At 54.1% G+C, this 409,033-nt stretch carries 362 protein-coding genes, 5 tRNA genes, 1 rRNA gene and 3 riboswitches; of the genes, 164 read left to right on the plus strand and 204 right to left on the minus strand.

Translation table 11 applies throughout. The annotated features are described in order from the left end of the window. Positions 1-616: 616 nt before the first annotated feature. Positions 617-1,375, minus strand: coding sequence for a glycosyltransferase family 25 protein (locus AYK82_RS15215; RefSeq protein ID WP_068317915.1), 759 nt, complete (start codon positions 1,373-1,375; stop codon positions 617-619). 88 nt (positions 1,376-1,463) lie between these two features. Then, positions 1,464-3,935, minus strand: coding sequence for a S8 family serine peptidase (locus AYK82_RS15220; RefSeq protein WP_068317921.1), 2,472 nt, complete (start codon positions 3,933-3,935; stop codon positions 1,464-1,466). A gap of 188 nt (positions 3,936-4,123) precedes the next feature. On the opposite strand from AYK82_RS15220, the gene AYK82_RS15225 reads away from it, so the two are divergent. Both AYK82_RS15225 and meaB read left to right on the plus strand, forming a co-directional pair. After that, positions 4,124-4,444, plus strand: a complete 321-nt coding sequence (locus AYK82_RS15225; RefSeq protein WP_068317924.1) for a heavy metal-binding domain-containing protein — start codon at positions 4,124-4,126, stop codon at positions 4,442-4,444. A 136-nt stretch (positions 4,445-4,580) separates the two neighbouring features. Then, the gene (gene meaB, locus AYK82_RS15230; protein WP_068317930.1) at positions 4,581-5,582 is read left to right on the plus strand and encodes a methylmalonyl Co-A mutase-associated GTPase MeaB; all 1,002 of its coding nucleotides are present in this window, start codon (positions 4,581-4,583) and stop codon (positions 5,580-5,582) included. Between the two features lie 59 nt (positions 5,583-5,641). Here the strand turns inward: meaB and AYK82_RS15235 are convergent, their stop codons facing one another. Together AYK82_RS15235 and AYK82_RS15240 are read right to left on the minus strand one after the other, a co-directional pair. Then, complete coding sequence (locus tag AYK82_RS15235) at positions 5,642-6,673, minus strand: asparaginase (protein WP_068317935.1); 1,032 nt, start codon at positions 6,671-6,673, stop codon at positions 5,642-5,644. Positions 6,674-6,736: 63 nt separating this feature from the next. Then, the gene (locus AYK82_RS15240) at positions 6,737-7,954 is read right to left on the minus strand and encodes an aminotransferase (RefSeq protein ID WP_068317936.1); all 1,218 of its coding nucleotides are present in this window, start codon (positions 7,952-7,954) and stop codon (positions 6,737-6,739) included. 401 nt (positions 7,955-8,355) lie between these two features. Here AYK82_RS15240 and AYK82_RS15245 point away from each other — a divergent pair, with 401 nt between their 5' ends. After that, positions 8,356-9,951, plus strand: coding sequence for a SulP family inorganic anion transporter (locus tag AYK82_RS15245; RefSeq protein ID WP_068317941.1), 1,596 nt, complete (start codon positions 8,356-8,358; stop codon positions 9,949-9,951). Positions 9,952-10,044: 93 nt separating this feature from the next. Beyond that, positions 10,045-11,973 carry an adenylate/guanylate cyclase domain-containing protein gene (locus AYK82_RS15250; protein ID WP_068317944.1) on the plus strand — a complete coding sequence of 643 codons (1,929 nt, stop codon included), beginning with the start codon at positions 10,045-10,047 and terminating at the stop codon, positions 11,971-11,973. Between the two features lie 317 nt (positions 11,974-12,290). Here the strand turns inward: AYK82_RS15250 and AYK82_RS15255 are convergent, their stop codons facing one another. Continuing rightward, complete coding sequence (locus tag AYK82_RS15255) at positions 12,291-13,142, minus strand: EF-hand domain-containing protein (RefSeq protein ID WP_068317949.1); 852 nt, start codon at positions 13,140-13,142, stop codon at positions 12,291-12,293. Positions 13,143-13,416: 274 nt separating this feature from the next. On the opposite strand from AYK82_RS15255, the gene AYK82_RS15260 reads away from it, so the two are divergent. The 3 genes from AYK82_RS15260 to AYK82_RS15270 all read left to right on the plus strand — a co-directional run bounded on the left by AYK82_RS15260 (position 13,417) and on the right by AYK82_RS15270 (position 16,747). Continuing rightward, on the plus strand, positions 13,417-14,151 hold the full coding sequence (locus tag AYK82_RS15260) for a response regulator (RefSeq protein ID WP_068317952.1): 735 nt from the start codon (positions 13,417-13,419) through the stop codon (positions 14,149-14,151). Further along, positions 14,148-15,827, plus strand: a complete 1,680-nt coding sequence (locus tag AYK82_RS15265; protein WP_068317954.1) for an ATP-binding protein — start codon at positions 14,148-14,150, stop codon at positions 15,825-15,827. The genes AYK82_RS15260 and AYK82_RS15265 overlap by 4 nt, the downstream gene beginning before the upstream one ends. A gap of 152 nt (positions 15,828-15,979) precedes the next feature. After that, positions 15,980-16,747, plus strand: a complete 768-nt coding sequence (locus AYK82_RS15270; protein WP_068317958.1) for a DUF1906 domain-containing protein — start codon at positions 15,980-15,982, stop codon at positions 16,745-16,747. 18 nt (positions 16,748-16,765) lie between these two features. Here the strand turns inward: AYK82_RS15270 and AYK82_RS15275 are convergent, their stop codons facing one another. Continuing rightward, on the minus strand, positions 16,766-18,943 hold the full coding sequence (locus AYK82_RS15275) for a malate synthase G (RefSeq protein WP_068317963.1): 2,178 nt from the start codon (positions 18,941-18,943) through the stop codon (positions 16,766-16,768). 209 nt (positions 18,944-19,152) lie between these two features. Here AYK82_RS15275 and AYK82_RS15280 point away from each other — a divergent pair, with 209 nt between their 5' ends. The 3 genes from AYK82_RS15280 (at position 19,153) to AYK82_RS15290 (ending at position 22,018) form a co-directional block, all read left to right on the plus strand. After that, positions 19,153-20,157 (plus strand): DMT family transporter, encoded by a 1,005-nt coding sequence (locus tag AYK82_RS15280; RefSeq protein WP_244265780.1) that lies wholly within the window; start codon positions 19,153-19,155, stop codon positions 20,155-20,157. 167 nt (positions 20,158-20,324) lie between these two features. After that, a complete protein-coding gene (locus AYK82_RS15285; RefSeq protein ID WP_068317969.1) occupies positions 20,325-21,215 on the plus strand; it encodes a hypothetical protein in 891 nt (296 codons plus the stop codon). Positions 21,216-21,424: 209 nt separating this feature from the next. Beyond that, positions 21,425-22,018: a TetR/AcrR family transcriptional regulator gene (locus AYK82_RS15290; protein ID WP_068317973.1), complete on the plus strand. Its 594-nt coding sequence runs from the start codon at positions 21,425-21,427 to the stop codon at positions 22,016-22,018. A gap of 21 nt (positions 22,019-22,039) precedes the next feature. Here the strand turns inward: AYK82_RS15290 and AYK82_RS15295 are convergent, their stop codons facing one another. Further along, complete coding sequence (locus tag AYK82_RS15295; RefSeq protein WP_068317975.1) at positions 22,040-23,503, minus strand: helicase HerA domain-containing protein; 1,464 nt, start codon at positions 23,501-23,503, stop codon at positions 22,040-22,042. Between the two features lie 343 nt (positions 23,504-23,846). Here AYK82_RS15295 and AYK82_RS15300 point away from each other — a divergent pair, with 343 nt between their 5' ends. The 3 genes from AYK82_RS15300 to AYK82_RS15310 all read left to right on the plus strand — a co-directional run bounded on the left by AYK82_RS15300 (position 23,847) and on the right by AYK82_RS15310 (position 26,267). Continuing rightward, entirely contained in the window at positions 23,847-24,278 is a 432-nt protein-coding gene (locus tag AYK82_RS15300) for a DUF805 domain-containing protein (RefSeq protein ID WP_068317978.1), read from the plus strand. 130 nt (positions 24,279-24,408) lie between these two features. Beyond that, positions 24,409-25,053 (plus strand): PAQR family membrane homeostasis protein TrhA, encoded by a 645-nt coding sequence (gene trhA, locus AYK82_RS15305; RefSeq protein ID WP_068317981.1) that lies wholly within the window; start codon positions 24,409-24,411, stop codon positions 25,051-25,053. Between the two features lie 125 nt (positions 25,054-25,178). Next, positions 25,179-26,267 carry a dipeptidase gene (locus AYK82_RS15310; RefSeq protein WP_068317986.1) on the plus strand — a complete coding sequence of 363 codons (1,089 nt, stop codon included), beginning with the start codon at positions 25,179-25,181 and terminating at the stop codon, positions 26,265-26,267. Between the two features lie 240 nt (positions 26,268-26,507). Here AYK82_RS15310 and AYK82_RS15315 read toward each other — a convergent pair whose 3' ends face one another. From AYK82_RS15315 to AYK82_RS15335, 5 genes are all read right to left on the minus strand, one after another. Continuing rightward, entirely contained in the window at positions 26,508-28,160 is a 1,653-nt protein-coding gene (locus AYK82_RS15315; RefSeq protein WP_068317989.1) for an ABC transporter ATP-binding protein, read from the minus strand. Next, positions 28,135-29,265, minus strand: coding sequence for an ABC transporter permease subunit (locus tag AYK82_RS15320; protein WP_068317992.1), 1,131 nt, complete (start codon positions 29,263-29,265; stop codon positions 28,135-28,137). Before AYK82_RS15320 ends, AYK82_RS15315 begins: the two co-directional genes overlap by 26 nt. Before the next feature lie 8 nt (positions 29,266-29,273). Next, positions 29,274-30,197 (minus strand): oligopeptide ABC transporter permease OppB, encoded by a 924-nt coding sequence (gene oppB / locus AYK82_RS15325; RefSeq protein ID WP_068317994.1) that lies wholly within the window; start codon positions 30,195-30,197, stop codon positions 29,274-29,276. Positions 30,198-30,302: 105 nt separating this feature from the next. Then, complete coding sequence (locus AYK82_RS15330) at positions 30,303-31,889, minus strand: peptide ABC transporter substrate-binding protein (RefSeq protein ID WP_068318783.1); 1,587 nt, start codon at positions 31,887-31,889, stop codon at positions 30,303-30,305. Positions 31,890-32,245: 356 nt separating this feature from the next. After that, positions 32,246-33,832 carry a peptide ABC transporter substrate-binding protein gene (locus tag AYK82_RS15335; protein WP_068317997.1) on the minus strand — a complete coding sequence of 529 codons (1,587 nt, stop codon included), beginning with the start codon at positions 33,830-33,832 and terminating at the stop codon, positions 32,246-32,248. A gap of 568 nt (positions 33,833-34,400) precedes the next feature. On the opposite strand from AYK82_RS15335, the gene AYK82_RS15340 reads away from it, so the two are divergent. Together AYK82_RS15340 and AYK82_RS15345 are read left to right on the plus strand one after the other, a co-directional pair. Then, entirely contained in the window at positions 34,401-36,212 is a 1,812-nt protein-coding gene (locus AYK82_RS15340) for an ABC-F family ATP-binding cassette domain-containing protein (RefSeq protein WP_068318000.1), read from the plus strand. Between the two features lie 196 nt (positions 36,213-36,408). After that, positions 36,409-36,972 carry a hypothetical protein gene (locus AYK82_RS15345; protein WP_068318002.1) on the plus strand — a complete coding sequence of 188 codons (564 nt, stop codon included), beginning with the start codon at positions 36,409-36,411 and terminating at the stop codon, positions 36,970-36,972. A gap of 46 nt (positions 36,973-37,018) precedes the next feature. Here AYK82_RS15345 and AYK82_RS15350 read toward each other — a convergent pair whose 3' ends face one another. Continuing rightward, entirely contained in the window at positions 37,019-38,116 is a 1,098-nt protein-coding gene (locus tag AYK82_RS15350) for a helix-turn-helix transcriptional regulator (protein WP_172795258.1), read from the minus strand. 230 nt (positions 38,117-38,346) lie between these two features. Between AYK82_RS15350 and yacG the strand changes: the two genes are divergently transcribed. The 3 genes from yacG (at position 38,347) to AYK82_RS15365 (ending at position 40,624) form a co-directional block, all read left to right on the plus strand. Continuing rightward, complete coding sequence (gene yacG, locus AYK82_RS15355) at positions 38,347-38,529, plus strand: DNA gyrase inhibitor YacG (protein ID WP_068318008.1); 183 nt, start codon at positions 38,347-38,349, stop codon at positions 38,527-38,529. 172 nt (positions 38,530-38,701) lie between these two features. After that, a complete protein-coding gene (locus tag AYK82_RS15360; RefSeq protein WP_068318009.1) occupies positions 38,702-40,303 on the plus strand; it encodes a bifunctional metallophosphatase/5'-nucleotidase in 1,602 nt (533 codons plus the stop codon). A 245-nt stretch (positions 40,304-40,548) separates the two neighbouring features. After that, positions 40,549-40,624: transfer RNA gene (locus tag AYK82_RS15365), tRNA-Phe, on the plus strand. 30 nt (positions 40,625-40,654) lie between these two features. Here AYK82_RS15365 and AYK82_RS17845 read toward each other — a convergent pair. Continuing rightward, positions 40,655-41,188 (minus strand): thermonuclease family protein, encoded by a 534-nt coding sequence (locus AYK82_RS17845; protein ID WP_156453397.1) that lies wholly within the window; start codon positions 41,186-41,188, stop codon positions 40,655-40,657. Between the two features lie 397 nt (positions 41,189-41,585). Here AYK82_RS17845 and AYK82_RS15375 point away from each other — a divergent pair. Together AYK82_RS15375 and AYK82_RS15380 are read left to right on the plus strand one after the other, a co-directional pair. Beyond that, positions 41,586-41,661: transfer RNA gene (locus tag AYK82_RS15375), tRNA-Phe, on the plus strand. Between the two features lie 225 nt (positions 41,662-41,886). Beyond that, complete coding sequence (locus tag AYK82_RS15380; protein WP_068318011.1) at positions 41,887-42,075, plus strand: eL24 family ribosomal protein; 189 nt, start codon at positions 41,887-41,889, stop codon at positions 42,073-42,075. Between the two features lie 18 nt (positions 42,076-42,093). On the opposite strand, the gene AYK82_RS15385 is transcribed toward AYK82_RS15380, so the two are convergent. From AYK82_RS15385 to AYK82_RS18520, 8 genes are all read right to left on the minus strand, one after another. Continuing rightward, positions 42,094-42,729, minus strand: coding sequence for a Maf family nucleotide pyrophosphatase (locus AYK82_RS15385; protein WP_068318013.1), 636 nt, complete (start codon positions 42,727-42,729; stop codon positions 42,094-42,096). Between the two features lie 94 nt (positions 42,730-42,823). Beyond that, complete coding sequence (gene infA, locus AYK82_RS15390) at positions 42,824-43,042, minus strand: translation initiation factor IF-1 (RefSeq protein ID WP_068318014.1); 219 nt, start codon at positions 43,040-43,042, stop codon at positions 42,824-42,826. 243 nt (positions 43,043-43,285) lie between these two features. Next, positions 43,286-43,741 carry an arsenate-mycothiol transferase ArsC gene (locus AYK82_RS15395; RefSeq protein WP_068318786.1) on the minus strand — a complete coding sequence of 152 codons (456 nt, stop codon included), beginning with the start codon at positions 43,739-43,741 and terminating at the stop codon, positions 43,286-43,288. 5 nt (positions 43,742-43,746) lie between these two features. Further along, positions 43,747-44,253 (minus strand): UPF0262 family protein, encoded by a 507-nt coding sequence (locus AYK82_RS15400; protein WP_068318019.1) that lies wholly within the window; start codon positions 44,251-44,253, stop codon positions 43,747-43,749. A 57-nt stretch (positions 44,254-44,310) separates the two neighbouring features. Continuing rightward, positions 44,311-45,609: a histidinol dehydrogenase gene (gene hisD, locus AYK82_RS15405; RefSeq protein WP_068318788.1), complete on the minus strand. Its 1,299-nt coding sequence runs from the start codon at positions 45,607-45,609 to the stop codon at positions 44,311-44,313. Positions 45,610-45,859: 250 nt separating this feature from the next. Beyond that, positions 45,860-46,282 (minus strand): DUF2948 family protein, encoded by a 423-nt coding sequence (locus AYK82_RS15410; protein ID WP_068318024.1) that lies wholly within the window; start codon positions 46,280-46,282, stop codon positions 45,860-45,862. A 219-nt stretch (positions 46,283-46,501) separates the two neighbouring features. After that, positions 46,502-47,791 (minus strand): UDP-N-acetylglucosamine 1-carboxyvinyltransferase, encoded by a 1,290-nt coding sequence (murA, locus tag AYK82_RS15415; protein WP_068318026.1) that lies wholly within the window; start codon positions 47,789-47,791, stop codon positions 46,502-46,504. Positions 47,792-48,033: 242 nt separating this feature from the next. Further along, positions 48,034-48,168: a hypothetical protein gene (locus tag AYK82_RS18520; protein ID WP_279626441.1), complete on the minus strand. Its 135-nt coding sequence runs from the start codon at positions 48,166-48,168 to the stop codon at positions 48,034-48,036. A gap of 285 nt (positions 48,169-48,453) precedes the next feature. Here AYK82_RS18520 and AYK82_RS15425 point away from each other — a divergent pair. The 3 genes from AYK82_RS15425 (at position 48,454) to AYK82_RS15435 (ending at position 49,544) form a co-directional block, all read left to right on the plus strand. Next, a tRNA-Thr gene (locus AYK82_RS15425) sits at positions 48,454-48,528 on the plus strand. Between the two features lie 26 nt (positions 48,529-48,554). Continuing rightward, positions 48,555-48,629, plus strand: a tRNA-Thr gene (locus AYK82_RS15430). Positions 48,630-49,349: 720 nt separating this feature from the next. Beyond that, complete coding sequence (locus AYK82_RS15435; protein ID WP_068318790.1) at positions 49,350-49,544, plus strand: hypothetical protein; 195 nt, start codon at positions 49,350-49,352, stop codon at positions 49,542-49,544. A 102-nt stretch (positions 49,545-49,646) separates the two neighbouring features. Here the strand turns inward: AYK82_RS15435 and AYK82_RS15440 are convergent, their stop codons facing one another. Beyond that, positions 49,647-50,138, minus strand: coding sequence for a response regulator (locus tag AYK82_RS15440; protein WP_082733984.1), 492 nt, complete (start codon positions 50,136-50,138; stop codon positions 49,647-49,649). 276 nt (positions 50,139-50,414) lie between these two features. On the opposite strand from AYK82_RS15440, the gene hemA reads away from it, so the two are divergent. Next, complete coding sequence (gene hemA, locus AYK82_RS15445; protein ID WP_068318035.1) at positions 50,415-51,692, plus strand: 5-aminolevulinate synthase; 1,278 nt, start codon at positions 50,415-50,417, stop codon at positions 51,690-51,692. Positions 51,693-51,867: 175 nt separating this feature from the next. Here hemA and AYK82_RS15450 read toward each other — a convergent pair whose 3' ends face one another. The 10 genes from AYK82_RS15450 to AYK82_RS15495 all read right to left on the minus strand — a co-directional run bounded on the left by AYK82_RS15450 (position 51,868) and on the right by AYK82_RS15495 (position 62,686). Beyond that, positions 51,868-52,983 carry an EAL domain-containing protein gene (locus AYK82_RS15450; protein ID WP_068318041.1) on the minus strand — a complete coding sequence of 372 codons (1,116 nt, stop codon included), beginning with the start codon at positions 52,981-52,983 and terminating at the stop codon, positions 51,868-51,870. 107 nt (positions 52,984-53,090) lie between these two features. Then, a complete protein-coding gene (ccoS, locus tag AYK82_RS15455; protein WP_068318048.1) occupies positions 53,091-53,285 on the minus strand; it encodes a cbb3-type cytochrome oxidase assembly protein CcoS in 195 nt (64 codons plus the stop codon). Between the two features lie 3 nt (positions 53,286-53,288). Continuing rightward, positions 53,289-55,571, minus strand: a complete 2,283-nt coding sequence (locus AYK82_RS15460; protein WP_068318793.1) for a heavy metal translocating P-type ATPase — start codon at positions 55,569-55,571, stop codon at positions 53,289-53,291. A 5-nt stretch (positions 55,572-55,576) separates the two neighbouring features. Further along, positions 55,577-56,092, minus strand: a complete 516-nt coding sequence (locus tag AYK82_RS15465; RefSeq protein WP_068318051.1) for a FixH family protein — start codon at positions 56,090-56,092, stop codon at positions 55,577-55,579. 132 nt (positions 56,093-56,224) lie between these two features. Beyond that, positions 56,225-57,682 carry a cytochrome c oxidase accessory protein CcoG gene (ccoG, locus tag AYK82_RS15470; protein WP_208976519.1) on the minus strand — a complete coding sequence of 486 codons (1,458 nt, stop codon included), beginning with the start codon at positions 57,680-57,682 and terminating at the stop codon, positions 56,225-56,227. A gap of 86 nt (positions 57,683-57,768) precedes the next feature. Continuing rightward, complete coding sequence (gene ccoP, locus AYK82_RS15475; RefSeq protein WP_068318055.1) at positions 57,769-58,644, minus strand: cytochrome-c oxidase, cbb3-type subunit III; 876 nt, start codon at positions 58,642-58,644, stop codon at positions 57,769-57,771. Beyond that, positions 58,644-58,802, minus strand: a complete 159-nt coding sequence (locus tag AYK82_RS15480) for a cbb3-type cytochrome c oxidase subunit 3 (RefSeq protein WP_068318058.1) — start codon at positions 58,800-58,802, stop codon at positions 58,644-58,646. Before AYK82_RS15480 ends, ccoP begins: the two co-directional genes overlap by 1 nt. 13 nt (positions 58,803-58,815) lie before the next feature. Beyond that, positions 58,816-59,550, minus strand: a complete 735-nt coding sequence (ccoO, locus tag AYK82_RS15485; RefSeq protein WP_068318060.1) for a cytochrome-c oxidase, cbb3-type subunit II — start codon at positions 59,548-59,550, stop codon at positions 58,816-58,818. 14 nt (positions 59,551-59,564) lie between these two features. Then, entirely contained in the window at positions 59,565-61,214 is a 1,650-nt protein-coding gene (gene ccoN / locus AYK82_RS15490; RefSeq protein ID WP_068318063.1) for a cytochrome-c oxidase, cbb3-type subunit I, read from the minus strand. A gap of 392 nt (positions 61,215-61,606) precedes the next feature. Next, positions 61,607-62,686, minus strand: coding sequence for an AbrB family transcriptional regulator (locus tag AYK82_RS15495; RefSeq protein ID WP_068318066.1), 1,080 nt, complete (start codon positions 62,684-62,686; stop codon positions 61,607-61,609). Positions 62,687-62,901: 215 nt separating this feature from the next. Between AYK82_RS15495 and hemN the strand changes: the two genes are divergently transcribed. Further along, positions 62,902-64,254, plus strand: a complete 1,353-nt coding sequence (hemN, locus tag AYK82_RS15500) for an oxygen-independent coproporphyrinogen III oxidase (RefSeq protein WP_068318069.1) — start codon at positions 62,902-62,904, stop codon at positions 64,252-64,254. Between the two features lie 95 nt (positions 64,255-64,349). On the opposite strand, the gene AYK82_RS15505 is transcribed toward hemN, so the two are convergent. The 5 genes from AYK82_RS15505 to AYK82_RS15525 form a co-directional block, all read right to left on the minus strand. After that, on the minus strand, positions 64,350-65,072 hold the full coding sequence (locus tag AYK82_RS15505) for a Crp/Fnr family transcriptional regulator (protein WP_082733985.1): 723 nt from the start codon (positions 65,070-65,072) through the stop codon (positions 64,350-64,352). 245 nt (positions 65,073-65,317) lie between these two features. Then, positions 65,318-65,659: a response regulator gene (locus AYK82_RS15510; protein ID WP_068318072.1), complete on the minus strand. Its 342-nt coding sequence runs from the start codon at positions 65,657-65,659 to the stop codon at positions 65,318-65,320. A gap of 164 nt (positions 65,660-65,823) precedes the next feature. Then, positions 65,824-66,432 carry a response regulator transcription factor gene (locus tag AYK82_RS15515; protein ID WP_068318078.1) on the minus strand — a complete coding sequence of 203 codons (609 nt, stop codon included), beginning with the start codon at positions 66,430-66,432 and terminating at the stop codon, positions 65,824-65,826. A gap of 40 nt (positions 66,433-66,472) precedes the next feature. Next, entirely contained in the window at positions 66,473-67,603 is a 1,131-nt protein-coding gene (locus tag AYK82_RS15520; protein WP_172795259.1) for a two-component system sensor histidine kinase NtrB, read from the minus strand. A gap of 605 nt (positions 67,604-68,208) precedes the next feature. Then, positions 68,209-68,946 carry a hypothetical protein gene (locus AYK82_RS15525; RefSeq protein WP_156453398.1) on the minus strand — a complete coding sequence of 246 codons (738 nt, stop codon included), beginning with the start codon at positions 68,944-68,946 and terminating at the stop codon, positions 68,209-68,211. Positions 68,947-69,146: 200 nt separating this feature from the next. On the opposite strand from AYK82_RS15525, the gene AYK82_RS15530 reads away from it, so the two are divergent. After that, entirely contained in the window at positions 69,147-72,695 is a 3,549-nt protein-coding gene (locus tag AYK82_RS15530; protein WP_068318086.1) for a PAS domain-containing hybrid sensor histidine kinase/response regulator, read from the plus strand. A gap of 117 nt (positions 72,696-72,812) precedes the next feature. Here AYK82_RS15530 and AYK82_RS15535 read toward each other — a convergent pair whose 3' ends face one another. Next, positions 72,813-73,475 (minus strand): response regulator, encoded by a 663-nt coding sequence (locus AYK82_RS15535; protein ID WP_068318800.1) that lies wholly within the window; start codon positions 73,473-73,475, stop codon positions 72,813-72,815. A 502-nt stretch (positions 73,476-73,977) separates the two neighbouring features. Here AYK82_RS15535 and AYK82_RS15540 point away from each other — a divergent pair. From AYK82_RS15540 to AYK82_RS15550, 3 genes are all read left to right on the plus strand, one after another. Then, positions 73,978-74,349, plus strand: a complete 372-nt coding sequence (locus AYK82_RS15540; RefSeq protein ID WP_068318091.1) for a hypothetical protein — start codon at positions 73,978-73,980, stop codon at positions 74,347-74,349. A gap of 104 nt (positions 74,350-74,453) precedes the next feature. Then, on the plus strand, positions 74,454-75,344 hold the full coding sequence (locus AYK82_RS15545; protein ID WP_208976520.1) for an alpha/beta hydrolase: 891 nt from the start codon (positions 74,454-74,456) through the stop codon (positions 75,342-75,344). A gap of 60 nt (positions 75,345-75,404) precedes the next feature. Next, a complete protein-coding gene (locus AYK82_RS15550) occupies positions 75,405-76,271 on the plus strand; it encodes an acyl-CoA thioesterase (RefSeq protein ID WP_068318096.1) in 867 nt (288 codons plus the stop codon). Positions 76,272-76,356: 85 nt separating this feature from the next. On the opposite strand, the gene AYK82_RS15555 is transcribed toward AYK82_RS15550, so the two are convergent. From AYK82_RS15555 to AYK82_RS15575, 5 genes are all read right to left on the minus strand, one after another. Further along, the gene (locus AYK82_RS15555; protein ID WP_068318101.1) at positions 76,357-76,926 is read right to left on the minus strand and encodes a hypothetical protein; all 570 of its coding nucleotides are present in this window, start codon (positions 76,924-76,926) and stop codon (positions 76,357-76,359) included. A 32-nt stretch (positions 76,927-76,958) separates the two neighbouring features. Continuing rightward, complete coding sequence (locus tag AYK82_RS15560) at positions 76,959-77,600, minus strand: 2-hydroxychromene-2-carboxylate isomerase (protein ID WP_068318104.1); 642 nt, start codon at positions 77,598-77,600, stop codon at positions 76,959-76,961. A gap of 41 nt (positions 77,601-77,641) precedes the next feature. Next, positions 77,642-79,264: a hypothetical protein gene (locus tag AYK82_RS15565; RefSeq protein ID WP_068318107.1), complete on the minus strand. Its 1,623-nt coding sequence runs from the start codon at positions 79,262-79,264 to the stop codon at positions 77,642-77,644. 69 nt (positions 79,265-79,333) lie between these two features. Next, complete coding sequence (locus AYK82_RS15570; RefSeq protein WP_068318110.1) at positions 79,334-79,726, minus strand: nuclear transport factor 2 family protein; 393 nt, start codon at positions 79,724-79,726, stop codon at positions 79,334-79,336. Between the two features lie 177 nt (positions 79,727-79,903). Then, a complete protein-coding gene (locus AYK82_RS15575) occupies positions 79,904-80,920 on the minus strand; it encodes a ligase-associated DNA damage response exonuclease (RefSeq protein ID WP_068318113.1) in 1,017 nt (338 codons plus the stop codon). A 147-nt stretch (positions 80,921-81,067) separates the two neighbouring features. Between AYK82_RS15575 and AYK82_RS15580 the strand changes: the two genes are divergently transcribed. Both AYK82_RS15580 and pdeM read left to right on the plus strand, forming a co-directional pair. Beyond that, entirely contained in the window at positions 81,068-83,608 is a 2,541-nt protein-coding gene (locus AYK82_RS15580; RefSeq protein ID WP_244265781.1) for a ligase-associated DNA damage response DEXH box helicase, read from the plus strand. Positions 83,609-83,658: 50 nt separating this feature from the next. Beyond that, entirely contained in the window at positions 83,659-84,381 is a 723-nt protein-coding gene (pdeM, locus tag AYK82_RS15585) for a ligase-associated DNA damage response endonuclease PdeM (protein WP_082733986.1), read from the plus strand. A gap of 12 nt (positions 84,382-84,393) precedes the next feature. On the opposite strand, the gene AYK82_RS15590 is transcribed toward pdeM, so the two are convergent. The 3 genes from AYK82_RS15590 to AYK82_RS15600 form a co-directional block, all read right to left on the minus strand. Continuing rightward, positions 84,394-85,170, minus strand: coding sequence for a TIGR02186 family protein (locus tag AYK82_RS15590; RefSeq protein WP_208976521.1), 777 nt, complete (start codon positions 85,168-85,170; stop codon positions 84,394-84,396). Next, entirely contained in the window at positions 85,170-86,099 is a 930-nt protein-coding gene (locus tag AYK82_RS15595) for a sulfite exporter TauE/SafE family protein (RefSeq protein WP_068318115.1), read from the minus strand. The genes AYK82_RS15590 and AYK82_RS15595 overlap by 1 nt, the downstream gene beginning before the upstream one ends. A 308-nt stretch (positions 86,100-86,407) precedes the next feature. Next, complete coding sequence (locus AYK82_RS15600; RefSeq protein WP_068318118.1) at positions 86,408-90,199, minus strand: SEL1-like repeat protein; 3,792 nt, start codon at positions 90,197-90,199, stop codon at positions 86,408-86,410. Between the two features lie 376 nt (positions 90,200-90,575). Between AYK82_RS15600 and AYK82_RS15605 the strand changes: the two genes are divergently transcribed. The 7 genes from AYK82_RS15605 to AYK82_RS15635 all read left to right on the plus strand — a co-directional run bounded on the left by AYK82_RS15605 (position 90,576) and on the right by AYK82_RS15635 (position 99,614). Then, positions 90,576-91,034: a MerR family transcriptional regulator gene (locus AYK82_RS15605; RefSeq protein WP_068318805.1), complete on the plus strand. Its 459-nt coding sequence runs from the start codon at positions 90,576-90,578 to the stop codon at positions 91,032-91,034. A 189-nt stretch (positions 91,035-91,223) separates the two neighbouring features. Further along, on the plus strand, positions 91,224-91,910 hold the full coding sequence (locus tag AYK82_RS15610; protein WP_068318121.1) for a VOC family protein: 687 nt from the start codon (positions 91,224-91,226) through the stop codon (positions 91,908-91,910). A 385-nt stretch (positions 91,911-92,295) separates the two neighbouring features. Then, complete coding sequence (locus tag AYK82_RS15615) at positions 92,296-94,092, plus strand: acyl-CoA dehydrogenase C-terminal domain-containing protein (protein WP_068318125.1); 1,797 nt, start codon at positions 92,296-92,298, stop codon at positions 94,090-94,092. Between the two features lie 180 nt (positions 94,093-94,272). Beyond that, a complete protein-coding gene (locus tag AYK82_RS15620; RefSeq protein WP_068318128.1) occupies positions 94,273-95,481 on the plus strand; it encodes an acetyl-CoA C-acetyltransferase in 1,209 nt (402 codons plus the stop codon). A gap of 16 nt (positions 95,482-95,497) precedes the next feature. Further along, entirely contained in the window at positions 95,498-97,708 is a 2,211-nt protein-coding gene (locus tag AYK82_RS15625; RefSeq protein ID WP_068318131.1) for a 3-hydroxyacyl-CoA dehydrogenase NAD-binding domain-containing protein, read from the plus strand. Positions 97,709-97,889: 181 nt separating this feature from the next. Beyond that, on the plus strand, positions 97,890-99,263 hold the full coding sequence (locus AYK82_RS15630) for an MATE family efflux transporter (protein WP_068318134.1): 1,374 nt from the start codon (positions 97,890-97,892) through the stop codon (positions 99,261-99,263). 75 nt (positions 99,264-99,338) lie between these two features. Beyond that, positions 99,339-99,614, plus strand: a complete 276-nt coding sequence (locus AYK82_RS15635) for a DUF6460 domain-containing protein (RefSeq protein WP_068318136.1) — start codon at positions 99,339-99,341, stop codon at positions 99,612-99,614. An 18-nt stretch (positions 99,615-99,632) separates the two neighbouring features. Here AYK82_RS15635 and AYK82_RS15640 read toward each other — a convergent pair whose 3' ends face one another. After that, complete coding sequence (locus tag AYK82_RS15640) at positions 99,633-100,535, minus strand: histone deacetylase family protein (RefSeq protein WP_068318139.1); 903 nt, start codon at positions 100,533-100,535, stop codon at positions 99,633-99,635. Between the two features lie 132 nt (positions 100,536-100,667). Here AYK82_RS15640 and AYK82_RS15645 point away from each other — a divergent pair, with 132 nt between their 5' ends. Next, on the plus strand, positions 100,668-101,987 hold the full coding sequence (locus AYK82_RS15645) for an MATE family efflux transporter (protein ID WP_068318142.1): 1,320 nt from the start codon (positions 100,668-100,670) through the stop codon (positions 101,985-101,987). Between the two features lie 14 nt (positions 101,988-102,001). Here the strand turns inward: AYK82_RS15645 and AYK82_RS15650 are convergent, their stop codons facing one another. Together AYK82_RS15650 and AYK82_RS15655 are read right to left on the minus strand one after the other, a co-directional pair. After that, the gene (locus AYK82_RS15650) at positions 102,002-103,105 is read right to left on the minus strand and encodes a quinone-dependent dihydroorotate dehydrogenase (RefSeq protein WP_068318145.1); all 1,104 of its coding nucleotides are present in this window, start codon (positions 103,103-103,105) and stop codon (positions 102,002-102,004) included. Further along, positions 103,102-103,572: a DUF952 domain-containing protein gene (locus AYK82_RS15655; RefSeq protein WP_341860424.1), complete on the minus strand. Its 471-nt coding sequence runs from the start codon at positions 103,570-103,572 to the stop codon at positions 103,102-103,104. Before AYK82_RS15655 ends, AYK82_RS15650 begins: the two co-directional genes overlap by 4 nt. 169 nt (positions 103,573-103,741) lie before the next feature. On the opposite strand from AYK82_RS15655, the gene AYK82_RS15660 reads away from it, so the two are divergent. Continuing rightward, the gene (locus AYK82_RS15660) at positions 103,742-104,713 is read left to right on the plus strand and encodes a thermonuclease family protein (protein WP_068318152.1); all 972 of its coding nucleotides are present in this window, start codon (positions 103,742-103,744) and stop codon (positions 104,711-104,713) included. Next, positions 104,707-105,846 carry a calcium:cation antiporter gene (locus AYK82_RS15665; RefSeq protein ID WP_156453399.1) on the plus strand — a complete coding sequence of 380 codons (1,140 nt, stop codon included), beginning with the start codon at positions 104,707-104,709 and terminating at the stop codon, positions 105,844-105,846. Before AYK82_RS15660 ends, AYK82_RS15665 begins: the two co-directional genes overlap by 7 nt. Here AYK82_RS15665 and AYK82_RS15670 read toward each other — a convergent pair. Together AYK82_RS15670 and AYK82_RS15675 are read right to left on the minus strand one after the other, a co-directional pair. Continuing rightward, a complete protein-coding gene (locus tag AYK82_RS15670; RefSeq protein WP_068318154.1) occupies positions 105,843-106,607 on the minus strand; it encodes an SGNH/GDSL hydrolase family protein in 765 nt (254 codons plus the stop codon). The two genes, AYK82_RS15665 and AYK82_RS15670, sit on opposite strands and share 4 nt — an antisense overlap. 33 nt (positions 106,608-106,640) lie before the next feature. Continuing rightward, positions 106,641-108,299 carry a lysine--tRNA ligase gene (locus AYK82_RS15675; RefSeq protein WP_068318159.1) on the minus strand — a complete coding sequence of 553 codons (1,659 nt, stop codon included), beginning with the start codon at positions 108,297-108,299 and terminating at the stop codon, positions 106,641-106,643. Between the two features lie 305 nt (positions 108,300-108,604). On the opposite strand from AYK82_RS15675, the gene AYK82_RS15680 reads away from it, so the two are divergent. Next, positions 108,605-109,018, plus strand: a complete 414-nt coding sequence (locus AYK82_RS15680) for a tellurite resistance TerB family protein (RefSeq protein ID WP_068318162.1) — start codon at positions 108,605-108,607, stop codon at positions 109,016-109,018. A gap of 108 nt (positions 109,019-109,126) precedes the next feature. Here the strand turns inward: AYK82_RS15680 and AYK82_RS15685 are convergent, their stop codons facing one another. Genes AYK82_RS15685 through AYK82_RS15695 form a run of 3 tightly spaced genes read right to left on the minus strand, consistent with a single transcriptional unit; the run spans position 109,127 to position 110,589 of the window. Further along, on the minus strand, positions 109,127-109,495 hold the full coding sequence (locus tag AYK82_RS15685) for a VOC family protein (protein WP_068318165.1): 369 nt from the start codon (positions 109,493-109,495) through the stop codon (positions 109,127-109,129). Between the two features lie 26 nt (positions 109,496-109,521). Continuing rightward, the gene (gene apaG / locus AYK82_RS15690; RefSeq protein ID WP_068318168.1) at positions 109,522-109,914 is read right to left on the minus strand and encodes a Co2+/Mg2+ efflux protein ApaG; all 393 of its coding nucleotides are present in this window, start codon (positions 109,912-109,914) and stop codon (positions 109,522-109,524) included. Between the two features lie 57 nt (positions 109,915-109,971). Continuing rightward, the gene (locus AYK82_RS15695; protein ID WP_068318809.1) at positions 109,972-110,589 is read right to left on the minus strand and encodes a CDP-alcohol phosphatidyltransferase family protein; all 618 of its coding nucleotides are present in this window, start codon (positions 110,587-110,589) and stop codon (positions 109,972-109,974) included. Between the two features lie 212 nt (positions 110,590-110,801). Between AYK82_RS15695 and AYK82_RS15700 the strand changes: the two genes are divergently transcribed. Further along, positions 110,802-110,875 (plus strand) — tRNA-Gly (locus AYK82_RS15700). A gap of 120 nt (positions 110,876-110,995) precedes the next feature. On the opposite strand, the gene AYK82_RS15705 is transcribed toward AYK82_RS15700, so the two are convergent. From AYK82_RS15705 to AYK82_RS15720, 4 genes are all read right to left on the minus strand, one after another. Further along, positions 110,996-111,565: a hypothetical protein gene (locus tag AYK82_RS15705; protein WP_068318171.1), complete on the minus strand. Its 570-nt coding sequence runs from the start codon at positions 111,563-111,565 to the stop codon at positions 110,996-110,998. A gap of 75 nt (positions 111,566-111,640) precedes the next feature. Then, positions 111,641-112,327: a pseudouridine synthase gene (locus AYK82_RS15710; protein ID WP_068318175.1), complete on the minus strand. Its 687-nt coding sequence runs from the start codon at positions 112,325-112,327 to the stop codon at positions 111,641-111,643. Positions 112,328-112,335: 8 nt separating this feature from the next. Continuing rightward, positions 112,336-113,361: a class I SAM-dependent methyltransferase gene (locus AYK82_RS15715; protein WP_068318178.1), complete on the minus strand. Its 1,026-nt coding sequence runs from the start codon at positions 113,359-113,361 to the stop codon at positions 112,336-112,338. Between the two features lie 30 nt (positions 113,362-113,391). Then, positions 113,392-114,996, minus strand: a complete 1,605-nt coding sequence (locus tag AYK82_RS15720) for a peptide chain release factor 3 (protein ID WP_068318181.1) — start codon at positions 114,994-114,996, stop codon at positions 113,392-113,394. Between the two features lie 389 nt (positions 114,997-115,385). Here AYK82_RS15720 and AYK82_RS15725 point away from each other — a divergent pair, with 389 nt between their 5' ends. Next, complete coding sequence (locus tag AYK82_RS15725) at positions 115,386-115,562, plus strand: hypothetical protein (protein ID WP_156453400.1); 177 nt, start codon at positions 115,386-115,388, stop codon at positions 115,560-115,562. A gap of 230 nt (positions 115,563-115,792) precedes the next feature. Continuing rightward, entirely contained in the window at positions 115,793-117,856 is a 2,064-nt protein-coding gene (locus tag AYK82_RS15730; RefSeq protein WP_172795262.1) for a methyl-accepting chemotaxis protein, read from the plus strand. A 72-nt stretch (positions 117,857-117,928) separates the two neighbouring features. Here AYK82_RS15730 and choV read toward each other — a convergent pair whose 3' ends face one another. From choV to choX, 3 genes are all read right to left on the minus strand, one after another. Continuing rightward, positions 117,929-118,987 (minus strand): choline ABC transporter ATP-binding protein, encoded by a 1,059-nt coding sequence (choV, locus tag AYK82_RS15735; protein WP_068318191.1) that lies wholly within the window; start codon positions 118,985-118,987, stop codon positions 117,929-117,931. Position 118,988: 1 nt separating this feature from the next. Further along, positions 118,989-119,831 carry a choline ABC transporter permease subunit gene (choW, locus tag AYK82_RS15740; protein ID WP_068318194.1) on the minus strand — a complete coding sequence of 281 codons (843 nt, stop codon included), beginning with the start codon at positions 119,829-119,831 and terminating at the stop codon, positions 118,989-118,991. Positions 119,832-119,995: 164 nt separating this feature from the next. Further along, positions 119,996-120,937, minus strand: coding sequence for a choline ABC transporter substrate-binding protein (gene choX / locus AYK82_RS15745; protein WP_156453410.1), 942 nt, complete (start codon positions 120,935-120,937; stop codon positions 119,996-119,998). Between the two features lie 277 nt (positions 120,938-121,214). Between choX and betI the strand changes: the two genes are divergently transcribed. The 6 genes from betI (at position 121,215) to AYK82_RS15775 (ending at position 127,279) form a co-directional block, all read left to right on the plus strand. Next, positions 121,215-121,808, plus strand: coding sequence for a transcriptional regulator BetI (gene betI / locus AYK82_RS15750; RefSeq protein ID WP_068318197.1), 594 nt, complete (start codon positions 121,215-121,217; stop codon positions 121,806-121,808). Between the two features lie 46 nt (positions 121,809-121,854). Next, positions 121,855-123,507 carry a choline dehydrogenase gene (betA, locus tag AYK82_RS15755; protein WP_068318200.1) on the plus strand — a complete coding sequence of 551 codons (1,653 nt, stop codon included), beginning with the start codon at positions 121,855-121,857 and terminating at the stop codon, positions 123,505-123,507. A 101-nt stretch (positions 123,508-123,608) separates the two neighbouring features. Further along, positions 123,609-125,072, plus strand: coding sequence for a betaine-aldehyde dehydrogenase (gene betB / locus AYK82_RS15760; protein ID WP_068318813.1), 1,464 nt, complete (start codon positions 123,609-123,611; stop codon positions 125,070-125,072). A gap of 165 nt (positions 125,073-125,237) precedes the next feature. Next, positions 125,238-125,969 carry a ceramidase domain-containing protein gene (locus AYK82_RS15765; protein ID WP_068318204.1) on the plus strand — a complete coding sequence of 244 codons (732 nt, stop codon included), beginning with the start codon at positions 125,238-125,240 and terminating at the stop codon, positions 125,967-125,969. Beyond that, positions 125,966-126,442 carry a DUF1810 domain-containing protein gene (locus AYK82_RS15770; protein ID WP_068318206.1) on the plus strand — a complete coding sequence of 159 codons (477 nt, stop codon included), beginning with the start codon at positions 125,966-125,968 and terminating at the stop codon, positions 126,440-126,442. Before AYK82_RS15765 ends, AYK82_RS15770 begins: the two co-directional genes overlap by 4 nt. A gap of 102 nt (positions 126,443-126,544) precedes the next feature. Next, positions 126,545-127,279: a hypothetical protein gene (locus AYK82_RS15775; RefSeq protein WP_068318209.1), complete on the plus strand. Its 735-nt coding sequence runs from the start codon at positions 126,545-126,547 to the stop codon at positions 127,277-127,279. A gap of 59 nt (positions 127,280-127,338) precedes the next feature. On the opposite strand, the gene AYK82_RS15780 is transcribed toward AYK82_RS15775, so the two are convergent. Beyond that, positions 127,339-129,393: a glycosyltransferase gene (locus AYK82_RS15780; protein ID WP_082733989.1), complete on the minus strand. Its 2,055-nt coding sequence runs from the start codon at positions 129,391-129,393 to the stop codon at positions 127,339-127,341. Positions 129,394-129,604: 211 nt separating this feature from the next. Here AYK82_RS15780 and AYK82_RS15785 point away from each other — a divergent pair, with 211 nt between their 5' ends. Further along, on the plus strand, positions 129,605-130,537 hold the full coding sequence (locus AYK82_RS15785) for a transporter substrate-binding domain-containing protein (protein ID WP_208976523.1): 933 nt from the start codon (positions 129,605-129,607) through the stop codon (positions 130,535-130,537). Between the two features lie 3 nt (positions 130,538-130,540). On the opposite strand, the gene AYK82_RS15790 is transcribed toward AYK82_RS15785, so the two are convergent. Next, complete coding sequence (locus tag AYK82_RS15790; protein ID WP_068318216.1) at positions 130,541-131,371, minus strand: sterol desaturase family protein; 831 nt, start codon at positions 131,369-131,371, stop codon at positions 130,541-130,543. Between the two features lie 125 nt (positions 131,372-131,496). Here AYK82_RS15790 and AYK82_RS15795 point away from each other — a divergent pair, with 125 nt between their 5' ends. Further along, complete coding sequence (locus tag AYK82_RS15795) at positions 131,497-132,141, plus strand: alpha/beta family hydrolase (RefSeq protein WP_068318219.1); 645 nt, start codon at positions 131,497-131,499, stop codon at positions 132,139-132,141. A gap of 113 nt (positions 132,142-132,254) precedes the next feature. On the opposite strand, the gene AYK82_RS15800 is transcribed toward AYK82_RS15795, so the two are convergent. The 3 genes from AYK82_RS15800 to AYK82_RS15810 all read right to left on the minus strand — a co-directional run bounded on the left by AYK82_RS15800 (position 132,255) and on the right by AYK82_RS15810 (position 135,436). Continuing rightward, positions 132,255-133,238 carry an Hsp33 family molecular chaperone gene (locus AYK82_RS15800; protein ID WP_068318222.1) on the minus strand — a complete coding sequence of 328 codons (984 nt, stop codon included), beginning with the start codon at positions 133,236-133,238 and terminating at the stop codon, positions 132,255-132,257. Beyond that, the gene (gene argF / locus AYK82_RS15805) at positions 133,238-134,161 is read right to left on the minus strand and encodes an ornithine carbamoyltransferase (RefSeq protein ID WP_068318816.1); all 924 of its coding nucleotides are present in this window, start codon (positions 134,159-134,161) and stop codon (positions 133,238-133,240) included. The genes AYK82_RS15800 and argF overlap by 1 nt, the downstream gene beginning before the upstream one ends. Before the next feature lie 93 nt (positions 134,162-134,254). Then, positions 134,255-135,436, minus strand: coding sequence for an aspartate aminotransferase family protein (locus AYK82_RS15810; protein WP_068318818.1), 1,182 nt, complete (start codon positions 135,434-135,436; stop codon positions 134,255-134,257). Positions 135,437-136,011: 575 nt separating this feature from the next. Between AYK82_RS15810 and AYK82_RS15815 the strand changes: the two genes are divergently transcribed. Beyond that, positions 136,012-136,611, plus strand: a complete 600-nt coding sequence (locus AYK82_RS15815; protein ID WP_068318224.1) for a GcrA family cell cycle regulator — start codon at positions 136,012-136,014, stop codon at positions 136,609-136,611. Between the two features lie 99 nt (positions 136,612-136,710). On the opposite strand, the gene phoB is transcribed toward AYK82_RS15815, so the two are convergent. The 12 genes from phoB to AYK82_RS15875 form a co-directional block, all read right to left on the minus strand. Then, positions 136,711-137,397 carry a phosphate regulon transcriptional regulator PhoB gene (gene phoB, locus AYK82_RS15820; RefSeq protein WP_068318227.1) on the minus strand — a complete coding sequence of 229 codons (687 nt, stop codon included), beginning with the start codon at positions 137,395-137,397 and terminating at the stop codon, positions 136,711-136,713. Between the two features lie 23 nt (positions 137,398-137,420). After that, positions 137,421-138,125, minus strand: coding sequence for a phosphate signaling complex protein PhoU (gene phoU, locus AYK82_RS15825; RefSeq protein WP_068318230.1), 705 nt, complete (start codon positions 138,123-138,125; stop codon positions 137,421-137,423). Between the two features lie 23 nt (positions 138,126-138,148). Continuing rightward, positions 138,149-138,949, minus strand: coding sequence for a phosphate ABC transporter ATP-binding protein PstB (pstB, locus tag AYK82_RS15830; protein ID WP_068318820.1), 801 nt, complete (start codon positions 138,947-138,949; stop codon positions 138,149-138,151). A gap of 69 nt (positions 138,950-139,018) precedes the next feature. Then, positions 139,019-140,839: a phosphate ABC transporter permease PstA gene (gene pstA, locus AYK82_RS18550; RefSeq protein WP_068318233.1), complete on the minus strand. Its 1,821-nt coding sequence runs from the start codon at positions 140,837-140,839 to the stop codon at positions 139,019-139,021. Beyond that, positions 140,832-142,217 carry a phosphate ABC transporter permease subunit PstC gene (gene pstC / locus AYK82_RS15840; RefSeq protein ID WP_068318236.1) on the minus strand — a complete coding sequence of 462 codons (1,386 nt, stop codon included), beginning with the start codon at positions 142,215-142,217 and terminating at the stop codon, positions 140,832-140,834. Before pstC ends, pstA begins: the two co-directional genes overlap by 8 nt. A gap of 123 nt (positions 142,218-142,340) precedes the next feature. Continuing rightward, on the minus strand, positions 142,341-143,360 hold the full coding sequence (locus AYK82_RS15845) for a PstS family phosphate ABC transporter substrate-binding protein (RefSeq protein ID WP_068318238.1): 1,020 nt from the start codon (positions 143,358-143,360) through the stop codon (positions 142,341-142,343). A 167-nt stretch (positions 143,361-143,527) separates the two neighbouring features. Further along, complete coding sequence (locus AYK82_RS15850; protein ID WP_068318241.1) at positions 143,528-144,820, minus strand: ATP-binding protein; 1,293 nt, start codon at positions 144,818-144,820, stop codon at positions 143,528-143,530. A gap of 175 nt (positions 144,821-144,995) precedes the next feature. Then, positions 144,996-145,520, minus strand: coding sequence for an SRPBCC domain-containing protein (locus AYK82_RS15855; protein WP_068318244.1), 525 nt, complete (start codon positions 145,518-145,520; stop codon positions 144,996-144,998). Between the two features lie 120 nt (positions 145,521-145,640). After that, complete coding sequence (locus AYK82_RS15860) at positions 145,641-146,576, minus strand: metal ABC transporter permease (protein WP_068318246.1); 936 nt, start codon at positions 146,574-146,576, stop codon at positions 145,641-145,643. Continuing rightward, positions 146,576-147,808 carry a metal ABC transporter permease gene (locus AYK82_RS15865; protein WP_068318249.1) on the minus strand — a complete coding sequence of 411 codons (1,233 nt, stop codon included), beginning with the start codon at positions 147,806-147,808 and terminating at the stop codon, positions 146,576-146,578. Before AYK82_RS15865 ends, AYK82_RS15860 begins: the two co-directional genes overlap by 1 nt. A gap of 10 nt (positions 147,809-147,818) precedes the next feature. Then, a complete protein-coding gene (locus AYK82_RS15870) occupies positions 147,819-148,646 on the minus strand; it encodes a metal ABC transporter ATP-binding protein (protein WP_082733990.1) in 828 nt (275 codons plus the stop codon). Between the two features lie 51 nt (positions 148,647-148,697). Next, positions 148,698-149,687 carry a metal ABC transporter solute-binding protein, Zn/Mn family gene (locus AYK82_RS15875; RefSeq protein ID WP_068318251.1) on the minus strand — a complete coding sequence of 330 codons (990 nt, stop codon included), beginning with the start codon at positions 149,685-149,687 and terminating at the stop codon, positions 148,698-148,700. Positions 149,688-149,915: 228 nt separating this feature from the next. Here AYK82_RS15875 and AYK82_RS15880 point away from each other — a divergent pair, with 228 nt between their 5' ends. Then, a complete protein-coding gene (locus AYK82_RS15880) occupies positions 149,916-150,833 on the plus strand; it encodes an MBL fold metallo-hydrolase (RefSeq protein ID WP_068318253.1) in 918 nt (305 codons plus the stop codon). Positions 150,834-150,892: 59 nt separating this feature from the next. Next, positions 150,893-152,083, plus strand: coding sequence for a MalY/PatB family protein (locus AYK82_RS15885; RefSeq protein WP_068318256.1), 1,191 nt, complete (start codon positions 150,893-150,895; stop codon positions 152,081-152,083). A gap of 266 nt (positions 152,084-152,349) precedes the next feature. On the opposite strand, the gene AYK82_RS15890 is transcribed toward AYK82_RS15885, so the two are convergent. Beyond that, positions 152,350-153,225, minus strand: a complete 876-nt coding sequence (locus AYK82_RS15890) for a DUF1499 domain-containing protein (RefSeq protein ID WP_068318258.1) — start codon at positions 153,223-153,225, stop codon at positions 152,350-152,352. Between the two features lie 218 nt (positions 153,226-153,443). Further along, positions 153,444-154,169, minus strand: coding sequence for an HAD family hydrolase (locus tag AYK82_RS15895; RefSeq protein WP_068318260.1), 726 nt, complete (start codon positions 154,167-154,169; stop codon positions 153,444-153,446). A gap of 371 nt (positions 154,170-154,540) precedes the next feature. Between AYK82_RS15895 and AYK82_RS18060 the strand changes: the two genes are divergently transcribed. Continuing rightward, positions 154,541-154,708 carry a hypothetical protein gene (locus AYK82_RS18060; protein ID WP_156453401.1) on the plus strand — a complete coding sequence of 56 codons (168 nt, stop codon included), beginning with the start codon at positions 154,541-154,543 and terminating at the stop codon, positions 154,706-154,708. Between the two features lie 163 nt (positions 154,709-154,871). Here the strand turns inward: AYK82_RS18060 and pdxH are convergent, their stop codons facing one another. Further along, positions 154,872-155,600 carry a pyridoxamine 5'-phosphate oxidase gene (pdxH, locus tag AYK82_RS15900; RefSeq protein ID WP_425272589.1) on the minus strand — a complete coding sequence of 243 codons (729 nt, stop codon included), beginning with the start codon at positions 155,598-155,600 and terminating at the stop codon, positions 154,872-154,874. Between pdxH and AYK82_RS15905 the strand changes: the two genes are divergently transcribed. Continuing rightward, positions 155,539-156,096, plus strand: a complete 558-nt coding sequence (locus AYK82_RS15905; RefSeq protein ID WP_208976524.1) for an RT0821/Lpp0805 family surface protein — start codon at positions 155,539-155,541, stop codon at positions 156,094-156,096. The two genes, pdxH and AYK82_RS15905, sit on opposite strands and share 62 nt — an antisense overlap. Before the next feature lie 169 nt (positions 156,097-156,265). After that, entirely contained in the window at positions 156,266-157,264 is a 999-nt protein-coding gene (locus AYK82_RS15910) for a DnaJ C-terminal domain-containing protein (RefSeq protein WP_068318265.1), read from the plus strand. 131 nt (positions 157,265-157,395) lie between these two features. Here AYK82_RS15910 and AYK82_RS15915 read toward each other — a convergent pair whose 3' ends face one another. Genes AYK82_RS15915 through AYK82_RS15925 form a run of 3 tightly spaced genes read right to left on the minus strand, consistent with a single transcriptional unit; the run spans position 157,396 to position 160,844 of the window. Further along, positions 157,396-158,271, minus strand: coding sequence for an SDR family oxidoreductase (locus AYK82_RS15915; RefSeq protein ID WP_068318268.1), 876 nt, complete (start codon positions 158,269-158,271; stop codon positions 157,396-157,398). A 23-nt stretch (positions 158,272-158,294) separates the two neighbouring features. Then, positions 158,295-159,029: an enoyl-CoA hydratase-related protein gene (locus AYK82_RS15920; protein ID WP_068318270.1), complete on the minus strand. Its 735-nt coding sequence runs from the start codon at positions 159,027-159,029 to the stop codon at positions 158,295-158,297. A gap of 33 nt (positions 159,030-159,062) precedes the next feature. Further along, entirely contained in the window at positions 159,063-160,844 is a 1,782-nt protein-coding gene (locus AYK82_RS15925; RefSeq protein WP_068318273.1) for an acyl-CoA dehydrogenase family protein, read from the minus strand. Between the two features lie 150 nt (positions 160,845-160,994). Here AYK82_RS15925 and AYK82_RS15930 point away from each other — a divergent pair, with 150 nt between their 5' ends. From AYK82_RS15930 to AYK82_RS15985, 12 genes are all read left to right on the plus strand, one after another. Then, entirely contained in the window at positions 160,995-161,987 is a 993-nt protein-coding gene (locus AYK82_RS15930; protein ID WP_068318276.1) for an L-threonylcarbamoyladenylate synthase, read from the plus strand. A 696-nt stretch (positions 161,988-162,683) separates the two neighbouring features. After that, positions 162,684-163,613: a histone deacetylase family protein gene (locus tag AYK82_RS15940; protein WP_068318282.1), complete on the plus strand. Its 930-nt coding sequence runs from the start codon at positions 162,684-162,686 to the stop codon at positions 163,611-163,613. 22 nt (positions 163,614-163,635) lie between these two features. Beyond that, on the plus strand, positions 163,636-163,890 hold the full coding sequence (locus AYK82_RS15945) for an exodeoxyribonuclease VII small subunit (RefSeq protein WP_279626443.1): 255 nt from the start codon (positions 163,636-163,638) through the stop codon (positions 163,888-163,890). Between the two features lie 691 nt (positions 163,891-164,581). After that, positions 164,582-166,498, plus strand: coding sequence for a 1-deoxy-D-xylulose-5-phosphate synthase (gene dxs / locus AYK82_RS15950; protein WP_068318286.1), 1,917 nt, complete (start codon positions 164,582-164,584; stop codon positions 166,496-166,498). Between the two features lie 299 nt (positions 166,499-166,797). After that, a complete protein-coding gene (locus AYK82_RS15955; protein ID WP_068318831.1) occupies positions 166,798-168,174 on the plus strand; it encodes an MFS transporter in 1,377 nt (458 codons plus the stop codon). A gap of 111 nt (positions 168,175-168,285) precedes the next feature. Next, positions 168,286-168,678, plus strand: coding sequence for a hypothetical protein (locus tag AYK82_RS15960; protein ID WP_068318295.1), 393 nt, complete (start codon positions 168,286-168,288; stop codon positions 168,676-168,678). Positions 168,679-168,755: 77 nt separating this feature from the next. Continuing rightward, entirely contained in the window at positions 168,756-169,262 is a 507-nt protein-coding gene (locus AYK82_RS15965; protein WP_068318302.1) for a copper chaperone PCu(A)C, read from the plus strand. A 23-nt stretch (positions 169,263-169,285) separates the two neighbouring features. Continuing rightward, positions 169,286-169,900 (plus strand): SCO family protein, encoded by a 615-nt coding sequence (locus AYK82_RS15970; protein WP_068318307.1) that lies wholly within the window; start codon positions 169,286-169,288, stop codon positions 169,898-169,900. A gap of 105 nt (positions 169,901-170,005) precedes the next feature. Further along, positions 170,006-170,176, plus strand: coding sequence for a hypothetical protein (locus AYK82_RS18065; protein ID WP_156453402.1), 171 nt, complete (start codon positions 170,006-170,008; stop codon positions 170,174-170,176). Positions 170,177-170,198: 22 nt separating this feature from the next. After that, positions 170,199-170,930: a TlyA family RNA methyltransferase gene (locus tag AYK82_RS15975; protein WP_068318311.1), complete on the plus strand. Its 732-nt coding sequence runs from the start codon at positions 170,199-170,201 to the stop codon at positions 170,928-170,930. Between the two features lie 29 nt (positions 170,931-170,959). Further along, positions 170,960-172,210 (plus strand): class I SAM-dependent RNA methyltransferase, encoded by a 1,251-nt coding sequence (locus AYK82_RS15980; protein WP_068318314.1) that lies wholly within the window; start codon positions 170,960-170,962, stop codon positions 172,208-172,210. Between the two features lie 206 nt (positions 172,211-172,416). Continuing rightward, positions 172,417-172,740 carry a hypothetical protein gene (locus AYK82_RS15985; RefSeq protein ID WP_068318316.1) on the plus strand — a complete coding sequence of 108 codons (324 nt, stop codon included), beginning with the start codon at positions 172,417-172,419 and terminating at the stop codon, positions 172,738-172,740. 26 nt (positions 172,741-172,766) lie between these two features. On the opposite strand, the gene AYK82_RS15990 is transcribed toward AYK82_RS15985, so the two are convergent. The 5 genes from AYK82_RS15990 to fabI all read right to left on the minus strand — a co-directional run bounded on the left by AYK82_RS15990 (position 172,767) and on the right by fabI (position 178,267). Further along, on the minus strand, positions 172,767-173,516 hold the full coding sequence (locus AYK82_RS15990) for a class I SAM-dependent methyltransferase (RefSeq protein WP_172795264.1): 750 nt from the start codon (positions 173,514-173,516) through the stop codon (positions 172,767-172,769). 312 nt (positions 173,517-173,828) lie between these two features. Beyond that, entirely contained in the window at positions 173,829-175,151 is a 1,323-nt protein-coding gene (gene ribB / locus AYK82_RS15995) for a 3,4-dihydroxy-2-butanone-4-phosphate synthase (RefSeq protein WP_068318322.1), read from the minus strand. A 187-nt stretch (positions 175,152-175,338) separates the two neighbouring features. After that, entirely contained in the window at positions 175,339-176,424 is a 1,086-nt protein-coding gene (gene aroC / locus AYK82_RS16000; RefSeq protein WP_068318325.1) for a chorismate synthase, read from the minus strand. Positions 176,425-176,541: 117 nt separating this feature from the next. Then, positions 176,542-177,168 carry a histidine phosphatase family protein gene (locus AYK82_RS16005; protein WP_068318327.1) on the minus strand — a complete coding sequence of 209 codons (627 nt, stop codon included), beginning with the start codon at positions 177,166-177,168 and terminating at the stop codon, positions 176,542-176,544. 283 nt (positions 177,169-177,451) lie between these two features. Next, positions 177,452-178,267 carry an enoyl-ACP reductase FabI gene (gene fabI / locus AYK82_RS16015; RefSeq protein ID WP_068318333.1) on the minus strand — a complete coding sequence of 272 codons (816 nt, stop codon included), beginning with the start codon at positions 178,265-178,267 and terminating at the stop codon, positions 177,452-177,454. A 177-nt stretch (positions 178,268-178,444) separates the two neighbouring features. Here fabI and AYK82_RS16020 point away from each other — a divergent pair, with 177 nt between their 5' ends. Further along, entirely contained in the window at positions 178,445-179,872 is a 1,428-nt protein-coding gene (locus tag AYK82_RS16020; protein WP_068318338.1) for an FAD-binding oxidoreductase, read from the plus strand. On the opposite strand, the gene AYK82_RS16025 is transcribed toward AYK82_RS16020, so the two are convergent. Beyond that, entirely contained in the window at positions 179,835-181,445 is a 1,611-nt protein-coding gene (locus tag AYK82_RS16025; RefSeq protein ID WP_068318341.1) for an ABC-F family ATP-binding cassette domain-containing protein, read from the minus strand. The two genes, AYK82_RS16020 and AYK82_RS16025, sit on opposite strands and share 38 nt — an antisense overlap. 141 nt (positions 181,446-181,586) lie before the next feature. Continuing rightward, on the minus strand, positions 181,587-182,396 hold the full coding sequence (locus tag AYK82_RS16030) for an SOS response-associated peptidase (protein WP_068318344.1): 810 nt from the start codon (positions 182,394-182,396) through the stop codon (positions 181,587-181,589). Positions 182,397-182,477: 81 nt separating this feature from the next. On the opposite strand from AYK82_RS16030, the gene AYK82_RS16035 reads away from it, so the two are divergent. From AYK82_RS16035 to AYK82_RS16050, 4 genes are all read left to right on the plus strand, one after another. Further along, on the plus strand, positions 182,478-182,984 hold the full coding sequence (locus AYK82_RS16035; RefSeq protein WP_068318346.1) for a hypothetical protein: 507 nt from the start codon (positions 182,478-182,480) through the stop codon (positions 182,982-182,984). A 3-nt stretch (positions 182,985-182,987) separates the two neighbouring features. Beyond that, positions 182,988-183,410, plus strand: a complete 423-nt coding sequence (locus tag AYK82_RS16040) for an NUDIX hydrolase (protein ID WP_068318349.1) — start codon at positions 182,988-182,990, stop codon at positions 183,408-183,410. A 100-nt stretch (positions 183,411-183,510) separates the two neighbouring features. Then, positions 183,511-184,014, plus strand: coding sequence for a TIGR02301 family protein (locus tag AYK82_RS16045; RefSeq protein ID WP_068318351.1), 504 nt, complete (start codon positions 183,511-183,513; stop codon positions 184,012-184,014). A 235-nt stretch (positions 184,015-184,249) separates the two neighbouring features. After that, positions 184,250-184,567 carry a hypothetical protein gene (locus AYK82_RS16050; RefSeq protein ID WP_244265788.1) on the plus strand — a complete coding sequence of 106 codons (318 nt, stop codon included), beginning with the start codon at positions 184,250-184,252 and terminating at the stop codon, positions 184,565-184,567. Positions 184,568-184,718: 151 nt separating this feature from the next. Here the strand turns inward: AYK82_RS16050 and AYK82_RS16055 are convergent, their stop codons facing one another. Next, on the minus strand, positions 184,719-185,360 hold the full coding sequence (locus AYK82_RS16055; protein ID WP_068318353.1) for a LysE family translocator: 642 nt from the start codon (positions 185,358-185,360) through the stop codon (positions 184,719-184,721). 154 nt (positions 185,361-185,514) lie between these two features. Here AYK82_RS16055 and AYK82_RS16060 point away from each other — a divergent pair, with 154 nt between their 5' ends. Further along, the gene (locus AYK82_RS16060; RefSeq protein ID WP_156453403.1) at positions 185,515-186,222 is read left to right on the plus strand and encodes a hypothetical protein; all 708 of its coding nucleotides are present in this window, start codon (positions 185,515-185,517) and stop codon (positions 186,220-186,222) included. A 41-nt stretch (positions 186,223-186,263) separates the two neighbouring features. On the opposite strand, the gene AYK82_RS16065 is transcribed toward AYK82_RS16060, so the two are convergent. Both AYK82_RS16065 and AYK82_RS16070 read right to left on the minus strand, forming a co-directional pair. Continuing rightward, positions 186,264-186,968, minus strand: a complete 705-nt coding sequence (locus tag AYK82_RS16065) for a class I SAM-dependent methyltransferase (protein WP_341860425.1) — start codon at positions 186,966-186,968, stop codon at positions 186,264-186,266. Positions 186,969-187,012: 44 nt separating this feature from the next. Further along, positions 187,013-188,263, minus strand: a complete 1,251-nt coding sequence (locus AYK82_RS16070) for a BtaA family protein (protein ID WP_068318359.1) — start codon at positions 188,261-188,263, stop codon at positions 187,013-187,015. 214 nt (positions 188,264-188,477) lie between these two features. Between AYK82_RS16070 and ygfZ the strand changes: the two genes are divergently transcribed. From ygfZ to AYK82_RS18555, 5 genes are all read left to right on the plus strand, one after another. Next, the gene (gene ygfZ, locus AYK82_RS16075; RefSeq protein WP_068318362.1) at positions 188,478-189,359 is read left to right on the plus strand and encodes a CAF17-like 4Fe-4S cluster assembly/insertion protein YgfZ; all 882 of its coding nucleotides are present in this window, start codon (positions 188,478-188,480) and stop codon (positions 189,357-189,359) included. 64 nt (positions 189,360-189,423) lie between these two features. Next, the gene (locus AYK82_RS16080; RefSeq protein ID WP_068318365.1) at positions 189,424-190,044 is read left to right on the plus strand and encodes a YfbR-like 5'-deoxynucleotidase; all 621 of its coding nucleotides are present in this window, start codon (positions 189,424-189,426) and stop codon (positions 190,042-190,044) included. A 32-nt stretch (positions 190,045-190,076) separates the two neighbouring features. After that, positions 190,077-190,640, plus strand: a complete 564-nt coding sequence (locus AYK82_RS16085; RefSeq protein WP_068318368.1) for a tyrosine phosphatase family protein — start codon at positions 190,077-190,079, stop codon at positions 190,638-190,640. Between the two features lie 52 nt (positions 190,641-190,692). After that, the gene (locus AYK82_RS16090) at positions 190,693-191,742 is read left to right on the plus strand and encodes an NUDIX hydrolase (RefSeq protein WP_244265782.1); all 1,050 of its coding nucleotides are present in this window, start codon (positions 190,693-190,695) and stop codon (positions 191,740-191,742) included. A gap of 304 nt (positions 191,743-192,046) precedes the next feature. Next, positions 192,047-193,336, plus strand: coding sequence for a cell wall hydrolase (locus AYK82_RS18555; RefSeq protein WP_068318372.1), 1,290 nt, complete (start codon positions 192,047-192,049; stop codon positions 193,334-193,336). Between the two features lie 394 nt (positions 193,337-193,730). Here the strand turns inward: AYK82_RS18555 and acuI are convergent, their stop codons facing one another. Together acuI and AYK82_RS16105 are read right to left on the minus strand one after the other, a co-directional pair. Further along, the gene (gene acuI / locus AYK82_RS16100; protein ID WP_068318374.1) at positions 193,731-194,735 is read right to left on the minus strand and encodes an acrylyl-CoA reductase (NADPH); all 1,005 of its coding nucleotides are present in this window, start codon (positions 194,733-194,735) and stop codon (positions 193,731-193,733) included. Between the two features lie 223 nt (positions 194,736-194,958). Next, positions 194,959-196,248 carry an MFS transporter gene (locus AYK82_RS16105; protein WP_068318377.1) on the minus strand — a complete coding sequence of 430 codons (1,290 nt, stop codon included), beginning with the start codon at positions 196,246-196,248 and terminating at the stop codon, positions 194,959-194,961. A gap of 476 nt (positions 196,249-196,724) precedes the next feature. On the opposite strand from AYK82_RS16105, the gene nadA reads away from it, so the two are divergent. The 3 genes from nadA to nadC all read left to right on the plus strand — a co-directional run bounded on the left by nadA (position 196,725) and on the right by nadC (position 200,522). Further along, the gene (nadA, locus tag AYK82_RS16110; RefSeq protein WP_068318840.1) at positions 196,725-197,816 is read left to right on the plus strand and encodes a quinolinate synthase NadA; all 1,092 of its coding nucleotides are present in this window, start codon (positions 196,725-196,727) and stop codon (positions 197,814-197,816) included. A 187-nt stretch (positions 197,817-198,003) separates the two neighbouring features. Beyond that, a complete protein-coding gene (locus tag AYK82_RS16115) occupies positions 198,004-199,641 on the plus strand; it encodes an L-aspartate oxidase (RefSeq protein WP_068318384.1) in 1,638 nt (545 codons plus the stop codon). Continuing rightward, complete coding sequence (gene nadC / locus AYK82_RS16120) at positions 199,638-200,522, plus strand: carboxylating nicotinate-nucleotide diphosphorylase (RefSeq protein WP_068318389.1); 885 nt, start codon at positions 199,638-199,640, stop codon at positions 200,520-200,522. The genes AYK82_RS16115 and nadC overlap by 4 nt, the downstream gene beginning before the upstream one ends. Positions 200,523-200,694: 172 nt before the next feature. Here the strand turns inward: nadC and AYK82_RS16125 are convergent, their stop codons facing one another. Further along, on the minus strand, positions 200,695-202,374 hold the full coding sequence (locus tag AYK82_RS16125) for an electron transfer flavoprotein-ubiquinone oxidoreductase (protein WP_068318391.1): 1,680 nt from the start codon (positions 202,372-202,374) through the stop codon (positions 200,695-200,697). Between the two features lie 413 nt (positions 202,375-202,787). On the opposite strand from AYK82_RS16125, the gene AYK82_RS16130 reads away from it, so the two are divergent. From AYK82_RS16130 to glyS, 6 genes are all read left to right on the plus strand, one after another. After that, positions 202,788-203,771, plus strand: coding sequence for a uracil-DNA glycosylase (locus AYK82_RS16130; RefSeq protein WP_068318394.1), 984 nt, complete (start codon positions 202,788-202,790; stop codon positions 203,769-203,771). 194 nt (positions 203,772-203,965) lie between these two features. Beyond that, entirely contained in the window at positions 203,966-204,829 is an 864-nt protein-coding gene (locus AYK82_RS16135; RefSeq protein ID WP_068318843.1) for a S49 family peptidase, read from the plus strand. Positions 204,830-204,885: 56 nt separating this feature from the next. Further along, complete coding sequence (locus tag AYK82_RS18525) at positions 204,886-205,017, plus strand: hypothetical protein (protein WP_279626445.1); 132 nt, start codon at positions 204,886-204,888, stop codon at positions 205,015-205,017. A gap of 223 nt (positions 205,018-205,240) precedes the next feature. Next, positions 205,241-206,161: a glycine--tRNA ligase subunit alpha gene (locus tag AYK82_RS16140; protein WP_068318846.1), complete on the plus strand. Its 921-nt coding sequence runs from the start codon at positions 205,241-205,243 to the stop codon at positions 206,159-206,161. A gap of 182 nt (positions 206,162-206,343) precedes the next feature. Then, positions 206,344-208,650 (plus strand): glycoside hydrolase family 3 C-terminal domain-containing protein, encoded by a 2,307-nt coding sequence (locus tag AYK82_RS16145; protein ID WP_068318397.1) that lies wholly within the window; start codon positions 206,344-206,346, stop codon positions 208,648-208,650. 182 nt (positions 208,651-208,832) lie between these two features. Beyond that, positions 208,833-211,070 carry a glycine--tRNA ligase subunit beta gene (gene glyS, locus AYK82_RS16150; protein WP_068318400.1) on the plus strand — a complete coding sequence of 746 codons (2,238 nt, stop codon included), beginning with the start codon at positions 208,833-208,835 and terminating at the stop codon, positions 211,068-211,070. Positions 211,071-211,137: 67 nt separating this feature from the next. Here the strand turns inward: glyS and AYK82_RS16155 are convergent, their stop codons facing one another. Then, a complete protein-coding gene (locus AYK82_RS16155; RefSeq protein ID WP_068318403.1) occupies positions 211,138-211,620 on the minus strand; it encodes an Mpo1 family 2-hydroxy fatty acid dioxygenase in 483 nt (160 codons plus the stop codon). A 221-nt stretch (positions 211,621-211,841) separates the two neighbouring features. On the opposite strand from AYK82_RS16155, the gene AYK82_RS16160 reads away from it, so the two are divergent. Beyond that, the gene (locus AYK82_RS16160) at positions 211,842-212,696 is read left to right on the plus strand and encodes a hypothetical protein (protein WP_068318406.1); all 855 of its coding nucleotides are present in this window, start codon (positions 211,842-211,844) and stop codon (positions 212,694-212,696) included. Between the two features lie 93 nt (positions 212,697-212,789). Here AYK82_RS16160 and AYK82_RS16165 read toward each other — a convergent pair whose 3' ends face one another. The 3 genes from AYK82_RS16165 to AYK82_RS16175 form a co-directional block, all read right to left on the minus strand. Beyond that, positions 212,790-215,084 (minus strand): NADP-dependent malic enzyme, encoded by a 2,295-nt coding sequence (locus tag AYK82_RS16165; RefSeq protein WP_068318410.1) that lies wholly within the window; start codon positions 215,082-215,084, stop codon positions 212,790-212,792. A 115-nt stretch (positions 215,085-215,199) separates the two neighbouring features. Then, positions 215,200-215,844, minus strand: a complete 645-nt coding sequence (locus tag AYK82_RS16170; protein WP_068318417.1) for a ceramidase domain-containing protein — start codon at positions 215,842-215,844, stop codon at positions 215,200-215,202. Positions 215,845-216,004: 160 nt separating this feature from the next. Continuing rightward, positions 216,005-216,586: a hypothetical protein gene (locus AYK82_RS16175; RefSeq protein ID WP_068318424.1), complete on the minus strand. Its 582-nt coding sequence runs from the start codon at positions 216,584-216,586 to the stop codon at positions 216,005-216,007. Positions 216,587-216,694: 108 nt separating this feature from the next. Here AYK82_RS16175 and AYK82_RS16180 point away from each other — a divergent pair, with 108 nt between their 5' ends. Further along, complete coding sequence (locus AYK82_RS16180) at positions 216,695-217,843, plus strand: PA0069 family radical SAM protein (RefSeq protein ID WP_082733993.1); 1,149 nt, start codon at positions 216,695-216,697, stop codon at positions 217,841-217,843. Between the two features lie 77 nt (positions 217,844-217,920). Further along, entirely contained in the window at positions 217,921-218,574 is a 654-nt protein-coding gene (locus AYK82_RS16185) for a ribonuclease HII (protein WP_068318430.1), read from the plus strand. Positions 218,575-218,638: 64 nt separating this feature from the next. Here the strand turns inward: AYK82_RS16185 and AYK82_RS16190 are convergent, their stop codons facing one another. The 8 genes from AYK82_RS16190 to AYK82_RS16225 all read right to left on the minus strand — a co-directional run bounded on the left by AYK82_RS16190 (position 218,639) and on the right by AYK82_RS16225 (position 226,460). Next, positions 218,639-219,124 carry a F0F1 ATP synthase subunit B family protein gene (locus tag AYK82_RS16190; protein WP_068318434.1) on the minus strand — a complete coding sequence of 162 codons (486 nt, stop codon included), beginning with the start codon at positions 219,122-219,124 and terminating at the stop codon, positions 218,639-218,641. A gap of 12 nt (positions 219,125-219,136) precedes the next feature. Further along, the gene (locus AYK82_RS16195; protein ID WP_068318440.1) at positions 219,137-219,691 is read right to left on the minus strand and encodes a F0F1 ATP synthase subunit B; all 555 of its coding nucleotides are present in this window, start codon (positions 219,689-219,691) and stop codon (positions 219,137-219,139) included. A gap of 106 nt (positions 219,692-219,797) precedes the next feature. Then, positions 219,798-220,025, minus strand: coding sequence for a F0F1 ATP synthase subunit C (locus AYK82_RS16200; protein ID WP_068318445.1), 228 nt, complete (start codon positions 220,023-220,025; stop codon positions 219,798-219,800). 75 nt (positions 220,026-220,100) lie between these two features. Further along, positions 220,101-220,868 (minus strand): F0F1 ATP synthase subunit A, encoded by a 768-nt coding sequence (locus tag AYK82_RS16205; RefSeq protein ID WP_068318451.1) that lies wholly within the window; start codon positions 220,866-220,868, stop codon positions 220,101-220,103. Between the two features lie 50 nt (positions 220,869-220,918). Continuing rightward, the gene (locus AYK82_RS16210) at positions 220,919-221,290 is read right to left on the minus strand and encodes an AtpZ/AtpI family protein (protein WP_068318457.1); all 372 of its coding nucleotides are present in this window, start codon (positions 221,288-221,290) and stop codon (positions 220,919-220,921) included. A 193-nt stretch (positions 221,291-221,483) separates the two neighbouring features. After that, positions 221,484-224,942: a chromosome segregation SMC family protein gene (locus AYK82_RS16215; protein WP_068318849.1), complete on the minus strand. Its 3,459-nt coding sequence runs from the start codon at positions 224,940-224,942 to the stop codon at positions 221,484-221,486. Between the two features lie 102 nt (positions 224,943-225,044). After that, entirely contained in the window at positions 225,045-225,686 is a 642-nt protein-coding gene (locus tag AYK82_RS16220; protein WP_068318460.1) for a DsbA family protein, read from the minus strand. A gap of 177 nt (positions 225,687-225,863) precedes the next feature. Beyond that, positions 225,864-226,460, minus strand: coding sequence for a thioredoxin domain-containing protein (locus AYK82_RS16225; RefSeq protein ID WP_156453404.1), 597 nt, complete (start codon positions 226,458-226,460; stop codon positions 225,864-225,866). A gap of 360 nt (positions 226,461-226,820) precedes the next feature. On the opposite strand from AYK82_RS16225, the gene AYK82_RS16230 reads away from it, so the two are divergent. Further along, positions 226,821-227,417, plus strand: a complete 597-nt coding sequence (locus AYK82_RS16230) for a hypothetical protein (RefSeq protein WP_068318469.1) — start codon at positions 226,821-226,823, stop codon at positions 227,415-227,417. Positions 227,418-227,438: 21 nt separating this feature from the next. Here AYK82_RS16230 and AYK82_RS16235 read toward each other — a convergent pair whose 3' ends face one another. Beyond that, entirely contained in the window at positions 227,439-227,957 is a 519-nt protein-coding gene (locus AYK82_RS16235; protein WP_082733994.1) for a DUF721 domain-containing protein, read from the minus strand. Between the two features lie 144 nt (positions 227,958-228,101). Between AYK82_RS16235 and mutY the strand changes: the two genes are divergently transcribed. Beyond that, positions 228,102-229,238, plus strand: a complete 1,137-nt coding sequence (gene mutY, locus AYK82_RS16240; protein WP_068318475.1) for an A/G-specific adenine glycosylase — start codon at positions 228,102-228,104, stop codon at positions 229,236-229,238. Between the two features lie 80 nt (positions 229,239-229,318). Here mutY and AYK82_RS16245 read toward each other — a convergent pair whose 3' ends face one another. The 7 genes from AYK82_RS16245 to AYK82_RS16275 all read right to left on the minus strand — a co-directional run bounded on the left by AYK82_RS16245 (position 229,319) and on the right by AYK82_RS16275 (position 236,948). After that, entirely contained in the window at positions 229,319-231,496 is a 2,178-nt protein-coding gene (locus AYK82_RS16245) for a TonB-dependent receptor domain-containing protein (protein ID WP_068318481.1), read from the minus strand. 119 nt (positions 231,497-231,615) lie between these two features. Next, positions 231,616-233,124: an AMP nucleosidase gene (locus AYK82_RS16250; RefSeq protein WP_068318487.1), complete on the minus strand. Its 1,509-nt coding sequence runs from the start codon at positions 233,122-233,124 to the stop codon at positions 231,616-231,618. 113 nt (positions 233,125-233,237) lie between these two features. Further along, a complete protein-coding gene (panD, locus tag AYK82_RS16255; RefSeq protein WP_068318490.1) occupies positions 233,238-233,645 on the minus strand; it encodes an aspartate 1-decarboxylase in 408 nt (135 codons plus the stop codon). A 144-nt stretch (positions 233,646-233,789) separates the two neighbouring features. Continuing rightward, positions 233,790-234,473: a DJ-1/PfpI family protein gene (locus tag AYK82_RS16260; RefSeq protein ID WP_068318493.1), complete on the minus strand. Its 684-nt coding sequence runs from the start codon at positions 234,471-234,473 to the stop codon at positions 233,790-233,792. A 161-nt stretch (positions 234,474-234,634) separates the two neighbouring features. After that, a complete protein-coding gene (gene bioB, locus AYK82_RS16265; protein WP_082733995.1) occupies positions 234,635-235,615 on the minus strand; it encodes a biotin synthase BioB in 981 nt (326 codons plus the stop codon). After that, complete coding sequence (locus AYK82_RS16270; protein WP_068318496.1) at positions 235,615-236,187, minus strand: biotin transporter BioY; 573 nt, start codon at positions 236,185-236,187, stop codon at positions 235,615-235,617. The genes bioB and AYK82_RS16270 overlap by 1 nt, the downstream gene beginning before the upstream one ends. A 149-nt stretch (positions 236,188-236,336) precedes the next feature. Beyond that, positions 236,337-236,948 (minus strand): GntR family transcriptional regulator, encoded by a 612-nt coding sequence (locus AYK82_RS16275; protein ID WP_068318500.1) that lies wholly within the window; start codon positions 236,946-236,948, stop codon positions 236,337-236,339. Between the two features lie 417 nt (positions 236,949-237,365). Here AYK82_RS16275 and AYK82_RS16280 point away from each other — a divergent pair, with 417 nt between their 5' ends. Next, positions 237,366-238,499 carry a site-specific DNA-methyltransferase gene (locus tag AYK82_RS16280; protein WP_068318501.1) on the plus strand — a complete coding sequence of 378 codons (1,134 nt, stop codon included), beginning with the start codon at positions 237,366-237,368 and terminating at the stop codon, positions 238,497-238,499. A 324-nt stretch (positions 238,500-238,823) separates the two neighbouring features. Further along, positions 238,824-240,707: a PhoX family protein gene (locus tag AYK82_RS16285; protein ID WP_068318504.1), complete on the plus strand. Its 1,884-nt coding sequence runs from the start codon at positions 238,824-238,826 to the stop codon at positions 240,705-240,707. Between the two features lie 91 nt (positions 240,708-240,798). Here AYK82_RS16285 and tyrS read toward each other — a convergent pair whose 3' ends face one another. Then, positions 240,799-242,073 (minus strand): tyrosine--tRNA ligase, encoded by a 1,275-nt coding sequence (gene tyrS, locus AYK82_RS16290; RefSeq protein ID WP_068318510.1) that lies wholly within the window; start codon positions 242,071-242,073, stop codon positions 240,799-240,801. Between the two features lie 434 nt (positions 242,074-242,507). On the opposite strand from tyrS, the gene AYK82_RS16295 reads away from it, so the two are divergent. Beyond that, positions 242,508-243,386 (plus strand): alpha-1,2-fucosyltransferase, encoded by an 879-nt coding sequence (locus AYK82_RS16295; protein WP_068318515.1) that lies wholly within the window; start codon positions 242,508-242,510, stop codon positions 243,384-243,386. 48 nt (positions 243,387-243,434) lie between these two features. Here AYK82_RS16295 and AYK82_RS16300 read toward each other — a convergent pair whose 3' ends face one another. The 6 genes from AYK82_RS16300 to AYK82_RS16325 form a co-directional block, all read right to left on the minus strand. Next, entirely contained in the window at positions 243,435-244,616 is a 1,182-nt protein-coding gene (locus tag AYK82_RS16300) for a glycosyltransferase family 61 protein (RefSeq protein ID WP_068318519.1), read from the minus strand. A 140-nt stretch (positions 244,617-244,756) separates the two neighbouring features. After that, positions 244,757-246,325: an aminomethyl-transferring glycine dehydrogenase subunit GcvPB gene (gene gcvPB / locus AYK82_RS16305; protein WP_068318522.1), complete on the minus strand. Its 1,569-nt coding sequence runs from the start codon at positions 246,323-246,325 to the stop codon at positions 244,757-244,759. Beyond that, a complete protein-coding gene (gcvPA, locus tag AYK82_RS16310; RefSeq protein ID WP_068318525.1) occupies positions 246,322-247,671 on the minus strand; it encodes an aminomethyl-transferring glycine dehydrogenase subunit GcvPA in 1,350 nt (449 codons plus the stop codon). The genes gcvPB and gcvPA overlap by 4 nt, the downstream gene beginning before the upstream one ends. A gap of 135 nt (positions 247,672-247,806) precedes the next feature. Continuing rightward, the gene (gene gcvH, locus AYK82_RS16315; protein ID WP_068318535.1) at positions 247,807-248,178 is read right to left on the minus strand and encodes a glycine cleavage system protein GcvH; all 372 of its coding nucleotides are present in this window, start codon (positions 248,176-248,178) and stop codon (positions 247,807-247,809) included. A gap of 84 nt (positions 248,179-248,262) precedes the next feature. Beyond that, complete coding sequence (gcvT, locus tag AYK82_RS16320) at positions 248,263-249,408, minus strand: glycine cleavage system aminomethyltransferase GcvT (RefSeq protein ID WP_068318537.1); 1,146 nt, start codon at positions 249,406-249,408, stop codon at positions 248,263-248,265. Between the two features lie 74 nt (positions 249,409-249,482). Continuing rightward, positions 249,483-249,592, minus strand: a riboswitch (glycine riboswitch). Continuing rightward, positions 249,593-249,701, minus strand: a riboswitch (glycine riboswitch). Between the two features lie 97 nt (positions 249,702-249,798). Beyond that, positions 249,799-250,395, minus strand: a complete 597-nt coding sequence (locus AYK82_RS16325; RefSeq protein ID WP_068318538.1) for a hypothetical protein — start codon at positions 250,393-250,395, stop codon at positions 249,799-249,801. A gap of 243 nt (positions 250,396-250,638) precedes the next feature. On the opposite strand from AYK82_RS16325, the gene ispH reads away from it, so the two are divergent. The 4 genes from ispH to AYK82_RS16345 are packed head-to-tail and all read left to right on the plus strand — an operon-like array spanning position 250,639 to position 253,949. After that, complete coding sequence (ispH, locus tag AYK82_RS16330) at positions 250,639-251,619, plus strand: 4-hydroxy-3-methylbut-2-enyl diphosphate reductase (protein ID WP_068318541.1); 981 nt, start codon at positions 250,639-250,641, stop codon at positions 251,617-251,619. Between the two features lie 2 nt (positions 251,620-251,621). After that, positions 251,622-252,587: a homoserine kinase gene (locus tag AYK82_RS16335; protein WP_068318544.1), complete on the plus strand. Its 966-nt coding sequence runs from the start codon at positions 251,622-251,624 to the stop codon at positions 252,585-252,587. Beyond that, complete coding sequence (rnhA, locus tag AYK82_RS16340; protein ID WP_068318550.1) at positions 252,584-253,030, plus strand: ribonuclease HI; 447 nt, start codon at positions 252,584-252,586, stop codon at positions 253,028-253,030. The genes AYK82_RS16335 and rnhA overlap by 4 nt, the downstream gene beginning before the upstream one ends. A gap of 10 nt (positions 253,031-253,040) precedes the next feature. Then, positions 253,041-253,949, plus strand: coding sequence for a diacylglycerol/lipid kinase family protein (locus AYK82_RS16345; protein ID WP_068318551.1), 909 nt, complete (start codon positions 253,041-253,043; stop codon positions 253,947-253,949). A gap of 116 nt (positions 253,950-254,065) precedes the next feature. Here AYK82_RS16345 and AYK82_RS16350 read toward each other — a convergent pair whose 3' ends face one another. The 5 genes from AYK82_RS16350 to AYK82_RS16370 form a co-directional block, all read right to left on the minus strand. Beyond that, on the minus strand, positions 254,066-256,948 hold the full coding sequence (locus tag AYK82_RS16350) for an EAL domain-containing protein (RefSeq protein WP_068318558.1): 2,883 nt from the start codon (positions 256,946-256,948) through the stop codon (positions 254,066-254,068). Positions 256,949-257,023: 75 nt separating this feature from the next. Next, positions 257,024-257,677 (minus strand): GNAT family N-acetyltransferase, encoded by a 654-nt coding sequence (locus AYK82_RS16355; RefSeq protein ID WP_068318562.1) that lies wholly within the window; start codon positions 257,675-257,677, stop codon positions 257,024-257,026. An 84-nt stretch (positions 257,678-257,761) separates the two neighbouring features. Further along, complete coding sequence (locus AYK82_RS16360) at positions 257,762-259,063, minus strand: M16 family metallopeptidase (RefSeq protein ID WP_068318565.1); 1,302 nt, start codon at positions 259,061-259,063, stop codon at positions 257,762-257,764. A gap of 1 nt (position 259,064) precedes the next feature. Then, positions 259,065-260,468, minus strand: a complete 1,404-nt coding sequence (gene thrC, locus AYK82_RS16365) for a threonine synthase (RefSeq protein WP_068318568.1) — start codon at positions 260,466-260,468, stop codon at positions 259,065-259,067. A 166-nt stretch (positions 260,469-260,634) separates the two neighbouring features. Beyond that, the gene (locus tag AYK82_RS16370; RefSeq protein WP_068318569.1) at positions 260,635-261,231 is read right to left on the minus strand and encodes a YqgE/AlgH family protein; all 597 of its coding nucleotides are present in this window, start codon (positions 261,229-261,231) and stop codon (positions 260,635-260,637) included. 403 nt (positions 261,232-261,634) lie between these two features. Between AYK82_RS16370 and AYK82_RS16380 the strand changes: the two genes are divergently transcribed. Next, positions 261,635-262,507 carry a protein-disulfide reductase DsbD domain-containing protein gene (locus AYK82_RS16380; RefSeq protein ID WP_172795265.1) on the plus strand — a complete coding sequence of 291 codons (873 nt, stop codon included), beginning with the start codon at positions 261,635-261,637 and terminating at the stop codon, positions 262,505-262,507. Between the two features lie 107 nt (positions 262,508-262,614). Continuing rightward, entirely contained in the window at positions 262,615-263,100 is a 486-nt protein-coding gene (locus tag AYK82_RS16385) for a peroxiredoxin (RefSeq protein ID WP_068318576.1), read from the plus strand. Positions 263,101-263,148: 48 nt separating this feature from the next. Here AYK82_RS16385 and AYK82_RS16390 read toward each other — a convergent pair whose 3' ends face one another. The 7 genes from AYK82_RS16390 to coxB form a co-directional block, all read right to left on the minus strand. Then, positions 263,149-264,162: an SURF1 family protein gene (locus tag AYK82_RS16390; RefSeq protein ID WP_156453405.1), complete on the minus strand. Its 1,014-nt coding sequence runs from the start codon at positions 264,160-264,162 to the stop codon at positions 263,149-263,151. 404 nt (positions 264,163-264,566) lie between these two features. Then, a complete protein-coding gene (locus tag AYK82_RS16395) occupies positions 264,567-265,454 on the minus strand; it encodes a cytochrome c oxidase subunit 3 (protein ID WP_068318583.1) in 888 nt (295 codons plus the stop codon). Between the two features lie 46 nt (positions 265,455-265,500). After that, positions 265,501-266,136 (minus strand): cytochrome c oxidase assembly protein, encoded by a 636-nt coding sequence (locus AYK82_RS16400; RefSeq protein ID WP_068318584.1) that lies wholly within the window; start codon positions 266,134-266,136, stop codon positions 265,501-265,503. 31 nt (positions 266,137-266,167) lie between these two features. After that, on the minus strand, positions 266,168-266,338 hold the full coding sequence (locus tag AYK82_RS18150) for a hypothetical protein (protein ID WP_172795266.1): 171 nt from the start codon (positions 266,336-266,338) through the stop codon (positions 266,168-266,170). Beyond that, the gene (locus tag AYK82_RS16405; protein ID WP_068318586.1) at positions 266,335-267,279 is read right to left on the minus strand and encodes a heme o synthase; all 945 of its coding nucleotides are present in this window, start codon (positions 267,277-267,279) and stop codon (positions 266,335-266,337) included. Before AYK82_RS16405 ends, AYK82_RS18150 begins: the two co-directional genes overlap by 4 nt. 148 nt (positions 267,280-267,427) lie before the next feature. Continuing rightward, a complete protein-coding gene (ctaD, locus tag AYK82_RS16410; protein WP_068318587.1) occupies positions 267,428-269,020 on the minus strand; it encodes a cytochrome c oxidase subunit I in 1,593 nt (530 codons plus the stop codon). A gap of 107 nt (positions 269,021-269,127) precedes the next feature. After that, positions 269,128-270,057 (minus strand): cytochrome c oxidase subunit II, encoded by a 930-nt coding sequence (gene coxB, locus AYK82_RS16415; protein ID WP_068318588.1) that lies wholly within the window; start codon positions 270,055-270,057, stop codon positions 269,128-269,130. 478 nt (positions 270,058-270,535) lie between these two features. On the opposite strand from coxB, the gene AYK82_RS16420 reads away from it, so the two are divergent. From AYK82_RS16420 to AYK82_RS16445, 5 genes are all read left to right on the plus strand, one after another. Next, on the plus strand, positions 270,536-271,054 hold the full coding sequence (locus AYK82_RS16420; protein WP_425272592.1) for an invasion associated locus B family protein: 519 nt from the start codon (positions 270,536-270,538) through the stop codon (positions 271,052-271,054). A 170-nt stretch (positions 271,055-271,224) separates the two neighbouring features. Continuing rightward, positions 271,225-272,649, plus strand: coding sequence for a metalloprotease TldD (gene tldD, locus AYK82_RS16430; RefSeq protein WP_068318591.1), 1,425 nt, complete (start codon positions 271,225-271,227; stop codon positions 272,647-272,649). Between the two features lie 162 nt (positions 272,650-272,811). Beyond that, positions 272,812-274,596: a monovalent cation:proton antiporter-2 (CPA2) family protein gene (locus AYK82_RS16435; protein WP_068318594.1), complete on the plus strand. Its 1,785-nt coding sequence runs from the start codon at positions 272,812-272,814 to the stop codon at positions 274,594-274,596. 119 nt (positions 274,597-274,715) lie between these two features. Next, positions 274,716-276,164 carry an MATE family efflux transporter gene (locus AYK82_RS16440; protein ID WP_244265783.1) on the plus strand — a complete coding sequence of 483 codons (1,449 nt, stop codon included), beginning with the start codon at positions 274,716-274,718 and terminating at the stop codon, positions 276,162-276,164. Between the two features lie 98 nt (positions 276,165-276,262). After that, positions 276,263-276,484, plus strand: coding sequence for a DUF2093 domain-containing protein (locus AYK82_RS16445; protein WP_068318596.1), 222 nt, complete (start codon positions 276,263-276,265; stop codon positions 276,482-276,484). 72 nt (positions 276,485-276,556) lie between these two features. Here the strand turns inward: AYK82_RS16445 and lpxK are convergent, their stop codons facing one another. The 8 genes from lpxK to AYK82_RS16485 all read right to left on the minus strand — a co-directional run bounded on the left by lpxK (position 276,557) and on the right by AYK82_RS16485 (position 283,790). Beyond that, positions 276,557-277,573: a tetraacyldisaccharide 4'-kinase gene (gene lpxK / locus AYK82_RS16450; protein WP_244265784.1), complete on the minus strand. Its 1,017-nt coding sequence runs from the start codon at positions 277,571-277,573 to the stop codon at positions 276,557-276,559. Next, positions 277,554-278,876 (minus strand): 3-deoxy-D-manno-octulosonic acid transferase, encoded by a 1,323-nt coding sequence (locus AYK82_RS16455; protein WP_082733998.1) that lies wholly within the window; start codon positions 278,874-278,876, stop codon positions 277,554-277,556. The genes lpxK and AYK82_RS16455 overlap by 20 nt, the downstream gene beginning before the upstream one ends. After that, positions 278,876-279,592: a lysophospholipid acyltransferase family protein gene (locus AYK82_RS16460; protein WP_068318599.1), complete on the minus strand. Its 717-nt coding sequence runs from the start codon at positions 279,590-279,592 to the stop codon at positions 278,876-278,878. Before AYK82_RS16460 ends, AYK82_RS16455 begins: the two co-directional genes overlap by 1 nt. A 47-nt stretch (positions 279,593-279,639) precedes the next feature. Further along, on the minus strand, positions 279,640-279,876 hold the full coding sequence (locus AYK82_RS16465; protein WP_068318600.1) for a DUF4170 domain-containing protein: 237 nt from the start codon (positions 279,874-279,876) through the stop codon (positions 279,640-279,642). 59 nt (positions 279,877-279,935) lie between these two features. After that, entirely contained in the window at positions 279,936-280,724 is a 789-nt protein-coding gene (locus AYK82_RS16470; RefSeq protein WP_172795267.1) for a 3'(2'),5'-bisphosphate nucleotidase CysQ, read from the minus strand. After that, positions 280,717-282,060 carry a TldD/PmbA family protein gene (locus AYK82_RS16475; RefSeq protein WP_068318602.1) on the minus strand — a complete coding sequence of 448 codons (1,344 nt, stop codon included), beginning with the start codon at positions 282,058-282,060 and terminating at the stop codon, positions 280,717-280,719. The genes AYK82_RS16470 and AYK82_RS16475 overlap by 8 nt, the downstream gene beginning before the upstream one ends. 103 nt (positions 282,061-282,163) lie before the next feature. Beyond that, positions 282,164-283,114, minus strand: a complete 951-nt coding sequence (ubiA, locus tag AYK82_RS16480) for a 4-hydroxybenzoate octaprenyltransferase (protein WP_068318603.1) — start codon at positions 283,112-283,114, stop codon at positions 282,164-282,166. An 88-nt stretch (positions 283,115-283,202) separates the two neighbouring features. Then, on the minus strand, positions 283,203-283,790 hold the full coding sequence (locus AYK82_RS16485) for a hypothetical protein (protein ID WP_068318605.1): 588 nt from the start codon (positions 283,788-283,790) through the stop codon (positions 283,203-283,205). 133 nt (positions 283,791-283,923) lie between these two features. On the opposite strand from AYK82_RS16485, the gene purD reads away from it, so the two are divergent. From purD to AYK82_RS16510, 5 genes are all read left to right on the plus strand, one after another. Next, positions 283,924-285,201, plus strand: coding sequence for a phosphoribosylamine--glycine ligase (purD, locus tag AYK82_RS16490; protein ID WP_068318606.1), 1,278 nt, complete (start codon positions 283,924-283,926; stop codon positions 285,199-285,201). 239 nt (positions 285,202-285,440) lie between these two features. Beyond that, a complete protein-coding gene (locus AYK82_RS16495; RefSeq protein WP_208976526.1) occupies positions 285,441-286,310 on the plus strand; it encodes a patatin-like phospholipase family protein in 870 nt (289 codons plus the stop codon). A 61-nt stretch (positions 286,311-286,371) separates the two neighbouring features. Continuing rightward, the gene (gene fdhD, locus AYK82_RS16500) at positions 286,372-287,145 is read left to right on the plus strand and encodes a formate dehydrogenase accessory sulfurtransferase FdhD (protein ID WP_172795268.1); all 774 of its coding nucleotides are present in this window, start codon (positions 286,372-286,374) and stop codon (positions 287,143-287,145) included. A gap of 51 nt (positions 287,146-287,196) precedes the next feature. Further along, complete coding sequence (locus AYK82_RS16505; protein WP_068318608.1) at positions 287,197-289,482, plus strand: FdhF/YdeP family oxidoreductase; 2,286 nt, start codon at positions 287,197-287,199, stop codon at positions 289,480-289,482. A 5-nt stretch (positions 289,483-289,487) separates the two neighbouring features. Beyond that, positions 289,488-289,781, plus strand: coding sequence for a hypothetical protein (locus AYK82_RS16510; protein WP_068318610.1), 294 nt, complete (start codon positions 289,488-289,490; stop codon positions 289,779-289,781). Here the strand turns inward: AYK82_RS16510 and AYK82_RS16515 are convergent. Continuing rightward, positions 289,778-290,887, minus strand: a complete 1,110-nt coding sequence (locus AYK82_RS16515) for a PLP-dependent cysteine synthase family protein (protein ID WP_082734000.1) — start codon at positions 290,885-290,887, stop codon at positions 289,778-289,780. The genes AYK82_RS16510 and AYK82_RS16515 overlap by 4 nt on opposite strands. A gap of 71 nt (positions 290,888-290,958) precedes the next feature. Then, positions 290,959-291,429, minus strand: coding sequence for a nucleoside deaminase (locus AYK82_RS16520; protein ID WP_068318613.1), 471 nt, complete (start codon positions 291,427-291,429; stop codon positions 290,959-290,961). 268 nt (positions 291,430-291,697) lie between these two features. Between AYK82_RS16520 and AYK82_RS17850 the strand changes: the two genes are divergently transcribed. Further along, entirely contained in the window at positions 291,698-293,371 is a 1,674-nt protein-coding gene (locus AYK82_RS17850; protein WP_082734001.1) for a pseudouridine synthase, read from the plus strand. 3 nt (positions 293,372-293,374) lie between these two features. Continuing rightward, entirely contained in the window at positions 293,375-293,932 is a 558-nt protein-coding gene (rsmD, locus tag AYK82_RS16535) for a 16S rRNA (guanine(966)-N(2))-methyltransferase RsmD (RefSeq protein ID WP_068318618.1), read from the plus strand. Between the two features lie 55 nt (positions 293,933-293,987). Here the strand turns inward: rsmD and AYK82_RS16540 are convergent, their stop codons facing one another. After that, complete coding sequence (locus AYK82_RS16540; RefSeq protein WP_068318621.1) at positions 293,988-294,422, minus strand: MerR family transcriptional regulator; 435 nt, start codon at positions 294,420-294,422, stop codon at positions 293,988-293,990. 536 nt (positions 294,423-294,958) lie between these two features. Here AYK82_RS16540 and AYK82_RS16545 point away from each other — a divergent pair. Then, the gene (locus tag AYK82_RS16545) at positions 294,959-296,209 is read left to right on the plus strand and encodes a porin (protein ID WP_068318866.1); all 1,251 of its coding nucleotides are present in this window, start codon (positions 294,959-294,961) and stop codon (positions 296,207-296,209) included. Between the two features lie 88 nt (positions 296,210-296,297). On the opposite strand, the gene mutL is transcribed toward AYK82_RS16545, so the two are convergent. Beyond that, the gene (gene mutL / locus AYK82_RS16550) at positions 296,298-298,220 is read right to left on the minus strand and encodes a DNA mismatch repair endonuclease MutL (protein ID WP_068318623.1); all 1,923 of its coding nucleotides are present in this window, start codon (positions 298,218-298,220) and stop codon (positions 296,298-296,300) included. Between the two features lie 210 nt (positions 298,221-298,430). Between mutL and AYK82_RS16555 the strand changes: the two genes are divergently transcribed. Then, positions 298,431-299,300 carry a TIGR01459 family HAD-type hydrolase gene (locus tag AYK82_RS16555; RefSeq protein WP_068318868.1) on the plus strand — a complete coding sequence of 290 codons (870 nt, stop codon included), beginning with the start codon at positions 298,431-298,433 and terminating at the stop codon, positions 299,298-299,300. A gap of 70 nt (positions 299,301-299,370) precedes the next feature. Here AYK82_RS16555 and AYK82_RS16560 read toward each other — a convergent pair whose 3' ends face one another. Both AYK82_RS16560 and AYK82_RS16565 read right to left on the minus strand, forming a co-directional pair. Next, positions 299,371-300,078 (minus strand): protein phosphatase CheZ, encoded by a 708-nt coding sequence (locus AYK82_RS16560; RefSeq protein WP_068318624.1) that lies wholly within the window; start codon positions 300,076-300,078, stop codon positions 299,371-299,373. A gap of 153 nt (positions 300,079-300,231) precedes the next feature. Next, the gene (locus tag AYK82_RS16565; RefSeq protein WP_068318870.1) at positions 300,232-300,615 is read right to left on the minus strand and encodes a response regulator; all 384 of its coding nucleotides are present in this window, start codon (positions 300,613-300,615) and stop codon (positions 300,232-300,234) included. 739 nt (positions 300,616-301,354) lie between these two features. Between AYK82_RS16565 and AYK82_RS16570 the strand changes: the two genes are divergently transcribed. The 7 genes from AYK82_RS16570 (at position 301,355) to AYK82_RS16600 (ending at position 311,343) form a co-directional block, all read left to right on the plus strand. Continuing rightward, positions 301,355-302,362, plus strand: a complete 1,008-nt coding sequence (locus AYK82_RS16570; protein ID WP_068318626.1) for a bifunctional riboflavin kinase/FAD synthetase — start codon at positions 301,355-301,357, stop codon at positions 302,360-302,362. A gap of 146 nt (positions 302,363-302,508) precedes the next feature. Next, positions 302,509-303,483, plus strand: a complete 975-nt coding sequence (locus tag AYK82_RS16575) for a DMT family transporter (protein ID WP_068318872.1) — start codon at positions 302,509-302,511, stop codon at positions 303,481-303,483. Between the two features lie 323 nt (positions 303,484-303,806). After that, positions 303,807-306,731 (plus strand): isoleucine--tRNA ligase, encoded by a 2,925-nt coding sequence (ileS, locus tag AYK82_RS16580; RefSeq protein WP_068318628.1) that lies wholly within the window; start codon positions 303,807-303,809, stop codon positions 306,729-306,731. A 61-nt stretch (positions 306,732-306,792) separates the two neighbouring features. After that, a complete protein-coding gene (lspA, locus tag AYK82_RS16585; protein ID WP_341860426.1) occupies positions 306,793-307,296 on the plus strand; it encodes a signal peptidase II in 504 nt (167 codons plus the stop codon). A 174-nt stretch (positions 307,297-307,470) separates the two neighbouring features. Continuing rightward, positions 307,471-308,208 carry a hypothetical protein gene (locus tag AYK82_RS16590; protein ID WP_068318633.1) on the plus strand — a complete coding sequence of 246 codons (738 nt, stop codon included), beginning with the start codon at positions 307,471-307,473 and terminating at the stop codon, positions 308,206-308,208. A gap of 275 nt (positions 308,209-308,483) precedes the next feature. Then, entirely contained in the window at positions 308,484-309,971 is a 1,488-nt protein-coding gene (locus AYK82_RS16595; RefSeq protein WP_208976527.1) for a M16 family metallopeptidase, read from the plus strand. Next, positions 309,958-311,343, plus strand: a complete 1,386-nt coding sequence (locus AYK82_RS16600; protein ID WP_208976528.1) for a M16 family metallopeptidase — start codon at positions 309,958-309,960, stop codon at positions 311,341-311,343. Before AYK82_RS16595 ends, AYK82_RS16600 begins: the two co-directional genes overlap by 14 nt. 85 nt (positions 311,344-311,428) lie before the next feature. Here the strand turns inward: AYK82_RS16600 and AYK82_RS16605 are convergent, their stop codons facing one another. Next, positions 311,429-312,805, minus strand: a complete 1,377-nt coding sequence (locus tag AYK82_RS16605) for an EAL domain-containing protein (protein ID WP_208976529.1) — start codon at positions 312,803-312,805, stop codon at positions 311,429-311,431. A 390-nt stretch (positions 312,806-313,195) separates the two neighbouring features. On the opposite strand from AYK82_RS16605, the gene AYK82_RS16610 reads away from it, so the two are divergent. Then, on the plus strand, positions 313,196-314,686 hold the full coding sequence (locus tag AYK82_RS16610) for a sigma-54-dependent transcriptional regulator (protein ID WP_068318636.1): 1,491 nt from the start codon (positions 313,196-313,198) through the stop codon (positions 314,684-314,686). A 274-nt stretch (positions 314,687-314,960) separates the two neighbouring features. Then, positions 314,961-315,455 carry a hypothetical protein gene (locus AYK82_RS16615; RefSeq protein WP_208976530.1) on the plus strand — a complete coding sequence of 165 codons (495 nt, stop codon included), beginning with the start codon at positions 314,961-314,963 and terminating at the stop codon, positions 315,453-315,455. 74 nt (positions 315,456-315,529) lie between these two features. Here the strand turns inward: AYK82_RS16615 and AYK82_RS16620 are convergent, their stop codons facing one another. After that, complete coding sequence (locus AYK82_RS16620; protein WP_068318639.1) at positions 315,530-316,072, minus strand: DUF924 family protein; 543 nt, start codon at positions 316,070-316,072, stop codon at positions 315,530-315,532. A 507-nt stretch (positions 316,073-316,579) separates the two neighbouring features. Here AYK82_RS16620 and groES point away from each other — a divergent pair. After that, positions 316,580-316,867 (plus strand): co-chaperone GroES, encoded by a 288-nt coding sequence (gene groES / locus AYK82_RS16625; protein ID WP_068318641.1) that lies wholly within the window; start codon positions 316,580-316,582, stop codon positions 316,865-316,867. 61 nt (positions 316,868-316,928) lie between these two features. After that, complete coding sequence (gene groL, locus AYK82_RS16630) at positions 316,929-318,578, plus strand: chaperonin GroEL (RefSeq protein WP_068318643.1); 1,650 nt, start codon at positions 316,929-316,931, stop codon at positions 318,576-318,578. Between the two features lie 84 nt (positions 318,579-318,662). On the opposite strand, the gene AYK82_RS16635 is transcribed toward groL, so the two are convergent. Then, the gene (locus tag AYK82_RS16635; RefSeq protein WP_068318644.1) at positions 318,663-319,721 is read right to left on the minus strand and encodes a hypothetical protein; all 1,059 of its coding nucleotides are present in this window, start codon (positions 319,719-319,721) and stop codon (positions 318,663-318,665) included. 224 nt (positions 319,722-319,945) lie between these two features. Continuing rightward, a riboswitch (SAM-I-IV-variant riboswitch) is annotated at positions 319,946-320,067 on the plus strand. Between the two features lie 42 nt (positions 320,068-320,109). Between AYK82_RS16635 and AYK82_RS16640 the strand changes: the two genes are divergently transcribed. Continuing rightward, positions 320,110-320,460 (plus strand): hypothetical protein, encoded by a 351-nt coding sequence (locus AYK82_RS16640; RefSeq protein WP_068318645.1) that lies wholly within the window; start codon positions 320,110-320,112, stop codon positions 320,458-320,460. A gap of 24 nt (positions 320,461-320,484) precedes the next feature. Here AYK82_RS16640 and AYK82_RS16645 read toward each other — a convergent pair whose 3' ends face one another. From AYK82_RS16645 to AYK82_RS16675, 7 genes are all read right to left on the minus strand, one after another. Further along, entirely contained in the window at positions 320,485-320,943 is a 459-nt protein-coding gene (locus AYK82_RS16645; protein WP_208976531.1) for a group III truncated hemoglobin, read from the minus strand. A 33-nt stretch (positions 320,944-320,976) separates the two neighbouring features. After that, positions 320,977-321,405 (minus strand): acyl-CoA thioesterase, encoded by a 429-nt coding sequence (locus AYK82_RS16650; protein WP_068318646.1) that lies wholly within the window; start codon positions 321,403-321,405, stop codon positions 320,977-320,979. A 42-nt stretch (positions 321,406-321,447) separates the two neighbouring features. Further along, positions 321,448-321,873 (minus strand): globin family protein, encoded by a 426-nt coding sequence (locus AYK82_RS16655; protein WP_068318649.1) that lies wholly within the window; start codon positions 321,871-321,873, stop codon positions 321,448-321,450. 73 nt (positions 321,874-321,946) lie between these two features. Continuing rightward, the gene (locus tag AYK82_RS16660) at positions 321,947-322,636 is read right to left on the minus strand and encodes a Crp/Fnr family transcriptional regulator (RefSeq protein ID WP_068318651.1); all 690 of its coding nucleotides are present in this window, start codon (positions 322,634-322,636) and stop codon (positions 321,947-321,949) included. Positions 322,637-322,811: 175 nt separating this feature from the next. Next, on the minus strand, positions 322,812-323,642 hold the full coding sequence (locus AYK82_RS16665; RefSeq protein ID WP_068318653.1) for a ChbG/HpnK family deacetylase: 831 nt from the start codon (positions 323,640-323,642) through the stop codon (positions 322,812-322,814). Between the two features lie 161 nt (positions 323,643-323,803). Then, the gene (locus tag AYK82_RS16670) at positions 323,804-325,270 is read right to left on the minus strand and encodes a glycosyltransferase family 39 protein (RefSeq protein ID WP_068318656.1); all 1,467 of its coding nucleotides are present in this window, start codon (positions 325,268-325,270) and stop codon (positions 323,804-323,806) included. 39 nt (positions 325,271-325,309) lie between these two features. After that, positions 325,310-326,440 carry a glycosyltransferase gene (locus tag AYK82_RS16675; RefSeq protein WP_068318658.1) on the minus strand — a complete coding sequence of 377 codons (1,131 nt, stop codon included), beginning with the start codon at positions 326,438-326,440 and terminating at the stop codon, positions 325,310-325,312. 270 nt (positions 326,441-326,710) lie between these two features. On the opposite strand from AYK82_RS16675, the gene hisS reads away from it, so the two are divergent. The 3 genes from hisS to hisG are packed head-to-tail and all read left to right on the plus strand — an operon-like array spanning position 326,711 to position 330,322. Continuing rightward, the gene (gene hisS / locus AYK82_RS16680; protein WP_068318884.1) at positions 326,711-328,225 is read left to right on the plus strand and encodes a histidine--tRNA ligase; all 1,515 of its coding nucleotides are present in this window, start codon (positions 326,711-326,713) and stop codon (positions 328,223-328,225) included. 1 nt (position 328,226) lies between these two features. Next, positions 328,227-329,348, plus strand: coding sequence for an ATP phosphoribosyltransferase regulatory subunit (locus AYK82_RS16685; RefSeq protein ID WP_068318660.1), 1,122 nt, complete (start codon positions 328,227-328,229; stop codon positions 329,346-329,348). Further along, the gene (hisG, locus tag AYK82_RS16690; RefSeq protein ID WP_068318661.1) at positions 329,348-330,322 is read left to right on the plus strand and encodes an ATP phosphoribosyltransferase; all 975 of its coding nucleotides are present in this window, start codon (positions 329,348-329,350) and stop codon (positions 330,320-330,322) included. The genes AYK82_RS16685 and hisG overlap by 1 nt, the downstream gene beginning before the upstream one ends. 39 nt (positions 330,323-330,361) lie before the next feature. On the opposite strand, the gene AYK82_RS16695 is transcribed toward hisG, so the two are convergent. From AYK82_RS16695 to AYK82_RS16710, 4 genes are all read right to left on the minus strand, one after another. Then, positions 330,362-331,018, minus strand: a complete 657-nt coding sequence (locus AYK82_RS16695) for a DNA-3-methyladenine glycosylase I (protein WP_068318662.1) — start codon at positions 331,016-331,018, stop codon at positions 330,362-330,364. Between the two features lie 75 nt (positions 331,019-331,093). Further along, a complete protein-coding gene (locus AYK82_RS16700) occupies positions 331,094-331,915 on the minus strand; it encodes a copper homeostasis protein CutC (protein WP_068318663.1) in 822 nt (273 codons plus the stop codon). Then, the gene (locus AYK82_RS16705) at positions 331,905-332,867 is read right to left on the minus strand and encodes an ROK family protein (protein ID WP_068318666.1); all 963 of its coding nucleotides are present in this window, start codon (positions 332,865-332,867) and stop codon (positions 331,905-331,907) included. The genes AYK82_RS16700 and AYK82_RS16705 overlap by 11 nt, the downstream gene beginning before the upstream one ends. A gap of 21 nt (positions 332,868-332,888) precedes the next feature. Beyond that, positions 332,889-333,626: a protein phosphatase CheZ gene (locus tag AYK82_RS16710; RefSeq protein ID WP_068318668.1), complete on the minus strand. Its 738-nt coding sequence runs from the start codon at positions 333,624-333,626 to the stop codon at positions 332,889-332,891. 447 nt (positions 333,627-334,073) lie between these two features. Here AYK82_RS16710 and AYK82_RS16715 point away from each other — a divergent pair, with 447 nt between their 5' ends. Continuing rightward, positions 334,074-334,673 carry a L,D-transpeptidase gene (locus AYK82_RS16715; RefSeq protein ID WP_208976532.1) on the plus strand — a complete coding sequence of 200 codons (600 nt, stop codon included), beginning with the start codon at positions 334,074-334,076 and terminating at the stop codon, positions 334,671-334,673. Here AYK82_RS16715 and AYK82_RS16720 read toward each other — a convergent pair. From AYK82_RS16720 to AYK82_RS16730, 3 genes are read right to left on the minus strand one after another with little or no spacing between them, the layout of a single operon-like run. After that, complete coding sequence (locus tag AYK82_RS16720) at positions 334,660-336,003, minus strand: heterodisulfide reductase-related iron-sulfur binding cluster (protein ID WP_068318671.1); 1,344 nt, start codon at positions 336,001-336,003, stop codon at positions 334,660-334,662. The two genes, AYK82_RS16715 and AYK82_RS16720, sit on opposite strands and share 14 nt — an antisense overlap. A 2-nt stretch (positions 336,004-336,005) precedes the next feature. After that, entirely contained in the window at positions 336,006-337,295 is a 1,290-nt protein-coding gene (gene glcE, locus AYK82_RS16725) for a glycolate oxidase subunit GlcE (RefSeq protein WP_082734002.1), read from the minus strand. A gap of 17 nt (positions 337,296-337,312) precedes the next feature. Beyond that, the gene (locus AYK82_RS16730) at positions 337,313-338,809 is read right to left on the minus strand and encodes an FAD-linked oxidase C-terminal domain-containing protein (protein WP_068318673.1); all 1,497 of its coding nucleotides are present in this window, start codon (positions 338,807-338,809) and stop codon (positions 337,313-337,315) included. Between the two features lie 181 nt (positions 338,810-338,990). Between AYK82_RS16730 and AYK82_RS16735 the strand changes: the two genes are divergently transcribed. The 5 genes from AYK82_RS16735 to AYK82_RS16755 all read left to right on the plus strand — a co-directional run bounded on the left by AYK82_RS16735 (position 338,991) and on the right by AYK82_RS16755 (position 343,656). Further along, positions 338,991-339,917 (plus strand): LysR family transcriptional regulator, encoded by a 927-nt coding sequence (locus AYK82_RS16735; RefSeq protein WP_068318678.1) that lies wholly within the window; start codon positions 338,991-338,993, stop codon positions 339,915-339,917. Between the two features lie 154 nt (positions 339,918-340,071). Then, positions 340,072-340,470 (plus strand): c-type cytochrome, encoded by a 399-nt coding sequence (locus AYK82_RS16740; protein ID WP_068318679.1) that lies wholly within the window; start codon positions 340,072-340,074, stop codon positions 340,468-340,470. A gap of 146 nt (positions 340,471-340,616) precedes the next feature. Continuing rightward, positions 340,617-341,408, plus strand: a complete 792-nt coding sequence (locus AYK82_RS16745) for a heterodisulfide reductase-related iron-sulfur binding cluster (protein WP_068318680.1) — start codon at positions 340,617-340,619, stop codon at positions 341,406-341,408. A 289-nt stretch (positions 341,409-341,697) separates the two neighbouring features. Next, positions 341,698-342,768 carry a class II fructose-bisphosphate aldolase gene (fbaA, locus tag AYK82_RS16750; RefSeq protein ID WP_068318681.1) on the plus strand — a complete coding sequence of 357 codons (1,071 nt, stop codon included), beginning with the start codon at positions 341,698-341,700 and terminating at the stop codon, positions 342,766-342,768. A gap of 180 nt (positions 342,769-342,948) precedes the next feature. Continuing rightward, complete coding sequence (locus tag AYK82_RS16755) at positions 342,949-343,656, plus strand: hypothetical protein (protein WP_068318686.1); 708 nt, start codon at positions 342,949-342,951, stop codon at positions 343,654-343,656. Here the strand turns inward: AYK82_RS16755 and AYK82_RS16760 are convergent. The 3 genes from AYK82_RS16760 to AYK82_RS16770 all read right to left on the minus strand — a co-directional run bounded on the left by AYK82_RS16760 (position 343,616) and on the right by AYK82_RS16770 (position 346,202). Then, the gene (locus AYK82_RS16760) at positions 343,616-344,362 is read right to left on the minus strand and encodes a type 1 glutamine amidotransferase (protein WP_068318688.1); all 747 of its coding nucleotides are present in this window, start codon (positions 344,360-344,362) and stop codon (positions 343,616-343,618) included. The two genes, AYK82_RS16755 and AYK82_RS16760, sit on opposite strands and share 41 nt — an antisense overlap. 36 nt (positions 344,363-344,398) lie before the next feature. Then, positions 344,399-345,304: an amino acid ABC transporter permease gene (locus tag AYK82_RS16765; protein WP_244265785.1), complete on the minus strand. Its 906-nt coding sequence runs from the start codon at positions 345,302-345,304 to the stop codon at positions 344,399-344,401. A 103-nt stretch (positions 345,305-345,407) separates the two neighbouring features. Continuing rightward, on the minus strand, positions 345,408-346,202 hold the full coding sequence (locus AYK82_RS16770; RefSeq protein WP_068318689.1) for a transporter substrate-binding domain-containing protein: 795 nt from the start codon (positions 346,200-346,202) through the stop codon (positions 345,408-345,410). Between the two features lie 471 nt (positions 346,203-346,673). Between AYK82_RS16770 and AYK82_RS16775 the strand changes: the two genes are divergently transcribed. Continuing rightward, positions 346,674-347,756 (plus strand): Na/Pi symporter, encoded by a 1,083-nt coding sequence (locus AYK82_RS16775; RefSeq protein WP_082734005.1) that lies wholly within the window; start codon positions 346,674-346,676, stop codon positions 347,754-347,756. 115 nt (positions 347,757-347,871) lie between these two features. Continuing rightward, entirely contained in the window at positions 347,872-348,792 is a 921-nt protein-coding gene (locus tag AYK82_RS16780) for a DMT family transporter (RefSeq protein ID WP_068318692.1), read from the plus strand. 12 nt (positions 348,793-348,804) lie between these two features. On the opposite strand, the gene AYK82_RS16785 is transcribed toward AYK82_RS16780, so the two are convergent. Further along, complete coding sequence (locus AYK82_RS16785; protein WP_068318889.1) at positions 348,805-349,689, minus strand: LysR substrate-binding domain-containing protein; 885 nt, start codon at positions 349,687-349,689, stop codon at positions 348,805-348,807. A 218-nt stretch (positions 349,690-349,907) separates the two neighbouring features. Between AYK82_RS16785 and AYK82_RS16790 the strand changes: the two genes are divergently transcribed. Beyond that, the gene (locus AYK82_RS16790) at positions 349,908-350,252 is read left to right on the plus strand and encodes a DUF1127 domain-containing protein (RefSeq protein ID WP_068318693.1); all 345 of its coding nucleotides are present in this window, start codon (positions 349,908-349,910) and stop codon (positions 350,250-350,252) included. A 74-nt stretch (positions 350,253-350,326) separates the two neighbouring features. Here AYK82_RS16790 and AYK82_RS16795 read toward each other — a convergent pair whose 3' ends face one another. From AYK82_RS16795 to AYK82_RS16805, 3 genes are all read right to left on the minus strand, one after another. After that, positions 350,327-351,196, minus strand: a complete 870-nt coding sequence (locus AYK82_RS16795) for a LysR family transcriptional regulator (RefSeq protein WP_068318694.1) — start codon at positions 351,194-351,196, stop codon at positions 350,327-350,329. Between the two features lie 263 nt (positions 351,197-351,459). Then, positions 351,460-353,178, minus strand: a complete 1,719-nt coding sequence (locus AYK82_RS16800; RefSeq protein ID WP_156453408.1) for an adenylate/guanylate cyclase domain-containing protein — start codon at positions 353,176-353,178, stop codon at positions 351,460-351,462. A gap of 177 nt (positions 353,179-353,355) precedes the next feature. Beyond that, on the minus strand, positions 353,356-354,111 hold the full coding sequence (locus AYK82_RS16805; RefSeq protein WP_068318699.1) for a 16S rRNA (uracil(1498)-N(3))-methyltransferase: 756 nt from the start codon (positions 354,109-354,111) through the stop codon (positions 353,356-353,358). Positions 354,112-354,267: 156 nt separating this feature from the next. Here AYK82_RS16805 and xseA point away from each other — a divergent pair, with 156 nt between their 5' ends. Continuing rightward, positions 354,268-355,788, plus strand: coding sequence for an exodeoxyribonuclease VII large subunit (gene xseA, locus AYK82_RS16810; protein ID WP_068318890.1), 1,521 nt, complete (start codon positions 354,268-354,270; stop codon positions 355,786-355,788). Positions 355,789-355,821: 33 nt separating this feature from the next. Beyond that, on the plus strand, positions 355,822-356,739 hold the full coding sequence (locus AYK82_RS16815; protein WP_068318700.1) for an NAD-dependent epimerase/dehydratase family protein: 918 nt from the start codon (positions 355,822-355,824) through the stop codon (positions 356,737-356,739). Between the two features lie 69 nt (positions 356,740-356,808). Here AYK82_RS16815 and AYK82_RS16820 read toward each other — a convergent pair whose 3' ends face one another. From AYK82_RS16820 to AYK82_RS16835, 4 genes are all read right to left on the minus strand, one after another. Continuing rightward, positions 356,809-358,176, minus strand: coding sequence for a TRAP transporter large permease (locus tag AYK82_RS16820; protein WP_068318701.1), 1,368 nt, complete (start codon positions 358,174-358,176; stop codon positions 356,809-356,811). Positions 358,177-358,179: 3 nt separating this feature from the next. Beyond that, a complete protein-coding gene (locus tag AYK82_RS16825) occupies positions 358,180-358,866 on the minus strand; it encodes a TRAP transporter small permease (protein ID WP_068318702.1) in 687 nt (228 codons plus the stop codon). 158 nt (positions 358,867-359,024) lie between these two features. Continuing rightward, on the minus strand, positions 359,025-360,038 hold the full coding sequence (locus AYK82_RS16830; protein ID WP_068318704.1) for a C4-dicarboxylate TRAP transporter substrate-binding protein: 1,014 nt from the start codon (positions 360,036-360,038) through the stop codon (positions 359,025-359,027). 188 nt (positions 360,039-360,226) lie between these two features. Beyond that, complete coding sequence (locus AYK82_RS16835; protein WP_068318706.1) at positions 360,227-360,826, minus strand: TetR/AcrR family transcriptional regulator; 600 nt, start codon at positions 360,824-360,826, stop codon at positions 360,227-360,229. Between the two features lie 200 nt (positions 360,827-361,026). Here AYK82_RS16835 and AYK82_RS16840 point away from each other — a divergent pair, with 200 nt between their 5' ends. The 3 genes from AYK82_RS16840 to AYK82_RS16850 all read left to right on the plus strand — a co-directional run bounded on the left by AYK82_RS16840 (position 361,027) and on the right by AYK82_RS16850 (position 365,434). After that, complete coding sequence (locus AYK82_RS16840; protein WP_068318707.1) at positions 361,027-361,467, plus strand: hypothetical protein; 441 nt, start codon at positions 361,027-361,029, stop codon at positions 361,465-361,467. Between the two features lie 246 nt (positions 361,468-361,713). After that, complete coding sequence (locus AYK82_RS16845; RefSeq protein WP_068318708.1) at positions 361,714-362,544, plus strand: universal stress protein; 831 nt, start codon at positions 361,714-361,716, stop codon at positions 362,542-362,544. Positions 362,545-362,689: 145 nt separating this feature from the next. Next, on the plus strand, positions 362,690-365,434 hold the full coding sequence (locus AYK82_RS16850) for a bifunctional acetate--CoA ligase family protein/GNAT family N-acetyltransferase (RefSeq protein WP_068318709.1): 2,745 nt from the start codon (positions 362,690-362,692) through the stop codon (positions 365,432-365,434). A 19-nt stretch (positions 365,435-365,453) separates the two neighbouring features. On the opposite strand, the gene AYK82_RS16855 is transcribed toward AYK82_RS16850, so the two are convergent. Next, the gene (locus tag AYK82_RS16855) at positions 365,454-367,130 is read right to left on the minus strand and encodes a thiamine pyrophosphate-binding protein (RefSeq protein ID WP_068318711.1); all 1,677 of its coding nucleotides are present in this window, start codon (positions 367,128-367,130) and stop codon (positions 365,454-365,456) included. 436 nt (positions 367,131-367,566) lie between these two features. Between AYK82_RS16855 and AYK82_RS16865 the strand changes: the two genes are divergently transcribed. From AYK82_RS16865 to AYK82_RS17860, 6 genes are all read left to right on the plus strand, one after another. Beyond that, positions 367,567-367,887 carry a FeoA family protein gene (locus AYK82_RS16865; RefSeq protein ID WP_068318717.1) on the plus strand — a complete coding sequence of 107 codons (321 nt, stop codon included), beginning with the start codon at positions 367,567-367,569 and terminating at the stop codon, positions 367,885-367,887. Then, positions 367,884-370,229: a ferrous iron transport protein B gene (gene feoB, locus AYK82_RS16870; RefSeq protein WP_068318719.1), complete on the plus strand. Its 2,346-nt coding sequence runs from the start codon at positions 367,884-367,886 to the stop codon at positions 370,227-370,229. The genes AYK82_RS16865 and feoB overlap by 4 nt, the downstream gene beginning before the upstream one ends. A gap of 11 nt (positions 370,230-370,240) precedes the next feature. Further along, complete coding sequence (locus AYK82_RS17855) at positions 370,241-370,504, plus strand: FeoC-like transcriptional regulator (protein ID WP_068318721.1); 264 nt, start codon at positions 370,241-370,243, stop codon at positions 370,502-370,504. A 250-nt stretch (positions 370,505-370,754) separates the two neighbouring features. Continuing rightward, positions 370,755-372,149, plus strand: coding sequence for a cytochrome ubiquinol oxidase subunit I (locus tag AYK82_RS16880; RefSeq protein ID WP_068318722.1), 1,395 nt, complete (start codon positions 370,755-370,757; stop codon positions 372,147-372,149). A 1-nt stretch (position 372,150) separates the two neighbouring features. Then, positions 372,151-373,155: a cytochrome d ubiquinol oxidase subunit II gene (gene cydB, locus AYK82_RS16885; RefSeq protein WP_068318723.1), complete on the plus strand. Its 1,005-nt coding sequence runs from the start codon at positions 372,151-372,153 to the stop codon at positions 373,153-373,155. Continuing rightward, positions 373,148-373,312: a DUF2474 family protein gene (locus AYK82_RS17860; RefSeq protein WP_082734008.1), complete on the plus strand. Its 165-nt coding sequence runs from the start codon at positions 373,148-373,150 to the stop codon at positions 373,310-373,312. The genes cydB and AYK82_RS17860 overlap by 8 nt, the downstream gene beginning before the upstream one ends. Before the next feature lie 19 nt (positions 373,313-373,331). Here AYK82_RS17860 and AYK82_RS16890 read toward each other — a convergent pair whose 3' ends face one another. After that, positions 373,332-374,237, minus strand: a complete 906-nt coding sequence (locus tag AYK82_RS16890; protein ID WP_068318725.1) for a GntR family transcriptional regulator — start codon at positions 374,235-374,237, stop codon at positions 373,332-373,334. Positions 374,238-374,383: 146 nt separating this feature from the next. Between AYK82_RS16890 and AYK82_RS16895 the strand changes: the two genes are divergently transcribed. From AYK82_RS16895 to AYK82_RS16905, 3 genes are all read left to right on the plus strand, one after another. Continuing rightward, the gene (locus AYK82_RS16895) at positions 374,384-375,862 is read left to right on the plus strand and encodes a UxaA family hydrolase (RefSeq protein ID WP_068318727.1); all 1,479 of its coding nucleotides are present in this window, start codon (positions 374,384-374,386) and stop codon (positions 375,860-375,862) included. A 55-nt stretch (positions 375,863-375,917) separates the two neighbouring features. Then, positions 375,918-377,375, plus strand: a complete 1,458-nt coding sequence (locus AYK82_RS16900) for a tagaturonate reductase (protein WP_068318728.1) — start codon at positions 375,918-375,920, stop codon at positions 377,373-377,375. Positions 377,376-377,596: 221 nt separating this feature from the next. Then, positions 377,597-378,373 (plus strand): phosphodiesterase, encoded by a 777-nt coding sequence (locus tag AYK82_RS16905; protein ID WP_068318729.1) that lies wholly within the window; start codon positions 377,597-377,599, stop codon positions 378,371-378,373. A gap of 10 nt (positions 378,374-378,383) precedes the next feature. On the opposite strand, the gene AYK82_RS16910 is transcribed toward AYK82_RS16905, so the two are convergent. Then, entirely contained in the window at positions 378,384-380,057 is a 1,674-nt protein-coding gene (locus AYK82_RS16910) for an alkaline phosphatase family protein (protein WP_068318730.1), read from the minus strand. 213 nt (positions 380,058-380,270) lie between these two features. Here AYK82_RS16910 and AYK82_RS16915 point away from each other — a divergent pair, with 213 nt between their 5' ends. Continuing rightward, positions 380,271-380,771, plus strand: coding sequence for a GNAT family N-acetyltransferase (locus tag AYK82_RS16915; RefSeq protein ID WP_068318732.1), 501 nt, complete (start codon positions 380,271-380,273; stop codon positions 380,769-380,771). On the opposite strand, the gene AYK82_RS16920 is transcribed toward AYK82_RS16915, so the two are convergent. The 8 genes from AYK82_RS16920 to AYK82_RS16955 all read right to left on the minus strand — a co-directional run bounded on the left by AYK82_RS16920 (position 380,768) and on the right by AYK82_RS16955 (position 389,398). Next, positions 380,768-381,979 (minus strand): Gfo/Idh/MocA family protein, encoded by a 1,212-nt coding sequence (locus tag AYK82_RS16920; RefSeq protein WP_068318734.1) that lies wholly within the window; start codon positions 381,977-381,979, stop codon positions 380,768-380,770. The two genes, AYK82_RS16915 and AYK82_RS16920, sit on opposite strands and share 4 nt — an antisense overlap. A 31-nt stretch (positions 381,980-382,010) precedes the next feature. Continuing rightward, positions 382,011-383,093 carry a sugar phosphate isomerase/epimerase family protein gene (locus tag AYK82_RS16925; protein WP_068318736.1) on the minus strand — a complete coding sequence of 361 codons (1,083 nt, stop codon included), beginning with the start codon at positions 383,091-383,093 and terminating at the stop codon, positions 382,011-382,013. Between the two features lie 99 nt (positions 383,094-383,192). After that, positions 383,193-384,344: a Gfo/Idh/MocA family protein gene (locus AYK82_RS16930; protein ID WP_068318737.1), complete on the minus strand. Its 1,152-nt coding sequence runs from the start codon at positions 384,342-384,344 to the stop codon at positions 383,193-383,195. A 75-nt stretch (positions 384,345-384,419) separates the two neighbouring features. Next, the gene (locus AYK82_RS16935; protein WP_068318738.1) at positions 384,420-385,166 is read right to left on the minus strand and encodes a sugar phosphate isomerase/epimerase family protein; all 747 of its coding nucleotides are present in this window, start codon (positions 385,164-385,166) and stop codon (positions 384,420-384,422) included. Between the two features lie 50 nt (positions 385,167-385,216). Continuing rightward, entirely contained in the window at positions 385,217-386,302 is a 1,086-nt protein-coding gene (locus AYK82_RS16940) for an ABC transporter ATP-binding protein (protein WP_068318739.1), read from the minus strand. 5 nt (positions 386,303-386,307) lie between these two features. Then, the gene (locus AYK82_RS16945) at positions 386,308-387,192 is read right to left on the minus strand and encodes a carbohydrate ABC transporter permease (protein WP_068318741.1); all 885 of its coding nucleotides are present in this window, start codon (positions 387,190-387,192) and stop codon (positions 386,308-386,310) included. Positions 387,193-387,200: 8 nt separating this feature from the next. Then, positions 387,201-388,094 (minus strand): carbohydrate ABC transporter permease, encoded by an 894-nt coding sequence (locus tag AYK82_RS16950; protein ID WP_068318743.1) that lies wholly within the window; start codon positions 388,092-388,094, stop codon positions 387,201-387,203. 62 nt (positions 388,095-388,156) lie between these two features. Beyond that, positions 388,157-389,398, minus strand: a complete 1,242-nt coding sequence (locus tag AYK82_RS16955; protein WP_068318744.1) for an ABC transporter substrate-binding protein — start codon at positions 389,396-389,398, stop codon at positions 388,157-388,159. Between the two features lie 1,028 nt (positions 389,399-390,426). On the opposite strand from AYK82_RS16955, the gene AYK82_RS16960 reads away from it, so the two are divergent. The 4 genes from AYK82_RS16960 to AYK82_RS16975 are packed head-to-tail and all read left to right on the plus strand — an operon-like array spanning position 390,427 to position 394,206. Then, positions 390,427-391,377: an ABC transporter substrate-binding protein gene (locus tag AYK82_RS16960; RefSeq protein ID WP_068318745.1), complete on the plus strand. Its 951-nt coding sequence runs from the start codon at positions 390,427-390,429 to the stop codon at positions 391,375-391,377. Between the two features lie 2 nt (positions 391,378-391,379). Further along, positions 391,380-392,375: a FecCD family ABC transporter permease gene (locus AYK82_RS16965; RefSeq protein ID WP_068318746.1), complete on the plus strand. Its 996-nt coding sequence runs from the start codon at positions 391,380-391,382 to the stop codon at positions 392,373-392,375. Beyond that, entirely contained in the window at positions 392,372-393,400 is a 1,029-nt protein-coding gene (locus AYK82_RS16970; protein WP_068318748.1) for a FecCD family ABC transporter permease, read from the plus strand. The genes AYK82_RS16965 and AYK82_RS16970 overlap by 4 nt, the downstream gene beginning before the upstream one ends. Then, on the plus strand, positions 393,397-394,206 hold the full coding sequence (locus AYK82_RS16975) for an ABC transporter ATP-binding protein (protein ID WP_068318750.1): 810 nt from the start codon (positions 393,397-393,399) through the stop codon (positions 394,204-394,206). The genes AYK82_RS16970 and AYK82_RS16975 overlap by 4 nt, the downstream gene beginning before the upstream one ends. A gap of 119 nt (positions 394,207-394,325) precedes the next feature. Here the strand turns inward: AYK82_RS16975 and ureG are convergent, their stop codons facing one another. From ureG to urtA, 13 genes are all read right to left on the minus strand, one after another. Beyond that, positions 394,326-394,970, minus strand: a complete 645-nt coding sequence (gene ureG, locus AYK82_RS16980) for an urease accessory protein UreG (protein WP_068318751.1) — start codon at positions 394,968-394,970, stop codon at positions 394,326-394,328. Next, positions 394,967-395,683: an urease accessory protein UreF gene (locus AYK82_RS16985; protein WP_068318752.1), complete on the minus strand. Its 717-nt coding sequence runs from the start codon at positions 395,681-395,683 to the stop codon at positions 394,967-394,969. The genes ureG and AYK82_RS16985 overlap by 4 nt, the downstream gene beginning before the upstream one ends. Further along, positions 395,673-396,212: an urease accessory protein UreE gene (locus AYK82_RS16990; RefSeq protein ID WP_082734011.1), complete on the minus strand. Its 540-nt coding sequence runs from the start codon at positions 396,210-396,212 to the stop codon at positions 395,673-395,675. Before AYK82_RS16990 ends, AYK82_RS16985 begins: the two co-directional genes overlap by 11 nt. After that, a complete protein-coding gene (ureC, locus tag AYK82_RS16995; protein ID WP_068318753.1) occupies positions 396,212-397,924 on the minus strand; it encodes an urease subunit alpha in 1,713 nt (570 codons plus the stop codon). Before ureC ends, AYK82_RS16990 begins: the two co-directional genes overlap by 1 nt. A gap of 9 nt (positions 397,925-397,933) precedes the next feature. Beyond that, the gene (locus AYK82_RS17000; RefSeq protein ID WP_068318755.1) at positions 397,934-398,590 is read right to left on the minus strand and encodes a LysE family translocator; all 657 of its coding nucleotides are present in this window, start codon (positions 398,588-398,590) and stop codon (positions 397,934-397,936) included. Positions 398,591-398,598: 8 nt separating this feature from the next. Further along, positions 398,599-398,907 carry an urease subunit beta gene (locus AYK82_RS17005; protein WP_068318756.1) on the minus strand — a complete coding sequence of 103 codons (309 nt, stop codon included), beginning with the start codon at positions 398,905-398,907 and terminating at the stop codon, positions 398,599-398,601. Between the two features lie 14 nt (positions 398,908-398,921). Beyond that, positions 398,922-399,224 (minus strand): urease subunit gamma, encoded by a 303-nt coding sequence (locus AYK82_RS17010; protein ID WP_068318759.1) that lies wholly within the window; start codon positions 399,222-399,224, stop codon positions 398,922-398,924. Next, a complete protein-coding gene (locus AYK82_RS17015) occupies positions 399,225-400,067 on the minus strand; it encodes an urease accessory protein UreD (protein WP_068318761.1) in 843 nt (280 codons plus the stop codon). It abuts the gene before it with no gap. A gap of 58 nt (positions 400,068-400,125) precedes the next feature. After that, positions 400,126-400,827, minus strand: a complete 702-nt coding sequence (gene urtE / locus AYK82_RS17020) for an urea ABC transporter ATP-binding subunit UrtE (protein ID WP_068318763.1) — start codon at positions 400,825-400,827, stop codon at positions 400,126-400,128. A gap of 3 nt (positions 400,828-400,830) precedes the next feature. After that, positions 400,831-401,586: an urea ABC transporter ATP-binding protein UrtD gene (gene urtD / locus AYK82_RS17025; RefSeq protein ID WP_068318766.1), complete on the minus strand. Its 756-nt coding sequence runs from the start codon at positions 401,584-401,586 to the stop codon at positions 400,831-400,833. Further along, positions 401,583-402,755, minus strand: a complete 1,173-nt coding sequence (urtC, locus tag AYK82_RS17030; RefSeq protein WP_068318768.1) for an urea ABC transporter permease subunit UrtC — start codon at positions 402,753-402,755, stop codon at positions 401,583-401,585. The genes urtD and urtC overlap by 4 nt, the downstream gene beginning before the upstream one ends. Beyond that, complete coding sequence (gene urtB, locus AYK82_RS17035) at positions 402,752-404,371, minus strand: urea ABC transporter permease subunit UrtB (RefSeq protein WP_068318770.1); 1,620 nt, start codon at positions 404,369-404,371, stop codon at positions 402,752-402,754. Before urtB ends, urtC begins: the two co-directional genes overlap by 4 nt. Before the next feature lie 91 nt (positions 404,372-404,462). Next, complete coding sequence (urtA, locus tag AYK82_RS17040; RefSeq protein WP_068318772.1) at positions 404,463-405,755, minus strand: urea ABC transporter substrate-binding protein; 1,293 nt, start codon at positions 405,753-405,755, stop codon at positions 404,463-404,465. A 424-nt stretch (positions 405,756-406,179) separates the two neighbouring features. Here urtA and AYK82_RS17045 point away from each other — a divergent pair, with 424 nt between their 5' ends. Both AYK82_RS17045 and AYK82_RS17050 read left to right on the plus strand, forming a co-directional pair. Then, positions 406,180-407,127, plus strand: coding sequence for an AAA family ATPase (locus AYK82_RS17045; protein WP_068318777.1), 948 nt, complete (start codon positions 406,180-406,182; stop codon positions 407,125-407,127). Positions 407,128-407,130: 3 nt separating this feature from the next. After that, the gene (locus tag AYK82_RS17050; RefSeq protein ID WP_068318779.1) at positions 407,131-408,282 is read left to right on the plus strand and encodes a vWA domain-containing protein; all 1,152 of its coding nucleotides are present in this window, start codon (positions 407,131-407,133) and stop codon (positions 408,280-408,282) included. A 346-nt stretch (positions 408,283-408,628) separates the two neighbouring features. On the opposite strand, the gene rrf is transcribed toward AYK82_RS17050, so the two are convergent. Continuing rightward, positions 408,629-408,743, minus strand: a 5S ribosomal RNA gene (gene rrf / locus AYK82_RS17055). Between the last annotated feature and the right edge of the window lie 290 nt (positions 408,744-409,033).

Here is a 409,033-nt window from a genome sequence, read left to right on the forward strand (position 1 = left end):
GGGACAGGTCGTAAGAACGGCTAGCCTCGGCCACCGTCGTCTTGCCCTGCAGGATCTCAATAACAAGCGCCGATTTGCGCTTCGCTGTCCAGCGCTTGAAACCGTCTTCCAATGTCTCACTCATCGCTACCATTTTCCTCACTGTAGCATGAGCAGGAATGCACTGGGTCAATACAAAAGCAGCGCGTGGTGCGTTGAGGGTCATAGTCGTGTTTCACCTGCCCGCTAGTTTCTGGCGTTATGGCATTGAATAGATTCAGATCGATCCCAACACGGTTTGCCTCTGCAAGGATATGGTCACGTCGTGGTTTGTTGCTTTCCACATTAATCGCAAGGTACTTGATCACATTTAAAACCCTGAAATAAAAAACATCACAATAAAATACAACTAAAACTGTATTACACAATAATATTATAGAAAATACAATACATAAGAATTATATCAGCAATGCCTGAGTGAAACTAATTTGTCATTTGTATGCGCATTAGAATTTATACTTCGCACTGCAGTAGGTAAGGCCTTAATATCCAATCGTTTAGAACGAACAAATTTCTGACACTTTCCCCCAAGACTACGCAACTAACTCCAACACTAGTGTTTAAGTTAGACTGAATACTAGTATCCAATTTTAAGCTTCAATTCTGCATAGCGTTTTAAAACACTTGACACCAATCGAAGTAGCCTTGTTCGATACTTATCAAAAGTACTTTTCCCTGGTTCATGCTTGTAATTTCGCAAGCCAATATCCGTGTATAAAGGATTAGAAGGATCGTGACATTGTCTTGTTCTTGTTGGATAAGGGATTACTGCAAAAACATCCGCGCCGTGTATGTAAGATCTATCCATTAGCACGTCGACCGCCATATGCATTGATGCACAATAACACACAAGCTTTTCCGCCGCTGCTTTTGTCACTAGGTAGCACCCAGCATCCAATGGGCCATAAGCTAACTTGTAGAGATCATAGTCGCCAGATAGTTCTTGCTGCTTGCGCATGGGGCGTTGGTGCTGACCGCTTAATTTAATGAAACCCGTCTTTTCAAGAGGGCATTGCGCTATAATGGCTTTAATATCTGTTTTAATTTCCAGATCATCTTCTAGAATAACGTAGGCATCTGCTTCTTGATCTTCCAACAGATTGCGCCACAACTGTAGGTGCGAAAGCCCACATGCTAATTCTGTCGGCATTAAGCGCCGCCCCCAATGGCGAATTGCTTTTTTATGTTGATAGGTATTTGGAACTTTATCCAGCGTTGCTGGCGTAATAGCCCTATGAATCTGTAGGGGAATATCAAACTGCGCAGCTTGCTCTAATATTCTTTCCCGGCGATGAGTGTTTGCCTCAACATTAATAGCAAAGTACCTGATCTTCATAATCGTGCCCCCAATTTATACCGGTGTTGTAACCTTATAGAATTGGGAGCACAATGGTTGGCTCAGGTCTAATCTTCGCGCGTAAACATCAAAAACGATGCACAAACGCGGCCATGGCGGTCGCGCCGGTTTTGCCGCTTTGGTAGCCTTCGTTAAAGCTCACATGGCCGCCAAGGCGCATGTTGGTGTTTTCTGACAGTTGTGTTGCATAGTCGAAACCAACATCGAATTGCCGCGCCTCTGGCTTCAAAGACAGATCAATCTCTTTGAAGAGCACTTCACCGTCTATGGTCCTGCCGCTTGCAAGCTTCAATTTCGCTTGACCACTTTCGATATACAAAGGTTGCATTAGCGAGAAGGTTAGCTTGTCGCCTTTTGCAAAAACCTCACTTTTTGCAAGGGCAATCTGGTAGGATGACGAAACCGTCGTGCCTTGCGGCGTAAGGAAAAAATTGCCTTGACCTGTCGTCATACCAATCTGAACACCTGCGGAGAACTCCAAACCACCGACTGGCAATGAGTATCCGGCCGCTAAAACACCCGATGTACCAGAAAAATCTTCACCGTTTTCCTGCGATAATCCAAAGTATGAGCCTTGCTCTCGCAATGCCGCAGCGGAAAAACTCATGCGCCCGGCCTCAGGAAAATCAAAGGACCGACTGAAGCCTAATGCAAAACGCTCTTGATTTTGTTCTGTGGTGTCGATGAGGGAAAACGCCGCAAAAGAACCATTTTCCATCTTGTAGTTTAGGCCTGCGCCAAGGCCATTGCTGGCAAAGCTAAGCAAACTGTCAGGTGCGTTAGAGATTGGGCTTTGATTGGCTGTAAAGCCCATAGATGCGGAAATCTCCGCAGCACTGCCTGCACCAAGGCTCATTCCCGGAACAGAGGGGGCAGCTATTTGACTGGAAAAAGACAGCGATTGGAAACCGAGACTCTCCGATTGCGGTCTGGCTGTTGCCTTTAGAAGATTAGTTAACCCGTCCGCAGTTGATTGCTTTACTTCTTCTTGAATTAGGGTGTCGGCGCCCACATAAAAGTCAGTGCCCAAAGCGTCAAACAACGCCACGTTGGTAGATTTTAGCTGTGTTTTTATAGTTCCTGACAACGCCGCGGGTGCGGATAATGTTGCTTCTGCAACGGGCACTCTGCCATGAACCGCGCTTTCTGATTTAACCAAAGCTAGCTTACCGATGGGCAACAGTGCTGCTTTTAGGTCCATAAAGCCGTGACCAAATTCTTCACTGTAAGCATGCGTGATACCATCGCCAAAGTTCACCGAGCCTTGTTTGACAAAGTTCTTAAAGTTATTGTTTGCAGATGCTAAAATGCGGTCTATCCACTCAGAAGGCTGTAGGCGGGGGAAAGCCTGCGCTAGGATTGCGATTGCGCCAGCAACTTGCGGCGTGGCATGTGATGTTCCGCCCGTACCGGCATAATCATTATCTGCGGTTCCAGTCAGCCTATCGATTTTTGCTGTGGTGATATTGCCATTGGCGGTGATACAGTATCTGGCAGTTTCCCAACATTTGCTCGAATGGCGTCGTAGTGTGGTACCTGCATCTACTACCGATCTCTGATAGTAGATGCCACTTGCTGGCACATAAAGTGTTGGAGAGGCATTTGCAACCGTTATCCAGTTGTCTTCCAGTAGTGGGAAAAACAGAGGCAGACTGGTGTTGATGTCCGCGCTTGGTAGCGCTTCATTGTTACTATGAGCAAACAGGGTAACGCCCTGCAGGCCAAATCGAATTTGTTCAAATACATAATCCCTGACTGTCGCACCTCTACTTCCCCAACCAAGCACATTTTCAATTGCCACTTCAGCAGAGTTTCCCAGCAATCGGTTCGCAACAACATCATCGTGGGTTTTTTCATCTCCCGTCACGTTTTGTACCCAACCCCAAGAGTTGGTTTGTACCGTTGCACCTGAGTCGATCGCTCGTTCAACAGCTTTTGTGTATCCTTCCACATTGGTTATCAACGTCAGGCTCGCCTCAGGCGCGACCCCCATCATGCCCTTGCCGTCTTTTTTTCCAGCTGCAGCTGCTGCGACACCAGTACCGTGTTGTAACTTATCCATTCGATTAGGATCAGCGACATTCGTGTTACCGCCTGCTAGTACACTCTTTCCCTGAATTTCCTGATGTGATTGCACAAAACCACTGTCAATTACAGCAATTCTAACGCCTCGCCCATAGAGCCCTAGTGCATGTGCGTAATGTATATTTGCATGATAATATGGGTTGGTTGCATTGTTACTACGACCAACTTTCTGATACTCAGCAAGGTTTCTGGCATTAATCAGCTTAACTGCGTCAACCGCCGCCGTTGTCGCAATATAATGGTCATTTGCGAGGTCACCAACACCGGCCGGAGCTGGGGCAGGAGCTGGGGCCGGAGCCGGAGCCGGAGCGCCGCCACCACCACCACCGCCAGCGGGTGGCGGGCTATAACCACCGCCACCGCCACCGCCACCGCCTCCTCCGCCACACGCGGTGAGGGCTGTGCAAACGAGAAGAATGGCGGATAGCCGATGGAGTGAAAGTGAGCGCGACATAACAATAGCCCCTGAATTCTAACTAAGTATATTAGGCAATACAATTTAAGATTGTGGTTAAAGAAACAATAAGACTTTCAACTTTAGGTTGTGTAAAGCTGAATATCCACATCTATTTCGAGATACTCTTGAAAAACACGAGCGTAATCTCGACATTGCAACAGCACAGAAAAATGGAGAAACGTTAGATGCTTGTTACGACCACGGATAATTTAGAGGGAAAGCAAATTACTGAATACAAGGGCCTTGTTGTCGGCGAGGCGATTCTTGGGGCCAATGTTTTCAAAGATTTATTTGCCAGTATTCGTGATATTGTCGGCGGGCGCTCTGGAGCCTATGAGCAGGAGCTGGAAAAAGCCCGCGGGATTGCTTTGTCAGAGATGCAAGCTAAAGCGCAGTATTTGGGCGCTAATGCGGTGGTTGGTGTTGACCTTGACTATGAGACGGTGGGCCAAGGTGGTTCCATGCTGATGGTGACGGCTGCTGGAACAGCGGTTGTTTATCGCTAAGCCCCGCAGCGCGGTTATAGGTTGCGGTGAGGCGATGTCGCTGCGCTTCGGCGGCCTCTAGTCTGTTTCGGTAAATAGGCAAGTTGCAGGTTTTGCTTTAAAGTCGCCCCCTGCAACTTATTGGAAATAGGCGAAGATGGCGATAACACCAACGCAACTTGATCGCGTAAGCGCGCAGCTTACCGACGACCTGCTAACGGGGAAACGCGCGGCATTGGCCCGTGCAATCACCCTTGTTGAATCAAAGCGCGCCGACCATCGCCGCCAAGCCGAAGCGCTGCTTTCACAGCTTATGCCGCACACAGGCAAGGCGTTTCGCGTGGGCATTACCGGAGTTCCCGGAGTTGGCAAATCAACCACAATTGACAATCTAGGCTCCATGCTCACCAAAGCAGGGCACAAGGTGGCGGTGCTTGCCGTGGACCCCTCCTCCACCCGCTCTGGCGGCGCTATATTGGGCGATAAAACGCGCATGGCCAAGCTGGCCTATGACGACAATGCCTATATTCGCCCCTCTCCTTCAGCGGGCACGCTTGGAGGCGTTGCGAGCAAAACACGCGAAACGATGCTGCTATGCGAAGCGGTGGGCTTTGATGTCATTCTGGTAGAAACCGTTGGCATTGGACAATCTGAAACCACCGTGGCGCAAATGGTCGATTGCTTCTTGGTGATGATGTTGCCGGGAGCGGGGGATGAGTTGCAAGGTATCAAAAAAGGCGTACTTGAAGTTGCCGATCTTATCGCTGTCAACAAAGCCGATGGCGAGGGAGCTGCTCGGGCGCGATCGGCGGCAAGCGCCTACAAGGCAGCACTGAGCATGATGGCACCCCGTTCGCAGCGTTGGCGGGTGCCGGTCACCACGATGTCAGGGCTGACGGGCGAGGACCTGGACAGGCTGTGGCGGCTTGCGCTGGATTATAAAGCTGCAATGCAGGAAAGCGGTGCCTTTGCAAGGCGACGCCAAAACCAGCAAGTGGACTGGATGTGGGAGATGATCGAGGCGCATCTGCGCAACAGTTTCCAAGAGGCGGAGGCGGTTTCGCAAGAACTGCCGCAGATCATGCAAGCAGTGCGCAGCGGCACCTTGCCAGCCACGGCGGCAGTTTCAAAGCTGCTCGCCGCGTTTCATGGCAACTGAGGGCCAGCATTCGTGCCGCGCCACTCAGCTGTTGCACTTCGCAAGCCAGACGGTGCGGATTACAAATCTTTCGGCGCTTGGAGCTGACGCATAACATCATCCACCACGCGCACATCCCCCACATGGCGTTTGCTGAAATTATGCAGTGGCTGGCTGAGCCACGGCTTCAGGCCGTTGTGCTCTTTGTTGTCCAGCTTCAGCAGGCCAGCGAGCACCCCGGCCATCATGGCCTCGGCCCCACGGGTGCCGCCATCATCGCACTTTAGCGCCACGCCAAAGCCCAGCTCCGGCAAAGAAGCGCAGAACACGCCTTCAGCACCGGTTTTCAGGAAAGCACGACCTTTGAATAGATCCATAACACTGGTGCAGAAACGGTCTCGCCCTGCAACCATGTAAGGCTCGTTAACGCAGGCCTCGTAGAGTTGTTCACACGCCTCGGCCCGCAGCGGCGCCAGCCCCGCACCAGTGCCGAACTTGGCAAAGGCATGCGCTGTTTTTTGCAGCTCAATCGCGTAGGTGGGGATAGAGCATCCGTCCAAGCCGCAATTGTCGTGGCCTAGAATACCGCCGGTCATCTCCTCAACCACCTGGCGCAGCTCTCGCTGAACGGGGTGGTCATAGTCAACGTAGTTTTCCGTTGGGATGCCGAGCGTTTTTGCCATGGCCAAAAAACCCGCATGCTTGCCTGAGCAGTTGTTGTGCAGCGGGCATGGGCTTTGGTCGGTTTTAACGAGTTCGAACTGATCCTGCATATGCTTGGGCCATTGCACACCACAAAGGAGCGCACTTTCGTCTAGCCCGGCTTTGCGCAACATCCCACGGGCGGTATTGGCGTGAATTTGTTCGCCATTGTGGGAGGAACAAGCCAGTGCCAGCTCAGCTTCGTCAAAATCTAGCGCCTCGGCTGCACCGCTCTCGATTAGGGGGATTGCCTGCAGTGCTTTTACGGCAGAGCGGGGAAACACAGATGCGCTGACATCGCCGATAGCGTGCACGGTAGCACCGGTTTCATCGACAATAGCAATTGCTCCGCGGTGCCGGCTTTCAACAGAGTTGCCGCGGATGACTTCAACTAGGACAGGGTTAGACATGCTGGTATTCCAAAGTATTAGCGGGAGCAAGGTTTCCCTGCACCCCTCAGGTAAAGGTGTTTTTTATGTTTCGTTTTCTTGTAGCGTTTTAAGCGATCGCAGGGCTGGCCATGCCGACAAACGCTCCAACGCTTCTTCTAATAGTGGTTTTGACTTACAAATACAAAAGCGAATGTGGCTGGAGGGCGCATCAGACACATAAAAAGCAGAGAGCGGCACAGCGGCAACGCCTGCTTCTTTCACCATTTTTTCGCATAGGGCCACATCTGATGCTTCGTTAGCTTCCGCTTGTTCTGCCACCAGCCCAAGCGGGCGCACATCACAGGTGAGGAAATATGTGCCATCACACGGGGAGAGGGAAAAGCCAAGCTTTGTAAGCCCTGCGGCGAGCAGGTCACGCTTTTCGCTCAGGTCCTGTGCCAGTTTAGTAAAGTACTCCGAGGGCATTTGCAGGCCGTGTGCAACGGCGGCTTGTAAATGCGGCGGGGTGGTGAAAGTAACAAACTGGTGCGCTTTGGCGATAGGGTCCAGCAAGTGCGGAGCGGCCGTGATGTAACCCACCTTCCAGCCGGTCATTGAAAAGGTTTTCCCAGCGGAGCCAATACGCACGGTGCGATCTCGCATGCCCGGTAGGCTCATCAGTGGTATATGGCGGTGCCCGTCAAAGGTAATATGTTCGTAAACCTCATCACAGATCGCGTAGCAATCATTCTCAACAATCAGCTGTGAAAGAACGTTAAGTTCTGTTTGGCTGAAGACTTTGCCAACGGGATTCATTGGGTTGTTGATGAGGATAGCCTTGGTGTTTTCGTTAAACGCCTCGGCCAGCGCCTGCAAATCCAACTGCCAATCAGGCGCAGAAAGGCGCACACGGCGCGGAATGCCACCGGCGCGCTGCACCAGCGGCAGGTAGCAATCATATAGCGGTTCGATAAGGATCACCTCATCGCCCGGCTCCACCAGCGCCATCAAGCTATCGGCCAAGGCTTCGGTTGCCCCAGAGGTAACAAGCACTTCGCTTGCCGGATCAACATCTAGATCATAAAAGCGCTTGTTGTGTGCAGCCACCGCTGCGCGCAGCTCTGGCACGCCGAGCATTGGGGGATACTGGTTCGGACCACTTGCCAGCTTTTTTCCCGCCGCCTCAAGCATTTCAGTCGGCCCGTCGGCATCTGGAAACCCCTGCCCTAGATTGATAGCAGAGTGCTCACGCGCCAGCACAGACATATGCTCAAAAATAGTCGTCTTAATGCCGGTGAACAGAGGATTGGTCGGCTTCATAAAGGCACTCCGCGAATTAATTTTGGTGCTGCAGCTAACGCTAGCTATTTTGGCAGCATGATGATGAGCGACGACGCGTCTACGTATATTCCTCGATTTTCCACTGTATATATGGGAAAAGATCGTTAGGTCCTGTACCAAGTAGCTGCCGCTTTGTTCGAAAATACGCTCTGCACGGCAACCGGTTAGCTGCATCTTCACGCTAGCCGCCCCGCTCCATGACACAGCAGCACTAGAAAATTCAGTTTAAAACGTTTCCATCGCATCCGGTTTTGCCTATAAGGGCGAGAATGCTTTCGTGGGATGGCCTTGTTCTTTGCAAAACCTTTGCTTGGGTTTCATAGAGCCTTTAAGAAACTGCGATAGCCCTGCAAACAACGAAATTTGAAAAACAAAAGGAGATGCCGTTGCATTCTTCCGGCGAGGCGCCTGCGCCATCCTCATCCTCCCCCTATTCACTCAGCTCGCTTAAAACGGAAATTTTGTCAGGGCTGACCGTGGCACTGGCCTTGGTTCCGGAAGCTGTGGCTTTTGCCTTTGTGGCTCATGTACATCCACTTGTTGGCCTCTACGCAGCCTTTATTGTTGGCTTGATCACCGCATTGTTTGGCGGCCGGCCGGGGATGATCTCCGGGGCAACCGGCGCACTGGCAGTGGTCATGGTGTCGCTCGTGGTCACCCATGGGGTGGAGTATCTGTTCGCCACGGTCGTGCTTATGGGCATTTTGCAGGTCGCCTTTGGCGTGCTGCGCTGGGGCAAATTTATCCGCATGGTGCCGCACCCGGTGATGCTGGGCTTTGTAAACGGGCTGGCGATCGTGATTTTCCTTGCCCAGTTGACCCAGTTTAAAACACCAGATCCGGTTTCGGGCGACATGATGTGGCTACAAGGCTACGACATGGCGCTGATGCTTGGCCTTGTGGGGTTGACCATGCTGGTGGTGTGGGGCCTGCCGAAGATCACTAATATCGTACCGGCGCCGCTGGCTGGCATTCTGGTGGTGTCCGGTGTGGTGATTGGCCTTGGTCTGGAAGTGAACACTGTTGGTGATATGGCATCCATTGCCGGTGGCTTGCCTCAATTTCACATACCAATGGTGCCGCTGAGCCTTGAAACCTTGCAGATCATTTTCCCGTACGCCTTGATCTTAGCGGCAATTGGCCTGATCGAAAGCCTGTTGACGCTCAACCTTGTGAGCGAAATGACTGGCAAACGGGGCGGTGCTTCTAAAGAGTGCTTGGCACAAGGCGCGGCAAACATCGTCACCGGCTTCTTTGGTGGCATGGGCGGTTGTGCGATGATTGGCCAGTCGATGATCAACGTGAAGTCCGGTGGTCGCACCCGTATCGCCGGGACCTGTGCGGCGCTGTTCCTGCTGATCTTCATTCTGTTTGCATCGCCCTTGATTGAGCAAATCCCGCTGGCGGCGCTGGTTGGGGTGATGTTTATGGTGGTTGTAGGCACGTTTGCTTGGAACACCTTCAAGATCCTGCACAAAATTCCGAAAACCGATGCCATCGTGATTGCCTTGGTCACCGGCGTGACTGTGTATTCGGATTTGGCCGTTGCTGTGGTGGTCGGTGTGATTGTTTCTGCGCTGGCCTATGCATGGAACGCTTCCAAACGCATCGCGGCACAAACAACAGTGAACTCCGAGGGGCAGAAAATCTACAAGCTGGAAGGGCCGCTGTTCTTCGGTTCGGCCTCTGGCTTCCAAGAGATTTTCGATCCGCTTGGGGATCCAAATGACGTGATCGTCGACTTTATCAATTCACGGGTGGTGGATCATTCTGCGCTTGAGGCCATCGACGCATTGGCGACCCGCTATGAAGCACAAGGGAAAACCTTGCACTTGCGGCACCTGACGCCGGATTGTAAGCGCCTGCTCAAGCGCGCCGGACGTATGGTCGAGGTTTCTGTACTGGAAGACCCAAGCTATGGTGTCGCGGTGGATTACCACGGTGAGATCGATGTACCACAACCGCAAAAAGCCTAGGGCTTTTTAGCGGGGGACACTGTAAAAGGAGGCGCAGCGCGCCTCCTTTTTCCGTTTGCAGCCCAGCCCTTTTGTTACTCGTAGAATTGTCCAGTGGACATCAAAGGGCTTATAGATCCTGTGGTACCAAAGCCTATTAACCGCCTGCGTGTATGCTGGTGCCTTGTTGAGCAACTGGCAGGAACACTTGCAGGGATCATGGGAGCACGCGCGTATAGTCTGACCATTTTGCTATCTCTAAGCAGTTGCGCCTTGGTGCTGTTGGTGGGGGCGGCGTTTTTCGCGCTGAACTGGTACAGCGCCCGTGTCAACTTGGAGAAGAGCCTCGGCCTGCTGGCCACAACGCGCATGGCGCAGATGGAGCGGGACATCCGCTATGCAGTGACCGGCATAGAGCATCAAGCCGCCTACGCAGCACGAGGCTATCTTGATGGATCGCTTGTCATTGATACGCAGGAAGAGCTGGATGCCTACGGGTTCGGCATGACTTCTGCCACCAGTTACTTACAGCGGCTGTCGATCGTTGCGTTTGGTGGGCGTGTCTTTGAAATTTCGCAGGACGAAGACGCGACGGCCCACAAGACTGAGGCGGCAGCCGTACGCACGCGAAGCTTTTATACTTGGGAATCCCGCGAATATTCGCAGGCGCTCAAGATTTTGCAGCAAGGAGAAACCCCGTTCTGGCAGGGGCCGGACCTGTCTTTGCCGCCTGAGCGCCGGTTCATTCGCTATTATTATCCGATCAACAGCGGCGCCAAACCCGGACACCTGTTGATTTTCTGGTTGTCCATTGGCCGCATGTCCGCGTTGATGCAGGATCTCTCCACCCCCGATATGCTCGTTTTTTTGCTGGATAAGAACAACCAGCTGATGGCGGCGGGCTTGCCTGAGCATAGTAAAGCCAGCGGAGGGGAAGACCCTTTGCTGCTGCATTTGCATGAGGTGTTGCAGAAGGGGGAGCGCGACGCGCATTATTCCCAGATGCTGGATGCGCCCTACTCCGCGGATGTTGTGAACTACAATGACCGCGATTTTATCTTGATCCTTGGCGGAGTGCAGAGCTACGTCAAAGATCTGCATGTGAAAGTGGCGTGGACGGTGCCCCTTGACCAGCTGAGTGAGGGGCGCGAGTCTCTCATCCGGACGGGGCTTACGGCGCTTGCACTGCTTTTGTTGGCGCTGGTCGCGGCGGCGGTGGTAGCCATTCGTCTGTCGGCCCCTGTGCGACGGGCAGCCTTGGCGGTAACGCGGGTTGGCGAGCTTGATATTCGCGAAGTACGACCACTTGATCGCTCCAGCATTCAAGAGATGAACCAGTTGACCCATGCATTTAATCGCATGCTTGGCGGTTTGAAGGCCTTCAGCCGCTACGTTCCGGTGGCCTTGGTTACGCGACTGCTACGCGAAAACCGGGTGGCCGCAGCCTCTGAGGAGCGGGTCTTGGCGGTGATGTTTACCGATATTGTCGGCTTTACCAGCCTCAGCGAACAGATGAATGCACAAGAGACCGCCTTGTTTATCAACGAGCATCTGGAGCTCATCGGCGCCGAGGTTAGCAAACGTAACGGCACCATCGACAAGTTCATAGGCGATGCCTTGATGGCGTTTTGGGGGGCGCCGGAAGCGATGCAACGTCCGGCTGTGCCTGCGGCGGATGCGGCCCTTGCCATTCGTGCCAAGATCAAGGCGGATAACACGGCGCGGCTCACACAAGGCCTGAAGCCTGTACGGGTGCGTATTGGCCTGCATGTGGGGCCACTGGTGGTGGGCGATATCGGCACCTCAGAGCGGATTAATTACACCGTGATTGGTGATACAGTAAACACCGCGGCCCGGCTTGAGAGCATGGGCAAAGAGCTCCTAGGGGATGCCGAGGTTTGCATTCTTATTTCTGGCGAGCTACGCGATATGATAGGGGCGCGCTACCAATGCACCCGGCTTGGGCATTTTCCGCTTAAAGGGAAAAGCGGTGAAACCCTGATCTATTCCCTTGATAGCAAAAGATCGAAATCTAAAAGCTAAGCGCTTGTTTTGCTTCCAAGTATGTTAAGTGCCGCCCGCTTGGTTGGTTTGCGTTGTTGCAAGGGGCGGCACCTGTACCCGGCTGCATGACGCCTTAAGCGTCAGTTCTGGAGAGGGGCAGCTTGGCAGTGGGTTACTTGTTGATACTGCGCGTTGTGCTTGGGCGCGGCACTCTGCCAACCCTGTATGATTGGGCAATCTGCGCCGCGCCAGTGTTGTTTGGAGCCAGTGTCAGGGGCCTGTGCTTGAAGGTCCGTGGTTGCGATCCTTTGGGCAGCAGAGCGATGGCATTGGCGTAAACTTTAAAGCAGCGCCAATTAGTTGTCGTCGCGCCAACCGCGTTTAGGGCCGCAATCATCATTATCACCATGTCTGCCGAAGAAGCCGCCGCGCTCTGCGCGCCCGTCGTGCCGGTCCATATAGCGTTTGCCGCGGCGCATATCGCGGCGTGATAGCTCGCGATCATCATCCCGGTCCAGTTTCTTTGCAATAGCGATGTGTTGCGTTTCAAACTCCTCGAATGTCACCTTTAGATCGCCATTGGCATCAAGGTGCTGGAAGCTACGTACTACCATAGGGGCCGAGAACCGCGCGGAAAGCTTGGAGAAACTATCCAGTGTAAGCGGACCATCCTTTAAAACATCATCAAGAAATGTTTTGCTTTCCTGCGGCGAGATCTTGCCATCAGCATTGGCATCGACCACATGAACGAAGCCGCTCTTTTCCCCACGCGGCCCATGAGACTTGCGGCCCCAGCCACGTTTTTTATCTCCGCTTTCAAAGCGCTGCAGAACTGCACTGAGCTCGGTGCGATCAACTTGGCCATTGCCGTCCAGATCAAGGCGTTGGAATGGGCGCACGGCTTGTTTTTTTCGTGGCATTGCAGCGGCATGCCCCTTCATCTCTTCCAGTGAGAGGGTTTTGTCGTTATTGCTATCGATTTCCTGAAAGCGTGTGGCCAAACCCTTGGCAAATTCCTTTTCGGAGATAATGTCATCCTTGTTCAGGTCGAAGCCTTGCAACATGGCAAACGACCCGCCATCGCGGCCATCGGGTCCACCGCGGCCATCACGGTCTCCAAAACCGGGAAATGCCGCGGCAGGAGCAAGGGACAGAGCGAGCAAGGAAGCGCTTATAGTCAAGATTGTGGTCGTGCGGCACGTGTTCATTGTGTTCTCCTTAGATCAGGCGATGCAGGCCCTAGAAAGCAGTGGGCGGCTTGTCGCGATGACCCAAGTAGTAGGCGGGACTTGTCGCAGAGAAATCCCGGAATTAGCGCGTTTGTGTTGCAAGGTGTCCCGAAAAAGACCGTGGTTACATCTTGTTACAGAAAAGTCTCGCAAGGGGGTGTTTTTCTAAGTCCTGCCTCTTGCGCTTGTCTGCATACTCAGAACAATAAGTGATGAAAACCCCATGCCAGTGCGGCTGAAATAAGAGGATCACATGTCAAATACCGCTGCTCACATTCTTGTTGTTGATGACAATCGGGACATACGCGAGCAGTTGGGGCGCTACTTGCAGAAGAACGGTTTGCGGGTGTCGCTGGCAGAAAGCGCCGCTGAGGCACGCAAAGTTCTGGCCGCTGCTGCCATTGATCTGGTGGTGCTTGATGTGATGATGCCCGGAGAAGACGGGCTCTCGTTGTGTCGCCATTTGGTTGAAGCGGGTTCGGCACCGGTTATTCTGCTAACTGCAATGGCGGAGGAAACCGACCGGATTGTAGGACTTGAGATTGGTGCGGATGATTATGTAACCAAACCGTTTAATCCACGCGAGCTGCTGGCGCGAATAAAGGCAGTGCTGCGCCGCACCACCAGCCTGCCTCCCAAGCAAGCCAAGGTCCAAGAAGGCGAAATGTTGCATTTTGATGGCTGGGCGCTGAATGTGGCGCGACGTGAGCTGCGAGATGCGAACGGGGTGAGCGTGGCGTTGTCCTCTGGCGAGTATCAGCTGCTGCTGACGTTCCTACGCCGCCCGGGGATGGTTTTGTCCCGCGATCAATTGCTGGATCTGACAAGCGGACGAGCGCCGGCGGTGTTTGACCGCTCGATTGACAATCAGGTGTCGCGCTTGCGCCGAAAAATCGAGGAAGATCCCAAGACACCTAAACTCATCATCACCGTTTGGGGGGGAGGCTACACGTTTGCCGGTAAAGTAAGCGGGGCGGCCACACAATGATGTTTGCGCTAAAAAGCTGGTGGCGGCGGCCGGCGGGCATGGCGAGCCAGCTGATCGCCTTGTTGTTGGTGGCGATGATCGGCGCACAGGCTCTTTCGCTTATTCTGCTCAATGACGAGCGGCGCGAAGCGCTGTTTTTGCTGGCGCGAGACAATGCCTTTCGCCGCTCCGCGGTGATTGTGCGCTTGCTGGAGACTACACCTCCCTCACAGCACGAACAGATGCTGAAGGCGGTTTCCAGCAATGTGACCAAATACAGCTTGAGCCGTCGTCCTCAAGCCTTCCGAGCGCATGATGATGAATTAAGCGCCTCTCTGTCCGGGTTACTATCGCAACTGCTCGAGCGCCCGGCCGCGGTGGTGGCTAGTGTGCGCATTGACGAGCGTGGATATGGCGCCCGAAGGGAGCGGCGTGAACACTGGAGGGATGAGAAATCCAGTTTTTTTAAGGGCAAGGACCGGGAACATCGCAGCAAAGGGCACAGAAGCGCGCTTGAAGCGCCGGAACATGATCCTGACGAGTACTGCGGCGCGGATGGTTATGGCGATTTCGATTGCGAGACGCCGCTTTGGCGGAGACTTAAGCCGGATGAACCGGGTTTAGATAACAAAGAGGTACAGAGCGGCGATACGACACGGCCACTGCGCAATAAGCAGGGGTTGGAGCGGCCATTTCCAGAGCGGTTTTATAAAAGATTGCCGCTGGCGCGGGAAAGCCTTGATTTGCTGCGGGATCTTGAGCGCTCTGGCGGTGAATTGGCGCTCTCAGTGCAACTGCAAGAGGGCCAATGGCTGAATATCCGCAGTCGCTTCTTGCCGCCAACGCCGCCGCTGCGCACAGTGTTTTTACCTGTTATCGTCATGGCTCTACTGGTCAGCGCGGTTGTTATCCTGTTTGTCATGCGCATTACCCGCCCGCTAAAAACACTGGCACAAGCGGCGGAGAAAATGGGCCGCGGCGAAGCCGTGGCGCCGCTTAAAACCAGCGGACCGCGCGAATTGCAGGCAACCACATTCGCCTTTAATCAGATGCAAGAACGGTTACAGCGGTTTATTCAGGATCAAACACGGATGCTTGCGGCGGTGAGCCATGACTTGCGCACGCCGATTACATCACTGCGAATCCGCGCCGAATTTATCGAGGATGACGAGGACCGCGAGAAAACCATAGCTATTTTGGAGGAAATGCAGGCAATGGTCGAGGCGACCCTGCGCTTTGCCCGAGACGAGGCTGCTCAGGAGACACCAACACAGGTCGATCTGGGCACCCTTTGCGAAGCGCTGGCTGCGGATTATCAGGATATGGGCGCTGCGGTTACCGCTGAAAGCGGCGACGGGCTGGTGTGCCGCTGCCGTCCTGTTGCCCTTAAACGGGCGCTGCGGAACCTTATTGACAACGCACTGCGGTATGGCGGAACGGCCAAAATAAGCGTGTCGGGCAACGAGGACGTGCTCCGGGTTGTAGTGCGCGATGAAGGGCCCGGGATCCCCGAGGACAAGCTCAAAGTTGTGTTTGAGCCTTTTGTTCGCCTTGAGGCCTCACGCAATGTTGAAACCGGCGGGATCGGGCTTGGCCTTTCCATTTGCCGCAATATCGTGCAGGCACACGGGGGAACCATCCAGCTGCGCAACAGCGAGGGGGGCGGACTGGAGGTCATTATCGAATTGCCGATCTAGCGCAAGATTTGCCGGTGTTTTTTCATCTCGCTGCATTTTCCGTAGGCGATTAATGGGATAGAAAGCACATTGTTGGCCCACAGTTCACGCATGGTAGCTGCGGGCCGTCTTCCGTTTTGCGAGGTTTTCTTGCACCAAAAACGGAGAAAAACATGAGTGCCACCCCCTCCCCGCTGCCCGCTGTGCAGCCTGAGCGTGATACAGAGCCGCACCCGACCCCGATCCTGACCAATGAACAACGCTATGGGCTTGATTGCGCCACTAGCACCGAGGGCAAAGCAACCTCAATCGCATTGGCAGGCTTTGTGGCTGTGGGACGCTACTATTCCATGCATACCAACATGCCACAAAAAAACCTGACACGCGAAGAGGCTATTCACCTCACGCAAGCTGGGCTGTCTGTATTTGTGGTCTATCAGGATGCCCACAACAAGGCGCAGGATTTTGACTATGGTCGCGGACAGGAAGCGGCGACGAATGCGCTGGATATTGCGCATAATCGCATTCAGCAGCCGCAGGGCTCTGCCATTTACTTTGCCGTGGATTATGACGCCTCGCAGAGTGACTATGACACGCATATCAAGCCGTTCTTTGAAGGGGTCAACCAAACATTTACGCAAGGCGGCTCGCCTTATCGTGTCGGTGTTTATGGCAGTGGTCTCATATGCGAAAATACGAAACGCGACGGCTTGGCGCAGCTGTTCTGGCTTAGCCAGTCGTTAGGGTTTCGCGATTCACGCAGTTTTCTAGACAGCAACCAATGGACGCTGTCGCAGCATCTGCCGCAAAATCTTGATGGGTTGGACTATGACCCTGATCTCATCAATCCCGATCTGCGGGACTTTGGCCAGTTCCGCATCTATCAAAAATCGGGGGACCGGCTCAGCAGTTATCTGAACCGGCTGATCGAGTGGGTGTGATATCGCGACAGCTCCGTTTTACGCAGGCAAGGTCTGCTCCGCCTTTTTGGCGGCGCGGGCTGCGTGCAACAGCGGCTCTGTGTAGCCATTTGGCTGGGAGGTACCAAGGAACACCAGATCACACGCGGCCTTGAAGGCAATGGATCTTTCAAAATCCGTGGCCATTGGCGTGTACTGTGCATCACCGGCGTTTTGCCCATCCACCACCTTGGCCATGCGCTGCATGGTTTCCAAAACCTGCGCCTTGGTGCAGATGCCATGCAGCAGCCAATTGGCAATGGCTTGCGAGGAAATACGCAGTGTGGCGCGGTCTTCCATTAAGCCCACATTATTGATATCCGGCACTTTGGAGCAGCCGATGCCCTGATCCACCCAGCGCACCACATAGCCAAGTATGCCTTGGGCGTTGTTATCCAGTTCACGCTGGATTTGTTCGGCGCTCCATGCGGGGCTTTGGGCCACTGGCGGGGTGAGCAAATCTGCCCGGCTTGCCGGTGTGCGGGTCGCCAGCTCTGCTTGAATGGCACCAACATTTTCACGCATGTAGTGCATGGCATGCAAGGTGGCCGCCGTTGGCGATGGCACCCACGCGGTGCTGGCGCCTGCGTGCAAATGGGCGATTTTTTCACGCATCATTGCAGCCATCAGATCAGGCATAGCCCACATGCCCTTGCCTATTTGTGCCTGCCCGTTCATAGCGCATGCAAGACCAACATCCACATTGTTGTTTTCATAGGCAGAAATCCATGTGGTGGTTTTCATCTCTCCTTTTGGCAACATGGCCCCGGCTTGCATGGAGGTGTGGATTTCATCCCCCGTGCGATCAAGAAAGCCGGTGTTGATGAAACAAAGGCGGTCTTTGGCGGCCGCAATACAGGCCTTTAAATTGAGCGAGGTGCGGCGCTCTTCGTCCATGACGCCAATTTTTACGGTACCAGCGGCAAGACCTAGCGCTTTTTCAACGCGGTCAAACAGATTGTTGGCAAATGCAACCTCTTCCGGCCCGTGCATTTTTGGCTTTACGATGTAGACAGAGCCAGCGCGGGCATTGGACATGGGGCGCTTGCTGCCATCGGAGGGCTTGTCGTGCATGGCGATCATGCTGGTGACAAAAGCATCCAGAATGCCTTCGAAAAACTCATTGCCCTCACTATCCAGAACTGCGGGCGTTGTCATCAGATGGCCCACGTTGCGTACCAACATCAGCGAACGGCCAGACAAGGTGAGCTTATCGCCCTGCGCATCTTGGTAGTGGCGATCCGGCGCGAGAGAGCGCTCCACCACCGCACCATATTTGGTAAAGCTGTGTTTGAGCGTGCCCTTCATCAGCCCCAGCCAATTGCGATAAGCAAGCGTTTTGTCCGCACCATCGACAGTGGCAACGGAATCCTCGCAGTCCATGATGGTGGTCAGGGCGGATTCCAGCTGGATATCGGCGATATGGGCGGCATCACCTGCGCCAATGGGGTGAGATTTGTCGATCACGATCTCAATATGAAGACCATTTTTGGCAAGCAACACAGCGCTAGGGGCATCGCCATTGCCTTGGTGGCCAACAAATTGTAGCGGTGTGCGCAAGCCCGCCATGCTGTCATCCTGCATGACCAGCGCCAATGAAGCGCCAAACACGCAAATCTCGGCAACATTGGCCCAAGAGCCTTCATCAAGCGGCACCACTTCATCCAGCAGCTGGCGACCATAGGCAATAACTTGCGCGCCGCGCTGCGCATCATAGCCCCCCCCTTGTGGCGGGGCACCGAGCACATCTGTCCCATACAGCGCATCATAAAGCGAGCCCCAGCGGGCATTGGCGGCGTTTAGCGCATAGCGCGCATTGGTGACAGGCACCACGAGCTGCGGGCCAGCAAGGCTGGCGATTTCTGGATCAACATTAGCTGGCGAGATGGTTACCTCGCCGGGCTCGGGCAGCAAATAACCAATTTCTTCCAGAAAAGAACGATAGGCTTCAGCCTCGCCAAGGCCGTTGCTTTGGTGCCAAGCGTCAATTTTTGCTTGCAACTCGTCGCGCTGCGCCAACAAGCGGCGGTTTTCCGGCGCAAGGTCCGCATGGGTTTGGGCCAGCGCCTGCCAAAAGTCGGCTGCGGCAATGCCGGTTCCCGGCAGGGCTTCGTTCTCGATAAAGGCATGCAACTGCGGATCGACTTGCAAATTAGCAACAGAAACGGGTGAAACCATTGGTGTCCTCAAGGTTTTAGCGGCGCTCTAAGCCGCGCTCGCGCTCATGGCGGGCGTTACTTCGTTTTTCAACCCTTCGCAAGGAATGGAGCGCTGGTCAATCTCCGGTGAAGCATTTTAGTTTTTCCACTCATGCAAAGATCAGTGGTGAGTGATGATGGGGGCAATGTCGACCTTGTGCTTATCACTATGTTGAATTGCTAGAATAAATGGCGATGGCTGGTTGCCTTGGCGCGCTGGGTGTCGCTATGGTGCGTCACCATTCCTGTCCTGTTGTTGAAAGCCTACCCATGACATTGCGCCAGAAGCTCTATGCCCGTCCAACTCTATTGTTGGTGTTGACCACGCTGTTTTGGGCGGGGAATGCAGTGGCGAGCAAATTTGCGGTGGGCAATGTCTCGCCAATGATGATTGTTTTTATCCGCTGGAGTTTGGTTGCAGCGCTAATGCTCTTTCTTAACTTCAATCAGGTTCGGCAGCACTGGGGCAGCATTCGCCCACAGCTAAAGGTCATCGCCTTAATGGCGGCGCTTGGGTTTACTTTGTTTAATGCCCTGCTCTACGAGGCTGCGCATATGACCAGCGTGGTGAATATCGGCATTTTGCAGGGGTCCATTCCTATGATGGTGATGATCGGGGCGCTTATCCTGTTTGGCACCCCGGTTACCCTGCTGCAATTTGGCGGAATATTGCTCACCATGACCGGTGTTCTGGCGGTAGCCAGCAACGGCGAACTTGCCAATATCGCCAATCTGCAGATTAATGGCGGCGATGGGCTGATGCTGTTGGCCTGTCTCTTCTACACGTTCTACACTCTGGCGCTGCGCAATCGCCCCAAGGTACCCGGCCTTGTATTTTTCACTGTGACCTCTACCGTTGCGGCGCTGGTGTCCTTGCCGCTGGTGTTTGTCGAATATGCGGCTGGTGAACTTGTCATGCCCAACGCGACCGGGCTGATTACCTGCCTTTACATCGCGCTGTTCCCCTCTTTCCTGAGCCAAGTGTTCTTTATGCGCGGGGTGGAGCTTATCGGGCCTGCGCGGGCTGGGGTGTTTGTTAATCTGATCCCGGTTTTCTCTTCTATTTTGGCGGTACTGCTGCTGTCAGAGAGCTTCGAGCTCTTTCACGGGCTTGCCTTGGCCTTGGTGCTGGGCGGGATCTGGATCAGCGAACGGGCGGCACGGCGCACTGCGGCAACTGGCAAGGCAACCTAACTGCAAGCGGTTTGGCAGAGGTAGTTATTTACATGGAAGCTGCTGTTTGTTAGGAAGGTGAGCTTCATGCTCAGCTTTTGCGAGCAAGTTCCTACTGTTTTTAGCCAGCCTTGCAGCCAGAAAGGTCAGCCGAAAAACCTTCGTGATTTGAGAATACTACGGCTGAGATGACCGCATCTACCCTTCTTGACCCCCATGAACGCCAGGACGAGGCGCAAGATGACATCGGTTTGATGCCGCAGGCACCTGCGCGCCAACTGCTTGTGGTTTTTGACGATCTGCGGGCAGAGGCGGCGCCGGAGTATCACACCTATCTGGAGGGAAAGCGGCTTAGCTTTGGGGCACCACAGGCTATTTCGGCAGAGCTGTTTTCTTTTGCGGCGTTTGAGGAACGCTTTGTGGAGTGGTCCGATCCTCTTATCACCTATTTCAAGGAGGAACGCGGTGCGCCTAGCGTAAAAGTGGCCGCATCGCTTGCTTTAAAGATGATCGGGCAGGAAATAATCGCGCGCCCTGTGGCCAGCTACTTGGCCAGTGGACGGGCTCCGCGGGTTGAGGAGCTGCGCTTCTACCCAAAGACCGAGTTGCCCTACATTGGCATGTGTTATGCACCAACGCTGCTGGAGGAGGAGCTTTATGTTGAAGTTGCGCCCGGGCCATCAGAGCAGATGCAGCTTAGCCTAACAATTGATCGCTTGCTAAGCGTTTTACATATTGTCCTTGGGCGACGCAAAGTGCCCCCTTCTGTATTTTATTCCAATACGGCGATGGCCTATCTCTCACCTTTGTTCAGCCTGCGACAGCATGGCGTGCATCCGCAAAAAGTCGCACAGGCAATGACCCTGCTGCTGGCAACAGCAGGGAAACGGCTGAGCGGCGGCATTGTCTGGCGCGGGCGCGAGCTTGAGGGGCAGGAAGAAATCGCCCCTAGACGGAAAGCCTGCTGCTTGAAATATGTGCTACCAACCAAGCCGCACCTTTGCACTACATGCTCACGCCGAGATGACACGCCGTTTTTTGATCCTGTCCTTCTCGAGAACGTGCACGGCCATAAATAGGCCGATGGTTTCTTCAAGATCTATTTAAGTGCAACCACATCACATGATGGCAGAATAATATTCTAAATATCTTTTTTTAGGCAAGAATATTAGATCTTCAATGACTATCTAGTCAAAATTAAATTGTTTTACAGTTTTTCTACTAGAATTGTTCGTTGAGTTTGCCTAGAATTCGCCACAATTCGCTATGCCGAACGATGGAACACAACATGCCTAAGATTGTTGACCGCAAAGCAATGCGGCAAAAGCTATTGCACGCGGCGACTGCAACATTTCAGCGCAATGGCTACAATTCTTCGACAATGAATGACATTGCCGAAACAGCTGGTGTCGCCAAAGGCACGCTCTATCTCTATTTTAAGAACAAGCAAGCGATTGTTGATGCCGTGTTTGACATGTTCTTTTTGGGCTGGGTGTTTCGCGTAGATCGTCCCGAGACGGCGCAAAGCCTCGAGGCCTTTAGCAAGCAGCTATATGAGGCCATGGTGCTGAGTGATGATGAGGCAACGTTTGTGCCAATCTTCTACGAGGTTTTTGGCCCCAAATTGCGCGAAGCAGAGTTTCGCCAGCGCTTACTAGGATACTTTACCCAACTGGAAGATCATTACTTTCGGACAATTATCCATTTGCAAGGTTTGGGGGAGGTAAAAAAAGATCTTAACCCGCGCGATAGCGCCCGCGCCCTTGTGGGGTTTGTTGACGGCGTCGTCACCCATAGAGGGATGTTCATGTTTTCCAATGCAAGGCACCGCAAAACCGTCGCCAGCGGCTTGGCCTTGCTGCTAAATGGACTGCGCGCTTGAGAAATTGCGCCTGTTCGAACGTTAGCTGTTGGCAGTCTGCTTGCTCAGATCTGGCAGGGTGACAATGCGGTTGCCGCGCAGGTCTGATGCGCAAACGATAAAGCCACGCTCTTCCATATGGGTGAGCAACCAGCGGGCGCGGCCGGGGGAGCGGGTGCCATAAGCTTTGGCGATTTCCATATCATCGGGACAAACTTCGCCCGCATAAGCCGCTTTAGCCAACAACAAGTACACGCCGCGCATCTCTTCTGGCAGGTGACTTGCAACAACTTTCGCCTGCTCCCATTCATCGCCGCCCACCTCCTGTTTGGCAACACCGGCACGGGCCACTGAGAGTTTGCGGCGAAACTCGGTAAGATCAGGCGAGGCGACACGGGCAATACGGCAACGCACCTGAAAATCCTGATAAAGCTGCGAAACCGGCTGGAACGCGGCCTCGGGATCCTCCAGAATCTCGGCGATGATATGATCCAGTTGCTGGTTTTTCTCTTCCAGATTGAAAAGGTCTTCCGGCTCGGCCTGAATTTCCTCTGCCTGCTTCTCGATACGTGAGGCGGCTGTGCGCGTAAGTTGCTCCATCACCTCTTTGGCGCTCGGGGCAGCAACACGATTGTTGGTCAGAACCGGATCATTTTCTGAAGGGGTGAAAATGAGTTCGGCGGCGGCCTCTGTTGGTTGCTCTGGCAGCGGCATCAGCTTTGGTGAACCGCCGCGACCTGCTGTCACCACTTCGCCGATTTTTACCCGCTCAGGGCGGCGGCTCATGGCCGGACCAAGGGCGATAAACTGGCCACGCTGCAGATTGCGAAACTGCTCTGCCTGCCGCCGCTCCATGCCCAAAAGATCAGAGGCGCGCTGCATGTCGATATCAAGGAAGGTGCGGCCCATGAGAAAGTTGGTGGCCTCCGCAGCCACGTTTTTAGCAAGCTTGGCAAGGCGCTGGGTAGCGATAATGCCGGCAAGGCCGCGCTTACGGCCACGGCACATGAGGTTGGTCATTGCCATAAGCGAAAGGCGGCGGGCCTCTTCGCCATAATCGCCAGAGGCGGCGGGGGCAAACATTTGCGCTTCATCCACCACCACGATCATCGGGTACCAGTAGTCGCGCTCACAATCGAACATACCGTTTAAAAAGGCGGCAGCGGCTTTTAGCTGCCGGTCCGGCTCCAGATGCTCCAGATTAAGAATGACAGAGATACGGTGTTGACGGACACGCGCTGCGATCATAGTCAATTCGCGCTCGTTCATGGTGGCATCAATGACCACATGGCCATAGTGATCGGCAAGGGTGACAAAGTCCCCCTCCGGATCAACCACAACCTGCTGCACCCATGGCGCGCTCTGCTCCAGCAAGCGGCGCAGCAAATGCGATTTGCCCGAGCCGGAGTTGCCTTGCACCAACAGGCGGGTTGCCAACAATTCTTCCAGATCAATGGTTGCCTGTGTCCCGTTGACTTTGGTTCCCATCTCAATGTTGACTGTCATGCAGGGCCCCACCTTGAGCGACTGTTTTGAAACTGGATCGGGTACAAGATGCTGCCCGCTGTGCCTCTTCCCAGCGGGACGAGGCCTGACAAATTGCTATAGGTCAGCGGCGGTGCTGCCGCAAGGCCTCTCCTGTTTTCACACAGCCAAAAGCAGGGGACCTGTGTTTACCCTGCCCCGCTAATAGGAGAAGGCCGCGCACAGGGTTGTATTTTTAAGTGCAAACACAACATAAAGTACATGGCCCTGTTTCTTGGGTCTTTTTCTTGGGCTTGTTTCTTGAATTTGTTGCCGAGGCGTTTTGCCTTATCGGCCTTTCGCCTGAAATCTGGGGGAATTTCACATGAGTGATCTTGATCGGATTGCACTGTACTTTTTAGAGCCATATCGGCGCTGCTTTGATTTTTCCGGGCGTTCGAACCGGCTTGAGTACTTTATCTATATGTTTGTCTTGGCGCTTGTGTCCTTTTTTACCGACATTTCAATTGACATCAATTTGCCGCTTAGCCCGCAGGACAGCGTGGTCTCGTCTACGTTCTGGATTGTCCTCGCCCTTTCTTCAGCATTTGGTATCTGGCTGCTAATCGTCGGGGCAGCGCTCAGCGTGCGTCGCCTGCACGATACGGGGAACACGGGTTGGTGGGTTTTGCTCTCGGTCGTTCCTTTGGCAAATATCGGCCTAATCCTGTTTTTACTGTTTAAAGCTGGGGATACCCAGCAAAACACCTACGGCGCTGCCGTCGCCGATTTTTCAAGGGCGGCAAAGGCGAATTGATGCCCCAGCCATTGGCAATGGTCATTCTTTCTTCATGAAGTCCCCGCAAAGTCGCAGTTGCACATCGGGACTGGGTCTTGCACACTCTGGCAAGACGGATTGCAAGCAAAAGTGACTACAGGATAAAGAAATGCGCCAACAAACCCGCCCGGAGATTATCGCAGATGGCATTGTCCATGTGATGGGCATTGCCTTTGGCGCCGCTGCGACCACGGCGCTGATGATCCTGTTGTGGGCACAACAGGACGCAGCGCGGCTGACCAGCGTTGTGGTCTACGCCGCTTGCCTCAACACCATGTTGATTTGCTCTGCCCTTTACAATTTACTGGCCAAGGAAAACAAGGTCGGGATACTGCGTCGCCTCGATCATTCTGCGATTTTCCTCATGATCGCAGGCACTTACACTCCACTGTGCCTGATGGTGCTAAAGGGGTGGATTGGCATCACTTTGCTGGGTGTGGTTTGGACAACTGCGATCGCGGGCGCGGCGATTAAAATGTTGCATCTCTCCAAGCTGGAGCGCTTTACGGTGCCGATCTATTTGGCGCTGGGGTGGTCAGGTTTTCTGGCAATTGTCCCTCTCTATTCGCAGAGCTCCGCGTTGGGCTTTGGCTTCTTGGTGGCAGGCGGACTGCTTTATTCGGTAGGAACGCTGTTTTACATCGCCAAGACATTACCCTATCAGAACGCGATTTGGCACGGCTTTGTGCTGGGGGCAGCGGCCTGTCATTTCACGACCATTGTTGTGGATGTGGCCATTCCCGGAATGAGTTAGGACAGCTAAGCATTCTATTAAAGCTTAGTGCGCGCATCTTCGGTGCATTGTCGCGGCGCGCCCTTGTCACCTTACCTAGAAATAGCCTAGCCTGATCTGTCCCTGCTGTTTTTTGGAGAGAACTCATGCCAGCTGATCTAGGCGCCGCGCGCTCACCCTATCAGAAACCACTTGTTTTTGATGGGCATAATGATGTGTTATTGCGGCTCCTACTAGATCGCGCAGCAGGAAAGCCCGCCGATTTTTTTGATAACGGAGGCAGCGGTCATATCGACCTTAAGCGCGCCCGCGCTGGCGGCCTTATTGGCGGGTTGTTTGCCTGTTTTGCGCCGCCGCGCCATACCATGGCTTCTTTTACCGGCGCAGATTTAACGGAGGTGGCACGGGATGATTTCGCCCCCTTGCCGCAGCCCGAGGCTCTCAGCTTCACAATGCAAATGATAGCAGAAGCGCTGCATATCGAAGCGCGCAGCGAAGGGGCCTTGCGCATTTGCCGAAACAGCGCGGAGCTCGAGGACGCGATCACGCAGGAACAGTTTGCCATAGTGCTGCATATGGAAGGCGCAGAGGCGATAGATGCCGATCTTGCTGCGCTAGAGGTGCTTTATGCTGCGGGCCTGCGCTCTTTGGGGCCGGTGTGGAGCCGGGCGACGATTTTTGGCCACGGGGTGCCGATGCGCTTTGGCGTGTCACCTGACATAGGCGCAGGGCTAAGCGATGCCGGGCGACGTTTGGTGCAGCGCTGCGATCAGCTTGGGGTGTTACTGGACGTCTCGCACCTTAACGAAAAAGGTTTTTGGGATCTGGCAAGTATCAGCGAGCGGCCGTTTGTCGCCAGTCACTCCAATGTGCACGCTCTGACGCCGCATGCACGCAACCTGACTGATAAGCAGCTGCATGCCATGGCAGAACGTGGCTGCCTTGTGGGGCTCAACTACTCTACACGTTTTTTAAGCAAGGACGGAGAGCCTGAGCCGGGCCTGAGCCTAGAGCGGATGATCCAGCACATTGACTATCTCTTGGAGATCCTGGGCGAGGACGGCGTTGCGCTAGGTTCTGATTTTGACGGCTGCCAAGTTCCCGATGCAATTGGCGATGCTGCGGGCCTGCCACATCTGATAGCTGCCATGCATCGCGCCGGTTATGGCGAGGCATTAATCGAAAAAATCGCTCATAAGAACTGGCTTGGCTTGTTCAAGCGAAGTGGGTTTTAACGCGGCAAAAGCGCCACTCTTCGCTGAAATGCGAACGACGCTCGCGCCCCCGCGCACTTACAAGGTTCACGCGCCCACCATTACAGCGATGCTTGTGTCGTCGGCACGATTTCCTTCATAGAAGGAAATCTCGTCGACAGGACAAAGAAAAACCCGCTTTGTAAAAGCGGGTTTTGCCGTTTAAAGGCCGTGGGCGGCGGGGTTTGTCGCCGCCCACGGCCTTAAAGCTTAAGACTAGTATTAAGCAAATTCTTCCAGTTTCAATGCCGCAGCTGCCACCAATGTTTTGGTATAATCTTGCTGCGGATTATCAAAGATTTCACTGGCGCTGCCTTGCTCGACCACCTGCCCTTTTTGCATCACCATCACCGTGTCAGACATGGCCCGAACAACGGCCAAATCATGCGAGATGAACAAATAGGTAAGGCCGTGCTCTTTTTGCAAGTTACGCAAGAGCTCGACCACCTGTTTTTGCACCGTGCGGTCCAATGCCGAGGTTGGTTCGTCAAGCACAACCAGCTTCGGCTTTAGCACCATAGTGCGCGCAATGGCGATACGTTGGCGCTGCCCCCCTGAAAATTCGTGGGGGTAGCGGTTACGCATAGCCGCATCCATAGACACTTCTTCCAAGGCCTCACAGGCGCGCTTGTCGCGTTCTGCCGCGCTCAAGTGCGGCTCATGCACCAACAACCCCTCGGTGATGATCTGCCCCACTGTCATGCGCGGGCTGAGTGAGCCGAACGGATCTTGGAAGATCAGCTGCATTTCCTTGCGCAAAGGGCGCATGGCTTTGCGGCTGGCGCCGGTTATGTCCTTACCGCAGTAAACAACGCGGCCGGAGCTTGGCAACAATTGCAAGAGCGCGCGCCCGAGTGTTGATTTCCCCGAACCGGATTCACCAACAATACCAAGGGTCTGCCCTTCGCGTACTGTGAGCGAAATGTCATCGACAGCCCGCAGCACATGATTGGGCTTCAAGAAACCGGCTTCGGTTTCAAATTCAACGCGCACATCATCGGCTTCCACCACCAGCGGGGCGCTGTCTTCCACCTGATCCTTACGGCCGGTTGGTTCTGCATCCAGCAGCATTTTGGTGTAGGCATGTTTAGGTGCACCAAAGATCTCTTTGGTTGCCCCCTCTTCCACCACTTCGCCCTGTTTCATCACATAAACGCGATCAGATATGCGCTCCACAATCGTCAGATCATGGGTGATGAAAACAACCGCCATGCCAAGGCGCTCTTGCAGCTCGGCCATCAGCTCCAGAATCTGTGCCTGTGTGGTCACATCCAAAGCGGTGGTTGGCTCATCGGCAATAAGAATGTCAGGATCGTTGGCCAGCGCCATGGCGATCATAACACGCTGGCGCTGTCCGCCGGACATCTCGTAGGGATAGGCTTTTACCTTGCGAGCAGGCTCGGGAATCCCGACAAGCTCCAGCAGTTCCACCGCCCGCTTTTTGGCAGTGGCCCATGTGTAGTTGCCGTGCTGAACCATCGGTTCACACAATTGACGCTCAATGGTGTAGAGCGGATCCAGCGAGGTCATCGGCTCTTGGAAGATCATGGTGATTTTTGCACCACGGATCTTGTTTAGTCTGCCCGATGGCAGGCCGAGGATTTCCTCGCCCTTGTAGGTTACAGAGCCTTGTGTACGCCCATTGGACGCCAGCAGCCCCATGGCCGCCATCATGCTCTGGCTTTTACCGGAGCCGGATTCACCAACGATGGCCACCGTTTCCCCGGCATCCACGTGGATGTTCACGCCTTTGACCGCGTTCACTTCGCCTGTGTTGGTTTCAAAATCCACCTTGAGGTTGGAAATTTGCAGAACCGTGTTGTCATTTGGTTTTGTCACATCGGCCCCCTTAGCGATCTTTTGGATCCAGCGCATCGCGCAGACCATCCCCGATAAAGTTCAGGGCAAACAAGGTGGAGGTCAGAAAAATACTCGGGAAGATCAGCAGCCAAGAGGCGCCTTCCAGATTGCGCGCCCCTTCAGAGATCAGCACACCCCAACTTGTCATAGGCTCTTGCACACCAAGGCCCAAGAAAGACAGGAAGCTTTCCAGCAGGATGACCTTGGGAACCAGCAGGGTCATATAGACCACAACCGGGCCAAGCGTATTTGGAATGATATGACGCTTGATAATACCGGCATTCTTGATGCCCATAGCCTCAGCCGCTTGCACATACTCCTGACGCTTGATGGACAAGGTTTGACCGCGCACAATACGGGCCATATCCAGCCATTCTACCGCGCCCACCGCAATGAACATCAGCACGAAGTTGCGGCCAAAGAACACCACGAGCATGATCACGAAGAAAATGAACGGCAAGGAATAGAGGATATCAACCGCGCGCATCATGATAAGATCAACACGCCCACCCACATAACCTGAAGTTGCGCCATACATAACACCAATGGAAATCGCAACAATGGTGGCCAGCAGGCCAATGGTAAGCGATACTCGCCCGGCGATGAGCGTACGGGTCAACATATCCCGGCCATTGGCATCTGTGCCGAAGAAGAAATGCATATACTGCACGTCCATCTTCAAAGTGGCGGATTTGCCATCAGCGCTGACGTTTTCCAGTGCCGCTTGCTCAAACAAGTCAGAACGGTCAAACCGACGCATGTTGCGCGGGTCCAGTTTACGCTTGGAGGAAACCTGCGCCGTAACAACACCATCCTCGCTAAGGCTATAGCTGTCGATAGACATGCGTGCCCGCTTGGCGATTTTGTTCAGAGCCGGCTCGATCTGATCCGCTTTGGGATAGGCACTCAGGCTGGCAGGCACCTTGGTGTAGTCACGATAGACAGTGTCGTACTCATGCGGTGAAAGCATCGGCCCAAAGACCGATAGCAGCGCAATCAACGTTAGCACGATAATGGAGGCGACCGCGGCGCGGTTGGCCTTCAGGCGATCTTTGGCATCGTCCCACAGGGAACGGCCTTTTACCGCCTCTTGAGCGGTGTTTATTGTGGTGTCACTCATTTGGCACCTCAATCAAAGCGCACACGTGGATCAAGCAGGGCATAGAGCAGATCCACAATGATATTGAAAATAATAACGAAGCAGGCGACGACGACCACAGTCCCCATAACCAAGGTATAGTCGCGGTTAAGAGCGCCTTGTACGAAATAGCGGCCAATGCCGGGAATACCGAAAATGGTTTCGATAACCACAGAACCGGTCAGCAGAGCCGCAGCAGCCGGGCCCAGATAGGAGACCACAGGCAGGATCGCGCCGCGCAATGCGTGTACCACCACAATGGTATAGGCAGAGAGCCCATAGGCTCTGGCCGTGCGCACATGGTTGGAGCGCAAGGCCTCAATCATGGAACCACGGGTTAGACGGGCCACAACAGCAACCTGCGGCAGGGCAAGTGTGATCACGGGCAGGATCATGTTTTGCAACTTGCCGCCTTCCCAACCGCCGACAGGTAACCAGCCAAGCGAGACACCGAACAGCAAGGTCAAACACGGCGCGACCACAAAATTTGGAATGGTGACACCAAAAGTGGCAGCGGCCATGATGGAGTAATCCAGACCATGGTTCTGACGCAGAGCTGCGGAAACACCCAAAATACCGCCAACGATCAGTGCCAGTGTAAGCGCCGACAGGCCAAGCTGGATGGAAATTGGCAAAGACTGGGCAAACAATTCGTTAATGGAGAAATCCCGGAAGAAGAAGCTGGGCCCGAACTCCCCTTGCACCAAGTTTTGCAGGTAGAGCAGGTATTGCTCGGGAATTGATTTATCAAGGTTATAGATCTTGTTCAGATTCTCCATGACCTTTGCTTCCAATGGGCGTTCAAGATCGAACGGGCCACCCGGGGCAACCCGGATGAGGAAGAAAGAAATGGTCACAATCAAGAACAAGGTCGGGATCGCGCTGAGCAGTCTGCCCAAAACATAACGCATCATGGCCCTGTTTCTCCAGTCTTTGTTGTCGTTGTGGGAGCAACAGGTAACGGACATGTCAGCTCTACCCCTATCGAACCGACATGCCCCTGATCCCCCCGGGTTTTGTTAGTTGCCTACCGAGATAAAGCGGCTTGGATGAACGTCCAAGACGTTGTCTTCAAAGCCGGAAACCCGATCTGCAACGAGGTTTTTTGAGCTGTAGTACAGCAAAGAAATATTCGGAACTTCAGTGAGGAAGATTTCTTCGGCCTGCTCCAGCAGCTTGGAGCGCTCTTTCAAATCAACCGTGACAGCTGCTTTTTTCATCAGCTCATCATAGGTTTTGTTGTTAAAGCGCGCATAGTTAAAGCCCAAATTGTCACTCTCGTTCAGAAACAAGAAGTTTTGCGGGTCGGAGTAGTCGCCTACCCAGCCTGCGCGGGCTACATCAAAATTGCCACCATCACGCAGATGCGCGTAGTGGGTCTTGGCATCGGTGTTTAGCAGCGTTGCGTTGACGCCGATGGAACGCCACATATCTGCAATTGCGACAGCGGTGTTTTTGTGGTTCTCGGAGGTGTTGTAGCGAATTTCAACGTCTAGCGGATTGTCTTCGCTATAGCCTTTAGCCGCCAAAATTTCACGGGCCTCATCCTCGCGATCAAGGATATCCATATCTGCCCAGCTGGTTTTTGGCGGGTTGTAATAGTTGTTAATACCCGGCGGAACGTAAGAGACTGCCGGTAGCATAGTCCCACCCCAGATCTCTTCCGAGAGGTAGTCGCGATCAATCACCATGGACAGGGCGCGGCGGACATCGCGATCGGCCAGCTTCTCGTTCTTGGTGTTGATGGCGTAGTAGTAAGTACCAAGGTAAGGCGCGACGTGGAACTGATCCTTGAACGTTTCACGCAAGTAATCCACCTGTTCCAGCGGCACATCGTTGTTTGTGTCCAGCTCACCGGCTTCAAAGCGGCGCATGGCGGCGCCACGGTCTTCTGTGGGGTAGTACTTAACCTTGTCGATCTTCACGTTCTGCGCATCGTGGAAGAACGGGTTCTTCACAGCGGTGATCGCATCGTTAGGCACGAAGCTTTGCAACGTGAATGCGCCATTGGTGACGATGTTTTCGGGGCGGACGAACTCGGAGCCGAATTGCTTGACAGTTTTTGGGCTTACCGGCAGCGCGCTCTGGTGCGCCAGCAGCTCGATAAAGTAGGGTGTTGGCGCATGCAGGGTGATCTGCAAGTTTTTGTCGTCTAGCGCTTTGACGCCCAACTCTTCCACGGCAAGTTTACCGCCATTGACGGCTTCTGCATTGTTGATTGGATAGAGAACATTGGCGTATTTTGCACCGGTGGCGGGGTCCATGATGCGGCGCAAGGAAAAGACAAAATCACCTGCCACAACCGGATCGCCATTTGACCACTTGGCATCTTCGCGCATTTTGAAGGTGTAGACCAAGCCGTCTGCCGAGACATCCCAAGAAATCGCGGCGCCGGGAATGATTTTACCTGCAGCGGAATAAGCCACCAAGCCTTCGTAGAGGTCGCGCAGGATGTGCGCTTCGTAGGTGGTTGAGGTTTTGTGCTGATCCAAAGTTTCCGGGTCAGCGGAGTTGCCGCGATTATACACAGTTTCGCCCGCGGCACTGAGAGAAGATGCGGCGAGCAACAGCGCTGCGATCGTCGTGGTGCCAAATTTGATTGCCATTTTTGACATAGCCTTTTTTAGTGTGCCCCCCGACCAATCGAGAAGCTGCGGACGAAAGATTTCATTTACCTATGGTGAACGCAAGCAAAGACTGCCACTTTTCGTTAGGTGCGAATACCTAATCAAATCTACGTTTCTACCAACCTGATTGTTGAGCGATTTTTTCCTTATTATCAAGGAAAACGCAATAACATTCTTTAGTATAGGGGACAAACTGCGCAGATATAGCGCATTTTGCACACGAAAGACCGCGCGGTTGCAATGCGTGAAGCACCCTGATGCACAAGGTTTCGCAGGATAAATAAAACCGGCCGTACAATCCGTACGGCCGGCTGGTGCTCAAACCCTGTCAGCAATTACTCGCTGATGGTGATAAAGCGGCTTGGGTGTACATTGAGGAGGTTGTCCTCAAAACCACCGACCTTGTCGGAAACAAGGTTCATGGAGCCGTAGTACATGAGCGGCAGGAATGGCAGATCACGCATGAAGAGCTCTTCGGCTTTCTTCAAGATGCCAGCACGCTTTTCCAGATCAACAGTTGCAGCTGCTTCGTCCATGAGTGCATCGTACTCAGGGTTTTCGTAGCGTGCGTAGTTGAAGCCAGTGTTGTCGCTTTCAACCATGAACAAGAAGTTCTGAGGGTCGGAGTAATCGCCGATCCAGCCTGCGCGGGCCACATCAAAATCACCACGGTCACGTAGGTGCGCGTAGTGGGTTTTGGTGTCTGTGTTAAGCAGGGAAACTTCAACGCCCAGAGGCTTCCACATATCAGCGATTGCAACCGCTGTGTTCTTGTGGTTCTCGGAGGTGTTGTAGCGCAGCTCAACTTTCAGCGGGTTGGACTCGGAGTAGCCCTTGGCAGCGAGGATTTCACGGGCTTTGTCTTCGCGCGCCAGAACGTCTTCATCTTTCCAGTCCGCATAGGCTGGTTCGCCGTAGTTGCCGATACCTGGTGGAATGAAGGAGTATGCTGCCACCATGGTGGAGCCCCAGATTTCATCGGCAAGGAACTCACGGTCGATCGCCATGGACAGGGCCTGACGTACTTCAGGGTCCTTCATTGCTTCGGACTCATGGTTGAGTGCGTAGTAATAGGTACCGAGGTAAGGAGCGACGTGGAACTGGGTGCCCAGAGTTTCGCGGATGTATTCGATCTGCTCAACTGGTGCATCGTTGTTGGTGTGCAGTTCGCCCGCCTGGAAACGACGCAGTGCAGCACCGCGATCTTCGGTTGGGTAGAACTTTACTTTGTCGATTTTCACGTTCGCTGCATCATGGAAATGCGGGTTTTTCGAAGCCGTGATGGAATCGTTTGGCACAAATTCGCTCAGCACGAACGCACCGTTTGTTACGATGTTTTCTGGCTTTACAAAGTCTGTACCAAATTTTTCAACGGTTGCAGGGTGAACTGGCAGACCTGTTTGGTGCGTCAGCTGCTCGATGAAGTATGGAGTTGGCGACCCAAGTGTGATTTCCAGAGTGTGGTCATCGACAGCTTTTACGCCCAGCTCTTCGCCTTCCGCTTTGCCGGTGTTAACTGCTTCAGCGTTTTTGATCGGATACAGGATGTTTGCGTACTTCGCGCCTGTTTCCGGCTTCATGATGCGGCGCAGCGAATAAACGAAGTCGCTAGCAACAACAGGATCACCATTGGACCACTTGGCGTTGTCACGCAGTTTGAAGGTGTAAACAAGACCGTCGGCGGAGGTTGTCCAGCTTTCGGCTACGCCCGGGATCACCTTACCATTTGCACCATATGCGACAAGACCTTCGTAGAGGTCGCGTAGAATGTGAGCTTCATAGGTGGTGGAAGTTTTGTGCTGGTCCAGAGTTTCTGGATCTGCGGAGTTACCTCGGTGGTAAACTACTTCAGCCGCTGCGGTCAAAGACGTTGCAGCAACAAGCGCAGCAGCAAGCGCGGTCATGCGAATGGATTTAATCATAAATCCCCCTCTCCTCAATAAGGTTAGCCTGCCTCTTCTACAATGGCGGCAGTGGTAGAAAAGATTCCATTGTTAATTGAAAAATGCAAGGTATCCGATCATTTTTTTCGCTCGTATTTCTACGCAGGCACGAACTAATTAACATTTTTGACCATTACAACGCACATTTCTTTCCTTCCTCAAGAATATACAGGCATAAAATTCCGAAATTTCGACTGGATAATTCAACCCTAGGTAAGTTTTCGAAGCCCTACCCTTTTGATATTTCACATACAATAGAATTGGTTTGACAAGGGATATACATGGTTTTTTTGCCAATAATATTTGTGAGAGGTCACAAATTTTCTGCTAGTTACGTTTTCTTCTTCCAAGACTGCTTAGGGTACTAAATAGACGAAATCCTGCAAAACAAATTAGTCACATAGCAATTGCACATTTGTTCAAATCAACGTTGTTAACAGCTCACGCTGATTGGCAATTAGGATTCGCAGAGCGAGTTTGTTTCTTTTTGCCGGTATGATAGGGAGTTGGCGGAAATCTCGCCCGCATTGCAAGGAAACTGACGCCCATGGCCCCGCCCCTATTGCATCTGAAAGAAATTGGAATTCGCTTTGGCTCCGAGCCGCTGCTTAAGGGGGCGGAATTGCAAGTTGGCGAGGGCGAGCGCATCTGCCTTGTTGGGCGCAACGGCTCTGGCAAGTCTACGCTTTTAAAAATCGCAGCGGGGATGATCGAGCCGGATAGCGGCGAGCACTTTTTGCAGCCGGGGCGCACCTTACGTTACTTGCCGCAGGAGCCTGACCTTTCGGGCTACAAAACCGTTTTGGAATATGCCGAAGCCGGACTGGCGCCCGGAGATGACCATTACCGCGCCCAGTACCTGCTGAATGTGCTGGGCCTAGAAGGCAATGAAGACCCTGCCAAGCTTTCGGGCGGAGAAGCCAAGCGGGCGGCGATTGCCCGCGCCCTTGCGCCTGAGCCGGATATCTTGCTGCTGGACGAGCCAACCAACCATCTTGACTTACCGGTTATTGAATGGCTGGAAGCGGAATTGAAACAAATGAAATCGGCGATCGTGTTGATTTCGCACGACAGACGCTTTTTGGAGAATCTTTCGCGGGTCACGGTTTGGATTGATCGCGGTGTTTCACGGCGTAACGAGCAGGGTTTTGCCGAGTTCGAGGCATGGCGCGACAAAGTGTTTGAGGAAGAAGAGAAAGAACAGGCGCGGCTTTCGGAAAAGATCCGGCAAGAAGAACACTGGATGATTTACGGGGTTACCGCGCGGCGCAAGCGCAATATGCGCCGCGTTCGGGAACTGGCTGATCTTCGCCAGCAGAAAAAGGAGCATCGCGGGCCGCAAGGCACTGTCAAAATGACGGTGAGCGAGGCGGAAACATCAGGCAAGCTGGTGAGCGAGGCCAAGGGCATCGGCAAGAGCTACGGCGGACGCCCTATCGTGAAGGGCTTTTCAACGCGTATCGCCCGGGGTGATCGGGTTGGTTTTGTTGGTCCAAATGGCGCAGGGAAAACAACACTTCTTAAAATGCTCACAGGCGAACTGACGCCGGATGATGGCACCATGCGCCTTGGTGCCAGCCTTGAAATGGTTACACTGGATCAGAAACGAGAAAAACTAGACCCTAACGACACGCTGGCCTCGGTTTTAACCGGCGGACGGGGGGACATGGTGATCCTTGGAGATCAGTCCAAGCATGTAATGAGTTACATGAAGGACTTTTTGTTTACGCCCGAACAGGGCCGTACGCCGGTGAAGGTGCTCTCTGGCGGGGAACGTGGCCGTTTGCTACTGGCCCGTGCGTTGGCAACCCCCTCCAACCTACTGGTGCTTGACGAACCGACCAATGATCTGGATCTGGAAACGCTCGATTTATTGCAGGAGCTCATCGCCGATTACAGCGGCACAGTGCTGCTGGTAAGCCACGATCGTGATTTTCTTGACCGGATTTGTACCTCGGTGATTACCATGGAGGGAGATGGCCTGTGGCGCGAATATGCCGGAGGTTACTCTGATATGGTGGCGCAGCGCGGCGCCGGTGTGGATGCCAAGCGCGAGGCAAAGGCCCTCAAGGCTAAGGCACGACAAGAAAACGCAGAGGCAGCAGAACCAGCAAAGCCAGCGAAGAAAAGTGGCCTCAGCTTTACTCAGCAGCACCGGCTCAAAGCATTGCCAGATGAAATTGCGGCGCTGGAACAAAAGATCGCCAAGGCGCAAAAGCTATTGGAAGACCCGAGCTTATTCAGCGCAAACCCCGACAGGTTTCACAAGACCACCCAGCAGGTAGGCAAGCTGCATGAGCTACTTGACGCACTAGAAGAAGAATGGCTGGAGCTGGAGGGGCTGGCCGAAGGGGCGTAGACTATGCGTTCGCCCATTTTGCAGGATTATCCCTCCTATATTGCGTAGTCGCACTGGAACCACGAAACTGGACCTCCTGTTTTGTGGTTCCTGCGGCAAACAGGTCGCCGAATTTTGGCTCGTTCCTCATTGTTTGTTGTAGCTGCAAAGGTCAAACATGTCGTTTGCACCGGTGGCTCTACAGCGAGGAAGTCTTATGCGCTTATCAGCAAAAATTGTCTTAGGTTCCGGCGCAATTCTCATTGCCGGTATTATCGCCCTTAGTTTGACAGAGGCCAGCATTGCCGAACAACTGGTGGACACCAGCGGCATCGACACAATTAAAGTTAGTGGCGACAGCACTGCGCTTAGCATTCGCAGCAGCCAAGGCAGCCACACCCTGAAAGTTGAAAAGCAAGACAAGCGCTGGTGCAATCTTGACGTGATTGTTCGCCGCGAGGGGCAACAACTCAACCTTGATGTACAGCGCCGTGGTTTTGCGAGCTCTTTGTTCTGTGATCCAACGGTTTGGCTGGATATGCCGGAAGAACATAACCTAACTGTTCAGCTGGATGCGCTTGCCGCCGATATCGCAGGGTCCTTCAACAAGGTGGAATTTTCTGGAAACAAAACAGTGCTGAACTTTAACGGCGCAGCCAAGGCCTTTCGCCTCGCAGGGGACGCAGGTGTGTTCAATGTGCGCTTTAGCGAACCGATCGCGCGGGATGCGGTGCGCATAGATGTCCCTCTGTCGGTCGCGCGGGTTGTCTACGCTGACTAGGGGGCTCAAAGGTGCTCGCCACATCCAAACTTGTGTGGCGGGCGGCCTAAAGGTCAATTTCATCACGATAGGCGCTGGGACTAACACCATAAAGCTTGACGAATTCACGGTTGAAATTTGATTTGGTGGCAAATCCGGTGGCGTACATGATTTGTGTAATTGTAGTTTGCTCTTGACGCAATTGCCTCGCGGCTTCTGCGAGGCGATAGGAATTGACAAGTTGCGGCAGGCTCATGCCGCTGAGTTGGTTGACAGCCTTGGATATTGTTCTGGCAGGAATACCCAAATGGGCGGCGAGTTTTTCCAACGACAGTGTTTCATCACAATAAAGCCTTTCCTGCTCTAGCGCGTTGCGGAGCTTTTGTAAAACAGCTTGCAATTGCTCTGCCGATTGCACAGGAGCGTTTGTGCGCTGCCGCACAGGCCGCTGCTTGATGGTTTTGTCTTGGTTTGCGTGATGCACCTCCCCTGCTCCTGCCACCTCCTCCGCCCTCTTGCCCTCAGGTGCGCGGCGCTTTGCTGCTTGTCGCAAATAGGCGAAAGCCAGCAGGGCAAGCAAAATGACATTGCCAGAGAACACTATCTGCGCGGCCAGCTGAGGGCGAGCAATTTCATAGGCGATAGAGATCAGAAAGTCTGTCAGAGCGGAGAACAGCAACAGGGCACCGGCAAGACGATAAAGGCTTTTTAGGTCTAGCAAAGTGCCAAGAGGGCTGCGGTCAAACCAAGCGTGGCCTTGTTTATGCGCCTGCACCAGCAGCAGCAGGGCAGCTCCAGCGTAAAACAGCAAGGACAACGCATCAACCAAATAGGAGCGACTGGCTAAGATCGCGAGGTAAGTCAAAAGTGAGGCGATAAACGCCAGCAGAAGCGTGAAACTTAGGTGACGGGTACTCTTGTGGCCTGCCAGTTCGCCCAGTGCACCCCAAGTGAGTGCAGGAAGCGCAGCGGCGGTGACTGCAAGCGTGGCTTGAGGGATGTGCTCTCCTCCCCAGCGCAGGCCCACCAACAAAGACTGTAATGCGTAGAAACCCAACACCAACAAGCTCAGCGGTTTTCTTCGGGCGCCAAACTCTACCAAAAAGCGCAGCAGAAGAAAAACCAGCAGGAGTGACGTCACTATGGGAAGCGGCAGCTGTAACAAGGCGGCTCCAATAAAAGGCTCTAATAAAAAGAATGGGGTGTTTGTTGTTGGTTCCGCCCAACCATATAATTAGGCTATGGCAAACACCAGCACCATTTGACGGGCCGCCTGTCTTGGTAAGCACTTAAAGGATGTTTCTTATAGGCGGGCAGCCCAACCTTGAGAGGCGCGCCAGAATATGCCATGAGGCGGCATTGCCGTTGACCTGAGATGAGTAAAGCGAGGACCCCATGGCCAAATGCCCGATTTGTGAAAAGGATGCACACGCGAAGCATCGCCCTTTCTGTTCTGACAGATGCCGCGATATTGACCTAAACCGTTGGTTGTCTAATCGCTACTCCGTGGCTGCAAGCGAAGAAGAACAGGACCCAGAAGCGATTCTAGAGGGGCTGCGCAAAGCGGAAATGCACTAGGTTTCAATATTTCCCGTGTGTTAGTGTTGGTAGTTATCAATTTAGCCGGTTAAACGTCTTGTCAGCGTCATATATTTGTTTTCATATCATGAAGGTTTTTGCAAACCGCTAAAAAGCGACTCGCTGCACATGTGCCATGTGCGGCGTTGATAGATATTTGGGGATCTGACAGATGAAACAATTGATGATGGGCGCCAGTGCGCTGGTGCTTGCCGCTGGTTTTTCCGCTCCGGCATTGGCAGATTACGATCTGACAATTTTGCATATCAACGACTTGCACTCTCGCATCGAGCCAATCAACAAGTACGATTCTGGCTGCTCAGAGAAAAGTGCTGCTGAAGGCAAGTGTTTTGGCGGTATTGCCCGTATCAAGACTGCTCTGGACGAGCGCCGCGCTGCACTTTCTGGCGAAGGTAAGAACTTTGTAACTCTTGATGCTGGTGACCAGTTCCAAGGATCGTTGTTCTACACCACATACAAAGGCAAGGCCGCTGTTGAATTTATGAACATGCTGGACTTTGATGCCATGGCCGTGGGTAACCACGAGTTTGATGACGGCCCGGCAGCGCTGGAAAAGTTCATCGATGCTGCAGACTTCCCAGTTATTTCCGGCAATATCGAGGTTAACAATGAACCTCTTTTGAAAGGCAAAGTGCCCGGCACTTTGATCCTTGAAAAAGGCGGCGAGAAAGTCGGTATTGTTTCTGCGCTGGCTGAAGACACTGATGTGACCTCCTCCCCGGGTGCCGGTGTCCGTTTCATTATGGCCGAGGACTACCTGAAAGGTGCTGTTGAGGCACTTGAAGCGGCTGGCGTGAACAAAATCATCGCGCTGACCCACGCAGGCCTGACCCGCGACAAGCAAATTGCAGCGGCAGTACCGGGCATTGATGTGATTGTTGGCGGTCACTCCCACACCCTGCTGTCTAACACCCAAAAGCGCGCCAAAGGCCCTTACCCAGTACTGGTGAAAAACCCAGAGGGTAAAGACGTGCCGATCGTTCAAGCCTATGCCTACGGCAAATTCCTTGGCGAAATTGCTGTAACATGGGACGACAATGGCGACGTGATCAAGGCTGTTGGCGAGCCGATCCTGCTTGATTCATCGGTTGCAGAAGACGAAACTATGAAAGCGCGTGTGGCAGAACTGGCCGCGCCGATTCAAGAATTGAAAGCACAAGTCATTGGCTCTGCTGCTGAGATGATTGATGGCAGCCGCAACACCTGCCGCGCTGGTGAGTGCGCCATGGGCAACCTTGTTGCCGACGCAATCCTTGATGCGACCAAAGATCAAGGCATCGAGATTGTGATCCAGAACGGTGGCGGCTTGCGGGCATCCATCGATGCTGGCGAAGTAACAATGGGCGAAGTTCTGACTGTCCTGCCATTCCAGAACACTCTGGCTACCTTCGAGATGAAGGGCTCTCACATCAAAGAAGCTCTTGAGAACGGCGCTTCCAAACTGGAAGAAGGCGCTGGCCGCTTCGCGCAGGTTGCCGGTATCAAGTATTCCTTCGATGCCTCCAAGCCAGCTGGTGAGCGTATTGTCGCACTGACCATGACTGATGGTTCGCCAATCGATCCTGACAAAGTCTACAAGGTTGCAACCAACAACTACATGCGTGGTGGTGGTGATGGTTACAAGGTGTTCGCTGAGCACGGTATGAATGCCTACGATTATGGCCCAGGCCTTGAGATCGTTCTGGCGGACTATTTGAAGGCACATAAGGACTACCAGCCAAAGCTGGACGGCCGTGTCACCGCAGTAAAATAAGCCTTTCAGGCGCATACATTAAGATTTAAAGGGGGCATTTTGCCCCCTTTTGTTTTTCCGTAGATACGGGATCATCGTGGTAACACACTAAAATCTCTAGATTTTCGTAGTTAGCCCTGCAAATGTAAGTGGATTGTTGAAAAGTGTGCCGGGCGCTTAAAAGAGCTCTAGACAAGTGCCAAGTCCTTTTTTATAAGACGCACACCTTCGCAGCGCGGACCACTTGAGAGCCGCAAAACTGCTTGGCCCGGATAGCTCAGTTGGTAGAGCAGCGGATTGAAAATCCGCGTGTCGGTGGTTCGAATCCGCCTCCGGGCACCACTTCCCTAAATTGTTGACGATATGGGACTGCTAGCCATTGGCAGTCGTGTTGTTATTCAGCCTGTTGCTCCTCAAAGTGCCCCCATTTATGCATGTGCCCTTTTGACGTACATCGGCAAGGAAGAGTTTTCGGCGGGCATCTGGCGTTTCAAAGCGACGATAATAGCCTTTTGAGAACTCTTGCCAGTCCGGTGCCAAACCTTGCTGCACTAGCGCTTGGGAGAGATCTGTCCCATCTGGGAGGAAGCAGTAGGCCACGGCACGCCCATAGTTATCTTCATGGCAAATAACTGCGCTTACTACCTGATCTTTACATAGGGAATGGAGTACCCATTTTGCTTTGATCCCATAGGAATGATTGCGTTTTAGCGCATCAATACCAAAAAGGCGAATTTTCTCGCGGCTGATCCATAGAGTGTCCTCATCAACAATGAATGCCCGGCCTGTGACCAGTCGATACGACCCCAGAACTGACGCGGCATCAAAGTCGACATCTTGCTCCAATGGCGCATTCACCTGCCCCTTCGCGTCGTTCCGTAGCAAATGGCGCCATGGTGCGCGCATTCGCCTCCAGCGCCGAAACAGACGCCAGAGAAGAAAAAGCACAACAAGCAAGCAAGCCCCAATGAACCCCACTCAGCACCTCAGATTGTTGCATGCCCAACAAGTTTGCGGCGGTTTGTGCAAGAGATAAACCTAGTGGTTTCCTTGAGTGAAAAAGGAGTCTCGTTTTTGCTTAGATGACCAATGAGTGAGTGCGCTCCGCCTGCACATAAAGCTTGTTAGCGGCGCGGGGGCACCGACGCCCCCTTGAAAGGCCATCGCGCGCCAGAGCAAAATATACACAGGGTTGCATATTCCCCAATTTCTTTAGGAATTTAGCTAGACAAGTGCCAAGTCCTTTTTTATAAGACGCACACCTTCGCAGCGCGGACCACTTGAGAGCCGCAAAGACTGCTTGGCCCGGATAGCTCAGTTGGTAGAGCAGCGGATTGAAAATCCGCGTGTCGGTGGTTCGAATCCGCCTCCGGGCACCACTTCTCTAGATACACCGTCGCATAATTTCCCGTGGTTTGTTTACACCAACCCACCAGAGGTGCGCTAGCTGCCGCCCGCTTGTAGCGCGGCGCTTGTGACAACGCGTGTACAGATGGTTTACTGGCAAATTTCGCGAGGTAATCCATGCAGCCCAACAAAGGTAGCCTTACTCTCTAGAACGCGCTGCGCTATTCTCCTAGAAAACAAATGATAGGGACAAGACGATGACCGAGCTTAAACTAGAGGATTGCATTAACGAGACCTGCCCTTGGTCGGGCGAGAAGGTTCGCTCAGATTCACTTACTCTTTATCGCGGCAAAACTGTTGGTTTTTGCAATCCGGGTTGCCGGGACAAGTTTGAAAAGGCGTCCAAGCACTTTGAGTTTGCAATTAATGCAGCTGAGAACCCCTAGAGGACGCTGGCCCAAGCTCTAAGCTGTTGCAGGGGCTTGCTGGTGCCAAGCGGCTTTTGTGTCGTAACCGAGGCCAGAGAGCAGCGCTGCGGTTTCAGCCAGAGGTAGGCCAACCACCGAGGGGTAAGAGCCAATAAGGCGCTGAACAAACGAGCCAGCAAAACCCTGAATGGCGTAGCCCCCTGCCTTGCCGCGCCATTCGCCGCTTTCCAGATAGGCTTCCATATCGGCACGTGACAGCCGCGCAAAGCGAACGCGGGTTTCTACCAGCTTAGCGCGTTGCACGCCGCCAGAGGTGTTTACACTAATGCCGGTGAAGACCTTATGCGTGCGACCTGAGAGCAGTTGAAGGCAGGCGCGGGCTTCGGCCTCGGTTTCTGCTTTTGGCAGAATACGGCGCCCCACAGCGACAACAGTGTCTGCCCCCAAGACAAGCGCGTTTTCCAGCTCTGGCTGACTGGCGAGCAAGTGGCGGGCAGTGCTGGCCTTGCCATTGGCAAGGCGCATAGCCAGAGCCCGCGGGCTCTCGCCGCGCTTGACAGTCTCATCAATATCCGCAGGTAGCAGGAAATCCGGCTCTATGCCGATCTGCTGCAGCAAAGCCAAGCGACGGGGAGAGGCGGACGCCAAAACAAGAGGGACTTGCTTTTTCATCTTGCTGCTCTCCTTCATACTGGCTGCACTTTCAGGGCAACATTGCTAGCAAAAATGTAAGGTGTGGTCTGCAAGCTGTGCAGACACCCCAGCCTTATTTGTATCGGTAGGTGATGCGCCCCTTGGTCAGGTCGTATGGTGTCATTTCCACCAGGACTTTGTCACCTGCCAAAACGCGAATGCGGTTTTTGCGCATGCGACCTGCGGTGTGAGCAATAATTTCGTGGTCATTTTCCAAGGTTACGCGAAAAGTCGCGTTTGGCAGCAGTTCCGTGACGACGCCCGGAAACTCCAGCATTTCTTCTTTAGCCATATAGATTCTCGACTGGTTGCACTTAATCGTGGCGGAACCTAGCGGATTACCAGAAAAAAGTGAACAGGTTACTCGTAGTTCTTGAGGGGCGTATACGCCAGTTTGCGGCACTTTTAAAGGTTTTGCGGCGTTTTTGCTGGTTTCGCCCCCTGATAATGCCAGTTTTCGCCGCTATTCAAGTGCAAGCTCCTCGTTTTTTAGGGAGCCGGAAGCGTTCTTACTGCCCTTTTCCTGCGCGAAAGCTCAAGACACAGAGGCAGGTTGCCAATCAAGGCGTTTCATCAAGCGCTGACGTAGAGTGTCGCGCACCTGACGATAGGCATCCATAATCTGGGCGCGAGAGCCGGTGGCCAGTGTCGGGTCAATAGTTGGCCAGTATTCCACATCGACTGCTTGGGTGCGGGTCATCTCCAGTGCCATGTGGTGCGCCTCCGGGGCGAGCGTGATGACCAGATCAAACCCGTCCTCCTGCAAATCCTCGAGGGTTTTGGGGCGGTGCTTGCTCATATCAACGCCAAGTTCCTCCATTACCGCATCCACAAAGGGGTCGCGCTCTCCGGCGAACACACCACATGAGCGGGTATAAATCTTGCCGGGAAAGAGGAAGGAGGTCATTGCTTCGGCCATGGGCGAGCGCACAGCATTCATCCGGCACGCAAACAGGACGGCGCTTGGCTGGGCATGGAGGGGCGCGGTCATATCCATCACCGCCGCTGCTGTAGTGAGCAGATCAGAGTAAACAGGCGGCGGGACGTTTGGTGATCAACCTCGATCTTGCCCTGCAAGCGCTCCCCAAGCACCGCAGCGCCATCATCATGCAAGCCACGGCGGCCCATATCGATGGCCTCGATCTGGCTGGGAGACGCGGAGCGAATGGCCTCATAGTAGGTATCGCAAACCAGAAAGTACTCTTTGATGATCCGCCGCAGCGGCGTGAGCGAGAGAATATGCGAACAGACATCCTGCCCCATCTCATCGCGGATCATCATCACCAGCTTGCGCTGCACCAGCGAAAGGTCAAGCCGGTATGGGCCCTCGCAGGCGCCGACAGGAGAGAAATAGTTTTCCTCAACCAGATCAAAGATGGCGACCTTGCGCTCGCGCTCCACGTCCTTATTGGCACGGGCAATGGAATCAGGGTCGAGCACGACCTCAAAGAGGTATTCGCGCTCGCTCTTCTTTATTAGTGAGGAAGATGTCCCTTGATCCATGGGCGTGCCGGTGATGCTTGCTCTTGATTGCTGGTCGATTAATCCTGAAAAGCTAGCCTAAAGCGAGTTAAGACGAATTGAAACCGACCGTCCGTGCGCTTGCAAGCCCTCGCATTCGGCAAGGGCGACCGCGGCCGGGCCGATCTTCGCCAAGCTTTCCGGATTACAGCGCAACAGCGAGGTGCGTTTCAAAAAGTCCAACGTGGACAGACCGGAAGAAAAACGTGCAGAGCGCGCTGTTGGCAAGACATGGTTGGAACCGCCAACATAATCGCCAACAGCTTCAGGGGTGTAACGGCCCATAAAGATCGCGCCAGCATTGCGAATATGCGGCAAGAGCGCATCTGGATCTTCTACGCAAAGCTCCAAGTGTTCTGGCGCAAAGCGATTGGAGATACTTGCAGCTTCGATCAAATCCTTGGCGATGATGGCCGCGCCGTAGTCCTGCCAGCTGGCGCGGGCAACGTCGGCACGCGGCAAGGTTTGCAAGTGGCGTTCAACTGCCTCCATCACGGCAGACGCCATTCCCTCGCTTTCTGTCACCAGAACCGATTGGGCGACCGGGTCATGCTCAGCCTGAGATAACAAATCGATGGCGACCCAATCAGGGTTGCTGTCCTTATCCGCGATCACGAGAATTTCGGAGGGGCCTGCGATCATATCAATGCCAACGCGGCCAAAAACACGACGCTTGGCGGCAGAAACATAGGCATTGCCCGGGCCAACAATCTTGGTTACCGGCGCAATGGTCTTGGTGCCATAGGCCAGCGCACCTATCGCCTGCGCCCCACCAATGCGATAGATCTCGCTCACGCCCGCCATTTTTGCAGCAGCAAGCACCAGTGGATTAAGCTTGCCATCGGGGCTTGGCACCACCATGACAATGCGCTGGACACCGGCAACGGTTGCAGGCACCACGTTCATAAGCACGGATGATGGATAACTTGCCAAACCGCCGGGGACATAGACCCCGACCGATTCCACGGGCGACCACATGCTGCCAAGCTCGACACCGATGGCGTCTTCATAGCGCAAGTCTTGCGGCATAAGGCGCTTGTGGTGGGCGCGGATACGATCACACGCCAACTGGAGGGCATCATGTAGATCTGCCGGAATGCTGGCGACGGCCTCTTCTATCTCTTGCGGGCTGACTTTCAACTCGTTCATAGAGTTTGCACAGAGGCGATCAAATTTGGCGGTGTATTCCAGTACAGCAGCATCGCCGCGGCGCTCCACATCCTCCAGAATCTTGCGGGTCACCTCATCGACATCGACGGAGACCTCACGCTTGGAGGACAACAAGGCGGAGAGGCTTTGCTCAAAATCCGGCGCGGTGGAGTTCAGTAATTGTGCCACTTCAATAGCATCCTGATTAGCTGGTGCCGCTTGGGTGCGATTGGCGCACAGCACAGGGCCAGCTAAGGGCGGTGGCACCCCTTGAAGAACGGGCGCGAAAACCACTGTTGACGCTGGCTTGCCTTTGCCACACGCGTTACCGCGGCACGTGGATTATGCAGTTGTTCTTCTTTTAGGAAGATACGGGGGCTTTAGGCAAGCCCCATGTTGTGGGCAAGTGCTTTGTGCCGCGCCTTTTTCTCAACAGTTACTAGAGAAAGTGGTTCGGCTTGTGGGCTGTTTGCCAGGCGGCGCCAAGATCTGCCACCTGCGCTTCGATGCAACTCACACTGGCGCTTAGGCTTGCACCTGCGGCAAAGGTAAAGACCACCTCCCCTGCCGGGGCTTCACCCGCAACAAAATCGATACTGAGCAAGGACAGGATGTTTTCCTTGTCACCTTGGTCTATACCCTTGGACCGTAGGCTGGTGACTTCCGACAGGATCAGGGCGGAGCGATGGCGTTCGTGTTGGCTTTGCCGCTTGTTTTCTTCTTCCCACGCGAACCTGTTGACTGAGAGAAGAAGGCGCTTTTCCTCGGGCAAATAGCGAATATCGGCGGTTTTCAAGAGAGCGTCCTGCATCAGTGCCGAGACCACCTCCAGATCCTCTAGATCAAGGGCCATGAGTTTCATTTTGACTTCCTCGTTCTTCTTTCGGCCAAGTTTACAAGAGCGCAACAGCGTTGATCCTGCCTCTTAAAAGGTGGTTGGTTCACCGCCAACTTTCAATAGGACTTCGGCGGATGATCACATGTTTCTGCGGCACAACGGTTTGCGCCGACAGTAAAAAGCCGCGGGCAGAAGACTGCGCGCGGCCAAGGTTCTTGCTTTTTCGTGCCCAGAAGAAGGCGGCTAGGCGGAGATGCGCTCGATCTGCGCGCCGCAGCGAGACAGCTTGTCTTCCAGACGCTCGAAACCGCGATCAAGGTGGTAGACACGCGAAACGGTGGTTTCTCCTTGCGCGACGAGGCCCGCGATCACCAGCGACACAGAGGCACGCAAATCCGTTGCCATCACTTGAGCGCCGTGAAGTTCAGAAACCCCTTCGATGGTAGCCACTTGCCCGTCCAGCTGGATCTTGGCCCCAAGTCGCGCCAGTTCCTGCACATGCATGAAGCGGTTTTCGAAAATGTTTTCGGTGATCCGGCTGGTGCCTTGAGCTTTGGTCATTAGCGCCATGAACTGCGCCTGCAGATCTGTCGGGAAGCCGGGGAAAGGCTCGGTCGAGATGTCCACCGGCTTGATACCGTTGCCATTGCGCGCCACAAGCAGGCCTTCTGGCGTTTGGGTGATTTCCGCACCAGCGCCGCGCAGGGTTTCAATGGCGCTGTCAAGCAGATCAGCGCGGGCACCTTCCAGCAGCACCTTACCGCCGGTCATGGCGACGGCCATGGCGTAGGTGCCGGTTTCAATGCGATCCGGGATGACGGCGTGACGATAAGCGTGCAAGCGATCTACACCCTGAACATGGATTGTATCCGTGCCTGCGCCCTCGATAATTGCGCCCATGCCTTTCAAGCAATTGGCAAGATCAACTACCTCCGGTTCGCGGGCGGCGTTCTCAATAACTGTTTCGCCTTTGGCCAAGGTGGCCGCCATCAACACGGTGTGTGTCGCACCTACTGACACTTTCGGAAAGTTTACCCGTGCGCCTTTGAGCCCGCCTTTGCACGAGCCAACGATGTAACCCTTGTCGATATCCAGGTCCGCACCCAGTGCGCGCAAGCCATCTATGAAGAAGTCGACTGGGCGGGTGCCGATCGCACAACCACCGGGCAAAGAGACTTGCGCTTGATGCATACGGGCAAGCAAAGGGCCAATAACCCAGAAGCTGGCCCGCATTTTGGAGACCAGTTCATAGGGTGCGGTGGTGTCGACGATTTCACCAGCGGTCAGGTGTAGGGTTTGACCTTTAAGAGAATCATCGCCTGCCCGTTTGCCATCTACGGAATAATCCACACCGTGATTTGACAGGATCTGGGTCAGCTGCGCGACATCGCGCAAGCGCGGCACATTTTCCAGTGTAAGTGTTTCGTCGGTAAGCAGAGAAGCAATCATCAGCGGCAGCGCAGCGTTCTTTGCACCGGAGATTGAGATTGTACCGTTGAGCTCGTTGCCCCCTACAATGCGAATTTTATCCATATTGAATATATGCCCCAAAATGTTGTCTGCTGCGCTTTAGGTGGTCCACCTTGCTTTCGGGACCTCAGCCATTCAGGCTCCCTAACGCTAATTGGCGCGCGGCGCAAGCACCTGCTCTTTTGCAGTCTGCAGCGTTTACTCGCTTTTTAACATAAACTGATTTGCCAAGTGTAAAGGGCTAGAGCGCGGCGCGAAAGCGGCGCTATCAGGCGCATACAAGGCAAAATTGTGCTCGCCTCTGCTTACTTGCTCGAGCGTGCTGCGGCCTTGCGCTTCTTCAGGTTGTCCCGTAGCGCCTGCGCCAAGCGTTCCTGCTTATCTACTGCCGGTGACTTCTTGCTGGCTGTTTCTATTTTTTCTGGTTTGCCGTCGCTCATTGTTGTCTTGCCTTTGCCAATTGCAGCGCTTGTGGAGCCGCAGTGCCACGTTGGTTCAAACTCGTCGTGCTAGCTTTACCGATTGCGCCGATAAAAACCAAGTAAGTCTGGCGGGTTTGCGCAATATTGTGCCGCGCATTTTTCACAGGCTCTGAGGTTTTTAACAGTTTCTCCTTGGAAAGTGCTTGCACGTGCCAATGGGTTATGACATAAGCCACCTCGTTCCGAGGCAACGCGCCGCGGACGCAAGTCTTTTCAAAGACTTGAAGTTGATCGCACTAGGATGCTGCCGTAGCTCAGGGGTAGAGCACTCCCTTGGTAAGGGAGAGGTCGGAAGTTCAAATCTTCTCGGCAGCACCATTTCACAAGATGCGACAACAGGTTAGGCTGCCGTAGCTCAGGGGTAGAGCACTCCCTTGGTAAGGGAGAGGTCGGAAGTTCAAATCTTCTCGGCAGCACCATTTAGACAATCAAGCACTCTCCATCAATATTTGACTGAATGTCCGGTTCGCGGATCGTTGCGCACTGTTGATGCTTACGTTCGCGCAAGCGCGCAACCAAGGCCCTAGCCTGAAGTCGGCTTTGCGAATCTTCTAGCTGCACCGCTTTGCTAAAATGCAGTCCTTGCCTATAAATCTATAAAATCTAAGGTTGTTAAAATTACAGGAGCAACCTGTGATGATGTTTTCATCCACTGCAGGTGCTTATTAGATTTCTCTTTATTTCCAACAATATAGACAGATCCTAGAGACCCGCGCCCTACAACCTTGCGTTATTCAACTCTTGTTTAAATTTTCTCATATTTTTCTATGTGTTAATTAAAGTGGGCACTCGATAACGTGGTTAGCGCTAGAAGCGATGACAATTATAGCGCGCGTTTATAAGTCCTCTTGATAATCTCTATTGGTGTATAATGAGTACGCTAATAGGCGAATTCCTCCCATTCTCTCAGATTTGCGCGGGCGCGTGTGTGACATGAATCACACGGTTGTGTATTGGGCAAAGACACGCGTTTCGGCACCAATTTACATTCTTTTTCATCAAGCGCATTTTGCTTCGCAGCTAAGGCAAATGGGGCCAGAGCGGCAGGTGGCAGCGGTTATCGGGGGATTATGGCTGCCACCAACTCTCTTTTTACGACCTATTACCCGGCGATGTGGTTTAGTGCTGGAGATACAGTTATGAAGCAGGATGCTTACGTTGAGCTCTCAGAAGGGGCAGACAAGTTTAAACTCAGTGAGGCTGAAATCCAGCTGCTGAAGTACCAAATGGAAGAGCAGGACTTTGCGCGCCTTCTGCAAACGGTGGCCAAGCTACCGCCAGAAATGTGGCAGAAAGCAACGCACGAGCTTGCCGCGCTTACGAACAAAGCTTAATGCTTTCGTTTTCCAAAAGAGGTCAGCCTAGGCTGGCCTCTTTTTTTATGGGTTTAGAGAACTACAAATACCGCAGACCGAGTAGATGGACGAGCTAACCTGCTAGCTGGATGCGCTGTCTGGATTTCGCATCCACTTTTTGGGTTGATGCAGCATTGCGCGCGGTGCCGGGCCGAAATACCCTGGCGACTTCACAAAGTCCCTTGGTTGCAAGATAACCGAGGTGATGCGTTGGTAAAGCGCCTTGGCGGAAATCGGCTTACACAGAAGTTCGTGAACGCCAAGCTTGCGCGCCTCCAAAATGCGGCTGCGTTCGGTATGGGCTGTCACCATAATAATCGGCACATATGCAAATGGATTATCCGGCGTGCGGATCATGCGGGTCATATCAGCACCATCAAGAATTGGCATGACCCAATCCAGAATTAGAATGTCCGGATTGGCCCGTTCCATCGCCTCCAGGCCAGAGGCGCCGTCTTCTGCCTCCACAATTCGGCGGGCACCAAAGCCTTGCAGCATGGTGCGCAAGATTGTGCGCATGTATGCGCTGTCTTCGACCACCAAAAATGTTAGCGAGGAAATATCAATACTCAATGCGTCACCCCAACCCGTCGCGCGAACCCTACTTCTATTCGACAGACTGTCAAGCGGCGGGATAAATAGATTAGTTAATACTCAAAGGCTAAGCTGAAAAAGTCAAGGTTTTACGCTGGGATCTTAAGAAGAGCTGTGCTAAGACAGCGAAAATCGTCGGAAACCGAACTCAGGTGGCAGGCGCGGCAATCTGTCCTGCGACATCGCCACTGAATTGCTCTAGATTTAGACTAAATATAAAACAGGTTTCTGGGCAGCCAAACAAGGGGCATCCTTATGGATTACCAAGCCATTTTCGAAGAGGCAATCTCTTCGCTTAAAGAAGAGAAACGATATCGCGTCTTCGCAAATCTTGAACGCATTTCAGGCCGGCATCCTTTTGCAACATTTCGTGAGGGCTCGCAGGAGCGGGAAATTGTAATCTGGTGTTCAAACGACTATTTGGGCATGGGCCAGAATGAGAAAGTCACCGGCGCGCTTACCGACACAGTGATGCGCATGGGCGCAGGCGCGGGCGGCACCCGCAACATATCCGGTACCAACAACCCATTGGTTGAGTTGGAAGAGGAACTGGCCGATCTACATGGTAAGGACTCGGCGCTGGTGTTCACTTCCGGTTTCGTCTCCAATGAAGCTGCAATTTCGACAATCGCGAAGCTGCTGCCTGATTGCCTTATCTTGTCCGATCAGCTGAACCATGCTTCCATGATTGCCGGTGTGCGCAATTCCGGTGCTGCGAAGAAAGTTTGGCGGCATAACGACCTGGAACACTTGGAAGAGTTGCTGAAGGCCGCGGGCAATGACCGCGCCAAACTGATTGTATTTGAATCTGTCTATTCTATGGACGGTGATATCGCGCCGATCGAAAAGATCTGTGATCTTGCCGATAAGTACAACGCCATGACCTATATTGACGAAGTTCATGCGGTGGGCATGTATGGTCCGCGCGGTGCCGGTATTGCCGAGCGCGACGGGGTTATGGACCGGATTGATATTATCGAAGGCACTATGGCCAAGGCCTATGGGGTTTTGGGCGGATACATCGCAGGAAACAAGACCATTGTTGATGCTGTTCGTTCATTTGCACCAGGCTTTATCTTCACCACTGCTCTGCCCCCAGGACTGGCGGCCGCGGCGAAGGCCTCTATTGCCCACCTGAAACAATCAAGCGTAGAGCGTGAGGGACAGCAGCGACAGGCGCAAAAGGCAAAGGATGTGCTTTCCGCTGCCCGGTTACCTGTTATGCCTTCAGAAACGCATATTGTGCCCGTGCTGGTGGCTGATCCTGATCTATGCAAAAAAGCTTCAGATATGTTGATGGAAAAGCACAACATCTACATCCAGCCGATTAACTACCCCACAGTTCCGCGTGGAACCGAACGCTTGCGGATTACTCCCGGACCGGCACATAGCGATGTTCTCATCGAGGGCTTGCGCGATGCGCTGGTGGATGTATGGCAAGAGCTTGATATCCCATTTGCTGATGGCACCGCGGAAGATGCGGGCGAAGCAGCAGCAGCACCTGCTGTCTTGCACCACGCAGCTGGTGGCTAATCTTTCTCTATCGACAAGCACTGCAATTGCAGAGGGTTGAATTAAGGCTGCGTTGCTTTAGCGCGCAGCCCTTTTGTTAATATGGAGCGATCGATAGATCGCTGCCGCTTGCTTGCCCATCGCAAGCTTTAAAGAGCTGTGTTGTCGGTGGTGAGATCGTTTTCTGCTCTGCTGCTTAGCACTTTTTACAATGATGCTTTTTCTCGCGCTGCTGCGAGGCGACCCAAGCCGCTGTGTCTAGAGGACTAAGCGCGCGTGCCAAGGCCGGACCACTGGCGTAATCCAGCCCCATTTTGCCGAGCATCGTGATCTCGGGCAGCGCCTGTAAATTATGCATGGCGGTTTTCAGTCCGGACTGTCGCGCCTCGCTTAACAGATTGCATAACAACTTAGCGCAGCGGACATCGCGCAAAGCCGCCATAGCCAACGCACTGTCCAGCCTTATAACCATTGCCGCATTGTTTTGCAGGTGTGCAGACTTGATGAAGGCCTCCCCCTGCCCCCAAAGAGAGGGTTGCAATCCTACTTCACTAAACCGCGCCAACCGCTTGTTGACGCGCGCCGCTGAGAGAGACAGCTCTGGCAAACCCAGTTCTGCTCTGACAAATTCAGGGGCCAAGCCGCTTTTTGCACAAAGCGCCGCTAATTGGCGGGCACTGCCGCGGCCAAGCCAGCGACGATCAGGCAAAGGCAAGCTCAATCTAAGCTGCGTGTGATGCGCCTGTATACGTTCGAAACTGGACACCGCCTCAACGATTGCCTGACGGTACAAACGCGCCGCAGTTACCGGCATGCCACGCCTTACAAGCATCTTGCAATGCTCTGCAAGCGTCGTCGAAGGAAGTTCGCCTTGATCTACAAGCGGGAAACATGCGGCAAGTGAGAGAACATCGCCACTTGCCAAGCAAAACTGGGGCTCAAACATAACCACCCAGCGTACCGGCCGCTGCACATTTGCCTCTATTGAGTTTTGCTTTTGCGCTAAGCGCTCCTGCGGTGGCATCTGTACACAGGGCGCGTCAGCATCAAATTGATCTGCAAAAAGATACTCGGCCAGAAGTCCGCACAGGCCAATTACGATCAGCGGCAAAAGGGTATCAAATGGCAACCAGAAATATCCGATCAACGCCAATGCCAGAAAAGCGCAACGTGTCTGGAGGTCGTGTAAGCGGCCTTGCAAAAACGCTGGCAAGGCCGCGATTGTTGCCACCACGTCCCCCCACCACCCGGGCGCAGCGGTGTGTTTCGCCAATATGGCTGGCTCATCTGTAGATTCGGGTAAAAATGGCACGCAGCATACTTTCCTTGGTTCCTCGAAGGATAGCAGCTGGTAAAGGCGAATGCCGTCTCCGGCTCAATGGAGAGTATTTTTAAGCCCATTGAATGGGCGGGATCTGATTACCTTAAGTCTTGTTGCCTAGCGAGTTTTGTCGGTTTTTGCGTTTGCTCCGGCAAGTCGCTGTCATCGAGCACCCGCCAAGCGGCGCCATCAAGATCCTCATATTGGCCAGAACGCAGCGCCCAAAGAAATAGGCAGAGGCCAACACCGCCCAAGAGCAGAGCGACGGGAATAAGAAACAAGAGTATTTCCATTGGCTAGCTCTCTTGCGGTTTCAGGGTTAGCGGCGCGTGGTTATTGTCTGTCTGTCCGTCTTCGCGCGGCTGTAAATGAAGCAGGCGCAGACGGACTGCATTGAGTGTGACCACGATCGAAGACAGAGACATGGCAATCGCTGCCAGCAGCGGCGTCACCCAGCCAACCACTGCGATCGGTACGGCGATAACATTGTAGGCGGAGGAGATCCATAGGTTTTGTTGCATCACGCGATGGGCAGCTCGGGCAATATCGATGCTATCGATCACTGGCGTCAATGCCTCTCCCAGAAAAACCGCATCAGAGGCAGCTTGGGAGACATGCACAGCAGAGACCGGCGAGAGCGAGACATTCGCCGCTGCCAAAGCCGGTGCATCATTGAGCCCGTCGCCAACCATCAGCACGTTGGTACCATCTGCCTTAAGCGCTTCGATGTGGGCGATTTTCTGTTGTGGCTTAAGCGCGCCCTGCCAGCTCTCAATACCGAGAGTTTCGGCTGTACGAGCCACAGCCTCTTGCTGATCGCCAGACAGGATTTCAACGGAAAAACCGCGCGCGCGCAAGGCTGCAACGGTTTGGGCTGCGCCCGGGCGCAGTGCCTGCGCAAAAGCATAAAGCACGGGTGCGTCGTCACCATTTGAGAAGGCAAGGAAAGACGCGTCAGGCTGGACTGCTTTCGCCTGTGTCAATTGCTTTTTGCGGACGCCGCAAAACTCTGGCGAACCCAGACGCAGCTTTTGCCCCGTATCACCGTTTTGGCCAGCAAGGCGAGCGCTCAGTCCTTGGCCTTGATGCTCTTCTATATCTTCCAGCGGAGCAATGGCACGCGTGCCAGCGGCACTTACCAAGGCCTTCGACAGGGGGTGCGCAGAATGGGCTGCAAGGTTTGCTGCCATGGGCAGCGCCGCTGTCGCCGCTGCATCAAGACCCATCAAGCTGGTTTGCGGCTGGGTCAAAGTGCCTGTCTTGTCAAATACCACGTGATTAGCCTTGGCAAGGCGCTCAATCGCATCGCCGGAGTTAAGCAGGACACGGCGATCAAAAAACAAGCCACTGGCCACAACCTGCACCGCTGGTATGGCAAGGCCTAGGGCACATGGGCAGGTGATAATCAACACCGATATGGCGATGGTAATGGCCGTATGAGGCCCTGCCCCTAAAAGCAGCCAGCCGATGAGCGTGAGCAGCGCCGCTGTGTGCACCAAGGGCGCATATAGCTGCGAGGCGCGATCCGCTATTTTGACATAGCGCGAGCGGCTTTCCATTGCGGTTTCCAGCAGGTTGTTGACCTCGGCAAGCAGGGTATCACCCGTTGCCGCTGTTACTTCCACTGTCAATACGCCATCGCCGTTTTGCGTACCGGCAAAGACATCATGGCCGATACCGACCGCTTGCAAAGCTGTCTCGCCTGTGACCAGTGACTGATCTATGTGCGAGGTGCCTGCGATAATGCGGCCATCAACCGCGACGCGCTCCCCTGCCCGCACCAGAACCCTGTCACCAATAGCCAGCTTGGAAAGTGGCACATCGTTAAGCGCGCCGTCGGGCATGATTTTCGCCGCGGATTCTGCGCGTAAGGTTGACAGATTTTCCGCAAAGGCACGGGTTTTCCTTCGCATCATATGATCGAAGTAACGCCCTGCCAGCAGGAAAAACAGCAGCATGACCGCGCTGTCGAAATAGGCATGGTGCGCGTGGGTGAGGGTTTGCCATAGAGAAAGCCCCGTGGCGAGACAAACACCGATGGTGATTGGCACATCCATATTTAGGTGGCGCGACTTGATGGCCCGCCATGCGCTTTTATAAAAAGTTTGCCCCGCGAAAACGACAGTGGGCATGGCAATGAAAGCGGAAATCCAGTGGAACAGTTGCCGGGTGGCGTCATCAATATCTGAAACATTGCCCGACCATACCGAAATGGAAAGCAGCATAATGTTCATGGTGGCAAAACCGGAGACCGCCAGCGCGCGCAGCAGGTGGCGGCCCACTTTGTCGCCGCGCTCCTTTACCGCCGCCGGATCAAAGGGGTAACTGCGATAACCCAAGGTATCGAGCACCTCGACGATATCATCAGCGCGGGCGCCACCTTTCTGCCAATCGACAGAGAGGCGGTGCGAGGTAAAGTTTACCCTTGCACGCAGCACTTGCGGAATGGCGGCGACCGCTCGCTCGATCTCGTAGATGCACGCGGCGCAGGTAATGCCATCAACGGCAAGATCCATATGAGAGGCGCCATCTTTGCCGGTGGTGATGAAGGCATCCCAATCGCGCGTGGCCGTGGTCATGCGCATTAGCCTTGCTTGAAGAACACGCGGTTACGCGAGCGGTATTCGCGCATGCCCTCAGCGTTCAACACATCCATGATGATGATCCAGTTGCCACTATCAACATTTGGAATAACGCCTGAATAGGCCCCACTGGCACCTTCGCTCAAGTTCATGCGGCGGTCGTCCACGTCCGTACCCGGCCGGTGCAGGTTAATCACCACCTCTCGGCCCGATTGCGGCGCGCCCTCACTGCTTGCCAGCTGCACATTGAGGACAAGCGAGGCGTCAGCCTGATAGGAGGTTGCCAGATCCACTTGCCAATTGGCAGCGTTTTGCTGTTTGGCAATGGCGATTTCATCGTTATAGCGCTGGGAAACCGCGTAGGAGCTTTTGACTTCAAGCCCCGGGAATGAGCCGATGGCAAGGTACATCATTAAGCCGTTCATCGCGAAAATTACGCCGAAAAACGCGAGAAAGCAGAGAAGCACATGGCGCCCGGTAATTCTCTTCGGCTTGTGGGCGGGTGTCGCTTGGGCCATGGAATTGCTCCTTAGTTGCAAAAAGAACTCGCTCTTCGTTTTGGTTCTATCGCTCAGTTGCGCATTTGACCAGTAAAAGAACCAAGGCGGCGGAATTTGCACCGTCTTGGTTCGTGATGCGGAAATTGTGCTCTAATTTCCTGTTCTAAAGAAATCAGAGATGGTCGTGGTCTCGCCGCTTTGCGGATCATGCAGAACAAAATCCATTGGCGATGAGGATGGCAGGTTCGATCCTTTTGGCGAGAACACAAGCACGCGGATCTCGCGCGTTGTATCAGCCTCGACCTCCACATTCACCGTGGAGCTGGCTTGAGATTCCACCCCCACAACCTGCAGGCGCGAGCCTTCGGGCATACCAGCAAGGGAAAGCTGGAATTCTTCAGGCTGCTTGTGGCGGTTGTAAAGGCGAATGGTGTAGCCGTTACGGACCGCACCCTCACGCAAGTTTACATAGAGCGGGTTGCGGTCATGCACCACTGTCAGGCCAGACATTTCACGGCCAAGCAGCGCATAAAGCATGATAAAGCCAATGCCCGCGATGATGAGCGTGTAAACGATGGTCCGCGGGCGAATGATGCGATAGACCGGCGCATCGCCGCGCTCGCGGCGGTTCATGTTGTCGTCGGTATCATAGCCGATGAGGCCACGGGGCTTATCAACCTTATCCATGATGGTGTTGCAGGCATCGATACACAGCCCGCACTGGATACAGCCAAGCTGCGAGCCATCACGAATATCAACGCCCGTTGGACACACCCAAACACACTGGTTACAATCGATACAGTCGCCAGCGGCCTCGCCCACTGCCTCTTTTTTCTTTGCCTCTTTCAGGTGCATGCGCGGTTCACCGCGATCATAGCGATAGGAGACGTTGAGCGCATACTCATCAGTCAGCGCGGCCTGAATACGCGGCCAAGGGCACATGTAGGTGCAAACCTGTTCACGCATGAACCCAGCTAGGGAGTAGGTGGTGAAGGTCAGGATCCCGATCCAGACATAAGCTGCCAGTGGCGCTTGCAGGGTCGCCAGATCCTTGACCAAGGTTGGTGCATCGGCGAAGTAAAGCACCCACGCGCCGCCAGTCCACCACGCAACCATCAGCCAAAGAAAATGCTTGGCCCCTTTGCGGGCGATTTTCTCTGTTGTCCAAGGCTGTTTGTCAAGAGCGATGCGCTTGCGGCGATCCCCCTCGGTCCAGTGTTCTATTTTTAAGAAGAGGTCGGTCCACACAGTTTGCGGACAGAGATAGCCACACCAGAGGCGGCCAGCCACCGCATTCATCAGGAACAGACCGATGGCGGCGATGATAAGCAGGCCAGTGAGGTAGTAAACCTCTTGCGGCCAGATTTCGATGAAGAAGAAGTAAGCGCGGGCTCTGTCAAAATCTACGAGCACCGCTTGATCGGGAAAATTCGGCCCTCTATCCCAGCGAACAAAGGGAAGAAAGTAATAAATACCCAAGGTTATAAAAAGGATCGCCCATTTAATGCGACGGAAGGTCCCTTTCACAGCCATTGGGTAAACTTTGGCATCCGAGGCAAACCAGCTGTCGTCCTCGGGTTCGGCTATGGATTTGGCATCCGTTTTCATAGCACTACCTGTTTGGCTGTTTGAAAGAATGACGGATGGGGGCTTACTCCCATCCGTATTTTTGTCTCCGGTTTTTCCGGATTTGATTATTCGCCGCCGCCCAATGCGTGGACGTAAACGGCCAGAGATTTTACAGTTGCCGGATCAAGACGATCGACCCAAGCTGGCATGACGCCGTGACGTGGTGCGTTGACCTGTGCCTTGATGGCGTCCAGCGAACGACCAAAGAGGTAGTTCGGGGCGGTCAAATCTGGCGCACCGGTGTCGCGCATGCCGCGTGCATCGTCGCCGTGGCAGGCGGCACAGTTGTCTTCATAGACCACTTTGCCTGCGGACAGATCGACACCCTCTTCAGGCTGCAGGCCTGCAAGCTTTGCCACATAGTTGGAGACTTGATCGATTTCCTCTTCGGAGAGGATTTCGTCGCGGCCAAAAGCAGACATTTCCGCATAGCGCTCGTCGTCGTTGCCCGAACGAATACCGTAGTTGATGGTGTAGGCGATATCGTCAAGCGATCCGCCCCAGATCCACGCATCATCCTGTAGGTTGGGGTAACCGATGGCGCCGGTGGCAGCAACACCATGACAGGGGGCACAGTTGTCTCCGAAAGCGACTTTACCCTGAGCCATGGCGTATTCCAGCAGCTTTGGCGTGGTCTGGATCTCTTCCAGCGACGCCTCCACCAGTTGCTCGCCAGTCTTGGCGCGCGCGGTTTGGGCTGCGGCGTACTCTGCTGTGGCCTCGGCCCGCTGGGATGTACCCAACATGCCGGTGGTGTAGCTAGAGATCAGCGGCCAACTTGGCATCAGCACCCAATACCCGATGGACCAGACGATCGAGGCATAGAACATGTAGAGCCACCACTTTGGCAGCGGATTATTCAGCTCTTTCAGGCCATCCCATTCGTGACCGGTGGTCTCGACGCCGGTTACCTTATCGACTTCTTTGTTATGATCAGCCATTAGTCGTCCTCCCGCAGCGGGATATTTTTGGCAGCATCAAATTGCTCTTTGTTGCTCGGCCAAACTGCATAAACCACCACACCTGCGAAGATTGCCATAAAGTACAGCAGCCCGCCGGTTTGAGCGAAGTTGGCAAGGGTCGTGTATGTCGCGTCCATATCTCTCTCCCCTTTAGCGCAGGTTGGCTTTTTCGTCGTAGAGGTCAAAGTCTACGAGTGTGCCAAGCATCTGCAGGTAAGCAATCACTGCGTCCATTTCGGTAACTTTTGACGGGTCGCCATCAAAGTCACGGGCAGCAACAGCTGGGTAACGCTCTTCAAAGCCATCGATGTCGTCTGAATCAGGGTTTGCCTGGGCCAGCGCATCTTTTGCGGCGTTTGCGATCTGCGTCTCATCGTAGGGCACACCGTACATGACGTTGATCTTGAGGTGATCGGCCATGTCGCGGACGTTCAGCTGGGTTTCAGCAAGGAACGGGTAGCCCGGCATGATCGATGTTGGCGATACGGAGCGCGGGTTGATCAGGTGGTCTTTGTGCCACTGGTCGGAATACTTGCCGCCAACGCGGGCCAGATCCGGACCGGTACGCTTTGAACCCCACTGGAATGGGCGATCGTACATGGATTCTGCGGCCAGCGAGTACGGGCCATAGCGTTCCAGCTCGTCACGCAGCGGACGGATCATCTGCGAGTGACAGGTGTAGCAGCCCTCACGCACGTAGATGTTACGCCCGGCAAGCTCTAGCGGGGTGTAAGGGCGCATGCCCTCGGTTTTCTCGATGGTGCTCTTCAGATAGTAGAGCGGCACGATCTCGACCAAACCGCCAACGGAAATCGCAAGGACGATACCTATGATGAGGATGATCGAGTTCTTTTCAAAGATCTCGTGTTTTTTCCAAGCAGACATAGATGCTCTCCTCGTTATTCCGCGGCCACAGCGCCGGTTGGGGTCAGGGCTGGCTCAGTTTCTTCTTTGCGGGCTACGGTCATGACGAGGTTATACGCCATGAAAACAGCACCCAAGAGGAACAGGCCGCCACCCAGAGCGCGGATGACATAGAATGGATGCATTGCATCTACGGTTTCGATGAAAGAGTACTCTAGGAAGCCAAGGCTATCGTAAGCACGCCACATCAGACCTTGCATGATACCGGAAACCCACATGGCGCAGATGTAGAGAACGATACCGATGGTGGACACCCAGAAGTGGGCGTTTACCAGACGGGTGGAGTAGAGCTTACGGTTGTAGAGCCAAGGAATGAGGCAGTACAGTGCGCCGAAGGAAATGTACCCAACCCAGCCCAGCGCACCGGCGTGTACGTGACCAATGGTCCAGTCGGTGTAGTGTGACAAAGAGTTGACTTCGCGGATTGACATGACCGGGCCTTCGAAGGTGGACATGCCGTAGAACGCGACGGACACAACCATCATACGCAGCACAGGGTCGGTACGCAGTTTGTCCCATGCGCCGGAGAGGGTCATCAGACCGTTGATCATGCCACCCCAGGACGGCATCCACAGGATGATAGAGAAGGTCATCCCAAGGGTTGAGGCCCATTGCGGCAGCGCGGTGTAGTGCAGGTGGTGTGGACCTGCCCAGATGTAGATGAAGATCAGCGCCCAGAAGTGCACGATCGACAAGCGGTAAGAGTATACCGGGCGCTCGGCCTGCTTTGGAATGAAGTAGTACATAATGGCCAAGAAGCCCGCGGTGAGGAAAAAGCCCACTGCGTTGTGGCCGTACCACCACTGCACCATCGCATCTTGAACACCAGCCCAGACAATGTAGGACTTGGAGGACAGGAAGTTTACCGGCAGCGACATATTGTTGAAGATGTGCAGCACAGCAATGGTTACGATAAAGGCGAGGTAGAACCAGTTTGCCACGTAGATATGCGGCTCGCGGCGGCGCCAAATGGTACCAAGGAATGCGAAGAGATAGAACACCCAGACGATGGTGAGCAGCCAATCGGCGTACCACTCAGGCTCGGCATATTCTTTACCTTGGGTTACACCCAGCAGATACCCTGTGCCAGCAACAACGATAAACAGGTTGTAACCCAGAATAACGATCCATGGCAGGATATCGCCCGGCATACGGGCGCGGCAGGTGCGCTGAACCACGTAGAAAGAGGTCGCAAGCAGAACGTTACCGCCAAACGCAAAGATCACCGCCGAAGTGTGCAGCGGGCGCAAGCGGCCAAAGCTGGTCCATGGCAAATCAAAATTCAATGCTGGATAGGCAAGCTGCAGCGCGATGATGAGGCCAACAAGAAAGCCTGCGATGCCCCAGAACACCGATGCCCAAGCACCGAATTTCGCCGGACCCATGTTGTAGTTTGGTTTGCCGTCGATTTCCAGCGGCGCACGCTCGTACGTGCCATCGAAGTAACGGCGAAGAATGTAAAATGTCCCAACTGCACATGCAGCTGCGATGACCGATGCATGGAATGCCAAGACCTGGTCAAAGGTCCTCCCTGCAATGATCAGGCCAAGGATCGCTGTCGCTGCAAGCAGGAGGGCGAAGCCTCCCTCTTCCACCGTCAGGTATCTGGCTTTTTGCTTAACCATGACGTTTGCCCCATCCAAGTTTAGGTTAATTGGATAAATTTCTCTGTCGGTATATCTAAGAAGGACATTTTGTCCCGCCCTTGACGCATATCAAAAACCGAAGTCCGCCTTAAAATAAAAACATTTCTAGTCTGGAAAACGTGTCAGAGGTAGCAAAACACCCAAGGGTAAGCTTTCAAGTTGAACCGTTGCCAGAAGATTTTCTACGCATAACTACGCCCCTCGACGAAATCTGAGACGGCAAAGTTTAATGCAAGTAATTTGCAGATATCAGAGTCCTAGGACAGATACGAATCAAACCCCGGATTATACCGGTGGCCAATTGACGCAGGGGGCTAGAAAAACTGGCAATTGCAGGCGCCAAGACGAAACGGCTATCCCTTAGATCCGTATCACTCAGGATTAGCAGGACGTTTGCCTGCCGGGCCAAGTACGGCGCGCGTGATCCAAGGGAAAATCAGCAGCAGGAACAAAAAACGGCACAGCTGGTGCGCCAGAACGAAGGCCGGATCCAGATTACTCAGAGCCGCGAGCATAATCATCACCTCTTGACCACCGGGTGTATACGCTAGAAAGACCTGAGAGAACGGCAAGCCTGCGACTTCGCTTAGCAGCAAGGCAAAGACTGCGGCAACGAACGATGCAACCAGAAGCGCCCCAATGGACGCAGCAGACCAGCGCAACAATGCGGCCGGTTTCAAGACCCCTGCGCGCGAGCCTATTTGCGCGCCTAAGAGGATATAGCATGCCAATGCCAGCCATTCTGGCAAGGGCGTGGATACCGTCCCACTTAAGTAAAGCACAAGGGATGAGAACAGAGGCCCAGTGAGCGCGGCTGCCGGGAATCGCAAGATCTTCGCAAGAAAAGCCGCCAAAGCTGCCAAGGCAAACAGCAGCGTGTAGTCTTGCCAAGCTTTGATGTCAATATTTGACGTCATCGCCGCCGAAGATGCCGGTGCCGCGCTGGACATGTCGCCAACAGCATCGCCTAGAACAACTGGCATCAAGGCAACGAGGAGCACCAAGCGGAGGGTTTGTGCAGTTACGACGGGTTGCGCCTCGGTTTTGTACTCATCAGCGAGGGCTAGGACCATGGGCAGCGCACCGGGAATAGACGCGAAAAACGCGGCCTGCTTGTTCCAGCGACAGATAAAGACAAGAAACGCCGTTGTGCTGGCTATGAGCAATGGCAAAAGCGCAAGCACGCCTGCAAGGGTGATCGGCCAACGGGAGAGATATGACAGTGTTTCCGGCGGCACTCTTGCACCGACGACACAGCCCAGCACCTGATAGAGCAGCACTTCACCGCGCTGGCCAAAGGGCATCTTCAATGGCCCGAATGCCTGAGAGCATATGGCCGCTGCCATTACTGGACCGGTGATCATCGCTGCGGGCAGTGAAATCAAACTGGCGAGTGCAAAGCCTGTGACGCCGATCAGGGGCAGAAGGAAGAGTAACTTCGCGTTGTTCATGGTCCTCTCTTCCTGTTGGTTCTGGCGGTTTTTAGCGGTAGTTCACGGTGTTTGACCGTAGAAGGCGTTAGTATAAAAGTCAATATAACTGACCTATTCGTTGCAAGAGCGTAGGTGCTTCAATCTACTTGCTGCACCATCCCGCGTTTTTAAAAAATTCTAATCTGCTTGATCCCAATCAAAGAAAGCTCAGGTCAAGGCGATAAATTGCCGCCATGATCCAAGCCCATGTAAAATACGCCAGTCGTACAGTTCCACGCTACACATCCTATCCCACTGCCCCTCACTTTAGCGATGCAGTGAACGGGGAGGCCTGCGCAAACTGGTTGAGAACCTTGCCGGGCGACGAGGCAATTTCTTTGTATCTGCACGTGCCGTTTTGCCGGGAAATGTGCCACTACTGTGGCTGCAACACCAAGGCGACACGAAAGCTGGCGCCGGTTGCTGCCTATGCGCAGACCTTATTGAAAGAAATCGATCTTGTTGGGGAAACACTGGGCAAGCGCCTGCGCGTGCAGCACATACACTGGGGCGGCGGCACGCCAAGCATGCTGGCCCGCGATGACTTTCTGGCGTTGCTGACGCGGCTAAGGCGTTACTTTGATTTTGATGCGACGATTGAGCATGCGATCGAGCTTGATCCACGCACAGTTACACCCTATTTGGCACAGACTTTGCGCATGGGGGGCATTACACGCGCGAGTTTAGGCGTGCAGGATTTTGATGGCGATGTACAGCGCAAAATCGGCCGGGTACAGCCGTTCGAGCAAGTCGTCAACGCGGTGGCCGCTCTGCGGGCCGAAGGGATAGAGGCCATCAACTTTGACTTGATGTATGGGCTTCCCGGCCAAAGTGAGCAAACGATTCTGGACAGTGTAGCAAAAACGGCAGAATTGGCGCCGGGCCGGGTTGCGCTGTTCGGCTACGCGCATGTGCCGTGGTTCAAGAAGCACCAGCAATTGATCAAGGAAGCGGATCTGCCTTCTGCTGATGAGCGCATTTTGCTAAATGCAGTCTCCCGCGAGGCGCTTGTCAAGGCTGGTTATGAGGCTATTGGGCTTGATCACTTTGCACTGCCAAGTGATGATATGGCGATAGCGCTTCGAGAGAGAAATTTACGACGCAACTTCCAAGGCTACACAACAGATACAGCAGACACACTCATCGGTTTTGGCCCTTCTTCTATCGGCTTTTTGCCCAATGGCGGTTATTACCAGAACAGCCCTGATGCCCGCGGCTGGGCGCGGCAAGTGGAAGCTGGCCAACTGCCTGTCTGCAAGGGGGTTGAGGTAAGCTGCGATGACAAGTGCCGCTCAGCCATCATCATGCAACTGATGACATATTACGAGGTGGATGTTGCCAGCATCGCCAAACAATATGGGTGCGATCTGAATCGTCTTTCAGACGGCTTTGAACGCTTGGAAGAGCTGGTTCGCGATGGCCTTGTGCACGTGTATCGCGGCAAAATTACACTCAGCGACGAAGGTCGGCGCTATGTTCGCGTGGCTGCCTCGGCGTTTGATGCCTATCTGCCACAGCAACAGGCAAGGCACTCTGTAGCGGTTTAAGGGCACCTCAAGCGCCAAAAATCATGGGGCCTTGCTTTTAAAAAAGCAGGCCCCGTTGTTTTTGGCTCTCACCGCGGCTTGGCATCTCGCGGAGGCTAGTGGATCCCAGTTAGCTGACAAATCCCGCAAATGTTAGCAATGTGGATGCTATCCTGCTTCTCGACCTTGATGAGGCCGCGCTTCTTTAACTGAGAGACCACTCGCGAGACGGTCTCGATGGTGAGGCCGAGATAATCCGCGATCTCTTGCCTAGTCATTGAAAGCACGACGGTACGGGTGTCTGGCCTGCCCTCTTCTGCTGGCCCTTCACAGCCATTGCCACCGCGATTTGGCACAAGGCTCATCAGAAAGGTGCTGACCCGCTCCAGCGCGGATTTCCGTCCCAGCAGAACCGTATGTTCATGCAGGTTTTCCATTTGCAAAAGCAGGCATTTATTGATGTGGCTTTGCATCTGAGCCGAGGCTTCTGCCTCGCGCGCTTCAATGACGACCAATTCTGTGTCTGTCAGCGCTTCTGCTGTGCAATCATATTCCGAATGACGGGAAAAGCCGAGCATATCCCCTTCTCGGACAATGTAGACGACCTGACGGCGTCCATCCGGCAACAGTTTGTAAAGCATGATCACGCCGGACACGACCTCGTAGAGGCGCTCTGCGGTATCACCTTCATAAAACAAAACTTCGTGCGCGTTGATGCGGTGGCGGCGGCTCTGGCCAAGGCCGGCCTCCCAAGTTTCGCGCCCGACACTACGCAGCTTTGCTAGATCGTTGATGCAGACGTCCTCAGATCTCTGATAGGCGGCTTGAGCATGCTCCATAATCCCTCCTCTGCGGCTTAAGCCGCAAATGTTGTTCTTTGTAGGCAAATGCGCGGTTTGCCCATCGCGCATACAAAGAAAGCCTGTCAAAATCGCCGCGTCCCGTCACGAAATGGCGTTTTTGATCTAGATCATGTCTAACTGGTCTGAGAGCTGGGGAAAATAGGGTTTGCTACTTAGTGTAGGTAAATTAGTATTCTTGCCTAAGTTGCGTAAATGGGCAAGGTTCTCTGGTCTTTCGCAAATTAGCGATCAATAAATTTGAATAAACTCTCGGCGCGCAAGGGTTTACGCAGTAACGGGGGCCGCTCGTTACCCTGAAAATCCTGAGAAATCTCGCTGAGGCGCTTGCCGCTCATGGCCACTATATGCGGAGGCTTAGCCTTGGCCCGCAGGCGTTGGATCAAATCTGCGCCTTGTACACCTGGCAGTTGTAGATCAACAAATACCAGATCATCATCGGCCACTCTAGCGCCTTGCAAAAACGACTCACCGTCGGCAAAGCAACAAGCCTCTATCCCTGTCTCCTCCAAGAGCAGAGCTATCGCCTCCCGAACCGACCTGTCGTCTTCGACAATGTAGATCACACTCGCCTCATGACTTGTCCACGCTCTCTACCGCCAAGCTCTCCCAAGCTCTGGATAGATGCGACATTATGGACCACATCGAAAGGTCTGTAGTGCGTAAAAACCCGCCTACGCAATCAATTTCATTGCGTGGCGGGCTCATAATCTCGTTTATCCACGCCAGATTAGGCTGGATTTTCACCTGTAAGAACAATGCGAACGAGGTCCGCAGCGTTTCTTGCGCCCAGTTTTTCCATGATTCGAGCACGGTGTACTTCAACAGTTCTAGGCGAAATTTTCAGATTGCGACCAGCTTCTTTGTTGGAGGCACCTGAGGTGATTTCTTTCAAGACTTGGCGCTCACGCGGGGTAAGCGTTTCTGCACCGGGGAAGTTACCAAGTCCGGCGTCACCGCCTTTTGATGTGGCGGCGATGGCTTCGCGAACATGCGAGATGACGCTTTCAACATCAAATGGCTTTTCGAAGAAATCATAGGCACCGGACTTGATCGCTTCCACAGCCATAGGGATGTCCCCTTGACCGGAGATGATGAAGATCGGCGCTTCAAAATGCTCTGCATGCAGTGTTTTCAAGATATCGATGCCGGAACGACCCGGCATGTGCACATCCAACAACACACAAGCTGGCTTGTCGTTTGCGACGTTGGCCAAGAATTGCTCGGCATCAACAAAGGCGGAAACATCAAAGCCTTCGGTTTCAAAAAGCAAGGTCAACGCATCGCGTACGGCAGGGTCGTCGTCTACGACATGGATCTTGTGGGGGATTGCGGACATTACTGTTATATCCTTCTTGTTAACCGGCAAACACATGAGATTACGCGTCCTCCGGCTCCTTCGCGTTATCGGCAGTGGTTTTTACTGGTATGCGCAACACGAATGTTGCCCCCTCACCCTCTTGATAGGGTTCTGCATACAAGTCGCCGCCATGGTTTTGAGCAATACTGCGTGAAATTGCGAGGCCAACGCCCAGCCCTCTCTGCTTCGTGCCCGAAAATGCTTTAAAGAGGTTCTCACGTGCTGCGTCTGGCAAGCCCGGGCCGGTATCCTGCACTTTTACAAGAACGTTTTCCGGCTCCAATACAGCAGAGATTGTGACTGTTGGCGCTTCGCTGCTGCGCGCTGCCTGACAGGCGTTCCTAATCAAGTTAATAAGGATCTGCTGGATCTGCACCGCATCGACAGCGAGTTTGTATTGGGCATCTGCGAAGGCATTGACTACCTTAACACCATCATCACGGTGGGAAACGTGCACAAGCTCCATGCAGTCATTGATGAGCTTTTGCAGGCAAACACCGGTGCGTTTTGGCTCTTGCTTTTCGACAAAGCCGCGCATGCGCTGGATGATCTGGCTGGCACGCCCAGCCTCGTCGACTGCCTTCTCCATGATCTTAAGTAGCTGTTCATCATGGTCGTCTTGAGATTTTACCCGGCGCGCCGCTGTCTGTATGTACAGCATCAACGCTGTAAGAGGCTGATTGATTTCATGGGCAATTGCCGCACCCATTTCATCCAAAGCGTTGACCCGGGTCATAACCACGAGGTTTGATTGCAACTCACGCAAGCGATTTTCGATTTCCCGCTTAGATCGCAAGTCGCGAATAATACCGATAAACTGTTGGCCATCTGAAGTGTCCGCTTCGCCCACAGACAGTTCAATCGGGAAGTTTGTCCCATCCTTGTGTTGGCCCTCCACTTCGCGACCAATACCAATGATGCGCTTTTCGCCAGTTTGCTGGTAGCGGCGGATATACTCATCATGCTGTATGGCATGGGATTTTGGCATGAGCATCGCGACGTTCTGGCCAACCACTTCTTCGCGGGTGTAGCCAAACATCTTCTCGCAGGCACCGTTATACACCAGAATGGTTCCCTTCTGGTCAATGACGACGATACCGTCGACAGCAGTTTGCAGCACACTCTCTAAGCGTGCGGTGGAAACCAACATTGGAATTCCTCAATTTCTCTTGTGCCGTTGGGATGCTCGAAAAATAGCAAAGCCCCGATGGGTAATTTGACTAATCTGCTAGCGCAGCCATGGGAAAGCGTCAACCTGAATATTAGCGAATGCATGAGTTTGGTAAAACGATAAACCAGAACAAATCTGCTGTTTGTTCGTGACTATTATCACAAACACTCATGGCAAGAGCGGCAAAAGCAGCGATTGCTGCTTAGGTGTTTTTGCTGAATACTCCACAATCACCCCTTAGGTTTTTATGGATATTGAACCGCAGGATTGGCAAGAATGCGCGCATTAACAGTGCCATTACGCCCTTGGGTCAGTTGGCGTGATACCATAATTTTTCTCAAGAATACCCATAAGAAAGATTTATCGGTCATTCTGATACTTTGCATCACATAGATATATCTAAGGATAAGAATATTTTTTTGCCGCGCACATTTGTCGCAGAAAATTGACCCGCTTAATCACAACTAAAGGTCGGTAGCTTTCCCAATAATACAACCCAAATCTCCTCAGGCCTCCAGAGTCGCCTTAGCCAGCTTTAGCCTGCCGCGAAAATTGGGCACCCAAAGTCGCGAAGTTTGTCAGGATCATCTGCAAAGACTGTAAGTGGTGGCGGCGCTGTAGATCGCTTTTGGGTAGGCGCGCACCGCGAACTCCGACTGGAGATGACGAAGGGCAAGTTGTAGACGCTTTTCAATGCCCTCGTTTACATGGACATCTGCCCAGATGGAGCACGGGAGGGCTGATGCGAGCATCTGCGCATAGTTTGGCATATCCCGTGTGCTCTGCGGCAGCATCGCGGCGATGCGTAGACGCTGAGCAACTTGTGTTGCCTGCGCATTGATGGCCGCCTCGCGCAAAAACGAAGGTGCTTTGTGCATAGAAACTCGCACTGCGGCACCGACAAAACCCGCGAGGCGTTGTGGTGTGATGGATTGTTCGGCGCGCAGCGCTGTGTAAAGCGCCTCTGCAATGATGCTGGTTGAGATGTACAGCAGCCCTGCACTGTTCAACCCGTTTTGATTGCGTTTGGTTGCGGTTGTCCCTGCCTCTGTCTGGGCGGTGGTGTTTTGCTCGGCATAGCTGGACGCAACTAGGCTTTGTTGCAGGGCACCGGCGCTGGAGAGAATGTCGATCAATTCAAAGCGAAGATACTGGCTTTTTTCATTGAGATATTGCGCCAAGCTTGGCAGATCGCGCAGGTCACCACCGGTGAGCAGGCATCTAATCCGCGTCAACGGGCCGGCTGGCTTGGGGCGAAACATTTGCGGATCCGGAAAACCAGTTTCATTGGAGGGCGCACTACTATTCGAAACACTTGGCACTGAGTTTTCTCCCAGCTTATTGTTGTTTTTTGAAAAGCTTGGCCAACTCTTTGAAATGTCGCCCATTGTTTAAGGGAGGGCGTGGTTGTTCGGCTTGCTTTCCCGGTGATTTTCAGGAAGTCTAGCGCGAAGGGTACAAATAAAGCCTTAGCGCGTTGAGATTTTATGGGAAGCGCGTTGCTTTTTGCGGGGGGATCACCATGATTGAAGGCTGGTTGGTAGCGTTGGTTTCGCTTGCCTATCTGGCAGCGCTGTTTGCCGTGGCAAGCTTTGGTGATCGCTGGGTACGGCGGCAAAATTCAAATGGCAGACGCAAGGGCGGACGGCCGTTGATCTACGCCCTTTCACTGTCGGTCTACTGTACGTCATGGACATTTTTTGGCTCGGTTGGCGCTTCAAGCCAAAATGGGTTTGAGTTTTTTGCCGTTTATCTCGGACCTATTGTGTTTTTTCTGTTTTTTCACCGGCTGCTCTTGCGAGTGGTGCAACTGGCAAAAACCGAGAAGATTACGTCCGTTGCCGATTTTATCGCTGCGCGCTATGGCAAAAACCAGCGGGTGGCGGCACTCGTCACGCTTATCGCCGTGGTCGGCATGATCCCCTATATCGCTTTGCAATTGAAGGCGGTTTCGCTTTCAGTCAGCACATTGGTTGGCATGCCGATGAACCATGTTGCAGATTTACCGGTGTTTGGCGATGGCACCTTGATAATCGCATTGGCCATGGCAGCGTTTGCTTGGCTGTTTGGTACCCGGCACATTGATGCGACGGAAAACCAGAACGGTATGATGCTGGCTATCGCCGCGGAGGCTGTAATCAAGCTGCTGGCGTTTCTTGCTGTTGGTTTGTGGGTTTGCTTTTCTTTGTTTGATAGCCCGCTGGCGCTGTGGGAGGCGGCGCGGCTGCACCCAAGCGTAGCGCAGGCACATCTTGGTGCGCCTGATTATGCGTCTTGGGCGATGGTTGGTATCCTGTCGTTTTTCGCAATTTTGTTACTGCCTCGCCAATTCCATGTAAGTGTAACGGAAAACAACAACCCAAGCGAGATTTCGCGGGCGCGCTGGTTGTTCCCACTTTATCTGGTGCTCATCAACCTGTTTGTCGTTCCTATTGCGCTAGCGGGTGTCCTACAACTTTCCGGCGAGGCAAACCCGGATATGTTTGTGCTTGCTTTGCCGCAGGATGGCGGGCAGCAATGGTTGACGCTGTTTGCCTATCTTGGTGGCTTATCTGCCTCAACTGCCATGGTAATCGTGACTACGGTAGCGCTGTCTATCATGGTATCCAACGATCTGGTTTTGCCATTAATCCTGCGAGGGCGCAGTGAAGACGATCTGGTCTCAAGTTCCGGAGAGGATATGAGCCTGCTCCTTCTGGGTGTGCGGCGCGTATCCATTTTAGCAATTGTTCTAGGCGGCTATGGATACTACCGGTTTGCCGGGAATAGCGCGGGACTGGTATCAATAGGCCTGCTTTCATTTGCCGCTATTGCGCAATTTGCCCCTGCCTTTTTCGGTGGGGTAATTTGGCGTAGAGCAACAGCCAAGGGCGCTATCTACGGCATGAGCGCAGGTTTCCTAGTATGGCTCTACACCCTGCTGCTTCCTGTTGTGATACGGGAAGGCGAAGTCTGGCAAGCTTTGCTAAGGGAAGGCCCCTTCGGCATTGGCATCTTGCGGCCAGAGGCTTTATTTTTTGAAGGAGCAGATCCGTTTGTGCACGGGGCGCTGTGGAGCCTTATCATTAACCTACTTGTTTTTATCGCTGCATCTTTTTTGCGAGCGCCAACGCCTGCGGAGCGTCTTCAAGCCAATTCCTTTGTTCCGGCAACTTTAAGTGCTGTGCCTTCGTTGCGTTTATGGCGAACGGCACTCAAAGTTTCCGACCTGCAAGCGACAATTGCCCGGTATGTGGGAGAGGAGCGCACGCAGCGTTCGTTTGACAAGTTTGCGGCGCAATACAATAGCGATTTAGAACCGCACCAGCCCGTTGATGCGCGAATGCTGAAATTTGCCGAGCAGTTGCTCGCCAGCGCCATCGGCTCTGCCTCCTCCCGTCTGGTTATTTCGCTGTTGCTCAAGCGGCGGGATCCGGGCTCAAAGGAAGCAATCAAGCTGCTGGATGATGCAACCGAGGCGATACAGTACAATCGCGACCTATTGCAGATCGCACTGGATCAGGTGCGCCAAGGCTTATGTGTGTTTGACAATGAGTACCGGCTCATTTGCTGGAACCGGCAGTTTCGCGAGCTGTTGAACTTACCGCCCGAGTATGGGCAGGTGGGGACGCCGCTCACCGAAGTTCTTGCCCATTGTGCTAGGCGGGGAGAATTTGGCAAAGGATTGGTCGCGGATGTAGTTTCTGCCAAGTTCAACGGCATCACCCAGCCGCACAGTTTGATGCAAGAGCGCCTGCACCGCTCTGGCACTGTTTTAGAGATCCGCTCCAACCCCATGCCTGACGGCGGGCTCGTGGCCACCTTTACCGATATCACCGAGCGCGTAATGGCGGAGGATGCGCTGGCAAAGGCCAATGAGACCTTGGAAAACAGGGTCCGGGAACGCACCAAGCAGCTCACCACCGTCAATACGCAGCTGGAAGAAGCACGGCATGTGGCGGAAGTCGCCTCGCAAGACAAGACCCGCTTTCTGGCTGCTGCGGGGCACGATATCTTGCAGCCGCTGAATGCAGCGCGGCTTTACTCCTCCAGTTTGACAGATCGCTACTCAGCAGGCGGTGCCAGCACACCGGAGGCTTTGGGGCTCATCCAGAAAATCGAGGCCTCGCTGGATTCTGTTGAGGAGATAATTGGTGCCGTGTTGGACATTTCGCGGCTTGATACCGGAACCTTCCGGCCAGAATTCTCGGTTTTCCATTTGGACGATGTGCTTAGTCCATTGCGGAACGACTTTGCGGCAATAGCAAGAGAAAAAGGGTTGCGTTTCAAGATCATGGCAAGCGACATAACGGTGCGTTCGGATCGGCGCCTGTTGCGCAGATTGCTGCAAAACCTGATCTCCAATGCCCTGAAATACACGCAAAGCGGTGGTGTTTTGGTGGGTCTACGGCGTGCGGGCAATGGGGTACTGCGTCTGTCTGTCTATGATAGCGGCATTGGTATTCCCGAAGCTCAGCAAGCGCAGATCTTCTCAGAATTCCAGCGGCTGGACGATGGGGCCAAGATTGCCAGCGGGCTTGGGCTTGGCCTGTCGATTGTGGAGCGCATTTCGCGGGTGCTGGGTTTGGAAGTGCACTGCCAATCCCGCGTTGAGCGTGGCTCCTGTTTCGGCGTCACCCTGCACAGCGCAGGGCCCATTCCCAAGCTCCCCGAGCAAAGCACGCGCCCGGTACCAACTGGACAGCTTGCTGGGCTGAATGTGCTTGCGATTGATAATGAGCGCCAAATCCTTGAGGGTATGGCCGCGCTGTTATCCGGCTGGGGGTGCAATGTTCTGGTAGCGGCAGATGCGAAAGAGGCGGCAAAACTCTTGATGCAGCGCAAAATGCAGCCAGATGTGGTGCTTGCCGATTATCATCTTGATGAGGGCACTGGCCCGGATGCATTGGTTAGCCTGCGCTGGAAGTTTGGCCTAGAATTTCCCGGTATATTGATTAGTGCTGATCGCAGCCAAGACGTGCGCGATGAGGCGCAAGAAAAAGGCATGCAAGTGCTGAACAAGCCGGTGAAACCGGCGGCGCTGCGCGCTTTACTCACCCGTCTCAAGCAGGAGAAATCCGTGGACGCCTAGGCCACGCCATCGAGGCCGAACCGAACTTGGCTGCAGCGTAGCAAGTTACGTACAATTAAAAAGGCGCTGCGGATCTTCCGCAACGCCAGCAAAAATTTTACAAGTTGGCGATGCTTTCTAAGCCATTTCCATCGCCTGCCACTGACCGGCCTCAATTTTAGCGGCAGCGATAACGGCTTGTGTGCGGCTTTCAACGCCCAGCTTTTGCAAAATCGCCGAGACATGCGCTTTCACCGTGGCCTCTGAAACAGAAAGCTCATAGGCAATCTGTTTGTTCAATAGGCCTTGCGAGAGCATCATCAGCACGCGCACCTGTTGCGGCGTGAGACTGGCGAGACGACGGGCCATTTTTGCCCCTTCGTCTTCAACGGAAAGGTCGACGTCCGGCGGTGTCCAAACATTGCCTTCCAGAACAGCGGCAATCCCTGTTTTCATGGCTTCAATACCAAGAGATTTGGGGATGTAACCGGATGCACCAAACTCGATTGCGCTGCGGATCACGGTTGTCTCTTCTGTAGCAGAAACGACTATTACCGGTACGCTCACATATTGTGCACGCAAATACATAAGGCCGGAAAAGCCGCGCATTCCAGGCATAGACAAGTCCAACAAGACGAGATCTATATCGTCGTAAGTGTCCAGGGCTGTGGTGACTTCCTCCAAAGAACCACCCTCGATGATCTCGAGGTTAGAGAACATTGCCTCAAGGGCTTGCCTTAATGCTCCGCGAAAAAGCGGATGGTCATCTGCTATTAAAAAACGATGGGCGGCGCTTGTCACGCTATGCTCCTCCCCCTCTGTCGTCGGTGACGCTTTTTTAGTTGCCAATGCCCCTTCCACGCGCATCTCCTCAACCGCATCGCGGTTTACGCTCATGTGGAATAGGGATTAGAACTCGCCCCGACATCTACCTCCAAAAGCCGGCTCAGATTAAACTGTGCCGCTCAATGCAACGATAGGGGCATGCCTGCTAGCTGGCAAGCGAAATCTCACACAGATTTCAGTAGGTTCCTTCTCCTAGCCCCTCGAATTGCAGCGGAGCAAAGCTTTTTCTGAGTTTATATTTGCAGTTTCATCCACCCTAGATTGAGATAAGCTTATACTTGCTTTATCCGGCAGCCATTTTTCCCTAGATTTAATGCCATTAAGCTGAATTCTATTAATTTTTACTGCGCAAATAAATGCGTCGTTTACTGCGTGACTACCTTTCACTAGCGTTTGCAGGAAAGTGAAAGAATGCTGCCATAAAGCAAGTATTGCGTATTCATTAGTGGGTCGAGAGATGAAAAAAATAGAGCAACACGCAAAAGGTCTCATCGTTCAAATTAGCTTTTCCGCCCTTCTTGGAGCAGCTTTGCTTTTGTCACTTTGCGGTTTAAGCGGCGCTAGTTTTTATGTGGCGCTTGGTTGTGCCGCGTTGCTGCTGCTGTGTGTTTTGCAAATCACAGCAGAATTTTCACAGGGAGTGCAAGGCGACCCATCCGATCGGGCCCGCTTCGTTGTGGTGAGCACTTCAGAGCGCCACGAGCGGGGAACGAAACTATCTGAACTCCATCGCAGGGCCAGAGCCAAGGCCTGTTTGCAGCTACGTTGGCCGGTTGGCTGGTGCGCGGTGATTTGCTGGGCGGCTGCAGGCCTCGCGCCTTTGCTTTAGGGCTTACCCAGATGCCCTACCAAGAACGAATTGTATCAGTATCACCAGAGATACAACGCGAGACGCTGGATTTTAATCGGACAACCCGTAGGAAGCTTAATGCCTTGCCTGATCCCTGGAGCTTTTCACCGGTGATAACCCGGGAGCGACGGTTACTTGGCCTGGGCGCTTTAATGGGGGAGAGGGACACAGCTTTTGGGCAGGACATCAAGATTGCGCAAGGCAGCCATAGTTTACGTGGGCGTCTGTTTCGGCCTAAATCTCTCGTTCGCAAGGACACTGAACGCGGCGTGTTGCTGCATTTTCACGGTGGCGGGTTTGTGTTTGGCGCGACAGATCTACAAGACAACCGCCTGCAAGAACTCTGCGAAAATACCGGGCTTGACGTGCTCTCAGTCGCTTATCGTTTAGCCCCTGAGTGCCCCTATCCCTGCGCCCCGGATGATTGCGAGGCAGCGGCGCGATGGGCCTGTCAGGATGGTCGCCGCGCTTATGGCTGGCGTTTTCTGGGGTTTATTGGCGAAAACACCGGTGCGACCTTGGCGTTGGTTACGGCCCTCAGGTTGCGCGATTCAGGTGATCTTGAAGCAGTTCGGGCTATGAGCCTATTCAGCGGTCTTTTTGATCTCAACATGACGCCGTCAGCGCGGCGTTGGGGGGCTGACCGACTGGTGTTGACAACTCGGGACATACAACTTTGTGCTGCGCATTATCTGGCTCTTGGCGGAGATCGGCACTTGCCAGATGTGTCGCCTCTATATGCAGATTTAGCAGGTCTGCCGCCAACGCTTGTCAGCGTTGGGATCGAAGATCCACTGTTTGATGACAGTCTGTTTCTGGCCACAAGACTGCGCGCCGCAGGAGGCACGGTTCAATGCGATATTTATCCCCACGGCTGCCACTGTTTTCAAAGTTTTTCACTAGGGCTTGCAAAAGTAAGTCACCAAAGGATAGATAGCTTCTTGAATAGGCAGCTGCCTGCAACGCGCGCTTGACCTGCGGCTTGTTGCCAGACAGTGTATACCGACGATTGCTTGCACCTTTAGGAACATAAGATGGCCTCCTTAGAGACACTTCAAAGCTTTGTGAACACTTGGGAATGCGACGAGAACGACCACATGAATGTGCAGTTCTACTTTTCCCGTTTCGAAGAGGCCGACAGGCAGTTTCGCCTGATGAGCGATTTTTCCGAAGCGCTGGTTGGCGCGCGGCGTGTGCGGCACGTACGTTATCACGCAGAACTGCGCGCGGCGTCACCAGTTACGGTAAACAGCTACGCAGCGTTTGATGGACCGCACATGTTTTGCATCCTGCACGAGATGGTGGAGGCCTCAACCGGTCAGTTAGCCGCAACTGCTGTGGATGGGTATACCCCAAACCCGAATGCTGCAAAGTCCTTGCGTCAGCGTTTTGCCGGATTTGAAGCTTCGGTAAGCGAGCCAGCTATGCCGCGCTCGTTGCCTGCAAGCCCCTATTCGGGCAAACCAACACAAGACGAACTGTTGAAAAACGGCGCTTTCATTACTGGTCGGGCCACCGTGTTGCCACGGCACCTGGATGTTTCTGGCCGAGCAGATGACACATTTGTTTTGGCCTGCATCAGCGATGCCTCCGCCCATGCTTGGGAGCGGACACCGATGACCACCGAGTGGCTAGACGATAATGACTTTGGCCGTATTTCCGTTGAACAAAAGCTGTCATGGATCAGCCCACTCACCAGCGGTGACATGGTTGCCATTGTGAGTACGTTTACCGGCGTCAACGGCAACAGCTTTAACCTGCGCCATCATGTGTTCGAGCAGCGCACCCGCCGCCTCGCCGCGGTTTGCGATATGGTTGTTATGGCGATGGATCTTGACAAACGCACCATCGTGCCATTGGACAAAGATATCACTGCCGCTATCACCGCCCTGTTGGGCTAAGTGGCGGCGGCGCGGTCACCAGTGTGCGCAAAAACTTTCAAGGCGGCGGGGTTTCCCGCCGCTTTTTTGTTTTTGCATGCAAAGATCACTGCGTCTGTGGCCTCCGGTTCTCTGGAGTATCGGGCGATGGCTTTTCATCGGCGAACTCTCTCTCCAGCTCCTTGATGCTCTGCGCAAAACTGCGCATGGCTTTCTGCGTGAATTCAAGGGCCTGATCCAGCCGCTTCTCATCATCAGCGCTATACCAAGAGCCTGTTTCAGCTTTGCCCTGCTTTGATTTTGGCGGTGGCGGCAGGTTTTCTCCCGCGGCAATTCCCGCTTCGTTTAATAAAGTGCGCAGACCGTTTACTTCCAGCCGCAAGTTGCGGTTCTGCTGTATCAGCCCGTCCAACTCTTGCTGCAAGGTTTGCATGGCGTCCAATGACGGGCGGCAGATCAGATCTTCCCCTTGTTGGCGACAAAGCGAAACCGCACCAGTGGCATTGTCCATACGCACAACACCATCGGATGTTGACAGCAGAGAATAGCCCGTTGCCGCTTCTTGCTCTCCGGCTCGCTGCTCCAGCTTGTCAGCTTGCGCGCTGGCGAGGGTGGAGAACACACAAGTGGCAATGAGTAACAGGCTGATTTGTTTCAGACTAGTTCGGGCACTCATGTCCCCTCCTCCTCTTGTTTTGAATGATTGAGCTAGTTTGGCACAGTGAAAGGGGTACGCCCAGAGCCGATGGCCCGCTCCAGCTGCCCGAGGCGATCTTGCCCCCAGAACAACTCACCCTGCCAGAGGTAGCTTGGCGCGCCAAACACCCCGCCGGCCATCGCAGCCTCAGTGTTCGCCTGATACTGCCGCTCAGCGGCTTCAGAAGATGCCTTGGCTATCACGACTTCTGCCTCTGCCCCAACTGTTTCAAGTAAATTGGCAAGGGTCTTGGGTTTTGCAAGATCCAATTCATTAACCCAGACACCTTGATAGGCATGTTGGCAGAACTGCGCGACAGGACCTGCCATTTCTTGCAGTACAATCGCGCATTTATCGGCAAGCGCAATTTCTGTCGGGAAATGCTTAGGGCGCAACACGAGCGGAACGCCAAATTCCTCGCTTGCTCTTTGCAGTTCCAAAAACCGGTAGGATTGCCGCTTGGGGTGGCGTTTTGGCAAGGGTTGCCCACCGCCGTTTACAACAACTTCCCCTAGTTTGCAGGGGCGAAAGTCGATGGAAACATCAAGCTTTGTGGCCATATCAACAAGACGTTGATGCCCAAAATAAGACCAAGGCGACATCAGGGTAAAATAGGTAATGATCTTAACCGGTTTCCCGTTGTTTTCTTCCATAACTTGCTAGTTCCTAAATTATATTCTCCCCTCGAGAGATTTTATCCTAACTCATCCTGCAGCTTTTCCAAGGAAGAAAGCTGGTTGTTTTTGTTGTTTCCAGATGCGCAATCCAAATCAGCTTGAACATTAGGGAATATAATCTTTTCAACTTGGACAAAATGCAGATTTAGCTTGCATTTCCGCCGGGGTGCGGCACTTAGTTGCGCATATGTAAGACGTAATCGAACCGCCGTTTCCGGGTTCCGGGCCAGTTCCCGCAGCGGTCCATGGCGGGCGACACAGTGGGTTTTGACATGCTGGCGCAACGCCTCACACTCCTCGTTGGTCAGCTGCGCCTCCACTTTGGTCAGTGGCACCAAAGTCTGCTCCTCTTGCCACAGGCCCGCTACGAGTGTCACAGGTGCGCGCAGCTGCCCCCCAGGTTGATAGAGGTGCATAAGCTGTGCCGTTATGTGGCGCCGCGGCGCTTTACGCTGCCCTAAACGCAGTTGTTCACCATTAGAGGCGTCCACATCTGCAATAATGAAGTTCGCATAATTGGCGCTTGCCGGGCACTCGGCTGCGTCAACCCAATGCGGGGCGATCTGAGCAAGGCACTGCCTTAACTGGCGAAGGACTTCGAGTGAAAGCCAGCCTTGCTTGTCTTGCCAGACATCTAACAAATAGATGCGCCATTGCTGCCTTGCATCTGTCTTTGTTGCATTTGCTCTGCGCAAGCTGGCCTGTAAGGCAGCTGGGGAGCTATGCTCTGGAAGTTTATGCGCAAGGCGCAGGATAAGCGTGCATGCCTTTGGCATCTTTTCAAGCTTGGAAAGGCCTTCAGGAAGGATGTGCTGCGGCATTGAAAATTCTTCGCCGCGCATGGAAAAAAGCCGTGCCCCCTGCCCAGAGGCCGCGGCATGGACCGGGCCGCAAATCAGTAACTGCAAATCTATACCAACGGGAATGCGCAGGTTATCTGCGGCTGCCGGTGCTATAGCAGCTGCTTGCTTCGGCCATTGCCATAGTCGAAAACAACTTGCAGAGGGGGCTTTTCGCGCATGTACGGGCTCATGCAACCACGTGACCAGCCCTAACATATCTATGTCTGGTTGGTGCCAAAGCGCGGCAATATCTCTTGGGATAGAATTGAAACTGCGTGCAAGAGCTTCCCAAAGCTCCCTTAGATCAACAGCAAATGGTCGCCGCGACGAAGGGGAAACTGTTGCAAGGCGCAATATGAAAAGGCGTTGGCGGGCGGGTATTTCTGTAAGGCTATCTAAGAGTTCTATTGCTGTTTGGCGCTGTGATAAAACTCCAAGCCATCTTCCAAGGCTTGCGTCACTTAATTTGTTTTTACCTATAGAGGCGCCGCCTGTGGTTATGGAAACAGGGAACCTCGTATTTTCGCCGCCAAGGGAAAATGCAATTGCCTCTAACCAATCGCTGGCCTGCGCATGCGCAAGTGCCAGCAGGTCTGCATCGACGAGCTGTAACGCGGCTTTTTTTAGGGCAGCGGCCGAGAGACGCAGCGCCGGTGTAAAACGGCCACCGAGCACAGCAAGGGCGGCGGCGAGCTCTTCCTGTTCCAAATCCTGCAGATAGTCACTGAGGTAAGCGCTGCGCTCGTGCGCATCACCACACGTGGCAAGAGCAGCACATAGCTCAAGAAAACGGTGCAAGTGGCTTTCCTCCTGTCACCGTTTTATCCGCGCTTACCGCAGCGCTCCTGCACTTTCAGCTATAAGGCGTTAGGACGGTTCATTTACGATGGACGCAATTTTCCAGTCCCGACCAATTCTGACCAGATTGTAGTGGCAGGTAAAGTCGAAAACAGGTTCGCCTTCTTCATCTTCCTGCTGCCAATCGAGGGTGATGGTTGCTGCAGTTGGCTGGACGTACAGATCCACTTCCTCATAGATTGACTGGGCAATGTTATTATCTTCATAGACATCCAGAAGTGCCTGAATATTCTCGGTCATCTGGTCTTCATCTTCAAATATATGGCCCTTATCCGCCTGCCAAATAACACAGGGGAAGGTAAAACAGGAGAGAATCGCCGACAAGGAATAGTCGTCATAGCCATCGGCGTAGCGCTCGAAAAGCTCGGAAATGCCTTGTTCGTCCTTATGGAAATCACTCATAACTCAATATCCCATAGTGCGGTTCGCTTGGCGGCGAACCATGCCTAAACAGATTGTGCCAGTCTCCCTTCACGAAGGAAACCGTTTTTATCAGGAAACCCATTTATTTATGTGATCGCACGCAGTTAGGCACAGGGGCTCATATGAAATACTGCGCAATAGCTACTGCGCATGGCGTTACATGGCCTCAGTGTCCAGACTTGGCAATTTGGTAAGGGGCGAGACGTTCAGCTGTCGCAACTGGCCCCAACGTTGCAGGGCGAAAGGATCTCCATGGGTCACAAGGATTTCTTTTGCACCGCATTCCTCAATTGTCTGGCAAAGTTCAGGCCAGTCCGCATGGTCGGATATGGCCATGGGGATGTGCGAGGCGGTGTTTTTTGCCCGCTTCCCCGCCAACAGCCAGCCTGATGCAGAGGCAAGGCGCAGTTTTCTACCTGAGCTGCGCAAATCAGCCGCCTGTTTGCTTTGTGGCGGGCAAAGGGCAAGCACTGGGTGCTCGTGCACCGGGGCTTGGGCTAGCGGACGCAGCTGCCCCAGATGCACACCAAAACTTGTGTAGATTTGCGCAATAGCTAACGTTGCGGTGTCCAGATAAATCGGCCGGGTGATGCCGCGCGCACGCAGCAGGGCAATCATCCGCTGGCTTTTGCCCAGGGAGTAGGCTTCGATAAGATGATGCGCCTGAGGGAACAAACGCAGCGACTTTATGAGCCTGTCTAGCTCCTGCTGTTCGCCGGGCATCTGATACAAGGGATTGGCAAAGGTTGCCTCGGTTACAAATGTATCGCAGCGTACCAGCTCGAAAGGGGCGGTCGTCGGATCTGCTCGGCGTTTAAAATCACCTGAAATCACCGTGCGGTGCGTCGCGGATTGCAAGAGAACTTGCGCAGAGCCAAGCACGTGCCCGGCGCTGTGCAGGCTCATGCTGATGCTGCCAAGATCGCAGCTGCGCCCCAGTGCCAACGGGTGCCTTTCACCTGCGAAGTTTTTACCCAAGCGCACTTGCATAATCGCCAGTGTCTCTGGCGTTGCCCACACCTGCCCGTGGCCCGCGCGTGCATGATCGGCGTGGGCATGGGTGACAATCGCACGGGCGACCTTGCGCACGGGATCGATATGCACATCCGCCTGCGGACAATAAAGACCGGCAGCGGTGTTCACCAACAGGTTCTGCGGTAAAGCCTTGGACATCTGCTTTCCTTTTGGTGCACTGGCTTTTTGGCACTGGTTCTTTAGGGCTAGTGAAAAGAGCCCCTCGCCCTATGCGCTGGCATTTGCGCCACAAACCGCTATCTTAACCCTCACGAGAATAACAAAGGACCTTCGGGATTATCAAGTTTGCTAGAGCGCCCTCCCCTTTTGCCTGAGCAGCAGCCCAAAGACCTGCCAGCGGTGTTTGAGCGATGGTTTGCCGCGCGGGGCTGGCAAGCGCGGCCGCATCAGCTCCGCTTGCTTGGTGCGGTCCAGCGCGGTGCGCATGCACTGTTGATCGCGCCAACGGGCGCGGGCAAGACTTTGGCCGGTTTCCTGCCCAGTCTTGTGGAGCTGAGCACGCAAAGCAAGGACGAGGCTGCCGCGCGGCGTGGCCCGCACACGCTTTACATATCGCCGCTTAAAGCGCTGACCACCGATATCGCGCGCAATCTAGAGATGCCGATTGCGCAGATGGAGCTACCGATACGGGTGGAGACCCGCACAGGCGATACCCCGGTGAGCAAACGCCAGCGCCAGAAGCTGCGCCCGCCCGACATTCTCCTCACCACCCCGGAGCAAATTTCTCTGCTGCTCAGCGACAAAGCGAGCCACCGCATTTTCTCGCAGCTGCGCTATGTGGTTCTGGACGAGTTGCACGAGCTGGTTACTTCCAAGCGCGGGGACCTGCTGGCATTGGCGTTGGCACGGCTGCAGCGGCTGGCGCCAGAGAGCCGACGGATCGGGCTATCGGCAACGGTGGCGGATGTTACGGGTCTGCGCGCCTATTTGCAGCCGCAAGCAGCGCTTGACGCAGATAGCCCGCCCAAGCTTGCAGCACTCGTGGAGGCAGAGGTAGGCGCGCCGCCACACGTGGACATCTTGCGCAGTGCCGCTTGGATCCCGTTTGCCGGGCACTCCTGCCGATATGCCTATGATGATGTGTACGGGCTGCTTAAACAGCATCGCATGTCGCTGGTGTTCGTCAATACGCGCTCGCAGGCGGAGATGGTGTTCCAATCTCTGTGGCAAATGAACGAGGACAACCTGCCCATCGCCCTACATCACGGTTCGCTGGATGTGGGGCAGCGGCGCAAGGTCGAGGCTGCCATGGCGGCGGGGAAACTCAAGGCAGTGGTGTGCACCTCCTCGCTCGATCTGGGGCTCGACTGGGGGGATATTGATCTGGTTATCCAGATGGGCGCGCCCAAAGGCGCAAGCCGTATGGCGCAGCGTATTGGCCGCGCCAACCACAGGATGGATACACCCTCCAAGGCCGTGATTGTTCCTTCCAACCGGCTGGAAGTTCTTGAGTGCGAAGCCGCGGTGGAGGCCCTGCGCGCAGGCGCACAAGACAGCGCGGGACCGCGGCAGGGCGGGCTGGATGTTTTGGCGCAACACGTGATGGGACTGGCTTGCAGCGGGCCACTTGATATGCGCGCGTTGCACAGGGAGATCACCGAGGCCTACAGTTATCGCTTTGTCAGCAAAGACTTGCTGCAACGTACATTGGATTTTGTGGCCACGGGTGGTTACGCCTTGAAAGCCTATGAGCGCTTTGCCAAGCTACGACAGGACAAAAACGGCCATTATTCACTGCGACACCCCAAACTGGCGCAGCAGTACCGCCTTAACAGTGGCACGATTGTCGAGGCTCCGGTCCTTACACTGCGGCTGGTGGGCTCTTCAGCCCGGCGTGGCAAGCGGCCATTGGGACGGGGGGGACGGGTGCTTGGCAGTATTGAAGAAGGTTTTCTTGAGAAGCTGACACAGGGAGATAGTTTTCTATTTGGCGGCGAGATCCTCGCTTTTGAGGGCATTCGCGAGAATGAAGCCTATGCATCGCGCTCTAAAGCCGATGCGCCGAAAATCCCTGCGTATCAGGGGGGCAAGTTTCCCTTGTCCAGCTATTTGGCAGCGCGTGTGCGCAAGATCGTGGCTCAACCGGACGCATGGGCGGCTCTACCTGAACAGGTGCGTGATTGGTTGCAGTTGCAGCAGGAAAAATCGCAGTTGCCCACGGCGACAGGGTTGCTGGTGGAGACGTTTGCCCGCGGGGGTAACCATTTTCTGGTGCTTTATCCGTTTGAAGGGCGCATGGCACACCAGACACTTGGCATGCTGCTGACACGGCGACTGGAGCGTTGGGGATTACAACCACTTGGTTTTGTTGCCACTGAATATTCGCTGGCGATTTGGGCAAGGCAAGACATGGGAGCGGCCATTCAAGCTGGAGAACTGGCGCTTGCCAACTTACTGGAGCCTGATCTGCTGGGTGATGATCTGGATGCATGGTTGGCGGAAAGCGGTTTGATGAAGCGCACCTTTCGCAATTGTGCCGTGGTTTCTGGCCTGATTGAGCGGCGCTTCCCCGGCGCGCACAAAAGCGGGCGACAAGTGACCATGTCTGCTGATCTCATCTATGATGTGCTGCGCTCGCACGAGCCAGAGCATCTATTGCTGGAGGCCACGTGGCAAGATGCGGCACGCGGGCTGCTTGACATTCGGCGGCTGGGTGATTTTCTGCAGCGCATCCAAGGTAATATCACGCATCAGCATTTGCCCAGAGTGTCGCCGTTGGCGGTGCCACTCATCCTTGAAATTGGCAAGGAGCCCGTTTATGGCAGTGCTGAAGAGGCCCTGTTGCAAGACGAGGCGGCCATGCTCTATCAGGAGGCTTCGCTATAACAACTTGCTTATATGCTCCGTCGGCAACCTCCGGCCAGTCGCTCCCCTTAATGTTTGGTGAGACCGAGTTATCACTGCTCTATGAAGGCGCCTTGTGGCTGCCTGCTGCTCGTGTGTTGGTGGTGAGTGACTTGCATCTGGGCAAGGCGGCCGCTTTTGCCCAAGCCGGGGTGATGCTGCCGCCTTACGACAGCCATGCCACGCTGCAACGGCTGGCTGATGTGGTGCAGCGGCTACAGCCTGTGCAAGTTGTGTGCCTTGGGGACAGCTTTCACAGGCCTGACAGTGCGCCACAGTTGCCTCAAGCAGCCAAAGAACAGCTGAAACTGATGCAACAAGGGCGAGACTGGGTCTGGATACTTGGCAATCACGATGCGCAGATCGGTGGGGGCATGGACAGACGGCAACTCCATGAGCTGGCCATTGGTGCCTTACAACTGCGGCACGAGCCAACCGCGATCTCTCAAGGCGACACACTGCAAATCTGCGGTCACTACCACCCAGCGGCGAAAATTCGCCGTATGGGGCGTTCGGTACGGCGGCGGTGTTTTGCCTATAGTGACCAACTGCTGGTTTTACCGGCGTTTGGTGCGTTCACTGGTGGGCTCAACCTCCTCGATGAGGCGTTTACCAGCGTGTTCACAACGCAAACACGCTTAAAAGGTGTGGTGATGCTGGGGCAGGAACAGCTCTACAACGTCCACCCGCGAGCGCTCGTGCAAGACGGGGCCCGTATTGCGTCACGGCGCTTTAGATCTCCAACTTCGGCTTAAGCGCGATCAGCGTTAGTCTTTGCGGAAGATTATACCTGCCAACCAACCTGTAAACAGAGCCAAGGCAACGGCCAGAATTCCATAGAGCAAAGGCTGCTGGCGTGAGAGCGAAAAAGTGTGCTGCTCAAAGCCTTCCTTAGCAATATGCAGTTTTTGTTGTTGCTGGTGTAAAAGCACTTGCCCATTAAATAGGTAGGTGGTGATCGTGTACTCTCCAACTGCGATGTTGGAGGGCAGCTCGACATTGGTGGCAAAAAGGGTGGGGCTGAGAAACTTGATAGCCTCGCTTTTTTCAACAAACAGGCCAATTTCCTCGCGTTTGCGAATGAGCGCATCGCGGAACACCTTACGCTCGTTGCGGGTCATTTCGCCTGAGGCAATGGGCGCAAGCGGCAAGTTTTGTAAGCCGATGCGCTGCTCTTTTAGCGTTTGCTCCCCGGCAACCACGGTCAGTGGGGTGGAGGCGTGAACAGCATAGAACGATGGTACGCCAGCATAGGTGCTGGAGGTGGCGTTGATCCAGATACCGGCAAGACGTTCTTTACGCCAAGTGGTCATGCGCTCTGGCGGGCCTTCCACGACCACGATCAACTCGTTGTCGTTGGCGCGTGCCACGCTGGCGGCGTCGCGATTAACCTCGCCAAACACCAGAATATCTGCACCGGTAAAGTTTGAGGTGATTGAGACGGTGGGCGAGGATATAGCCGATACAAGGCTTTCTGCCCGCGCGCTGATGATCGATAGCGAGAACAGGCTTATCAGGCAGAGGAAGGAGGCGAGCATATGCATTAGGCATTCTCCCCGTCGACAACCACGACAGAATAAGGATCTTCCGGCTCAAGCACGAGGTTAACCGCAAAGCGCAGCCCCACCCCAAGCACGAGCAGAGCCAGCAAGAGGCGCAGCTGCTCACCGCGCAGTTTCTGCCCGATGCGTGCGCCGAGTTGTGCGCCGATCACGCCGCCAATCATCAAAGTCAACGCCAGAACGATATCCACGGTCTGGGTGTTGTAAGAGTGCATGATGGTGGCGGCTGACATGGTCACCAGAATTTGCAGCAGGCTGGTGCCAATGACGATACTGGTTGGCACGCGCAGCAAGTAAATCAACGCAGGGACCATCATAAACCCGCCGCCAATGCCAAGTACCGAACCCAAGAAGCCGATTATGGAGCCAATGGCGAAAATGGGAAACACGGATACATATAGCTTGGAGCGGCGAAAGCGCATTTTCATCGGCAGGCCGTGCACCCAGCTGTGTTGCCCGGGTTTTCGCGCAACAGGCGCATCGCCAGAGCGACGGCGCATCATTGCTTTAATCGATTCAACCAGCATAAGCCCGCCAATGGAGCCAAGAAAGGTCACATAGCTAAGAGAGATAACCAGATCCAGCTGGCCAAGGCGCTGCAGAATCCCAAAAAGCCAAACGCCCAGCGCAGAACCGATAACTCCGGAGCACAAAAGCACGAAGGCGAGCTTTAGATCGATTGCTTTTTGCCGCCAATAAGCAATTACCCCCGAAGTTGATGAGGCAACAATCTGGGTGGTGACGGTGGCCACCGCAACAGCGGGCGGAATGCCGGAAAAGATTAACAGCGGCGTTAAGAGAAATCCGCCCCCGATGCCAAACAGGCCGGACAAGAACCCAACAGTGCCACCCATCCCAAAGATGACAAAGATATTGACTGGTATTTCCGCAATCGGCAGGTAAAGTTGCAAGGCAGCACCAATGAATTATTTGGGCGAATGATAGGCGAAAATCATTAAAAAATGAAAAGCCATAGCGGGAAAGCTAGTAGGTTTAAGCGCCAAAACCCTGCAGGTGTCAATGGGGGAAGCCGCCAATGCGGCATCGATGGGCAAAACACCTTGGTTCAAACATGCAGCTGGTTGATTATGCGGCAGCAAAAAAAGCTCGAAAGCTACATAGTCAATTGTTGTTTAACTAAAAATCAGTCACTCCCTGACAAAAAACAGGTGTGGCTTTGCAACCACACCTGTTGGCATTGATTTCGATTATGAGATGCTTAGGAGAGCTGGGCAACCCATGTGCGCGGTAGCTGCGGGACATTGGCCGACTCGTTTGCGCTGTTGCGCTGGAAGGACGAGGTCTGCCGTTTCGCATTGGACAACTGCTGCGCGGTGAGCAATTTCGCAATCTCGGCGCGCTTGGCCTGAGCTTCTTGGTCGCCTGCCGCTCCGGCAAGGGCAAACCACTTATAGGAAGCAACCAGATCCTGCACCTTGCCAAGGCCGCGGGCATAGAGCATCGCCAGATTAAACTGACTGTCTTTGTTTCCCGCTTCCGCTGCTAGCTGGAACCAATAGGCAGCCCTATCAAAATCCGGCTCTCCCTTGGTGCCACTGGCATACATGACCGCAAGGTTGTGCATGGCTTTGATATTGCCCTGCTTGGCAGATGCGGAATACCAGAATTCAGCAGCCTCAATATCCCGCACTAGCCCCAAGCCACGCTCATAGGAGCTGGCGAGGCGATATTGCGCGACGGCCAAGCCGCCTTCAGCTGCATAGCTGTACCACGTGGCAGCGGCGCTATCATCTTTTGGCAGATTAGTGCCGCTTGAATACCACAGACCAATCTGGAATTGGGCAAGCGGGTCCTTGCTCTCCAAAGCAGCCGAGAGATCAGCCCCTTTGGCGGATTGCGGTAACGCTGCGACCAGCTGCTTGTAGGTCTCCTGCTGCGGGTTTACCTCTGCTTTAGCGACAGCAAAATGGGCTTGTCTATTTGCTGCCGCTTGCGCAAAGGCCGTCGTTCCCTGTAAGGATGGCCGCTGCAAAGCAGGTGTGACTGATTGCCAATTACCAGCGAGCAGCTCTGCGGGAAAAATACCCGTGGCAGCACCAAATTGCTTCTCTTCTGGCAATGCAGATTGCGGGGTGTCCATGGCCCTTGGCGACAGGGTATTGCCAAGGGTCGCGCTGACATCCGTATCGCTTCCAAAAACGCCGAAGACCTGCATGGTTCCCATAGCAATGAGGAGCGCGGCAGTTGTCAACAAAACTGCTTTACGCCGGCCAAATTTGGTTGGCTTAGTGTCGTCCCCCTCATCCTCATCGGCCGCCTCTGAGGGGGCTGCCTCATCTTTGCGCCTCAAGAAACCGTCGGGTATGGCAATGTGTTCAGGGGTTGGCTCTTCTTTGCGTTTTAGGTAGTCGGAAAGGCGGCGCGCACGTCGTTTTTTCTGGCCGTCTTCCTCTTCCTCTTCATGTTCTGGCAATTCGCGTTCGCGGCTGGCCGCAACTTCTGCAGCAGCAGCTTGGGCAGCGCGACGCGCGGCGGCAATGTACTCCGCCTTGCGATCCGCTTCGGCTCTGGCCTCTGCCGCGCTTTGTTCATCCAGACGCGGGCTGGCTGCCCCCATCTCGACAAGCGCATTGGTTTCTTCAATTGCGAAACCTGCGACATCGCCCGTTGCCCCAAGGGCTTTAAGATCTGCTGCGGTGTCCAGAGCGGCGGCTTGCGACATATCCGGCGTTTGTTGATCCAACACCGGATCAATAGCGGCGCGCTCTTCGTCTGTGTGCTCTTGGTCCGCCGCGTAAGTGGATGCGGTTGGTTCTTGCAGTTGTTGCTCTGATGCTTGGTGCTCTAGCGCTTGCGATTGCTCTTCTTGAGGCTGCTCGTAGAGCGGCCCTGTTTGGTCTTCAGCCGATAGTGCCGTTGTATGTGTGCTCGGCGTCTCGACAAATGAGGCCATTTGCTGCAATGCCGCCTCACCCGGCTCCAGAGCGGCTTGCTGTTCCTGAGGTGCGGCTGATTGTGTTTCTTCTTCGCTCTCGCCTGCCTTGTGCTTTGTTAACGCGGCAATGATGTTGCGGACTTGGCTGTCGCCAACAAACTTCTCATGCTCCTGCCCGATTTGGCCAAGGTCAGCAAGGTCCGGAGCGCCAGCATGGGATGCATCAGCTGCTTCGGCTGCTTCCAGTTCATCCAGATGCGTGACAATACGTTGTAGCATTGCCTCCATGTTATCGAGCTGGTGGGGCTCTTCGCTGTCGCTTTGCGCCATCAGCTTCAGCGCTTGCATATCAGCTTGTAGTCCCCCAAGGGCGCTGTCGACAACCTGTATTGCAGCTGTTGCCTGAACGCTCTTTTCCGAAGCCGCGGCGCTCTGAACACCCAGTAATTCTATATTGGCGTTGCCGGCTTCCACCATGTCGGCAAGAGCACGAACCTGCATCTCGATCCGCTCCAGCGCGCCATCTTCTTCAAAGCCTCGCGGATTTGCGAGAGCCGCAACCACATTGTCGATCTGGCCCTGCAGCTCTTGCGTGGTTGGCAGTTGATCAATCTTGGCAGAAACCCGCTGCAACTCGGCTGATATTTTGAGCAGCAACTCCGGCTCTACCTGATTAGACAGCGCCGCGATGTTGGTTTGTTCCAGCCGGTCCAGCTTGCCTGCAAGCTGTTGGAGTAGCTCGACTTGCATCTCGTCCTTTGCCGAAACACCGGCCAGCTTTGCCTCCATTTGCTCCAGATGCTGAGTGAACTGGTCCAAACGGCTTTCAAGGGCAGCAAAGTCATCGCGGTGGCTAGATACCGACGCCGGTGTCCGCTCTATACGGTTTAGCTGATCACGAATGCCGTTTAGATCTTGCAGCAAACGGGCCTCGGCGCGTTGCACTGCCTCATAGGATCCATCGCGCTCTTCCAAATGGTTGGAGAGCGTAGACATGTGCGAGCAGATACGCTCCAGCGTCCCTTCGGCAGGCAGCTGTTGTTCTACCCGTACAAGCCGGGTTTGTATGTCACGCTGCATGGCTGTAAAGTGCTCCAGCTCGTCCATGCGTTGTGTCAGGAAGCGTAGGCGCTTGTCGATTTCTCCCAGTAGCGGCTCTGGGTTCATGCCGGTGATAGTTTTTTCTAGCTGCTGCACGTCGTTGTGCAGGTGCTCAAGTGCTTGGGTGTCCGCACGTGCGGCGACATATTCCAGCCGCTCTTGCAGATGCTGGAGGCGGCTTTCCATTGCTATGAGTTGCCCTGCCTGTGGCAACTCGGAGACAAGCAGGCTCAACTCGTCCAATCGCTTTTCAAGTAGCTCTTGGATTGCTGGGTCGACGCGTTCGCGCGCTATTACCTCCAGGCGCTGAGTGGTTGCATCATATTCATCTTTGAGCTGCTCCACGCTTTGCGCTGTGTGGGCGGGTTCAAGCTGCTCGCGCAGGTCTTGCAGTTTACCACGAAGCTTGCCAGCTTTGACCCTGCCCTGCTTGTTCTTTTCCAAGCGGGCGATCAGTGTATCCAGCTCCTGCAAAGGGTCTGACCCTTGTTCCCGCGTTGTGTGAGCTGCATCAGGCTTCAAGCTTGGCTGGCGAATTTCTTCGGAAATCGAGGAGTAGCGGCGCGGCACCGGGTAGGCCTCATGCTGCTCGGGCAATTGGCTGTACAAGCGCTGATTGCGCGGCGTTTCTGCGCGGCGCTTCGCCATAGGATCAAATGTAGTTTTTGCCTCACTCTGCACCCCGTGGTGCTGTGTATCAGAGTACGGGTGTGCAGGCGCGTAAGCGGTCGCACTGTGTTGCTGCGCTGGTGCGGGATTGTCCAGCAGGCTTTCCAAAGCGCTTGCGATTTCGTCCAGCTGTGATGATGTGGATGCCCGCGTTCCTGCCAAACTGTCCCGCGCTGGCGCAGATCGCTGGCGCAGCGCACTAAGTAGGCTGTTCACCTGCGGGTCGGAGGTGGCAAAGGCCTCATCAAGGGCAGGCGCGCGCGTATCTGTCTGATCGCCAAGGCGCAAAGCTTCCAAGAGAAGCTCTTTGGTGCTGCGCTGCTGCCTGTTTGATCTGCTGGTCATGGACCTTCACCCACCTGATGTTTTTTTAAAGCCCCCTCATGCTGCGAATCAGTTGCGCATAAACAAAGGGACCAAAGTCGTCGGTTACTAGTTTTTTACCAACTACGGTAAATAGAGCGTTAACTATACGCAGGTGGGTGCTTTTTTCCTCGCGTCATGATTGCCTGCGGCGGTTACGCACGGTTGAAACATGGCAAATAGTGCTTTGGCTTTGACAGTAGGCCTAATATATTTAATGGATGCATGTTGAAACTGGCCCACGGGCCATGCCCTAGCGTCCCCTTTGTGTTTTTTGGGGTTTCTTTGTCGCTGCTCCCTAGAATTTCAAGGGAGAAGCCCGCATAGTGCCACGGTTGCTTTTGAAAAGGTCGGAATGATGAGCGAAGCCCTGCAGATGAATAATACTCTGGTTGATGTTGTCAGTCAGGAGAGCGGCAGTGGCAAGAAAACCCAGTTCAGCATTGGTGATCTGGCGAAGGAATTCGACATAACCCTTCGTACGTTGCGCTTCTATGAAGACAAAGGGCTGATTAACCCAAAACGCGAAGGCATGAACCGGGTGTATTCACGGCGCGATAGGGCGCGGTTGAAACTGGTTATCATGGGCAAGAGTGTCGGCTTTTCGCTCGCGGAAATTCGCGAGATGCTTGATCTTTACGACCTGCGCGATGGGCAGGTGACACAGCTTCGCGTTGCGCTGTCGCGCTTTGAGGGACAAATCGAGACCCTGCAAAAACAACGCGATGATATTGATCAGGCTATTGGCGAACTTTCCCGCACTGTTGATATTGTTTCAGGGATCTTGAAACAAAAGGAAGCGGAAGAAGCCGAGTAGAGCTGCGTCACTTCCAAGCGGTGTTAAAACGTGCCTTAAGCTCACGCTCGTAACGTTTTGTGGCGGACTGTTGTTAAGCCGCGACACATTAGCGAACACGCTTGCCGCTAGGGATGCTTGCTAGCAGAAATGCCTTAATTATAAAAGTCAGGTATTTAGCATATCCATCTTTTATAGTTGAGGCATTTCATGAGAAGCAGCCATATTTTATGCAAGGTTCACGACCTAAAAACTGCTGTTAAAGACTATCAGGATCTGGGATTTACTGTTGAGTGGGGGGATGAGCCCGAAAAAGCGATCAATGCGTTGATCTGGTTTGAGCGAGGCCCCTTTATCGAGCTCATTGATGCCGATGCAGCGCAGCCACCCAAGGCGATCGCTTGGCTGCTTGGCCGTTTTTTTCCTACGGGGATGATCGCACGCTTTAACCATTGGCAACAGATGCCTGAAGGCTGGGTCGAGCTTGCTCTAGAAACCCATGGTACAGACATCCAACCGGAAGTTAAGGCTTTAAAACGGCGCGATTTTAAAATTTCAGGACCGTTTACAAACAAGCGCAGGCCACCTAATGGGTGCCTCATTACCACGCAAACCGCCTTTCCCCACAACATGCGCCTGCCGATCCTTATGGGAGCTTATCGCCCTGACCCACGCCCGAAGAGCATATTCCACGCCAACGGAGCTGTTGGGATTAGCTGTATTTCTTTTGGATACAACCCAAAGGACCAGCGCGATTGGGAACAAATACTTGACCAAAATGACCCTTGGCTTGCTCTTGAATCCGGTCGTATCGGCGTGGGCCATGTCTCACTTCTAGGATTAAGAGAAGCTCTGCCGCTTGAAAAAACACATGGCGCCGTCATTGTGCCGGGATAGCGCGCCGACCTTCCCATTGTTACTAGCAAAAATAGGGTAAGAGCGGCTGTTCTTACCCGAGTTTGTGTTTGAGCATTTGCAGCATTCTCATGCAATACAAGAGCGTTTCCTAGCGCCGTTTAGTTGCTCTGGGTCGGTTGCGCCCGCGCAAGCTCGACAAGGTTGCCGAGTTTTACATCGAAGATCACAGGGATTTTACTCATTCTTTTGGCTAGGTCTTGCCAGAGATTGGCAGAAATCTGCGGATAAGAATGAAACCACCCACAACTCCCCCTCTTGCCCTTAAGGGCATGTCCTCTTATATTTCACATGTTGACGTTTGCGTAAACGTCAATACGATACAGCAGAGTTGAGGAGTGCTGCTGCGTTTTGGAAGGGAGCTGGTATGCCTGTTTATAGTGCGCCTGTCGATGATACGTTGTTTTTGCTGAATGATGTGTTCGGCTTTGAAAAGTATTCTAACCTGCCGCGCTTTGGCGAGGCTACACCGGATCTGGTGGAAGCAATTTTGCGCGAAGGCGCTAAATTCTGCGAGGAGCAGGTGCAGCCACTGAACCGTGTTGGCGACAGCCAGGGCTGTACACGCCATGAGGATGGCAGTGTGAGTACGCCGGACGGTTTTAAGGCGGTTTATCATGCCTATTCGGAGGGCGGCTGGGGCGGCCTTTCCATTCCTGAAGAGCTGGGTGGACAGGGTCTACCTCAAATTCTAACAAATATTCTTAACGAGTACTTGTGCTCGGCCAATATGGCGTTTGCCATGTATCCCGGCCTTACCGCTGGCGCGATGGCAGCGCTGATGATGCATGCCAGTGAAGAAGCGCAGAAGATCTACATTCCTAAAATGGCGAGCGGCGAATGGACCGGCACCATGAACCTGACCGAACCCCATTGTGGTACGGATTTAGGCCTGCTGCGCACCAAGGCTGTGCCAAATGGCGATGGCACCTACAAGATTTCCGGCACGAAAATCTTCATCAGTGCCGGTGAGCACGACATGGCCGAAAATATCGTGCACCTTGTACTTGCGCGTATCGAAGGCGCACCGGCGGGGACCAAGGGCATTTCCTTGTTCCTTGTGCCGAAATTCAAGGTAGATGCGGACGGAAATTTGGGCGATGCCAACGGGGTTTCCTGTGGCTCCATTGAAGAGAAAATGGGCATCCACGGCAATTCCACCTGTGTGATGAACTATGACAGCTCTGAAGGGGTGCTGGTTGGTGAGGAGCACAAGGGCCTGCGTGCCATGTTCACCATGATGAACGAGGCGCGGCTTGGCGTGGGTATTCAGGGGCTTTCCCAATCGGAAGTGGCCTATCAAAATGCCGTGACCTACGCGCGCGAACGGCTGCAGGGGCGATCTTTAACGGGGGCCAAAGCGCCGGAAAAGGCTGCGGATCCGATTATCGTACATCCAGATGTGCGGCGGGTGCTGATGAGCATTCGCTCGTTTAATGAAGCGGCGCGGGCGCTGACCATTTGGGCCGGATTACACGGCGATATTTCGCATGTGGCCGAAGATGAGGCGCAAAAACAAGCCAGTGAAGATGTTATGGCGCTGCTGACCCCTGTTATCAAAGGAGTGTTAACCGACAAGGGCTTTGATAACGCCGTGATGGCGCAACAAATGTATGGCGGGCATGGCTATATAGCCGAATGGGGCATGGAGCAGTTTGTACGCGATGCGCGCATTGCCATGATCTACGAGGGCGCCAACGGCATTCAGGCACTGGATCTGGTGGGCCGGAAGCTACCGGCCAATGGCGGGCGTGCGGTGCAGGCATTCTTTAAAGAGGTGCACAAATTCCTGAAAGAGCATGAGGAGAGCGAGGAGTTCGCCAGCTTCATGAAGCCGCTGCGCAAGGGGCTGGAAGATTTGCAAGCCGCCAGCATGTGGCTGATGCAGAACGGCATGAAGAACCCTGACAATGCCGGGGCTGCCTCGACCGACTATATGCACCTGATGGGGCTGGTAGCGCTTGGCTATATGTGGGGCCGCATTGCGGTTACCGCAAAAGCGCAGATTAAAGCGGGGGCGAATGGCAAGGCCGAATGGCTGGACAACAAGCTTACCCTTGGCAAGTTCTTCATGGAGCGCACCATGCCGGAAACGAGCGCCCATCTGGCGCGCATATCCAGCGGGTGCGATACTATGATGAGCCTTGAAGCCGACGCATTCTAAAGAGACTTTGAGAGTAGGGCGGGCCAGCGCCTGCCCTGCCCCACATTTTTTATTGCCACTGAATATCTATGGGTCTGCGTGACCCCCTCGCCTTTTTGCAGGATTGATGCTTGCGCGCGGCGGTGGATAAAACAACGCAGAGCCTACCAAACAAAGCCCAACCAGAGGCTGGAGGAGCTTATGGCAGACGCCTTTATTTATGATCATGTACGCACCCCGCGCGGGCGTGGCAAAAAAGATGGTTCACTGCACGAGGTGCCAAGTGTTCGCCTTGCAGCTGTGGCACTGGAAGCGGTGCGCGATCGCAACGGGCTGGACACCGGCCTTGTGGACGATGTGGTGCTGGGCTGTGTGGACCCCGTTGGCGAAGCTGGCGGCAATATCGCCCGTGCGGCAACGTTTGCGGCCGGTTATGCCACCTCGGTGCCGGGCATGCAGATCAACCGTTTTTGCGCCTCTGGCCTTGATGCGGTGAACACCGGCGCAGCGCAAGTGATGGCTGGACAGCATGATCTGGTGATTGCTGGCGGGGTGGAAAGTATGAGCCGCGTGGGCATTGGCGCCTCTGGCGGTGCTTGGCCAATTGAGCCGCAAGTGGCGGTGCCCTCCTATTTTATGCCGCAAGGTGTTTCTGCCGATTTGATCGCCAGCAAATACGGCTTTAGCCGCGATGATGCAGATGCCTATGCGATCCAGAGTCAACAACGTGCGGACGCCGCATGGAAAGATGGACGATTTGCGCGCTCGGTCATCCCCGTTAAAGACATAAATGGACTGACCATTCTGGATCGTGATGAGCACATGCGCCCTGAAACCGACATGCAATCATTGGCCGGGCTGAACCCCTCCTTCGAGATGATGGGGCAGATGGGTGGCTTTGATGCGGTGGGTGTTGCTGCGCATCCCGAGTTGGAGAAGGTTGCCCATGTGCACCATGCGGGCAATTCCTCGGGCATTGTGGATGGGGCTGCAGCTATCCTTATCGGCAATGAAAGCGCTGGGGTGGCAGCCGGGCTCAAGCCGCGGGCACGCATAAAAGCTTTTGCCAATATTGGCTCTGACCCTGCGCTGATGCTGACCGGGCCGGTGGACGTGACCCAGAAGCTGTTGGCCAAAAGCGGCATGAACCTTGGCGATATTGATCTGATTGAAATCAACGAAGCGTTCTCTGCCGTGGTGCTGCGCTATATGCAGGCGCTGGAGCTGGACCCTACCACGGTGAACGTGAATGGCGGAGCCATCGCCATGGGCCATCCATTGGGCGCAACGGGGGCTATGATACTCGGGACTGTTCTGGACGAGTTGGAACGGCAGGATAAATCCACCGCGCTGGTGACCCTGTGTATTGGCGCTGGTATGGGCACAGCTACCATTATCGAGCGTGTTTAAGGCAAGGAGCACAGCAATGACATACACACACTTCTCGCTTGCAACTGACGCTGATGGCTTTGCAACACTGACTTGGGACAGCCCGAACCGCTCGATGAATGTTTTCACCATGGAGGTGATGGCGGAGCTGGACAAGGTGGTGACTGACGTGGCCGCGGATGAAGCCATTAAGGGCGTGGTGCTGATCTCCGGCAAATCCGGTTTTTCCGGCGGTGCGGATCTGACCATGCTGGAAGGTCTTTTGGCCGATTTCCATGCCAAACAGGCACAGGACAACGAGGCGGCAACGCAGGAGCTGTTTAATCGCTCGCGGTATCTGAGCCAAGTCTTCCGCCGCCTAGAGACCTGCGGCACGCCGTTTGTGGCTGCGATTGATGGCGTTTGCATGGGCGGGGGCACCGAGCTTGCGCTCTCCTGCCATGCGCGCATTGCCAGCGATAGCCTGAAGATGGGCTTGCCCGAGGTTAAGGTTGGCCTGTTCCCCGGTGCAGGGGGCACCCAGCGGGTGATGCGCATGGTGGGCGACTTGCAGGCGGGCATGACTTTCCTTTTGCAAGGGCAGACACTGGACGCAAAGAAGGCACAGCGGCTAAAGCTGATAGACGCAGTGCATAGCAAAGACGGCCTTGTGGCGGCGGGCAAAGCCCTGCTTGCGACGGGCGTTGATGCGGTGAAGCCTTGGGACAAGAAGGGTTTCAAGATCCCCACTGGCAAGGTGTATACGCCCTCTGGCTTCCAGTTCTGGCCCGCGGCCAACGCCATTTACCGGCGCGAGACACAAGACAACTACCCCGGTGCGCGGGGCCTGTTGCACTCTGTTGTTGAGGGGCTACAACTGCCAATGGATTTGGCGTTGCAAGTGGAAAGCCGTTACTTTGCCAATGTGTTGATGAGTAAGGAAGCGGCGGCAATGATCCGCTCGCTGTTCGTCTCCATGCAGGAGCTGAACAAGGGTGCGCGTCGCCCAGCGGGGGTTCCGGCAAGTGACTTGAAGAAGATTGGCATTCTGGGTGCTGGCTTTATGGGGGCGGGCATTGCGTTTGTTTCGGCCAAGGCGGGGCTTGAGGTGGTGCTTCTGGACCGCGAGCAAGAGGCTGCCGACAAGGGCAAGGCACATTCTGAAGGCTTGATGGACAAGGCAATCAAGCGCGGCAAAAGCACACCGGAAGCCAAGGAACAGCTGCTGGCAAAGATCACCCCGACGACGGATTATGCCGCACTTGCCCAGTGCGATCTGGTCATCGAGGCGGTGTTTGAAGACCGGGAGATCAAACGGCAGGTCACAGAGCAGGCCGAAGCCCACATGAAAGCGGGTGCAGTTTACGCTTCCAACACCTCGACCTTGCCGATTACCTCATTGGCCGAGGCCTCCAAGCAGCCGGATAACTTTATCGGCATTCACTTCTTCTCACCGGTTGACAAGATGATGCTGGTGGAAGTGATTATGGGCGAGAAAACCGGAGACAAGCCGCTGGCGGTGGCGCTGGATTACATCAAGCGTATCAAGAAAACACCGATTGTGGTGAATGACAGCCGCGGTTTCTACACCTCGCGCGTAGTGATGACCTATATTCGCGAAGGCATCATGATGCTGGGCGACGGGGTTCCTGCTGCTATGGTGGAAAATGCCGGTAAAATGGCTGGTATGCCGGTGGGGCCGCTTTCGCTTGCCGATGAGGTGGCGCTGGATCTGGCTTACAAGATCACTGCAGCGACCCGCAAGGATATGGGCGATGCCTACGAGCGTAGCGCGCTGGATGACATCCTAGACGAGATGGTGCTGAACCGCGAACGCTTTGGCCGCAAGAACACCAAAGGGTTCTACGATTACAAAGGCCGAGACAAGGCCTTGTGGCCGGGCATTCCCGAGGTTACCGGCACGCCGAAAGCAGCGGATTCCTTTGACATCGAGACCTTGAAGCAGCGCCTACTTGCAATGCAAGCATTGGAAACTGTGCGCGTGTTTGAAGAAAACTGCCTGACCGATGTGCGCGAAGCGGATGTCGGCTCGATCCTCGGATTTGGCTTTGCCCCTTACACCGGCGGTACGCTTTCCTACATTGATGGCATGGGCACCAAGGCTTTCCTTGCGCTGTGCCAACAGTTTGAAGCAGCACATGGCGAGCGGTTCAAACCGTGCAAACTGCTGATCGAGATGGCACAAAAAGACGAGCGGTTTTATGATCGGTTTCCGCCGGTAAAACAGCTGGCAGAGGCTGCTGCCTAAGAACAAGAGTTGATGCATCAATAGACATTGGGCCACGGGGCAACGCTCCGTGGTCTTTTTATTGCGTAGTCGTTTATTAGCGTGGCCACAAAGTCTTGCTTGCCAAGTGGTGCGGCTGGGATAAGATCAACCCAGTTTATTTGTATTGCATGCCTTTTCCTCTAATCAACTTGTGGTTCTCATGTCATTGCTCAGTTGCCGCGAAATAACACGGCGTGTTTTCCCTGTGTTTGTCGGGGGCAGCGCGGTCATGCTCACCAGCTGGACCGATACGGCCCTTGCCAGTCATTTCGGCTTGGTCGAGGTGGCGGCGGTAGGCCTGAGTGGCCTCAGCTTCTTTGCGCTGTTTGCCTTTGCAAACGGCATTGGCACCAGCGTGCTATCGCTCACCAGCGCTTTGCGGGAGAGCGCGCCAAAAGCGCGGGTAATGGAAGCGTTCTGCGTGGCGGTGATACTTGCTGCAATACTTGCTCCGGTTATGGTGCTGGTTAGCCTGTGGGCCCTGCCAAGCCTTGTGCAGATCCTTAGCGAGGATACGAGAGTGCAAGAGGCACTGCTTGTCTACCTGCCCCCACTTATTGTTTCCCTGCTATTTTACTATGGCAATGCGGGCATTCGCGGGTTGATGCTGGCTTACAAGCGCCCGGATGTGACCATGCAGGTATCGCTTTCTATGCAGCTGGTGAACTTTCTGCTCAGTCTGGCCTTTGCTTTTGGCCTTGGCCCTTTTCCCGAGCTTGGATTTTATGGAGTGGCGTTGGCGACCCTGGTTTCCTACGTTTTTGGCTTCGGGTTTTACTTGCTGCGGCTTTTCCTATTGATGCGTGAGCACGGGCTGGCCTTGTGTGTACCGAAGCTCGGCTATGCGTTTTATGTGCTGAAAAAGATCTTGTTTGCCGGGGTTTACCAAGCACAGTATGCACTTGGATTTCTGGCTGGCATCTGGATTGTAGGGCGTATTGGCACTGTAGAGTTGGCTGTCTATCAGCTGCTTACACAAGGCATGCTGCTGCCGATTTATTTGTGTAATGCATTTACAACTCTGATGATCTCTCAATGTGCCGCTGCGCAAGAACGGGGGGATTACCCAGAAGTGCGCGCGGTGGGCTTGCAGCTGATGCGCCTATGCCTTGCAATCGTTGCTGGCTATTCGCTGCTGGCGACGCTGCTTTACCCCAGCCTATTGCGACTGAGCCTACCAGAGGCCGCAAACTACGCCGCACTCGTGTTTGCCGTCAGCTTGGCGCCCATGTTGTTTCCCTTGCAAAGCCTTTCCACGCTGGCCAACGCCTTATTGCAGGGGATGCAAGCCTATGAGCGAGTTTGGCTGGTCTCCACCATCTGTCAATGGCTGGTTTATTTGCCGCTGGCGTTTCTCTTCGCGCTTGTTTTCAAGTTCGGGCTATTGGCCGTTCTGGTGGTTGAGGGCAGCTACAGACTGTTACAATCGGCCGTGCAGCTGTTGGGTTGGCGCGCCCGGCTGCGCGCTGGAGAAAATGGGAGTGGGCAGGTAATGATAAGAGGCGGGGAGGATCGCAAGGCCAGCGCTGCCTAGGCCTGATGATTGCAATTTGCTGTGCTGGTGCCTATATGATGGCGGCAAGCAAGATGATTTTTAAGGTTGGTTTTTATGAATAAGAAAGAGCTTCATCGCTTATTGGGCGACACGCCGGGGCGGCTGGCGCTGCGACTGCTGGCGCTTTCCTTTATTGTGGGGATGGTGCTGAGCGCATTTGACCTGACGCCGCTGCGCCTTGTTGAGGAGACGATCGAGCTGTTTGCCGAGATCTGGGAGCGTGGCTTTGCCGCCCTTGGCTGGTTTGGCGAATATCTGGCAATTGGGGCGGTGGTTGTCATTCCTCTTTGGCTTATTGCCCGAATTAGCTCCTTGCGCTCTGGCGAGTGAGTTTTTGCTCTGTTCCCTTCAGCCAAACTGGTCTGCCACGCGAAACAAAATCGCGTGGCGACGGCTCAGGGTTTCTACATTGTCGCTGTAGCCGCCACCGATAACGCCGACGAGCGGCAGGCCGGCGCTGCGTACGGTCTGCACGACGAAGAATTCACGGGCGTAAAGACCAAGGTCACTGACGGCGAGACGGCCCAGTTTGTCGTCCCGGTGTATGTCAACGCCCGCATTGAAAAAAACTATATCTGGCCTGAAGCGCTTGATAGCACGCACCGTCAAATGGCGCAGCCACAGCATGTAGGCTTCATCTTGTGAGCCATCTTCCAAGCCAAAATCTAAATCCGAAGCCTGTTTTTGCAGTGGAAAGTTGTTTTCTGCATGGACGGAGAACGTAAACACTGACGGATCATTCGCAAATATTTGCGCCGTCCCATCCCCCTGATGAACATCAAGGTCGATGACCATTGCCCGCTGAATTTTGCCCTGCGCTTGCAGCAGGCGGATGGCCACAGCTACATCGTTGAACATGCAAAACCCTCTGCCCTGCGCATGGTACGCATGATGCGTGCCACCTGCAGAGTTACAAGCGATACCATGACGCAGCGCAAGTTCTGCAGCTAGGCAAGTGCCACCAACAGCATGGCGTGCCCGCTCTACAATGGTTTGGGTCAGTGGCAGGCCGAGCTGTTTTTCCTCTGCCTCATTTAAGGAGAGGTTTAGCACCGCATCCACGTAAGTGGCATCATGTGCGCCCAGCAGGGTCTCTCGCGTCACCGGATATGCCAGCTGTTCATTCTCGCTCGTTAACAAGCCTTCATCCCGCAAGTTGCGGGCGAGCGCTGCGTATTTGCCCATTGGAAATCTATGACCTGTAGGCAATTCTGCCGCATAAGAGGGGTGGTGCACAATGGCAAGCGCCATGTAGTATCCTTATTATTGTAACGCGGCTACGGTGCTTGTAGAGTGCGCCGACTCGCTGCTTCATGCCAGTATTTTTGAATTGTTTTTTCGCATAACGCCGAAAAACTCAAGAGCTTTAAGGCCCTCTTTTTCATGACAGAGCATAAACCGATCACAAATCGAAGTTTTGCAGCGTTGATGGTGCCAATGACGCTCGCTTATCTTTCTACACCACTGCTTGGGTTGGTCGATACTGCGGTTATTGGGCAACTTGGCGTAGCGGCACTGCTGGGCGGTCTAGCGATCGGCGCCTTGATATTCGATTTTATTGGTTCGCTGTTCTATTGTCTGCGGGCTGGCACGACTGCTTTGGCGGCACAGACCATGGGCCGCTGCGACAGCGAGGGCGGGCGCTATGTGCTGCTGCGCGGGTTGTTGGTGGCGCTTGGCAGCGGGTTTATCATGCTGTTGCTTGCCTACCCCATTCTTAAGGCCGGGCTGTGGGCTCTAGGGGGGAGCGCTCAAGTTCAGGCTGCCGCAACCGACTATTTCTCTGTACGTGCGCTTTCTGCGCCGCTGATGCTGGCAAATTACGTGTTGCTGGGCTGGCTGGTGGGGCAAGCGAGGGCCGGGGCCGGATTGGCGCTGCAAACGCTGCTCAACGGGCTAAACGCGGTGCTAAGCTACGTACTGGCGCTAGAGATGAACCTTGGGATCTTTGGGGTGGCTTTGGCAACGGTGATGGCCGAGGCCGTGACCTTTATTATGGGCAGTGTACTTTGTCTTGCGCTCAGTGGCGGGCTGCGAAAAATTTCATGGGCACGACTGCTCAACAAGCAAAAGATGCTGGATCTATTTGCCCTTAACCGCGATATCATGATCCGCTCGTTTTGCCTGCTGTTTGCCTTTGGCTTTTTTACAGCGCGCAGTGCGGCGCAGGGTGATGTTATTCTGGCGACCAACGCACTGTTGGAGCGGTTCTTTTTGGTAGGCGGGTACTTTCTTGATGGCGCCGCCTCGGCCGCCGAGCAGTTGGTTGGGCGTACATTTGGTGCAAAAGACTGGCGCGGCCTGCGCAAAGCCTTGCGGCTTACCTATATCTGGAGCTACGGGCTCTCGATTGCCTTGTCAGTGGTGTTTTTCTTTAGCGGAACAGCCTTAATCGAGCTGATGACCACCAGCGAAGAGGTGCGGGAGCTGGCCAGTGCCTACCTTTGGGTGGCCGTGCTGTGCCCGATTGTGGGAAATCTCGCTTTCCAGATGGATGGGGTGTTTATCGGCGCGTCGTGGTCTGGCGACATGCGCAATATGATGCTGCTTTCGGTGCTGTTGTTTCTGCTGGCCTATGTGGTGCTGTTTCCCGTCTTTGGCAATGCGGGGCTCTGGTGGGCGCTGCTGGTCTTTCTTGGAGCGCGCGGTGTTACCTTATGGGTGCTGTTGCAGCGGCGGTTGGGTGTATTCGCCGCTACTTAAAAACGCTGCACGCTTTAGGACAGCGGCTCACTTGCCCAAGCCTCGGCATTGCTACCAACGGCCTGTTGCAAGGAGGAAAGCCCCTCCTCCTGCACTTTTTGCAGGAGATAGGCGTTGATATCCGCCACCAAATCCGGCCCCTCGTAAACCATCGCCGAATAGAGCTGAAGCAGGTTAGCGCCAGCGCAAATCTTTGCCCATGCGGTTTCGCCCGAGTGAATGCCGCCTACGCCGACAATCGGTAGATCAGGCCCCACAAGGCGGCGCATTTTTGCAAGTGCAATGGTGGAAAGGCGGAAGAGCGGCGCGCCGGAGAGGCCGCCAGCTTCGCTCGCCTGTGCGCTATCTTTGAGCGGCGGGCGGGAAATGGTGGTGTTGGAGATAATCAGGCCATCTACCTTTTGCGCCAGTGCCACCTCTGCAATATCTGCGAGCAGGGCTTCATCTGCATCAGGGGCGATTTTTAGCAGGACCGGGACTTGACGACCCACTTTAGCCGTTTGAGCATCGCGAGCGGCCATGGTGCGGCTGAGGAGGTCGGTCAGGGCGTCTTTTGCTTGCAGATCACGCAGGCCCGGTGTGTTGGGCGAAGAGATATTTGCGGTGAAGTAGTCGGCAGCACTGGCGAAGGCCTCGATGCCCTGGACGTAGTCTGCCGCGCGATCCTCTGAGGTTTTGTTTGCGCCGATGTTTACACCTAAGATGCCCGGCCGCTGGCGGGGCAGCTTGGCAAGGCGGGCCTTGAGCGCCCCATGGCCCTCGTTGTTGAAACCATAACGATTGATGACCGCTTTATCTGCGGTTAGGCGGAAGTTGCGCGGGCGCGGGTTGCCCGGTTGGGGCAGCGGGGTAACCGTGCCCACTTCCACATGGCCGAAGCCCATTTTCATGAGCGGAATAGGCACCTCGCCATTTTTGTCAAAGCCGGCAGCCATGCCCAGCGGGGATTTAAAGGTGAGATCGGCAAGTTGGTAGCTCAGACGCGGGTCCTGCACCGGCTTGGGCCAGAGGCCGACACCTGTTGCCAACATCTTAATAGTCAGATTATGCGCGGCCTCAGGCTCTAAGCAGTGCATGGCCTTGAGGCCGAGGCGGTTAACTGATCGCAGTAGGGTCATTGGCTAAGCTCCGGGAGAGAGTGACTGCCGTCGTCATTCATTGGAATTGGTTTTTGCCAGTACAGCTTTGCTGTTGGCAGCGGGGCATACAGATGCGGGAACAGCGCGCCGCCGCGGGAGGGCTCCCATTTTAACTCATCAGGAGCGAAATCTTCAGAGCGAAATGCAAGCAGCAACAAATCTTGCTGACCAGCGAAATGCTTGTCTAGCGTGCCTTGCAAGGTGTCATCGGTGGAGAAATGGATATAGCCATCAGCGATATCAACGGGAGCACCGGAGAAAACTCCGGTCTTGATTGCTGCCTCCCACATGGTGCGGGGGGCGATCTTGTAGATCAGTGCCATAGAGCCTTTGCCTTTCAGTGGGCGAGCATTGCCAACTGAAAGCAGTTTCTTAAAGGGTGTGCCCTGCCTTTGGCAAGTCCTGTTGTTGTCGCAGCAGTTGGTTGGCAAGGATTTGTTTGCCATACGAGCACTCTTCATTGGCCGCTTGGTGTTTTCCCTTCAGCTCGTGAAACTTGTCTTGATTGGTTTTCGCCGGGATTAACCGCCCCGCCTGCACGCTCATATTTAATCGTTGAGGGCACTGGCCCTTGTTGTTTTTGGATTTTCTTCCCAAGTTGCTTGAGGTTGCTCTATGCAGATAGGAACTGCGCTTGTTGTAACAGCCGTGAGTGTCGGTGGGCTGGGAACGCTTGGCCAGCTGGGACAAGGCGCAGAGCCCGACCAGCTTGCCCCGCAGGCTGCCGTGTTGTTTGCACCAGCCAACACAGAGGAAACACCTGACGTGCTTTGGCGCGAGGCAACAACCAAACGCATAAAGGCAGCAACCCATATGCGGCCAGTTGCTGTTCCCGACCAGTTTACAAAGAAAAACCGTGGCTACGCGGGCGTGTTACAGCTTGCCAGCCTCACTCCGGCATTCAACCAATCGCGCCAGCAACACCAATTAAGCACGATCCGGCGCGGCGGGTACTCCCTTAGCTCGGATGCACCTTTGCGAGAGTTAAACAGCCAATTACATGGATATTTGCTGGAGACAACAGTGGCGATTGATGGCAGGACGCTGCTGGCAAAAGACAGGCAGTATCAACTTGCGCATATCAACGTTCCAGATGTGGATGCCAACTGCCCGCATGGCAGTGGCGGCACGTGGCCTTGCGGGTTGGCCGCGCGGGCGGAACTGGCAGCGCTTGCAGAAGGATTGCAGCTGTTTTGCCTTTTGCCCGCGCGGGACGCCGCTTATAGCCCCAAGCAACCAGCGGACGAGCAGCTACGGGTGATCTGCAAGCGGGGCAAGAAGGATCTCTCGCTTGAAATGGTGCGGCGCGGCTGGGCCACGCCTGCCGATGGCGCGCCCCGTTTTTTTGAAGACCTCAGCGCAAAGGCACGCGCTGCCTTTCTTGGTCAGTGGCAATTTGCCAAGCCTGCGCAAAAGCAACGGCAACGGGCCCAGCTGCGGCTAAACAAGTTCAACGCTGGCCGCACACCGATTACCAAACCAGAGGGCGCGCACTACGTAAGCAATGACGAATTGGTGGAGCGGGTTATCCTGAATGGTGAGGAATTGGGACGGTTGCTTTATGGGGAGCGGGCCAAACAGTGGTAAGTGCCTTCGCCCGCCCTTTGCAACTGTTAGGCAAAGAAGTTGCGCTGCCGTTTGCGCTTTTGTGCCTTGCAGTGTTTTATTCCTTGCCTGGGCAGTTGGTCCTAGCCAGTGCGCCTAAGGGGTTGCGCGCCCTCAGCTTTGCTGTGCTGTTTGCCATGATGATCTGGTGCGCGTTTGCCGTGGTGCGCCATGCGGATGCGCTGGCCATTCGGCTGGGAGAGCCCTTTGGCACGTTAATCTTGACCCTTTCTGTTATCGGCATCGAGGTTTCGCTGATTATTGCGTTGATGCTGGCGGGGAGCAACAATCCGCAGCTGGCGCGCGATACCATGCTCGCAGTTATCAACATCACCATGAATGGGATGGTTGGCCTGTCGCTGCTTTTGGGTGCGCTACGCTATGGCGAGCAGCCCTACAACACGCAAGGGGCACGTTCTTTCTTGAGTGTTTTGATACCTCTGGCGGTGTTTTCCATGGTATTGCCACGGTTTACAACATCCACCAGTGGGCCGACCCTTTCGAGCAGTCAGCAAATCGTATTTGCCTCACTTATTGTTGCGCTTTATCTGGTGTTTTTAGGGGTGCAGAGCTTGCGGCATCGCTCATTTTTCGAGCAGCCCCAACTTAGCAGCGGAGACAATTCTCAGGCGCAGTTTGATTTCGAGGACCATGGCCCCACGGGCCCCATATGGCTGCATGCGCTGTTGTTGATTGCCAACATGCTACCGATTGTTTTGCTCTCTAAAAAACTTGCGGTTTTAACAGAGAGCGGACTTGAGGCGCTTTCCATGCCCGCGGCGCTTGGCGGGGTGCTGGTGGCTGTGATTGTGTTGACACCGGAAGGGCTTTCTAGTTTCAAAGCCGCGCGGGCTAATCAATTGCAGCGTTCGGTTAACATTTGCCTTGGTTCGGCGCTGGCCACGATTGGTCTTACCGTGCCTGCCGTTTTGGCTGCTGCCGCTTTTCTGGATATCGAAGTGCACCTTGGCGCAGGCGAAGCCGATCTGGTGATGCTGTTGCTAACGCTGGCGCTATCGCTGGTGACGTTTAGTGGCAACCGCACCAACATCTTAAATGGTGCGGTGCATTTGGTGTTGTTTCTAGTGTTTTTTGCGTTGTTGCTGATGCCTTAGCCAGATACCTTTTCCGGCGCAGCACTTTGCAATGGCTTGGTTGCAATTTCTTCCTTTTGCACAATCAATGCCCCGACATGTTCAGCCCAACGCATATTGCCTTCAACTGAAGCATGCACCCCATCTATACAGAAATGCTCCGGCCCGATATTAGGCATTACCGGAAGGTGTGTCGCAGTGCGTTCGTTACACATGGTGCGGCCAACTTTGTTGATAATCTGTCGGCGGAAAAACAGTACATACGCCAAGCCCTTGCTCAAGGCCGGCACCTGCTTTGGCGACATAATGTTCGACCAATAAATGTTGGCGCCCGGGTACTTTGTGCGCAGACCATAAAGAAGCCCCCCAAACGAGCGCTTAAAAGCGCTGGCGGAGCGGAAGTTCTTCAAGTCGTTAAAGCCGATCGAGATATATATGTGGCTAAAAGTTTCCTGCGGGGTATAGGGAAGAACGTTTACGCGCAAGTCTTCGGAGGTTGCCGAGTTAGCCCCACAGGCGCGCCATTCTACGGGCTGCTTGGTGCGCTTGCTCAAGTCTGCGGCCAGACTTGCGGTCAAGCCCGCGCTCGTATGATCCATACCAACGCCAGCGACAGAGCTGTCGCCGATAACCAATAAGCGCAGAGTATCTCCCTCGCCCTCGATACTTCCAGAAACTGGCCCTTTTGCGGGCGGTAAGCGTAGTTGATTACGGCGGGCACGCAGACCCTCGAAAATGTATAGTGGCAGTAAAGCCAATGATTTTATTTGCCAAGCTAGCATAAAAGAGCCCCCTCGAACGAGGGGGCTACTCAATCACTTAGCAAGCTCGCCTGCAAGCGCTTTTGCAATCAACGCACGAGTTTCCTCAATGCCATAGATGGCGATGAAGGAACCGAAGCGCGGGCCTTTCTCCTGCCCCAGCAACACCTGATAGATGGCGGAGAAGAAGTTTTGTGCCACGCCGGGGCGTCCGTCCGGGCTAAGCTTCTGCGTGTTTTGATAGCGCTCGATGTTACGGCCAATCTCGTAGATGGCGTTTTGAATGTCACCGCCATCCATGCCTGCTGGGAGGCCGGAAAGCACATCATCCAGTTTGGTAAGCATCTGGATTTCAACTTCATCAGCCTGTTTGTACTGCTTGGTTGGCTTGACGAAATCCTGATAGTAGCGCAAGGCATACCCGACCAGCTCGTCCAGCATCCTGTTGGATTGCGGGGAAGCCTCAGGTGCATAACGGCTGATGAATGACCACAGCACATCTTTGCTCTCCGCATTTGACACGGAGACCAGGTTAAGCAGCATTGCGAAGGAGATTGGCATTTCCTCTTTTGGCGGATTGCCGGAGTGAATATGCCAGACCGGGTTCATCAGGCGCTGAGTTGCGTCCATTTGCTCAAGCTTGCCAAGGAAGGTGAAGTACTCGTCCACCGCCTTCGGGATCACGTCAAAATACAGCTTTTTCGCGGTCTTCGGCTTTTGGAAGTTGAACAGTGACAGGCTTTCCTGGGAGGCGTAGGTGAGCCACTCCTCCATAGTCAGGCCATTGCCTTTGGATTTGGATATTTTCTGGCCCTTTTCATCAAGGAACAGCTCGTAGTTGAAGCCTTCAGGTGCCGGATTTCCCAATACCTTACAGATTTTGCCCGATAGGTTCACACTGTCGATCAGGTCTTTCCCTGCCATTTCATAGTCAACACCAAGAGCGTACCAACGCAGGGCCCAATCTGCCTTCCATTGGCATTTTACGTGGCCACCGGTAACCGGCACTTCCACACGCTCTTGTGTTTCAGGATCGATATAGGTGACTGTGCCTTTTTCCAGGTCGCGATCGACCATTGGCACCTGCAGCACAATTCCGGTGCGCGGACAAACTGGCAAGAATGGCGAATAGGTCGCCTGACGTTCTTCTCCCAGCGTTGGCAGAATGATTGCCATAACCTTGTCATAGACCGCCAACATGCGCAGCAACGCAGCGTCAAAACGGCCAGAAGTGTAGTAATCTGTGGCCGAGGCAAATTCGTATTCGAAACCAAACTTATCCAAAAACGCCATGAGTTTTGCGTTGTTGGACTGCGCAAAGCCTTCGTATTCACCGAATGGATCTGGCACGCTGGTGAGTGGCTTACCGATAAATTGCGCAAGCAGCTCCTGATTTGGCACGTTGGTTGGTACTTTGCGAAAGCCGTCCATGTCATCGGAGAAACAGAGCAGCTTGGTCGGGACCTTGTCTTGCGTGAGCAAACGAAAGGCGGTGCGCACCATGGTGGTGCGGGCAACCTCGCCAAATGTGCCCATATGCGGCAAACCAGAAGGGCCATAACCGGTTTCGAAGATCACCGGCCCGTCCTTAGGTTTCTTTTCCAGACGTTTGAGCAGTTTGCGTGCCTCCTCAAACGGCCAGGCTTTAGAAACCTGTGCCGCCTCGATAAGCTCTGGGGTGAGGTCGAGAGTGGGCAAACTGTTGGTAGTCATGGTGTTAAACCATCCGATAGTTGAATAAGTGGTTGTAGATTGTCGCTTGGGGCCAGAGGGACCGGAGCGAAAAAACACCAGTTCTCTTAGTCTATGCGCCAAGCAGCGCGACCATATTTAGTTCCAATGGGCTAGTCAATGCAGGCGGGTGCTTTAAGTTTGGTGATAGGCCTTGAATAGCTCAGAACCGCTACCTAAACTATACTCAACGCTCGCGCTTAGGGCTTGATACGATAAAAGCGTAGGGGGCGGGCACTTTTGGGCAGGCTGCCGAAATGACGGGGCCATAAAATATAGAGAGATAAATGACCGAGCTCCTTTCAACAGAAGAAGCGCTGATCCACGTCATGGTGCTGGTGTCGGCGGCCGATAGCCGCATGACCGACCCGGAGCTGCGCAGCATCGGCGATGTGGTCTCAGCACTTCCGGTGTTCCGCGACTTTGATGCAGAGCAGTTGGTGCATGTTTGCGAGGCTTGCGGTGATCGCATGGCCGCAGAAAACGGTTTGCAGGATACAGTTGCACTGGTTGCGCGCTCCATTCCAGAAAAGCTGCGCGATACCGCCTATGCGCTGGGTGTCGAGGTGGCTGCCGCTGATCTGCAGGTGCGTCAGGAAGAACTGCGGATGCTGCAAATTTTGCGCGATGCGTTTAATCTGGACAAGCTCAGCGTCGCCGCCATCGAACGCGGTGCGCAAGCTCGCTATCGGCAAATATAGTTTTGCAGCAGGATGTCAGTGTTGCGGAGTGCCGTAGTGCCTGCGAACGCAAAAAAAACCAAGGGTCTGATTGCATCAGGCCCTTTGTTTTTTGCCGGCTATCCCAATCTAAGTTGCCTCTAAAGGCTGCATTAACTCGATGCGATTGCCAAAAGGATCCGCAACATACGTGCGGTTAAATCCGGCCAACGGTTCATCATCAGTGCAAAGATAGCCCGCTGCTTGCAGGCGGTGGCGTAGCTCCTGCAAATCCGCAACAATAAAGGCAGGGTGCGCTTTGGTCGCTGGTTGAAATTCCCGCATCACGCCAAGGTGAAGCTTGACCGATCCTTTTTCAAACCAGCATCCGCCCCGCTTGGCGAGGTTTTCCGGCTTTGTAACTTCGTTTAGGCCTAATGTGTCGGCGTAGAATTTCCGGGCGGCAGGCTCGCCTGCCACTGGCATGGCCAATTGGACGTGATCCAGTTTTAACAGCATAGTCCCTTAAAACGATTGGATACAAATTAGTTTAGGACGCGTTGGCTCTCCGGGGTATCGAGCGAAAATGTCGGCACCTCGACAGAAAATGTCTCGCCGGTTTCGCTTTGCATCGTGTAACTGCCCGACATGATGCCCGATGAGGTCGAGAGTGGGCAACCGGAGGTGTACTCAAACGTGTCACCGGGTTCGATAACCGGCTCTTCACCGACGACACCAACACCAGAAACTTCCCGTTTGTGTCCACGCGCATCGATGATGGTCCACGCGCGGCGGCGCAGTTTAATCGCCTCTGTGCTCAAATTTGCAATGGCAATGGTGTAGGACCAAAAATACTGCTGCTCGGCTGGCTCGGATTCATCCGCGAGAAATTTGGGTTCTACAGTAATTTGAACGTCGCGGGTGATTGAGCGATACATAAAAGTCTCCCAAAAAGAGGTACACTTACAAACGAGAGCGTGTCTTTTCGGCGTAGCCTATGCGCCGCGCGAATGCAAGAGATGCGCCACCTGCATTATACGCGCCAGTGACGAGAGCAAGCACAGCATAGCAAAGGCAAGTGCAATTAGCGAGAAGTGCTGCGGCCACAAGCAGAAACACAAAAAGACGAGGATTGTCTCGGTACCTTCCGCAAGTCCGGCGAGGTAGTAAAACGACTTTTGCCCTTGCGCTGCCGTTTCCAATCCGTGCTTTTGTGCAAACAGGGCAAAGGCTAGAAAAGCCGATCCATTCAGGTAAAAGCTGGCCAGCAAGACTGATGCAGCCAAAGCGTTGTGCCCGGGGGCGTGCAGCGCAAAAGCGAGTGGCACAGCACCGTAAAAGCAAAAATCAAAAATGATATCAAGAAAACCGCCCAGGTCCGTTTTTCGAGTGGCCCTTGCAATCGCCCCATCCAGCCCATCTGCCAATCGGTTGAGCACGACCAACAAGAACGCCAAGGAAAAAGCCCCCGCGTAGATCGCGATAGCAGCAGCAAGCCCAAACAGCAAGCCAAACGCGCTCATGGCATTGGCTGATAAACCGGTAGCGGCCAATTTCTGCCCGGCACGGTTTAACGGTGGGTCGATTAGCCTGCGCATCTGACTGTCGATCATGTTTCCCCGCTTCGCTGTCTTCGCTTTATCTCCAACATCTTGCGCCAGAAGTTTTTTCGCGATCACCTTATCAAGAGCTAGCACCCCTACATGACGTTGCCAAGTAGCGAACTTGTGACAAGACTGGGAGGGAAATCTGGAGAATCGTGGGGACGAGATGCGGCTAAGGCATTGACTTACCCACTTGTTTGGCTATTGTGCCTTTCTTGCAGGCGGGTGTAGCTCAATGGTAGAGCAGAAGCTTCCCAAGCTTAAGACGAGGGTTCGATTCCCTTCACCCGCTCCATTTCCCCCCTAAAAAAATAGCTTTAGAACATAGCAGGAATACTCTTGCTGGTGGGCAATTTCTGACGCATTTTCTAGTAAAAGAGCGGCGCATTTGCACCGCTCCTCTTGTCGTGGTTTTCTACTTTGTACAAGTGTCAGCAAGCCATTTACAAGCTTGGTTTGCAGTAAGCTTGCCGCCTGGATTAAACACTGGCATCAGTTCTTCTATGAAGACCTGCCCGCCTCCAGAGAGTTTTTGTGGCAACTTACGTTTTGTTGAAAGCTTCAGCACATCACCTTTGCGAATTTCGCTCGACCTAAAGAAAATTTTGCTGCCGCTTCCGCAATTCCACTTATATGTATACTTGCCTGTCACTTTATTATAGGCACCAGGATAGCGGAAGCATACCTTTACACCCTCTTTGCTATCGACGGTCTTCCAGTCTCCAACCAGAATTTTGGAATTACCTGGGTAAAGAAGGTATGTCTTACCATTAGGCTTGTAGTATTCAATCTGGGTGCCGTGCCCATTGGTCCACGATTGGAGCGTATTTCCAGAGAGATTTTTGCGTAACATGCGCGCATTGGCCATGTATTTGGCGTTTAGGTCTTCCAGTTTTTCTGGTCTTAGGCTGTCAAAGGCGCTTTTCGGTCCGCAAGCGGCAAGCAGAACAAGCGCCCCAATCAGGGTAATAGTTTTGCGTAGCATTTTAATCTCATTTGATTAGGTATCTATATTTCATCAGTTATTTCTGATAGTTACAATACCTATTGAGATTCAAACTCAGAATAAACCCTGCTTTTGAACGAGACGCCACTTGCCTTGCTCAAGGTCAGCCAGAGACAAGGTTCCGATCCTGCTTCTATGCAGTTTGGAAACATGGTTGCCTGTGGCGGCGAACATGCGCCGCACCTGATGATAGCGGCCTTCTGTAATGGTCACGCGCGCTTGGTGAGATGAAATGATTTCCATTTCCGCCGGTTTAAGCGGCGTGGTTTCTCCATTTAGCAGCAACGTACCACTGGCAAACAGCTGAACTTCCTCACCATGCAAAGGGCGATCCAGTGTCACCTCGTAGGTTTTGGGCAGGTCTGACTTCGGAGAGATAATTTTATGCAGCAGCTTGCCATCGTCGGTCAGCAGCAAGAGGCCGGAGGTATCCTTATCCAAGCGGCCGATGGTTGAGACCGGTGGCTTACGGCGCAAGAACCTTTCGGGCAGAAGCTGATAGACCAACGCGCCGTGATCCTTGGTGGAGCAGGTATAGCCAACGGGCTTGTGCAGCATGATCAAGCTGCCTAATGGGGGATCAAGCGGCGCACCATCCAAACGTATGTCGGCATGAGTGAAGGGCTGCCCCTCTTGCAAGCGCGCGCCTTGCGCGTTTGTTATCCAACCGTTTTTAATCGCCAGTGCCATTTCTTTGCGGCTGCCATAGCCAAGATTGGCGAGATGCTTTGCCAGCTTCATGGCTGCCCCTAGCGCCCCGCCTTGATGGCATGGATGACCTTGTAGCCGCCTTCATCTGCCAGGATTTTGTAGCTGCCGAAGGTTTTGTCCAGCGTATCCTCATAGGGCAAATGGCGGTTTGCCACCATCCAAAGATGGCCGCCCACACGCAGACCGCGGGCCGCTGCGCGGATAAAGCCCTGCCCCAGATCGGCCCTGTCTGCCTTGCCGGTATGAAACGGCGGGTTAGACACGATAAAATCATAGGGCTTGCGCAGCCCCTTGGTGACATCCTGCCAGTAATACTCGCGCAGGGCTTCGCTTTGCATTGCCTCGATATTATCGCGAGCAAGATCGAGAGCCCGTTTCTCGGCCTCGTAAAGATCCAGCATTTTTACTTTTGGACATTTGCGCAGCACTTCTGCTGCAAGCACACCAAAGCCAGCGCCAAGATCTGCGCCCACGCCGGATAGATTGGTAGGCAACGTGTTTACAAGCAGTTGCGAGGCTGGATCGATATGATCCCATGCAAACAGGCCCGGGCGAGAGCGGAAACGGCCATCTAGAATGTCGCGCGGCGCGTCCAGCCCGACCCACTGGGCAAGCAACGCCTCATCCACCTCTTGCGCCTGCCCCCAGAACACACGGGACTTGTTTTTGGAAAGCTTGCCGGCAAGCGGCAGCAGCTTGGCCAGATCACCTTCAGCCGTTTTTGCCCCTTCGGTGTTGGTCACAGCAGCAACGACTACCCCACTCACAGGCTTTGCAAGGGCGACAGCCTTTGCAAGTAATGCGCGGGCCTCACCGCGTTGGCGCGGTGGCAGCACCAACACCAAAGGCGCAGATTGCGGCAGCTCCTCGCTCACGCTAAAGCCTGCAACTTCCAAAGCATCTTTGTCTGGCGCAAAGCTTTGCTGACAAAGGAGGTTGGCTGCGTCAAGCGAGCGCATTGGTGACCCCATGCGGGCGCGCAGAAACACCGCGCCGCTTGTGGGCATTGCTACCGCCTCGTTTTGCAAGGGCAGCAGCAGTGTTTCAAGAGCTGGATCTTTCATAGTTAAACCTTTTGCAGCGCGCTTTTGACTTTACGAGGTATGGACGATTTCGCGGGTTTCGCGGAAACGGATATCTGTATTTTTCTCGGAGATGTAGCTTACCTCCCAAGCGTTTTTGAAGAGATAAACCGGACGATCGTCACGGTCCATTGCCACGTGGGCGCGGTTAGCCTCTAAGAAGCGGTCCAGTTTGAGCTTGTCATCACATTCAATCCAGCGGGCGGTGTTGTACATGGCAGTTTCAAAGCTGATCTCAGTTTGGTATTCCGCCTTTAACCGGTCCACCACCACATCAAGCTGCAACACCCCAACGACGCCCACAATCCAGTTGGTGCCGATGGCTGGCTTGAAAATCTGCACCAGCCCCTCTTCGGCCAAGTCTTCCAGCCCACGGCGCATCTGCTTCACACGCATGGTATCGGAGAGGCGGACGCGGCGCAGGATTTCCGGAGCGAAGGCCGGCAGGCCGGTGACGTGGATTTCCTCCCCTTCGGATAAGGTGTCACCAACACGCAGTTGCCCATGGTTTGGCACGCCGATCACATCACCCGGATAGGCTTTTTCTGCCAGCTCCCGCTCTTCTGCAAAGAAGAAGATTGGCGCAGAGACGGTGATTGGCTTGCCTGCGCGCACGTGTTTCAGCTTCATGCCGCGCTTGAAGGTACCAGAGCACAGACGCACAAAGGCGATGCGGTCGCGGTGTTTTGGATCCATGTTTGCTTGTACTTTGAAGACAAAGCCGGTGACTTTGTTTTCTTCTGGCACAATTGTACGCCCGCCGGTGGCTGGCTGCGAATGGGGAGCCGGCGCGTATGCAGCAATGAAATCCAGCACCTGATCAATGCCGTAATCTTTCAAGGCAGAGCCGAAGAACACCGGAGTAAGGTGCCCTTCCAGGAAGGCTTCCTGATCAAATTCAGGGTAAAGCTCGAGCCCCATCTCCACGTTCTCTTGCAGCTCGGCAAGCACGTTTTCAAAAACGGTGGAGGTGAGGACTTCATCATCCGGGCCTGACAGCTGCTTCAGCTCGTCGAATGCGCCTGTCCGGCCCTCGGTCGAGGTGAAGTAACGCTTGCCAAGCGGATCGTAGACGCCGAAGAAATCCGAGCCCATGCCCACCGGCCATGCCATTGGCGTTACATCAAGGGCCAGTGCCTCTTGGATCTCGTCAAGGATTTCCAGCGTGTTGCGGCCTTCCCTATCGATCTTGTTAATGAATGTAATGATCGGGATATCGCGCAAGCGGCAGACTTCGAAAAGTTTGCGAGTTTGGGTCTCAATGCCTTTTGCGGCATCAATGACCATGATAGCAGCATCAACGGCTGTCAATGTGCGGTACGTATCCTCAGAGAAGTCTTCGTGGCCCGGGGTATCCAGCAGGTTGAAGGTGTAGCCATCGCGCTCGAAGGTCATGACCGATGAGCTAACAGAGATACCGCGCTCCTGCTCAATTTTCATCCAGTCTGATCTGGCGCGGCGGCGCTCGCCGCGGGCGCGCACCTGACCGGCAGCGCGGATCGCGCCACCGCCAAGCAGCAGTTTTTCTGTCAGCGTGGTTTTACCGGCATCGGGGTGAGAGATAATGGCGAAGGTACGGCGGGTTTTATAGGGCTGCGCGGTGCTGGTTGCACTCATCTGGATCTCCTTGGAGCTGCGAGATCTGCTTGGTCGCGCTCCGGCTTTGATGCGGCAGCGAGATACGCATGAACAGCGCGGCGCAGGCCAGCATTAACAAGAAAACTGAGGTTGCACCGCTCCTAACCACTTTTTGTCGAAATTGCCAGTGGGAAGCACCGAAAAAGCGCCTTGCTCCGCTGGTTTTCTGAGTGTCGGGGCGGACGTAGCGCCTTCCGCAAAAGAAATCATTTCTATAGAATATCAAAGCCGATGCAGCCTCCGCGCTGTAGTATAGCGTCTCCAGTTTCGCATAAGTGTTGAATGACTAGACAAAGGTGACGCAGAGGCTTACGCGCGATTAGAGAGGCTAATTGCGTGTGGCATTGCTTTATAAAGGAGAATTTTTCATGCGTTTGTCGGCCCCCTCACTACTTGCGTTTTTTATTGCCCTGCTGCTTGGTGCCCTCTCCATCGCCAGTGTTGGGTTTGGTGTGCACATTCCTGTAATCTCTACATATGCATATTGGGCATTGGCATCCGCATGGGGGCTTTTGACAATAAGCGCTTTGTTTAAGGGCATATAACTAAAGAGGCGTACAATCATGTAGTATGCATGGTGAATTTTCTATTGTGCATACTACTTATTTAAATATCTCAAAGGATGAAACATCGCACATAAAACAAAGGCTTCCTTATTATTATTAATATAGACTAATTTTGATGTTGAATTTTAATTAGAGGATTGAAATAGTCTTCCCACCCCCATTTTGATGAGCGTGATTCATTTATTTTGATCATGCAGGAAGACAAAACTATGACTACCTTACTTAGAGTTCTTAAAGGGCTCCACCTGTCGCATTTATTAGGCGTCGTAATTCTTATCCCTTTAGGCTTGTCGGTGTTGTTTTCTAGTCAGCAGATACTAGAAAGCCGCAGCATCGCTCAAAACTCAGAGCAACTTGCAGAGATTACCGAGATAGCGATCCGCATCAGCGAGGCTGTGCACGAGCAACAAAAAGAACGCGGCGCCTCGGCAGGTTATCTTGCCAGTAAGGGCGAAGCCTTTGCACAAACGCTGGCGAAACAGAAGCAGGCGACCGACACCGCCCATGCGCGACTGCTAGAAACCGCCGCTAGTTCACACTTTGAAGAACTCCCGGCAGACTATCGCAGGGCCTTTGAGCAGGTACGGCGAGAATTGGCAAAGCTTGACAGCATCCGTAGCGCTGTTGAAGAGCAAACCATAAGCGCAAGCAAAGCCGTTGCGTTTTACACTGGATTAAACGGGGATATGCTGGGTTTGATCCAAGATTCAGCGACCGCGTCCTCTTCTGCCGAAGTGACCCGCCTTTACACCGCCTATACGGCTTTCTTGCAGGGGAAGGAACGCGGCGGGATTGAGAGGGCCGTTGGCGCCAGCATTCTTGGCGCAGCCACCCCTGAGGCGGCAGACCTTCGCAAATTCAACCAGATGATAGATGAGCAGAATACCTATTTTGAGGTGTTTCGCGCCTTTGCCAATGAAGACAAGGTTGAGCGACTGAATGCGCTGCTCAACGAACCGATCAGTCGGCAAGTTCGTGACATGCGCGAGCAAATTATCGCCATAGACGGTTCCTCAGCTGCACGGCTTGCTGCAGAGGACTGGTTCAGCACAATCTCAAAGAAACTAAACTTGCTCAAAGGCTTTGAAAGCGAGCTTAGTCAGGCCCTTCATGACTCGCTTGCCGAATTGAAAACGGCTGCCGAAGATCATCTATACTTGGTCATTCTTGAGGCCGGTCTGGGCATCGGATTTGTCGTTGTGCTCATGACGTTGTTACTTATGAGCAGCAACAGCGCAGTAAACAAGCTGGTTCGTTCCATGAGTGCCGTTGCGGAAGGGGATGTAGAAGCCGATATCCCAGAGATCGCATACGTCGAATTAAACCGCATGCGCGATGCACTGGCGGTGTTTAGGCACAATGCAATTGAAAACCGCGAACTACAAAAGAAGAACGAACAGCAAAAAGCCGAAGCGGAAGCGGAAAAACGCGAGATGCTCAACCAGCTGGCCACAGATTTCCAACAGCAGGTTGGGCATATTGTGCAAAGTGTTAGCGCGGCGGCTGAGCAGCTGGAATCCAGCGCCAACACCATGTCTGGTGTGGCTGAAGAGACCAGTGCGCAGGCTGTTGGTGCGGCAGGTGCGGCTGAACAGGCCTCCACCAGTGTGAACACAGTGGCCGGAGCGAGTGAAGAGCTTTCTGCCACCATTCAAGAAGTGGCTGAACAGATCAATCAAAGCTCGCAAGTGAGCCAAGCTGCCAATGATGACGCTAAAAAATCCATGGCCCAAGTGCAGCAACTGCGTACTGCAACTGAGCGGATTAGCGAAGTAGTCGAGCTTATCAACGATATTGCCGAACAGACCAATTTGCTGGCTCTGAACGCGACAATCGAAGCGGCACGCGCTGGCGAGGCGGGGCGCGGCTTTGCTGTGGTTGCCAGCGAAGTCAAAGGCCTTGCGGGCCAGACCAGCAATGCTACTCAGGATATTGCCAAGTACATCAGCGAGATGCAACAGGTATCCCAGCTGAGTGTTGAGGCGATCGAGGGTATTAGCAAGCAGGTGTTTACAATCTCTGACAATATCACCGCAATCTCAGCGGCCGCAGAGCAACAAGGCGCGGCAACCCAAGAGATTTCGCAGAACGCGCAGCAAGCGGCCTTGGGCACGCAGGAAGTATCCAGCATTGTAACCGAGGTACAGGGTGCAGCCAGCGAAAGCGGGCGGGTTGCGGAGCAAACCTTGCAGGCGGCCTCTGTGCTGTCCTCGCAGGCGCAACAGCTCAACAGTGCTGTGGACGCTTTTGTGGCGCAGGTTCGCGCAGGCTAACGCCTTTCAGAGCAACAAAAAGGGCCAGAACCACAAGCGGTTCTGGCCCTTTTCGTTTTAAGAACTTGCTTATCAACTTACCTTTTCGATGGCACTGTTACGGTGCCCTGTCAGCGCCGCCAAGGCGGCTTCCTGATCTATTACGCCCAAGCAGCTGTCTCCTTCGCAAACATAGACAGGACCGCCAAGCCTTGCCATCAGGTCCAGCACGTCTTGCAGCACTGCAGTGGACGCCGCAGTGGCCGCGGTCAATGGCACCGCACCAGTTTGTCGGCGCATTACATCTTGAGCATGTAAGACGGCTAGTGGGTTCATATGCGCTACAAATGAACGAACGTAGTCATCTGCCGGATTGGCAACAATCTCTTGCGGGGTGCCGATCTGGACGAGGCGCGCACTTTCCATAATGGCGATGCGGTTGCCGATTTTGGCAGCTTCATCCAGATCATGACTGACGAAGATAATGGTTTTGTGCAGCTTTTCCTGTAGCGCGAGCAGTTCGTCCTGTAAGTGGGCACGGATAAGCGGATCCAGCGCAGAGAACGGTTCGTCCATCAAGAGAATGTCTGCATCCGTTGCGAAGGCACGAGCCAGCCCGACGCGCTGCTGCATACCACCGGAAAGCTCATTGAGGTATTTATCCCCCCACCCTTGCAGGCCCACCAACTCAAGTTGTTCGTGCGCCTTGGCGCGGCGCTGCTTCTTCGAAAGGCCGGAGAGCTCAAGCCCGAAGGCAACATTGTCAATCACCGTGCGCCAAGGCAGCAAGCCAAACTGCTGGAACACCATGGCGATGCGCTGACGGCGCAAACCGCGCAGCTCTGCCGTGCTGCAGGCTCCGGGGTCAACACTACCTGCTTCAGTGTGCAGCAACACGCGACCGCGCACAGGCTTGTTTAGGGCGTTCACGGCCCGCAGCAAGGTGGATTTACCTGAACCGGACAAGCCCATAAGCACCAGCAACTCGCCTTGCATCACATCAAAGCTGACATCGGCAACGCCGACAAGCTGGCCACTTTCCCGCTTGATGGTGTCGCGGTCTTGGCCAGCATCCAGCAAGGGCAGCGCGGTTTTTGCTTTTTCGCCAAAGATGATGGAGAGGTTTTCAAAGGAAACGGCAGGACGGCTCATATCAACGCCCTCCTTTTTCATCGTTGCGGAAGAAGCGATCAAGCATGATTGCCAACAGAACAATTACGAGACCAACCTCGAAGCCCTTGGCGATGTTTACCGTGTTCAGTGCACGCAGAGTTGGAACGCCGAGCCCATCCGCGCCAACAAGGGCGGCAATAACCACCATAGACAAAGAGAGCATGATGGTCTGCGTCAGACCTGCCATGATATTTGGCAGGGCGTAGGGCAGCTCGATCTTCCAGAGCTTTTGCCAGTAGGTGGCGCCAAACGCTTCACCGGCTTCTAAAAGATGCGCAGGCGTGGAGGCTATGCCCAACTGGGTCAAGCGGATTGAAGCGGGCAGTGCAAAGATGACCGTGGACACCAGACCGGGCACAACACCAAGGCCGAAAAGAATAAGTGCCGGAATAAGATAGACGAATGTCGGGATCGTCTGCATGAGATCCAGAACAGGGCGAACTAACGCAAAAAAGCGCGCTGAGTGCGCACACACAACCCCGACCGGCACGCCTACCAGCATGCAGATAAATGTTGAGCAGAGAATAAGCGCAAGCGTTTGAGTGGTTTCTTCCCAGTAGCCAAGGTTGATGACCAGCAGGAGCGAGAGCAGTACAAAACCTGAAAACCAGATGGTGCGCTTGGCGGCAAAGGCCAAGGCCGTAACAAGGGCAACCATGACGAGCGGGCTCGGCGCTTGTAGCAGCCAGATAACGCCTTCGATCATACCTTCGATTGCAAGGGAAAGTGCATCAAAAAAGCCGGCGGCGTTTTGTGTCAGCCAATCCACGGCATATTTCGCCCATTTGCCTATGGGCAGTTTATCTTCAGTCAACCAGTCCAAAACGACCTCTTACGGAGGGAATTCTTAGCCCTCCTATGGTTTTAGTATTCCGGGGCCGCATTGTGCGGCTCTACAATATTGCTATTGCCAATAGGCGTGGGCGCGCCCTTTAAGTTTTAAAGAGTGCGCCCCCACGTGTTTGATTGGCTTGCCTTAACTAGGCGCTAGTTGCCTAGCGCCTTGGCCACTGCTGCGGCTGCATCACCGCCGTCGAGCGCGCTCACGCCTTGAAGCCAAGGAGTGTATGCGGACGGGTTGGCTTTCAGCCACGCCTTCGCAGCATCCGATGCGTCTTCGCCGTCATTCAAGATCGCGTTCATGATCTCGTTTTCCATGGCGAGGGTGAATTTAAGATTCTGAACCAGCTTGCCAGCGTTGGCGCATTCTTTGACAAAACCGGCGCGGGTGTTGGTGTGCACATCTGCGCCGCCAAAGTTCGGTCCGAACACATCATCGCCACCTGACAAGTATTCGATTTCGAAGTTGGAATTCATCGGATGCGGTGCCCAGCCAAGGAAGACAATTGGCTTTTCGCGGCGCGTGGCACGAGCAACTTGCGACAGCATTCCCGCTTCGGAAGATTCCACCAACTCAAACTCGCCAAGGCCGAACGTGTCAGCTTTGATCATATCAAGGATCAGGCGGTTGCCATCGTTGCCGGCTTCGATGCCGTAGATCTCGCCCTTAAGGGCATCTTTGAACTTGGCGATATCGGCAAAGTCTTTCAGGCCAGCGTCATAAGCATATTTAGGCACAGCCAGCGTGTATTTTGCACCGGTCAGGTTAACAGCAACGGTTTCAACGGTTCCCGCCTCACGGTAAGGTGCCAAATCTGCTTCCATAGTTGGCATCCAGTTGCCAAGAAAGACGTCGATATCGCCATTGGCAAGTGATGTATAAGTAACAGGAACGGAAAGTACTTTGGTCTGCGTAGTATAGCCAAGAGCGTCGAACAGGGTTGTCGCTACGGCAGTCGTTGCTGTAATGTCTGTCCAGCCAACATCCGAAAAACGTAGGGTCTGGCAGCTTTTAGGCTCGGCTGCAGCTGCTGCGCCAGAGGCGAAAACCAACGCCCCAAGACCAAGAATAGTATTTTTCAAAAACACCTTAGTATTTCCCAATTTACTTCTCCCCAACTGTGTTCACCTCTTGAATTATATTTTGTCGCATCGACAAATAAGTGGTGCCGCTCTGACATAAATCCAATGTAAAATCCATTTATACCATAGCATAGAACGCTGAAATTTGTCGTGCGACCTGCCTTATATCATCCGCGATTGACATTGACACAAAAAATATACTTTGAAACTGCGGAAAAATGCTGTAGTCCTATCGGAAATTATTGATTGACCGTTCAATTAAAAATAATGAGGGGGAAAATCCGTGCCGAAGGTTGGTCATGAGGACGAGCGAAAATCGTCTATCATTGAGGCAACAATTGCCGCCATTCACGAATGTGGATACGGCAAAGTGACAATGGCCCAAATCGCCAGAAATGCGGGCGTGTCTGCCGGATTGCCGCATCACTATTTCGGCTCAAAAGCAGGATTGTTCAACGCCACCATTACCCACCTGTTGCTTGAGCTTTCGCGGCAGGTGAACGAAGCGCTGCAAAATGTAGAGGGGCCACTGCAGCGCGTTTTAACGCTTGTGGAAACAAACTTTAGCGATGAACAATTTCAGCCCGGTGTCATATCCGCATGGCTGGCGTTTTATGCCGAAGCGCGTAACGAACCGCAAACCAACCGCTTGTTGCGCATCTATCAGCGGCGGTTGGTGCTCAAGCTACGGGCGGAATTCCGGCAGCTATTGGCGGAAGAAGATGCCCGCCGCGCCGCGGAAGGCACTGCGGCAATGATCGACGGGCTTTGGCTACAGCGGGCGCTTGTGGGCGGGGGACTTGTCGGTAGCAGTGCGGCCGCGCTGGTGGCAGATTATGTGCAGATGAGCCTGAAGAGCGCGCGCAGCAGAGTTTGAGGACACGCGCAAACCCCATTTATTTCATTAGCAGAAAGATAAGTAGATGATTGCTGATTATATTGTTGTTGGGGCAGGCTCGGCTGGGTGTGTTATCGCCAATCGCCTCAGCGAGAATCCCGCCAACAAGGTTATTGTTCTGGAGTTTGGCGGTAGCGACGCGGGCCCGTTTATCCAAATGCCTGCGGCGCTTTCCTATCCGATGAACATGAGACGTTATGATTGGGGCTACACCAGCGGAGAGGAAACCCATCTGGGCGGGCGTCAACTGGCCTTACCACGAGGTAAGGTGTTGGGCGGCTCTTCCTCCATCAATGGTATGGTTTATGTGCGCGGTCATGCGCTTGATTATGAGCGCTGGCAGGAGATGGGTGCAAAGGGCTGGGGCTATGCTGATGTGTTGCCCTATTTCCAGCGTTTGGAAAACGTGAGCGGAAGTGCTGATACCTCACGCGGGCGCAGTGGGCCCATGTATGTGCAACGGGGCAGCAAGTGGAGCCCGCTTTATGATGCGTTCATCGATGCCGGTGTGCAGGCGGGCTATGGCCACAGCGACGACTACAACGGCTATCGGCAGGAAGGCTTTGCCGATATGGAGATGACCGTGCATGGCGGGCGGCGCTGGTCGGCGGCCAATGCCTATTTGCGGCCGGCAATGCAGCGCGACAACCTCAGCGTCATAACGCGGGCCAAGGTTTTGCGGGTGCTGTTTGAGGGCACGCAGGCGGTGGGCGTGGAATATGAGCATGGGGGCGAGATCAAGCGGCTGCGTGCGGGCAAAGAGATCATCTTAAGCGCTTCGGCCATAAACTCACCGCGCATTCTCCTGCATTCAGGGATTGGGGATGGGCAAGCACTGCAAGAACTGGGCATCCGCACGATTGTCGAGCGCAGGGGCGTTGGCCGTAACCTGCAAGACCATCTGGAGCTTTACATTCAGCAGGCCTGCACCAAGCCTATTACCTTGTTCAACTACTGGAATATATGGAGCAAAGCTCGTATTGGGGCTCAGTGGCTGTTTGGGAAATCCGGCCTTGGCACCACAAACCATTTTGAAAGCTGTGCCTTTATTCGCTCGGCTGCTGGCGTGCCCTACCCCGACATCCAGTATCATTTCCTGCCGTTCGCCGTGCGTTATGATGGGAAGGCGGCGGCCGAGGGGCATGGTTTCCAAGCGCATGTGGGACCAATGCGCTCCAAATCGCGCGGCACTGTGAAGCTTGCCAGCGCCGACCCCTTTGAAAAGCCAGTGGTGCATTTCAATTATATGAGCTGCGATGAGGATTGGCGGGACTTCCGGCAAGCTATCCGGCTTACACGTGAAATATTCGGGCAAGACGCCTTTGTTCCCTATCGCGGCAAAGAAATTCAGCCGGGGGCGAAAGTAAAGAGCGATGCACAGCTTGATGCTTTCATCAAGGAGCATGTGGAAAGTGCGTTCCACCCCTGTGGCACTTGTAAAATGGGCAATGCGGATGACAGCGACGCTGTGGTTGATCCGCAAGGGCGGGTCATTGGTACGCAAGGGCTGCGGGTGGCTGACAGCTCGATTTTCCCGCAGATTACCAATGGCAATCTGAATGGGCCGAGCTTAATGGTGGGTGAGAAGATTGCCGATCATATTCTGGGCAAGCAGCTGGCACCTGCGGCGGGGGCGCGTTATTGGCAGCACCCGCAGTGGCAGAGCGCCCAGCGCTAAACCGCGCGGCGAACACTAGACATATAACGACAGCACCGGGCGTAGTGACTGGCCCCGCACGCCGCAAATACTCAAAGAACAAGGCAGCAATACCAATGCAACTGCAAGCACAACCCACCGCCTCCCATTTCATTGGCGGAAAATACATCGAAGACACAAGCGGCGCACTGATCGAGAGCCGATATCCGGCAACAAACGAGGTGATTGCGCAAGTGCACGCTGGCACTGAAGCTATCGTTGCACAAGCGATTGAAGCCGCAGACACCGGCTTTCAGCAATGGCGCACCTCCACACCAGCGCAGCGGGCTGCTGTTTTGAACAAGGCCGCGCAGATCATGCAAGAGCGGAACCGCGAACTCTCGCAGCTGGAAACGCTGGACACCGGCAAACCGCTGCAAGAAACTCTGGTTGCAGATGCTGCTTCGGGTGCTGAGGCGCTTGCATATTTCGCCAGCATTGCCGCGACAATGACCGGCCAACACATCGCCCTTGGCAATTCATTTGCACTGGTGAAACCTGAACCTCTTGGGATATGCGTTGGCATCGGCGCATGGAACTACCCCATCCAGATTGCCGCATGGAAGGCTGCACCATGCCTTGCAGCAGGCAATGCAATGATTTTCAAGCCATCGGAAATGACCCCACTCACCGCGCTCAAGCTGGCAGAGATATTCAAGGAAGCCGGTTTGCCGGACGGGGTGTTTAACGTGGTGCAAGGGGCTGGTGAAACCGGGGCGGCGCTTGTCTCCCACCCGAGAGTAGCAAAAGTGTCACTCACCGGCTCAGTGCCTACTGGTACTAAGGTGGCACAGCTGGCCGCAGCAGGACTGAAGCCGGCAACGCTGGAGCTGGGCGGCAAAAGCCCGCTTATCGTGTTTGCCGATGCAGATTTGGACAATGCAGTGGGCGCGGCAATGAACGCCAACTTCTATTCTACCGGCCAGATTTGTTCTAACGGGACGCGTGTTTTTGTAGAAAGCAGTGTTAAAGCTGCATTTTTGGAAAAACTCGTCGCGCGCACCAAAGCGATTAAGCTGGGAAACCCTATGGACGAAAGCGTGCAGTTGGGGCCGCTGGTAAGTGCTGCACAGCTGGCACGGGTGCAGGAATACATCGACATTGGCAAGCAAGAGGGAGCGCAGCTGGTTTATGGCGGCGCACGGGCCGAGCCTTCAGGTTTTGCTAATGGCAATTACATTGAGCCAACCATTTTTGCCGATGTGCAAGACGATATGCGCATTGCCCGTGAAGAGATCTTCGGGCCGGTGATGAGCGTGCTCGCGTTTGAAAGCGAAGAAGAAGTAGTTAAGCGTGCCAATGCCACCGGCTTTGGCCTCGCCGCAGGGGTGTTTGCGGGAGATTTGCAGCGTGGCTTGAGGGTTGTTGATGCGCTAGACGCCGGAACCTGCTGGGTGAATAATTACAATCTCACCCCGGTAGAGATGCCGTTTGGAGGCTACAAGGATTCCGGTATTGGCCGCGAGAACGGCCTTGCCGCGATCCAGCACTACAGCCAGAGCAAGAGCATTCTGGTGGAACTGGGTGATGTAGAGGCAGGTTGGTAGCCTCGACGCCATCTTCACTTGAAAAACTGGGTAAGGCGGAGGAATTCGCCCTACCCTTTCTCTGGTCCCTCTGTGGCTCCCCTTTTTTCTAGGACTATTTCTTGTTGCCGCTTGGCGCAGAATCCCATTAGCATTCCTTAATATTGCGGAGTATGCGAGGGAACTATGCAAGAGATCCCGTTTATTGATTTATACTGCGAGCGCACGGCCTACGGGCTGTCGAACGAACCTGTAAATGCGCTATCCAACGTCGCATTCTTATTGGCAGCTACTTGGGCTATACTGGCAGCACGGCGGGCGCGCGTGTTGGACCTACCGTTCCTTTGCGCTGCTACCCTAATCGGCCTCATTGGTGTTGGCTCCTTTATGTTTCATAGCTTTGCCAGTAGTTGGGCAGAGCATATGGATGTCATTCCGATTTGGAGTTTCGTTGCATTTTACGTGGTTTTGGCGGTGCATTACAGCACAGGCCTGAAACTGGCTTGGCTGTTGCGTCCCGGTGGCATCATCGCTCTTATCCTGATTGGCTGGATGCTCTGGCCTGACAGCGGGGTTCTTAGCGAGGCGGGACACACTCACAGCAATAACCCTCCGCACGGGCATGCACATGACCCATTCAACGGCTCCTTGCAATACATTCCCGCTGTTATCGCGCTGTTCGTTTACACGCTGATCTGCTGGATTTTTCGCAAGCCGCAGCGCTGGTGGGTGAGCCTTGCCGGTGCGGCCTTTGTTATCTCGCTTGCTTTGCGCTCAATAGATTTGGCGGTTTGCACTGCTGCGCCTGTTGGCACACACTTTCTTTGGCACCTGCTTAACGCACTCATGATCGCCTTTTTGCTAAAGGCGTTGATCTTGCAGATGTGTGAAGCCAGAGAAAGAGAGGCCGTGACATGAGCGCCAGACCAGAGCCAACAGATATAAAGCGGTTTTTGTGGGCGCAGCGGCCTGTATACCGCATTGTCGTGCAAGAGCTGTGCGCGGGTGCGAAGCAAAGCCACTGGATGTGGTTTATCTTTCCGCAGCTTCGCTGCCTTGCCCGCTCGGCAACTGCCGACTATTTTGGCATTGCCGATCTGCAAGAGGCCAAGCGCTATTTGCAAGATAGCTTGTTGCGCGAGCGTTTGTTGCAGTGCTTTGCTCTGGCAAACGGGCATGGTGGTCTTTCGCCCGCTGCCTTAATGGGCAAGGAAATTGATGCCCGCAAGTTGCGCGCATGCGCAAGCTTGTTTGCAGCGACGCATGATGAAGCGGTTGTCATGGCGGCGCGGCGCTGTCTGAAGCTGTTTTTCGCCAACACCCCTTGTGCTCAGACGCTCCAAGCGCTTGAATTAACGCAGAAAGCCCTCATGCAGGAGATGAGTGGTTAGCTTGGCGGAAGACGGGCGGCCAGCAATTTTGCATGTTTGATTTACAGGTTTTACAAATCAGTTTACGAATAACATCTGGAAACCAATAGGAATTTGCAGATAATGAACTGGCTTTCAGAACACTTAATCACCGCTGCGCGCAGCAAAACGCCGCTTGCGGTAAGCGACTATCCAAAAACAGAGGTGACTTTGGAAACCGCGCTCAATGTGCAAGAGCAAATCGCAGCGCAAAGCGGCGAAATTGGCGCATGGAAGGTTGCGGCTATGGGCGATGGCACTGCATTGTTTGCGCCGATTTTCACCAGTGACATCAGCCAGAACGGCGAGCAGTTTTTTGCCGCTGGCGAGGGGCACGCGCTGGCGATTGAGTGCGAGTTAGCGTTCTTGCTTGGCCGCGATATCACTCCTGACATGAGCAATGCGGAGTTGATAGATGCCGTAAGTAGCGTTCATATGGTGGTGGAGCTGGTGGGTAGCCGGTTGCAGGATCAAGGCAAGGCGGATTTTGGCTTGCATTATGCTGATCGCTTGGCAAACACCGGTTTTGTAGTTGGCAGTGCGGTGCAGCTGCCAGGCCTTGAGGCACAGCGCGAACAAGTGTTGGAACTGGAAATTGATGGCATGAGCATTATCAAGGGGCCAAGACAAGATGGCGCGGGCGATCCTTTGGAGCTGTACCTTGCCGCAGCGCGTAGCGTTGGCACACATTGTGGCGGCTTTCGAAAAGGGCAATTCATTACCACTGGATCATTTAGCGGGTGTGACTATTATCCAGTTGGAACAACCGTCAAGGCGGCGTTCCCTGAACTAGGTGGCGAAGTCGCGCTTACTATTTAGCGGCGCGCACCCGCCACCTCTTCATTAAAAACCTGTTAGAGCGGCCGGTAGGCCGCCTATTATGCTTGGCCGCATCTGGCTTTTGTCCGCGCAGTCGTTTTACGAGATGCGCTTATATGGCCATGACTGGTTTTACGCCAGTGGTGTGGCCGGATGATAAATTCGGCTGCAGCCAAATAGGACGCCCCGCAGATTAGCAGCCAGTAGCACGGTACAGACAGCAGATCGCTAAGCTTGGCCGCAATGCCGCGCCGCACGCCGCCGCGCCACAACGCCGCAAGCCCTCCCAAGAAGCCCACCGGGAAGGTTAGCAATGCCAAGCCTGCCCAGAAACTGCTCATCCACGTTTGCATTTCGCCTGCAGAAAAGCTTGCTGCGAAGAGCGCAATCGCAAGGAGTGTCCACGGCATCGCCCACATACAAAAGATACCGCCAACAAAATTTAACAGGAACAACAAAGTATCGCGGGCTCCCAGCTCTCGCCAGAGAGACACTGGATTACGCAAATGGACAGCGATAGTCTGCATCCAGCCTTTTTGCCAGCGGCTGCGCTGGCTGATCCATGCCTTCAAGGTCACCGGTGCCTCTTCATAGGTCGTGCTGTTCAGCCATTCGATGTCATAATTGGCACGCTTAAGGCGCATGGCAAGATCTGCATCTTCGGTGACATTGAAAGGATCCCAGCCGCCCACTCTTTCCAGTGCCTCGCGGCGGAAATGGTTTGAGGTTCCCCCAAGTGAAAACAACCAGTTACGCCGTGCAGAATAGGGAATGATTACATCAAACAGCGCGGCATATTCCAGCGCGAACTGCCGAGTGAGCCACTTGTTATGACCATGATCAAAGTGCAGGGATGCTTGCAAGCAAGCCGTTTTCCAACCTGCTGTTCGGAACCGGCCTGCGGCTTTGCGCAGCTGGTCCGGCTCCGGGCGATCCTCAGCGTCATAAACAACAAGAAACTCTCCTCGGGCCGCACGCAGACCGACACCTAGCGCTCTCGGTTTCGTGCGAGGGTGCCCTTCAGGCACCACCAGAATACGCATGTGCGGCGTTGCAGCGTTTGCCAGTGCGGACTGTGTCTTGTGGTCTCCTGCCTCAACGAGGAAAATGATGTCCAACTTTTGCTTTGGGTAATCGAGCGCTTGCATAGCCTCTACGATTTGCGCACAAACACGGTCCTCGTCATACAGAGGAATGAGCACTGAATAAATTGGCAGTTCCGTATCACTCGCCCGGCGACAGACATGTCGCAGCGGCTGTGCAAATGCTGCGCGAAGTCGAAGAAATCCATGAAAAAAAGCCGTTATCTTTAATAGAAACGCAAATACGGCCAACAAAGTGAGCGGGGGCAAAACAGCCCCCCAAAAGAAAAGGAGGGGAGAGAGCACCAGAAGAGTTCCCTGTGCTGCACTTAGACGTTTTGCAGCTGAGAATTTTGGCTTATCATAAAGCAAGGACTGTGTTGTATCATTCGTATCCACCAGCCGACTTAAGGATTTTGGGCTAACGAGACGCAATTGGCTGGCTTTTTCTGCGAGTTTGCCCTTTAGCTGTTCAAGCTCTTTGAGCTGCTTCAACTTCGGAGATGCACACATCACGATTTCCCGATTATACGTAGTGGCGGGAACCACAAGAATGCCTTTAAAAGTAAAAGGCTTAATGTGCGCATGGGTGATATCCAAGGCATGTAAGGCGGCATCCGGCAGATAGCGCAGCTTGCAATGCCCTGCGAGTATCCAGTAGTACTTTAAAGGGTCTAACTCTCTCGTATTTATTAGGATTTGGCTGGCAGAAACACTGCTCATGCTCGCAAGACGCTGAGCGGCGGCGATGGCACGCGGCTCCACTTCGCAAGCGGCCAGCACCTTTGCCTCCAAATGTTGCCAAGTATAGGAGGGTCCACTTAGAATAGCAGGGCTTTTAGCGATGGACGCTGGTAGATTAGTGTATTCATTTGGGTTCTGTTGACTTCGTATCGTTATTGAAGCGGATTGATGCAGGCGGCGAGAGACTGGTCTTGCTTGCGCAATGGTATTGCTCACTGGCACCGGAGCGGCACTAGCCGCGGTGTAAGGACCCAGCTTCCGCTGGCATATCGCTTGCTTTGCAACCATTTCTGACGCGCCTCCCGTCCCTTATTCAATAAAAGCGGGAGGAATGAGGCGATAGCCTGTTGAGCAATCGCAACCTGAGTACCCCCCTTTAGATTTCGGGTTGACGCGGCGGCGAGTGCCTTGTCTTCTGGTTCTGCCGATCTGGCTTGCAATAGGTTAAGCAATACCTGATAGGCTTTGAAACCTGCCCCAAATCAATGAAACTGGATCTATGAAAGCTCGCTTACGGACACTATTGTTAATATTGGCATGGGCTTTGGCTCAATCCTTGAATATGCAGGCTGCCAAAGCTGAGGGCTCAGGAATCCCTGATGAGAATACGCCCGCTAAAACCACTGGTTTACCCGGCACGCTTTCTATGGCTGAAGGCACGCTTGACGGACGAGGGCCCTTGGTTCCCGCTTTTTCCACCGGACGTATACAGCGTAGTTCCTCTCTCCAACTACCAGAAAAAATTGAGTTCCTCGCATCAGATGACTTTCCGCCATTTGTGTTTCGCGATAGCGAGCAACGGCTAATGGGCTATAATGTAGACTTGGCGCGTGCGATTTGTGAGGAACTTGAAATTGCGTGTAGCTTGCGTATCAAGCCCTTTGAAAAACTAAAGGGTGCACTTGCTGATTTTCAAGGTGACGTGCTGATTGCTGGCCTGCCGCTTACAGCAGAGAACTTAAAAATTCTCGAGTTTTCACAGGTTTATTTGCGGTTTCCTGGGCGTTTTATAGTGGGAAGAGACCTTGCCCTGCCGATGGAGCCTAGGTTTTTGGCGGGCAAGAAAATCGGGATTGTCTCTGGCTCGCGCCATGAAGCATATTTAGAGGCGAACGTTCCGCTTGCCAAACTCGTAGGCTTTCAAGATCCAAATTCTGCAAGGGAGGCTCTGGCGCGCAAGGAAGTTCAAGCCGTGTTTGGTGATGGTCTGCACATGGCGTTCTGGCTGCAAAGCGAGGCTGGGCGGATGTGTTGCCAGTTTGCAGGAGGGCCGTATCTGGATCCGACTTTTCTCAACCAAGGCCTTGCTTTAAACACGCGCCGCGGAGACAAAGCACTAATGACTGCTCTCAACCAAGCTTTAAGCAGGCTACAGCTTACGGGTAAGATGGAAGAATTGTACTTAAGGTACTTTCCGGTCGGCTTCTACTAGTTCCTACGGATCAGGGCTAGGTTTGCTCTTTGGGGGAGTTGAGCGAGAAAATGGCAGTGCGATTAGCCTGAGCAAGCTCCGGCTATGCAGCGGCTCCACCTGCCCGAGGCCTAACTGCATACTTTCCTGCGGATCTTTCGCTGCCGCAGTGTAACTGCCAAACATGCGATCCCAAATGGAAAGGTTAAAGCCGTAGTTGCTGTCAGTTTCCGCGGGACGCACGGAATGATGAATTCGATGCATGTCCGGTGTTACAATTAGCCATCGTAAGGGGCGCTCGGCCCAAGTAGGCAGGCTGATGTTGGCATGGTTAAAAATAGCGGCTGCATTAAGCAGGATTTCGAAGATCAGCACTGCGAGTGGCGGAGCACCGACTACGACAACTACCGCAATCTTCCAGAGCATCGATGCAGTGATCTCGATGGGATGGAAACGCAAGGCGGTACTTACGTCAACATGTGTATCCGTGTGGTGGACTTTGTGCAGCCGCCACAATACCGGCACCTTGTGGCTGGCCCAATGCTGAAACCAAATGGCAAGATCAAGTAGCACAAATGCCAATGTACCGGCGAGAAAAGGACTGACGCTGGCAAGACCGAACCAGTTTAACAAGCCTACGCCTTGCCATTTGGCCCAAAGTGCCGCGGCGACGGCAAGAAACGGCAGAGCGAGGCGCAAGAACACGGCAGAAAGCACCGCAAGCCCGAGATTAGCAAACCAGCGCTGGTGTCGAAGCGGATTGTCTCTGCGAAATGGCATGAATGCCTCCAACACGGCCATTATGCCAAATACGCTTATAAAAACGAAAGGGCGCAGTAGCGCTTCAAGCTCCATCAATTTTCATCCTCAGGAAAGAGCGTCTACGCTAGAATATGAGGCATTGTGTGTTGTTTTCCAATAGATTGCAGTGAACACATTTTTTTTACTGTTTCGCGCCGAGAAAAACGCTAGAAGATCGCATGATTGAGATTTTATGGAACAAACCGGAGCAAGCGGCGATTGGCACGATGATGCTCGCCCATGGTGCCGGTGCTGGGCAGGACTCCAGCTTTATGGAGCGCTTTACCAATGCGGCGGTTGCCTGCGGCTTTGCGGTGGCGCGGTTTGAGTTTAGCTACATGGCCAAGCGGCGCACAAGCGGCAAGAAGGCCCCTCCTCCCAAGGCGGAAAAGCTGATTGGTGAGTATCAAAACGCGCTCCAGCAAATTCTGGGCGAGAATGATCTGCCTATCTTTCTTGCCGGAAAATCCATGGGCGGGCGTGTTGCAGCGATGCTGGCGGGAGGCAACTCTCTTCCCAAGCGCGTTAGAGGCGTGGTATGCCTTGGTTATCCGTTTCACCCGGTAGGAAAGACAGAGCTGGAGCATTGGCGCTTGGCCCCACTGCAAGCGAGCAATCGCCCGCTACTCATCCTCCAAGGTGAGCGAGATCAGTTTGGCAAGCGAGAGGAACTGGACGGATTTGAACTGCCAGAGCAAGCTGAGTTGCATTACATAGATGATGGCAACCACGATTTTGCACCGCGCGGCGCAGCGGCAGCCACGTGGGATGGCAATATCAAGCGCGCGGCGGCACTTGCGCGTGCCTTTGCAGAACAGCATTGACCAGCTAATGTTAGACAAAGCAGGCGGTATACCCCGCCTGCTAGTTTTTAACTACATCTGTTTAAGGGGCCGTATATTCTAAGCTTAGGCTTTTGAACGCCATTTTCTAATGGTCAGCCTAGTATTTTTCGCGGGTCCAATTTGTAGTGCTTGGAGCAGAAGTCGCAGTTAACCTCGACAACACCTTCGGCCAACATCTCCTGCTGATCCGGTTCAGGCATCTGGCGCAGCATAGCACTGATTTTCTCTTGCGAGCACGTGCACCTGTCCTGCATCATCTGGGGATCAAACGCCTTCACACCGCGTTCGTGGAATAGTCGATACAAAAGTCCTTCGGCACTTAAATCCGTATTGGTCAGCTCCTCGTCCTTTACGGTGTCGACCAAAGCTTTGGCCTCCATCCACGCGTCGTCTTCCGCTACTTGTTGCGCATCGTGCCCTTCCGGTGCATCACCGGGATGTAGGTCAGCCTGTCGCTGGCGCTCTTCGGATTTTGGCAGGAATTGCAGCATAATGCCGCCGGCGCGCCAAGATTTCTGCGGCGAGTTCCCTTCGCGACGCTGCACAAGCTGCGCGACGCCAAGGCGAACACGCGTCGGGATCTGTTCAGATTTGAAAAAGTACTCGTGCGCCGCCTCTTCCAGCGTTGTCCCTTCCAACACAACAATGCCTTGGTAGCGGCTGGTATTGGACCCTTGATCGATTGTGAAAGCAAGGTGGCCACGACCAAGCAGATCGTCTGGCTTGAAACCCTCCTTCGCAGCAGCTTGGGCGACCTTATCCGCATCGAATTGCGCGGTGGCACGCAGACCATCCGGTGCTTGGAAGTCGACAACGAGAACCGATACCGGCCCGTCGGTTTGTGCTTGCAGGGTCAAGCGACCCTCAAATTTTAGCGTGCTGCCAAGCATCGCAGTGAGGACAATAGCCTCGGCCAGCAAACGGTTAACCGCTTCTGGGTAATCATGCCGGTTCAAGATTGCATCGAGCACCGGACCCATTTTCACTGTGCGGCCGCGTACGTCCAACGGTTCAACAGCAAAGGGAAGGACTGCGTCCTCCCCCGCTGGATGTCTTGTTTGTGTCGTCTCAGTCATTATGCCTCTTGCAAAGCACCCATACACCAACTCATGATCCCTTTTTGGGCATGGAGGCGGTTTTCTGCTTCGTCAAATACAACAGATTGCGGACCGTCCATTACAGCATCTGTCACTTCCTCACCGCGGTGGGCAGGCAGGCAGTGCATGAAGATCGCGCTTTCATCAGCTTCGCGCATCAGGCGCTCGTTCACCTGATATGCTGCCAGAAGATTGTGGCGGTAAGCGGCATCTTTGTCGCCCATGGAAACCCAGCAGTCTGTTACTACGGCATGCGCGCCTTGTACAGCCTCATGCGGATCTTCACTCACCATAACTTTTGCGCCAGCCGCTATGGCTTCATCCACCCATTTGCGCGGAACGGAAAGCTCTTCCGGTGCAGCAATGTTGATGGCGAAGTCGAATTTCGCCGCTGCTTGTAGCCAAGAGTAGAGGACGTTATTGCTATCACCAACCCAAGAGACCGTTTTGCCGGCGATAGAGCCGCGGTGCTCTTCAAACGTCATGATATCTGCCATGATCTGACAGGGGTGCGACAGCTTGGTGAGACCATTGATAACCGGCACGGTGGCATACTCGGCCAGTTCGCGGACGGCATCATGGTCTAGCATACGGATCATGATGATATCGACAAAACGGGAAAGCACACGAGCAGTGTCGGCGATGGACTCGCCGCGGCCCAGCTGCATTTCCGAACCTGTGAGCATCAGTGTCTCGCCGCCTAGCTCGCGCATACCCACATCAAAAGAAATGCGGGTGCGGGTGGAAGGCTGCTCAAAAATCATTGCCAACACTTTGCCAGCAAGAGGCCCCTGCCCCTTGCGCACGCCTTGCCGCGCTGCCTTGATCTCGTTGGCATGGGTCATGATCTGCCGCAGCTGCGCGCTGGAGAAGTCGGAAATATCGATAAAATTCTGTTTCATAGCTCTGTCATAGGCTGTGCCTGCGCGATGGGGCAGGCGCATCTTTCATTCATTGATCGTGTTCGGTTTGGCTTGGCGAAGGGGCCAAGGCGCTCAGGCGAACGCCTCTACCCGGCTCGCTGCCTTTTCGGTCGCTTCTACCAGCTGGTCTATTTCCTCTGGCGAGATGATCATCGGCGGCATGATACGCACCACATTATCGCCAGCGGGCACCGGCAGCAGCCCTTCTTCGCGCATGGCGGCGACGACTTCGCCCTGCGACGCCTTACACTTCAGGCCCAACATGAGCCCCTCGCCGCGAACCAATTCAAACACTTGTGGGTGGGTGTCGACAATGCTGGCGAGCTTTTGCTTCAGCAGCAGTCCTTTTTCACGTACGCCCTGCAAGAAGCCCTCGGCAAGCACTGTTTCCATAACCGTAATGCCGCAGGCCATGGCCAACAAGTTGCCGCCATAGGTGGTGCCATGGGTGCCCGGCTGCATTGGCGCTGCGGCCTCTGCTGTCGCCAAAAATGCACCGAGCGGAAACCCGCCACCAATGCCCTTGGCAATTGCCATAATATCCGGAATAACACCGGCCCATTCATGAGCAAAGAGCTTACCGGTGCGGCCCACACCGCACTGGATCTCGTCAAACACCAGCAAAGTTCCTGTGGCATCACACAGCGCGCGTAGCTCTCGCAGGAATGCGGGCGAGAAGGGGCGGATTCCGCCTTCGCCCTGCACGGGCTCTAGCAAGATGGCTGCGGTGGTTTCATCCACTGCCGCTTTTACCGCCTCGATATCCCCGTGAGGCACTTGATAGAAGCCCTCGGCCTTGGGGCCAAAACCTTCGAGGTACTTCTCCTGCCCGCCTGCGGCGAGCGCGGCGAGCGTACGGCCATGGAAGGCGTTTTCAAAGGTGAGGATGCGGTAGCGGTCCTTCTGTCCCTTATCGTGGTGATAGCGGCGCGCGGTTTTTATAGCGCCCTCTATTGCCTCGGTGCCGGAATTACAGAAGAAAACTCTGTCTGCGAACGAGTTACTTGTAAGAAGTTCGCCCAGCTTTTCCTGTTGCGGCACGTTGTACAGGTTTGAAACGTGCCAAAGCTTGGCAGCCTGCTCTTGCAGCGCCTTAACCAGCGGGGGATAGGCGTGGCCAAGGCCACTTACCGCGATACCAGAGGCGCAATCCATGTATCGTCGCCCATCGGCCGCGTATAGCCAGACGCCTTCACCGCGCTCGAACGAGAGGTCCGACCGGTTGTAAGTCTGAAAAAGCGACGAAGATGACATCGATTGCATGCTCCACTTAATGTAAATGTTCGGCCGCGCTATTAAAAGCCATGAATAAAAACAGCCACGAGGCGGCTGCGAAACGGAAGCGGTATTAAGGAGACAGACTGCGCCGCTGTCAATAAGACTTGCTGCAAAAAACGCGGTGAACCAGCGGCTAATACTTGAGATCTTCACCATATTATCCCGCTTTGGCGTAATTAAGCGCCATTCATCGGCGGAGCGCTATGCCTTTCGCTTCAAAGCATAGCTTGCAACAAGTGCAGGGCGTCGCATGTGAGGATAGAATGCCATTTTGATGCAGGATATGGCCTACTGAAATCAGTGGTTGAAGACGTATCGAGACATCATCATCTGCAGGAGAATTCGCTGTTGTTTTTGCCTAGGCTTTCTGGCAATTCTGGGGAAAACAGCGGTTTTCAGCTAAGAGTGCGAGGGGCACAGTTGCCGCAATCATGCGCCATATAGTACTGTCTCCCCCAAGTTACACATCATATCGTGGTAGTACGGTACCAGTGCTGTTGGCCTCATGTTAACGGTGCGGGTGTCTTGCGAGCATGACGGGGGCCTTTTGCATGAGCTGGACAGCTGAGCGCGTTGAATTACTTACCAAACTCTGGGCGGAGGGATTAAGCGCCAGCCAAATTGCCAGCGAACTAGGGAATGTCACCCGGAATGCGGTTATAGGCAAGGTGCATCGGCTGGGCCTGTCAGGGCGAGCAAAATCCGGCGGTGGACAAGCGGCGAAACCTCGCCGAACAGCATCGAATACGTCATCTGCTTCTCCTGCAGCACTTGCAGCGGCAGCGCCTAAGGCGGAAGCGGCACAGGAGAACAATGCTGGCAAAGTGCAGGCTGACCCTGCAACAGCCCAAGTGCGACGCATGCCACAGGCTGTCGTTTCCGGAGCGACTGCACTGAAAGTTGAGCCGGAAGAAGAATTGGCAACTGAAGTTGTTGCAGCAACCCCGGAAATATTCATTCCAGAAAACGAGCGCGCCACCATCCTTTCGCTCACAGAACGGACTTGTAAGTGGCCGATCGGAGATCCGGGCAGCCCTGACTTCTACTTTTGTGGACGCCAATCTGACGCTGGCACTCCCTATTGCGCCCATCACCGCAGTATAGCCTATCAACCTGTCAGCGACCGCCGTCAACGTAAAGCAGCCAGCTAACCGCAAGCTTGTTGGTGTTTTGCAGCGCCTACGTAGGCGCAAAATTTGATGGGGGCAAACGCCCCCTAAAATTTTGCAGCCACCTACGATGTGCCTTAGTCAGAACTGATCGTTAAAGGCATAGCCTGCGCCGCGAACTGTGCGGATGGGATCTTTCATTGAGCCTCTGTTAATCGCCTTTCTCAGGCGGCCGACATGGACGTCAACTGTGCGCTCATCAACATAGACGTCATGCCCCCAAACTCCATCAAGAAGTTGCTCCCGTGAATAAACCCTGCCAGGGGCGCTCATGAGGAATTCCAACAGGCGAAACTCGGTAGGGCCGAGGTGAATTTCCTGTCCATCCCGCCTGACACGGTGCGTTTCCCGGTCTAGTTCGATGTCTCCAGACTTGAGCTGAGTTGATACGCTTTCCGGCTTCGCCCTCCGCAAGATCGCGCGCACACGGGCCATTAATTCTGGAATTGAAAACGGCTTCACCACATAGTCATCAGCCCCCGTGGACAAACCACGAATTCTTTCCGATTCCTCGCCTCTGGCGGTGAGCATAATAATCGGTATCCGCTCGGTTTCATTACGCGCCCGCAGGCGACGGCAAAGCTCGATACCAGAAATGCCCGGTAGCATCCAATCAAGAAGAAGCAGGTCAGGTTGGCTTTCCTTCAAACGCACTTCGGCATCATCGCCTCTGGCGCATACTTCAACCCTGTACCCCTCAGCTTCCAAATTATACCGTAGCAGTAAGCTTAGAGGCTCTTCATCTTCCACAATTAGTACATCAGGCATTTCAATAGGCTCGTTGTCGTTATTTATGCTTTGGCAGAGAGTTCCAAGTCATCAGATTTTGGGCGATCAATCGGCAGATGACTGCCGGAGACCATATAGTAAATGTTCTCTGCAATATTCGTAGCGTGGTCGCCGATACGCTCAATGTTTTTGGCGCAGAACAATAGATGTGCGCACATGGTGATGCTACGCGGATCTTCCATCATGTAGGTCAACAGCTGGCGGAAAAGCGAATTGTAAAGCGCATCAATCTCTTCATCCCGATTACGTACAGATGAGACGACTTCCAAATCACCCGAAGTATAAGCATCCAAAACCGCTTTAAGCTGCTCAAGCGACAAGTCTGCCATATGTTCAACACCGACAGCCAGTGTTTTGGAATTGAACTCACCCTCAATTGCCAATGCGCGTTTCGCCACGTTCTTTGCCATATCACCGACGCGCTCCAAATCATTGGATATGCGCATGGCGGCAATGATTTCGCGTAGGTCACTAGCCATTGGCTGGCGTCTGGCGATAATTGAAATGCACATTTCTTCAAGTTTGGATTGCATTTCATCAAGTCGGCGGTCTGCCTCAATGGTTTTGCGGGCCAATGCGCTGTCTGCTTTTAAAAGAGCGGTTACGGACTCTTTCACCAGAGTCTCCGCAAGCCCCCCCATTTCAACAATACGCGTTGCGATATCTTTTAGTTCCTCGCCAAAGGACGTGACGATGTGATCTTTCATAGGTCTTCTCCTAAGACGCAGCTTTAGCCAAAGCGCCCGGTAATATAATCCTGCGTGCGCTGGTCATTCGGATTGGTGAAAATATCGTCAGTATTGCCTTCTTCCACCAGATTCCCCATATGGAAAAATGCTGTCCGCTGAGAAACTCGCGCCGCCTGCTGCATCGAATGGGTTACGATAACAATCGTATAGTTCTCACGCAATTCGTCGATCAACTCCTCAACTTTTGCCGTGGCAATTGGATCAAGAGCTGAGCATGGTTCGTCCATCAAAATCACTTCTGGCGACACGGCGATGGCGCGAGCAATGCACAAGCGCTGCTGTTGACCGCCAGATAAGCCAGTGCCCGGCTCATCGAGCCGATCTTTAACCTCATTAAATAGACCGGCACGCTGTAAACTGGTGGCAACGATTTCCTCTAGATCTGTCTTCGTCTTTGCAAGACCATGAATGCGCGGCCCATATGCGACGTTCTCGAAGATTGACTTGGGAAACGGGTTCGGCTTTTGGAACACCATGCCAACGCGGGCGCGTAGCTCGACGACGTCAATTGATGGATCGTAGATGTTCTCCTGATCCAACGTAATGTCTCCCTCCACCCGACAAATATCGATAGTGTCATTCATGCGGTTTAATGTGCGCAAGAATGTAGACTTTCCGCAGCCGGAGGGGCCAATCAGCGAAGTCACATGGTTTTGGCGAATGTCGAGATTAACATCAAACAAGGCCTGCTTATCGCCATAATACACGCATACGTCTTGCCCGCGCATTTTAATCTTGGAGGTCGCTGTAGAAACACTGGCGCTATGGGCATCTTGGGCCACTGGGGCAGCGTTTGTCTCGCTTGTGGTGTTTGCCATATCTATTGCCATTTTGACTGTTCTCTTCTTTCGTTACCAGCGACGCTCGAAGCGTTTGCGCAGGACGATTGCGATTGCGTTCATTGAAATCAGGAAGCCCAACAGCACCATAATGGCTGCGGAGGTTTTTTGCTGGAAGGCCGGTTCGGGGAAGTCTGCCCACATGAAGATCTGTACGGGCAAAACGGTGGAGGGGTCGACCGGGCTTGCGGGAATATCGACAATAAATGCGACCATCCCGATCATCAGCAAAGGTGCTGTTTCACCCAGCGCCTGCGCCATGCCAATGATGGTTCCGGTAAAGATACCTGGCATGGCCAGCGGCAAGACATGGTGAAACACCGTTTGCAACCGCGATGCACCCACGCCCAAAGCCGCTTCACGAATAGAAGGCGGTACAGCCTGAATGGCGGCACGGGAGGCAATGATGATGGTTGGCAAGGTCATCAATGCCAGCACCATACCACCGGCTACCGGAGCGGAGCGCGGCATGCCAAAGACATTGAGGAACACGGCAAGACCAAGCAGACCAAAGACAATTGAGGGAACAGCAGCAAGGTTGTTGATGTTCACTTCAATTAAGTGGGTCCAACGGTTTTTGGGCGCGAACTCCTCCAGATAAAGCGCGGCGGCCACCCCGATAGGGAAGGATAGGCCGAGCGTAACCAGCATGGTCCAGAAGGATCCAACGACAGCACCCCAGATACCCGCCATTTCCGGTTCACGGCTTGCGCCGCGGGTAAAGAAGACGGTGTTCCAACCACTGCTGATGCGCCCTTCTTCAATCAGGAAGTCGGTATATGCCATCTCGCGGTCTGTAAACTTGCGGGAGCTTTCAGGAAGAACGATCTTCTCCAACTCCCAATTTCCAGCGGTAAAACTGGTTGTCGGTTGCTGCATGGGGACCAGTATGGTCGCCTTGGCGGTATTCGCGTCCAACTCTTCCAGCTTGAAGATGCCTCCCCCAGCTTTCACGAGGAATGAAGGAACATCTGCATTCAGGCGGGAAAGCGAGCCGGTGTCTGCTAGGCGTTTGCCAATGGCCTCAATTTCTTGTGCCAGCTTGGCATTGTTGCTTTGCAAGGAGGCGCGGTTATCTTCGGCCTGCTGAAGCTCCGCTTCCAAACGCGGTTTTGTGCTGCCTTGCGCTGTTGGGATGCGTTGTTGCAGAACACCGATGCGGCTCTCCACATTGGCGAGCGATACCTTTTTCAGCTCAAGGCGTTTTTGCAGCTTCGCTTGCTCCACACGCAGGTAGTCATTCAGCGCAGTGCGGGCAACTGCGAATTCACCAGCGAGCGAGGAAAGCGTGAGGACATCGCCATCAAGCACAAGGGAAATATCGCTTTGCGGCTGGGTGATTACTTTATCAGAGATCAACCCTTTAACATAAAGATCGGCAAAATCTGAGAGCGGCACCTCGATATCGCGGGTTGTACCGAGTAAGGCTGTATCTTGCATGACCTGTTGCTGCAGCAGAACATTAGAGCCCGCGGAAACAAGAGAATACAGTGTACGGCGCTGCTTGCGCCCCGAAACAAAAGCGACCTCCTGTTTCAAGCCATCCCGAATTATAGAATTGTAACTCGCCTTTTGCGGGGCACCTGGGTCCACCTTTTCCGGACCGAGATTCACCGGCAGGGTCAAGTAGTTGTAACGAAAGGCGGGTAGCCCCTGAGAGATGATCGTTGTCATCAGTAGCAGGAGGAAGACGCTTGCCAGGGCGATCGCACCAATGCCATAGGCCTTGAAGCGCGTTTCAACAGCGTAGCGTTTTTTCAAGCGTTTTCGCGCCGCCGGGGTGGTGTGAACGCTGACAGCAGCCGCAGCAGTGGTTTGGGCCATATCAGTCATATTGTTCCCTATACTTCTTCACGACGCGCAGGGCGAAAATGTTGAGTGCCAAAGTTATGCAGAAGAGCAAGAGACCGAGCGCAAAAGCGGCAAGCGTTTTAGCGCTGTCGAACTCTTGGTCGCCCACTAGTAGGGTGACGATCTGCACGGTTACTGTGGTTACTGCCTCAAGCGGGTTGGCAGTGATGTTGGCGGCAAGGCCTGCGGCCATCACCACAATCATGGTTTCGCCAATGGCGCGCGAAATAGCCAGAATAAGTGCCGATACGATGCCCGGAAGCGCCGCAGGCAGCACCACCTTCATGATGGTTTCCGACTTGGTGGCGCCAAGTCCGGCAGAACCGTCACGCAGGGATTGCGGCACCGCATTGATCACATCGTCAGACAAGGACGACACAAACGGGATAATCATGATTCCCATGACGAGGCCAGCTGCGAGCGCGCTCTCCGAGGAGACAGACAGGCCAATTTGCTCGCCCCAACCGCGAATGAATGGCGCGACAACCAGTGCTGCAAAGAAGCCGTAGACCACGGTGGGGATACCGGCGAGGATTTCCAGCACAGGCTTGACGATCGCTCGCACGGTGCTGGTGGCGTAATCTGAAAGATAGATCGCAGAGAGCAGGCCGATAGGGGCCGCTACCAAAATGGCGATCAGAGTGATCAACATGGTACCAGCGAGAAGCGGGATGGCACCAAAAATCTTGGTATTGGTTTCAGTATGTTCGGCACCGGCCCCTTCAAAGGCGCTTTGCGGGCTCCAGTGCGTACCGAATACAAAATCAAGCACGGGAACTTTACGGAAGAACATAAAGCTCTCGAAAATCAGCGAAAGCACAATGCCGACAGTGGTCAGAATGGCAACAGCAGAGCAAACAATCAGAACCCACATGACTGTGCGCTCGACAGTGTGGCGGCTGCGCAGCTGAGGAGAAATCCTTTGGAATGACCAATAGCCTCCGCCGATCACAAACAGCGCGAGAATGGCAATTTCCACGGTAAGGCCGAGCTGGTTATAGCTGGCAAAGTGCTGGGCTGCTTGTTCTTTGGCAGCGTCGGTGAAGCCAACAATCCCGCCAAAGGCGATGGCCTGCGCGTCTCGCAGAAAGGCCTGCAGCTCCGGCTTTGACAGGGCGGCAACCTGATCGCTCATTTTGGCGATCACCATAGATTGCATCAGGCTGGGCCAGAACATGGCCCATGCGGTGATAAACAATAGTGCGGGTCCTGCAGCCAGTATGGCAACATAGGCGCCATGGAAACCGGGACGGGAATGGAGGGAGATGTCTTGCTTGGCAATTTGGCTCGCCTTATTGCTACCGAGGTAGTAGGCGACGCTTGCAACAACCAGAAGAAAAGCAGCGAAAGTCCAGAACATCAGTTCAGGCCCTTTAAACAAATCAGGCGTAGCATTTGTGCCGGGCCTGTGGGCGTAGGATCGGGGTATTGGTAAAGGCAGCGGGCGATGTGCTGGCCCGCTGCCTTCCAAGCATTCAGTAGATTAGAATGCCAGCGGGGTCATAGCAGCTGCAGATTTTGCAACAGCATCGCGTTGCTCACCTGGCAGTGGGATAAGACCTTTGTCGGCAAGGTAACCGTCGTCACCCCATGTGTCTTCGTTTGTGAACTCGGCAAGGTACTCTACGATACCAGGGATCACGCCAACATGCTCCTTCTTGATGTAGAAATACAGGGAACGAGACACAGGGTAAGAACCTTCAGCGATTGCTTCAAAAGTTGGCGCAACGCCAGCAATTTCGGCACCCTGGATTTTGTCGGCATTCTGATCAAGGAAGGAGAAGCCGAAGATCCCCAGAGCAGCAGGGTTTGCTTCCAGTTTCTGAACGATCAGGTTGTCGTTTTCACCAGCTTCGATGTAAGCACCGTCTTCACGGATTTCGTGACAGGCTTTTTTCTTCAGACCAAGGTCTGCAGCGCCTGGAACCTTCTTACAACCGCCCTGCATGGCCAGCTCGGCAAATGCATCACGTGTACCGGAGGTTGGTGGCGGGCCAAGCACTTCGATTTTGGAAGCAGGCAGAGATGGGTCAATATCGGACCACTTCTGGTGCGGGTTTGCAACCAGCTTGCCGTCAACTGGCACTTCTTTGGCCAGAGCAAGGAAAACCTGATCAAGGGTCAGGTTCAGCTTAGGAGCGGCTTTGGAATTTGCAAGTACGATACCATCGAAGCCAACAACGACTTCTACTGGGGTCACACCAGCTTCGTTACACTTCACCAGCTCTTTTTCTTTCATGCGGCGGGACGCATTGGTGATGTCAGGCGTTTTCTCGCCAACACCTTCACAGAAAAGCTTGATACCGCCGCCGGAACCAGTGGATTCTACGACAGGGGTTTTAAAATCGGTTTTCTGACCGAATTGCTCTGCAACTGCAGTCGCAAACGGGAAAACAGTAGAAGAACCAACGATCTGAATCTGATCGCGGGCCTGAGCGGAACCAGCGGCAATGGTGCCGGCCAGAGCGAGTGCAGCTACGCTTGCAAGTGCCTTAATTTTCACCTGAAGTCTCCTCGGGAGTCTTGGTCACAATATCGATGCTTACAGGCCTTTTCCTGAAAGCTGGAAGCACCGTATCGGGTTGCTGCGATGCTTATATGACAGCTGTGCTACACTTTTGTGACAATTCAAATTATTGAAAAATATAGCGTTTTGTTTGAATAAGTGATTTACCGTGTCACAATAGCAGGCAATGTGACAGAAAAGCTAGCGCCTGCGCCCAGTTCCGACTCGACTTCAAGGCGCCCACGGTGGCGATTGATAATGTGCTTTACAATAGCCAGACCTAGGCCCGTGCCTTTCATTTGGCGACTGGTCTCCACATCTACCCGGTAGAACCGTTCAGTCAGGCGGGGCAAGTGTTGCGGGGCGATGCCAGGCCCATAGTCACGCACACAAATTTTGTAACCACCATGCTCACCGAACGGGACACTGGATACCGAAATATCGATTTTCCCGCCTTGAGCGCCATATTTCAGCGCGTTTTCAACGAGGTTATTAAAGACCTGTACCAGTTGGTCTTGCTCGGCCTTTATCCAAATCGGTTCGGTGGGCAGCTTTGCATTAATCTTCACTTGCAGCTCGTCAGCCAGCGGGCTGAGGGCATCAATCGAGTGATGCAGGATGGGCGCCAGCTCGTACACTTCATCTGGCTGCACGTGTACGCGCATTTCGATGCGGGAAAGCGAAAGCAAGTCATCGATTAGGCGACGCATGCGTTCGCCCTGATCCAACATTATTTGCAGAAAGCGATCACGGGCAACCTCATCATTGCGGGCAGGACCTTGGATGGTCTCAATGAAGCCGGTCAGCGACGCGAGCGGCGTGCGCAGCTCGTGGCTGGCATTGGCAACAAAATCGGCGCGCATGCGTTCATGCAATCGTGCCTCTGTGAGATCGCGTACCACAACCATGATCAGTCCCGGCTTACCGCGTGGCACAGCCAAGTTGCCATTGGCAGCGGACCAAAGGGGGGCGATATGCGCCTCAAACCATTGTTCTGCTGGTACCTTTTCCGACCAGTCAATGATCTCTGCCGGAGAAGACGAAGAGACACGATCAAGCGCCTCTAACAAGGAAGGGGCGCGAATGCCAAAGGAGAGTGGAACACCGACACGAACAGCGGGAAACGTTGCCCGAGCGGCGGTGTTCACATATTGCGTGGTGCCGCGGTAATCAACTACAAAACAAGGATCAGGTAGGGCATTGACCGCGGACTTCATGCCTTTATCGACGATTTCGCCGAGCTCTTTCTTGCTGATGCCCCGGGGTGGGCGCAGAGTGGTCCTCCCCTTTAGGCCACCTCCGATAATGGCGGTAAACAGTAGTGCAAAGCCCATAAAAGCGGCCCAGACCGGCACTTCGAATGCCAGTGCGAACAGCGCCATAATGCACATTACGAGGAACACCAGCCAACGCACGTCTACTGTCTTGCGATAGACAGTCCTGCGATTAATTTTCATGGCTAAATGATCTCGATCTGTTAATTGCGATGGGTTCTGGGAGGACACGTCGTCGCCGTCTGCTTTAGTTCGCCTTTAGTAGCAATGGTTTACTCTGCTCCCCCCTTCTCATAGGAAGCGGGAGCAGATTCGCATTTAACAGGCGTTGCATGACAAAAAAGCGACGTTTAAGCGCTTAAGCTTTTGAAAGCTGTAGCTCCCCTAAAAATTCAGTAAGAGCAGAAAGACAGAAAGACCAACCAGCGGGTGAGGCCATGGCGTTTAGATAGTCTTGCCAGTTTTCTCCATAACGATCAAAATGATCGTGGGTCAGTTCCAGCATGGTGCCCTCGCCTGCCTCGTTTTTATCACCAAGGAAGGTGACTGTTACCTCGCCAGCAGCTTCCGGCGCATTGATGAGCAGACGTAGAGGGGATATCTGCCAAGCCAGCTGTAGCCGCTTGCCTTGTTCGGCTGCAAGGATAGTGCCCCAGCGGATACGGCGCCCATCCTCCACATCTTCATAGCACCCGCCGCCTGCCTCTAGCTCCAAGCCAAGGATACCCTCTTCAGGTGAAAAGCGATAATCGCTTGGCCACCATGCATCAATGCGGGTTGTGAAGGCATCATAGACCAGCGCGGGCGGGTGTGGCAGCCGCACACGGGCAACGCAGGCGTTTGTCCCTAGCATGTTTATTGTAATCTCTGGTTGTGCAGCCATGTCCCGTGCCTCCCCGGTTTTCTCATGTGGTGCGCCAAACTGGACGCCAATAAAACCACAGGTTCAGGCTGTTTACCATAGCAAGACCCCGTGCTTATACACAGGGATGATCGCTGATCTTCAAGAGGAGCGCTGGAGATGCCAGCGGCGCCACACGACACCATATCTGGGTGCAAATAGCATGGCTGCAAGTTGCAATAGACCGGCGACCACAGCAATCATACCGGCGGCAGACACACTCCCATCAAAGCCAAGCATTGGCGGAAGGAAAGCCGCAGCTAGATAACCAGCAACTCCTGCAAACACGGCAACCAAGCTGGAAAGCCATAGCTGAATCTTAAGCGAATCCGTCAGCATTCTGGCGGTGGCGGCAGGGCAAATAAACATTGCAATTACCAGTATCGAGCCAACGGCGGAAAAAGCAGCTACGGCCGCCACTGCAACCATGACAATCAAAAGAAGACCGAAGATTTGCGGGGAAATGCCAAGGCTGGCAGCCAACAGCGGATCAAAGCTGGTAATCTTCAACTCTTTAAAGAAGGCCAACACGGTAACGATTAGCACAAGGCTGACGCCCGCCAACAGTTTCACGTCTTCAGGCAGGGCGCTCAAGGCTGAAAGGTTAAACAGATCCCGCCAAGAGTAGGCCTCTAGCCAGATAGCACTTTCCAGATTGCCATAAAGGGCGTGTTCTACATCCAAATGAACGCCGGCGGTTTGGGTTTGCTCCAGCAACACCACCCCTACAGCGAACATAGTTGTAAAAACAACCCCCATGGCCGCGCCGGGCTCCACATTACCCAAGCGTCTGATCAATTCGATCAACAACACAGAGACAATCGCAGCGCCGCCTGCCCCCAAAAGCATTGGCCAAGAAGCCGTAGCATGGGAAAACAAAAAGCCAATCACAATACCGGGCAAGACCACATGTGAGATTGCATCTCCCATCAAGGCCTGTCGACGCAGCACAAGGAAATTTCCCAAAAGCCCGCAGGAAAGTGCGGCAAATACGCCAAGCAAGATTGAAGGGAAGTCGAACTGCAGAAAGATATCCATTAGAGCGGGCTCCGCAATGTGTTGGCCGAGGGCGCGCTATCCAAGCTTAAATCGTCTTGCAAGCTTTTCACCACATCAGGAGGCAAAACCTCTTGGATCGGGCGCAGGGACCAATCTTTCATCAACAACGCCTCTTCTGGGGCCTGTTGCTTATAGGCATTCCACAGCAGCTGATCCTGCGCGGTTTTGTGCGCCAGTGACGCGCCTTCGGGCGTGGGCCTCCCATCTCCGCGCAGCAGCCCATTGCGACGCAACAGGCGGGCAGTCAGGGGCTCTAGCACCGGCTCATTATGGGCAAGGGACAAAAGACCTTGGCGCAGATGCACCACTTTTTGAAAGCGGCGATGACGGAGGGCAGCGGCTAAAACGCCACGAGCAGGCGCTATCAACATCGAGATGACAAACAAGGTGAAGAGCACCAGAACGATTACGCCGCCGGTGGGCATATCTGGGGCACTGGCTGAAATCGCGGCACCAATGTAACCTCCAGTGGCGCCGATGCCTGCTGCAATTGCGGTGAGTACAGGGACACGATCTGTCCAGAATCTGGCGGCAACAGGCGGAATGATCGCCAAGGCAACAATAAGGACGAGACCAACTGTTTTCAAACCGATTACCACAATACCGACAAGCAGAATAAGAAGCGTCCGATCCAGCGCCTTCACATTGTAGCCGGATGTGGCTGCGAACTGCTCGTCAAAGCAAAGCAGAGTGAATTCTTTCATGCGCAAGAGCAACGCGGCCCCGATAATGCCTGCGGCAACCGCGATAAGGACGGCCTCCGAAAACAGCATGCCAGAAGTGGCGCCAAGTAAAAAGCCTTCCAAACCCGCCTGCCCGCTTACTTGCAGAGATTGAATGACGGTGAGCAGCACCATGCCAAGTGCAAAGAAGGTGGATAGCACGGTGCCGATGGCCGTGTCTTCGTTCAGGCGGGTGTGGTTCTTGATGGCATCAACTGCAAGCACGCCCAGCGCTGCGCTGATAGCGGCGCCGGTCAGTAGCAGTGGCAAGGAACGGCCTGCCTCAAACAGCAGCTGCCCGACAATGAATGCAAGGGCAACACCGGGCAGCGTGGCATGACTGACAGCATCAGACACCAAAGTGCGCTTGCGCAGCAATACAAACACGCCGATGGCCCCGGCAGAGGCCCCGAGAATAGCCGCGCCGACGCAAACAAGAGCGGTGTTGTAGCCAGCTTGCAAGGTGATTGCCTGCCAGAATGCATGCATGAGTACACCCCTATGCTTTATGCGGTGCGGCGGCCGCTAAACCCTGGAGCTGTGTGGAGGCCAAGCGGCCACCATAAGCTTTTTGCAGGTTTTGCGGCGTAAACGCATCTTCCACGGCGCCGCTGGCGATTGGCTGGCCATTTAGCAAGAACACGTGAGAAAAGTAATCGCGCACTGTCTCCAGATCGTGATGAACAACGAGAACAGTCTTGCCACTTACAACAAGTTGGTGCAGCACATCGACAATGGCTTTTTCGGTGGCGGCATCAACACCGGCAAAGGGCTCATCCATTAAATAAACATCTGCATCCTGCGCCAAAGCCCGGGCAAGGAAGATGCGCTGTTGCTGGCCGCCGGAAAGCTGGCCGATCTGGCGCTGTGCGAAGGCCTGCATGCCCACGGCGGCAAGGCTTTGCATAGCTGCGGCGCGGTGGCGTTTTCCCGGCCAGCGCAGCCAGCCGATCCGGCCATACAGGCCCATGGTGACCACATCCAGCGCGGTTGCGGGAAAATCCCAATCAACCGAAGAGCGCTGCGGGACATAGGCTATGCGGGCGAGTTGCTTCTTTATCGGCGCACCAAAGACACTGGTTTCACCTGAAAGCTTCGGGATCAGGCCAAGAGCGGCTTTAAGGAAGGTGGATTTACCGGCCCCGTTGGGGCCGATAATTGCAGTGAGGCAACCAACAGGCGCACTGAACGACACATTCCAGAGCACCGGCTTTTGATGATAGGCCACCGTCAGCCCCTGAACAGTAAAGGGGTTGGCCGCTGCGGCTTCGTGATCTGTGCGCCGGCCATTGTGGGTCACACTATGGAGACTGGCGGTGCTGGTCATGGTTTACTTCCTTGTTCAGGCCCTGTTCAGGTGCCGGTCTTTACTGTGTGTCTAATGACCAGATGTGGCCAGTTTACCGTTCATGCCCCTTGCCGGGGCGGTGCCGGACAGCGCGCGCGTGATAATTGTGGCGTTGTGATCGATCATACCGATATACGTGCCTTCATATGTGCCCGGTGCGCCCATAGCATCTGAAAACAACTCGCCGCCAATTGTAACGGCGTGCCCTCTGGCTGCGGCGCCTTCAATAAGCGCCTTGACATTGCGCTCAGACACCGAGCTTTCGACAAACACTGCTGTAATTTTGTTTTCTACCAGCAAATCCACCAGTTGCTCAATCCGGCGTAGGCCCGCTTCAGAATTCGTGGAAATTCCCTGTATTCCAACAACCTGCATATCAAAGTCGCGGCCCATGTAGGTGAACGCATCATGTGCAGTAATGAGCACCCGTTTTTCCGAAGGAATAGAGGCTAGTACTTCGGCGGCGTACTGACGCAACCGGGCGAGCTTTTTGCCATAATTTTCCGCGTTTTTTGCAAAGTCTGTCCGATTTTCAGGTTGCAACTCGGTTAAGGCAGCCTCAACAGCACTCACGGCGTATTGCCACGTGCGCGGGCTCATCCAGACATGGGGGTCAAAGCGATCCTTATAATCTTCAGAGGCCACACGTTGCGCAACCGGAACCGCTTCACCAACAAAGAAGACAGGCTTTTTATTGCTCAGTTTGTCCAGCAAATCTTCCAGCTGCGCCTCCAAAAACAAGCCATTGGCAAAAATCGCCTGAGCACGGCCAAGCTTAATGACGTCGCTACGCGTCTGGCGATAGGAATGCGGGTCAACTCCAGTGCCAATAAGTGTCTCAACTTCCACATGAACGCCACCAACAGCGCGCACAGCATCGGCAACCATACCAACGGTCGCGACCACTTGTAGAGGTTGCGATGCTGCGAGCGCTGAGGACAGGCCGGCACTCCCGAAAGCGATTGCCAAGCCGATGCCACGTAACAACCCTGTTGCTTTGCGCCAGAAAACTTTTGTCATTCTAATCATCATCATAGCTCTACTTTTTAGAGAAACCTAAAGTGACAGGAATCAGCGGGACTGTCATCGAAATAATTTGTAGCCTTTTTAATAATGCAAATCATTCGCAATTGCAATAAGCAATTCCCCTGCTCCTTTTTGGCAGTTGTTCCTTGTTATCAGTGCGCCTACAACAAAGGGCGGCGATGGTGGAACATAATTAGCAGACGAACATATAAGGCAGATTGAATGGCATCACTGGAATTTGAGCGGGAATTCGAACCACAGCATGGCGAGCTTGTTTCGCTAACACCTTCTCTTGCCAGAGTGACCTGCGCCAATGTTGGGCCCCTTACCTTTCAAGGCACCAACAGCTTCCTCATAGGCCGTGATGCGGTTGTGGTGGTCGATCCGGGGCCAGAGGATCAGGTACATCTTGATGCCCTTCTGCGTGGGATTGATGGACGACCTGTCTCAGCAATCCTTGTCAGCCACACCCATGTGGACCACTCGCCGCTTTCTCGCACTCTGGAGCGTATAACCGGCGCTCCGATTATTGGCTGTGCGCCGCATACCCGCGCGCCCGCGTTTGTCGACATGCCGGAGAATCCTATGGAAGCCAGTGCAGACTACGCCTATGTGCCGGCGCGTATTCTGGCAGATGGGGAGCGCATTCGCTTAGCAGGGCGGGACATTGTTGCGGTAGCCACACCGGGGCACACCATGAACCACCTGAGTTTCCTTATAGAGGACGACAATGTTTTGCTATGCGGTGATCATGTGATGGGGTGGTCATCGTCTGTAGTTGCGCCACCTGATGGCAGTATGGGTAGCTACATGGCGTCGCTTGAAAAACTTGCGGCCTATGCTGACAGGTTCCGTTTTTTTCCTGCGCATGGGGGCGAAATTCATAGCCCACAAACCTACTTGCGCGGGCTTTACGCCCATCGCAAAGCGCGTGAGGCTGCGGTGCTGGCTCAACTGCTCGGTGGGAAAGCCTCAATTGCGCAAATGACTGCCGAGATTTACAAGGATGTTGATAGGGCATTGCATAGCGCAGCGGCGCTCAATGTGCTGGCACATCTGGAGGATTTGTGTAATCGCGGCCTCGCCACTTGCGAGGGGCCGCATTCGCTGGAAACCTGCTACCAGCCAGTTAAGGCATAAGAGGTGCTGCACCACGGGCCTGCTAAGGTTTAATGCCCACAGGGGTTTAAGGACGAGATATGACCATTGATTTTGACCGGGAAGTCTCCCGTATCAACACGCATTCATTAAAATGGGACGAGCTGGGCAGCCGTTATCAGCTGGATCCTGCGGAAGCCCTGCCGATGTGGGTGGCTGATATGGATTTTCGCCCGCCGGAAGCTGTGGCGGAACTTCTGCAAGATGCGGCGGAGCATGGCATCAATGGCTATTACGGTGATAACGAGACGTATTTAACCGCTGTTCAGAGCTGGATGGCGCGGCGACATGATTTCCCAATCGAAAAGGACTGGATTGTTTGGGTCCCGGGAATTGTCGCCGGATACTCCATGGCCATTCAGGCATTTTCACAGCCGGGTGACGGGGTGCTCGTGTTTTCGCCGGTGTACCACGCCTTTGCCCGTGCAGTGCACGCCAATGGGCGCAAGCTGGTCGAGAGCGAGCTTATCAATGATAACGGCTCCTATCGGATGGATTTCGAGCGCTTGCCAGAATTGGTAGATCAGCGCACAAAAATCTTGCTGCTGTGCAGCCCGCACAACCCGGGTGGGCGCGTGTGGCGCGAAGACGAGCTGCGCCAGCTTTGTGAATTTTGTATCGAACGGGGCATTCTCATCATCTCCGACGAGATCCATCAGGATCTGGTGTTTGAGGGGCACAAGCACATTGTAACCCAGACCCTCAGCCCGGAGATTGCCAAGAATACCATCACCTTTGTGGCGGCCTCTAAAACCTTCAATCTGGCTGGGTTTATGAGCGGATCGGCGATTATCAGCGACGATGGCCTGCGTCGTCGCTACAACGCGCAGCTGCATGCATGCGGCATTGGCGCGACCCGGCTTGGCCCACTCTCCACAGCGGCAGCCTATGACCACGGGGAAGTTTGGCTGGAAAAGCTGCTGCCGTACCTAAAGGAAAACGAACGCCTGCTCACTGAGGGGGTGGAAGCCGCTATTGCGGGCGCGAAAGTGATGCAGATGGAGGCAACCTACCTTTCATGGGTGGACATGTCCGGCGTCGATCTTGAGATTTCTGAGATCACCCGGCGTGTTGAGCGGGTGGCAAAGATAGCGACCAACCATGGCGGTGCCTTTGGCAAGGGAGGAGAGCAGTATTTGCGCTTTAACATCGCCTGCCCGCGTAGCACAGTTATTGAGGCAGTACATCGCCTTGAGCAAGCATTTGCCGATTTGCGGAAACAGAGCCGTTAAAATTGGCAGAGCGTGCCGCTTGAAGGCGCAAAACGGTGATTTTGTGATATTTATCACCGCATTTAAGTGCGCCCTGATGTATCTAGAATTAACAAAGCAAAGAGTGCTCCCCAAGGCACCGCATTATACAGCATGTTAGGACTGCTGCCCAAACAGGTCTAGATTGCTGCAAATGGCCCCAAATAGCCGTTGGTTCCAACCCCCGGAACCAGCGGCATTTTCTTTTTAAAGGCTATTACAAATGGGAGAGCATTACCGGCCCTTGTTTAGCTTGCCGGTTTTTGCCCCGGCAAAGGCGCATCTTTCACTGCCTCTGCATCTTGCGGCGAAAACTGCTCTGGCACAAAGGCTCGATTGTACTCCGCCCCAAACTTCTCCACCAACACAGCGTCCAGCTCCTTCCAGAAACGGCGGATGCGATTGGCGTTTTGTCCCAGATCGTGCGAACCGACACGGCTGACAGAGCGGATGTCTAACAACGCGCCTTCCGGATCTGGCGTGAAACGCAGCGCAACTTCGTCCACAAAACCGAAAACAGGTGTTTTCGCTTCCACTAAAGCAAATGATGTGCTGTCAAGCAAGGTTTGCGGTTCGTCATTATCTTGGCGCCCGGAAAGCACCAGGCGCCAGCCGTTGTTTTGTGCAGCTAACAAGGCCCCCTCGCTGAGCTGACGGGCAGAAAGACGAAAACGGCGCGGAACAATATCTGGATAGGCCTGCTGCTGCAACGCAATCTGACGCGCCCCGTAAACGTGACTGGTGCCGTTTGCACGCTCGCTCAAGAGTTGGGGCGGATTATCCAAATCGGTCGAGATGTCGTTCAAAGGCGGGAATGAGAGGTAACCATAAGAAAAGTAAAGCAGGGGAGCCAAGCATATTAAGCCGTAGAACATAGCGGTAATTGCATTGGTAAACCCCTTCCCCCCCTCAAACCAAAGGCGCAGCGCAGCAAAAATGCCAAGAAAACAGGCAATAAAGGCAAGCACCGCTGCAACAAGAAGCAGCACTACAAAGATCTCGCCTTCAACAAGGCCTAGGTGATGAAGACCAAAAGACAATAAGGTAAAACAGAGAACAAGGGCAGCTAAGCGTCTGGCGAAATGCGCAGAGAGCGAGTAGCGCTGTGGCAGTTGCACATACATTCCGTTTCGCCGATGCCTCTTGTTTGCTTAGGGGGACATTGCTGGCTTGCGTTGCTGCTACAAAAAACAGCTGCTGCCAGCCCGCTTACAATGGTGAAAACTATGCCCGATGTGCGGTGGGTCCGCAAGGGAATGTCGCAGCCTGCTCTCCCTAGAATAATAGGGAGAACAAGTACTCGGGTTTAGGTCGAATTCAGCCGAAGTGTGGTGCTCTTTCCCTATGCGCTGATGGCTGTGTGCATTTCGGCATGCGGGAGCAATTGCACAATCTGCGATAGGGAGGAAAACAGGTGATCACTGTTTGGCAGCAACTCTTCGACCGTGCAAGCACCGGTTGAAACGGCGACACGCACCATACCTGCCGCCTCGGCGGCGTGCATATCGTGCAAGCTGTCACCGACCATCGCGATTTCTTCTGGCCGCAGTTGCAGCTGTTTTGCGAAGGCAATGAGTTGGCCGGGCTCAGGCTTGGCGCCAAACCCGCTGTCATAGCCAACGACAAATTCAAAGTCCTGCAGGATACCCAGATGTTCCAATTGGCGGCGCGCTGTCGCAACAGTGCCGTTGGTTGCAAGACCGAAGGGGATGCCGGCCCGTTTCAATGCTGTGAGCGTGACAATCGTATCATCAAACGGGGTAACTTCCTGCACAGAGTATTGAAGCAGACGATCTTCGACCTCCGGCAAGAAAGTGGGATCATCAACGCGGCCCAGCTCTTTTGCCCATGTGCCCAGATACTGGGAGGGCGGCTGCGTTTTGAATGGGCTGCCTTCCATAAAGGCGCCGGTGATGGTGTCAAATCCGAGCAGTGTTCCAAGTCGATGTTGTTGCTTCACATCGCCGCCGGACAAATGAATGATGAGATGATGGATCGCCGGGCCCCACGTGCGGTCAAAATCCGTCAAAGTGCCATCGCGGTCGAATAAAAAGGCCTTTATTGTCATTACTTCTCCGAGAATTCATAGGGTTGAGGCAGGGGGAGGCCTCAACCTCTTTTAGCCGGGGGCATCGCAAGAAAATGAAAGCCGTATGTGATCGGTTCCAAGCCCCCCATGATTTTTACAGTTAATATAGGCTTGGCCGCGGCCTTCGTTAAGCTTCAATCACACTATTGCTGTTTTTTTTTGACAATTGCTGGGCGGTAACGATTTGTCGCAGCAGGCGACTGTGGTTTTTTTTCTCAAAAAGGCGCAGACATAAATAAGCCAGATTCACGAGGCAAACGCCTTGAGGTCGGCGAGTAAACGGCACAGCACTTCAATACGCTGCCCCGCCAGAACGATAGACGAGAGATGACCCCGAAAAGGGGAAAGATATGGCCACAGAACAAGCTAAATCCGCAAGCAAGCCCTCCAAACCAAACCTTGACGCTTTATATGCACCAGTCGGTATTCGCGCTGTCGAGGCGGCAAACCGTTTTTGCAACAAAGGCCAACAGGCAGCAAATGCAGCAGTGATCTATTATCCGCATCCAACGGACTAATGATCGCAAGCGCTTCCAGCATCTGAATTGTGTGGTTAAGGGCAGCATTGTTGCTCGGCCTGCGCAATATAGAAGACCAACAGCACGCTTTGCCTGCAAAGCGTGCTTTGTTTGTTGATAGGCGTCTGTTTGGGCTGTGGCAAAGCGCTGCACCCAACAGCATTTAGGGGTAAAGGCGGTCTTTACTCCATGTGTCTGTCGCCAGATCACGGCGAAAAACAAAGCGATCGTGCAAGCGGAAAGCGCGATCATGCCAGAACTCGATCTCAACCGGCTCCAAACAAAAGCCCGACCAATGCTGGGGTCGAGGAATATCGCCAACTGCATATTTTGCAGCATAGCGCGCAACTTCTTTTTCAAGCGCAAAGCGACTTTCCAGAGGACGGGACTGCTTTGATGCCCAAGCACCAATGCGGCTTTTGCGTGGGCGAGAGGCAAAATAGGCATCTGCTTCTGCCTCACTCACCGGCACAACCTGCCCGCGGACGCGAACTTGCCGACGTAGACTTTTCCAATGGAAGCAAAGCGCTGCTTTGGGATGTTGCGAGAGTTCCTGGCCCTTTACGCTCTCCAAATTTGTGTAGAACACAAATCCGTTCGGGGAGAGCCCCTTCAATAACACCATGCGAATATTCGGGAGGCCATCGCTGTCAACTGTGGACAGAGCCATGGCATTGGGATCATTTGGCTCTTTTTTTTCCGCCTCAGCCATCCATTCTTCAAATAGCGGGTAAGGGGCATTGACAGAGGCCATGCTATCGATAGTAGACTGATCCTCGGGAGTTTCATGCTTGTTGGTCATGGGTGTTTCCCGCTGCTTAGCAATTTTTGTGAGCGCGGCCAGACCTGTTCGGCCATCAAGCGCCGCAGTTGAACCGGAGGCCCAGTTCATTCCGATGAAAAAGAGATATAGCAGAGTCGCCCGCCTTGGCCATCTCATCCTTGTCGTTTTTGCGGGTTTGGGCTGTACGGCCTGCGGACAAGTTGCTGGCTCGATGCAGGACGCAAAGGCTGATCTCGCGCAGAGTTCATCAAATGAATCTACGGCACATCTCGGCGCAAACGCCCCTGAAATTCAGAGGGATGACCAGCGAGCAATTGTGGCGCGCATTGAAGCGGCTCTCGCGAAAGACACAACAACAACTCCGACAGACCCGGTTTTGGAGCCATTGGCGTGGTCCAGCCCGGCAACTGGCAATAGCGGCATTATCATGTCGTTGATGCAGGTAGATGATGCAACCAAGCTTGGGTGCACCGATTTTGTCACCAGTGCCAACACCTATACCGGTGTAAAGGCTTATACTGGCCGCACCTGCCCGGATGCCAACCATCAACAAAAAATTGTTGATCTTGCACCATTTGAGCCTGATACGGCGCAGATAAACTAGGCATGGACACAAGCGCCGTTGGAAAGCGACCACTTTTGCAAGGGTCCTAACTGTTTTCCGGTGTTCTTTCAGCCTCGCGCAAGGAAACCACTTTGTAACTCGCCACAAGTATTTTATTGTCGCGCCAAGTTCGCGCAGTTAAGCGCCTGTTTCTAGCTTATGGACACCTATGAAAGATCCCTACCGAATTCTTGGGGTGGATAAGAGCGCCTCGGAAGCCGACATTAAAAAGGCCTTTCGCCGCCTTGCCAAGCAATACCACCCTGATCAGAACGCCGATAACCCGCAGGCGCAAGCCAAATTTGCGGAAGTGAACCAAGCCTACGAAGTCCTTGGAGATAAGGAGAAGAGGCAACAATTTGACCGCGGCGAGATCGATGGCGAGGGTAAGGCGCAGTTTAACCCTAATGACTTTGCCGGGTTTGGCGGCGCTGGTGCGCGTGGTGGACGTGGCGGTTTCGGCTTTTCCTCCGCTGGTCCCGCTGGCGGCGGCGGCGGTTTTGACGATATCCTGAATGATATTCTTGGCGGCTTTGGCGGAGGCGGCAGACGCCGCGCTGCAGGTGCTGAGGGCTTTGGCGGCGGCGCAGGGGCCGGAGCACGGGCGCAATATGAAGCAAACAGCGCCAGCAAGGGCAAGGACGCAGCGCTAACCGCACGTATCAGCCTTGAAGATCTTGCTGGCAGTGGCAAGGCACGCGTTAAGCTCCCCAGCGGCAAAACCGTGGACGTGAAAGTTCCTGCGGGCACGCAGGAAGGCGACAAAATCCGACTAAAGGGACAAGGGCATGCCGGTGCTGGCGGCAAGACGGGCGATGCCTTGGTGGAAATTCGCTTTGCGGCACACCCCTTGTTTAAAGTTGATGGCTCAGATCTACGTATAGAACTGCCACTTACACTTTATGAGGCGGTTCTTGGAGCAAAACTGCGAGTACCAACCTTGGATGGTGCGGTCAAAATTACTATTCCGGAGAACACCAGTTCAGGTAAAACCATGCGTCTTAAGGGCAAAGGTCTACCGAAGAAAACCGGCGGTGCTGGCGATCTGCTTGTGAGCTTGCAAGTGGCGCTGCCAGAGCAAGCGGACGAAGAGTTGGAAAACCTAATGCGGGCATGGCGTGAGCTCAAGCCCTATCGTGTCCGCGGCAACGAGTTTAACGGCAGTTAACAAAAGCGGTCGCGCAGCGATCCGCCGCTTAAATGTCGCGTAGCGGCCGTTTTCCTGCGCCTTGGCGCAGACACTGGAAAGATGTAGAGGCGGTAGGCTTTTTTAAATGCCAACCGCCTTTTCCGTTTGTCTTATTTCACCAGCGCAGATAGCGGCTCAGGCGCTTCGCTGTCATCAGGAACAAAGAAATCCGGCATTAGGTCCTTACTTGGGTCAACGCGGTAGCTATCAAAATTGCTCGTACCATGCGCGGCCAGCAGCGTATCGTCGATATAAAAGTTGCCTGTGGCTTCACGCTCGTTACTGGTGAAAATCACATGGGCGGCATCGGCGAGGATTTCCGGCGTGCGGCTCGCGCTCACCATCTCCGCGCCGCCCAGCAGATTTTTCACAGCAGCGGTGGCGATTGTGGTGCGTGGCCATAAAGCATTCACAGCGATGCCTTTGGAGCGCAACTCCCCAGCCAGCCCAAGCACCGCGAGGCTCATGCCATATTTTGCGATAGAGTATGGTGTGTGGTTTTTGAACCACTTTTCCTGCATGTCCAATGGCGGCGACAGCATCAATATATGCGGATTTTGCGATTGTTTTAGGTAGGGCAAGGCTTTTTGAGCGCATAGCAGCGTGCCGCGGGTGTTGATTTGATGCATCAGATCAAATCGCTTCATCTCGATTTTTTCCAGCGGCGTCAAGTTAATCGCGCTGGCATTATTTACGAGGATATCAAGACCGCCAAACGTCTCGGCGGTTTTGGCCATGGCCTCGGCCACGCTTTGCTCATCACGAACGTCTACAGCTAGTGGCAAAGCCTTACCGCCCAATGCTTCCAACTCTGCAGCAGCGGTGTAGATCGTTCCTTCAAGGCGGGGATGTGGTTCGGTGGTTTTTGCGGCAATAGCGATGTTCGCGCCGTCCTTTGCCGCCCGCTTGGCAATGGCCAGGCCAATGCCTCGAGAAGCGCCGGTGATAAACAGGGTTTTCCCCGCAAGAGTAGGTTGTGTGCTCATGACTATTCCTTTTGTCGCGGTGATTAACCGGCTTTACTCATAAATTTCATAAAGGCCTGCTGCGCTTCTGTTGAAAGCAGGCGCTGCTCAAACAAGGCAATCTCCTCTTGCATGCGGGCCATCACTTGCTTTGCATCCGGGCGCAACAACTGTCGCGATAGACGCAAGGCCTCACGAGGTTTTTGTGCAATTGTGGCGGTCAGCGTTGATACGGTTTCATTTAACTGTGCTGCGGGCACTATCTGATTGACAAGGCCGCAGCGGTGCGCATCTTCCGCGCTGAAGCTGTTGCCAAGGCACAGCAGCTCAAATGCCTTTTGATGCCCCATCAAGCGCGGCGCGAGCAGGGATGCCGCAGCTTCTGGCACCAGCCCAAGGTCCACAAAAGGTGTTTTCAACCTAGCAGTATCCGCCGCGATCACCATATCGCAATGGAAGAGCATCGTGGTGCCCACGCCAATAGCATCACCTTCAACAGCTGCGATCAGCGGTTGCTGACAGGTCACCAAGGCCTTTAAAAAGCGCTCCACCCCTTCCGGCTTGGTTTGATTGGCATGAAAGCGCATGAAATCCATGATGTCATTCCCAGCGGTGAAGCCCCCTCCAGCTCCACGCAGCACATGACACGCGATCGTTTCATCTTGTCGCTCCAGAGCTTGCGCCATGCTCATGTACATGGCGTCGGTTAGAGCGTTTTTCTTTTCTGGCCGCGACATGGTGATGTATTGGCAGCCATTTTTAACTTCGATCTCGATCATTTCTCCCCCAATAGTCCGGTTCGCCGGCAGGGCTTAAGCCAACTCTTCAATTTCAACAGCCAGAATACCCGGCGCAGCGGTGGTGATAGTTTTGGCCAGACCAGCCGTTTCTGGCAGGATGGTCTCGGCGAACAGGCGCGCGACGGCGAAACGCTGCACGGTTTCGCTGGCGTTTGCGTCTTGCAGATGGCTTATGATGGCCGCCTTGGCGAGCTTGACGCCGCCATATGTAAGGCTCAAGAGGCGCAGATACGGCGTGGCCCCTGCCAGTGCTTCATCGCTGCGTTTTTCCTGCAGGGCTGTAAGCAACCATTGGCTGGCCTCCTTAGTTGCACCGAGTGCGCTTTGCAAAGCTGCCGCGGTGCTGCCAAGCTGCGGCAGGTTATGCTTGGCGATGTCCTCTGCCTCGCCCTGCAGCTCGGCAAGCAGGGCCCTAAGGTTTTCCCCTTTTGACAAGGTAAGCTTGCGCAATACCAAATCGATGGACTGAATTGCATTGGTGCCCTCGTAAATCGGGGCGATGCGCACATCCCGGTGCAGCTGGGCGATGCCGGTTTCTTCGATATACCCCATGCCGCCATGCACCTGCAGCGCTTCGGAGGCCACCTCGACGCCAATGTCTGTCGAGAATGCCTTGGCGAGCGGGGTTAACAAGCCTGCCCGCTCACGCCAGAAACGCTTTTCTTCCTCCGGTAAATCTGTATTTGCCATATCGAGGGCCAGCGCACAGTTCAGGCAGATTATGCGGGCGGCATTGGTGAGGCCGCGCATACGCACCAAGGAGCGCTTGATATCGGGATGATGGGCAATGGGGCTCATGCCGGATACATCCTTGGCAGCTTTGCCCTGTTTGCGCTCCAGTGCGTAGCTCTGCGCCATTTGTGAGGCCAACTCGGCGATGCCAACCCCTTGTGTGCCCACAACAAGGCGGGCATTGTTCATCATGGTGAACATGCAGGCGAGGCCTTTGTTCTCCTCGCCAATTAAGTAGCCAATGGCACCGCCATTGTCGCCATAAACCATGGTGCATGTGGGCGAGCCATGAATGCCCATTTTATGCTCCACGCCTGCAACTGTTACATCGTTTAGAGCACCCAGAGTTCCATCTTCATTGACCAAACGCTTTGGCACAAGGAACAGTGAAATACCTCGTGTTCCTTCGGGAGCGTCCGGCAAGCGAGCAAGCACCAAATGCACGATGTTTTCGCTCATATCGTGATCGCCATAGGTGATGAAAATTTTCTGTCCGAAAATTTTATAGGTGCCATCACCCTGCGGCTCTGCCTTGGTGCGCAGGGCTGCAAGGTCTGAGCCGGCTTGGGGCTCGGTTAAGTTCATTGTGCCGGTCCACTCACCGGAGACCAGCTTTTCCAGATAGGTTTCGCGCAGCTGCGCGCTGCCGTGATGCTGCAAAGCCTCTACCGCGCCGATGGTCAATGTGGGACCAAGGGCGAATGCCATATTGGCCCCGTTCCACATCTCCATAATGGCTGTTGCCAGCAATGCAGGCAGGCCCATGCCCCCATATTCGGGGGAACCGGAGAGGCTGTTCCAGCCCGCATCGCACCATTCACGGTAGGTTTGCGCCCAGCCGGGAGAGGTTTTCACCGCACCATCGACGAGTTGGGCCGGGTGCTTGTCGCCAATCGGGTTTAGCGGCGCGATGGTCTTTTCAGCGAATTTCCCCGCCTCGGCAAGAATGCCGTTGATTAGATCTTCGTCAATCTCGGCGTTTTGCCAGTGCTGTTGAAGCATTGGCAGGCCAGCGAGATTCTTCATGGTAAAGGCAATTTCGGCAAGTGGTGCGCGATACAATTTGTCTTTCCTCCCATTCACGGCTTGACGAATGGCTGTTTGACCCTCACAACGCCGCTGTATCTTTGTTGCCTATAGGATTGGGCTGATTGACGTTTACGTCAAGGTCTATTTGCCCCTCCCTTCGTCGAGTTATGGAAGCTTGCCGTGATGTACCGTTGGAAAGTCGATCAGTCTGCCCCCGATTTCGTGCGGGAAGCGCCGTTTCGCGCACTTTGCGATGCGTTGCTGCGCGGAGAGTTGGCTGCATTGCCAACCGAAACTGTTTATGGCTTGGCTGCGGACGCCATCAATGGCGAGGCTTGCGCGCGTATATACGCGGCGAAAGGGCGGCCTCAGTTTAACCCGCTGATATCGCATGTGGCGGATGTGGAGGCGGCGTGCAAGCACGGCGAGCTTGATGAACGTGCTTTGATACTTGCTGAGCGGTTTTGGCCGGGGGCGCTTACCCTGGTTGTGCCCAAGCGTGCTGGCTCGCCGGTGAGTGAGCTGGTGACGGCCGGGCTCGATAGCATCGCACTGCGGGTGCCAGACGCGCCGTTGATGCAAGAGCTGACTCGCGCACTCGACCGGCCACTGGCAGCGCCGAGCGCTAATCTGTCAGGCAAGATTAGTGGCACCACAGCGGATGATGTAGCTGCCGACCTTGGAGACAAGCTGGCGTTTCTCGTGGATAGCGGACCAACGCAGGTGGGCGTCGAATCCACCATAGTTTCACTCGTGGGCCCACAGCCGACATTGCTGCGCCCCGGCGGCATGGCGCGCGAAGCGTTGGAAGATGTACTGGGTTGCAGTTTAGTCCGCGCGGGCAGCGACGACAGTGCCCCCGCCGCACCGGGCATGATGAGCTCACATTACGCGCCAGAGAGCTGGCTACGGCTGAACGCGACGCAAATTGAGGCAGGCGAAGTCGCGCTACTGTTTGGGCCTGTGGCCCCTGATGGTTTAAGCAAGGCTAAAGCACAGGTTCAGCTAAGTGCCAGCGGCGATCTGGTTGAAGCGGCAGCACGGCTGTTTCGTGCCCTGCGAAAGGCTGACAGTCTAGCCGCTGGTGGGCGCATCGCTGCTACGCCAGTGCCATTGCACGGCCTTGGTGAGGCAATAAACGACCGGCTGCAGCGGGCTGCGGCGCCGCGTGGATAGGCACTTGGGCTCTGCACCTGTGGCTTTACCTTGGGCACCCCTTGCTGATGCGCCCTAATGATGTTTAGCGCACAATCACTCCTGAGGATAACTAACCCTTAATTCTCAAGGTGTTCAGCACCAAAATGATGCAGTTTCGCAACATGTGGAGACTGCTTGCATTGTGCTGCATATTCTCTCCCCCTTGCATTCATGGGCTTAAGGAAAAAGGAAGCTGCGCTTTTTGCAACAATCTGTAAGACTTCTAAATAAGAGCTAGAGAGCACTGCATTTTCGGGGCGCATGCCTCCGGCTCCTAGAGTGTGACAAGCTGCGAGGCTTGGTCTGGTTTTTGAATGGCGGCACGTTCGAAAACCACAAAAGCCAAGTCTCAATACAGCAGTTCTTGTTAGGCTTGCTTGACGGACCTCCCCCACGGGCATAGCCCGCACCTTGAACCCGGGGCCTGTAGTCTTTTTATGTGCTAGGTTCCTAGCGCATTTTGAAAGGCTCTGCGCCCCGGTTTTCTTGTAGCTGTGGCTTATGCGCCCTTGTTTTCATAGGATCGTTGTTTTCTAAGGTCGGTTGTCTACTGCGTGTTTCCTATGGATAGATTTGCTGTCAAAGTGACTTTGTGGCGCTCTCCCCCGTGCGGCCAATTGACAGGCACGGCCGCATCATGAAAGCTGCCCTCTCAACCATTCGGGGGCGATTTTCTTGAGTACGCTATTGTTGCAGCATCCAAGTTTCTTGAGTCATCTAACGCCAATCGGGCACCCTGAGAGGGCAGATCGGCTGCGCTCCATTGATCGTATACTCGAGAACGAGCGGTTTTCCATGCTGGCGCGGGATGTTGCGCAAATCGGCCGCTTTCAGGATGTTGCCAGAGTTCACAGCCCTGACCACATCAACTTTTTACATCGGCGTATGCCACAAAATGGCATTGTGCAGCTGGATCATGACACCACGCTATCTCCCGGCAGCTGGGAGGCGGCGATGCGCGCAGTTGGCGGGGCTTGCCAAGCCGTTGAAGAGGTGATGGCTGGTAAGGTGAAGAACGCTTTTAGCTTGTCGCGCCCACCGGGGCACCATGCGGAGAGCAAGCGTGCGATGGGGTTTTGCCTGTTTAACAATGCTGCGGTGGCAGCCAGATATGCGCAGGACCATTTTGGCGCCGAGCGTGTGGCGATTGTCGATTTTGATGTGCATCACGGCAATGGTACTCAGGAAATCTTCTGGGAGGATGCCAGCGTCATGTACGCATCCACGCATCAGGGACAACTGTTTCCCGGCACTGGCGACAAGAACGAAGAAGGGGCGCACGGCTCAATCGTCAATGCTCCGCTGAGCTACGGCGATGGTGGAGAGGTGTTTAAAGAAGCTATGCAGGAAAAACTCCTGCCGCGACTGAAAGCGTTCTCTCCTGACTTGCTGATAATTTCCGCCGGTTTTGACGCACATATGCGCGACCCTATGGGCGGGCTGAAGCTAACAGAGTTGGACTTTGCATGGGCAACATCGCAGTTGATGGAAGTTGCGGACACCTGCTGCGCTGGACGCGTTGTCTCCCTACTTGAGGGGGGATATGATCTTGAAGGGCTTGCCCGTTCGGCCGCAGCTCATGTAATGACATTGATGAACCACTAGCATTTTGGCAAGGAACACGCATTTGACCACGCCCTCTCCTCTCCCCGATGTTGATAGCCTGAGCTTTGAAGAGGCCATGGCCCAGCTAGAAACCATTGTGCGCGACCTAGAACAGGGACAAGTGCCGCTTGAAAAGAGCATCGTACTTTACGAGCGCGGCGAAGCACTGCGCCAGCGCTGCGATTCTCTGTTAAAAGCGGCAGAGGCGAAGGTTGAAAAGATACAGCTGGCGCAAAATGGCGCTGCCAGCAGCGTTGAAGCCCTTCCAGAATCCTAGAGCCACTCTCTGAGGCGGCTAAGGAACTTGTTCGACTTGATTGGGTCGGGTGCGCTCGGCATTCGCCCCTTTCAATTTGTTGTGATCCACCAGTGATCGCAGTGTCACAAGCTATACTTATTCTTTTAATAGAATTATTAAAACACTCAATAAATCAGAGTAGTATACGTTTTCATCGTGAACATTTTTTCGAAAATAGATTTTTACTGCACGTGAAGTTGTGAAAACCTGCGGGTTTCCGCAAGGGCTTTTTCTAGTATTTTTTCCCCTCTTAATTAATTGGGAATAGCAAAACTGGCGAAGGAAAAGAAGCAATCTTACCCAAGGCAAGTTTGTTGCAAGCATAGAGCAAATCAAAAAAAGAGGGCCGCGCAAAAACGCGGCCCCAAGTCGATCACTGTGCACGTGGCCCCATCGACCACAACATACGCATAGGACTTTTTTAAAAGAATTGCATCACCCCATAGGGGGAAATAACAGTTTTTTGTTGTTTTCCAATGTAGAAAAAACTTTGTGTTCTATGCGCACATCACAACGCACCAAGGTCAAACTGTGGCAAGGCAAAGGTGGTTTTGTGCTATCCAACGCTTGCTAGGGGTTAGCGATTGCACCATATGAGAGAGTGATGTAAGCCATGGTGGGTGCGCAAAAGCGTACATGCAGCCAACAAAAGTAACTATTTATAAAGCCAATGTCCCTGCTCGATAAGATTTCTACCCCTGCCGACCTGCGCGCCATTCCTGAAGACGACCTCAAGCAGGTGGCGGAGGAGTTGCGCGGTGAATTGATAGAGGTTGTCTCGCAAACAGGCGGACATTTGGGCGCCGGATTGGGCGTGGTGGAGCTGACTGTTGCATTACACCACGTGTTTAATACGCCAGATGACAAGTTAATCTGGGATGTGGGGCACCAGTGCTACCCGCACAAGATCCTGACCGGGCGCAAAGAAAAGATGCACAGTCTGCGACAGGGCGGTGGCCTATCCGGCTTTACCAAGCGCAGCGAAAGCGTCTACGACCCGTTTGGTGCAGGGCATTCCTCCACTTCGATTTCGGCTGGACTTGGCATGGCTATTGGACGCGACCTTGACGGGTGCGACAACAATGTGATTGCGGTGATTGGCGATGGCGCACTTTCGGCAGGCATGGCTTATGAAGCCATGAACAATGCGGGTGCGATGAAATCCCCGCTCGTGGTGATATTGAACGATAACGATATGTCTATTGCGCCTCCAGTGGGCGCTGTTTCTGCATCTTTAGCGCGGCTGGTCTCTGGCAAGACCTATGCTTCTATTCGCGAGGCCGCCAAGCAAGTTGCCAAGGCCCTGCCCAAGCCGATCCAAGAGAAAGCGGCATTGGCTGAAGAATTTGCTCGCAGCTTCTGGACTGGCGGCACTTTGTTTGAAGAACTTGGTTTTTACTATGTTGGCCCTGTAGATGGGCATAATCTTGATCATCTGCTCCCTGTTTTGAAGAATGTGCGCGATGCGCGGGAAGGGCCGGTTCTGGTCCATGTGGTCACGCAAAAAGGTAAGGGCTATTTGCCTGCTGAAGAAGCAAGCAACAAATATCATGCTGTTGCCAAATTTGATGTGGTGACCGGCAAGCAGTCCAAGCCCAAGCCCAATGCTCCGAGTTACACACGTGTCTTTGCCAATGCCTTGATAAAGGAAGCGGAAAAGGACAAGAAGATCGTCGGCATCACGGCGGCGATGCCTGACGGGACCGGCCTTGACGTGTTTGGGGAGGCTTTCCCTAAGCGGACATTTGATGTGGGGATTGCAGAGCAACATGCGGTTACCTTTGCTGCTGGGCTGGCTGTGGAGGGGTACAAACCGTTTTGTGCAATCTATTCGACGTTCCTGCAGCGGGCCTATGACCAAGTGGTTCATGATGTTGCCATTCAAAAGCTACCCGTTCGCTTCCCGATTGACCGGGCGGGCCTTGTGGGGGCAGATGGTGCGACCCATGCAGGATCATTTGATACAGCCTATCTCAGCTGCCTGCCCAATATGGTGGTGATGGCCAGTGGTGATGAGGCCGAACTGACCCATATGGTGGCAACTGCGGCGGCCTATGACGAGGGGCCTATCGCCTTCCGCTATCCTCGCGGTGAAGGGGTTGGCCTCGAACTACCCGAGGTTGGCATGCCTTTGGAAATTGGGCGTGGACGCATGGTAAAGGAAGGCAGCAAAGTGGCCTTGCTGAGCTTTGGTGGCCGCTTACAAGAGTGTCTCAAGGCTGCGGACACTCTGGACAGCGCCGGACTTTCTACCAGTGTTGCTGACGCCCGGTTTGCCAAGCCCCTTGACGAAGCTTTAGTGTTACAGCTGGCGAAAGAGCACGAGGTGCTGATCTGCGTAGAAGAAGGCAGCGTTGGTGGGTTTGGTTCGCAAGTGTTGCAGCTATTGTCCTCACAAGGTGCGCTGGACCATGGCTTAAAGGTACGATCTTTGGTGTTGCCTGATATCTATCAGGATCATGATTCCCCCGCCAAGATGTACGCCGCCGCAGGGTTAGACGCAGCCGGGATTGCAGCCAAAGCCTTTGAGGCAATCGGTGTGAGTGGCGAAGACGCTTTGCGGGCGGCGAACTCTGCCTCCCCCTAGGTCAGAGTGTGGATAACCTGCAATAGAGGCGGCGTCGAAGGACCCGCCTTTTTCGTTGATAAAGCAGTAAAATGGCCAAGAATTTTTAATTATGCTTAGCCTCACTTAGGCAGCCTTGCATTTTTTCTTGGGCCTGCTGCATTTTTTTGTTGCGAAGCAGCGCCAATTTGGGCAATGCGGGCATTAAGGCACGTCGCCTCGAGTCTAGGCTCCCGTCTAGCTAGCTAACGTGCCTAATGACCGGTCCGACCTGAGTGCAGTAGGATCAATTTCCAAACAGTCTAATCGTGGGTTTTGCCATGGCGGGGTTGCTCGGCGCAGTTGCTGCTCTTCTTCTGTCCGTTGTTCTGATGATCTTGGGACACGGCCTCACATCAACACTTATTCCGCTGGCGGCAAACAACAGCGGCTTCAGTGATGTCGCAATTGGTTTAATCTCCTCCGGCTTTTATGCGGGATATGTGGCGGGCTGTCTGGCTGCGCCCTATCTGATCATGCGTGCCGGACATATTCGCGCATTTGCGGCGCTGGTTTCCATGATGTCAGCAGTGGCATTGCTGCATCCGGTGATTATCGAGCCCAATGCGTGGGCAGTGATGCGGTTGCTTACTGGCTTTTGTCTGGCGGGCGTGACGCTCATAGTCGAGAGCTGGCTCAACGAACGGTCAACCAACGAGAACCGTGGCACCACTATGTCGATTTACATTGTGCTGTATCTGGGTGCGACAATGGGCGGGCAAGTGTTGATGCCCGTGTTCGATCTGGCCTCCTTCACACCATTTATCGTGGCTTCGGTCGCCGTGAGTATGGCAGTTATTCCAGTGGCACTGACAAGAGCCACCCAGCCTGCACCCATTGCACTTGTGCGGTTTCGCCCTGTGCGGCTTTATCAAACATCACCCATTGCACTGATCGGCTCTCTGCTGACCGGTATGGCAAACTCTTCTGTATGGATGTTGGCGCCACTTTACGCCAGCCTATCTGGTTATGACACACAGCAATCTGCCTACCTTGCAGCGGCGGTGGTTCTAGGGGGGGCGCTGATGCAGTGGCCCATAGGCCGCCTATCAGACCAGATGGACCGGCGTAAGGTCATTCTCACCTTAGCCGTGGCAGCTTCTGTACTGGCGGCTGTGGTGAAATCCTACAGCTTTGATAGTTTCTGGGCGTTTTTTGCTCTGTTTGTGGTGCTTGGCGCGGCAACGCAGCCGATTTATGCCGTGATCGTTGCGCATGCTTTCGATTCTGCCGACCCTGAGGATTACGTGGAGACGTCCTCCGGTCTGTTGCTGGCAAGCGGTCTGGGCTCCATGGTAGGGCCACTGCTCGCTTCATTTCTGATGCGTGGCCTCGGGCCGAACGGTCTGTTCTCTTGGGTTATGGCGGTGGAGATTGTGCTTTCGGCCGCGGTCTTTGTGCGCTTATTGGCGAACCAACCGGTGGAGAGCGACGACAAGACAGACTTCGAGATCGCCACCGTATCGGGTGTTGGTACGGCGGTTATGCCGGAACCTCTGGATGTGGAAGATCCGAACGTTATCCCGCCAGAAGAGTTCCCTGCCTATGAAAGCGAAGTGGGCATCGCCTCGGAAGAGTATAGCGAGCCTTCCCCTGAGGCTGAGGAGCCAGAAATGGGCGCGGAGGCAAGGGTTGCGGACAACGAGACCCAGCGGTGAAGTTGATCAAACGCAAGGATACTGCGCTTTCCACCTGAAAAACCAATTTGAGGTGATTGCGCAGTGTCATAGCGCTTTACTTCTGCAACTCCGTGCGCCTAGCATGCGCACATGTACGGAGGGATAAATCTTCTTGGCTTGTTACGCAGTGAACGCACCAGTCTTGCCTTGTTGGCGGGGTTGGCTGTTGTTGCGCGCGTCACCCTTATCAGCTTGGGCCTTACCGGTAATCCGGCGCCAGCCGTCGCAGGACTTGACTATATCTGCAACCCTTCGGGCATTGTCGATGCGCGGCATCTGCCCCCGGAAGGGCAAGGCCCCTGCCCTTGTGGCGATACTTGCTTGCATATGGCGATGGCAGGGTTTGCATTTGTTGCCACACCGCCACTTACATTATACGTACCGCCAAGAGCCGCGGCTGTGGCTGGCCCTCAGTATCTGGCTCAGGTTGAACGGACCCCGCGTAGCTTTCATTTTTCATCGCGCGCCCCTCCCTTTGTTTAATCCAATTGCATTGTAACCGGAAGCACCAAAGCAACCTGCAAAACTGCATGGGCTGCTACATAGATAGGATTAGACAGATGAAAAAAATCACAAGAACTCTCGCACTTGGACTTGGCTTGGCGCTGGCCGGCACAGCCGCCATTGCAGGCGATATGCATAAAAACATGGGTGATGTGAAGCTGGGAGATATTACACTTAGCAAGGCTTGGTCCCGCGCGACACCGCCAAAGGCCAAAGGCGGCGGCGCATTTGTTACAATTCATAATGGCGGTACAAGTGATGCGCATCTGATTGCGGCCCAATCAGATTTGGCAAAACGCACCGAAATCCACGAAATGAAAGTCGCTGACGGCGTGATGACCATGCGCCAAATGAAAGACGGGTTAATTATTCCAGCCGGTGAAACGCTGGAGCTGAAGCCAGGCAGCTACCATATTATGTTTATGGGGCTGAACGCGCCGCTTAAGCAAGGCGAGATGCTGGACGTGACCTTGCAATTTGAAAAAGCAGGTAGCGCTGAGTTGAAAATTCCGGTGATGAAGATGGGCGCAAAATCGGGCGCGCATCATCACCACGGCCACTAGTCACAAATAAAGGAGGCCCTGCCATGCAACTCAATAAGGTAATACGTTACAGCGCTTGGGGACTGATTGCGGTTCTTGCAATTGCATTACTGGTGATCACTGTGAAAGACAGCAGTATCCTAGGCAGTGGCGGAAAAGGGCTGCAGCAGGAAGTGCTGATAGGCGGCGATTTTGACCTTGTGGATGGCAAGGGCCAACCTTTTACGCAAGTTAACCTGCAAGGGAAGCCGACGCTGATGTTCTTCGGCTTCACTTATTGCCCCGATGTATGTCCGACCACCCTTTCGGAAATGCAGGGGTGGATTGAAGAGCTGGGTGCGGACGCGGACAAACTAAATTTTGTGTTCGTCTCTGTGGACCCAACAAGGGATACGCCAGACGTCATCTCCGATTACGTCGCTGCGTTTGATCCCCGCGTTGTGCCACTTACGGGCAGTGAAACCCAAGTTGCCCATGTGATCAAAACCTACCGCGTCTTTGCACGTAAGGTGGAATTAGAGGACGGCGATTATACCATGGACCACACGGCTGCGGTTTACATGCTGAATGGCAAGAACCAGTTTACTGGCACCATTGGTTACGGCGTCACCCACGAGGAGGCGATGCAAAAGATTCGCCGCTTGATCGACAAAGGCTAGATCGCTAACTTAGGCGCGGTGTTGTTTGATAGAACACCGCGCCTTTTGACTTATACCTGCAAGTTATGCAGGGGTTCGGCGCATTCATCTGAAAGTGCAAATGTGATGAACCAATACAGCGATATGCAAGAGCCTAACCAATGGAGTGTGATCGTCCTCGCGATACTTGGTGTGGTTTTGCTTGCGCTTTTGGGTGGCGGGCTCTATTTGTGGCTGCGCTATGGGCAAGCTGTTTATGTAGATGTGCTGCTAAACGGGCTGGCTGGCTGTTTCTAACTACGCAAGAATCAGGTGCATAATGCGACTTGACCAGTATCTGGTGGAGCAAGGCTTTTTTCAAACCCGTGCGCGCGCCCGTGATGCGATTTTGCGCGGCACTGTAGAGATTGATGGAGCGGCAGCGCGAAAGCCTTCGCAAAAGATTGCACAACACGCGCAGGTGCATATTGATGATCCGGCGCAGGCTTATGTCTCCCGCGCGGCATTGAAGCTAAAAGAAGGGCTTGTTGTCTCCGGTTTTTCGGCTTCTGGAAAAATCTGTCTTGATATTGGCGCTTCAACCGGCGGATTTACTCAGGTTTTGCTAGAGGACGGCGCTGCAAAAGTTCATGCCATTGATGTGGGGCACGACCAGCTGGTGGCCAGCCTTGCTAAAGACTCCCGCGTAATGCAGCAAGACGGGCTGAATGCACGAACTCTGACTTCACAGCATTTGCAGGGCGATGCGCCGCAAATGCTTGTTTCTGATGTTAGTTTTATCTCACTCAAGCTGGCTTTGCCACCGGCACTCGCGCTGGCAGCGCACGGTGCGCAAGGGATTTTTCTCGTAAAACCGCAGTTTGAAGTTGGCCGTGAACGGATTGGCAAAGGCGGATTGGTAGATCAGGAGACCGCTGCCGATTGCGCAAACGAGCTAGCTTATTGGCTTAGTGAACAGAGTGGATGGCAGGTCTTAGGTCTCTGCCCCTCCCCCATCAAAGGGGGGGATGGCAACACAGAGTACTTGCTCTACGCCCAAAAAAGCGGATAGTGCCGCCAAAGACAATAACAGGCAAAGCCATGACAGAGAACACCCAGCTCCTTGAGGTGACCCACGTTGCGCATCGCGGCGACGGAGTTGCCCTGCTTGATGGCCGCGAGGTCTACATTCCCTACACCCTCGCCGGTGAGCACGTACGCGCCAAGGTTAACGGCGCACGCGGGCAATTGCTGGAGGTGGAAAGCGCCAGCGCGCACAGACAAGCGCCGGTATGTCGCCACTTTGGCACATGCGGCGGCTGCGCCTTGCAGCATATGGACAAAGAGAGCTACGCCACCTTCAAACGCCAGCAGGTGGTGGATGCAATGGCAGACCGCGGCATCGAGGCCGATGTGGAGGCCCCCATCGTGTGCGATCTGGGCGCCCGACGGCGAGCTGTGTTTACCGCAGTCCGCGCCGGGCAAAAGGCCCTCTTGGGGTATCACGAGGCGAAATCGCACCGGCTGGTTGACTTGGTCGAATGCCCGGTTCTGGATCCGCAGATCACCAAGGCGCTAAAGGGCTTAAAGAAACTGGTTGCGCGTGTCATCCCGCGGCGCGGTGAGGTTAAAATAACCGTTGTTGCTTCCGCAGGTGGACTCGACGTTGCGCTAAGCGGCCTTGGCAAAAACGCTGAGCGGTCGTTTATGGAGCTGTCACAAGAGGCGATGGCGCTAGACTTGGCGCGGCTATCCGTTGATGGGGAGACAGTGATTGAGATCCGCCCGCCTTACCTGCCAATGGGACCGGCGAAACTGGTGCCCCCTGCTGGTGGTTTTATTCAAGCTGCAGCTTCGATAGAAGACGAAATGGCACAGCTGGCCGCAGCGCATGTGAAAGGTGCCAAACGCATCGCGGATCTTTTTTGCGGTGCTGGCACCCTAACTTTCCGCCTTGCGCAGGCAGCGCCGACACTAGGCGTTGAAAGCGACGCGGCAGCTCTGAAGGCGCTGGATACCGCTCTACGCGGTGCGCAAGGACACAAGGGCATTAAAACACAGCGGCGCGACTTATTCCGCAATCCGATGACCGCTGGCGAGATTGATAATTTTGGCAAGGGCTATGACGCGGTGGTGTTTGACCCGCCGCGCGCTGGGGCGCATGCACAGGCCAAAGAACTTGCGAAATCCAAGGTGAAGAAGATCGCCGCAGTTTCCTGTAATCCAGCCTCGCTGGCCCGTGATTTACGCGAGTTGATTGATGGTGGCTTTACTCTGGAACGGGTAGTTGTTCTTGATCAATTCCTCTACTCGCCGCATGTAGAAGTTGTTGCCCTACTCCACAAAACCTAGATCACATTCTAGCATGAAAAGAATAGAGAGGCATTCTCAGAGGCGCCTCTCTTTTTATTTCCATAACGACAGTAATATTGGCACGGGATGAAAGCATCTCTACTTAATATTTAAATATTTTTAGTTAATTAAAGTTCTCAACTTTAATATTTAGTCATGAAAAAGCCATAGATAGAACAGATCATCTTTTTGAAGAGGAGATTGATGTGGGAAGATGGCTGATTATCGCCGTGGCAGTGTTGTGCCTTATTCTTGGCTTGCTCACCGTGTGGCTGCCCATTCCCACTGGCGTGCCACTTTTGGCAATTGGCACAGTGCTTTTGCTTGGCGTTAGTCGCAAGGCAGCGCGATGGCTTCGGCGCAACCGCAACACCTACCGCTGGCTTAACCATGCAGTCGGCTGGGTTGAGGTACGCACCAGCGGACGCATCCATAGGATTTTACGGCGTACGCGGCCCCGGTACCGTAAACGGCGGCGGCGCTTTTCCCAAGTCACACGCAAACAAGCGCCAAACAGCAACAACCTTTGAGCGCTCTTTCCTTATTTTAAGCTCTCCTAAGCATCGCAGCGGCGCGAGCCAGACAGCATCAGGTGCGGGGTCGCATTACACGCGCCCTCACCACTCCAATCACCATGCCAATTGTCTATGCGCAGGCCCGTTGCCTTTGCTAGATCGGCAAGATGCTCTTTGGAGACGTACCGGCGGGTCTCGCTAACGACATGATAGCTGTCGCCATGATCGTAGTGCGCATCAAAGTGCAGGCGCCCATCCTCTGGCATCTGTGTGATCTCGGGCCAGCAACTGACGCGGTTCCCGCTAACTGTCGCAAGTTGCTGAGGTGCATCCTGTCGCCCCCACCGCTCCCACGGCTTTGCGCTTTCACTTTGAATACCGAAAGAGAAACGCCCGGAAGGCTTAAGGTGATGGGCGATGGTTTGCAGCAGAAGCACTTGATCGGTATCGGTGGTGAGATGATGAAATGCGAGACCGCCAAGAATGATGAAATCAAACTTTCTGGGTAGATCAACCGTGCGCATGTCCGCGCCGATCCAGGTGACAGCGCGTGAGTTGCTGATTGCCCGTTGCAGTTTAAAAGGATTGCGATCAACAGCGACGACCTTCGCTCCTTTTTTTGCGAGAGCAACGGAAAGAGCGCCTGTGCCACAGGCTAAATGCAAAACACTGGCACCGCGCACTGCCGCCAACATCAACAGGAAATCGTCGCAAACGCCCCATTCACGATCCAACGCGGCGGGCGGTAGACCTGCTGATGTGTGCCTTGTCGTTTTTCTAGCGCCTTGCATATGATTACCCGAGTTACTTGGTTTGACGTCAGGGTAGGTGACACAGGTTAATTCCGTGTAACACATTGGCAAGCTAGCAGTTAAAATTCAATGATCTGCGAAATTTTGGAGCATAAACATTTGTTATGTTGCGAAATTACACCAAATTGAAAACAATAGTGAACAACAAGATAGAGGCACCTAGTATAAATACCCTTATAATTTGTATTAACTTCATTTATACAAATCCTATGCAGTTCATATAAATTTTTATTAGATAGTAACTGATTTAGCACGCGGCTTTTACCGCGCGCTGCTTTCATCAATCAATCTCTAGTCTTGCGCGTAGAGCTCTGTTCCGGCCACCTCTATGCCAAAACCCTCCAAACCCACATAGTGACGCGCTTTAGAGGCGACGACGCGGATGGACGTCACGCCGAGATCTTTGAGGATTTGCGCACCGAGGCCGATTTCACGCCATCCTTCTTCTCGGGTCTTTGCGGACTCATGCTCCTCCAACTCTGCGGCGGCAAGCCCACCTCTGGCGGAGGTAGAGGAGCTCGCAACCCCGACCGCGCCTTCGCGCAGATAGACAATGACGCCGCGCCCCCGCTTGGCAAAGTCCTGCATGATGCCATCCAGCGGACGGGCCGTTCCAAACACATCATCAACAACAGATTCCCGCTGCAAGCGCACAGGCACATCCTGTCCATCGCGAATATCGCCAAAGACCACCGCCAGGTGGTCGACGCTGTCAAACGGGGTCGTGTAGGTAATGGCTTGCGCCTCACCTGCTGCGGTGCGCAGTGTAAATTCATTGGTGCGCTGGACGAGGCGCTCATTGCGCTGGCGCCACGCAATAAGATCTGCCACAGACACGCTTTTGAGTTCGTGTTGCTTGGCGAAAGCGGCGACATCCTCTCCGCGCTTCACGGTGCCATCATCGTTGACCAGCTCGCTTATCACCCCGACCTCTGGCAGACCGGTAAGTTTACACAGGTCTACTGCCGCTTCGGTATGGCCGGAGCGGATGAGGACGCCGCCTTCTTTGGCAACCAACGGAAACACATGTCCGGGGCGGACAAAATCTGTCGCGCCGACATTTGGATTTGCCAGAGCATGCACGGTGGCGCAGCGCTCATCTGCTGAAATACCGGTGGTTAAGCCCGGCGCGTAATCTACCGAAACCGTAAAGGCGGTTGCCAGCGGCGCATCATTGTTGGCAACCATGGGCTGCAACTGCAAGCGCGCGGCGATTTGCGGCGTCATGGGCGCGCAAACGATACCAGAGGTGTGGCGCACAATGAACGCCATTTGCTCAGGCGTAATCTTGCTGGCAGCGACAATCAAATCGCCTTCGTTCTCGCGGTCATCGTCATCGGTAACCACAATCATTTCACCGGCTTCAAAGGCGCGCAGGGCCTCGGCTACTCGGGCTTGTGACACGCTCATCTCCCTTGCTGCTTGCATACCAAGAAAATCGTTGGGGGTGACTTCCCCCGCAGTGGCTTCGGCCAGTTTGCAGGCCATTTCTCGCGAAACCCACGCCTGAGGATCATTGCAAAGCGCGGTGACCGAGGCAGGCGAAAGGCCCGCACGCCGCGCGAAAGAAGAGCGGCTTTCGCCCGTTTGCTCCAGATAGTCGTTTAGACGCATAAGTCTTCGCTCCATGTGGCTGCTCTTCCTCAGCAGCATTGCCTTTGAATGCAACATACCGACACTTTGCAAAAAACACGAGTGGAGTTTTCAGTATGACTGAAAAAAGTAAACTACAGGCAAAGAAAAAGCGGGCTGCTGAACCCGCTTTTTCTATAATCTTCAGTGAAGGAGTGCTCGCTGCTTGCTAGCCAACCTGCCCACGATGACGCAGGAGGTGATCGGCCAACACACACGCGACCATCGCCTCGCCTACGGGTACAGCGCGAATGCCGACGCATGGGTCGTGACGACCTTTGGTGCGTACTTCGACCTCATCCCCCTGCTTGGAGATCGAGCGGCGCGGCGTCAGGATCGACGAGGTCGGCTTGACAGCAAAGCGCACCACAAGCGGGGCACCGGAGGAGATACCGCCGAGCACACCGCCCGCCTGATTAGACAGGAACACCGGGTGACCATCAGGGCCGATGCGCATTTCATCGGCGTTATCTTCGCCGGTCAGCGCTGCGGCTTCAAAACCATTGCCGATCTCAACGCCTTTTACAGCATTAATAGACATAATGGCTGAAGCAATGTCTTGATCCAGTTTGCCATAGAGCGGCGCCCCGAGACCCACGGGCACGTTTTGCGCGACAACTTCAAGAACCGCGCCGACAGACGAGCCATCCTTACGAATGCCATCCAGATACTCGGCAAAAAATGCGGCGGCCTCTTTATCAGGACAGAAGAACGGGTTGTTGTGCACCTCGTTCCAATCCCAATTGTCGCGGTTGATTTTGTGCGGACCCATTTGCACCAACGCCCCGCGAATTTCAATGCCGGGAATAACTTTGCGTGCGACCCCGCCTGCTGCCACACGAGAGGCTGTTTCACGGGCAGAAGAGCGCCCGCCGCCGCGATAATCGCGGATGCCGTATTTGGCGTCGTACGTGAAATCAGCGTGTCCCGGGCGATACTGTGATTTGATCTCACCGTAATCTTTCGAGCGCTGATCGGTGTTTTGTATCATCAGCGAAATCGGTGTACCGGTGGTTTTTTGCAGGCCATCTTCGTCCTGCATGACGCCTGACAAGATTTGCACCTGATCCGGCTCGTTGCGCTGGGTGGTGTATTTTGACTGACCGGGGCGGCGTTGATCCAGAAAACCTTGTAGATCAGCTTCAGTGAGGGGGATCAGCGGCGGGCACCCATCAACAACACAGCCAATGGCCGGGCCATGGCTTTCACCCCATGTGGTCACACGGAAAAGTTTACCAAATGTATTGTCAGACATGATCGGGCCCAAGTTCTTAGCGCTAATGTTTGCTAGGCTTTTAGGGGGGAATGCGCCCGCGGTCAATTGAGCAGCGCACAACAGCCGGTTTTCCAACCTAAGGCAAACTGATTATCACTATATCCAGCTTTCTTCCTTGTTCGACCAAACCCAAAACTGGTCTTGTGGCACCGGCAGATTGGGAACCTCTGCCTCCGGATGCCCGCAAAGCAGGCCCCGCAAAGCCCGCATCACGCCACCATGGGAGACCACAATCAAAGGACGGTGGGTGGTCATAAGCCATGCCTCGATGCGCGCGGTAAGCATTTGATAGCTTTCGCCCTCGGGCGGGACAAAGCCCCATTTGTCCGCAGCGCGGCGGGCGACGGCTTCGGGCTGATCCACCTCTAGCTCGGGGATGGTTTTACCCTCCATAGCGCCGAAAGTGATTTCTTTCAGGCGGTTTTCAATGCGATATTGATCGGCAGGCAGGCCCATTTCCTCGCGCAGGATATCCATGGTCTGACGGGTACGAATCATGGGAGAGCAGAGCCAGTCAAACGCCTCTGCATTCACGCCCTGCTCTTCCAGATAGAGTGCCAGATACTCGCCATTGCGCCGAGCCTGTTCGCGGCCAGTGTCGTTTAACGGAATGTCTTGATGACCTTGCATGCGGCCTTCTTTGTTCCAATCCGTTTGGCCGTGGCGCACAAACACAATATGGTCAGGGGCAAGCCGGGCGGCGCGGGTGAGTTCCTGCAACATGAAGTTTATGCCTTACAATCCGTCAATAACACCGTATCGGCGCGTGCAATTCCAGAGCAAACCAACACAGATAGCGTGGTTTTATGCGCGGTTTTACCTGTTTTGCTTAGGTCTGCCAATGGACAAGCTTGCTCGTCCCTTACATGCATTGCCAAATGACATGCAAGCTCAGTTAAATCTCGCTGCGGCAACAAAGGTTTGTGGAGATAATTTTGCTGGTGACAAAAAACACCCGGAGGCGAACCACCGGGTGTTAAAATACCGAAGTTTTTAACTTTATCGCTTAATCAACAACGGAAATGTCCGGCGCGTCGACAGCCTTCATACCCACCACATGGTAGCCGCTGTCCACATGCAGGGTTTCACCGGTTACGGCGCGAGACAGATCGGAGAGCAGGTAGAGTGCGCTATCGCCAACCTCATCAATTGTTACAATGGAACGCAGCGGTGCGTTGTACTCGTTCCATTTAAGGATGTAACGGAAGTCGCCAATGCCGGAGGCCGCAAGCGTTTTGATCGGGCCAGCGGAGAGTGCGTTCACACGGACCTTTTGCGGACCCAGGTCTACAGCCAGGTACTTAACCGATGCCTCCAGTGCAGCCTTAGCAACGCCCATAACGTTGTAGTTTGGCATTACCTTCTCGGCACCGTAATAAGTCAGCGTCAGAATAGACCCGCCTTCGCTCATCAGTGGTTCGGCGCGCTTGGCCACTGCTGCCAGCGAGTATACCGAGATCTCCATGGACTTGTTGAAGTTTTCAACGGACGTGTCGAGATACTTCCCAGTCAGTTCATTTTTGTCGGCAAAGGCGACAGCATGGACAACGAAATCGATTTTGCCCCACATCTCTTTCAAATTGTCAAAAACTGCGTCGATGCTGGCATAATCCGTCACATCGCAATCGCCAACCACATGGGCATTTAGCTGGTCGGCCAATGGCTGCACACGTTTCTTGAGCGCTTCGCCCTGATATGTCAGAGCAATCTCAGCGCCAGCATCGTGCAATGCCTTGGCAATTCCCCAAGCGATTGAGCGGTTGTTGGCAAGGCCCATGATCAGACCACGCTTACCTGCCATCAATCCCTGTGTTTGTGCCATTTTTTTCTCCTAGGTGAATTCCATTGGGCCCGCGCCAAAGGAAGGCGCAGAATATGCGCCAAATATGTCGCAGGCGGAAAGCCATCGAAATGAGTTTACTGCGCCATTGGGCCTGTTAATTGCGTCCCAATATCTGATAGTAAGCTACAGATCAATCTTGAATACTGCGACAGAGCGATGACAACCCCAATCCATATTAGTGAATTTCGCCGCGCGATTGGCCCAGCCCACGTGCTTATCGAGGACGCTGACAAGCAAGGCTACCTTGTAGAATGGCGGGACAAATTTCAGGGGACAACCGAGGTGGTGTTACGCCCCGGAAGCCCGCAAGAGGTGGCGAAGTGTGTCAAAATCGCCGCACGTCACGGATTGAAAGTCGTACCACAAGCTGGCAATACTGGGCTTGTCGGGGGTCAAATTCCACGGGAAGACCGTAGGGAAATTGTGATTTCCGTCAATCGGCTAAACAAAATAAGACACGTTGATTCAAAAGGTTACACAATCTCTGTTGACGGCGGCGTGAAACTGCAACAGTTGCAAGAGGCCGCCGAGGAAGCTGACAGGTTGTTTCCATTGGCGCTGGCTTCACAGGGAAGCTGTATAATTTCTGGAAATATCGCAACGAACGCTGGGGGAACCGCCGTTCTTTCCTATGGCAACACGCGTGATCTGGTTTTGGGGCTTGAAGTTGTCATGGCAAATGGTGAAATCTGGCATGGCATGCGTGCACTACGCAAAGACAATACCGGTTACGATTTGAAACAATTGTTTATTGGATCAGAGGGGACTTTGGGCATCATTACCGGCGCTTGCCTGAAGCTGTTGCCCCGTCCTTGCGCGCAAAACGTCGCTCTTTGCGGGGTAGATTCGCCCGAGCAGGCGCTGTCGCTGTTTGCAATTGCCAAAAAACATGCGGGCCCGATGCTGACGGCCTTCGAGATTATGCCGCGCCTTGGCATGCGATTTTCCGTAAAACACCAAGACGGGCTAAGCCGCCCACTCGCGCAGGAACACAACTGGTATGTGGTGCTCGAGCTGAGCGCTGGCTCTCCTTCTGTCGATCTGGAGGCTCTCACCGAAGCTATGTTTGGCGAAGCTTTCGAGGCCGAAGCGCTGGAAGATGCTGTGTTGGCACAAAACGGCAAACAAGCTGCGGATATATGGCGGCTGCGTCACGGCATGAGCGAGGTGCAGAAGTTTGAGGGCGGCTCGATCAAACATGACATCTCGGTTTCGGTAAACAAGGTGCCAGCTTTCTTGCGTGAAGCGCTCGCGGCAGTTGAAGCGCTGGTGCCGGGGTGTCGCCCTGTGCCGTTTGGCCATATGGGAGATGGCAATTTACACTTTAACATCACCCAACCTGAGGGGGCGGACAAACAGGCCTTCTTGGCGCGCTGGGACGAAGTCAACGAAGTGGTGCATGCCATTGTTGCCCGTTATGACGGGTCAATCTCTGCGGAGCACGGCATCGGCGTTCTCAAGCGTGATTTGATGGCGGCGGTTAAAAGCCCCGTCGAGTTGGAGATGATGCGGGCGGTCAAGCGCGCGCTTGACCCGGATAACTTGTTCAACCCCGATCGGATTTTACGGGCAGACCGCCTGTAACTGACCAGCATCGTGAGGGTGACACGGCATCAATAAAGGCCTGATCGTGGGAGACGACCAACAAAGCCCCATCATAGGCGGCAAGGGCGCTTTCCAGCGCTGCGATGGCTGCAAGATCTAGATGGTTTGTCGGCTCGTCCAGTATCAACAGCTTGGCGGGCTGGGGCCCGGCCATGGTGCAGGCAAGAGCCGCGCGCATGGTTTCACCGCCGCTAAGGGTACGGCACTGTTGCTGTGCCCGCTGCGCGCGAAACCCGAAGCGGGCGAGTGCTTCATGGGCTTGATGCTGGCCTGATTGCGGATGCAAGCGCCTGTAGTTTTCAAGCGGACTTAGCTCTGGCAGCAAGAGCGAGGCCTGCTGGTCAATCAGCGCGGCGCCATGTGGCAAGTGACACTTTCCTGATTGCAAGGGCAGTTCCCCAACTATGAGCTTTAAGAAGGTGGATTTGCCACTGCCATTGGCGCCAGTAATATGCACCCGCTCCGGCCCGACAATGTGCAGGTTTTGCCCTTTAACAACCGTTTGGTCTGGCAGATAACCGCCAGTTATATTGCTCGCTTTTAGCACCACTTGCTGGGGCGCTAGACCGGTGGGTGGCACTTGCATGCGCACCGCCAGTTTCGGCAGGACGCGGGAGCGACTTTGCACCAAGCGGTCGGCGGAATTGTCCAGTTGCTCCTGTGTTTTTTTTCGCAAGGACGCCGCGGTGGTTTCGCTGGTTTCTCTTCGCTTTCCGAGCATAACCTTTGGCATATCGCCACGCTTTGCTTTTGCTGCACCCGTACTGGCATTGCGTTGGCTGCGTTCTATTTGCGCCTGTGCTGCCTTGCGCTCTTGCTTGTGCTGGTGCTCTGCTGCATGCAGTGCGGCGGCGGCGGCCTCTTCCTCCTTTTGCTTTTGCGCCAGATAAAAACTGCCATTGCCGCCATATCGTCGTACCCTGCCCTGCTCTAGTTCTACCACTTGATCGAGAGTATCAAGCAGTAATCTGTCATGGGTGGCAATAAGCGCCGCCTTTGGCCAAGCCGTGACAAAATCTGCAAGTGCCTCGCGCCCCTGCATATCAAGATTATTGCTTGGCTCATCCAAAAGCAGCACATCCGGTGACTGAAATAGCAGGGCGGCAAGGCGCACCCGTGCCAGCTGGCCACCAGAGAGATGGGACAATTCTGTCTCAGGCTTTAGAGAGAGACGCAGGGCGGCCAACGCCTCATCCATTCTCTGGCGCAAAAGCCAGTCTGCTTCGCCAAGCTCTTCTATGGTGGCGCAGCCATTTTCTGCTCGTGCTAACAGTGCAAGAGCATCTTCGACCCCGAACAAAGTTGCCACAGTTTCTTGTGGAGCGGGAGCAAGGGCCTGCGAATACAACAGGCAACGGCCAGTGTGCTCTACCCGGCCCAACGATGGTGGCAATTCACCTGCGAGCAAGCGCAACAGTGTTGTCTTGCCGCTGCCATTCACACCGACAAGGGCTAGTTTTTCATTGGCTAGGGTAAGGTCGATCCCGCGAAGGAGGCTAGCGCCCTCGGGCTTTTGCCAGTGCAGGTTTGCGGCGCGAAGATAACAAGGCATAAGAGTATGATCCCAGAACAACAATAAGGCAGGTTGCAATTGTTGTTTCAATGATCATATCGGCACCTTCGCTTTCGTTTTGCTACAGCTTCTTACTTAAAGCCGTTTCACTATATCCCCTTGAGCAACACGGTCAACAGTTTAACCAGCTCGCGGCGAACGCTGTGACATATTTACCTGAAACAAATCCAGCTGATTCTCATTTTTGGAGGCCTTACTGGAGGCGTCAGCCTTACGTGCCGATGCTTTGTTCTGGCCATGTGGTTCGTCTTCCGGCTCTTTTGCGAGGTTGATCGCGTCTTGCAATTCTGCTCGGTCGTAACTGGCAGCATTAATAGAGCTGGAGATTGGCAGGGCCTCAAAAGGTTGATCCGCATTGTTGTAAAGCAGAGGCATGGCATGGCGCGCGCGAACGTTATCTGTATCCAGCCAATTGGAAAAATCCTGCGGGGCGATGGTTGCGGGCATGCGATCATGAATTGCCTTGGTGAATCTATTGGCAGGTATTGTGATAATTGCCGCTGTGTCGATATCGCCGCCTTCGGGGTGGGAGTAGGTTTCCCAAATCCCTGCAAATGCCAGCGTGCCGGCAGCGGGAGGGCGCAACATGTAGGGTTGTTTTTCCTTACCTTTTCGCTGCCATTCATAGTAACAGCTAGCGGGGATGAGGCAGCGCCGGTGCTTTGCAGCATTTTTAAAGCTGGGTTTTTCTAGCAAGGTCTCGGCCCTTGCGTTGATCAGCAGGCTAAACGAGGCAGGATCTTTTACCCAGGCGGGCACCAGCCCCCAACGCGCCAGCATGAATTTAGGTTGCCCGTGAACGCCGGTGACAAGAGCGATTGGCTGGGTGGGGGCAATGTTGTAGCGCGCGGGGAAGCTCGGCTCTTCAAGGTATTGAAAGAGCGTGCGGACTTGTTCTGGCGTGGCGGTGAGTGCAAATCTTCCACACATTGACGGTATCCCCATTCGATAGCTGACAAAAATGCTATAAAGCTCTAAGTTAACTAAAACAAATCAGAGGCAGAAGAACAAATGGAATTGGCACATGCGCAGACGAGCTTAAGCGATCTGGGAGTAGAGCGTCTCGAGCATGCCAATATTAATGGTCAGACAGGGCTTGCAACTGACTACCTCAACCATTTCAACGAAGTGGTCATGTTGCTGGAAATGCTGCCAGATATGCCAGAATGCGCCGAAGATGTGCTGGACTGGCGGCCCTGTAGCTATGAGGAGCATTTTCGCAACTCCTGCTTTTCGGAGAAGGATCTTGCAATTGTCGCCTTCTATGCCGCGCCAGCTAACGTTCGCTTGGCATTCGAGCGTGCGGTACAGGCCGTTGATGCGCAGGTGTTGGAGATTCAAGAGGAACTACGCCAGCGCTGTGAGGATCCTGAATATCTGTTGGTCGTTCGCGATCTCGTCACCACTCAAATCCAAGGATTGCTGAGCCGTTGCAACGGCATTATCCACGGGCGCGTTGATGCAAGAGCTGAAGGGCAGGAAAACACGCAGGCCGATGTGGATGCTCTGTTTGATTAAAAGATGACAGAGACAATTTTTCACTCTGGCGCAGTGCCCCAAAATGGTCGTTTTAGACCCTATGTTGTTTCCACTGCTTGCGTATCTGGCGGGCGCGTTTTGCTCATTGAGAGAGGCAAGCAGCCAAACAAGGGGAAGTTGGCCTTTCCCGGCGGACGAATTGAAGCAGGTGAGAGCACAAAGAACGCAGCCCAACGCGAATTGCGTGAGGAAACCGGCATAGGCGCCGATGAGTTCTTGCCGCTTGGGTATTTTGCACTCGGCGGTGATCGCGCATTGCAGGTATTTGTCTGCTACAACTTTTCCGGGAGTGCTCGGGCAATGAGCGATGCGGCTGCGGTGGTGTGGCTGCCACTTGCGCAGGCAAAGCAGCGGCGCGACTTAGCCCCCGGCATGTTGCCCGCTTTGCACGCCTTGACGCTGTAACCAATCTTTTTGGAGCATTAACCGAAAAAGCCTAGGGTTACGCAACAAGGGCCGCTGTGCTCAACTGCTGCTATAAATTATCTGGCTTGATGAGGAACGAATGGCGCTTCTTTCACCCGCGTTGGATCCGATCTTTCCCGCGAGAACCCAAGTGGTAATTAGCCGCTTGGTTGCCCTCCTTACTGCGGCGTTCCTTGCGAGCGGCCTTGGCGCTACCGGGACGTGGGCGCAAGAGACTGGAAACAACAAAGCAACAGAGGCAACGCCACCTGCTGCGGCCCTGCTGGACGCGCCCTATGAAAGCCAGCTGATGAAGATCGCCGAGGTTATGGGTGCGCTGCACTTTCTCCGCCCGCTGTGCGGTGCACCTGATGAGCGCGAGGAATGGCGCAACAGAATGCTGGCTCTTTTGAATGTTGAAGTTCAAAACGAATTGCGACGGCGCCGGTTTGTCGAACGATTTAACCGCAGCTATCGCAGTTTTGCCAGTGTTTATGAAAGTTGCACTCCATCTGCGCAATTGGCATCACAGCGCTTCGCCGAAAAAGGATGGAACACTACACAGCGACTCATAAACAAGTATAGAACAGAGGGCGAGCGCTGATACTTCTACCCATTATCCACAGAGTTTTTCAGAAGAGTATTTGGATAAACCAGAAAACGCGGAGGTGTTAACCATAACTTGCAGAAGTTCTGGACGAACACCACAAAACGGCGGGTGCCTTCTAGCCTTCAAGAGCGCCCATGCTAACCTCAGCTCAAATACAACTGACTCGCGCAGGTAGGCTGCACTGCCTGCCACTTCGCTGATTTTGCGGAGGAACTGGCGTTTGCCGGTTGTGGCTGTGCAAGAAAACGAGAATGAGGGCATCATGATTGAAGACGAAGCGACTGGCGCTTGCCTTGATGGAGACGTTGAGGAAATTGATGCAAGTGATGCGGATATTCGCCGCCTAGCGCTTGGTTTTATTCAGGACGCTTTTGAAGAAGGCATGTCTCACGGGATTGATAGTACTGCTCTTTCCCACGCTGCCCTATTTACTGCGATGATGGATCTGGTATCCTTGTTTGGAGAGGATGCTGTAACCAAATTTGCCGAGGAGCTACCGATGCGCGTTCAGCGCGGCGACTACTCGCTAGAGCGTTGCGTCCACTAACCAAGTTTTTCGTCGCTTCAAATGGCCGTTCGAGCCTGTCGGAGCGTCTTTAGCACGAAGCCCCTCGCGACACGTTTGTTGTGAGGGGCTTTGTTCGTTTTAACTCGGTGTGTTGAATTTCATTCATGAATACCCGATTCGTTAGCGGTGCTCATATTTGCGTTAGTATTGTGAGGGCCGTTCGGGCGAGCAACAGTACCCCGAAGCCGACGAGAAGCACCCCCGCCACGCGGTTGACCCAGATGAGCCAGTTCTGGCTGGCACGATTGCGAAGAAATGTTGCGACGGCAGCGGATATAAAGGCCCACCAAAGCAATGCACCGGTGATAACTCCGGCGACCAAGATCAGTGCGCCGACGTAGTTGCTATGTTTTGGCGCACCTGCCCCAAGTGAACCGAAGATAGCGATAAACCCAAGGACAGCGCCGGGGTTGGTCAATGTCATAAAGAACGAGGTTGCAAAACCTTTCACATCGGGCGCGCTAGAGCCCTCACTTGATTGCAGCTTGGGCTTGGCTCGCAAGGTGTGCAACCCGTAGATGCAGAGCAGCGTTCCACCCATAAACTGAATAAGATCACGGTGTTCGTCAATAAACTGCGAAATAGCTGTCACTCCCAAGGCTGCCGCCAAAGCAAAAAAGCTGTCGGCGACCACGGCCCCAAGACCAGCGCTCAGGCCTGCCAGAAAGCCGCGTTGCAATGCACGCTTGATCGCCATAATGTTTACCGGACCAACTGGCGCTGATGTGGCCAAACCAATTGCAATTCCAGTTAAATAGTAGAATGCATCCACTTTTGCTCTTGTCCTTTAAAAACCATCTGGCGCAAGGTATCGGCTGCGCTATTCAACCCACGTGTGGGCAAATCAGAAAACTGTGAAATCTTTGGGGTGAATAGCCTCGGGCAGGTTCCTTTTTAGACCTTGATCTGTCCTTTAGGCTAAACTTGTGAAATCCGTTAGCCCTGCTCTTGTTGATTCCGGTGTCATTATGATTACTCGCATTGCTTTTCTTTGTTTTTTCTCGTGTCTCTACGCCATGCATACGCAGGCTTCTGCGCTCAAGGTCGAGAGCATCCGAATCAAACGCCCAGAAAGCGCGGCCCCTGCCCCGCTTAGTATTGATCCACAAAGCGGCAATGCAGAAGCGGAGGAAGAGTTCTGGCCTGAGGAACAGATCGTAGAGCTGCCGATCCCTAACGTGAGCTACGATTTGGAGGACTTGCCTCTGCCGGTTGCGCAAGCACGGGAACGATTGTGGGAAATTGCCCGTTCTGCCGATTTTGATGCGCTGCGTGCTGTGTTTGCCGAACAAACAACACCGCCTTATCTGGGGCCGGATCAGTTTGGCGCACCGACAGAGTTTTTGCGCGAATCTTCGGGAGACGGTGAAGGCTTGGAAATTCTTGCGATTATGCAGGATATCTTGCAGGCAGGCTTTGTCATTCAAAATGCAGGAAGCGCAGACGAGCGCTATGTTTGGCCTTATTTCGCGCAGTACCCGCTTGATAAACTGAAACCCGCGCAGCTTGTTGAAATGTACCGCATTGTTACCGCTGCAGACTATTTTGAAATGCAAGACTATGGCCGCTGGACATTCTATCAACTGACCTTCAATGCGCAGGGGGAGATTGTCAGCTTCAGCTCTGGATACTAGGGGCATTGCGGCTCGTTGGCAGGCGACGGTGTTTGCGGCTCTCAAGAGGTGGCAAGCTCTCGTGACGCTGTGCAGGCTGTTGATGGGTGTGCCTGCTTGCTGGCACTGGCAAGCCATGCATAGCCGCGAAAACGAGACGAAAACTCAACCTGCGCACAATGATCCGCGCAGGCAGAACGCATCACTGAGGGCAGCTCGTAACGCGGTGTCACATGAAAGCGGCGTAGCCATGCATGCAATAGTGTTTTAAACGCGCTTGGCATGTGCTCTTGCTGGCCAAAATCCACCAGATGCAGGGTTCCACCGGGGCGAACATGCGCCCAAGCGTGAGATAAGGCTTGCTGCCATGGCGGTATCATTGACAAGGCGTAGGAAAAGAAGACGCAATCAAAATCATCATGGCCGAAAAGAGCAAACAAATCCGCACTTGCGGCGTCGCCCTTGGCTAATCTTATGCGGTGCTCAAGGCCTGCACGGGCGATGTTACCCTCCGCCAATTCCAACATGCTGCGTGAAATATCCAGCCCGTAGAACCGGGTGTCGGGATACTGCTTGGCAGCCTTGATAAGGTTTCTACCGGTGCCGCAACCGATTTCCAGCACCACTCCGCCAGCAGGCGCTTGCAGCTGCTTTATTAGCTGATCGCGCCCAAGAAGATAGTATTTGCGCGTGATATCATAGATAAAGCGTTGATGCTTATAAATTGCATCCATAAGTGCGGCAGTTTGATTATGCTTTTGCAACAAGGCAGATCTCCAAAAAGATGCAGCAACTTAAAACAAATCTGGACTTATGCTTTTGGCAAACGTGTATAGATATGGAAGCCGCCATAAATTGACGAGCGGTCTTGCTTGCCCAGCTGCTCGCTTTGCTGTGTTTCATAGGTCCACTGCTTTATGATGGTGTCTTCAACCCGCCCTGGCAAGAGGCTGGGCTCGGCAGCTGTTCTAAAAATAACGCGCGCTCCGGGTGCTGCCGTGCGGGTGATGTGCTGCCACAGCTCGTTAAGCTGCTGATCTGTCATCCAGTCCTGCGCATCCAACAAGACAAAGCCATGTAAGGACGCGTCCGCTTCTTTTGCCAGATGATCCGTGACCGAGCGATGCTCGACACGCACCCGGCCGACACGTTGCCTAATTGTGTCAAAATGCCGTTCTTCAAGGTAGGGAGGCAATGGCCCAGAAGGGCCAGTGGTGGAGCGCGGCGCATATCCGCGGGTAAATGCCTGCCAAGCGAAGTAATTGTCTGATACTGCGAAATCGCAGGTCAGCTTTTGCAAGCGCTGGCGCAACACTGCGGCCATATCGCCCTGCTCTGCAGCACACAGGGCTTCATATTGGGCAGGAGGAATACCAAGGCCGTAAAGCGACATTTTTTTTGAGGTCACCCAGCGGACCATGCGCTTGTCGAACAAGGGCGCGAGTGTTTTGTCAAAAAAGTTGCGCTGCTCTGCCAGTGATCGGGCTTCGACGATCTGGGAGAGATCCACGCCATAAAAGCGAGCAATTAGATGGGTGGCGCCGATGAAGTACCCCAACATGCCATGATGATATAGATCACGCGAGAACAAGGTGATGCGGCGGCGGCCTGTCCAGTCGCGAGATTGCCAGTACTGGCGTGTCTGGGCGTCAATGTTGTCTTTTAAAAATCGGTTGTATGCAGCCAAGTTGGCGACTTCATCCGCCTCGCCAAAGAAGCGGTAGAAACTGTCGTAGTTTGGCAGATGCTTCGCGGCGCTGAGTTTTAGCTTGTTGAGGGCAATATGGGCGCGGTTCAAATCAACGGCGATAATCTCCTGCGGATCTTGCGTTAGGTAAGACAGGACATTGCAGCCTCCAGAGGCGATGGTGATCATGCGCCCCCCGGTTGGCAGGTTCAGCGCCTGCATATCGACACGCGGATCCTCCCAAATTTGCGGATAGACCAGCCCTTTGAAGGCAAAGGTGAACACACGCTCCAAGACACCATTTTGTGAGCGCAGGCTGGACTGGTGGACAGCATTTTGCAAATGACGTTTGGAAAGCTTTAAACTGGAAGACACCGCGTGCTCCTGATTCAAGAGACCTCGAAATATTGGGGCGCAGGTTTATTCGCTTCTCACGACAGGGATATGACGCAGCGGCTTAAACGCAATTGCAAATGAGTGGCGATTAGGCATTGTCGGTTTGGCGCGCGTTTTGTAGGTATGGTCTTTGTCTGGGTCAAATGCCGCGCTTTGCCTCCAGCCGCTTCGTTTACACTGCCTAGGATTTCTCATGGATTGGACCTACACTCACCTTAAAGATCGCAGTGCTTTGCTTATCGGCGGGGCGGACGCGGCCACGTTGCTGGGCAATCTGGTGACCTGTGCGCTGCCAAGCAAAGAGCACCCGGTCAGCTTCGGGGCCTTGCTCACACCGCAAGGGAAAATCCTGTTTGATTTCTTTCTTCACTTGAACGCGGTAGGTGACGAGGCATCACCAAGCTATATTCTGGAGCTTGGCCAAGACAGTTTGCCAGCACTGCAAAAGCGGCTGATGATGTATAAGCTGCGTGCAGATGTGAGTATTGAGATAGCAGATGAGCTGGCGGTTTGGGTTTGTTTTGCAGCTAGCACAGAGGGTGAACCCGCGAGCTTGCCAGAGGGCTTTGATGTCGACCCGCGCTTGCCACAAATAGGCGGACGGGCGATTGCGCGTACATCTGAACGCTTTGCCCAGTTGGCACAGAGCGAGACTGCAACATGGCAGGAGCACTTGCTAGGGCTGGGCATTGGTGAAAGCGGGCGAGATTACGAGCTAGGAAGCGTGTTCCCCCATGACGTGAACATGGATCAATTGAACGGCATCGACTTCTCGAAGGGATGTTATGTGGGGCAAGAGGTCGTCTCACGTATGAAACATCGCGGCACTGCACGGCGTCGGTTGGTATGCGCGAGTGCATCTGCCCCTCTTCCAGATGCAGGTACTGATATTGTGGCGAGTGAAAAAGCTGTGGGTGTCATGGGTTCGTCACACAACGGCGTTGCTGTTGCGCTAGTTCGTCTAGATCGCGTCAGCACCGCATTAGCAGCGGGCACGGCGTTGACGACAAACGGCATTCCAATCGCTTTACACGTCCCTACCTATGCCGGTTTTCAGCTTGATATTGCCGGCTGAGCCCAATTGCGCACAGAGGTGGCATGTAACTGCGAGAAATAAAGGTACGCAGGTAGAAAGACGCATGGCAGCAGATAAAGCAGGACATTCCCCGCGCGCATGGCAGCGCATGCTCTCTGGTCGTCGCCTTAACTTGCTCGACCCTTCACCACTGGATGTCGAGATTTGCGACATTGCACACGGGCTGGCGCGTGTGGCGCGCTGGAATGGGCAAACCACTGGCGAACATGCCTTTTCGGTGGCGCAACACTGTGTTGTGGTGGAAGCAATTGCCCGAATGCTAAAGCATGACCTTGAAATACGCTGGCAACTTGCGGTGCTGCTTCACGACGCGCCGGAATATGTAATTGGTGATATGATCTCGCCCTTCAAAACAGTGCTGGGCGGCAATTATAAGAGTGTTGAAGAACGCCTGCACATGGCAATTCACCGCGCGTTTGATTTGCCTGAGCATATGCCGCGGGGTATTGCCAAACTGGCAAAAAAGGCGGATATCATCTGCGCCTATTTTGAAGCCGTGGAGCTGGCGGGCTTTTCCGAGGAAGAAGCGGATAGAATCTTTGGTGCGCCGAAAGAGCTTAGCGCTGAGGAGTGCGGCGCTGTTCGTGCTATGGTGCAGCCAATTGCTACGGCTCAAGCACAGGAGCAATTTCTAAAGCGATTCAACGCCTTGCAAAATGGCTAGCAAGTCCAGCGACTAATTGGGAGACACTGCGTTTGAAACTTTGGGTTTGCCCGCTATCAAAGCTTGATACTGTACTTGATCAATGCGAGAGCGCGGCGGTGCTATCTCTTTGCTCACCGGGCAATGCGCCGTCAAAGCCGGAGCATACGAACCTCTCCACATGGCAACAACTCGTGTTCCACGATGTTGCAACGCCGCGCAAGGGATTAATTACGGTTCGTCAAGAACAGGTTGCTGCGGGTATTGCAACGGCGCAAGCGATTGCTGCGGGGCCCTCATCTTCAACGCCTTCGGGAACAACTAAAGAGCTGGTAGTGCATTGCTGGGCAGGCGTTTCCCGTTCCACCGCCTTTGCCTACACCATTGCCTGTGCGCTGAGTAAGGCCGGCGCCGAGGGAAAACTGGCGCATTTGCTGCGAGAAGCCAGCCCTGAGGCGACACCTAACCCACTTGTTGTGCATCACGGCGACAATCTTTTGCAACGAAGCGGGCGTATGATAGAAGCAATAAAGGGGATTGGTCGGGGGTGTGATGCCTTTGAGGGGCCGGTGTTCTGCCTTGAACTTGAACAGCAAATCTATCGATTGATTGCATAAGAGGTGGCGGCGAGTGCGCCGTCCGTCCTTATTGCACCAGCGGGAGCAAGCCATGCAGGGGGCTTCGCCTTCAAAATTGCAACAGCGCGACAGCGATGACGCAGTACCAAGTACTCGCGGCGGCGACATTGAGGTGACACTCAATGCGGTGATCGTCTCGGTTTTGGGAAAAACGCCCTATGTGCTTTGCGTATCTGGTGGCAGTGAGCGCGGCATGGCTGCGCTGCCATCTGGTCCGTTTGATCCCAGTATACATCGCACGTTTGAACTTGGATTGCGTGCGTTTGTACGCGAGCAAACCGCGCTGCAATTGGGCCACGTGGAGCAGCTCTACACCTTCGGAGATCGGGGCCGCTATGCCAGCGCGATTGACGGCGAAAAACACGTTGTGTCCGTCGGATATCTGGCCCTGACACGGCAAACTCCAGAATCTGACGCTTTGTTAAAAGCCCAAGGCGCTATTTGGCGACCATGGTACGACTTTTTTCCTTGGGAAGACTGGCGTGGCGGAAAGCCACCTATCTTACAACAAGAGCTTGCTCCGGCGATCAAAGCGCTATGCGCGCAAGCCGGTAGTGGCGGTGACACACTTGCCCGGCTTTCGCGCAAAGAGCGGTTTCAACTGTCATTTGGCGATGGTCCGATTCGCTGGGACGAGGAGCGGGTGTTGGACCGCTACGAGTTTCTTTATGGCATCGGTCTGGTTGTTGAGGCGATCCGCGATGGGCGCCCTGCCCCTGATTTGCCCGAGCCGCAGGCACTGCGGCCACATAGTACTGGCGATGGAATGGTGTTTGATCATCGGCGCATTCTGGCCACCGCGCTTTCGCGGCTGCGGGGCAAGCTGAAGTACCGACCTGTGGTGTTTGAGCTCATGGCCGAGCAGTTCACACTTACAGACTTACAACGAACTGTTGAGGCCATTGGCGGACAACACGTGCACAAGCAGAACTTCCGGCGCTTGGTAGAAAGCGCAAAACTGGTGGAACAAACCGGACAAACGTCCACCACCACCGGCGGCAGACCTGCGGCACTTTACCGATTCAGACGCGAGATTTTAACAGAACGGCCTGCTCCGGGTTTGCGCATCGGGCGCATGTAGGGGATGCGGCTGTTATTCACTGGCAATTGCTCTGAAAATCTGGTGCGGGTTACCAACCGCTAAGTCCTTGTAAGCGCTTGGTTCGAAGTCACTGTATCCAGAAAAGGACAACACCATTTATTAGATGGGTAAAAACCACTGGCCTTAATTTGGGTGTATTTCAGTGTTGCGCTTTAACCTATTGTCAAGGTTAAGAGACAATTATCACGCAAGCTGATTTGGTTAACCTGCGTTTAATGCAGTTCAGCTGGCGGCCTTGACCTGCAAGGCATTTGTATTTGAGTTTTGGTGAGGACCAAGGTGGATGGCGCATAGCTCGCGTGCGAAAAATAAAGACTCGAATGCAATTACTGCCCGGCTTTTGCTGCTTTCAGGGCTAAGCATTTTCGGCGTATGCGCGAGCGCGACAACTGTTTCCTATCAGGATATGGCCTCGGCGGCGCAAGTAGCCGCGCAAGACGTGCCGCGATGGATGGTCTATGCTGGCATGCCAGAACCTGCCTTGAGCGCTGAGGAGATCGCCGCGCGGGCGGCAGCTCTGGCTAACGAAAAGGCAAATGCGGCAGCAGAGCGCGTGCTCCTCGCCCAGAGATTGGCGTCTGCCAAGCGGCATATGCCCGCTGTCAATCCACTGCGAGCGACCAGAGCATTTGCAACACCGGCTGATTTTGCATCATCCCAATCGCATAGCTCTAGGCAACCTGAAAGCACAGGACAGCAAAAAAGTGCTGGAAATCTGTTTGCTGCATCCGTTCACTTTGATCTGGCGAGTTTGATGGTGCCAGAATTGAGCAGTTGGCCGCAACACGTGCAAGTGGAACGACCGGGCATTAGCCAACTGCGAACGGCGCATATGTACCAGTTGGTTAGAGCAGGCGAACTTGATCCGGTTCAAGTCGCACTTGCCGAATTCAAGAATACGCCAGCGGTGAACGCTGCTGGCGCGACACTGGCGATGGCCTACGCCCCGTCGGGAGCGCATACAAACAAGGCCCCGTTTGACGCCTTGCTCCGCCCTGCCCATACCAGCGCTGACGATGGATTGACCGTTCAGGGCGAGACCCCGCAACTGGTGTCTGCCGTGCCCGGCGACAAGCCACACTTGAGTTCAAAGGACTTGGCCGCCTATGCGCTGACCAATCCGCATTGGTGGTATCTGAAAGACCTGCCTAAATCTGCAAATGCCAAGCAGGAGTTAAAGTGTTTGGCAGAAGCCGTGTATTTTGAAGCGCGCAGCGAACCGCGTGATGGGCAAATCGCTGTTGCACAAGTCGTGCTTAACCGGGTCAAGAACCCGACCTATCCGAACAGTATTTGCAAGGTGGTTTATCAGAACAAGAACCGCCTGAATGCATGCCAATTCTCCTTTGCCTGCGATGGGTATCCTGAGCGCGTCTATGATCGCAAGTCTTGGGCCAAAGCCAAAGTCATTGCACAAAAGGCGGTTCGCGGCGAGGTCAACCTGCCAAGTGTTGGCGCCTCGACCCACTATCATGCGACCTATGTGCGCCCCAATTGGGCAAGCACAATGCAGCGCAAGCAAAAAATTGGTCTACATATTTTCTACAAAACTTATAAGGGTGGGTGGAGCTAAGCGGCGCTGAAGCTCTCAAGTGGTGGCGCTTACTCGATTGCGTTAAAGCGCTGGTTGCTTTTCCACTTTGGTTTCTGGACGGAGTGCTTGCGCTTTGACTAGGGGAGGGCTTGTGTCTGATCCTAGCTTATCGCAATAATCCAGCGATTGCCCCCCTTGCAATCTCGCCCTTTAAGCTTGCCGCATTCATTGAGTATTTAAAAGATTGCCACAGCAGTTCATCTCACATCATCGTGTTTCAGATCTCTGGAAGAAAGCGCGCGGTGGGATTCGCGCGCTTCTAGCAATCCAATTGGGACTGGTTCCTACTAAGCCAATCCAGATTTAGGCAGCGGCGCAAGCAACCAACGCAAATCTAACTACGGTGCTTAAGGCTTACTCGCTCAAACTATTGCTAGCCCTCTATTTCGACGATCAGTCGACCACGCACTTGGCCGGACAAAATCGCCTTGGCTTTTTCAGGCACCTGCTCTAGCGAGATAACGCTGGAAAGCTTGTGCAGCTTGGCCAGATCCAGATCTTGCTGCAAGCGGCGGTAGGCTTTTTCCCTTTTTGACAGAGGCGCCTGTACAGAGTCCACTCCCAACAGGGCAACACCGCGCAAGATAAATGGCATAACAGTTGCCGGAAGGTCGGAACCTTGCGCCAACCCGCAAGCTGCAACAGCGCCGCCATAGCGGGTGGCGGCAAGCAGGTTCGCCAGAGTATGGCTACCGGCTACATCAATCGCCCCTGCCCATTGTTCTTTGGCAAAAGGACGCCCCGGCTCACTCAGGCTGGCACGCTCACGCACTTCTTTTGCGCCAAGATCTAGGAGGAAGGCCTCTTCTTCTTGCTTACGGCCAGTGAAGGCGATGACCTCGTAGCCCAGAGAGGACAGTAGCGATACGGCAACCGAGCCAACACCGCCAGCAGCACCGGATACGGCGATCGGGCCCGAGGCTGGTGTAAGACCGTGGTCTTCCAGCGCCATGACGCATAACATGGCAGTGTATCCAGCGGTGCCAATTGCTGCGGCATCTTTGGCACTCAGGCCCTCGGGCCGCTTCACCAGCCATTGTGACTTGAGACGCGCGTATTGGGCATAGGCGCCAGTGTGCACTTCGCCAACGCCAAAACCGTTCATTATGACAGCATCGCCTGCCTTGAAGGCATCGTTTTGCGAGGAAACCACCTCGCCAATAACATCAATGCCCGGAACCATAGGGGTCTTGCGCAGCACACCCGGATTGCCCGCTAGGCACAGACCATCTTTGTAATTCACAGTGGAGTGGCTGACTTTGACCAGCACATCCCCCTCATCCAAATCATCGAGAGTGATCTGCCTGAAGGTTGCGGGGGCAGGCTTGACGCCTTTTTCTGTTGCCTCGATCCAAAGAGCGGTAAATGCCTGTTGCATGGGGTGTCCTTTGCCTTAGGGGCTGTGGCTGCTGATCGCCACCAATGCCTTGTTGTGCCCTGTCTTGCACGTCGACGCATCTGCGAGATTACGCAGGGGAGAGTTCGTAGGTGCACAAACCTGTGTCCCTCCCCTAAAATGGCAATGCGCTGCGCGGACCCAACCTGTCATGGATTTTAAGCGCTGCGAACCCCGACAGATGACTATGCCCCACGGCAAGGGCTTAGCCGCTCACACCCGAGTTTGCCGGTTGCCCAACTGGTACATGCCGCTCTGCAATGGGCCAGTGAACGATCGCAGCAAGAACGCCTAGCGCGATGCCTGCCCACCATAGCAGCAAATAAGAACCGGTTTGCGCATAGATCACACCGCCGAGCCAAACCCCAAGAAACGAGCCAATCTGGTGGGACAGGAAGACAAGACCGAATAAAGTACCCATGTATTTTGGTCCAAACATCACGGCGACAAGGCCGGATGTTGGCGGCACCGTAGAGAGCCAGAGCAACCCCATAGTGCCTGCAAAAAGCAGCACAGATGTTGGCGAAACCGGCATCGATATGAACGCTAGAATAGCAAGGGCACGAGCAAAATAGATGAAGGAGAGCACGTAGGGCTTTGGATAGTGCGAGGAGCAATACCCGGAGACCAGCGAACCCACAATGTTACACAGACCTATTAAGGCGAGCGCCCATGCGCCCAGTGCCGGATCCATACCCAGATCAGCCAGATAAGGCGGCAGGTGCACTGTAATAAACGCGACATGAAAACCGCAGACGAAAAACCCAGCGACGAGCAATTGGTAGCTGCGTGTTTTAAAAGCGGTGGCAAGCGTTTGTTTTAGGTCGATTGGTTGAACGCCCGCGGCCCGGGCGGTTTCCTCGGCCTTGGCAGCTGCAGTTTTATGCGCGGCTGTCGGATTGCCTATAAGAGCCATAACCAGCGCCAGCAAAGGAATCACACAAGTGATGGCGGCCAGCACCCACAAGCTTGGTTGCCAGCCGATATTGGAGATCAGGCCTTGACCAAGTGGGGCAAACAGGAACTGGCCAAAAGAGCCGGCAGCTGTTCCAAGGCCGAAAGCCAAACCTTGACGGTGCGCAGGTACTGTTTTTGCAAAGGCGGCGAGCACGAGTGTAAAGGACGAAAAGGCAATACCAAGGCCAATAAGCACACCAGCGGTTAGGTGCAGCAGCAGCGGCGTGCCGCTCATACTCATCAAATAGAGCCCGATGGCATATAGTACACCGCCACAAGCGATGGTTTTGCCACTACCCAGCTTATCCGCAGCGGCACCGGCAAAGGGTTGTGCGAGCCCCCAAACAAGATTCTGGATCGCCAATGCGAGTGCAAAGACATCTCGGCTCCATTGGTGAGCATCACTCATTGGCGTCAGAAACAAGCCAAGCGACGCCCTTGGGCCAAACGAAAGCAAAGAAACCAAGCTGCCACACACAAGAGCAAGTGCGAGCGTTGAACCGCTAAGCAGCGGCGGGAGCTTTAAAGTTGAGGACATGGAAATTCCTAGCACGACATTGCGGCACCTATTGAAAATGCGCAACTTTTTTGATGTTTCACTTAGCAATTGAGTTACTTGCCCTATTTCTCTGCTCAGTACAACGTATATTTGCTTAGCTTTTCGTTTGAATAACACGCGGTGCAGTTTGGTCGATCTAGAGCGTATACCTGCAGAATGTTGTATTGTGGTTTTTGCAAAGGGCCATTTCCAAAACCATTGGGTCCCTAATGACTTGAGTTGCGATACTTGCCCGTTGCATTGATATGTACAAAACCAGAGCGCCGCTCATGACGCTGGAATATCGCAGGGATGCGCGTTTTTTCTTGTGCAAGTGCGGCGCATCGCCTATATATGCTGAAAATGAGTATAAGGGTGTGTACGCATCGGGCCCACTTTATTGGCTGGGCCTTTGTTTTGGCCCTCCTTTTACTCAAAATGAGCATAAAGCCACCTACCTCCCGGGGGAACGCCACATGACCGCACCTGCCAACAGTGCTGTTGCAGCAGAAATCTCATTACCAACCTCAACAGGCCTTTCAGCTCTGGAGCGGTTTGGCGCATTGCCCCGCCCACAGTTGCAATACACTGCTGAGGTGGCGGAAGCGACAGCGCCTGTCTATGAAAAGCTCAAGGATTTCATTCCAGAAATCGAATGGGCCGTGCTGGCGCCGTATGTGTTTGAGATCAACCGGCTGAAGAAAGAACGTAACGCAGTCATTCTGGCGCATAACTATATGACACCGGATATCTTTCACGGGGTGGCAGATATTGTTGGCGATAGTTTGCAGCTGGCGAAAGAAGCGGCGAGTGCCGAGGCTGAGGTGATCATCCAATGTGGTGTGCACTTTATGGCGGAGACCTCGAAGATTCTGTCTCCAGAGAAAACTGTACTTATTCCGGATATGGAGGCTGGCTGTTCGCTGGCTGAATCGATCACTGGTGCGGATGTGCGCCGCTTGCGTGAAGAAAATCCGGGCGTGCCGATTATCACCTATGTAAACACCTCGGCCGATGTGAAAGCCGAATGTGATATTTGCTGTACTTCTTCCAATGCGGTGCAGGTGGTTGAGGCGATGGGCACAGACAAGGTGTTGCTGGTGCCGGATCAGTATCTGGCAGGCAATGTGGCAAACCAGACGGATGTTGAGGTGCTTACCTACGCGGGCTCTTGCGAAGTGCATGAGCAATTTACCGCCGAAGAGCTGCGCGAATACCGCGAGATCGAGCCAGAGGCAAAGATCATTGCGCACCCGGAGTGCCCACCCTCTGTGGTTGCCGAAGCTGATTTTGCCGGCTCCACTTCCCATATGATTGATTGGGTTAAACGGGAAAAGCCGAAAAAGGCCATGCTGATTACCGAATGTTCCATGGCCTCGAACATCGCCTCGGAAACGCCCGAGGTTGAATATGTGAAGCCGTGTAACCTGTGCCCGCATATGAAGCGCATAACCCTTGAAAAAATTCTCGATTGTCTGCTTGAAATGAAAGGGGAGGTATTCGTGGATGAAGACGTCGCCGCCCGTGCGCGATTGTCTGTTGAACGAATGATTAACCTGAAAAACTAAGCCTCTTCCCGCAGTAGCATCTGATGCGACTGCGGGTTTTCTTTGGGCAGGGCCGCCGATGCCTTAACCCTGCGCGGCAATCTGCCTTGCTAGCGAGATATTCTTACGGTGCTCCTCTGGCTTGCCCTTGCCTGCTTTGCTATAAGCGGGCGCAACTCACATCGCTATTAGCTTCAAGTATTCTACCATGACCACACATGCTTCTTTGCTTGCCCCTGCTGTTGCGCTGAACGGCGTTGACGATGTTGTCATTGTCGGCGGCGGGCTCGCCGGTTTGTTTTGCGCGCTGAAACTCGCACCACGGCCCGTGACAATTGTCACCAATGCGCCTATTGGCGATGGCGCGTCTTCTGCTTGGGCGCAAGGCGGCATTGCCGCTGCTGTCGCCGAGGGCGATTCTTGTGACAAGCACACGCAAGACACGTTGGCGGCAGGCGATGGCATTTGCGAGGCCAGCATAGTGCGCGGCATGACCGGCGAGGCAGCCGAGCGGATCACTGATTTGCTTAGCTATGGTGTTCCTTTTGACAAGGATCTGGCCGGCAAGCTGGAGCTTTCGCGCGAGGCAGCGCACAGCGAAAACCGTGTGGTGCGGGTCCGCGGGGATATGGCGGGCGCGGCGATTATGGCGGCTCTGCTTGAGGCTGCGCGCAACACCGCGAGCATCCGGGTGATTGAGGGTTACAGCGCCTGCCAGTTGCTCAGCGAGGGGCGCTATGTCACCGGGATCACCGCAAGGCGGCGCGGCGGAACGCAGATGATTACCATTCCTGCAAAGGCCGTTGTCCTCGCCTCTGGCGGTGTGGGGCATCTTTATGGCACCACAACCAATCCCAATGAAGCCAATGGCCACGGACTGGCCATGGCGGCGCGTGCCGGGGCGCTCATTGCCGATGCGGAGTTTGTGCAGTTTCACCCAACAGCGCTTGATGTGGGGCTGGATCCTGCGCCACTTGCCAGCGAGGCGCTGCGCGGTGAGGGCGCGGTGCTGGTGCGGGCCGATGGCAACCGCCTGATGGAGGGGGTTGATCCCCTGCTTGATCTTGCGCCGCGTGATGTTGTTGCACGGGCGATCCACCGCGAGATCGCAGCCGGGGGCACAGCCTTTCTTGATTGCCGCAGGGCGATTGGCGCAGACATGGAAAGCCGTTTCCCAACCGTGTATGCTGCTGCGCAGAAGGCAGGCCTTGACGCGGCTTCAGCGCTGCTACCGGTGGCTCCGGCGGCGCATTATCACATGGGTGGTATCATGAGTGATGCCAGCGGTCGCACATCCGTTGATGGTCTGTGGGCGGCCGGGGAAGTGGCTGGCACCGGAGCGCATGGGGCAAACCGGCTGGCCTCCAACTCCTTGCTTGAGGCGGTGGTTTTTGCCGCACGCATTGCAGAGGACATTCAAGGTTTGATGCCGCACCACCGCGTGCACCACTGGGCAGAGATCAGCGATCATCAAGACATTGCCTCGAAGCGTAACGTGCGTGAGCGCTCGGTTGTGGCGCTGATCCGCCGGACTATGAGCCAGTATGTGGGCGTGGAACGCAGCGAGGAAGGCTTGCAAGCCGCGCTTGCCCTCTTACAAGAGGCGGAGCAATATTGCCGCCGCGATACGATCTTCAATATGGTGCAGGCAGCCAAGCTGATTGCAGGCTCTGCGTTGCTGCGCAAGGAAAGCCGCGGCGGCCATTTCCGCACGGATTATCAAGAAAAATCGCAGGACTATGCCAAGCGCTCCTTCGTTAAGCTGACGCAGATTGATGAACTTGCCAAGGCTGCACAAGAAAGTGCGGCAGGTAAGGCGGCCGTTCAAGCCATGGAGCTTTCATGAGCACTCAAGAGAATAACAGCGCAGCCTTCTTGCCAGAACTGCCCCAATTGATGGTGGAGGAAGCAGTCAAGGCGGCTTTGCTGGAAGATTTTGGCCGAGCTGGTGATATCACCTCTCAGGCAACGATTCCGGCAGAGGCAAGCGCAAACGCGCAGATTGTCTCCCGCCAACATGGCATTTTGGCCGGATCAGCCCTCGCCGATGCCGCTTTTCGTCTTGCGCATGCTGGCCTTGCCGTTACTTGGCACAAGCAAGACGGGCAGGCACTTGCGCCAGGTGATGTTGCTGCCACCATTCAAGGACCCGCGCGGGGTTTGCTTGCCGGAGAGCGCGTGGCACTCAATTTCCTTGGTCATCTTTCCGGTATTGCCAGTGCAACACAGAAGTTTGCCGCCAAAATAGCCCACACCAAATGCAATGTGGTTTGCACGCGCAAAACCACACCGGGGCTGCGCGCTTTTGAGAAGTATGCTGTGCGCTGTGGTGGTGGTGCCTCGCACCGCTTCGGGCTGGATGATGCGATCTTAATTAAGGATAATCACATTGCAGTTGCAGGCGGCGTGGCTATCGCGATCGAGCGGGCGCGTGCTTTTGCAGGGCATCTGGTAAAAATCGAGGTGGAGGTTGACACTCTGGAGCAGCTTCACGAAGCCCTTAGCGCCAAGCCGGATGTGGTGATGCTCGACAATATGGGACCTGAACTTCTACGTGAAGCTGTGCAAATCACCCAAGGTCGCGCGCTGCTGGAAGCATCAGGCGGTATTACGCTGGAAAGTGTGGGCGCAATCGCGCAAAGCGGCGTGGATGTGGTCTCGACCGGCTGGTTAACTCACTCCGCGCCAGTGCTTGATCTGGGCCTCGACATCCATATTAACACCTAAACCGCTCCCAATAGCCCAAGGAATAAAGAAAAGGCGGCAGGCTCGTGAAGAGCCGCCGCCTTTGCCGTTTCTATCTGCCGGCCACGGGCCGTCTTCGGTCCGGGCCTTGGCGCAAAATGTAAAGGCGAGGCAATTGGCTCGCCTTTGCCGCTGGCTACTGAGCTGGCCGCGACTACATATTGGGATAGTTGGGGCCGCCCTGCCCCTCCGGCACTGTCCATGTAATATTCCCGTTGGGGTCTTTGATGTCACAAGTCTTACAGTGCACGCAGTTTTGTGCATTGATCTGGAAGCGCGGCTCGGCGCCCTCTTCCGCCACCCATTCATAAACACCGGCAGGGCAATAGCGGGCGGATGGCCCAGCGAATTCATCAAGTTCGGAAAGTTTCTGCTGGGCTTCATCACGCAAGCGCAAGTGAATTGGCTGATCTTCCTCATGATTGGTGCTCGATAAGAACACCGAGGAGAGCCGGTCAAAGGAAATCTTGCCATCAGGCTTGGGATAGTCAATCGCTTTACAGGCTTTAGCAGGCAGCAAGCTGGCAGCATCGGTCTTGGTGTGATGCAAGGTGCCAAACAGCGACTTGCCGACGAGCTCTTGGCACCACATATCAAATCCGCCGAGCATCATACCAAGGTAATTACCAAAGCGGCTGAGCAGCGGTTTAACGTTACGAACACGCTTCAGATCAGCACCGATTTCACTCGCGCGCAACTCGCTGTCATAGCTGTCCAGCTGGGTATTCTGCGCTCCCTGTGCCAAGGCTTCTGCAACCTTTTCAGCCGCCAGCATGCCCGAGAGCACGGCGTTGTGCGATCCTTTGATCCGCGGTAAGTTCACAAGGCCAGCGGAGCAGCCCATCAGCAACCCGCCAGGAAAGGCTAGGCGCGGCAAGGACTGAAAGCCCCCCTCTGAAATTGCACGGGCGCCATAGGCAATACGCTTGCCGCCTGCAAACACCTCGCTAATGGCTGGATGATGCTTGAAACGCTGGAACTCTTCAAAAGGTGAGAGGTAGGGATTTTGGTAGTTAAGGTGGACCACGAAGCCAACGGCCACCTGGTTGTTTTCCAGGTGATACAGGAACGAGCCGCCACCGGTTTTGCTATCAAGCGGCCAACCAAGGGTGTGCTGCACAAGGCCTTGCTGATGCTTTTCCGGAGCGACTTCCCAGAGCTCTTTAATGCCGATCCCAAATTTAGCAGGGTCGCTATCCCGGTCCAGATCAAACTGTTCGATGAGCTGTTTTGCGAGCGAGCCGCGCACCCCTTCACCAATGAGGGTGTATTTGCCCAACAGCTCCATACCGCGCATATAGGTGTCTTTGGGCTGTCCATCACGGCCCACACCCATATCGCCTGTTGCCACGCCGCGCACACGGCCCTCATCATCATAAAGCACCTCAGCCGCAGCAAAACCGGGATAAATCTCAACTCCCATGGCCTCTGCTTTTTCGGCAAGCCAGCGGCACACATTGCCAAGGGAGACAATGTAGTTTCCGTGGTTACCCATGAGCTTTGGCATGGTGAAATTGGGGATGCGGGCTGCGCCCGCGGGGCCAAGCAGCAGAAACTTGTCGACAGTCACTTTGGTTTTGATCGGGGCGCTATCATCGTCGCGCCAGTCTGGCAGCAGCTTGTCTAGCCCGACCGGGTCGATCACCGCACCAGAGAGAATATGCGCGCCAACCTCCGAGCCTTTTTCCAAGACGACGACGGAGATATCCTCGCCGTTTTGCTGCGCGATTTGCTTGAGGCGAATGGCTGCCGATAGTCCAGCAGGTCCAGCCCCCACAATGACCACATCAAATTCCATGGATTCGCGTGGTGGCAACTCCTGCTGCTCTTGCATTCCTCTCTCCCTTGTCAACTGTTGGCGATGGGTGTCGCCCGGCTTGGCTGCTTTGTGAGGGACCATGGGGCAAGGTCGCGTCACGCCCCAGTGGCTTGCCACTCAAACAGCACATATGTCATTCACCATGATAAAATGACGTTTACGTTAACGTCAATAGATCAATGGACGCAGTTGCATGAGATTGACCAGCGCGTCGCTTGAACAGGCCCATGCTGCTTTGATTTCAGATAGATGTGTAATCGAGCCATCCAGTTGGTGCAATGCGTTAAAGGGCCAATTTCGCCCACCGCGTGCATATGCCTCTGGTGCGCACCGCCCATTCCCAGCTGCTTGTGAATAGTGTTAGGGCTTGATGGTTTTGGCGCTGTTGCTGTTTGCCGCGGCTGGCTAAAGCGTGTAGCTTGGCGGCTATGAGAGAGACTGTTGCCGTTGATCCAAGCTATTTGCCTGCTCTGGAAGCTTATTTCGAGTTTCTAGAGGCCTCTGGCGTGGATTGCCTATTGGATGAAGAGCCAGTTTACCGGTTTACCGCGCAGCAGGTTGCTGCGGCGACACCCCAACCGGTTCGCGCCCTTGCCGACCTGCCCGAGGCGACAGGCCAAAGCCAAGCTCAGCCACAGGGCAAGCTCAGCAAACCGCTCATTCCACCGGATTTTTGTGAGGTTACAGCCGCCTCAAAGGAAAAAACCCGCTCGCTGCTCGCCTCGCAAAAAGCAACGCATGAGGCGCAAGGTCTACAACCTGCCTCTGCCAATGCCGCCGTGCTCCCTGACGCGCAAGCAATCAACGCAGCACGCGAGGCGGCCGCGAAGGCTCAGTCTCTGGATGAACTGCGCCGGTTGCTACAAGCTTTTGATGGCTGCAACCTGAAACGGACCGCAAAGCAGCTGGTGTTCGGGGATGGTTCGTCCAAAGCGCCCGTGATGATGATCGGCGAAGCGCCGGGCAAAGAAGAAGATCACCACGGCGTGCCGTTTGTTGGGCCTTCGGGCAGATTGCTGGACACGATGCTGGAAGCGGCGGGGCTTGACCGGTCGGTTTGCTACATTGCCAATGTGGTGCCTTGGCGCCCGCCGGGAAACCGCACGCCAACCCCGCAAGAAACCGAGATTTGTCGTCCTTTTATCCAGCGTCAGATCGAACTGCTTAACCCGCAAATCGTGGTATTCTTAGGCGCCGCCTCCGCGGCGGCACTTACCGGTAGCCGTGAAGGGATCCGCCGAATGCGCGGCAAATGGATGAGCTATGGCACCGGTGCAGAGGCCCGGCCCGCGCTGGCGACTTATCATCCCGCCTATTTGCTGCGTACGCCCGCAGAAAAGCGGCTGGCTTGGCGCGATATTCTTAGCATCAAGGCGAAACTCTATGACTTGGGATGGCGGCCGCCCGAATAAATCGCCGTATTCGTTAAGCTCTTTTTACGCTGTTGGGATGTTTGCCAAAAAAGCATCGCTTAACCAAAACCGAATGGTGACGCAAAAGTTACCCTGCGGCCCTTTGTATTGGGTAGAAGCCTACCTATATGATTGACTGAATAGTTGTTTTTTCGGAGCCCTCGGGCACCGCTTACGTTTTGAGGTTTGCATTGATTAAGAAAACACTTCGGGCCGTTTTGCCAGAAAAACTGGTTGGTAAAGAAAAAACCGTGGTGCCGCTGGTGCGGTTGCACGGTGTTATTGGTCAAGGCTCCCGTTTCAACTCGGCGCTTAACCTTGCGAATGTGGAGGAACGGCTAGAGACTGCCTTTAAAATGAAAAAGGCACCACTGGTTGCCCTTTCCATCAATTCGCCCGGCGGATCGCCAGTGCAGTCTCACCTAATCTACAAGCGCATTCGGCAGCTGGCGAGTGAACACAGCAAGCAAGTGCTGGTGTTTGTGGAGGATGTGGCCGCGTCTGGCGGCTATTTCATTGCGCTGGCGGGTGACGAGATTATTGTTGATGCGTCCTCTGTAGTCGGGTCGATCGGTGTTGTCTCCGCCGGATTTGGCTTTGAAGGCTTGATTGAAAAAATCGGCGTGGAACGGCGCGTTTATACAGCTGGTACGAAAAAAGCGACGCTTGATCCGTTCCAGCCAGAAAATGCCGAGGATGTGGCACATCTAAAAGGCCTACAGAAAGAATTACACGCGCATTTCATCGGTATCGTAAAAGAACGCCGTGCACGTAGTTTGGCGGATGACGCGGATGTGTTTAACGGGCTATTCTGGAGCGGTTCTAAAGGCGTGGAGCTTGGCCTTGCTGACAAGCTGGGCAGTCTTTACGAGGAGCTGCATGCGCGCTTTGGCGAAGATGTGAAGCTGAAGGAAATCGAGGCAAAGAGCTCTTGGTTTGCTTCATTGCTTTCCAGCGGGCGAACCGTACCCTCGCTCGAGGCGGCGGCGGTGCACATGCCCGCAGCTGTGTTGGCAGCAGCTGAAGAGCGCAGCCATTGGCAGCGTTTTGGCCTCTAGCCCACGTTTCGCGCTTTGGAACGGCACGAGTTGGATAGCAGAGCAGGAGGTCTGACATGACTTTGGAGCTACTGGGAATAACAGCAGTGTTTGCCGGTGCGCTTGTCGCGCTGGCGATGGTGATCGGGCAACAAACCACGCCCAAGGCTGTGCGCGTTTACGCCCGTACTTCTAGGCAGCACCGCTAATTTCCTGCGGCGTGCAATTTATTCCCCCACCCTAAAGCACGGCAGCGATTGCGCTGCCTGTCTTTAAGATAATACGCGCAAAATGAGTATATTGCCTTGCGCAGTGCTTGACGTATCTTGCGCATCGTGGCACCTGTCGGCAACATTTGTTTTTGCTGCCCGCTGCGGGGCTGTTACCTATTCAGGATGAAAAAAGATGTCGCGCGACACCGTTCCGGCTCACATGGATCCCACCAAGTCATTTCAAGGATTGTTGCTTACCCTCCAGCAATTCTGGGCGGATAAAGGCTGTGCTATTTTGCAGCCCTATGACATGGAAGTGGGGGCTGGCACCTTCCACCCGGGCACTACACTGCGCTCGCTCGGTCCGCGCCCTTGGAAAGCAGCTTATGTGCAGCCTTGCCGCCGACCAACTGACGGGCGCTATGGTGAAAACCCGAACCGCTTGCAGCACTACTACCAGTTTCAGGTGATCCTGAAGCCCTCGCCGGAGAACCTGCAAGAGTTATATCTTGAAAGCCTGCGCGCCATTGGCATCGACACCGGCGTGCATGATGTGCGTTTTGTGGAAGATGACTGGGAAAGCCCAACGCTCGGCGCGTGGGGCCTAGGCTGGGAGTGCTGGTGCGATGGTATGGAAGTATCCCAGTTTACCTATTTTCAGCAGGTTGCAGGGTTTGAGTGTAAGCCGGTCTCTGGCGAGCTGACATACGGTCTAGAACGCTTGGCTATGTACGTTCAGGGTGTGGACAATGTCTATGATCTGAATTTCAATGGCCGAGAAGGTGACGAGAAAATCTCCTATGGCGATGTGTTCCATCAGGCCGAACAGGAGTTTTCCAGACACAACTTCGAATATGCGGACACCGAGATGCTGTTCCGCCATTTCAAAGATCATGAAGACGAATGTAAGCGCCTGCTTGCCTTTAGCGAGCAAGCCAAGGAAGAAGCTGGTGATGGCCTGCAAAAGGTTGTGCTGCCTGCCTATGACCAAGTTAACAAGGCCTCTCATGTATTTAACTTGCTCGATGCGCGCGGCGTCATTTCCGTGACCGAGCGGCAGAGCTACATTTTGCGCGTGCGGGAACTTGCCAAAGCGTGCGGCGCAGCCTTTCTAGAGACAAAGTGGGGCGGCAAAGAATAGCCTAGCGCCACTTTCGGTGTTTAAAGGCCAGTCTCTACATGGGGCTGGCCTTTTTCTATGGTTTGTTACCTGTCGAATTTACCCCTGCCTAAATGCCAGATAAGACCTTGAGAGTATCGGCACTGCCTGCCGCCTGCTAGCCTTTCGCATTAAGAGTGTCAGTATAAGCGCAATGGATAGGCATGACAGGTAAGGACAGCACAAATGAACCGGCGAACGACGACACTGACCACGCCTCCCACGGGCAGCCGCGTGACATTGGAGCAGCGGTAGAAGCACTCAAACAATCGCTGCATAGCACCAATGCCGTTGGCAGGGAGCAAACCAAGGCAAGGCACGACGAAATCGCACGGCATTTACTGCAGCAGCTTACTCAGGAGCAAAAGCTTGCGCTGAAGAGTGGTCAAACCGACTTTTGGCAGGGCCTGGGCCAGATGATGCAGCAGGGTCTGAGCAAGGCGGAGATTGTCGCAGGCGGCGCCGAACTAGCCGGTTTGCCGCCGCTAAGGTATTGCGAAGGTAGCCGTGGGCTGGCTCAGCCGGGTGCCACAACCTTTCCTGTAGTTATGTCGCGGGCGGCGACGTTTGACCGCGAGCTAGAGCAGCGGGTTGGTGCTGTAATAGGCGCAGAAGCGCGCGCCTGTGGTTACACAATGATTGGTGCCGCAAGTGGTGCAATTCTGTATTTCCCGCAGTGGGGACGCGCACAAGAATGCTATGGAGAAGATCCATTTGTTGCTGGCGAGATGGGGGCTGCTTTGGTTAGCGGGCTTCAGCGCTATGCCCTAGCTGTGGTAAAGAATTTGGGCGCACTGCCTTTGGAAGATGGCAAGTTTTCCCGCGAAACGCTGCTGGGAAACAACGCTGCGCAAAATGTGCATCTGGCGAGTTACAGGCGTCTATTGGCCAGTGGTGCGGCTTCTGTCATGACAAGTTACAATCAGGTGAACGGCGAGCTTTGCAGCCAAAGCCAATGGCTCTTGCAAGACGTGCTGCGCAAAAATTGGCGCTTTGAAGGGATTATTGTTAGTCCGTTTTTGTTCGGGATACGCAGTGCCAAGCTGGCGGCGCTGGCGGGCCTTGATCTGGAATTTCCATTTCGCTTTCTGTTTGCACAGGAGCTGGCGCCGCTCCTGCAAGATGGCAGTTACACGCAAGAGCAGCTGGACCTTTCTTGCCTGCGGCTGTTACGCCAACGCGTGCGGCTAGCGGATCTACGGGCCGAACCAATCCGGCCGGGGGCACGGGCACACAGAGCCATTGCCTTGGAAGCCGCGCAGAAGTCTCTGGTGCTCCTAAAAAATGAAGGTAGCCTGTTGCCCCTTGAGCACCTGAGCAGCCTAGCTGTAATTGGTGAAGCTGCAGGCAACGCCTTGCTCGGCGATGAGGGAGCCAGCGCAACGCAACCGGCGCATGCGGTGACCCTTTTGGAAGCCTTGAAAGCCGCCCTCTTTCAAAAAACTCTGCTAAAGCAGGATAAGGGGCATGACATCGAGCGGGCCTGCCGGATGGCAGCAGCAGCAGAAGCCACCGTGGTCTTTGTTGGTGCAAAACAGGGAGATGAAGGTGAACAGGTGCCGGATGATCTGGCAGTGCGTTTTCATCAAATCCTTCCTGAGGCAGTGGGTCCTGATGCACAACAGGCGCGACGCAGTTTTACCAGCCAGTTTAACGGGGAGGATAACGCGGCGCAGGCGGTGCAAGGCGGGGGAGATCGGGCGCATTTGGAATTGTCCCGCCATGACAAGGCGCTCCTACATGCGCTGCACGGCGTACAGGATAACCTGATTGTTGTGGTGGTTGGCGGCGGGCCCTATTTGGTCTCGCATTGGATCAGCAAGGCCAAAGCTGTTATTTGGGCCGGTTATGGTGGCCAAGAAGGCGGCTTGGCGTTAGCGCAAGTGTTGCTTGGGCAGCTTTCACCAAGTGGACGCTTACCAATGACATGGCCAATACGCGAAGAAGATTTGCCCTTGCCTCCGGCTAGCGGCAAGGCCGTCAAGCTCAATGAGCGGCATGGCTACCGCGCTCTGGAGGCCTGCGGGCGGCGGGCTGCATTTCCTTTTGGTTTCGGGCTTGGCTATACGGACATCCGCTACGGGCCATTGCTTGCAAAGCTGGTGGGAACAGGCAACTATCAATGCCTGCATCTGGAGTTCACTTTGCAAAACATCGGCGCCTACGACTGCGCCGAAGTTGTGCAGCTATATGTGCGGGCCGCTGAGGCGCGCATTGGCGAGATTACACGGCAACTCAAAGGTTTTGAGCGCGTTCGCTTGCTTGCGGGCGAGCGGCGCAAAGTGGAGATGCAATTGCCCATTAGCGAACTTGCAACATGGCACGAAGAAAGCCAAGGCTATGTTGTTGAACGTATTCTCTATGAAATAATGATCGCTCGGCATGCAGAAGATGAACAGGCCCTGCGCTGCCTCATGGATTTAAAAGATAGCAGCTTACTCGTGGAAAGTGGCGAGCTGGAAAGCAGTTAATGCAGCAGTATACCTTGGAAGGGTAATTGGGGATTGCCAGTTGCGGTGAGCACAAGCGGGAAAACTCCCTCGCAGGCCGTGGCCCTTGCCTTTTTCGGGTGACAATTGCCACCGGGATTGCTAGGCAACTAACAGTGAAACTGGCTCTATTTACCTAAAAAGCTCAAGGGCGTTTATCTCCCATGCCTGATCTTCTTATCGAACTGTTTAGCGAAGAAATCCCTGCCCGTATGCAACGTCGCGCGGCGGAAGACCTAAAAAAACTTGTTACCAATGCTGTGGTTGAGGCTGGCCTGACTTATGAGGGCGCCAAAGCATTTGCGACACCTCGCCGCCTCGCCCTGCACGTTGCAGGTTTGCCTGCTGCCTCTGCCGCGACGCGCGAAGAGCGTAAAGGTCCACGCGTTGGCGCCCCAGAAAAAGCATTGGAGGGTTTTTTGCGCGGCGCAGGCCTTGCCTCTATCGATGATGCGCAAGTGCAAAACGACCCCAAAAAGGGTGATTTCTATGTAGCAGTGATCGAGAAAGACGGGCGCCCGGCGACAGATATCATCGCCGAGGCAATGCCTACCATCATTAGCAATTTCCCTTGGCCAAAGTCTCAACGGTGGGGCACAGGCAGCTTGAAGTGGGTACGCCCACTACATTCCATTGTTTGTACATTTGGCCCAGAAACTGAAGAGCCCGAGATTGTCCATTTTGAAGTTGGTGGCATCAAGTCCGGCAATGTTACCCGCGGGCACCGCTTCCTTGCGCCACAAAGCTTTGAGGTTCGCCGTCTGGAAGACTACATGGCCAAGCTTGAAGCCCACAAAGTGGTGCTTGATGCGGACCGGCGCAAAGACATCATTTTGCATGACGCACAAAATGCAGCGCTGGCGCTTGGGCTTGAGCTGGTCGAGGATGAAGGCCTGCTGGAAGAGGTGGCCGGGCTGAACGAATGGCCAACGGTATTGATCGGCGCTTATGACGAGGCATTCCTTGCGCTTCCGGATGAAGTTATCAAGCTGACAATCAAAGAAAACCAGAAGAATTTCGTGCTGCGCGATCCGGCAACGGGTAAACTCTCCAACAAGTTTGCTCTGACGACCAATATCGAGGCGACAGACGGCGGTGCCGTGATTATTGCCGGTAACGAAAAAGTGGTTGCGGCTCGGCTTTCAGATGCAAAATTCTTCTGGGAAGGTGATCTGAAAACGAAGCTGGAAAGCAATCTGCCCAAGCTGGATAGCATTATCTTCCATGAAAAGCTGGGAACAGTGGGGCAGCGGGTCCAGCGCCTTGAGCGTTTGGCAACCGAATTGGCCAGCGTCACCGGAGCAGCACCAGCAGATGCGCAGCGCGCTGCAAAGCTTGCCAAGACGGACCTAGTTAGCGCAAGCGTGTTTGAGTTTACCGAGTTACAGGGGCTGATTGGCCGCTATCTAGCGACCGCGCAAGGGGAAACGCCCGCTATTGCCGCTGCGATAGAGGATCACTACAAGCCCGCAGGGGCGGCAGATGAGGTGCCAAGTGCGCCGGTATCTATCGCCGTTGCACTTGCGGACAAAGTGGATGTTCTGGCAGGTTTCTGGGCAATTAATGAAAAGCCGACCGGCTCGAAAGATCCGTTTGCGCTACGCCGGGCAGCGCTTGGCATTATTCGCATTGTGCTTGAAAACGATCTGCGTTTACCTCTACGCGATGTGTTGGTGCAAGCGCTGCGGCGCAATCTTGCCGATGTGGCGACAGCCCGCGGCGAAGATGCCCTGAAGGGGCTGCCCTTTATTGGCAAAGGGGAAGCCGGAGAAGATCTGGTTTCTGGCTTGTTCTCGTTTGTGAACGGCTGTGCTGGCAAAGTTCTGGATAGCTTTAGCGAGAAAGTTCCTGAAACAGCGCTGGAACGGGGCCTTATTGACGATTTGATGGGCTTTATTGCCGAACGTTTGAAAGTCGTGATGAAGGACAAGGGCATCCGGCATGATCTGATTGATGCTGTGTTTGCCCTTGGGGATCAAAGTGATTTGGCCCTTGTTGTCAAACGCGCGGAAGCACTGGGTGCATTGCTTGGCTCTGAGGATGGTGAAAACCTGCTGGCCGGTTACAAGCGCGCGGCCAACATTTTGCGCGCTGAAGAGAAGAAAGAAGGCACAAGCTTTGGTGGGGAGCCGCAAAGCGCCCTTCTCATCGAGCCTGCCGAGGTTGCCTTGTTTGAGGCCATTTGTGGGCTGGAGGCGCAGGTGGCGCCGCTGTTGGTCGCGAATGATTACAACGGCGCGATGAGCGCTCTGGCGCAGCTGCGGGCACCAGTAGACAAATTCTTTGTCGATATTCACGTGAATGCAGAGGATGCCAAGGTACGTGAGAACCGCTTGAAGCTGCTGACGCGCATTCGCCACACGATGCATCAGGTTGCGGATTTCTCAAAGATCGCAGGCTAGCACAGCCGTTTTTTAAAAATGCAAAAGCCCGGGGGATGTCTCCCGGGCTTTTTTTTGGGTTGCTTGCCTAGTAAGGCACCTTAAAGCGATTGTAGATAAAATGCAGCAGCCACGCTGGACCAATCAGCAAAAACTGCAAGTCTTTAAAAAAGGACGGCTTTTTGCCCTCAATCTTGTGGCCGATGAATTGCCCAATCCAAGCGATGACAAACACCGCCAGCGCAATTTGCCATAAAGGCCATGCAAGGCCCGCTGTTGCGAGCGCTTGGTTGCCCCAGACACACAAGACGGCAAACAGCAGCATGCCCAGCGCCAGCATAGGCGAGAGCACCACATAGTAGAGTACAGCAAGTGCTAGAACCAACGTACACCAGTTCCAATAGGGAACTAAGCGAAAGCCTAAGGGGGTTGGTATGGACCAAAGCAGAGCTGTAACAGTCCATGCTATCAGCGGCACACAAACCCAATGAATGAGCTTGTTGGTTGCATTCTGGTGACTTTCGCCATACTCGGCCAACAGCGCGTCGATGCGTCTTTGTTTTGCAGTCATGATCCCTCCCCGATCCAGTTCTGCTTAATTTAACTTGCGTTCCACAAAGATAAAATTACGCTAAAAAAAACAAACAATTCAATAGGGTTTTTAAAAAATGCAAGCAGACTATATTAAATATTTACACTCGTTCAGTTTTAAGTGATGGATATAAATTGTTTACTTGATGAAACAGCGCAACAGGCACTAAGATCAACTTGCATGATCCGAGAATCGCCTAGATGCACCGCTTACTATTTATTTTTAAAATTCTATTTGCTTCAAGTATACTCATCGCTGCTGCTCAGCCTGACGATGTTCGTCTGCGTTATGCACCGCTGTTCGCCCGGTTTGATGCCGGAGAACTAACTCGGCAGGAGAAGGCCTTTTTGCAGCTCGGTCTGGTGCTTACAGGCCTCCTGAATGAGGTTGCGACGGGAGAGTGGAAGACCAGCAGCGACGCCGCTCTTTCAAAGTTTGCTGGAAAGCGTTTTGGGCGCCAGCACATGGCGGACCCAAGCTTTTTTGTGGCAACGCGGCTATATGAGGAAACACTTGCCAAGGTGCATGGCGATGGCTGGAAGAGTGCTTGGTTTAACAGCACCGGATATACCTACCCCAGCAAGTATTGTGGATCTATCAATCAAAAATTCCGGGCTACAACGCTGTCGTGCTTTCGCGGGGCATTACTTATCAGAAGTTATGATATGAGCTATGGGGAGCATTCTGCCCTGCACGCCAAGCTGTTGCGGCAAAGCGAAGGCCAGCCAGAACCCGCCTACACAGTTCGCAACGCAAGCAGCTGGGTCAGCGCAGCGACTTTGCAAGGTGAAGAACGCCGCTACATCCGATCGCAGCTGGTAGGCGGACGCTGGCTAGCGGTGGAGGTGCAGGCGCAAGATGCGGGCCTCTCCTATGTCGCTGGTGTTAGCGCGACCATCCAATTCGGAACTCGACAGGCCATATTGCAGGGCTCGCGCGGGGTGCTGCGCTATTTTTCCGGGCTTGCCCATAAATGGCTGCGCAGTGCGCAAGTGAAAGATTTTGGGGCCGAGTTGGCCGCCTACAAGTATTGCAGGGCTTGTCGCGCCAACTAGCTATTGTCGTAGCGGCCTGTTGTCTTCATAAAAAAGGGCGGCCCTAAAGGCCGCCCTTTGCTTTAATGTTTCACGTCCTCGTGACAACAGAGATTAGGTCTCTCTATTTTGCGCATCAACAACGGAAAGTGCCGTCATATTCACAATACCGCGCGTGGTAACCGACGGGGTGAGGATGTGCGCGGGCTTGGCGGCGCCAAGGAGTATCGGCCCCACATGCAGGGCATCTGTCATGGATTTCATCAGGTTCATGGCGATGTTGGCTGCGTCTAAACTTGGGAAGACAAAGGTGTTTGCCGGTCCTTGCAAGCGGGAGTGCGGCATGTAACGCTTCAACACCTCTTGCTTAAGCGCGCCATCTGCGTGCATCTCTCCTTCCACTTCCAGATCAGGGTTTTCTTGCCAGAGACGCTCCACAGCCGAGCGCATTTTGATCGCGCTTTTACAAGTGCGGGAGCCAAAGTTGGAGCTGGATAGCAGCGCCACACGTGGAGTAATACCAAAGCAGCGGATCTGGCTTGCCGCTTTTTGCGTAATTTCTACGATCTCATCGGCACAAGGGTCTTCGGTTACATAAGTATCTGCAAGGAAGAACGCGCCTTTGGAGTTAATGAGCAGCGACAGGGTTGAGAAGTCGGTAACATCTGTTCCCTTGCCTATAATGTTCGAGATATCGCGCAGGTGTTTATCAAAGCGGCCTTCAAGGCCTGTAATAAGAGCATCTGCCTCGCCGCGCTGCACGGCCAAAGCACCAATCACTGTGGAGTTGGTGCGCACGATGGTACGCGCGGCATCGGGCGTTACGCCATTACGCCCAACAAGCGAGAACAGCGTATCGACATACTCGCGGTAGCGCGGGTCATCCTGCGGGTTGATGTATTCAAAATCAGTGCCGGGGCGCACTTTCAGGCCAAAGCGCTCACAACGGGAGGTGATCACATCCGGGCGGCCAATGAGGGTCGGAATTGCCAGCCCCTCTTCCAGCACTACCTGCACGGCGCGCAAGACGCGCTCGTCTTCGCCATCTGCAAAAATAACGCGCTTTGGCGCGGCTTTAGCCTGCTGGATAATTGGCTTCATCACCATGCCCGAGCGGAACACGAAGCGGTTCAACTGATCCATATAGGCGTCGAAATCTTCGATCGGGCGGGTGGCAACGCCGCTTGCCATGGCCGCCTTTGCAACTGCTGGTGCAATACGCAAGATCAAACGGTTATCAAAGGGGCTCGGGATAAGGTAGTCCGGCCCGAATGTGCGGGTAATGCCACCATAAGCGCGGGCAACCACATCGGTTGGCTCTTCACGGGCAAGTGCGGCAATAGCCTCTACCGCTGCCAGTTTCATCTCTTCATTAATGGTGGTGGCGCCGCAATCGAGCGCCCCGCGGAAGATATAAGGGAAACACAGGACGTTGTTGACCTGATTGGGGAAATCAGAGCGGCCAGTACAGACCATCGCATCAGGGCGCACGGCCACGGCTTCTTCTGGCATGATTTCCGGCGTCGGATTGGCCAGCGCCATCAGCAGCGGTTTTGGTGCCATCTTGGCGACCATCTCCGGTTTGAGCACCCCACCGGCCGACAAGCCGACAAAGACATCCGCATCTTCGATAATTTCGCTCAAGGTGCGTTTATCGGTTTTCTGCGCGAAGACGGACTTCCATTTGTCCATCAGGGCTTCACGGCCCTCATAGACACAGCCCTCGATATCGGAAATCCAGACATTTTCCCGCTTGGCACCAAGTGAAACCAGCAGATTGAGGCAGGCCAACGCCGCAGCGCCTGCCCCGGAGGCGACGATTTTTGCCGTTGAGATGTCTTTGCCAGCCAGCTCCAAACCATTGCGCACAGCGGCGGCAACAATAATGGCTGTGCCGTGCTGGTCGTCATGGAATACCGGGATATTCATGCGCTCGCGCAGCTTATCCTCGATCTGGAAGCATTCCGGCGCCTTGATGTCTTCCAGGTTAATACCACCAAACGTTGGCTCCAGAACGGCGATAGCATCAACAAACTTATCGACGTCGGTTTCATCTACTTCGATATCAAAAACATCAACGCCAGCGAATTTTTTAAAAAGAACCGCTTTCCCTTCCATGACAGGCTTGGAAGCCAGCGGACCAATCGCGCCAAGACCAAGAACAGCGGTGCCGTTTGAGATGACACCAACCAGATTAGAGCGGGCGGTGTAGTCTGCTGCCTTATCGGGGTTTGCAGCAATGGAACGGCACGGGGCGGCAACGCCCGGCGAATAGGCAAGGGCAAGGTCGCGCTGGTTGCCAAGCGGCTTGGTTGCCTGAATCTCCAGCTTACCTGCGCGTGGATAGGTGTGATAATAAAGGGCTTGATCGTCTAGGTTTCCGCCTTGCGGGTGCTTCTTATCTGACATTTTTGACTTCTTGGTTTGGCGTCACGCTCTTTGCCGAAGTGGGGCACTCTCCCAAGTATGACGCCCCACGCTAATCTCCCGCTAAAACGCTCTGCGTGTTTTTATGTAACAAATACTACTTGTGCCTGTTAAAGCGCATTAGCGTGCTGGTGAGAACATACAAAACAATTGCATTGAGCAAATGCCACAGAAAATGCAGCCCAATGGGCACAGCAGCGCATGCCTTCAGGTCGAAACTACGGAAGGTTACAGATACCGCAAAGGTAATGCCTGCTACCAATAAGCCATGACGGACCATTGTGCGCTGCGGTGGCACCAGGAATGCGATTACAAAGATCGCGAGAGCGGCAGGGACGTACCCTGCCGAAGTGCCCACAAGCGGACCAAGCAGTGGTGGAGACATAGCCATTGCGCCGATAAACACCGCCAGTCCTGTCGCTGTTCGCAGCCACGACCATTGCAAGAAGCTACGCATAGCAAGGGTTATATAGGTAATCATAAACAACAGGATGGGGATGGTATCTGCGAGCATCGCCCAAGTTGTCGCCACCGTATGAAACAAGAATGAACCAACCGCTATGCAGGCGATGAGACTGATCAGCAACAGCTCAGCTTTTCTCCCATCGCCCCTGCGCCACTGCAGAAAAAGGAGTAGAGCCGCCAGTGCGAACGCCCCATTGGTTATAGCGTTGATTGGTTCATTCCAGAAGGTAAACGCTGTGCGTTCACAATAGGCGTCAATATGCTGCATCAAATCCATTCAACAGCCCTCCCGTTGCTAACGCAAAGTATAGTGGTACAGCTGGTTTATCGGAAGCTCGCCTTTTGGCCGGATGTACCGCGCCGAACAAGACAACTAGGCCGAGATGCGCAGGCTCTACCAACCCAGAGCGATCACGCCCCACACTCATGGCTGTGGACTAGGCGAAAGAATAGCGAGCGCTAGCGTTTACCGGCTTGGCACGGCGGCCGAGCAACGGACCAAGCGCGTCAACATTCTGCGCAGGGTGACGTGTTGCCAATTCTGTTAGTAACGCGCGATGCATCACCAGTGGTTGGCTGGGGTGTCCGCGACCTAGAAAAGCGGGTGCGAGGCGCCAAAGACGTTGATAAAACATCTGTTTTTTTGAGAAACCGGAGGCAGATAATGGAAGTGTTCCACCAAGGCGCTGATGCTCTGCCGCCATTTCCAATCGCGAAATAAGACTTTCAACAGCGCTATCCCATTCGCCCTCAAGAATAACCCCCGACTGCATCCAAAACACCCAAGAGGATCGCGCGGCCTCATTAACCCTGCGACTAGCTTGGGACAAGGTCCAGTTTTCCTGACAGTGGAAGACTGCGCCTGCTGTATCGGCCAGAGGCGCAGCTGTGGGCGTGGCGCTTGCCTGAAGAATCACGGCGTTGGTAACCAATCCACGGGCACAGGCAGGAACAACTGACGCGAGTGTCTTGGCTGCATCTGTCTCGTTTTGTTTTACGGATAGTACGAGCGTAAACATATCAACAGTTTAGCTCAAAGCTGCAACCTGTAAAACCTTATGGGTTGATTTTGTTATTTGTTTTGTGTTTGTTCTTTTTGTGTTCGTATTATTTTCGAGAGTTTGCACATGGACCTGCCTGCAGAAGCTAATATCCAAGTATTTGAAGGGCAGAACGCTAAGGGAGCGTCGTTGCAACCTGCTGGTGCCCAGCTGCTCTCAGCGCAGGTGCGGGGCCGTGGCGCGGCAACCAATGTTTCGGGGCGTTATGAGCGCGAACAGCGCGTTGCTGTCTATGATGATTTGCAGGACAAAGAAGATCTACCTGTCTTCAAAACTGAGGTGCAAAGCGAAAAAGCGCGAACGCTGATCACGCGAAACCAATCTCCGGATATCCCGTTCTCACGTTCAATTAATCCTTATCGAGGCTGCGAACATGGTTGTAGTTACTGCTATGCTCGCCCATCACATGCACATATGGGGCTTTCTCCGGGTTTGGATTTTGAGAGGCAGCTTTTCGCTAAGCAAAATGCTGCAGCGGTGCTGATGCAGGAACTTTCCCGTAAAGGATACAAGCCACAACCAATAACGATCGGCAGCAATACAGACCCATATCAGCCAATAGAGCGCCAGCAACGGCTGACCCGAGATCTTCTAGAGGTCTTTGTAGAAACACGCCATCCCCTTGTAATTATCACCAAGTCAGCTTTGGTGTTGCGCGATTTGGATCTGCTACAGGAATTAGCTAAGGATAACTTGGTGAAGCTGCTGGTTTCTGTGACAACACTAGATCATCGCTTAAGCCGGGCTCTGGAGCCTCGCGCCTCTAGCCCGAAACGCCGCTTGCAGACGATAGAAAAGGCGCATGAGCATGGCATACCTGTTACGGCGATGGTAGCGCCGGTTATCCCGGCGCTTACCGATCACGAGATAGAGGAGATACTGGCTGCATGTGCAGCAGCGGGTGCCAGCGAGGCTGCCTATATATTGCTAAGGCTGCCTCAGGAAGTGGCAGGACTATTCCGCGATTGGCTGCTTCGCGAAACTCCAGACAAGTACAGGCATGTTATGAGTTTGCTACGCTCCATGCGCGGCGGAGCAGACTATGATGCCCAATGGCACAAGCGGATGCGTGGCACCGGCCCTTACGCAGATATGATCAGCAAGCGGTTTTCTCTTGCAAGAAAGCGGCATGGGCTCGTTCAACGAAACGTATCGCTTAACTGCGACGTATTCTTGCCGCCTCGTGGAGGGGGGCAACAGCTGGAGCTGTTTTAGCAGCATTTTTGCGAGCGGATATGTGAATGAGCACGGGTATCGACTTGTGCATATTAAAGGCCTTGCTATGAAAGGGTATGTGCAATTCTCAAGCTTCTCTATTTGATATCGCCTTCCCCGATACGCTCAGCGCAGCCTTTGAAAGCGAGCTTTCACTTAAGCTAGGAGCTGACTTGGTTGGCATCGACGAAGCAGGCCGAGGGCCGTGGGCCGGGCCGGTGGTCATTGCGGCGGCTTGCCTTGATTACACGCAGCTGCCGAATGGCTTGAACGATTCCAAGAAGCTGAATGAGGCGACGCGTGAGGCGCTATATGGCGAAATACTGGCGAAGGCTCAGGTAAGCATCTGCGTGCAATCAGCTCAGACAATCGACCAGCTAAACATCCGCGAAGCAACGTTGCAGGGCATGACGAAGTGTTACCTACGCTTGGCGAGTAAAAAGACCCATGCTTTTATTGATGGCCGAGATGTGCCAAGCGGCATTACGGGGCCAGCACAAGCACTTGTCAAAGGGGATGGCAGATGTCTCGCGATTGCCGCTGCATCAATTGTTGCCAAGGTCACGCGCGACAGACTCATGAAAAAGGCTGAAGCGCATTTTCCCGGATACGGCTTTGCTCAGCATAAAGGCTATGGCACCAAGCTTCATCAGGCGGCGCTTGCGACACTTGGGCCTTGCGCACTGCATCGGCGCAGCTTTCGGCCTATTCACGCGCTGCTTGACCCGTAGACCATAAAAAAGACCCCACCAGAAAGGTGGGGTCAATAAGCTTTAATCGAATAGGTCTTACCTATTACTGCAACAAACCAGTTGTCACTTTAACAGCATCGCTGGTGACCTTGTCGCTTGCTGCCGTGTCTTTCAGAACATCAGTCAGCACCACTTCAGCAGCCTGTACAGCAATATCCGCCGCTTTGGCTTTGACTTCCGCGATTGCCGAGGCTTCTGCCTGAGCAATTTTATTTTCCGCAGCTTGCGTACGGCGGGCAATCATGCCTTCAAGAGCTTCAGCAGCTTCTTTCGTCATGCGCTCCGCGTTCACCTTTGCGTCGGCAACAATTTGCTCTGCTTCGGCTTCTGCCTCGGTGCGTTTACGCTGATATTCAGCAAGAACGGCCTGAGCTTCCTCGCGCAGTTTGCGCGCGCCTTCCAGTTCACTCTTAATGTTGTCCGCTTGCTCATCAAGGCTGCTGCCGATTTTACCAGGCACCTTGAGGTAGACAAGCAGCGCAAGAAACAGAACAAGACCAACAAAGGCCCAAAGACTTGCATCAAACATTGTTCTGCTCCCCTATTTCATCACAGCAGCAACGGCTTTGTCTGCCACATCTTTTGATGGGGCTTCTCCGCCAATTGCAGCTTTAACAAGCTCTTGCGTGGTCTGGGCGGCAATATCACCAACCTGAGCCAAAGCGCCTTGCTTGATTTTGTCGATGCTCTCTTCAGCCTTGGCAAGCTTATCGGCAAGTTCTGCCTCTGCCTTGGTGCGGGCTGCATCGGAGGATGCTTTTGCTGCATCTGCCGCTTCGCGAGCCATTTTGCCGGCCTGCGCGCGGGCGTCGGCCAGAGCTTGCTCATAGCTGGCAACGGCTGCTTCGGATTCCTGCTTAAGGCGGGAAGCCTCTGCCATGTCGCCGGCAATGCGGTCACGGCGATCTTCCAAGATGCCGCCAATGCGTGGCAGCACTACTTTGGACATCAACAGATAGAAGAGGCCAAAGGTAATCGCCAGCCACAAAAGCTGAGAGGGATAGGTTGTGCTGTCGAATGGAGGAAAGGCACCACCGGCTTCGCCGCCGTGGGCTACTGTTCCTGTCGACTGGTGTTCGCTTGACGTGCTCGACATCACCAACTCCGTGATAGCTCTAGTGACGCTCCTAAAAAATCAGCGGTGCCGCAATTTACAACAACACCGCTGAAGATTTCTTGCGTCTTGATTGTACCGATGTTGCTTAAACAGCGAACAGCAGCAGCAGAGCAACCAAGAGAGAGAAGATGCCCAGAGCTTCGGTAACAGCGAAGCCGAGGATGAGGCGACCGAACTGGCCATCAGCTGCGGATGGGTTGCGCAGTGCGCCGGAAAGGAAGTTACCAAAGATGTTGCCGAGGCCAAGCGCTGCGCCACCCATACCGAGACAGGCGATACCAGCACCAATGAACTTTGCTGCTTCTGCTTCCATGACAAGTGCTCCTAAACTAGCAAATTTCGTCGTTTTGACTGATGGGTTCACATAACCCGGATACTACATATTCTCTTAGTGGCTCGGGTGGAGCGCATCTGCGAGGTACATGCAAGTAAGAACCGTAAACACGTAGGCCTGAAGGAATGCAACCAGGAACTCCAGCGCGGTAATCGCGATGGTAAGCGCCAGTGGCATAATAGCGGCACCGATACCGACAGCGCCGGCACCTGTGAGCATGACCACGAAGCCTGCAAACACTTTCAGGGTAATGTGACCTGCTAGCATGTTGGCGAACAAACGCACGGACAGGCTGACAGGACGGGAAAGGAACGAGATAACTTCAATTGTGGTAACCAGCGGCACAACATAGCCTGGCACACCACTTGGCACGAACAGCTTGAGGAAGCCGGCGCCATGTTTGAAGAACCCGTAAACGGTGACTGTGCCAATGACCAGCATGGCCAAGGCAAAGGTAACAATAATCTGGCTGGTGATGGTGAAGAAGTAAGGCACCATACCCAGCAAGTTTGCTACGAAAACGAACATAAAGAGGGAGAAGACCAGCGGGAAAAACCGCATGGCGTCATTCCCAGCAGCGCTGCGAAGGGTTGAGGCTACGAATTCGTAGGACATCTCAGCCATCAACTGCATGCGCCCTGGCACAAGGCCGCGCCTGTTGGTTGACAAGATTAGAAACAGTGATGCCACTGCAACTGTCAAAACCATAAACAACGAGGCGTTGGTAAAGGAGAAATCAATACCAGCGATATCCAAATCAATGAAATTGTTGATGTGGAACTGGTGGATCGGATCGATCGCGTTGCCTGAACTACCTGCCACAGGTCATACCCCTGAAGTGCCAAATGGAGCTGCGCAAAAGCGCAGCATGATTAATCTTTGCGATCTGCCGACTTGTCTTGCCGGTGCACAGGTTGAGCCATTTTGCCCGCCTCCCGCAGCACATTCAAAACGCCAGCAGCAAAACCAAGAAGCAGGAAGACAATAAGCCCCCACGGCTTGGTATCAAGCCAACTGTCAAACGTCCAGCCGATAACACCACCTACTAGAACCCCCGCAATAAACTCGGAAGACATCTTCCAGCCTTGCGAGAGGCCTGTCATAGCCCCCTCCTGCTTCTTCTTTGGCGCTTGCGCCGCGGAATAAGCATCCAGAGCGGTGTCCAGCTTATTCAGCCGTTCGGACAGTTCACTCTCAGAATTCGCCTGTTTCTGCGCTTTTCGCTGATCGTCTTTTGAGGTCATCTTCTGCCTTTCAAAACAACCCGCAGCGCCAGCCACAGCGAACCATCAAAGTCGGGGGCAACATAGTCGGGCGACCTATTGAAGTCAAGATCAGAGAGATTATCTATAAGTATATGTTTTTATTAAGCTTTCAAGAGTTCCTAACAGGCTTGTTTTCATTAGTTTTTTCCAAGCCACATTTTCTTACGGGTTTTTACGAGGCTTCGATGAATCGCTCAGCAGTTTCTAGGTCCACAGAAACCAGTTGAGACACGCCCCTTTCCGCCATTGTTACGCCGAAAAGGCGATTCATGCGGGCCATGGTGATCGGGTTATGCGTAATGACCACAAAGCGGGTGGAGGTGTTTGTGGACATCTCCTCAAGTAGCGCGCAGTAGCGCTCAACATTGGCGTCATCCAGCGGGGCGTCGACCTCGTCCAACACACAAATCGGAGCAGGATTTGTGAGGAAAACTGCGAAGATTAGAGCCATAGCGGTAAGTGCCTGCTCGCCACCGGAGAGCAGCGTCATTGTCTGTGGCTTTTTCCCAGGTGGGCGCGCAAAGATCTCAAGACCAGCATCAAGTGGATCTTCAGAATCAACCAGCTTTAATTCTGCCGTGCCCCCTCCAAACAAATGGGTGAACAGCCGTTGGAAGTGATTGTTGACCTCATCAAAAGAGTTGAGCAGGCGTTCGCGGGCTTCCTTATTGAGATTCGCGATGGCGGAGCGGAGTTTCTTAATCGCCTCGATGAGGTCATCGCGCTCGTTGGTAAGCGTGGTGATTTGCCCGCCTAGCTCTTGCATTTCTTCCTCGGCACGCAGATTGACGCCGCCCAAGCGTTCGCGTTCATTTTTTAGCCGCTCAAGGCGTTTTTCCTGCGCCGCCATATCCGGCAGGGGTGCATCCGCCTTAATCTCGGCGAGGCGCGCCAGCTCGCCAACGCCGACATCCAGTGTTTCCAGCACATGATGTTCGGTGTCTGAACGGCGTTCTTTTGCAGCTTGCAGGCGTTCTTCAGCGCGAATCTTGCGCTCACGAGCCCCGGCGAGCCCTTCCAGCGCCTCATTGGCGCGGCGATCGGCCTCTATCTGGCGCCGTTCGGCCTCTTGCAGGGCTGTGTCCGCCTCGCGCTTAGCTTCTTCAGCGGCAGAGATGGCGGACAACAGTTCTTGCCGTTTCAGCTCGATTTCTTCTGGCGCTTCCAACAGCATTTCCCGCTCTTCGCGGGTTTCTTGTGCGCGCCCTTGTAGCGTTTCCAGTTGCCGGCCGGCGTTTTCTGCGCGCTGCACCCAGTTTTGCCGTTCGCGGGCGATGGCGGCGATGCGGGCGGTGCGCTGCTGTTTTTGCTGGCTCAAGCCTTGCAGGGCGAGTTTGGCTTCGGCCAATTGTGCGCGAGCGCTGGCAGTTGCTGCTACGGCTTGCGAGAGGCGTAATTGCTGCTCTTGCATATCGGGCAGCTCCTCCAGCTGCATAACAGTCTCTTCCAGTGCCTCGTTGCAATCTGCCTGCTCCTCGGCAAGGCGGGCGAGTTGTTCTCGCGCGCTGGCCTCCTTGACCTCAAGTGCCGCGATTGCCCGCTGCGTTGCCGCCAACTGCTCTTGCAGTCGTGCGATTGTTCCCTGCTGCAGCTTCAGGGCAGTACGTTGAGATTGTTCTTGCGTGCGGGCAACGCCGAGGGCATTCGCAGCGCTTTCCAGCTCATTGGCGGCAGCTTCGGCAGCGGCTTCGAGCTCCTCCAGTACGCGTTGCAACTCGGCCAAGCGGTTGCGCTGCGCCAAACGTTGGGCAGCAGCTGTGGGCGCATCTGGCTTCAGACGCAGACCATCCCAGCGCCATAAATCCCCTTCCCTGCTGACAAGGCGCTGACCTGTGGCCAGATCCGGTTGCAGCGCATCCCCTTGCGTCTGTGCGACCACGCCGATCTGCTGTAAGCGGCGGCTCGCCTGCACAGGAGCCTTAACAAACTTACTCAAGGGCTCAGCGCCTGAGGGCAAATCAGGATCGCCGGATGACATAGGGCAGCCACCCCAAAAAGCCGGGGCATCCTCTGCCAATGGCAACTCAAGATCATCGCCAAGAGCGGCGCCCAGCGCCATTTCGTAGCCCGCTTGCACGGTTAGTTGATCTGCCAAGGGAGGCCAATCCCCCACAGCTGCGGCCGCCAAAATGCTGGAAAGCGTGGCCGCCTCACTTTGTGCGCTGGTTAGGCGCTGGCGCGCATCAGCAAGCGGGCCACGGGCGGCAACCTCACGCTTTTGCGCGGTGTCCACTGCACTTTCTGCCTCAATCAGCTGCTCTTCCAGCTCGGCCAGTTCCTCGCGCGCCATCTCCAATTCTTCTAGGTGTTCGCCGTTCTGCCGAGCGCGGTCAATTTCTTCTTGCAGGCCTTGCAACAGGCTTTGCAGCGCGCGCGCCTGATCGGCAAAGCGCTGCTGGCGTGCTTTCTCACGCTCAAGCTTTTGTTGTAGCTGGTTTTGCAAAGCTGCCATTTGCGCTTGGGCCTGCGTGGCGGCGCTTTCCGCTGCTTCAGCGGCGGCAAGATCTTGGGCTGCATCACCAACCCGCTCTTCCAGCTCCTCAGCCTGCGCCTGCGCCCCTTCCTCTAGCTGTTGAAGCTCGAGCTCTTCTTCGCCAAGCTCTTCCAGATAGCTATCGTTTTCCTGTTGCAGCGCCTGTTCGCGGGCGATGTCCTCTTGCAGTTGCTGCATGCGCCCTTCCAGCTCGGCAAGGCGTGTTTTGATGCGGCGTTCTTCCGCATCCATTTCTTTGCTGGCGATAACAAGACGCTGGTGCGCAGCGCCGGTGGAGGCAGCTGCATCGCGCATTTGCGGCAGTTTATGGGCAGCAATTGCCTGTTCTTTTGCGGCGGCGGCCTGCGTGCCGGAGATATCTGCAAGTGCCGCATTGGCCTCGGCAAAGGCTTTACGCGCGCTATCAAGCGCTGCGGTTGCTTCTTGCCAGCGCAAATACAAAATTGTGGCTTCGGCTCGGCGGATGTCGGAGGACAGATTGCGATAGCGCGAGGCCTGTCGCGCTTGGCGCTTCAAACTATCAACCTGCGTATCCAACTGGGTGAGCACATCCTCCAACCGCTCCAAATTGGTTTCGGCGGCACGGAGGCGGATTTCCGCCTCGTTACGACGGCTGTGCAGGCCGGATATTCCTGCTGCCTCTTCAAGCACCTTACGACGAGCTGTTGGCTTGGCGGAGATCATCTCGCCGATTTGCCCTTGCCGCACCATGGAGGGCGAGCGGGCGCCGGTGGAGGCGTCGGCAAAGAGCAGCTGCACATCGCGGGCGCGCACATCCTTGCCATTCATCTTGTAGACAGAGCCAGCCTCACGCTCGATACGGCGCGTAACTTCTAAGGTTTGCGCGCCAGCAAACGCTTCTGGTCCGCTTTGGCTATCATTATCCAGAAATACAGTAACTTCGGCGGTGTTGCGCGCTGGCCGGTTTAGGCTACCGGAGAAGATAACATCGTCCATGCCCGAGGCGCGCATATTCTTATAGGAGTTCTCTCCCATAACCCAGCGCAGGGCCTCAACCAGATTGGACTTGCCACAGCCGTTCGGGCCAACCACACCAGTCAGACCATCTTCGATGACAAATTCCATCGGCTCGACAAATGATTTGAAGCCGATGATACGAAGGCGCTGGAATTTCACTGTGCGCGCCTCCGCGCTGTGTGCTGCTTTATTGCGAGACAATCACAAGTGGGCACATCAAAGCTGCAGCGTACGGAGTGCCCGTACGCTGCGCTGAAGCCATTAAAGATGCTTGTCGACTTGCTCGCTAAGCTGTTCAATCGAGAGCGCCCCGCTCTGCTTGTCACCGTTGATAAAGAATGTCGGCGTCGAATCAACGCCCAGTTTATTGGAGGCGTGATTGCGCGTGGCTGTCACTCCGTCCAGAATTTCCTGATTTGTCAAGCATTCTTCGAATTGTTGCTTGCTCATGCCCAGTTGCTGACCAAGTTTCAACAATGCACCATAGGGATTATCGGTGAATGCCCAATTGCGCTGCTGATCGAACATGGTGGACAAAGTGGCAAAGTACTTATCCTGCGGCTGACAGCGGGCCATCATTGAGGCCGCAGCGGCGACAGGGTCCAGAGGGAATTCGCGGAAGATGAAGCGAACCTTACCGGTGTCGATGTACTTATCCTTGAACGCCTTAAAGGTGTCTTTGTGGAAAGAGGCACAGTGACCACAAGTCATCGAGGCGTATTCGATCACAGTTACCGGAGCGTCTGCACTACCCAGCTGCATATCGCCGAGCGGGCTTGCCTGTGCAAGATCTTCCTGCGATTGGGCCAAAGCAGAAACAGGTGCAAGGCCGAGGGCCAACGTGGAAGCTCCCAGAAGCGCAGTCCCGGTGTGGCTGAGTAGGTCTCTACGAGTAAAGGTCACGATCTCTAATCCTAACTAAATCTGTTGTGCCTCATCGAGGCGCTGGCCCAAAATGGCACTAAGAAGTTACTTTGGTCAACTCAGATTAGAACCATGCCATAATTATGTTAGGTTACTGACAGTGCTAGATTTTCCCCAGTTTTTCAGGATCACTTCTGCGTGAACATCATCAATTGCTCAATAGCCCTTGGCAATTTGCTCATTCAAAATCTCTTGCAGCTGATCATAGGGCAGTGCGCCAACATATTTTTTGCCGTTAATAAAGAAGGTTGGCGTTGCTGTTACCCCCAGCACCTTGGTTGCATGATTATGGGTTTCCAGTAGCATGTCCAGCACTTGTTGATTAGATATCGCTGCGTCAACTTGCTTTTGGCTAAGACCAAACTGCCTTCCCATTTTCACCAGGGCCGCATATGGGTCCTTCGTGTACGCCCAGTCCCGCTGATGCACGAACATCACCTCAAGATATTCTGCATAGGCTTCATGGGGCAGAGCCCGCCCGATCATGTAGGCGGCGCTGGCGACTGCATCTAAAGGAAACTCTCGTGTGACATAATAGAGTTTGCCGGTATCAATAAACTCTTCCTTGATTAACGGTTTGATCTTTTTTGCAAAGTGCCCGCAATGACTGCAAGTAAGAGATGAATATTCCACCATATAAACAGGAGCTTTTGAGGTGCCCTCGCTGAGTATCTGAAGTTCAGTTTCCGGCAGGAGTTGCTCTTTGGTATACTCCTCAGCCCGCGCCCCGCTCAGCAGATAGGCCAGTGCCACAATGCTAAGAGCAATAGCAGCGGCGATAGATCGCAGATGTGGGCGCAACTGAAACACGGGCGTCTCCTGAATAATCTAGTTTGGCCATTGGCCCGCACAGCGAGCCGCGCGTTGGCGCGAACAGTTCTCGAGTGACCCTGAGGATCTAGCCAAAAATCTACAACTGCCGTTCTAGCAAATGTTTAAGAGGGCTGGAGTGCGACATGGTGGCGCTTGACGCATACGGGTCATTTGGCCGCAGAGAACAAGGAAAACGCGCAAGGCGCATATGGAGACACGCTAAGATGGCCTGACAGCAGAGGTACTGTGAAGTTTTGATAAAATTTCTATGGATGAGGCTGAATAGAGGGCGCAATTCTAGTGTTTTTCACGCATAATACGCTGATTGTGATCGTCACAGGCAATTCGCCGGTGATGGCCTTGAGGTTTTGTAAACAATCTGGTGTTTTGCTGATGCGTCCATTCTTTAGTGCAGTGTCAATTTGTCTGGCTTTGAGCGCCTGTCAGGCCTACTCTAAAAAAGAGTTTGTTGATGGCCCTTCTGTGGAAGAACTCAGTCAGCAAGTTGAGGCGGAGCAGGCCGAGAGCCTCCCTCCCCTCGCGTACAATGGCACTGCCGATCTGACCGCCCTCACAGCACAGCCATGGAACGTGGATGAAGGCCTTGGTACCGCAAATGGCACTTGCCAGCTTGAGTTCTCCAAACAGCCTGCTCCGCTAACAGCAGGAGGGACAGCTTCTGCAAGTGCTGTCATCGCCAGCCAGTTTGGCGGCAGTGCGATCGTTGCGGGGTGCAATAGCGAAGCGCTTAAAAGCGTCAGCAAGTGGGTCATGAACGGCGACACGATCGAGCTGCATAACACGCAGACAGGTGCAACCGCGTTTTTGCTCATGGAACGGCCTGATTTGCTGCTGGGTTATACGGCTGCGGGAGCAGATCTCGTTGTTAGCTTGTGATGCACTTAACACACGCGAGAATTAGTTGCTGCTTTTCGCGCGAATGGCTGTCCCGAGTTTTTCTAAGGCCGCGCGCAAACGATCATCTTGCACTGGAGCGACGACTTTCTGAATCTGCGCCTTTTCCGCTGCGCTGATCTGTTTGGGAGGTTGCTTCTTTATGGTTTGTGGACGCATAGGCTGGCGCTGCATCACTTTGATGCGGCCCACGGCGCACCAACCGAAAAAGCGATTGATCCGCTCACGCAGCTGAGGAATTTCATGGGAGAAGAACAAAGAGGTAGGACCGTCGGTATAGACAAGCAATGTGGCAGGCTCGGCCAGCTGTTCCCCGTCGGCATTCTTTGTTCTGGGCCAGATCAGCTGTCCGGGTTGGACTTTCTCGCTATATCTTGGACCAACCAGCTCCGGCCAAGCGGCAATCAAGTCGACACTGGCGAAGCCGCGCTTGCGCGCTGCGGGGGTCAACGTGGTGTTGACCAGCTCACTCAGCTGATGCGCCGTATGCTGCCGTTTTTTCGCCTGACTTGCCATTTTCATTACCGCTGTTAAACCACCTAATTACGGCGGCGGTGTGACCGTTGTTTTTACCTAGACTATTTAATCCCTTCTTTAATGGGTACCTTGAAATACCAAGAGACCCCAAGATGTAAGGGAGTTTACCTGCAAGTTTGAAAGTTCACTATGCAAGAAAGCTCAGAACTACTTCAATGGTATGACAGAAACCATCGCGAACTGCCATGGCGAACCAGCCCAGTCCGGCAAAAATCCGGTGCAAAACCTAATGCATACCATGTCTGGCTTTCCGAAGTGATGCTGCAACAAACAACGGTTGCAGCCGTTAAAGACTACTTTACCCGCTTTATCCGGCGCTGGCCGTGCCTCGAAGATTTGGCTAACAGTGACTTGGATGACGTGCTTAAGGAATGGGCGGGGCTTGGCTACTACTCACGGGCGCGTAATCTGCATAAGTGTGCGCAGCATGTCGCCTCCGTCTTTAGCGGAGAATTCCCGTCAAGCGAGAAAGAGTTGTTGGATCTGCCGGGAGTGGGGCCGTATACAGCCGCTGCCATCACCGCTATTGCGTTTAACAAACACGCTGCTGTGGTGGATGGCAATGTTGAGCGCGTGCTCTCACGCCTTGCTGCGCTGGAGACGCCCTTACCCACACTAAAGCGGCCTGTAAAGGACCTGATGGGGCAACTTACGCCCAAAGACAGGCCCGGCGATTTTGCTCAGGCCGTGATGGATCTTGGCGCCACGGTCTGCACTGCGCGCAACCCTGCTTGTGGGCTTTGCCCATGGATGCAGCGTTGCCAAGGGCGCTTAACTGGCATTCACGAAAGCTTGCCGCGCAAACGACCCAAAAAGGCCAAGCCGACACGTTACGGCGCGGCGTTTGTGATAAAACAAAAAGATGGTGCGGTGCTGCTGCGCAAGCGGCATGCAAAAGGCCTACTTGGCGGTATGAGTGAGGTTCCCGGCACAGATTGGCGGGTCAGTTCCGCTGCGCCATCTTGCGTCACCGCTCAAGAGTGGGTGCAATGGGCTGGCGCGGGAGATGGTGCGGCTAAAGATGAAGCACTGTCGCTGCCCTTTAAGGGACTGTCGCTTGAGATGCCAGAGACCATGTCTTTGTGTGCCGAACCTGTGAAGCATACGTTCACGCATTTCCATCTCTACCTGCAGGTGTTTTGCTGCGAACTCGAATATGGGCTAAACCTGCCGGAGAATTGTTGGTGGTCGCTCCCTAATGCTTTGGCTGGGGAAGCCTTGCCAACCGTCTTTAAGAAGGCCTTGCGCGCAGCGCAGTGCCTCTAGCGCGTGCGCGCCACCGGCGTGTCATCCGCTGGAGGCGAAAAAAGAATTGGGCCAGTAGCTACTGGCCCAATACCGTTTGATTAGAACTTGTAGGCAACAGAGGCTTTCAAATTTGTGCCTTTTGCATAGTAGCCATTAAAGAACGGACGATATGCTTTGTTAAACACATTATCGATTGCGGCGGTAAACTCCACACCTTTGAAGCGTCCATCTTGAGGAGCGACTTTAACAAACAGATTGTGAACTGAGTAGCCTTTGGCCTTTGCCCCACCTTCCATCCATTCTACTTCGTGATGCCGTTCGCCAACAAATGAACCCCGCCAGCCTAACGTTACGCCTTGCTCTGGGAATTTGTAGCCTGCCATCAAACCTAGCTTTTCAGGCGCAACACCAATTGAGCCAATAGAAGCTTTCGTAGGTGACAGAGGTGTGCCCTTCATTTTCCCAAAGCCTTTTGCATAGGTAACAGCTCCAAAAAAGTTGTGATGGGAGTAATACAGCTCCAATTCAACTCCTGCCGTGTTGTAACCTGCTTTATTGGTATATGTCGGAGAAGGATCCCCTAAAATATAGTCTCCGCGCGTTCTTCCAATATTATCAGTGACTTGATTGTGATAAAAGAGCGCCCGACCTGATAAATAATCTTGGGAAGAAAACACATCTTCAGCCGAGAAATTGAAGCCAACCCTTTTCGCGTCGACCCACTCTGATTTTAGCTCATTACTCGTGCGATAACGAATGCTATCGGTATCGTAGATTTCGTCAAAAATTGGCGCTCTCTGCTTCTTTGCCCAGCCAGCAAAGAAGCTCAAATTCTCATTGATTTCATAGTCAAGAGAAAGTGAAGGGGAGATACCATGACGCCAGATTGTACCATAGTCATCACCTTTTTCACCATCAATTACAGGTGTATTGTAATCATTTGCCAGATTTGGCACACCTGTTGTTTTAATAACATCGTACCTCAAACCGGGGGTAATGGTTAAGCCGTTTTGCAGCGAGATCGCGCCTTCAAGCCAAGCAGAGTGGACGGTCTGCTGCCCTTCAGGATAATAATAGGGCGCAAAAAGACCGTAATTTTTGTCTGGGTCATTTTTGTAGCGATCATAATACGACCAGTGTTTACGATCGACCACAGAGAACTGATAGCCATAGGATAGATCAAGGTCGGCACCATCGAATTCAAATGAACTCATGTTACGCAGATCAAAACCATATGTCTGATAGTTTGTCTCGCTGCGGTCCCCATGCTGACTAGTATATGGGCGCGCAGTTTTGTCCAGCCGCTCACTCTTTTGCAGGGTTTGGGCCCAAGTAACTTTAGCTGCCAGATCAATTAACGGGTTATCTGGGCTGTACCGATACTTTAAAGAAGCTGAACTATCGCGCAACTCTCTTTGCACCGACATCCGCCTGTAAGCCCCTTCACGCCCGTAACGCCGAATATTATAGGGACTTGGCAACGAACCACGTTTTGAAGCCCATGGAGTGACATCATCACTAAAGGAGGACAGGGCGCTGAGCTCAACAAAGTGATCCTCTCGCTCCAAACTGGCCTTCACATGTCCTGAAAGCACTTTCGCGCCGGAGAAGAACAGGTTGTCGCCTGCACCATCAACAAAATCGTCATTCTTTCGATGGGTCAACGCCCCAAGAACATGAACACCAAGCTCCTCTGACTTGCCATAGGCGCTCAGTGACTTGATCAACTCATTGCCATTTGAGGCATATTTTAGTTTTGCCATTGCGCCATAGGTTTTGCCTGGCTCCAGCATGTCTTCAGCAGACTTTGTTTCTAGGGCAACAGAGCCACCAAAGGCACCATAGTGATCTGCATCGAACGCGCCCTTGCTCACTTCAGCGCGCTTCAGTAGCTCAGGCTCGATGAATATTGTACCTTGGCGATAGGCTTCAAAATCCTTTTGCGCGCCATCAATCGTAACGCGAACATCCTCTTGATCGTCAAACCCCATAACATTAATGGACTGTCCCTGAAGGCGGGCGCTGCCGTTAATATCAACTCCGGGCAGGATATTTAGAATTTCCGGGACTGTAGCAGCGTGAAGGCGCTCTACTGTTTGAGATCCGATAACCGACGTTGTCGTCTTTGCGCTATCTTTAGTTTCTTGTGTTAAAACAACAGGATCAAGCTCGATAGTATCTTTTTTTTTGTCGCTTTCTTGGGCGCTACCTGAGAAAGGCGTCACAAAAAGGGCAGAGATCCCGATGAGGACCGCACCCTTCCGTGTCAGTGTCATAGGTGAGTGTATTCCTTAACATGAGTTACACACTCACCTATATATGCTACACGAGATTCTGCAACTTTTACTCAGTATTTCTCAACATTATCTGGCTACATTAATTGGCGATAACTGCATTACTGGAACGCGGTTTCTGCGAAAGAGCGGAGTTTGCGCGAGTGCAAGCGCTCGCTTGGCATGTCTCGCAGGATTTCCATGGTGTTAATCCCGATTTCCAGATGCTGCGCCACCTGACGACGATAAAAATCAGTCGCCATGCCAGGGAGCTTTAATTCGCCGTGCAGCGGTTTATCGGAAACGCACAGCAGCGTGCCATAGGGGACTCGAAAGCGGAAACCGTTGGCGGCAATTGTGGCCGATTCCATATCCAGCGCAATGGCACGGGACTGCGAGAACCGCTGGACTGGCTCACGGTGATCGCGCAGCTCCCAGTTACGGTTATCAATTGACGCCACCGTACCTGTCCGCATCACCCGTTTAAGCTCATAGCCATCATAGCCGGTGACCGATGCCACCGCTTGCTCAAGCGCCACCTGCACCTCAGCCAAGGGCGGGATTGGCACCCATGTGGGCAAGTCTGCATCCAGTACCTTGTCTTCGCGCACATAACCGTGCGCTAGCACATAATCGCCCAGCTGCTGGCTGTTGCGTAAGCCTGCGCAGTGGCCAAGCATGAGCCATGCGTGCGGTCGCAGCACGGCCACGTGATCGGTGATGGTTTTGGCGTTTGAGGGGCCAACGCCGATGTTGACCATTGTAATGCCGCTATTGTCTTCACGGATGAGGTGATAGGCGGGCATTTGCGGCAGGCGACCCAGCGGTTCGCCAGAAGAAGGTTCCGTCTCCCCAGCGCGGGTGATCAGGTTGCCCGGCTCGACAAAAGCCGTGTAGCCACTGTCAGGATCTGCGAGCAGCTCTTTCGCCTTTTGCGCGAAACCATCAATATAGAACTGGTAGTTTGTGAAAAGGACGAAGTTCTGGAAATGCTTCGGGCTGGTTGCCGAATAGTGCTGCAACCGATGCAAGGAATAATCCACACGTGGCGCCGTAAACGGCGCTAACGGCTTTGGTCCCTCACCAGCTTCAAATATGCCATTGGCGATGGCGTCATCCATCACAGCCAAATCAGGGACATCAAAGACATCGCGCAGCGGGCGATCCGTGCTGGAGGGCAGCGCGCCCTCTACATTTGCACCATCATAAAAAGCGAAGTGTAGAGGGATTGGCACATTTGAAAGCGAAATCGTGACCGGCTTGCCGTGGTTATGGAGCAGTTGCTCAATTTGATCGATCAGGTAGTCGCGGAATAGATCAGGGCGGGTGATCGTGGTTTCATAACGGCCCGGTCCGGCGACAAATCCGTATGACAGCCGGCTATCGGAACGGCTATGGCTTTCTAGAGCAAGGTCAATTTTGGGATAATAGGCGCGAATACGCTGTTTTGGCCAATCGCCTTGCACAGCAGCCTTGAACGCCTTGCGCAAGAACTTGGTCGATTGATCGTAGATTGTGATGAGCTGATCAACAGCGGCAACTGCATTATCAAAGGATTGCGCCGCAATGTTGCTAGGTGTGGTGACAGCGGCTTCCGCTGCCTTGCCGTCGCTATCATATATAGTCGACACGTCAGTTTCTCCTCTTTCGTGTCGGTTTATCTGTGCCAAACCGACACCGGCGCGTCAAGCGAGAACTCGCATGTGATGAATAATTATTCACCAGTATTGATATTTTTCACAAATTAGCGCTGAATTTGAAAATCCCAACGCTCATCCGGCAGCTGATCGACCGCGTAAGTGAGAATTTGATCCTTTTCGTTTTGCGCAGTGAAGGTCATAACTTTGGTGCGCCAGCCTGCAAGCTCTTGTTTATTGACGTATTCTGACGAGCAGATGATAACTTCGTCGCCCACTTGGCAAGTACGGGCGGCTGCGCCATTCAATACACAACACTTGCTGCCCGGTTCGCCGTAAATCACATAGGTCGACAAGCGGGCACCGGAGTTCTTGTTGTAGATTTCAACGAATTCCAGCGGCAGGATACCAAGTTCATGGCATTGCAGCGGATCAAGAGTGATGGAACCGTGATAATTCAAATCCGCGTTGGTGACACGAATGCCATGCATTTTGGCGGCGACGATTTTCTTCATAATTCCCGATTTGCCCTTAAGCTGAAGCAGTTATAGATGCGGCAATCGCATCTCGACTGGCAGAACTACTAGTACAAATACTCAAGAATGCCTAGGGGCGTTGCCACTTCCTGTTCAGGTTCTTTCGGGTTTTAGATAAGCGGATCAAAGAAATTGGTTGCCACCCACTAACGTAGAAAGTCCGCTTTCCTTTTTTGTAAAAGGATCATTTGTGGGATCGTCATTCCAAGAATATTCAGCATACAGGGCGGTTTCATAGGCTACCTCTTTGCCCTGTTGTTCCGCGATGACGGCAAGGGCCATATCAATGCCTGCGGCAATCCCAGAGGAGGTATAAAATTTGCTATCTTGGACCCAGCGCCCTTTTGCCTTCCAGCGGACTTTAGGCCCCTGCGTCTCTACCCAATTGAGCGCCATCTTATTAGAGGTTGCCGACAAGCCATCAAGCACGCCAGCTCGCGCCAACAGGGCAGCGCCAGTACACACTGACATGACTGTTTCCGCATTCAAGGATGCCCTTGATATCCATTGCAAGATTGCAGAGCTCTCAACAGCCGCGCCGGCTCCCTGCCCGCCGGGAACGAGCAGCATTTGCGGGCGATCGTCTTCTTCCAATGTCATATCGGGAAGAACGACTGCTCCTTGCTTTGAGGGGACCGGCTGCATGGTTTGCGCAACCAAATGCACCTTGTACTTGAACGGCAGCATCGTGAACATTTCCAAGGGGCCAAACAGGTCTAACATGTCAAACCCCGGATAGATTAATGCAGAAATAACCCGAGCTTCCTCATGATATCCACCTGAGTAAGTTGGCTCCTCGTAACTCATTCTTAATGCTCCTACTTTTTCCTTTTAGGAAAGAATATTGTGTGAAGGGTGCGCAAACCTTGTGACAACGCATAGGATTGATTAATAGAAAACTGGATATTGTTGCAAATCCAAGATTCATACAAGTATAGATTGTAAAATTATTTCTCCTGCGACGAAAGCTAGAGCGCGGCTATGGCATCGAGCAACTGTGAATCTGCATTTTCAGATGCGTTTGGCGCTGTTAGCAACACATCACCAAAGAAGATCGAATTTGCGCCTGCCATGAAGCAAAGTAGTTGTTCTGAGAGGGTGAGATCATCCCTTCCGGCAGACAAGCGCAACCGAGACCGAGGCATAATGATACGCGCAGCTGCAATCATGCGCACCAAATCCAGTGCGGGCACTGGCGGTTGATCGGCAAGTGGAGTGCCTGCCACCGGAATTAGCTTGTTTATCGGTACGCTTTCAGGGGGCGGAGAGAAGTTGGCGAGTACCGCCAACAGCTGGGCACGATCCTGCCAGCTTTCCCCCATGCCGATAATGCCACCACAACAGATTTCTACGCCTGCCTTGCGCACATAGTCCAGCGTTTGCAAGCGATCCTGATAGGTTCTGGTGCCGATAATGTTGCCATAGAACTCGGGACTTGTATCCAGATTATGATTGTAGGCGGTGAGACCGGCCTCGGCGAGTTGCTGGGCGTGATGGGGTTCAAGCATACCAAGCGTCACACAGCTTTCCATACCAAGCGCGTTAACGCCGCGAACCATTTCCAGCACCGCATCAAACTCTCTTCCATCGCGCGCCTTGCGCCAAGCTGCCCCCATACAAAAACGCTCAGCCCCAGCCGCTCTTGCTTTTTTGGCTAGGGCAACAACAATCTGCGGCTGCATCAGGTGCTCTTTTGTCAAAGAGACCTCACGGTGATGCGCCGATTGGGGGCAATAGGCACAATCCTCAGGGCATCCGCCTGTTTTTATGGAGAGAAGACTGGCCTTCTGGATGTCATTTGGATCATGGTTGGCAATATGGATAGAATTGGCCCGGGCCAGCAGCTCGAGGATCGGAAGGCGCAGTAACTGCTCAACAGCGGTTCCTGTCACCTTGGGAGATGAGACAGCTGCTGCTGCCTCTTCTCCATTCGCAAGCGCATGCAACATTAGACGTCTGTCCCTGTTTTGCCCTGCAAACGCTGTGTGAGGCGGCTAGGCAAAGCAACCGCGAGGGTGAAGGCCAGCGTCAACTTAACCAAGTCCCCGAGGATAAACTGGGTCATACCTACGGCAAGGAGCTTATCACTCGGCACCCAGTTTGCCAGCCAAATCAGGCCAAACAAGTATACCAATGCAAGGCCAGCAAGCATGGAAAGAGCAAGGTGTAGCCGCCCTTTGCTCGCGGCAAAGCTGGCTAGTATTGTCGCCAGTAGGAACCCGAGCAAGTACCCACCAGTCGGGCCGACCATATAGGCAAGGCCAATGCCTTTTTCAGGCGTACCTGCAAAGACCGGTAAGCCAACCGCGCCTGCCAACAGATAGGCTACAAACCCCTGCACCGCGAGCTGCGGACCCATTATAGCCGCGAGTGCAAAAACCGCAGCGGTTTGCATGGTCATCGGCACGGGCCAAAACGGCACTTGCAGCTTTGCACTTAAAGAAAGAATGGCGACCATCGCCAAAACGCGGGTCACGCGCGCTGACAGAGATAAGCTGTTTGACGCATATGATAATGCCATGTTGTCGCTTTCATTTTATAGATAATAACAGGAATCACATCGGTGAAGTCTATTTTTATCTATATTTTCCAATTCAACGCAAGCTTAAAGGCCCATCTATATACCAAATGGTGATGCAAGTATGGTCTTGTGTGAATTTTATAGATAATTTATCGAATTTTTTGCAGGTGTCTTGCCAGTGCGGCTTGTGCCGCTACAGTTTCGCCTTGTTTAACGAGCTGAAAGATCAAGTGATGGTCGCGATCAACTGTTTGTTTCCAACTGTCTTTCCAATTGACGTTAAAGTGACGCGCACTGATAAGCTGAAGATGCTCGATGGTTTCAAGCAGACGCGGCATAGCGCAGGCTGCAACCAAGCCATAGTGAAAAGCGCGGTTCCAACGATCCTGCTCCATGGCCGAAGTGGCCCGATCGCAAGCGAGCATGGCTTGCTCGATACCTTTTAGATGCGATGCCTTCATTTTTGCCATGGCATGCTTTAGCGCCATGGTTTCCAGCGCTGTGCGCATCTCCACCACGTCCCCCAGCTCCTGTGGGTCTAGCGGCGCAATACGCACCCCGCGCCGTGGCTCTGATGTTGCCAGTCCTGTGGCAACAAGGCGGAGCAACGCTTCGCGAACCGGCACATGGCTGGTAGCAAAACGGGCTGCGATGTGATCCTGACGCAGCTTTTCGCCGGGCGCCAGAGTGCCACGAATGATCTCTTCGCGCAGGGCTGCAAAGATCTGATTGGAATGGGTTGGGTTTACTTGCTCGGCCATGGTCTATGGATAATCGCAGGCAATGGGCAGAGCAAGACTTGCAATGTTTAGACCGGCACCCCTAAGGGGGTTTCCTGAGGAAATCTACGTTAGCTTATCTGCAAGAGGCGAGTGGTGGCGCTTAATGCGTTGCCTTGGATATCCAAAAATTCAAGAAAAAGTTGCGCGTTTCCAACTTCGCCCTTGATTTGGAAAAAAAGTTTCGCGGCCACGAAAACGCATAGGTTAATGGCGCAGTAACTATTGCCCTAGGGTTTTCGCGGGGCATTGCTTAACACGGGTTAACTTACTCACCAGAATTCGCAAAAGTGAATAAATCATTGATTCTCAAAGATTTAAAGCCGCTGAAGATTAACCTCTGATTTACCATATGGGGGCAAAAGTACACTCGTAATTTGCGTGAGGTAATGCGTCGCAATGAGAGTACTGCGTAAAGGGGTGTCCACCGAGGCACCCCAATTCTCCAAAGAGTCCGAGTGGCTGGATTCCATCATCAAAGGCGACTGTGTGGAAACACTCAACCGCCTGCCTGACAACAGTGTTGATGTGGTGTTCGCCGATCCGCCCTACAATTTGCAATTGGGGGGGAATTTGCATCGTCCTGACCATTCCAAAGTGGATGCCTGCGACGATCACTGGGACCAGTTTGACAGTTTCCAAGCCTATGACGAGTTTACCCGCGCTTGGCTGAGCGCTGTTCGCCGGGTACTGAAACCAAATGGCTCGTTTTGGGTAATTGGCTCTTACCACAACATTTTTCGCGTTGGTGCGCTGATGCAGGATCTTGGATTCTGGATCAACAATGACGTGATCTGGTTGAAGTCTAACCCCATGCCGAATTTTCGGGGCAAACGCTTCACCAATGCGCATGAAACAATGATTTGGGCCAGCCTTTCTCAAAAGGCGAAGCCAACCTTTAACTATGACGCGATGAAGACGTTTAACGACGACTTACAGATGCGCTCTGATTGGGTGTTGCCGCTGTGCACGGGCTCTGAACGTCTGAAAGACGACAAGGGCGATAAAGTGCACCCGACACAAAAGCCGGAGAGCCTGCTTTATCGTGTGCTTATGGCTACTTCTAACCCGGGCGATGTGGTGCTTGACCCCTTCTTTGGCACCGGGACAACCGGCGCTGTGGCGAAGAAGCTGGGGCGTCATTTTGTTGGTATTGAACGGGAAGATGCCTATATTGAGGCCGCCACTAAACGTATTGACGCTGTAACACCGGCCAATGACGACGAGTTACAGATGATTAAAGGCAAGCGGGCGCAGCCACGGGTCCCCTTTGGCAACCTTCTGGAAACTGGTTTGCTAAAACCGGGAACGGTGCTTACTGACGCGCGCGGACGCTTTAAAGCGAAAGTGCGGGCTGACGGCTCGTTGATTTGCGGCGAGCATGCTGGCTCCATTCACAAAGTCGGTGCGCTGGTGCAAGGGCAGCAGGCCTGCAATGGCTGGACCTTCTGGCATGTTCAACGCGGCAGCGATCTTGAGCCAGTGGATGCGCTGCGATCCATCATTCGCTCCAATATGCCAAGCACACAATAATTAACTGCGAGCCGAAAGGTTCATCTTCCAAACTGACCTGACCAACTGCCCCCTTAGCGCAAGCTAAGGGGGCTTTTTCTTATACAAATAAGTAAACTATAGCTTTGCCGGGAAACTATACTTATAATTAATCATCATTATTTGCCACACGCCTATATATGAATACACAAATCAAGTTATAATATTTCATAGGACAAATATTAGTTTTAATAGTTACAAACTGTCATCGTGATTACACAGTCCTCTATTAGGTGAAATAGCTATTAAACAAGTCGATTTTTTCTATCGACTCCCAGCAAAACCTCAGGATAGCTAGGTATTTTTATGTCTGATAAATCACTTATTGACCTGTCATGGGACGAGTTTGACGAGCACCGTGACCCACGCCCTTCTGAAAACCAGTTTGACCAAGTTGTCGAGCGGGCAATTTCCCGCCGGGATTTCTTGGGCGGCGCGCTTGCATTTGGTTCGGGCGCTGCGGTATTTGGCGCTGGTTTGTTTTCTTCCACATCCATGTCACATGCAGGCGGCTCGGGCGCATTCGCTTTTGAACCGATCAGCATTGCGACTGACAACGCGATCCACGTACCTGAAGGATACGAGAGCAAGGTGCTGGTGCGTTGGGGTGATGCGCTGTGGTCGCAGGCAAACGGTGCCTATTCAGCGGAAAACGGCGTTTCACTTGAATTCTCCGACAAGGTCTTTGGCGAAAACACCGACGGCATGGAGCTGTTTAGCGTTGATGGCAAAGAGATCATCACCGTCAACTCCGAATATGTGAACCCGAAGATCAACCTGCCTGCTGAAGCGGAAGGTACGCCGCGCAATGCAGAGGAAGTGCAACTGCTAAAGAACCTGCAGGGCGTGACCGTGATGGAAGTGGCCAACTCCGGCGAAGGCTACGCTGTTGTGGTTGATAGCCCTTACAACCGCCGCATTACGCACGAGACCGAAATGGTGCTCGCCGGCCCGTTGGCAGGGCATCCGCTGGTACAGACCAAAGCGGACCCGGCAGGCAAAACGGTCAAGGGCACGATGAACAACTGCGGTTCGGGCAAGACCCTGTGGAACACTTATCTAACTTGCGAAGAAAACTTCAACGGCTATTTTGGTGCCAGTGGGGATATGCCGGAAGGCGAAGGTTACAAGCGCTATGGCATTAAAGGCGAGAGCCGTTATGCCTATGAAAAGTTTGATGAACGCTACGATATCTCGAAGGAGCCAAACGAACCGCATCGCCACGGGTTTATTACCGAGATTAACCCGCTGGATCCGAACAGCACGCCGGTGAAACGCACAGCTCTTGGCCGTTTCAAGCATGAAAATGCTGAGATGGTGCATGCGGCGGATGGCCGTGTTGTGGTGTATTTGGGCGATGACGAGCGCGGCGAATACCTCTATCGCTACGTTTCAAATGACACCTGGGCGCCGGGGCAATCTCCTGAAGGGCTTTTGGATAATGGCCAGCTCTATGTGGCCAAGTTTAACGACGACCAGAGCGGCGAGTGGCTGGCTCTCACACCAGAGACCACCGGCATGGATGCCGCCTCTATTTTGTGCTTCACCCGTATGGCGGCCTCAAGCGTTGGTGCCACCACCATGGATCGCCCTGAATGGGTCGCGACCAACCCGCTCAAAGCCGAGGCATACTGCGCGCTGACCAACAACAAAAACCGCGGTAAAAAGCCGAATGCTGGTGGCGATGATACTGCCGTGAATGGTCCGAACCCGCGCAATACCAACAATTATGGGCAGATTGTGCGCTGGCGCCCAGCTGACGAAAATCACGCAGCGGACAGCTTCACTTGGGATCTGTACGTGATGGCAGGTAATCCGAGCGTTCATAGTGATGCTTATGCTGGGTCGAGCAACATCAACGAAGGCAACATGTTTAATTCGCCGGATGGCATGGCGTTTTCTTCCGATGGCAAGTTGTGGATCCAAACGGATGGCAAGGACAATAATGAAGGCGATTATGCGGGCATGGGTAACAACCAGATGCTGGTTGGTGACCCGGAAAGCGGCGAAATTGTCCGCTTTATGACCGTGCCAAAAGGGGCAGAAGTAACCGGCCTTTGCTGGTCTGCTGATAAGAAAGTCGCTTTTGTTGGCGTTCAGCACCCGGGCGGCTCATGGCCTGACGGTGCTGGCAAGCCGCGCTCTTCGGTTGTGGCTGTTTGGCGCCGCGACGGCGAAACCATCGGCTAGAGGCCAGTGATGTAATTGCAAACAAAGCTCTCCCCTACCATTCAGCAGGGGAGAGCTATTTAGTTTCGCGGAGGCTCTGCCCTCCCTTGTGCTATACGAAAGCGACCAGCGCTCGGCGGCGCTTGCCGACCGAAAGGGTGAGTTGGTTGCCCACTTGGATATCGCCCTCCGAGATAAAGCGATTTTCCTGCATCTCGATACGATTGTTAAGGCGAACGGCGCCAGATGTCACCAATCGGCGGGCCTCGGAATTTGACGTGGCGAAGCCGGTTTTAACCAAAAGCTCCAGCAAACCCAGCCGCTTAGCAAGATCGCCAAGCGCGAGGTAATGGGTTGGCTTGGTTTCATCGATGTTGTTACCATTGAACAGCGCATCGGCCTGCTCCACCGCTGAAGCTGCGGCGCGCGCACCATGCACAATGATGGTTACGGATGTGGCCAGCACGCGTTTGGCTTCGTTCAGCTCTTCGCCTTGCAGCTGAGCGAGGCGGTTGATCTCGCTCATTGGCAATTCGGTAAAGAGTTTGAGGTAGCGAATGACATCGCCGTCTGCGGTGTTACGCCAAAACTGCCAGAAATTGAAGGCGGAGAGACGCTCGGCGTTTAGCCAGACGGCCCCTTCATTGGTTTTACCCATTTTGCTGCCAGAGGCGGTGGTAAGCAGCGGCAATGTCAGGCCAAACAACTGGCGGCCTGCACGGCGGCCAAGATCCACACCATTAACAATGTTGCCCCATTGATCGGAGCCGCCCACTTGCAGGCAGCAGTCGTGCCGTTTGGCCAGTTCTACAAAGTCAACGGCTTGCAACATCATGTAGCAGAACTCGAGGACAGAAAGTGGCTGATGCGCCTCCAGCCGCGCGCGTACACTATCAAAGGTAAGCATGCGGTTCACTGTGAAGTGTGCGCCGAAATCCTGTAGGAATTCGAGGAAGCGGAAGTCTGTGAGCCATTCGGCATTGTCGACGATCTGTGCCCCTTTAGGGCCTGTATCGAATAGACGCTCAACTGTTGCTCTTATCGCCTCTATGTTGGTGGCGATTTGGTCTTGATCGAGCATGGGACGGCTTTCACTGCGAAAGCTTGGATCTCCAATGCGGGTGGTGCCGCCACCCATGAGCAAGATCGGAGTGTTGCCGGTTTTTTGCAGCCAGCGCATGGCCATCATTGGCAAGAGGTGCCCAACATGCAGGCTGTCACTTGTGGCATCAAAGCCTGCGTAGGCGGTGACCGGCCCGGCGCTTAGCTTGGCGTCGAGGGCTTCTAGGTCGGTGCATTGATGCAGAAACCCGCGCTCGATTAGAATGGAGAGTGCTTCGGATTTTGGTTTGAAGCTGCGGGTGGTATCAACGATTGGCATATTCATGTTTCAGGGCTCCTTGGCGCTGCGTAGGAGCCTTAGAAACACTTAAGCCGCCTACGCGGCGGCTTGATGTTCTCGTTTGTTTGCTAAGCAATATCGTGAACGCGGCCGCCTATATGTTGGCTGCGTAATAAAAGTCCATCGCAAGTGGGCGGGACAGAATCTGGTTATTGCTCGTGCTCATGGCCGCAGTATATGGCGGTTTGGGCGGTCACTGTCAACACTCGATCTTGGCAGGACTTGCTAGATGGCCAATGGTTTTGCACAGCATTTCAGCACATCATTGCCAGTACCAGCTTCGGCGCTTCGCTTTGGCAGACACCCACTCTCAATAAGCAGGGCTTTTGCGTAAGTGCCACCTTGTTAGTGTAACAGCTCATGTAATTTACCTCTGGCTTTCCATAGGTAGGGCTATTCTAGGATTCGAGGCAGCGGCGATGATTATCATGCGAATGCGCGGCGGACTGGGAAACCAGCTGTTTCAATATGCTTTGGGTCGCAAACTGGCGCTACGCCACAATTGTCCGTTGCGATTAGATGGCGCGAGTTACACGACAACCTATGATCGTGAATTGCTTCTGCGTGATTTTGCCATTAAGGCACAGCTGGCCTCTCACGAGGAGATCTACCAAGTGCTGAGACCTGCGCGACAATTTGATAGGAAGGTGCGACAGTTGCGCCGGTTTTGGCCACCCTATCGGCGCCGGGTAACGGCGGAAAAGTACTGGCATCGCTCCCCTGAGAAAGTGGATGTACACTTACCGGGATATGTCGATGGTTTTTTCCAGCAATATTGCCATGCCAGTGAGGTTCGCAAAGCCCTGCAGGAGGAAATATGCCTCACAAAGCCACTGCACCCGGCTCGACAGCATCTACTTAGCCAGATTAAACAGGGATCCAGTGTTGTCCTGCATGTGCGGAGGGGGGATTATCTCAGTCCTGAAGTGATGCGAAAGTTTGGTAGCTGCTCGCTCGGGTATTACCGGGCCGCGATCAACCGGATGCAACAGAATGGACCTGATCTGCGTTTTTTCCTGTTCTCCGATGATCCGCTGTGGGTGCGGCAAGCATTTAGTGATCTTGCTAACGCCAACGTCGTGCCAATAATAGGTGATGGACGGGATCATGAAGACTTGATGCTGATGGCCGAATGCAAGCATGCTATTATTGCCAATAGCAGCTTCAGCTGGTGGGCGGCATTTCTAAATCAAAATCCAGAAAAACAAATCATCGCACCGGATTGTTGGTTTGCCGATGGCAGCATGGATGAGGATAAATTGTTGCCGCCGGAGTGGCAAAGGCTGCCGCCGCGCTGAGCCGCATTGTGCGGGCTCGCACAGCGCACGGCTGCTTACTAAAGGTGCCTAGATGTGTTCTAGAAGCGTGTCGCAAGCAGCGAGCAGATCTCCTTGGGCCTTATCTGAAAGGGTGAAATGTTGATGGGCTTGGCTGCGCTCGCCTAAAATGGGGGTATATTGATGCTCTTTCACGGTAGCCAGCCACGCAAAGGCGCTTTGCACATAGTCGCCGGGAAAAAGCTCGATGACAGCCCCGCCATTTTGAGTGAACAGCATGTTCGTCAATCCGGCACCATGTGGGGCGACGACCAGCCTCGCCTCATCAAACAGCTTGAGCTGTGCTTTGATGCTGAGTTCGGCTGCGCGAATGATTTCAAACCCGCGGGATTTAAGCTGTGGTAAAAACTCCGCCTCATTCAGCAGGTTACGAATGCGGGCATCTGCGCGGCTAATATACAGCTTGCGCCACGGCTCACTGCAAGGAGAGACCTCAAAGGCGGCCAGTACTGTTTTGCGAAGCAGTTCTGCCTTTTCTTTGGAGGCCGGACGGCGAAATTCGCAAGGATTATCATAATTCAACTGCCAGATATGCACAGCCTCCAAGCGGTTGTTATTGGCCAATTTAAGCAGATTTAGCTTAGGGTAAAACTCGCAAAGATAGGCGAAAAGCCGCTCCTGCATTGGCGATAAGTCCGGCCTGACAACGAGCGTTAGCGGTTCATTTTGCCATGCGAAATCCTGCAGTACCGTGAGCAGGTAAGGCAGATAATCCATGAGGAAGTGGTAGTAGTGCCGATGCCCACTCTGCAATCCCATAAAGTTGAGTGCCCGCCCGTTAAGGCGTCGTGTTTTCAATCGTCGTAGGCGCGCGGTGTTGGCACCAATCTCCCTCGTTTGCCCTTTGGCTGCGAAGGAATAAGCCGCACCCGTGTGCCCATAAATGTAGCCAGCACCCAGATCATAAAGCGTGAAGTTGTCTTTTGCAGAAGGTACAATCTGCCCATAGCGGGCACGTTCCAATTGGCCGTGCGCTTCGAAGAAAACCCTAGTGGATGGCGAGAGTGACAGTTCTTGCGGTTGGTTTTGTTGGTACAGCAGCGTGGCCGCTCGTGACCAAGCGGGGTTGAAAGCAGTGCAGTTCAGCTGACGAGCCAACCACGGCGAGACGATCGGCACGCGCGCCGCCATTGCATGCCTAATTTGGCGGGAGGTTGGAATCCAGCTACGCCAATAAGGTGCTTTTCGCATACGCCTGCCCATGCTTCTTTATCTTGAGCAGCAGGGTTGGCTATTTAGAATAAAATGGCAAACCGGAGAAAATTAGGGAGGCAACAAGGCCCCTACCCCGCACGCCATAAACGCGCGAGGCAGGAATTTACGTTTATGAATTACCCAGCGGTTGGGGCTGTCCATTTCAGCAAGGGTTTACGGGCTGCGGCGGTTTCGTCCAAACGGCGGCGCGGAGCGTGGAATGGTGCGCCCTCAAAGCGGCTGGTGTCCCCTTCCTTAGCTGAGATCACAAGATCACGCAGGGTGGCGACAAACAGATCCAGCGATGCACGGCTTTCTGATTCTGTTGGTTCGATAAGCATGGCCCCATGTACAACCAGCGGGAAGTACATGGTCATGGGGTGATAGCCTTCATCAATCATCGCCTTGGCGAAATCCAGCGTGGTTACACCGGTATCTTTGAGGAAGGTGTCATCAAACAGCACTTCGTGCATGCAAGGCTTTTCACCGTAAGGCAAGCTCATCAGATCTTGCAGGCCAACACGCACGTAGTTGGCATTCAGCACCGCATCTTCTGAAGCCTGTTGCAGACCATCTGAGCCATGGGAAAGCATGTAGGCCAGTGCCCGCACGAACATGCCCATTTGTCCATGGAACGCTGTCATGCGGCCAAAGGGCTGCTCACCCTCTACCAATTGACTGGTGTTCTCCACCAGTTCTAGCCCTTCATCGGTGCGGCGAATGAATGGAAGCGGCGCAAATGGTGCCAAGCGCTGTGACAACACCACCGGACCGGAGCCCGGGCCACCGCCGCCATGGGGCGTGGAGAAGGTTTTGTGCAGGTTGATGTGCATGGCATCAATGCCCAGATCCCCCGGGCGTGCTTTGCCAACGATGGCGTTGAAGTTGGCGCCATCGCAGTAGAAATATGCACCTGCCTCATGGATCAGGTTAGCGATCTCGACCACTTGCGGCTCGAAGAGGCCGCAGGTGTTGGGGTTGGTCAGCATAAGGGCTGCCACTTCACCTTCGTGCTCTTTTAGCTTGTCGGCTACGGCTTGCGGGTCCACGGTGCCATCATCGCGCGCGGGCACGGCAACCACCTTGTAGCCAATGAGGGCGGCGGTGGCTGGGTTGGTGCCATGAGCACTTTCTGGAACCAGCACGATGGAACGTTGTTCACCGCGGGCCAGCAGGGCCTGCTTGATGGCCATCATGCCACACTGCTCGCCATGGGCGCCAGCTTTCGGGCTCATGGCAACGGCGGTGGTGCCTGTGAGCTGCATCAGCCATTCGGCCAGCATGTCGATCAACTCGTACGCGCCGCTGGCGGTGGATACCGGCTGCAGTGGGTGCAGATCGGCAAAACCGGCAAGACGGGCTAGCTTTTCGTTGAGGCGCGGGTTGTGCTTCATAGTGCAGGAACCCAACGGGTATAAACCTGCATCAATGGCGTAATTCATACGCGAAAGACGCACATAATGGCGCATGGTTTCCGGCTCGGTGAAAGCAGGGAGCGCAATTTCGCTTTGGCGGGCATGGTTGCCAAGGCGCGGACTAAACTCTTCCGGCTCGTCCAGATCTACACCACAGATGTTCCAGTGGCCAAGCTCGAACAGGAGCGGCTCTTCCATATCCAGCGCGCGATTGCCGGTGAAGGTTTTACGCTGTTCACCAAGCGCTGCACCGGCTGGAGCCGTTGGGCGGCCTTGCGTGTTCATGCTCATGCCAGCACCTCCTTCAAAGCTGCCGCGTAGGCGTCAATATCGTCTTGTGTGTTGGTTTCAGTTGCAGCAACGGTGATTAACTGCGCCACGTCCGGCTGATCCGGCAACAAACGCGAAACGGGTACACCGCCCAGCACGCCATTGACCGCCAGGGCTTCAATCACATCATTGGCATCTGCGGGCACTTTGATGGTGAACTCGTTAAAGAAGGCTTTGTTCAGTACCTCCACACCCTCAACAGCGCCAAGGGCATCGGCCAGTTTGACTGCATTGTGGTGGTTAATGCGAGCCAGCTTATTGAGGCCCAAACCGCCGAGCATGGTCATATGAATGGAAAATGCCAGCGCACACAGGCCGGAGTTGGTGCAAATGTTAGAGGTGGCTTTATCGCGGCGAATGTGCTGCTCGCGGGTGGATAGGGTGAGCACAAACCCGCGCTTGCCTTCTGCATCCACTGTTTCACCACAGACACGACCGGGCATGTTGCGAACGTATTTCTGCCTTGTCGCGAACAGACCCACGTATGGGCCGCCGAAATTCAGCGCGTTGCCAATAGACTGCCCCTCGCCAACGACGATATCTGCCCCTTGGACGCCGGGACTTTCGATCAGGCCGAGGGAGACAACCTCTGTAAACACAGCAATGAGCAACGCTTTGTGGTCATGGGCTTTTTCTGCGATCGGCTTTAGATCGATCAACTGGCCATAGAAGGAGGGAGATTGTACCACCACACAGGAGGTATCGTCGTCGATCTGCGCCAAAATATCTTCTGTGCCATATGGATCAGCTGGCAGAGCAACAACGGATGCGCCGGGCAGCTGGGCGGAAATGCCCTCGACAACCTCGCGGTATTGCGGATGAAGACCACCAGAGATCACGGCTTTTTTCTTACGGGTCACGCGGTGGGCCATGAGAACGGCTTCGGCAGTGCCGGTGGAGCCGTCATACATGGAGGCGTTGGCCACATCCATGCCGGTCAGCTCCGCTACTTGTGTTTGAAACTCAAACAGCGCTTGCAGTGTGCCTTGTGTGATTTCCGGCTGATAGGGCGTGTAGCTGGTGAGAAACTCGGAGCGCTGGATCAGATGATCCACCGTTGCGGGCACGTGGTGCTTATATGCACCGGCACCAACGAAGAACGGCTGATCGCCAGCGGCGCTGTTTTTTGCGGCCATGCGGGAAAGCAGGCGCTCCACCTCCAGCTCGGTTTTGCGTTTCGGCAGGGATTCCAGTGCTTTAATGCGCTTGTCCTGCGGGATATCGGCAAACAGCTCATCGATACCGTCGATGCCGATACGGGCCATCATGGCCGCGCGATCATTATCTGAGAGCGGAAGATACCGCATACTTGTGTCTCCAAAACTCGTGAGTGGCGGGCGGCGCTTGGCAGCGGCAGCAAGACGCTCGCGTTTCAAGCAAGCGCCTCACCTCGCTGGTAAAACCGGATAGATGAAGCCGGGCAGATAAAACCGGCGTTTCACCTAGAGGCTATCGACGAATGCTTTGTAATCGTCGGCGCTCATCAGCTCTTCCAGCTGAGCGGTGTTGGCAAGCTTCATCTTGAAGAACCACGCGCCAGCTTCCGGCTCTTCGTTTACTTTTGCAGGCTCATCAACCAGCACTTCATTGCCCTCAATAATTTCGCCATCAAGCGGGGCGTAAACTTCGCTGGCCGCCTTTACGGATTCTACAACGGCTGCCTCATCGCCCTTGGCAAGAGTTTTGCCCGTTTCTGGCAGTTCAACGAAGACCACGTCACCGAGCTGGGCCTGTGCGTAATCGGTGATACCGACGGTGGCAGTGTCGCCTTCTACTTGGATCCACTCGTGGTCATTGGTGAAGTAAGTGCTCATGGCTGTTCCCTTAAGTCTCAGGAGTTTATTTGCTTGTTGGTTTGGTTGTTTGCGTGGCGGGCCAAAGCCCAAAGCCTGTTAAGCCTAAGCTGGTTTGCGATAATAGCGCTGCGGCACAAATGGCATGGCCGTGACGGTGGCGGGAAGCGCCTTGCCGCGCACAAGCACTTCCAGCTTGGTGCCATCTTGGGCATGGGCGGCGGGGACATAGCCCATGGCGATTGGTGCGCCCATTGTTGGGGCAAATCCGCCGGATGTGAGTGCGCCGATGACCTTATCTGTGCCCGGCAAGACGATTTCTGCGCCTTCTCGCGCTGGTGCCCGGCCTTCGATTTTCAAGCCAACGCGCAGGATTTTTGGCCCATCGACCAGCTGCTTCTGGATGAGAGCGGCGCCGGGGAAGCCGCCTTGTTCGCGGCGGCGTTTTTGCATGCAGAAAGTAATGTTACCTTCGACCGGCGTGGTTTTACCGGTAATATCGTGGCCATAGAGGCACAGCCCTGCTTCTACGCGCAGGCTATCACGGGCACCAAGGCCGATTGCTTCAACGCGTTCATCGGCAAGCAAAGCCTTGGCGATAGCCTCTGCTGTGCCGGCTTGGCAAGAAATCTCGTAGCCATCTTCGCCGGTGTAACCAGAGCGAGAGACATGCACCTTGATGCCGTCGAATTCCATTTCCTCAGAGGCCATAAATGCCATTTCTGCAGCCTGAGGCGCATGCAGGGCCATAACTTCAGCAGCTTTGGGGCCTTGCAGGGCGAGCAGCGCACGTTCTGGCAGCTCTTCCAGAACAACATTCCCAGGCAGTTTGGCACGCAGGTGTGCGAAATCCTGTTCCTTGCAGGCCGCATTGACAACAATGTATAAGCGGCCATCGTTTTCCTCGCCAGCAGGACGCGTGACCATGAGATCATCAAGAATGCCGCCATCTTCATTAAGCAGCACTGTGTAGCGCTGGCGGCCGGGCTTCAATTCTTTGAAATTGGAAGGAACGAGAGCTTCCAGCGCGGCTGCGGTGGTGGCGTGATCTGGCCCCACCAAAAAAGCTTGCCCCATGTGCGAAACATCAAAGAGGCCCGCCGCTTCACGGGTGTGCTGATGCTCTTTCATGATGCCGAGCTTGTATTGCACCGGCATTGAATACCCGGCGAAGGGTACCATGCGGGCTCCAAGCTCAACATGCAAATCATAAAGCGGGGTAAAGGCGAGAGATGGTGGCGTCTCGGTCATTCCAAGGTCCTCAAGATCAGTTGGCGCGATAGAGCTAAGACAGCCTCCTTTTTGCAAAGGATGCCAGATCTTAACGCGCCCCCTCTGTCCCGAGAACCTGAGAGATTTCCCAGCGTTGCCTAGGCAAGCCGGTTACTCCTTCGGTGAGGAGGACCCTTGCAGGCCTCCTGCTTTCCAGAGTGTTGATCGACGAGCGGTCCTTTTGCCTGAGAGTTTCCGGGGCGGTTGCTCCTTCGGCGATCTCTTGGCCCAGTTTTTTAGAGCCATGGGAGATTCTCTCCCGCTTGTCGTGAACCGGTTGACACCGGCGGCGCCGGCAATCAACAGCTGCCGACCCTATAGCTGGCAAGCCCGAACTCACCAGCTACGCAATTGTATGTATCGTGTTTTTTACTTCTCGTCGAATCCAAAGATCAGCTCGTAGCCGCCATCATTGGGGATTACGATGTTTTCTTCGACTTTAACCCAAGTTTGAGCCGGTTGGCCGGCCTGCATTTCAACAGGCACTTTAAACAGCTGCGCGTAAACCGGCTTCTCATCACTGCCAGATTTAACAATAGCCACACGAACCGGCAGCGACGCTGCACCGCCTTGCCATTCTGGCCCCGGCGTTACGCGCCCAGCAAGGCCAAGCTTAACCTGCGTACCACCATTGACGCGGTGACAGGTGCGCGAACTGTCCGAGATATTGGCAAGAAACAACAGTTGCTGCGGATCGTCCTCCCCACCTCGTTTGAACTTTTGCAAAAGAGAGGCGCCGGGAAGGGCGCGAATAGTTGGGCAAGAAGGAGCCGGGCGGAAGATTTCAGGATCAATCTGGGGCACACCGTCACCAGCAGCTGCGGTGGTTGCGGCCTCTTTAACCTGAGGCTTGTCAGAGCCGCCAAGCCAGTCACTGCCTGAAAAGCCAGAACTGCCGCAAGCGGCCAAAAGGCTGGTGACTGCACACGTTGCAGCGATTTTCGAGATTGTCCGTTTCAATGCCATGCTACCCCTTCCGGCGTTACATCTGCCGGATTCCTGCCCTATGGAAATCATTGATTTCGTTTTCTATAGCAACAGGATGCAAGTTTGGCGAGTGGCAGAACGAGGTTTTTTCTTGGCAAATAGGCAGAATACCATATCTATCAGGGGGCGCAGGGCTGCTTTGTGTCTTCCCAGCTTGACAGAGAGCCTGCAATTCCGGCAAGTGAAGTTGCTTTGCAATAACCTCAAAGGGTCTAACAGAAAATGCAAACTGGTGTATTTCCCCGCCCCGCTCTTGATTTGCTGCTGTGTGCGCCGCGCGGCTTCTGCGCAGGTGTGGACCGCGCTATCCAGATTGTGGAGCTGGCGTTGGAGAAGTATGGCGCGCCTGTCTATGTGCGGCACGAGATCGTACATAACAAGTTTGTGGTGGAATCACTGCGGAATAAAGGCGCGGTGTTTGTAGAAGAGTTAGACGAAGTGCCCGATGATGGCGCGCCAGTGGTGTTTTCTGCGCATGGCGTGCCAAAGTCGGTACCTGCCGAGGCGCAGCGCCGGGAAATGTTCTTTCTCGATGCCACCTGCCCCTTGGTTTCCAAAGTGCACAAAGAAGCAATTTTGCACAATAAACGAGACCGTGAGATCCTTCTGATCGGCCACGCTGGTCATCCTGAAGTAATCGGCACCATGGGGCAGTTGCCTGAGGGAACCGTTTCGCTGATCGAAACGGTGGAAGATGCGCGCACCTATGAACCGCGCACCGGCAAGCAACTGGCATGGATATCGCAAACGACCCTTTCAGTTGATGACACCGCAGAAATCGTGGCGGAGCTGAGCGCTCGCTTTCCTGATATCGCCCAGCCGCATAAGGACGATATCTGCTATGCAACCACGAACCGGCAGGAAGCTGTGAAGCATATTGCCGGGCAATGTGATGCAGTAATTGTGGTTGGCGCTCCCAATTCCTCTAATTCGCAGCGACTGCGCGAGGTGGCCGCGCGCGAGGGTTGCCACAAGGCATTTTTGCTACAGCGGGCGGGCGAAATCGACTGGAGCCAGTTTGACGGGATCAAGACGCTTGGCGTCACCGCCGGGGCTTCAGCACCTGAAGTTTTGGTGGAAGAAGTGATTGATGCCTTCCGCGAGCGTTTTGAAGTTTGCCTGAAAACCGTTAGAACCGCAGAAGAAAATATTGCGTTTAATTTGCCGCGCGAGTTGCGCGATGCACCAGTCACCTCTGGATAATCATGGCCGTTTATACTGATGTAACCGATGAAGACCTCGCTGCGTTTCTTGCCGCGTATGATGTGGGGGCGCTGCTCTCGTTTAAGGGCATTGCCGAGGGGGTCGAAAACTCCAACTATCTGGTGCAGACCGAGCGAGGCAGTTACATTCTCACGCTCTATGAAAAGCGGGTAGATCCGGCAGACTTGCCATTCTTCCTTGGATTGATGCAGCATTTGGCTGCCGGTGGGCTGAACTGCCCGACGCCGCTTATAAATAATGACGGCAAGATGCTGGGTGAGCTTGCTGGCCGCCCTGCGGCGCTGGTGAGCTTTTTAAATGGTGTGTGGACGCGCCGACCAAAAATGCCGCATTGCTTTGAACTGGGCGCTGGCATGGCGCAAATGCACGTGATCGGGGCCGATTTTGCGCTGAAGCGTGACAATGCACTTTCTGTTTCCGGTTGGGGACCGCTTCTGGACGATTGCCGCGCACGCGGCGACGAGGTCCGCAGCGGACTGGTGGCAGAGCTGGAAGGCGAGCTGGCCCAATTGCAGGCATTGTGGCCACAGGATCTGCCGCAGGGGGTTATTCATGCAGATTTGTTCCCTGACAATGTGTTTTTCATCGGTGAGACGCTGTCGGGCCTGATCGATTTTTACTTCGCGTGCAATGATAGTCTTGCCTACGACATTGCCATATGCCTGAATGCATGGTGTTTTGAGCTCGACGGGGCGTTCAATGTGACCAAGGCCAAGGCACTGCTGAGCGGATACAATAGTGTTCGCCCTTTAAGCAGCGCAGAAATGGCCGCATTGCCAGTGCTGTGCCGCGGGGCGGCGCTGCGCTTTTTGCTAACCCGTCTTTATGATTGGCTACGTGTTCCGGAGGGCGCTTTGGTAACCCCGAAAGATCCATTGGAATATCTTGGCAAGCTCCGCTTCCACCGCTCCGTGGTTTCACCTAGCGCCTATGGTCTTGACGCATGAGCGAGGACAAACGGGTAAAGGCGTGGACTGATGGCGCGTGTTCGGGAAACCCCGGCCCGGGTGGCTGGGGCGTGTTGCTGCGTTTTGGCGCGCACGAGAAAGAGCTTTGTGGCGGCGAACCGGCAACCACAAACAACCGCATGGAACTGCAAGCGGCAATCGAAGCGCTGAATACGCTGAAACGCCCCTGCGAGGTCGACCTCTATACAGATAGCGCCTATGTTAAAAATGGCATCACCCAGTGGATGCACAATTGGAAACGCAAGGGCTGGCGCACGGCCTCCAATTCGCCGGTTAAGAACGCTGAGCTATGGCAAGCGCTGGATAGCGCGGCGCAGCGACACCAAGTGCAGTGGCACTGGGTCAAAGGCCATGCCGGACTTGAAGAAAACGAGAAGGCCGACGAATTGGCCCGCCGCGGAATGAAACCCTTTCAAAAGTAAAAGGACCGTGATGGCGCCCTCCCCCGACACATGCGCTGAACAAACAAAGGCGGCACAAAAGGCGGTGCAGATCGTAGGTAATCCAACTGCATCGCGCTTCTCCTTGGCGAAACTCGAGCGGCTGGCCGAGTTACTGCGCGCGCAAGGGGCGAATGTTTGTCTTCATATGACTGAACGCTCTGGCGAGATCGCGCGCTTTAGTGCCGATAGCAATGCCGATGTGCTGGTGATTGCGGGGGGCGACAGCTCGATAAATGAAGCCGCTGCCACACTGAAGGAAAGGCGCGGTGGCCCGACACTTGCGATTGTACCATTTGGAACCGGCAACTCGATTTGTCGTGATTTGCGCCTGCCCCAAACCATCGAGGACATCGCCAGCGCCATATGCAAGGGCAACACCACAAATCTTTATAATGGGATCGCCAATGGAAGAGCGTTTTTTGTCGCTGCGTCAGTAGGTTTTGATGCGGAGATTGTGCATCTTATGCCCTTTCGCATGAAACGGCGCCTTGGAAAATTCGCTTATATGCTGCTGGCTGCGCGGCTGCTGCTGGAGCGGACCAGAACGCGACTAAAGGTTGAAGCGGACGGCGTGCGCTATAATTGCGGCTGGGCGATGATTTGTAACACCGGCTATTATGCGGGCTTTAGCCGATTGGCGGTAAACCAAAATGGTGGCCACGCGGGGCTTACCTTGATTATGGTACAGCGTGATACACCGCTGAACTTGCTACGGGTTTTCAAGCACATGGTGTTTGGCCGAGGGCGACATAGTCCCTACTTGAAGCAAATCCCAATAGAAAACGCACGCATTACCTGCCGAACTGGCGCTGCTGTGCAAGTGGATGGCGAGCCATTTGGCATGGCACCATTGGTTATTGATGGCGCGCCAAACGCATTGCCTGTCATTGGAACGTGAAAAGAAACTCACTGGTATTAAACGGAAAAGACCTATCTGCGAAACACAGACAGGTCTTTTTTTGGCAGGTAGAGCTGCGTCAAATACCGCTTGCCCCTCAATCTCGTGCATCGCAATCAGCGCTGCGCAACGTGAGCGTATTGCCCTTTTAATAGCTTTGCCGCCTCTTCTGCGACCATCGGCTGGCCGTAAAGATAACCTTGAGCATATTCACAGCCCAATTGGTAAAGCTCTAGCGACTCATTTTCTGCCTCTGCGCCTTCTGCGACAACTTCCATACCCAAATCGTGCCCGAGTGAGATGAGTGTCCGCAGGATGACCGATCGGGCGTTATTGTCCTCTGCCTGAACGAACGACTTATCGATTTTGAGCGTATCAAAATGGAAACGTTGCAAGTAGGAAAGAGAAGAATAGCCGGTGCCGAAATCATCTAGCGACAGCCCCGCTCCCAGTGCTTTCAATCGCTCCAGCACCTGCACAGCAAACTCAGGGTTTTGCATGATGAGCGATTCTGTAAGCTCGAGCTTCAACGATCCGGGGGAAATGGCATTGCGGGATAGCACTGCCTTCACATCCGAGATCAAATCGTGGTTGAGCAACTGGCGCGAGGAGATGTTCACCGACATAAACAACGGTACTGCATGACGGAACTCACGCTGCCACGCGGCCAGTTGCTGGGCCCCTTTGTTTAGCGCCAACAAGCCGATCTCACTGATAAGGCCGTTTTGCTCTGCCGCGGGAATAAATTCAGAGGCCGGTATTAACCCTCGAGTTGGATGATGCCAGCGGGCAAGCGCCTCAAACCCAGCGATGGACTTGTCTGAAAGACGCACAATCGGCTGGAAAAATACCTGTAGCTCTTCTTTGTCGATCGCCGCACGAAGCTCGCCATCCAGCGCAAGAGAATTGCCTACCAAGTGGCGCAGGGTCGGGCGGAAGACTTCCAGCCGATCACCACCCAGACGTTTGGCATGGTTCAGCGCGATTTCGACATCGCGCAGCAAATCCGACGATTTCTCAATTGTATCATCAGATAGCGCTGCGCCGATCGAGCCGGTAAGGAAGATCTCCTGCTCGCCAAATTTGACAGGCATGCGAATAGCCTTACGCAGCTCATCGGCAAAAGCGGCAACTTTGCTAGCCTCAGTTTCCGAAAAGAGTAATATCGCAAAGGTATCGGCATTCAGGCGGGCAAGCGTGTCTTGCGGTTGTAAGAAGCGCGAAAGACGGCGCGCTGTGGTGAGCAACATGGAATCGCCCGCAGCTTGGCCAATGCTGTCATTCACCTGCTTAAAGCGATCAATATCGATCATAATGATCGAGAAATTGCTTCCTTTTTCCACTTTCAAGCGAACGATGGCTGCCGACAGGCGATCCATGAACAATTCACGGTTGGGCAGGCCGGTAAGGTTGTCGTGCACGGCATCGTGCATGAGGCGCTCTTCTGCGGTTTTTTGCGAGGTTATGTCGAGCATCGTTCCGACGCAGCGCACCACCTCGCCATCATTACCCAGCACAGGACGTGCCCGCAGGCGGAACCACCGGTAGTGACCATCTTCGCCGCGCAGGCGGAAAATTTGATTAACGCGGCCACGACGGTGATCAATCACCGCATCAAGGGTGGCCCGGAATAGATCACGGTCCTGCGGGTGTAGGTATTCAAGCCAGTCGCGCGCAGACCCTTGCAGGGAACCGGGCTGTAAGCACAGAGATTCCTCAAGAATTTCGGAGGTCGAAATCCGGTCACGATCGGTATCCCAATCCCAGATTACGTCACCGGCGCCGGTAATCGCCAGTGCACGTCGCTCGGCATCTGGCACCAATGCCGAGCCCATGCCACTGCCAGCAAAGGCGTGCTGCATTACAGTGAAAGACAGCAGCAGGACGATCAACACCAGCCCACCTGCAAGTGCAGGCTGTACAAGTTCGCTGGCGATGCCGCCGCCAGTGGTCATCCATGCAGTGATTAACCACATGATGAGCAAGAACCATGTGGGAACGAGCATAATCGCGCGCTCATATCCTTGTAGTGCAAGCAGCAGGATAATGCCGAAGCCAATGATGACCGACAACATCAAGAAGACGCGGGCAATACCGGTTGCAATCGATGGATCCCAAAGGGCACCAGCGACCAGAAGCCCGACAAAAGCTGTAACACCAAGTACCAGATGCGTGAAGCGAACCTGCCAGCGATTGAGATTCAGGTAGGCATAGAGAAACACCACCAAGGATGTGGTGAGTGATATCTCCGAGATGGCGCGGTAAAACTGATCCTCACCCGCCGAACGGCCAACGATCAGGTTCCAGAAGCCAAAATCAATACATAAGTAAACAAGGACGGTCCAAGCCAAGGCAGCTGTTGCGGGGAATAACACCGTGCCCTTAACAATAAAGAGGATGGTTAGGAACAGCGAGAGCAAGCCCGCGATACCAAGTACAATGCCATGAAACAGCGTATAGGCATTGATATTGTCTTTGTACGGCTCTGGTTTCCATAGGCGGAGCTCAGGCAGACTATCCACTTCCAGTTCGGCGACATAAGTCACAACAGCGCCGGGATCGAGCGTGATGCGGAACACATCGGCGCGTGTCGAAGTCTCGCGTTTTGGCGGGATACCCTGACTTGGGGTAATCGACAGGATGCGACGATTGCCCAAATCAGGCATGAAAACACCCGCGCCCGCCATTTTGTAGTAAGGCGCAACGAGGAGCCGATCGACCTGTTCGTTAGAGGGGTTGGTGAGCGCAAAAACAGCCCACTCGTGCTTTTCACCGCTGGCGGAGCGCACTTCGATGCGTCGCACAATTCCCGAAGCGTCTGGTGCGGTGGAGACCTGCAAGGAAGCACTTGGCGTGCGATGCATTTCGATGACCTGCGTCATGTCCAATGCATCTAGGTTTTTAGGCACGACAATAGGCTCAAGCGCCCAGCTGCGACCTGTTGCGATCATCGCCAAGAAAACTACGGCCAGAGCGAGGGCCAACTTCTTAAAAGACATTTATGCTCCTGCAGGCAAGTGCAATTTCAACCCTTGCTTTGCATCCTTGCGTTTGAACGAAAGCTCCGCATCGGATCAGCCGGAAGAAAGCGTATCAGAGGTTTGTACTCCACTTAGCCGATTCTGTGGCGGAACTTTGGCCAGAGGCGCATGTTCTCCAGCTATTTTTGCCAGAAGCACATGATCTTGCCATTTGCCATCTATGTAGAGATAGTTGCGGGCGTAACCCTCTTCTTCAAAGCCAAGTTTGCGCAGCAAGGCAAGGGACACGGTGTTGGTGGGAATACAACTGGCCTCGACCCTGTTCATTCCCAGCTCATCAAAGGCGTAATCGAGTACCAACGGCACCGCACGCTTCATATACCCTTTGCCAGCATAAGGCGCGCCCATCCAGTATCCCATAGAGGCCATTTGCGCGGCACCGCGACGAATGTTCGACAGATTCACGCCGCCGACAAGCTGACTGTTGCGGCTATCGAAAAGGAAGAAGGGCCGCGACACCCCCAATCGGATCTCGCTGGCGTGCTTGGCCAAGCGCCGCTTGAAGCCCCTGCGGGTCACATCATCATGTGGCCAAGGCGGCTCCCAGCGCTGCAGAAAATCGCGGCTTTGCTCTCGCAGTTCCAGCCACTGCGCCATATCCCGCGCATCAGGCGCACGCATATGGATGCCTTCTGCTTCCAGAACCAAGCGAGGAGATGTTGAAGCTGATAGTCCAAACAATGCCATCTCTTCCCTCCCTTGCGTTTGGCGCAAAACTTAATAAACGGCGATGAAGCGGCACAATCGCGCCGCTTAACCGGCCATCGCTTACTATGCGTCGGTTGTTGGTCTGGATGCAACGCCGCTAATCCGCGCCTGTAGCTTTTCTTGAATATCCTTGATATCCATCATAGCCGATCTTGGCCCAACACGAACCAGAGTAGGAGCGCTGCCGGTGAACAGCTTGGTGGCTGTGCGGCGAATGTCCTCAAGGGTGACTTTCTCCAGCTTCTCGATCAGCTCATCCACGGGGACAATGCGATTATAGATCATCATCTGCCGGGCAATCTGGCCTGCACGAGCGGCCGGACTTTCCAAGGCAATCATTAAGCTGGCCTTGGTTTGCGCCTTGGCGCGCGCCAATTCCTCTGGACGCAAGGTATCGATGGTGCTGTTAAGCTCGTCGACTATTACTGGAAGGAGCTGCTCAGTATCATCCGGCCCCGTTGCCGCATGAACAGCGAATAAGCCCCCCTCCAAAAAGGCCCAGTGGAATGCATAGACCGAGTAACAAAGACCACGCTTTTCGCGTACTTCCTGAAACAGGCGCGAGGACATGCCGCCACCGAGGATAGAAGCAAGCAACTGGGCGGGGTAGTAGTCGTCGTCGTGATAGGAAAGCCCCTCAAAGCCGAGGATGAGCTGCACCTCCTGCAAGTCGCGTTCAACCTGCGCATAGCCGCCTTTGTAGACAACCGCATCAGCCGTGCACGCGCTGCCTTGCGGCAGGGAGGTGAACGCCTCCTGCGCCAATTTACACAGGGCCTGATGATCAACAGCACCTGCAGCGGCAAGTACCATATTGCCCGGTGAGTAGCGGCGGGCCATAAAATCGCGAATGGTTTGCGGCGTAAAGCTGTTAACTGTTTCAGGTGTACCGAGAATTGGGCGTCCCAAGGCTTGATCCGGCCACGCGGTGGCCAAGAGCAGATCAAAAGCCTGATCTTCCGGCGAATCTGTCGCCGCGCCGATTTCCTGCAGGATGACGTGTTTTTCACGTTCCAGTTCTGCTTCATCAAAGAGCGAGTTTTGCAAAATATCGGCAAGGATATCGAGACCAAGCGGCACATCCTCAGCAAGTACGCGCACGTAGTAATTGGTGTGCTCCACACTGGTGGAGGCATTCATCTCGCCGCCAACAGCCTCGATTTCCTCGGCAATTTGCAGGGCATTGCGGGATGTCGTGCCTTTAAACGCCATATGTTCAAAGAGGTGCGTCAGGCCGTTTTCTGCCGCACTTTCCAAACGTGAGCCAGCATTCACCCACACGCCGAGCGCTGAGGTCTTCAGGTGCGGCATGTGATCGGTTACGACGGTCAGGCCGCAAGGCAATGTGGTTTGTTTGGCTGTCATGTTAGGCAAGCACCACTGCACGGGCTTTGCTTGCCACATGCTCTTCTACGGCCTTTACATCTGCTGGCAGGACATCAAACTTTTCTTCGCGCTGCATAAGATCGGACAGATGCTCGGGCAGCTGTGGCACGACACCGCTTGCCGCCTCGACAGCCGCCGGGAATTTGGCCGGATGTGCCGTGGAGAGCACAACCATTGGCACTTTACGCTTGGCATGTTTGCGCGCCACGGCAGCGGCGATAGCGGTATGGGGGTCCATCAGGTAGCCGGTTTCTTTCAAGGTGCTGGCGATGGTGGCAGCGGTTTCCGCCTCATCCGCACGGCCGGCGGCAAACTGTGATTTGATGGTGCGCAGGGTATTCTCTTCCAGTGTGAAGGCCCCTGATTGCTTCAGACTCTGCATTTGCCGCGAAACGGCAGCGCCATCGCGGCCATTGGCCTCAAACAGCAGACGTTCAAAGTTTGAGGAAACCTGAATATCCATGGAGGGCGACGTAGTCGGAACTACGCCTGAGGTTTGGTAGACGCCGCTTTCCAGCGTGCGAGCAAGAATATCGTTGGTGTTGGTGGCAATGACCAGCTCATCTACGGGCAAGCCCATCTGAACGGCGACGTAACCGGCAAAGATATCGCCAAAATTGCCGGTAGGCACTGTATAGGACACCTTGCGATGCGGCGCCCCCAGTGCTGCGGCGGAAACGAAGTAGTACACTACTTGTGCAACGATGCGAGCCCAGTTGATGGAGTTAACACCTGACAAGCACACTTTATCGCGGAAGGCGAAATTGTTGAACATGTCTTTGACGATGCTCTGGCAATCATCGAAGTTACCTTTGATCGCTAAAGCATGAATATTCTGCTCTTTGGCAGTGGTCATCTGGCGCTGCTGTACCGGAGATACACGACCCTCCGGGAAGAGAATAAACACATCAGTACGTTCACGCCCTTTGAATGCGTCAATCGCAGCACCGCCCGTATCGCCTGAAGTGGCGCCGACGATGGTGGCGCGCTCGCCGTTTTTCTCCAGCACGTAGTCCATAAGGCGACCAAGCAACTGCATCGCCACATCCTTAAAGGCTAGCGTTGGGCCATGGAACAGCTCCAGCACGAATGTGTTGTCGTCTGTTTGCACAAGCGGGGTTACGGCTTTGTGGGCAAAGGTGGCATAGGCGGCTTCGATCATTGCACGCAGATCTTTCTGCGGGATGCAGTCCCCGACGTATGGGGAGATGACTTCATAGGCTACTTGCGCGTAGGATTTGCCAGCGAAACCGGCGATCTGCTCTTTTGAAAGCTGCGGCCACGTCTTTGGAAGGTAAAGGCCGCCATCACGGGCCAGACCAGTTAGCAACACCTGCGAGAAATCGAGTTCTGGTGCTTCGGCGCGCGTGCTAATGTATTTCACGGTGTAACCTTCCTTAAAGATCCCCAAAATGCCTGCGATATTAGGCGAAAAGTGGCAGCACAATACTTGGGTTGAGCAGGCGTTGCAAGCACTGCCCCATGAGGATTATTGAGGTTTCACCGGTGTTTCAGTGGCTTTTTATAAACTACGTGGAGAAGGTTTCGCCTTACGCATGGCCCGCTTGCGAGGAGAGCATACCCGGATCAATACCCAGGATCTGCAATGCGCGCTGCCATTTGTCGTGATCTTGCACCTCGAAGACCAAAGAAGGGTCGCCTTTGCAGGTGAGCCAGCCATTAGCTTGTATCTCGCTTTCCAGCTGACCGGGGGCCCAACCAGCATAACCCAGCGCGAGTAACGCGCGGCTGGGACCGCGCCCTTCCGCCAGAGCACGGAGAATTTCAAGTGTGGCTGTGAGGCAAATACCGTCTTCAATTCGCAGGCTGGATCCCTTGATAAAAAAATCGTCGGAATGCAGGACGAAGCCACGGCCGGTATCTACCGGACCACCTTGATAAACTTTCATATTGCGCAAAGCATGGGGCAACTCGAACTCGTCCCCCTGCGGCAGAATATTGAGCTGTGAGAGCAGCTGAGAGAAATTGATATTCTCGGCCGGGTCATTAAGAATGATCCCCATGGCACCTTCCTCGGAATGCGCGCATAGGTAGATCACCGAGTGTGCAAACCTGCCGTCTTCCATGGTGGGCATGGCTATCAGGTATTGGCCTTCCATAGATTGGTTCTGGTCGATATCCGACATAGATGCTTGCTCGCTCCTCGTGTGACGCCAAAGGCTTGTTGTTCTCTTTGCTGCCGTCCTGTCTTTTAAGTATAGACTTTGAATCTTTAACAGATTTTCACGCTCTTCCGCCATACACAAACGATGCGTCACCGGTGACTTTGGTTTTTTACTGCAGTGTGCAACTTGAAAAACTCAGAGAATCTAACGTTTTTGCGGATGTCATTTTGTTTTGATGAGGCATAAATCCAAGGTGAATGCATACACCGCTCGCGTGATTGTGAGTTTTCTGGGCGGAATAAACATCGACCAGCCACTGCAAGTCTGGCAGAAAAGCAGCATGATGACTTCACTTAAATTTACAGGTCAAGCAGCACTTTTAATAGATCATCGCTTAATGGCGTGGTCACAATCGAGACGAGTGATGATGCGCGCTTTCTCGTTTTGTCTGCTGGTTGTTTGCCCACTTGTTGCCAACGCGGGAAGCTCAGCTCTTGTCACCAGTGATTGGGAGCAAGTAGAGGGCGGTGCATTGCGGCTTGTTCGTGAGCCTCACGTGCAAGCGAATAATACGCTGCGGCTAGCTATTGAGTACAAACTGGAGCCCGGCTGGCACATATATTGGCGCGTTCCAGGGGAAACCGGATTGCCAACTTCTGTTTCATTTGCCGGCTCAACCAACCTTGATAGGGCAGAGGTGTTTTTCCCGGCTCCTGAGCAGTACAACGACGGTTATTCGGTTTCCTATGTGTATCATGACCGGCTGTTGCTCCCAATCCTGGCAAACCTAAAAGACCCGAGTAAAACCAGTGTGCTTTCTGTGGTCACCGACTTTGGAATATGCAACCAGATTTGCATACCGGAAGCTGCAGCGCTGCAAATGATTGTTCCCTCCACGCGCGCTGCGGCAAACACCACTAAGCTTGCGCAGGCAAATAGCCTTGATCCCGCGTTTGATGCGCTACCAAAGAAGATTTCGGGCAAAACAATGCCTATCGCGACGATTACACCGATTGTGAAAGACGCAAAACGCCTTTTGCAAATTGTTGTCGAGCTGGAAGATGTAGCCGCTTTAAGCCTTGGGGATTCGCCAAGTTTGTTTATCGAGGGACCGAAAGGTGCTTATGTGAGCGTTCCTGTTCTGCGCGACCAGAGCGCGGGACGCTATACATACGAGGCCGCGCTGGAAGGGCTTGAAGAGGAAAGTGGCGAGGTCACCTTACGGCTTACGATTGTGGTTGGTCAGGACGCCTTTGAACGGGAAGCTACGCTTGTTCTTCGCCTTGCCCCCCAGTAGAGAGGGAACTTACGTGGAAACACGGATCGCGCCTCTTGTATTTATAGACACAAGCAGACAAGCTTCCAGTGATTGCAACTTTTTATGACGTACTTATGGAGAGTGAAATGACCCTCAAGGTTGGCGACAAGCTACCAGCTGCAACATTCAAGCGGCTTGGCGAAAATGGTCCAGAGGATGTTTCTGGCGAGAGCGTCTTTGCAGGCAAGACCGTGGTGCTGTTTGCAGTGCCGGGGGCGTTTACCCCGACTTGCCACCTCAATCACCTGCCCGGCTTTATCAAACATGCGGAAGATATCAAAGCCAAAGGCGTTGATGAAATTGCAGTGGTTTCGGTCAATGACATGTTTGTGATGGACGCATGGTCGAAGACAAGCGGCGGCAACGAGAAAATCACATTCCTTGCCGACGGTCTTGGCGAATTCACTAAGGCAATTGGCATGGAGTTTGACGGCAGTGGCGCCGGTCTTGGTCTGCGTTCCAAGCGTTATGCACTAGTTGCAAAGGATGGCGTTGTCAGCGCTTTTAATGTTGAAGACGCACCAGGAAGCGCCGACGTTTCAACCGCAGAAGCAATTCTAGAACTGCTCTAGGAAATCTGCATGCTCCCGCGTATTCTCGTAGGGCGGGAGCATGCTCTGTTATCGACGAGCTCGCGCTCCGCGGCGCGTTTTTGCATCCTCTAGAGCCTTTTTGCGCAGGCGCTCTTCTGCCTCTTCTTTTTCCCGCTGTGCTTCTTCTTGTTTAAGTGCTGCATTTTTATCTGCTCTTTCCTTTCCAAGGATCCGCAGAAAGAAAGCGATATAAACACCAACAAGCGTGAGAGCTAGGCCAAACCATGTCATAGCATAGGACAAATGGTTGTTTGAGAAGGTCATCCGGGTTTCACCGGCTTGTGGCAGGCCGCCCGCCTGCGAGAAGTTCTCGTAGGCATCAATTGTAAACGGGGCTGTGATATTAGCATCAAGACCTAGCGCAGCTGCCATCTTATCCGGCTCGCGAACATACCATTCCCCGGTTTGGGTGTTGCCTTCAGGGCTGTAAAACGTTTGGCTTTCCGGACGACGAATTAACCCGGCAAGCAGCACCTCTCCCCGTTCAGGAAGAGAAGACATTCGGCTCGACAGCTCACGTTTGCTTGCGGGAACAAACCCACGGTTTACCAATATGATATTGCCATACTGCGTTACAAACGGCGCATAAACAAAGTAACCTTGGCCGCCAAAGGAGCCTTTGGGCTTTTGCAGTGTATCGAAATAGTAAAGCTCTCCCATCAGAAATTGCCCCCGAATTGACACGGGGAGGTAATCTACTTCATCCATGTCAAGCGTGGCCCACATCTCTGGACCAGGGACGGATTGCGGGGCCGCTTTTGCTCGAATTTCAGCACGTTCAATCAGGCTGTTTTTCCATTCCAGCCTCTGCATCTGCCAAAATCCCAGCGAAAGAAGAATACAAAAAGCGATTGCAGTACAAATGTGCAGCCATAGATAGCGCTGCCACAGAGGCTTTTGTGCTGGCGTTTCGCTTGTCGGCTCGGCTTCAACTTCCATCAAGGCGTAGTCGTCCTCTTTTTGGTTCTGCTGCGGCACATCGGCTGTGCGGTCCTTTTCGGACCATTGCATATCCCCGGTCATATGAGATTCGATTATCACCCAATCTCCCTTCAACGCACGTCTTTGCAGACTTTCAGTTCACGGCTCATCTCCGACGGATGGGTTAGCAACCTTAGACATGGGTGACAAGTGAAAGCCAGCCAAAAACCCAAACCTGGACCATATTTGAAGGATTGTGTGATAATACCTAGCAACTTCCGCAAGGACACCCTCCTTCCAACCTCTATAAATGGAGTAACTTGCACGGAGCTGCAAGAGAATCGAAACTTTGTCCTATTGGCAGCGACGCGTATCCTCACCCCTTCGGCAATACTTGTTTGACAAGAGGTAACTTTCCAAGAAACCGCAAGAAATTGCAATCTAAGATTGCAAAAACAACAAAAGGCCTGCGCCACTCATGTGACACAGGCCTCGCACTTATTTCAATCGTTCTTTAGGTGTGCTTAGCCGCCCCAAACGTAGATTGCGGCAAACAGGAACAGCCAGACCACATCAACGAAGTGCCAGTACCATGCCGCCGCTTCAAAGCCGAAATGCTTTTTGGCAGTAAAGTGGCCAGCGTTGGCCCGCAACAGGCAGATAGCTAGGAAGATCGTACCAACGATCACGTGGAAACCGTGGAAGCCGGTGGCCATGTAGAAGGTCGCACCGTAGATATTTTCGGAGAAGCCGAAGGAGGCGTGCGAGTATTCATAGGCCTGGCAGATGGAGAACAATACGCCGAGCAGCACAGTAACCAGCAGACCTTGTTTCAGGCCCTGACGATCATCGTGCAGCATTGCATGGTGGGCCCATGTCACTGCAGTACCAGAAAGCAGAAGGATAAAGGTGTTGAACAGCGGCAAATGCCAAGGATCAAAAGTTTCGATACCTTGTGGAGGCCAGAAACCACCAGTGGAGGCGACACGGTCAAACTGCTGGACTTCGCCTGCGTAAAGCGAGGCATCAAAGAACGCCCAGAACCACGCCACAAAGAACATCACTTCCGATGCAATGAACATGATCATGCCATAGCGCAGGTGCAGCATAACAACCGGTGTGTGATGACCCTCGTGAGATTCACGCACCACATCACGCCACCAAACAAACATGGTGTAAAGAACAATCGCGAAGCCAAGCGCAAAGAGGCCCCAACCGGTCAGGTCAATGGCGTATTCCAACTGGCCTTCGGAATTGGTGAAAGGCAAGAAGCCGAGCACATCGCCATTCAGGTCACGCATGTAACCAATTGCGCCGATAGCGAGGATCAATGTGCCAATAGATGCCAGAAACGGCCATGGGCTTGGATCGATAATATGGTAATCGTGGTTCTTTTTATGTGCCTCAGCCATAAATACAGCTCCCCAATGGTCAGCGGATGCGCGCGTGCAGCCGCCGTTAAAGTTTGGCGTCTCTTTGCTCGCCTTGCAGCGAGAGCGCGCTTGTTTTGGTTTCCTCCTCCTGCGAGGGGAAGAAGGTGTAGGACAAGGTAACTTCCTTGACGAATTTCAAATCCGGATCTTTGTCCATTTCCGGATCGATGAAGAACAGTATCGGCATATCGACCGACTCACCTGCTGCAAGTGGCTGCTCGGTAAAGCAGAAACAGTCGATCTTGTTGAAGTACCCTCCCATTTCGTAGGGAAAGACATTGAACGTCGATGTTCCTGCTGTACGGCGGCCCGCATCGTTCTGCGCGGTGTAGAACACCTCAGCCATCTGCCCGAGCCGAACCTTGATGGTGCGCTGCTTGGGGGCAAAGTCCCATGGCAATCCGCCTGCTGTGTTAGCATCGAAGCGGACGGTGATGGTGCGATCCAGCACCTCAATACCGTTTGTTGCCTCTTCCACCCGCTGCGTGGTGCCGCCATAGCCGGTTACCTGACAGAAAAGCTGGTAAAGCGGCACTGCGGCAAACGACAGACCAATCATGCCCGCAAACAGCGACAGGCAGAGTACGGCAACGCGCTGGTTGCGCTTGCTTAGGGCACGCTGTGCCACGCTATCATGAGGATGTTGATCTGGCTGTTGCATCTGGCTGGGGTCTTCTGCGTAAACTGCTTTGTTAGAGCGGGCGATCCATAATGCCCGGACCGAGCTTGATGATGGTTACGGCATAAAACATGACGACCATCAGCCCCAAAACAACCGCCAGCGCTTTGGAGCGGCTGCGGCGAGCCTTCTGCTGCTCGGCGTCGAGAGAAAGTGGGGCGTCGCTTGTGGTGTTGGTGCTCATAGGAAGCCTCCAATGATGTTTTCAACCAGTAGTGTTGCGAAGAGCAGGCTGAGATAGAGAAGCGAGAACTTGAACAGGCTCATACATGCGGCACGCGCGGCATCTCCGCTTTCGAAGCGACGCACTTGCACAGCCTTGTAGATGAATATAGCGCCAAGCAGTGTTGCCAGCGCGCCGTAAGCAATGCTGGCGAAACCGATGAGGTAAGGCGCTGCCCCAATAGGCGCTAGAATTAGCGAATAGAGCAGGATCTGGTTGCGGGTGGCGCGTTCGCCGGCAACAACGGGCAGCATTGGTACTTTGGCGGCAGTATAGTCGGCGTTTTTCACCAATGCGAGCGCCCAGAAGTGGGGCGGAGTCCATGCAAAAGTGATGAAGAACAGGACGAGCGGCTCGACATCGACAGAGCCCGTAACGGATGCCCAGCCGACGACAGGTGGCAAGGCGCCCGCTGCCCCACCGATGACGATGTTTTGCGGCGTAGAACGCTTCAACCACATGGTGTAGATCGCCACATAGAAGAAGATCGTAAACGCCAATAGGCCAGCGGCCATCCAATTGCTGACCAGACCCAGCACCACCACTGAGCCGATGGACAGGATCATACCAAAGGCCAGTGCCTCGCCTTCCGTGATTTTTCCTGCCGGTATCGGGCGTTTTTGCGTACGGCTCATGACCGCATCAATATCGGCATCCCACCACATATTCAGCGCCCCAGAGGCGCCCCCGCCGATGGCGATACACAACAACGCCAGCAAGCTGAGGAACGGGTGCTGATTGCCCGGCGCGATCAAAATGCCCACCAAGGCGGTGAAGACCACCAGTGACATGACCCGAGGCTTTAACAGGGAAATGTAATCTCGCGCTGTTCCGCGGCCGCCGAAGCTTTGTGCCCGGGCGCCTGCAGAAGGCAGAGTGTCTGTTTGCTCGTAAACGGTCATTCCTTTAGGTCCTTCTTGTCAAAAGACATCCCGGTTTGGCTGATTTGAGTGCCTTGCCTATTCTTGTTGCTGGCATTTGGCGGTTTGCGAGCGGGCAGCGTCTTCGCTGCCCAGTCGCGTGTTGTGGTAACCCTGAGGCCGCTTGGGCCTACTTGATTTTTGGCAGGGTTTCGAACTGGTGGAACGGCGGAGGTGAGGACAAGGTCCACTCCAGCGTATTGGCACCCTCGCCCCATGGATTGTCACCGGCTTTGCGCTTGGCGATGAAGGCATGCGCCACACCTGCCAAGAAGATCAGCACCGCGAATGCGGAGATGTAAGAGCCGATGGAGGAGACGTAGTTCCAGCCGTGGTAGGCATCTGGATAATCCGCATAGCGGCGCGGCATACCTGCAAGACCCAAGAAGTGCTGCGGGAAGAACACCAGATTCACACCGATGAAGGTGACGAAGAAGTGCAGCTTACCGATAAACTCGGAGTACATGTAGCCCGAGATTTTCGGGAACCAGTAGTACCAGCCTGCGAAGATCGCGAAAACTGCGCCAAGCGAGAGCACGTAGTGGAAGTGTGCGACCACATAGTATGTGTCGTGCAGGGCACGATCGAGACCACCGTTTGCCAGCTGAACACCCGTAACGCCACCAACGGTGAACAGGAAAATAAAGCCGATTGCCCAAACCATTGGCGTACGAAATTCGATAGATCCGCCCCACATGGTGGCGATCCAAGAAAAGATTTTCACGCCAGTTGGCACCGCAATCACCATTGTGGCGAACAGGAAGTAGGCCTGCGTATCGACAGAAAGCCCGACGGTGAACATGTGGTGCGCCCACACAACAAACCCGACCACACCAATGGCAACCATGGCGTATGCCATGCCGATGTAACCAAAGATCGGTTTGCGGGCGAAGGTGGAAATGATGTGGGAGATGATGCCGAAGGCTGGCAAGATCAGGATATACACTTCAGGGTGACCGAAGAACCAGAACAGGTGCTGGAAGAGGATCGGATCACCACCACCGGCTGCTTCAAAGAAGGTGGTGCCGAAGTTACGATCGGTAAGCAGCATGGTGATCGCGCCTGCCAAAACCGGCAGGGAGAGCAAGAGCAGGAATGCTGTGATCAACACAGACCATGCAAACAGCGGCATTTTATGTAAGGTCATGCCTGGCGCGCGCATATTGAATATGGTGGTGATAAAGTTGATCGCACCCAAGATGGACGATGCACCGGCGACGTGCAGTGAAAGGATCGCGAAATCCATTGCCGGGCCGGGTTGTCCAGAGGTGGACAGCGGTGGGTAGATCGTCCAGCCACCGCCAACGCCATTACCGCCTGGAGGGCCTGGAACAAACAGCGACATCAGCAGCAGGATAAACGCCGGTGGCAGCAGCCAGAACGAGATGTTGTTCAGGCGCGGGAAAGCCATATCCGGCGCCCCAACCATGATCGGAATAAAATAGTTGGCAAAGCCACCGATCAACGCTGGCATAACCATGAAGAAGATCATGATCAGCGCGTGTGATGTGGTAAACACATTGAACAGGTGCGCATCCGAGAAGTATTGCATTCCCGGATCTTGCAATTCCAGACGGATCCCTACGGATAGGGCACCGCCAACGATCCCGGCCATGATGGCGAAGATCAGGTACAGGATCCCGATATCTTTATGGTTGGTCGAGTTGACCCAACGCACCCACCCCTTGGGGTGATCATGTGCATGCGCATCTGACGCAGACATATTTGTGCTCCTCAATTTCTGTTTGGCTCTAGGCGCTGCCTGTCTTGCGGGTGGCGAGACGGCGCGCCTATTGATGCAATTCACTTTCGGGCTGAACGCTGCTAATACTAGTTAGCGGCCAGCTGGATTGTTTTTTCAGGTTGGGGTGCGCTTGCCGCTTTTTGCTCGGCAATCAGGCTGGCGAGTATGGCGTTGGCTTCATCCACATCAGACTTGGCGGCTTCTGCCCACGCGGTGTACTGCGCTTTGGTGACAACCTGCACGGCGATTGGCATAAAGGCATGGTCTTTGCCACAAAGCTCGGAGCATTGGCCGTAGTACATGCCGGTGCGATCTGCGCGGAACCAAGTCTCGTTCAAGCGGCCGGGCACTGCATCGATTTTCACCCCAAAGGACGGCATGGCGAAGGCGTGGATTACGTCTGCAGCCGTGACCTGCACGCGTACCGTGGTGTCTACCGGCACAACAAGGTTGTAGTCGGTCGCCAGCAGGCGCGGCACTTCCACATCGCTCAAGCCTTTTTCGGCTTTTACAGCGGCGCGATCTTCATCAGAAAGCATAAGCGCATCAAAGGCGACATCTTCCATGCCTTCATCAGTGTATTCGTAACCCCAATACCACTGGTAACCGGTGGCTTTGATTGTCATCTCGTACTCGGGAATTTCCAGCTGCTTAAACAGCAGACGGAAAGAGGGAACGGAGATCACAACAAGAATGAGGATCGGCACCACGGTCCAGACCACTTCAATGGCAGTGTTGTGGGAGGTTTTTGAAGGGTTTGGATTAGACCACCTGTTAAAGCGGATCATGCAATAGAGCAGCAGGGCCGCCACAAAAACGGTGATTACCGTTATGATGACGAGTGTAAAATCATTAAACCAGCGGATATCTTCCATTACGGTTGAAGCCGCAGCTTGCATGCCCAGCTGCCATGGCTCTGGCTGGCTGGCGGATGCGGTTCCCACTAGGCTACCGGTAAGGCCAAGTGCGGACAACGCTGCCACTTTATTCCGATGGGGCTTGAAAAGCTCCGTCACGTCTTGCGCTCCCTCTCCTCAATTCCGGCTGTTGCGCCAGTGCCGCGGAGGCGGCAGGTGCCGGAATGCCTGATGAGCGCCGTTGCCCAGCCCTCATCCTTTTTATCGATGCGACATATTAGCTCATATATTAGAGCTCCGCGATTCCACGTAGGTCGAAGCGGCTATATGTCGCACCCTTAGTTGATATAAATCAAAGCGTGGGAAGAGAAATCACAATGCGCACCTATCATGCAAGGGCGACCTAAGAGTTTTCACCTAGTTAGTTCCGCGTAATATCCCAATAAGGGCAGATTTGGCGCGAACACCACGTCAGGCAGCAGCGGGCGCGGCGATAAATATGTGTTTAGAAGACCATTACTGCTGACATTTGACCACAAAGCTGTAATGAGATGAGGATAGGTAAGAGCGAATCAATTGGCCTGGGGTAAGGCTAGTGGCGAGCGCTTTAGATGAGTACTTGACTTAGGAGATGCGGGTGAGCGGGCTATCTGCTGTTTTGCGCGGAGCGGCGCAGGCAATTGTTGCGTTGGGTTTTGTTGTCTGTGTGAGTGGCAGTGCCGCAGCACAAGGGGTGCTTAAAAACACCTTCGAAGATTGGCAGATGCGCTGCGATACACCTGCGGGTGCCAAGTCTGAACAATGTGCGCTGATCCAGAACGTGACCGCCGAAGACCAAGAGAATGTGGCGCTATCTGTTATCGTGCTAAAGACTGCCGATAAGAAAGCGACCATTTTGCGGGTGCTTGCGCCGCTCGGCGTTCTGCTACCCTCGCAACTTGGGCTCTATGTTGATAATCAGGATATCGGCTCAGCGCCTTTCCTGCGGTGTTTGCCCGATGGCTGTGTGGCAGAGGTATTCCTGAAGTCTGATCTGCTCAACACATTGATCAAAGGGGAAATGGCCACCTTTATTATTTTCAAGACCCCCGAAGAAGGCATCGGCATTCCTATTTCGCTTGGTGGTTTCTCTGCGGGTTACGCGGCGCTGCCTTGATCGTGCGCTGCACGCAACAAAGACGCAAAGGCCGGCATTGCTGGCCTTTTTTGTTATTTTGCGCGCGCTTTGGCTTGGAGATTACCGGCCAGCCGCCAATGGAGGCTTGCGCTTTGCCTTGGATATGTTCAAAACATTAGACCTTGAGAGTTTTTAAGCGGAGCCATTTCATGAGTGTTCACCCTGTAGACCTGTTGGCGACAAGTGCGCTGGACCTAACAACTGCCGAAAAACTGGTCCGGCAAGCATTGCAGGGGGCTGATGATGGTGAGCTCTATTTGCAGTACAATGAATCTGAGGGGCTGGTGTTTGACAATGGACGCCTGAAGTCCTCCAGCTTCAGCTCTTCAGAAGGGTTTGGTTTACGGGCGGTTTCCGGCGAGGCAACCGGCTATGCGCATGCGGGCGAGCTAACACCTGCGGCGCTGCAACGGGCCGCCGACGCGGTGTCATCGGTGAAAGCCGGACACATCGGCACTTTGGCCATTAGCCCTTCCGGCAGCAACCGGCAACTTTACAGTGAGCAAAGCCCTCTCCTGCAACCAACATTTGCGCAAAAGGTCGCGCTGCTTGAGCAAATTGATGCTTATGCACGGGCCAAGGACCCACGGGTGAAACAGGTCACCGCTGCTATCCATGGCTCTTGGAGCTGTATCGATATACTGCGCCCTGACGGGCAGCGCATTCGTGATGTGCGGCCTCTGGTTCGGGTAAATATTTCTGTTGTTGTGGGCAGTGGTGATCGCCAAGAGGCGGGCAGCTATGGCATGGGCGGGCGCGAGGGTTTTGCCTCGTTTATCACAACGCAGCGCTGGCAGCATGGCGTCGATGAGGCGCTGCGCCAAGCCCTCGTGAACCTTGAGGCGGTGGCGGCGCCAGCGGGTACTTTTGATGTGGTGCTGGGCAATGGCTGGAACGGTGTCTTGCTGCACGAGGCAGTTGGCCACGGGCTGGAAGGTGATTTTAACCGCAAAAAAACCTCGGCCTTTGCCGGGCTGATGGGCGAGCGCGTTGCCGCAAAAGGCGTTACCATTGTAGATGATGGCACCCTGCCGGATTTGCGGGGCTCCTTGAGCGTTGATGACGAGGGCACACCGACACAACGTACCACGTTGATTGAAAATGGTATTCTGGTTGGCTATATGCAGGATCGGCAGAATGCACGGTTGATGGGTGAAAAAAGCACGGGCAACGGTCGGCGGGAATCCTACGCACACGAACCCATGCCACGCATGACCAACACCTATATGCTTGGCGGCGAACACTGCCCTGATGAGATGATCGCCAGCGTAAAAGATGGCATTTACGCCGTGTCCTTCGGTGGCGGGCAGGTTGATATCACCTCTGGCAAGTTTGTGTTTAACTGTACCGAAGCCTACCGCATTGAAAACGGCAAGATCGGCGCGCCGGTTAAAGGGGCTATGCTGATCGGCAATGGTCCGGACGCCCTGACACGGGTGAGCATGATTGGCAATGATATGAAGCTGGATGACGGCATTGGCACTTGCGGCAAGGCAGGGCAAAGCGTGCCCGTTGGTGTTGGCCAACCTTCCATGCGCATAAACGAGATGACTGTTGGAGGTACCAAGGCTTAGGCCTTGGTATTTTGTTTGTTCTGTTTGCTTTTGTTGCTTGGGAACGACGTAAACCTATAACAACTTTGTATTAGGCTTATCTTCGAGTGCTGGACACGACACTGCGGTGCGCGCCCAAGTACTACTTAATTGATTTTTGACACTACTTTTTCAGGAGACCCAATGGCCGCCGCCAGTTTGCCCCCGTTTTTATCCGAGAGTTTGACATTGCTGGCTGCAGCTGTAGTGGTTGTCCCTATTGCCAAGCGTTTCGGGCTTGGTTCCGTAATTGGCTATCTGGCGGCCGGGCTGATTGTTGGCCCCTTTGGTCTTGGGCTTTTCATCAATGCGCAAGACATGTTGCATGTGGCCGAGCTGGGCGTTGTGCTGCTGCTGTTTGTCATCGGGCTGGAGCTGGAACCCGCGCGATTATGGAAGATGCGCGCCGATATATTTGGGCTTGGCAGCTCACAGGTCTTGCTTTCCGGTGTGTTGCTTTTTGGCTGTGCGTGGCTATTGGGCTATGCGGTACCAGTGGCGCTGGTGGCTGGCTTTGGTTTGGCTTTGTCTTCTACGGCGTTTGCCTTGCAGATTTTGCAGGAGCGCGGCCACATGAGTACACCCTATGGCCAGCGGGCGTTTGGCATCTTGCTGTTGCAAGACATGGCTATTGTGCCACTGCTGGCGATGGTTTCTATTTTGTCGCCAACCCAGACACCTTCTAGCGGCGGCGATGTGGTGCTTGAGATTGCGATGGTCGTTGGCGCTGTGGCATTCGTAATGTTCGGCGGACGCTATCTGGTGTCGCCGGTATTCCAGCTACTGGCGCGTACAGGCGCCCGCGAGGTGATGCTCGCAGCGGCGCTGCTCATTGCGCTTGGCAGTGCGGGCTTGATGCAGCTTGTAGGGCTTTCCATGGCACTTGGGGCCTTCCTGTCCGGTGTGATGCTGGCAGAAAGCAGCTTTCGCCACACGCTGGAGGCAGATATCGAGCCGTTCCGCTCTTTGCTGATGGGCTTGTTTTTCATTGCAGTGGGCATGGCGTTGGATTTGGGCGTGGTCATGAACAATTGGCAAATGATCGCGCTGTTTGTGGCGGGGCTTATGCTGATGAAGGGCCTTGTAATTTGGAGCTTGGCGCGGGTGTTTGGCTCCAAGAATTCTGACGCGCTACGTATCGCGGTTACCCTGCCGCAAGGGGGAGAATTTGCCTTTGTTATTTTCTCAGCCGCTGCCAGCTCGACACTTCTCAGTCAAGAGTTGAGCAGCATGCTTACTGCTACGGTGATTATCAGCATGCTAATGACCCCTCTGGCAGGGATGGGGCTTGATATGCTGGCGAGCCGCCTGCGCAAGAGCTCGCCAACCGCTAAACTAGAGACATTTGAGGATGTGTGCCCTTCTGTGCTTGTTATCGGCTCGGGGCGGTTTGGTATGATGGTTTCGCAGATGCTGATGGCGGAGGGGATTTCTGTCACTGCGCTTGATAACAAGCCAGACAGGATAGCTTCCGCCAAGACCTACGGGTTTAAAGTGTATTTTGGCGATGCCACCCGCGCGGATGTTCTAAAAAAGGCAGGCGCAGAAAATGCGGCGTTGATTGCCCTTTGCATCGAGAATGATCAGGTCATGCGTAAGGCGATTGGTGAGATCCGGCGGGCTTTCCCCGATGCTGCGTTGTTCTGCCGAGCAACAGATCGCGCCCATGCGATGGAGCTAACCAAGCTGGGGGTGGATTTCCAGATTCGCGAAACATTTGAATCCAGCATCGCTTTTGGCCGCCAAGCGCTGGCGCATCTTGGCCTGCCAGCGGAGCGCATAGAGCTGGTGGAAGAGGATGTGCGCGCACGCGATGAAAAGCGGCTGGCGGCGCAGATGGAAGAAGGCGAGTTCGCCGGTATGAAGTATCTGCATATGCGTACCCCGATACAAAAGCCAAAAGGCGAGATACCGCATAGCGACAGCTGATGCTTGACCTTGATTAGAAGCCGTTGATTTGACGCAGTGTTCACCACTTCGCGCTTGACCACACCTGTAAAACTACCGAGTGTGGCGCCTAAAGTTCATTTTACATATTTAGGAAAGCAATGGCGCAGACAAGAGCTAAGCAACAAGCAAAGTTTACGGCAGGCTCCACCATGCGCCATGTGCTGGTGATGACCGCATCGGGCTCGATCGGGCTGGTCTCGGTGTTCCTCGTGGATTTTGCCAATCTCTTTTACATATCGCAGTTGGGCATCGCCGAGTTGGCCGCGGCGATCGGGTATGCGGGCAGTATTCTTGCATTTTCAACGGCAATTGGCATCGGGCTTTCCATCGCCGCCAGTGCGCGGGTCTCACGCCATTTGGGCGCTGGGGAGACAGCAGCGGCGCGGCGTCTTGCGGGCGTATCGCTCATCAGCTCAGGTCTCAGTGCCCTGGTTGTTGTGGTGCTGCTGTTCCCGTGGTTAGAGGACATTTGCGGACTGCAGGGGGCAAGCGGTGTTACCAAGGCCTATGCCACAGGCTTTTTGCAGATCGTTTTCCCTTCCATGCCGCTGCTCTGCATGGGGATGACCTGTTCGGCGTTGCTTCGGGCCGTCGGTGATGCCAAGCGGGCAATGACCCTGACCCTGTTCGCGGGGATTGCAACGGCGCTGCTGGACCCGCTGTTGATCTTTGGGTTTGATATGGGGCTAACCGGGGCTGCGATTGCTTCTGTTGTGTCACGGGCTATCATGCTAGGGCTGGGGCTTTACGCGCTCCTGCATAAGCATGATTTGATTGGAAAACCAGAGCTTGGCGCAGCGCGCGCGGATTTGGCTGCGCTGTTACATATTGCTGTTCCGGCATTGCTGACAAATGTGGCAACACCTGTTGGCAACGCCTGGGTGACTGCGCAAATCGCCGATTATGGGGACAGTGCGGTCGCAGCGTGGGCAATAATCGGGCGTGTGACACCGCTGGCATTCGGCGCGCTGTTTGCCCTATCGGGCTCTATCGGACCTATCCTCGGGCAGAACCTTGGTGCGCGCCTGTTTGATCGGCTCCATATGGTCATGCGCGATGCCCTAATATTTATTCTGGTTTACTCCTTGGTGGCATGGGGCGTTTTATTTTTGCTACGTGATGTGCTGGCGCAAGGTTTTGGTGCGCAAGGCGAGACCTACACACTGTTGGTGTTCTTCTGCCAATACCTGGCTGCCAGCTTTGTTTTCAACGCAGCTTTGTTTGTTTCCAACGCCGCCTTTAACAACCTCGGCTACCCGTTTTACTCCACTGTGTTTAACTGGGGCCGGGCAACACTTGGCACAGTGCCGTTCACCTATGCGGGGGCGGCGCTGGCCGGCGCAAAGGGTGTTCTTATCGGACAGGCTTTGGGCGGTGTGATGTTCGGGCTGGCTGCGCTATATGTGTGCTTCCGCTCACTTGCCGCGTTGCCTGAGCGATTTGCGCAACAAAGTGGCAATGACGAAAACGGGGGCGAGCCATTACCACCATTGCAACAGGGAGAAGTGGCCGCCCTCACATCCGGCAAGGGTGGCAGCGCCGCTTAAGTTTAGGACCGGCGTTGCGGGGGGAAGGATAGGGCTAGCAATCTTTCCATGTTGTGGCTATGAAAGGGAAAAGCCATGCGCATTATGGAAGCAATAGAATGAACAGATTCAGCAATCCATCCCTCCCTCAAGAGGCTGAGGTCCTCTATCTTGACGGAGATTTTCAGGTCGAAACACCTGGTGACTTTGTCCGCTGTGCGGTGACTGGCCAGCCAATTTCGCTGGAAGAGCTTAAGTACTGGAGCGTGTCGCGGCAAGAAGCCTACTTTGATGCACATGTGGCCCTAAAGCGCTATCAAGAGTGCGGGGAACAACCATAGCCCAAGGCCTCGCGGCCCGCGCCGGGAGGGGTGTGCGCAATAAAAACCAAGGGGCAAGCAAAGCCCCTTTTTTTATTGCCGCCGAGAGGTTTTGGCAGCAATCAAATCCTGAAGCGCGCATGTGTCAGCAAGCTGCAACTTGACTTCCAAGACCTCTGTTTTCGTGGCGAGCACCTGCAGGCTCGGCTCACTTGAACTCTTCAAGCGCACAAAATCCTTAGATGTGGTGACAGGCAAGAGATCTTTGCGCTCAGCTTCTTTCAGTAAAGCAGTCGCCTGCTCTGCGGTGAAACTGTGGTGATCGGGGAAAGAACAGGTTTTCTCAAGCTGCGCGCCAATCCTCTCTAGGCTTTCAAAGAACTTCTGTGGGCGGCCGATACCGGAAAACGCGAGAACGCGCTCCTTGTTGAAGGTCTCGCTGTGCTGGGGCGCCAAGCGGGCTGCAAGAGCCGGGATTTTCAACCTCTCTGCGGCGCTACGTAGCGGCTTGCTCGCTTCCCCCTCGCCGATAATGACAAGCGCATCTGCAAGCGGGAGCTGTGCGCTAAGCGGTGTACGTAGCGGCCCTGCGGGCAGGCAAAGTCCATTGCCTATGCCAACCGCAGCGTCGACAACGACCAAAGACAGGTCCTTATAAAGGCTCGGGTTTTGAAAACCATCATCCATGATTAGGATTGTTGCGCCAAGCTTCTGGGCAAGCTTGGCACCTTCAACACGATCGGCACTAACTATCGTTTGTCCCTTTCGTGCCAAAACCAGTGCTTCATCCCCCACATCAAGCGCAGTATGGTGTGGGCATTGCACATGCACAGGGCCCTTCAGTGCGCCGCCATACCCGCGCAGTAGAAAAGCCGGAGTGTGTCCTTGCGTCAACAAAAGCTCATGCAGGGCAAGTGCTGTCGGGGTCTTGCCTGCCCCCCCAACTGTAAAATTTCCGACACATATTACAGGGATTTGCGCTTGATAACGCGGCGCTAGACTTTGTCTCTTCGCCGTGAGGGCACCATACAGCGCACCGGCAGGTGAAAGGGCACGGGCTGCAAGACTTGGGGGCGATTGCCACCAGAACTCAGGGGGTTTTATCGGCATTGCCGCCCCCATTTGTCGTCGTTTCATGGCAGTGACTGTTGATTAGCGGTAACAAAGCGGCCTGCGTGCGCGCCAGAGCGCCGCGCCCGCTTCGAGCGATTTCACCAGCGGCGGTGGCCATCTGCCCCACCTTTTCATCTGAGGTAAACAGCGCTTTCAGATGGGATACAAGCTCTTGCTCGTCCGCAACGATCTCTGCACCACCCGCGCCGACAAACTGAGCAAAAATACGCTGAAAATTATCTGTGTAAGGACCAGATAGAACAGCGCAATCCAGCTGTGCGGGCTCCAAAATATTGTGGCCACCAATTGGCATCAGCGAGCCTCCCAGAAAAACGATCGGGGCGAGCGCATAGAACAAGCCAAGCTCGCCTAGCGTATCGGCAAGATAAACATCGCAGGCGGCTTCAGGCTGTTGCTCCAGCGAGCGGCGCATGCACTGTAAACCGGCTTCTTTGATCATCGCAGCGATTTTCTCGCCGCGTTCGGGATGGCGTGGCACAAGAATTGTTAGGAGGTTCGGATGCGCCTGCTTGAGTGCCTTATGCGCGGCAATGACAACCTCTTCCTCGCCAGGGTGCGTGCTTGCGGCCAACCAGAGCGGGCGTTTGGCTGTTACTTGCGTCAGCTGGAGCAAATCGTTTTGATCAGCTTCCAAAACGGCACCATCGAATTTTATATTGCCAGAGACCACAGTCAGCTGGGCACCAAGCCGCGCAAAGCGTTCCGCATCTTCAGGTGTTTGCGCGACAACCAAATGCGCGGCGGCGAAGGTGGACTTAGCCATATTGCCAATCCGAGACCAGTTGGCAAAGGAGCGCGGCGACATGCGGCCATTGACAATTGCAAGTGGGATGCCACGCTGCTTCAGCTCGCTGAAAGTGGCGGGCCAGATTTCTGATTCCACGGTGATGGCCACTTGTGGCTGCCAGTGATCCAGAAAGGGCTGCAAGGCAGGGGCAATATCGTAGGGCACAAATTGATGAATGACACCATCAAGCTTGGCGCGTTGAAAATAGCTGTAGGAGGTGAGTGTTCCGGTGGTCAGCAGCACATTTACATCTTGGGCAACGAGAGATTTGATAAGCGGAAGAACCGCATTCGTCTCACCCACACTTGCCGCGTGCACCCAAACAAGTGGACCATCCGGGCGCCCATGCTGCGGTTTGCCAAAGCGTTCGTGCTTTCGTGCCGGATCCTCCTTTCCTCGTTTCACCCTGCGTGCGTATAGCAATTGCAAGGGGCTTCCCAGCAAATGCCCCAAGGCACGATAGGTTTTCAAGAGCTTTGAATAGGCTGGCATCAGGCCTCGCCGGTGTTCTGGCCTTTACGGCGCTTGGCAATGTCATAGGCCCGCTCAGTGGTCAGGTTGAGACTATCCTCAAGCTGAAAGCGCAGTGCTTCCAGTTCTTCGTCGCTTGCCTGCGAGGGCACAAAAATCGGCTCACCCATTGTCACACCGATGTGGCTAAAGGGTAGGTTGAGGCTTGCCTTGTCCCAACTACTAAAATCATAGTGCCTGCTAGATGCAATGGCCATGGGGATAATTGGGCGGCCAGAGTGGCGCGCCAGCTGGACTATACCCATGCCGGCCTTGCGCGCGGGTCCTTTTGGTACGTCTGCTGTCATGGCAATGACAGAGCCGGAACGCAAACAGCGCAGGGCTTCGATAAACCCTTTAAGTCCGCCCCGCTTTTTGATTTGGTGCGCCTGTTGTGCACCGGATGCGCGAATGGTGCCGATGCCCAAGCGCTCAGCAGCCACAGCGTTGATTTGACCATCAGCGCTGCGGGATATCATTACCGATACAGGTACTGTATCGGGACGGGCAAAAGGCGTGAGAAAATGCTGCCCATGCCACATAGCTGCAATAAATGGCAAATGCGGTTCCATTTGCTCCAGCCGTGCGGATGGGTCGATTTCGAAGGTGCTTGTTTTGCGCACCAGCAGAAGGTAGTAGGCCATCAAATGGCCAAGTGCCTTCAAAAATCGCGGATCTCGACCCAACTTCTTAAGCATTCGCATCCTCGGTTTCACGCAGCGTGCTGTACAAAGCGCACGGGCGTTTACGCGTTGTCTTGTTGTGGGTCCAAAAGGCGGTGCATGTGCACAATGAAGTAGCGCATATGAGCGTTATCGACAGTGGCCTGCGCCTTGGACTTCCATACCTTGTGTGCTTCCTCATAGCTTGGATAAATGCCAACAATATCAAGCTTATCCAGATCACGGAATGACACGGTGGAGATATCGTCCAACTCTCCGCCAAATACAAGGTGTAGCAACTGCTTGCTCTCGGTGCTCATTTTTTCCTCCTCGAACCATGGTTCATGTCAAAATTCTCCACATAATCGCCGCGGCTAGGTCAATCTTCGCAGAAAATACTCTGCAGCCTTTTAAAGAGTTTGCGCGAAGATGCTACCAGCTCGGGGTGTTTTACTGTGGTTTTGTTGTAGAGAAGCTCATTACCACGGGCATCGGCAAGCCGTCCCCCCGATTCATGTAGCAATAAGTCTACTGCGGCCACGTCCCAATCGGAGGCTCTGGCCCGGGCCATCGCCGCATCCAGACGGCCATCTGCAACCATGGCGAAACGGTACGCGAGCGAGCGAATGCGCGGCGCGAATTTGAGATTGGCAATCCGGGCAGCGCGGGATTGCAACAATCGATCCGGGCCACAAACAACGGCATGTTCCGCAAATTGCGCTTCAGAAACCGTAATCGGGCGATCATTGCGATAAGCCCCATCGCCAATGCTGGCCAAGAACATTTCATCGCGGACGGGGCAATAGATGGCACCAGCGTAGGGGCGCCCGTCTTCAACCAAGCCAATAGAGACGCACCATTCTGATTGCACATTCAAGAATGCCTGCGTGCCATCAATTGGATCCACGATAAACACCCGGCGCTTTTGCAAGCGCTTCAGATCGTCCTCGGTCTCTTCGGAAAGCCAACCGTAATCCGGCCTTGCTTCCAAAAGGGTTTTGGCAAGGTACTTATCAACTTCCAGATCCGCTTCGCTTACAGGCGAGTTGCCCGCCTTGGTCCAGCTTTGCGGATTGTTTCCAAAGTAGCTTTTTGCGATCGCCCCGGCTTCTCTGGCCGCGTTCTCAATGAGGGCAAGATCGGCTTGCCGCTCAGTTTTATTAGGCACCGGCAATGGTCATTCCTTCAACGGCAACAGTGGGTGCTGCAACTGCGTAGCGATCATCCAGATCGCTGGCAGGCGTGAGTTGCATAAACATGTCTTTCATATTGCCCGCAATGGTGATTTCGCTGACAGGGTAAACAGCTTCACCATTCTCCACCCAGAAACCTGAGGCGCCGCGCGAATAATCTCCTGTGATTCCATTTGCGCCATGGCCGATAAGGCTGGTCACAAGCAGGCCATCACCGATCTGGCGGAACAGCTCTTCAGGGCTGATGTCGCCCGCTTGCAGGGTCAGGTTGGTGATAGAGGGGCTGGTTGAGGAACCTGTATGGCGGGCACGGCCATTTGGCTGCAAACCAAGCTCACGTGCGCTGGCGCTATCCAGCAACCACGAAGTGAGCCGGCCATCTTCTATGAGGCGCAGGGTTTGGGCTGCAGTACCTTCGCCATCAAACGGGGTGGTTGCTGCTGAGCGTGGCTTGTGCGGATCATCAATAATTTGGATATGCTTGCCGAAGACCTGTTCGCCCATGCGTTCTTTCAGGAAGGATGTGCCGCGGGCAATCGCAGTGCCGGAGATTGCACCGGCGAAATGGCCAAGCAACGAGCCGGCCATGCGGGGCTCATAGTAGATTGGCGCTTTGCAGGTCTCGATCTTGCGGGGGTTTAGGCGGGCCACTGCCCGCTTGCCAGCATTGGTGCCAATGGTGTGTGCGCTTGCCAGTTCATCGACATAGGTTCGCGAATCAAAGTCGTAGTCACGCTCCATCTGGGTGCCTTCACCGGCAATAGCTGTGGCAGATACGCCGCTGCGCGAGCGCTCATACGAGCCCAAGAACCCGTGAGAAGTGGCGAGCACCAGACCACCAAGCCCCCAGCTGGCACCGGCGCCGCCGGATTTGGTAACGCCAGCAACCTCTAGCGCTGCGGCTTCCGCTTCCAGAGCTTTGTCGCGCAGCTCATCGGCGCTTAAAGCGCGAGGGTCACACAGATCAAGCTGCGGGATATGTTTAAGCAGGCGGTTCTCATCTGCAAGACCGGCATATGGATCTTCCGGGGTGACTTTGGCCATCTCTACTGCACGGGCGGCCAGTTCATCCAGATTGCTGTCAGAATTGGTGGAAACGCTTGCCACCCGCTGGCCAACAAACACCCGCAGGGAAACCGCGTTGCTCTCGGAGCGCTCAGAGCCTTCCACTTTGCCATCGCGCACATTCACGCCTAGCGAGGAACCCGTGACAGCAACAGCATCGGCAGCCGTGGCTCCAGCCTTTTGGGCAGCTTCAACTAGCCGCAGGGCGCGGGTTTCCAACTGACTGCGATCCAACTGCTGATCCATGACGGCCTCTTGAGCTTTTAAAAACAATAATGGTGTGTTTAGGGCTGTTCGTGCGCCGGAGCAAGGCACTCCTTGGCACTACGAACAGGCCAAGACGCTATGATCAAAGCATCGCGGTGGTTTGGAGAGACCAATCTGCCAGCAAACCAAGGAAAAGCGCGGCTCCGAAGCGACTGTTCGATTTGAACAAGGCCAAACATTGTGCGCCATCGGCAATGCTTAAGGTTTTAATCTGCCAGAGCAATTGGCCGCCGCCAAGAGCAAGACCGAGATAGCCCAGCAGACCAACATCACACAGAGCGTAGGCTGCGGCGAACAGCGCCATGGCTGTACTATAAAGCACTATCAAGGCGAGCTTAGTTTTTTCGCCAAATAGCAGGGCTGTTGACTTAACCCCAACCAGCGCATCATCCTCTTTATCTTGGTGGGCATAGATTGTGTCATAGCCAATGGTCCACAATACGCCGCCTGCATAAACCAGCACTGGCGGCCACGACAGCGCACCGTAAATCACCGCCCAGCCTATAAGCGCGCCCCAAGAAAAGGCAAGACCAAGCACCAATTGTGGCCAGTGGGTGATGCGCTTCATGAAGGGATAGGCCGCGACCACGCCCAACGATGCCAAACCAAGTACAATAGAAAAGCTGTTTAGCTGCAGCAGAACAAAAAGCCCGACCAGCGCTTGTAGGATCAGGAAGATTTTGGCCTGTCCCTTTGTCACCTGACCTGCGGGAATTGGCCGAGAGGCTGTTCGCGCCACTTTTGCATCGATGTCCGTATCGACAATATCATTGTAGGTGCAGCCTGCCCCGCGCATTACCACCGCTCCGATGAAGAATAACACGGCGTACCCCAGCCCGGTGTAACTCGCCTCGCTGGTAATCATGGCGAGCATGAGCGACCAGAGACATGGCCAAAGCAACAACCACCAGCCTATTGGGCGTTCCCAACGAGCAAGGCGGGCGTAAGGGCGCAGTCCAGCAGGTAAATGGGTGTCTACCCAGTGGTTTTTAATTGCGTCGGCCACAGGGCCGGTATCTTTGGCGTTAAACATGAAGGAGTTGCAGTGCTTTGATTGTTAGATACGCAGGAATTGCCTATTCATAGCGCCGCGCCGGCCTGATGTATAGCAAAGAGTATTGCTAGAACGTGCCTTCCGGCTCAGGCAGATCACTGAACCAGACAGGGTTTTCTCTTAAATGTCCATCTTGCAACAAGGCTTCAATTTCCAACCGCCCGAGCGTTCCTCTGTGCGAATGCGAATAGAGTGGCCCCAGCAAAGCAACTGGCACCATGAGGCGCATACAAGCGCTGTTAGACAGGGTTTCCAACATTAGCTCATAGAGTTTAGACAGCAGGGGCCAAGGGGGCTCGGGCAAAGCATCCGCCGCTCGCTGGCCAACGCACTCCTGGTGGTTTGGTTCTGTTGGCGCGCAATAGTCCAGCCCGCCAAGGATACATGCCTGTAATGTGGCAATACGCCCACCCGCTTGCCAATCAAACGAAAAGGCGATGAGCAGCACACCGGCTACCTCGCCATTTACGCGGATTATCCAACCTTTGCCCAACGAGGCATCAACAAGAAAAAATTGGAGCGCCTCATAACGTTTGTCGCTATATTGCGCATGCTGCGGCTTTGCTTGCCAGAAAACTTCTAGAAACGCCTGCCGACTAAACGGTGTGACTTCCTCTACTGCGATTTTCAAAGGTCCACGCGGACTGGGGGACATACGTTTTCTCCTTTACAAACCGTTTACCTGCCGGATGAGCCGTGCTAGAGCCTTGCGGCGAGCGATGGTGCCTATTTTTTGCCGCTGCACGCGGTAGGCGCCTCCCTACCCTCTTGGTGTTGACGGAGTTTTCATGAACGTTCTTCTGATTGGCTCTGGTGGTCGCGAGCATGCGCTTGCCTATGGCTTGGCGAAGTCCCCCAGCTTGAACAAATTGTTTGTAGCGCCGGGCAATGCAGGCAGCCAGCAGCTTGGCACCCCTGTGGAACTAGACGTTCTGGACCACAAGGCTGTGATTGAGTTTTGCGAAGAAAACAGCATCAAATTGGTGATCGTTGGGCCCGAAGCGCCTTTGGTGGACGGGATTTGCGACAGTTTGCGCGCCGCTGACATACTGGCTTTTGGGCCCTCAAAACTGGCGGCACGGCTGGAAGGCTCCAAGCGCTACACCAAGGATTTGTGTATGCGCATGGGTATCCCAACCGCTGCCTACGCCAGCTTTGACAATGCCAGCGACGCCAAGGCCTATGTGGCACAGCAACCTATGCCCATTGTTATCAAGGCCGATGGCCTTGCCGCTGGTAAGGGCGTGGTCATTGCAAGCGACCAGAGCGAGGCGATGATCGCAATTGATGATTGCTTCGACGGCGCTTTTGGCGCAGCTGGCGCTGAAGTGGTGATTGAAGAGTTTATGCAAGGGGAAGAGGCCAGCTTTTTTGTACTCACAGATGGCCAAAACATTCTACCGCTGGCTACTGCGCAAGATCACAAGCGCGCGTTTGACGGCGATAGCGGGCCCAATACTGGCGGCATGGGGGCATATTCGCCCGCGCCTGTTATGACATCTGAACTCATCAACGAAACGATCGAGAAGATCATCAAGCCGACTGTGGCGGGCATGCGCGAAGAGGGCAACCCGTTTTCCGGCGTGCTCTATGCCGGGCTGATGCTGACAGCTGAGGGGCCAAAGCTGATTGAATACAATGCGCGCTTTGGCGATCCAGAGTGCCAAGTATTGATGATGCGTTTGGAAAGTGATTTACTGCCGCTGCTCAGTGCAACAGCTGAAGGCACGTTGTCGGATATGGATGCCAAGTGGAGTGACGATGTTGCACTCACGGTTGTGATGGCGGCAAACGGCTATCCCGGCGCCTATGAAAAAGGCAGCGTGATTGGTGGGCTGGACGCGGCGCAGGCAGACGAGAACACCTATGTTTTCCATGCGGGAACTACTGCAAAAGACGGAAAGATCCTTGCAGCGGGCGGACGGGTGCTCAATGTTACGGCCCGGGGCGCTTGTGTTCGCGACGCGCAAGAGCGAGCTTATGCGGCTGTAGACCGGATTGATTGGCCAGAAGGGTTTTGCCGTCGTGACATCGGCTGGCGCGCGGTAAAACGCGAAGAGGCTTAGGCAGCCTTGCCAAGGTACGCAAGTTAATCAAGGGAGGCGCGTGTCTCCCTTTTTTTGTTGGGTCCATTTTGGGCGGGGGCCATTTGTCGGGCGACCTCATGCAGTACTGATGGATTTGAGACCTATTGCTTATGCCTTGGTCGTAGGTGCTGTTTTACACTGGATATGGATGGGCAAAGCTGTATTTTGCTCCATCTATTAAGGATAGTCGTTGATTACCAGCTATATGGAATCGCAAAATGGTGATGCAGATACTGCAAGGCGGTTTGCAGCATACTGGCGGCACGCCTCCAAAAATCGGATTGGCCCTAAGTGGTGGCGGCGCGCGCGGGCTGGCGCATATCCACGTTTTTGAGGCGCTGGATGATTTGGATATAAAACCGGCGGCAATTGCGGGCTCTTCCATCGGCGCTCTATTGGGGGCCGGTTATGCCGCGGGCATGAGCGGTGAAAGCCTGCGGCGTTATGTGTTAGACACGTTTGCTGATCGATACAAAACACTGGGCCGACTATGGAAGCTGCGCCCACGAAGCTTCTCTGAACTGCGCGACTTTTCGATAACACAGTTCGACACCTTCAAAGTGCTTGATCTTTATGCATCACACCTGCTGCCTGAAAGCTTTGAAGCGCTGGAAATTCCTTTCACTGCCGTTGCCGCAGATTATTACAGCGCGGAGGAGATCCGCCTATCTTCCGGTGCATTAATCCCGGCCATTGCGGGGAGTATTGCAATTCCCTTTGTATTTCAGCCTGTACAAATGGGGGAACGTGTGTTGATTGATGGCGGAGCGGTGAATCCGATGCCGTTTGATGCCCTGCCAGAGGACATGGACTATATCATTGCCGTGGATGTGGTTGGCATGCCAACGCGGGATAAGGACAAATCGTTGCCGGGAGCGCTGGACTGTGCCTCCGGGGGCATGCAAGTGCTTATGCAGACCATTGCCCGCGAAAAGCAGCGGGACCGCGCGCCTGATTTTATCCTCAAGCCCGACATTGGAGCCTTCCAAGTGCTCGATTTTATGAAGGCGGATCAAATACTGGAAGCAAGCGGAGCTATCCGGGATCAAACCCGTGCGGCACTCCGCCAATTGCTGAGCCCTGCGTAAGCTGCCAAACCTATGAAATTACAGGGCGAACAACTGCATTTTTTGTGAAGCGAGACCTTTATTGACAGACCGAATTTCCCGAGATTTGGAGATCGCACCTGCAAACCTTGACCGGTTGCCGGAAGAAGAAGCGATTGCCATAGCCCTGAACGGCGAAAGCTACGGCATACTGATGGCGAGCCCGCAAGACCTTGAGGACTTAGCCCTAGGCTTTTGTATAGGCGAGGGAATCCTATCCAACGGGAAACACGTTCAGGCAATTCAGAGCCGCAAGGTTGATAGGCTAGGTTTTGTCGTAGATCTGCGCATTTCTGAGGAGCTAGCGGTGCAGGCGATGGAACGGCGACGCCAGCAAGTGGGCAGTGCAGCATGTGGGCTGTGCGGCAGTGACAGCTTGGTACAGGCGCGACGCTCGTTTGATCAAATACCCCAGAAGCCACTGCCAAGAGCATCTGACATCTGGCGTGTTTTTGATGAGCTCAACAGTTGGCAGAGACGCAGCGGAAATGTTGGCGGACGCCATGCAGCAGCGGCTTTTTTATCCGATGCTACTGTTGTTATGCGCGAAGATATTGGCCGACATAACGCGCTGGATAAAGTGCTGGGGGCCGCCCAAAGATTAACCCGCCAACCGGAATTTGCGCTAACAACGAGCCGATGTAGCTCCGATCTTGTGCAAAAGTGTGCAAGTAACAAAGTTGGTACGCTGGTTATTAATGCAACGCCAAGTAAACTTGCTGTAGAACTGGCGCAAACAAGTGGATTAAACCTAATCTCTTGTCAGCGTGGCAAAAGCCTCGTCTGTTATGCTGGGCCTCAGCCTGAAATCGTGTAGACTGTTTTAATGTTCGCTGCGGATACTATTTGTTCTTTTTAAGGAAAGCTCATGCCAAACAAGCCGCCATTTAAGCCATCATCCGCTGCTGCTGGAGGCTGGGGGGCTTTAAAAGCCTCTGGCGAGAGCCTTTTGAAAAATACGGGCCTCGTCAAGGGTGTAAAGACGATGCTCAAGGCAAACAAGCCTGACGGTTTTGACTGTCCAGGTTGCGCTTGGGGCGATCCAGAGCACGGCTCCAGTTTCGAGTTTTGTGAAAATGGTGTAAAAGCTGTTACTTGGGAAGCTACCAAAGACGTAGTGCCTGCAAGCTTGTTCGAGCGCCACTCTATGGATGACTTGCGCAAGCTGTCTGACCGAGAGCTGGAAAGCATGGGGCGACTGACCAAGCCGCTGCGCTATTCGCATAAGGTTGGCCTTTATGAAGAGGTGAGTTGGGATGCGGCGTTTGCCGAGATTGCTGGCGAACTTAATGCGCTGCCCAGCGCAGATAATGCCGCATTCTACACTTCCGGGCGGGCGAGCAACGAGGCGGCGTTTCTTTATCAGCTCATGGGCCGCCTTTATGGCACCAACAACTTTCCCGATTGCTCAAATATGTGCCACGAGGCCAGTGGTGTAGCGCTGAGTGCTGCGATTGGCGTTGGTAAAGGCACTGTTACCCTTGATGACTTCGATAAGGCAGAGGTCATTTTTGTACTGGGGCAAAACCCCGGCTCGAACCATCCGCGTATGCTTGCAGAGCTCAAGAAAGCGATCAAACGCGGCGCAAAAGTTATTACGCTAAATCCGCTGAAAGAGCGCGGGCTTGAGCGCTTTACCGACCCGAAGAATTCCAGCGAAATGCTGCTGGGTTTGTCTACTCCAATCAGCTCCCACTATCTCAATGTGAAGCTGGGCGGGGATATGGCGGTTATGCGCGGTATCGCGAAGGCATTGCTTACTTGGGACTATGAGAATGTATTGTCCGGCACCGTGTTACGCCAGTTTATTGACGAGCACTGCGAAAACTTTCAGTCCTATGAAAGCGCAGTAGAACGCAGCACATGGAAAGAGATTGAAGACCAAAGCGGGTTGTCTCAGCGCAAAATTGAAGAGATAGCCCGGATCTATGCACAATCCAATCGGGTGATTTTCTGTTGGGCTATGGGCATTACCCAACACGAGCACTCTGTTGATACTATTAGAGAAATCACCAATGTCGCTTTGCTGCGCGGCAATGTTGGCAAGGCTGGCGCCGGACTATGCCCTGTACGTGGCCACTCTAACGTGCAAGGCGACCGGACGATGGGCATTAACGAGCGCCCCTCCCCTGCCTTTTTGCGCACATTGGGTAGCGTTTTTGATTTTTCCCCGCCTCGCAAGCAGGGGATCAATACGGTCGAGACCATTGCTTCTATGCTGGCGGGCAATGTCAAAGCGCTGGTTTGCCTTGGAGGCAACTTTGCACGGGCCACGCCTGATACCGAGCAAGTGGAAGAAGCACTTGGCAAATTGCGCCTTACCGTGAATATCGCCACCAAGCTCAACCGATCGCATCTCATTACTGGTGAAAAGGCATTTATTCTGCCTTGCCTTGGTCGTACGGAATTTGATGAGCAATTGGGTGGGCGACAGTTGGTGAGTGTGGAGGATTCCATGTCGATGGTGCATGGGTCCGCCGGGATCAACCAACCCATTTCCAAGGAGCTACGAAGCGAACCTGCGATAATTGCAGGAATTGCCAAGCATCTTGTAGGCTCCGATAAGGTTAATTGGGATGGGTTGATTGGCGATTATGACGAGATCCGGAAGCTGATCGAAAAAGTGGTTCCCGGCTTTCACGAGTTTAACGCAAGGCTGCGCCAGAACCGCGGCTTCTACCTTGGGAACGCGGCACGGGAACGCGAATGGGTCACGCCAAACAAACGGGCGAATTTCTCCTACGCAAGCCTGCCGCTACAAACGGTGGTGCAACGCTGCGACAAAGCAGAGGTGCCGACATTTACCTTGCAAACGCTGCGCTCTCACGATCAGTATAACACCACTGTTTACTCCGATAATGACAGGTATCGCGGCATCAAGGGCAATCGGCGCGTGTTGTTTATTTGCGAGGCGGACTTGCGCAAGGCCGGTTTTAAAAACGGGGCGCGGGTGGACATCATGACGGTAAGCGAGGACAAGCGGCAGCGGGTGGCCTATGACTTTACTTTGGTCGCCTATGATAGTCCGCAGGGGTGCTTGGCGGCCTATTATCCAGAAACGAATGTTTTGGTGCCATTGTACTCGGTGGGAGTGGAATCACACACGCCAACCTCCAAAGCAATACCTGTAACCTTGCGCCGTACGGTGGCGTAGCGCGGATGAAAGAAGCCGATCTCTTCGCCGAGCAAGCCGCTTGGCTGCGTCATCAACTGCCGCAGGTGCAAGAGGACGACTTGCCGCTGCTGACGCTGGTTTCGCTCGGCTGGGAGGGAACAACGCTGGCGTTTGCGCAACAGATTGATTGTCCACATGCTTTGGCGCTGCGCAGCGCGCATCACCTTGCCGCCCTTGATCTTATTGTTGCGCAAGAAGATGTCGGCCGCTCGGGGCGGCTCGCCATTACTATGGGTGAACGTCTGCGCTTATTGCTTGAGGGAGCAGAAGACAGCTAGAGCGGCTGGTTGGCAAATGCATCGAGTAACGCGCGGTAGGGGCTCATATCAAGGCCTTTGTCGGCGACCCACGCGTCATCGTAAAGCGTATCCAGATATCGCTCACCACTGTCGCAAATCAGCGTGACTATCGAGCCTTGCTGGCCCGCAGAGCGCATTTCCTCTGCCAGTGCCAGTGCGCCAAATACATTCGTGCCTGTTGAGCCCCCGCATTTACGCCAGAGGACACTTTCCAGCCATCGGATCGTGGCAAGGCTGGCGGCATCCGGCACATGCATCATGCGGTCTATGACGCCGGGAATAAACGAGGCTTCCACCTGAGGGCGGCCAATTCCTTCGATTAGAGAAGGTTGCTTGCAAGTCAGCTCTTTGTTGCCGGTGTTGAAGTATTCATGGAACACAGAGTTATCCGGATCGACTACGCAAAGGCGCGTTGCGGCGTATTCTTCAGCTTTGTAACGGATGAAGCGGCCGATCGTTGCAGATGTACCTCCCGTTCCGGCACTCATGACAACCCAACGGGGAACCGGAAAGCGCTCGTTTTTCATCTGGCCAAAGAGCGAGTTGGCGATGTTGTTGTTGCCGCGCCAATCTGTTGCCCGTTCGGCATAGGTAAACTGGTTCATATAGTGGCCGCCGGTTTTTCCGGCGATTTGCTGCGCGGTCTCGTAAATCTGCATGGGCTCGACGAGGCGCACCTCCCCGCCAAGTTGCTCGATCGCCTCGATTTTGCGCGGTGCGGTTGATTTTGGTGCAACTGCAATGAACGGCAAGCCAACAAGACGAGCAAAGTAGGCCTCCGAGATGGCAGTAGACCCGCTTGAGGCTTCGACAATTGGTGCGCCCTTGGTGATCCAGCCATTACAAATGCCATAGAGCATGAGAGAGCGCGCCAAGCGGTGCTTGAGCGACCCGGTGGGGTGTGTGCTCTCGTCTTTTAGGTAAAGGTCAATGCCCGCATCGGCGAGCGAGGGAATGGATAGTTTGATGAGGTGTGTATCTGCCGAACGGGTGAAGTCCGCTTCCAGTTTGGCGATTGTCTGCGCTGCCCAGTCGCGCTGTTTGGTGCTTTGACAAGCCTTGCCTTGGCATTGTTCCAGTATCATGTGCCGTGTCCCGAACCCTTAATCATCACGGGACACTAATAAAGGCGTGAGTGAAGTTCCTTGATCCAGATCTATCTGGCGCCTCTACGAAGCAGGAAAAACTCTCTCAACAGCTCGGCGCTTTCGTGCGCAGCAAAGCCTTCATACACTTCGGGCGCGTGATGACAGGTCGGACTATGGTAAAAGCGGGGTCCGCTTTCCACAGCGCCGCCTTTGGCATCAGCTGCGCCGTAGTAAAGTCGGCGGATGCGGGCAAAGGAAATGGCCGCCGCGCACATAGCACAGGGTTCTAGTGTCACGTAGAGATCGCAGTCTTGCAAGCGCTGCGAGCCGAGCTTTGCTCCTGCCATGCGGATTGCCACCACTTCGGCATGTGCGGTCGGGTCATTTTGTTCCAACGTGCGATTGCCAGCGGCAGCGATGATCTCACCGTCTTGCACTATGACGCAGCCAATGGGCACCTCGCCGCGCGCTGCCGCGGCATGGGCCTCCTCAAGAGCTCGTTCCATAAAGGTTTTTTCAAGATTGCTGCGGTTCGTCATGGCGACAAGCTAGCGGCTTTACATAGGATTGTCATCGTTGGAGCTACCTTGGGCTAAGAGTTCCCCATCTGTTGATGGAAAAACGTGCTGAAACCGCGCTAAAAGATTGCGTAATTATGCAGCTCTGCTATTACCGCAATTTACAGCTCACAATTCCTAAAGTGAATCCTCTTAGGCTAAGGGGTGCCAGCGGGCCACGACATGCTCGCGCGCGCCGCACTGATGCGAAGGCACAGGGCCTTTTGAGTAACAAGCCAGGCCAGACCCAATGACAGATAATCGAAAAGGCGCCGGTGCAAAACCAGGCGCGCGTGGTGGCAAACCAAGCCGAGACGATCGCCCCGCCTTCAAAAACGCTCCCAAGCGCAGCGCCAAGAAAAAAGCAGCGAAGCCAGAGCCAATCCAGCAAATGAGCGGCGAGCGCATCGCCAAAGCAATGGCACGTGCTGGGCTTTGTTCCCGGCGCGAGGCTGAAAGCTGGATTGAGGCAGGCCGTGTTTCTGTCAACGGCGAGGTACTGACCACACCTGCGTTTACAGTGACTGACCGCGACAATGTGATTGTTGATGGTGCGCCGCTGCCTAAGCGCGAGCGCACACGCCTATGGCTGTTTCACAAATCCAAGGGTTGCGTCACCACCACCAAAGATCCCGAGGGGCGCACAACCGTGTTTGACGCTCTGCCAAAGGAAATGCCACGGGTCGTCAGCATTGGCCGGCTTGATTATAACACCGAGGGGCTTTTGCTCTTCACCAATGATGGCGGATTATCGCGGGTAATTGAGTTGCCTGCAACGGGCTGGTTGCGCCGGTACCGCGTGCGCGCCTATGGCAAGGTCACCCAAGAGCAGCTGAATGCGCTTGCCGATGGCGTGGCGATTGACGGTGTCCTTTATGGTGCTATCGAAGCAACGCTGGATAGCGAGCGCGGCGACAATGTATGGCTAACAATTGGTCTGCGCGAGGGCAAAAACCGTGAGGTGAAGAAGATCACCGAACATCTGGGCTTGTCGGTCAACCGCTTGATCCGCATCTCCTTCGGCCCGTTCCAGCTTGGTGATCTGGGTGAAGGGGAAGTGCGCGAAATTCGTGGCCGCGTGCTACGTGACCAGCTGGGCGAGAAGCTGGTTGCCGAAGCCGATCTTGATTTTGATGCGCCAATTATCCACCAAATGCCTTCCGAACAACCTGCCCAAAAGAAAAAAGAGCGTAAGAGCTCTGGCGGTAGCGGCGGTGGCTGGTTGAGCGCCAAAGAGGCCTCAGCGTTGATACGCGGTGACAAGAAGACGAAAACCGGCGCACATGAGCGCAAGCGTGAAGTTGGCAGCGACACAGAACGCGGACAGCGCCAGCGCACAGACAATAGCGAGGAGCGCCGCAGCGCGGCTCCTTCCCGCTATGGCAAAAATGAGCGGGGCGGCAGCACTGGGCGCGGTGAAGGGCGCAGCTTTGGCGGCGAGCGCAAGCAATTCGGCGGTGAAGGGCGTAAATTTGGCAAGGATCGCGATGGTGATGGCGAACGCAGGCCAGATCGCGCGCGCGAGGACCGACGCGAAGATCGCCGTAACGAGCCGCGTAGTCAGCGCCCAGATCGACGCGATGATCGCCGTCAAGAAGGCCGCAGTGAAGGCCGCGAAGAGCGCCGCAGCTTTGGCGGACGTGATCAGGGGCGTGACGATCGCCCTCGCCGTTTCGATGACAAGAAGAAGCCGCTGCGCGTACGCCGTGAAGATGGCAGTGTCGAGCTTTACTACCCCAAAGAAGAAGCCCCGCGCGAGAAGAAGATCTCCGCGCCTTGGGAGCCGGAGAAACGTCGCTTTGGCACCCGCGTCATGCGCGACAACTTTGGCAAGAGCTCGCGTAAGTCCGGCAGTAAATCTGGCGGTACGACAGGCGGCAAGCGCCCTGCTGGCAGAGGCAAGCCGGGCAACAAGGGAGACTAGCCATTGCGTATCGTTGGGGGACGATTAAAGGGAACCGCGCTGGCAACGCCTAAAAGCAATGCCACGCGGCCGACGACAGACCGGCTGCGGGAAAGTGTCTTTAACGTGCTGATGCACGCCTACGACAACCCTATCACAGATGCGCGGGTGCTGGATCTATTCGCCGGCACTGGTGCTTTGGGGCTTGAGGCGATGAGCCGCGGTGCGAAGTACTGCACCTTTGTCGAAGAGGCTGTGGAGCCGCGCGGGCTTATTCGGCGCAATATTGAGAGCATGGGACTGATGGGGGCTACGCGGATTTTACGCCGAGATGCGACCCGACTGGGGCCGACTGGGACCATCGCTCCGTTTGATCTGGTGTTTCTTGATCCACCCTATAATCAGGGACTTGGCGAAAACGCGCTTATTTCAGCTGCAGAAGGCGGCTGGCTTGCCTCTGGTGCGCTTTGTCTCTTGGAAGAGGATGCGGCGGCACATATTGAGCTGCCTGAGGGCTTTGAGCTGTTGGAAGAGCGCAAGGCTGGAGATTGCGCCACGCGATTTTTGCGCTACTTAAGCTAGCTGTCTCACGTATTGATTTGCAGTGAAGCACTGTTCTCACGGGCATGGTGCTTTGTTATTTCAGCGGGCTTGGCGCGGTATGATCCCCTTGGCATTGGCCATGGTCTGACAAGGCCTGCAGCACGAGGCACTCGCCTACTACTTGACTTGCGCATTGAGAGGTGATGCGTTGCAACTCCGCCTCCAAACTTTGTAGCTGCGCGATCTTCTGCCGAATACTCGCAAGATGATTGCCTGCGATTTCATGCGCCCGGCCACAGCTCATCTGCGGGTTTTCGCTAAGCGCGAGAAGATCCTCGATTGCCTCCAAATCCAGCCCCAGTTCGCGGGCATGGCGCAGAAAAAGCAGGCGTTCTACCACGGCTGTATCGTAACGACGCTGATTGCCCGCAGTGCGAACAGGCGGCGCAATTAACCCGCGCTGCTCGTAAAAGCGAATAGTTGGCACTTTGATGCCAGTGCGTTTTGACAGATCACCAATCGAAAGCAAATCAGTATTCCCTCGCTTCAGACAACTCAGCAGCCGTAGACGGGCAAGTCCACTTAGACTCATATTTCCCTTTTTGTCTACTCGTTTCTGATCACCGTCATTACTATCACTATACTTAACACCTGATATTTATACTAGTTTTCGATGAGGCCTTTAGCGCATTACGCGAATCAACTGCTACGTTAAAAAGTGAACAGAGATGATGCAGAGAACATCTAGCGACAACACTTTGTTTATAAATAATAACAGATACTTAACTACAGTATCATGCATCCCTGATATGGTGCTTAGTAGTATTTACAGTGTTTCAGGCAAAGCGTTGCAGTTTTGAAACAGCCCTTGTGGACGCGCATCTAACCTACCGTTATTTTTGAAAGAACAAGTTGAATGAAAGTCGAAGCGATGTAACAAATTGCTTCAGGAATTCTAGTTCGAGTAAAACTGAACCTACTTAGGCAGCATACCGCGCAAAACCTAAGTAATTTTGTCAATTAACCATCATTGGAGTGGGAAAACCCTATTCAGGAGTTATGGATATGCGCCACTTAACTACTAGCGCTGCTGCGCTGATAATGAGTGCCACTCCGGTTTTTGCAGCTGATCTACCCGTTGCGCCGGAGCCTGTCGACTATGTTCAAATCTGTGATGCCTATGGCAACGGATACTATTTCATCCCAGGTACTGATACCTGCTTGCGTATTCGGGGCCGAGTTCGTGCCGAATACCGTTTCAACGACTTTGGTGACGAACCAAGCAACTGGACTGACCGGTTGCTGAACGACACCTCCACCCGTGCTCGTGGCTACTTGCGGATGGATGCAAGGACGCAAACCGAGTATGGCTTACTTCGCGCCTATATCGATATGTTCGCAACAATCGATTCAGGTTCACCGACCTCCATCTCCTCGCTTCCAGACGGCGTAGATGAGGGTTACTCCAGTGACCCATCTACTTCCTTCACTCTGGACTATGCATTTGTCCAGTTTGGTGGCATGACCGTTGGTAAAACCCACTCCTTCTATGATTTCTGGACAGGTTATGCCTACGGTGCGATCAACACGGTTGCCTACTCTGACCAAACCTTGTGGCTGGCCGGTTACACTTTTGATCTTGGCAATGGCCTTTCAGCCTCTGTCTCGGTTGAGGATGCAACCTATCGCCGTCAATCTTTGATCTCGGAAGACTTGGACAGCTTAACGACCATTGGTTATGGTGGCCACCGCGCTCCTGATCTGGTTGGTAACCTTCGTCTTGATCAAGGTTGGGGTAGTGCCCAGTTGATGGCTGCGGTGCATGAAGTGCGCTACGCGGAGAGCTATCCTTCTGGTAAAGCCGGATGGGCAATCGGTGCCGGTGTTGAGGTTAACCTGCCATTCCTGACCAATACACAGTTTGCCTTGATGGGTAACTATGCTCAGGGTGCACTGGGTTACGTACACAGTGACTGGAACGACCGCATGTACGACGCCGGTGAGGTCGAAGGTGGTAATGATGGCCTAGCGGATGGTTGGTCGATCGCTACTGGTATCTACACAGAGCTTACTCCAGAATGGAACTTTGCTCTGCAGGGTTCCTATGCAGACGCTGACCAAGAGCTTGTCTATGATATCGCTCAGTGGGATGTTGTCGGTAAGGTTGGCTGGACCCCGGTCCACGGCTTCGAAATCGGTGGCGAGGTTGCTTATCGTAACCTGAACTATGATGAGGATGCCGCATCTCTGATCACCGAGACCCCTGATGATACCGACATCGTCACTGCACTGATCCGTGTTCAAAGGGACTTCTGAGGCCACATAGTCAGAACCCTATGACGGTGGAGCACCGTCAGTGAAGAATGGGCGGGAGCTATTGCTTCTGCCCATTTCTTATGGCTCGTTAGCTTCGACCAAACAGGCGCTCAATGTCTTGAAGCGATAGCTTAATCCATGTTGGACGCCCATGATTGCATTGACCAGAAAGCGGCGTGACTTCCATTTCACGAAGAAGCGCATCCATTTCTTCCGGCCGCATCCGCCGACCGGCGCGGATTGACCCATGGCATGCCATCGTCGCAGCAACCAGATCCAGCTTTTCACTCAGCCGCGTTGATGCCTCCAACTCGCTAAAGTCATCAATCAAATCCGCGAGTAGTTGACGCAAGTTTAAGCGCTTAAGCATTGCGGGGGTTTCACGCACTGCAATGGCGCCAGGGCCGAACCTTTCAAGCACAAGCCCAAAGTCCTCCAACTCACTGGCGCGCTCTGCCAGCAAGGAAACCTCCTCCTCCGGCAACTCGATAATCTCCGGGATAAGCAAACCTTGACGGGCGACATTTTGTTTGGCGAGATCCTGCTTCAGCTTTTCATAGACAAGACGCTCGTGAGCCGCATGTTGATCCACGATCACCACCCCATCTTGGGTCTGAGTGATTATGTAGGTCTCGTGGAGCTGCGCTCGGGCTGCCCCAAGCGGATTTTTTTGCGCGGCCGCGTCATCTGGTTGCATATGTGCGCTTGCATCTGCTGAGGGCGCAAAAGCAAAACTGTCGGTAATTTGACCAGTGGGTCCGTTGTGGTTTGCTGTGGGCGGGATATCCGCCACCGACCACGCTGCCTGCTCCGCCTCACCCAGTCCAGAACCATGCCTTGCAGAATCTTCCATATTCGTTTGAGGTGCAAATTCAGATGACTGCCAATCGTAATTGAGTGAGGGAGCTCCGGGCTTGCCAGCGCCAAAGCTTGCGCCATTGTGCGCTTGCCATGTAGACGTTGAGGTTCGCCGGATTGCATTTATTGCCGCAGCGGTGTTTGCGGTGGATGCCTTATGACCAGCTTGAACAAACGCATGCCGTAACGAGCCAACGATGAGGCCACGCACCAGCTGCCCATCCTTGAAGCGAACATCTGATTTCGCTGGATGGACATTGACATCCACATGGTGAGGATCCAAATCTACCGCCAGAACTACAATGGCGTGCCTATCTCGCGACAAGACATCGGCGTAGGCGGCTCGCAATGCCCCTAGCAGGAGCTTGTCTTTCACAGGGCGACCATTCACAAAGAAAAACTGGTGCTGCGCGTTGGCCCGATGAAAAGTCGGGAGACCGGCATAGCCGTAAAGGCGCACCCCCTCACGTTCTGCTTCAATTGATAATGCGTTTTTCACAAAGTCATCGCCGAGGATTTGGCCTATGCGGGCAAGATGCGCTTGCTCGCCTGTGCAAGCGGGCATTTCCAACGTGCGGCGATCTGAGCCGGATAGTGAAAAGCGAATATGTGGGTTTGCCAGTGCTAGTCTTTTAATGATTTCGGTTATAGCTGTAGCTTCGGCACGATCCGACTTTAGAAACTTAAGTCGGGCAGGCACGGAGAAGAAGAGATCCCGCACCTCCACGCGGGTGCCGCGATTTAGCGCGATTGGGGACGGTTCGGCTGTTTTGCCACCAGATACCGCAATTTGCCAGCCCTGCTCTTCTGCCGCGTTCCGAGTTGATATTTGCAGGCGAGAAACCGCACCAATTGAAGGCAGCGCTTCTCCTCTAAACCCCATCGTGCGGATGTCCATAAGGTCACCCTCTGGCAGTTTGGAGGTACAATGTCGCTGGACCGCTAACTGAAGGTCAGTTTTGTTCATACCAGCGCCGTTATCAGTCACGCGCATGAGCGCCTTCCCGCCAACCGCTGTGACAATGTCGATACGTTGTGCCCCTGCATCAATCGCGTTCTCAACGAGCTCCTTGATTACGCTCGCGGGGCGCTCAATAACCTCCCCCGCCGCAATACGATTGATCGTGGTATCGCTGAGTTGCCGAACCGTCAAAATAGTAGCCTCTTATGTCACTCTCATTGCCTTCACCCGTGTTGTACCCTTGATCAGCCGCTACTGCCAATGAAACTGACACAAAGCGAGGCTGCAACAGTGGAATTGGCTGGTGCAGCATCGGTGAGTTGGCTAATAGTGGCGTAGGTTCAAAAAGGGCGCTAGGTCAATCAGGTCTTGCGCGCATGCCAAAAGACGCAGGTAATTCAGTTGACACAAAATGAAATTTTACGCACGGGGCTCTGTGAAGTGCACACATCCTATGACGCGATCCTTTGTGACGTTTGGGGTGTATTGCACAATGGACTGCAAAAAATTGACGGGGCCGATGATTCTTTGGCGCAATTTCGCAGGGTGACAAATAAGCCCGTTGTGCTGATTACAAATGTTCCGAGGCCAAACGCCGGAGTGCATGAACACCTGGCCGAACTCGGCGTCAGGCCCGATGCATTTGATGCAATTGTAACCTCCGGCGACGTTGTGCGAATGGACATTCAGCAACTGGGCATCAAGAAGATTTACCATATCGGACCTGAACGCAACTGGGAGCTGTTTGAAGGTACGGGGTGCTCGTTGGCCAACGAGAGTGAGGCCGAGGTTATTGTTTGCACTGGCCTCAACTCGCGAGAAGAAGAAGTGCCGGAGGATTATCGCGATCTGTTCGCGCGTTTGATAGCACAGGGTTTGAAGCTGATTTGCGCCAATCCAGATATAGTTTCAGAGCATGGCGACAAATTAGTTTACTGCGCGGGGGCACTTGCCAAATTGTATGCAGAGATGGGCGGAGAAACCATCATCACAGGTAAGCCGTGCCTGCCAATCTACGACGCCTGCCAAAGTGTGCTGGCCAGCATACTCGGCGCTCACATTGACCGTAGCAAGATCCTAGCGATCGGCGACGGTCTGCCCACAGACGTAAAGGGGGCAAATGCTGCAGGTATTGATGTGCTGTTTGTTAGTGGTGGCATTCACGCAGAAGACTTTGGCGCAAAAGGATCACCAGATCCACAGCTTCTAAATGACTACTTTGCTAAGCAAGACGACAAGATCATCGGGGCCTTGCCTCGTTTGCAGTGGTGAGCCTCCGCAAAAAATAATGGGGAGCAAGTGCTCCCCTCATTTTTTGCAGTAGCACTCTGTGCGCCCTTCACTACGCAAAGAGCTTGTCGATATCATCTTGCGCTGCAGCGTCATTGCCCTTGTCAGTAGATCCGAATGCGCCAAGCATCGCATCGATTTCGTCTTGAGAGACGCCTTCACCGGCATGCTGCGGCCCATGCAGAATAAGCTCGCGAGCTCTGCGCTCTTCTTCCGTCTCTTCTGCATCATGCCCTTCAGCTTGATGCAGACGCAACCGATTAATGAAATTGGACACTCTTTCATCAATAAAGTTCAAGGTACCGACGACCTTTGAGATGCGCTGGCCAGTGATGTCTTGGAATGCGCAGGCCTGAAATATCTCCATGACCTGATCGTTGACCGTTTCCTGGTAGGCCGCGGCATCTTCTGGATCGGCGGCCATTATTGTTTCCGCGGCAGCCATAATAGAATGGGTTGCCTCTTCAGTTGACGAGACAATCGCGTCGAGCTCCCGGCCTGCTTGCGGAATACGGTCATGTTTCATATCAGCGACGCGCAATCGGGCGATCTCATCCTTCATATTGGAGATCTCAGACTCGATTGCTGTCAGTTCTGCAGTCACAGCAGGCTGCACCTGCTCCAGCATACGCGATACGGTTGCTGCCATCACTTCCGTGAGGCGCATAATATCCGAGAGATTGACTTCAGCGGTTCGATCTTTGTTTTCCTGTAGGAATTCAATGACCCGCTGAATTTCGTATTTATTGCCAATCGTCATAGCGAGGTCAACTCCACCTTCCGCCGCTGGTTACACCTTCCCCGTTATCTGCAGTGGTGCCAACAAAGCTTTGCCAGTTGCACTGCAAATTTGCGCAAGCGTTTGCTTGAGTAGCACTTGAGCTGCTTGCTTTATTTATACGGAGGCGACGCCTTACTCAGCAAAAACGGCTTCGATCTTGCCTTTAAGTGTCTGCGCATTGAAAGGCTTAACGATGTAGTTATTTACACCGGCCTTTTTCGCTGCAATGACGTTCTCGGTTTTAGATTCGGCGGTCACCATGATGAAAGGTGTCTTGCTGAGATCTGCATCCTGACGAACCTGCTTCAGCAGTTCGTATCCTGTCACTGGCTCCATGTTCCAATCCGAGATGACAAGGCCGTAACGACGCTCCTTCATCTTTTCATAGGCTTCGGCACCGTCAGCAGCATCATCCACATCGGTAAAACCGAGCTGCTTCAGAAGGTTCCGGATAATCCGAATCATGGTCTTATAATCATCGACAACCAGAATTGGCATCTGAAGATCAAGGGCCATGTAAAACTCCATATTGTCTGTCGGCAATGGCCGACTGCACTAAGGTTATAGGGCTTACGTGCTTGTCCCTCTCCCTTGTATTGCGGGAGCGGGCACCGACGCGTTTGTTCTTTTATTGTCAAATTTACTAGGACTCGTGAAGACCAAGTTAATTTGACTAAACATTTAGAGTGGACGATCCAACACTTCCGATCTTTTTTGTGTGATCGTCAGGTGAATTGTTCCACAAATTTCTCCAAAGCTCGAATTACGCCAAACTACGCCCGAGATTTCTCCAGTGGCGACGTAACAACGATACACTAAGTCGTTGCAGCCTTTTTAATGACAAATGCAGAACCGGTCTATAGTTAACCCGCGCTTTTCCATATGGGTTCCTGCGAATATGCCGAGGCTTATTCCGCTATTCTGGGGGTCGCATGCCCACTCCTGACACATTTTGTGCCTGCGGCAGCGCCTTCTCCCACGCGGATTAGATGAGCTTCTACTTTTGTAAGCACAGCCTAACTATGATGAGCTTGCGTGAAACTTGCTCAGCTGCCCTATGGGACATAGAGTCCTGTGAGTGTTTTACTTATGCCCTATGGGCAGGTTTGTGTTTGCCTGTTGCCTGACCTTCTTTTTTTGGTGTTGGATTGCGTGTCCACCGCGCTAGTCACTTGACCTTGAGACCACATGCAGGCAGTTTCCACGCGAAACTGAAAAGACCTACCGGTACTCAAGACAAAAAGACAAATTTGCGATGAGCTCTTCTCCTGCAGCAAAGAAACCGTTTGCGGTTGTCACCAATCCGGATACCGTGCCGAAGAATTTACTCGGCGGCGTGGTTGCTATTGGCAATTTTGATGGTGTTCACCGCGGGCACCGCGCCATCTTGCAGGAAGCGCTTAATCGGGCTGAAGCTGCCAATGTTCCGGCGCTAGCGCTCACCTTTGAGCCGCATCCTAGGACGTTCTTTAAGCCGGATACGCCAGTTGCCCGACTGACACCGGCAGCTATGAAAGCCGAAATCCTGCAGAATATGGGCTTTGATGGGGTTATTCAGCTAGATTTCACCGCAGACTTGGCAGATCAGAGTGCTGATGCGTTTGTAACGTCGATTTTGAAAGACAAGCTGCAAATCAGCCAGAGTGTAACCGGGTTCAACTTTCATTTTGGCAAGGCGCGGCAAGGCTCCCCCGAGTATTTGCGTGAAGCGGGCAAGACGCACGGTTTCACCGTGGTGATCGCCGAGCCGGAAGTGGATGAAAACGGAGATGTCATCTCTTCCAGCAGAGTGCGTCAAGCTTTGCGTGAGGGCGGTCTCCCTTTGGCGAACGGGCTGCTTGGCTATCGCTACACACTGCGCGCGCGCGTACAGCACGGGGACAAGCGAGGGCGCTTGCTAGGCTATCCCACTGCAAATATGAGCCTTGGAGAGAATGCGATTCTCAAGCAGGGCATTTACGCCGTTAAGGTGCGCATTGATGGCGTGTTACATGACGGGGTGGCCAGTTATGGCCGACGGCCAACATTCGTCGATGGCAAGCCGTTGCTTGAGGTTTTCGTCTTTGACTTTACTGGCGATCTTTATGACAAGACGCTGGATGTAGGGCTGGTTGGTTACATTCGCGGAGAATTGAAGTTTGATAGTGCCGAAGCGCTCATTGGCCAAATGGATGATGACAGCGCACAAGCGCGAGCGATGCTCGCCTCAATGCGGCCACTTAGCCCACTTGATATGAAATTGTACGGTGCGACTGGTCAGTAGCATTACTACAATCAGCGCGCTTGACGAGAAAACTCTGCCCACTTGCCACCCTTTTTGCATAAAGGGCATTGATGCTGACAGATAATCCGCCTATGGGATTTAAAAAGGAGCGGTCAGCGTTCCACTCTCAGACGCGGATAAACACAATGAGCGCAACGTCCTCACAGCCAAGCCTTGCCGATCAGCAATCAAATGCCGTCAAAGGCATGCTCACCATGGTTTGCGCCATGAGTATGTTGCCGATTATGGATGGCTTTGCCAAGCTTCTCTCCGCGTACCTGCCGGTTTTGGAAATCTCTTTTGGGCGCTTCTTCTTTCAGACTTTACTCTCCGCGCTAGCCAGCCTGTTTGTCGGTGCGGGGCTGCGGCATATCATTAGCGAAGTTTCCTGGATGCAAATGGCTCGGGGGCTGTTTCTGGCTGTTGCCTCGCTGTTTTTCTTTTCAGCTGTCAAATTTCTGCCGCTGCCGGATGCAATTGCCACCTTCTTTGTGCAGCCGATGATTCTTACGGTGTTGTCTGCTGTTTTCCTCGGTGAGCGGGTTGGACCACGCCGTTGGGCGGCGGTGACGCTTGGCCTTGTTGGTGTCTTGATTGTCATACGGCCGGGCAGCTCGGTGTTTTCGGCTTATTCTTTGTTGCCGCTTTGTGCCGCTACCTGTTTTGCCTGCTATTTGCTGCTTACCCGCAAGCTCTCCGGTTCGGCATCGCTGCTGGGGATCCAGTTCTCGACAGGTCTTGCCGGAACTTTGGTACTTGGTCCGCTATTGCTAGTTTCTACTGCGCTGGACTTTGAGCCCGGTGCTTTCATCATGCCGCAAGGAACACAGTGGTTGATGCTTCTGTGCATGGGAGCAATTTCATCACTTGGGCATTTGCTGGTGGTCTTGGCGTTTAACAATGCTCCAGCCTCGTTGCTTGCGCCTATCAATTATCTAGAGATCGTCAGCGCGACGGTGTTCAGCTACTTTATTTTTGATGAAGTGCCAACTGGTATCACGTGGCTCGGCATTGCGCTGATCACCGCCGGGGGCATTTACATCACTCAGCGCGAGCACAAAGTTGCAAAACAGCTTAAGGCCGCCGAAATGGCGCAGCAAACCCGCGCAGAACGAACGTAGCGGCTGGCAAACAAGGGGAGGCTTGGAAAAAAGCTTTGCAGCCCCTTGTGTTTGGTTGGAAGTGGCTGATAAAAGGCTGTAGTTCTTAACAGATGACGACATGCAGGCGATGAAGACGTACCCAACGCCCATAGAGCTGCAAAAGCGAATTATTGGCCCGGCCTTCGGCTGCGGCGCTTGATAATAGCGCCCCGAAGGACCGGGAATACACGGCTGTTTCTTTCAGCCGGGCGTGGTCATCTGCCGCTATGCAGCTTTCTGCATCTGGCGGCGTCAGAGTTTAGCTGCCCGAATGGGCCCTTAGAATTCGCGGAAAATCCATTATGACTGAGACGACCGGGCGCGACTATTCGCAGACCCTTAACCTGCCGAAAACCGACTTTCCAATGCGTGCTGGCTTGCCAAAGAACGAGCCGAAGCTACTGAAAAAATGGCAGGATGCCGACCTTTACCGTGTGATGCGCCAAGAGGCGAACGGCAAGCCAAAATTTATCCTGCATGACGGCCCTCCCTATGCCAATGGTAACATCCATATCGGCCACGCACTCAACAAGGTGCTGAAGGACATCGTCACTCGCTCTATGCAGATGCAGGGGTTTGATTCCAACTATGTGCCGGGCTGGGATTGCCATGGCCTGCCTATTGAATGGAAAATCGAAGAGCAGTACCGCAAAAAAGGCAAGAACAAAGACGCAGTGCCGATCAACGAATTCCGTCAGGAATGCCGTGATTTTGCTGGCAAGTGGATTGACGTGCAGCGCGAAGAATTCAAACGCCTTGGCATTGAGGGCGATTGGGATAACCCATACCTGACAATGAACTTCGACAGTGAGGCGTATATCGCCAAAGAGCTGATGAAGTTCTCCATGTCTGGCCAGCTCTATCGCGGCTCCAAGCCGGTGATGTGGTCGATTGTTGAGAAAACCGCGCTAGCTGAAGCCGAGGTTGAGTATCAAGACCACACCTCGCACACCATCTGGGTGCGCTTTAAGGTCACTTCCGGCTCTGATGCGGTTAAAGGCAAGTATGTGGTGATCTGGACCACGACCCCGTGGACAATTCCTGCCAACCGCGCCATCTCGTTCTCCAACTCGATCAACTACGGGCTTTATAAGGTAACCGAGGCCGCCGACGACAACTGGGCCAAGGTTGGTGACGAGTTGATCCTTGCCGACAAGCTGGCCGAAGATGTGTTTAAGGCCGCGCGTGTCGATGCCTATGAACGCGCGGGGGATGTGAACCCCGCGGACATCGAATACTGCGCACACCCATTTAATGGCGTTGAAGGTACTGATGGCTACTTCGATTTCCACGTGCCACTGCTTGCCGGTGAGCATGTAACCGATGATGCCGGTACCGGTTTTGTGCATACCGCGCCGGGCCATGGTGCCGATGACTTTCAGGTATTCCTCGATAACCGCGATGTGTTTGCCAAGGCAGGGACCGAGCAGGTGCCAATGACAGTGCAGGAGGATGGCTCCTACTATCCGCATGTGCCACTTTTCCAAGGTCATTATATCCTGAACCGAAAGGGCGGCGAGGGCAGCACCAACACCGCGGTGATTGAAAAACTGGCGGAAGTTGGTGGCTTGATCGCGCGTGGTAAAGTCAAACACTCCTATCCGCATTCCTGGCGCTCTAAAGCACCGCTTATCTTCCGCAATACGCCGCAATGGTTTGTCTATATGGACAAGGAGCTGGAAAACGAAGGGGATACGCTACGCAAGCGGGCACTGGATGCTATTGCGCAAACCCGCTTTGTGCCAGCGACGGGCCAGAACCGCATCAACGCCATGATCGAGAGTCGCCCTGATTGGGTGCTGTCCCGCCAGCGTGCGTGGGGCGTGCCGATCACTGTGTTTGTAAACAAGGCGAATGGCGAAGTTCTGAAAGACGAAGCGGTCAACGCGCGTATCTTTGAGGCGTTTCAGGCTGAAGGCGCTGACGCTTGGTTCGCTGAAGGGGCCGCGCAGCGCTTCTTGGGTGCTGAGTACGCCGCAGACGATTATGAGATGGTTCGTGACATCTTGGACGTGTGGTTTGATTCCGGCTCCACACATGCGTTTTGTATGGAGCAGCGAGAAGACCTGAATCCGAACCGTAAAGGCCTCGGCGGTGATGACTATGTGCTGTATCTAGAGGGTACTGACCAACACCGCGGCTGGTTCCATTCATCCTTGCTGGAGAGCAGCGGCACCCGTGGTCATGCCCCTTATGATGCAGTTCTGACCCACGGTTTCACCATGGACGAGCAGGGTCGCAAGATGTCTAAGTCTCTGGGCAATACAGTTGCGCCGCAAGACGTCATCAAGCAATACGGCGCCGACATTCTGCGCCTCTGGGTTGGCTCTGTCGATTACGCCGAAGACCAGCGCATTGGTCAGGAGATCCTAAAAACCAACGTGGATGCCTATCGCAAATTGCGCAACACCCTGCGCTTTATGCTTGGCTCTCTTGGGCACTATGAGGGTGAGGAAATCGCGCTTTCCGATATGCCTGAGCTGGAACAGCTGATGCTGCACCGGTTGGCCGAGCTGGATGTGCTGGTGCGAGAAGCCTATGGTGACTTCAACTTCAAAAAAGTGTTCGCCGCACTGTTTAACTTCATGACAGTTGAGCTGTCTGCATTCTACTTTGATGTGCGCAAGGATGCGCTATACTGCGATGCGCCGTCCTCTGTGAAGCGGAAAGCCTGCCTCTATGTGATCGAGCAGCTGTACCGTAATCTTGCAGTTTGGATGGCTCCTATCCTGCCGTTTACCATGGAAGAGACATGGGGTTATCGCTATGGGGAGCAGGCCTCCTCTATCCACTTGCAGCAGTTTGCGACTATTCCGGCGGAATGGCGCAATGATGCCCTTGCCTCCAAATGGGAAAAGGTAAAGACCGTTCGCCGCGTCATCACCGGTGCGTTGGAGATCGAGCGGCGCGAGAAGCGCATTGGCTCTTCTTTAGAAGCGCACCCACAGGTGTTTGTTGACAATGGCGAGTTGATGGCGGCACTTGACGGGCTGGATATGGCGGAAATCGCAATTACCTCTCAGCTGGATCTCAAGGGCGAGGCTGCCCCATCTGGTGCATTCGCTTTGGAAGATGTGGCAGGTGTTGGCGTTGTGCCAGCCCTTGCTGAAGGTAATAAGTGTGCTCGCTCTTGGAAGATCTTACCTGAGGTGGGACAGGATGCCGATTATCCTGAGGTGACCTTGCGCGATGCTGCAGCGTTACGCGAACTGGAGGGGACGGCGTAAGCCCTCCCCCTTTTCCCAAAGGAAATTTAGAACAAGTGATATTCGCAGGAGAGCGTAACCATTGCTGAAAAACCTTAGGTTTTGGGGGAATTCCAGTTCATTTGTGCTGAAGCTTGCCGGGTTTGGCTTGGTTCTTGACCAGCTTATCAAGTATTGGATCGTACATGTGCACGAGTTCGGTGCCTTTGGGTTGACCCCCGTGCTTCCGTTTCTTGATCTGGTGCTGGTTTGGAACAAAGGCATTTCCTATGGTTTGTTCCAGCAAGAAAGTCTAATGGGGCAGATCTTTCTTGCCGGTTTCACAGTTGCTGCTTCCATAGCCTTATGGCTGTGGAGTGTACGCTCAACCTCACGTATCGAGCTCTGGGCTTTGGCACTGATACTGGGCGGGGCGCTTGGCAATGGCGTGGACCGTGTAGTCTACGGCAAGGTGGTTGATTACATCTATTTTCACGTTGGAACATTTAGCTGGTACGTGTTTAATCTGGCGGATGTGCTCATCGTGGTTGGCGCCGCTATTATGGTTTTTGAGAGTATTATTCTGGGGAAAGGCAAGGACAGTTAGATTAAAACTTGCCTTATTGCTGTCCGGTTGTTGCGTTATCGCTGCCGGCAACTAACAATTATCAGCAGATATCTCCGGGTTATTGATTCCATCTGCGGGACACAAAAACCAATTGGAGAACAGGTTTTGGCAAAGCAGCCTCATATTTGAGGCGAGCTTTTAAAGGATGTCATAGTGCAGAGCCGTTACGTACATTTCGCTTCTCGTTTCGCCCTTGTGGCGGTTTTAGGTGTAGGCCTGACCGCTTGTGCCAGTTCTCTGGACAGCTTTGATGACGGCAGCAGCAAAGAAGACAGCGGCGCAACTTCCATACTCATGTCCGCATTGCTCGGCGGGAATGCTGGCAAATCTATCGAGTACAAGGAACGTGTGCCTTTGGTTATGCCAGCGGATCTGAAGAAGCTGCCAGAACCGGACCAGCGCGACTTAAAGGCACTGGCAGCCAATTGGCCGGAAGATACGCGCGAGGCAAAGATCAAAGAGATCCAAGAGTTTTACAAGACCGAGTTTGGTCAGCCCCTCAGCGCAGAACAAATGCAAGGGCATCCGGCGCTGCGTGAATACCGCGCAAAGCGAAAACACAAAGCACGCGACTACGAGGCCGAGAAACTCGAAGCACGCATCGCTGATGGCGAGGTCCTTACTCCTGAGGAAATGAAAGACCTGGAGAAGAAGTACCGCGATGCAAAAGCAAAAATGAAGGGCGAAGAAGCAACGAAGTGCGAGGATGACCCGGTCAAGTGCTTGCCAAAGCGGCGCTATCTGACAGAGCCTCCAATTGCATACTCTACACCTGAAGCTGGTTACGCCTTTAAAGTTAAGAGCGACAAAGAAACACCTGAGGAAGCGGCCAAGCGCAAGGAAGAGAAGCTCATTGATGAGGGCAAGCGCATTGATATGAGCAAACAATAACTAGCTTTTGCGTTTTATGTTAGGGCACTGCACCCGGCGCGCGCCGGTTTATACGGCAGTGCTTGCGACAGCAAAAAATGAGGGGAGCGAAAGCTCCCCATTATTTTTTGCGGCCACGCCTACCTTCTCAGGTTGATAGGCCGTTCGAGGCATCTCTTATTGGAATCTGTAGCTTTGTCTGGCGGCCTTGAGCTGCGAGCGCGTGTTGCGCTCGCCCAAATTCCCTTGCGTAAAGATTACCAATAATTCACGTGGCAGCGGCTAAGCTTGTGCCTATGATGCGAGCCATTAACACTGAGAGCCGCATGCTGGCGGCTAAGGTAAAGGATATCATGGCCCTAAAACCATTTATTATCATTGGTAGTTTGGCGTTGTTTGCCGGTTGCGCCACGGCTGGCAATGCGAGCGAGCCCAATTCAACAACCGGTCAGGATGTGATGATCAACCAGTTTTCAAAGCTGAAAATTGGCGGTGATCATGTTGAGCATACAACACTTGCCAATGGCCTGGAGCTTGTAGTCATTCCCGACCATAGAGCACCAGTTGTTACACATATGGTGTGGTATAAAGTAGGAGCTGCCGATGAAGCACCTGGCGAATCCGGTATTGCCCACTTTTTAGAACACCTGATGTTCAAAGGCACAAAAGCCGCGCCGGAAGGCAAGTTTTCAAAAGCGGTTGCCGAGGTCGGTGGGCAGGAAAACGCCTTCACCTCACAAGATTTCACGGCCTATTATCAGCGCGTGGCTAAAGAACATCTGCCCATGGTTATGGGCTACGAAGCGGATCGCATGGCCAATCTGGTGCTCACAGAGGCACAAGTTGATCCAGAACGTGAAGTGGTGCTGGAGGAGCGCGCCTTACGGGTAGACCGCTCGCCTTCTGCCCGCTTATCAGAGAGCTTCAATCAGGCGCTTTATGTCAACCATCCCTACGGCACTCCGATCATTGGCTGGCGAGATGAAATCGAACAGCTTTCGTTGGACGATGCCATCAACTTTTACAACAAGTATTACACCCCCAATAACGCGGTGTTGATTGTTGCCGGTGATGTGACGTTTGAAGAAGTGCTGCAGTTGGCCAAGGACACTTACGGCAAAGTTGCGCGGCGCGCAGAGCCTGAACCACGCATTCGGCCTCAGGTGCAGGCCCTGCCGGGACGGCGTATTGTTTCGTTGCACGATGCGCAAGTTGGCAAGCCCTTGCTACAACTGGGGTGGCTTGCGCCAAGCGCGCATAGCAGCAGCATGCAAGAAGCGGCGGTTCTACAGGTGCTTGTCGATATTCTGGGCGGCGGGCCTAACAGCAGGCTTTACAAAGAACTTCTCCTAGACAAGAAACTCGTAACTTCTGTGGGCGCCTGGTACTCCTCCGATGCATTGGACAGCAGCCGCATTATTGCTTATGCCGCGCCTAAAGAAGGGGTTGGCTTTGAGCAGATTGCCGATGAAATCCGCAAAACGATTGCCGCGATCGCTAGGGACGGTGTGAGCGCCGAAGAGTTGCTTCGCTCCAAGCGCTCTATGCTCGCCAGTGCGGTTTATGCGCAAGATAATCAAGAAACATTGGCACAGATTTTTGGCAGCGCGCTCACTACAGGCAGATCTGTTGAGCAGGTACAAAGCATCAATCAATATCAAGCCGCCGTAACCGCGCAGCAGGTACAAGAGGCTGCAATGACTTACCTTTCTACCCCAGCACTGCAAAGCCGGTTGATGCCGCTCGAAAAGAGCGTCAAGGAGAGTGCAAATGCAGGCAAATAACCAGAATTCTCCTTTCATAGCGGCAGAGGGCAATTTCGTGATGAATCAAGTGCAAAGCACCGCATTGCAGGCACTAAGCATGGCAATTCTGCTGTTTGCAGCGCTTGTAACCTATGCGCCACACGCAAGAGCTATTGAGCTGCAGCAAATCACCAGCCCGGGCGGGATCAAGGCATGGCTGGTTGAGGATTACTCCGTGCCACTGATCAGTGTTGATGTGGCATGGCGCGGAGGTGCGTCGCAAGATCCTACCGGCCAGGAAGGGCTTACAACTTATCTGGCTGCGACGCTTGATGAAGGTGCGGGGGAGTTTGATGCGCAGGCTTTTAAAGCGCGGCAAGAGGACCTTGCGATGGGGCTCGGGTTTAGCGCCGGGCGCGACAGCTTTAATGCTTCGTTGAGCAGCCTCGAGCTCAACAAAGAGGACAGCTTCGAGATGTTGCGGCTGGCACTGAATGCGCCGCGGTTTGACGATGAAGCGTTGACGCGCATCAAACAGCAAATGATTGCCGGGATCGAACGCAATGCGAAGAAGCCGCGCACCTTAGCGCGCGAGGCAATGCGCAACACACTGTTTGAAGGCCACACTTATGCTCGCCCGACCGGCGGAACTGTGGCATCTTTAGCCCCCCTTAGCAAAGCGGAGCTTGAAGCACAGCGCGAAGCGCTTCTGGCCCGTGATAACATGAGTATCGCTGTCGTCGGTGCTATTAATGCCAAAGAGCTTGGGGTACAGCTGGACAAAGTGTTTGGTGCCCTCCCCCAAAAGGCGCAGCTTAACAAGGTGCCTGACATTGTGCCTGTTGCTGACAAAACCGTGCATGTGGAAGCGGCAAGCCCGCAGACGATCATTCAGTTTGCCTATCCGGGCTTGAAACGTGATGATCCGGACTACATCGCGGCCTATGTGATGAACCACATTCTAGGAGGCGGCAGTTTCTCTTCTTGGCTCTATGATGAAGTTCGGGAAAAGCGCGGGCTCTCCTATTCTGTTGGCAGCTATCTGGTGCCTTATGCCCATGCCGGTTTATTGCTCGGGCAAACCAGCACACGCGCAGCGCAGGCAGGCGAGGCCTTAAGCGTTATAGAAGCGCAGCTGGAAAGAATGGCGACCCAAGGCCCGACGGCAGAAGAACTGGCGCTTGCCAAATCATATTTGACTGGCTCCTATCCGCTTGGCTTTGACAGTTCCTCGGCAATTTCGGACCAACTGGTAGGCATTCAGTTTTCCGGACTGGGGGCCGAGTATCTGGACACACGCAACAGCTTGATAGACGCAGTTACACTTGAGGATATCAAGCGGGTGGCAGGGCGGTTGCTTGGTGGCTCGAAACCAACAATTGTTACCGTAGGGCCAACGAAAGCGGACTAACAGCGAGCCACACTTAACAAAAAGGCAGGATCACACCTGGTCCTGCCTTTTTTGTATCTGCACCTGTGAACCGCGGCCCAAACAATTAGGCTGTGTTAACAGCCCGTGGCTTTAACGCCCCTTGCAGAACGTCGGCGCGAACCGGTCGCGGTGCGGAGAAGAGATAGCCTTGTGCGCTGCGCAGTTCCATCTCGATAAGCTCTAGGACTTCGGCCTCTGTCTCTACATGATCCGGGATTAACTCGATGCCATAGCGACCCAGCAACGCGCCAAAATCAGCGGGGTGAATATTGCCGTGCTCTACGTTTTCATCCTGTGAGATCAGGCGAGCGGCATTGACCTTGGCGAAGCGGAAACCTTTATCGGCAAGCGCGCGGAAATCCATGCGCAGATCGGTGATACGGTCTACCGAGAAGCGGAAGCCAAGCTCAGCTAACGCGGCGAGGCTCTCATGCTCGATAAGGCCCATGGCCGCCACATCTGCCTGCGCAAACTCAAAGATAAGTTGGTCGGTGTACGTTTCGTTGGCGCGAACGAACTCCAGAAAGCCGGGAAAGAAATCTTCATCCACCAGCGTACTTGGAGAAAGATTGCAGAAAAGGGCGGCATCGCGATTGCGGGCGGTAAGGCGCTTGATAATCTGCAGCGAGCGAAACAATAGGATGTTGTCGATCGCGGGCATCTGACCACTGCGCTCAGCCTCTGCAATAAACTGCGTTGGCTCCAGTAGGTTCCCTTCCAGCGTACGCAGGCGGGTGTAGGCCTCGTAGTAGCGCACCCGGCGCTGCGGCAGGGTGACTATGGGCTGCAAATAAAGATCAACACGGCTCGCATCTATAGCGGCGCGGATTTCTGCAGCCAGCTGCGGATCAGGGCGCGGCATACGCGGCGCTGAGGTGGACCTTGCCGGTTCGCCGTCTTCGTCCAGCCCCACATCAAGATCCTGCGGAGCAAGGGATTCCGCTGCCATTCGTGCAGCATACGCGCTTGGTGATGCTGGACGGGTAAGTGCTGGCTCTGCCAGGGCGCTTTGCGGGGCTTCAAGCTGGGGGGCTTGCAATAATGCCTGTTGGCGGCGCGTGTCTTCCAAGGCGACGCCCTGGTCGTCGATACGCCCTTCCATATCCGCCATTGCTTCGGCCATTTGCTTGACCAAAGATCCAATGACCTCAACCTCGGCGAACAGAGGATCGACCTCTTTTTGTACCTTGCGCGGTAGGTCCTTCTCCATTCCAGAGAGGCGCCCTTCCAGATGCAACACATCATCATCGATTTCCGCAAGGCGCTCTTCCAACTGTTCAACACTGCTGGTGGCTGCATTGCTACGGTTATCCCGACTGTAGACTGTGTGCAGCACGAGCATGGTGCAGAATAGGGTGAGCGAAAGCGACAGTGCCTCTATCACCGGCCGGTCGAATTGAAACACCAGCAATGCGCCAAGAGACGACGCAATAACCACCATGCACGCCCCTATTAATATGTTCGCCGCTCTATTCATTCCCTACCGATGTCTGTCGAATCATAATTTGCCTAGGCAGATTTTGCCGCATTTGCGTTTTCACAGCGAATCTCAAAGGAGCGAAAGCGATGGATAACCGGGGTTGTCCCCTTAAAGTTTCCTTAATCGCTTAATTTCTCTAGGTCTCATGCACAGTTCTGTGAGTGCGACTACCTGCTTTAGCAGGGTAATACCTGATGATTATAGCGGACGTGAGCGTGCAAAGCTGTTGTGGCACACAGATATCAACAGCGCTAGTCACTTTCTATTAACCCTAAATGCACAAACTTGGCGCTAGCAAAACCCTGCAAGGCGCGTGGGTTAAGCAAACAGTAAAGAGCAGGATTTGCATTTATGGAATCGGGACCGGATGACTATTCTTCCTTACGTATTGGCATTCTCGTCCCTGCCCCGGCACAATGCCGCGCGCTCGAGAGGCTCGTCTGTGAGGGGTTTGCGCCCAATCGCCCGCCAGAGTGTTATATGAGCTCTGGCGTTTTGCACCGCGATCTCGATTTTCGCAGGTTTGACCTGCTATTTGTCGACAGTTCCGCCCTACAGGAAAGCTGTGCGCTTACTTTGCTGGTTGAGCGATGCCCCGACACAGTGGTGATTGCCCTAGAAGAAAACTACTCTATTAGCCGCGCCATGGAGCGCATGCGCGATGGCGCGCATGAAGTACTAGCGCAACCGCTGGATCTGGACAGGCTGGTGAGCAAAGTTCTGCCTATTCTCAAGCGGCAAAAACGCAAGCTACCACGTGAGGGAGAGCTGGAAGAGTGCCAGTTGCGTGATGCGCTATTGCAAAACACAGCTCCAATTGTTGTAGACCCCAGCCCGGTGGTAAGTTTCGAGGGCATGGTGGGCGAAAGCGCTGTGATGCAAAGAGTTTATGAACAAATTTTGCGACTGGCAGCCGCGAGTGCGCCAGTGTTTATTTCCGGGGCACCGGGAACCGGTAAAACACTTTGTGCCAAAGCTTTGCACCAACGTTCCCGCCGCCGTGGCATGCCATTTCAAAGCCTAAATTGCGGCACCTTGCCTGAAGATATGATTGAGGCCGCGTTGTTTGGCAACGGATCGGGCGAAGGGCGCCGCAAAGGGGCGCTTGAACTGGTCGATGGCGGCACTTTGTTCCTTGATGATATTGGCGCACTTCCTTCCCAGTTGCAGACTCGGCTGCTTCAACTTGTCGACACAGGACGCGCACAGCTTTGCGGCGCATCTGAAGCACAAGCCTTTGATATTCGTGTGATTTGCGCAAGCGCTCGCTCAATGACCGACGAGATAGCCGCAGGCCGTTTCAACGAGGCGCTGTTCTATCGGCTCCATGTCTTGCCGCTTGAGCTCCCCTGCCTGAAAAAGCGTGGTGAGGATATATCGCTGCTCGCGCGCTATTTCCTCACTCAGCATACCCGCAAACGAAAAGAGGGCCCACTTGCCTTTAGCCAAGCGGCACTGGAGGCACTTCAAGGATACACGTGGCCGGGAAACCTTCGTGAACTTAATAACATGGTACAACAGCTCTCCGTCTGTCATGAAGGCCCTGTCATTGATGTGGACGTACTACCAGAGCAACTTTTGCAAGGACAACGTTCTTCTGACACGGCTTTTTCTTCTCCGTACAGCGAGATAGAGCCATTGTGGCTGCAGGAGATGCGTATTATCGAGCAGGTGGTGGAGCGATTTGGCGGTAATGTGTCGCTGGCAGCATCGGCACTGGAAATCAGCCCCTCAACGATTTATAGGCGGCGCCAAAGCTTCCAGCAAAAGCAAGCCACCATGCCGGCAACACATCATCAGAACATAAGCAAAGTGCTTGGCGGTCTACACGCTAGCCCGTGAAGACGGCACTCCTCTCATCTATACCTAGAGATAATGCGCGGCGATTGGTGTGGTTGCATTTCTCTATTTGGCGCAACTAGTATAGGTAGTGTTCGCCGATTTGTTTTTAAAGTGGGTTATTGTGAAGTCTTACAATACCGGATATACCAGCGGCAACTAGGTAGAGACTGGCCAGAGAAGACCTAAGGCAACGGGTTTACACTCTGGGATCAAGGGGTATTTGAGAATGCCGCGTCATTTTTCTAGAATTTCCTCCGCGGCGCGCGGAGCTGTAGTGGCAGCAACGATTATTGGCTCAAGCGCGGGCGCACTTGCACAGGACAGCAGCATTGAGGCTGCACGAGAGGCGCTCTCCGCAGCGTGGACTGCCGCGCCACTACATTTTACAGCGGCAACGTTTGTCAAGGCACCTGCGACAGGCTATGGCATCTATGATGTGCGCGAGGGTAACAGCTTTACTGATGGCGAGACCTTGCATGTCTACGCGGAGCCGGTTGGTTACGGTTATGGCAAGCAGGATGGATTGACCACTATTGATCTTAGTGTTGATTTTGCGCTGCGCAACAGCACCGGTCAGGTTCTTGCAGAACAGAGTGGCTTTGCCAAGTTGCACAGTGCCGGGCACAACCGGGCGCATGAGTATCAAAGCTCACTCAGCTTCAATCTGGCAGGGTTACAAGCCGGTGGCTATACGCTTGAAGTGACTTTTAACGATCAAAATTCAACGAAAAACGGAAGCTTCTCCCTACCGCTAGAAATCAGCGAGTAAGGCAAGCTTTGTTGGCCGACTAGAAAGCGCCCTCCTAAAACGAGGGCGCTTTTTGTTTGCATTCGCGCAGAGCGCTAGAACATCCGCTGTGCAGACGCTTGCATGTAATCTAGTTCTTCCGGTGTCGAGTTACGCCCTAACGCTGCATTGCGCTTTGGATAGCGGCCAAATCGCTGCAACACCTCGATATGGCGGTGTTCAAACTGGGCATACTCCTCACCAATTTGTTCAAAAAGACGAAGTCCCGCCGCGTGGATCACCAAGGATTCAGAATGCATAAACGGCATATACAGGAATGAACGCTCAATTTCGGTGAGTTGCTTATCCGCCCCCACCCCAATGGCCTCCTGCGCCAGAACAAGCGCCATACTGTCATAAGCGAAGGCCTTGGCCTTATCTCGGAAGAGCTGGCGTGAAAATTGATCCAGCACGATGATCTCGGCAAGGCGTCCTTTGGGTGTTGAGCGCCAAACGAAGCCCTCTCCTCTTGTCACCGCGCCGTGCGTGCTGGCAAAGCCATCGTATACTTCTTTATCGAAGGTTTCGCTGGCTGCGAACCAATCCTCCTTTGAGTGCTCGATAAACCAGAAGTCATATACATCTTTGGCACTGCGCATTCCATTATCTCCCCTTCGAAAACTAAGTGCCGCCGCATCGTGGATGCACGTAACGACCCAGACCACTACCCCACTGTTTATATAGTGGAAAACTGAAGCAATTTCCCCCATGCATTTGAGGGGTTTTTCAGGCCGAACGTGCGGGCTCATTGGCGCGAGCACACTTTTGCATCCAGTGAGGCCGCGATTACCACTAAATTCTCTAAACAATTACGAATGTGTTGCCCTGTTTTTTTACTGGAAATGCGCTTGTAAACCCGGTGAATTTCAGGTTTCCCCGCGATGTCTTTTGGCTGACATTTTTTTGCCGGACGATCCTTGACAGGGGTAGTTGCGCTTACTATCTCTTTTTCCGTTGTTAGCACTCTGCCTTTGGGAGTGCTAGCGGTGCACGCCTTCGGGCAAGATTGCCTTGGGGGGTGCATCCTCTCAATTGTTTTTAACCTTGAGCGTTTTTAGGTGCTGCCTTTGTTTGGGGCATCTGCGCATGAGAGAAAGAGCCAAACTATGAAGTTTCGTCCGCTCCACGACCGTGTTGTCGTTCGCCGTATCGAGTCTGAAGAAAAGACTGCCGGTGGCATCATTATTCCAGACACTGCTAAAGAGAAGCCACAGGAAGGCGAAATCGTTGCAGTAGGCGGCGGTGCACGCAAAGACAATGGCGAGCTGATCGCGCTGGATGTTAAAGCCGGTGACCGCGTTCTGTTCGGCAAGTGGTCTGGTACCGAAGTAAAGATCGACGGCGAAGAGCTGCTGATCATGAAAGAATCCGACATCATGGGTGTTCTGGGCTAAGCCTTTCCCCTTTGCTGTCACCTTCTTTTTTCTTTGATCCAACATATAAGTGAGACAAACCATGGCTGCTAAAGAAGTCAAGTTCGGTTCTGATGCCCGCGATAAAATGCTTAAAGGCGTCGACATCCTAGCAAACGCTGTAAAAGTTACCCTCGGCCCTAAAGGCCGTAACGTTGTGCTCGACAAATCGTTCGGCGCACCACGCATCACCAAAGACGGTGTTTCTGTTGCCAAGGAAATCGAACTGGAAGACAAGTTCGAAAACATGGGCGCGCAGATGGTGCGCGAAGTTGCTTCCAAAACCAACGACATTGCTGGTGACGGCACCACCACTGCGACTGTACTGGCGCAGGCTATCGTTAAAGAAGGTGCAAAGTTCGTTGCTGCTGGCATGAACCCAATGGACCTGAAGCGCGGTGTTGATCTTGCAACTTCTGCTGCAATTGCAGACCTGACAGCACGTTCCAAGTCCATTTCTTCTTCTGAAGAAGTTGCACAGGTTGGTACAATCTCTGCAAACGGTGACGAGCAGGTTGGTAAAGACATTGCCGAAGCAATGCAGCGTGTTGGTAACGAAGGCGTTATCACTGTTGAAGAAGCTAAGTCTTTGGAAACAGAGTTGGAAGTTGTTGAAGGTATGCAGTTTGACCGCGGTTACCTGTCTCCTTACTTCTGCACCAACACAGAAAAAATGATCGCTGATCTGGAAAAGCCACTCATTCTCCTGCACGAGAAGAAGCTTTCCAACCTTCAGCCAATGCTGCCAATCCTTGAGAGCGCTGTTCAGTCTTCCCGTCCGCTGCTGATCATTGCAGAAGACGTTGAAGGTGAAGCACTCGCAACTTTGGTTGTGAACAAGCTGCGTGGCGGTCTGAAAATTGCTGCTGTTAAAGCACCAGGCTTCGGCGACCGTCGTAAGGCAATGCTGGAAGACATCGCGATCCTCACCGGTGGTACCGTGATCTCTGAAGACCTCGGCATCAAGCTGGAAAACGTCACAATCGACATGCTGGGTACTGCGGAAAAAGTTAACATTTCCAAAGAGAACACCACCATTGTTGACGGTGCTGGCGACAAGTCCGACATCGAAGCTCGTGTTGCACAGATCAAAGCTCAGATCGAAGAAACCACTTCTGACTACGACCGTGAAAAACTTCAAGAGCGTCTGGCTAAACTGGCTGGCGGTGTTGCTGTTATCCGCGTCGGCGGTGCAACCGAAATCGAAGTGAAAGAGCGTAAAGACCGCATCGACGATGCTCTGAACGCAACCCGCGCTGCGGTTGAAGAAGGTATCGTTCCAGGTGGTGGTACTGCGCTGCTGCGTGCAAAGGCTGCTGTTGCTGCCCTGTCTTCCGACAACGTTGACATCGAAGCTGGTATCAAGATCGTTCTGCGCGCTCTGGAAGCTCCGATCCGCCAGATCGTTGAAAACGCCGGTGTTGAAGGTTCTATCGTGGTTTCCAAAGTACTAGAAAACAACGACGGCAACTTTGGCTTCAACGCACAGCGTGAAGAGTATGTCAACATGGTTGAAGCAGGCATCATCGATCCTACCAAAGTGGTTCGTACCGCCCTGCAGGATGCTGCTTCTGTATCTGGTTTGCTTATCACCACCGAAGCGATGGTTGCAGAGCTGCCTAAGAAAGATGCAGGTCCTGCAATGCCACCAATGGACGGCGGCATGGGCGGCATGGGCGGCATGGGCTTCTAAGCCACGCTACTCAAAGCTATCGAAGAATTGGGCACCTCTTGTGGGTGCCCTTTTTTTGCACGGTTGTGTGCGGATGGGGCTTCGCTAATTTACATCAAAGGCCGCAATCATCTCTAATATGTTCTGATATTGCGCGCCGATATATTGGGCATGAATTTGAGTATCGTCAGGATTGTACGCGGGCAAATTGAAGACCGAGTTGTTTTCACGTAGATAGTTGAGTGAAAAGAACGGAGTATCCGCTTTTACCTCGGTGTTCCCCATTTGACCGGGAACGCGAATTTTTTGCTGATAACGCTGTAATATCTCCAGCTGCGCAGGAACATTGGCTGGTCCAACAACCCCGTCAGGCAATGCAACACGACTTGTCTCAAAAAAACTCTGTGCTGCTCCTATGGTGGCCAAAGTCCGTTCCGGCATTCCTGCATCACCTTGGCTATGCAGCTTTTCCCAAAGCCGGACACTTTGCTGCTTCTGGCTGTCGGGTTCGCCGTCAAACAGCGCTTCTGCACTGTCTTTACTCAATAGCACACGACACAAGCGAAATGGTAAATAGCTGTAAGCGCTAAAGGCACCAGGCCAGCCGCCATTTAACTGCCCCCAGAACGTGCCGCCGAAGCGCCCTTCGTTTACGAAGAGAAAGCTAGAGCCTCGGGGTTGGTTACGCTTATCAAACAGCTCAAGAAAACGTGTCGTACTCACGTTATCGGCAAGTTTGATCATTTGCGCGATAGAGGCGCGCATTTGCGCGGCACTAAAGCCCAGATTAAAGCTCATTGCATAGTAGTTTCGCCAGACACGGTCATCCCGATTGGAAATGGTAACCGGTTTAAACTGGCTGGCATGCTGATCTGGCTCGGCGAATAGCGCTGCTAGCGGCTGAGCGCTGGCCACTGCTGCGTAAAAATAGGCTCCTGCACTATCAATCTCAAAACCGTCGGCGCTCATTAAGCTTGCCAGAGTATTTGTTGGCGCACTTTCGTGGGCAAAGACCATAAGCGGCAATTGTGCGATGCTGTAGCTGAGCGTGTCGGCCGCCACGCTAAAGCGCTGCTCGATGATGTCCTGTTGAAATTTCAGACCCGCCAGAGAGAAATTTTTTAACCGAAGCGGCGTGATGTCCGGATCGAGCTGAACATTCATTTTGGGTACTCCCTTCGCGTTCGGCCTGTGTCCTTAAGTGAGACGCGATTTCACGGAGGATGTGAAGTAACTGATGGCAAAAGTCTTGCAAGATCCCGTAGAACACAGGGATTGCTTGTAAGGTTTTCTCAGTCTTGCGGCGCTACGCTTTAAGCCCGTTCCTTCAAGTATGAGTTTGTTGCTGCCAAATCGCTTGCATTTGCCTTAGTTTCGTGGCAATTGAAATTCATCATCAAGAGAAGGGCTGGCGCCCTCGCCAACCTGCCTGACCGGCAAGGTGGTCTCCGCGTTTTTGGGATGTGATTGTGCTCTGGCTTTTGCTTGCACAGTAACCAGCGGTCAAACGTATTTGCGCCAGTCCTCCTTGGGGAAACCGAAGGAGGATTTTTTGTTGGATCTTACAAGAGACTCACAGGCGGTGTGGGTAGAAGACAACCTTAGCAGCGCAGCGCCCTCGCGCGTTCAGCAAAGCGCAGAGGCCGCGGTGCCGCGCCTTGAGGTGGTGCTGCTTGAAAAAGGTGCGCGCGCGCGGCTCTCCCCGCGCAACGCAGCATTGTCTGCCCCGGTTCTCGCTGCAAACGAGCGGCAGAATAGATTCCTGCAACTTATCGCGCTTTGGGGCGCGGGCTGTCATAGCGCAATTGATGAGCAACTGTTTTATGACTGTGTATCGCGTCATCCCGAGACCTTCGCCCGGATCCGGCAAAAACTCAGGCGAGAACTTTTTAACAAGCGTTAGCGGCAAGCATTTTACTTCAGCTTGTTAGCTTTGGCTGTGTGACGTGCTGCCGAATTCTGTTGGCGGGTTGTCAAAGGGGCTGGCAAACTTTGCAAGCCACAAGCTTTGCGCAATGCGCTGCGCCACCGCCATAACTTTCGGTCTTGCAGATGGCGCAAAAATCCGCTCAACTTCGGTAGCGAACAAATCCATCCACTCATCAAAGTGCTCTGGCGCGAGTGCTTGCAGCTTGGCATGGGCTGGAACCGGCTTGCCCTTATAGGTGCCTGTCTTGAGCAAAACAGAGGCCCAGAAGTGCTTCATCTTTTGCAAGTGCGGGCGCCAATCATCCTGAATGGTCTCGGCAAATACAGGGCCTAGCGAGGGATGTGCGCGCACCTTTGCATAAAAACACTCAACCAGTTCGTTTATTTGCTGCGGGGTTATTGTTTCATCCAGCGGAGTCCGCGCACCTGCTGGCAACACAGGGATCGTTTCGCTCATACTTGTTTATCCAAGTTGTTATGGTGATGCGTTTTAGTCGTCAGTAAACAATGCCTTGCGTGCTGGATCAATTGGCGAGGGTTGCCCCTGTTCATCAACGGCAACAAACGTGAAAACGGCATTGGTTACCTTCTCTCGCTCACCAGTTAGCGCGCGCAGTGCCCATGCTTCAACGGCAATATTGAGGGAGGTGTTTCCAACTCGCTTGACTTTGGTATAAACACACATGACATCGCCGACTTTGACAGGGCGAATGAATGTCATGCTATCAATCGCCACCGTCACCACACGCTTGCCTGTCGATTGCGCCGCACAAATTCCCGCCGCGATGTCCATTTGCGAGAGCACCCAGCCACCAAAAATGTCGCCCGAAGCGTTGGTGTCTTTAGGCATCGCCATGGTGCGGGTTGTTAACTCACCTTGCGGCACAACGTCAGTTTCAAAAATTTCTGGTGATGACATGGTCCCTCGTTAAAGTTTTAGTGCACGCCACTCACGCAAGCATTAGGCGACCCGCTTGGCGCGCATCGCCGCTGTGACACTGGCATGTAGCTTAGATGCCAGCGCACAAACAGGCGCGACAGCTTTAGCCTCAAAGTTTTCAGAGGCCGCCTGTTGGAAAAGCGTCAACCACATAGCGGCTGCCTCTTCATCAAGCTTATCTGCCTGTGCCATATATTTCGCAAGCGGGCGGCCACTATATCCACCTGTCTTTCGCAGCGCACATTGCCAGAATGCGGCAGAGCGATGCAAGTGCTCTTCTTCATCCTCGATTGCGCTAAGGAAGATCGCCGACAGCTTTTGATCTTGCAACAACAAGGCCCAGTGCCGCTTTGTGAACGCTTCCACTTGCGTCGCGGTCAGGCTTTCGTGCACCGGGCTTGCAGCTGCACCCTCGCGAATATCAAAAACTTGCGTTTGAAGAGACATTGCATTTCCCTCTTTGTTGCTTGGCGCTGGTGCAGCGCGCTTTATTGGGAGATCAGTATAAACGCTAAAAGCGTTAAAGTTCTGCGGCAGCTCGTAGCACCTCAGGTCGTTCGAGGCAGTAGTACCCCGAAAGACGGCTAACAACCCCTTCCCTTTTCCATGCATTGAGAATGCGGCTGACATTCTCTCTTGCGCCGCCTGCCATATTAGCGATTTCGGATTGGGAGATCTTGTAGTGAATGAGCAACTTGCCATTGTCGACGGTCATTCCGAACGTATCCGCCAGTTGCAGCAGTGTTTGCGCAACGCGGCCGGGCAAGGGCAGGAATGAGCGGGCGGCCAAGGCGTCGTTGGCATTACGCAGCCGACTGGAAACAATCGCCAACATGTCGCGGTAGACCTGCGGATTGGCATCTGCAAACGCATAAAAGTTGTGCTTGGAGATGAACGCCAGTCTTGTCGGCTTGAGCGCAGTTACTGTTGCCGAGCGATCACGGCCATCAAGCAGCGCGAGCTCTCCCACCAGTGATTGCGGGCCCAACACCGCAAGCAGCTGCTCTGAACCATCAACGGAAACAACGGAAACTTTCAAGGAGCCTTCCAGCACCGCGTAGCAACCGTTTCCAGGGTCTCCCGCTTCAAAAAGGGTCGTCCCGGCTTTTAGTGTGAGCTCTTGCGCTTTTGCCGCCAATGCCTGCGCTTGAATCTGATCAAGTGAAGACAAAGAGAAGCTCTGCTTCAAAACCTCATTAAACTCTCTCATTGCACAAATTCCGAAGATTATCGTTATTTTTCTCGTTCATAAACACGCATTCGGGGCAAAATGATGGTCACTTTATTAAATTCTAATGGGCACTTATTACTTAACGTTAATTTTCGGATTTTTCGCGACAGAGCGTCGCAGTTTTCGAGACGATCGAGCTCATTGAGAAGGGACGTTAGAAGAGGAACAGGTCTTTTTCATTGAGCATAAAAGGGAACTCTTCACTGTTCAAAAAGTTTAAGTGCTGTGCGCGGCTGGTGGTGAATGCCGATTGCCCTTTGAAAAACAAGCGGGATTTGGGCGCAGTTTCGTTTGGATAGGACGGAGAGCAAAACACCATTTCACAATCACGTAAATTGGCGAGTTGATTCCAGAAAAAAGAGCGGAGGTCTTCGCTGCTGCTAAAGAGAGGTAGCTTCGGGCCTGCATAATGAAACTGTAGCCCTTGTTTGCGTGTCTGCCGCGCCATTGCGCTTTCCGCATTTGGCGCCTCGCGAGGGCCGACCAGCGCCGGTTGCCGCCCTTTCATAAGACCCGCAGCTTTAACCAAGGCCTTTTGTAGGGGGGCAAAGCGCGCCAAATTGTGCTCTAAAGCGAGGAACTGGGGCGGGCGGGCATAATACTCTTCAAAACAATCGATTTGGCGGGCAATTTCTCCTTCAATTGCGGTGATTGGCAGAGCTGTGAAGAAAGCGCGCAAACGCTGTTGCCACAATGGTGGAAACGGGCGCGGCGAGATATGCTCCCCCAGTTTTTTGGGAAAGCGACCATAATAGTTGGAAAGCGGGATCGCAGGGGCACTCAAGCAGATGGTGAGACCGACCTTGGTTTCCTGATCTGCCCAGGCGACAACATCGCGAAGCTGATAGAACTCCTTGGCCCAGTATTCACCGGTGACGTTGCAGCCAACAGCAGACAAACGGCCAGCCATCACCAACTCGCAGATTGCTCTATTTGTGTTGTAGCTTTCGCCGAACTCCAGCGCCGTCAACATTATGCGCTTCATGGCGCACCCCTTCGAGACCTGCCCTACTCTTTGCAATTCCCAACTGCTCTTTTTGTATGGGTCGAGTTTAGGCCACGAGTGGGCAGAGCTGCAAGCACCTGCGCTGGGAACCCCTTTAGATTCAAGGGGCTATTAACGGCGTAACCCCTTATTATTCGGGGTCAATTTGCACGCGGGAGAAGGTAGATGCGTACAGTTTCCAGCACTGTCTCACCGGTTTTGCGTGGAGCTTCGGCTAGTTTTTGAGCCGCTCCAAACTTCGCCTCTACAACAGACAGGCGGTCGCGGCGATCCTCAACGACATAAAGCAGCGGCCCATTCGGCAGGCTTTGCAGCGCCTTTGGCTGCATTGCGTAGCGCTCGCGCTGATTAAGCTGAAAGACCTGCAATCCATCATGTTTCAGGGCCTCAGACATTTGCCCTGTAAAGCCATAGCTGGTGGTGATAATCGCCCTAGCCCCTGTGGCCGTCGCCTGCGCGCGAACCACGTCGGCCACCTCTTGCCAGCCGCGTAGCTGCATGGTGGGGTCTTTGCGGCCAAGAGTGGTGTTCAACGGCCAGATAGTGTGTGCCATCACCAGTGAGGCGACCAAAAAACCGAGTACCGCAGCAAAGACACCAAGGCGGAACGGCCAGCGGCGCGCGGCGGGTGCACTGGTGATAGCGTGTGCTGCAAGCATTATCAGTGCCGGGTAGACTGGCGCTGGCCAATTGCCCTGCACGCGATCATGAAGGGCATGGAACAACAGGTATGCGAGAAACGGCAGTGTGGAGCTCAACAGCAGGATATACGGCTCTTGGCCTTTGAGTGCCCTACGCACCGCGACAGCTACACCAAAACAGATCAACAGAAATGTAAGCGGATTAATGAGCCCCGCCATCGCGCCAATAAACTCACCAATGTAGCGCAATGTGTAAGTATCTGCGGCAACCCGGCCAAACTGCTTGGTAAAGGTGATCCAGTCATGCTGTGCATTCCAATAGAGCACAGGCGCGAAACACAAAACGGCGATCAGTCCACCAGCCCAGAGTTGCCATGCCCCGAACCAGCGCCGGTTCTCTTTTGAAAGCACCAGCCATAGAACAATGCCGGTCCCTAAGAACAGACCAGAAAATTTTGAGAGCAAACCCAAACCGGCAAACAGGCCAACAGCCAGCCACCAATTGGCATTGCGGCTCGTTTGCAGCTCGGCAAGCGCCCAAAGCCCAAGCCCCCAGAAGAATACAGAGGGCGCATCTGGCGTCACCAGAATAGCGCCGATGCCCATGAGCAAGGAGGCATTGAAGAGCAGCACCGTCCACCCGGCGGTGCAGGCATCAAACAGCACATAAGCCGTGCGCCAAATGGCCAGCGAACCGATGGCGGCACTGAGAATTGAAAGTACGCGCGCGCCAAGCATGGTATCACCGGCGATAGCTTGCCCGATAGCGATCCACCAGCCCACCATGGGCGGATGATCATAATACCCAAGAGCGGGATTAAGCCCCCAAAGTCGGTAGTAGGCCTCATCCTCGACCAAGCCTGCGTAGGCTCCAGTGGCGAGACGGGCAGCTGTGGCCAGCAGCACAAGCAACACCAGTGAAACGGGGCGTAGCATCAGGGGCAGTTGCGCATCATTTCGAGGCATACCGGGTTCTCCAAATGGTCCGAAAGGTGACGCTGCCGATTAGCTGCGCCCCCAAGTGACCGCGTTTGAGGCAACGAAGTTCCAGACAGCACCCATGATCGCGCCAGCAGCACCGGCAAACCACCAAAGCGGCTGGGCATCGTAAATGAAATTGGCAACGCCTACATTGGCCAGCACACCAACGGAGCACACAACATAGAAAGAAAGCAAGCCGCGCAACCAAGCGAGGCCTTTGAGGCGGCGATCCCGATAAGTGAGCTGATTGTTCAGCATGAAGTTCGATGTCATGGCGACGACTGTTGCTGCCAGTTGTGCTGTTGTGAAAGGCAAGAGCGCAGCAAACATCAGCAATTGCAGGGTAATCAGATGCACGATCACCCCTGTTGCCCCCACAGCGGAGTACATCAGAAAGCGAACTGAGATCATATCATTGAACAGCTTTGCAACCAGCAGGCCAAGGTAATCAAGCGTTACCAGCGTATCCAACTTGCTTTCCCCATGTTGGCGCTCGCGGAAGACAAATGGCAGCTCTTTGATACGCAATGTGCCGTTGGCGCTGGCAACAAGATCCAACAGGATTTTGAAGCCTTGCGAAGAGAGCTTTGGCGCCAACTCGTCCACCTTGTCGCGCGCAACCATGAAGAAGCCGCTCATAGGGTCAGACAAGGTTACCTTTAAGAGATTTCGAGCCAGATTGTTGGCAAGGTTGGAGCCCCAACTGCGAACTGCTGATAGGCCTGAGCCCACATCGCCGCCTTCCACATGGCGCGAGGCGACCGCAATATCAAAATCACCAGAGCGCAAGGCTGCCAGCATGCGCGGCAGCAAGCTTTCATCATGCTGTAAGTCCGCGTCCATCACTGCCACAAATTTTGCGGAGGATGACAGCATGCCCTCAATACAGGCGCCGGACAGCCCCCGACGGCCGATGCGGCGAATGGCACGAACGCGCGGATTGGTTTGCGCCAGTTCACGCGCCACCTTGGTTGTGCCGTCTGGGGAGTTGTCATCAACCACAATGATTTCCCAGTTCACGCCAGCAAGGGCCTTCTCGACCAGATCTACAACCAGCGGCAGGTTTTGTGCCTCATTGTATGTTGGCAATACCAGCGACAACTCCAGTGAGGTTGTCTGGCTTGCTGCCGGCTTGGTGTCGGTCGCTACGGACATCTATGACCTCGCAGAACTGTGCGTCTATGCGTTGCAGGCGGTGCGGACTGACCCGGAAACGGAGCGGAAAAAACGCGCACCGACCTTTGATTTTTGGGGGAACTTAGCGGCAATTGAGGCTATTGCAAGTCTTGATTAGGAAATGCACCGCTTTGGCGCACCCCAGCACCTTGCCCTGCGCCAAGCAATGGTCTAGGAACTTGCACGCGGCTGCACCCGTTCATGGGCATGGCCGCTGCGATTTGTTCTAGTAAAATTGAGACGGATGAGATGGCTAAAAAGAAGAGCGCCAAGTTGAAAGCCCGCCTACCACGCGGATTTGTCGATCGCGAACCGGTTGAGCTTCAGGCGCTGCATCATATGCTCTCCGTTATCAAAGAGACCTACGAGCTATACGGTTTTGAACCGGTGGAAACGCCGCTGTTTGAATACACCGATGCGCTTGGCAAGTTTTTGCCAGATCAAGACCGGCCTAATGCGGGCGTGTTCTCACTGCAAGATGATGACGAGCAGTGGATGAGCTTGCGGTATGATCTGACAGCGCCACTCGCCCGCTATGTGGCCGAGAATTTTGAAAGCCTGCCGAAGCCTTACCGCTCCTATCGTAACGGCTATGTATTCCGCAACGAGAAGCCGGGACCCGGCCGCTTCCGCCAGTTTATGCAGTTTGATGCGGACACCATTGGCGCGCCGGGTGTCTCCGCCGATGCGGAAATGTGCATGATGGCCTCCGATAACATGGAGCGTCTGGGCATCGAACGCGGCAAGTATGTGATCCGTGTGAACAACAGGAAGGTTCTGGACGGCGTCATGGAAGTCGTTGGCCTTGCCGGTGACGAGCATGCCGACACGCGCCTGACAGTGCTGCGCGCCGTAGACAAGCTGGATCGCTTGGGCATTGACGGCGTCAAGCTGCTGCTTGGTGCGGGACGCAAAGACGAAAGCGGCGATTTCACCAAGGGCGCTGGCCTTTCCGATAACGCCGCCGATACTGTGCTGGCATTTGTATCTGCTGGCGGAACAACGCCAACTGACACGGTAAGTAACCTGCGCCAATTGGTTAGCGACAGCAAGACCGGTGCGGAAGGTGTGCAGGAGCTGGAAGATATGGCCGCGCTTTTTGCCGCCTCCGGTTACGGCGATGACCGCATTTTGATCGACCCATCAGTGGTGCGCGGGCTTGAATACTACACTGGGCCCGTTTACGAGGCAGAACTGACCTTCGAGGTGAAGGATGAGAAGGGGCGCCCGGTGCGCTTTGGCTCAGTTGGTGGCGGCGGTCGTTATGACGGGCTTGTCTCCCGCTTTATGAGCCAGCCTGTGCCTGCAACAGGTTTTTCTGTGGGGGTTTCTCGCCTGATGGCAGCGCTGAAGGTGCTTGGCAAATTGGGCGATGAGGAAATTGTTGGCCCTGTTGTTGTCTGCGTGATGGACAAGGATGTTGAGAGCCTAGGGCACTACCAGCGGATGGTGCAGGAGCTACGCAGCGCAGGCATTCGCGCAGAAATGTATCAAGGCAACCCCAAGCAGTTTGGCAAGCAACTACAATATGCCGACAAACGCAACGCGCCTTGCGCGATTATTCAGGGTTCACAAGAGCGTGAGGCTGGTGAAATCCAGATCAAGGACCTGATTGAAGGCAAGCGCCTGTCCGCCGAGATCGAAGATAACAAGACGTGGCGGGAAAGCCGCCCGGCTCAATTCGCAGTTGCGCGCGGCAGCTTGGTGGAAGAGGTACAGAAGCTGCTCGCAGCGCAAGCTGCGGAACGGCAAAACGGAGGCTAGTATGGGGCAGTTTGATCGTGGCCTGCTTGCGCTGGCCAACCTTTACCGTGATGCAGGTTATGAGGAGGCCAATCCGCCTATTTTGCAAGATGCGGATGTCTTTCTGGACCTTGCCGGAGAGGACCTGCGCAAGCGCCTTTATTTAACAAGCGGAGAAGATGGCGCAGATCTTTGTCTGCGGCCTGATTTTACCATTCCAATTGCCCGGCATTATTTGAGTTCTGGTATCGCCGGGCGTGTTGCTGCATTTAGCTATGCGGGCCCCGTTTTTCGCCAGAAACCAGGGCAGCTTGGCGAGACGCTGCAAGCGGGTGTTGAATCCATTGGTCGGCGCGACAGCGATGCAGCGGATGCGGATATGCTCTCTCTGGCGCTGAGCAGCGCCGAGGTGCTCGATCTGCGTGATGTGCGGGTGCGCATTGGCGATGAGGGATTATTCACCGCTGTGTTGCAGGCACTTGATATCCCGCGTGTTTGGCAACGCCGCTTGCGGGATGTGTTCGGCGAGCGGGATCGCCTTCATGCATTGATCGCACGGATGGCAAAAGGTGAGGACAACCGCGCCAGCCAAACCGGTTTGTTAGCCGCGCTTGAAGGCAAGGACAGCGATGCTGCTGTTGCTGTGGTTGAAGACCTGTTGTCACTGGCCGGTATTACCGCCGTTGGGGGGCGAAGCGCCCACGAGATTGCCGAGCGGTTTATGGAACAGGCCAGTCTGGCCTCTGGCACCGGCGTCAACAAAGATGCGGCAGAGCGGCTGAATGCCTACCTTAATATCTCCGGTCCACCGCCGCTACGCGCGGTGGAGACCTTGCACGCTTTTGCCCGCGAGACCGGATTGGATCTTGATGCGCCAATTGAGCGCCTTGCCAAGCGCTCCCAATTGATGAGCGAGCGAGGCATTGATGTGGACGCGCTTGAGTATTCCGGCGATTTTGGCCGCCGACTTGATTACTATACCGGCTTTGTATTTGAGGTGCATCATCGTGCTGCCACCTCCGGCGCCCAAGTGATCGGGGGTGGAAGATACGACCGTTTGATCGAGCGCCTTGGTGCGCCCGAGCGGGTGCCCGCCATTGGCTTTACCATCTGGCTTAATCGTCTGGCAAAGGGAGAGCACTAATGGCGAATTTGGTATTGGCGATCCCTTCCAAAGGGCGCCTGCAAGAATTGACCCACGCTTTCTTCAAGGAAGCCGGGCTAAAGGTAAAGCGCCCAGGTGGTGATCGCAATTATCGCGGACATCTGGTTGGTGTTGGAGGCGTGGAAATCGCGTTTCTCTCCGCTTCGGAGATTGCACGTGAAATAACAGCAGGCGCTGTGCACTTTGGCGTTACGGGCACTGATCTGATTATGGAAAACATCGATCAGCCTGAAGAGAAAACACACATTGTTGCACCTCTTGGTTTTGGGCATGCGGATGTTGTGATTGCGGTTCCATCCGCCTGGATCGATGTTAATTGCATGGCCGACCTAGCAGATGTAGCTTCAGATTTCCGCGTGCGCCATGGCAGCCGGTTGCGCGTTGCAACGAAATACATCAACACAACGCGCCGTTTCTTTACCGAGCATGGCATTGCCGATTACCGCATTGTGGAAAGTGCCGGCGCGACCGAGGGCGCACCAGCGGCGGGCTCGGCAGAGCTGGTGGTGGACATTACGTCCACAGGATCGACATTGAAAGCCAACAGTCTCAAGATCCCGAGCGATGGTACAATCTATAAGTCACAGGCTCACCTTGTCGCTTCGCGTACTGCGAAATGGGACAAAGAGGCTTTGGCCGCTGCGGAGCAGATGCTTGATCGCATCTCTTCGCGCAGTACTGCGCAAGAGCTTAAAGAGCTTCGCGTACAGATCCGCCAGCCACATCATGTCTTACAAGTGGTTGCGGAAATGTTTGGCTGTACGGCGCCCTTTGGCGTAGAGGCCGTGCAACTTGGGCATTTGGTATTGCACTGCCCTGCCAAAAACGTGCCAAACTGCGCAGATTGGCTGCGCAGAAATGGCGCGGATCTGGTAACTGTTCAAGCACTTGAGTACGTGTTTCAAGACTACAATCCGCTCTATGCGCCCCTTGCGGAGAAAGTCACAAGCTAGGTTCCTTCTTAGGGCAGGCACCTTTCGTTCTGCCCTAAGTCACTTGTGCTTGTCCCGCTTAGTGGGCTTGATAAAATCTCTCCTCGCCTCCAAAGCAACGCTGCGGATACTGCATCCTTCTAGATGATCATTCACCAAGCCCATCGCTTGCATAAAGGCATAGACAGTCGTTGGCCCGACAAACGACCAGCCGCGCTTCTTCAAGTCTTTTGAAAGCTGCTTTGAAACTTCAGTTTGCGCGATTTTAGCGATGTTTTCGTAGGTGGCTTTTGCTGGCCTTGTATTTGCAGCTGGCTCCCATTGCCAAAAATAGGCGGCCAGTGAGCCAAACTCTTCTTGCAGCTTGAGCGCCTGCTGGGCATTGTTAATCGTAGAATTTATTTTTCCCTTGTGGCGAACAATGCCTTTATTCTGCAGTAACTCCTCCACATCGCGCTCGTCCATGCAGGCAACTTTTGCAGGTTCGAAGCCATGAAAGGCTGCTCTGAAATTCTCGCGCTTACGCAAAATTGTGAGCCAAGACAAACCTGCTTGAAACCCCTCCAAACAGATCTTCTCAAACAAGCGGACATCGTCAGATACCGGTCGGCCCCATTCTTCATCGTGATATCTTCGATATTCAGGATCGCCGCCATGCCACCAGCAGGTACAAACTCCTTTTTCGTCAGTTAAAAGCCCATCCTTGCTTTGCGACATCGTATCCCCATCACTTTGTTCATCATATGTTCGCTAGACACCTTAGCACAATCATTCAAATCTTGGAGACCAAAATCAAAGAGTCGTTTGGTTTTGCAAGGTGTGCTTAAGCTGGGAAACCTTGTGAGCACAAGTCTGTTTCATTGTTGCTTCGGCAAAGCCCATGTTCACAAGAGCTTCATCGCTGGCAGAGGTGGTAGAACAGGAGGCATGAATATCCACTAGCTCAAACGCATTCAGGAACCTGCGTAAATTGTCGATGGATATACCAGAGCCGGGCATGATCGAAAGGCGCCCTCTCACCGCATTGTGCATGGCCGTGAGCATGTCCAATCCACTTGCAGCATCCAGTTCTCCACCAGAAGATAGAATACGGTCAAAGCCAATTTCTGCGGCCCGTACTGCGGCTTTAACTGGATCATTTATAAGATCTATTGCGCGATGAAGAGTAATGGAAAGGCTGTTACGCTTGCACTCCAAAACGATGTCATGCAAGAAAGCCTCATCTAGCCAGTAGGTATTGGGTGCCGTGTTCTTTAAGTGGTTGTTGGAGCTTGGGGAAGGCGTTTCGATCAATGCGCCAACGACAATGCCGTCCAGTCCCGCGGTAGCAATCCGTTGTACTTCTTGCAGCATCCCTGCTTTTTCCGCACTAGTATAGCAAAAGCCACCGGGGCGTGGTCGCAGCATGGACACGACCGGAATGCCCCTGTCCTGCGCAGATTGCTTTGCGTGATCAATCAGAGCCACGCTCGGGCTTAAGCCGCCAACTGCCAAGGCGGAACAAAGTTCCAAACGGTCCGCTCCCCCCTTCACTGCTTCCTCTATGCCATGGTGGCTATCAACACACACCTCTAAACAGATCCTGTGTTGCGAGACGGTCATCTCAGCTGTCATTATTTTGCCCCCTTTGCGCCAGCAGCGCTGCTCCTAATTGCCCAGCATCACTGCCCAGCTGTGCCGGTACTATGATCGGCCTTTTGTGCTTGCACAAAGACTTGGCGCGGACTTTTTTATCAAGTTGTTCTATTAGTTTTTTCGCATTTGAAACTCCGCCGCCGACGGGTAAGCAACTTGCACCAAATGTGTTTATCAAAAGCGTGAGCGGGCCAGCAAGGACTTGTAGAAAGCACTCAATCGTAAGCGCCGCTTCTTGTTCACCCTGTTGCCAAGATTCGACTATGGCTTCGCTAGATTGTTGCGCCCGATGAAGAAACGAGTGAATTCGCTCCAGCCCACGCGCGCCCCCATAAACATCAAGGCAGCCGGCTAAGCCACAGCCACATGGCCACGCTGGAAACAGAACTTTTGAGGATGCCTCAATACGCCCTGGCAGTTGCGCAATATGATCATTGAATTTGGAGAGTTCGACCAATGCCGGGAACGGACCGTGCCCCCATTCCCCTGCAAAACCGCCAGCACCTTGGACAAGCTGCTTATTCAACACAAGTCCTCCGCCGACACCTGTCCCGAGTATCAGGCCGAAAACCGAGTTATGCCCCCGCCCCGCGCCCAAAACTGCCTCTGCAAGCGCAAAACAATCTGCATCATTTGCAATTATAACCGGTTTGGATAGAACTGATTGCAGGATTTTGCCTAGCCGGCTTTGATGGATTGCCGGTATGTTTGCCGAAGTGACCATTCCAGTTTCTGGGTCAATCACCCCAGCGAGCGAAATCGCGATCGCGCTTACTTCGGTCGCGCGTTCATGCAGTTGCGCGATGCAATCAACAAAGCGCTGTAGATCCCCAGTTGGCGTTGGAACGCGGGCGAGTTGCGTTAAGTTGCTATTTGCATAGGTTGCAGCGGCAATTTTGGTGCCACCGATATCCAGTGCCAAAACTGCCATGCTGCCCCCTGTCTGTGTGCGCTATGCGAACATTGCGTCGATATCGTCCTGCGAAATTACATCTTCATCGCTATCAAGTGCGGGGCCGTTTAGGAGGCCACGTTCATCGCCCTCTTCAAACTCCGGCGGCAGGTCGATTGTCTGGAAGCTGTCTATTCCGCCCCAGATTTCCATCATGCGCGCAATACGTTCTTCAACGAAAGACAAAGTGCTTACGACCTTGGTGATACGTTGACCGGTGAGATCCTGAAAGTTACAAGCCTCGTAGATAGAAACAATTTTTTCGTGAACATCGCCTGCAAGGCCTGAATGCTCTTCAGGTACCATCGCGCCAAGGGTTGCGACATTCTGGTCGATCTCTTCCGCAGCCGATAGAATTTGTTCCGTCGCTTGCTCTGTACCCGACACAATCTCATCTAGCTCGTAAGCTGCCCGCCCTTTTTGCACCCCCAGTTCGCCAGAGGCCTTATTGTGCAAAGCCGCGATTTCGAACTTGGTGTCGGCAATTGCCTCGTACATCGCGTCCAGCTCGACCTTGAGTTTGGCGGCTTCGCCGATTTCAGAACGAAGTTCACAAGCAATGCGCTCTGATAGAGAAGCTGCACTGTCCTGCTGTGGTGCGAGCATGCGTTTGAGTGTTCCCAGCTCGCGCAGGATTTCAAAATGGCGCTCATCATCTGAATTGGGGACGGCTGCAACTTCAGCACCGTTGCGGCCCATCCGGGTTTCTGCGCGAAACACTTTTCTTGTCCCGTTCATTCCTATCGCCTCTTACCGCAGCCCGCTTTTGTCATCTTAAAACCGGCCTTGCGCCTTCTAAAAACACAGCACATGCCTTTAAAAGGTTCGAATCATTTAATCTCTTGGAGCTGTGATAGCGCAAACGTGCAGCTATCTCCAGCTTCGCGAAACAATTGCATACCTTCAACACTCATTGACCCGTGCACAAGGGTGAATTGCCTCGATTCCCATAAGCCAACGCCTTTGCGAGCAGATTTCACAGAACCCCATCTCAAAATACACTAAGCGGACAATAACCTTATACTTCGTTAATTTTTACATGGTCATGATTTCGCATCTATTTCCTGAGGGGAATCAATATTTGATTTGCCCAGCTAGAAAGACCTTGGGGGACATATGCATTCAATAGGGTGGAAACTTTGCCTTGGCGCGGCGCATCTGCTCAGCTGCTTGAGCTTGTGTTCAATGGTCGTCGCAACGCCTGTACTGGCAGGATACCGCGGTATCGCCGTGCCGCCACCACAAGTTTTACAAGTGGGCGTGCGCTCGCAAGCGGAGCTGCAACAGCGCAGTGTGAGCGCAACTGAGCGGCGCTACCATCGCAATCCCAATAGTGTCATCCCTGCAAAGTATCTGCCGCGCACAATCACCTATAACGGTAATCAGGCGGCTGGAACTGTGATAATCGATACTAGGACACGCCACCTCTATCATATTCTCGGTGGCGGGAAAGCGCGCAGATATGGTGTTGGCGTTGGCCGCCCCGGCTTTGAGTGGGCGGGATCGCATCGTGTCACCGCAAAAAAACAATGGCCCGATTGGCGGCCACCCTCGGAAATGCTTGCGCGGCAACCAGAGCTGCCAGCGTTTGTGCCGGGCGGGCCTGATAATCCGCTGGGGGCGCGCGCGCTCTATCTGGGATCGACACTCTACCGCATCCATGGCTCTAACGAGCCTTGGACCATAGGCAAGGCCGTATCATCAGGCTGTATTCGCATGCGCAATGAAGATGTGGTCGAACTGTACAAAGCCGTGCCAGAAGGCGCGCTTGTTATAGTTCGCTAGGTTTCTCACCGCCGTATGCCCAGTCCAATAATGCAACTGTGTGCAAGATCGGCCAAGAGGCACCTTGCCGTAGTTGGGTCATGCAACCAAGGTTTCCTGTGGCGACAACATCCGGCGCACCTTTGGCGATGTTGCCTTGCTTGCGCTCGCGCAGCTGCAAGGCCAAATCTGGCTGCAGAATATTGTAGGTGCCCGCCGAACCACAGCACATATACCCCTCGGCAATTTGGGTCAGAGTAAAGCCAGCGTTTTGCAAGAGGGTTGCAGGTTGATGCGTGATCTTTTGGCCATGCTGCATAGAGCAAGCCGAATGGTAAGCGACTTGAATACCCCGCCCTTGGTTGGAGCTGGGCAAATCCAGCAAGCTCAAGAACTCGGTTATATCCTGTGAGATCGAAGCATAACGGCACGCAGCATCGCTTAGTGGCTCGTTTTCAGCCAGCAGGTGTTCGTAGTCTTTTACTGTCGTACCGCAGCCCGAGGCCGTAATGATGATTGCATCAACGGGCCCATGAAGAGCTTCGGCTTGCTGCCAAGCCTTGATATTGTTTGCAGCTTGGTGCTGTGCTTTGTCCTTCGCACCCATATGCAAAACGAGTGACCCGCAGCACGCCTCTTCTTTTACTTGCAGAACCTGATAGCCAAGGCGGGTCAGCAACTTGATGGTTCGGTCATTAATTTGCGGATCAAGCGCTTTTTGCGCACAGCCTTGCAAGAGAATAACTCGGCCGTGGTGCCCGTTTTTTTTTGCCGCTTTTTGTTGGTCCGAATGCGCCTCCTCTTCCGGCCCGATCACTTCCTGCCCAGCAAAAGCAGAGGATGCCGGTGCCCGCCACGGAGCAAGTTGCAGCATGGCGGAAAGCCGGCGAAAGCTGCCGCCCAGGCGCCAGAGCAGCGGGGCGAGCGGCTTACCCAATGCGGCAAAGCGCATCGCCGCGGAAAAACGCGCCGGGTATGGCAGCAGTGCAGCCAAGGTCCTGCGCAGTAACCGGTCCTGCCACGGGCGTTTGAATGTGGTTTCTATATGGGCACGGGCGTGATCCACCAAATGCATATAGTCAACACCCGAGGGGCAGGTGGTGGTGCAAGACAGGCAAGAGAGACAGCGGTCAATATGCTTCACCAGCGGCGCGTCGGCGGGGCGATCATTTTCCAGCATATCTTTGATGAGATAGATGCGGCCGCGTGGGCTGTCCAGCTCATCGCCCAGCAGGTTAAACGTGGGGCACGTGGCCGTGCACATGCCGCAATGAACGCATTTTCGCAAAATTTTTTCAGCCTCGGCAATGCCGGGCATTGCGCGCTGTGCATCGGTAAACTGGGTTTGCATGGCTAACTCCCCGCATACATGCGGCCGGGGTTTAAAACGGCTTGCGGATCAAACTGTTGTTTTATGCGTTGTGACAGCTGTTGCAGTGGCGCGGGCTGTGGCTGGAACACCTGTTGCTGCTGCCGCTGCGCCAACGGCGCTCGCATGAGGGTGGCATGGCCGCCCCCTGCCTTATGCAGGGCGGCGCGGATGGTTTCCCCCTCTGGCTCTTCGGTGGGTGTTTGGAGCCAAACGAGCCCCCCTGCCCAATCACGAAAGTATCCGCTAGCAAGAGAATGCGGCAGAGCCTGCAAAAAACGATGCCCATGGGCCGGTGCAAGGCTGATACGCCACAGGCAGGTTTGCGGCAGAGCCAAAGGCACCACATCGCGAATCTGTCGCCATATGGATCCGGAGGTGGACGCATCAAGGGTAGATTGCTCCCCATAGGCATTCAACGCGGATTGCAATTGGCGAAAACGGGCGGCAATGGAACCGCTGCTGCCCTCCAAGCGTAATAAAGTGAGCGACCCCATATCGGCCAGTGGATTAGACGCCAAACGGCGCGCGACAAAGTCCGGCAGGTAGGCAGCGGACGAGACTTCTGCGCTAGAGGCCATGGCAGCTGACATTATCTGGCTGGCGGTTTCACAGCTGGCCCCGAGCACACACAGGCTTCGTTCTTCCTGTGGGCGGGGCAACACTTTGAGCGTCAACTCGGTGGCTATCATCAAGGTGCCCCAGCTGTTGCAAAAGGCGCGGGCAACGTCATAGCCCGTAACGTTTTTCACCACTTTACCACCTGCTTTAAAGACTTCGGCGCGACCGCTCACTGCAGTCAGGCCCAAAACATGATCACGGGCCGCCCCTGCCTTGAGGCGGCGCGGGCCGGATAGATTGGTGGCCAAAACGCCGCCCAGCGTTCCTGTGGTTTGCATCGGTTCGCCGTGACCGCTAGCAAACGCGGCTGGGTTGATCGGCTCAAATGGCAGTATTTGCCCATGTTCTGCCAGTGCTGCCTCTATTTGCGCCATGGGTGTGCCCGCTTTGGCGGTGAGGACAAGTTCCTCTGGCTGGTAGTCTATAATACCGCTGAAATTCTTCAGTGTAAGGCGATGAGGAAGCTCAACGGCACGCCCCCAACCGAGCTTGGTGCCAGTGCCCTCAATCTGCAGGGGTTGCTGCTGTGCTAAAGCCCAAGCAACGACCTCTTGCACTTGCTGGGTATTTTGCGGCGCGAAGATACTAGCCTCTTGGGCTTGAACAGTGCTGGCAGGGTGGGCGCCGCCGTTTACTTTATCATTCTCAAGCATGGTCTGACGTTCCCTTTCTAAAATCGCGGAATATCGGGAAACGGCAGCTTGCCGCCGGATATGTGCATTTTTCCCAGTTCGGCGCAGCGGTGCAGCTGCGGAAAGACCTTGCCCGGATTAAGCAGGTGATGCGGATCAAAGGCACACTTGATCCGCTCTTGGTGGGCAAGATCGGTTTCGCTGAACATTTCGGGCATAAGATCGCGCTTTTCGATGCCCACACCATGCTCGCCTGTAAGCACTCCACCAACTTTGACACATAGGCGAAGAATGTCGGCGCCAAAGGCCTCTGCCGCTTCCAGATCTCCGGGCTTGTTGGCATCATAAAGAATAAGCGGGTGCAAATTCCCATCCCCGGCATGAAAAACATTGCCACAACGTAGGCCGTGCTTTTGCTCCAGCGCCTCCATTTCCAGCAGAACCTCCGGAAGTTTTGCACGTGGTATTGTGCCATCCATGCAGAGGAAATCCGGCGCAAGGCGGCCAAATGCCGGGAACGCAGATTTTCGGCCCGCCCAGAATAGCGCCCTCTCTTCTTCGGATTGCGAAATCCGTTGATAGATTGCGCCGTTTTTTTGCGTTATTGCTTCGACCTGCGCCAAAAGATCTGTGATTTCTGCTTGGGGGCCATCAAGCTCGATAATCATCAGCGCGGCGGCCTCTGTCGGGTAACCTGCGTTCACATAGTTCTCAGCGGCAACGATGGAGAGGTTGTCCATCAATTCCATACCGCCGGGGATTATGCCTGCGGCGATGATATCAGCCACACATTGCCCCGCAGCAATGATCGTTGGGAAACCGACAAGGACAGCCTGCTGCCCCTCCGGCTTTTGTAAAACACGCACCGTTACTTCTGTAATGACAGCAAGCAAGCCTTCAGAGCCAGTAAGCAGCGCAAGCAGATCATAGGCTTCGCTATCCAGATGCTTGCCGCCAAGGCGAATGATATCGCCGTTCATCAACACCATTTCAAGCCCAAGCACATTGTTGGTTGTCAGGCCGTATTTCAGCGAGTGTACACCACCGGAGTTTTCTGCGATGTTGCCCCCAACGGAGCAGGCCAGCTGGGAAGACGGATCTGGGGCGAAATAAAAGCCTGCATGCTCTACCTCTCTGGTAATGCCAAGATTGGTAACGCCGGGCTGGGTCACCACCGCTCTGTTAGGTAAATCCACATCCAGAATACGGTTGAACTTCATCATCGACATGAGGATGCCGTCTTCCAGCGGCAAGGCACCGCCAGAAAGCGATGTTCCCGCACCGCGCGGTACAACCTTCACTTTGTTTGCTGAACAGTAGCGCAATATTTGCGCAACCTGCTCTGTGGTTTCCGGTAGGACAACAGCAATTGGGGTTTGCCGATAAGCTGTCAATGCGTCTGTTTCGTATGGGCGCAACTGCGTGGGCGTGGATACCACGCTCTCCTTGGGCAAGATCTTCTCAAGAGCCGCTATAATCTCTGCTCGGCGCGCAAGCACCTGCGCATCTGGCTCCGGCATCCGAATTGCTGACATGTTGGTCTCTCCCGGCAGGCGCAAACGACCCCGACCCCCTCATGTGCATTATTGACACCCTAGGTACGACAGAGGCACCCAAAGCAATGTTTAATAACTAGTATTATTGACTAGATTTGCCACAAGTTGATTACTGTCGAAATAGAGAAAATGTCTAATAACCTTTTCCCGGAGGTAGGAAATGGCCAATCTGACAGAGATGGAGATCTTTGCGCGAGTGGTGACTGCTGGTGGCATGTCTGCCGCAGCGCGCGAATTGGGGATATCACCTGCGGTGGTTTCTAAGCGGCTGAGCAAACTGGAAGCGCGACTGGGCACTCGATTGATGCAGCGCACCACTCGGCAATTCTGCCTAACAGAAGCTGGCAGGGGCTACTACGAGCGCATCTTGCCAATTCTGGATTTGGTGGAGGAAGCAGAATCATTTGTCTGCGGACGGACGGGTGTGGCCCGCGGGGTTTTACGGGTGAGCGCGCCAACTTCGTTTGGACGTTTGCACATTGCCCCGTTCGTGGGGGAGTTCTTGCAGGAAAACCCCGAGCTTTCGCTGGAGCTCGACCTTTCAGATCGGTTTGTCGATATCGTTGGCGAGGGGTACGACGCGGCTATTCGCGTAGGGGAGCTTTCAGATTCCTCCCTTGTGGCCCGCAAACTGGCACCAATCCACCGGGTGCTTTGTGCAGCGCCTACTTATCTGGCGACTGCAGGGCCGGTGCGTAACTGGCACGACCTCTGCGAGAATCACACGTGCCTTGCGGCGGTACAGCAGGATTTATGGCGTCTCAACGGGCCTGATGGGCCGGTTAGTTTTCAGGTACATGACAGACTGCGCACCAACTCCAGCGAAGTTGTCCGCTCTGCGGTACTTGCCGGCGCCGGAGTGGCGCTGCGCTCCACATGGGATGTGGGCGAAGAACTGCGCAGCGGCGCGCTGCAAGTGGTGCTACCAGACTACCGAAACTCCGAGTATCTAGGTTTATTCGGCATTTACCCTAGCCGGCAGTTTGTACCCGTCAAACTGCGAATCTTTCTGGATTTCCTTGCCAAGAAGTATGCGCCTGAGCCCTACTGGGATGCACAGCTGGAAGCACTGGAGATTGTTGTTTAGCAAACTGAACCGCGAAATGGCGATTACCCCGCGGCAATTCGCCTCAACAATCGACATGCGGTCTCCCAATCTTAGTTTGGAGCGGTTACAACTAGAAAGTGGAGAGGGGCGCTATGCCCAAAGTCTGGTAGATCCTGAGCTTTAGGAGACTTGAATGAAAAAGATCGGATTCGTTGCGGCATTGGCCGTTCTGTTGGCAAGCGGTTCCGCTTTTGCTGATGGCGATATTAAAAAGGGCGCAAAAGTTTTCAAAAAGTGTAAGGCCTGCCATGCCGTCGGCGAGAAAGCCAAGAACAAGGTTGGTCCGATTTTGAACGGCGTTGTTGGCGCCGACTGGGGACATATTGAAGGTTACAAATACTCCAAGCCGCTGCTGGCGGGAAAAGAGGAAGGCAAGGTTTGGGATATGGAAACCCTGAGCGCCTATCTCAAAAAACCAAAGAAAGTCATTCCTAAAGGAAAAATGGCGTTTGCTGGCCTGCGCAAACCTGCGGACATCGAGAACGTGATTGCCTATTTGGATCAGTTCAACGCGGATGGCACCAAGAAGTAAGCTACGCATCCAAGCAAGCTTTAAAAAGGCTCCTTCTGAAACACGGAGGTGCCTTTTTATTTGTGCCGAGCAAAAGTGCTTTTGGCAGGTTCCGCCGATTGTGGCATAATCGGCGTTTAGGGCTTTCAAAAGGTAAAGGGATGGGCATGGCCGCCAGCCGCAAGACAAACCCAAGTGTTGGGCTTTTTTCCGGATGCGCCTGTTCCCTATTCCGGCCCAGCATTGTGTCTTGCGCTGCCGAATTGCTGCTCGCCTCTGGTGCGCAAGTGGAAGTGCCTGCCGCACAACCTTGCTGCGGACTTACAGCGCTGAAAAGCGGCGACAGGCAAGAGGCTGTTGCGCTTGCACGCACCCTTATCCAGCTCTTTGATAGTTTTGATTATGTTGTCAGCCCATCGGTGTTTTGTGCCCGTGTGCTACGAGAAACCTTTCCTATATTGCTTAGGGATGACCCGAAGTGGGCAGCGCGAGCGCAAGGCTTTGCCAAGCGCAGTTTCGAGCTTTGTGATTTTCTGGCCCGCAAACAGGCCCTCCCGCAACCAGAGCGGCAATTTCACGGCTCTCTGGTATTTTTAGAGTTTTCCGACGCACCGACGCTGTTTGGCAGCGCCTCTAGCGGGCGCAACCTGCTTAGCAATCTGCGTGGAGTGCACGTTAAAACCATTCCCGAGGTATTTCCCGGACGGGCGCCCGGAGCCAAGCAAAGCATTGACATACCTGAGCTTAGCGATTGGCAGATGGAGCGACTTTTAGAAGACTTGCGCCACAGCGGAGCAGGCACATTCGTCGCGGGCGACCTTTCCATATTGATGGAAGTCGCCAATGGGCTGCGCCGAAGCGGTTCTGCTATCGAAGTAAGGCATGTTGCAGAAGTACTGGCGGGCAGACAAGACTTACCAGCTATTGGTGCGCGCCGAGCGCAACATATTGCCTCTTGATGCTTCGCTAAAATTAAAACGAAAGATCCGGCAAAACTGAACCGAATGCCGATCACCTGATATACCTCAGCATTTCTCTTAATACAGGCAGACATATTGCCGCTGTTGAACCGAAAATAAGCGTTTTATTTGCTTTTCGAAATAATGTCGCGCTTCTAACTGTTGCTCTTCCTTATACAGAGGACTAGTGTGCTTTTTGCGAATGGCAGGGGCTGTTCGCCGCAGAGTGCTTTTTTAAAGCAATACAAGCTCTGCTGGATGCAAATTGTTTTTAGGGAGCCCACCGCAAATGGGAAAGCTTAAGCCAGGCGTCGTATTCGGCGATGATTACAAAACACTGATCGAAGCTTGCCGCGAGGGCCAATATGCCCTGCCTGCAGTCAACGTAGTTGGCACCAATACTGCCAATGCTGTGATGGAAGCTGCTGCCCGTAACAAGTCTGACGTAATTGTACAGCTGTCTAACGGCGGCGCACAGTTCTTTGCCGGTAAAGGCATCAAAGACGATCTGCAAGCCAAAGTCCTCGGCGCTGTTTCTTGTGCGCGTCACGTGCACATGCTGGCTGAGCATTACGGCATTTGTGTTGTGCTGCACACTGACCACGCCAACCGTAAACTGGTGCCATGGCTGGAAGAGCTGCTCAAGCATGGCGAAGAATTCTTCAAAGCCAATGGCAAACCGCTGTTCACCTCGCACATGCTGGATCTTTCCGAGGAATCTTTGGAAGACAATCTGGCCGAGAGCGAGCGCTTCTTGAAAATGATGGCGCCTTTGGACATGAGCCTGGAAATCGAACTGGGCTGCACCGGCGGTGAAGAAGACGGCGTTGGTTCTGACGAAGATATTGGTGCAGACAATCCAAAACTGTACACCCAGCCTTCCGAAGTGCTGGAAGCCTATAACCGTCTGTCCCCACTTGGTCACTTCTCTGTGGCGGCCTCCTTCGGTAACGTGCACGGCGTCTACAAGCCGGGCAATGTAAAGCTGCGTCCGGAAATTCTGCGTGAAAGTCAGAAACTGCTATCCGAAACCCATGGGTTGAAGAAGAACGCTCTACCTTTGGTATTCCACGGCGGTTCCGGCTCTGAAAAATCGAAGATTGAAGAAAGCCTTGGTTATGGTGTGTTCAAAATGAACATCGACACCGACACCCAATTTGCTTTCTCCAAACCGGTTGGTGACTATGTCGCGGCCAACAAGGCAGCGTTTGAACATCAGATCGATCCAGAAGACGGCACACCTTACAAATCCAAGTACGACCCACGTAAGTGGCTGCGTGCTGGTGAGGAAGGTCTTATCGAGCGTCTTGGCGAAGCGTGCACCGACCTTCGCTCCACCGGTAAGTCTTTGGCGCAGTAAAACCTGCGATCATAAGAGAAAAAGGAGCCCGGCTTTCATGCCGGGCTTTTTATTTAGGGCCATCTCGATACATTTTGCGACAAACAAGTACAAGCCAACACAATAAAGTATTCTATTGGCAAACTCTCACGACATTGGCTGCTTATATTCTCCATATTGAAATAAGTGAGACATATCGCCATGCGCTACATTACAATTGCTATAAATATTGCCTGTATTGTTAGTTTTAAACTCTCCGGATTTGACTTCACCCATCAAGGTGACATCCGGTATATGCTCCTTGTATACACCGGCTTACTAGGCCTAGTTTACTTGGCCGCGTCTGGTTTGGTTGCACTCCCGGTGATTTGGGTGCGCCGTTACTTTAGCGATAGAGCCAATGCGCGCGCCTTACAGGTTAAAGCACATAAACGCTACGCCACCTATTCTCTAATCCCGATTATTGGCCACTTCATTCTGGTGCAAGTGCCCGCAGTCCCACTTTCAAGCCAGTTTGTTGCCTCGTTGTCAACGGAAGGGGCCGTTTTAATTAATGGCCATCACCTTGCGACGGTCTTTGGCAAAGCCTTGGCACATTTTGCTATGCCGCTTGGGGAGATATCCTTTTACATTCTGCTGATTATCATGGCCGCTGGACTGAGCGGAATGGTTGCTTACCGCCGATTTAAGTGGATCCACAAGCTGAGTGCGCTGGTACTGATAACCGGAGCTGCGCACAGCATGTTCCTGCTGCCCAATCTACAAGAGTTCGCATTGGTTTGGCTGGCCTGTACGTTGGCAAGCGGCGTAGCGGTGGTTTGCGGCTTGCATCAGTTATTCGCCGGCAACCGCCGCGCCACCACTTTACCTAATGTACTTCGGCGCAACGGTAGTCAAAAGCTGCTTTGACCAACGCCAACCAGCGGTGAGATAACTCAAGCCCCAGCGCCTCTGCCCTTGGCCCGTGCAGCGGGGCTTGATCATTCTGGATTTCACTCCAATTGGGCACGAGCGATGCAAGCTCCTGTGCAAAGCAGGTGTTCCACTTCGCCACCTCTTCTCTACCGCATTCAAAATGGAACTGAACGGCGTAGGTGCCGCGCCCGATACGGAACGCCTGATTTGGCGTTCGGTGTGAGGAGGCCAGACGAATGGCTCCTTCAGGCAGGGAATAGGTGTCTGTATGTAAGATGAACTGATGATCCCCATCCGAGAGGCAAGAGAAAACCGGGTCATTTTGCGCCGCTTCCGTTAATTGTAGAGGCAGCCAACCTGCCTCGACGGGTTGGGCGAGTATGTTCTCAGCACCGAAAGCGCGTGCAATTAGCTGTGAGCCAAGGCAAATACCCAAGACCGGTTTACCCACGGCGTGAAACGCCTGAAACAGTGCGCAGACCTGTGGCAAAAATGGGTGCTCGACATCTGCCTGAGCGTTTTGCAAGCCCCCAAGGACAATAAGTCCATCGTAGTGCTCAGTATTAGCGACGAGGCGATTTAGCTCGCTGTTTTGCTGCCAAGGGCGAAGATAGGTGAGCCGGGCATTCTCGCTCGCTATGGCTGCGCCTAGAAGGCCAAGCTCAACGTGCTGGCAATTTTCGATACAAAGAATATGCATAGATTGAAATCTCTAGAGCCCGTGCAATCGCGCGAACTAGCTGTGTTCATGACGTTTTTTAAGACGTGCCTCGAGGGTCCGTACTGCTAAGGAAAGCGAGATTGTCATGACTAGATAGAGGTATGCAACAGTGTTGTACGTTTCAAAGAACAAAAATGTTGATGACGAATACAGTTTTCCCAACTGGGTAATGTCGGCAACGCCAAGCACTGACACCAAAGCGCTGTCTTTGATCATCGCCACGAAGTCATTGCCGAGCGGGGGTAGGATGTTTTTGAGCGCTTGCGGCCAAACGACGAGCCGGAAGGTTTGCCATGGACTTAGCCCCAGAGCGCGCGCCGCCTCAACCTGACCCGAGCCAACGCTTTCGATGCCGGCGCGAAAGATCTCGGCTATAAATGCAGAATAGCCAATAGAAAGCGCGAGGATCGCCCGCCATGTCATGGAGAAGTCGCGAACACGTAGCTTCTCCAAAATGTCTGCCTCGATAAGCGGTGCAGCCAACCAATTGTAAAGACTTACCAATTGGGGTGCCCCGACAAAGGCGATATAAAACAAGAGCACCAGCACTGGCACGCCGCGCACTATTTCTGTATAGAAGCTGGCTGCTTCACGGAGGGCACGACTTTTCGCAAGTCTGGCTTTGGCAATCGCAAGGCCCAGTAGGCTGGCCAGCGCAAAAGCTATCGCGGTCACATAGAGGGTGACACCCATGCCTTTCACGAGGCTTTTGAAGATCAGCAGGTAGTTCTCATCTACGGCGACCCACCAGGCGTAGAACAGCCCAAGCAGACAACACAACACCAACCAAATCGGTGTGCGACGGACAAGGTTACGCTTGCGCCCAATAGAATTTGGAGAACCTACCGGATTGGAATTGGTCGCGGAGCTGGTGGCTGCGGCAAGCGCTTTGTCCGGCATTCGCTCTTGGCTGCTAGGCATTCTTACAGGACGCCCCAAGACTAATCGGGAGGCAGCAAAAATTCACGGGATTACCCCTCTTGAAGCAAAAGCGGCCGCCCTTTCTGCTGGGCGGCCAAGCCTATTAGTTTTTCGATTTATAATCGAAGAACCACTTCTTGTTCAACGCTTCAATTGTGCCATCCGCTTGCATCTGTGCAAGGGCCGCATTAATCGGCGCGGCAAGATCGGAGCCCGGTGTCAGGATGAAGCCGAACTGCTCTGATCCAAGCGGGCCTCCGACAACCTTGAAGGCATCTGGTGCAGCGCCCATGTACCCCTTAGCGGAGGTCGCATCCATAAGCACGGTATCTACATCCCCGGCTTTCAACGCCATCACGGATGCACCGAAGGTCTCAAAGAGTTGGATGCGCGGGTTGCTCTCGTTGCCATCAAGCACATCATACACGGCCACGTAGAAATTTGTTGTGCCGGTCTGCGCACCAACAAGCAGATCTTTGTTTGCCGCAAAGCCTTTGGCGTCGGTGAAGCGATCTTCATCAGCGCGCACGAGCATAAACATTTCAGAGGTCATGTAGGGATCTGAAAAGTCGATCTGCTTCTTACGCTCATCATTGATGGTAATGCCATCCATGCCGACATCAAACTGGCCTTGGCGCACGGCCTCGATCATCGTATCCCACGATGCAAGGCGCCAATCCACTTTGGCATTGAGGCGCTTGGCTATTTCGTTAAATGCATCATATTCCCAACCAATGCCCTCACCTGTTTTGGGATCAGCGAAGTTGAGTGGTGTGTAGGCGTTTTCAGTAACTGCCACGATAGTACGACCATCCAAATCCGGAAGGTCTGAAGCTGTTGCCCCTGCAGTGAGCGCAAGAAGGGCGGCCATGGCGCGTGCCATTATTCTGGAAAGCATCTGTTTGTCCTTAAGGTCTGCCTGAAGGCAGGTAAAACAGGTCAATATACAACGTAGGTGCAAATAGGCAGCTCCGCGCTGTAACGCAAGAGACAGAATCGCTCCTTACTTGCAATTTTACAGAAATTTTTGCCATTTCGAAAGCACACCTGGACGCCCAACAAGCGCTATCGGCATGAACAACGCAAATGTGCCTCTGTTGTAAGTGGCAAACAAGTTACTCCAAGTTGTTTGTCTGGCTAATTTTTGTTGGATTGTTTTTTGAAATGAGCCAGTTGGCGAATTAATCACGGCTTATCCCATGAAATTTCAGGGACAGACTTCCGACTTATTTTGCGCTTGCCTGCCGTAACGTTATCTATGCAGATAAACTGACGAGTAGGCTTGGTGCAAGGGTAGAGCGTGGTACAGCGGCGAAAACACTCACAGGGTGTCTCAGGACAGGCAGTTGGAACGACTGTTTTGAACTGGATGTCGATCTGTTTCCTGATGTATTTTTTAGTGTGTGCACTGGGAATACTCGGAGAAGGGTTTCGCCTAGCTGGCGAACTATACGCCAAAGAAATTCTAATCGGAGTGAGCGGGCCGCTCAGTGGTGTTCTTATTGGTGTTCTAGCAACTGCGCTGGTGCAAAGCTCGTCACTTGTGACCAGTTTGCTAGTGGCGTTGGTGGCGGGTGGGCTGCCGATTGAAACCGCCCTACCGATTATCTTTGGTGCAAATGTAGGCACCACGATCTCAAACAGTCTTATCAGCTTCTCACTCCTGCCAGATAAACAAGCCTTCGGGCGGGCGTTTGCTGCTGCCAGCGTGCATGATGTGTTTAACTTGCTGTGCCTTTTTGTGTTACTGCCCTTTGAGCTGAGTACAGGGCTGCTTGAGCATGTTAGCGGAGTTGTTGCAACTTGGCTTTCCAGCGAATTTGCCGGTGGGGGACTAACATTGGCGCTACCGGCAATGACAGCACCAATTGTGGACTGGATGTCCGACTGGGCGCACACAAAAGCACCGGAGAGCGGCGCTTATGTCCTCATAGGCAGCGCACTCCTGCTGGCAGGATTTGCACTATTCTATTTAAAAAGCCTATTTGCGCAGACCTTCACCGACAAAGCGCAACGCCTGCTGAATAGTTCATTGAACCAGCATCCGCTTCGCGCGGCCACAAGCGGCACATTGGCGACTGTTTTCCTCCAGTCTTCATCTGCGACAACATCACTCATGGTACCGCTTGCGGCATCAGGAACGCTCAGCTTGCGTTCGGTTTTCCCTATCACAATGGGGGCGAATATCGGCACTTGCGTCACGGCGTTGATCGTTGCTTTCGGCCTGAAACAAGACCAAGGCGCGGCCCTGCAACTGGCTTTGGTGCACACGCTGTTTAACGTGGTCGGTGTCGGAGTTTTCCTTTGTTTTAAAGGGCTTTGGCAGATACCGCTGCAAGCGGCCTCTTGGCTAGGAAAGCTTGGGGAACGCTCTGCAATAGCGGCTGGGGCTTATGTTGCCTTGATCTATTATGGGCTACCGATAGCACTGCTGTTGCTCATTGGACTTTGAGTTTATCCAGCACCGTTACATCAAAGATATTGATGATATTGATCTTGAATTATCATTTGAACTTATCACTCGAATCCTATTAGGTAAGCATTGCTAACCTAATAGGATTTTCTATATGTCTATTTCCTTCAAAGCTGCCAGCAGCACGAGCAGCCGCTTCGCCCTTGGCGGTTATGACCTGTTTTTATACTGCGCCACCGTGCTGGCATGGGGTTTCAGTTGGTATGCAATAAAATTGCAAGGGGGTGTTGCTGTTGAAATTTCGTTGTTTTGGCGCTTCTTCCTGGCCGCGATTGGGATGCTTATCTGGGCTGCTGTACGTGGGCACAAGCTGCGGTTCGGACTCACGCAGCATTTGGGATTTGCACTCTTAGGTGCTTTGCTTTTTTGCATAAACTTCTTGTTCTTTTATAATGGGACACAGCTGCTCCCTTCTGGTTTGGTTTCTGTTGTTTTTTCACTGGCCTCGGTGCTTAATCTTGCGCTTGGTTTTCTGCTATTTGGCCAACGGCAAAGCCTGCGGGTTCTGGCAGGCGGCCTGTTAGGATTTGGTGGCGTATTGCTGATGTTCTGGCCGCAATTTGGCGGGGCAAATTTTGATCAAGGGGCACTGATCGGCCTTGGGCTGTGTGCTGCGGGAACCTTGAGCTTCAGCTGCGCAAACATGGTCTCCGCCCGGCTGCAATCCTTCGGCATATCAGTGGTCTCCGCTGGTTTTTGGGGGATGATCTACGGCAGCGGCTATTTGGCAATTGCCGGATTAGTGCGCGGCAGCACGTTCACCCCACCTGCAGACCCTGTGTATCTGGGCGCGTTGTTGTACCTCGTTGTGATTGCATCAGTTGTTGCCTTTGGCTCTTACCTCACCTTGCTCGGGCGGATCGGTTCTGCCAGAGCAGGCTATGCAACGGTGATGTTTCCGGTGTTGGCGCTGCTCGTTTCAACCGCGCTAGAGGGTTATCAGTGGACATGGTTCGCCGTTGCCGGGCTTACCAGCGTACTTATCGGCAACATATTGGTACTGACCCGAGGATGACTGCGGCTCGCCTTACTCTGCAGCAACATCAAATGACACATTGCCGATCGAGGAAATGATGTGCTGTATCAGTGCTTGGTGAACGTTTTCTGTCGCGCTGATGGATTTAAGCAGGGAGATGTCGCAGGGGCCAAGCGGCGGCATTCCCTCTTTTTCCCCGAGTATTCGATGTACACTGCGAATGGCACTGGCGGGGAGGACAGCGATGGCAAGACCTGCTTGCACTGCACCTGAAAGCGCGGCGGCGCTTGCACTTGAAAACACCACCTGATACGGCCGCTGCGTCTTTTCCATAGCCGAAATGGCCTTGTTGCGCCAAGAACAGGTGATCGGACCAACGGCGATTGGCATGGGGTCTTTGTCATGCAAGACAACATCTTGCGGGCCAACCCAGTGCAGCTGTTCGCGGCGAATGATCGTTCCGGGAACATCTGTACAATCGCTGCCTGTTACAATGGCGAGATCCAGCTCGCCCCGTCTGATCTTCACGCCAAGGTCCATGCTGCTTTCACAAAAAACCTCAAGCTGTGTAGAGGGATTGATGCGGCCGAAAGCGGCAAGCACTTGTGGTAGTAATCGTTCTGCATAGTCATCTGGCAAGCCAAGGCGGACCTGACCGGCAATCTCTTTGTCTTTTGCAAAGGCGACAACTGTTTCGTCATTCAGCGCGATCATTCGGCGTGCATAATCAACAAGGCGGTGCCCATCGTCGGTAAGGCGCGAATTGCGGCCATCTTTGGCAAACAGGGTTTGCCCCAGACGTTCCTCAAGGCGGCGCATTTGCATAGAAACTGCGGATTGCGTCTTGTGAACTGCCTCGCCAGCCTTAGAAAAACCGCCAAGCTCTGCAATCGCCAAGAAAGTGCGCAACTGATCAACATCGAGCGAATAGGGCATCTTTTTCTCCGCAATCATCTTAATGGGGATCGCAAATATTTTAATCACAGATGCTGATCAATTTCCATCATAAACATTCATTTGAAGAATTGATCTCAACGCATGATATTTCATTGCAAGAGCCCGGCTCGCCAATACACCAAAAGGACGGTGGGTAGCCGGAGATCGTTTTGACATTACTTCGCAAGGCGACACAGTGCCCTTGAAGGAGGCCGAATATGACCTACGCATACCCAACCCCTGAAGTTCACAGCAATAAAAATCTCGCTTGCCGAGGCAACTTCGAACCTTTGACTGTTAAAGGCACAATGCGCGCTGTGGGGCACTTTTTTGGCCGTGTTTACAAACACTATCAAGACCGCCGCTCTATTGCGCAACTGGCTGGTGTTGAAGACAGAATGCTCAAGGATATTGGCGTGACACGCGGGGATGTGCTTTGTGCCCTAGAGCAACACGACGGCGTTGACCCCTCTTTGCACTTGGCAGATCGCGCTCGCGAACGGCAGGCCGCCGACATCGCTCAGCGCCGCGTTGAGTGGCATTGGAAGAACGGCGACCTCTGACCCCCTTGATGAGGCCAGTGCCGTTTTCTTGATGGCGGATCACATTTCCTTGCCGCCTCTTGCAACGCCTCGCATTACTGCGAGATGTTGTAGAGCGAGGATACGATGTGATCCGCCAAAGCTTTTGCAGTGGCCTGCCCCCCGTTTGGCCCTCGGACTAGTCCGATTTCACAAAGAGGCAGCTGCGGAAACCCCTCTTCTGGCGTAAGTACCCGCATTCCCGGGCGGAGGGCTGATTCTGGCAATACGGAGACAGCGAGCCCGGACAAAACCGCAGCGGAAACCGCAGTAGAATTCCAACTCGTATAGAGAACCTTGTAGGCCCTGCCCATCTCCTCCAGTGTGCTTTCAGCCGCAAGGCGCCAATCACAATGGCGATTACCTAGCGCAAGATGCAAGGTTTCTTCATGAGTGACGGCATGCCGGGTCGAACCAACCCAGACCAAGGGCTCTCGGCGAATGACTTGATCGTGACGCGCCCATGAACGACGGCGCACATGCGTTACAATGGCCAAATCGATTTCATCCGCTTCCAGTGATGTGCGTAGATCCGGCGTTGGCGCACAAACAACAGAGACCTCTACCTTTGGATTAGATCGGGAAAAAAGGGCAAGAATCTCCGGCAAGAACCGCTCCGCATAGTCATCGGGCGTGCCAAGGCGCACAGTTCCGGCGACGGGCGCCTTTTCAAAGGTTGTTACAGCCTGTGCGTTGAGCCGAATGAGCTTTTCAGCAAAGGGGAGCAGTTCTTCCCCCTTGATGGTTAGGCGGCAGGTGCGGCCTTGCCGCTCAAACAGGGTGGTGTCTAGCTGTTCCTCAAGCTTTCTGATCTGCATAGATACAGCGGATTGTGTTTTGTTCAGTTGGGCAGCTGCTCGGGTGAAGCTGCCTTGTTCATTTATTTTTATAAATGTTTGTAGCTGATCAAGATCTAGAAGACGCACGGCGATTCACTCATAAATAATATTGATCCAATCTATAAGTATTATTGGATAGTATTATCAATAGCACTCTGACATATTTGTGCAAGACATCTACTTGGGATGGAGCTTGCGCTCCGCTTTGACTGCCCCCTATTCGTCAGTCAGTTTATTTTCTTAAGAGATATCAGTTTGCTGCCCGCTGGCGTGTGACGTCGGTGGAACCTATACCCGCCTGCCGGATGCAGGCGGGTCTTTTTTATTTGCTTTACTGCACAGGTAACCTGCTAGATGTAGCGATAAACACCAATCGGGGCCTCGCGCCCGCGCATGGCGTGCGCGCCAACGAATGCCCCCCGCTCTTTCTCCAGGACCTGAGCAAGTGTGTCTTCACTTGCCAATACGACAACACTGCGCGATTGCATGACCTGTTTGCCGAACTCTTGCAGGCGCGCTGCAATATTCACCGTATCGCCAATTACCGTGTAGTTCATTCGATCTGAAGTGCCGATATTGCCGACCACAACAGGGCCGGTGTGAATGCCGATCCTTAAGCGAAAAACGGGTTGGTCCGGTGGTAGCTCCCCTGCTGCTTTTGCAGCAAAGTCCATTTCGATTTTCGCTGCAATCGCCTTTGCGGCCTCCAACGCACGCAAAGCATGATCGGCCACAGGCTCTGGTGCCCCCCAAAAGGCCATAACGCCATCGCCTAGGTATTTGTCTACCGTTCCGCCTGTCGCGGCGATGGCTTCGGTGATTTGTTGAAAGTGGCGATTGAGGTGTTCCGTGGTTTCCTCGGGCTCCAGATTAGAAGCAAACGTGGTAAACCCCACAATATCGGTGAACATTATTGTCAGCTCTTGTTGCTGGGTGCAGTCGAGCTGAGCAAAATCACTTTGCAGCAGTGCTTTTACCAATGTCTTGGGCAAATAACGGGCGAAAGCTTGCAGAGCTGCGCCCGCTGCATTGAATGTGCGGTTGGTATCATCAACCTCGCGAAAATGCGATGGTGGCAGCGTTTGCAGCGAGTCAAGATCGAGATCCTCGATGGCGCGGGCCTGTAAGGCCAAGCGTCGCAGCGGCGTTGAGAGTTTATTGCCAACGAACAGGATCAAGATCGCGCCAAGACCAATTATCGCCAGCGCTATGGCTGAGACATGCTGTAGCGTGCTAATGGGGGCAGAAAAATCTGCCGCGGGCATGTAAGCGCCAACGATCAGCGGTATATGCCCCTCGCGTTTTAAGTCTGCATAAAGAAATAGCGTTCTTTGCAGGTAAGTGTTGTCTACATGCGCTTGATAGGCTGTTTTCAATCGCCGGTACTCTGAGGAGCGGGTCCACAATTTGGCAAGGGGTGTTCCGGAAAGATCGTCAATTGCTGGAACCGGCTTTTTGATAGACCCTTGGTACAACGCGTAGGCTGGCTCCGTACTTGCCAAAACCATGTTTTGCTTAAAGAGAATGAATGCCTGCTCACCCTCTTTCCATACCATTTTGTCCAGCAGTGCCTTAAGTGTCGAGACAGGGTAATCAAATGATATGCGCTCAAACGTCCCTGTGTTTTGCTGTTCGAAGTAGGTTAGACGCAGGCAGGGTTGCCCAAGGTCTTCATCAAAGAATGGCGGGCTCCAGCTTAAAAAATTGTTTGTGCCGGCAAGGCGCCGCATTTTGCTATTAGGCGTTGGTGGCGATGTTGTCGAAAGTGTGAGCTCTTGAAATGGGTTGCTGAGGCTTAGCGTCATCTGCAACCCTTTGGGGCTGGTGTAGGTGACCCGTTTAATACTGGTGTGCCGCGCAAAGACGCGTTCGATTTTATGTCTGGTGGCTGCGGGTGCGGCGGCGAATTCATCAGCTGCAACCAGATCGGCAACCAGCAGCGCCTGCGCCTCTTCCTTGGCAAAATGGCTATCGACCACTTCGAGGGCACGATCCAGCAGCAATTCGCCAATTTCACGCATAAATGTAATGGTCTGGCGCTCGGCTGTACGCTCCAACAAAAGGAACACGCCCAATCCGCTTAGCAAAAATAGGAGCGCAAACCCGCCACCCAAAGCGAGAGCAATTGGAAAGCGAAGGCGTGGACCAGAACGCCCTCCTTCGCCCTTAGCACTATGTTTCCTATTGGTTTTCTTAGTCGTCTGGCGTGTAGGAATGAGATGGACTCCAGCTGGTTTTGCCGTAGTCTAGATCCAATCTCCCAATTTTGCCTGAACAATCGCCATGGCGGCAACAGCTGCTGTATCTGCGCGGAGTACACGCGGCCCCAAAGGGATTGGGCGCACAAAATCTTGTGATAGCAACAAAGCGCGCTCTTCCTGCGAGAAACCGCCCTCTGGGCCGATGAGAATTGCCAGCGGAACGCCGCGTTCCAGTCCTTTAAGGGCGTCTAACGGATTTTGACCAGCATCACCTTCATCACAGAAAATCAAGGTGCGGCCCGGTTGTTTTTCCTGCCAACTGCTCACCATATTTTTGAGCGTGTCGGGCTCATCAACCTGCGGAATGTGCAAGACACCACATTGCTCGCACGCCTCAAGTGCATTGGCGCGGACTTTGTCCAGCTTTAGGTTGCCGGTAAGCTGGGTGTGTTGGGTCAAGATCGGCTGAAGGCGCCCTGCCCCCATTTCGACCGCCTTTTGTGCCATGTAGTCGAGACGCGCCGCTTTGATAGGTGCAAAGAGGTACAGCAAATCCGGGGCGGGGCTTTGCGCTCTGGTCTGTTCATCAATAATGATATCGCATGCCTTTCGCCCTGTTGGCTCTATATGCGCCCGCCACTCACCGTCCTTGCCGTTAAACAATAGAAGCTCGTCCCCACCCTGCATCCGCAGAACGTTGAGCAGGTAGTTGGCCTTGGCCCGATCTGCAGAAAAGCGGAGACCGGCGACGAGTGGGCCCTCGGTGTAGAGGCGCTGCATGCGAAAATCATATCTAGGCATAGGGTCAATCTACCTTGCTCGGACAAAGGGATAAAGGCTGGAGGCGTGGGTTTTCCGCAGGTTCTGTGCTTGCACGCTTCGCTGGCGCTTGGCGCTTGTCATCTGCTCGCCTATAGTTTGGTCACAGACCATGGCAAATATGCAGGAGAATGCAACGTGTCGGAAAAAACCAGTGCCGAGGGGTCAAACATTGCAGAGTACTCGGTCTCGGAAATTTCCGGAGCAATCAAACGCACTGTAGAAGACACATTTGACTATGTTCGGGTGCGCGGCGAGCTGGGGCGCGTCTCAACCCCCGCCTCTGGCCATGTTTATCTGGATTTGAAAGACGACCGCTCTGTGCTGGCCTCGGTTATTTGGCGCGGTAATGCGGCAAAAATGAAGATTAAGCCCGAACAAGGTCTTGAGGTAATTGCTACCGGCAAAATTACCACGTTCCCTGGGCAGTCCAAATACCAGATGGTGATCGACAGCATGGAGCCTGCCGGCGCTGGAGCGCTGATGGCTTTGTTGGAAGAGCGCAAGCAACGCCTAGGCGCGGAAGGGCTGTTTGCCCCGGAGTTAAAACAGGGTCTGCCTCGTTTGCCAAGGGTGATAGGTGTGGTTACCTCGCCAACCGGCGCCGTGATCCGCGATATCTTGCACCGAATTGCGGACCGATTTCCGCTTCATGTTGTGGTATGGCCCGTGCGGGTGCAAGGGGAGACCTGCGGCGAAGAAGTGGCGCGCGGCATTGATGGCTTTAACGCCTTACCTGCACAGGGAGGCTTTGCCCCCCGTCCCGACGTGCTGATTGTGGCGCGCGGTGGCGGCAGTCTTGAGGATTTGTGGGGCTTTAATGATGAGGCTGTGGTCCGTGCAGCAGCCCGCAGTCAAATTCCGCTCATTTCCGCGGTCGGTCACGAAACCGACTGGACATTGTTGGATCTTGTGGCCGATATGCGCGCCCCTACCCCAACGGGCGCTGCAGAATTCGCCGTGCCTGTGCGTGCGGAGCTAATGGCAGGGCTGGATGACAACGCACGCCGGTTGCGCAGCGGGTTGTCTCGGCTACTCAACGCAAAACGCACCGAGCTGCGTGCGTGTGAAGCCGCCTTGCCTGCGCCGCGAGATATATTGGCTTTGCCCAGACAACGCTATGACATGATCAGCGAGCGTCTGAGCCAGAGTTTAGGCCGGGCGGTGTCTTTACCCCGACAGCAGCTTACCTCGCTTGGCGGTCGTTTGGCACCGCAGGTGCTGCAACGGCAATTGGACCGTGACCGGGAGCAACTGCAAACGCGACAGACGCGCCTGATGCAAAGCGCATCGAGAGATTTGCGGGATCGGCGCACGCGCTTTAATGGCATATCTCAGTTGCTTGGTTCGCTCTCCTACAAACGCGTGCTGGAACGTGGCTACGCTATTCTGCGCGATGAGCAGGGCACCGCCTTGCGCAGCGCGCAAGGGGTGGCAGAGGGCACTCGGCTGCAAGCCGATCTGGCCGATGGCACCTTGTACCTGCAAAAAGCCGTTACCGGCAAAACGCCTGCTGCCTCCCCAGTAGCTCCTCAAAGCGCAACCCCTTCCTTGGACAAGCTTCAGGCGCATGTGGAGCAGCGTCTGGAGGTACAAAAGCAAAAGCGCACCAAGAAAAAGACGCCGGTTGATCCTGATGCACAAGGCAGTTTGTTTTAGGCCCGCTTACGCACCTACAAAAGGACAGAATAGATGAAACTCTTGGTTATTGGCGGCTCCGGTTTCATCGGGTCTGCGCTTATCCCGCAAGCATTGGCGCAAGGACACGAGGTGGCGGTTCTCAATCGCGGCCATCGCCCAATGGCGGACGTCCGACAGATTGTCGCGGACCGCAGCCAACCGGGGCAAATGCAGGCGGTGGCAGAACCTTTTGATGCGGTTATTGATCTGTCCGCCTACACCGCGCAGGCCAGCGCAGAAGCACTAAAGGCCTTTGGCAAGTTGACATCACGCTGGATTCACTTGAGCTCAGCTGCTGTTTATGTCGATGGAGCGACGAGCGCGCCAAGCGAAAGTTGCCCGATCGGCGGTGCTGCTATCTGGGGCAGCTACGGCAGCGATAAAGCAGCGATCGACAGCTTCCTTCTTAAAGAAGCAGCAAACAAGAGTGTCATCCTGCGCCCTCCCTATCTGTATGGTCCGAACAACAACATAGAGCGCGAAAGCTTCATTTGGACACGCTGCCTTAACAAGTGGAAAATCGCGATCCCCGGCAACAACACGGCAAAAATCCAGTTTTTGCATGTGGACGATCTGGCACAGGCCCTGCTCTATTTTGCGCAGGAAGGCAAAGACCACTCAGGAGTATTCAATGTTGCTGCGCCAGAAGAAATCGGTTTGCAAGAGTGGGTTGGTTTGCTTGGAGACATCTGCGGCGCTCCGCCGACGCTGGTGGATGGGGGAGAAGCGTTGCGAGGACAAGCTGCACGCAGCTACTTCCCTTTCCGCGACGCGGATTGCAGAGTTGCGATTCAAAAAATATTGCAGCACACGGATTGGCGCCCTCGCTACAGCCTTGAAGATGGCTTCAGGCAAACATTTGCGAGTAAAACGCGGGCGCATTGGCAAGAAGCCAGTGCTCGCACCGATGTCGAACGGGACTTGCTCTAGTATCTATTTAAAAGCACAGCACTCGGCATAATGGCGGCGGGGCCACAGCCCCGCCGTCCGCTTGCTTGCTTAGATTAACGATGGTAGCCACGTAATAATGGCGGGGAAAGCCACCAATACCGCCACTGTAAGCACATCGGCCACAAAGAACGGCGTGCAGCCACGGAAGACGTCTTGCACCGGAATATCCGGGCTCACGCCGGAGACCACAAAACAGTTTAGGCCAATGGGCGGGGTGATCAGGCAGAGCTCCGCCATTTTCACCACGATAATACCAAACCAGATGGCGCAGGCCGCACCGGACATGCCGAGCACACTATCTACCGCGCTCACGTCCAAGCCACCGTTTAGCGCCATGATCGCCGGAAACACGACGGGCAAGGTCAGCACCAGCATACCAATGGCATCCATAAACATGCCAAGCACCGCATAGGCCAGCAGGATCATAACGATAATCATCATTGGCGGATAATCGAGCGAGGTGATGAAACCTTTGAATGCCTCTGGCAGGCCTGCATAGCCCAAAAAGCGCACATATACGAGCACGCCCCAAATGAGCGTGAAAATCATCACTGTGAGCTTGGCGGTTTCATGAAGGGCCTGAAAGAGTTGCTTCAAGCGCATGCCCTTGGCAAATGCCGTAATAAGCACCACAAATGCACCAAGTGACCCCGCTTCGGTGGGGGTTGCGAACCCGTAGTATAGGCTTGAAAAGATAATCAGGATCACGCCGATGATTGGCAGGGTTCCAGGTACGGATTTAAACCGCTCCGCCCAGCTGAAACCACCGATAGAGGGGGCGCCGCCCTGCCATTTGGCCATGAACATGATGATCCCCACATAGATCAGCACTGAAACCACGCCGGGTAGAAAGCCTGCCATCAGCAATTTGCCAACGGATTCTTCCACCAAGATCGCGTAAATCACCAGAATTGCCGAGGGCGGGATAAGCGAGGCAAGCGTGCCACCGGCGGCGACCACTGCCGCAGCCAAGCGCTTGGAATAGCCTTGCTCCAGCATTTCAGGGATAGCAACACGTGCAAACACCGCGGAGGTTGCTGTGGATGCGCCAGAGACAGCGGCAAAACCCGCCGTGGCAAACACCGTGCCGATCGCCATGCCACCGGGCAACCAGCCCAGCCATTTTTTCGAGGCATCAAACAATTGCTTGGTTAGGCCAGCGTAATAGGCCAGATAACCAATCAAAATAAATGTTGGCAGCACCGAAAGGGCGTAGGTAACAGATTTAGAATGCGGGATGGTGCCTGCCATTTTGATGGCCGTGAAAGCGCCGCGCTCAAAGCCCATGCGCATGGCAAAAATAGCAGTCATGCCGACAAGGCCGGTAAAAGCCGCCGCAAAGGCAACACGTACACCCAGCACAACAAGGACAAGCAGTAGCCCTGTCATGAGAAGGCCGATATCAAACGATGTCATAGCTTAGGCCTCTTGTTTTTGTTGTGCTGCTGATTGGTGAGGCTCCGGCTGGGCTGAGTGCAGGTGCATATCTGTTTGTAAGAAGGCATCTTCAATTTCAGCTGCAGCATGTTCTGCGGCGTTTTGTGTGTGTGGCAGATCGCCGATCGGGCGCGAGGGATCAAGAACCAGCTTACAATAGGCTACCATTTGCAGAGCCAAGCGCAGCCACAGAATGGAGAGTGCAAAGGGCACCAACACTTTTGAGGGCCATGTCGGTATGGAAATATCGATGGTGCTGTCGCCAAACTCCCAAGCTCGCTCAAAGTGGAAATAGCTGCCGTAAATAAGCGCGCTCACCACGATCAGAATTATCAGCACGCCAAACACTTCTGCCAGCCACAACACGCGCCCTTTTAAGGTGCCTAATACCAACTCCATGCGAATATGGCCACCAAGGCGCTGGCAAAACGCCACGCCGAGAAAAGCAAAGACCGCCATGGCTTGCTCGGTAATGTCGATAAAACCCGGGACTGGCGCGTTGAAAAGATTGCGCCCAACCACTTGCGCTACAGCCAGCAACATCAACAAGAGAATGCTGGTTGCCGCAATGAGGTTGAGCAGGTTTTCGGCTAATGTCACCGCCCGATCTACTAGTGATGCCGGCGGGGCGCTGCTCGTTTGCGGAGCATCCAGTTGAGGTGTTGCCATGGTTGCCTTTTGGATTGAGAACTAGGGCTACTGCGATCAATGCTGAAGCAAAGCTAGAACGACAAACACCGCTGCAAAGCTCGTTTGCGGCAGCGGCGCTGGTACCCTGCACAAGCTTCGTGACTTGTGCAGGGGAAACTGTTCAAACTTGCCTAGCCTTACTTCGCCATGGTGCTTTGCACGAGCTCCAGCAGTTCCTTGGCTGGTATACCCTTGCCGTCCATTTCTACAATCCAAGCATCCCAAAGAGGCTTGCCTGCTTTTTCCTTAAAGGCTGCCAACTCTTCATCGGAATAGCTGATCTGCTTCACACCTTGTGCTTCCAGCTCAGGATAGAATTTGTCATAGACCGCTGCATAGGTCGCCAAATAGTGATCAATCGCCGGATCAACACTGTCCATCAGCGCTTTTTTATGAGCGTCCGGGAGCAGGTCATAGGCATCTTTATTGACCACGACCGGGCAATTCACAGTGCCGGGGTTTAAGTTGGTGGTCCACCAGCTACCCGCCTCGATGGTTTTGAACGCAAGGTGCGCGTGCGGTGCAAAGGCGATTGCCTGCACGGTGCCGCTATCCAGTGCTTGGAAGGCCTCGGCAGCGGTAACAGATGTTGGCACTGCGCCAACAGTTTTCATGGCAGAGCCGATCCCACCCAACGCACGCACGCGCATGCCCTCAAAATCGGCAACTGTTTGCGGTGCATCACCTTTTCCAAGGAAGTTGTATTGCGGCATTGGAGAGGACATCAACGGCATGGCATTCCAGCGCGCCAGATCCTTCTGCACCGCCGGGTGCGCATAAAGTGCTTTGTCGACCTTCACCTGCGTTTCTAGATCTGGCACGCCCAAGAACGGCAACTCGGTTACAGAAAGGCTCGGGTTTTTGTCTGGATGGTAGGAGGCGCAGAACTGGGCAATCTCAAAGGCGCCGAGGGAAATGCCATCGAGGTTTTCGCGGGATTTAGAGAGTGCGCCGCCGTAGTGCAGCTTGATTTCAAAATCACCATTGGTGCGGGCCGCAACTTCTTCGGCGAGCTTTTCAACGTGTTCGGTAAAGGCGCGGCGTTTCCCCCACAGTGAAACGTTCCAAATTGTGGTAGCTGCGAGCGCCTCTGCGCCAAGTCCTGCGGTAAAGACGAGCGCGAGGGCCGTGCCCATTGCCTTATGTTTCATTGATGCGTTCCTCCCAAAAACTGCTTTATGGCGCGCCGCAATGGCCAAACAGCTGCGCCGTAGTAGTACTTATAGAAGGATAGACGCGTTGCGCGACCAAAGTGAAGAGGGAAAGCCACACACTAGACGAAAGTCGAAGTAAAAACCTTCTGCTTTTCAAGCATTTGCGGCAGGATACTGAAAAATATCTAGTGTGTTAGAATGTTCACTAGTGACATAAGCGGTTGCCGCATTTGCGCCGGCTCTGACTTGATGTGCAGTAAGCCAAGGTATGCCGCGTAAAACAATTGGGCCGCGTCGCCCGCCTTCCCAACTTCTGGGTTAAAGCAGTTGCTAAAATGCTCTTCTAAAAAGGAAAGTCTTGCGGCATCAACCTGCTGTAATCGCTCGGTAACCACAGGGTCAAACCGTGCCCAATCGCGCAGGGCCGGTTCTGATCTGATACCGCCATACTCGTGCAAGGGGTAATTCGCTATAATATCGACAAGCATCACGAGCCCTGCATTTGGAGGTTGTTTGGGCAGCTCGTTTACTTCTTGTACCACGGCATCCAAAGAACGCGCTTCCCAATGATTGAGCATTGCATCTCTTAGCGCGTCTGCATTGGAAAAATGCCAATAGAACGAGCCCTTGGTTGCGCCGATTGACCTTGCCAACGCTTCGATCTTTACTGCCGAAGGACCTTTTGCACTTAGTGATTTAAACGCGTGTTTGATCCAGTCTTGCGCTGTCAGGCGCGGGCCGCGCTTGCGTTTTTCACCATGCTTGCAATTCGTCGCTTCGTCCATTGGAAGACCTCTGCGGTTTCTTTTGTGCTTTTTATTTCAACATACTTAAATTGTAATAAATGCACAAATCATATCGAAAATGCTGTTTCCAAATACGGGTGTAGGGTGGCACGGACACATCAACATACGCAAGCGTATTGTAAGCGCTCTCATTTCATGCAATAGTTGTAGGCAGGTTTTCTCGTTATATGGAGAATGGAATGAACATACCGATGATCATTGCCGCTTTCATCTTGATTGCGACCGCACTAATCCACGCTCTGGCTGGTGGGCAGGAGTATTTGATACCGATGATGGATGCCAGCATCTCTGTTGATAATGAAGCCGAGCAGAAAGCCCTTTACGCTGTTGTTTGGCATGCAATTACAGCACTTTTTTCCGTTGGTGGAGTGGCCTTGCTTATCGCTTGCTATGCACGCAGTGGAGTGCGTGCAATTGCATGGCTTTACACAGCTCAGCTATTTTGCTTCTCCAGCCTGTTCCTCTGGCAAGGCTATACTTGGCTAGGTGAGGTTTACAGTTTGCCGCAATGGGCTTTGTTCGGGCTTAACCTGCTGTTCCTCTTGTGGGGGATCAGGCAGGAGCGCCCCAACCGCAACCGAACGACCTCCTCTGCCAGTTCCGCGGTGGCAAACCCTTAATAGCCGCGCGGTTGCCCCGATGAGTTCTGCGCACACGCTCAGAACTCATACCTTAGTATTATTTAAATTTACTTATATTTTTCAATAGATTATCTTGATAGATCTGGTTGATATTTATCAATGCCATGCAAAAGCATATAGCCTAGAAGAATTCTAGGAGCTCAAGATTGGGCTGTTTCTTCTATATCTATTAGAGAGTGGAGTAACCACTCCGCCTAAACACTGCATAAGCATGGAGCAGTTTTCATGGCCATCAAAGACATTGTAACCCTCCTCGATCTCAACGGCGAACAACCTGCGGCACAAGTTGCTATCGAGTTCGCTCGCCAAATCGAAGCACATGTAACCGGCGTTTCTCTTGTGCTGGAGCCGATTGTACCGGGCTTTATCGCTGCCCCGATGCCGGCGGATTACCTGCAAATGGCGCATAAACAAGCTGTGGACGCTGCAAGCACCGCCTCTGGCGCATTTGATCGCTTGGTCGAACTTGCCGGAGTTAATGGAGAGAGCCGCCAAGAAACAGTTATTACAGGCGGTTCTTTAGAGCCAATTCTTCAACAAGCACGCATGACTGATGTTGTAGTGGTTGGGCAGGACAACCCAGAGCAACCAGAGCCAATGCGCGAAGTTGTTATTGAATCGCTGCTGTTTGAGTCCGGCGTTCCGACTTTGCTGGTGCCTTACATCTCGCAGGGCAAGTTTTCCTGCAAAAACGTTGTTGTTGCATGGGATGGCAGCCCGACAGCCGCACGTGCCGTACATGCCGCTTTGCCAATCCTAGAGATGGCAGAGAAGGTCACCATTGTTATCGTGAACAAGGGCAAGCCTGTTGATGGTGAGCCGGGTGCAGATCTGGCAACCTATCTTGCGCGGCATAACCTTAAAGTTACGGTTGATGTGATCACCAAACCTCCGGTTTCTGTCGCTGACAGTTTGCTAAACTATGTTTCGGAAAACGATGTCGACATGCTGGTTATGGGCGGGTATGGCCACAGCCGGATGCGTGAGTACATTATCGGCGGGGCTACACGGGACATTTTGTCCAGCATGACCGTTCCAGTTCTCATGGCGCATTAGGGCCAGAGAAAGCTAAAGCGCTGCCGCGGCACATGGCAGCGCTTGGCGCATATCAAGGCACATTAAAGCAAGAACTGTTATAACGGCATGGTAAGATATCAACCATGTCGTTTTTTATTGGCAGTAACATCAGGCGGGCACCACGATGACTATTCGTAACCTTGAGGGTTTGTTGGCACCCAAATCACTTGCTCTCATCGGGCCGAATAGCCACGGCGCGTTGGTACTGGAACGCCTGCTGCTTAACATCGCGCATGGAGGGTTTAAGGGCCCCCGCTACATGATCGGCCTAGAGCAAAGCGCGATTGCAGCAGGAACCTTACAAAACTATCGCAGCTACAAATCTTTGGAAGAGATGAGCGATCCGCTTGATCTTGTGGTCTTACTTTGCGCGGCCAGCGAGGCCCCTAAGCTGCTGCAGGAGGCCGGAAAGAAAGGGTGCCGCGCGGCGCTGTTGCCTGCGAGCGGTTTTGATGGCTGGGATGAAAGAGATATTGATGCGCTGCTTGCGGCCGCTCAGCCCTTTAACATCCGCATTTTAGGGCCCGGCTCACTTGGCGTTGCCGCGCCGCATTGCGGCTTAAGTGCGCTGTTAACATTGGAGACGCCCAAAGCGGGAGAGCTGGCGTTGATTTCGCGCAGCGGCACAATATTCAATGCGACGCTTTCTTGGGCGCAGAATAACGGCATAGGTTTTTCTGCGGCGATCTCGCTTGGGCGCCGGGCGGATGTGGATGTCTCAGACTTGCTCGATTATTTTGCGATGGATTTTCGCAGCAAAGCCATTCTGCTGCACCTTGAGACCATCCGTAATCCTCGCAAGTTTCTTTCTGCCGCAAGGGCTGCGGCGCGGGTAAAGCCGGTGATTGTTATCCGCTCGGGCGCCAGCCGAGATCGGCCGCAACGCGGCATCACCCACTCTGGCCGCTTGGCAACGCCTGATGCGGTGTATGATGCGGCTTTGCAGCGGGCGGGTGTGCTGCGTGTGCATGATCTGGACGAGATGTTTGAAGCGGTAGAAACAGTCACCCGGGTGAAGCCACCGCAAGGGCAGCGCCTTGCTATTCTTGCCAATGGCCGATCTCTCGCCACGCTGGCAGCTGACCATTGGGAGCGGCTGGGCGGCGAGCTAGCTGCTTTTGGCGCGGAAACACAGGCCCGCCTTAACGCACTGACGCGGGTGGATTCGGCTGGCGGCAATCCGCTGGTGCTACCAGAAAATGCAAGCACCGGCGAATTTTCACAGGCGCTTGACGAATTGTTGCAAGAGCGCAGTGCAGATGGGGTGCTCGTGGTGGCAGCGCCCACGGCTTTCAACGATTATGAGGGCATTGCCAAGACAATCGCAGAGGCTGGCAAAAAAGCCCGCAAAGGCATGGGGCGTAGACCGGCACTCATTGCCACGCTGGCAAGTGGCAGCGCGATGCCGCGCCAAGCACTCGATGAGGCGAAAGTTCCCTGCTTTGCCAGCCCTTCGGATGCGGTACGCTCCTTTATGCATCTGGTGCGTTATCAGGATGCACAGCGTACTTTGATGTCCGCGCCAGACAGTCTACCCCGGGACTTTAACCCGCAACTGAAACACGCCCGCCGCGCTGTACAGCAGGCGCTGGAAAGCGGCCAACAATGGCTTACACCGCTGCAGATCCGCGATTTGCTTGGCGCCTATGGCATTCAGCAGGTGGAAATGTATTTCGCGCGTACGCTGAATGAAGTGCAAGAAGCTGCCAAGGCATACTTGCGGGTTTATTCCAAGCTGGTGTTGAAGATTTGCAGCCCGCAGCTGATTTTTAAGTCCGATGTAGGCGGGGTGCAATTGGATCTGGATACGCCCGGGGCGGCGCGCGAAGCGGCGCGGCAGATGCTTGAGCGTTTTGCAAAGCAGTATCCGCAAGCGCAGATCAGCGGCTTTGAGCTGCAACCACAGATCGACAAATTACAGGCGCTGGAGACCTATGCAGGGCTGGCCAATGACGCTGTGTTTGGCCCAGTTGTGTTGTTTGGCCGCGGGGGCACCTCGGTTGAGGTGGTGAAAGATAGGGCTATTGATCTGGTGCCGCTTGATCTCAATCTGGCACGCTCGTTGATAGAGCGTTCGGGCGCGCGCCCGCTGCTTGACGGTTTCCGCAATCGCCCGCCCGCAGATCAGGCGGAGCTGGCCCGCCTTTTGGTAAAGCTCTCGCAGATATCTCTGGATTTTCCGGAGGTGGTCGAGCTTGACTTGAACCCAGTGGTGGCCGATGCCAATGGCCTGATGGTGTTGGATGCGCGCGTGGCCATTGCCCCTGCTGCGCAGGATCGGCGCAGCTTGCAGCGGCGTTTGCCGATTGCCCCCTACCCGCGCGAATGGGAACATACGCAAAAGCTGAAGGATGGGCGCGAAATCTTTATTCGCCCTGTCCGGCCCGAAGATCAGGCGCTGTTTAAAACGTTCTTCCAGTCGGTTTCGCAGGAGGATTTGCGGCTACGCTTCTTTGCGCCTGTTAAAGAATTTAGCCACGCCTTTCTCGCCCGCCTGGTGCAGCTGGATTATACCCGGGCCATGGCGTTTGCTGCGTTTGATAAGGATACTGATAACATGCTGGGCGTGGTGCGCCTGCATTGCAACCCGGATCATACGGTGGGGGAATACGCGGTTATGGTGCAATCAGAGCTGAAAGGGCTGGGGCTGGGATGGATGCTTATGCAGCTTATTCTGCGGTATGCGCAGGTGGATGGCATCGCCACAGTTAAGGGCGAGGTACTGCGCGAGAATACCACCATGCTGGCCATGTGCCGCAAGCTCGGGTTTAGCAGCAGCCGTGCCCCCGATGATGATAGCCTTAGTGTGGTGACACTGGATGTGGAGCAGGCCGAGCATGACTTTCTGCTTACTGGCCCGCTGGAGTGAAGCGCTACGGCAGCTTGGCTCACGGGTTCTTTTGCTGAGCGGCTGTACGGATTTGCGACAGACTGGCAGCGGGTGTAATCGCCTCAGGATCAAGCAGCAAGTGCAAGAAGCTCGGCCTGTTATGCGCAAGAGCGGTCTTTAGCGCCCCTTCAAATTGTGCAGCCGTTTCCACGCGGTGCGCAGCAAAGCCATAGGCTGTGGCGATGCTGCCAAAATCCGGATTTTGCAAAGTGGTCGCGCTGACGCGTCCGGGATAGGTACGCTCTTGATGCATGCGAATGGTGCCATACATGCCGTTGTCGACAGCGATGACGATTATATTGGCTTGCTCTTGCGCAGCCGTAGCCAGCTCTTGAATGGTCATTTGCAGGCAGCCATCACCAGCGAAGCAAAGCACTTGCCTATCAGGATGCTGTAGCTTGGCAGCAATCGCGGCTGGCAGGCCGTAGCCCATGGAGCCCGAAGTTGGTGCCAGTTGCGAGCCAAAGCTGCGGAAACGGTGAAAACGGTGTACCCATGTGGCGTAATTTCCCGCCCCGTTGGTGATGATGGTGTCTGTTGGTGCATGGCACGCAATGACCTCCATCACCTCGCGCATTTGCAAACTGCCGGGGATTTGCGGGCGGGCGCCGCTCCATGCCTCATAGTCGGTGCGGCGAGCGTCTCGCCACTCTTGCCAGTTTGTTTCTAGGCTTTGTGCAATGGTTTCCAACGCAGCGCAAAAGCTGGCAGGATCGGCACAGATTGCAAGATCCGGCTGGTAAAGGCGCCCCAGTGCTAGCGGATCCGGCAAGACGTGTAGCAGCTGCTGCTCAGGTACGGGAATATCCAGCAACTCGTAGGATTGGCTTGGCATTTCGGAGAGTTCCTCTCCGATAACCAACAGGAGGTCTGCCGCTTCTATAGCTGCGCGCAGGGCCGGATTGATGCCGATGCCCACATCACCCGCATAACACGGGTGGGTGTGATCAAACAGCATTTGCCGACGGAAGCCACAGGCAACCGGCAGGTTTAGCTTTTCAGCGCTTTTTTGCAAGGACGCCACGGCTGCCGCACTCCAGCGGGCACCGCCGACGATGGCAAGCGGACGCTTGGCAGCGCTTAGTTTGGCCTCTAGCTCTGCTTGCTGCAGGTTAGACAAAGCAGCTGCCACCGGCTCCACCCGCACCACTGGCTTTGGGCTTGCGCTTTGTTGCAGCATGTCTTCTGGAAGGGCAAGGACAACCGGGCCGGGATTACCAGACATGGCAATGCGATAAGCGCGGGCGATAAACTCTGGAATGCGGCTGGCGTGGTCTATCTCCGCCACCCACTTGGCCATTTTGCCAAACATCTGGCGGTAGTCGACCTCTTGAAACGCATCCCGTTCGCGCATTTGGCTGTCGATCTGGCCAACAAACAGGATCATCGGCGTTCTGTCTTGCTGGGCAACATGCACACCGGCGGCAGCATTGGTTGCGCCGGGGCCTCTGGTAACCATGCAAATACCGGGGCGGCCCGTAAGCTTGCCGTGCGCCTCTGCCATCATGGCCGCGCCGCCCTCTTGCCGACAGACGGTTACAGGGATGCTGGCATCATGCAGGCCATCCAGCACCGGGAGATAGCTTTCACCCGGCACACAAAACACGCGCTCTGCGCCTTGTGCAGCCAGTGCTTCGACGATCAAATGCCCTGCGGCCTGTTGTTGCTCTTGCATGCTATGCCCTCCTCCAAGCAGGCAAGGAGAGTATCGGCAACTACGTAGTTTGCATATGCGCCATGTTTCTTTGAGCTATTCCAAATTGGAATGGTTCGAGCGATTTTGGCTCTTGGTAAGGGCGTTTTTGTCTCGCATTCCTCTTAGCGAAACACTGATGGACAAAAAACCGCGATATGTCGCAGATCCAACTGAACAAGGACAAGTTATGTCAGCATGGGTGCCGTTATTTTATCTATGCGAATAATATCATTGAGATATTTTGAGGTCGAAAGTCTCGAATATTTCTAAACTACAACTCCCCAAGATTTTTTCCCGCCTGGGACGCACTTTTACGCACTTGTCAAGTTGATCCGCGTCAATGCAAATGGTTCGCAGTTGCAGACAACTAAAGAAAACAGCCATTTCCCCCAGCCGGTTTTCGGGAGTATCCAATATGTTTGGGCCAGCCGTCGAAACTTTTGACCAGCCAGTTCACAAAGAAACCCTTGCACCCTTCAAGCCAAGTTTTACCGTGCCAGAACACGCCATTCGCCTGACGGAGGCTCCGCTTGAGTGCACGTTCTGGATTGTTCGGCTTGGTAGCAGCTGCGCGCTTTCTTTAAAGCTGCGGGCGCTGGGACTTGCAGATAACACTGCGCTCAGTGTTTTATCCGGGCATGGACGCGGACCGCGTGTGGTGCGCTGCGGCGCGGCACGGGTGGCACTCAGCTATGAGTTAGCCAGTGAAATTCTCGTCGTGGAGGAAGGGCAATGAGCTGCCACGGCACTTCGGCACAGGCCCCGCAAGGATTACCAAGGGCGTTCCTCGTTGGAACTGCGAACTCTGGAAAAACCTCCCTCTTCAACCTATTGACCGGCAGTCGGCAACACATAGGCAATTGGCCCGGCGTGACTGTTGATCGTAAGAGCGGCCTATGTCGGCTCGCAAGCAGTGATCTGGATGTTCTAGATTTACCCGGTGTCGCAACCCTCTCTTCTCCCGAGGATGAGCGCATTGACGAAAGCATAACCCGGCAAGCCCTGTTAAACGATCGCCCTGATGTGCTGCTGTGTGTACTAGACCCGACCATGCTGGAGCGGTCTTTGGCTGTACTGTTGCAGAGCTTGGTGCATCAGCGGCCCACCATTGCGGTGGTGAGCAAAAAGGACCTTTGTCAGGCTGACGAGATCGAAGAAGCCTGCGAGCGGTTAAGCGTTGCCCTTGGCATTCCGGTTGTGGCGATTTCTGCGCATAACGGCGATGGGCTTGCCGATTTACAAAGCGAGATTGCCCAGGTACTAAGTGAGCCTTGGCCCGAGCGGCCCCTGCATACCGACCCCTACGAACTGCGCGATGGCATAGAGGCGTTGGCGCACTTACTGGTCAGTAAGCACTCAGTTTCCCTAGGGCTAGCCCCGGCATTGGCGTGCCGCCTGTTGGAAGAAGATGCTTTGGCCGCCAGAGCTCTTGGAGCAGAGGCGGCGGAGCATGTGGCGCTGATTTCGACGAAGCTTGAGCAGCAGCTTGGCGATCCGACAGCGCTGGTGATGGCGAGCAGCTATTTTAGCCGCGCGATTTCGCTTGCAGGGCTGATGGATCTTCCAGAACCGAAGCAAGTGCGCGAGACCAGCGATAAGATCGACCGCATCGTGCTTTCCAAGCGCTTTGGCTTTCCCATTTTTCTTGGGGTGATGTATGCGATGTTCTTCATCGCGATTAATGTTTCCTCGGTGTTTATTGACTTCTTCGACGGGGTGGGCGCTGCGCTGTTTGTCGAGGCACCTGCCCTGCTGTTAACCAGCATGGGGCTAAGTGATAACGCGTTGGCTGTCATCGTCGCTGGCGTGGGCGCGGGCTTGCAGACCGTGCTCACCTTTGCGCCGGTTGTTGGCATCTTGTTTCTTTGCCAGATCTTTCTGGAACAGAGTGGCTACATGGCGCGGGCCGCCGTTGTTACCGATCAACTGATGCACAAATTGGGCCTGCCGGGGCGCGCATTCCTGCCGCTTATCTTGGGGTTTGGCTGCACGGTCCCTGCCGTTATTGCCACTCGCACGCTGGAAAGCCGACGCGAGCGGGTGATGACAGCGATGATGGCGCCGTTTATGTCTTGCGGGGCGCGTTTGCCTGTTTACGCCTTGTTTGCGGCGGCATTCTTTCCCGATAACGGGCAGAACTTGGTGTTTGTTCTCTACCTGATCGGTGTGGGCATGGCGTTGTTTACCGGGCTGGTGCTGTCCCACTCGCTTTATCGCAACCGCTCTTCAAGCCTTGCTATTGAGTTGCCAGCCTATCAGCTGCCCGAATTTAAGGGGCTGATGCGCATGGTTTGGGTCCGTCTGAAGGGCTTTATGCTGGGTGCGGGCAAAATCATTGTACTGGTGGTGGCTGTGCTTTCAGCCCTCAACTCGGTCGATTTTGAGGGCAATCTTGGTAACGAAAGTAATGGGACCTCTGTCTTGGCTGTGGTTTCCAAAAAGGTTACGCCGGTGCTGGCGCCCATGGGCATCCGAGAACAGGACTGGGCGGCAACGGTTGGCCTTGTGACCGGCATTTTCGCCAAGGAAACCGTAGTCGGCACTTTACAAGCGCTTTACATTCACGAGGAAGATGCAGGAGAGCCGGACCCGCTTGGCACGCTCAGCGGTACTTTTAGCGGCATGATTGACGGCTTTGTGGGCCTAACCTCCCAGTTGCTTGATCCGCTTGGGCTCGACATCGGCGACACCTCCAACTTTGAAGTAGCGGCGGAAGAACAAGAGGTCGCAGCATCGACGTTTACCGCACTTGTCGCACACTTTGACGGCAAGGTTGGCGCTTTTGCCTATATGATAGCGGTGTTGCTTTACATCCCTTGCGCGGCGGCTTTGGCGACGATTTGGCGAGAGCTCGGGCGCAACTGGGCCTTGTTTGCTGGCGGCTGGACCACCTTGCTTGCCTATTGCGGATCGGTGTTTGCTTATCAGGCCGGAACCTTTACCCGGCATCCTGCAAGTTCTGGTGCATGGTTGATTGGCGTGGTGCTGGTTGTTGGCGGAGTTTTCTACGCCATGCGCGTGATCGCCAATCGCGAGCAACAGAGCATCACCTCAGCGCGCGCTGTTGCGGCAGAATAGGAGAAAGAGCGATGCACAAGGAAGCCCTTTCTTTTATCTCCCGCGCCGGGATGGTGAACACACAGGATATGGCGCGGCATTTACACACCAGCCCCGACATGGCGTTGATGATCCTAGAGCAGCTGGCGCGCCTTGGGCGGATTGAAGAATTTTCCTGCGGCAGTCAAAGCAATGAGAAGAGCGGCGGGAAATGCGGCGGATGCCTTGGCAACAAAGAGCGCCATTTCGTCGCAGCTCACTATGAAAAACCAGAGGGCTGCCAGAACCACCACTAACAACCCTAGAATTATTCCACAGCAAGAAGGGGGTAAGTGTTTTCACTGCCTCCTTTTTTCTTGGCGTATACCTTGTGATTGACATGTGGCGGCGGTGCGCGACAATTGCGCGCAGCTGTTTTCGCAACACAGCCCTGCATCTACGGGGATTGAGGGATTGGGCTGAGCTTGGCAAGCTGCGGGCAACTTGCCGACATTGTCATTCGACCTAAGTTTATTCCAAAGCGATCACAGCCAAGGACTGTTCCTCATGGATATCAGCGCTGTAGAACTAGCCAGAGCGCAATTTGCTTTCACGGTTTCATTCCATATCATCTTTCCGGCCTTTACCATCGGGCTGGCCAGTTATCTTGCGGTACTCGAAGGATTGTGGCTGTGGAGTGGCCGCGACGTCTACATGCGTGCCTACAAGTATTGGCTTGGAATTTTCGCCATTGTGTTTGGTATGGGCGTGGTTTCCGGTATTGTGCTGACCTACCAGTTCGGCACCAATTGGTCTGTTTTTGCGGAAAAAACGGGAGCGGTAATTGGCCCCTTGATGGGCTACGAAGTTTTGACTGCCTTCTTTCTGGAGGCCGGTTTTCTTGGCATTATGCTCTTCGGCATGAAGAAAGTTGGACGCAAGCTGCATTTTGCCGCGACGGTGATCGTCGCTTGCGGGACCGCGCTTTCCGCATTCTGGATCCTTGCCGTGAACAGCTGGATGCAAACACCAGCAGGATATGCCTTTAACGAAGCTGGGCAGTTTATCGCGGAAGACTGGTTTGACGTGGTGTTTAACCCCTCCTTTCCTTACCGATTGGTACATATGGTATTGGCCGCGTATCTGACTACTGCGTTTGTTGTGGCAGGTGTGTCTGCCTGCCATTTATTGCGCAACAAAAAGGACGAGGTTGCCCGGCTGATGTTTTCCATGGCCATGTGGCTCATTCTTGTGGTCGCGCCTCTGCAGATAATGGCGGGGGACATGCATGGGCTAAACACGCTTGAGCATCAGCCGACCAAAGTCGCGGCTATGGAGGGCAATTTCGAGACACGCAGCGGGGCGCCGTTGATCTTGTTTGGCTGGCCCGATGTGGAGAAAGGCGAGACACTTTACGCGATCGAAATCCCTAAGCTTTCCAGCATGATCCTAACGCACTCATGGGATGGTGAAGTTCCGGGCCTGAATGATGTACCCAAAGAAGACTGGCCACCGGTTGCGATTGTGTTCTTCTCGTTTCGCATAATGGTGGGCATCGGCAGTTTGATGCTGCTCGCCGGGTTATGGGGGCTGTGGGCGCGATGGCGCGGAGGGTTGCCACAAGCGCGGGTGCTGCAACGCTTTTCGGTAATGATGGCACCTGCTGGCTTTATCGCCATCCTAGCCGGTTGGGTAACCACAGAGGTTGGCCGGCAGCCTTACACCGTTTACGGTTTGCTACGCACCAGCGAATCCATTGCGCCGGTGGAGGCGCCAGCGGTGGCTGCATCTCTGCTCGTATTCATTGTGCTTTACACAATCATCTTCGGCCTTGGCATTTACTATGTGTTGCGCAAAATGGCGAAACCACCGGAACTTGCCAAAGGACCCAAGCTGGGTGAACCAATCCGTTCAGCGGGAATAACTCCAGCTGCCAGCCTTTCTCCAAAAGAGGAGAACTAGCATGGACTACGCACTAATTTGGGCCTGCCTGATTGCTGTTGCGATCTTTGCATATGTGGTTTTGGACGGGTTTGATCTCGGGGTCGGCATTTTATTTCCGACCACCAAGAGCGAAAGCGAGCGCGATTTGATGATGAACAGTATCGCGCCAGTGTGGGATGGCAACGAAACTTGGCTGGTGCTTGGTGGTGGCGGCCTTTTTGCTGTGTTTCCGCTTGCCTATGCCACGTTGATGCCCGCGGTGTACGCGCCGATTATTGCCATGTTGGTGGGGCTTGTTTTTCGCGGCGTGGCCTTTGAGTTTCGCTTTAAAGCGTTGCCTGCGCACAAGTGGCTTTGGGATATCTCGTTCTTTGTGGGCTCGTTTATCGCAGCTTTTTCGCAAGGGGTAATACTGGGGGCCTTGGTGCCCGGTGTCGAGATTGCCGGGCGGCAATATGCGGGGGGCTGGTTTGATTGGTTGACGCCGTTTTCGCTGATGAGCGGTGCGGGTCTTGTCTGTGGCTATGCGCTCATTGGCTCTACTTGGCTTACGATGAAGCTGGAGGGAACGCCGCAGTTGCATTTTCGGGTGATCAGCAGGGCGCTTTTGCCCTCCCTACTCGGGTTCTTTTTGCTTGTCGGGCTTTGGATGCCGCGTGTTAGTGAAGGTTTCTTGGACCTATGGCTTTACAGTGATTTGAAGTATGTGGGTTTATTTGTCCCAGTGTTGGTGCTGGCGGTTAGCTTGCTGGCTTGGCACGGTCTTAAGCGCGGGCCAGATTATCTGCCATTCGTTTGTGTCCTTATCCTGTTTCTTATCAGCTACTTAGGGCTAGCGGCGAGCCTTTACCCCTATATTGTGCCCGGTCATTTCACAATCTGGGAAGCCGCAGCGCCGGACAACAGCCTTAAGTTCTTGCTGGTCGGTGCCGTCGTGCTCATCCCGATGATCCTTGCCTATACCGGCTATGCCTATTGGGTATTTCGCGGGAAGGTAGAGAAAGACGGGGGCTATCATGAATAGTGCAAGAGAGCGCATCGCCGCTTTGCGTGGCTGGCTTGTCGAGGCTGAAGGGCAAACCGGCTGGCAGCGCGCCCTTTGGTTTGCGGCGATATGGGTTGCCGGTGTGGTTACGCTCACTGTGGTTGCCTATGGAATCAGGGCGCTTATCGTGCCCTGACTGGTCCTCGGGCGGTGCCCTACGCGTTCTCTAGGTGCCCGGTTGAGGCGATTGACTTTAGCAGGTTGGTACCCGCAGTGTTGAGGTGCACCTTCGTTGCGGCAATCGCCTTCTCTTTATCTTTGGCGAGGAAGGCGCGAATAATCTCCAAGTGCTCGTCAATCGCGACGGCATTACGCTCTTGCTCATCGGACTTATCCCATTGAAAGTGATAGTGAAAGACCAGAGAGATCACTTCGCGCAATTGATCGATAAAGCGGTTACGCCCGACCCCGCCGAGAAGGCGGTGGAAGTTTTCATCCAGCTTAGAGAAATCGTGGAAACGGCTATCTATGTCGCGTGCCAGACGCACGTGCTCTTCCTCCAGCATGCGCAGAGCGCGTAAGGCTGCATCATCCATCAATTCGAAGAACTTTTCCGCTGCGTGTAGCTCAAACATATCGCGCACATCAAGCAGTTCTCGAGCAAAGCTCTCGGTAAATCCTTGGAAAACCCAGCTGGTGTTGGGGCGGCGTTCGACAAGGCCAAAGCGTTCGAAGCGGTTTAAATATTCACGCAGTGCATTTGGGGAGACTTCCAGTTGGCGCGCCAGCGCAAGCCCGTTGATGACATCACCGGGGCGCAACTCGCCGTGCAAAGCGTAGTTCATGAATGCCCGCTCAACAGCGCTGGAGACACTTTCCGTTTCCTCAATGGGGTAGTAATCATCGTGAACCGGGTGGCGCAACACCTTTTTCTCGCGGCCCTCCACAGAGACAATGCCGCGGCTTTTTGCCTCTTTCAGCACTTGCCGTGCTGTTGTGCGCGAAGCCTCCAGAAAATCGGCAATTTGTTGTTCAGCACCGAGTTCTTCGCCGATTTTCAAGCTTTCAATATGCCCGAGAAACGTATTAAATGCCTTTTTAGAAACAGCCCTGTTCCGCATTGCGCTCCCCTATCCCAAGTCGATTTCTCTACAATCAGTATTTATTCAATAAAAAACTGATTGACCAGACTCAAAATAAATTGTTTTTTATGGATAAGAACCCAAATGCGGATATGCTCCGCCTCAGGCATTGAGGATTTTTGTCTATGAAGACCCACCTCGTTATTCACCCCAGCGATAGTGTCGCTGTTGCCATTCAAAGTCTTGCGAAGGGCGATCGTTATGAGGGGGTAACTCTGCTTGCCGATGTGCCTGCCGGGCATAAATTTGCGCTGAAGGACATTGGCGCGGGCGAGGATGTGCTCAAATACGGCAATTCCATCGGCAAAGCCAAGGAAGCTATTGCAGTTGGCGCGCATGTTCACGCGCATAATTTGAAAACCGGGCTGGGGGCGATCGAAGACTACGCTTACGAAGGCGAGCCTGATAGTGCGGAGGTTGCTGGCGATGCACCGCTAGTCATGGCCTATGAGCGCGCCAATGGCGACATTGGCATTCGCAATGACTTGTGGATCGTACCACTGGTTGGCTGTATCAACGGGCTTGCCGAAGGGGTGGCGCGCGAGTTCGAGATGTCGGGCAAAATGCCAGAGGGCAGCAAGGTTATTGTGCTCAGCCACCCTTATGGCTGCTCGCAGCTGGGTGATGACTTGGACAATACCCGCGCGATCCTGCAGAATTTTGTTGTCCACCCCAATGCCGGTGGCGTGCTCGTCATGGGGCTTGGCTGCGAGAACAACACACGCGATGTGTTTGAAGCCACGCTAGACCTGCCCGACCCAGCGCGCGTCCGCTTTATGGGGGCGCAAGAGGCCGAGGACGAATTCGCCACTGCTCTGGCCCATCTGGAAGAGCTTGCTGACAATATGCGGGATGATGTACGCACTCCGGTTTCTGCCAGCAAGTTGCGTATCGGTCTAAAATGTGGCGGGTCGGATGGTTTTTCGGGCATCACTGCGAACCCGCTGCTAGGTGCACTTTCCGATTACATGTGTGGGATTGGCGGCACCACGGTACTTACCGAAGTGCCCGAGATGTTTGGCGCCGAGCGCATTTTGATGGCACGGGCTGCCAGCCGCGGTGTTTTTGACAAGATCGTCAATCTGATCAATGACTTCAAGCAGTACTATGTCGATCATAACCAACCGATCTATGAAAACCCATCCCCGGGTAACAAGGATGGCGGCATCACCACTTTGGAAGAGAAGTCGCTCGGATGTACGCAAAAAGCAGGCACGGCGCTGGTGCAGGACGTTCTTGGCTACACTGACCGGCTGTCAACACCGGGGCTGAACTTGCTACAGGCACCGGGGAATGACGGCACTGCCATTACAGCTTTGGCAGCCTCTGGCTGTCACTTGGTGCTGTTTACCACAGGGCGCGGCAACCCGATGGGCTCTGTCGTTCCGACTGTCAAAGTCGCCTCTAACAATATGCTGGCCGAGCGCAAGAAGCACTGGATTGACTTCAGCGCGGGCCCAATCGCGCAAGGCGATGAAAGCATCGCCAGTGTCTGTGAGTTGTTTGTCGAGAAAGTCTTGGCAATTGCCTCTGGCGAGCGCACCCGCAACGAGATCAACCGGATGCACGATATCGTTATCTTCAAATCCGGTGTCACGCTCTAACGAGCGCTTCGGGTAACCGATCGGCGGTCACCCCTTTTATGAAATGAGTTGGGACATGCAGCGAGTAAACGAAACACATTTGAATGGTCACCCCCGGCCAGCAGAACGCATTATCCAGTTTGGTGAAGGCAATTTCCTCCGCGCCTTTATCGATTGGAAGATCGATTTGATGAACGAAGCACTTGGCAGTGATTTTGGCGTGGTTGTCGTGCGGCCCATCGCGGGCGGTATCCCGTTCTCCCTGAACGATTCCGATGGTGTCTATACCACCATTATTCGCGGTGTAGACGATGATGGTAGCGAGCGGGCGGACACTCGCCAGATCGCTTGTGTGCGGCGCGAGGTTTCCGCAGTTGATGACTGGCAAGACGTGCTGGCAATGGCGCGTAACACCGATTTCTGCGCAGTGGTGAGCAACACCACAGAAGCAGGAATTACCTACGTTGCCGAGTGCAAAAAAGATGATGCTCCCCCCGCATCTTTTCCCGCCAAGGTTACCCTAATGCTGTTGGAACGCTTCAACGCTTGTGGCATGGTTGAAGCGCCCGGTTTTCACTTCCTCCCTTGTGAGCTGATCGACCATAATGGCGATGCTCTGCGTGAAACCGTTTTGAAACATGCAGCAGACTGGGGCCTTGGCACCGAATTTATCACTTGGGTGAAAGAGAAGAATGCCTTCTTCAACACGTTGGTTGACCGGATTGTCCCGGGCTATCCGCGCGATGAAGCTGAAGCACTGGAAAAGCAGCTGGGCTATCATGATCCCTTGATGGTGGCGGCGGAGCTGTTCCACTTCCTCGTGATTGAACAGCGTGAGGGCCAGCCTGCACCTTGTCTGCCTCTCGCTGAAAAAGACAGCGGCACGATCATCACCCCAAATGCTGATGGTTACAAAGAGCGCAAAGTTGCCATTTTGAATGGCGCGCATACTGCGTTGTGCCCGTTGGCTCTGTTGGCTGGCGCAGACACCGTAAAGGAAACCATGGCGGCAAAGCCAGCTGCGGCTTTCCTTGACGCGATGCTTGCTACCGAGATCATTCCATATCTCTCACTGCCCAAAGCGGAACTAAACGAGTTTTCTGCCGCTGTACTGCGCCGGTTTGCCAATCCTTTCATCAACCACCGTTGGTACGATATCTCGTTGAACGGCATTGCCAAGTTCCACACCCGCAACTTGCCGCGGTTTGAAGCGCACATGGCAGCAAGCGGCGCTGCTCCGCGCTTTATGGGGCTGTCGTTGGCGGCTTGGCTGGCATTCTACACCGGCGCGTTTGCGAAGGCGGATGCCTTGCCGCCACGCGATGCCGAGGATGTGATTGCCCGCTTTACAGGCTTCAAGACAATTGGCGAGAGTGACACCAAGGAAATGGTCCGAGCTTACCTTGCCGATGAAGCGCTTTGGGGCAAATCTCTGGCAAGTGACGCTTTGGTGGCGCTGGTTGAGGAGGCCTATCAATATCTGACAGCTGAGCCTTTCAGCTTTGCTCGTCTTGGCGATTGGGTAAACCGCTAACCCCCCGTAGCGGAACCCGAGCATGAAAGGTGGCGGCGCACTGCGTTGCCGCCTTTTTGTTTGTCCGCTCCCACTTGAAGTCGGCGAGTGCAGAAGAAAAGAACCCGAGTGCTTCGAGATCTACCCCTACCTACTTCACACAGGTGTCTTGAAATGGACCTACAAAGCTGCGAACGTAACCACTAGGTTTCATCATCAAGTTTTGAGTTGTGAGTTTTTAAATGCTGATTGCCCAGATTAGTGATTGCCACCTTACCAAAGACAACGCCTGTGATGAGCGAGGCGTTGACCGGCTTGCGCAATTGCAACGGGCCGTTGATTTTTTACAAGAGCAGTGGCCAGAGCTTGATGCTGTGGTTGTCAGCGGTGATGTAAGTGATGATGGCACTGCTGCCTCTTACGCGCAGGCCAAAGACGCCCTCGCACATTTGCCCTGCCCGGCATTTGTGCTGCCGGGCAATCACGACTTGCGCGAGCCGATGCGCACCGCTTTCGCCGCACAGGGTTACCTGCCAGCGCAAGGGCCGTTGTGCTATGCCCAGCGCATTGGAGATTTGCAAATTGTTGCGCTTGATAGCCTTGAGGAAGGTCAGGTCGCTGGTGTTTTTTGCGAACAGCAAGCGACATGGCTAGAGGGCCAGTTAAAGGCGAGCGCTGAAACGCCCACGCTGGTTTTTGTCCATCACCCGCCATTTGCAACGGGGCTCACCGGCGTCGACGAAATCTGTCTGCGAGAAGGACGTGAACGGTTCTGGGAGGTGCTTGCACCGCATCCGCAAGTGCTGGGGGTGGCAAGCGGGCACATTCACCATGCGATGAGCGCCGTTCACCACCGCACTGCCGGTGCCTTGCTGGTCTCCACTTGCCAAGGGCTTGCCTGCCAGTTTCACCATGATTTAATTGGCGATGCCATGGGCGGCGCCTCCATTGACCCATTGGCACTGCGACTGTTCAAATATGCTGATGGGCAGCTCAGCGCCCACCTGCGTTCTCTTTAGCTTAAATTAGTTAGAGCATTTCTTTGCTCTTTGCGGATAGCGCCGTACTCGGATCAAGTTCCCACTCGCCAACATTGCGGGCGTGGGCAACTTCCTCTTCGTCCCAATACCCGATGAGGATGCCCGCCCCGAGCTCGCTTGGCGCGCCTGCGATGATTTTGTCCGGTGAAATGGTTGTGCGGGTGTGGTGCTGGCGGTACCACGCGAAAAGCGCCTGCGACAAGCGCGCCCGCACATCCGCACAAGCCGGATCCTCGCCGAGATCATGCAGCTCTTGCGGATCTGAGTGCAAATCATAGAGCATGGGCGCATAGCCTTCGGCATGGATGTATTTCCAGCGCTCATCCATAATCATCGCCAGGCGGCAATCATCCACCTGTTGATCCAGCTGTACGCGGACGCGGCGATGGGAGTAATCATACTCGCTGACGGCATAGCCGCGCCATGACTGCTGCTTGCCCTCGCGCAGGATTGGCAACAGCGAGCGGCCTTGCAGAACGTGCTGTTTCTGCGTGCCGCTCATATAGTCCAAAATGGTTGGTGCCAGATCAATGGCTTCAACCAGTTGGTCGCTGACCGTGCCACGCTGGCTGTCTGCTGCTGCATCGGGATCCACAACGATAAGCGGAATGCGGGCGGATTGATCGTGGAACAGCTCCTTTTCGCCAAGCCAATGATCACCTAAATAGTCACCATGGTCAGAACAGAAAATAATCATAGTGTTATCGAGCAGGTCCTGATCCGCCATGAACTGCATCAAGACACCGATTTGGTCATCAATCTGTTTGATCAGCCCCATGTATGCAGGAATGACGCGTTCGCGCACGCCGTCCTTCGAGAAATTGCGAGAGACACGCTCATCCATAAAGGCCGCATAGACGGGGTGGGCGTTTTCCCGCTCTGCTTCACTGCGGATGACGGGCAAAACATCGGCTTCGCTATACATATCGTGGTAAGGGGCCGGAACGATGTAGGGCCAGTGCGGTTTAATGAGCGACAGATGCAGGCACCAGCCATCCTCTTTGGTCTCGCGCATAAAATCCATCGCACGGCCGATCATGTAGGGCGTTTCGGAGTGTTCGCCCTCTACCCTTGCCGGTTTGTCTGCGTGGCGCAGCAACCAGCCATTAAGGAGCTCACCTTTTTCATTCTCGCCGGAGTTGGCCCAGTGTTCCCACGGGTTCTCTGCGGTAAAACCCTTGTCTTCTAAGTATTTGTCATAGGCAGGCCGTTTGCCGTAGCCAGTGCCCGGGTGCAGGCCGTCATCGCGCTCATACACCTCAAAGCCGCACTGGGCCACGCGCACGCCGATGATGCTGTCCGGATCGATGCCAAGGCGGGCCATGCCCTCTAAATCAGCACGCATGTGCGTTTTGCCAACAAGCACATTGCGCAGGCCTTGCTCGGCAAGATGATCGCCAAGCGTAAGCTCTCCTACCTTAAGCGGCGTACCATTCCACGTGCTGCCATGGGCATGAACATAGCGGCCAGTGTAAAAACTCATACGCGAGGGGCCACAAATGGGAGACTGCACATAGGCGCGATTAAACCGGACACCGCGCGCGGCGAGTCCGTCGATATTGGGCGTATGCAGGTTTGGGTGGCCATAGCAGCTGAGATAATCGAAACGCAGCTGATCACACATAATCCAAAGCACATTCTTTTTGCGTTGTGTCTTTGCCATTCATCCCCCAAATCACGCAGTAAACTAACCGAGGCGCCAATTTATACATATTCACGCAAGGCAACCTTCGTATAGTTGCGACCTCGCCAATTACCTAGATATTTCTACTAGTATATCCTTTGATCTAGGATGCATCTTAGCGCAAGACACCATATTGAAATGCACAGACTTTGCATTTTTTCTCAATAATCGTGATTTGGGAAAGGCCTTGGAATGAATGAAACCATTATTCGCCCAGCAGACCTCAGTTCAGATCTTGATCGACTCGTTGAAATCTACCGAATAGGGGCCGCCCAAGCCTTTCCTGAAGTACCTGCTGCTACCTTTGATCAGTCCCATTTTCTTAATGCTTGCCAAGGTGAGGAGATCTGGGTCGCAACGCGGCGCAATGTTCTGCTTGGATTTGCCAGTTACTACGAGACCGAACACTTTTTGCACTCGCTGTATGTCGATCCACAATTGCAGGGCATCGGGGTTGGAACGCTTTTGCTGAGCGCCTTGCTGGAGCATTACCAGCGCGGACACCGGCTGAAAGTTGGCAAAAACAACGAAAAAGCGCGGACCTTCTACGACAGTCTCGGCTATTTCGACATTACAAAACCGGGAGAGGAAAGCGAAAGCTGGGTGATGCTAAGCTCGCCGCCGTTTTTGCCATTGGGGCGGCTGGAGCGGCTAGAAAAGCCGCTACGCCATCACATCTTGGAGTGCAGCTAGGCTGGTTGCATTGCCTGTAGCTCTGCAAGAGTGACCCAGCGGGCGTCTTGGTTTGAGGACCTTACAGCTGCCGCGATGAAACGCATGCCTTCCAGCCCATCATGCAGGCTGGGATAGTGCTGGTGCGCGGACGCCTCAAGGACTTCGCCCGCCTGTTGGCGAATGGCTAAAGCCGCCTCGGCATAGATGTTGGCGAAGGCCTCCAGATACCCCTCTGGATGGCCGCCGGGCACCCTCACCGCACGATTGGCAGCCGCATTGGCGCCAACACCAGCGCGCGTGAGAATGCGGGTTGACTCACCAAGGGGGGTAAAGCGCAACTGATCAGGGCACTCGTGATCCCACTCCAATCCGGCTTTGCTGCCATATACTTTTAAAGTCAGCTGATTTTCTTTGCCCGTGGCGATTTGGCTGGCGCAAAGTTGCCCCCGTGCAGGCGCTGCACTGCCAACAGGCTTAAAGCGCAGCAGCAAGTTGGCATTATCATCAACGCGGCGCCCCTCGACAAAACTGGACAGATCAGCCGCAACGGCTTGTAATTGCAATCCACTTACAAAACTGATCAGATTGTAAGCATGGGAGCCGATATCGCCAATCGCTCCACCTGCGCCCGTTTGGGCCGGATCTGTGCGCCAGCTGGCCTGTTTTTGCCCCTCTTGTTCCAGCGGGGTTGCCAGCCAGTCCTGCAAGTAATCTGCCTTAACAAGGCGGATATCACCCAGTTGCCCCTCAGCAACCAATTGCCGCGCTGCGCGGATCATCGGGTAGCCGGTATAATTGTGGGTGAGAATAAACAGCGCATTGCTGCGGGCGCCGATAGCGGCAAGCTCTTCTGCCTCTGCCAATTGCGCGGTGAGTGGCTTGTCGCAAATGACATGAATGCCCGCTTGCAAGAACGCTTTGGCGACTGGAAAGTGCATGTGGTTCGGCGTGGTAATGGCGACAGCGCGTATGCCATCTGGCCGTGCTGCTTCTGCCTTTGCCATTTGCGCATAAGAGGTATAACAGCGCTCAGGTGCGATCCCCAGCTGTGCGGCGGAGGCCGCCGCCCGTTGCGCATCAGAGGACAGCGCCCCGGAAACCAGCTGAAAATGCCCATCCATGCGCGCGGCAATGCGATGAACGGCACCGATGAACGCGCCTTGACCGCCCCCCACCATGCCAAGGGGCAGAGGCTGGGCAGCGAAGGGTTGTGAAAGCTGTGTCATAGAAGTTTCCCGCTTGCTTTACTGGTGAGGCTTACGCGTCTTGCAAACCGAGGAGGCCGCGCAGCTGCGCCTTATCCGGACTGCCGCCTGCAAAGTCATCAAAGGCCTTATCTGTGGTTTCAATAATGTGGCGCTTGATAAAGGGCGCCCCCTCAGCGGCGCCTACCTCGGCGCTTTTCAGGCAGCATTCCCATTCCAGCACCGCCCAACCATCGTAGCCGTATTGCGCCAGACGGGAGAAAATACCAGCGAAGTCTACCTGACCATCTCCGAGGGAGCGGAACCGCCCTGCCCTGTTTGTCCACCCTTGATAGCCGGAGTATACGCCTTGGCGGCCACTTGGATTGAACTCTGCATCCTTGACATGAAAGGCCGAGATGCGCTCGTGATAGATGTCGATAAACTGCAAGTAATCCAGCTGCTGAAGCAGGAAATGGGAGGGATCATAATTGATGCAGCAACGGGGATGGTTTTCTAGCTTCTCCAGAAACATCTCGAAAGTTATGCCATCAAACACATCTTCGCCCGGGTGGATCTCGAAGCCAACATCTACGCCATTGTCTTCATAGGCATCAAGTATGGGGCGCCAGCGGCGGGCAAGCTCGGTAAATGCCTCGTCAATCAGGCCATCCGGGCGCTGAGGCCATGGATACAGATAGGGAAAAGCCAAAGCACCGGTGAAAGAAACCGAGCCATCAAGGCCAAGATTACGGCTGGCTTTGGCAGCGTGGAGCATTTGCTCGCTCGCCCATTTTTGCCGCTCCCAAGGTTTGCCATGCACTTGCTCCGGGGCAAAGCTATCAAAGAGGGTGTCATAGGCCGGATGCACCGCCACGAGCTGACCAAGCAGGTGTGTGGACAGCTCGGTAATGACAACGCCATTTTGCGCACAAATGCCAATGAGCTCATCGCAATAATCTTTTGAGTTGGCGGCCTTTTTCAGATCAATGAAGCGGCTGTCCCAAGCGGGCACCTGTATGCCGCCATATCCCAGATCAGCGGCCCAACGGCTGACCGAGCCCAGTGAATTGAAAGGCGCGTCATCTGAAGCGAACTGCGCCAGAAAAATGCCAGCGCCGCGCATGGTGCTCGGTGTCGTGTTTCGATGTGTCATAGCGTTTGCAGGCGCAAGGCCCCTCCCCAACCGATTGCAAAAGAGAAGAGCAACGCTGCAAACCTAGATGGATGTAGCGTTGCTCCAGCTTGTATTCACTTAGGCGGTAACCGGCGCTGCCAGCATTGCCTCTGCCACTTGCGGCGTTAGAGCTTGCGGGCGTTCACAGGTGGTGGTGAGTTCTTGGAACGCACCTGTTTCACCGGAGGTCAGGATCGCGGTCATGATTTCCACCACGTGCAAGGCCATTTCGAAGGAACAGCGATGTGGACGCCCTGCCATGATTGCCTCTGCCAGATCTGCAAGACCAGCTCCGCGATAGTTCGCCTGCGGATTTGCCTTATCCAAATCGTGGTTATTGACCGCGAAGGCGTGGGCATATTCCGGCAGGGCTACGGGCTCTTTTGAGGAGTTGGTCAAAGAAAGATCGCCGCCAAAGAAGTTGGGATCCGGTATCAGGAGAGTTCCAGCCTCGCCATAAAGCTCCATGGGCTTGTGATTGTTTTGCCAAACATCCCAGCTCGCCCCCAAGGTGATGATTGCCCCACTGGTAAACTGCAGCAGCGCATGGATGGTGGTTGGGGTTTCGACTTCGATTTTCTGGCCGTAAAGGGGCTGGGAGGTGATTGTCCGTTCCGGTGCAGGAATTGACGACATCGCGCCAACTTTGGTAACCGGACCAAGCAGTTGGACCAGATTGGTGATGTAGTAGGGGCCGAGATCCAGCACAGGACCGCCGCCGGGCTTAAAGAAGAAAGCCGGATTGGGGTGCCATGCTTCCATGCCGTGGCTCATCACATGGCAGGTGCCAGATGTGATTTTGCCAAGATCGCCTTGATCAATGAGGGCGCGGGCATGTTGGTGCGTACCGCCCAGGAATGTATCTGGTGCAGAGGCGATGCGTAAGCCGCGCTGTTCGGCGATAACACCAAGCTCTTTACCCTCTGCCGCTGTCAAGCAAAAGGGCTTTTCTGAATAGACATGTTTACCGGCTTCCAAAATTGCCTTGGAGACTTCGAAATGCGCGGCAGGAACGGTTAGATTAACAATAATATCAATATCTTGTGCGGATAGAAGCTCATCAATACTGAGGGCTTTCACGCCATAGCTTTCGGCCTGTGCCTGTGCCGCTTGCGGGCTTAAATCTGCGCAGGCGCGCAGCTCCACTGCTTTAAACAGGGGGGCGAGGGTGAAATAGGTCGTCGAGATATTACCGCAGCCGATAATTCCGACCCCGAGTGCTTTTGTCATAGTGTCCTCCCATGGCGCTAAAGCGCCGAAAGGGGTTCCGAACGGAGCCCCTTCAACTACAAAAATTCGTCGCAGCTATGCGCCTGCCAATGTCTCGATTGAACGCCCGGCGAAGCGGGCAAAGTCTGAGGGATTATCGTGCTCCATCACAAACACTTTTGCATTGGTCAGTCTTTTGAGCTCTGGCAATAGATCCAGCCAGCCGACCACGCCATGACCGACATCTGCCCAGCCATCTTCCTCGGTGTTTTCTCCGCTTGAGGCGATATCTTTGACATGCAATGCGGAAATCCGAGGACCGTACTTTTCTGCCCATGCGAGCGGATCTTCACCGGCGCGCACCGTCCAACCCACATCCATTTCCCATGCAAGGTTCTTCGCGGTTTGCATGAGAACATCCATCGGGATTGAGCCATCGGGCAGAGCGAAAAACTCAAAGTCGTGATTGTGCCACCCAAAACCAAAGCCGCGCTTAGCGAGCTGGGTGCCAATGGCTTCCAGACGACGTGCAAAGTCTCCCCACCCTGCACGATCCGTCGGGCGCTCTTCTGGCGCGAGATACGGGGCGTAAATTGTTTTTACGCCCAGTATTTTTGCTAGTGACAACACCTCGTCCAGCCGCTCTTCCAGCATTTGCGGACCTATATGAGCTGTGGGCATGGTGATGTTGTTGTCATCCATGAGCTTGCGGAAGGCATCAGGCTGTTCAAACACCCCGAAGAAACCTTCAACCTGCGTATATCCCATTTTCGAGATCTGAGCGATCACTTCGTCCCACGGCATAAAATTGCGGGCACTGTAAAGTTGCATCGAAAGATCCATGATGCCTCCCAAGCTCACGAATACAAGTCGTGACAAGTATAGATTATTTACTACAGTCTAAGTTCGCTCTCCAAATTAAATAGAGATGCGCAATGAGGATCAAATCCAACCTCAATTACATCACCATTAGCTATCTGAACTCTGCCGTCAATACGGAAACGAAAAGTTTGATCAGCAATTTTTGACCAAACTTGCGTATCAGAACCCATAGGTTCGAAGACATCTACTTTAACTGTAGTTTTGAATGGTGCATCTGCCGCTGCGTCGCCGTGAACCACATGTTCAGGACGAATACCGAACCAAACCGGCGTCTCACCAATAGGTTGGCTTGCGAATTCATAGCCGGAAAGTGGGATTTCCACCTCACCACTGCGGAATACAGGCGGTTTGCCTTCGCTGACCGTTCCCTTGATGAAGTTCATTGATGGCGAACCAATAAAGCCAGCAACATACTTGTTTTGCGGCCTGTTGTAGATGTTAGCCGGTGTATCAAGCTGTTGGATCTTGCCGCCTTTCATAATGGCGATGCGATCAGCAAGTGTCATAGCCTCGATCTGATCGTGGGTCACGTAGATCATGGTGTTGCCAAGACGCTGGTGCAACTGCTTGATTTCAACACGCAGCTCGGTCCGCAGCTTGGCATCAAGGTTGGACAACGGCTCATCAAAGAGGAAGACGTCCACGTCGCGCACCAGTGCACGCCCAATGGCTACGCGCTGGCGCTGACCGCCGGAAAGCGCCGCCGGTTTACGTTGAAGAAATGGCTCGATTTGCAACATATCCGCAGCTTTGGCGATGCGCTTCTCGATTTCCTCTTTTGGGATACCTGCGTTTTTTAAACCGAAAGCAAGGTTACCATAAACTGTCATCTGCGGGTAAAGCGCGTAGGATTGAAACACCATGCCGATGCCTCGATCCTTTGGCTCTTCCCAAGTGACGTTTTTGTTATTGATGAAGATCTGACCTTCAGAAATATCCAGCAAGCCGGCAATGCAGTTCAAAAGAGTAGATTTACCGCAGCCAGACGAGCCCAGAAGGACAAGAAATTCACCTTCACCGATGTCCAGATCAAGGTTGTTCAGGACGGTTGTTTGGCCGAAACGGAGGGCGAGATCGCGGATTTCGATAGAGTTCATGGTTGTTATCCTTTGACTGCGCCGGCTGCAATACCGCGTACAAAATATCTTCCCGACAAGAAGTAGATCACGAGAGGAACAGAAGCTGTTAGGATGGTGGCCGCCATGTTTACGTTGTATTCTTTGACGCCCATTGTGGTGTTTACAATGTTGTTAAGCTGAACAGTCATCGGGAAGTTCTTGACCCCGGCAAAGACAATGCCGAAGAGGAAGTCATTCCAGATCCCTGTGACCTGAAGGATTACCGCAACCACGAAGATCGGGGTCGACATTGGCAGCAGCACCTTCCAGTAGATACCCCAGAAACCAGAGCCATCTACACGCGCCGCTTTGAACAATTCTTGAGGCAATGCGGCGAAGTAATTACGGAAAATCAGCGTCAGCAGTGGCATGCCGAAGATGGTGTGAATGAAGATCACGGCCCAAAGGGAGCCAAAGATACCCATTTCACGGGTGATGATTACGAGGGGGTAGAGCATCACCTGATAAGGAATGAAGGAACCGAAGATCAAGATGCCAAAAAAGACTTCCGAACCTTTGAAGCGCCAGTTGACCAAGGCATAGCCATTGATAGAGGCGATTGCGATAGACGCGATAACACTTGGGACTGTAATCTTGACTGAATTCCAGAAACCGACCTTCAAGCCTTCACAATAAAGACCGGTGCAAGCGCTGTCCCATGCTTTAATCCAGGGGGCGAATGTCACTTCCATTGGGGGTGCAAAGATATTGCCCATGCGAATTTCAGGCATACCTTTTAGAGAGGTGACGAGCATAACATAAAGTGGCAGCGCGTAATACAGAGCCGCAAACGCCAAGGCAGTGTAGAGCATAATGCGGCCGGGGGCGATCACCTTACGCGGGCGTGGGCCTTTTGGTTCTTTTAACATCTGCAACCTCAATTCTTATTTTTTCTGCCGTATTCCATGTAGAACCACGGGATCAGGATAATGAGGACGGTAATCAGCATCATGGTAGAGGCGGCCATTGCCTGACCCAGATTGGCACGTTCGAACAACCAGCTATAGACATAGCGGGCGGGAACATCCGAGGCGTTGCCCGGGCCACCGTTGGTCATGGCGACAACAAGATCGTAGAGCTTGACGATACCTGAGGCGACGATCACCAGCGCAGTTACGAACACACCGCGCATCATGGGAATGACGACCTGAATGTAGGTTTTCCATGCCGGGATGCCGTCAACACGAGAGGCTTTCCAGATCTGGTTATCGACAGCACGCAGACCTGCCAGCAGAAGCACCATGGCAAAGCCGGTTATCTGCCAAACCCCCGCGATCAAGATCGCGTAGATGACCGTGTCGCGATTTGAGATGAGATCGAATTCGAAATTCTCAAAACCAAGCTGACGAACAGTTTCCTGAATACCCAAAGTGGGATTGAGAACCCACTGCCAGACAACACCTGTTACGATGAAAGACATGGCGTAGGGATAGAGGTAGATGGTACGGAACACGCTTTCAAAGCGGATCTTCTGATCTAGGAAAGCTGCAAGAATGAACCCGATAGTCAGCGCGAAGACGATGGTGAAGACACCATAAATCGCAATATTCTCGACAGCGATGTTCCAGCGCGAAGAGCCGAAAAGACGTTCATATTGTTGGAACCCAACAAAATCGGTCGTTGGCAGAGAGCGTGAAGACGTAAATGAATAAACAACTGTCCAAATAGAACAACCAATGAAAACGACGAGGGATGTCAGTATCATCGGGATAGCTGCAATCTTCGCAGGAAAATTGCGAAGCCAGAAGACCTTAGGTTGGCCAGCTGACATGTAGACCTCCCGGAACCGGGCCCCTCCCTCTAAGCGAGGGAGGAGCTCCTTATCCTTATTTTTTATTCTGCGTATTTGATGATTTCGACGAAGCGCGCTTGAGCTTCTTCGACGCTGATGTCTGGGTTGTTGAAGAATTCAACCCAAAGGTCTTCAAGTTGACCCTGCGTGTCTGGGGTGAAGGTCTGTTCGCCTGATGGCAGAACGTTGTCCAGGTTTTCCAGGATCTTCAGACCTTTTTGCATGCAGGTGTTGGCAGATGCCATATCCACGTCACCGCGAACTGGAAGCGAACCTTTTTTCAGGTTGAAGCCAACTTGAACTTCTTTTGAAACCAGCAGGGAAGCCAGTTCCATCTGAGCTTTTACAACCTCAGGCTTGTCGCCATTTGGTTTTGGGAAGAAGAATGCGTCGCCGCCCGTATCCAGCACTGGGTGCACACCTAGACCTGGCAGACAGTCGTATTCTTTACCCGCAGTCTGGCCACTTACGGCGAATTCGCCCTGCGCCCAGTCACCCATGATCTGACCACCTGCTTTACCGGTGATCACCATATTGGTGGCGTCATTCCATGCGCGGCCAACATAGCCATTATCAACCATAGTGCGTGCTTCGGCGATTGCCTTGAACACTTTGGTCATACCTTCGCTGGCAGCCGCTTCAACGCTTTTGTTGATGTAGATGTCTTTGTACATCTGGATGCCGCCCAGTGCGACAACAAAGGTACCGGACATGTCGCGGATCTGCCAGGTTTCACCACCAACAGCCAGTGGGGTAACACCTGCTTCTTTAAGCTTAGGAGCCGCAGCTGCGAATTCCGACCAGTTCTGCGGAACAGCCATACCGTTGTTTTCATAAACCGTACGGTTCAGCCACATCCACTGGAAGGAGTGAATGTTTACCGGCACACAGTAAACGCGACCATCGACGGTACAAGCATCAAGAAGTTTTTTCGGGCGAATGATGTCGGCCCAGCCTTCTTTTTCTGCCAGCTCGGTAAGATCGGTCATCAGGCCTGCCTTGACCAGATCTTCAGCGTCGCGGCCAGTTGCAAACTGAGTTGCACCCATAGGGTCGCCACCAGTGATGCGGCTGATGATCATTGGGCGTGCATTACCGCCACCTGCGATTGCACCGTCAATCCACTTGTTGCCGGATTTATCGAAGGCATCTGCCATGACCTTCACGGCTGCAGCTTCACCACCAGAAGTCCACCAGTGCGTGACTTCCAGCTCGACAGCTGCTGCAGAGCCTGCTGTTGCCAAGATCGTAGAAGCAGCCAGAAGTCCCTTAATAATTTTCATGGATTAACCTCCCAATATGGTTAGGCCGACCTCCCAAGGTGGCCCCATTTAGAAACTTAGTAATGTTATCGCTTACATTGCTAATTATCTTCAATGTAATCGTTTACATCGACAAATTGTGCTGAGATATGTTTAGAGTCAAGTATATTTTTGGGCGGCAAATTAAACCTATGCGCGCAGCTTCGTCCCTTACGCCCGACCAAATGAGGCCAAAGCGCACAGGTCGCATATATGTAGGGCTTTGCCGAACGCGGCGAGCGTTAACAATTTGAGGGCTCGAAGTCTTTAGTATTCAATGACTAAACTTGAGAGCCGTCACTTCAGGACCAAAACGTTCCGCTTGGTAATTAATTTTCAGAAAGATGGCTTTACAGAAATAAAACCCGAGCATGATTGCGCCCGAACTTATATGCAACGAACATTATCGCGACAATCTGGCGCGATACCTCTAGAGCAATTCATCTGTGAGATATCAACAATGTACGTAGACAAATGCAAGGAGGCGTGACGCTTACGTATATACCCATATACCTGAGGCTTATAGGAAATTCCTGATTCTGGTTTGCTATCGAAGGTTTGAGTTTCACTTTTTAACGCACCGGAATCTTGCTGAAATGGCCCGATTTTCGCGCAACAGCAGAAATTTGCATGAAACATTTCTACTCTTGGAGACGAGACGACGTATTTCTTTTCACAAAAGAATTTCATCAGTCCTTGGCAAAGCGACTAGCTAATCTCAAATCATTAAGCTTGTTCGTATTTGTCAGAGCCGGTGTTCTAGCCTACTCCTCTAAGCGGCCAACCGTGCAAAGCTAGCTTCAAAATCCCGGTTTTGAACTGCTGCCACTAAAGCGTTTGTCAGACGGCAAGTATTCTGAGCCCACGCGCTTGCATGCCTGTTTGGAGTTCTGGCCAACCCGATATCGCAATCAATACGAGTATTCTATAACATTAAAACTTGACAAGTAATTTCATATTTATGTATTGGGGCAATAGATGAAATATTCTTTCAAGTTTAGGAGCCCAAAATGGGAAATCGTCGTTTTCTTTCCTCACTCGCTGCCGCCGGTTTCGCGCTGCTTAGCCTTGGTGGCATTGCGCAAGCACGCGACGTACAGCATGAATTGGGCACAACAAACGTACCAGACGAGCCAAAGCGCATTGTTGTGCTTGAGTTTTCATTCATTGACAGTCTTGCCGCTGTTGGCGTTGCTCCCGTTGGTCTGACCGATGATAACAAGCCAGAGCGTATTACCGAGCAATATCGCGCCATTATCGGTAATGATTTTGTTTCCGTTGGTACGCGTAAGTCTCCTAGCCTTGAGATGATTGCAAGCTTGCAGCCAGACCTGATTATCGCTGATAAAACACGTCACAGCAGCGCTTATAAGTCTCTTTCAGCCATCGCACCGACTATTGTGCTGGATAGCCTGACCGGCGACTACCACAGCGCCCTTGAGCAAGCGCAGGTGATCGGTGATGCTATCGGCAAGTCTGAAGAGATGAAGGCGCGCGTAGCGGCGCATACAGCCCGCTTTGAAAGCGTAAAAGCAAATGTAGCAAACGCAAAAAAAGAGGGCCGCACCTTTCAATTTGGCGTTGTTAGCTCCCGTGGCCTCTACTTGCATGCACCGCATTCATACAACGGCTCTTTGCTGATGGCCCTTGGCTTGCCGCTTTCCCTTAGCGCGGAAGGTGCTGGCGTTTCCTACGAAAGCGCATATGTCAAAACATCTCTAGAGCAGCTTTCTGAAATTAACCCCGGCGTCTTGCTGCTGGGTCGCTATTCAGAAAACACCGTGACTGATCAATGGAAAGACGAGCCACTCTACAAAGCGGTTACCGCCGTTAAAGAAGAACAAGTCTACTATGTTTCCGGCCACAACTGGGCACGCCTTCGCGGAATTGTTGCTTCCGAGCTGACTTTCGACGAGCTGGAAGCTGCATTGGCTAAAGTTGCTGAAAAAACCGGCAAATAATTATGGCAAGAGCAAGTATTAAATTGCTCGTGCTTTTGGGGGCACTGCTGGCAACAGCGGTGCTCTCTTTGCATGTTGGCGGACGGGCGGATGTGGGTATCTCCCAGTTTTTTTCGCTGTTGAGCAACTCTGGCGAGCGTACGCTGCAAGAGTTGGTTATGCTGGACATCCGCATGCCGAGGACGGTTGTTGCCATTTTGACTGGCATTAATCTGGCAATTGCGGGTGTTATCTTGCAGGCAATTACGCGCAATGCACTCGCCTCACCCTCTATTCTTGGCATTAATCAGGGTGCCGCGCTGGGAATGACTTTGGCGGTGCTGCTGCCATCTGTGTTCGTTGTTGGCGTAGAAGCAATGGCCATCATTGGCGCTTTGCTGGCTGGTACACTGACATTCGGCTTTTCCGGCGGGTTTCGCGGCAGTATCCGGCCCTTGCCGCTGGTGCTTTCCGGTGTTGCCGTTGGCGCTTTCTCTTTTGCCATGGTGCGTTTTACGTTCACCTTGGATGACGAGGTCGCGCGCGATGTTATCCTCTGGACGACCGGCGATATTTCGGGCGTTCGCTGGCACGATACGACAGCCCTCTCGCTCTGGGCATTTGGAGGGATACTCGCGGCCATGTTGATTGCTCACAAGCTTAATCTTCTTGCAATGGGGGAAGCTGCCGCGCAAGGCGTGGGTGCTGATCCTCGTAAAACCTTGCTGATCGGCGCAGTTATTGCTGCGGGCCTAACCGGCGTTAGTGTTGCAACAGCGGGGCCGATGGCTTTTGTCGGCTTGGTGGTGCCGCATCTGTGCCGCATAGTTGTGGGGGCGGATCATCGCCGCTTACTGCCGGCGGCGGCTGTTGGGGGGGCGGTACTGTTGTTGTTCGCAGACGGCCTGTCCAAGCTTGTGGTCGCGCCAGAGGAAGTTCCTGTTGGCGTTATCGCTGCGCTGATTGGCGCACCTTATTTTGTCTATCAAGCGCTGTTTTCCAAGGAGCTGGATTTATGAGCTCTGTCGTCTCGCGCGGCACCCGCGCCCCGTCCCTTCGCTTAGCGATTATATTTACCACTTTGGTGATCGCGGTGGCTATGAGCAGCCTGTGGGGGCTGAGTGTCGGTGCATTTCCGCTGTCGTTCCAAGTGGTGATCAATAGCCTGCTGGATCTTGATGGACCTCAGCAAACATACATGGTGATGGTTTCCCGGTTGCCGCGCTTGGTGCTTGCCTTGCTTTGCGGGGCTGCGTTGGCTATTTCCGGCGTTATTATTCAAGGCATTGTCCGCAATCCGCTAGCATCGCCCAAAATTATTGGCATTAACTCAGGCGCTGCCTTTGCTGTGTGCTTGTTGCTTGCTCTGTTGCCACAAGTTGCCTTGGTTCACATGCCGCTGATTGCAGCCTTGGGCGGAGCGCTTGCTGCCTTTTTGGTGCTCGTTGGTGCACAGTTTCGTGGTGTCTCCCCTTTGCGCCTTGCGTTAGTTGGCGTTGCCGTTGGCATGCTGTTTGACAGCGGGGTCGACTTTTATCTAGTGGCAAACCACAGCCCGGAACAAGCCGCGCCGATGGTGTGGCTTACCGGATCGCTCTGGGCGCGCAGCTGGGAGCATGTGGACGCTGTTTGGGCGCTACTTTGTGTTCTTATCATTGTTGGTTACGGGCTTACCCATCAACTTGATCTTATCGGCCTTGGTGATGACATGGCCACCAGCCTCGGGCAACGTGTTGCACTCACACGGCTTTTGCTACTTGGCATTGCAACATTGCTTGCAAGTATCAGTGTTGGTGTTGTTGGCGTGTTGGGCTTTGTCGGCCTGATGGCGCCGCATATGGCCGCGCAGCTGGTGGGCGGCCGGGCGCGGGTTCAGTTGCCCTGTGCGGCACTGCTTGGAATGCTGCTGGTGATTCTAGCTGATGCTGTGGGCCGGGCCATCGCGCCGCCTATCGAGGTATCTGCAGGGGTGCTAACCGCCTTGTTCGGCGCGCCTTTTTTTGTCTTGCTAATGCTTAAAAACCGCGGGGATCTGCAGCAATGAGTATCCAACTGCACAATGTCACGGCTGGCTATGACGGCTTTAAACTCTCCCCGATCTCGCTGGAGCTTGAACGCGGCAGCCTATGTGCGCTGATTGGCCCGAACGGTTGTGGCAAGTCAACATTGCTGAAAACAATCGCCCGGGTTCTGCAGCCACTTAGCGGCGAAATCACCGTTGGCGGCTTGAACAGCAAAACCTGTGGTAGCAAGGCTCTAGCGCGTACCTTGTCGTTTCAACCGCAGCATCCAGTGGTGCCGCCGGCGATCACAGTCGAGCAGCTTGTAGGTTACGGGCGGGCACCACATCAGTCGCTGTTTGGTATCGCCAGCAAGGCCGATAAAGAGGCGGTCCAGGCGGCAATGGCGCAGGTGGGTCTTAGCGCTTTTGCCGACAGGCGTTTGAGTGCTTTGTCAGGCGGTCAGCGACAGCGCGCATTTATCGCCATGTCTCTTGCGCAAGAGGCCCCTTACATCTTATTGGATGAGCCAACAGCGTTTTTGGATGTGAAGTACCAGTTTGAAACACTGGATCTCCTGCAGCATCTTCATGACTTGGGGCGCACTTGTATTGTGGTTCTGCATGATATCGCTCAGGCCGCGCGCTATGCAGACGATCTGGTGATCATGCGCGAAGGGCAAGTCTATGCCCAAGGGGCGCCAAAGGATGTGGTAAGCGAAGAAATGCTGCATAATGTTTACGGTGTAAATGCGCAAATTTATGCGGATCCGGAAAGCGGCACGCCAGCGCTATCGCCGCGGGTAAAGCGCGCTGAGGCACAGAAGCCACTTTCGTTGGCGGCAGAATAATCACCTGCAAGGGCGCTCCCGCAAGCAACCCGGCATAGCCGGAGCTTGCGCTGACAATGGGATCCGCATTTGCCGCAGGGCAAAGCGGATCGCCGCTTGCATCCCCCAAGGGAGATTGATTACAGCTCAGGCTCTGCCAATAGGTGCGGCAGAGGCAAACCACCGGTTTGCGCAAGAAACCTGAGAACCTCGTCAAGGCCAAGGCCCGTTTTCATATCAGTGAACGCATGGGGGCGGCCCTTGCGCTGCGTTTTTACATCACGGTCCATCACGGCAATATCAGCCCCCACATGAATGGCCAAATCAGCCTTATTTATAATCAGCATATCCGAGCGGGTTATCCCCGGGCCGCCTTTGCGGGGGATTTCTTCGCCCTGACACACCGAGATCACGTAGAGGGTAATATCTGCAAGATCAGGTGAGAAGGTCGCGGCCAGATTATCACCACCTGATTCAATCAGCACCATATCCAGATCCGGAAACCGCTCGACCAGCCTGTCAATTGCCCGCAGGTTTAAGGAGGCATCCTCGCGAATGGCTGTGTGGGGGCAACCGCCTGTTTCAACCCCTATCACCCGATCTGAACTCAGCGCTTGCGCACGAACCAACGCCTCTGCATCTTCCTTGGTGTAGATATCGTTAGTGATAACCGCGAGAGACAAGTGGTCACGCAGGTGACGACAAATTTGCTCGGTCAGCGCCGTTTTTCCCGAGCCGACAGGCCCGCCAATGCCCACACGCAGTGGACCGCAGTTGGTGTTCATGAGCGATATATCCTTGTAGGTGCCTCGGCATGGGCCATGGCGGCAATTTCGTTGACAAGGGCGCAGCTGCCTAGCGCATCCAAAGGTGCCATTTCTGCTCTTTGTGCTTGCTCTTTCAGGTAGGGGCCCAGCATCTGCATGGTGGTTAGGGCATCTTGCTGGCCCATTGGCAAGGCCCGCTGGATAACGCCAATCAGATTGGCGCAAAAGCTATGCGCATAAGCCACAAGCAATGGCTGGAGTTGAACTACACAACAAGCGGCGGCTGCCCCCGCCACAACGGGAAGCGGCACCTGTGGCAAGCGTGTCAGCTGACGCATGGCCTGAGCCTCGCCCACCCATGGCAACGCAGCCTGTAAGAAGCTTGCCCCTTGCTCGCATGTTTCAAGCAGCCTCTCTTCGCAGGAACACAAGGCAACTGCCAGATTGGCTATGTCGGCCAATTCGCTGCTAATCTCATCGTATGAACATACCGCTTTGGCCGCATGCCAACTGTGCGTGGCAAGTACGAGGTCGTTATAGCACGCCCCGTTTTCCAATAGTTGTTGCAAGGTGGCCGCAACCTCACGCGGCCAGCGCAGGGTGCCACTGGCGATCGCCGTTTCCAGACCATGGCTAAATGCGAAACCGCCGGTGGGGAAGAAGGGCGAAAACCAGCTTTGCAGCGTGGCCTGTTGTGTGAGTGGATCAAGCTGTGCGGGCCTAGTGTGCATGGGCGTGCTCACCATTCACCTGATTGCTGCTTTTCTCATTGTTACCGCTATGTGCGTGGCTATGGCTGGCGTGGTAAGCGCCGCGCAAGGGCGTGAACGGCTCTTCTATGAGGGTCAATGACGCGCCAAGTCCTTCCAGCATATGCCGGATGACGTGATCGCGCAGAATAAGGATCCGTTGCGGCTCGATCTGGCAAGGGAGGTGGCGATTTCCCAGATGCCAACACAACTGCGCGTGATGCAGCGTATTTTGGGCAGTTACTTGAAAAAGCGGCTCGTGTGCGGCCTCGATCAGCAGCGCTGCGCTTTTCCCCACCAACACATCCCCTTGCTGCAATTGATGCGCGCTCGGCAGATCCACCAGCAGCGGCTCGCGCGCAGCTTCTGGGGTGGTCAGCGGCTGGGCCTGCAACACCTTGCGGCGCAAATGACGCACATCGTGCTCCAGCTTTATGCGATGTGTTGGCAATGTCGGAGTGATTTGCGGATCGTTGATTTGCGCCCGCAGCAATGTGTCTAATCTCATCATCAGAATAAAAAGTACCTTTGTGCCATGGGAACAGTTTTCGCCGGTTCGCAGGTGAGCAATTCTCCATCGGCGCGCACCTCATAGGTTTCGGGGTCTACCTGCATATGAGGTGTTGCCGTATTCAGCTTCATGCTGGCCTTGGAGATACAGGATCGGCAATTCTCCACCGCGACCATTTGCTTTTGCGTGCCTAATTGGGCTGGCAAACCGGCATCCAGCGCCGCCTTGGAGACAAATGTCACCGAAGAGTTGGTGCGGCTCTTGCCATAACTGGCAAACATTGGCCGCAAATACACCGGCTGCGGTGTGGGAATAGAGGCGTTGGGGTCCCCCATTTGCGCATGGGCAATAGAGCCACCCAACAGCACCAGCTCGGGCTTGACCCCGAAGAACGCGGGCGACCACAACACCAGATCGGCGCGCTTGCCCACTTCAAGCGAACCAATTTCCTTCGACAGCCCATGGGCAATAGCGGGGTTGATGGTGTATTTGGCAATATAGCGCTTTACCCGCTCATTATCGTTATCGCCGTTTTCTTCTGGCAATGCGCCGCGCTGCTTTTTCATTTTGTCAGCGGTTTGCCATGTACGAATAAGCACTTCGCCCACCCGCCCCATGGCCTGACTATCCGAAGCAATAATCGAAAACGCGCCCATATCGTGCAAAATATCTTCAGCTGCTATGGTTTCTTTACGGATACGGCTTTCGGCAAAGGCGACATCCTCGGGAATATTGCTATCCAGATGGTGGCAGACCATCAGCATATCCAAGTGCTCTGCCACCGTGTTCACCGTATAGGGCCTTGTGGGGTTGGTAGAGGCGGGCAAAACATTATCAAACCCGCATATTTTGATGATATCAGGCGCGTGACCGCCCCCTGCCCCTTCGGTATGGAACGCGTGAATAGTGCGCCCGCCGATGGCATCTAGTGTGCTTTCGACAAAGCCGCTTTCGTTTAAGGTGTCTGTATGAATCATAACCTGCACATCCATAGCATCAGCCACTTGCAAACAGGTGTTGATGGCAGAGGGCGTGGTGCCCCAATCTTCATGCAGTTTCAGTGCGCAAACACCGCCCTTCACCATTTCTTCCAGCGCCTGCGGCTCGCTGGCATTGCCCTTACCGGCAAAGGCAAGGTTCATGGGAAATGCATCCGCCGCCTCTATCATCCGCGCAATATGCCAAGGACCGGGGGTACAGGTGGTGGCCAATGTGCCATGGGCCGGGCCAGTGCCTCCACCAAGCATGGTGGTGACGCCCGAGGCCAGCGCCTCTTCAATTTGCTGCGGGCAGATGAAGTGAATGTGCGAGTCCATTCCGCCAGCTGTGAGAATTTTGCCCTCACCCGCAATAGCCTCGGTACCGGGGCCGATAATAATATCAACATCCCCTTGCATATCCGGGTTACCCGCCTTGCCAATGGCATGGATGCGCCCGCCCTTCAGGCCCACATCGGCCTTGTAAATGCCGGTGTAATCAACGATCAGCGCATTGGTGATGACGGTATCCACCGCCCCTTGCGCGCGTGAGAGCTGACTTTGGCCCATACCATCGCGAATAACCTTACCGCCGCCGAACTTGACCTCCTCACCATAGGTGGTGAAATCTTTCTCAACTTCGATTATCAAATCGGTATCGGCAAGGCGTACCTTGTCGCCCGTGGTTGGGCCGAACATATCGGCATAGGCAGCCCGTGAAAGAGTTGTTGCCATGAGAGCCTCCTAGCCTTGAGATTTAACTGAACTGCGGGAAATCATCAGCGCGGCCGCCCCTAAAGCGCTGGCAGAAATCCAATGGGTGATTGCCTGCGCGCGCGCCGAGACAGCAAAACGTGCGGCCTTGTTCCCCAGTACTGCGTAAAAAAGCATCGCGGGGTATTCCAGCGCGATATTGAGTAGCGCCAGAGTGAGCATCCGCAGTTCTATACCCTCGCCCTCACCTGCAAATGCCGGCAGCATTATGCAAAATGACAGGACAGATTTGGGATTAGCCGCCTGTACGAAAAATGCGCTCCAGAACAAGCGCCGAGCGCTGGATTGCTGGCGCGGGCAGGCAATGCTGCAGTTAGAGGTCAAGGCACTGCGCGCGCTGACAACCGCCAGATAGGCTAGATAAGCAACACCTATCCACTTTACACTGGTGAATACAACAGGAAATGCGGTGATCAGCACGCCCATGCCACTGATAGCAATGAGAGCGTACATCATATTGGCTGCGAAAACCCCTGCCATGGTGCCATGGGTGCGAGCGACGCCATTTGTCATGCTATCGCCTACCACTTTGAGAATGGCAGGACCGGGCGTAAAGTTCAGCGTGATGAAGGTGACGAGATAGCCAAGCAACAGGGCTGGTTCGAAGCCATTAAGGAACTGCATCATCTCACCTCCTATTTTACTTGAAAGCCGCAGATGCGCGCCTTGCCACCAATTTCAATCAGGGCGACTTCGCGCTCCTGCCCCGGCTCAAAACGAACGGCAGTGCCCGGCGCAATATCCAACCGCTTGCCCTGCGCCTTGTCGCGATCAAAGCTAAGTGCTTTGTTTATTTCTGCAAAGTGGTAGTGACTGCCCACCTGCACCGGCCTATCGCCGGTGTTGGCGACGCGCAGCGTGATGCTTTGCCGATCGGAATTCATGGTGATATCACCGGGCGCCGTTATAACTTCGCCGGGTACGAGAGGGGGTGATGTGGTCATGATGGTTTTCTCCCTCAGCGAATTGGTTCGTGTACGGTGACCAGCTTCACCCCATCGGGGAAAGTGGCCTCTACCTGAATGTCATGGATCATCTCTGGTATGCCCTCCATCACATCCTCACGGGTGATCACGTGCGCGCCAGCCTCCATCAGTTCGGCCACCGAGCGGCCATCACGCGCACCCTCAACAACGAAATCGGTGATTATGGCAATTGCCTCTGGATGATTGAGCTTTACGCCGCGCGCAAAGCGATTACGCGCGACCATAGCCGCCATGGCGATCAGCAGTTTGTCTTTTTCTCGTGGTGTCAGGTTCATCTACAAGCTCCAACACTTTGGTAGGGAGAGCCCGGGGCGCAATGCGGCGATGAGCGGCAGCAATTTCTGGCGCAAGGTGAAGCCGTCTTTGGCCAATGTGCGGGCAATGATTTTGTTTGGCAGGGCGCAGACCGCTGTCTGCGCTTGCATTTGCTTATCAGCGGTGGCGAGCCCCAACTCTTGCCGGATTGCATAGGCGCGGGCGCTGAGCTGCTCGCTATCTTCCGGGCCCACATAAAGCAGCGTTGCGAAAGCTGTGTTACCTGCAAGCAAGGCCTCACCTTTGATGATAGCTTCAATATCACCGGCAAGGCGCAGCTCCTCGGCGTGGATGAGTTGTCCCTCGCGATAGATACGCCAACGGTCGTGGAGATGCGCGGTCTTCACCGCTTCGCCCATATGGACACGGCCAAGCACGAATGCCTCTACGCCGACAAAGACAGCACTTGCGGCCAGTTGCACTTGCAGCGAACGCTCCAGCGCGCTGCTGTTGTAGACAATAGTTTCCTGCGGCAACCAGTGCAGCTGCGCGTTTTCTCCGGCTTTAAGCTCGGAGGTGACTTGCGCTGTGCCCGCGCTTGCTCGGTAGAGCTTTTCGCAGGCTTGTGTCGTCAGGCAGAGGCGGGCCCTGTCTCCCGCCTCTGCCTGCCAGTGCAGGCGATCACCCCCGGTCAACCCGCCACTGGTGTTGATAAGCACGGCCTCGGCCATGCTGGAATAACTCTTTGGCAAGCGGATTTTCGCAGCACCTTCCTGCCACAAAGAATGCAGCTGCGTTTTATCCGCTTGCCCGTTTGCGCGCACGCGCATGCTCAGCGCCCCCTTGCCCGTGGTGCGCTGCATCTTTACGTTGCCCCCTGCCTTGGCTGGTGGAGGCGCTGATTGAGCGGGTCCTGTCAGATCAGACCGTGAGGTGGGCGCGAACATCGGCTTTGTCCAAATCTTCGGCGGTGCCAGCGACAACCACCTCTCCCCGATCGAGGATGTAAACGCGGTCTGCCAGCTCGCGACAAAAATCCAGATATTGCTCGACAAGCAAAATGGCCAGGCCGAACTCATCGCGCAGATACTGAATAGCTCGGCCAATATCCTTGATAATGGAGGGCTGGATGCCCTCGGTTGGCTCATCCAGCACCAGAAGCTTGGGCCTTGTGACCAAAGCCCGACCAATGGCAAGTTGTTGCTGCTGGCCGCCGGACAAATCGCCCCCGCGGCGGGAGAGCATGTCTTTGAGCACTGGAAAGAGCTCAAAAACATGGGCTGGAATGGTACGGTCTGCCCGCTTTAGCCCCGCAAAGCCGGTGGCAAGATTTTCCTCAACCGTGAGCAGAGGGAAGATCTCTCTGCCCTGCGGCACATAGGCGATGCCTTGCGCTGCACGGCGGTATGGCGGTGTGTTTTTCAAGGCCTTATCGGCAAAAGTGATGGTACCGCCGGATATGGGCTGATGGCCGGTGATGGCACGCAGCAGGGATGACTTGCCAACCCCGTTGCGCCCCAAAACACAGGTGATCTGGCCGGGCTTGGCATCCATACTCACATTACGCAGGGCCTGTGCGGCACCATAGTGGAGATCGACATTGTTGACGCTGAGAACTTGCATAGCTTACCTCCCCAAATAACTTAGGATGACGCGTTCATCCGCCGAGACATGATCGAGCGAGCCTTCTGCAAGCACCGAGCCCTCTGCAAGGCAAGTCACCTTGACCCCCAAGTCGCGGATGAAGCCCATATCGTGCTCGACAACCACAACCGAACGGGTTTTGGCGATACGCCGCAGCAGTTTGGCGGTTTCTTCTGTTTCTGCATCGGTCATACCGGCAACAGGTTCATCCACGAGCAGGAGTTTAGGGTCTTGCGCCAGTAGCATGCCTATTTCCAGCCATTGCTTTTGCCCGTGGGAGAGATCGGCTGCGAGGGTTTGCGCCCTGCTTTGCAAGCGGATAGTGGCCAGAATTTCCTCAATCCGCTCGCGATCCTTTGCGCTAAAGCGGGAAAACAGCGTGGCGAACACGCCGCGATCCCCTTTCAGGGCGAGAACCAGATTATCGTAGACGCTATGCCCTTCAAACACTGTGGGTTTTTGAAACTTGCGGCCAATGCCAAGATTGGCGATCTGTGTTTCATCCAGCTGGGTGAGGTCTTTTTCGCCTTCAAAGAAAACCTCGCCGGTGTCCGGGCGAGTTTTACCGGTGATGATATCCATCATGGTGGTTTTACCGGCGCCGTTGGGGCCAATAATGGCGCGCATTTCGCCATGATCGACCACAAGGGACAGGTTGTTGATGGCTTTGAAGCCGTCAAAAGATACGCTCACCCCGTCCAGATAAAGCAGTGGCTGGTTTTCTTGCATGGTGCTCATTCTGCTGCCTCCGGATTTAGCGCGGGTTTAGCCGGCGGCGCGGTTTGTTTCTGGCGTTTCGCGGCAGCTTTACGCGCAGCAAAACGCTCTTGCAGCTGGGTAACCAGACCAACAATTCCCTTTGGCAAAAACAAGGTGACAGCGATGAACAGCGCACCAAGCGCGAAAAGCCAAACCTCCGGAAAAGCTGCTGTGAAATAGCTTTTGCCACCATTCACCAGCAATGCGCCGAAGATCGGGCCCAGCAACGTGCCGCGCCCCCCCACAGCGGTCCAGATAACAACCTCGATGGAATTGGCCGGGGCGAACTCACCTGGATTGATAATGCCCACCTGCGGCACATAGAGCGCGCCAGCGATGCCTGCGATCATGGCGCTCAGCGTGAAGGCAAACAGTTTCACATGCTCCACACGGTAACCGATAAAGCGCACTCGGTTTTCAGCATTGGTGAGCGCTTGCATGACCTTACCCAGCTTCGACAAGGTGATGGCACGGCACAGGGCGAAGGTCAGCGCCAGCATGATCGCACTGGCGGCAAAGAGCGCAGCGCGGGTGCTATCTGCTTGCAGAGAAAAGCCGAGGATTTCTTTAAAGTCGGTTAGGCCATTGTTGCCGCCAAAGCCCATATCGTTGCGGAAAAAGGCAAGCAGCAAGGCGTAGGTGAGCGCTTGAGTGATAATTGACAGGTAAACGCCAGTCACGCGGGAGCGGAAGGCAAACCAACCGAAGACAAACGCCAATGCACCGGGCACAAGCAGCACCATCAAGCAGGCAAACCAGAACTGATCAAACCCGTACCAGAACCATGGCAATTCCTGCCAGTTCAGGAAAACCATAAAGTCTGGCAGGATGGGATCGGCATAAACGCCACGCGGGCCGATCTGGCGCATGAGATACATGCCCATGGCATAGCCACCCAGCGCAAAGAACGCGCCGTGCCCGAGCGAGAGAATGCCGCAATAGCCCCAGACCAGATCCAGCGCGAGAGCCAGCATGGCATAGCACAGGTACTTGCCCAGAAGCGGCAGCAAATGCGAAGGCACGTGCAGCGGGTTTTCAGGTGGCAAAGCGAGATTTGCCAGAGGAAAGAGAATGGCAATAGCGAGAAGTGCCACAATCAATGCACTGGCGCTGAGGCCAAAGCGAGAGAGAAGTTTTGCCGTAATCATGCTTCAACCGCCCTTCCCTTTTGCGCGAAGAGCCCGCGCGGCCGTTTTTGAATAAACAGGATGATGAAAACGAGGGTCAGGATTTTTGCCAGAACGGCACCCGCATAAGGCTCGAGGAATTTGTTGGCGACACCCAGTGTCATCGCCCCGACCAGCGTTCCCCACAGGTTGCCTACGCCGCCGAACACCACCACCATAAAGCTATCGATGATGTAGGTTTGCCCAAGGTTTGGCGAGACATTGGCGATTTGCGAGAGGGCAACGCCTGCGATACCGGCAATGCCGGAGCCAAGCGCGAAGGTAAAGGCATCTACCCAGGGGGTACGTATCCCCATGGATGCTGCCATGCGGCGGTTTTGCGTGACTGCACGCATTTGCAAGCCAAAGCGGGTGCGACGCAGCACCACAAGCAGCAGCGCAAAAACCAGCAGGGCAAAGGCAAGTATCCAGAGGCGATTGGCGGTGAGCATCAGCCCGCCAAGTTCGTAAGCGCCAGACATCCATTCAGGATTGCCAACTTGTTTGTTGGTTGGGCCAAAGATTGATCGCACCGCCTGTTGCAACACAAGCGACACGCCCCATGTGGCCAGCAGTGTTTCAAGCGGGCGCCCATATAGAAAACGGATAATGCCACGCTCCATAGCGAAGCCAACAGAACCTGCAACAAGGAAGGCAAGCGGCAGAGCAATGGCGAGGGAATATTCAAAAACGCCGGGGAATGAGCTGCGGATAACCTCTTGCACCACAAAGGTGGTGTAGGCACCCAGCATAACCATTTCGCCATGCGCCATATTTATTATACCCATGACACCAAAGGTAATGGCAAGGCCAATTGCCGCAAGCAACAGCACCGAGCCAAGCGAGAGGCCGTACCACACGTTTTGCCCGATACCCCATAGGGCCATGCTTTTTTCAATAGCTTCAACGGCGCGGGTGGCGGCCTCTTTCTCTTGCGGTGCGATATCATCCCGGGCTGTAAAGGCTTGCAGCAGGGCCAGCGCCTGTTGTCCGCCAAGGCTGCGCAATTGCGCAATGGCTGCCTGCTGCGCTTTGGCTGTTGCTGCTTTATCTTGCAATGAGATGAGTGCGATGGCTTGCGCTAGGCGCGTTTGTAGCTGTGGGTCGGTTTCATTTTTCTGGGCTTCGAGCAATAGCGACAGGCTTTCCGGTTTGGCAGCTTTGAACAGCGCCTCCACCGCAGCTTGCCTCTCGGCCAGTACCGGGCTTTGCAAGGTGAGTTTGGCAATTGCGGCGCGGGCAATGCGGCGCACCTTGTTATTTGCCTTGATCTTTTTGAGGCTCGATTTGTTCAAACCAGAAAGCGGCTTACCGGTTGCGGCGTCAATCATCGGGCCGCTTTGCGGCGCAATGACAACCTGCCCGTCGTTTTTCAGGTAGAAAAGTTCACCTTCAATGAGCGCCTGTAGAACAGGAATAATCGCAGGGTTCTTTGTGGCGGCGAGTGCCTCGATTTGCGCGGGCTTTTGCTTCAGTTTTCCTGTTGCCAGGGCGTTGACGAGCTGTTGGGGGGCTGGCTCGGCATGGGCACTTTGAAAACTAAGGGCAACAACCACTAGAAGCGCGCTGGCGACAAGTTGCAGCAGCTTCGAATACATTTGACCTTACTTCCTATGAAAAGCGATGACAGGGGTAATTCATAAAGGGCGAACAGGGCGCGTACACCCTGCCCACTTCGTGGTTGTGCGCTTAGCTGTCGCCGCCACAGCTCTTGGTCTCGACGTTGTAGTTGCCGCAGGAAAGCGGCGCCCGCCAATCGGAAATCAGTTTTGCGCTGTCTGGCAGGTAATCGGACCATGCGTCCCCTGCCACGAGGCCATCGGTCTGATCTACAATCTCGAATTGGCCATCTGCCTGAATTTCGCCAATGAGGACCGGCTTGGTGATGTGGTGGTTTGGCATCATGGTGGAGTAGCCGCCAGAAAGGTTTGGCACGGACACGCCAACCAATGCGTCAATCACACTGTCAACTTCGGTGGAGCCTGCTTTCTCAACCGCTTTCACCCACATGTTAAAGCCGATGTAGTGTGCTTCCATCGGGTCATTGGTGACACGATTAATATCCTTCGTGAAATCCTTCCACTTGGCAATAAATTCGTAGTTTGCTTCGGTCTCTACCGATTGGAAGTAGTTCCAAGCTGCAAGGTGGCCGACAAGCGGCTCTGTGTCCAATCCGGCCAGTTCTTCTTCACCAACGGAGAATGCAACAACCGGAATATCTTCGGCGGAAATGCCTTGGTTGCCCAGCTCTTTATAGAAAGGGACATTGGCATCACCATTGATGGTTGAAACCACAGCGGTTTTCTTGCCAGCAGAACCGAATGCCTTGATATCTGATACAATGGTTTGCCAGTCACTATGACCAAATGGGGTGTAGTTGATCATAATATCTTCGTCAGCCACGCCTTTGGCTTTCAGGTAGGCGGCCAAAATTTTGTTGGTGGTGCGAGGGTAGACATAGTCTGTGCCAGCCAGAACCCAGCGCTCAACCTCTTCGTTTTCAAGAAGATAATCAACTGCCGGAATGGCCTGCTGGTTTGGCGCTGCGCCAGTGTAGAACACGTTGCGCTGGCTCTCCTCGCCTTCATATTGCACTGGGTAGAAAAGAATTCCGTTTAACTCTTCAAACACAGGCAGTACGGATTTACGCGAAACGGATGTCCAGTTACCGAAGACAGCATCTACCTTATGAACGGCGAGCAGCTCCTTGGCTTTTTCGGCAAAAAGAGGCCAATCAGAGGCGGGATCAACTACAACAGGCTCCAGCTTTTTGCCAAGCAGACCGCCTTTGGCGTTTTGGTCTTCGATGAGCATCAACATAGCGTCTTTAAGAGTGGTTTCAGAAATTGCCATGGTGCCGGAGAGGGAGTGCAAAATGCCAACCTTGATGGTTTCTTCTGCCGAGGCACTACCGGAAACAAGTGTGGTAGCCAACATTGCAGATAGGGAAGCAGCTTTAAGGAATTTCTTTGGGTTTAGCATTACGGTCTCCTTAGGAAGTCGTTACGCCGCCTACTCCGCAAGAGCCGTGCCACTTTTAGGACAATCAAGAAATTTACTAGATAACTTATTGATAAAAATAAACTTTAAACTTCACCCTCTTAGAGAGGCTTACTATTTATTGAGCGCTCTATTTGCGCTCAATGGTTAAGGTGCTGCAAAAATCAGCGCATAGTTGCACAATTTTTTGTCGTGATTAAAAACTAAACTTTACCGTGTGGCAGATTATCATTTTTGCTGCAAAACTGTGCATCTTCAGAGGCAGCCTTACAATTCCCCTTAGTTTTCATAGTGTTATAAAGCTCAGGAGTTTGAAGCCTGCTTTTTTTGAGAAAAGAAGGTTTGCCTCACTCGTGCAACTACGGATAGGGTGGAGTGCTTTTGTTTCCTATGAGGATTTTCATTGATGACAGCCAGCGTCCCCATGCCTTTGCCCGCATCAATTGACGAGACTTTGCAGCTGTTGGAGGGGCAAGGCTATGTCGCTGATCGCGCACTTGCGACAACTGTTTTCTTGTGTTTGCGCATGCAGCGGCCTTTGTTTCTTGAAGGGGAGGCCGGAACTGGCAAAACAGAAGTGGCCAAAATACTGGCGGCTGCACTGAACAGGCCTTTGATCCGCCTGCAGTGCTATGAGGGGCTCGATGTTGCGCAGGCCGTCTATGAATGGAACTATCCTGCGCAGCTGTTGCATTTGCGTGTGGCGGAGGCGCGGCAGGAGACGAAGACGCAGGGCTTTGAGGACGAATTGTTTTCGCCGCGTTTTCTCATCAAGCGCCCCGTGCTACAGGCCCTTGAGACGCGTGAGCAAGGGGCGCCCATTTTTCTAATTGATGAGCTGGACCGGGCAGATGAGGCTTTTGAAGCCTATTTGCTTGAGGTACTGGCGGATAACCAAGTCACCATTCCCGAAATCGGGCGCATTGAGGCGGAAGAACCACCGATTACCCTTATTACCGGCAACCGCACGCGCGAGGTTCACGACGCGTTGAAACGGCGCTGCCTTTACCATTGGGTGGATTATCCTGATTTTGAGCGCGAATTGCAGATTGTTGAACAGGCATTGCCGGGAATTAATGCAGCGCTTGCCCGCGCCGTGGTGCATTTCGTCCAGTCCCTGCGCGAGGATGAGGGTTTGTTTAAGCGGCCGGGGATTGCTGAAACGCTAGATTGGGCGGCGGCGCTGATAGAACTGGATGCGGTGGCCCTTACGCCAGAGCTTGCCGAGCTCTCTTTGGGAGCATTGCTTAAGTACCAAGAAGACATCACCGCCATTCGCGGCAAGCGCGCTGCGACCCTATTAGAAGAAATTGAGGGCAAGCTGGCGACAGAGCTGAACGCAGCACAAGGCTAGGCTATGGCAGAAGCAGAGGGCCAGCTGGCAACCAATATGGTGTTGTTTTCGCAAGCGTTGAAGCGGGCAGGCTTACCAAGTAGCAGCGCCTCTACTCAAAACGCTTTGCAGGCAGTGCTGCTGAGCGGCGTTGGCAAAAAGCAGGATTTCTACTGGTGCTTACACGCCTGCTTTGTGCGCCAGCGCGCTGATAGCGAGGTTTTTGCCCAGGTCTTTATGCGCTTTTGGCAGAAAAAGGGCTTGCTTGAAAAACTGCTGGCGCTTCTCAGCCCGCAAGCACCTGAGAAAGCAAGACGAGCTGAAAAAGAGGCTGCCGGAGCGCGGCGCGCACGCGAGGCGCTGGCCTCGCCTCGCCAAGATGAACATAAAAAGGAGGAGGTGCAGTTAGAAGCGGAGCTGAGCGCCTCTGAACTAAAGCGCTTTCATACTAAAGATTTTGGAAGCATGAGTGCTGAGGAAATTGCCCATGCGAAGAAGGCAATTGCCAACTTGGTTTTACCTTTTGGCATGAAGTCGAGCAAGCGCAAACAAGTTGCCAACCAAGGGGCATTGGCGATACGACACAGTTTGCGCGGGGCCATGGCTTGTCACGGGGAGTTGCTAGATCTCAAAAGACTCAAGCCACGCATAGAACCGCGCCCTGTTGTGGTTCTTTGCGATATCTCCGGCAGCGTCGCTGGTTATTCGCGCATGTTCTTACACTTCCTGCATGCATTGGGGCAGCAACGGCGAGTGCACACTTTTTTATTTGGCACCGAACTGGTGAACGTTTCCCGATGCTTACGGGAGAAAGACATTGATCATGCGTTGCAACTCACAAGCAAAGCGACGCAGGACTGGCAAGGGGGAACTCAAATAGGCCACGCCCTCCAGCAGTTTAACAGAAAATGGAGAGGCAGAACTCTAAGCGGCGGGCCGCTGGTGTTGTTTCTATCGGACGGGTTGGAGCGCGGTGTCCCTGAGCGGCTCGGGCTGGAAATGGCAATGCTACAACGAAGTGCGCATAAGGTGATCTGGCTAAACCCACTGCTCAGTTACGAAGACTTCGAACCCAAAGCACGTGGGATTAAAGAGCTACTGCCTTTTACTGACTTGTTTTTGCCAATCCACAATCTGCGTTCTGTCACTGATTTAGCTCGGCATTTATCAAAGTAGTCGCATTTTTGTCTGTTAACCGGGCTGAGGAATGAGGGTGGTTTTGTGACTGTTGTGCGCGAGGTTTTTGTCTACGTACGGTGGGTTTTGGGAAGTTTTGGTGTCGGCGCTTATGCGCCTTTGCTTTGGAGCTATTGAGATGGCTGTATTTAGCGCGAGCGTTTTTGCCGGGCTTTTTTAGCTTTTTGCTTTGCGCGGTGGGTCAGTGATGTTTTGATTTTGACGCGTGGAGGTAGTGCTTTGCCGTTGCGTTTTGGGCATTGGCATATGCAGTGTGTATTTGGAGATGCTTTGGGAGGTTTTTATGTGTTTGTTTGAATTTGAAGTGTGTGTGTGAGGTTATCATGTCCGGCGGCGCCCTACTCTCCCGCGTCTTAAGACGAAGTACCATTGGCGCAGGGGCGTTTCACTTCCGAGTTCGGGATGGGATCGGGTGGGGGCGCCCCGCCATAGCCACCGGACAGGAAAACCTCACTTGAACTGGTCATTTTATTTGCGCGTAGCTGTAACATTCATTGCTTTGGCTTCGAATGCGCTACACGGCGTTATTTGCGCGTAGCTTTAACATTCATTGCTTTGGCTTCGAATGCGCTACACGGCGTTGTTTGCGCGTAGCTGTAACATTCATTGCTTTGGCTTCGAATGCGCTACACGGCGTTGTTTGCGCGTAGTTTTGTCATTCTTGGTTGAGCATTGAATGTGCTACTGGTGTTTTGTTATACAAGCATGTTTTTTGTTTGTTTGTGATTAT

Origin of the sequence: Polycladidibacter hongkongensis, from assembly GCF_001561995.1 — a bacterium.
GTDB lineage: Bacteria > Pseudomonadota > Alphaproteobacteria > Rhizobiales > Stappiaceae > Pseudovibrio > Pseudovibrio hongkongensis.

What these genes read in the sequence shown, in the direction of transcription:
- AYK82_RS16300 (WP_068318519.1), bottom strand. Translation starts at nt 244,616, where the DNA reads ATGCGAAAAGCACCTTATTGGCGTAGCTGGATTCCAACCTCCCGCCAA.
- AYK82_RS15650 (WP_068318145.1), bottom strand. Translation starts at nt 103,105, where the DNA reads ATGACCCTACTGCGATCAGTTAACCGCCTCGGCCTCAAGGCCATGCAC.
- urtE (WP_068318763.1), bottom strand. Translation starts at nt 400,827, where the DNA reads ATGCAAGTTCTCAGCGTCAACAATGTCGATCTCCACTATGGTGCCGCA.
- AYK82_RS16455 (WP_082733998.1), bottom strand. Translation starts at nt 278,876, where the DNA reads ATGCCAGCCTATTCAAAGCTCTTGAAAACCTATCGTGCCTTGGGGCAT.
- AYK82_RS16720 (WP_068318671.1), bottom strand. Translation starts at nt 336,003, where the DNA reads ATGCAAACCCAGTTTACCGATGCACAGCGCGCAATGCCCGGCATTGCC.
- AYK82_RS16460 (WP_068318599.1), bottom strand. Translation starts at nt 279,592, where the DNA reads ATGCTTAAGAAGTTGGGTCGAGATCCGCGATTTTTGAAGGCACTTGGC.
- AYK82_RS15345 (WP_068318002.1), top strand. Translation starts at nt 36,409, where the DNA reads ATGCGCTTATCAGCAAAAATTGTCTTAGGTTCCGGCGCAATTCTCATT.
- AYK82_RS15610 (WP_068318121.1), top strand. Translation starts at nt 91,224, where the DNA reads ATGAGAAGCAGCCATATTTTATGCAAGGTTCACGACCTAAAAACTGCT.
- AYK82_RS17050 (WP_068318779.1), top strand. Translation starts at nt 407,131, where the DNA reads ATGGCAGAAGCAGAGGGCCAGCTGGCAACCAATATGGTGTTGTTTTCG.
- AYK82_RS16900 (WP_068318728.1), top strand. Translation starts at nt 375,918, where the DNA reads ATGCAGCGAGTAAACGAAACACATTTGAATGGTCACCCCCGGCCAGCA.
- AYK82_RS16955 (WP_068318744.1), bottom strand. Translation starts at nt 389,398, where the DNA reads ATGAAAATTATTAAGGGACTTCTGGCTGCTTCTACGATCTTGGCAACA.
- AYK82_RS15270 (WP_068317958.1), top strand. Translation starts at nt 15,980, where the DNA reads ATGAGTGCCACCCCCTCCCCGCTGCCCGCTGTGCAGCCTGAGCGTGAT.
- AYK82_RS15550 (WP_068318096.1), top strand. Translation starts at nt 75,405, where the DNA reads ATGGCCTCCTTAGAGACACTTCAAAGCTTTGTGAACACTTGGGAATGC.
- gcvPA (WP_068318525.1), bottom strand. Translation starts at nt 247,671, where the DNA reads ATGCGGTATCTTCCGCTCTCAGATAATGATCGCGCGGCCATGATGGCC.
- fbaA (WP_068318681.1), top strand. Translation starts at nt 341,698, where the DNA reads ATGGGAAAGCTTAAGCCAGGCGTCGTATTCGGCGATGATTACAAAACA.
- gcvPB (WP_068318522.1), bottom strand. Translation starts at nt 246,325, where the DNA reads ATGAGCATGAACACGCAAGGCCGCCCAACGGCTCCAGCCGGTGCAGCG.
- ubiA (WP_068318603.1), bottom strand. Translation starts at nt 283,114, where the DNA reads ATGTTTAACGCCAAAGATACCGGCCCTGTGGCCGACGCAATTAAAAAC.
- AYK82_RS16195 (WP_068318440.1), bottom strand. Translation starts at nt 219,691, where the DNA reads ATGTCGAGCACGTCAAGCGAACACCAGTCGACAGGAACAGTAGCCCAC.
- ccoG (WP_208976519.1), bottom strand. Translation starts at nt 57,682, where the DNA reads ATGAAAACGGATGCCAAATCCATAGCCGAACCCGAGGACGACAGCTGG.
- AYK82_RS15290 (WP_068317973.1), top strand. Translation starts at nt 21,425, where the DNA reads ATGCCTAAGATTGTTGACCGCAAAGCAATGCGGCAAAAGCTATTGCAC.
- gcvH (WP_068318535.1), bottom strand. Translation starts at nt 248,178, where the DNA reads ATGAGCACTTACTTCACCAATGACCACGAGTGGATCCAAGTAGAAGGC.
- AYK82_RS16595 (WP_208976527.1), top strand. Translation starts at nt 308,484, where the DNA reads ATGATGCGAGCCATTAACACTGAGAGCCGCATGCTGGCGGCTAAGGTA.
- AYK82_RS16770 (WP_068318689.1), bottom strand. Translation starts at nt 346,202, where the DNA reads ATGCTTTCCAGAATAATGGCACGCGCCATGGCCGCCCTTCTTGCGCTC.
- urtC (WP_068318768.1), bottom strand. Translation starts at nt 402,755, where the DNA reads ATGATTACGGCAAAACTTCTCTCTCGCTTTGGCCTCAGCGCCAGTGCA.
- ccoN (WP_068318063.1), bottom strand. Translation starts at nt 61,214, where the DNA reads ATGGTTAAGCAAAAAGCCAGATACCTGACGGTGGAAGAGGGAGGCTTC.
- AYK82_RS15280 (WP_244265780.1), top strand. Translation starts at nt 19,153, where the DNA reads ATGGCGATGGCTGGTTGCCTTGGCGCGCTGGGTGTCGCTATGGTGCGT.
- AYK82_RS15910 (WP_068318265.1), top strand. Translation starts at nt 156,266, where the DNA reads ATGAAAGATCCCTACCGAATTCTTGGGGTGGATAAGAGCGCCTCGGAA.
- AYK82_RS15410 (WP_068318024.1), bottom strand. Translation starts at nt 46,282, where the DNA reads ATGAAACTCATGGCCCTTGATCTAGAGGATCTGGAGGTGGTCTCGGCA.
- AYK82_RS17845 (WP_156453397.1), bottom strand. Translation starts at nt 41,188, where the DNA reads ATGCGCGCACCATGGCGCCATTTGCTACGGAACGACGCGAAGGGGCAG.
- AYK82_RS15330 (WP_068318783.1), bottom strand. Translation starts at nt 31,889, where the DNA reads ATGGCAATCAAATTTGGCACCACGACGATCGCAGCGCTGTTGCTCGCC.
- AYK82_RS15395 (WP_068318786.1), bottom strand. Translation starts at nt 43,741, where the DNA reads ATGACCGCGCCCCTCCATGCCCAGCCAAGCGCCGTCCTGTTTGCGTGC.
- AYK82_RS16545 (WP_068318866.1), top strand. Translation starts at nt 294,959, where the DNA reads ATGCGCCACTTAACTACTAGCGCTGCTGCGCTGATAATGAGTGCCACT.
- acuI (WP_068318374.1), bottom strand. Translation starts at nt 194,735, where the DNA reads ATGCAACAGGCATTTACCGCTCTTTGGATCGAGGCAACAGAAAAAGGC.
- hisG (WP_068318661.1), top strand. Translation starts at nt 329,348, where the DNA reads ATGGCGAATTTGGTATTGGCGATCCCTTCCAAAGGGCGCCTGCAAGAA.
- AYK82_RS16850 (WP_068318709.1), top strand. Translation starts at nt 362,690, where the DNA reads ATGACTATTCGTAACCTTGAGGGTTTGTTGGCACCCAAATCACTTGCT.
- infA (WP_068318014.1), bottom strand. Translation starts at nt 43,042, where the DNA reads ATGGCTAAAGAAGAAATGCTGGAGTTTCCGGGCGTCGTCACGGAACTG.
- ureC (WP_068318753.1), bottom strand. Translation starts at nt 397,924, where the DNA reads ATGGCAACAACTCTTTCACGGGCTGCCTATGCCGATATGTTCGGCCCA.
- AYK82_RS16950 (WP_068318743.1), bottom strand. Translation starts at nt 388,094, where the DNA reads ATGTCAGCTGGCCAACCTAAGGTCTTCTGGCTTCGCAATTTTCCTGCG.
- AYK82_RS16080 (WP_068318365.1), top strand. Translation starts at nt 189,424, where the DNA reads ATGGCAGCAGATAAAGCAGGACATTCCCCGCGCGCATGGCAGCGCATG.
- AYK82_RS16830 (WP_068318704.1), bottom strand. Translation starts at nt 360,038, where the DNA reads ATGAAACATAAGGCAATGGGCACGGCCCTCGCGCTCGTCTTTACCGCA.
- AYK82_RS16385 (WP_068318576.1), top strand. Translation starts at nt 262,615, where the DNA reads ATGACCCTCAAGGTTGGCGACAAGCTACCAGCTGCAACATTCAAGCGG.
- AYK82_RS16005 (WP_068318327.1), bottom strand. Translation starts at nt 177,168, where the DNA reads ATGTTGCAGGAACTCACCCGCGCCGCCCGGCTTGCCCCTGACCATATT.
- pdxH (WP_425272589.1), bottom strand. Translation starts at nt 155,600, where the DNA reads ATGAACTGGGCCTCCGGTTCAACTGCGGCGCTTGATGGCCGAACAGGT.
- ileS (WP_068318628.1), top strand. Translation starts at nt 303,807, where the DNA reads ATGACTGAGACGACCGGGCGCGACTATTCGCAGACCCTTAACCTGCCG.
- AYK82_RS15235 (WP_068317935.1), bottom strand. Translation starts at nt 6,673, where the DNA reads ATGTCTAACCCTGTCCTAGTTGAAGTCATCCGCGGCAACTCTGTTGAA.
- AYK82_RS15730 (WP_172795262.1), top strand. Translation starts at nt 115,793, where the DNA reads ATGACTACCTTACTTAGAGTTCTTAAAGGGCTCCACCTGTCGCATTTA.
- AYK82_RS16180 (WP_082733993.1), top strand. Translation starts at nt 216,695, where the DNA reads ATGGACCTGCCTGCAGAAGCTAATATCCAAGTATTTGAAGGGCAGAAC.
- AYK82_RS15265 (WP_068317954.1), top strand. Translation starts at nt 14,148, where the DNA reads ATGATGTTTGCGCTAAAAAGCTGGTGGCGGCGGCCGGCGGGCATGGCG.
- AYK82_RS15240 (WP_068317936.1), bottom strand. Translation starts at nt 7,954, where the DNA reads ATGAAGCCGACCAATCCTCTGTTCACCGGCATTAAGACGACTATTTTT.
- AYK82_RS16295 (WP_068318515.1), top strand. Translation starts at nt 242,508, where the DNA reads ATGATTATCATGCGAATGCGCGGCGGACTGGGAAACCAGCTGTTTCAA.
- AYK82_RS15300 (WP_068317978.1), top strand. Translation starts at nt 23,847, where the DNA reads ATGAGTGATCTTGATCGGATTGCACTGTACTTTTTAGAGCCATATCGG.
- AYK82_RS15335 (WP_068317997.1), bottom strand. Translation starts at nt 33,832, where the DNA reads ATGATTAAATCCATTCGCATGACCGCGCTTGCTGCTGCGCTTGTTGCT.
- AYK82_RS15785 (WP_208976523.1), top strand. Translation starts at nt 129,605, where the DNA reads ATGAAAGCTCGCTTACGGACACTATTGTTAATATTGGCATGGGCTTTG.
- pstA (WP_068318233.1), bottom strand. Translation starts at nt 140,839, where the DNA reads ATGACTGATATGGCCCAAACCACTGCTGCGGCTGCTGTCAGCGTTCAC.
- trhA (WP_068317981.1), top strand. Translation starts at nt 24,409, where the DNA reads ATGCGCCAACAAACCCGCCCGGAGATTATCGCAGATGGCATTGTCCAT.
- AYK82_RS16840 (WP_068318707.1), top strand. Translation starts at nt 361,027, where the DNA reads ATGAACATACCGATGATCATTGCCGCTTTCATCTTGATTGCGACCGCA.
- AYK82_RS16760 (WP_068318688.1), bottom strand. Translation starts at nt 344,362, where the DNA reads ATGCATATTCTTTGTATCGAAAATTGCCAGCACGTTGAGCTTGGCCTT.
- AYK82_RS16160 (WP_068318406.1), top strand. Translation starts at nt 211,842, where the DNA reads ATGCACCGCTTACTATTTATTTTTAAAATTCTATTTGCTTCAAGTATA.
- AYK82_RS16245 (WP_068318481.1), bottom strand. Translation starts at nt 231,496, where the DNA reads ATGACACTGACACGGAAGGGTGCGGTCCTCATCGGGATCTCTGCCCTT.
- AYK82_RS16665 (WP_068318653.1), bottom strand. Translation starts at nt 323,642, where the DNA reads ATGAAGCGCATAATGTTGACGGCGCTGGAGTTCGGCGAAAGCTACAAC.
- AYK82_RS16735 (WP_068318678.1), top strand. Translation starts at nt 338,991, where the DNA reads ATGGCCAATCTGACAGAGATGGAGATCTTTGCGCGAGTGGTGACTGCT.
- AYK82_RS15540 (WP_068318091.1), top strand. Translation starts at nt 73,978, where the DNA reads ATGAAAAAAATAGAGCAACACGCAAAAGGTCTCATCGTTCAAATTAGC.
- AYK82_RS15520 (WP_172795259.1), bottom strand. Translation starts at nt 67,603, where the DNA reads ATGTTGGTTTCCACCGCACGCTTAGAGAGTGTGCTGCAAACTGCTGTC.
- AYK82_RS16715 (WP_208976532.1), top strand. Translation starts at nt 334,074, where the DNA reads ATGGTCGTCGCAACGCCTGTACTGGCAGGATACCGCGGTATCGCCGTG.
- AYK82_RS16975 (WP_068318750.1), top strand. Translation starts at nt 393,397, where the DNA reads ATGAGTATCCAACTGCACAATGTCACGGCTGGCTATGACGGCTTTAAA.
- AYK82_RS15810 (WP_068318818.1), bottom strand. Translation starts at nt 135,436, where the DNA reads ATGTCATCTTCGTCGCTTTTTCAGACTTACAACCGGTCGGACCTCTCG.
- AYK82_RS16605 (WP_208976529.1), bottom strand. Translation starts at nt 312,805, where the DNA reads ATGGTGGTTATTGCGTCGTCTCTTGGCGCATTGCTGGTGTTTCAATTC.
- AYK82_RS15955 (WP_068318831.1), top strand. Translation starts at nt 166,798, where the DNA reads ATGGCGGGGTTGCTCGGCGCAGTTGCTGCTCTTCTTCTGTCCGTTGTT.
- AYK82_RS16755 (WP_068318686.1), top strand. Translation starts at nt 342,949, where the DNA reads ATGCGCTACATTACAATTGCTATAAATATTGCCTGTATTGTTAGTTTT.
- AYK82_RS18150 (WP_172795266.1), bottom strand. Translation starts at nt 266,338, where the DNA reads ATGAGCACCAACACCACAAGCGACGCCCCACTTTCTCTCGACGCCGAG.
- murA (WP_068318026.1), bottom strand. Translation starts at nt 47,791, where the DNA reads ATGGATAAAATTCGCATTGTAGGGGGCAACGAGCTCAACGGTACAATC.
- AYK82_RS16745 (WP_068318680.1), top strand. Translation starts at nt 340,617, where the DNA reads ATGGCCGCCAGCCGCAAGACAAACCCAAGTGTTGGGCTTTTTTCCGGA.
- AYK82_RS16510 (WP_068318610.1), top strand. Translation starts at nt 289,488, where the DNA reads ATGAAAGAAGCCGATCTCTTCGCCGAGCAAGCCGCTTGGCTGCGTCAT.
- AYK82_RS15575 (WP_068318113.1), bottom strand. Translation starts at nt 80,920, where the DNA reads ATGTCCAAGGCTTTACCGCAGAACCTGTTGGTGAACACCGCTGCCGGT.
- urtA (WP_068318772.1), bottom strand. Translation starts at nt 405,755, where the DNA reads ATGCTAAACCCAAAGAAATTCCTTAAAGCTGCTTCCCTATCTGCAATG.
- AYK82_RS15880 (WP_068318253.1), top strand. Translation starts at nt 149,916, where the DNA reads ATGGCATCACTGGAATTTGAGCGGGAATTCGAACCACAGCATGGCGAG.
- AYK82_RS15245 (WP_068317941.1), top strand. Translation starts at nt 8,356, where the DNA reads ATGCCGTTGCATTCTTCCGGCGAGGCGCCTGCGCCATCCTCATCCTCC.
- AYK82_RS16565 (WP_068318870.1), bottom strand. Translation starts at nt 300,615, where the DNA reads ATGGCCCTTGATCTTCAGATGCCAATTCTGGTTGTCGATGATTATAAG.
- AYK82_RS15870 (WP_082733990.1), bottom strand. Translation starts at nt 148,646, where the DNA reads ATGACCAGCACCGCCAGTCTCCATAGTGTGACCCACAATGGCCGGCGC.
- AYK82_RS16285 (WP_068318504.1), top strand. Translation starts at nt 238,824, where the DNA reads ATGTCTGATAAATCACTTATTGACCTGTCATGGGACGAGTTTGACGAG.
- AYK82_RS16165 (WP_068318410.1), bottom strand. Translation starts at nt 215,084, where the DNA reads ATGTCAGATAAGAAGCACCCGCAAGGCGGAAACCTAGACGATCAAGCC.
- AYK82_RS15275 (WP_068317963.1), bottom strand. Translation starts at nt 18,943, where the DNA reads ATGGTTTCACCCGTTTCTGTTGCTAATTTGCAAGTCGATCCGCAGTTG.
- AYK82_RS15685 (WP_068318165.1), bottom strand. Translation starts at nt 109,495, where the DNA reads ATGCTGTTAAAACTGGATCACGTCCAATTGGCCATGCCAGTGGCAGGC.
- urtD (WP_068318766.1), bottom strand. Translation starts at nt 401,586, where the DNA reads ATGAGCACCATGCAAGAAAACCAGCCACTGCTTTATCTGGACGGGGTG.
- AYK82_RS16710 (WP_068318668.1), bottom strand. Translation starts at nt 333,626, where the DNA reads ATGAACGGGACAAGAAAAGTGTTTCGCGCAGAAACCCGGATGGGCCGC.
- ccoP (WP_068318055.1), bottom strand. Translation starts at nt 58,644, where the DNA reads ATGGCTGATCATAACAAAGAAGTCGATAAGGTAACCGGCGTCGAGACC.
- AYK82_RS16485 (WP_068318605.1), bottom strand. Translation starts at nt 283,790, where the DNA reads ATGTCCCCCAGTCCGCGTGGACCTTTGAAAATCGCAGTAGAGGAAGTC.
- AYK82_RS16275 (WP_068318500.1), bottom strand. Translation starts at nt 236,948, where the DNA reads ATGGCCGAGCAAGTAAACCCAACCCATTCCAATCAGATCTTTGCAGCC.
- AYK82_RS15505 (WP_082733985.1), bottom strand. Translation starts at nt 65,072, where the DNA reads ATGGAGCATGCTCAAGCCGCCTATCAGAGATCTGAGGACGTCTGCATC.
- AYK82_RS16825 (WP_068318702.1), bottom strand. Translation starts at nt 358,866, where the DNA reads ATGGCAACACCTCAACTGGATGCTCCGCAAACGAGCAGCGCCCCGCCG.
- AYK82_RS16200 (WP_068318445.1), bottom strand. Translation starts at nt 220,025, where the DNA reads ATGGAAGCAGAAGCAGCAAAGTTCATTGGTGCTGGTATCGCCTGTCTC.
- AYK82_RS16925 (WP_068318736.1), bottom strand. Translation starts at nt 383,093, where the DNA reads ATGACACATCGAAACACGACACCGAGCACCATGCGCGGCGCTGGCATT.
- AYK82_RS15875 (WP_068318251.1), bottom strand. Translation starts at nt 149,687, where the DNA reads ATGACAAAAGTTTTCTGGCGCAAAGCAACAGGGTTGTTACGTGGCATC.
- AYK82_RS15570 (WP_068318110.1), bottom strand. Translation starts at nt 79,726, where the DNA reads ATGAGTGATTTCCATAAGGACGAACAAGGCATTTCCGAGCTTTTCGAG.
- AYK82_RS16790 (WP_068318693.1), top strand. Translation starts at nt 349,908, where the DNA reads ATGACCTACGCATACCCAACCCCTGAAGTTCACAGCAATAAAAATCTC.
- AYK82_RS16670 (WP_068318656.1), bottom strand. Translation starts at nt 325,270, where the DNA reads ATGCCTCGAAATGATGCGCAACTGCCCCTGATGCTACGCCCCGTTTCA.
- AYK82_RS15765 (WP_068318204.1), top strand. Translation starts at nt 125,238, where the DNA reads ATGCAAGAGATCCCGTTTATTGATTTATACTGCGAGCGCACGGCCTAC.
- AYK82_RS16335 (WP_068318544.1), top strand. Translation starts at nt 251,622, where the DNA reads ATGGCCGTTTATACTGATGTAACCGATGAAGACCTCGCTGCGTTTCTT.
- ctaD (WP_068318587.1), bottom strand. Translation starts at nt 269,020, where the DNA reads ATGTCTGCGTCAGATGCGCATGCACATGATCACCCCAAGGGGTGGGTG.
- AYK82_RS15920 (WP_068318270.1), bottom strand. Translation starts at nt 159,029, where the DNA reads ATGATCGAGATCGAAGTTAAAAATGGCTGCCAATACATCACCATGTCG.
- AYK82_RS15860 (WP_068318246.1), bottom strand. Translation starts at nt 146,576, where the DNA reads ATGGATATCTTTCTGCAGTTCGACTTCCCTTCAATCTTGCTTGGCGTA.
- AYK82_RS16260 (WP_068318493.1), bottom strand. Translation starts at nt 234,473, where the DNA reads ATGAGTTACGAGGAGCCAACTTACTCAGGTGGATATCATGAGGAAGCT.
- AYK82_RS15990 (WP_172795264.1), bottom strand. Translation starts at nt 173,516, where the DNA reads ATGCAAGGCGCTAGAAAAACGACAAGGCACACATCAGCAGGTCTACCG.
- argF (WP_068318816.1), bottom strand. Translation starts at nt 134,161, where the DNA reads ATGAAACAGAATTTTATCGATATTTCCGACTTCTCCAGCGCGCAGCTG.
- nadA (WP_068318840.1), top strand. Translation starts at nt 196,725, where the DNA reads ATGACCGCACCTGCCAACAGTGCTGTTGCAGCAGAAATCTCATTACCA.
- panD (WP_068318490.1), bottom strand. Translation starts at nt 233,645, where the DNA reads ATGAAGAAAATCGTCGCCGCCAAAATGCATGGCATTCGTGTCACCAAC.
- AYK82_RS15340 (WP_068318000.1), top strand. Translation starts at nt 34,401, where the DNA reads ATGGCCCCGCCCCTATTGCATCTGAAAGAAATTGGAATTCGCTTTGGC.
- AYK82_RS16785 (WP_068318889.1), bottom strand. Translation starts at nt 349,689, where the DNA reads ATGCCCTATTCGCTCGATGTTGATCAGTTGCGCACTTTCTTGGCGATT.
- AYK82_RS15640 (WP_068318139.1), bottom strand. Translation starts at nt 100,535, where the DNA reads ATGGCGCTTGCCATTGTGCACCACCCCTCTTATGCGGCAGAATTGCCT.
- AYK82_RS16960 (WP_068318745.1), top strand. Translation starts at nt 390,427, where the DNA reads ATGGGAAATCGTCGTTTTCTTTCCTCACTCGCTGCCGCCGGTTTCGCG.
- AYK82_RS15705 (WP_068318171.1), bottom strand. Translation starts at nt 111,565, where the DNA reads ATGCTACGCAAAACTATTACCCTGATTGGGGCGCTTGTTCTGCTTGCC.
- hemA (WP_068318035.1), top strand. Translation starts at nt 50,415, where the DNA reads ATGGATTACCAAGCCATTTTCGAAGAGGCAATCTCTTCGCTTAAAGAA.
- AYK82_RS15605 (WP_068318805.1), top strand. Translation starts at nt 90,576, where the DNA reads ATGAGCGAAGCCCTGCAGATGAATAATACTCTGGTTGATGTTGTCAGT.
- AYK82_RS18060 (WP_156453401.1), top strand. Translation starts at nt 154,541, where the DNA reads ATGGCCACAGAACAAGCTAAATCCGCAAGCAAGCCCTCCAAACCAAAC.
- meaB (WP_068317930.1), top strand. Translation starts at nt 4,581, where the DNA reads ATGGCGATAACACCAACGCAACTTGATCGCGTAAGCGCGCAGCTTACC.
- AYK82_RS15600 (WP_068318118.1), bottom strand. Translation starts at nt 90,199, where the DNA reads ATGACCAGCAGATCAAACAGGCAGCAGCGCAGCACCAAAGAGCTTCTC.
- AYK82_RS16030 (WP_068318344.1), bottom strand. Translation starts at nt 182,396, where the DNA reads ATGTGTGGAAGATTTGCACTCACCGCCACGCCAGAACAAGTCCGCACG.
- AYK82_RS16835 (WP_068318706.1), bottom strand. Translation starts at nt 360,826, where the DNA reads ATGGACGAAGCGACGAATTGCAAGCATGGTGAAAAACGCAAGCGCGGC.
- AYK82_RS16645 (WP_208976531.1), bottom strand. Translation starts at nt 320,943, where the DNA reads ATGAGCGAAACGATCCCTGTGTTGCCAGCAGGTGCGCGGACTCCGCTG.
- dxs (WP_068318286.1), top strand. Translation starts at nt 164,582, where the DNA reads ATGTCCCTGCTCGATAAGATTTCTACCCCTGCCGACCTGCGCGCCATT.
- AYK82_RS16935 (WP_068318738.1), bottom strand. Translation starts at nt 385,166, where the DNA reads ATGGATCTTTCGATGCAACTTTACAGTGCCCGCAATTTTATGCCGTGG.
- AYK82_RS18065 (WP_156453402.1), top strand. Translation starts at nt 170,006, where the DNA reads ATGAACCAATACAGCGATATGCAAGAGCCTAACCAATGGAGTGTGATC.
- AYK82_RS17855 (WP_068318721.1), top strand. Translation starts at nt 370,241, where the DNA reads ATGCACAAGGAAGCCCTTTCTTTTATCTCCCGCGCCGGGATGGTGAAC.
- tldD (WP_068318591.1), top strand. Translation starts at nt 271,225, where the DNA reads ATGAGTGTTCACCCTGTAGACCTGTTGGCGACAAGTGCGCTGGACCTA.
- ccoS (WP_068318048.1), bottom strand. Translation starts at nt 53,285, where the DNA reads ATGGAAATACTCTTGTTTCTTATTCCCGTCGCTCTGCTCTTGGGCGGT.
- AYK82_RS16920 (WP_068318734.1), bottom strand. Translation starts at nt 381,979, where the DNA reads ATGACACAGCTTTCACAACCCTTCGCTGCCCAGCCTCTGCCCCTTGGC.
- AYK82_RS16740 (WP_068318679.1), top strand. Translation starts at nt 340,072, where the DNA reads ATGAAAAAGATCGGATTCGTTGCGGCATTGGCCGTTCTGTTGGCAAGC.
- AYK82_RS16905 (WP_068318729.1), top strand. Translation starts at nt 377,597, where the DNA reads ATGCTGATTGCCCAGATTAGTGATTGCCACCTTACCAAAGACAACGCC.
- ispH (WP_068318541.1), top strand. Translation starts at nt 250,639, where the DNA reads ATGCAAACTGGTGTATTTCCCCGCCCCGCTCTTGATTTGCTGCTGTGT.
- AYK82_RS15715 (WP_068318178.1), bottom strand. Translation starts at nt 113,361, where the DNA reads ATGAAAGATCCAGCTCTTGAAACACTGCTGCTGCCCTTGCAAAACGAG.
- choV (WP_068318191.1), bottom strand. Translation starts at nt 118,987, where the DNA reads ATGAGCCGTCCTGCCGTTTCCTTTGAAAACCTCTCCATCATCTTTGGC.
- AYK82_RS15630 (WP_068318134.1), top strand. Translation starts at nt 97,890, where the DNA reads ATGTCATTGCTCAGTTGCCGCGAAATAACACGGCGTGTTTTCCCTGTG.
- AYK82_RS15885 (WP_068318256.1), top strand. Translation starts at nt 150,893, where the DNA reads ATGACCATTGATTTTGACCGGGAAGTCTCCCGTATCAACACGCATTCA.
- AYK82_RS15435 (WP_068318790.1), top strand. Translation starts at nt 49,350, where the DNA reads ATGAAGCAGGATGCTTACGTTGAGCTCTCAGAAGGGGCAGACAAGTTT.
- AYK82_RS15655 (WP_341860424.1), bottom strand. Translation starts at nt 103,572, where the DNA reads ATGGCAAACAAATCCTTGCCAACCAACTGCTGCGACAACAACAGGACT.
- AYK82_RS16360 (WP_068318565.1), bottom strand. Translation starts at nt 259,063, where the DNA reads ATGACAGCCAAACAAACCACATTGCCTTGCGGCCTGACCGTCGTAACC.
- AYK82_RS16270 (WP_068318496.1), bottom strand. Translation starts at nt 236,187, where the DNA reads ATGGCATTATCATATGCGTCAAACAGCTTATCTCTGTCAGCGCGCGTG.
- AYK82_RS15480 (WP_068318058.1), bottom strand. Translation starts at nt 58,802, where the DNA reads ATGGACGCGACATACACGACCCTTGCCAACTTCGCTCAAACCGGCGGG.
- AYK82_RS15790 (WP_068318216.1), bottom strand. Translation starts at nt 131,371, where the DNA reads ATGGAGCTTGAAGCGCTACTGCGCCCTTTCGTTTTTATAAGCGTATTT.
- feoB (WP_068318719.1), top strand. Translation starts at nt 367,884, where the DNA reads ATGAGCTGCCACGGCACTTCGGCACAGGCCCCGCAAGGATTACCAAGG.
- AYK82_RS16970 (WP_068318748.1), top strand. Translation starts at nt 392,372, where the DNA reads ATGAGCTCTGTCGTCTCGCGCGGCACCCGCGCCCCGTCCCTTCGCTTA.
- AYK82_RS16105 (WP_068318377.1), bottom strand. Translation starts at nt 196,248, where the DNA reads ATGTCCTCAACTTTAAAGCTCCCGCCGCTGCTTAGCGGTTCAACGCTC.
- AYK82_RS15645 (WP_068318142.1), top strand. Translation starts at nt 100,668, where the DNA reads ATGACAGAGCATAAACCGATCACAAATCGAAGTTTTGCAGCGTTGATG.
- AYK82_RS15360 (WP_068318009.1), top strand. Translation starts at nt 38,702, where the DNA reads ATGAAACAATTGATGATGGGCGCCAGTGCGCTGGTGCTTGCCGCTGGT.
- AYK82_RS17850 (WP_082734001.1), top strand. Translation starts at nt 291,698, where the DNA reads ATGACAGATAATCGAAAAGGCGCCGGTGCAAAACCAGGCGCGCGTGGT.
- groL (WP_068318643.1), top strand. Translation starts at nt 316,929, where the DNA reads ATGGCTGCTAAAGAAGTCAAGTTCGGTTCTGATGCCCGCGATAAAATG.
- AYK82_RS16650 (WP_068318646.1), bottom strand. Translation starts at nt 321,405, where the DNA reads ATGTCATCACCAGAAATTTTTGAAACTGACGTTGTGCCGCAAGGTGAG.
- AYK82_RS16820 (WP_068318701.1), bottom strand. Translation starts at nt 358,176, where the DNA reads ATGACATCGTTTGATATCGGCCTTCTCATGACAGGGCTACTGCTTGTC.
- fabI (WP_068318333.1), bottom strand. Translation starts at nt 178,267, where the DNA reads ATGGCACAAACACAGGGATTGATGGCAGGTAAGCGTGGTCTGATCATG.
- nadC (WP_068318389.1), top strand. Translation starts at nt 199,638, where the DNA reads ATGAGCACTCAAGAGAATAACAGCGCAGCCTTCTTGCCAGAACTGCCC.
- AYK82_RS15780 (WP_082733989.1), bottom strand. Translation starts at nt 129,393, where the DNA reads ATGGTTGCAAAGCAAGCGATATGCCAGCGGAAGCTGGGTCCTTACACC.
- AYK82_RS16435 (WP_068318594.1), top strand. Translation starts at nt 272,812, where the DNA reads ATGGCCGCCGCCAGTTTGCCCCCGTTTTTATCCGAGAGTTTGACATTG.
- AYK82_RS16380 (WP_172795265.1), top strand. Translation starts at nt 261,635, where the DNA reads ATGATGCGCGCTTTCTCGTTTTGTCTGCTGGTTGTTTGCCCACTTGTT.
- AYK82_RS16845 (WP_068318708.1), top strand. Translation starts at nt 361,714, where the DNA reads ATGGCCATCAAAGACATTGTAACCCTCCTCGATCTCAACGGCGAACAA.
- AYK82_RS17000 (WP_068318755.1), bottom strand. Translation starts at nt 398,590, where the DNA reads ATGATGCAGTTCCTTAATGGCTTCGAACCAGCCCTGTTGCTTGGCTAT.
- AYK82_RS15310 (WP_068317986.1), top strand. Translation starts at nt 25,179, where the DNA reads ATGCCAGCTGATCTAGGCGCCGCGCGCTCACCCTATCAGAAACCACTT.
- AYK82_RS16990 (WP_082734011.1), bottom strand. Translation starts at nt 396,212, where the DNA reads ATGATGAGATTAGACACATTGCTGCGGGCGCAAATCAACGATCCGCAA.
- phoB (WP_068318227.1), bottom strand. Translation starts at nt 137,397, where the DNA reads ATGCCTGATGTACTAATTGTGGAAGATGAAGAGCCTCTAAGCTTACTG.
- AYK82_RS17005 (WP_068318756.1), bottom strand. Translation starts at nt 398,907, where the DNA reads ATGACCACATCACCCCCTCTCGTACCCGGCGAAGTTATAACGGCGCCC.
- AYK82_RS15965 (WP_068318302.1), top strand. Translation starts at nt 168,756, where the DNA reads ATGAAAAAAATCACAAGAACTCTCGCACTTGGACTTGGCTTGGCGCTG.
- AYK82_RS15725 (WP_156453400.1), top strand. Translation starts at nt 115,386, where the DNA reads ATGCGTTTGTCGGCCCCCTCACTACTTGCGTTTTTTATTGCCCTGCTG.
- hemN (WP_068318069.1), top strand. Translation starts at nt 62,902, where the DNA reads ATGATCCAAGCCCATGTAAAATACGCCAGTCGTACAGTTCCACGCTAC.
- AYK82_RS16855 (WP_068318711.1), bottom strand. Translation starts at nt 367,130, where the DNA reads ATGCAAGAGCAACAACAGGCCGCAGGGCATTTGATCGTCGAAGCACTG.
- AYK82_RS15795 (WP_068318219.1), top strand. Translation starts at nt 131,497, where the DNA reads ATGATTGAGATTTTATGGAACAAACCGGAGCAAGCGGCGATTGGCACG.
- AYK82_RS16765 (WP_244265785.1), bottom strand. Translation starts at nt 345,304, where the DNA reads ATGCCTAGCAGCCAAGAGCGAATGCCGGACAAAGCGCTTGCCGCAGCC.
- AYK82_RS15295 (WP_068317975.1), bottom strand. Translation starts at nt 23,503, where the DNA reads ATGACAGTCAACATTGAGATGGGAACCAAAGTCAACGGGACACAGGCA.
- AYK82_RS16155 (WP_068318403.1), bottom strand. Translation starts at nt 211,620, where the DNA reads ATGACTGCAAAACAAAGACGCATCGACGCGCTGTTGGCCGAGTATGGC.
- AYK82_RS15675 (WP_068318159.1), bottom strand. Translation starts at nt 108,299, where the DNA reads ATGACTACCAACAGTTTGCCCACTCTCGACCTCACCCCAGAGCTTATC.
- AYK82_RS16020 (WP_068318338.1), top strand. Translation starts at nt 178,445, where the DNA reads ATGACAACCCCAATCCATATTAGTGAATTTCGCCGCGCGATTGGCCCA.
- AYK82_RS16780 (WP_068318692.1), top strand. Translation starts at nt 347,872, where the DNA reads ATGTCTATTTCCTTCAAAGCTGCCAGCAGCACGAGCAGCCGCTTCGCC.
- AYK82_RS15815 (WP_068318224.1), top strand. Translation starts at nt 136,012, where the DNA reads ATGAGCTGGACAGCTGAGCGCGTTGAATTACTTACCAAACTCTGGGCG.
- AYK82_RS16280 (WP_068318501.1), top strand. Translation starts at nt 237,366, where the DNA reads ATGAGAGTACTGCGTAAAGGGGTGTCCACCGAGGCACCCCAATTCTCC.
- mutY (WP_068318475.1), top strand. Translation starts at nt 228,102, where the DNA reads ATGCAAGAAAGCTCAGAACTACTTCAATGGTATGACAGAAACCATCGC.
- glcE (WP_082734002.1), bottom strand. Translation starts at nt 337,295, where the DNA reads ATGCTTGAGAATGATAAAGTAAACGGCGGCGCCCACCCTGCCAGCACT.
- AYK82_RS15635 (WP_068318136.1), top strand. Translation starts at nt 99,339, where the DNA reads ATGAATAAGAAAGAGCTTCATCGCTTATTGGGCGACACGCCGGGGCGG.
- AYK82_RS15315 (WP_068317989.1), bottom strand. Translation starts at nt 28,160, where the DNA reads ATGCGCTGGATCCAAAAGATCGCTAAGGGGGCCGATGTGACAAAACCA.
- AYK82_RS16045 (WP_068318351.1), top strand. Translation starts at nt 183,511, where the DNA reads ATGGCGCTTCTTTCACCCGCGTTGGATCCGATCTTTCCCGCGAGAACC.
- AYK82_RS15915 (WP_068318268.1), bottom strand. Translation starts at nt 158,271, where the DNA reads ATGAGCACACAACCTACTCTTGCGGGGAAAACCCTGTTTATCACCGGC.
- AYK82_RS16115 (WP_068318384.1), top strand. Translation starts at nt 198,004, where the DNA reads ATGACCACACATGCTTCTTTGCTTGCCCCTGCTGTTGCGCTGAACGGC.
- AYK82_RS15980 (WP_068318314.1), top strand. Translation starts at nt 170,960, where the DNA reads ATGACAGAGAACACCCAGCTCCTTGAGGTGACCCACGTTGCGCATCGC.
- urtB (WP_068318770.1), bottom strand. Translation starts at nt 404,371, where the DNA reads ATGTATTCGAAGCTGCTGCAACTTGTCGCCAGCGCGCTTCTAGTGGTT.
- AYK82_RS16235 (WP_082733994.1), bottom strand. Translation starts at nt 227,957, where the DNA reads ATGAAAATGGCAAGTCAGGCGAAAAAACGGCAGCATACGGCGCATCAG.
- AYK82_RS16965 (WP_068318746.1), top strand. Translation starts at nt 391,380, where the DNA reads ATGGCAAGAGCAAGTATTAAATTGCTCGTGCTTTTGGGGGCACTGCTG.
- AYK82_RS15855 (WP_068318244.1), bottom strand. Translation starts at nt 145,520, where the DNA reads ATGGCTGCACAACCAGAGATTACAATAAACATGCTAGGGACAAACGCC.
- AYK82_RS16130 (WP_068318394.1), top strand. Translation starts at nt 202,788, where the DNA reads ATGAGAGAGACTGTTGCCGTTGATCCAAGCTATTTGCCTGCTCTGGAA.
- yacG (WP_068318008.1), top strand. Translation starts at nt 38,347, where the DNA reads ATGGCCAAATGCCCGATTTGTGAAAAGGATGCACACGCGAAGCATCGC.
- AYK82_RS15260 (WP_068317952.1), top strand. Translation starts at nt 13,417, where the DNA reads ATGTCAAATACCGCTGCTCACATTCTTGTTGTTGATGACAATCGGGAC.
- AYK82_RS16145 (WP_068318397.1), top strand. Translation starts at nt 206,344, where the DNA reads ATGACAGGTAAGGACAGCACAAATGAACCGGCGAACGACGACACTGAC.
- AYK82_RS16395 (WP_068318583.1), bottom strand. Translation starts at nt 265,454, where the DNA reads ATGGCTGAGGCACATAAAAAGAACCACGATTACCATATTATCGATCCA.
- AYK82_RS16695 (WP_068318662.1), bottom strand. Translation starts at nt 331,018, where the DNA reads ATGTCGCAAAGCAAGGATGGGCTTTTAACTGACGAAAAAGGAGTTTGT.
- AYK82_RS16090 (WP_244265782.1), top strand. Translation starts at nt 190,693, where the DNA reads ATGCAGGGGGCTTCGCCTTCAAAATTGCAACAGCGCGACAGCGATGAC.
- AYK82_RS15680 (WP_068318162.1), top strand. Translation starts at nt 108,605, where the DNA reads ATGACCGAGCTCCTTTCAACAGAAGAAGCGCTGATCCACGTCATGGTG.
- AYK82_RS16620 (WP_068318639.1), bottom strand. Translation starts at nt 316,072, where the DNA reads ATGCGCAGTGCCAAAGATGTATATGACTTCTGGTTTATCGAGCACTCA.
- AYK82_RS16575 (WP_068318872.1), top strand. Translation starts at nt 302,509, where the DNA reads ATGAGCGCAACGTCCTCACAGCCAAGCCTTGCCGATCAGCAATCAAAT.
- AYK82_RS16170 (WP_068318417.1), bottom strand. Translation starts at nt 215,844, where the DNA reads ATGGATTTGATGCAGCATATTGACGCCTATTGTGAACGCACAGCGTTT.
- AYK82_RS15615 (WP_068318125.1), top strand. Translation starts at nt 92,296, where the DNA reads ATGCCTGTTTATAGTGCGCCTGTCGATGATACGTTGTTTTTGCTGAAT.
- AYK82_RS16440 (WP_244265783.1), top strand. Translation starts at nt 274,716, where the DNA reads ATGGCGCAGACAAGAGCTAAGCAACAAGCAAAGTTTACGGCAGGCTCC.
- AYK82_RS16465 (WP_068318600.1), bottom strand. Translation starts at nt 279,876, where the DNA reads ATGAGCACCGAGAGCAAGCAGTTGCTACACCTTGTATTTGGCGGAGAG.
- AYK82_RS15400 (WP_068318019.1), bottom strand. Translation starts at nt 44,253, where the DNA reads ATGGATCAAGGGACATCTTCCTCACTAATAAAGAAGAGCGAGCGCGAA.
- AYK82_RS16185 (WP_068318430.1), top strand. Translation starts at nt 217,921, where the DNA reads ATGTGCAATTCTCAAGCTTCTCTATTTGATATCGCCTTCCCCGATACG.
- pstC (WP_068318236.1), bottom strand. Translation starts at nt 142,217, where the DNA reads ATGTTCTGGACTTTCGCTGCTTTTCTTCTGGTTGTTGCAAGCGTCGCC.
- AYK82_RS16040 (WP_068318349.1), top strand. Translation starts at nt 182,988, where the DNA reads ATGACAGAGACAATTTTTCACTCTGGCGCAGTGCCCCAAAATGGTCGT.
- AYK82_RS15865 (WP_068318249.1), bottom strand. Translation starts at nt 147,808, where the DNA reads ATGCATGCATTCTGGCAGGCAATCACCTTGCAAGCTGGCTACAACACC.
- lpxK (WP_244265784.1), bottom strand. Translation starts at nt 277,573, where the DNA reads ATGCCGATAAAACCCCCTGAGTTCTGGTGGCAATCGCCCCCAAGTCTT.
- AYK82_RS16945 (WP_068318741.1), bottom strand. Translation starts at nt 387,192, where the DNA reads ATGTTAAAAGAACCAAAAGGCCCACGCCCGCGTAAGGTGATCGCCCCC.
- AYK82_RS16370 (WP_068318569.1), bottom strand. Translation starts at nt 261,231, where the DNA reads ATGTCGGATATCGACCAGAACCAATCTATGGAAGGCCAATACCTGATA.
- AYK82_RS15495 (WP_068318066.1), bottom strand. Translation starts at nt 62,686, where the DNA reads ATGAACAACGCGAAGTTACTCTTCCTTCTGCCCCTGATCGGCGTCACA.
- AYK82_RS15960 (WP_068318295.1), top strand. Translation starts at nt 168,286, where the DNA reads ATGTACGGAGGGATAAATCTTCTTGGCTTGTTACGCAGTGAACGCACC.
- AYK82_RS15770 (WP_068318206.1), top strand. Translation starts at nt 125,966, where the DNA reads ATGAGCGCCAGACCAGAGCCAACAGATATAAAGCGGTTTTTGTGGGCG.
- AYK82_RS15670 (WP_068318154.1), bottom strand. Translation starts at nt 106,607, where the DNA reads ATGCTAGCTTGGCAAATAAAATCATTGGCTTTACTGCCACTATACATT.
- AYK82_RS15590 (WP_208976521.1), bottom strand. Translation starts at nt 85,170, where the DNA reads ATGCATATGCTCGCCTCCTTCCTCTGCCTGATAAGCCTGTTCTCGCTA.
- AYK82_RS16930 (WP_068318737.1), bottom strand. Translation starts at nt 384,344, where the DNA reads ATGACAAAAGCACTCGGGGTCGGAATTATCGGCTGCGGTAATATCTCG.
- AYK82_RS16865 (WP_068318717.1), top strand. Translation starts at nt 367,567, where the DNA reads ATGTTTGGGCCAGCCGTCGAAACTTTTGACCAGCCAGTTCACAAAGAA.
- glyS (WP_068318400.1), top strand. Translation starts at nt 208,833, where the DNA reads ATGCCTGATCTTCTTATCGAACTGTTTAGCGAAGAAATCCCTGCCCGT.
- AYK82_RS18525 (WP_279626445.1), top strand. Translation starts at nt 204,886, where the DNA reads ATGACTTTGGAGCTACTGGGAATAACAGCAGTGTTTGCCGGTGCGCTT.
- AYK82_RS15625 (WP_068318131.1), top strand. Translation starts at nt 95,498, where the DNA reads ATGACATACACACACTTCTCGCTTGCAACTGACGCTGATGGCTTTGCA.
- AYK82_RS16475 (WP_068318602.1), bottom strand. Translation starts at nt 282,060, where the DNA reads ATGGATCAGCAGTTGGATCGCAGTCAGTTGGAAACCCGCGCCCTGCGG.
- AYK82_RS17015 (WP_068318761.1), bottom strand. Translation starts at nt 400,067, where the DNA reads ATGCAGCGCACCACGGGCAAGGGGGCGCTGAGCATGCGCGTGCGCGCA.
- AYK82_RS16520 (WP_068318613.1), bottom strand. Translation starts at nt 291,429, where the DNA reads ATGACGAACCGCAGCAATCTTGAAAAAACCTTTATGGAACGAGCTCTT.
- AYK82_RS16635 (WP_068318644.1), bottom strand. Translation starts at nt 319,721, where the DNA reads ATGAATGTTCAGCTCGATCCGGACATCACGCCGCTTCGGTTAAAAAAT.
- AYK82_RS16600 (WP_208976528.1), top strand. Translation starts at nt 309,958, where the DNA reads ATGCAGGCAAATAACCAGAATTCTCCTTTCATAGCGGCAGAGGGCAAT.
- ureG (WP_068318751.1), bottom strand. Translation starts at nt 394,970, where the DNA reads ATGAACACCAACTGCGGTCCACTGCGTGTGGGCATTGGCGGGCCTGTC.
- ygfZ (WP_068318362.1), top strand. Translation starts at nt 188,478, where the DNA reads ATGGATTGGACCTACACTCACCTTAAAGATCGCAGTGCTTTGCTTATC.
- AYK82_RS18555 (WP_068318372.1), top strand. Translation starts at nt 192,047, where the DNA reads ATGGCGCATAGCTCGCGTGCGAAAAATAAAGACTCGAATGCAATTACT.
- groES (WP_068318641.1), top strand. Translation starts at nt 316,580, where the DNA reads ATGAAGTTTCGTCCGCTCCACGACCGTGTTGTCGTTCGCCGTATCGAG.
- phoU (WP_068318230.1), bottom strand. Translation starts at nt 138,125, where the DNA reads ATGAAAGATCACATCGTCACGTCCTTTGGCGAGGAACTAAAAGATATC.
- AYK82_RS15660 (WP_068318152.1), top strand. Translation starts at nt 103,742, where the DNA reads ATGCAGATAGGAACTGCGCTTGTTGTAACAGCCGTGAGTGTCGGTGGG.
- bioB (WP_082733995.1), bottom strand. Translation starts at nt 235,615, where the DNA reads ATGTTGCATGCGCTTGCGAATGGAGAAGAGGCAGCAGCAGCTGTCTCA.
- AYK82_RS16610 (WP_068318636.1), top strand. Translation starts at nt 313,196, where the DNA reads ATGGAATCGGGACCGGATGACTATTCTTCCTTACGTATTGGCATTCTC.
- AYK82_RS15695 (WP_068318809.1), bottom strand. Translation starts at nt 110,589, where the DNA reads ATGATCGACAGTCAGATGCGCAGGCTAATCGACCCACCGTTAAACCGT.
- AYK82_RS16730 (WP_068318673.1), bottom strand. Translation starts at nt 338,809, where the DNA reads ATGTCAGCAATTCGGATGCCGGAGCCAGATGCGCAGGTGCTTGCGCGC.
- AYK82_RS16775 (WP_082734005.1), top strand. Translation starts at nt 346,674, where the DNA reads ATGTCGATCTGTTTCCTGATGTATTTTTTAGTGTGTGCACTGGGAATA.
- AYK82_RS16685 (WP_068318660.1), top strand. Translation starts at nt 328,227, where the DNA reads ATGGGGCAGTTTGATCGTGGCCTGCTTGCGCTGGCCAACCTTTACCGT.
- AYK82_RS15620 (WP_068318128.1), top strand. Translation starts at nt 94,273, where the DNA reads ATGGCAGACGCCTTTATTTATGATCATGTACGCACCCCGCGCGGGCGT.
- AYK82_RS18520 (WP_279626441.1), bottom strand. Translation starts at nt 48,168, where the DNA reads ATGAGCGACGGCAAACCAGAAAAAATAGAAACAGCCAGCAAGAAGTCA.
- AYK82_RS16655 (WP_068318649.1), bottom strand. Translation starts at nt 321,873, where the DNA reads ATGTCTCTTCAAACGCAAGTTTTTGATATTCGCGAGGGTGCAGCTGCA.
- apaG (WP_068318168.1), bottom strand. Translation starts at nt 109,914, where the DNA reads ATGTATCGCTCAATCACCCGCGACGTTCAAATTACTGTAGAACCCAAA.
- AYK82_RS15850 (WP_068318241.1), bottom strand. Translation starts at nt 144,820, where the DNA reads ATGAAAATTAATCGCAGGACTGTCTATCGCAAGACAGTAGACGTGCGT.
- AYK82_RS16705 (WP_068318666.1), bottom strand. Translation starts at nt 332,867, where the DNA reads ATGGCAGTTTTGGCACTGGATATCGGTGGCACCAAAATTGCCGCTGCA.
- tyrS (WP_068318510.1), bottom strand. Translation starts at nt 242,073, where the DNA reads ATGAATATGCCAATCGTTGATACCACCCGCAGCTTCAAACCAAAATCC.
- AYK82_RS16495 (WP_208976526.1), top strand. Translation starts at nt 285,441, where the DNA reads ATGGTGATGCAGATACTGCAAGGCGGTTTGCAGCATACTGGCGGCACG.
- AYK82_RS15380 (WP_068318011.1), top strand. Translation starts at nt 41,887, where the DNA reads ATGACCGAGCTTAAACTAGAGGATTGCATTAACGAGACCTGCCCTTGG.
- AYK82_RS16350 (WP_068318558.1), bottom strand. Translation starts at nt 256,948, where the DNA reads ATGTCTTTTAAGAAGTTGGCCCTCGCTCTGGCCGTAGTTTTCTTGGCG.
- AYK82_RS15560 (WP_068318104.1), bottom strand. Translation starts at nt 77,600, where the DNA reads ATGGAAGAAAACAACGGGAAACCGGTTAAGATCATTACCTATTTTACC.
- AYK82_RS15720 (WP_068318181.1), bottom strand. Translation starts at nt 114,996, where the DNA reads ATGAGTGCAACCAGCACCGCGCAGCCCTATAAAACCCGCCGTACCTTC.
- AYK82_RS16890 (WP_068318725.1), bottom strand. Translation starts at nt 374,237, where the DNA reads ATGCGGAACAGGGCTGTTTCTAAAAAGGCATTTAATACGTTTCTCGGG.
- AYK82_RS17045 (WP_068318777.1), top strand. Translation starts at nt 406,180, where the DNA reads ATGACAGCCAGCGTCCCCATGCCTTTGCCCGCATCAATTGACGAGACT.
- oppB (WP_068317994.1), bottom strand. Translation starts at nt 30,197, where the DNA reads ATGATGCGTTATGTTTTGGGCAGACTGCTCAGCGCGATCCCGACCTTG.
- pdeM (WP_082733986.1), top strand. Translation starts at nt 83,659, where the DNA reads ATGTTTGGTGAGACCGAGTTATCACTGCTCTATGAAGGCGCCTTGTGG.
- AYK82_RS15975 (WP_068318311.1), top strand. Translation starts at nt 170,199, where the DNA reads ATGCGACTTGACCAGTATCTGGTGGAGCAAGGCTTTTTTCAAACCCGT.
- AYK82_RS16445 (WP_068318596.1), top strand. Translation starts at nt 276,263, where the DNA reads ATGAACAGATTCAGCAATCCATCCCTCCCTCAAGAGGCTGAGGTCCTC.
- betA (WP_068318200.1), top strand. Translation starts at nt 121,855, where the DNA reads ATGATTGCTGATTATATTGTTGTTGGGGCAGGCTCGGCTGGGTGTGTT.
- AYK82_RS15220 (WP_068317921.1), bottom strand. Translation starts at nt 3,935, where the DNA reads ATGTCGCGCTCACTTTCACTCCATCGGCTATCCGCCATTCTTCTCGTT.
- AYK82_RS16660 (WP_068318651.1), bottom strand. Translation starts at nt 322,636, where the DNA reads ATGAGAGAGTTTAATGAGGTTTTGAAGCAGAGCTTCTCTTTGTCTTCA.
- AYK82_RS16675 (WP_068318658.1), bottom strand. Translation starts at nt 326,440, where the DNA reads ATGTCCGTAGCGACCGACACCAAGCCGGCAGCAAGCCAGACAACCTCA.
- AYK82_RS16355 (WP_068318562.1), bottom strand. Translation starts at nt 257,677, where the DNA reads ATGGCATTGTTTGGACTATCAGCTTCAACATCTCCTCGCTTGGTTCTG.
- AYK82_RS15285 (WP_068317969.1), top strand. Translation starts at nt 20,325, where the DNA reads ATGACCGCATCTACCCTTCTTGACCCCCATGAACGCCAGGACGAGGCG.
- AYK82_RS15385 (WP_068318013.1), bottom strand. Translation starts at nt 42,729, where the DNA reads ATGAAAAAGCAAGTCCCTCTTGTTTTGGCGTCCGCCTCTCCCCGTCGC.
- aroC (WP_068318325.1), bottom strand. Translation starts at nt 176,424, where the DNA reads ATGTCTGACAATACATTTGGTAAACTTTTCCGTGTGACCACATGGGGT.
- AYK82_RS16700 (WP_068318663.1), bottom strand. Translation starts at nt 331,915, where the DNA reads ATGACAGCTGAGATGACCGTCTCGCAACACAGGATCTGTTTAGAGGTG.
- AYK82_RS16175 (WP_068318424.1), bottom strand. Translation starts at nt 216,586, where the DNA reads ATGTTTACGCTCGTACTATCCGTAAAACAAAACGAGACAGATGCAGCC.
- AYK82_RS16560 (WP_068318624.1), bottom strand. Translation starts at nt 300,078, where the DNA reads ATGACGATTGGCAATAAATACGAAATTCAGCGGGTCATTGAATTCCTA.
- AYK82_RS16210 (WP_068318457.1), bottom strand. Translation starts at nt 221,290, where the DNA reads ATGACCTCAAAAGACGATCAGCGAAAAGCGCAGAAACAGGCGAATTCT.
- AYK82_RS16025 (WP_068318341.1), bottom strand. Translation starts at nt 181,445, where the DNA reads ATGCCTTGTTATCTTCGCGCCGCAAACCTGCACTGGCAAAAGCCCGAG.
- AYK82_RS16125 (WP_068318391.1), bottom strand. Translation starts at nt 202,374, where the DNA reads ATGCAAGAGCAGCAGGAGTTGCCACCACGCGAATCCATGGAATTTGAT.
- AYK82_RS15775 (WP_068318209.1), top strand. Translation starts at nt 126,545, where the DNA reads ATGAACTGGCTTTCAGAACACTTAATCACCGCTGCGCGCAGCAAAACG.
- purD (WP_068318606.1), top strand. Translation starts at nt 283,924, where the DNA reads ATGAACGTTCTTCTGATTGGCTCTGGTGGTCGCGAGCATGCGCTTGCC.
- cydB (WP_068318723.1), top strand. Translation starts at nt 372,151, where the DNA reads ATGGACTACGCACTAATTTGGGCCTGCCTGATTGCTGTTGCGATCTTT.
- gcvT (WP_068318537.1), bottom strand. Translation starts at nt 249,408, where the DNA reads ATGACCGAGACGCCACCATCTCTCGCCTTTACCCCGCTTTATGATTTG.
- AYK82_RS16035 (WP_068318346.1), top strand. Translation starts at nt 182,478, where the DNA reads ATGGAATTGGCACATGCGCAGACGAGCTTAAGCGATCTGGGAGTAGAG.
- AYK82_RS16400 (WP_068318584.1), bottom strand. Translation starts at nt 266,136, where the DNA reads ATGCAACAGCCAGATCAACATCCTCATGATAGCGTGGCACAGCGTGCC.
- AYK82_RS16915 (WP_068318732.1), top strand. Translation starts at nt 380,271, where the DNA reads ATGAATGAAACCATTATTCGCCCAGCAGACCTCAGTTCAGATCTTGAT.
- AYK82_RS15465 (WP_068318051.1), bottom strand. Translation starts at nt 56,092, where the DNA reads ATGGCCCAAGCGACACCCGCCCACAAGCCGAAGAGAATTACCGGGCGC.
- AYK82_RS16985 (WP_068318752.1), bottom strand. Translation starts at nt 395,683, where the DNA reads ATGCACACTAGGCCCGCACAGCTTGATCCACTCACACAACAGGCCACG.
- AYK82_RS17860 (WP_082734008.1), top strand. Translation starts at nt 373,148, where the DNA reads ATGAATAGTGCAAGAGAGCGCATCGCCGCTTTGCGTGGCTGGCTTGTC.
- AYK82_RS16880 (WP_068318722.1), top strand. Translation starts at nt 370,755, where the DNA reads ATGGATATCAGCGCTGTAGAACTAGCCAGAGCGCAATTTGCTTTCACG.
- AYK82_RS15800 (WP_068318222.1), bottom strand. Translation starts at nt 133,238, where the DNA reads ATGACTGAGACGACACAAACAAGACATCCAGCGGGGGAGGACGCAGTC.
- AYK82_RS16325 (WP_068318538.1), bottom strand. Translation starts at nt 250,395, where the DNA reads ATGGCATTGAAACGGACAATCTCGAAAATCGCTGCAACGTGTGCAGTC.
- AYK82_RS15555 (WP_068318101.1), bottom strand. Translation starts at nt 76,926, where the DNA reads ATGAGTGCCCGAACTAGTCTGAAACAAATCAGCCTGTTACTCATTGCC.
- AYK82_RS15320 (WP_068317992.1), bottom strand. Translation starts at nt 29,265, where the DNA reads ATGAGTGACACCACAATAAACACCGCTCAAGAGGCGGTAAAAGGCCGT.
- AYK82_RS15930 (WP_068318276.1), top strand. Translation starts at nt 160,995, where the DNA reads ATGTACCGTTGGAAAGTCGATCAGTCTGCCCCCGATTTCGTGCGGGAA.
- AYK82_RS16815 (WP_068318700.1), top strand. Translation starts at nt 355,822, where the DNA reads ATGAAACTCTTGGTTATTGGCGGCTCCGGTTTCATCGGGTCTGCGCTT.
- AYK82_RS15710 (WP_068318175.1), bottom strand. Translation starts at nt 112,327, where the DNA reads ATGAAGCTGGCAAAGCATCTCGCCAATCTTGGCTATGGCAGCCGCAAA.
- ccoO (WP_068318060.1), bottom strand. Translation starts at nt 59,550, where the DNA reads ATGTCTGCTTGGAAAAAACACGAGATCTTTGAAAAGAACTCGATCATC.
- AYK82_RS15460 (WP_068318793.1), bottom strand. Translation starts at nt 55,571, where the DNA reads ATGACCACGGCCACGCGCGATTGGGATGCCTTCATCACCACCGGCAAA.
- AYK82_RS16515 (WP_082734000.1), bottom strand. Translation starts at nt 290,887, where the DNA reads ATGATACTGGAACAATGCCAAGGCAAGGCTTGTCAAAGCACCAAACAG.
- hisS (WP_068318884.1), top strand. Translation starts at nt 326,711, where the DNA reads ATGGCTAAAAAGAAGAGCGCCAAGTTGAAAGCCCGCCTACCACGCGGA.
- AYK82_RS15225 (WP_068317924.1), top strand. Translation starts at nt 4,124, where the DNA reads ATGCTTGTTACGACCACGGATAATTTAGAGGGAAAGCAAATTACTGAA.
- AYK82_RS16190 (WP_068318434.1), bottom strand. Translation starts at nt 219,124, where the DNA reads ATGTTTGATGCAAGTCTTTGGGCCTTTGTTGGTCTTGTTCTGTTTCTT.
- AYK82_RS15530 (WP_068318086.1), top strand. Translation starts at nt 69,147, where the DNA reads ATGATTGAAGGCTGGTTGGTAGCGTTGGTTTCGCTTGCCTATCTGGCA.
- AYK82_RS16505 (WP_068318608.1), top strand. Translation starts at nt 287,197, where the DNA reads ATGCCAAACAAGCCGCCATTTAAGCCATCATCCGCTGCTGCTGGAGGC.
- AYK82_RS16895 (WP_068318727.1), top strand. Translation starts at nt 374,384, where the DNA reads ATGAAGACCCACCTCGTTATTCACCCCAGCGATAGTGTCGCTGTTGCC.
- AYK82_RS16805 (WP_068318699.1), bottom strand. Translation starts at nt 354,111, where the DNA reads ATGCCTAGATATGATTTTCGCATGCAGCGCCTCTACACCGAGGGCCCA.
- AYK82_RS15890 (WP_068318258.1), bottom strand. Translation starts at nt 153,225, where the DNA reads ATGTATGTGCAACTGCCACAGCGCTACTCGCTCTCTGCGCATTTCGCC.
- AYK82_RS15895 (WP_068318260.1), bottom strand. Translation starts at nt 154,169, where the DNA reads ATGACAATAAAGGCCTTTTTATTCGACCGCGATGGCACTTTGACGGAT.
- AYK82_RS16140 (WP_068318846.1), top strand. Translation starts at nt 205,241, where the DNA reads ATGGATCCCACCAAGTCATTTCAAGGATTGTTGCTTACCCTCCAGCAA.
- AYK82_RS17010 (WP_068318759.1), bottom strand. Translation starts at nt 399,224, where the DNA reads ATGAACCTGACACCACGAGAAAAAGACAAACTGCTGATCGCCATGGCG.
- AYK82_RS15215 (WP_068317915.1), bottom strand. Translation starts at nt 1,375, where the DNA reads ATGAAGATCAGGTACTTTGCTATTAATGTTGAGGCAAACACTCATCGC.
- AYK82_RS15255 (WP_068317949.1), bottom strand. Translation starts at nt 13,142, where the DNA reads ATGAACACGTGCCGCACGACCACAATCTTGACTATAAGCGCTTCCTTG.
- AYK82_RS15515 (WP_068318078.1), bottom strand. Translation starts at nt 66,432, where the DNA reads ATGTCCGCAATCCCCCACAAGATCCATGTCGTAGACGACGACCCTGCC.
- AYK82_RS16345 (WP_068318551.1), top strand. Translation starts at nt 253,041, where the DNA reads ATGGCGCCCTCCCCCGACACATGCGCTGAACAAACAAAGGCGGCACAA.
- AYK82_RS16940 (WP_068318739.1), bottom strand. Translation starts at nt 386,302, where the DNA reads ATGAACTCTATCGAAATCCGCGATCTCGCCCTCCGTTTCGGCCAAACA.
- ribB (WP_068318322.1), bottom strand. Translation starts at nt 175,151, where the DNA reads ATGCGTCTAAACGACTATCTGGAGCAAACGGGCGAAAGCCGCTCTTCT.
- AYK82_RS16405 (WP_068318586.1), bottom strand. Translation starts at nt 267,279, where the DNA reads ATGACCGTTTACGAGCAAACAGACACTCTGCCTTCTGCAGGCGCCCGG.
- AYK82_RS15970 (WP_068318307.1), top strand. Translation starts at nt 169,286, where the DNA reads ATGCAACTCAATAAGGTAATACGTTACAGCGCTTGGGGACTGATTGCG.
- rnhA (WP_068318550.1), top strand. Translation starts at nt 252,584, where the DNA reads ATGAGCGAGGACAAACGGGTAAAGGCGTGGACTGATGGCGCGTGTTCG.
- AYK82_RS16570 (WP_068318626.1), top strand. Translation starts at nt 301,355, where the DNA reads ATGAGCTCTTCTCCTGCAGCAAAGAAACCGTTTGCGGTTGTCACCAAT.
- AYK82_RS16910 (WP_068318730.1), bottom strand. Translation starts at nt 380,057, where the DNA reads ATGGCAAAGACACAACGCAAAAAGAATGTGCTTTGGATTATGTGTGAT.